At 58.5% G+C, this 461,373-nt stretch carries 414 protein-coding genes, 14 tRNA genes, 3 rRNA genes, 5 pseudogenes and 2 riboswitches (2 of these 438 cut by a window edge); of the genes and pseudogenes, 208 read left to right on the forward strand and 228 right to left on the reverse strand.

Annotated elements, in window-relative coordinates; translation table 11 throughout:
• A protein-coding gene (locus ACLI1T_RS04665; RefSeq protein ID WP_411703164.1) for an SGNH/GDSL hydrolase family protein crosses the window boundary here: on the reverse strand, window positions 1-314 show its beginning. It extends 493 nt beyond the left edge of the window; the window shows 314 of its 807 coding nt (coding positions 1-314); it begins with the start codon at window positions 312-314; its stop codon lies beyond the left edge, outside the window.
• Window positions 315-495: 181 nt separating this feature from the next.
• Here ACLI1T_RS04665 and ACLI1T_RS04670 point away from each other — a divergent pair, with 181 nt between their 5' ends.
• The 4 genes from ACLI1T_RS04670 to ACLI1T_RS04685 all read left to right on the forward strand — a co-directional run bounded on the left by ACLI1T_RS04670 (window position 496) and on the right by ACLI1T_RS04685 (window position 6,645).
• Window positions 496-2,172 (forward strand): urocanate hydratase, encoded by a 1,677-nt coding sequence (locus ACLI1T_RS04670; RefSeq protein WP_023026308.1) that lies wholly within the window; start codon window positions 496-498, stop codon window positions 2,170-2,172.
• Window positions 2,173-3,342 carry an imidazolonepropionase gene (gene hutI / locus ACLI1T_RS04675; RefSeq protein ID WP_411703166.1) on the forward strand — a complete coding sequence of 390 codons (1,170 nt, stop codon included), beginning with the start codon at window positions 2,173-2,175 and terminating at the stop codon, window positions 3,340-3,342. It abuts the gene before it with no gap.
• Between the two features lie 46 nt (window positions 3,343-3,388).
• Window positions 3,389-5,260, forward strand: coding sequence for a DEAD/DEAH box helicase (locus ACLI1T_RS04680; RefSeq protein ID WP_411703167.1), 1,872 nt, complete (start codon window positions 3,389-3,391; stop codon window positions 5,258-5,260).
• A 146-nt stretch (window positions 5,261-5,406) separates the two neighbouring features.
• Complete coding sequence (locus ACLI1T_RS04685) at window positions 5,407-6,645, forward strand: HNH endonuclease signature motif containing protein (RefSeq protein WP_411703168.1); 1,239 nt, start codon at window positions 5,407-5,409, stop codon at window positions 6,643-6,645.
• 8 nt (window positions 6,646-6,653) lie between these two features.
• Here the strand turns inward: ACLI1T_RS04685 and ACLI1T_RS04690 are convergent, their stop codons facing one another.
• From ACLI1T_RS04690 to putP, 3 genes are read right to left on the reverse strand one after another with little or no spacing between them, the layout of a single operon-like run.
• Complete coding sequence (locus tag ACLI1T_RS04690; RefSeq protein ID WP_349888005.1) at window positions 6,654-7,097, reverse strand: DUF2269 domain-containing protein; 444 nt, start codon at window positions 7,095-7,097, stop codon at window positions 6,654-6,656.
• A 56-nt stretch (window positions 7,098-7,153) separates the two neighbouring features.
• Entirely contained in the window at window positions 7,154-7,720 is a 567-nt protein-coding gene (locus tag ACLI1T_RS04695) for an HNH endonuclease family protein (protein WP_298695448.1), read from the reverse strand.
• A gap of 34 nt (window positions 7,721-7,754) precedes the next feature.
• On the reverse strand, window positions 7,755-9,326 hold the full coding sequence (putP, locus tag ACLI1T_RS04700; RefSeq protein ID WP_349837802.1) for a sodium/proline symporter PutP: 1,572 nt from the start codon (window positions 9,324-9,326) through the stop codon (window positions 7,755-7,757).
• Window positions 9,327-9,494: 168 nt separating this feature from the next.
• On the opposite strand from putP, the gene ACLI1T_RS04705 reads away from it, so the two are divergent.
• The 7 genes from ACLI1T_RS04705 (at window position 9,495) to ACLI1T_RS04735 (ending at window position 18,157) form a co-directional block, all read left to right on the forward strand.
• The gene (locus ACLI1T_RS04705; protein WP_411703169.1) at window positions 9,495-12,524 is read left to right on the forward strand and encodes a DEAD/DEAH box helicase; all 3,030 of its coding nucleotides are present in this window, start codon (window positions 9,495-9,497) and stop codon (window positions 12,522-12,524) included.
• A gap of 4 nt (window positions 12,525-12,528) precedes the next feature.
• Window positions 12,529-13,350: an SWIM zinc finger family protein gene (locus ACLI1T_RS04710; protein ID WP_284642036.1), complete on the forward strand. Its 822-nt coding sequence runs from the start codon at window positions 12,529-12,531 to the stop codon at window positions 13,348-13,350.
• Window positions 13,351-13,352: 2 nt separating this feature from the next.
• Window positions 13,353-14,468, forward strand: a complete 1,116-nt coding sequence (locus tag ACLI1T_RS04715; protein WP_411703170.1) for a metallophosphoesterase family protein — start codon at window positions 13,353-13,355, stop codon at window positions 14,466-14,468.
• Window positions 14,469-14,473: 5 nt separating this feature from the next.
• Complete coding sequence (locus tag ACLI1T_RS04720) at window positions 14,474-17,062, forward strand: AAA family ATPase (protein WP_411703171.1); 2,589 nt, start codon at window positions 14,474-14,476, stop codon at window positions 17,060-17,062.
• A gap of 5 nt (window positions 17,063-17,067) precedes the next feature.
• Complete coding sequence (locus ACLI1T_RS04725; protein ID WP_023026318.1) at window positions 17,068-17,574, forward strand: MarR family winged helix-turn-helix transcriptional regulator; 507 nt, start codon at window positions 17,068-17,070, stop codon at window positions 17,572-17,574.
• Window positions 17,561-17,881, forward strand: a complete 321-nt coding sequence (locus ACLI1T_RS04730; protein WP_349887890.1) for a molecular chaperone GrpE — start codon at window positions 17,561-17,563, stop codon at window positions 17,879-17,881. Before ACLI1T_RS04725 ends, ACLI1T_RS04730 begins: the two co-directional genes overlap by 14 nt.
• 72 nt (window positions 17,882-17,953) lie before the next feature.
• Window positions 17,954-18,157, forward strand: a complete 204-nt coding sequence (locus ACLI1T_RS04735; protein ID WP_023026320.1) for a hypothetical protein — start codon at window positions 17,954-17,956, stop codon at window positions 18,155-18,157.
• Between the two features lie 56 nt (window positions 18,158-18,213).
• Here ACLI1T_RS04735 and ACLI1T_RS04740 read toward each other — a convergent pair whose 3' ends face one another.
• Window positions 18,214-19,383: an ABC transporter permease gene (locus tag ACLI1T_RS04740; protein WP_411703172.1), complete on the reverse strand. Its 1,170-nt coding sequence runs from the start codon at window positions 19,381-19,383 to the stop codon at window positions 18,214-18,216.
• Between the two features lie 3 nt (window positions 19,384-19,386).
• Window positions 19,387-20,289 (reverse strand): ABC transporter ATP-binding protein, encoded by a 903-nt coding sequence (locus ACLI1T_RS04745; protein ID WP_411703173.1) that lies wholly within the window; start codon window positions 20,287-20,289, stop codon window positions 19,387-19,389.
• Between the two features lie 197 nt (window positions 20,290-20,486).
• On the opposite strand from ACLI1T_RS04745, the gene ACLI1T_RS04750 reads away from it, so the two are divergent.
• Window positions 20,487-20,954 (forward strand): Panacea domain-containing protein, encoded by a 468-nt coding sequence (locus ACLI1T_RS04750; protein ID WP_411703174.1) that lies wholly within the window; start codon window positions 20,487-20,489, stop codon window positions 20,952-20,954.
• A 376-nt stretch (window positions 20,955-21,330) separates the two neighbouring features.
• On the opposite strand, the gene ACLI1T_RS04755 is transcribed toward ACLI1T_RS04750, so the two are convergent.
• From ACLI1T_RS04755 to ACLI1T_RS04780, 6 genes are all read right to left on the reverse strand, one after another.
• On the reverse strand, window positions 21,331-21,489 hold the full coding sequence (locus ACLI1T_RS04755; RefSeq protein ID WP_411703175.1) for a hypothetical protein: 159 nt from the start codon (window positions 21,487-21,489) through the stop codon (window positions 21,331-21,333).
• Window positions 21,490-21,636: 147 nt separating this feature from the next.
• Window positions 21,637-21,710, reverse strand: a tRNA-Arg gene (locus tag ACLI1T_RS04760).
• A 53-nt stretch (window positions 21,711-21,763) separates the two neighbouring features.
• On the reverse strand, window positions 21,764-23,320 hold the full coding sequence (locus ACLI1T_RS04765) for an alpha/beta fold hydrolase (protein WP_411703176.1): 1,557 nt from the start codon (window positions 23,318-23,320) through the stop codon (window positions 21,764-21,766).
• 111 nt (window positions 23,321-23,431) lie between these two features.
• Entirely contained in the window at window positions 23,432-24,052 is a 621-nt protein-coding gene (locus ACLI1T_RS04770) for a LutC/YkgG family protein (RefSeq protein WP_411703177.1), read from the reverse strand.
• A complete protein-coding gene (locus ACLI1T_RS04775; protein ID WP_411703178.1) occupies window positions 24,049-25,554 on the reverse strand; it encodes a lactate utilization protein B in 1,506 nt (501 codons plus the stop codon). The genes ACLI1T_RS04770 and ACLI1T_RS04775 overlap by 4 nt, the downstream gene beginning before the upstream one ends.
• Entirely contained in the window at window positions 25,554-26,339 is a 786-nt protein-coding gene (locus ACLI1T_RS04780) for a (Fe-S)-binding protein (RefSeq protein WP_023026328.1), read from the reverse strand. The genes ACLI1T_RS04775 and ACLI1T_RS04780 overlap by 1 nt, the downstream gene beginning before the upstream one ends.
• 224 nt (window positions 26,340-26,563) lie before the next feature.
• Here ACLI1T_RS04780 and argS point away from each other — a divergent pair, with 224 nt between their 5' ends.
• The 4 genes from argS (at window position 26,564) to thrB (ending at window position 32,029) form a co-directional block, all read left to right on the forward strand.
• Window positions 26,564-28,216, forward strand: a complete 1,653-nt coding sequence (gene argS, locus ACLI1T_RS04785; protein WP_349867864.1) for an arginine--tRNA ligase — start codon at window positions 26,564-26,566, stop codon at window positions 28,214-28,216.
• Entirely contained in the window at window positions 28,217-29,554 is a 1,338-nt protein-coding gene (lysA, locus tag ACLI1T_RS04790; protein ID WP_411703179.1) for a diaminopimelate decarboxylase, read from the forward strand.
• Window positions 29,555-29,732: 178 nt separating this feature from the next.
• Complete coding sequence (locus ACLI1T_RS04795) at window positions 29,733-31,076, forward strand: homoserine dehydrogenase (protein WP_349862691.1); 1,344 nt, start codon at window positions 29,733-29,735, stop codon at window positions 31,074-31,076.
• 23 nt (window positions 31,077-31,099) lie between these two features.
• Entirely contained in the window at window positions 31,100-32,029 is a 930-nt protein-coding gene (gene thrB, locus ACLI1T_RS04800; RefSeq protein ID WP_411703180.1) for a homoserine kinase, read from the forward strand.
• Here the strand turns inward: thrB and ACLI1T_RS04805 are convergent.
• From ACLI1T_RS04805 to ACLI1T_RS04820, 4 genes are all read right to left on the reverse strand, one after another.
• Window positions 32,016-32,675: a helix-turn-helix transcriptional regulator gene (locus ACLI1T_RS04805; RefSeq protein WP_411703181.1), complete on the reverse strand. Its 660-nt coding sequence runs from the start codon at window positions 32,673-32,675 to the stop codon at window positions 32,016-32,018. The two genes, thrB and ACLI1T_RS04805, sit on opposite strands and share 14 nt — an antisense overlap.
• Before the next feature lie 4 nt (window positions 32,676-32,679).
• Window positions 32,680-34,536 carry an ATP-binding cassette domain-containing protein gene (locus ACLI1T_RS04810; RefSeq protein ID WP_411703182.1) on the reverse strand — a complete coding sequence of 619 codons (1,857 nt, stop codon included), beginning with the start codon at window positions 34,534-34,536 and terminating at the stop codon, window positions 32,680-32,682.
• Between the two features lie 3 nt (window positions 34,537-34,539).
• Window positions 34,540-35,301 carry a molybdate ABC transporter substrate-binding protein gene (gene modA, locus ACLI1T_RS04815; RefSeq protein ID WP_411703183.1) on the reverse strand — a complete coding sequence of 254 codons (762 nt, stop codon included), beginning with the start codon at window positions 35,299-35,301 and terminating at the stop codon, window positions 34,540-34,542.
• A gap of 84 nt (window positions 35,302-35,385) precedes the next feature.
• Entirely contained in the window at window positions 35,386-35,646 is a 261-nt protein-coding gene (locus ACLI1T_RS04820; RefSeq protein ID WP_411703184.1) for a DUF2249 domain-containing protein, read from the reverse strand.
• Between the two features lie 69 nt (window positions 35,647-35,715).
• Between ACLI1T_RS04820 and ACLI1T_RS04825 the strand changes: the two genes are divergently transcribed.
• The 3 genes from ACLI1T_RS04825 to ACLI1T_RS04835 are packed head-to-tail and all read left to right on the forward strand — an operon-like array spanning window position 35,716 to window position 39,364.
• On the forward strand, window positions 35,716-36,792 hold the full coding sequence (locus ACLI1T_RS04825; protein WP_411703185.1) for a hypothetical protein: 1,077 nt from the start codon (window positions 35,716-35,718) through the stop codon (window positions 36,790-36,792).
• Entirely contained in the window at window positions 36,782-37,981 is a 1,200-nt protein-coding gene (locus tag ACLI1T_RS04830; protein ID WP_349852642.1) for a beta-carotene 15,15'-monooxygenase, read from the forward strand. The genes ACLI1T_RS04825 and ACLI1T_RS04830 overlap by 11 nt, the downstream gene beginning before the upstream one ends.
• Entirely contained in the window at window positions 37,982-39,364 is a 1,383-nt protein-coding gene (locus ACLI1T_RS04835; protein WP_411703186.1) for a multicopper oxidase domain-containing protein, read from the forward strand.
• Window positions 39,365-39,656: 292 nt separating this feature from the next.
• On the opposite strand, the gene narI is transcribed toward ACLI1T_RS04835, so the two are convergent.
• From narI to ACLI1T_RS04860, 5 genes are read right to left on the reverse strand one after another with little or no spacing between them, the layout of a single operon-like run.
• Window positions 39,657-40,436: a respiratory nitrate reductase subunit gamma gene (gene narI, locus ACLI1T_RS04840; RefSeq protein ID WP_005280178.1), complete on the reverse strand. Its 780-nt coding sequence runs from the start codon at window positions 40,434-40,436 to the stop codon at window positions 39,657-39,659.
• A gap of 10 nt (window positions 40,437-40,446) precedes the next feature.
• On the reverse strand, window positions 40,447-41,274 hold the full coding sequence (gene narJ, locus ACLI1T_RS04845) for a nitrate reductase molybdenum cofactor assembly chaperone (RefSeq protein WP_411703187.1): 828 nt from the start codon (window positions 41,272-41,274) through the stop codon (window positions 40,447-40,449).
• An 8-nt stretch (window positions 41,275-41,282) separates the two neighbouring features.
• On the reverse strand, window positions 41,283-42,875 hold the full coding sequence (gene narH, locus ACLI1T_RS04850) for a nitrate reductase subunit beta (protein WP_411703188.1): 1,593 nt from the start codon (window positions 42,873-42,875) through the stop codon (window positions 41,283-41,285).
• Complete coding sequence (locus ACLI1T_RS04855; RefSeq protein WP_411703189.1) at window positions 42,875-46,612, reverse strand: nitrate reductase subunit alpha; 3,738 nt, start codon at window positions 46,610-46,612, stop codon at window positions 42,875-42,877. The genes narH and ACLI1T_RS04855 overlap by 1 nt, the downstream gene beginning before the upstream one ends.
• 19 nt (window positions 46,613-46,631) lie before the next feature.
• Entirely contained in the window at window positions 46,632-47,957 is a 1,326-nt protein-coding gene (locus ACLI1T_RS04860; protein ID WP_349853105.1) for a nitrate/nitrite transporter, read from the reverse strand.
• 228 nt (window positions 47,958-48,185) lie between these two features.
• Here ACLI1T_RS04860 and ACLI1T_RS04865 point away from each other — a divergent pair, with 228 nt between their 5' ends.
• Window positions 48,186-48,665, forward strand: a complete 480-nt coding sequence (locus ACLI1T_RS04865; RefSeq protein WP_411703190.1) for a molybdopterin-binding protein — start codon at window positions 48,186-48,188, stop codon at window positions 48,663-48,665.
• A 51-nt stretch (window positions 48,666-48,716) separates the two neighbouring features.
• On the opposite strand, the gene ACLI1T_RS04870 is transcribed toward ACLI1T_RS04865, so the two are convergent.
• From ACLI1T_RS04870 to ACLI1T_RS04890, 5 genes are all read right to left on the reverse strand, one after another.
• Window positions 48,717-49,292 carry a molybdenum cofactor guanylyltransferase gene (locus ACLI1T_RS04870; protein ID WP_349853107.1) on the reverse strand — a complete coding sequence of 192 codons (576 nt, stop codon included), beginning with the start codon at window positions 49,290-49,292 and terminating at the stop codon, window positions 48,717-48,719.
• Window positions 49,292-49,771: a cyclic pyranopterin monophosphate synthase MoaC gene (gene moaC / locus ACLI1T_RS04875; protein WP_023026346.1), complete on the reverse strand. Its 480-nt coding sequence runs from the start codon at window positions 49,769-49,771 to the stop codon at window positions 49,292-49,294. The genes ACLI1T_RS04870 and moaC overlap by 1 nt, the downstream gene beginning before the upstream one ends.
• Window positions 49,772-49,786: 15 nt before the next feature.
• Window positions 49,787-50,992 carry a molybdopterin molybdotransferase MoeA gene (locus ACLI1T_RS04880; protein ID WP_411703191.1) on the reverse strand — a complete coding sequence of 402 codons (1,206 nt, stop codon included), beginning with the start codon at window positions 50,990-50,992 and terminating at the stop codon, window positions 49,787-49,789.
• 11 nt (window positions 50,993-51,003) lie between these two features.
• Complete coding sequence (gene moaA, locus ACLI1T_RS04885) at window positions 51,004-52,119, reverse strand: GTP 3',8-cyclase MoaA (RefSeq protein WP_411703192.1); 1,116 nt, start codon at window positions 52,117-52,119, stop codon at window positions 51,004-51,006.
• A 61-nt stretch (window positions 52,120-52,180) separates the two neighbouring features.
• Entirely contained in the window at window positions 52,181-53,968 is a 1,788-nt protein-coding gene (locus ACLI1T_RS04890) for a long-chain fatty-acid--CoA ligase (RefSeq protein WP_411703193.1), read from the reverse strand.
• Window positions 53,969-54,342: 374 nt separating this feature from the next.
• Here ACLI1T_RS04890 and rho point away from each other — a divergent pair, with 374 nt between their 5' ends.
• From rho to ACLI1T_RS05015, 25 genes are all read left to right on the forward strand, one after another.
• Window positions 54,343-56,211 carry a transcription termination factor Rho gene (gene rho / locus ACLI1T_RS04895; protein ID WP_411703194.1) on the forward strand — a complete coding sequence of 623 codons (1,869 nt, stop codon included), beginning with the start codon at window positions 54,343-54,345 and terminating at the stop codon, window positions 56,209-56,211.
• On the forward strand, window positions 56,204-57,280 hold the full coding sequence (prfA, locus tag ACLI1T_RS04900; protein ID WP_023026351.1) for a peptide chain release factor 1: 1,077 nt from the start codon (window positions 56,204-56,206) through the stop codon (window positions 57,278-57,280). Before rho ends, prfA begins: the two co-directional genes overlap by 8 nt.
• A gap of 9 nt (window positions 57,281-57,289) precedes the next feature.
• A complete protein-coding gene (gene prmC, locus ACLI1T_RS04905) occupies window positions 57,290-58,123 on the forward strand; it encodes a peptide chain release factor N(5)-glutamine methyltransferase (protein ID WP_411703195.1) in 834 nt (277 codons plus the stop codon).
• 32 nt (window positions 58,124-58,155) lie between these two features.
• Entirely contained in the window at window positions 58,156-58,824 is a 669-nt protein-coding gene (locus ACLI1T_RS04910) for an L-threonylcarbamoyladenylate synthase (protein WP_349867153.1), read from the forward strand.
• Between the two features lie 14 nt (window positions 58,825-58,838).
• Window positions 58,839-60,014: an MraY family glycosyltransferase gene (locus tag ACLI1T_RS04915; RefSeq protein ID WP_023026354.1), complete on the forward strand. Its 1,176-nt coding sequence runs from the start codon at window positions 58,839-58,841 to the stop codon at window positions 60,012-60,014.
• Between the two features lie 10 nt (window positions 60,015-60,024).
• Window positions 60,025-60,456 (forward strand): hypothetical protein, encoded by a 432-nt coding sequence (locus ACLI1T_RS04920; protein WP_411703196.1) that lies wholly within the window; start codon window positions 60,025-60,027, stop codon window positions 60,454-60,456.
• Window positions 60,457-60,898: 442 nt separating this feature from the next.
• Window positions 60,899-61,699 (forward strand): F0F1 ATP synthase subunit A, encoded by an 801-nt coding sequence (gene atpB / locus ACLI1T_RS04925; protein ID WP_023026356.1) that lies wholly within the window; start codon window positions 60,899-60,901, stop codon window positions 61,697-61,699.
• A 104-nt stretch (window positions 61,700-61,803) separates the two neighbouring features.
• Window positions 61,804-62,043: an ATP synthase F0 subunit C gene (locus tag ACLI1T_RS04930; RefSeq protein ID WP_005280196.1), complete on the forward strand. Its 240-nt coding sequence runs from the start codon at window positions 61,804-61,806 to the stop codon at window positions 62,041-62,043.
• 43 nt (window positions 62,044-62,086) lie between these two features.
• Window positions 62,087-62,656: a F0F1 ATP synthase subunit B gene (locus ACLI1T_RS04935; RefSeq protein WP_411703197.1), complete on the forward strand. Its 570-nt coding sequence runs from the start codon at window positions 62,087-62,089 to the stop codon at window positions 62,654-62,656.
• Window positions 62,657-62,662: 6 nt separating this feature from the next.
• Entirely contained in the window at window positions 62,663-63,478 is an 816-nt protein-coding gene (locus ACLI1T_RS04940) for a F0F1 ATP synthase subunit delta (RefSeq protein ID WP_411703198.1), read from the forward strand.
• A gap of 60 nt (window positions 63,479-63,538) precedes the next feature.
• Window positions 63,539-65,179, forward strand: a complete 1,641-nt coding sequence (atpA, locus tag ACLI1T_RS04945; RefSeq protein WP_411703291.1) for a F0F1 ATP synthase subunit alpha — start codon at window positions 63,539-63,541, stop codon at window positions 65,177-65,179.
• 50 nt (window positions 65,180-65,229) lie between these two features.
• On the forward strand, window positions 65,230-66,219 hold the full coding sequence (locus tag ACLI1T_RS04950; protein WP_411703199.1) for a F0F1 ATP synthase subunit gamma: 990 nt from the start codon (window positions 65,230-65,232) through the stop codon (window positions 66,217-66,219).
• 3 nt (window positions 66,220-66,222) lie between these two features.
• Window positions 66,223-67,668 (forward strand): F0F1 ATP synthase subunit beta, encoded by a 1,446-nt coding sequence (atpD, locus tag ACLI1T_RS04955; RefSeq protein WP_005280201.1) that lies wholly within the window; start codon window positions 66,223-66,225, stop codon window positions 67,666-67,668.
• 10 nt (window positions 67,669-67,678) lie between these two features.
• Complete coding sequence (locus tag ACLI1T_RS04960) at window positions 67,679-68,053, forward strand: F0F1 ATP synthase subunit epsilon (RefSeq protein WP_023026361.1); 375 nt, start codon at window positions 67,679-67,681, stop codon at window positions 68,051-68,053.
• A gap of 182 nt (window positions 68,054-68,235) precedes the next feature.
• The gene (locus ACLI1T_RS04965; protein ID WP_034659266.1) at window positions 68,236-68,715 is read left to right on the forward strand and encodes a DUF2550 domain-containing protein; all 480 of its coding nucleotides are present in this window, start codon (window positions 68,236-68,238) and stop codon (window positions 68,713-68,715) included.
• Between the two features lie 21 nt (window positions 68,716-68,736).
• Window positions 68,737-69,429, forward strand: coding sequence for an endonuclease NucS (gene nucS / locus ACLI1T_RS04970; RefSeq protein WP_411703200.1), 693 nt, complete (start codon window positions 68,737-68,739; stop codon window positions 69,427-69,429).
• Window positions 69,429-69,713 carry a hypothetical protein gene (locus ACLI1T_RS04975; protein ID WP_411703201.1) on the forward strand — a complete coding sequence of 95 codons (285 nt, stop codon included), beginning with the start codon at window positions 69,429-69,431 and terminating at the stop codon, window positions 69,711-69,713. The genes nucS and ACLI1T_RS04975 overlap by 1 nt, the downstream gene beginning before the upstream one ends.
• 10 nt (window positions 69,714-69,723) lie before the next feature.
• Window positions 69,724-70,032 carry an MTH1187 family thiamine-binding protein gene (locus ACLI1T_RS04980; protein ID WP_034653892.1) on the forward strand — a complete coding sequence of 103 codons (309 nt, stop codon included), beginning with the start codon at window positions 69,724-69,726 and terminating at the stop codon, window positions 70,030-70,032.
• On the forward strand, window positions 70,032-70,949 hold the full coding sequence (locus ACLI1T_RS04985) for a tetratricopeptide repeat protein (protein WP_411703202.1): 918 nt from the start codon (window positions 70,032-70,034) through the stop codon (window positions 70,947-70,949). Before ACLI1T_RS04980 ends, ACLI1T_RS04985 begins: the two co-directional genes overlap by 1 nt.
• Before the next feature lie 50 nt (window positions 70,950-70,999).
• A complete protein-coding gene (locus tag ACLI1T_RS04990; protein WP_411703203.1) occupies window positions 71,000-71,818 on the forward strand; it encodes an ABC transporter ATP-binding protein in 819 nt (272 codons plus the stop codon).
• Entirely contained in the window at window positions 71,818-72,645 is an 828-nt protein-coding gene (locus ACLI1T_RS04995) for an NUDIX hydrolase (RefSeq protein WP_411703204.1), read from the forward strand. Before ACLI1T_RS04990 ends, ACLI1T_RS04995 begins: the two co-directional genes overlap by 1 nt.
• On the forward strand, window positions 72,642-73,775 hold the full coding sequence (locus ACLI1T_RS05000; RefSeq protein ID WP_411703205.1) for a THUMP-like domain-containing protein: 1,134 nt from the start codon (window positions 72,642-72,644) through the stop codon (window positions 73,773-73,775). The genes ACLI1T_RS04995 and ACLI1T_RS05000 overlap by 4 nt, the downstream gene beginning before the upstream one ends.
• Before the next feature lie 26 nt (window positions 73,776-73,801).
• Window positions 73,802-74,584 carry an electron transfer flavoprotein subunit beta/FixA family protein gene (locus ACLI1T_RS05005; protein ID WP_023026369.1) on the forward strand — a complete coding sequence of 261 codons (783 nt, stop codon included), beginning with the start codon at window positions 73,802-73,804 and terminating at the stop codon, window positions 74,582-74,584.
• 8 nt (window positions 74,585-74,592) lie between these two features.
• Window positions 74,593-75,534: an electron transfer flavoprotein subunit alpha/FixB family protein gene (locus tag ACLI1T_RS05010; RefSeq protein ID WP_349886766.1), complete on the forward strand. Its 942-nt coding sequence runs from the start codon at window positions 74,593-74,595 to the stop codon at window positions 75,532-75,534.
• On the forward strand, window positions 75,534-76,649 hold the full coding sequence (locus ACLI1T_RS05015) for a cysteine desulfurase family protein (RefSeq protein WP_349853125.1): 1,116 nt from the start codon (window positions 75,534-75,536) through the stop codon (window positions 76,647-76,649). Before ACLI1T_RS05010 ends, ACLI1T_RS05015 begins: the two co-directional genes overlap by 1 nt.
• Before the next feature lie 131 nt (window positions 76,650-76,780).
• On the opposite strand, the gene ACLI1T_RS05020 is transcribed toward ACLI1T_RS05015, so the two are convergent.
• Window positions 76,781-77,824, reverse strand: a complete 1,044-nt coding sequence (locus tag ACLI1T_RS05020; protein ID WP_411703206.1) for an HNH endonuclease signature motif containing protein — start codon at window positions 77,822-77,824, stop codon at window positions 76,781-76,783.
• Between the two features lie 206 nt (window positions 77,825-78,030).
• On the opposite strand from ACLI1T_RS05020, the gene ACLI1T_RS05025 reads away from it, so the two are divergent.
• The gene (locus ACLI1T_RS05025) at window positions 78,031-79,194 is read left to right on the forward strand and encodes a glycoside hydrolase family 25 protein (RefSeq protein ID WP_349853127.1); all 1,164 of its coding nucleotides are present in this window, start codon (window positions 78,031-78,033) and stop codon (window positions 79,192-79,194) included.
• Here the strand turns inward: ACLI1T_RS05025 and ACLI1T_RS05030 are convergent.
• Window positions 79,175-80,011 (reverse strand): spermidine synthase, encoded by an 837-nt coding sequence (locus ACLI1T_RS05030; RefSeq protein WP_411703208.1) that lies wholly within the window; start codon window positions 80,009-80,011, stop codon window positions 79,175-79,177. The genes ACLI1T_RS05025 and ACLI1T_RS05030 overlap by 20 nt on opposite strands.
• Window positions 80,012-80,107: 96 nt before the next feature.
• Between ACLI1T_RS05030 and mnmA the strand changes: the two genes are divergently transcribed.
• Both mnmA and ACLI1T_RS05040 read left to right on the forward strand, forming a co-directional pair.
• Window positions 80,108-81,193, forward strand: a complete 1,086-nt coding sequence (gene mnmA, locus ACLI1T_RS05035; protein ID WP_349853129.1) for a tRNA 2-thiouridine(34) synthase MnmA — start codon at window positions 80,108-80,110, stop codon at window positions 81,191-81,193.
• Entirely contained in the window at window positions 81,194-82,111 is a 918-nt protein-coding gene (locus tag ACLI1T_RS05040; protein WP_411703209.1) for a methionine synthase, read from the forward strand. It abuts the gene before it with no gap.
• A 21-nt stretch (window positions 82,112-82,132) separates the two neighbouring features.
• Here the strand turns inward: ACLI1T_RS05040 and ACLI1T_RS05045 are convergent, their stop codons facing one another.
• Complete coding sequence (locus ACLI1T_RS05045) at window positions 82,133-82,804, reverse strand: 3'-5' exonuclease (RefSeq protein WP_349853131.1); 672 nt, start codon at window positions 82,802-82,804, stop codon at window positions 82,133-82,135.
• A 45-nt stretch (window positions 82,805-82,849) separates the two neighbouring features.
• Between ACLI1T_RS05045 and ligA the strand changes: the two genes are divergently transcribed.
• Window positions 82,850-84,919, forward strand: coding sequence for an NAD-dependent DNA ligase LigA (gene ligA, locus ACLI1T_RS05050; RefSeq protein ID WP_411703210.1), 2,070 nt, complete (start codon window positions 82,850-82,852; stop codon window positions 84,917-84,919).
• 16 nt (window positions 84,920-84,935) lie between these two features.
• Here the strand turns inward: ligA and ACLI1T_RS05055 are convergent, their stop codons facing one another.
• On the reverse strand, window positions 84,936-85,598 hold the full coding sequence (locus ACLI1T_RS05055) for an amino acid-binding ACT domain protein (RefSeq protein ID WP_349853133.1): 663 nt from the start codon (window positions 85,596-85,598) through the stop codon (window positions 84,936-84,938).
• 199 nt (window positions 85,599-85,797) lie between these two features.
• Here ACLI1T_RS05055 and gatC point away from each other — a divergent pair, with 199 nt between their 5' ends.
• The 3 genes from gatC to ACLI1T_RS05070 all read left to right on the forward strand — a co-directional run bounded on the left by gatC (window position 85,798) and on the right by ACLI1T_RS05070 (window position 88,220).
• Window positions 85,798-86,094, forward strand: a complete 297-nt coding sequence (gene gatC, locus ACLI1T_RS05060) for an Asp-tRNA(Asn)/Glu-tRNA(Gln) amidotransferase subunit GatC (protein ID WP_349853134.1) — start codon at window positions 85,798-85,800, stop codon at window positions 86,092-86,094.
• Window positions 86,095-87,582, forward strand: a complete 1,488-nt coding sequence (gene gatA / locus ACLI1T_RS05065) for an Asp-tRNA(Asn)/Glu-tRNA(Gln) amidotransferase subunit GatA (RefSeq protein ID WP_411703211.1) — start codon at window positions 86,095-86,097, stop codon at window positions 87,580-87,582.
• 104 nt (window positions 87,583-87,686) lie between these two features.
• Window positions 87,687-88,220, forward strand: coding sequence for an META domain-containing protein (locus ACLI1T_RS05070; RefSeq protein ID WP_411703212.1), 534 nt, complete (start codon window positions 87,687-87,689; stop codon window positions 88,218-88,220).
• Window positions 88,221-88,297: 77 nt separating this feature from the next.
• Here ACLI1T_RS05070 and ACLI1T_RS05075 read toward each other — a convergent pair whose 3' ends face one another.
• Complete coding sequence (locus ACLI1T_RS05075; RefSeq protein ID WP_349853137.1) at window positions 88,298-88,621, reverse strand: hypothetical protein; 324 nt, start codon at window positions 88,619-88,621, stop codon at window positions 88,298-88,300.
• A gap of 47 nt (window positions 88,622-88,668) precedes the next feature.
• Here ACLI1T_RS05075 and ACLI1T_RS05080 point away from each other — a divergent pair, with 47 nt between their 5' ends.
• The 3 genes from ACLI1T_RS05080 to ACLI1T_RS05090 all read left to right on the forward strand — a co-directional run bounded on the left by ACLI1T_RS05080 (window position 88,669) and on the right by ACLI1T_RS05090 (window position 92,137).
• Complete coding sequence (locus ACLI1T_RS05080) at window positions 88,669-90,045, forward strand: DHA2 family efflux MFS transporter permease subunit (RefSeq protein WP_349853138.1); 1,377 nt, start codon at window positions 88,669-88,671, stop codon at window positions 90,043-90,045.
• 23 nt (window positions 90,046-90,068) lie between these two features.
• Window positions 90,069-91,100, forward strand: coding sequence for an ATP-dependent 6-phosphofructokinase (locus ACLI1T_RS05085; RefSeq protein WP_411703213.1), 1,032 nt, complete (start codon window positions 90,069-90,071; stop codon window positions 91,098-91,100).
• 71 nt (window positions 91,101-91,171) lie between these two features.
• Window positions 91,172-92,137 (forward strand): bile acid:sodium symporter family protein, encoded by a 966-nt coding sequence (locus ACLI1T_RS05090; RefSeq protein ID WP_411703214.1) that lies wholly within the window; start codon window positions 91,172-91,174, stop codon window positions 92,135-92,137.
• On the opposite strand, the gene ACLI1T_RS05095 is transcribed toward ACLI1T_RS05090, so the two are convergent.
• Entirely contained in the window at window positions 92,134-92,919 is a 786-nt protein-coding gene (locus ACLI1T_RS05095) for a DUF4261 domain-containing protein (RefSeq protein WP_411703215.1), read from the reverse strand. The two genes, ACLI1T_RS05090 and ACLI1T_RS05095, sit on opposite strands and share 4 nt — an antisense overlap.
• A gap of 57 nt (window positions 92,920-92,976) precedes the next feature.
• Here ACLI1T_RS05095 and gatB point away from each other — a divergent pair, with 57 nt between their 5' ends.
• The 4 genes from gatB to ACLI1T_RS05115 all read left to right on the forward strand — a co-directional run bounded on the left by gatB (window position 92,977) and on the right by ACLI1T_RS05115 (window position 98,704).
• Window positions 92,977-94,482, forward strand: coding sequence for an Asp-tRNA(Asn)/Glu-tRNA(Gln) amidotransferase subunit GatB (gatB, locus tag ACLI1T_RS05100; protein WP_411703216.1), 1,506 nt, complete (start codon window positions 92,977-92,979; stop codon window positions 94,480-94,482).
• Between the two features lie 126 nt (window positions 94,483-94,608).
• Window positions 94,609-95,661, forward strand: coding sequence for an NAD(P)-dependent alcohol dehydrogenase (locus ACLI1T_RS05105; RefSeq protein WP_411703217.1), 1,053 nt, complete (start codon window positions 94,609-94,611; stop codon window positions 95,659-95,661).
• Window positions 95,662-95,863: 202 nt separating this feature from the next.
• Entirely contained in the window at window positions 95,864-97,294 is a 1,431-nt protein-coding gene (locus tag ACLI1T_RS05110) for a hypothetical protein (RefSeq protein WP_411703218.1), read from the forward strand.
• A gap of 219 nt (window positions 97,295-97,513) precedes the next feature.
• Window positions 97,514-98,704, forward strand: a complete 1,191-nt coding sequence (locus ACLI1T_RS05115; RefSeq protein WP_411703219.1) for an IS1249 family transposase — start codon at window positions 97,514-97,516, stop codon at window positions 98,702-98,704.
• A 120-nt stretch (window positions 98,705-98,824) separates the two neighbouring features.
• On the opposite strand, the gene ACLI1T_RS05120 is transcribed toward ACLI1T_RS05115, so the two are convergent.
• Window positions 98,825-99,550: a LysE/ArgO family amino acid transporter gene (locus ACLI1T_RS05120; RefSeq protein WP_411703220.1), complete on the reverse strand. Its 726-nt coding sequence runs from the start codon at window positions 99,548-99,550 to the stop codon at window positions 98,825-98,827.
• A 69-nt stretch (window positions 99,551-99,619) separates the two neighbouring features.
• Between ACLI1T_RS05120 and ACLI1T_RS05125 the strand changes: the two genes are divergently transcribed.
• Window positions 99,620-100,492, forward strand: a complete 873-nt coding sequence (locus ACLI1T_RS05125) for an ArgP/LysG family DNA-binding transcriptional regulator (protein ID WP_005280244.1) — start codon at window positions 99,620-99,622, stop codon at window positions 100,490-100,492.
• On the opposite strand, the gene ACLI1T_RS05130 is transcribed toward ACLI1T_RS05125, so the two are convergent.
• Window positions 100,461-101,558 carry a glutathione S-transferase family protein gene (locus ACLI1T_RS05130; protein WP_411703221.1) on the reverse strand — a complete coding sequence of 366 codons (1,098 nt, stop codon included), beginning with the start codon at window positions 101,556-101,558 and terminating at the stop codon, window positions 100,461-100,463. The two genes, ACLI1T_RS05125 and ACLI1T_RS05130, sit on opposite strands and share 32 nt — an antisense overlap.
• A gap of 193 nt (window positions 101,559-101,751) precedes the next feature.
• Between ACLI1T_RS05130 and ACLI1T_RS05135 the strand changes: the two genes are divergently transcribed.
• The 3 genes from ACLI1T_RS05135 to ACLI1T_RS05145 all read left to right on the forward strand — a co-directional run bounded on the left by ACLI1T_RS05135 (window position 101,752) and on the right by ACLI1T_RS05145 (window position 103,543).
• On the forward strand, window positions 101,752-102,642 hold the full coding sequence (locus ACLI1T_RS05135; RefSeq protein WP_411703222.1) for a DoxX family membrane protein: 891 nt from the start codon (window positions 101,752-101,754) through the stop codon (window positions 102,640-102,642).
• Window positions 102,643-102,786: 144 nt separating this feature from the next.
• Window positions 102,787-103,242, forward strand: coding sequence for a cb-type cytochrome C oxidase subunit IV (locus ACLI1T_RS05140; RefSeq protein ID WP_411703223.1), 456 nt, complete (start codon window positions 102,787-102,789; stop codon window positions 103,240-103,242).
• Window positions 103,232-103,543 carry a transcriptional regulator gene (locus ACLI1T_RS05145; RefSeq protein ID WP_284609243.1) on the forward strand — a complete coding sequence of 104 codons (312 nt, stop codon included), beginning with the start codon at window positions 103,232-103,234 and terminating at the stop codon, window positions 103,541-103,543. Before ACLI1T_RS05140 ends, ACLI1T_RS05145 begins: the two co-directional genes overlap by 11 nt.
• Here ACLI1T_RS05145 and ilvD read toward each other — a convergent pair.
• Entirely contained in the window at window positions 103,540-105,393 is a 1,854-nt protein-coding gene (ilvD, locus tag ACLI1T_RS05150; RefSeq protein ID WP_411703224.1) for a dihydroxy-acid dehydratase, read from the reverse strand. The two genes, ACLI1T_RS05145 and ilvD, sit on opposite strands and share 4 nt — an antisense overlap.
• Window positions 105,394-105,444: 51 nt before the next feature.
• Entirely contained in the window at window positions 105,445-105,987 is a 543-nt protein-coding gene (locus tag ACLI1T_RS05155; protein WP_023026397.1) for a PH domain-containing protein, read from the reverse strand.
• Window positions 105,988-106,360: 373 nt separating this feature from the next.
• On the opposite strand from ACLI1T_RS05155, the gene ACLI1T_RS05160 reads away from it, so the two are divergent.
• The 9 genes from ACLI1T_RS05160 (at window position 106,361) to ACLI1T_RS05200 (ending at window position 116,946) form a co-directional block, all read left to right on the forward strand.
• Window positions 106,361-108,142: an acetolactate synthase large subunit gene (locus tag ACLI1T_RS05160; RefSeq protein ID WP_411703292.1), complete on the forward strand. Its 1,782-nt coding sequence runs from the start codon at window positions 106,361-106,363 to the stop codon at window positions 108,140-108,142.
• A 3-nt stretch (window positions 108,143-108,145) separates the two neighbouring features.
• Entirely contained in the window at window positions 108,146-108,661 is a 516-nt protein-coding gene (gene ilvN / locus ACLI1T_RS05165; protein WP_023026400.1) for an acetolactate synthase small subunit, read from the forward strand.
• A 102-nt stretch (window positions 108,662-108,763) separates the two neighbouring features.
• On the forward strand, window positions 108,764-109,777 hold the full coding sequence (gene ilvC / locus ACLI1T_RS05170) for a ketol-acid reductoisomerase (protein ID WP_005280254.1): 1,014 nt from the start codon (window positions 108,764-108,766) through the stop codon (window positions 109,775-109,777).
• A 127-nt stretch (window positions 109,778-109,904) separates the two neighbouring features.
• Entirely contained in the window at window positions 109,905-111,695 is a 1,791-nt protein-coding gene (locus tag ACLI1T_RS05175; RefSeq protein ID WP_411703225.1) for a DUF262 domain-containing protein, read from the forward strand.
• A 10-nt stretch (window positions 111,696-111,705) separates the two neighbouring features.
• The gene (locus tag ACLI1T_RS05180; protein WP_411703226.1) at window positions 111,706-112,590 is read left to right on the forward strand and encodes a hypothetical protein; all 885 of its coding nucleotides are present in this window, start codon (window positions 111,706-111,708) and stop codon (window positions 112,588-112,590) included.
• Between the two features lie 64 nt (window positions 112,591-112,654).
• Entirely contained in the window at window positions 112,655-114,241 is a 1,587-nt protein-coding gene (gene serA, locus ACLI1T_RS05185; RefSeq protein WP_411703227.1) for a phosphoglycerate dehydrogenase, read from the forward strand.
• Window positions 114,242-114,373: 132 nt separating this feature from the next.
• The gene (locus tag ACLI1T_RS05190; RefSeq protein WP_411703228.1) at window positions 114,374-115,393 is read left to right on the forward strand and encodes a 3-isopropylmalate dehydrogenase; all 1,020 of its coding nucleotides are present in this window, start codon (window positions 114,374-114,376) and stop codon (window positions 115,391-115,393) included.
• Window positions 115,394-115,508: 115 nt separating this feature from the next.
• Window positions 115,509-116,321, forward strand: coding sequence for a fumarylacetoacetate hydrolase family protein (locus tag ACLI1T_RS05195; RefSeq protein ID WP_284782948.1), 813 nt, complete (start codon window positions 115,509-115,511; stop codon window positions 116,319-116,321).
• 52 nt (window positions 116,322-116,373) lie between these two features.
• A complete protein-coding gene (locus ACLI1T_RS05200) occupies window positions 116,374-116,946 on the forward strand; it encodes a class I SAM-dependent methyltransferase (protein WP_411703230.1) in 573 nt (190 codons plus the stop codon).
• Between the two features lie 10 nt (window positions 116,947-116,956).
• Here ACLI1T_RS05200 and ACLI1T_RS05205 read toward each other — a convergent pair whose 3' ends face one another.
• Window positions 116,957-118,060 (reverse strand): isochorismate synthase, encoded by a 1,104-nt coding sequence (locus ACLI1T_RS05205; protein ID WP_349886733.1) that lies wholly within the window; start codon window positions 118,058-118,060, stop codon window positions 116,957-116,959.
• A 187-nt stretch (window positions 118,061-118,247) separates the two neighbouring features.
• Here ACLI1T_RS05205 and ACLI1T_RS05210 point away from each other — a divergent pair, with 187 nt between their 5' ends.
• Window positions 118,248-119,276, forward strand: a complete 1,029-nt coding sequence (locus ACLI1T_RS05210) for an alpha/beta hydrolase family esterase (protein ID WP_411703231.1) — start codon at window positions 118,248-118,250, stop codon at window positions 119,274-119,276.
• Window positions 119,277-119,300: 24 nt separating this feature from the next.
• Here the strand turns inward: ACLI1T_RS05210 and ACLI1T_RS05215 are convergent, their stop codons facing one another.
• From ACLI1T_RS05215 to ACLI1T_RS05245, 7 genes are read right to left on the reverse strand one after another with little or no spacing between them, the layout of a single operon-like run.
• Window positions 119,301-120,848, reverse strand: a complete 1,548-nt coding sequence (locus tag ACLI1T_RS05215) for a choice-of-anchor M domain-containing protein (protein ID WP_411703232.1) — start codon at window positions 120,846-120,848, stop codon at window positions 119,301-119,303.
• The gene (locus ACLI1T_RS05220; protein ID WP_411703233.1) at window positions 120,845-121,765 is read right to left on the reverse strand and encodes an anchored repeat-type ABC transporter permease subunit; all 921 of its coding nucleotides are present in this window, start codon (window positions 121,763-121,765) and stop codon (window positions 120,845-120,847) included. Before ACLI1T_RS05220 ends, ACLI1T_RS05215 begins: the two co-directional genes overlap by 4 nt.
• On the reverse strand, window positions 121,762-122,496 hold the full coding sequence (locus ACLI1T_RS05225) for an anchored repeat-type ABC transporter ATP-binding subunit (RefSeq protein ID WP_349863110.1): 735 nt from the start codon (window positions 122,494-122,496) through the stop codon (window positions 121,762-121,764). Before ACLI1T_RS05225 ends, ACLI1T_RS05220 begins: the two co-directional genes overlap by 4 nt.
• Window positions 122,483-123,373 carry a choice-of-anchor M domain-containing protein gene (locus tag ACLI1T_RS05230; protein WP_411703234.1) on the reverse strand — a complete coding sequence of 297 codons (891 nt, stop codon included), beginning with the start codon at window positions 123,371-123,373 and terminating at the stop codon, window positions 122,483-122,485. The genes ACLI1T_RS05225 and ACLI1T_RS05230 overlap by 14 nt, the downstream gene beginning before the upstream one ends.
• Window positions 123,366-124,871 carry an anchored repeat ABC transporter, substrate-binding protein gene (locus ACLI1T_RS05235; RefSeq protein ID WP_411703235.1) on the reverse strand — a complete coding sequence of 502 codons (1,506 nt, stop codon included), beginning with the start codon at window positions 124,869-124,871 and terminating at the stop codon, window positions 123,366-123,368. The genes ACLI1T_RS05230 and ACLI1T_RS05235 overlap by 8 nt, the downstream gene beginning before the upstream one ends.
• Window positions 124,871-126,463 (reverse strand): choice-of-anchor M domain-containing protein, encoded by a 1,593-nt coding sequence (locus ACLI1T_RS05240; protein ID WP_411703236.1) that lies wholly within the window; start codon window positions 126,461-126,463, stop codon window positions 124,871-124,873. The genes ACLI1T_RS05235 and ACLI1T_RS05240 overlap by 1 nt, the downstream gene beginning before the upstream one ends.
• Before the next feature lie 56 nt (window positions 126,464-126,519).
• The gene (locus ACLI1T_RS05245) at window positions 126,520-128,982 is read right to left on the reverse strand and encodes a choice-of-anchor M domain-containing protein (RefSeq protein WP_411703237.1); all 2,463 of its coding nucleotides are present in this window, start codon (window positions 128,980-128,982) and stop codon (window positions 126,520-126,522) included.
• 233 nt (window positions 128,983-129,215) lie between these two features.
• Between ACLI1T_RS05245 and gltX the strand changes: the two genes are divergently transcribed.
• The 4 genes from gltX to ACLI1T_RS05265 all read left to right on the forward strand — a co-directional run bounded on the left by gltX (window position 129,216) and on the right by ACLI1T_RS05265 (window position 131,417).
• Window positions 129,216-130,709, forward strand: coding sequence for a glutamate--tRNA ligase (gene gltX, locus ACLI1T_RS05250; protein ID WP_411703293.1), 1,494 nt, complete (start codon window positions 129,216-129,218; stop codon window positions 130,707-130,709).
• A gap of 227 nt (window positions 130,710-130,936) precedes the next feature.
• Window positions 130,937-131,008, forward strand: a tRNA-Gln gene (locus ACLI1T_RS05255).
• Between the two features lie 38 nt (window positions 131,009-131,046).
• Window positions 131,047-131,119 (forward strand) — tRNA-Glu (locus tag ACLI1T_RS05260).
• A 225-nt stretch (window positions 131,120-131,344) separates the two neighbouring features.
• Window positions 131,345-131,417, forward strand: a tRNA-Glu gene (locus tag ACLI1T_RS05265).
• A 336-nt stretch (window positions 131,418-131,753) separates the two neighbouring features.
• Here the strand turns inward: ACLI1T_RS05265 and ACLI1T_RS05270 are convergent.
• The 4 genes from ACLI1T_RS05270 to ACLI1T_RS05285 all read right to left on the reverse strand — a co-directional run bounded on the left by ACLI1T_RS05270 (window position 131,754) and on the right by ACLI1T_RS05285 (window position 138,039).
• On the reverse strand, window positions 131,754-133,943 hold the full coding sequence (locus ACLI1T_RS05270; RefSeq protein WP_411703238.1) for a YhgE/Pip family protein: 2,190 nt from the start codon (window positions 133,941-133,943) through the stop codon (window positions 131,754-131,756).
• A complete protein-coding gene (locus ACLI1T_RS05275) occupies window positions 133,940-136,612 on the reverse strand; it encodes a YhgE/Pip family protein (protein ID WP_411703239.1) in 2,673 nt (890 codons plus the stop codon). Before ACLI1T_RS05275 ends, ACLI1T_RS05270 begins: the two co-directional genes overlap by 4 nt.
• 233 nt (window positions 136,613-136,845) lie before the next feature.
• Window positions 136,846-137,139 carry a hypothetical protein gene (locus ACLI1T_RS05280; protein ID WP_411703240.1) on the reverse strand — a complete coding sequence of 98 codons (294 nt, stop codon included), beginning with the start codon at window positions 137,137-137,139 and terminating at the stop codon, window positions 136,846-136,848.
• Window positions 137,140-137,355: 216 nt separating this feature from the next.
• Window positions 137,356-138,039: an IclR family transcriptional regulator gene (locus ACLI1T_RS05285; RefSeq protein WP_284771557.1), complete on the reverse strand. Its 684-nt coding sequence runs from the start codon at window positions 138,037-138,039 to the stop codon at window positions 137,356-137,358.
• A gap of 52 nt (window positions 138,040-138,091) precedes the next feature.
• Here ACLI1T_RS05285 and leuC point away from each other — a divergent pair, with 52 nt between their 5' ends.
• The 3 genes from leuC to ACLI1T_RS05300 all read left to right on the forward strand — a co-directional run bounded on the left by leuC (window position 138,092) and on the right by ACLI1T_RS05300 (window position 141,052).
• A complete protein-coding gene (leuC, locus tag ACLI1T_RS05290) occupies window positions 138,092-139,513 on the forward strand; it encodes a 3-isopropylmalate dehydratase large subunit (RefSeq protein ID WP_411703241.1) in 1,422 nt (473 codons plus the stop codon).
• A gap of 22 nt (window positions 139,514-139,535) precedes the next feature.
• A complete protein-coding gene (leuD, locus tag ACLI1T_RS05295; RefSeq protein WP_023026471.1) occupies window positions 139,536-140,126 on the forward strand; it encodes a 3-isopropylmalate dehydratase small subunit in 591 nt (196 codons plus the stop codon).
• Window positions 140,127-140,263: 137 nt separating this feature from the next.
• The gene (locus ACLI1T_RS05300) at window positions 140,264-141,052 is read left to right on the forward strand and encodes a hypothetical protein (RefSeq protein ID WP_349886717.1); all 789 of its coding nucleotides are present in this window, start codon (window positions 140,264-140,266) and stop codon (window positions 141,050-141,052) included.
• Between the two features lie 28 nt (window positions 141,053-141,080).
• On the opposite strand, the gene ACLI1T_RS05305 is transcribed toward ACLI1T_RS05300, so the two are convergent.
• Window positions 141,081-142,079, reverse strand: coding sequence for an NUDIX hydrolase (locus ACLI1T_RS05305; RefSeq protein WP_023026475.1), 999 nt, complete (start codon window positions 142,077-142,079; stop codon window positions 141,081-141,083).
• Between the two features lie 149 nt (window positions 142,080-142,228).
• Between ACLI1T_RS05305 and ACLI1T_RS05310 the strand changes: the two genes are divergently transcribed.
• Window positions 142,229-143,227, forward strand: coding sequence for an NAD(P)H-dependent glycerol-3-phosphate dehydrogenase (locus tag ACLI1T_RS05310; RefSeq protein ID WP_411703242.1), 999 nt, complete (start codon window positions 142,229-142,231; stop codon window positions 143,225-143,227).
• Between the two features lie 22 nt (window positions 143,228-143,249).
• The gene (locus tag ACLI1T_RS05315; protein ID WP_411703243.1) at window positions 143,250-144,317 is read left to right on the forward strand and encodes a D-alanine--D-alanine ligase family protein; all 1,068 of its coding nucleotides are present in this window, start codon (window positions 143,250-143,252) and stop codon (window positions 144,315-144,317) included.
• 42 nt (window positions 144,318-144,359) lie between these two features.
• On the opposite strand, the gene ACLI1T_RS05320 is transcribed toward ACLI1T_RS05315, so the two are convergent.
• The gene (locus ACLI1T_RS05320) at window positions 144,360-145,259 is read right to left on the reverse strand and encodes a DUF3515 domain-containing protein (protein ID WP_023026481.1); all 900 of its coding nucleotides are present in this window, start codon (window positions 145,257-145,259) and stop codon (window positions 144,360-144,362) included.
• On the opposite strand from ACLI1T_RS05320, the gene ACLI1T_RS05325 reads away from it, so the two are divergent.
• Genes ACLI1T_RS05325 through ACLI1T_RS05360 form a run of 8 tightly spaced genes read left to right on the forward strand, consistent with a single transcriptional unit; the run spans window position 145,207 to window position 152,435 of the window.
• Window positions 145,207-146,244, forward strand: a complete 1,038-nt coding sequence (locus ACLI1T_RS05325; protein ID WP_034659362.1) for a thiamine-phosphate kinase — start codon at window positions 145,207-145,209, stop codon at window positions 146,242-146,244. The two genes, ACLI1T_RS05320 and ACLI1T_RS05325, sit on opposite strands and share 53 nt — an antisense overlap.
• A 2-nt stretch (window positions 146,245-146,246) precedes the next feature.
• Window positions 146,247-146,885 carry a uracil-DNA glycosylase gene (locus ACLI1T_RS05330; protein WP_023026485.1) on the forward strand — a complete coding sequence of 213 codons (639 nt, stop codon included), beginning with the start codon at window positions 146,247-146,249 and terminating at the stop codon, window positions 146,883-146,885.
• 10 nt (window positions 146,886-146,895) lie between these two features.
• Entirely contained in the window at window positions 146,896-148,248 is a 1,353-nt protein-coding gene (locus tag ACLI1T_RS05335) for a DAK2 domain-containing protein (RefSeq protein WP_034659361.1), read from the forward strand.
• A 2-nt stretch (window positions 148,249-148,250) separates the two neighbouring features.
• Window positions 148,251-150,377, forward strand: a complete 2,127-nt coding sequence (locus tag ACLI1T_RS05340; RefSeq protein WP_411703244.1) for an ATP-dependent DNA helicase RecG — start codon at window positions 148,251-148,253, stop codon at window positions 150,375-150,377.
• Window positions 150,378-150,396: 19 nt separating this feature from the next.
• Window positions 150,397-150,609, forward strand: coding sequence for a biotin/lipoyl-containing protein (locus ACLI1T_RS05345; protein WP_005282633.1), 213 nt, complete (start codon window positions 150,397-150,399; stop codon window positions 150,607-150,609).
• Window positions 150,610-151,203, forward strand: a complete 594-nt coding sequence (rsmD, locus tag ACLI1T_RS05350; protein WP_411703245.1) for a 16S rRNA (guanine(966)-N(2))-methyltransferase RsmD — start codon at window positions 150,610-150,612, stop codon at window positions 151,201-151,203.
• Window positions 151,204-151,218: 15 nt separating this feature from the next.
• Window positions 151,219-151,692 carry a pantetheine-phosphate adenylyltransferase gene (coaD, locus tag ACLI1T_RS05355; protein WP_005280301.1) on the forward strand — a complete coding sequence of 158 codons (474 nt, stop codon included), beginning with the start codon at window positions 151,219-151,221 and terminating at the stop codon, window positions 151,690-151,692.
• On the forward strand, window positions 151,689-152,435 hold the full coding sequence (locus ACLI1T_RS05360) for a sulfite exporter TauE/SafE family protein (protein ID WP_411703246.1): 747 nt from the start codon (window positions 151,689-151,691) through the stop codon (window positions 152,433-152,435). Before coaD ends, ACLI1T_RS05360 begins: the two co-directional genes overlap by 4 nt.
• Before the next feature lie 28 nt (window positions 152,436-152,463).
• Here the strand turns inward: ACLI1T_RS05360 and ACLI1T_RS05365 are convergent, their stop codons facing one another.
• From ACLI1T_RS05365 to ACLI1T_RS05385, 5 genes are all read right to left on the reverse strand, one after another.
• A complete protein-coding gene (locus ACLI1T_RS05365) occupies window positions 152,464-153,228 on the reverse strand; it encodes an amino acid ABC transporter ATP-binding protein (protein ID WP_411703247.1) in 765 nt (254 codons plus the stop codon).
• Entirely contained in the window at window positions 153,228-154,181 is a 954-nt protein-coding gene (locus tag ACLI1T_RS05370) for an amino acid ABC transporter permease (protein ID WP_284783040.1), read from the reverse strand. Before ACLI1T_RS05370 ends, ACLI1T_RS05365 begins: the two co-directional genes overlap by 1 nt.
• Entirely contained in the window at window positions 154,174-155,061 is an 888-nt protein-coding gene (locus tag ACLI1T_RS05375; protein ID WP_284782980.1) for an ABC transporter substrate-binding protein, read from the reverse strand. The genes ACLI1T_RS05370 and ACLI1T_RS05375 overlap by 8 nt, the downstream gene beginning before the upstream one ends.
• On the reverse strand, window positions 155,061-155,897 hold the full coding sequence (locus ACLI1T_RS05380) for a DUF368 domain-containing protein (protein ID WP_284770509.1): 837 nt from the start codon (window positions 155,895-155,897) through the stop codon (window positions 155,061-155,063). Before ACLI1T_RS05380 ends, ACLI1T_RS05375 begins: the two co-directional genes overlap by 1 nt.
• A gap of 353 nt (window positions 155,898-156,250) precedes the next feature.
• Window positions 156,251-156,324: transfer RNA gene (locus ACLI1T_RS05385), tRNA-Leu, on the reverse strand.
• Window positions 156,325-156,468: 144 nt separating this feature from the next.
• Between ACLI1T_RS05385 and polA the strand changes: the two genes are divergently transcribed.
• Genes polA through ACLI1T_RS05400 form a run of 3 tightly spaced genes read left to right on the forward strand, consistent with a single transcriptional unit; the run spans window position 156,469 to window position 160,470 of the window.
• Window positions 156,469-159,117 (forward strand): DNA polymerase I, encoded by a 2,649-nt coding sequence (gene polA, locus ACLI1T_RS05390; RefSeq protein ID WP_411703248.1) that lies wholly within the window; start codon window positions 156,469-156,471, stop codon window positions 159,115-159,117.
• On the forward strand, window positions 159,101-160,060 hold the full coding sequence (locus tag ACLI1T_RS05395) for a DNA glycosylase AlkZ-like family protein (protein WP_411703249.1): 960 nt from the start codon (window positions 159,101-159,103) through the stop codon (window positions 160,058-160,060). The genes polA and ACLI1T_RS05395 overlap by 17 nt, the downstream gene beginning before the upstream one ends.
• A gap of 38 nt (window positions 160,061-160,098) precedes the next feature.
• Complete coding sequence (locus ACLI1T_RS05400) at window positions 160,099-160,470, forward strand: hypothetical protein (protein WP_411703250.1); 372 nt, start codon at window positions 160,099-160,101, stop codon at window positions 160,468-160,470.
• Here ACLI1T_RS05400 and ACLI1T_RS05405 read toward each other — a convergent pair.
• Together ACLI1T_RS05405 and ACLI1T_RS05410 are read right to left on the reverse strand one after the other, a co-directional pair.
• A complete protein-coding gene (locus ACLI1T_RS05405; RefSeq protein ID WP_411703251.1) occupies window positions 160,434-160,901 on the reverse strand; it encodes an RDD family protein in 468 nt (155 codons plus the stop codon). The two genes, ACLI1T_RS05400 and ACLI1T_RS05405, sit on opposite strands and share 37 nt — an antisense overlap.
• A 10-nt stretch (window positions 160,902-160,911) precedes the next feature.
• On the reverse strand, window positions 160,912-161,631 hold the full coding sequence (locus tag ACLI1T_RS05410) for a class I SAM-dependent methyltransferase (RefSeq protein WP_411703252.1): 720 nt from the start codon (window positions 161,629-161,631) through the stop codon (window positions 160,912-160,914).
• A 250-nt stretch (window positions 161,632-161,881) separates the two neighbouring features.
• Between ACLI1T_RS05410 and rpsA the strand changes: the two genes are divergently transcribed.
• The 7 genes and pseudogenes from rpsA (at window position 161,882) to ACLI1T_RS05445 (ending at window position 170,082) form a co-directional block, all read left to right on the forward strand.
• A complete protein-coding gene (gene rpsA, locus ACLI1T_RS05415) occupies window positions 161,882-163,345 on the forward strand; it encodes a 30S ribosomal protein S1 (RefSeq protein ID WP_005280312.1) in 1,464 nt (487 codons plus the stop codon).
• A 315-nt stretch (window positions 163,346-163,660) separates the two neighbouring features.
• Window positions 163,661-165,708: pseudogene (locus ACLI1T_RS05420) on the forward strand (glucose PTS transporter subunit IIA).
• A gap of 74 nt (window positions 165,709-165,782) precedes the next feature.
• Entirely contained in the window at window positions 165,783-166,385 is a 603-nt protein-coding gene (gene coaE / locus ACLI1T_RS05425) for a dephospho-CoA kinase (RefSeq protein WP_411703253.1), read from the forward strand.
• A 75-nt stretch (window positions 166,386-166,460) separates the two neighbouring features.
• Entirely contained in the window at window positions 166,461-166,823 is a 363-nt protein-coding gene (locus ACLI1T_RS05430; RefSeq protein ID WP_411703254.1) for a DUF4259 domain-containing protein, read from the forward strand.
• Window positions 166,824-166,862: 39 nt separating this feature from the next.
• Window positions 166,863-168,956 carry an excinuclease ABC subunit UvrB gene (uvrB, locus tag ACLI1T_RS05435; protein ID WP_288746911.1) on the forward strand — a complete coding sequence of 698 codons (2,094 nt, stop codon included), beginning with the start codon at window positions 166,863-166,865 and terminating at the stop codon, window positions 168,954-168,956.
• A gap of 149 nt (window positions 168,957-169,105) precedes the next feature.
• Entirely contained in the window at window positions 169,106-169,558 is a 453-nt protein-coding gene (locus ACLI1T_RS05440; RefSeq protein ID WP_005280318.1) for a universal stress protein, read from the forward strand.
• 83 nt (window positions 169,559-169,641) lie between these two features.
• Window positions 169,642-170,082, forward strand: a complete 441-nt coding sequence (locus ACLI1T_RS05445) for a universal stress protein (protein WP_005282685.1) — start codon at window positions 169,642-169,644, stop codon at window positions 170,080-170,082.
• A gap of 89 nt (window positions 170,083-170,171) precedes the next feature.
• Here ACLI1T_RS05445 and ACLI1T_RS05450 read toward each other — a convergent pair whose 3' ends face one another.
• The 3 genes from ACLI1T_RS05450 to ACLI1T_RS05460 form a co-directional block, all read right to left on the reverse strand.
• A complete protein-coding gene (locus ACLI1T_RS05450; RefSeq protein ID WP_411703255.1) occupies window positions 170,172-172,430 on the reverse strand; it encodes a HelD family protein in 2,259 nt (752 codons plus the stop codon).
• Between the two features lie 141 nt (window positions 172,431-172,571).
• Entirely contained in the window at window positions 172,572-173,588 is a 1,017-nt protein-coding gene (locus ACLI1T_RS05455; RefSeq protein WP_349853196.1) for a DoxX family protein, read from the reverse strand.
• A gap of 77 nt (window positions 173,589-173,665) precedes the next feature.
• A complete protein-coding gene (locus ACLI1T_RS05460; RefSeq protein WP_349853197.1) occupies window positions 173,666-174,268 on the reverse strand; it encodes an MBL fold metallo-hydrolase in 603 nt (200 codons plus the stop codon).
• A 64-nt stretch (window positions 174,269-174,332) separates the two neighbouring features.
• On the opposite strand from ACLI1T_RS05460, the gene uvrA reads away from it, so the two are divergent.
• The 17 genes from uvrA (at window position 174,333) to argH (ending at window position 193,448) form a co-directional block, all read left to right on the forward strand.
• Window positions 174,333-177,173 (forward strand): excinuclease ABC subunit UvrA, encoded by a 2,841-nt coding sequence (gene uvrA / locus ACLI1T_RS05465; RefSeq protein ID WP_023026537.1) that lies wholly within the window; start codon window positions 174,333-174,335, stop codon window positions 177,171-177,173.
• A gap of 104 nt (window positions 177,174-177,277) precedes the next feature.
• Complete coding sequence (locus ACLI1T_RS05470) at window positions 177,278-178,093, forward strand: hypothetical protein (RefSeq protein ID WP_232208517.1); 816 nt, start codon at window positions 177,278-177,280, stop codon at window positions 178,091-178,093.
• Window positions 178,094-178,363: 270 nt separating this feature from the next.
• Window positions 178,364-178,885, forward strand: a complete 522-nt coding sequence (infC, locus tag ACLI1T_RS05475; RefSeq protein ID WP_081443661.1) for a translation initiation factor IF-3 — start codon at window positions 178,364-178,366, stop codon at window positions 178,883-178,885.
• 35 nt (window positions 178,886-178,920) lie between these two features.
• On the forward strand, window positions 178,921-179,115 hold the full coding sequence (rpmI, locus tag ACLI1T_RS05480; protein ID WP_005280326.1) for a 50S ribosomal protein L35: 195 nt from the start codon (window positions 178,921-178,923) through the stop codon (window positions 179,113-179,115).
• A gap of 56 nt (window positions 179,116-179,171) precedes the next feature.
• Window positions 179,172-179,555 carry a 50S ribosomal protein L20 gene (gene rplT, locus ACLI1T_RS05485; protein ID WP_411703256.1) on the forward strand — a complete coding sequence of 128 codons (384 nt, stop codon included), beginning with the start codon at window positions 179,172-179,174 and terminating at the stop codon, window positions 179,553-179,555.
• A 163-nt stretch (window positions 179,556-179,718) separates the two neighbouring features.
• Entirely contained in the window at window positions 179,719-180,129 is a 411-nt protein-coding gene (locus ACLI1T_RS05490) for a TM2 domain-containing protein (RefSeq protein ID WP_023026542.1), read from the forward strand.
• Between the two features lie 95 nt (window positions 180,130-180,224).
• Window positions 180,225-181,031, forward strand: a complete 807-nt coding sequence (locus tag ACLI1T_RS05495) for a TrmH family RNA methyltransferase (RefSeq protein ID WP_023027922.1) — start codon at window positions 180,225-180,227, stop codon at window positions 181,029-181,031.
• 120 nt (window positions 181,032-181,151) lie between these two features.
• Window positions 181,152-182,198, forward strand: coding sequence for a phenylalanine--tRNA ligase subunit alpha (gene pheS / locus ACLI1T_RS05500; protein ID WP_349853205.1), 1,047 nt, complete (start codon window positions 181,152-181,154; stop codon window positions 182,196-182,198).
• A 23-nt stretch (window positions 182,199-182,221) separates the two neighbouring features.
• Window positions 182,222-184,738, forward strand: coding sequence for a phenylalanine--tRNA ligase subunit beta (pheT, locus tag ACLI1T_RS05505; RefSeq protein WP_411703257.1), 2,517 nt, complete (start codon window positions 182,222-182,224; stop codon window positions 184,736-184,738).
• Window positions 184,739-184,940: 202 nt separating this feature from the next.
• Entirely contained in the window at window positions 184,941-185,984 is a 1,044-nt protein-coding gene (gene argC / locus ACLI1T_RS05510) for an N-acetyl-gamma-glutamyl-phosphate reductase (RefSeq protein WP_349853208.1), read from the forward strand.
• Window positions 185,985-186,012: 28 nt separating this feature from the next.
• Window positions 186,013-187,182 carry a bifunctional glutamate N-acetyltransferase/amino-acid acetyltransferase ArgJ gene (argJ, locus tag ACLI1T_RS05515; protein WP_349853229.1) on the forward strand — a complete coding sequence of 390 codons (1,170 nt, stop codon included), beginning with the start codon at window positions 186,013-186,015 and terminating at the stop codon, window positions 187,180-187,182.
• 8 nt (window positions 187,183-187,190) lie between these two features.
• Window positions 187,191-188,126: an acetylglutamate kinase gene (gene argB / locus ACLI1T_RS05520; protein WP_023026555.1), complete on the forward strand. Its 936-nt coding sequence runs from the start codon at window positions 187,191-187,193 to the stop codon at window positions 188,124-188,126.
• A complete protein-coding gene (locus ACLI1T_RS05525; protein WP_411703258.1) occupies window positions 188,123-189,301 on the forward strand; it encodes an acetylornithine transaminase in 1,179 nt (392 codons plus the stop codon). The genes argB and ACLI1T_RS05525 overlap by 4 nt, the downstream gene beginning before the upstream one ends.
• On the forward strand, window positions 189,298-190,218 hold the full coding sequence (gene argF, locus ACLI1T_RS05530; RefSeq protein ID WP_411703259.1) for an ornithine carbamoyltransferase: 921 nt from the start codon (window positions 189,298-189,300) through the stop codon (window positions 190,216-190,218). Before ACLI1T_RS05525 ends, argF begins: the two co-directional genes overlap by 4 nt.
• A gap of 2 nt (window positions 190,219-190,220) precedes the next feature.
• Window positions 190,221-190,703, forward strand: coding sequence for an arginine repressor (locus ACLI1T_RS05535; protein ID WP_023026561.1), 483 nt, complete (start codon window positions 190,221-190,223; stop codon window positions 190,701-190,703).
• A 78-nt stretch (window positions 190,704-190,781) separates the two neighbouring features.
• A complete protein-coding gene (locus ACLI1T_RS05540) occupies window positions 190,782-192,002 on the forward strand; it encodes an argininosuccinate synthase (protein WP_023017895.1) in 1,221 nt (406 codons plus the stop codon).
• Between the two features lie 6 nt (window positions 192,003-192,008).
• Entirely contained in the window at window positions 192,009-193,448 is a 1,440-nt protein-coding gene (gene argH, locus ACLI1T_RS05545) for an argininosuccinate lyase (RefSeq protein WP_349853216.1), read from the forward strand.
• A gap of 51 nt (window positions 193,449-193,499) precedes the next feature.
• Here the strand turns inward: argH and ACLI1T_RS05550 are convergent, their stop codons facing one another.
• From ACLI1T_RS05550 to thiC, 6 genes are read right to left on the reverse strand one after another with little or no spacing between them, the layout of a single operon-like run.
• Entirely contained in the window at window positions 193,500-194,663 is a 1,164-nt protein-coding gene (locus ACLI1T_RS05550) for a ThiF family adenylyltransferase (RefSeq protein WP_023026566.1), read from the reverse strand.
• Window positions 194,663-195,445, reverse strand: a complete 783-nt coding sequence (locus ACLI1T_RS05555) for a thiazole synthase (protein ID WP_411703260.1) — start codon at window positions 195,443-195,445, stop codon at window positions 194,663-194,665. The genes ACLI1T_RS05550 and ACLI1T_RS05555 overlap by 1 nt, the downstream gene beginning before the upstream one ends.
• Window positions 195,446-195,456: 11 nt before the next feature.
• Complete coding sequence (gene thiS, locus ACLI1T_RS05560; RefSeq protein WP_411703261.1) at window positions 195,457-195,660, reverse strand: sulfur carrier protein ThiS; 204 nt, start codon at window positions 195,658-195,660, stop codon at window positions 195,457-195,459.
• A 28-nt stretch (window positions 195,661-195,688) separates the two neighbouring features.
• Complete coding sequence (gene thiO / locus ACLI1T_RS05565) at window positions 195,689-196,825, reverse strand: glycine oxidase ThiO (RefSeq protein ID WP_411703294.1); 1,137 nt, start codon at window positions 196,823-196,825, stop codon at window positions 195,689-195,691.
• A complete protein-coding gene (locus ACLI1T_RS05570; protein WP_411703295.1) occupies window positions 196,818-197,483 on the reverse strand; it encodes a thiamine phosphate synthase in 666 nt (221 codons plus the stop codon). Before ACLI1T_RS05570 ends, thiO begins: the two co-directional genes overlap by 8 nt.
• Window positions 197,484-197,487: 4 nt before the next feature.
• Complete coding sequence (gene thiC, locus ACLI1T_RS05575; protein WP_023026576.1) at window positions 197,488-199,419, reverse strand: phosphomethylpyrimidine synthase ThiC; 1,932 nt, start codon at window positions 199,417-199,419, stop codon at window positions 197,488-197,490.
• A 1-nt stretch (window position 199,420) separates the two neighbouring features.
• Window positions 199,421-199,534: riboswitch (TPP riboswitch) on the reverse strand.
• 129 nt (window positions 199,535-199,663) lie between these two features.
• Between thiC and ACLI1T_RS05580 the strand changes: the two genes are divergently transcribed.
• From ACLI1T_RS05580 to rrf, 5 genes are all read left to right on the forward strand, one after another.
• Window positions 199,664-199,855, forward strand: a complete 192-nt coding sequence (locus tag ACLI1T_RS05580; protein WP_284850219.1) for a Trm112 family protein — start codon at window positions 199,664-199,666, stop codon at window positions 199,853-199,855.
• A gap of 69 nt (window positions 199,856-199,924) precedes the next feature.
• Window positions 199,925-201,211, forward strand: coding sequence for a tyrosine--tRNA ligase (gene tyrS / locus ACLI1T_RS05585; protein WP_411703262.1), 1,287 nt, complete (start codon window positions 199,925-199,927; stop codon window positions 201,209-201,211).
• A gap of 637 nt (window positions 201,212-201,848) precedes the next feature.
• Window positions 201,849-203,366: ribosomal RNA gene (locus tag ACLI1T_RS05590) — 16S ribosomal RNA — on the forward strand.
• A 514-nt stretch (window positions 203,367-203,880) separates the two neighbouring features.
• Window positions 203,881-206,959: ribosomal RNA gene (locus ACLI1T_RS05595) — 23S ribosomal RNA — on the forward strand.
• Between the two features lie 157 nt (window positions 206,960-207,116).
• Window positions 207,117-207,234, forward strand: a 5S ribosomal RNA gene (gene rrf / locus ACLI1T_RS05600).
• Together the 16S, 23S and 5S rRNA genes form the textbook arrangement of a ribosomal RNA operon.
• 633 nt (window positions 207,235-207,867) lie before the next feature.
• Here rrf and ACLI1T_RS05605 read toward each other — a convergent pair.
• A protein-coding gene (locus ACLI1T_RS05605; protein WP_411702277.1) for an IS3 family transposase occupies window positions 207,868-209,060 on the reverse strand; the annotation gives its coding sequence in 2 pieces (ribosomal slippage) (window positions 207,868-208,781 and window positions 208,781-209,060; 1,194 coding nt in all).
• A gap of 159 nt (window positions 209,061-209,219) precedes the next feature.
• Between ACLI1T_RS05605 and ACLI1T_RS05610 the strand changes: the two genes are divergently transcribed.
• The 20 genes and pseudogenes from ACLI1T_RS05610 (at window position 209,220) to ACLI1T_RS05705 (ending at window position 228,346) form a co-directional block, all read left to right on the forward strand.
• Complete coding sequence (locus tag ACLI1T_RS05610; RefSeq protein WP_411703263.1) at window positions 209,220-209,879, forward strand: hypothetical protein; 660 nt, start codon at window positions 209,220-209,222, stop codon at window positions 209,877-209,879.
• Between the two features lie 41 nt (window positions 209,880-209,920).
• A pseudogene (locus ACLI1T_RS05615) lies at window positions 209,921-211,135 on the forward strand (IS3 family transposase).
• Between the two features lie 359 nt (window positions 211,136-211,494).
• Window positions 211,495-212,157, forward strand: a complete 663-nt coding sequence (locus ACLI1T_RS05620) for a hypothetical protein (RefSeq protein ID WP_411703264.1) — start codon at window positions 211,495-211,497, stop codon at window positions 212,155-212,157.
• The gene (locus tag ACLI1T_RS05625; protein WP_411703265.1) at window positions 212,157-213,140 is read left to right on the forward strand and encodes an HAD-IIA family hydrolase; all 984 of its coding nucleotides are present in this window, start codon (window positions 212,157-212,159) and stop codon (window positions 213,138-213,140) included. Before ACLI1T_RS05620 ends, ACLI1T_RS05625 begins: the two co-directional genes overlap by 1 nt.
• Window positions 213,131-213,292 (forward strand): hypothetical protein, encoded by a 162-nt coding sequence (locus ACLI1T_RS05630; protein WP_005282788.1) that lies wholly within the window; start codon window positions 213,131-213,133, stop codon window positions 213,290-213,292. Before ACLI1T_RS05625 ends, ACLI1T_RS05630 begins: the two co-directional genes overlap by 10 nt.
• Window positions 213,292-214,098, forward strand: a complete 807-nt coding sequence (locus ACLI1T_RS05635) for a TlyA family RNA methyltransferase (protein ID WP_411703266.1) — start codon at window positions 213,292-213,294, stop codon at window positions 214,096-214,098. The genes ACLI1T_RS05630 and ACLI1T_RS05635 overlap by 1 nt, the downstream gene beginning before the upstream one ends.
• Window positions 214,098-214,979, forward strand: a complete 882-nt coding sequence (locus tag ACLI1T_RS05640; protein ID WP_411703267.1) for an NAD kinase — start codon at window positions 214,098-214,100, stop codon at window positions 214,977-214,979. Before ACLI1T_RS05635 ends, ACLI1T_RS05640 begins: the two co-directional genes overlap by 1 nt.
• Window positions 214,979-216,649 carry a DNA repair protein RecN gene (gene recN / locus ACLI1T_RS05645; RefSeq protein WP_411703268.1) on the forward strand — a complete coding sequence of 557 codons (1,671 nt, stop codon included), beginning with the start codon at window positions 214,979-214,981 and terminating at the stop codon, window positions 216,647-216,649. The genes ACLI1T_RS05640 and recN overlap by 1 nt, the downstream gene beginning before the upstream one ends.
• Before the next feature lie 10 nt (window positions 216,650-216,659).
• Window positions 216,660-217,820 carry a putative cytokinetic ring protein SteA gene (gene steA, locus ACLI1T_RS05650; RefSeq protein ID WP_349853017.1) on the forward strand — a complete coding sequence of 387 codons (1,161 nt, stop codon included), beginning with the start codon at window positions 216,660-216,662 and terminating at the stop codon, window positions 217,818-217,820.
• 15 nt (window positions 217,821-217,835) lie between these two features.
• Window positions 217,836-218,744 carry a copper transporter gene (locus ACLI1T_RS05655; protein WP_411703269.1) on the forward strand — a complete coding sequence of 303 codons (909 nt, stop codon included), beginning with the start codon at window positions 217,836-217,838 and terminating at the stop codon, window positions 218,742-218,744.
• 2 nt (window positions 218,745-218,746) lie between these two features.
• The gene (locus tag ACLI1T_RS05660) at window positions 218,747-219,385 is read left to right on the forward strand and encodes an NUDIX domain-containing protein (RefSeq protein WP_023022232.1); all 639 of its coding nucleotides are present in this window, start codon (window positions 218,747-218,749) and stop codon (window positions 219,383-219,385) included.
• On the forward strand, window positions 219,382-220,272 hold the full coding sequence (gene xerD / locus ACLI1T_RS05665) for a site-specific tyrosine recombinase XerD (protein WP_411703270.1): 891 nt from the start codon (window positions 219,382-219,384) through the stop codon (window positions 220,270-220,272). Before ACLI1T_RS05660 ends, xerD begins: the two co-directional genes overlap by 4 nt.
• Before the next feature lie 152 nt (window positions 220,273-220,424).
• A complete protein-coding gene (locus tag ACLI1T_RS05670; RefSeq protein WP_411703271.1) occupies window positions 220,425-221,297 on the forward strand; it encodes a ParA family protein in 873 nt (290 codons plus the stop codon).
• A gap of 6 nt (window positions 221,298-221,303) precedes the next feature.
• Window positions 221,304-222,101, forward strand: coding sequence for a segregation and condensation protein A (locus tag ACLI1T_RS05675; protein ID WP_023017549.1), 798 nt, complete (start codon window positions 221,304-221,306; stop codon window positions 222,099-222,101).
• Window positions 222,102-222,138: 37 nt separating this feature from the next.
• Window positions 222,139-222,693: an SMC-Scp complex subunit ScpB gene (gene scpB / locus ACLI1T_RS05680; protein WP_023017548.1), complete on the forward strand. Its 555-nt coding sequence runs from the start codon at window positions 222,139-222,141 to the stop codon at window positions 222,691-222,693.
• 55 nt (window positions 222,694-222,748) lie between these two features.
• Entirely contained in the window at window positions 222,749-223,660 is a 912-nt protein-coding gene (locus tag ACLI1T_RS05685) for a pseudouridine synthase (RefSeq protein ID WP_005279286.1), read from the forward strand.
• Window positions 223,660-224,352 (forward strand): (d)CMP kinase, encoded by a 693-nt coding sequence (gene cmk, locus ACLI1T_RS05690; RefSeq protein ID WP_284628883.1) that lies wholly within the window; start codon window positions 223,660-223,662, stop codon window positions 224,350-224,352. Before ACLI1T_RS05685 ends, cmk begins: the two co-directional genes overlap by 1 nt.
• Window positions 224,349-225,932 (forward strand): ribosome biogenesis GTPase Der, encoded by a 1,584-nt coding sequence (gene der / locus ACLI1T_RS05695; RefSeq protein WP_411703272.1) that lies wholly within the window; start codon window positions 224,349-224,351, stop codon window positions 225,930-225,932. The genes cmk and der overlap by 4 nt, the downstream gene beginning before the upstream one ends.
• Before the next feature lie 148 nt (window positions 225,933-226,080).
• Window positions 226,081-226,683, forward strand: coding sequence for a GNAT family N-acetyltransferase (locus ACLI1T_RS05700; protein WP_411703273.1), 603 nt, complete (start codon window positions 226,081-226,083; stop codon window positions 226,681-226,683).
• A gap of 277 nt (window positions 226,684-226,960) precedes the next feature.
• Window positions 226,961-228,346, forward strand: coding sequence for an anaerobic C4-dicarboxylate transporter (locus tag ACLI1T_RS05705; protein ID WP_411702147.1), 1,386 nt, complete (start codon window positions 226,961-226,963; stop codon window positions 228,344-228,346).
• On the opposite strand, the gene ACLI1T_RS05710 is transcribed toward ACLI1T_RS05705, so the two are convergent.
• On the reverse strand, window positions 228,300-229,163 hold the full coding sequence (locus tag ACLI1T_RS05710) for a class I SAM-dependent methyltransferase (protein ID WP_411702148.1): 864 nt from the start codon (window positions 229,161-229,163) through the stop codon (window positions 228,300-228,302). The genes ACLI1T_RS05705 and ACLI1T_RS05710 overlap by 47 nt on opposite strands.
• Window positions 229,164-229,200: 37 nt before the next feature.
• Between ACLI1T_RS05710 and ACLI1T_RS05715 the strand changes: the two genes are divergently transcribed.
• The 3 genes from ACLI1T_RS05715 to ACLI1T_RS05725 all read left to right on the forward strand — a co-directional run bounded on the left by ACLI1T_RS05715 (window position 229,201) and on the right by ACLI1T_RS05725 (window position 233,353).
• Window positions 229,201-230,634: an ABC transporter transmembrane domain-containing protein gene (locus ACLI1T_RS05715; RefSeq protein WP_411702149.1), complete on the forward strand. Its 1,434-nt coding sequence runs from the start codon at window positions 229,201-229,203 to the stop codon at window positions 230,632-230,634.
• Window positions 230,634-232,376: an ABC transporter ATP-binding protein gene (locus ACLI1T_RS05720; RefSeq protein ID WP_411702150.1), complete on the forward strand. Its 1,743-nt coding sequence runs from the start codon at window positions 230,634-230,636 to the stop codon at window positions 232,374-232,376. The genes ACLI1T_RS05715 and ACLI1T_RS05720 overlap by 1 nt, the downstream gene beginning before the upstream one ends.
• 230 nt (window positions 232,377-232,606) lie before the next feature.
• Window positions 232,607-233,353, forward strand: coding sequence for an alpha/beta hydrolase family esterase (locus ACLI1T_RS05725; protein ID WP_349853099.1), 747 nt, complete (start codon window positions 232,607-232,609; stop codon window positions 233,351-233,353).
• On the opposite strand, the gene ACLI1T_RS05730 is transcribed toward ACLI1T_RS05725, so the two are convergent.
• On the reverse strand, window positions 233,350-234,600 hold the full coding sequence (locus tag ACLI1T_RS05730) for a site-specific DNA-methyltransferase (protein WP_411702151.1): 1,251 nt from the start codon (window positions 234,598-234,600) through the stop codon (window positions 233,350-233,352). The genes ACLI1T_RS05725 and ACLI1T_RS05730 overlap by 4 nt on opposite strands.
• Before the next feature lie 161 nt (window positions 234,601-234,761).
• Between ACLI1T_RS05730 and ACLI1T_RS05735 the strand changes: the two genes are divergently transcribed.
• Window positions 234,762-234,959, forward strand: a complete 198-nt coding sequence (locus tag ACLI1T_RS05735; RefSeq protein WP_239268049.1) for an antitoxin — start codon at window positions 234,762-234,764, stop codon at window positions 234,957-234,959.
• 88 nt (window positions 234,960-235,047) lie between these two features.
• Here the strand turns inward: ACLI1T_RS05735 and ACLI1T_RS05740 are convergent, their stop codons facing one another.
• The 4 genes from ACLI1T_RS05740 to ACLI1T_RS05755 all read right to left on the reverse strand — a co-directional run bounded on the left by ACLI1T_RS05740 (window position 235,048) and on the right by ACLI1T_RS05755 (window position 238,557).
• Window positions 235,048-235,665 carry a response regulator gene (locus tag ACLI1T_RS05740; RefSeq protein ID WP_411702152.1) on the reverse strand — a complete coding sequence of 206 codons (618 nt, stop codon included), beginning with the start codon at window positions 235,663-235,665 and terminating at the stop codon, window positions 235,048-235,050.
• Window positions 235,658-236,794 (reverse strand): sensor histidine kinase, encoded by a 1,137-nt coding sequence (locus tag ACLI1T_RS05745; protein WP_411703296.1) that lies wholly within the window; start codon window positions 236,792-236,794, stop codon window positions 235,658-235,660. Before ACLI1T_RS05745 ends, ACLI1T_RS05740 begins: the two co-directional genes overlap by 8 nt.
• Window positions 236,794-237,549: an ABC transporter permease gene (locus ACLI1T_RS05750; protein ID WP_411703297.1), complete on the reverse strand. Its 756-nt coding sequence runs from the start codon at window positions 237,547-237,549 to the stop codon at window positions 236,794-236,796. Before ACLI1T_RS05750 ends, ACLI1T_RS05745 begins: the two co-directional genes overlap by 1 nt.
• Window positions 237,550-237,630: 81 nt before the next feature.
• Window positions 237,631-238,557 carry an ABC transporter ATP-binding protein gene (locus ACLI1T_RS05755; protein WP_411702153.1) on the reverse strand — a complete coding sequence of 309 codons (927 nt, stop codon included), beginning with the start codon at window positions 238,555-238,557 and terminating at the stop codon, window positions 237,631-237,633.
• Between the two features lie 96 nt (window positions 238,558-238,653).
• On the opposite strand from ACLI1T_RS05755, the gene ACLI1T_RS05760 reads away from it, so the two are divergent.
• Window positions 238,654-239,223 (forward strand): cadmium resistance transporter, encoded by a 570-nt coding sequence (locus tag ACLI1T_RS05760; RefSeq protein ID WP_005279264.1) that lies wholly within the window; start codon window positions 238,654-238,656, stop codon window positions 239,221-239,223.
• A gap of 59 nt (window positions 239,224-239,282) precedes the next feature.
• Here the strand turns inward: ACLI1T_RS05760 and ACLI1T_RS05765 are convergent.
• The 3 genes from ACLI1T_RS05765 to ACLI1T_RS05775 all read right to left on the reverse strand — a co-directional run bounded on the left by ACLI1T_RS05765 (window position 239,283) and on the right by ACLI1T_RS05775 (window position 240,991).
• A tRNA-Pro gene (locus tag ACLI1T_RS05765) sits at window positions 239,283-239,356 on the reverse strand.
• A gap of 76 nt (window positions 239,357-239,432) precedes the next feature.
• Window positions 239,433-239,831 carry a YchJ family protein gene (locus ACLI1T_RS05770; protein ID WP_239268056.1) on the reverse strand — a complete coding sequence of 133 codons (399 nt, stop codon included), beginning with the start codon at window positions 239,829-239,831 and terminating at the stop codon, window positions 239,433-239,435.
• On the reverse strand, window positions 239,831-240,991 hold the full coding sequence (locus ACLI1T_RS05775) for an alpha/beta fold hydrolase (protein WP_349853030.1): 1,161 nt from the start codon (window positions 240,989-240,991) through the stop codon (window positions 239,831-239,833). Before ACLI1T_RS05775 ends, ACLI1T_RS05770 begins: the two co-directional genes overlap by 1 nt.
• An 87-nt stretch (window positions 240,992-241,078) precedes the next feature.
• Between ACLI1T_RS05775 and secA2 the strand changes: the two genes are divergently transcribed.
• From secA2 to ACLI1T_RS05800, 5 genes are all read left to right on the forward strand, one after another.
• Window positions 241,079-243,370: an accessory Sec system translocase SecA2 gene (gene secA2 / locus ACLI1T_RS05780; RefSeq protein WP_411702154.1), complete on the forward strand. Its 2,292-nt coding sequence runs from the start codon at window positions 241,079-241,081 to the stop codon at window positions 243,368-243,370.
• Between the two features lie 85 nt (window positions 243,371-243,455).
• Window positions 243,456-243,890: an oxoglutarate dehydrogenase inhibitor Odhl gene (gene odhI / locus ACLI1T_RS05785; protein ID WP_284609487.1), complete on the forward strand. Its 435-nt coding sequence runs from the start codon at window positions 243,456-243,458 to the stop codon at window positions 243,888-243,890.
• Between the two features lie 98 nt (window positions 243,891-243,988).
• Window positions 243,989-244,735 carry a MerR family transcriptional regulator gene (locus ACLI1T_RS05790; protein WP_411702155.1) on the forward strand — a complete coding sequence of 249 codons (747 nt, stop codon included), beginning with the start codon at window positions 243,989-243,991 and terminating at the stop codon, window positions 244,733-244,735.
• 38 nt (window positions 244,736-244,773) lie between these two features.
• The gene (locus ACLI1T_RS05795) at window positions 244,774-245,367 is read left to right on the forward strand and encodes a bifunctional nuclease family protein (RefSeq protein WP_239268062.1); all 594 of its coding nucleotides are present in this window, start codon (window positions 244,774-244,776) and stop codon (window positions 245,365-245,367) included.
• Between the two features lie 146 nt (window positions 245,368-245,513).
• Entirely contained in the window at window positions 245,514-246,077 is a 564-nt protein-coding gene (locus tag ACLI1T_RS05800) for a MerR family transcriptional regulator (protein WP_411702156.1), read from the forward strand.
• 61 nt (window positions 246,078-246,138) lie between these two features.
• Here the strand turns inward: ACLI1T_RS05800 and ACLI1T_RS05805 are convergent, their stop codons facing one another.
• From ACLI1T_RS05805 to ACLI1T_RS05815, 3 genes are all read right to left on the reverse strand, one after another.
• Window positions 246,139-246,936 (reverse strand): vWA domain-containing protein, encoded by a 798-nt coding sequence (locus ACLI1T_RS05805; RefSeq protein ID WP_411702157.1) that lies wholly within the window; start codon window positions 246,934-246,936, stop codon window positions 246,139-246,141.
• Window positions 246,937-246,984: 48 nt separating this feature from the next.
• The gene (locus ACLI1T_RS05810) at window positions 246,985-247,797 is read right to left on the reverse strand and encodes a 3-methyladenine DNA glycosylase (RefSeq protein WP_255716742.1); all 813 of its coding nucleotides are present in this window, start codon (window positions 247,795-247,797) and stop codon (window positions 246,985-246,987) included.
• Window positions 247,798-247,864: 67 nt separating this feature from the next.
• Window positions 247,865-249,172 carry a DEAD/DEAH box helicase gene (locus ACLI1T_RS05815; protein ID WP_239268067.1) on the reverse strand — a complete coding sequence of 436 codons (1,308 nt, stop codon included), beginning with the start codon at window positions 249,170-249,172 and terminating at the stop codon, window positions 247,865-247,867.
• Window positions 249,173-249,398: 226 nt separating this feature from the next.
• On the opposite strand from ACLI1T_RS05815, the gene ACLI1T_RS05820 reads away from it, so the two are divergent.
• On the forward strand, window positions 249,399-250,928 hold the full coding sequence (locus ACLI1T_RS05820) for an SLC13 family permease (protein WP_239275247.1): 1,530 nt from the start codon (window positions 249,399-249,401) through the stop codon (window positions 250,926-250,928).
• 62 nt (window positions 250,929-250,990) lie between these two features.
• Here the strand turns inward: ACLI1T_RS05820 and gndA are convergent, their stop codons facing one another.
• A complete protein-coding gene (gene gndA / locus ACLI1T_RS05825) occupies window positions 250,991-252,442 on the reverse strand; it encodes an NADP-dependent phosphogluconate dehydrogenase (protein ID WP_411702158.1) in 1,452 nt (483 codons plus the stop codon).
• Window positions 252,443-252,501: 59 nt separating this feature from the next.
• Between gndA and ACLI1T_RS05830 the strand changes: the two genes are divergently transcribed.
• Window positions 252,502-252,957, forward strand: a complete 456-nt coding sequence (locus tag ACLI1T_RS05830) for a PaaI family thioesterase (RefSeq protein ID WP_411702159.1) — start codon at window positions 252,502-252,504, stop codon at window positions 252,955-252,957.
• 2 nt (window positions 252,958-252,959) lie between these two features.
• Here ACLI1T_RS05830 and corA read toward each other — a convergent pair whose 3' ends face one another.
• Window positions 252,960-254,033 (reverse strand): magnesium/cobalt transporter CorA, encoded by a 1,074-nt coding sequence (gene corA, locus ACLI1T_RS05835; protein WP_239268075.1) that lies wholly within the window; start codon window positions 254,031-254,033, stop codon window positions 252,960-252,962.
• A 116-nt stretch (window positions 254,034-254,149) separates the two neighbouring features.
• Here corA and ACLI1T_RS05840 point away from each other — a divergent pair, with 116 nt between their 5' ends.
• Window positions 254,150-254,752 carry a class I SAM-dependent methyltransferase gene (locus ACLI1T_RS05840; RefSeq protein WP_239268077.1) on the forward strand — a complete coding sequence of 201 codons (603 nt, stop codon included), beginning with the start codon at window positions 254,150-254,152 and terminating at the stop codon, window positions 254,750-254,752.
• Between the two features lie 4 nt (window positions 254,753-254,756).
• Here the strand turns inward: ACLI1T_RS05840 and ACLI1T_RS05845 are convergent, their stop codons facing one another.
• The 4 genes from ACLI1T_RS05845 to ACLI1T_RS05860 all read right to left on the reverse strand — a co-directional run bounded on the left by ACLI1T_RS05845 (window position 254,757) and on the right by ACLI1T_RS05860 (window position 259,272).
• Window positions 254,757-256,292: a bifunctional hydroxymethylpyrimidine kinase/phosphomethylpyrimidine kinase gene (locus ACLI1T_RS05845; RefSeq protein WP_411702160.1), complete on the reverse strand. Its 1,536-nt coding sequence runs from the start codon at window positions 256,290-256,292 to the stop codon at window positions 254,757-254,759.
• Complete coding sequence (thiE, locus tag ACLI1T_RS05850; RefSeq protein ID WP_411702161.1) at window positions 256,285-256,914, reverse strand: thiamine phosphate synthase; 630 nt, start codon at window positions 256,912-256,914, stop codon at window positions 256,285-256,287. The genes ACLI1T_RS05845 and thiE overlap by 8 nt, the downstream gene beginning before the upstream one ends.
• The gene (gene thiM / locus ACLI1T_RS05855) at window positions 256,911-257,735 is read right to left on the reverse strand and encodes a hydroxyethylthiazole kinase (protein WP_411702162.1); all 825 of its coding nucleotides are present in this window, start codon (window positions 257,733-257,735) and stop codon (window positions 256,911-256,913) included. The genes thiE and thiM overlap by 4 nt, the downstream gene beginning before the upstream one ends.
• Window positions 257,723-257,816, reverse strand: a riboswitch (TPP riboswitch). Its footprint overlaps the gene before it by 13 nt.
• A 103-nt stretch (window positions 257,817-257,919) precedes the next feature.
• Window positions 257,920-259,272, reverse strand: coding sequence for an NAD(P)/FAD-dependent oxidoreductase (locus tag ACLI1T_RS05860; protein WP_023022305.1), 1,353 nt, complete (start codon window positions 259,270-259,272; stop codon window positions 257,920-257,922).
• Between the two features lie 201 nt (window positions 259,273-259,473).
• Between ACLI1T_RS05860 and ACLI1T_RS05865 the strand changes: the two genes are divergently transcribed.
• Window positions 259,474-260,787, forward strand: coding sequence for a class I SAM-dependent methyltransferase (locus tag ACLI1T_RS05865; RefSeq protein ID WP_411702163.1), 1,314 nt, complete (start codon window positions 259,474-259,476; stop codon window positions 260,785-260,787).
• Between the two features lie 5 nt (window positions 260,788-260,792).
• Here ACLI1T_RS05865 and ACLI1T_RS05870 read toward each other — a convergent pair whose 3' ends face one another.
• The 4 genes from ACLI1T_RS05870 to ACLI1T_RS05885 form a co-directional block, all read right to left on the reverse strand.
• Window positions 260,793-261,698 (reverse strand): Dyp-type peroxidase, encoded by a 906-nt coding sequence (locus ACLI1T_RS05870; RefSeq protein WP_411702164.1) that lies wholly within the window; start codon window positions 261,696-261,698, stop codon window positions 260,793-260,795.
• Window positions 261,699-262,331: 633 nt separating this feature from the next.
• Window positions 262,332-262,496: a hypothetical protein gene (locus tag ACLI1T_RS05875; RefSeq protein ID WP_284770679.1), complete on the reverse strand. Its 165-nt coding sequence runs from the start codon at window positions 262,494-262,496 to the stop codon at window positions 262,332-262,334.
• Between the two features lie 3 nt (window positions 262,497-262,499).
• Window positions 262,500-263,201 (reverse strand): YceI family protein, encoded by a 702-nt coding sequence (locus ACLI1T_RS05880; protein ID WP_411702165.1) that lies wholly within the window; start codon window positions 263,199-263,201, stop codon window positions 262,500-262,502.
• A 3-nt stretch (window positions 263,202-263,204) separates the two neighbouring features.
• Entirely contained in the window at window positions 263,205-263,549 is a 345-nt protein-coding gene (locus ACLI1T_RS05885) for a hypothetical protein (protein WP_411703298.1), read from the reverse strand.
• A 124-nt stretch (window positions 263,550-263,673) separates the two neighbouring features.
• On the opposite strand from ACLI1T_RS05885, the gene ACLI1T_RS05890 reads away from it, so the two are divergent.
• Window positions 263,674-264,051 (forward strand): RNA polymerase-binding protein RbpA, encoded by a 378-nt coding sequence (locus tag ACLI1T_RS05890; protein WP_005279221.1) that lies wholly within the window; start codon window positions 263,674-263,676, stop codon window positions 264,049-264,051.
• A 78-nt stretch (window positions 264,052-264,129) separates the two neighbouring features.
• Here the strand turns inward: ACLI1T_RS05890 and ACLI1T_RS05895 are convergent, their stop codons facing one another.
• Genes ACLI1T_RS05895 through ACLI1T_RS05905 form a run of 3 tightly spaced genes read right to left on the reverse strand, consistent with a single transcriptional unit; the run spans window position 264,130 to window position 267,161 of the window.
• A complete protein-coding gene (locus ACLI1T_RS05895) occupies window positions 264,130-265,029 on the reverse strand; it encodes a polyprenol monophosphomannose synthase (RefSeq protein ID WP_023022315.1) in 900 nt (299 codons plus the stop codon).
• A 14-nt stretch (window positions 265,030-265,043) separates the two neighbouring features.
• On the reverse strand, window positions 265,044-266,561 hold the full coding sequence (gene lnt / locus ACLI1T_RS05900) for an apolipoprotein N-acyltransferase (protein WP_411702166.1): 1,518 nt from the start codon (window positions 266,559-266,561) through the stop codon (window positions 265,044-265,046).
• Window positions 266,562-267,161, reverse strand: coding sequence for an FxsA family protein (locus ACLI1T_RS05905; RefSeq protein WP_411702167.1), 600 nt, complete (start codon window positions 267,159-267,161; stop codon window positions 266,562-266,564).
• Between the two features lie 87 nt (window positions 267,162-267,248).
• On the opposite strand from ACLI1T_RS05905, the gene ACLI1T_RS05910 reads away from it, so the two are divergent.
• Window positions 267,249-268,091: a precorrin-3B synthase gene (locus ACLI1T_RS05910; protein ID WP_411702168.1), complete on the forward strand. Its 843-nt coding sequence runs from the start codon at window positions 267,249-267,251 to the stop codon at window positions 268,089-268,091.
• Here the strand turns inward: ACLI1T_RS05910 and ACLI1T_RS05915 are convergent.
• From ACLI1T_RS05915 to ACLI1T_RS05975, 13 genes are all read right to left on the reverse strand, one after another.
• A complete protein-coding gene (locus ACLI1T_RS05915) occupies window positions 268,088-268,834 on the reverse strand; it encodes an SDR family oxidoreductase (RefSeq protein ID WP_349886554.1) in 747 nt (248 codons plus the stop codon). The genes ACLI1T_RS05910 and ACLI1T_RS05915 overlap by 4 nt on opposite strands.
• Entirely contained in the window at window positions 268,835-269,956 is a 1,122-nt protein-coding gene (locus tag ACLI1T_RS05920; RefSeq protein ID WP_411702169.1) for a M24 family metallopeptidase, read from the reverse strand.
• A 35-nt stretch (window positions 269,957-269,991) separates the two neighbouring features.
• Window positions 269,992-272,808 carry a DEAD/DEAH box helicase gene (locus ACLI1T_RS05925; protein ID WP_411702170.1) on the reverse strand — a complete coding sequence of 939 codons (2,817 nt, stop codon included), beginning with the start codon at window positions 272,806-272,808 and terminating at the stop codon, window positions 269,992-269,994.
• Between the two features lie 21 nt (window positions 272,809-272,829).
• Window positions 272,830-273,954: a twin-arginine translocase subunit TatC gene (tatC, locus tag ACLI1T_RS05930; protein ID WP_349886550.1), complete on the reverse strand. Its 1,125-nt coding sequence runs from the start codon at window positions 273,952-273,954 to the stop codon at window positions 272,830-272,832.
• 127 nt (window positions 273,955-274,081) lie between these two features.
• Window positions 274,082-274,351, reverse strand: coding sequence for a Sec-independent protein translocase subunit TatA (tatA, locus tag ACLI1T_RS05935; protein WP_284770669.1), 270 nt, complete (start codon window positions 274,349-274,351; stop codon window positions 274,082-274,084).
• Between the two features lie 112 nt (window positions 274,352-274,463).
• Entirely contained in the window at window positions 274,464-275,417 is a 954-nt protein-coding gene (locus tag ACLI1T_RS05940) for a helix-turn-helix transcriptional regulator (protein ID WP_411702171.1), read from the reverse strand.
• 4 nt (window positions 275,418-275,421) lie between these two features.
• Complete coding sequence (locus ACLI1T_RS05945; RefSeq protein WP_411702172.1) at window positions 275,422-276,408, reverse strand: helix-turn-helix transcriptional regulator; 987 nt, start codon at window positions 276,406-276,408, stop codon at window positions 275,422-275,424.
• Between the two features lie 35 nt (window positions 276,409-276,443).
• Complete coding sequence (gene pafA / locus ACLI1T_RS05950) at window positions 276,444-277,823, reverse strand: Pup--protein ligase (RefSeq protein ID WP_411703299.1); 1,380 nt, start codon at window positions 277,821-277,823, stop codon at window positions 276,444-276,446.
• 38 nt (window positions 277,824-277,861) lie between these two features.
• Window positions 277,862-278,053 carry a ubiquitin-like protein Pup gene (locus ACLI1T_RS05955; RefSeq protein ID WP_349835990.1) on the reverse strand — a complete coding sequence of 64 codons (192 nt, stop codon included), beginning with the start codon at window positions 278,051-278,053 and terminating at the stop codon, window positions 277,862-277,864.
• Window positions 278,054-278,084: 31 nt separating this feature from the next.
• Window positions 278,085-279,629: a depupylase/deamidase Dop gene (gene dop / locus ACLI1T_RS05960; RefSeq protein ID WP_411702173.1), complete on the reverse strand. Its 1,545-nt coding sequence runs from the start codon at window positions 279,627-279,629 to the stop codon at window positions 278,085-278,087.
• Complete coding sequence (arc, locus tag ACLI1T_RS05965) at window positions 279,614-281,194, reverse strand: proteasome ATPase (RefSeq protein ID WP_411702174.1); 1,581 nt, start codon at window positions 281,192-281,194, stop codon at window positions 279,614-279,616. Before arc ends, dop begins: the two co-directional genes overlap by 16 nt.
• 82 nt (window positions 281,195-281,276) lie before the next feature.
• Window positions 281,277-282,113 carry a tRNA (adenine-N1)-methyltransferase gene (locus tag ACLI1T_RS05970; protein WP_411702175.1) on the reverse strand — a complete coding sequence of 279 codons (837 nt, stop codon included), beginning with the start codon at window positions 282,111-282,113 and terminating at the stop codon, window positions 281,277-281,279.
• Window positions 282,114-282,141: 28 nt separating this feature from the next.
• The gene (locus tag ACLI1T_RS05975) at window positions 282,142-283,395 is read right to left on the reverse strand and encodes a M18 family aminopeptidase (protein WP_411702176.1); all 1,254 of its coding nucleotides are present in this window, start codon (window positions 283,393-283,395) and stop codon (window positions 282,142-282,144) included.
• A 46-nt stretch (window positions 283,396-283,441) separates the two neighbouring features.
• Here ACLI1T_RS05975 and ACLI1T_RS05980 point away from each other — a divergent pair, with 46 nt between their 5' ends.
• On the forward strand, window positions 283,442-284,269 hold the full coding sequence (locus ACLI1T_RS05980) for a RecB family exonuclease (protein ID WP_411702177.1): 828 nt from the start codon (window positions 283,442-283,444) through the stop codon (window positions 284,267-284,269).
• 6 nt (window positions 284,270-284,275) lie between these two features.
• On the opposite strand, the gene ACLI1T_RS05985 is transcribed toward ACLI1T_RS05980, so the two are convergent.
• The 9 genes from ACLI1T_RS05985 to ACLI1T_RS06025 all read right to left on the reverse strand — a co-directional run bounded on the left by ACLI1T_RS05985 (window position 284,276) and on the right by ACLI1T_RS06025 (window position 294,009).
• Window positions 284,276-285,943: a formate--tetrahydrofolate ligase gene (locus ACLI1T_RS05985; RefSeq protein WP_411702178.1), complete on the reverse strand. Its 1,668-nt coding sequence runs from the start codon at window positions 285,941-285,943 to the stop codon at window positions 284,276-284,278.
• Window positions 285,944-286,092: 149 nt separating this feature from the next.
• Window positions 286,093-287,400, reverse strand: a complete 1,308-nt coding sequence (locus ACLI1T_RS05990) for an anaerobic C4-dicarboxylate transporter (RefSeq protein ID WP_411702179.1) — start codon at window positions 287,398-287,400, stop codon at window positions 286,093-286,095.
• A gap of 360 nt (window positions 287,401-287,760) precedes the next feature.
• Complete coding sequence (gene aspA / locus ACLI1T_RS05995; RefSeq protein ID WP_023022356.1) at window positions 287,761-289,320, reverse strand: aspartate ammonia-lyase; 1,560 nt, start codon at window positions 289,318-289,320, stop codon at window positions 287,761-287,763.
• Window positions 289,321-289,431: 111 nt separating this feature from the next.
• Window positions 289,432-290,277, reverse strand: a complete 846-nt coding sequence (gene hisG / locus ACLI1T_RS06000) for an ATP phosphoribosyltransferase (protein WP_023022358.1) — start codon at window positions 290,275-290,277, stop codon at window positions 289,432-289,434.
• A gap of 43 nt (window positions 290,278-290,320) precedes the next feature.
• Window positions 290,321-290,584 (reverse strand): phosphoribosyl-ATP diphosphatase, encoded by a 264-nt coding sequence (locus ACLI1T_RS06005; protein WP_023022360.1) that lies wholly within the window; start codon window positions 290,582-290,584, stop codon window positions 290,321-290,323.
• A gap of 43 nt (window positions 290,585-290,627) precedes the next feature.
• Window positions 290,628-291,350, reverse strand: coding sequence for an HAD family hydrolase (locus ACLI1T_RS06010; protein WP_023022362.1), 723 nt, complete (start codon window positions 291,348-291,350; stop codon window positions 290,628-290,630).
• A 124-nt stretch (window positions 291,351-291,474) separates the two neighbouring features.
• Window positions 291,475-291,858: a hypothetical protein gene (locus ACLI1T_RS06015; protein ID WP_023022364.1), complete on the reverse strand. Its 384-nt coding sequence runs from the start codon at window positions 291,856-291,858 to the stop codon at window positions 291,475-291,477.
• A gap of 24 nt (window positions 291,859-291,882) precedes the next feature.
• Window positions 291,883-293,121, reverse strand: coding sequence for a cysteine--1-D-myo-inosityl 2-amino-2-deoxy-alpha-D-glucopyranoside ligase (mshC, locus tag ACLI1T_RS06020; protein WP_411702180.1), 1,239 nt, complete (start codon window positions 293,119-293,121; stop codon window positions 291,883-291,885).
• 33 nt (window positions 293,122-293,154) lie between these two features.
• Window positions 293,155-294,009: an undecaprenyl-diphosphate phosphatase gene (locus ACLI1T_RS06025; protein WP_411702181.1), complete on the reverse strand. Its 855-nt coding sequence runs from the start codon at window positions 294,007-294,009 to the stop codon at window positions 293,155-293,157.
• 66 nt (window positions 294,010-294,075) lie between these two features.
• Here ACLI1T_RS06025 and ACLI1T_RS06030 point away from each other — a divergent pair, with 66 nt between their 5' ends.
• Entirely contained in the window at window positions 294,076-295,128 is a 1,053-nt protein-coding gene (locus ACLI1T_RS06030; RefSeq protein ID WP_411702182.1) for a hypothetical protein, read from the forward strand.
• Between the two features lie 3 nt (window positions 295,129-295,131).
• The gene (locus ACLI1T_RS06035) at window positions 295,132-296,247 is read left to right on the forward strand and encodes a quinone-dependent dihydroorotate dehydrogenase (RefSeq protein ID WP_411702183.1); all 1,116 of its coding nucleotides are present in this window, start codon (window positions 295,132-295,134) and stop codon (window positions 296,245-296,247) included.
• 65 nt (window positions 296,248-296,312) lie between these two features.
• Here the strand turns inward: ACLI1T_RS06035 and ACLI1T_RS06040 are convergent, their stop codons facing one another.
• Complete coding sequence (locus ACLI1T_RS06040; protein ID WP_023022374.1) at window positions 296,313-296,705, reverse strand: hypothetical protein; 393 nt, start codon at window positions 296,703-296,705, stop codon at window positions 296,313-296,315.
• Window positions 296,705-297,244 carry a YbhB/YbcL family Raf kinase inhibitor-like protein gene (locus ACLI1T_RS06045; protein ID WP_023022376.1) on the reverse strand — a complete coding sequence of 180 codons (540 nt, stop codon included), beginning with the start codon at window positions 297,242-297,244 and terminating at the stop codon, window positions 296,705-296,707. Before ACLI1T_RS06045 ends, ACLI1T_RS06040 begins: the two co-directional genes overlap by 1 nt.
• A gap of 237 nt (window positions 297,245-297,481) precedes the next feature.
• On the opposite strand from ACLI1T_RS06045, the gene ACLI1T_RS06050 reads away from it, so the two are divergent.
• The 3 genes from ACLI1T_RS06050 (at window position 297,482) to ACLI1T_RS06060 (ending at window position 299,012) form a co-directional block, all read left to right on the forward strand.
• Window positions 297,482-297,567 (forward strand) — tRNA-Leu (locus ACLI1T_RS06050).
• A 102-nt stretch (window positions 297,568-297,669) separates the two neighbouring features.
• Window positions 297,670-298,410 (forward strand): TVP38/TMEM64 family protein, encoded by a 741-nt coding sequence (locus tag ACLI1T_RS06055; RefSeq protein ID WP_411702184.1) that lies wholly within the window; start codon window positions 297,670-297,672, stop codon window positions 298,408-298,410.
• Between the two features lie 29 nt (window positions 298,411-298,439).
• Window positions 298,440-299,012, forward strand: coding sequence for a hypothetical protein (locus tag ACLI1T_RS06060; protein ID WP_005282991.1), 573 nt, complete (start codon window positions 298,440-298,442; stop codon window positions 299,010-299,012).
• 26 nt (window positions 299,013-299,038) lie between these two features.
• On the opposite strand, the gene ACLI1T_RS06065 is transcribed toward ACLI1T_RS06060, so the two are convergent.
• The gene (locus ACLI1T_RS06065) at window positions 299,039-299,878 is read right to left on the reverse strand and encodes a DUF3097 domain-containing protein (RefSeq protein WP_411702185.1); all 840 of its coding nucleotides are present in this window, start codon (window positions 299,876-299,878) and stop codon (window positions 299,039-299,041) included.
• A 33-nt stretch (window positions 299,879-299,911) separates the two neighbouring features.
• On the opposite strand from ACLI1T_RS06065, the gene ACLI1T_RS06070 reads away from it, so the two are divergent.
• Window positions 299,912-300,685, forward strand: a complete 774-nt coding sequence (locus tag ACLI1T_RS06070) for a hypothetical protein (RefSeq protein WP_411702186.1) — start codon at window positions 299,912-299,914, stop codon at window positions 300,683-300,685.
• 19 nt (window positions 300,686-300,704) lie between these two features.
• Here the strand turns inward: ACLI1T_RS06070 and ACLI1T_RS06075 are convergent, their stop codons facing one another.
• The 3 genes from ACLI1T_RS06075 to ACLI1T_RS06085 form a co-directional block, all read right to left on the reverse strand.
• Entirely contained in the window at window positions 300,705-301,778 is a 1,074-nt protein-coding gene (locus ACLI1T_RS06075; protein WP_411702187.1) for a ferrochelatase, read from the reverse strand.
• A 32-nt stretch (window positions 301,779-301,810) separates the two neighbouring features.
• Window positions 301,811-303,193: an NlpC/P60 family protein gene (locus ACLI1T_RS06080; protein ID WP_411702188.1), complete on the reverse strand. Its 1,383-nt coding sequence runs from the start codon at window positions 303,191-303,193 to the stop codon at window positions 301,811-301,813.
• Between the two features lie 1,687 nt (window positions 303,194-304,880).
• Complete coding sequence (locus tag ACLI1T_RS06085; RefSeq protein WP_023022390.1) at window positions 304,881-305,354, reverse strand: DUF6676 family protein; 474 nt, start codon at window positions 305,352-305,354, stop codon at window positions 304,881-304,883.
• Between the two features lie 374 nt (window positions 305,355-305,728).
• Here ACLI1T_RS06085 and can point away from each other — a divergent pair, with 374 nt between their 5' ends.
• Together can and ACLI1T_RS06095 are read left to right on the forward strand one after the other, a co-directional pair.
• Window positions 305,729-308,545 (forward strand): aconitate hydratase, encoded by a 2,817-nt coding sequence (gene can, locus ACLI1T_RS06090; protein WP_411702189.1) that lies wholly within the window; start codon window positions 305,729-305,731, stop codon window positions 308,543-308,545.
• Window positions 308,546-308,737: 192 nt separating this feature from the next.
• Window positions 308,738-309,307 carry a TetR/AcrR family transcriptional regulator gene (locus tag ACLI1T_RS06095; RefSeq protein WP_411702190.1) on the forward strand — a complete coding sequence of 190 codons (570 nt, stop codon included), beginning with the start codon at window positions 308,738-308,740 and terminating at the stop codon, window positions 309,305-309,307.
• A gap of 73 nt (window positions 309,308-309,380) precedes the next feature.
• Here the strand turns inward: ACLI1T_RS06095 and ACLI1T_RS06100 are convergent, their stop codons facing one another.
• The 5 genes from ACLI1T_RS06100 to ACLI1T_RS06120 all read right to left on the reverse strand — a co-directional run bounded on the left by ACLI1T_RS06100 (window position 309,381) and on the right by ACLI1T_RS06120 (window position 313,752).
• Entirely contained in the window at window positions 309,381-310,535 is a 1,155-nt protein-coding gene (locus tag ACLI1T_RS06100) for an ATP-binding cassette domain-containing protein (protein ID WP_411702191.1), read from the reverse strand.
• Complete coding sequence (locus ACLI1T_RS06105; RefSeq protein ID WP_411702192.1) at window positions 310,526-311,125, reverse strand: ABC transporter permease; 600 nt, start codon at window positions 311,123-311,125, stop codon at window positions 310,526-310,528. The genes ACLI1T_RS06100 and ACLI1T_RS06105 overlap by 10 nt, the downstream gene beginning before the upstream one ends.
• A 92-nt stretch (window positions 311,126-311,217) precedes the next feature.
• Window positions 311,218-311,964 (reverse strand): ECF transporter S component, encoded by a 747-nt coding sequence (locus ACLI1T_RS06110; protein WP_005283022.1) that lies wholly within the window; start codon window positions 311,962-311,964, stop codon window positions 311,218-311,220.
• A gap of 122 nt (window positions 311,965-312,086) precedes the next feature.
• Complete coding sequence (locus tag ACLI1T_RS06115) at window positions 312,087-313,064, reverse strand: nucleoside hydrolase (RefSeq protein WP_411702193.1); 978 nt, start codon at window positions 313,062-313,064, stop codon at window positions 312,087-312,089.
• 19 nt (window positions 313,065-313,083) lie between these two features.
• Window positions 313,084-313,752 carry an NAD(P)H-binding protein gene (locus tag ACLI1T_RS06120; RefSeq protein WP_411702194.1) on the reverse strand — a complete coding sequence of 223 codons (669 nt, stop codon included), beginning with the start codon at window positions 313,750-313,752 and terminating at the stop codon, window positions 313,084-313,086.
• Between the two features lie 116 nt (window positions 313,753-313,868).
• Here ACLI1T_RS06120 and ACLI1T_RS06125 point away from each other — a divergent pair, with 116 nt between their 5' ends.
• Together ACLI1T_RS06125 and ACLI1T_RS06130 are read left to right on the forward strand one after the other, a co-directional pair.
• Window positions 313,869-314,138 carry an ACT domain-containing protein gene (locus ACLI1T_RS06125; RefSeq protein ID WP_034654051.1) on the forward strand — a complete coding sequence of 90 codons (270 nt, stop codon included), beginning with the start codon at window positions 313,869-313,871 and terminating at the stop codon, window positions 314,136-314,138.
• A 1-nt stretch (window position 314,139) separates the two neighbouring features.
• Window positions 314,140-315,504 (forward strand): PFL family protein, encoded by a 1,365-nt coding sequence (locus tag ACLI1T_RS06130; RefSeq protein WP_411702195.1) that lies wholly within the window; start codon window positions 314,140-314,142, stop codon window positions 315,502-315,504.
• 60 nt (window positions 315,505-315,564) lie between these two features.
• On the opposite strand, the gene ACLI1T_RS06135 is transcribed toward ACLI1T_RS06130, so the two are convergent.
• From ACLI1T_RS06135 to ACLI1T_RS06175, 9 genes are all read right to left on the reverse strand, one after another.
• Complete coding sequence (locus ACLI1T_RS06135) at window positions 315,565-316,893, reverse strand: DUF2254 domain-containing protein (protein WP_411702196.1); 1,329 nt, start codon at window positions 316,891-316,893, stop codon at window positions 315,565-315,567.
• 5 nt (window positions 316,894-316,898) lie between these two features.
• Entirely contained in the window at window positions 316,899-318,530 is a 1,632-nt protein-coding gene (locus ACLI1T_RS06140) for an ABC-F family ATP-binding cassette domain-containing protein (RefSeq protein ID WP_411702197.1), read from the reverse strand.
• Between the two features lie 93 nt (window positions 318,531-318,623).
• Entirely contained in the window at window positions 318,624-319,031 is a 408-nt protein-coding gene (locus ACLI1T_RS06145) for a metal-sulfur cluster assembly factor (RefSeq protein ID WP_411702198.1), read from the reverse strand.
• Entirely contained in the window at window positions 319,032-319,484 is a 453-nt protein-coding gene (gene sufU / locus ACLI1T_RS06150) for a Fe-S cluster assembly sulfur transfer protein SufU (RefSeq protein ID WP_005279143.1), read from the reverse strand.
• Window positions 319,484-320,728, reverse strand: coding sequence for a cysteine desulfurase (locus tag ACLI1T_RS06155; protein ID WP_126319072.1), 1,245 nt, complete (start codon window positions 320,726-320,728; stop codon window positions 319,484-319,486). Before ACLI1T_RS06155 ends, sufU begins: the two co-directional genes overlap by 1 nt.
• A gap of 46 nt (window positions 320,729-320,774) precedes the next feature.
• A complete protein-coding gene (gene sufC / locus ACLI1T_RS06160) occupies window positions 320,775-321,533 on the reverse strand; it encodes a Fe-S cluster assembly ATPase SufC (RefSeq protein WP_005279139.1) in 759 nt (252 codons plus the stop codon).
• Between the two features lie 28 nt (window positions 321,534-321,561).
• The gene (gene sufD / locus ACLI1T_RS06165; protein ID WP_411702199.1) at window positions 321,562-322,716 is read right to left on the reverse strand and encodes a Fe-S cluster assembly protein SufD; all 1,155 of its coding nucleotides are present in this window, start codon (window positions 322,714-322,716) and stop codon (window positions 321,562-321,564) included.
• A 4-nt stretch (window positions 322,717-322,720) separates the two neighbouring features.
• Complete coding sequence (sufB, locus tag ACLI1T_RS06170; protein ID WP_005283048.1) at window positions 322,721-324,160, reverse strand: Fe-S cluster assembly protein SufB; 1,440 nt, start codon at window positions 324,158-324,160, stop codon at window positions 322,721-322,723.
• Complete coding sequence (locus ACLI1T_RS06175; protein WP_349853079.1) at window positions 324,157-324,894, reverse strand: metalloregulator ArsR/SmtB family transcription factor; 738 nt, start codon at window positions 324,892-324,894, stop codon at window positions 324,157-324,159. Before ACLI1T_RS06175 ends, sufB begins: the two co-directional genes overlap by 4 nt.
• A gap of 215 nt (window positions 324,895-325,109) precedes the next feature.
• On the opposite strand from ACLI1T_RS06175, the gene mptB reads away from it, so the two are divergent.
• The 5 genes from mptB to ACLI1T_RS06200 all read left to right on the forward strand — a co-directional run bounded on the left by mptB (window position 325,110) and on the right by ACLI1T_RS06200 (window position 330,744).
• Window positions 325,110-326,834 carry a polyprenol phosphomannose-dependent alpha 1,6 mannosyltransferase MptB gene (gene mptB, locus ACLI1T_RS06180; protein ID WP_349853080.1) on the forward strand — a complete coding sequence of 575 codons (1,725 nt, stop codon included), beginning with the start codon at window positions 325,110-325,112 and terminating at the stop codon, window positions 326,832-326,834.
• A gap of 6 nt (window positions 326,835-326,840) precedes the next feature.
• On the forward strand, window positions 326,841-327,770 hold the full coding sequence (locus tag ACLI1T_RS06185) for an ABC transporter ATP-binding protein (RefSeq protein ID WP_284869667.1): 930 nt from the start codon (window positions 326,841-326,843) through the stop codon (window positions 327,768-327,770).
• Between the two features lie 84 nt (window positions 327,771-327,854).
• Entirely contained in the window at window positions 327,855-328,619 is a 765-nt protein-coding gene (locus tag ACLI1T_RS06190; protein ID WP_411702200.1) for an ABC transporter permease, read from the forward strand.
• Between the two features lie 70 nt (window positions 328,620-328,689).
• Entirely contained in the window at window positions 328,690-329,718 is a 1,029-nt protein-coding gene (locus ACLI1T_RS06195) for a COX15/CtaA family protein (protein WP_284869665.1), read from the forward strand.
• 57 nt (window positions 329,719-329,775) lie between these two features.
• Window positions 329,776-330,744 (forward strand): quinone oxidoreductase, encoded by a 969-nt coding sequence (locus ACLI1T_RS06200; protein WP_349853082.1) that lies wholly within the window; start codon window positions 329,776-329,778, stop codon window positions 330,742-330,744.
• 53 nt (window positions 330,745-330,797) lie between these two features.
• On the opposite strand, the gene ACLI1T_RS06205 is transcribed toward ACLI1T_RS06200, so the two are convergent.
• On the reverse strand, window positions 330,798-331,742 hold the full coding sequence (locus tag ACLI1T_RS06205; RefSeq protein WP_239268188.1) for a heme o synthase: 945 nt from the start codon (window positions 331,740-331,742) through the stop codon (window positions 330,798-330,800).
• Window positions 331,743-332,107: 365 nt separating this feature from the next.
• Here ACLI1T_RS06205 and tkt point away from each other — a divergent pair, with 365 nt between their 5' ends.
• The 5 genes from tkt to pgl all read left to right on the forward strand — a co-directional run bounded on the left by tkt (window position 332,108) and on the right by pgl (window position 338,690).
• Window positions 332,108-334,180, forward strand: a complete 2,073-nt coding sequence (gene tkt / locus ACLI1T_RS06210; RefSeq protein ID WP_411703300.1) for a transketolase — start codon at window positions 332,108-332,110, stop codon at window positions 334,178-334,180.
• A gap of 32 nt (window positions 334,181-334,212) precedes the next feature.
• Window positions 334,213-335,298 (forward strand): transaldolase, encoded by a 1,086-nt coding sequence (gene tal, locus ACLI1T_RS06215; protein WP_411702201.1) that lies wholly within the window; start codon window positions 334,213-334,215, stop codon window positions 335,296-335,298.
• A gap of 99 nt (window positions 335,299-335,397) precedes the next feature.
• Complete coding sequence (zwf, locus tag ACLI1T_RS06220; protein ID WP_349867004.1) at window positions 335,398-336,930, forward strand: glucose-6-phosphate dehydrogenase; 1,533 nt, start codon at window positions 335,398-335,400, stop codon at window positions 336,928-336,930.
• A gap of 14 nt (window positions 336,931-336,944) precedes the next feature.
• Entirely contained in the window at window positions 336,945-337,880 is a 936-nt protein-coding gene (locus ACLI1T_RS06225) for a glucose-6-phosphate dehydrogenase assembly protein OpcA (protein WP_411702202.1), read from the forward strand.
• 48 nt (window positions 337,881-337,928) lie between these two features.
• Complete coding sequence (gene pgl / locus ACLI1T_RS06230; RefSeq protein ID WP_411702203.1) at window positions 337,929-338,690, forward strand: 6-phosphogluconolactonase; 762 nt, start codon at window positions 337,929-337,931, stop codon at window positions 338,688-338,690.
• Window positions 338,691-338,842: 152 nt separating this feature from the next.
• Here pgl and secG read toward each other — a convergent pair whose 3' ends face one another.
• The 4 genes from secG to gap all read right to left on the reverse strand — a co-directional run bounded on the left by secG (window position 338,843) and on the right by gap (window position 342,460).
• On the reverse strand, window positions 338,843-339,079 hold the full coding sequence (gene secG, locus ACLI1T_RS06235) for a preprotein translocase subunit SecG (RefSeq protein ID WP_005279116.1): 237 nt from the start codon (window positions 339,077-339,079) through the stop codon (window positions 338,843-338,845).
• A gap of 198 nt (window positions 339,080-339,277) precedes the next feature.
• The gene (gene tpiA, locus ACLI1T_RS06240; RefSeq protein ID WP_023022446.1) at window positions 339,278-340,060 is read right to left on the reverse strand and encodes a triose-phosphate isomerase; all 783 of its coding nucleotides are present in this window, start codon (window positions 340,058-340,060) and stop codon (window positions 339,278-339,280) included.
• Window positions 340,061-340,106: 46 nt separating this feature from the next.
• Entirely contained in the window at window positions 340,107-341,324 is a 1,218-nt protein-coding gene (locus tag ACLI1T_RS06245) for a phosphoglycerate kinase (RefSeq protein ID WP_023022448.1), read from the reverse strand.
• 128 nt (window positions 341,325-341,452) lie between these two features.
• Complete coding sequence (gap, locus tag ACLI1T_RS06250) at window positions 341,453-342,460, reverse strand: type I glyceraldehyde-3-phosphate dehydrogenase (protein WP_023022450.1); 1,008 nt, start codon at window positions 342,458-342,460, stop codon at window positions 341,453-341,455.
• A 546-nt stretch (window positions 342,461-343,006) separates the two neighbouring features.
• On the opposite strand from gap, the gene ACLI1T_RS06255 reads away from it, so the two are divergent.
• A complete protein-coding gene (locus ACLI1T_RS06255; protein WP_411702204.1) occupies window positions 343,007-344,653 on the forward strand; it encodes an L-lactate permease in 1,647 nt (548 codons plus the stop codon).
• Window positions 344,654-344,780: 127 nt separating this feature from the next.
• On the opposite strand, the gene whiA is transcribed toward ACLI1T_RS06255, so the two are convergent.
• From whiA to pyrR, 25 genes are all read right to left on the reverse strand, one after another.
• Window positions 344,781-345,770, reverse strand: coding sequence for a DNA-binding protein WhiA (gene whiA / locus ACLI1T_RS06260; protein WP_411702205.1), 990 nt, complete (start codon window positions 345,768-345,770; stop codon window positions 344,781-344,783).
• 143 nt (window positions 345,771-345,913) lie between these two features.
• Window positions 345,914-346,891 (reverse strand): uridine diphosphate-N-acetylglucosamine-binding protein YvcK, encoded by a 978-nt coding sequence (locus ACLI1T_RS06265; protein ID WP_023022456.1) that lies wholly within the window; start codon window positions 346,889-346,891, stop codon window positions 345,914-345,916.
• A gap of 23 nt (window positions 346,892-346,914) precedes the next feature.
• Entirely contained in the window at window positions 346,915-347,796 is an 882-nt protein-coding gene (rapZ, locus tag ACLI1T_RS06270) for an RNase adapter RapZ (protein ID WP_198010490.1), read from the reverse strand.
• Window positions 347,797-347,840: 44 nt separating this feature from the next.
• Window positions 347,841-349,910, reverse strand: coding sequence for an excinuclease ABC subunit UvrC (gene uvrC, locus ACLI1T_RS06275; RefSeq protein ID WP_411702206.1), 2,070 nt, complete (start codon window positions 349,908-349,910; stop codon window positions 347,841-347,843).
• A gap of 3 nt (window positions 349,911-349,913) precedes the next feature.
• Window positions 349,914-350,462 carry a PH domain-containing protein gene (locus ACLI1T_RS06280; RefSeq protein WP_284869660.1) on the reverse strand — a complete coding sequence of 183 codons (549 nt, stop codon included), beginning with the start codon at window positions 350,460-350,462 and terminating at the stop codon, window positions 349,914-349,916.
• 63 nt (window positions 350,463-350,525) lie between these two features.
• Window positions 350,526-351,002 (reverse strand): 6,7-dimethyl-8-ribityllumazine synthase, encoded by a 477-nt coding sequence (ribH, locus tag ACLI1T_RS06285; RefSeq protein ID WP_284869659.1) that lies wholly within the window; start codon window positions 351,000-351,002, stop codon window positions 350,526-350,528.
• Entirely contained in the window at window positions 350,999-352,276 is a 1,278-nt protein-coding gene (locus ACLI1T_RS06290) for a bifunctional 3,4-dihydroxy-2-butanone-4-phosphate synthase/GTP cyclohydrolase II (protein WP_411702207.1), read from the reverse strand. The genes ribH and ACLI1T_RS06290 overlap by 4 nt, the downstream gene beginning before the upstream one ends.
• 11 nt (window positions 352,277-352,287) lie before the next feature.
• On the reverse strand, window positions 352,288-352,902 hold the full coding sequence (locus ACLI1T_RS06295) for a riboflavin synthase (protein WP_411702208.1): 615 nt from the start codon (window positions 352,900-352,902) through the stop codon (window positions 352,288-352,290).
• 38 nt (window positions 352,903-352,940) lie between these two features.
• Window positions 352,941-353,963, reverse strand: coding sequence for a bifunctional diaminohydroxyphosphoribosylaminopyrimidine deaminase/5-amino-6-(5-phosphoribosylamino)uracil reductase RibD (gene ribD / locus ACLI1T_RS06300; RefSeq protein ID WP_411702209.1), 1,023 nt, complete (start codon window positions 353,961-353,963; stop codon window positions 352,941-352,943).
• 11 nt (window positions 353,964-353,974) lie between these two features.
• Window positions 353,975-354,643, reverse strand: a complete 669-nt coding sequence (gene rpe / locus ACLI1T_RS06305) for a ribulose-phosphate 3-epimerase (RefSeq protein WP_411702210.1) — start codon at window positions 354,641-354,643, stop codon at window positions 353,975-353,977.
• 10 nt (window positions 354,644-354,653) lie between these two features.
• Window positions 354,654-356,264 carry a transcription antitermination factor NusB gene (locus ACLI1T_RS06310; RefSeq protein ID WP_411702211.1) on the reverse strand — a complete coding sequence of 537 codons (1,611 nt, stop codon included), beginning with the start codon at window positions 356,262-356,264 and terminating at the stop codon, window positions 354,654-354,656.
• Window positions 356,261-357,202 carry a methionyl-tRNA formyltransferase gene (gene fmt / locus ACLI1T_RS06315; RefSeq protein ID WP_411702212.1) on the reverse strand — a complete coding sequence of 314 codons (942 nt, stop codon included), beginning with the start codon at window positions 357,200-357,202 and terminating at the stop codon, window positions 356,261-356,263. Before fmt ends, ACLI1T_RS06310 begins: the two co-directional genes overlap by 4 nt.
• 75 nt (window positions 357,203-357,277) lie before the next feature.
• A complete protein-coding gene (def, locus tag ACLI1T_RS06320) occupies window positions 357,278-357,793 on the reverse strand; it encodes a peptide deformylase (protein ID WP_349853090.1) in 516 nt (171 codons plus the stop codon).
• A 52-nt stretch (window positions 357,794-357,845) separates the two neighbouring features.
• Window positions 357,846-359,876: a primosomal protein N' gene (locus tag ACLI1T_RS06325; RefSeq protein WP_411702213.1), complete on the reverse strand. Its 2,031-nt coding sequence runs from the start codon at window positions 359,874-359,876 to the stop codon at window positions 357,846-357,848.
• Between the two features lie 11 nt (window positions 359,877-359,887).
• Window positions 359,888-361,120 carry a methionine adenosyltransferase gene (gene metK / locus ACLI1T_RS06330; protein WP_023022480.1) on the reverse strand — a complete coding sequence of 411 codons (1,233 nt, stop codon included), beginning with the start codon at window positions 361,118-361,120 and terminating at the stop codon, window positions 359,888-359,890.
• 97 nt (window positions 361,121-361,217) lie between these two features.
• Complete coding sequence (gene coaBC / locus ACLI1T_RS06335) at window positions 361,218-362,471, reverse strand: bifunctional phosphopantothenoylcysteine decarboxylase/phosphopantothenate--cysteine ligase CoaBC (protein ID WP_411702214.1); 1,254 nt, start codon at window positions 362,469-362,471, stop codon at window positions 361,218-361,220.
• Between the two features lie 138 nt (window positions 362,472-362,609).
• Window positions 362,610-362,912, reverse strand: coding sequence for a DNA-directed RNA polymerase subunit omega (rpoZ, locus tag ACLI1T_RS06340; protein WP_005279075.1), 303 nt, complete (start codon window positions 362,910-362,912; stop codon window positions 362,610-362,612).
• 40 nt (window positions 362,913-362,952) lie between these two features.
• Window positions 362,953-363,522, reverse strand: a complete 570-nt coding sequence (gene gmk, locus ACLI1T_RS06345; protein ID WP_411702215.1) for a guanylate kinase — start codon at window positions 363,520-363,522, stop codon at window positions 362,953-362,955.
• Between the two features lie 8 nt (window positions 363,523-363,530).
• Window positions 363,531-363,854 (reverse strand): integration host factor, actinobacterial type, encoded by a 324-nt coding sequence (mihF, locus tag ACLI1T_RS06350; protein WP_023017443.1) that lies wholly within the window; start codon window positions 363,852-363,854, stop codon window positions 363,531-363,533.
• 259 nt (window positions 363,855-364,113) lie between these two features.
• Window positions 364,114-364,953: an orotidine-5'-phosphate decarboxylase gene (gene pyrF, locus ACLI1T_RS06355; RefSeq protein ID WP_349862191.1), complete on the reverse strand. Its 840-nt coding sequence runs from the start codon at window positions 364,951-364,953 to the stop codon at window positions 364,114-364,116.
• Window positions 364,937-368,278, reverse strand: coding sequence for a carbamoyl-phosphate synthase large subunit (gene carB, locus ACLI1T_RS06360; RefSeq protein WP_411702216.1), 3,342 nt, complete (start codon window positions 368,276-368,278; stop codon window positions 364,937-364,939). The genes pyrF and carB overlap by 17 nt, the downstream gene beginning before the upstream one ends.
• A gap of 25 nt (window positions 368,279-368,303) precedes the next feature.
• Window positions 368,304-369,464 (reverse strand): glutamine-hydrolyzing carbamoyl-phosphate synthase small subunit, encoded by a 1,161-nt coding sequence (carA, locus tag ACLI1T_RS06365; protein WP_411702217.1) that lies wholly within the window; start codon window positions 369,462-369,464, stop codon window positions 368,304-368,306.
• A gap of 42 nt (window positions 369,465-369,506) precedes the next feature.
• The gene (locus tag ACLI1T_RS06370) at window positions 369,507-370,844 is read right to left on the reverse strand and encodes a dihydroorotase (protein ID WP_411702218.1); all 1,338 of its coding nucleotides are present in this window, start codon (window positions 370,842-370,844) and stop codon (window positions 369,507-369,509) included.
• A gap of 37 nt (window positions 370,845-370,881) precedes the next feature.
• The gene (locus ACLI1T_RS06375) at window positions 370,882-371,838 is read right to left on the reverse strand and encodes an aspartate carbamoyltransferase catalytic subunit (protein ID WP_005279061.1); all 957 of its coding nucleotides are present in this window, start codon (window positions 371,836-371,838) and stop codon (window positions 370,882-370,884) included.
• Window positions 371,835-372,443 carry a bifunctional pyr operon transcriptional regulator/uracil phosphoribosyltransferase PyrR gene (gene pyrR / locus ACLI1T_RS06380; RefSeq protein ID WP_284771923.1) on the reverse strand — a complete coding sequence of 203 codons (609 nt, stop codon included), beginning with the start codon at window positions 372,441-372,443 and terminating at the stop codon, window positions 371,835-371,837. Before pyrR ends, ACLI1T_RS06375 begins: the two co-directional genes overlap by 4 nt.
• Before the next feature lie 145 nt (window positions 372,444-372,588).
• On the opposite strand from pyrR, the gene ACLI1T_RS06385 reads away from it, so the two are divergent.
• Window positions 372,589-373,932, forward strand: a complete 1,344-nt coding sequence (locus ACLI1T_RS06385) for a TIGR01777 family oxidoreductase (RefSeq protein ID WP_349853095.1) — start codon at window positions 372,589-372,591, stop codon at window positions 373,930-373,932.
• A gap of 39 nt (window positions 373,933-373,971) precedes the next feature.
• Here the strand turns inward: ACLI1T_RS06385 and ACLI1T_RS06390 are convergent, their stop codons facing one another.
• Window positions 373,972-374,469 (reverse strand): 3'-5' exonuclease, encoded by a 498-nt coding sequence (locus tag ACLI1T_RS06390; RefSeq protein ID WP_023022500.1) that lies wholly within the window; start codon window positions 374,467-374,469, stop codon window positions 373,972-373,974.
• A gap of 752 nt (window positions 374,470-375,221) precedes the next feature.
• Between ACLI1T_RS06390 and ACLI1T_RS06395 the strand changes: the two genes are divergently transcribed.
• On the forward strand, window positions 375,222-375,422 hold the full coding sequence (locus ACLI1T_RS06395; RefSeq protein WP_023022506.1) for a transposase: 201 nt from the start codon (window positions 375,222-375,224) through the stop codon (window positions 375,420-375,422).
• A gap of 163 nt (window positions 375,423-375,585) precedes the next feature.
• A complete protein-coding gene (locus tag ACLI1T_RS06400) occupies window positions 375,586-375,972 on the forward strand; it encodes an IS3 family transposase (protein WP_411702219.1) in 387 nt (128 codons plus the stop codon).
• A 3-nt stretch (window positions 375,973-375,975) separates the two neighbouring features.
• Here ACLI1T_RS06400 and ACLI1T_RS06405 read toward each other — a convergent pair.
• Window positions 375,976-376,302: pseudogene (locus tag ACLI1T_RS06405) on the reverse strand (transposase); the annotation flags it as partial.
• Between the two features lie 765 nt (window positions 376,303-377,067).
• On the opposite strand from ACLI1T_RS06405, the gene ACLI1T_RS06410 reads away from it, so the two are divergent.
• From ACLI1T_RS06410 to ACLI1T_RS06425, 4 genes are all read left to right on the forward strand, one after another.
• Complete coding sequence (locus ACLI1T_RS06410) at window positions 377,068-377,364, forward strand: hypothetical protein (RefSeq protein ID WP_411702220.1); 297 nt, start codon at window positions 377,068-377,070, stop codon at window positions 377,362-377,364.
• The gene (locus ACLI1T_RS06415; RefSeq protein ID WP_023022516.1) at window positions 377,361-377,762 is read left to right on the forward strand and encodes a hypothetical protein; all 402 of its coding nucleotides are present in this window, start codon (window positions 377,361-377,363) and stop codon (window positions 377,760-377,762) included. The genes ACLI1T_RS06410 and ACLI1T_RS06415 overlap by 4 nt, the downstream gene beginning before the upstream one ends.
• A 693-nt stretch (window positions 377,763-378,455) precedes the next feature.
• Complete coding sequence (locus ACLI1T_RS06420; protein ID WP_005283185.1) at window positions 378,456-378,947, forward strand: YbjN domain-containing protein; 492 nt, start codon at window positions 378,456-378,458, stop codon at window positions 378,945-378,947.
• Window positions 378,940-379,461 (forward strand): YbjN domain-containing protein, encoded by a 522-nt coding sequence (locus tag ACLI1T_RS06425; protein ID WP_302521201.1) that lies wholly within the window; start codon window positions 378,940-378,942, stop codon window positions 379,459-379,461. The genes ACLI1T_RS06420 and ACLI1T_RS06425 overlap by 8 nt, the downstream gene beginning before the upstream one ends.
• A gap of 134 nt (window positions 379,462-379,595) precedes the next feature.
• On the opposite strand, the gene ACLI1T_RS06430 is transcribed toward ACLI1T_RS06425, so the two are convergent.
• The 16 genes from ACLI1T_RS06430 to aspS all read right to left on the reverse strand — a co-directional run bounded on the left by ACLI1T_RS06430 (window position 379,596) and on the right by aspS (window position 397,030).
• On the reverse strand, window positions 379,596-380,450 hold the full coding sequence (locus ACLI1T_RS06430) for a PPK2 family polyphosphate kinase (RefSeq protein ID WP_411702221.1): 855 nt from the start codon (window positions 380,448-380,450) through the stop codon (window positions 379,596-379,598).
• Between the two features lie 90 nt (window positions 380,451-380,540).
• On the reverse strand, window positions 380,541-381,179 hold the full coding sequence (nusB, locus tag ACLI1T_RS06435) for a transcription antitermination factor NusB (protein WP_411702222.1): 639 nt from the start codon (window positions 381,177-381,179) through the stop codon (window positions 380,541-380,543).
• A 9-nt stretch (window positions 381,180-381,188) separates the two neighbouring features.
• Window positions 381,189-381,752 carry an elongation factor P gene (gene efp, locus ACLI1T_RS06440; protein ID WP_023017433.1) on the reverse strand — a complete coding sequence of 188 codons (564 nt, stop codon included), beginning with the start codon at window positions 381,750-381,752 and terminating at the stop codon, window positions 381,189-381,191.
• A 139-nt stretch (window positions 381,753-381,891) separates the two neighbouring features.
• A complete protein-coding gene (locus tag ACLI1T_RS06445) occupies window positions 381,892-382,998 on the reverse strand; it encodes a M24 family metallopeptidase (RefSeq protein ID WP_411702223.1) in 1,107 nt (368 codons plus the stop codon).
• 135 nt (window positions 382,999-383,133) lie between these two features.
• On the reverse strand, window positions 383,134-383,562 hold the full coding sequence (gene aroQ, locus ACLI1T_RS06450; protein ID WP_023022530.1) for a type II 3-dehydroquinate dehydratase: 429 nt from the start codon (window positions 383,560-383,562) through the stop codon (window positions 383,134-383,136).
• 2 nt (window positions 383,563-383,564) lie between these two features.
• The gene (gene aroB / locus ACLI1T_RS06455; protein WP_411702224.1) at window positions 383,565-384,635 is read right to left on the reverse strand and encodes a 3-dehydroquinate synthase; all 1,071 of its coding nucleotides are present in this window, start codon (window positions 384,633-384,635) and stop codon (window positions 383,565-383,567) included.
• Between the two features lie 62 nt (window positions 384,636-384,697).
• Window positions 384,698-385,237, reverse strand: coding sequence for a shikimate kinase (locus ACLI1T_RS06460; protein WP_411702225.1), 540 nt, complete (start codon window positions 385,235-385,237; stop codon window positions 384,698-384,700).
• A complete protein-coding gene (aroC, locus tag ACLI1T_RS06465; protein WP_411702226.1) occupies window positions 385,238-386,449 on the reverse strand; it encodes a chorismate synthase in 1,212 nt (403 codons plus the stop codon). It abuts the gene before it with no gap.
• 21 nt (window positions 386,450-386,470) lie between these two features.
• Window positions 386,471-386,911: a prepilin peptidase gene (locus ACLI1T_RS06470; RefSeq protein WP_411702227.1), complete on the reverse strand. Its 441-nt coding sequence runs from the start codon at window positions 386,909-386,911 to the stop codon at window positions 386,471-386,473.
• Between the two features lie 72 nt (window positions 386,912-386,983).
• Complete coding sequence (locus tag ACLI1T_RS06475) at window positions 386,984-387,802, reverse strand: shikimate dehydrogenase (protein WP_411702228.1); 819 nt, start codon at window positions 387,800-387,802, stop codon at window positions 386,984-386,986.
• Window positions 387,803-387,837: 35 nt separating this feature from the next.
• A complete protein-coding gene (mltG, locus tag ACLI1T_RS06480) occupies window positions 387,838-389,031 on the reverse strand; it encodes an endolytic transglycosylase MltG (protein WP_411703301.1) in 1,194 nt (397 codons plus the stop codon).
• 37 nt (window positions 389,032-389,068) lie between these two features.
• Entirely contained in the window at window positions 389,069-389,620 is a 552-nt protein-coding gene (gene ruvX / locus ACLI1T_RS06485) for a Holliday junction resolvase RuvX (protein ID WP_284771486.1), read from the reverse strand.
• A 9-nt stretch (window positions 389,621-389,629) separates the two neighbouring features.
• On the reverse strand, window positions 389,630-392,314 hold the full coding sequence (alaS, locus tag ACLI1T_RS06490; RefSeq protein ID WP_411702229.1) for an alanine--tRNA ligase: 2,685 nt from the start codon (window positions 392,312-392,314) through the stop codon (window positions 389,630-389,632).
• 127 nt (window positions 392,315-392,441) lie between these two features.
• The gene (locus ACLI1T_RS06495) at window positions 392,442-393,827 is read right to left on the reverse strand and encodes a replication-associated recombination protein A (protein WP_349866933.1); all 1,386 of its coding nucleotides are present in this window, start codon (window positions 393,825-393,827) and stop codon (window positions 392,442-392,444) included.
• Window positions 393,828-393,858: 31 nt separating this feature from the next.
• Window positions 393,859-395,073, reverse strand: a complete 1,215-nt coding sequence (locus ACLI1T_RS06500; RefSeq protein WP_411702230.1) for a phosphotransferase family protein — start codon at window positions 395,071-395,073, stop codon at window positions 393,859-393,861.
• A gap of 130 nt (window positions 395,074-395,203) precedes the next feature.
• Window positions 395,204-397,030 carry an aspartate--tRNA ligase gene (gene aspS / locus ACLI1T_RS06505; protein ID WP_411702231.1) on the reverse strand — a complete coding sequence of 609 codons (1,827 nt, stop codon included), beginning with the start codon at window positions 397,028-397,030 and terminating at the stop codon, window positions 395,204-395,206.
• A gap of 241 nt (window positions 397,031-397,271) precedes the next feature.
• On the opposite strand from aspS, the gene ACLI1T_RS06510 reads away from it, so the two are divergent.
• The 4 genes from ACLI1T_RS06510 to ACLI1T_RS06525 all read left to right on the forward strand — a co-directional run bounded on the left by ACLI1T_RS06510 (window position 397,272) and on the right by ACLI1T_RS06525 (window position 401,621).
• On the forward strand, window positions 397,272-398,153 hold the full coding sequence (locus ACLI1T_RS06510) for a neutral zinc metallopeptidase (protein WP_411702232.1): 882 nt from the start codon (window positions 397,272-397,274) through the stop codon (window positions 398,151-398,153).
• Between the two features lie 105 nt (window positions 398,154-398,258).
• A complete protein-coding gene (locus tag ACLI1T_RS06515; protein WP_411702233.1) occupies window positions 398,259-399,371 on the forward strand; it encodes an LLM class flavin-dependent oxidoreductase in 1,113 nt (370 codons plus the stop codon).
• 3 nt (window positions 399,372-399,374) lie between these two features.
• The gene (locus ACLI1T_RS06520) at window positions 399,375-400,043 is read left to right on the forward strand and encodes an FMN reductase (RefSeq protein ID WP_411702234.1); all 669 of its coding nucleotides are present in this window, start codon (window positions 399,375-399,377) and stop codon (window positions 400,041-400,043) included.
• Window positions 400,044-400,211: 168 nt separating this feature from the next.
• Complete coding sequence (locus ACLI1T_RS06525; RefSeq protein ID WP_411702235.1) at window positions 400,212-401,621, forward strand: L-serine ammonia-lyase; 1,410 nt, start codon at window positions 400,212-400,214, stop codon at window positions 401,619-401,621.
• A gap of 66 nt (window positions 401,622-401,687) precedes the next feature.
• Here ACLI1T_RS06525 and hisS read toward each other — a convergent pair whose 3' ends face one another.
• The 3 genes from hisS to tpx all read right to left on the reverse strand — a co-directional run bounded on the left by hisS (window position 401,688) and on the right by tpx (window position 404,280).
• Entirely contained in the window at window positions 401,688-402,971 is a 1,284-nt protein-coding gene (gene hisS / locus ACLI1T_RS06530; RefSeq protein WP_349887490.1) for a histidine--tRNA ligase, read from the reverse strand.
• 5 nt (window positions 402,972-402,976) lie between these two features.
• A complete protein-coding gene (locus ACLI1T_RS06535) occupies window positions 402,977-403,612 on the reverse strand; it encodes an MBL fold metallo-hydrolase (RefSeq protein WP_411702236.1) in 636 nt (211 codons plus the stop codon).
• 170 nt (window positions 403,613-403,782) lie between these two features.
• Entirely contained in the window at window positions 403,783-404,280 is a 498-nt protein-coding gene (tpx, locus tag ACLI1T_RS06540; RefSeq protein WP_023022567.1) for a thiol peroxidase, read from the reverse strand.
• Between the two features lie 156 nt (window positions 404,281-404,436).
• On the opposite strand from tpx, the gene ACLI1T_RS06545 reads away from it, so the two are divergent.
• Both ACLI1T_RS06545 and ACLI1T_RS06550 read left to right on the forward strand, forming a co-directional pair.
• On the forward strand, window positions 404,437-405,321 hold the full coding sequence (locus ACLI1T_RS06545; protein ID WP_023022569.1) for a peptidylprolyl isomerase: 885 nt from the start codon (window positions 404,437-404,439) through the stop codon (window positions 405,319-405,321).
• A gap of 320 nt (window positions 405,322-405,641) precedes the next feature.
• Window positions 405,642-405,989, forward strand: a complete 348-nt coding sequence (locus ACLI1T_RS06550; protein WP_023022571.1) for a hypothetical protein — start codon at window positions 405,642-405,644, stop codon at window positions 405,987-405,989.
• A gap of 102 nt (window positions 405,990-406,091) precedes the next feature.
• Here the strand turns inward: ACLI1T_RS06550 and ACLI1T_RS06555 are convergent, their stop codons facing one another.
• The 13 genes and pseudogenes from ACLI1T_RS06555 to ACLI1T_RS06615 form a co-directional block, all read right to left on the reverse strand.
• Window positions 406,092-406,664, reverse strand: a complete 573-nt coding sequence (locus tag ACLI1T_RS06555; RefSeq protein WP_411702237.1) for a DUF421 domain-containing protein — start codon at window positions 406,662-406,664, stop codon at window positions 406,092-406,094.
• 109 nt (window positions 406,665-406,773) lie between these two features.
• Complete coding sequence (locus ACLI1T_RS06560; RefSeq protein WP_411702238.1) at window positions 406,774-408,816, reverse strand: bifunctional metallophosphatase/5'-nucleotidase; 2,043 nt, start codon at window positions 408,814-408,816, stop codon at window positions 406,774-406,776.
• Window positions 408,817-408,994: 178 nt separating this feature from the next.
• Window positions 408,995-411,289: a RelA/SpoT family protein gene (locus ACLI1T_RS06565; RefSeq protein WP_411702239.1), complete on the reverse strand. Its 2,295-nt coding sequence runs from the start codon at window positions 411,287-411,289 to the stop codon at window positions 408,995-408,997.
• A gap of 85 nt (window positions 411,290-411,374) precedes the next feature.
• On the reverse strand, window positions 411,375-411,920 hold the full coding sequence (locus ACLI1T_RS06570; protein WP_023022579.1) for an adenine phosphoribosyltransferase: 546 nt from the start codon (window positions 411,918-411,920) through the stop codon (window positions 411,375-411,377).
• A 50-nt stretch (window positions 411,921-411,970) separates the two neighbouring features.
• Window positions 411,971-413,746: an ABC transporter substrate-binding protein gene (locus ACLI1T_RS06575; RefSeq protein ID WP_411702240.1), complete on the reverse strand. Its 1,776-nt coding sequence runs from the start codon at window positions 413,744-413,746 to the stop codon at window positions 411,971-411,973.
• A gap of 72 nt (window positions 413,747-413,818) precedes the next feature.
• Window positions 413,819-414,991, reverse strand: a complete 1,173-nt coding sequence (gene secF / locus ACLI1T_RS06580) for a protein translocase subunit SecF (protein ID WP_349868382.1) — start codon at window positions 414,989-414,991, stop codon at window positions 413,819-413,821.
• Window positions 414,992-414,993: 2 nt separating this feature from the next.
• The gene (secD, locus tag ACLI1T_RS06585) at window positions 414,994-416,877 is read right to left on the reverse strand and encodes a protein translocase subunit SecD (protein WP_349868384.1); all 1,884 of its coding nucleotides are present in this window, start codon (window positions 416,875-416,877) and stop codon (window positions 414,994-414,996) included.
• Window positions 416,878-417,155: 278 nt separating this feature from the next.
• A complete protein-coding gene (gene yajC / locus ACLI1T_RS06590) occupies window positions 417,156-417,530 on the reverse strand; it encodes a preprotein translocase subunit YajC (RefSeq protein ID WP_349868386.1) in 375 nt (124 codons plus the stop codon).
• Between the two features lie 89 nt (window positions 417,531-417,619).
• Window positions 417,620-418,699, reverse strand: a complete 1,080-nt coding sequence (gene ruvB / locus ACLI1T_RS06595; RefSeq protein ID WP_411702241.1) for a Holliday junction branch migration DNA helicase RuvB — start codon at window positions 418,697-418,699, stop codon at window positions 417,620-417,622.
• 36 nt (window positions 418,700-418,735) lie between these two features.
• Window positions 418,736-419,344: a Holliday junction branch migration protein RuvA gene (ruvA, locus tag ACLI1T_RS06600; protein WP_411702242.1), complete on the reverse strand. Its 609-nt coding sequence runs from the start codon at window positions 419,342-419,344 to the stop codon at window positions 418,736-418,738.
• A 78-nt stretch (window positions 419,345-419,422) separates the two neighbouring features.
• Entirely contained in the window at window positions 419,423-419,995 is a 573-nt protein-coding gene (ruvC, locus tag ACLI1T_RS06605) for a crossover junction endodeoxyribonuclease RuvC (protein ID WP_411702243.1), read from the reverse strand.
• 193 nt (window positions 419,996-420,188) lie between these two features.
• Window positions 420,189-420,944, reverse strand: coding sequence for a YebC/PmpR family DNA-binding transcriptional regulator (locus ACLI1T_RS06610; RefSeq protein WP_023022595.1), 756 nt, complete (start codon window positions 420,942-420,944; stop codon window positions 420,189-420,191).
• Between the two features lie 92 nt (window positions 420,945-421,036).
• Window positions 421,037-421,914: pseudogene (locus tag ACLI1T_RS06615) on the reverse strand (acyl-CoA thioesterase).
• Between the two features lie 143 nt (window positions 421,915-422,057).
• On the opposite strand from ACLI1T_RS06615, the gene ACLI1T_RS06620 reads away from it, so the two are divergent.
• Window positions 422,058-423,440, forward strand: coding sequence for a DUF2029 domain-containing protein (locus ACLI1T_RS06620; protein WP_411702244.1), 1,383 nt, complete (start codon window positions 422,058-422,060; stop codon window positions 423,438-423,440).
• 4 nt (window positions 423,441-423,444) lie between these two features.
• On the opposite strand, the gene ACLI1T_RS06625 is transcribed toward ACLI1T_RS06620, so the two are convergent.
• From ACLI1T_RS06625 to ACLI1T_RS06695, 15 genes are all read right to left on the reverse strand, one after another.
• Window positions 423,445-423,906, reverse strand: coding sequence for a hypothetical protein (locus ACLI1T_RS06625; RefSeq protein WP_034659215.1), 462 nt, complete (start codon window positions 423,904-423,906; stop codon window positions 423,445-423,447).
• Entirely contained in the window at window positions 423,906-425,009 is a 1,104-nt protein-coding gene (locus tag ACLI1T_RS06630; RefSeq protein WP_023022603.1) for a glycosyltransferase family 4 protein, read from the reverse strand. Before ACLI1T_RS06630 ends, ACLI1T_RS06625 begins: the two co-directional genes overlap by 1 nt.
• On the reverse strand, window positions 425,009-425,911 hold the full coding sequence (locus ACLI1T_RS06635; RefSeq protein WP_411702245.1) for a phosphatidylinositol mannoside acyltransferase: 903 nt from the start codon (window positions 425,909-425,911) through the stop codon (window positions 425,009-425,011). The genes ACLI1T_RS06630 and ACLI1T_RS06635 overlap by 1 nt, the downstream gene beginning before the upstream one ends.
• An 84-nt stretch (window positions 425,912-425,995) precedes the next feature.
• On the reverse strand, window positions 425,996-426,604 hold the full coding sequence (pgsA, locus tag ACLI1T_RS06640; protein WP_023022606.1) for a phosphatidylinositol phosphate synthase: 609 nt from the start codon (window positions 426,602-426,604) through the stop codon (window positions 425,996-425,998).
• A complete protein-coding gene (locus tag ACLI1T_RS06645) occupies window positions 426,597-427,166 on the reverse strand; it encodes an HIT domain-containing protein (RefSeq protein WP_349868393.1) in 570 nt (189 codons plus the stop codon). The genes pgsA and ACLI1T_RS06645 overlap by 8 nt, the downstream gene beginning before the upstream one ends.
• Window positions 427,153-429,216: a threonine--tRNA ligase gene (thrS, locus tag ACLI1T_RS06650; protein WP_411702246.1), complete on the reverse strand. Its 2,064-nt coding sequence runs from the start codon at window positions 429,214-429,216 to the stop codon at window positions 427,153-427,155. Before thrS ends, ACLI1T_RS06645 begins: the two co-directional genes overlap by 14 nt.
• Before the next feature lie 77 nt (window positions 429,217-429,293).
• On the reverse strand, window positions 429,294-430,520 hold the full coding sequence (locus ACLI1T_RS06655) for a Dyp-type peroxidase (protein WP_411702247.1): 1,227 nt from the start codon (window positions 430,518-430,520) through the stop codon (window positions 429,294-429,296).
• Between the two features lie 2 nt (window positions 430,521-430,522).
• The gene (locus ACLI1T_RS06660; RefSeq protein ID WP_411702248.1) at window positions 430,523-431,140 is read right to left on the reverse strand and encodes a copper chaperone PCu(A)C; all 618 of its coding nucleotides are present in this window, start codon (window positions 431,138-431,140) and stop codon (window positions 430,523-430,525) included.
• Complete coding sequence (locus ACLI1T_RS06665; RefSeq protein ID WP_411702249.1) at window positions 431,140-431,712, reverse strand: copper resistance protein CopC; 573 nt, start codon at window positions 431,710-431,712, stop codon at window positions 431,140-431,142. The genes ACLI1T_RS06660 and ACLI1T_RS06665 overlap by 1 nt, the downstream gene beginning before the upstream one ends.
• Window positions 431,713-431,935: 223 nt before the next feature.
• Window positions 431,936-432,011 (reverse strand) — tRNA-Gly (locus tag ACLI1T_RS06670).
• Window positions 432,012-432,054: 43 nt separating this feature from the next.
• A tRNA-Val gene (locus ACLI1T_RS06675) sits at window positions 432,055-432,126 on the reverse strand.
• A gap of 27 nt (window positions 432,127-432,153) precedes the next feature.
• Window positions 432,154-432,224, reverse strand: a tRNA-Cys gene (locus tag ACLI1T_RS06680).
• Window positions 432,225-432,254: 30 nt separating this feature from the next.
• Window positions 432,255-432,330 (reverse strand) — tRNA-Gly (locus ACLI1T_RS06685).
• Between the two features lie 38 nt (window positions 432,331-432,368).
• Window positions 432,369-432,440 (reverse strand) — tRNA-Val (locus ACLI1T_RS06690).
• Window positions 432,441-432,493: 53 nt separating this feature from the next.
• Window positions 432,494-432,569 (reverse strand) — tRNA-Gly (locus ACLI1T_RS06695).
• 257 nt (window positions 432,570-432,826) lie between these two features.
• On the opposite strand from ACLI1T_RS06695, the gene ACLI1T_RS06700 reads away from it, so the two are divergent.
• Together ACLI1T_RS06700 and ACLI1T_RS06705 are read left to right on the forward strand one after the other, a co-directional pair.
• A tRNA-Val gene (locus ACLI1T_RS06700) sits at window positions 432,827-432,901 on the forward strand.
• Between the two features lie 86 nt (window positions 432,902-432,987).
• Window positions 432,988-433,889, forward strand: a pseudogene (locus ACLI1T_RS06705) (DMT family transporter).
• 1,166 nt (window positions 433,890-435,055) lie between these two features.
• On the opposite strand, the gene ACLI1T_RS06710 reads toward ACLI1T_RS06705, so the two are convergent.
• Window positions 435,056-436,036 carry an asparagine synthase-related protein gene (locus ACLI1T_RS06710; protein ID WP_411702250.1) on the reverse strand — a complete coding sequence of 327 codons (981 nt, stop codon included), beginning with the start codon at window positions 436,034-436,036 and terminating at the stop codon, window positions 435,056-435,058.
• A 66-nt stretch (window positions 436,037-436,102) separates the two neighbouring features.
• The gene (locus ACLI1T_RS06715; protein WP_411702251.1) at window positions 436,103-437,290 is read right to left on the reverse strand and encodes a tetratricopeptide repeat protein; all 1,188 of its coding nucleotides are present in this window, start codon (window positions 437,288-437,290) and stop codon (window positions 436,103-436,105) included.
• Between the two features lie 146 nt (window positions 437,291-437,436).
• On the opposite strand from ACLI1T_RS06715, the gene ACLI1T_RS06720 reads away from it, so the two are divergent.
• The 3 genes from ACLI1T_RS06720 to msrB are packed head-to-tail and all read left to right on the forward strand — an operon-like array spanning window position 437,437 to window position 439,660.
• A complete protein-coding gene (locus ACLI1T_RS06720; protein ID WP_255342556.1) occupies window positions 437,437-438,075 on the forward strand; it encodes a dihydrofolate reductase family protein in 639 nt (212 codons plus the stop codon).
• A gap of 6 nt (window positions 438,076-438,081) precedes the next feature.
• Window positions 438,082-439,233: a glycosyltransferase family 87 protein gene (locus ACLI1T_RS06725; protein ID WP_411702252.1), complete on the forward strand. Its 1,152-nt coding sequence runs from the start codon at window positions 438,082-438,084 to the stop codon at window positions 439,231-439,233.
• A 10-nt stretch (window positions 439,234-439,243) separates the two neighbouring features.
• Window positions 439,244-439,660, forward strand: a complete 417-nt coding sequence (gene msrB / locus ACLI1T_RS06730; RefSeq protein WP_023022629.1) for a peptide-methionine (R)-S-oxide reductase MsrB — start codon at window positions 439,244-439,246, stop codon at window positions 439,658-439,660.
• Between the two features lie 91 nt (window positions 439,661-439,751).
• On the opposite strand, the gene hemQ is transcribed toward msrB, so the two are convergent.
• Window positions 439,752-440,453 carry a hydrogen peroxide-dependent heme synthase gene (hemQ, locus tag ACLI1T_RS06735; protein ID WP_023022631.1) on the reverse strand — a complete coding sequence of 234 codons (702 nt, stop codon included), beginning with the start codon at window positions 440,451-440,453 and terminating at the stop codon, window positions 439,752-439,754.
• 150 nt (window positions 440,454-440,603) lie between these two features.
• Between hemQ and ACLI1T_RS06740 the strand changes: the two genes are divergently transcribed.
• Window positions 440,604-441,278 (forward strand): DUF3000 domain-containing protein, encoded by a 675-nt coding sequence (locus tag ACLI1T_RS06740; RefSeq protein ID WP_349863680.1) that lies wholly within the window; start codon window positions 440,604-440,606, stop codon window positions 441,276-441,278.
• 1 nt (window position 441,279) lies between these two features.
• Window positions 441,280-442,500, forward strand: coding sequence for an HRDC domain-containing protein (locus ACLI1T_RS06745; protein ID WP_411702253.1), 1,221 nt, complete (start codon window positions 441,280-441,282; stop codon window positions 442,498-442,500).
• On the opposite strand, the gene dxs is transcribed toward ACLI1T_RS06745, so the two are convergent.
• The 5 genes from dxs to dut all read right to left on the reverse strand — a co-directional run bounded on the left by dxs (window position 442,497) and on the right by dut (window position 447,946).
• Entirely contained in the window at window positions 442,497-444,395 is a 1,899-nt protein-coding gene (dxs, locus tag ACLI1T_RS06750; protein ID WP_411702254.1) for a 1-deoxy-D-xylulose-5-phosphate synthase, read from the reverse strand. The genes ACLI1T_RS06745 and dxs overlap by 4 nt on opposite strands.
• Window positions 444,396-444,501: 106 nt before the next feature.
• Window positions 444,502-445,758: a class I SAM-dependent RNA methyltransferase gene (locus tag ACLI1T_RS06755; protein WP_411702255.1), complete on the reverse strand. Its 1,257-nt coding sequence runs from the start codon at window positions 445,756-445,758 to the stop codon at window positions 444,502-444,504.
• Window positions 445,751-446,458, reverse strand: a complete 708-nt coding sequence (locus tag ACLI1T_RS06760; protein ID WP_349863689.1) for a DUF3159 domain-containing protein — start codon at window positions 446,456-446,458, stop codon at window positions 445,751-445,753. Before ACLI1T_RS06760 ends, ACLI1T_RS06755 begins: the two co-directional genes overlap by 8 nt.
• A gap of 29 nt (window positions 446,459-446,487) precedes the next feature.
• On the reverse strand, window positions 446,488-447,459 hold the full coding sequence (locus tag ACLI1T_RS06765) for a DUF3710 domain-containing protein (protein WP_411702256.1): 972 nt from the start codon (window positions 447,457-447,459) through the stop codon (window positions 446,488-446,490).
• 13 nt (window positions 447,460-447,472) lie between these two features.
• Window positions 447,473-447,946 (reverse strand): dUTP diphosphatase, encoded by a 474-nt coding sequence (gene dut, locus ACLI1T_RS06770; protein ID WP_349853692.1) that lies wholly within the window; start codon window positions 447,944-447,946, stop codon window positions 447,473-447,475.
• Window positions 447,947-448,049: 103 nt separating this feature from the next.
• Here dut and ACLI1T_RS06775 point away from each other — a divergent pair, with 103 nt between their 5' ends.
• Window positions 448,050-448,520: a DUF3093 domain-containing protein gene (locus tag ACLI1T_RS06775; RefSeq protein ID WP_023022647.1), complete on the forward strand. Its 471-nt coding sequence runs from the start codon at window positions 448,050-448,052 to the stop codon at window positions 448,518-448,520.
• 702 nt (window positions 448,521-449,222) lie between these two features.
• On the opposite strand, the gene ACLI1T_RS06780 is transcribed toward ACLI1T_RS06775, so the two are convergent.
• Complete coding sequence (locus tag ACLI1T_RS06780; RefSeq protein ID WP_023022651.1) at window positions 449,223-449,513, reverse strand: DUF4193 domain-containing protein; 291 nt, start codon at window positions 449,511-449,513, stop codon at window positions 449,223-449,225.
• Between the two features lie 111 nt (window positions 449,514-449,624).
• Window positions 449,625-450,512, reverse strand: a complete 888-nt coding sequence (locus ACLI1T_RS06785; RefSeq protein WP_411702257.1) for an inositol monophosphatase family protein — start codon at window positions 450,510-450,512, stop codon at window positions 449,625-449,627.
• Here ACLI1T_RS06785 and ppgK point away from each other — a divergent pair.
• Both ppgK and ACLI1T_RS06795 read left to right on the forward strand, forming a co-directional pair.
• A complete protein-coding gene (gene ppgK, locus ACLI1T_RS06790; protein ID WP_411702258.1) occupies window positions 450,511-451,269 on the forward strand; it encodes a polyphosphate--glucose phosphotransferase in 759 nt (252 codons plus the stop codon). The two genes, ACLI1T_RS06785 and ppgK, sit on opposite strands and share 2 nt — an antisense overlap.
• Window positions 451,270-451,466: 197 nt before the next feature.
• Complete coding sequence (locus ACLI1T_RS06795; protein ID WP_411702259.1) at window positions 451,467-452,945, forward strand: RNA polymerase sigma factor; 1,479 nt, start codon at window positions 451,467-451,469, stop codon at window positions 452,943-452,945.
• Window positions 452,946-453,401: 456 nt separating this feature from the next.
• Here the strand turns inward: ACLI1T_RS06795 and dhaM are convergent, their stop codons facing one another.
• The 5 genes from dhaM to ACLI1T_RS06820 form a co-directional block, all read right to left on the reverse strand.
• Window positions 453,402-454,121 carry a dihydroxyacetone kinase phosphoryl donor subunit DhaM gene (gene dhaM, locus ACLI1T_RS06800; RefSeq protein ID WP_411702260.1) on the reverse strand — a complete coding sequence of 240 codons (720 nt, stop codon included), beginning with the start codon at window positions 454,119-454,121 and terminating at the stop codon, window positions 453,402-453,404.
• A gap of 3 nt (window positions 454,122-454,124) precedes the next feature.
• The gene (gene dhaL, locus ACLI1T_RS06805) at window positions 454,125-454,808 is read right to left on the reverse strand and encodes a dihydroxyacetone kinase subunit DhaL (protein ID WP_411702261.1); all 684 of its coding nucleotides are present in this window, start codon (window positions 454,806-454,808) and stop codon (window positions 454,125-454,127) included.
• Window positions 454,809-454,810: 2 nt separating this feature from the next.
• A complete protein-coding gene (gene dhaK / locus ACLI1T_RS06810; protein WP_023022664.1) occupies window positions 454,811-455,812 on the reverse strand; it encodes a dihydroxyacetone kinase subunit DhaK in 1,002 nt (333 codons plus the stop codon).
• A 149-nt stretch (window positions 455,813-455,961) separates the two neighbouring features.
• Entirely contained in the window at window positions 455,962-457,746 is a 1,785-nt protein-coding gene (locus ACLI1T_RS06815) for a DEAD/DEAH box helicase (RefSeq protein ID WP_349887738.1), read from the reverse strand.
• Window positions 457,743-457,994 (reverse strand): DUF3039 domain-containing protein, encoded by a 252-nt coding sequence (locus ACLI1T_RS06820; protein ID WP_349853686.1) that lies wholly within the window; start codon window positions 457,992-457,994, stop codon window positions 457,743-457,745. Before ACLI1T_RS06820 ends, ACLI1T_RS06815 begins: the two co-directional genes overlap by 4 nt.
• 138 nt (window positions 457,995-458,132) lie before the next feature.
• On the opposite strand from ACLI1T_RS06820, the gene ACLI1T_RS06825 reads away from it, so the two are divergent.
• The 4 genes from ACLI1T_RS06825 to ACLI1T_RS06840 form a co-directional block, all read left to right on the forward strand.
• Window positions 458,133-458,516, forward strand: a complete 384-nt coding sequence (locus ACLI1T_RS06825) for a DUF3099 domain-containing protein (RefSeq protein ID WP_237799478.1) — start codon at window positions 458,133-458,135, stop codon at window positions 458,514-458,516.
• Window positions 458,517-458,555: 39 nt separating this feature from the next.
• The gene (locus ACLI1T_RS06830; RefSeq protein WP_411702262.1) at window positions 458,556-460,133 is read left to right on the forward strand and encodes a methyltransferase; all 1,578 of its coding nucleotides are present in this window, start codon (window positions 458,556-458,558) and stop codon (window positions 460,131-460,133) included.
• A gap of 51 nt (window positions 460,134-460,184) precedes the next feature.
• The gene (gene dtd, locus ACLI1T_RS06835; protein ID WP_411702263.1) at window positions 460,185-460,628 is read left to right on the forward strand and encodes a D-aminoacyl-tRNA deacylase; all 444 of its coding nucleotides are present in this window, start codon (window positions 460,185-460,187) and stop codon (window positions 460,626-460,628) included.
• Between the two features lie 360 nt (window positions 460,629-460,988).
• Window positions 460,989-461,373, forward strand: partial view of an HAAAP family serine/threonine permease gene (locus ACLI1T_RS06840; protein ID WP_349887740.1) — the 5' end (the start) only. 1,010 nt of this gene lie beyond the right edge of the window; the window shows 385 of its 1,395 coding nt (coding positions 1-385); its start codon is at window positions 460,989-460,991; the stop codon falls past the right edge of the window.

Below are 461,373 nucleotides of genomic sequence, written 5' to 3' on the forward strand. Positions count from 1 at the left end.
GCCAGTGCGTCCACCTGGGCGGGGTGCTCGCCCGCGGAGGATAAAACATCGAGTGTGCTCGCGCCCTGGCAGGCGACGTTGCGGAAAGAGCTCGTGGCGATGTCCTGCGCAGCGATCTCCGGATAGGAGTCTTGTGCTCTGGCGCAGGAATCGGGCGGATCGAGCGGGAGCGTCGTCGAGCCCATCGCCGCGTAGGAATCCCCGAGGGCCACATAGTTTTCTGGGTCTTCTGTAGCATCTGGAGCTTCTTGCGGCTGGTTGGAGCATCCTGCCAGCAGGCAGGCGGCGGCGAGGGCGGGCAATACGTGGCGCATGGATGCCATCGTAGCCGCAGAGTCTGAAATGCCAGACAGTTGGTGACTGTGCAAGCTCTAAATACGTTGTGCATCACACTAAATTGATATCTGTGACGCTCGCCAAGCCCCCGGGAGACAGCCCCGGGAAACCGGCCTTGGGGTAGGGCACGGCGTCGATAAGCACAAGCGAAAGGAAGCCATGTCTGAACCACGCGAAGTCCGCGCACCCCGCGGCACCGAACTCAACGCAAAATCCTGGCAAACCGAAGCGCCACTGCGCATGCTGATGAATAACCTCGACCCAGAGGTGGCAGAGCGCCCCGAGGACCTCGTGGTCTACGGCGGCACCGGCCGCGCAGCCCGCAGCTGGGAGGCCTTCGATGCCATTGTGGAATCGCTGAAGGACCTAGAAAGCGATGAAACCCTCCTCGTCCAATCCGGCAAGCCGGTGGGCATCTGGAAGACCAATGAATGGGCGCCGCGCGTGCTCATCGCCAACTCCAACCTGGTGGGCGACTGGGCCAACTGGGAGCACTTCCGCAAGCTCGAGGACGAGGGTCTGATGATGTACGGCCAGATGACGGCCGGTTCCTGGATCTACATCGCCACCCAGGGCATCCTCCAAGGCACCTATGAGACCTTCGCGGCCGTGGCCAAGAAGCGCTTCGAGGGCAGCCTGGCCGGCACCCTGACCCTGACCGGTGGGTGCGGCGGCATGGGCGGTGCCCAACCGCTCGCCGTGACGCTTAACGGGGGAGCAGTGCTCATCGTGGACGTGGACGAGCACCGCCTGCGCCGCCGCCAGCACAAGCGCTACCTCGATGAAGTAGTCACCGATTTGGACGAGGCTCTGCGCTTGGTGCTCGATGCCAAGGAAAACAAGAAGGCCCTTTCCGTCGGCCTCGTGGGCAACGCCGCCGAGGTATTCCCAGAGGTGCTGCGCCGCCAGCGCGCCGGGGAGTTCAAGGTAGACATCGTCACCGACCAGACCTCCGCGCACGACCCACTGTCCTACCTGCCCACCGAAATTACCGTGGATGACTGGCAGTCCGAGGCCAAGGCCGATCCCACGACCTTTACCAAAAAGGCCCGCGAATCCATGGCCGCACAGGTCCAGGCGATGGTGGAATTCCAGGACGAGGGCGCTGAGGTCTTTGACTACGGCAACTCCATCCGCGATGAGGCCCGCCACGCCGGCTACCAGCGCGCATTCGAGTTCCCAGGCTTCGTTCCCGCCTATATCCGCCCGCTCTTCTGCGAAGGAATGGGCCCGTTCCGCTGGGCAGCGCTGTCCGGCGATCCAGAAGACATTAAGGTCACCGACCAAGCCCTGAAGGAACTATTCCCGGAGAACGAGCACCTGCACAACTGGCTGGACGCCGCCGAGGAATACGTCGAGTTCGAAGGCCTGCCCGCCCGCATCTGCTGGCTCGGCTACAACGAGCGCCACAAGGCCGGCCTGCTCTTCAATGACCTCGTGCGCGAGGGCAAGATCAAGGCCCCCATCGTCATCGGCCGCGACCACCTCGACTCCGGCTCGGTTGCATCCCCGTACCGCGAGACCGAAGCCATGCTCGATGGCACCGACGCCGTCGCTGACTGGCCGCTGCTTAATGCCATGACCGCCGTATCTTCCGGCGCGACTTGGGTTTCCCTCCACCACGGCGGCGGAGTGGGCATGGGCCGCTCCATCCACGCCGGCCAGGTCACGGTTGCCGATGGCACCGATCTCGCCGCCGCCAAGCTGCGCGCCGTGCTGACCAATGACCCAGGCATGGGCGTTATCCGCCACGTCGATGCCGGGTACTCTCGCGCAGAGGAAGTAGCCAAAGAACGCGGCGTTCGCGTACCCATGGAATTTAAGGCAAGGGATTAAATGAGCACACTTTTTACCGGAATTTCAGAGCTCCGCACGGTCAGCGAGCACGGCACGCTTAACGATGCCGCCCTCATCGCCGACCACGGCACCATCGCCTGGATTGGCCCCGCCTCCCAGGCGCCTGCCGCCGATGACCAGGTGGACCTGGGCGGGCGCGCCGTCCTGCCCGGTTGGGTGGATTCGCACACCCACATGGTCTTTGACGGTGATCGCTCCGCCGAGTTTGAAGCCCGCATGTCCGGCGGCTCCTACGAGGCAGGCGGCATCGCTGTGACCATGGACGCCACCCGGGAGGCGGGGGCGGAGCGCTTGGATAAGCTCGTCGCCGAGCGCGTGGCCGCTGGCCGCCGCGGTGGCACCACCACCTTCGAGACCAAGACCGGCTATGGCCTCAACACGGAATCTGAAGTGGAAGCCGCCCGCGTAGCATCCCAGCACGTCGACGACGTGACCTTCCTCGGCGCCCACCTCGTGCCGCCGGGAGCGGATGCGGAAGACTACCTCGATGAGGTCGTCGGCCCAATGCTGGACGGCGTTGCCGAATATGTCCAGTGGATCGACGTCTTCTGCGAGCGCGGCGCGTTCAATGAAGAGCAGTCGCGCCGGGTTTTAGAAGCCGGTAAAAAGTTGGGCCTTGGCCTGCGCGTGCACGGCAACCAGCTTGGCGAGGGCCCGGGTGTTAGCCTCGCGGTCGATCTCGGCGCCGCCTCGGTGGACCACGTGAATTACCTGAGCGATAGTGACATCGAAAAGCTCGCCGCATCCGAGACCGTAGCGACCATGCTCCCGGCCTGCGATCTTTCCACGCGCGAGCCCTTAGCGCCTGGCCGTGCGCTTCTCGATGCCGGCGCCACCCTCTCCATCGCCTCCAACCTCAACCCAGGTACCTCCTATACTTCGTCGATGAACTACTGCGTGACCACGGCCGTCCTGCAGCAGCACCTATCCGTCGACGAGGCCATCCACGCCGCCACTACCGGCGGTGCCACGGCGCTGCGCCGCCATAATGTGGGCAACGGACTCGACCCGCAGGGCCGCCCCGCGAAGGGCACCCTGGTGGAAGGAGCTGCCGCTGACCTGCACGTGCTCGATGCTCCCAGCGCGGTGCACTTGGCCTACCGGCCGGGCATGCCGCTGAGCTACCGCACGTTCGTGGCGGGGGTATAGCGAGGAATGGAGTTTGCCGCCGGTATCGCGTAGGGTTGGACGAGCAATGAGCATTACCGATAACGCCACCGGCGGCGTAAACGAGCCGGAAGATTTTAATAAGTCGGAATCTCAGGACAACTCGCAAGGTGTCAACCAGGACACCAGGGCTGCGAATACTTCTGAGGGCACCGGCGCTGAGTCCAAGGACTCGGCCAACGACAACTCCCAGGGGTTCGAGCACGTCGGCCTGCCAGATAAAATTCTGCAAGCCGTTGCGAAAGTAGGCTTTACCACGCCGTCCCCCATCCAAGCAGAAACCATCCCGATCCTGATGGAAGGCCGCGACGTCGTGGGCCTTGCACAGACCGGTACCGGCAAAACCGCAGCCTTCGCGCTGCCGGTCTTGTCCCAGCTTGACCCGCAAGCGCGCCACCCGCAGGCACTCGTCCTCGCACCAACCCGCGAGCTCGCCCTGCAGGTTGCAGACGCCTTCCAATCTTTCGCGGAAACCCTCAAGGGCATCGAGGTTCTTCCCATCTACGGTGGCCAGGCCTACGGCATCCAGCTGTCTGGTCTGCGCCGCGGAGCCCAGGTCATCGTGGGTACCCCGGGTCGCGTCATCGACCACCTGGAAAAGGGCTCGCTTGACCTGTCCCAGCTGCAGTTCCTCGTCCTCGATGAGGCCGATGAGATGCTGAACATGGGCTTCCAGGAAGACGTCGAGCGCATCCTGGAAAGCACGCCGGACCGCAAGCAGGTGGCGCTTTTCTCCGCCACCATGCCTAATGCCATCCGCCGCCTGTCCAAGCAGTACCTGCACAACCCGGCGGAAGTAACCGTTAAGTCCGAGCGCCGCACCAATGACAACATTAAGCAGCGCTTCCTGCTGATTCCGCACCGCGCAAAGATGGATGCCTTCACCCGCATCCTCGAAGTCATTACCTATGACGCCATCATCGTCTTCTGCCGCACCAAGCACGAGACCGAAGAGGTGGCCGAGGCCTTGCGCGATCGCGGCTACAGCGCCGCTGCCATTAACGGCGACATCGCCCAGGCGCAGCGCGAGCGCACCGTCGACCAGCTCAAGGATGGCCGCCTAGACATCCTCGTCGCTACCGACGTCGCCGCGCGTGGCCTCGACGTGGAGCGCATCACCCACGTGGTGAACTTCGATATCCCGAACGACACCGAGTCTTACGTGCACCGCATTGGCCGCACCGGCCGTGCCGGTCGCTCCGGTGAGGCAATCCTGTTCGTCACCCCGCGCGAGCGCCGTATGCTGCGTTCCATCGAGCGCGTGACCAACGCCCGCCTCGAAGAGATGGACCTGCCCTCCGTCGATGAGGTTAATGAGAAGCGCAAGGAAAAGTTTGCGCAGGCCATTACCCAGTCCATGGACAACAAGCAGGCCTATTTCTTCCGTAACTTGGTACGCAAGTACTCGGAAGACAACGATGTTGCCATGGATGACATCGCCGCTGCGTTGGCCGTCATGCACCAGGGTGGCAAGAACTTCCTCTTGGAAGACAAGCCTTTGCCCAAGCCAAAGAAGGACCGCCGCGATCGCGATGACCGCAAGCGCGACCGCGACTTCAAGGGCGGCGGCAAGAACCGCGGTGGCTCCAAGCGGCCAGATGGTGACTTTGAGACGTACCGGTTGGACGTCGGCAAGCGCCAGAATGTCCGCCCAGGTGCCATCGTCGGCGCAATCGCCAACGAAGGTGGCCTGTCCGCCAAGGACTTTGGCCGCATCACCATTGCGGTGGGGCACACCCTCGTGGACCTGCCGAAGAACATGGACCCAGCTGTGCTGGACCGTCTGAAGGATACCCGGATTTCTGGGCAGCTCATCAAGATTCAGAAGGATACTGGTCGCCCGCCTCGCCGTGATGGCGGCGGCGGTGGACGCAAACATGGTGGTCGCTTCCGCGACTAATTAAACCTCCAAAGGGCCTCTTTTAGAGGCCCTTTTTTCATGCCCTGTGACCTGCGCTTTTACTATAAATGGGGGTAGTGTGTCAAGGCGGTTTTGTATGGTGTATGGCGAAAGCATGTGCTAGTAAATCTCTCGAAAGAAAGTCCATGAATGCGCCATATTATGCCAATACCAATCCGGAAAATTCTACCTCCCGTGCAGCTACAGAGATTAGGAAAGCGGAATACCAGTTCTGGGAGAGGCTTCACCCTGACCCGGATGATGATATCGAAATTATTAGCCAATCCCTTTCTGACTTAACTGGGGCGCGTCAGTCCCGAATTAGAAATATTATCTTCGCCTTCGAGCGATTAAAGGAGCTGCCGCGGCTGCGCGCCCGGCAAGAACAGCATTTCCATTTAGATTTAGACCGCCTGATTACGATTGATCAAACCCTAGCCAAGCTCGGCGCCATTGATGCGGAGAAGAAGTTCACTATCGATGACGCCCTGACCAACTACTTAACCCCAACCCGCCCCAATCAAAAGCTGCCCTCGCACCGCAATCTCCGCCGCAAGTTGCGCGAGCTCATTGTGCGCCTGGATCCCTCTATTGCCGCGCGGGATCCGCGCCGCAAGCAAGCCTATAGCGTTGAACCTACAGGCGGGGAGTGGGCCGCGGTCTGTCTGGACGTCGGGTTAGAGACCGCGGAGATCATCGACCGCAATATTCGGGATATCGCTACGGACAAGGACCTCACGATGGCTGAGGCCGCAGTGGAGTTGCTGACCGGAAAGGCGCAGGCAAAGGCCAAGGTCGTGTTGAATATGTATCGCTGCGACCTGCCGGATGCACCCGCGTTTGTACAGAACTTAGGCTGGGTATCGTCGGAGACCGCGGATGACCTACAGGCTCGGGCGACTACGACAAGGGATATGGAGAAGGCCGGTCAGGCGGAGAGCCCTAACTATGTGACGCCGCCAGATATCCGGGCGTTTGTAGAGGGGTTGGATGGCACGTGCCGGTGGCCAGGCTGCACGCGGCCGGCGGTGGCTTCTCAGATGGACCATCGGCACGACTTTGCAGATGGTGGGCCGACCTCGGCGGCAAACCTCACTTGCCTGTGCCAGCACCATCACAACATAAAGACCGATGGGAGGGCGTTTTATATCAAGGACCCGATAAGCGGGGACATCATCTGGCTTTTCGATGACTCTACGTGGGTCTACGACTCCGCGAGCGGACCGCTGGCACCGAAGAACCGCAGGTGGGCGCAGACGGTGGCGCAGGCCACGCAGAAGCGGCGGGAGAATGCGCACGCAGATGCGCAGCAACTAAAAGAAGAGCTTAGGGAGGAATCCACGCATGAAAAAGGGGACAGCGATGACACTGTCCCCGAAAAATAAATGGCTTCCTAGAGGTACATCAGGATAAGGCAGATGATCCACAGGAGGTTGAAGACGCCGCCGAAAGCGGACAGCGACTTCTTAATGGAGCCCAGATTGGCGGTATCGCCGGACTCTAGGGCTGCCTGCGCCGTACGCTGCTTAGGAAGGATGAGGAAGAAGAGCAGGCACCACGCGATGATGGCCACAAGGATGGCGATGTGGAAGTTGACCTGGCTCTTGAAGGTTTCGATATCAGACAGGAACACAGCAAGACCAAGGACCGGCACGAGGGCGGAAATATAGCCGTAAGTGTTGGTGATGTTGTGCAAGTTGCGGGCGGCTCCGAGGGCCGTCTTATCGCCCTGCGCTGCGCCCTGCAGCTGGGTCTGGTAAATGGAGGTGGAAATGCACACGGGGCCAAGCAGGACGATGGCCGCTGCCACGTGCAGGAAAATGAAAAAAGTAGTCATGGAGGATGCCCTTCAGTTAAGAAAAGTTGCCTTGTTCACCCTAATCAATTTCCCTGCTAGAAATCGAACCGACATTGCCTTCTCATTGCACGGACGTCCGCACGGGGCAACGGTAACTCGTACTTTCGCGCGATTTCTGCGAGGCGCCGCGAATAGTCGCATCGGTTGGCGGGCGGCAGCCACTCAGAGGGGAGGGAATCGGACTTTTCCTGATTGAGCTTACGGCTGGTCGCCACTAAATTGAGGGGGTCGTTGGCAAAACGCCTCTTGGTGTCTTGGTCCCATTCTGCGGCACCCATGTCAAAGGCGGCAGAAAGAGGGAAGATGTGGTCGACCTCAATGGGGGAGGTGGCTGAAATCGTCTCGCCCGCGTAGGGGTCATAGATCGTGCCGGATTGCGGCCGGCAGTCAGCGAAGGCCTCGCTGGCCTGGTTCTCCATGATGGCCTCCCGCGTGGTGCAGGCGCCGTTGGGCTGCCAGCCGCCAAACTCGTCGCGGTCGTAGCCCTGCAATTCCGCGCGGGATGGCACGGTGGAGACATCAAAACGCGGAAAAGGCCACGCATACCATGCGATAACGAGAGCGGTTATGCATGATAGCGCGGCCAGATAATAGGACTTCATGTCCTATTGGACTCCGCGAGATGCGGAAAGGTTCCTACTTGTTATCGGAAACCTTTTCTGCTGCTTCCTCGAAGTCCAGGGAGTCGTCCTTCTCAACGAGCTTGGCAAGCTTCTCGGCTTCCTCGAACTCGTCCAAGACTTCCTGGTCTGGCTGCTTGGTAGCCAAGGTGACCAGAACGGTGACGATGAGTGCGGAGAAGAAGCCCGGAACCATCTCGTAGAGGGAATCGCCGAGCGGGGACATGCCCCAACCGATGGCGACGACTGCACCGGTGACCATACCGGCGATTGCACCGGTTGCGTTGAGGCGCTTCCAGTACAGAGCCAGGATGACCAGCGGACCGAATGCGGAACCGAAACCAGCCCATGCGAAGCCGACCAGGCCAAGAATGGAGTCGGACGGGTTGATGGCCAGGATTGCGGCGATAACCGCAATGGCCACAACGGCGGTACGGGACAGGTTAATCAGGATTCGCTCGGCAGGCTTGCGCTTTGCGATGATGAGGTAGAGGTCCTCGATCAGGGAAGAGGAAACCACGAGCATCTGGGAGGACATGGTGGACATGATCGCTGCCAAGACTGCGGTCAAGACGAAACCAGCAGGCAATGGGTGCATCATGGCCTGAGCCATATCCAAGAAGATGGTCTCGAAGTTCTCTTGGTCAGTGATGGTCTCACCGAACTGGGTGAAGTACACGGTACCGGTAAGCGCAACGAAGATGGCGCCGATGACGGAAAGGCCCATCCAGGTGATGCCGTAGAAACGGCCCTGCTTAGCGTCGGAAGGCTTACGCAGCGCCATGAACCGCACGATGATGTGCGGCTGACCAAAGTAGCCAAGGCCCCAAGCGGCGTTACCAACGATAACACCAGCGGAAACGCCAGCGAAGAGAGAGAAGTAGTTATCGTTTGGCTCTAGTGCGCCGTCGGTAGCGTAGTTGTTTTCGGTAGCGAAGGAGAAGATCGCGCCGGCATCGTCAAGAGCGAAAAGCGCCATGATTGGCACGATCAGCAGGGCGACGAACATGAGCATGCCCTGCATAGCATCGGTGTAGGACACTGCCAAGAAGCCACCGATGAAGGTGTAGAAAATGGTCACTGCGGCGATGACCAACATACCGGTGATGTAGTCGCCACCGAAGGTGGACTCGAAGTAACGACCACCGGAGACCATGCCGGAAGAGACGTAGAAGGTAAAGAAGAAGATAATGATAACTGCGGAGATAATACGCAGCAGGCGTGACTTATCGCGCAAACGGTTCTCGAAGAAGGAGGGAACCGTAATGGAATCGCCCGCAACCTCCGAGTAAGCGCGAAGACGCGGCGCAATCCACTTCCAGTTAGCCCATGCACCGATAAGGAGGCCGATAGGCATCCACAGCTCGGAAAAACCGGAAAGGAAGAGCGCGCCAGGCAGACCCATAAGCAGCCAGCCGGACATATCTGATGCGCCGGCGGAGAGAGCAGCTACGAATGGGTGCAGGCCACGGCCGCCCAAAACATAATCGTCATATTCGTCGGTTTGTTTGTAGCTCCAGTAGCCAATGGCTGCCATTACGAGGAAGTACACAATCATCGCAATGACGTACCAAGTTGATTCTTGCACGTTTCACTCCTTGTAGTGATTTATCGGACATATACACGTTAACGGTGACTTAAGGTTCACCCAAGCTAAAATACAGCTGTGGCGTAGATCTCTGGTGATGTTTTTCACCATTTAACTGCGCAAAGACGTGAATATAACGAGCTTGTAACAAAACTAAACCGGGCTGCTATGCTGGCCGTTATGGCTTCTTACCTTGTGCATGGCCTTTGGCTGCCGGTCTCGGGGCTTGGTCTATGGATTGAGCAGGTAGAAGGGCACAAGATTGTTATGCCTTCGGCCGTCCCAGAGGGGACGTTCCCACAGGCAGTCGATGCCATCTTGGCTAAGAAATCTTTCCGGAACCGGGCGCGGGTATCGCTGCGGACCCCGAAGGGCAAAGACGTCTCGCTCATGGTGCCCATGGCCATGTTTGCCCCGGAAGAAGCGGTAGAAACCCTTGCCCAGCTGGAATACCTGGATCATCATCCACCGGCATCGATTGCGCCGGATCTGCACTGGCTCATCCACGCATATAGCGGGCTGAGCAAGTTTGTCCGCGCGGGCAGGGTGACGTTCCGGCTGGCGTACCAGGCCAACGAGTGGTTTCCCATGTGGCAGCTTGCCTCGGGTTTGGGCGAGCGCGGTTGGCTCGCAGAGATGATGGCTGCGGCACCGGGGATTCTCCACATAAATAATAGAGCCCTTTCGGATGACCTAGCGGATGAACTGACGCATTGGATTGCCAACCGGGAATTGCAGCCGCTACTTAATGAACCACGGCCCATGCCTTGGCATGACTTCGCCCGCGCATTGCTGACGACGGCCCCCATCCGCTGCGGTCGTGCGCAACTGCTGCGTGGCCTCAATGAATGGAAAAATTCCATTTACCAGGTGGAACTCCAGCTCGTCTACATCGTGGAGGAACCGGCAGAACAGGATCCAGGAGATGCAGCGTGGCCGATTCGGGTGCGCGTGCGCTCTGGAACGGATTCGCCGCGGCCGGTATTGGCGGATGAGTTGGATAGGGCGAGCATCGAGAAGCTGCGCGAAAACCACCGTAAGGCCGTGCATGCGGCGCCGAGCCTGGGCCAGAGTACGCAAATGCCCCAGCCTGGCGACGGCGATTGGGATGTCTACCTGGACACGGAGCAGCTCACGCAGTTTATTGCACACGAGGTGCCCGAGCTGAAAAAGCGGGGCATTACCGTCATGCTGCCCAAATCGTGGGCGCAGATGGATACGAAGGCCAAGCTGGAAACCCGCGAGGCCAGGGATCCGGCAGAGGCCGCCACGAAGAAGCACATCGGCATGAATCAGCTGGTGGACTATAACTGGCGCATGTCCGTGGGCGATGTGGAGCTTACCGAAGCCGAGATGGACGAGCTGGTCAATTCCAAGTCCGGGCTCATTCAGCTGCGCGGCAAGTGGGTCATGGCCGATACCCAGGTCGTGTCCAAGGTTTCTTCTTATATGGAGGAGCTTGCGGATAAGTCCCGCGAGCGCGCCAAGAAGGAGCTCGAGCAGCTGGCTGCATCGGCGGAGATGGCCAAGAAACTAGGTGAGCCGGGCTGGCAGCAGCTCATGGCGGAGGTCGAGCGTCGCCGCGCGGAGTTCAATGAGAAGAGCGAGCACCAGGTCACGGTGGCGGAGCTGCGGGAGCTGGCGCTCGAGTCTATGGCCCAAGAGCCGATCGAATTTACCGGCAGCACGTGGCATACCGCGTTGCTTGGCGGTATGGATACGGTCGCACCTAAGCGGGTGGACATCCCGGAGACCGTCCACGCGGAGCTGCGCGAGTATCAGCGCACGGGCGTGGACTGGCTGTATTGGATGTCGCGCAATAATATTGGCGCCGTGCTTGCCGATGACATGGGGCTCGGCAAAACACTCCAACTACTGTCCCTTTTGGCGGTGGAGAAGGAGCGCGGTGAACAGACCGGGCCCACCTTGGTCGTTGCACCCACCTCCGTGGTGGGCAATTGGGCCCGCGAGGCCCGTCGCTTCGTGCCGGATTTTAAGGTCATGGTGCAACACGGCGCGGGGCGTCCGGGCGGGGAGAAGTTCCTCGAGGCCGCCGCGAAAGCAGATCTGGTCATTACGACGTACGGCACCGTGAGCCGGGATTTCAACCTCTTGGGCGAGGTGTCCTGGCAGCGTGTGGTCCTCGATGAAGCGCAGGCTATTAAGAACTCGGCCACGCGTTCCTCCAAGGCGGTGCGTTCGCTGCCGTCTGAGCACCGCGTGGCGCTGACCGGTACTCCGGTGGAAAACCGGCTATCGGAGATGCGCTCCATCTTGGACTTTTGCAACCCAGGGATCCTGGGCACGGCGTCGTTCTTCCGCAATCACTTTGCCAAGGCCATCGAGCGCAATAACGATGAGGAGATGTCTGAGCGCCTGCGCGCGCTGACCGCACCTCTCATCCTGCGCCGCGTCAAGACCGATCCCAATATCATCGATGACCTGCCGGAAAAATCCGAGCAGATTTTTACCGTATCCATGACCACCGAGCAGGCGGCTTTGTATAAGGCACTGGTCAATGAGGTGAAGAAGAGCTTGGAGGATGCTACGGGCATCAGCAAGCGCGGCATCGTCTTGGCCTCTTTGACCCGCATTAAACAGATCTGCAATCACCCAGCGCACTACCTGGGGGATGATTCGCCGGTGGTTATCAAGGGCAAGCACCGCTCGGGCAAGGTGAAGGAGCTGATGCGGATTGTCGATGCCGCCACCGAATCCGGCGAACGCCTGCTGATCTTTACTCAGTACAAGGCCTTCGGTGATATCTTGCAACCCTACCTGAGCGGGCAACTGGGCCATGAGATTCCCTTCCTACACGGCGGGGTGACCAAGAATAAACGCGACCAGATGGTGGAGGACTTCCAGGCCGATGATGGCCCACAGGCGATGATCCTTTCGCTCAAAGCAGGCGGCACGGGCCTGAACCTAACCGCGGCATCGATCGTGGTGCACATGGACCGCTGGTGGAATCCCGCGGTGGAAAACCAGGCCACGGACCGCGCCTTCCGCATTGGTCAGCGCCGCAACGTGCAGGTGTATAAGATGATTACCGCTGGCACGTTGGAAGAATCCATTCAAGACATTTTGGATGGAAAGACGCAGCTGGCTGGTGCCGTCGTCGGCGAAGGCGAAGGTTGGCTCACGGAACTGGAGCCGGACCAGCTGGCAGAGCTCATGAGTTACCGGGGAAAGGAGTAAGCGGATGGCCGTCAAGGGTGATGACAATGTCATCTACGCAAACTTTGGTACCCGCAAGCGCGTGAGCACCCCGGATGAGGTCAACCATGTTGACCGCAGCGGGCGTCTGTTGTCCAAGACCGCTGCTCGGATTTCTTCCTTTACCAGCCATGACGCGGACCGGGGGCGGATTACCCGCGGGCGCCAGTACGCAGAAGGCGGTCACGTCGTGGGATTGGAGATCCGTAACGGTGCCATCCATGGGCGCGTGGCCGGTTCCCAGAATGAGCCGTTTTCCGTACTCATCCAGCTGCCGTACCGCGATAATGACGATATCGCGGCACTCGCCGGGCAATTCGCGCGCACGCCCAATTCCGTAGCGAATGCGCGCAAGGGCCTGCTGTCTGAGGACGCGCTGGATACCTTGTTCGCCAGCGACGCCGAAGATCTGCGTCTTTCCTGCACGTGCCCGGATTCGGCCTATACGTGCAAGCACATCGTGGCGGTGGGAGATAGGCTCGCCACCCGCGCGGATGCGGATCCCGCCGTGATTTTCAATATGCGCGGGTTGGATTTTGCGCGCCTGGAAAAGGCCGTCATGGAGCAATCGCAGCAGGTCTCCCGCGAAAGCTTCGGGGCCAGCGATCTATCCGCGGAAGAAAAGAACGACGTGTTCTGGAATGGCCGCGAGATGCCTAAGCTGCCGCACCCCAAGGTGGCCCCAGCATTGGAAGATTCCGATCCTGACCTCTTGCGCAAGGCCCTTCGAGCCGTATCGCATACCAATATTGATCTCTTGCGCGCCGTGTCCGATATTGAAGACCTCTACTACCACTTAACGCACTGATTATGACTGCAACGACCTTTATCCACACGTCCGACTTCCAGCTGGGAATGACCCGCTGGTTCTTGAAGGGGGAAGCGCAAGGTCGTTTCAACGATGACCGCGAGTCCGCCATCATGCACCTAGGCCAGCTCGCGGAGGAGGTTGGCGCGCAGTTCATCGTCGTTGCGGGCGATGTATTTGAACACAATGCGCTCTCCCGGGAAATCTTGGCGCGTGCCACCGAGATGTTTAAGCGCTTGCCCGTGCCGGTATATGTGCTGCCGGGAAACCACGATCCGCTGGTCGCGGACTCGGTATTTTATCGTACCAGCGCAGATAATGTGCACGTCATCGCGGATTCAGAGCCCATCGAGGTGGGCAAGGGCGTGGAATTGGTGGGCGCGCCGTACCTGTCTAAGCGCGCCAACCACGATTTGGTGCGCCAGGCCTTGGAGCCGCTTGAACCCACGGAAGGAATCCGAATTGCCGTGGGCCATGGCCAGGTGGATTCGCGCTCTAGCGGGGGAGATGCCGATACCATCGACCTGGAATTCGTAGAGCAGTGCTTGGAGCGCGGGGTGATCGATTATTTGGCGCTGGGCGATACCCACTCGACGGCCAGCCTGGGAAAGACCGGCCGCGTCTGGTTCTCTGGCAGCCCGGAGACTACGGACTTTAAGGAATGTTCCACCGGTGGCGGCGAGGCCGATTCCGGGAATGCGCTGGTGGTAAGGATTGAGGGGGAGGTCATAGACATCGATAAGCGCAGCATCGGGCGCTGGACGTTTGAAGCCCTCGATGCCTCCGTCAATTCCACCGAGGACGTCGAGCGCTTCCTGCGCAGCCTGGAGGAGTACCCGGATAAGGTGCGCACGGCGATTAAATACAGCCTGCAGGGGACCCTCGGTATTGCGGCGCACGCCCGGCTGCAGCGCGGGCTGGATGAGTTGGAGGCGGTCTTCGCCTCGCTGCGCCCGCGCGAGCGGACCATGGACCTGTTCTTGGAACCGAGCGAAGACGAACTAGCCAACCTGGATATTTCCGGCTATGCCGCCGATGCCCTGCAGGAGCTGCTGGATAACCACGAGGATCCGGTGGCCCGCGACGCCGCCAACCTGCTATTTCGCCTGGAAGGATAAACCACATGCGCATCCACAGCTTAGAGATTAAAAACGTTCGCGGCATCGAGCACCTGGTTCTAGATGACCTGCCAGAAACCGGGGTGGTGGTCATCCACGGCGAGAACGAGGCCGGTAAATCCACCATCGTGGAGGCCCTTGATGTGGTGTTGACGGAAAAGCACACGGCGCGCCCCAGCGGCATCCGGGACCTGCAGCCTGTGGGCAAGGACGTATCGCCGGAGGTCATTGCGGATATTTCCGTGGGGGAGTACCGCTTTCGCATTGCCAAGCGCTGGTTGCAGAAGAAGTATTGTGAACTGGCCATATCGTCCCCGCGCCACGCGCAGTATACCGGCCGCCAGGCCGATGATGAGCTGGAACAGATCTTGAGTGAGAACATGGATCGCCAGCTTCTCGATGTCCTCTTTATGCGCCAGGATGACTCCAATGACGCTATCTCCGCGGTGGGCATTCCCTCGTTAACGCAGGCCCTCGAGCAGGAGTCCGGCCTGGCTGAGGACGAGGTATCCGGCGATGATTCCCAGCTCTTGGGCAAGGTAGATAAGGAATATAAGCGCTACTACACGGAAAAGACGGGCAAGCCGGCCGGCGAGTATAAAAAGGCCCAAGAGACTTTGGAGCGTGCCGAGCAGGAGCTGGAGGAAGCAACCGCTGCGGTGCGCGGGCTCGATTCCGTGGTGGAGCGCTACGAGCACCTGGAACACCAGCAAGAAGAAGCCGAAGCGCAGCTTCCCGCAGCCCGCAAGGATCTCGCAGAGAAGCAGTCCGCCGCGGACGAGGCCGTGCAGGCTCAGCACCAGGTGGATGTGCACAAGGCGGAGCTCACCCGCGCCAAGGAGGATTTCCAACGCGCGAAGGACGCGCAGTCTAAGCGCCAGGAGATGGCCGAGGCACTCGAGACCGCCGGTACCGCAAAGTCGAGCGCTGCGGATAAGCTCACATCCGCCCGCGAGAAGGCCGCAGAGGAAAACGAGAAGAAAGAGGCGGTGGAAAAGAAGCTTGCCACCGCGAAGGAGGACTACGCCACCGCGCGCGTAACGCTCAAACAGGCGCGGGCTTATCAGGACAAGGAGACCTTTCAGCGCCTGGATAAGCGCCTGCTTAAGGTGGAGGAATTGGCGCAGGGTGTGGAGAAGGCCCAAGCGGAGATAGCCCAGCGCGGGCGAGAGATGACGGCCGCGGATGTCGAGGAACTCCGCAAGGCGGATGCCGATTTGTCGTTGGCCAAACGCCTGCACGATGCCACCGCCGCTAAGGTGGAATTTTCCGGTCCGGAGGGCGCGGAGATTGGGGTGGATGGGACGCAGGTGGACATCGGCAAGCAGCCCGCAATTGAGCTTGTCGATGGCCGCGAGATCACCATCGGCGATATCACCGCCCGCTTCGTGGCCGGCGCGTACTCTTCCGATAAGACCCAGCGCGAGGTGGATCAGGCCGAGGCGCGCCTGCAGGAGCTTTTCGATGCCACCGGCGTGGCATCCATCGCCGCCGCAGAGAACCTGCACAAGGTGCACGGCGAGCAGAATGCCGCCTTGGATGTGGCAACGCGCAAGCTCGAGAGCGAGTTGGGGCCGGATGATTTAGGTGAATTGCGCGCCCAACACGCGGCGCTCAAGGAGAAGGTTGCCGGGCTCGATGATGCCCCAGCCAAGGATTTATCCGCTGCGGAGGAGGCGGAGGAAGAGGCGCGCGAGCTTGTCGATGCCCTCGACCGCGAGCTTATTCCCTTCCGCGATAGCCGCATCGCCCACGACGTGGTGCGCCTGGAAGCCGAGCTCGAGGCCGCCACCGAGAAGGCGGAGCGCGCCGAGCGCGAGCTGGCTGAAGCGCGGGAGAAAACTTCCGATGCCGGCTTGGCAGAAGAAGCGGAGCGGTTGGGTGCGCTGGTGACCCGGCTGCAGGAACAGCTATCTGAGATGGAGGCCGTGGACCTGGCCACCGCTCAGAGCTTGGTGGAGGGTGCGCAATCGCACCTAGAGTACCTGCAGAACCAGGTGCAAGATACCAAGGTGGAGCTGGGCAAGCTGTCGAGTGAAATTAATTATCACTCCGGCGCGGCAGAGCGCGAGCAGCAGGCGCAAGCGGAAGCAGAAATGGCGCAGGCGGTGCTAGAAAGCGTGGAAAAGCGCGCGCTGGCGGCGCGTTACCTGCGCGAGCTGCTACTCAAACACCGCGATGCCGCGCGCCAGCGCTATGCCGAGCCATTCGTGGCGGCACTCGCCCAGCTGGCCCGCACCATCTATGGCGGGGACATCAGCTTTGAATTGGCAGACGACCTTTCCGTCACCGCCCGCACCCGCGATAATGAAACGGTGGCCATGACCAGTCTGTCCGGCGGCGCGCGCGAGCAGTTGGCCATCCTTACCCGCTTTGCCATAGCGCGCTTGGTGGCGGGGGAGGAAACCGTGCCGGTCATTGTCGATGACGCACTGGGCTCCACCGACGCCCACCGTCTGCAATTGATGTCCACACTGTTCTCACAGGTAGGCCGCGACAACCAGGTTTTGGTCTTTACCTGCATGCCGCAGCGCTATTCGCGGGTGCCTGGGCGTAGCGAGCGCGACATCGCCATGCTGAAGGGGGTAATCTAGTCTTTATGTCTGAACAAACCCGCTGGTTAAACGATGATGAACAGGAGCTATGGCGCCTATTATTGGCTGCGACCCGCAAGATAGATAGGGGCATGGACGAGACCCTTAAGGCGGGCGGGGAGATCTCCGTGTCCGAATTCGCAGTCTTGGTATCCCTTTCGGAAGCCCCAGATCAGCACCTGCGACTGCGCGATCTGTGCACGGAACTGGCTTGGGATCGCTCGCGCGCCTCCCACCAGGTCACCCGCATGGAAAAGCGTGGGCTCTTGGTCAAGGAAAAGACCACCGATGATGGCCGCGGGGTCAACGTGCACATCACGGAGGCTGGGCTCCACCACCTCGAGCGCGCGGCCCCCGAACACGTGGAATCCGTCCGCCGCTTGGTATTCGATCATCTCCACGAGGATGACGTTCCCGCGCTCAAGCGCTTTTTCCACGGGGTATTGCAGGTCAATAACATCCCCGGCTATTCGGGATTCGTCCCGGATTCTTTATTAAATGGAGGAAAATAATACCGCCATGATGGGACAAGAACTTTTCGAGCACCCTAAAAAGCAGCATAAAACGTATGGCTTAACGGCCTTGGGTGAGCTGGGCCAGCGCATTGGTGACCCAGAGGCTTTTGCCGAGGACCGTGCCGATGCCGATCAGCTTGCCGCGATGGAGGAAGCCCTGGAAACCTATCCCGATTCCGCGGTGACCTTTGATGAGGATGCCGATGCCTGGATCGTGGGCGCGGAAGAGGATATCGAGAAAATGTTCGCGGACCGCGAGGCATTCCTTGAGGCTTTATTAAATGACGAAGATCCGGGGATCTAATGCCACCGCGGAGACCATAAACTGTTAAAATACTTTTAGTTAATCTTCGGTGAAGCGAGAGGTTTTATCATTATGAACGAGCGCGAGGCTCAAGAACAACGCGAGGCGGCAGCCCGCCAACAATCCGAGGGCTGGGTTTCCGTTTTCGTCCAGTGGATTCCCTGCATGCTGCTGGCCCTAGTGCTGCTCGGTGCCATGTTCTTTGGCATGTACTACATCGAACACGGCACCCTGGATATCACCCAGCCGATCACCAACGAATTCATCGTTGAGTAATTCTGCGCAATAGAAAAATCCGGCCTCCCTTAGAAAGTGGGAGGCCGGATTTATTTTTATTTCTTGAGCACCTGGCGCCAGGTCATCTTCTTGCCATTATTCAAGATGGCGCGGCGGTAGATGCGCGCGACAACGATGAGGATCAGCGCGGTAACTACAGCGAGGACCGCGTAGCTTCCCGCCAAGCCCAGCCAGCTCATATTGCCGCTCGCGACTTGGAGGGGAGCGACCAACATGGAGACCGGCGGCACCCAACCCATGACCTGCATCCAGGTGGCATCCAAGTTGGTCCATCCAAACATGGTGATATACATGGTGGCAAAGACGAGGAGCAGGATGGGCGTCTGCGTCGATTGCAGATCCTCGGTGCGCTGCACCATGGAACCGGCTGCGGCATAGAGGCTGCCGAAGAAGAAGAGACCGAGGATTTCTCCGACGAGCAGGGCTGCAATTAGGCCATAGTCGAGCTGGATTTCGCTCGCTGCGCCAGTAAATGCCAGGGAAGCCACGCCGCCGGCCAGGATGAGGAAGGTGCCGAGCAGCCCGATGATGGTATTGCCAATCACCTTGCCGGCCAAGAAATCCACCGGGCGCACCGTGGAAAGGATGATTTCGACCACGCGCGAAGACTTCTCTTCTGTAACGCGCCCACCGATGAGCCCTGCGAAGGTCATGATGGAAAAGACCACAACCATTGAGGCGATAAGGACGATGGCAACATGCCCCATCGCTTCTTCGGAGGCCTCATCTGTTTCCAGATCAACCGCGGTCACTTCGGCTGATGGGGTGGCGGCGGCAAGCTCTTGGGGATCAATATTCAGCGTATTCAAGGCTTCTGCCTGTGCCTGCGCCGTAACCACTTGATTGACCGTAGAGGAGATCGTGGCGGAGACGGTGCCGTTGGCCAAAAGCTCCCACCCCTCGTCGTCGGCGGGCACGAGGGCGGCGTCGACGTCGCCGTCATCGATAAGCTGCACCGCGCTATCCCGGTCATCTGCGGCCTGCGTCTCCAGTCCGGAATCAGCGAATGCGTCTGCCTCCAGGCCCACCACGGCGACGGAATCTGGTTCATCGTCACCACCGGACAGCAAGTCAATGATGATGGGGGTGGCGATGGCACCAATGATAAGCAGCAGCATCATGATGACAACGGATTTGGTCTTAAGGGCAACCGCCATCTCGCGCTTGGCGACGGTCCCTATGGTCTTCATTGCCGAATACTGCATGGGCTAGGCCTCCTCGGTGCTGGTGGTGCTGGTGACGACGTCTTGGAAAAGCTCGGTAAGGTCTGGGACCTTGAGGCCGAAGGAGTGGACGGGGCCAGCGGCCATGGCAGCGCGCAAGATGGCTTGGTCATCGGTGCCATCATCGGCCTCGAGCACTACGCCGTGGTCAGTTTCCTCTACTAGGTGAGTGCCCTCCGGGTACCAACCGCGAGCAGGGGTTTCCACCGCATAGCGCGAGGCTCCCTGGGTGCGCAGCTCATCTACAGTGCCTTCTGCCACCATGCGGCCTTGCGTGACGATGCCCACGTGGTCGCACAAGCGCTGCACCAAGTCCAGTTGGTGGGAAGAAAAGATGACCGGCACCCCGCGCGCGGCGCGCTCTCGCAGCATGTCTGACATGACATTGACCGCGACGGGGTCCAAGCCGGAAAAGGGCTCATCCAGAATCAACATATCGGGGTCATGGATGAGGGAGGCGGCCAGCTGCACGCGCTGCTGGTTGCCCAAGGACAAATCATCCAGCTTGTCGTCCTGGCGCTCACCCAGCCCCAGCTGCTCCAGGAGTTCCGAACCGGATTTCTGGGCGGCCTGCTTGCTCATGCCGTGCAGGGTGCCCAGAAACGTCAGCTGGCTAAGCAGCGGTTCCTTGCCGTAGAGGCCGCGCTCTTCTGGCATATAACCAATGCGGCGGCGGTTGTCGTCATTAATGGGGGAGCCATCGAAATATACCTCCCCGGAGTCTTTCGCGAGCACACCCAGCGCGATGCGCATGGTGGTGGACTTGCCCGCGCCATTGGAACCGACGAAGCCGAAGATCTCGCCCTCCTGCACGCTAAAGGTCATATCCCGCAGCGCTCGGACACTGCTAAAAGATTTATTGAGATGGTCGATTTCTAAGGTGGGCAAGGGGTGTCCTCCATGGCTCGCCTATACTGCATAACTTTCGTGGTTCTAGATACCTTAGTATTTCATAAACCTAACAGTTTGGCTATGGAATCCATTGAAAGCCAGGTTGCATGGGTCAAACCCCTACCGAGTTGGTCGGAATAGAAAGTGCTATCTAGGTGCTCTACCGTTAAGAACAAGCAGGAAGGAGGTGCACAATGAAGCAATTCACTGCCCGCCAAATCGCAGAATGGCTAGTAGCTTGGGCTGAAGAAACCGAAGAAGCCGAGCTGACACCACTGAAACTTCAAAAGCTCCTCTACTATGCAAAGGGTCTTTACATGCGAGCCTCCGCAGGGGTGCCACTCTTCAATGAACGGATGGAAGCATGGGCCCACGGACCTGTCGTTGTAGACATCTACCGCGAACTTAAAAAGTACGGTAAGAGCCTCATCGACCCCGATACGTTTATTTCTGATGACTTCAACTGGGACGATTACCGGCCTGTGGAAGATACCTTGATTGAAGTATGGAATAAGTACGGGCCCTATTCCGCATGGGTTTTACGTAATAAAACCCACACGGAGTCGCCTTGGAAGAAAAACTTCGTTGAAGAAGAACGGGGCTCGAGATTTCTGATGCAGACCTCAAAGAGTACTTCGACTAGATATGGGAAAGAAAAGTAAGAGACGTAGCACTCGGCCTGCCTCAAAGAGTCAAAGTGGTGCCGATACAAGCGTCTTGAGTGCCATAAGAGCAGCATTAAACGAATACCCGCTCCTGTCCACTAGGTTTTTGCAGAGCGGATGGGGATTCGGGCAAATGACCGATAGAATGCGCAGGGAATTCCTCGACAATTGGCACAAACGGTCACTAATTTCTTGGACAGAGCTTGTTAATCACCATAGGCACGGCCTCGGCTCAGAATTTATCCCGAAAAGGAAATCAAAGCTCAAATCCCTAGGCAGTTCCAAGAGCTAACCAAATTCCGCGAGATCCTTGGCGTGTTACGCTCTAGCGAGCTAGGCTGCGACCTCTGCCATGCCCTGGCCCTAGTCCGGCTTATTTCTTCCACACTTTCTTGTAGGTGGCACAGCCAAGTGCAGCCACCGCTACGACGGTGAGGATGGTGCTCGCGGTAGTGAACCCGTTGATGAAGCTGATAATTAGAGACATGGCCAGTAGGGCCAGGGCGATGAAGTAGAGAGTTCGTGTGGTCATGATTCTATCCTTTCGTTTAGTATTGGAGGGGTAGCCTCGGGGTTCAGGATGGTTTGGGCTTCCTGAACCCTCGGTGGCTACTCAATCCGAAAACTGGGCGCATAGTGAACCCCCTCGCTTGCAAAAGCGAGGGGGTTAAAAATTTTGTGTCCCCGACAGGGATCGAACCTGCGACCTTCGGTACCGGAAACCGATGCTCTAATCCGCTGAGCTACGGAGACATCGCTGGGAAAATTCCCAACGATGTGATTCTAGCGCATTGGCTGCCGCGGAACTAAATCAGGCCCGGTGCGTCAGAGGTGGTTACCTCACCGGTGCGTAGATAGTGCACGCCAATTTCATCGACGGCCTTATTGCCCAGCGCAAAGTGCCCGTGGCCGGGACCGTGGACGGTGACGACGCGCGATTGCATGGGCTGAGAGAGCGCAGTGTGGTACTGGTACGGGGTCTGCGGATCGCCCGTGCCTTGGAGTTGCAGGGGCTTGGTGGCAAGGTGCGAGCCATCGAGTGGTGCCCCGCCGGTAACGGGTTCGCGGCCGCCGCAGCCGGCGCCAGATCCATACATGGAATTAACCAGGGAGAAAATATCGCCGGTGACAAAGTTGGACCACAGGTAGGTGGGGAAGAGCCACGGGTTACCGGCGACGGTGTTCTCGTTGCAGACGATGAGATTCTGCATATTCATCATCTGGATAACTTGCTGTTGCACCGCGCGGGCAAGCTCCGGATCGTCGACGACATTGAATGGCTTACTGCCGTTTAAGTGCTTGGCAAAGTCATCCCAGTGCGCAGGCATGGGAACGACCTCGCGGGTCTTGCCCAAAGTCACCGATGCTCGCTGGTCTGCCTGTGGGTTAAGTGCCTTGTCGGCGAGGAATTCTGCCTGCACGCGCAGCTCACCCGTGGCGGTCATGATATCCGCGCCCGGTTGGCCGGCGAACTCGAGCCCTGGGGGAAGGTCACCGATTTTCGCGTCCGGTGGCAAGACCGTGGGGCGGGCGCCGGCTTCCATGGCGACTTTCTGCGACCACTTTTCATAGACCTGGAGCGGAGTAGTGCCCAAGTGGTAGGTGGCGTCATTATCCGCAATGAACTGGAAAAGATCGTGCAGCGCATTTTCATACCCTTGTTGCTGCGAGGTGAAGATGCCGTTCCATGCCAGTTGCGGGCTCATGCCGGAATCGAGCAGCACCTTGCCCGTGTGCTGCGGATACTTGGTGGCGTAGGCGGAACCAAGATAGGTGCCGTAGGAAATGCCGGCGATATCGATGACGTCCTCTCCCAGCGCTTTGCGCACCATCTCCCAGTCTTGGGCAGTATTGGCGGTGGTCAAAGAGTTGGTATAGCCAGGGGTGTTCTGCTCACAGGCATCTCGGGTGGCTTTGCCAATCTGTGTGGTGGCCTCGATGGGATTGAAATTTGGGGTGGCAGCACAGTCCACCGGAGTGGAACCGGGTAGGCCGCGCGGCTGGACGCCAATCAGATCCCATTCGTTGCGAATTTCTTCGGGCCATTCGACGGCATCGTTGCCGGCCCAAGAATAGGCGTCACCGCCTGGGCCGCCTGGGTTGGTAAAGAGCGCGCCGCGGCGCGCGTCTGGTTGTGTCGCAGGTACGCGAACAAAACCAACGCTAATGGTGCCGGCCTCAGGGTTATCGTAGTAGGTAGGTACCTCTATCCGGCCGCACTCGGCGCCATCCAGGTTGACCTGTGCGGGGCAATCCTCCCAGGTGATTTCTGGATCCGCCGCGGCGGCGGTGGGGGCTGCTACTCCCAGTGCGAGGACGCTAGCGCACACTACGGTAGAAATTTTTCGAGAAAAAGAAAGCATAAGCTAAAGCTCCGACTCATATAACGTTTGTCAGAGTTAGCTTATGCTTCTTTCAGGTTCGTGGCAGGAATTTCCACGTGGCGGGTGCCCTAACTCGGCACCCCAGCCTCGCTACTTCACAATAATCACGATGAGATCGCGCGGGCCGTGCACGCCCTCGACACGCGAGAGCTCGATATCGGAGGTCGCAGAAGGGCCAGAAATCCACGTGGCGGGCTTGTCTGGGTTCATCCGGGAAATGACCTCAGGGATGCCGTAGACAACCTCGTCGCGGCGGACGATGCAGATGTGGCGGTCCGGAACCAGCGTCAAGGCGCGGCGGCCGCAGCGGGAATCGGACTGCAACACGATGGTGCCGGTCTGTGCGGAAGACACAAGGGACTCGGTGACAACGGCATCGGCATCGTCAAGCTCGCGCGGATCCGCGTCCTCGTCGTCCGGGCGGGCCGAAAGGCCATCAAAAAGATCGGTACTCATGCCCGGGGCGTAGCGGATGTCCTTACAGTTGCGATCGCTGACGATGGAATCCAGCGTCTTTTTGAGATCGCTTTCCTCCGTGACGTGGACTTCCGCCTTGTAATCCTCGAGGCGATCGACCAGCATCTCGCGCAGCTCATCATCATTCAGCGTGCCTTCGCGCTGGTATTCGCGGGGCACATCGACGTGATCTGGGAGCCCAGCCTGCTTCTGTGCCGAACGAATGCGGTTTAGGATGTCTTGCTTTGCGCTCACTTGGAGGCCTCCTTACGGGCATTGGACAGCAACTCTTTGCCTTCTTCGGAGTCGAACCATTGGCGGAAGGATTTCTTCGGCGGAATCGCGGTATCGCGGCCATCGGACCAACCGGACATGAACAACGGCAGCGACTCGATGGTGCCGTTGAATCCGCCCATTACGCGGCCAAGCGCCACGAGGTGGGTGACCTTATCCCACATCTTCGGGTTGTCCCAGAGCAGCTGCACCGTCTTGAAGAGCTTCGGCTCGATCGGGGAGGCAGCGTGGGTGACCTTCTGATGGCGGTTTTCCAAGATGACATCAGAAAGCGGAATCTTGACTGGGCACACGTCGTCGCAGCGCCCGCACAGTGAGCAGGCATACGGCAGGCTAGCCGATGGATCGTTGTGGTCCTTCATGCCAGTTAGCTGCGGGGTCAGCGAGATACCGATGGGGCCCGGGTACACGGAACCGTAGGCGTGTCCGCCGGCGCGCTCATAGACCGGGCAGACATTGAGGCAGGCCGAGCAACGGATGCACTTCAGTGCCTGGTGCCCAACGGGCGAAGACAGCGCTGCGGTGCGTCCGTTATCCAGCAAGACGATGTGGAAGTTCTGCGGGCCATCGCCCTCTGTCACACCAGACCACATGGAGGTATAAGGGTTCATGCGCTCCGCCGTGGAGGAACGAGGCAGCAGCTGCAGGAAGACTTCCAGGTCCTGGAAGGTAGGCACGAGCTTTTCGATGCCCATGACGGTAATCAGCGTTTCCGGCAACGTCACGCACATGCGCCCATTGCCCTCAGATTCCACTACGTTAACCGTGCCGGTCTCAGCCACACCGAAGTTGGCGCCGGAAATGGCGACCTTGGCCTTCATGAACTGCTGGCGAAGGAACTGACGGGATGCCTCGGCCAACTCGGCGGGCTCAGCCTTCAGCGAGTCATCGGTATTGGGCATCTTATCGACGAAGATATCGCGAATTTCCGCGCGGTTGCGGTGAATTGCGGGCACCAAAATGTGCGATGGCATATCGTCGCCAAGCTGTACGATGAGCTCTGCCAAGTCGGTTTCCTGAGCGTGGATTCCGGCCTCTTCGAGGTGCTCGTTCAAGCCGATTTCCTGGGTAGCCATGGACTTAACCTTGACTACGTCAGTCTCACCCGTTTCGCGGATGAGACCTTCAATGATCTCGTTGGCCTCCTTGGCGTCGCGGGCCCAGTGGACGATGCCGCCGCGGTCCGACACGGCCTTTTCAAATTGCTCGAGCAGTTCCGGCATGCGGGCGGTGACGTCCTCTTTGAGGGCAGAACCGGCGTTGCGGAGCAGCTCCCAGTCATCCACTTCCTGCACGGTGTTGGCGCGTTTTTCGCGGATGGTGGTGGTCGCGTGCTGCAGGTTGTGGCGCTGGGTAGCGTTATTCAGCCCGACGTGCGCGAGCGGGACGAAGGCCTTGCTGCCGCGCAGGTTGCCGGAGCATTCAGGGGCGCGTGGTGGGGTGGTGTCGAGGAAAGAGGTCATTAGAGCATCGTCTCCTTGGAGTATGCGGCGGAGTCTGGCTGCCATGGGTGTTCCTTGGTGGAAGCCAAAATCTCAGCCATGTGTAGGGCGCGAATGCCGGAGCGCTGGCGGTGGAGCGCGCCGCCGATATTCATCAGGCACGACGAGTCACCAGCGGTAACGTACTCGGCCTTGGTGTCCTTAATGTGGCGGGTTTTATCGGAGACCATTGCCTGGGACACCTCCGCATTCTTCAGGGCAAACGTGCCGCCGAAGCCGCAGCACTCTTCGCTATTGGCTAGCGGTGCCAAGTCGATGCCCTCGACTTCTTGCAAAAGCTTGTAGGGGCGGTCTTCCAACTTGAGGAAGCGTAGGCCGTGGCAGGCAGAGTGGTAGGTCACCCGGTGTGGGAAGAAAGCGCCGACATTGGTCACGCCTTCAATATCGACCAAAAATTCCGTGAGATCGTAGGTCTTCTGTGCGGTCTTTTGCGCGCCATCGACATCGGCGGAAGTGCCGAAGCGGTCGGCAATGCTTTCGTGGCGGTCGCGAACTGCTGCAACGCAGGAACCGGAGGCGGCCACGACGTAGTCAATGGAAGGATCTGCGAAGGCATCCGCATAAGAGCGGATCATCCCCAGAGTTTCCTTTTGGTAGCCGGTGTTGATGTGCATCTGGCCGCAGCAGGTTTGCTCCTCCGGAAGGACAACTTCGTGACCTAACCGGGAGAGAACCAATGCCGTCGCCTTTTGGACGTCCGGGAAAAGGGTGTCACCAATGCAAGTAGAAAAAAGCGCAATGCGCATACGGTGCTCCTTATTAGTTTTTAAGTCATGGAGGTGTCATTAACACTACACATTCACTGCGTGGAATGTAGTGTGAATCACGTTCTACCAGCATATATTTTGTAATATATATCGCAATATAGGTTTGCCTAAGAGGTCTATTAAATGAGCGATCTCCGCCCGCGGAAATGTTAGCCAGTGCTTCTTTTCGCACGTGTCGGGGCAGTGAACTAGACTCTTGCCACATGACTCCAGCTGATTTGGCCACCTTAGTTAAAGAATCCGCCACCGAGGTCATGGCAGAACATGACCTAGACGCGTCCGTATTGCCGGAATCTGTCACGGTAGAGCGCCCCCGCAACCCAGAACACGGTGACTACGCCACCAACCTTGCACTGCAGGTGGCCAAGAAAGCCGGCGCGAATCCGCGCGAATTTGGTGGCTGGTTAGCGCAAAAATTAGCCCAGCACGATGCCATTGCGGAAGCCGATATTGCCGGGCCTGGATTTATTAATATCCGCTTAGCCGCCGCTGCCCAGGGTGAGATTGTCGCCCAGATTCTGCAGGCAGGCGCGGACTACGGTTCGAATGACTCCTTTGCAGGCAAGAAGATTAACCTGGAATTTGTGTCTGCCAACCCCACGGGCCCGATTCACCTGGGCGGGACGCGGTGGGCCGCCGTCGGCGATTCGCTAGGCAGGGTACTCACGGCTTCCGGTGCAGAAGTCACCCGCGAGTACTACTTCAATGATCACGGCGGCCAGATCGATCGCTTCTCGCGCTCCCTTGTTGCCGCAGCTAAAGGCGAGCCCACGCCGGAGGACGGCTACGGCGGAGATTATATTCGCGACATCGCAAACGCGGTTGTGGAAAAGAACCCCAACGCGCTCGAGGGCGATGCTGCGCAGGTGCAGGAGGCTTTCCGCGCCGATGGCGTAGAGATGATGTTTGCCCAGATCAAGCAGTCCCTGCATGAATTTGGCGTGGATTTTGATGTCTACTTCCACGAAAATTCGCTGTTTGAGTCTGGGGCGGTAGATAAGGCCCTTGAGACCCTGAAGTCTGAAGGCCACCTTTATGAGGCGGATAACGCGTGGTGGCTGAAATCTACCGACTATGGCGATTCTAAGGATCGCGTCGTGGTGAAATCGGACGGCAATGCGGCGTACATCGCCGGCGATATCGCCTACGTGGCCGATAAATTCGACCGCGGTCACGATCTTAATATCTACATGTTGGGCGCTGACCACCACGGTTACGTCCCGCGCTTGAAGGCGGCGGCAGCTGCCTTGGGCTATGACGCCGATGGCGTCGAGGTGCTCATTGGCCAGATGGTCAACCTGTTGCGCGACGGCAAGCCGGTGCGCATGTCTAAGCGCGCGGGCACCGTAATCACCATCGAGGATTTGGTCGCCGCCATTGGTGTCGATGCATCGCGTTATTCGCTGGTGCGCTCTTCCGTGGACCAGTCCATCGATATCGACCTGGGCCTGTGGGAGTCGCAGTCCTCGGATAATCCGGTCTACTACGTGCAATACGGTCACGCCCGGTTGTGCTCGATTGGACGCAAGGCAGCGGAGCTGGGGGTTAGCTCCGAAGCCGCGGACCTGTCGCTGCTGGAGCATGAGCGCGAGGGCGACCTTATCCGCACTTTGGGTGAGTTCCCTGCCGTAGTGGCAGATGCCGCGGAACTGCGCGAGCCGCACCGCGTGGCGCGCTATGCCGAAGAGTTGGCTGGCGTATTCCACCGTTTCTATGACACCTGCCAGGTTTTGCCCAAGGCAGGGGAGGAACAGCAGCCCATTCACAGCGCACGCCTCGCATTGGCGGAAGCATCCCGCGTCGTCCTGTCCAATGCCTTGACTATGGTTGGCGTGAGCGCACCGGAGAAGATGTAAATGGCTGATTTCAATGAGCTTCCCGCCCACGTGTGGCCGCGGAATGCGAGCCGCCAGGAAGACGGCGTCGTTACCGTAGCGGAAGTGCCCTTGCCGGATTTGGCAGAGGAATTCCAGACCCCGCTCTACGTCTTTGATGAGGACGACTTCCGCTCGCGCTGCCAGGACATGGCGCGTGCCTTCGGCGGGCCGGATCACGTGCACTATGCCTCCAAGGCGTTCATTTCCAAAAAGGTGGTGCAGTGGGTCAACGAAGAAGGCCTGTGTCTCGATGCTGCCGCGCTCAATGAGCTAAAGATCGCGCTCGCCGCAGAGTTCCCGGCCGCGCGCATTACGGCGCACGGCAATAATAAGGACGAGGAATACTTGCGCCTGTGCGTGGACGCGGGCGTGGGCCACGTGGTCATCGATAATGAACAGGAGCTCGAAGAGCTCAACCGCATCGCCGGCGAGGCAGGCGTGGTGCAGCCGGTAATGATTCGCGTCAAGCCGGGTGTGGACGCGCATACCCACGAGTTCGTGGCCACCTCGCACGAGGACCAGAAATTCGGTATTTCCCTGGCCACGGGCGCGGCATTCTCCGCCGCGAAGCGTTGCCTTGAGGTGAATAACCTCCACTTGAGCGGCCTGCACTGCCACGTGGGTTCCCAGGTTTTCAATGCCGAGGGTTTCAAACTCGCCGCCGAGCGCGTGCTGGAGCTCTACCGTCAGATCCACACCGAGCTGGGCGTTGACCTGGCCGAGCTGGACTTGGGCGGTGGCTTTGGTATTCCGTATATGCCTTATGAGGAAGCCCTGAATATTGACCGCGTGGCCCAGGACATGCTGCGCGCCGTGGACCAGACCGCGGAAGAGCTCGATATTAAGGCGCCGTTCCTCCTCGTGGAGCCGGGGCGTTCCTTGGTGGCAGGGTCTGCCGTGACCGTCTACCGCGTGGGTACGGTCAAGGACGTGGAAACCGGCAAGGCCGATTTGCCGGTGCGTCGGTATATCTCCATCGATGGGGGAATGTCCGATAATATCCGCCCAGCCCTCTACGGTTCCGAATACGATGTGCGCCTGGTGAACCGCTTTAGCGATGGCGAGATGGTGCCCTCGCGCATCGTGGGTTTCCACTGCGAATCCGGCGATATCCTGCTGGAGGAAGGCGAATTGCCCAATGACATCCAGCCGGGGGACTTGCTCGCTTTCGCGGCCACCGGCGGGTATCAGTACATGATGTCCTCTCGGTACAACGGCGCGGTGCGCCCAGCCGTGGTTGCAACGCGCATGGGAAATACCAAGCCCATGTTGCGGCGCGAAACCATCGAGGATCTTTTGTCCTTGGAAGTGGATTAAGCCAGTACTACCCCCGCAACGCAGGGGCCACATTCGGCCCGTGCGGCGGGGGTTTTCTGTAGCTAAACGAATATTATCCCCCGCATGTCGCAATATAGACAGCTCGTTCTGTATAGTGACCTGTAGCCGCGTAAAGCGGGAGATATTTTCCACCACTAAATCGAGATGGAGACGGACTATGGATGCTTCAAACAGTGAGCTACAGCTACATTCGCGTACCGGCAAGGGTGAAGGCGAAACCGTTGGCATCGCGCTGCTTGGATTCGGCACCGTGGGCGCGGAAGTTTTCCGCCTCTTAGATGAGAATGCGGATGCCTTTGCTCATCGCATCGGTGGGCCAGCAGAGATCCGTGGCATCGCCATCCAGAATAAGAATAAGCTGCGCCCGGGCGTGCCCAGTGAATTGTTGACCGATGATGCCAAGGCCCTGATCTCCCGCGATGATATTGACTTGGTGGTGGAGGTCATCGGCGGGATCGATTTCCCGCGCGAGTTGGTGTTGACCGCGCTTAATTCCGGCAAGTCCGTGGTGACGGCGAATAAGGCGCTCGTTGCTGCGCATGCTGATGAATTGGCCGAGGCAGCGGAACGCTCCGGCGTTGACCTCTACTTTGAGGCCGCCGTGGCCGCCGCCATCCCCGTCGTGGGTATGCTGCGTCGCTCCCTGGCAGGTGACCAGATTGAGCGCATCTCTGGCATCGTCAATGGCACGACCAACTACATCTTGGACGCGATGGAATCCACCGGCGCCACCTATGACGAGGCCCTAGCGGAAGCTACCCGCCTGGGCTATGCCGAGGCGGATCCCACCGCGGACGTGGAGGGGCATGACGCCGCATCGAAGGCCGCCATCATGGCCTCCATCGGCTTCCACACCCGCGTGAAGTTCGAGGACGTGCACTGCGAGGGCATTACCGATATCACCGCAGACGATATTGCCGCGGCAAACGATGCCGGCTATTCCATCAAGCTGCTCGCCATTTGTGAGCGCCTGCGCCGCGAGGATGGATCCGAAGTGGTCAACGCGCGCGTGCACCCGACCCTGGTGGCTAAGGATCACCCGCTGGCTTCTGTCAGCGAGTCCTATAACGCAATTTTCGTTGAGGCTGAGGCCGCCGGGTCGCTCATGTTCTACGGCAATGGTGCCGGCGGCAACCCTACCGCCTCGGCAGTGCTTGGCGATGTCGTCGGTGCCGCCCGCAATATCGTGCACGGCGGTCGCGCGCCTGGCGAGAATACCTACGCCAACCTGCCCATTGCAGACTTTGGCGAGGTCGATACCCGCTTCCACATCGATATGGAAGTCCAGGACCGCGCCGGCGTCTTGGAAGTCATTTCGGCGCTCTTCGCACAGCATGGGGTATCCCTGCGCACCGTGCGCCAAGAAGACGGCGAGGACACCGCGCGCCTTATCGTGGTCACCCACGCCGCCAAAGAAGCAACCCTGGAAAACATCGTCTCCGCCTTGGGCGAGCTCGATGAGGTCAAGGCCGTTCATTCGGTCATCCGCTTGGGCAGCTAAACCGGTTCGATATATTAGTCACCATGAGCATCGAAGTTGAAGTCGGCACCAAGGCGATAGTCACCGTTCCTGCCTCCACGGCGAACCTGGGGCCGGGATATGACACCCTGGGCATGTCTCTGAGCATGTATGATACCGCCGAGGTGGAGGTTATTCCCTCCAGCCTCGAGGTGGAGATTTTTGGTGAGGGGGCAGAAGACCTCCCGCGCGATGGATCGCACCTTATGGTCAAGGCCATCCGCTCCGCGCTATCTGCTGCCGGCGCTACGGTGCCGGGGTTGCGCGTGGTTTCGCATAATACGATTCCCCAATCGCGCGGCCTGGGTTCTTCGGCGTCTACGGCGGTCGCCGGCGTGGCAGCCGGCAATGCCTTGGCGGGCAACCCACTCACCCAAGATCAGCTCGTGCAATTGTCTTCGGCGTTTGAGGGCCACCCGGATAATGCCGCGGCCTCGGTACTGGGCAGTGCTGTGGTCTCGTGGACGACGGTTCCTGTCGATGGCCGCTCCCTGCCGGAATACAAGGCCGCCACCATCAACGTACACCCCGATATTCGGGCGACCGCGCTGGTGCCGGATTCCCACGCCTCCACCCAGGCGGTGCGTCGCGTGCTGCCTTCGCATGTGACGCATTCCGATGCCGCCTTTAACGTCTCCCGCACCGCCGTCCAAGTAGCCGCGTTGCAGAACTACCCAGAACTTTTGTGGGAAGGCACCCGCGACCGTTTGCATCAGCCGTATCGCGCCGGCGTGCTGCCGGTGACCGCGGAGTGGGTGAACCGCCTGCGCAACCGCGGATACGCCGCCTATCTTTCTGGGGCGGGGCCGACGGTGATGGTGCTGCACACGGAGGACATCGACGAGAGCGTACTTGATGATGCCCGCGAGCAGGGCCTGCGCGTCTTCGATCTCAAGGTCGCGGGCCCGGTCCGCGTGGAAGTTACACAGGCTTAATCTCGATTTGGCAGACTTCGGGGCGCTGCATCGGTGTTAAGGCGATGTCCGCGTCCGTACCGCTGGCTTCTTGTAAAAATCCAGCGTGTATGGCGCAGACAAAGGGGCTCGGGGTGGTTCCGGAGGAGACGAATGGGCAGGCGTTCAACTCGATCTCGGATGAATCCGCGCCTTGCGAAGGATCAAAACCCATATCGCGCAGGGTGGCAAAGAGGGTATCGAGCGCCCCGCTCTGGATATCCGCGCCCGTAGCGCGCGCCCACTGGCGCCCCAATTCTCGGGCCTGCGGGGAAGAGAAATCTTCCAGCTCTTCCTTGCCGGCGAGCATGGTGGTTAGCACGCTAATGAGGCTGACATATTCGTCTGCGATGGCGCGGTTATCCGGCACGCGCGCCTGGAAAATCAGGGACGGGCGCCCGCGCCCGGTGCTGTGCTCTGGAACGGCGGTCACGGCACCGACATGAATGAGCTCATCAATATGCCCGCGCGCGGTATTGACGTGCATGCCTAAATCTTTTGCTACCTCCGTTGCGCGAGCTCCGCGCGGGTAGTGCTGGAGCTGCGTGAGCACCTCGCGCTGCTTAGGGGATAGCTTGAGCGCTTCTGGGAAAAGTTCGGTGCTGGGGCGGGGGAGCGAATTAGGCATGCGATTAACTTCGTATCTCTGAGTGCTGATAAGGGGCTTGATTAACAGAAATCTTATCTTTAGCCACGCTATATGATACGGTATCGCCCGTATCAATACCTAAAGCTACCTGCCTACTCACCGGCACAGTAATGGTGTGCCCGCCCATATTCAGGCTCAACCGAGCATCCGCCATGCTGGCAGCTTCCACCGCGATGACCTTGGTGGTCCAGTGATTGACTTCGGTCGCCTCGTCAGACATCAGGTGCACGTCACTAGGCTTAAAGGTGACCGCTACCTTATTGCCGGCGCGGAGATCGGCGGGCCCGCCGGTGATGGTGGTATTCCCGCAGGCAACGATGGTCTCGGTAGCAGTCGCCTCTGTGACGGTGCCTTCCACACGGTTGAGCCCTGCGATATTAGCCACGAAGCCGGTAGGTGGCACATCGAGGAGGTCTGCCGCTGGGCCGTGGGCGGTGACGCGGCCGGAATTCATGACCACCATGTCATCGGCAAGCCCGGCAATATCCAACGCATTATGGGTCACCAGCAAGGTAGTCCGATCGCGGCGGGTGGCGCGCAGGAAGCGGCGCCACTTGCTGGCGGATTCCACGTCGATGGCTGCCAAAGGCTCATCCAAAATCAGAATGGTAGGCCGCGCAGCGAGCGCGCGGACGAGGGCCACTTGGGCGGCCTGGCCGCCGGAGAGGGCGGGCACGGGGACATCGTTAAGCTCCCGCAAGCCTGCTGCCTCCAGCAATTCCGTGGCGCGCTGCTTATCGCGGGTGACCATAGCGATGGCCTGGTTTGCGGTAGCCCGCGGCGGCAAACCGGGGCGCTGGGTAAGCAGGACGATCTCATTCTGGTCGGCGGTGATTTCCGCGCCGGTCAGCCGCCCAGCGATGCGCCCCATCAGGGTACTCTTGCCGGAGCCATTGGAACCGACGATGGCCGTAATCGCGCGCGGGGTAAATTCCGTGGTCTCCCCGTCCGCCGTGACGGATAGGGTGGGGGCCTTACCCGGGGCCGTCAGGGAGCTGAGTTTCTCGTAGTCCATGCTGTGCAGCTCGCGGGCCTGCGCTCGGTAGGAACGCTGGAGGAGCGAGGGAAGCCCGGCGAGGGCGAGGCAGAGGATAGCCATCGCAATGAGGATGGCGGAAAGCACATAGGCACCATCGGTATCGACCTCGCGCTCCAGGTAAATGCCAAGCGGCATCGTGCGGGTCACACCCGGCTGGGAGCCAGCAAAGGTCAGCGTGGTGCCGAATTCGCCGAGCGAACGCGCGAAAGCAAGGCCGGCGCCTGTAGCCAGGGCGGGAGCGATGGAGGGGATGGTGATTTTGCGCAGTACCTCCCAGCGGGATAGTCCCACGCTGGCGGCAGAGGCCAAAATCTCTTGATCCAGTTGGCGCAGGGCGGAATCGACCGCCACCACGACGAAGGGCAGGGCGACGAAGCACTGCGCGGCGATGACGCCGGGAAAAGCAAAAGCAAAGTGGAAATCTATGGCGTCAAGAAACGGGGCCAAATAGCCCCTGCGGCCGATTGCGGCAGTGAGCGCCAGGCCGCCCACCACGGGTGGCATGGCCAAGGGCAAATAAACCAGGAGGCGTACCACGCCGCTGCCCCGTCCGAGCTGTTGGACCCACAGGGCAAGGCCGGTCCCCAGCACCATCGCCAGCAGCATTGATTGGAATGCCGCGGTAAGGGACAGCTTGAGCATGTCCCAAATCTCCGGTTTGGCGAGGTATTCGCCGATGCGGTCCCACGGTACGCGCAGACCCAGCGAGGCTACGGGAACGAGGATAACAACGACCGCGATGAGGCCGATAAGGCCGATAACGAGGGGAGACTGAAGACGAATGGGCTGGGGAGGGGTCATTGATTAATCTGCTGGGTTAAAGCCGTACTCTTCCCAGGTCTTATCAAAGTCATCGGCCAACAGGTCGAGGACCTTTTGTGCCTCTTCTGGGTGCTCAGCCTCGGCGGAGACTGCGCCCAGGATCTGGTTGGCAAACTTATCAGCATCCGGGATCTCGATGACCTCTACATCATCGCCAGCGGCCGCAGCGTCGGTGGAGTAGACCCAGCCGGCATTGGCCTCACCGGAGACAACCTTGCCCAGCACGTCAGCGACCTGCTGCTCCTGGGAGGCGGGCTTTACGTCCAGGTTGTTTTCTTCGATGATCTGGGAAGAGATATCGCCGCATGGAACCTGCGGGTCACAAAGGACGAAGCGGTCTTCGTTCTGCAGATCCTCGATGGAGTGGATATTGCCCGGGTTTCCCTTCGGCACAACCATCACCATGACGTTGGTGGCAAGCACCTTCGGGTCCTTTACGGTGCCCTCGCTGATGGCCTTGTCCATGGTCTTTTTGGACGCGGTGACCAGCAGGTCAGCGGGGGCGCCCTCGCTCAACTTATTGACTAGGTCGGAAGAACCGCCATTCTGGAATTCGAGGTCAACCGGGGTGTCGAGCTCGGAGGCGCGCTTTTCCAGCTCATCGTTGATGACGCGGGTGGACGATGCAGCCAAGAGGTTCAAGCTGGTCTCCTCTGCATCGGAGTTGGTGGAGGTATCGGGAGAGCAGGCAGAAAGCGCCAAGCCGGTCGCGGCCACGGCGGCTGCGGCAAATTTCTTATTCATAGTGAATGCTCCGTGTTATGTAGGCAACAATGTACGAGAGATGGAGTTATCAGCGCATAGCCTATCGATTGTTACGGAAATATACTACGAAATTCGCGTGAATTTGATGTGATAGTCGTTTTCCTCTTCCTTGAGGTAGGACAGCTCAAATTCCTCCGCGCGCTCTTCTACTTCCTTGAGTAGGGGGATGGGGTTGTGTGGGGCGATGAGGATCATGGCTTGGCCCACGTTCAACGTACCCAAAGCCCCGTGAATGGCGCCGTGGCGCACGGCGTGGGGGATTTCGGAGGCGTTGAGGGTGGGAATGGAGTTCTGCTGGGAGGTATCAGTGATGGGAAGTTCCATGGGAAGCGTCATCCTTTCGGAGGTGGGGTGAGGTTTTACCTTGCCACCAATATTAGTACGATTAAAACCGTGATAAATAATAGGCTCGCGCACCGATTCTTCTTCCTTGCCTGCGCGGGGCTGTCCTTGCTTGTTGGGCTCGCCGCGGGGGCATCCCTGCTCGGCGTGGGGTTCTCGCCGGCAGCGTCTCTAGCTGCCGATCATGGCCCCTTGATGGTCTTTGGTTTTGTTGGCGGCGCCATCGGGCTGGAGCGCGCCGTCGCCGTGCGCACGCGGTGGGCCTGGGTAGGACCCATCTTCCACGTCGCCGGGTTCGTGGGCATCATGGCGGGCTTACCGCGGCAGGTCCCGGCTTTGTGCTTCGCAGCAGGCTTCATAGTGCTCGGATTTATCTATGCCACCATCCACCGGCGCCAGCCCGCCCTGTCCATCATCGTGCAGGCCACCGGCGTCATCGGCGGGGTAGCGGCGGCCCTGCTGTGGGCCATGGAACCGGCGTTTTCTACCGCGATGCCGCTGTGCGTGCTCTACGTGGTAGCGACGATCATCGGCGAGCGCATGGAGCTTGCCCGCATCACCATGGCCGGCACTCAGGCGGATAAGCGGATTACGCTGTGGGTTTTGGGGTTGGCGGCGCTGAGCGTGGTTTATATCCTTTCCCCGGCAGTGGGCTATCGCGCGATGGGCGTGGCGCTTATCGGCGTTGCGGTTTCTACCGTGCGCGTGGATGTGGCGAAGAACCTGGTGCACTCGCGCGGGCTGCCGCGCTATTCCGCCGCGTGCATGCTTGCCGGGTATTTTTGGTTGGCCCTCGGCGGCTATTTCTGGCTGCTCTATGGCGAGAGCTCCGGCTTTGCCTACGACGCCTCTGTACACGCCATCTTTTTGGGCTTTGTCATGTCCATGATTTTTGCCCATGCCCCCATCATCATTACCTCCGTCATCCGCCGCCGCTTGGCCTACCACCCGGTGCTTTTCCTTCCCGTGGCGGTCCTGCATGGCGGGCTGGCGCTGCGCATGCTTGCCGATGTCGCCCGCCACACCGTCGCCTACCAGGTAGGTGGGCTGACGACCCTCGCCGCCGTCTTGGTTTTCCTCGGCTGCGGCATTACTTTGACGGTGAAGGAGGCCCGCCGTGCACATTAATGACATCTCCCTGGCCGCCCGCAGCCGCTGGCACATCCTGACCGCTGCGCTTATCGGCGCGTGGGTACTCATCGGCATCGGCATCAACGTGGCGGGCCACCTGGGCGCGCCCGTGGTGTGGTGGGATCTCATCCACCCGCTGACCATCGGCGCGCTGACCACCGCCATCATCGTATTTTCCACCCACTTCACCGAGGCTCTTACCCGCACCGCCAATAACGGATACCGGGGAGTAGGCGCGCGCGTGGCGCTCATCCAGGTGGGCCTTATCCTGCTCATTATCGATCGCACGGGGTATGACTGGGGCCTGCTTGCCGATGCCGCCTCCCTCCTCATCATCGCCGCCTTAGCCTGGCAGCTCGTTTTTATCTACACGCGTTTGCGCGGATCGCTTTCTGGATCGTTTGCGGTGACGGTGCCGTTTTATGCAGCCGCCTCCATCTTCATGATCGCCTCTGTAATCCTCGTGATTTTAAGCGGCAATGGCGTGGGCAACTATTCCTTCCTCGTGGCCGCCCACTCGCGCGGCATGGTCTGGGGGTTTGCATGGCTGACCATAGTGGGCACCATCGTGACGCTGCTTCCCACCTTGTCTAATACCGCGATTTCGCCTACCGCGCGGATGCGGTGCACACGCGGGCTCATCGTCCACTGCACCGGGCTAATACTGACCATGGTCTGTGGCGCGGTGGGGTGGACGCGCGCGGCGGGCATCGCCCAGCTGCTTGTCGTGCTAGCTGCAATTATGATCATCCAACCGGTACTGGCCACTGTGCTGGGGTGCAACCCCCGGCTCACCACAGCATCGGTATCCGTTATCGCAGGACTGCTGTGGATGGTGGCCCTGTGCGCCGGCGATGCCGTCGCCGCAGCGCTCGGCGCTTACCCGCGCGTCATCACGCTGTTTGTGGTTCCGGCCTTCATCGGCGGCGGCATTTTGCAGCTGGTCACCGGCGTCTTGCACCATCTCTTGCCCACGCTGGTGGGAGGCGGTCCTGCCAAGGTGCACCACGGCCGGGATACCGCGGACCGCGCCGGTTTTGCCCGACTCGTCCTCATCAACCTCGGCGCCCTGCTGAGCCTTGTCAACGCCCTTTCTGCTGGGCTTATCCTCATGGGGATAGGCTTAGCATTAAACGTGCTTGCCGTGGGACGCGCCGTCTACCAACAACAGAATCTGGAGAATTAAATGCTTAGTGTTTCTTCCCCACAGCCACAGGATAAGCCGCCGGAGTCCGGTAACTCCCAATGGGCCTCGTGGTTACTTATCGGTATCGCGCTGGCCGCGGTGATCGCGCTCGCCCTAGTCAATACCACCTCTAAGGACTCTCAACCGGCGGGCTCTGTTGCCGAAGGTGAAACCCACACCATTGACGTAGAAGTCGATGGTATGGCCTTCGTCCCCAACCACGTTGATATCGATCCCGGCACCCACTTGGTGGTTAACTTCACCAATACCGGGGACCAAGTCCACGATCTAAAGATTGGTGATGCCGAAACCGGCCGCGTCGATCCCGGCGATACCGTGCAGCTCGATGCCGGTGTCATCGAATCCAGCATCGAAGGCTACTGCACCATTGCCGGTCACCGCCTGCAAGGTATGACCTTTGACGTCAACGTGGACGATTCCGCGCCAAGCACCGGCGGGCACGATCACCACCACGCCGTGGCAGGGGCATCCAACCCGCACGTTGATGTTCCGAGCGCCGCCGAACTCGGTGCCTCCCGCGAAGGTTTTAGCGCCTATGACGCCTCCCTGGCGCCGGCGGCTAATACCACCACGCACGAAGAAACCTGGTCGATGACCGAGGAAATCGTTGAGGTAGCCCCAGGAGTTAAGCAGATGCAATGGCTTTTTAATGGCCAGGCGCCAGGGCCGACGCTGCGCGGCAAGGTGGGCGATAAGTTCAAGATCACCATCAAGAACGAGGGCAGCATGGCCCATTCCATCGACTTCCACGCCGGTGAGGTCAACCCGGATGAAAACATGAAGTCCATCCAGCCCGGGGAAGAACTAACCTACGAATTCACCGCGAATCGCTCCGGCATTTGGATGTATCACTGCTCAACCGCCCCGATGTCCCTGCACATCGCCAACGGCATGGCCGGTAACGTCATCATCGATCCACCAGATCTCAAGGACGTAGATGCCGAGTACAACTTCATCGCCAACGATGTATTCCTCGGTGAGGAAAAGACCGGCGCCGACGCCCAGCGCGTGGCCGATGGCGACTTCGACCTCATGGCCTTTAATTACTACCCCAGCCAGTACGACGTCGACCCCATCAAGGCCAAGGTGGGCGATACCGTCCGCCTGTGGATCATGAACGTAGGCCCCGACCAGCCGCTTAGCTTCCACGTGGTGGGCGAGCAATTCGATACCGCCTATAAGGAAGGCGCCTACCTCATCAAGGACGAGGATAAGACCGGCTCGCAGGCCTTCGACCTGCTTCCCGCGCAAGGCGGGTTCGTCGAGATGACCTTTAACGAGCCCGGAACGTATTCCTTTGTCAATCACATTATGACCAACGCCGAGAAGGGACAGCACGGCAAGTTCGTCGTCACCGAATAGCGCGTTTCCAACCCCGCACCTCGCCCTTCGCGCTCACCAGGGCACTGCCGAGAGGTAGTTCCATCTCTTACTGTGAGCGCGAAGGGCGGGGGTTCTTTATTGGCCACCTCCCTTGGCGCTCACAGGGGGCTAGTGATTGCGGGCGTGCCGCTCTGCCGGTGAGCGCGAAGGGCGCGTGAGGCGCATGGTGGGCGCATGGGCAGCGCAGGAGCAGTTGTAGACAAAAGGGAACCGCCGCGGGCCATTCACATAGTGGACAGCGCGCGGCGGTAAAGAGGAGCGGGGAAACTACTTAGGCACCGTGGCCCGGGGTTTCTCCTTCCAATTGCTTCCGGTTGGAGCGGATAGGCTCCCACGCGGTATTGGAGCGCATCGGGGTGGTGCGCTCGTCTCGGGAGCGGTAGACCACGTACGGGCGGGTAACGTAGCCGACCGGCGCCGAGAATGCGTGGACGAGGCGGGTAAAGGGCCACACGGCGATGATGGTGAAACCGCAGAGGACGTGGACCTTAAATTGCCATGGGGCACTGGCCATGAGGTCGGGCTGGATGTTGAAGATCAACAGCTGGCGCAGCCACGGGGAGATGGTTTCGCGGTAGTCGTACCCACCGGTGCCGGCGAGGTCAAAAAGCTGCAGGGTAAAGGTGGCAAAGGAACCCGATACCAGCGCGAGGCCGAGCAGCGCGTACATGACCTTGTCCGAGGTGGATGTGGACAAGAACACGGAGCGGTTCTTTAGCCTGCGGTACAGCAAACCGGCAAAGCCCAGCAGAACCGCCAGCGCGGCAATGGAGCCTGGAATGGTGGCCAGGAGGTGGTAGGCGTGATCGCTGATGCCAACGGCCTGGGTCCAAGACTTGGGGAATGCCAAGCCCATCAGGTGGCCGATGACGACGAAGACCATGCCCCAGTGGAAGAGCGGCGAGGATAAACGCAGCAGCTTGGATTCATAGATTTGGGAGGAGTGGGTGGTCCAACCGAATTGGTCGGAACGCCACCGCCAGAAGATGCCCACGAAGAACGCCGCGATGGCTAACCACGGGAAGGCACCCCAGAGGAAGTTATCAAACATAATGTGGCTCCTAGACGAGGTCTGGTTGGGTAGTGGGGAAGGGAAGGTCTGCAATGCCGACCATCTCGGCGGGTGGGCCGGTGCGGATGAGATCGACGTACTTTTGCGCGGTATCAGAATCGACTTCTGGAAGGGCCTTGCACAGCGCGACGATCAAGCTGACATACGGCGAACGCTCGCGAGCGAGGGCCGCGCGCAGCACCTCGATTCCTTCGCGGTAGCTGGCCACCAATTCAACGGCGCGCTCGTGGGTTTCCCCCTCGCTCATGGCGAGGGCTTCGAGGACCACGCAGAGGTGATCGGGTAGTTCTTCATCCGAAATCTCGAAGCCGAGCGACTCCAATTGCTGGCGGAAGGACAAAATGGCCATTCCGCGCTGGCGGGTATCGCCGACGGCGAAGTAGGACAGGTACAGCGCGCAGCGTCGGCGCTGGTCAAAGGTCTCGACGTAGTGCTCTTCCAAGCCGCGCGGGCCGATGCTGCGGGCCCATTCGGCGAAGTTGATGAAGTCGGTGGCAATGGCCAGCGGCAGGTCATCTACTTGGTCTTCGACCACGGAGAGGCGGTCAAAGATGTCTTCGCCTGGGTAATTAAGCAGCACGGACACGGCCATGGCGACTATCCGCCGCTGGTCTTCGGTGACCTCGACAGGCGTGACGAATTCGCGCGGGACTTTTCCGGTGTGGGTGCGCAGCGTCTTTTCGACGTCCTTGGCACCGCCCATGGAACCGATGCCGGCGGGAGTTCCGAACCCGGCCACGGGGGCATCGGCACCCTGCGGGGCAGATTGCCGCTGCAGAGATTCCTGGCGCTTGCGGAGTTTATCGAAGATATTCACGGCTTCACCTACTTCCGCGGCGGGAACATGGCATCGGGGCGGTCGCCGCTCCAGGAGAGCAGCGAGACCTTACCTTGCGGTTCGGCGCCGTGGGTGCAAGCTTCGGGCGCGCCCATGCCAAGGTCGTGGAAGACGTCCTCGGAGGCCTTGGCCGGGTCCACATCGCCGAACGGATCCAAATCGGTAATGCCGCGCGGGGATTCCGGCGAGGCGGTGGGGATGACGTAGCGGTCATCGTATTTAGCGATGGACAACAGGCGGTACATGCCTTCCATATCCCTGCCCGTCATGCCGACTGCCTGGGCGATTTCCTCCTGCGGCTCGTTGCCCAGGTTGATATCGCGCATATACGAACGCATGGCGACGAGCCGGCGCAGCGACTTTTCCACCGGGACGGTATCGCCGGCGGTAAATAGGCCCGCCAAGTATTCCAGCGGAATGCGCATATTCGATAGCGCCGAGAAAAGGATCTTGTGGTCCTCACCGTCGTTGCCGGTTGCGGTCACCTTGTCAACGATGGGCGACAGCGGCGGGATGTACCAGACCATCGGTAGCGTGCGGTACTCCGGGTGCAGCGGCAGAGCGACGCCGTACTTGAAAATGAGGTCATAGATCGGTGACTGCTGCGCGGCATCGATCCAGGAGTGCGGGATGCCCTCCGCCTGGGCCGCGCGGACTACCTCTGGGTCGTGGGAGTCGAGCATGATCGACTTTTGGGCCTCGAAAAGGTCCTGCTCATTCTCGGTGGAGGCGGCCTCGGCGACGCGGTCGGCATCGTAGAGGATGACGCCCAAGTAGCGCAGGCGTCCCACGCAGGTCTCGGAACAGACGGTGGGCTGGCCCACCTCGAGGCGCGGGTAGCACAGCGTGCACTTTTCGGCCTTGCCGGTCTTGTGGTTGAAGTAGACCTTCTTATACGGGCAGCCGGATACGCACATGCGCCAGCCGCGGCAGCGGTCCTGGTCCACCAAGACGATGCCGTCTTCGGTGCGCTTGTACATCGCACCGGAGGGGCAGGAGGATACGCAGGTCGGGTTCATGCAGTGCTCGCAAATGCGCGGCAGGTAGAACATGAACGAGTCCTCGATTTCCTTCTTGACCTCGAGGTTCATGTTGTGGAGAACGGGGTCATCGTCAAGCGTGGCAGTAGAGCCGCCCAGGTTATCGTCCCAGTTGGAAGACCATTCAATCTTGCCGATGTCCCGTCCGTCGATCTGGGAGACCGGCTTGGCGGTCGGCTGGGTCTTCTGGCCCGCCTCGGCGCCCATCAGGTCCTCGTACTGGTAGGTCCAGGGCTCGTAGTAATCCTGGATGGTGGGCAGGTTGGGGTTGTGAAAGAGGGTGGCTAGCTTCTTGAGGCGGCCGCCGGCCTTGGGCTTGATCTTGCCGGACGCCGTGCGCTCCCAGCCGCCCTTCCACTTTTCCTGGTCCTCCCAGGTGCGCGGGTAGCCGAGGCCGGGGCGGGTTTCGACGTTATTGAACCAGATGTACTCGGTGCCTTCGCGGTTGGTCCATGCCTGTTTACAGGTAACTGAACAGGTGTGGCAGCCAATGCACTTGTCCAAGTTCATGATCATGGAGATTTGGGCCATGACTTTCATTAGTAGGATACCTCCTGGGAACGGCGGCGTACGCGGGTGACTTCATCGCGGTTATTGCCGGTAGGGCCGATGTAGTTGAAGTGGTAGGTCAGCTGGCCATAGCCGCCAGCGATGTGCACCGGTTTGATGGAAATGCGGGTCAGCGAGTTGTGCGTGCCGCCGCGGCGGCCGGTGTGCTCGTTGATCGGCGTGCCCACGGTGCGCTCCTGTGCGTGGTTGCACAGCATGGTTCCCTCCGGAATGCGGTGGGAGACGATGGCGCGGGCGGAGACGACGCCGTTGCGGTTATATACCTCAACCCAGTCGTTGTCCGTGACGCCGATTTTCTCGGCGTCCTTATTGGACATCCAGACCACCTGGCCACCGCGCGAGATGGACAGCACGTGCAGGTTGTCGAAGTACTGCGAGTGGATGGACCACTTATTGTGCGTGGTCAAGTAACGCAGCGTGACTTCAGCCTCGCCGCGGTCATTGGTCAATTCCGTGCCCGGCGCGAATTCGCCGTGCATGTGGACGTGATCGAGCGGCGGGCGGAAAATCGGCAGCGATTCGCCGTAATCCATGAACCAGTCGTGGTCGATGTAGTACTGCATGCGGCCGGTCAGCGTGTGCCAGGGCTTATCAAACTCGACGTTGATGGAAAAGGCGGTGTAGCGGCGCTTATTACGCTTATCGGCGGTCCACTCCGGGGAGGTGATGACCTCCTTCGGGCGTTCCTTGATATCGTCCCACGTGATGCGTACGTCTTCATCGGGAGCGCCCAGCGGGGTGAGATCCTTGCCGGTGCGCGAGGACAGGAACTCAAATCCCTGCTTGGCTAGCTCGCCGTTGGAGACACCGGAAAGGTGCAGGATGGCGTCGATGACCTTGGTGTCCTTGGACAGATCCACCAGCTCGCCCATCGAGGTCTCCGTGGTGCCACAGATGAGCTCGAGTTCTTTGACCTGCTTTTCCACGTTGAACTTGGTGCCGTGCACGCCGGTGCCGGCCTTGGCGGGAAGCGGGCCCAGGTGCGCCCACTTTTCGTAGACCTTGGTGTAATCGCGCTCGACAACGTGCAGCTTTGGCATCGTGACCCCAGGGATAAGGCCCTGTTCTTCGGGGTCGGGGACGATGCCGTTGGGCATGCCAAGCTCGTCCGGGCTGTCGTGGTGGCTCGGCTGGGTAATGACATCGCGTTGCACGCCCAGCCACTTGGTGGCTTTATCAGAGAGGGCTGCGGCCAAGTCCCGGAAGACCTCGTAGTCCGAGCGGGCCTCCCACGGCGGGTTAATCGCCGCGTTAAATGAGTGCAGGTACGGGTGCATGTCAGTAGAGGACATGTCGTGCTTTTCGTACCAGGTTGCGGCCGGGAAGATGAGGTCCGAAACCAGCGTGGTGGAGGTATTGCGGAAGTCCGTGGTCATCATCAGATCCAGCTTGCCCTCCGGTGCCTTATCCACCCACTTGATGCTGCGCGGGCGGTCTTCAGGGGCGAGTTCTTCCGCGGTAGCGTCCGAGTCGATGCCCAAGAGGTGGCGCAGGAAGAACTCGGTGCCCTTGGCGGACGAGCCGAGCAGGTTGGTGCGCCAGTTGAGCAGGATGCGCGGCCAGTTCTCCTCAGCAGACGGGTTGTCATAGGAGAACTCTAGGCGGCCGCTTTCTAGCTCTTGGACCACGTAGTCATTGATGTCCATGCCGGCCCCATCGGCTTCATCGGCAAGGAAGAGGGAGTTGCGGTTGAACTGTGGGTAGGCCGGCATCCAGCCGCGGCGCATGGATTCTGCCATGGTATCGGAGACCATCTTGTCCCCGATGGAACCGTGGCTAGCCAGCGGCGAGCCCAAGTGGGACGCGCGCGAATTATCGTAGCGGTACTGCTCTGTGGCGAAGTAGTAGAAGCCGGTGGAAATCATGTGGCGCGGCGGGCGTTGCCAGTCGGCGGCCATGGCCCACTGGGTCCAGCCGTTGATGGGGCGCAGCTTTTCCTGGCCCACGTAGTGTGCCCAACCGCCGCCATTGACGCCCTGGGTGCCGCACATGGAGGTTAGCGCCAAGAAGGTGCGGTAGATATTATCGGCGTGGAAGTAGTGATTGACGCCCGCGCCCATGATGATCTGCGAGCGGCCCTTGGAATCCGCGGCGTTTTGTGCAAATTCGCGGCCGATGCGGATAGCGGTATCGGCAGCCACGCCCGTGAGCTCTTCCTGCCAGGCGGGGGTGCCGACCTCGCTGGCATCGTGGAAGTCCTTCGGCCAGCTACCCGGCAGGTGGAGATCCTCGCGGTCGACGCCGTAGTGGGCGAGCATGATGTCAAAGACGGTGGTAACCAGCTTGCCGTCGACCTCGCGGACGGGGACGCCGCGGTGGACGATGCCCGCGCCAATGGGCTTGTCGGTCCCCACGTCCTCTGGGTTGGTATCCAGGTCAAAGCGGGGGAAGAGCACCTCGGCGGTGTCAAAGCTATCGGTTTCTGCGATGGACATGACCGGATCGGCGTTGTCCAATGCTAGGTTCCACTTGGCGCTTTCGTTATCCCAGCGGTCTGCCACGGTGCCGCCTGGGTCAACGATGCGCCCGTCTTCTTCCATCACCAGGCCACGGTGGGTGGCGTTGGGGGAGGAATTCAAGGTGGCATCGGCAAGCTGCGAGGCGGTGAGGAACTTACCTGGGGTATATGCGCCGTCGCCGTGGTCTTCCAGGGATACCAGGAAGGGCGAGTCGGTGTATTTGCGCATGTAGTTCAGGAAGTACGGTTCCTGGCGGTCCACGTGGAAGGTCTTCAAGATGACATGCCCCATGGCAAAGGCGAGCGCGGCGTCCGTGCCCGGCTCGATGCGGGCCCACTCATCGGCGAACTTGGTGTTATCCGCAAAGTCGGGCGAGACCACGACGACTTTGGTGCCCTTGTAGCGCGACTCCACCATGAAGTGGGCGTCCGGGGTGCGGGTGACCGGGATATTCGAGCCCCACATCATGAGGTAAGAAGAGTTGTACCAGTCGCCGGATTCCGGGACGTCGGTCTGGTCGCCGAAGGTCTGCGGCGATGCCGGCGGTAGGTCGGCGTACCAGTCGTAGAAGGAGAGCGCGACGCCGCCGATGGTCTGCAGGAAGCGCATGCCCGCGCCATAGGAGATCTGGGACATGGCCGGGATCACGGTAAAGCCGTTGATGCGGTCCGGCCCGTACTTGCGGATGGTGTAGACGTGCGCGGCCGAGGCGATATCGATGGCCTCTTCATAGGAGATGCGGATAAGCCCGCCCTTGCCGCGCTGGGAGATATACGCCTTGCGCTTTTCTGGGTCCTCCTGGATGGCGCGCCATGCCAGGACGGAATCGCCGTGCTTTGCCTTTTCCTCGCGGAACATATCAACCAGCACGCCGCGTGCATACGGGTAGCGCACGCGGGTAGGAGAGTAGGTGTACCAGGAAAAGGAGGCACCACGGGGGCAGCCGCGGGGCTCGTACTCCGGCATGTCATTGCCGGTGGTGGGGTAATCCACCGCCTGGGATTCCCATGTGATGACGCCGTCTTTGACGTAGACCTTCCACGAACACGAACCGGTGCAGTTCACGCCGTGGGTGGAGCGCACCATCTTGTCGAAGGCCCAGCGGTTGCGGTAGAAGACGTCTGCCTGGCGGCCGCCCTTTAAGAAAAGCTGCTGGCCGGAATCGGTAGCTTCGCCTTTGCGTAGGTAGGCGCCGAGCTTAAAGAGTGGATTTGAGTTGCCTTGTTCGGGCGCGAAGTATGCAGTCATGGGGAATGAAAGCTCCTAATTATCCGGGGAATGGGGCGTTGGGGCGGGCGTAGTAGATCCACACCAACACCGTGGTGATGGCAAAGTACACGGCGCAGCCCCAGAAGAACGTCGGTGCAGACATCATGGAGAGCAAGACACCTGCGACAAACGGGCCGAAGGCGCCGATGGCACCGGTCCAACCGATAACGCCGCCTGCTTGGCGCTTGGGCAAAATCATGGGCATCTGCTTAAACGTGCCGGCATTGCCCAGGCCAGTGAAGAAGAAGAAAATGAGCATGGTGCCCAGGAACCACCAGACCTCATCCGGCTCGTCCGGGGTGAGGAAGAAGGTGGCCACGACGGTAAAGATGGTCATGCCCAGGCAGCCAATGAAGGTCCAGATGGCGCCGCCGAACTTGTCGCACAGCGGGCCCCACAGCGCGCGGACGAGCGCGCCGATGAGTGGTCCCAGGAAGGCGTAGCTCGCGCCGGCAGGTAGGTTGTCGTAGGTGCCGGCAAATTCGGAACCTTCGCCGAAGATCTGGTTAATAAGCAGCGCGGTTTGCGCCGCGAAGCCGGAAAATGCGCCAAAGGTCATGAAGTAGACGACGGTAAGAATCCAGGTGTTCTTATTGCCAAAGATGTCCATCTGCTGGCGGAAATTCGCCTTCACGGGAACGTCCTTGAGCAGGGTCCACGCGAGGAATGCGCCGACGATGGCCCACGGCACCAGGAAGATGGCGGGGTTGTGGACAAAGATTTCGCCGTCATCGGTGCGCTGCGGGGCGACAAAGCCCACGCCCAGCAGGGTAAAGCCCATGAGCCATGGGGCGACCAGCTGGATAAAGGAGATGCCGAAGTTACCGATGCCAGCCTGGATGCCCAGCGCGGTACCGGACAGGCGCTTGGGGAAGAAGTAGCCGGTCGAGGGCATGAATCCGGAGAACACGCCGCCACCGATGCCGGAGAGGAAGGCGAGGGTCAGCAGCCACCAGTATGGGGTGGAGGAGTCTTGCACCGCGAAGAACCAGCCCAGCATGGGGATGATAAAAAGCAGCGAGGAGCTGAAGACGAGCTTGCGTGTGCCAAGGATGGGCGGCAAGAACATGAAAATGAGGCGGAAGATGCCGCAGGCCAAACCGGGGATGGCGGTCAGCCAGTAGAGCTGGCTGCGGGTTAAGTCGAAGCCAATCTGGTTCAATTGCGGGGCAATTGCCGATACGAGGTACCAGGTGGCAAAGCCAATGATTAGAACAAACGTGGAGATCCACAGCGTGCGCCAGGCAATTTTGGAATCCCAGTGGTCGGAATCTTCTGGATCCCAACCTTGGATGACTTTGCCTGAGGTATCAAGAGCAGTCATGATGTCCTCACAGGTAGTAGGTCGTTCAACTCCTTAATCTACCGGCGACTATGCTCGAACAGGTAAATAAAAACGGTAAACTCCGTATCTAATTACGGCATGCAAATGTTGCGTAATTCTTGATCGATTCCGATGCCGCAGGTTAACCCCGTGTCCCAAGTATGTTGGTATCGAAAACGGAATGATGTGATATTGAACACACTGCACAGTGGGGAAGGAATGAGACTTATGTCCCAAAGAATGGCGCAGATAATCGTCAGCTCGGACCGCATTTTGGCCGGGGAAAAGCCGAACCGCGCTGGGGAGAAAGCGGTAGAAATCCTGCGTTCGCACGATATCGATGTGGCACCACCCAGTATCGTGCCAGAGGGCTATGCGCCAATCGATGACGCGCTGCGCACCGCCGTGGAGGCCTGCACCGATATCGTCGTGGTCATCGGCGGCACCGGTATCGGGGCGACGAACCTGACCCCCGAGGTCACCGAGCGCTACATCAAGGCCCGCCTCTACGGTCTGGAGACCCAGGTGCTCCTGCGCGGGCTCGAATCCTCGCCCAAGGCGTGTCTGTCCCGCGGGATCATCGGCATGACCGAGCACGGCGGCGGCAGCCTCATTATCAATTGCGCCTCATCCACCGGGGCCGTGGCAGATGCCCTTGGGGTTATTGCGCCGCTGCTTGCCGATGTCTTCCGCTCCCGCGGCGAATAATTCTCCCTCACCCTCCCTTCGCGCTCACGGAGTGGGCGGACTGTGGCTGCTTTAGCCGCGCCGGTGAGCGCGAAGGGCGGGGTGGGGCGGAATATCCTGCAATTCGGCAGGGGTATCGTAATCGTGCTCGGCACCGGTGCCGGCCACCTCGACGAAATCGGCGCCGCAGATAAGCCTGCGCACGGAGACATTGCGTGTTGACTGCAGCGCGCCCAAGCGTTCAAAGAGCGCAGCGGTATGCCATAGCGAACACAGGGGTTGTAAATACCCATCCGCGGCGCGGGTAATCGCGGCGCCGGCGGTGGGCGCGGCATGCAACGCGCCATTAAGGCGCGGCAGCAGTTGCGGCGAATCGGGCGCATCGACCGCGAAGAGCGCTAGGCGGTCGCAATGCGACAAAGCGCGCGCACCGGCCTCGATACCGGCTACGGGGCCGCCGAAAAGCGGCGACTCGCACACCTGCGGCAGGCCGAGGTAGTGCGGGGAAATAACGATAGACGGCATGCCATAGGGAAGCTGGCGCAGCAGGCGGTCCACCAGGCGCAGGCCAAAGGCACGCACCTGCGCCTTATCGGCCCCGCCCATGCGGCGCGATTGTCCACCGGCCAAAATGATCGCGCCGTCCATTAAGCCTCCGGGAGGGTCCTGGACCAATCGCCGGAGCGCCCACCCGATTTCGCCACGATGCCACAGCGGCGGATAAAAGCAGAACGATCGACGCCCTTGACCATGTCAATGAGCGCCAAGGCGGCAACGTTAACCGCGGTCAGCGCCTCCATTTCCACGCCGGTGCGGTCGGCGGTGCGCACGGTGGCGGTGATCTTCACGTGGGCATCGGCAAGCTCGAGATCCACCGCGCACCCATGCACGCCGATGGTGTGGGCGAGCGGCAAAAGCTCTGGGACCTTCTTCGCCGCGGAAATGCCGGCGATGCGTGCGACCGCCAGCACGTCACCCTTGGGCACGGTGCCCTCGCGCAGCGCGGTCATGACCTCCGGGGAGCAGGCGACCTCGCCCTCGGCGGTGGCGGTGCGCACGGTCGGCTGCTTCTCGGTCACATCGACCATGTAGGCGGTGCCGGCGGAATTGAGGTGGGTAAACTCCATGAAAAATTCTCCTCGTTAGTACAGATAGACGGTGGTTTCTTCGCCCGCGGCGGGGGCGGGGCCTTCGATGATGCAATACCCATTGGTACCGGCCAGCGAGACCACGCGGTGGCTGCCGCGGCTTAGCGCGCCAGTAATCCTGGGCTTTCCCGCAAAGCTTACGGTCACAGGAACGATGACGGGGCGCTTGCTTGCCGATGGCAGCGGCACCTCCACCTTCGCACGCAGCTGCACGGTCTCCCGCGGGTGCGGCTGACCCGATAATGCGGCGATAAGTGGGCGGGCATAAAGCTGGAAACCAACGAATGCCGCCACCGGATTGCCCGGCAGTGCGAGCACCGGAGCGCCCTGCCAGGTGCCGATGCCCTGCGGCGCGCCGGGCCGCTGATGAACGTGTCCGAACCACGAATTATCGCCCGCACCCAGCACCCCGTGCACCACATCGAAAGCGCCGGCCGATACCCCGCCGGAGGTAATGATGAGGTCGTGGGATGCGCTGAGCTCATCAAGCAACCTGGATAACTCCGCAGGATCGTCGCCGACGTGCGAGTAGGACTCCGTGTGGGCGAGGGAGGCGAGCATCGGCCCATTGGAATCCGGCAGGAGCCCTGGGACAAGTTCATCCGGATAGGCGGATAGCTCATTGCCGGAAGAAATCACCGCGATGCGCGGGCGCTGGTAAGCCTTTACGGAATAGATACCGGTGGAAATAAGCGCTGCGATAACGGCGGCATTGGCGGTGGTGCCGGCAGTAGCAACGACGGTGCCGCGTTGTATATCTTCTCCAGCGGGGCGGATGTGCGTTTTTGCAGGCGCGGCGGTGATGGTGACCTCGCGCGGCAACTCCGTGGGACCAGGCGGGACGGTGGTGTTTTCTACTGGGACGACGATGAGGCCAGTGGCATCGCCCACCGGCGCTCCGGTCATGATGCGCACCGCATGGCCTGCGGGAACTTCCTGGGCGGTAGCTCCGGCGGGGACATCGCCTGCAACCGGCAGCGTCCACGGACCTGGGCCCGCGCCCGAAATATCTGCGGCGCGGACGAGGAAGCCATCCATGGCGGAATTGGCAAACGGCGGGACGGGAAAGCGCGCTGTGGCATCTTCCGCTAATACCCGGCTTTGCAGCGCGGGGCCAACGGGAACGGCCTCCGCGCGCGGTGCCGGAGCTAGTGCCAGAACCGCGGAAAGGTGCTCAGAAATGGAACGCGATGCGGACATAAATAATTAGATTAGCCGCCAATGGCAGACATGGGACGATCCGGCTGCAAAAAGCCCTCATCATCAATGCCGTGGCCTGGTTTCTTCGTCCACATTTCCCCGGCCCATGCCTCCATCAACTCCTTGTCGCTGGCGCCAGAGCGCATGAGATCTCGCAACTGGGTTTCGGAATTGCCAAACAGGCAGTTGCGCACGGCACCATCGGTGGTAAGCCGCGTGCGGTCGCAGTCGCCGCAGAAGGGGTGGGTTACCGAGGCGATGATGCCGAGCTTGCCGGCGGTGCCGTCGGGGGCGATGGCATCCCACAAAGCGGCCGGGGCCGATCCGCGCGGCTCGCGCGCCGGGCGCATGGAAAAGTGGCGTTGTAGCCGGTGCAAGATGTCATCTGCGGTGACCATGTCTTCGCGGCGCCACTTTTCCCGCGGGCCGAGCGGCATCTGCTCAATAAAGCGCAGCTGGGCGCCCTGGTGCAGCGCATAGTCCGCCAGCGGGACGATATCTTCTTCATTGACGCCGGGCATGACCACGGCATTGATCTTGACGGGATTCAATCCGGCCTCGGCCGCAGCGGCGGTGGCCTCGAGCACGTGGGAGAGACGGTCGCGGCGGGTGAGTGCGGCATAGCGCTGTGGATCGATGGTATCCAGCGAGATATTGATGCGGTCGAGGCCTGCTGCGGCAAGCTTTGCGGCGCGCTTTTCCAAGCCCAAGCCGTTGGTGGTCAGCGCCGTCGACGGCGCGATGCCTTCATCCGTGGTGAGTTCCTTGGTAGCGGCGATGATTTTTTCCAAGGATTTGCGCAGCAGCGGCTCGCCGCCGGTAAAGCGCACCTGGCGGATGCCGAGCTTTTCCACGCCGAGGCGGATGAGTCGGATGGTCTCATCATCGGACAGCGTTTGCTGCGTGGGCATCCACTCTAAGCCTTCGGCTGGCATGCAGTACGTGCAGCGCAGGTTGCAGCGATCCGTCAACGATACGCGCAGGTCGCGTGCCCTGCGGCCGTAGCGGTCAACCAAGGCGCGGGTGCCGTCGCTTGCTGCGGCGGGTAAATCCTCCGGCGGCTGCGTCCGGCCCACGGTGGGCAGGGGCAGGGACACCGCTGAAGAAGAAGGCGTTGGTGAAGTCATTGCTGCCAGTCTAAGAGTGGGGAACTAAGTACACCAAGCTACAACCCTGCCTGGCCGTTGATTATTCCTCGTTTTCCCGGTTAAATTCGCTTTCGTTGATTTCGTCAAGGCGCTGGGCTTCACCTGGACCCTTGAGGCGGATGATGTTGTATTCACCTTCTGCCAAGTGGGTGCGCAGATCCTTCTTATCGAACTTGCCCACTGAGGTTTTATCGATCGACTTCACGAAGGTCCAGTACTCCGGCAGCATCCAGCTGGGCAATTCCTTGCGCAGGCTCTGGCGCAATTTTTCGGCTGTTTCGATGGTGGGAGAGGCCTGATCATCCAAGACAGTTACGGCGAGGGGGCGTTCCACCCACTGTTTATCCGGGTAGCCAATCACCGCGGCCTCTACCACATCGGAATTGGCCATGATGAGGTTTTCCAACTGCACCGAATAAATCCACTCGCCGCCCGAGCGGATGACATCGCGGGCGCGGTCCTCAACGGTGAGGAAGCCGTCCTTCGTTACGGAGCCGACATCGCCTGTGCGCAACCAGCCATCCGCGGTGAACTTGGATTCTGCGGCCTCGACCGGCTTGCCGCGGAACTCGGAGGCCACTTCGCCAGGCTCGGCGGTGGGGGAATGATAATAAGAACCGGTCACGAGATTGCCACGCACCTGGAGCTCACCGGCATTGCGGTCGGTCTTCGATACCACTTGGCCGTCATTGACCACGCGGTACTGCAGCGAGGCGGCGATCTTTCCCTGGGAGATGCGATAAGCCCACCGGGTATCACCGGAAGCTCCCTGTGGCGGGCGGGCAACGCTGCCGACCGTCGAGGTTTCCACCATGCCCCAGACGTGCACGACGTCGACGCCGTAATGCTCCTCCCACATCTTGATAAGCTGCGGCGGCACAGGGGAGCCACCGGCGAAAATCTCCGTCAGTGTCATGCGCTCAGGAGGATTTTGCATGTAGTGCACGAAGAGCTGGATCCAGATGGTGGGCACGCCGTGAGCCACGCGCGGCGACGTGGCCGCGATGACCTTGGCGAGGGTGGGGGCGGAGACATCCGCATCGGGAAGCACGAGCGGGGTGCCCGTCATGAAACACGTAAAGGGAACGCCCCAGCTCAGCACGTGGTAAATGGGGATGCAGCACAGGAAGGTCTCGCCGTGGGTAATGCACAGCGAATCCGAGGAACGCAGCTGCATGGCCTCGAGGTAGAGCGAGCGGTGGGAGTATAAAACGCCCTTCGGCGCGCCAGTGGTGCCGGTGGAATAACACAATGCGGCGGCGGTGCGCTCATCGAGCTCGGGCCAATCGTAGATGGTAGAGCGGCCATCCAGCAGAGCTTCGTAGGAATAAAACTCGATGCCGCGCGGGAAATGGTGGGCAAAACGCTGCGGCGATTGGGAACCGGTGAAAATGACCGAATGCACAGAAGGCGCGCCATTTAAAACCGCACCCAACTGCGGGGCGAGCCGGGGATCGCACACGATGACGGAAACCTCGGCGTGGCTGATGATGTGCCGGATCTGGTCATTCATCAGCTGCTTATTGAGTGGGGTAAAAACCGCGCCCTTGCAGGCGGTGCCAAACATGACCTCGAGGTGCTCGGCGCAATTCCACATGAAGCTGCCCACGCGCTGATCGCCGGTAATGCCAAGGTCATCGTGTAAAACATGGGCAAAGGCCGCCGCGCGGGCAGCGATATCGCGGAAGGTGACCTTCTCTGCGGGGCCAAACTCGGATCCGGTGCCCTCACCGTGCCAGGTGGTAACAGTGGTATTGCCATGCACCGACGCGCCGTATTCCAAAATACGGGTTAAAGACAGGGGAATATCCATCATCGTGGAAAGCATGCTTCCACTGTAGCGGTGTCCAAGTACTCACCGCGAAGCGAATGCGCTATAATTGCGTTCGACTGATAGGAACGCGGGAAAATCTTCCCAATCCTATGCAATCGGGCCCAGTGACAGGTCCCATCGTTATACATTGCCCACAGTCGTTTCTTGAATTCTTCCGCCCCCGCGTACTAGCTACAAGGGGGAATTCCCATAAGGTAACCGGAAGAGGCCCCATGCTTATTGCCCGGCCGGGTGCGCTAGCGCCTTGGCACGAGGGCGAAAAGATAAGAAAAATACACATCGGCTTCCAGAGCACCCGCCCAAGCTTCCCTGAAGTGGGGGAGGGCGGATCCCAATTATGGACCTGGTCAAGCAACGAAAGGATATCCGTGAGCGATACGGACAACACCGCGGCACAGGATCTCGCATCCCTGAAGCTGCCGGAATTGCGCAAAATGGCCGCTGAGCGCGGCCTTCGCGGCGTTTCTGCCCTGCGCAAAGGGGATCTCATTACCGCCATTAAGACCGGTCAGGTTCCCGCCAAGGCGAAGGCAAAAATAGAGCAGGCAGAAAAGGCTGAGAAAGCTGAGAAACCAGCAAAAGATGCGGCGTCTGCCCAGCAGAAAGATAAGCCGTCCAAGAAGGATGACCGCGGCGAGAGCGATAACGGCAAGTCCGGCGAACAGCAGGACAACCGCGGCAATGACCGCAAGGACAACGGCGACGACCAGCGCTATGAGTCGCGGTCGCAGGCCCGCCGCGCGCGCCGCAATCGCGCCCGCCGCCAGGAGCGCCAAGAGCAGGACGACAATAACCGCGGCGACAACAATAGGGGCGACGCGCAGAACCAGAACCAAAATCGCCACCAGGACCGCCGCGATGACTCCCAGGACGGCTCCGATAACCAGGGAGACAAGCAGGGCGAAAAGAACGGCGATAATAATCACCGCAATAATCGCAATGACGATAATAATTTTGACCGCGGTAACCGCCGGGGCCGTCGCAACCGCCGGAACCGCCGAGGTGGCCGGGGCAATAATGATAACCACGGCGGCGGCAATGACCTGCAGGTACGCGAAGGTGATGAGCTGCAGGCCGTCGGCGGCATCTTGGATGTCGTAGACAATAACGTCTCCTTCCTGCGCACCACCGGGTACCGCGCGGGCGATGCGGACGTCTTTGTTAATAAAAACATCGTGCGCCGGCTGGGCCTGCGCTCTGGCGATGCCATTACCGGTCAGGTGAAGGTGGCTGGTCCTACCCACACCCACGGCAATGGCCGCAACCGCCGCAAGTACAACCAGTTGGTGCAGGTCGATACCGTCAATGGAATCGATCCGGAAGAGGCCAAGCAGCGCCCGCACTTTAATAAGCTCACGCCGCTGTATCCCAACCAGCGCCTGCGCTTGGAAACGGATCCAAAGATCCTGACCACCCGCGTTATCGACCTGATCATGCCGATTGGTAAGGGCCAGCGCGCGCTCATCGTCTCGCCGCCGAAGGCCGGTAAGACCACCATCTTGCAAAATATCGCGAATGCGATTGCTACCAATAACCCCGAGTGCTACCTCATGGTGGTGCTGGTGGACGAGCGCCCTGAAGAGGTCACGGACATGCAGCGCTCCGTGAAGGGTGAGGTCATTTCTTCGACCTTTGACCGCCCGCCATCAGAGCACACCTCCGTCTCCGAGCTGGCCATCGAGCGCGCAAAGCGCCTGGTGGAGCAGGGCAAGGATGTCGTGGTGTTGCTGGATTCCATCACCCGCTTGGGCCGCGCCTACAACAACTCCTCCCCGGCATCGGGCCGCATCCTGTCCGGTGGTGTGGATTCCAATGCGCTCTACCCACCAAAGCGCTTCTTGGGCGCTGCCCGCAATATTGAAGAGGGCGGTTCGCTGACCATCATCGCCACCGCGATGGTGGAGACCGGTTCTACCGGCGATACCGTCATCTTCGAGGAATTCAAGGGCACGGGCAACGCAGAGCTGAAGCTGGACCGCGGGATCTCGGAACGCCGCGTATTCCCAGCTGTGGATGTCAACCCCTCCGGTACCCGCAAGGACGAGCTCCTGCTGGTGCCTGAAGAGGCGCGCATCATGACGAAACTGCGCCGCATCCTGTCGGCTCTGGACTCCCACCAGGCAATTGACCTGTTGATCAAGCAGCTTAAGAAGACCCGCTCGAATGGCGAGTTCCTCATGCAGGTGGCTTCTTCGGCACCGATGGCTGCGGATAAGGACGAGGAAGACTATGTCTAATCAAGTTTCCATGGTTGATGACATTGTGTCGGAATACCAGGGCATTGAAATGCAGATGGGCGATCCAGAAATCGCCGGCGATCAGCAGGCTTTTCGCAAGCTGTCCAAGCGGTACGCGGAGTTGCGCCCCATCATCATGGTTAACGATGAACTGACCCAGGCGCGCGAGGATCTCGCGGACGCCAAGGAGATGGCTTACGAAGACCACGACTTCCAGGAAGAAGCAGACCGCCTAGCAGAGTCTGTGGAAGAGCTGGAAGAAAAGCTGGCTGACCTGCTCGCGCCGCGCGATGAGCAGGACTCGGAAGACATCATCATGGAGATCAAGGCCGGTGCCGGCGGCGAAGAGGCCGCGCTCTTTGCCGGCGACTTGGCCCGCATGTACGAGCGTTTTGCCGATAAGATTGACTTTAAGTGGGAGGTCTTGGGCCTTAACGAATCCGACTTGGGCGGCGTAAAGGATATGACTATCTCCTTCCGCGCTAAATCCCCGACGCGCGATGGCGCATGGTCCGTCTTCAAATTCGAAGGCGGCGTGCACCGCGTGCAGCGCGTGCCGGTTACGGAATCGCAGGGACGCATCCAGACTTCTGCTGCTGGCGTTCTGGTGTACCCAGAGCCCGAAGAAGTGGAATCGGTCAATATCGATGACAAGGATATTCGCGTCGATGTCTACCGTTCCTCCGGTAAGGGCGGCCAGGGCGTGAACACCACCGACTCCGCAGTGCGCATTACCCACCTGCCCACGGGGTTGATTGTTACCTGCCAGAAGGAACGTTCGCAGATCCAGAACAAGGCCCGCGCCCTGCAGGTGCTGCAGGCTCGCCTGGACCAGATGGAGCGCGAGGCCCGCGAGGCCGAGGCTGGCGAGCAGCGCGCTTCCCAGGTCCGCACCATGGACCGCTCCGAGCGCGTGCGCACCTATAACTGGCCGGAAAACCGCATTACGGATCACCGCATTGGCTACAAGGCCAATAACCTGGATTCCGTGTTGAACGGCGATATGCAGGATCTCATCAAGGCCCTGCAGGACCAGGAGCGCGCCGAGCGCCTTGAGGCTGAGGGATAAGAGCGGTCGATGGATTCGTACGGTGAGGCGCTGCGCCATGGGGTGCAGCGCCTTCGCGTTGCTGGAGTAGGAAGCCCCGAATGGGATACGCGCATCCTCATCTCGCACCTCATTCACTGCGGGCATTTGGATATTCCGCTGCATGAGCCACCCATGCCCGGCTTCCAGGTTGCCTTCGAGGCGCTTTTGCGCAGGCGGGAACAGCGCGAGCCGCTGCAATACGTGCTGGGCACGGCGTGGTTTGGGCCCCTAGATCTAAAGGTGGGCCCAGGCGTGTTCATTCCGCGCCCGGAAACGGAGGTGATGGCGGACTGGGCGGTCCACCACGCACCAGGCCGGCGCATGGTGGATTTGTGCTCAGGTTCGGGCGCGCTGGCGCTCTACCTGCAGCATTACGTACCGCAGGCGGAAGTGAGGGCGGTCGAGCTTTCCGATGCCGCCCTCGAATTCACCCGCGCCAATGCCCACGGCACTCGGGTAGAGGTGGTGCAAGCGGACGCGACCGACAGTCAGACTCTGGCGGACTGGAATGGCATGGTCGATCTCATAGTGAGCAACCCGCCTTATGTACCGGAAGATCCGAACTTGCAACCGGAGGTGTATCACGATCCGCACGTGGCCGTCTTCGGTGGCGATGACGGCATGGGAGTAATCCGCGGGTTGATTCCCACCATCGCCAGGCTTTTGCGGCCTGGTGGGGTCATGGCGATTGAACACGACGATACGACTGGCGATGCAGTGCGCGATGCGGTGCGTGACCACGGTGGCTTTTCCCATATCGCGCCGCTTAGGGACCTAACAGGCACGCCGCGCTTTATTACCGCGCGGCGCGCGGTAGACTAAGGCATCACCGTCGGGCAAGAAGGGGACTATTGATGCAAGGAAAAATTTATAATTGCGCCGATGACGCCGAGCGTGAGGAAGGCGTGAGCATCGCCACCAAGGCCGCCAAGTCTGGGCGGCTTGTGGTCATGCCCACCGATACGCTGTACGGTTTGGGCTGCGATGCCTTCGACAATGACGCGGTAGCTAATCTGCTTGCCACCAAGCAGCGTGGGCCGGATATGCCGGTTCCCGTGCTCGTCGGCTCCTGGAACACCGTTCGCGGCCTCGTCGCCTCGTACCCCGATTCCACCCGTGACCTCGTCGAAGCCTTTTGGCCAGGCGGACTATCCATCGTGGTGCCGCAGGCGCCGTCCCTGCCGTGGAACTTGGGAGATACCCGCGGTACCGTCATGCTGCGGATGCCCCTTCACCCGATTGCCATCGAGCTGCTGCGCGAGGTGGGGCCGATGGCGGTTTCTTCTGCGAATATCTCTGGACACCAACCACCAACCACGGCGCAAATGGCCAAGGGCCAATTGGGCAAGGCCGTCACCGTGTATTTGGACGGGGGAGAGACGGCCATCGGCAAGCCCTCCACCATCATCGACCTTTCCGGTGACCATCCATTCCTGCTGCGCGAAGGTGCATTATCCGCGGAGGAGATTGGCGAGGTCCTCGGCGTCTCTGCTGACTCGTTGCGCACCCGGCCCCAAGGATAGAAGGAGCATTTCGCGTGAGCGGCACTGGCGTACCGCTGCGCGAGTTGGCCTTGGTCATCCTCGTTGCAGCGACATTTACCTACCTGACCACCGGAGTGGTGCGATCCTTTTTGGTCCGCACGGGCCGGGTGGCAGAAATTCGCCTGCGCGATTCCCACTCCCAGCCGACGCCCCGCATGGGTGGGCTCGCCATGTTTACCGGTTTTGGCGCGGCGATATTCCTCGCCGCCCAGCTTCCAGCCTTGACTCGCGGGTTTATGCCGGTGACCCCAGAGATGAGTGCGGTGTTGTGGGCGGCGCTGGCCATCGTGCTTTTGGGTATTGCCGATGACTACTTGGAACTCGGGGCCCTCATCAAGCTTTTTGGGCAGCTCTTTGCCGCCGCCCTTATGAGTGGTCTGGGTCTGACGTGGACGCTGCTCTTTATCCCCTTCGGTGGCGGCACCACGGTAGTGCTCGACCAGATTCAAAGCACCCTCCTTACCGCTTTCTTCACGGTCCTACTCATCAACGCCATCAACTTCGTTGACGGCCTCGATGGCCTAGCCGCAGGCCTTGGGCTCATCGCGGGCGGCGCCATTCTAATATTCTCGCTGACCGTCCTGCATGACCAAGGCGGAGCGGTATCGGCGTATCCACCTGCTATTATCAGCGCCGCTTTGGTGGGAATGTGTGCAGGCTTTTTGCCCCATAACTTTGAACCCTCCCGAATTTTCATGGGCGATTCCGGCTCTATGCTTATTGGACTCTTGCTCGCTGCGGCCTCCACCTCCGCGTCCGGCAAGATCAACATGTCCCTCTACGGCACCGTGGACATGGTGGCGCTTATGTCACCTATCCTCGTGGTGATCGCTGCGGTGTTTATTCCAGTCTTAGACCTTGTCTGGGCGGTAATTCGCCGTCTATCCCAGGGGCGCTCGCCGTTTTCAGCGGATAAGGCGCATATTCACCACCGCCTTTTGTCTCTGGGGCATACGCACCGGCGCACCGTGCTGGTGTTGTACCTCTGGGTTTCCGCGGTGGCCTTTGGAGCGGTGTCGTTTTCCATCGTGCCAGCCCCGGTGGCGATCGGCCTGTCCATCATGGCGTTATTAGTTGCCTTTGGCGCGACGCTGATTCCACTGCGGCAGGGCAAGATTGGTCTCAGGTCGTCGGATGATTGCGTAGTGCGTGACTCACCGAGCGCGTGAGGTAGGGTGAATGTCCGTGAGTGACACAACGGAAAATGCTAATTTCGATGACCCACGCCTGCCGCTGCAGCGTGCCGTAAAGAAAGGGTCTACCGCCCTTGGCATCTTTACCATCATTTCTCTCGCCGTCTGGGGTGGGGCACAGGGTGTCGCCGGGCTCTGGGGCGTTATCGTCGGCGCTGCCCTCGGCGGTGGCTTTGTCTTGTTTACCGCGCTCTCAGTGCTTTTTACCGCCCACTCGACGCCCTCAACCACCATCGCGGTGGTATTGGGCGGTTGGCTTATTAAGTTGATCGTGCTTATCGGAGTTCTGGCCATTATCCGGGACATGGATTTCTATGACACGTGGGCGCTATTTCTTACCGTCGTCGTAGCACTCATCGTTACCTTAGGTACCGAGGTCTGGGCCGTGGTCACTTCTAGGGTTACCTACGTGTCTTAACTGGGAAAGAGATGGCTAAGCCGTCGCGTGCTGGGCTGGTGCGCGGCGGTCTTTTTGTGCCCGCATGCTGGCATTAATGGAAGTTGTCCACCCCCGAGGGGGTGTGTTGGTCCGAGGGTGTGATCAACTGCACGTTTGTGAATTGGGCAGGAATAGCGCGGTTTTGTATGGTAAAAGGTGGAAATGGCGCTATCGGGTGTGGCCTATGGGGCCCCCACGTGCAAAAACTGTTGATCCAGCTGATACGATTTGCAACGGGTTACCGCGGGGTTAAGTGTTGCGCTTGAATCCTGCACGGTAAATCCCTGTCTTGTTCACGCTGATGTGCGACGGAGTCCGTGTTCAAGGCAGAGAGTTTGAGACGTCCATCGCACCACAGAGGCCAGCTATTGGCTGTGTGGCCCGAACACGGGAGAGAACGCTGAGCGTTACAACATTGGCTATGAAAGGGCACTTCCATACGCCCGATCTAGGTGAAGAATTCTTCCCGGGGCAAATTGATGCCGACCATCTGTTTTTCGGTGACTTCGCCGACGGATGGTTCGCGCTTGATCGCCTGATGCTGATTCGCATTTTGATGACGCTAATTGTGGTGATCCTTTTCTGGGCTGCCTTTAAGAACCCTAAGTTGGTTCCTTCTGGCATTCAGAATGTAGGCGAGAACGCGGTCGACTTCGTCCGCGTCCACATCGCCGAGGACATTTTGGGTAAGAAGGAGGGAAAGCGATTCCTGCCAATTATCGCTAGCATCTTCTTCGCGGTTCTGTTTATGAACGTCGCGACCGTTATCCCGGGACTTAACGTCTCGCCCAACGGTCGTATTGGTATGCCAATTGTGTTGGCAGCCGTTTCGTACATCGTCATGATTTACGCCGGCGCCAAGCGCTACGGCTTGGGCAAGTTCATTCGCTCCTCCGTAGTGATTCCGAACTTGCCACCGGCATTGCACCTTTTGGTGGTACCGATTGAGTTCTTCTCTACGTTCATTCTGCGACCGGTTACCCTTGCAATTCGTCTCATGGCGAACTTCCTTGCTGGACACATCATCCTGGTTCTTCTCTTCTCTGCTACGAACTTCTTCTTCTGGCAGCTAAATGGTTGGACCGTCCTGTCTGGACTGACCGTGGTCTTGGGCTTGGCTATGAGCCTGTTCGAGATTCTGGTTATCTTCTTGCAGGCGTACATCTTCGCCCTGTTGACGGCGGTGTACATTGAGTTGTCCTTGCACGCTGATTCGCACTAAGGACGAGGTCGACGAGCGCGACCGAGTAATCCACCTAATTACACAACACTGACATTCGGTCCGGTTCGGACTGAAGATTTTTACGAAAGGGAACGACTTTCACCATGAACGAAATCATTCTGGCACAGGATGCTGCTACGACGTTCGAAGGCTTCGGCACCATCGGTTACGGCTTGGCTGCTATCGGCCCTGGTATCGGTATCGGCATCGTCGCCGGCAAGACCGTTGAGGCTATGGCACGCCAGCCGGAGATGGCCGGCCAGCTGCGTACCACCATGTTCCTGGGTATCGCCTTCACCGAGGCCCTGGCCCTTATCGGCCTCGTTGCCGGCTTCCTGTTCTAAAAGTACGAGTTTTCCAAACCGAAACTTTTAAGACGGGAGACCTATGAATAACGTCGTTTATTTGCTTGCAGCAGAGGGCGAGGAGAACCCAGGTTCGGGTAGCTTCTCCGTTCTTCTGCCCAAGAACTATGACATTTTCTGGTCTTTGCTGTGCTTCATCGTAATTCTCTGGTTGTTCTGGAAGTTCGTACTTCCTCGTTACACCAAGTTGCTCGAAGAGCGTGAAGACCGGATTGAGGGCGGCATGAAGCGCGCTGAGGCCCAGCAGGCCGAGGCCAAGGCTGCTCTAGAAAAGTACAATGCTCAGCTGGCTGATGCCCGCGCAGAGGCAGCCGAGATCCGCGAGCAGGCGCGCGAGCGCGGCAAGCAGATCGAGGCTGACGCGAAGAGCCAAGCGGAAGAGGAATCCCGCCGCATCGTCGCCAATGGCGAAAAGCAGTTGGAAGCTTCTCGTGCGCAGGTTGTTTCTGAGCTGCGTTCCGAAATGGGACAGAACTCCATCAACTTGGCAGAAAAGATTCTGGGCGGCGAGCTTTCTGACGCCTCCAAGAAGTCCTCTACCATCGATGGCTTTTTGTCCGAGCTCGACTCTGTGGCACCGGCCGGAAAGTAGGCAACTATGAAGGCAGCTAGCCGCGAAGCACTCGCGAACTCACAGTCCCGTGTGGATGAAATCCTCGCTGGCGATAAGAACGTCGCTAGTGCAGTCCAAGCGGGCCTAGACATTTTCGAGGTCGTCGACGTCTTGGATGGGGACCGCGAATTGCGCGTGTCCTTCATTGACGTCGCAGCCCCGGCCGAAGCGCGCAAGTCCTTGGCCGAGAATCTCTTTGGCTCCAAGGTTTCTGCCGGTGCGCTAAGCATCTTGCAGGAAGCTGCGGCGAACCAATGGTCTTCGCCGAAGGACTTTGTCAACGGGCTTGTTTCCTTGGGTCGCCGCGCATTGCTGCGTGCCGCCGAGGCACAGGGCCAGTTGGGCCAGGTCGAAGACGAGCTTTTCCGCTTGGCGCAGATTCTGGACCGCGAGGGCGAGCTTACCCAGCTGCTTTCCGATCGAACTGCTGAATCCGCACGCAAGCGCGGATTGCTGGCAAACGTGCTCTACGGCAAGGTGACGATGTTTACTGAAGCGCTCGCGCTGCAGGGCATCAGCCGCCCAGAGCAGAACCCCATCGATGACATAGCCGGATTGGCCGATACTGCAGCAGCCCTGCAGGATCGCACCATCGCGCGCGTAGTCGCTGCGGGTGAATTGAATGAAGGCCAGCAGGCAGTACTCGCTGAGAAGCTGGGCAAAATTTATGGTCGTGCGATGTCCATTCACTCTGAGGTTGACACCAGCCTCCTCGGTGGCATGCGCATCCGCGTCGGCGATGAAATCATTGACGGCTCGACGGCAGGCAAGATTGCCCGCTTCCGTGCCCAGATGGTGTAGCCGAAACGACAGAAACGATTTAAGTAAGTGCTGGAAGATACTACCGAGAGCAGGAAGAACATGGCGGAGCTGACGATCTCCTCCGACGAGATCCGTAGTGCGATTGCGAACTACACCTCGAGCTACTCCGCGGAGGCCTCCCGTGAGGAGGTCGGCGTGGTCATTTCGGCAGCTGACGGTATTGCGCAGGTTTCTGGCCTGCCATCCGTTATGGCGAATGAGCTGCTCGAGTTCCCCGGCGGCGTAATTGGCGTCGCACAGAACCTTGACACCAACTCCATCGGTGTCGTGGTCCTGGGTAACTACGAGTCCCTCAAGGAGGGCGACGAGGTTAAGAGGACCGGAGAGGTCCTTTCCATCCCCGTGGGCGAGGACTTCCTCGGCCGCGTTATTAACCCACTGGGCCAGCCCATCGACGGCTTGGGCCCAATCGAAAGCGAAGAGGAGCGCGTCCTCGAGTTGCAGGCACCTTCGGTGCTGCAGCGCCAGCCGGTTGAAGAGCCAATGCAGACCGGCATTAAGGCTATCGATGCGATGACCCCGATCGGCCGTGGTCAGCGTCAGCTGATCATTGGCGATCGTAAAACCGGTAAGACCGCGGTGACCATCGATACCATTTTGAACCAGAAGGCCAACTGGGAGTCCGGCGACAAGGACAAGCAGGTCCGTTGTATTTACGTCGCCATCGGCCAGAAGGGCTCGACCATCGCCAGCGTGCGCCGCACCCTTGAGGAGCACGGCGCGCTGGATTACACCACCATCGTGGCGGCCCCAGCTTCTGATTCCGCCGGCTACAAGTGGCTGGCACCGTTCTCCGGTGCCGCATTGGGTCAGCAGTGGATGTACCAGGGCAACCACGTCCTGGTCATCTACGATGACTTGACTAAGCAGGCTGAGGCCTACCGTGCAATTTCGCTGTTGCTGCGCCGGCCACCGGGACGCGAGGCCTACCCAGGTGACGTCTTCTACCTGCACTCCCGCTTGCTGGAGCGCGCTGCAAAGCTTTCCGATGACATGGGTGCCGGTTCTATGACCGCACTGCCCATCATCGAAACGAAGGCTAACGACGTCAGTGCCTTCATTCCGACCAACGTCATTTCCATTACTGACGGTCAGGTATTCTTGGAGTCCGACCTCTTCAACCAGGGCGTGCGCCCGGCTATTAACGTCGGTGTGTCCGTCTCCCGTGTTGGTGGTGCGGCACAGACCAAGGGCATGAAGAAGGTTGCCGGTAACCTCCGTCTTGACCTGGCTGCATACCGTGACCTGCAGGCATTCGCTGCCTTCGCATCCGACCTTGACTCTGCGTCCAAGGCGCAGCTGGAGCGCGGTTCCCGCCTGGTCGAGCTGCTGAAGCAATCCGAATCCTCGCCGCAGCCGGTGGAATACCAGATGGTATCTATCTACCTCGCTGAGGCAGGCATCTTCGACGTCGTTCCCGTCGAAGACGTTCGCCGCTTCGAGGTCGAGGTGCACGAGTACCTCAACGCCAATACTCCAGAGGTCTTTGAGCAGATCGCCGGCGGCAAGGCGCTTAGCGATGAGTCCAAGGAAGCACTCGAGGCCGCAGCCAAGGAGTTCGCTCCTACCTTCCGCACCTCCGAGGGCCACAATTTGGGCACCGAAGAGCCTGTAGATCCTTTGGACGAAAACGACGTGAAAAGCACCGAGCTCAACGTCTCCCGGAAGACGGCTAAGTAGAGTTCAGCTCTCGTAATTAACCGTCTATATGAAAGAAGGGAGGAGAAACGATGGCTAATCTTCGCGAATTACGCGACCGCATCCGGTCCGTGAACTCGACTAAGAAGATCACTAAAGCCCAGGAGCTCATTGCTACCTCGCGCATTACCAAAGCGCAGACTCGGGTGGAAGCCTCTCAGCCGTATGCGATTGAGCTGACCAATGTCATGAACAGGTTGGCTGCAGCGTCGACGCTAGAGCACCCTATGCTGCGCGAGCGTGAAGACGGCAACGTCGCCGCGATTCTCGTAATCACCTCTGACCGAGGCATGTGCGGTGGCTACAACAACAACGTCTTCAAGAAGGCAGCCCAGCTCAAGGCCCTCCTCGAAAGTAAGGGCTACGAGGTAGTTCGCTACGTCACCGGCAGCAAGGGCATCGGCCACTACAACTTCCGCGAGGAAGAGGTAGCGGGCAGCTGGGATGGTTTCTCTCAGGATCCAACCTGGGAGGGCACCCACGATGTGCGTCGCCACATGATCGATGGCTTCGTTGCCGGTTCTAAGGGCACTACCAAGGGCCGCGAGGGCTTGCATGCGGAAGGTGAAGGCGCAGGTGTTACCGGCTTTGACCAGGTGCATGTGGTCTACACCGAGTTTGAGTCCATGCTGACCCAAACTGCGCGTGCGCAGCAGCTTTTGCCTGTTGAGCCGGTAGTGCAGGGCGAGGAGTACGAGATGGGTGACTCCGCACTGGAGGATCCGGAGCCGACGGAAAACATTTCCGCGGACTTCGAGTTCGAGCCGGACGCGGATACCCTGATGGAAGCGCTGCTTCCGCAGTACGTCTCGCGTATCCTGTTTGCTATGTTCTTGGAGGCTTCGGCTTCCGAGTCCGCTGCACGCCGTACAGCTATGAAATCTGCTACTGACAACGCAACCGAGATTGCCAATGACCTATCTCGTGTGGCCAACCAGGCCCGTCAGGCACAGATTACCCAGGAAATTTCAGAGATCGTCGGTGGCGCTGGCGCGCTATCTGACAGCGCAGAAAGTGACTAGATTATGACTACAGCTCTGCAAGAGCAGAATGCACAGTCTTCGGCAGTCGCCGGTCGTGTCGTGCGCGTCATCGGTCCGGTGGTGGACGTGGAATTCCCACGCGAGGCACTTCCGGCCCTGTACAACGCACTCCACGTCGAGATTAAGCTCGAAGCTGTGGCAAAGACCGTCACCCTTGAGGTCGCTCAGCACCTCGGTGACAACCTCGTTCGTACCGTGTCCATGGCACCTACCGATGGCCTTGTCCGTGGCGCCGAGGTAGTCGACTCCGGAGAGCCTATCTCCGTTCCCGTCGGCGACGTCGTCAAGGGCCACGTCTTTAACGCCCTCGGTGACTGCCTCGACGAGCCGGGCCTCGGCCGCGATGGTGAGCAGTGGGGCATCCACCGCGAGCCACCAGCGTTCGACCAGCTCGAGGGCAAGACCGAGATCCTCGAAACCGGTATTAAGGTCATTGACCTGCTGACCCCTTACGTTAAGGGCGGCAAGATTGGCCTCTTCGGTGGTGCAGGTGTGGGTAAGACCGTCCTGATTCAGGAAATGATTACCCGTATTGCCCGCGAGTTCTCCGGTACGTCGGTTTTCGCCGGCGTCGGCGAGCGCACCCGTGAGGGCACCGACCTCTTCCTGGAAATGGAAGAGATGGGCGTTCTGCAAGATACCGCACTTGTCTTCGGCCAGATGGACGAGCCACCAGGAGTTCGTATGCGCGTGGCGCTGTCCGGCCTGACCATGGCGGAGTACTTCCGCGATGTGCAGAACCAGGACGTGCTGCTGTTCATTGACAACATCTTCCGTTTCACCCAGGCCGGCTCCGAGGTTTCCACCCTGCTGGGTCGTATGCCTTCCGCCGTGGGTTACCAGCCAACCCTGGCTGATGAGATGGGTGTGTTGCAGGAGCGCATTACCTCCACCAAGGGTCGTTCCATTACCTCTCTGCAGGCCGTTTACGTGCCTGCCGATGACTACACCGACCCGGCCCCAGCCACGACCTTCGCCCACTTGGATGCGACGACCGAGCTGGACCGTGCCATTGCTTCCAAGGGTATTTACCCAGCAGTGAACCCGCTGACCTCTACCTCTCGTATCCTCGAGCCAGGCATCGTGGGCGAGAAACACTACGAGGTAGCGCAGCGCGTCATCGGTATTCTGCAGAAGAACAAGGAACTGCAGGACATCATCGCCATCCTTGGTATGGACGAGCTGTCTGAAGAAGACAAGGTGACCGTGCAGCGTGCCCGCCGTATCGAGCGCTTCTTGGGTCAGAACTTCTTCGTCGCGCAGAAGTTCACCGGTCTGGAGGGCTCCTACGTGCCGCTGCAGGACACCATCGATGCCTTCGAGCGCATCTGCAACGGTGAGTTTGACCACTACCCAGAGCAGGCCTTCAACGGCTTGGGTGGCTTGGACGACGTCGAAGCTGCATACAAGAAGTTGAACGAGAAGTAGGGAGAGGCACATGGCTGACATCACCGCCGAATTGGTTTCCGTCGAGCGCTCATTGTGGTCTGGTCAGGCCTCCATAGTGACGGCTGAGACCACCGAGGGTGAGATCGGCGTGCTTCCCGGTCACGAGCCTGTGATCGGTCAATTGATCGACAATGGCGTAGTGACCATCCACCCAGTCGATGGCGCGCGGCGCGTTGCCGCCGTCCAGGGTGGCTTCCTCTCCGTTACCCAGGACAAGATTACCGTCCTCGCTGATTGGGCCATCTGGTCCGATGAGGTGGATGAGGCCAAGGCGGAAGAGGATTCCTCTTCGGCTCATGAGCTCACCAAGTCCCGCGGTGAGGCTGCATTGCGTGCACTTCGCCGCGCAGCAAAGGCTGAATAAACCTTGGATTGGTAGGAGAGGGCAGCAATAGCCGCCCTTCCTGCTCTCAGAAAAGCGCACTGGATTTATCCGGTGCGCTTTTTCACGTTTTCTTTGCCTTTTCTTATTGGCGCAGAGGAGGAATCAGGCGCTACAATCCAAATAATTGTTCTTTCACTAACCAAGGATGGCGTGTGGAGCCCATGAATTCGACGGTTATCTCGGTGGTCCTGTGGGCCTTAGCGTTGGTAGTATTGCTAGTTGTTCTGCTGGCGGCCCTGCGATTTTTTACTCTGCGCTCGCGCGGAACCGCAGTGTTGTTGCGCTCAATGCCGGCGAAGGATAGCTTTTCCTGGCGCCATGGCGTGCTGCGTTATACCGGCGAAGTCGTGGAATACTTCAAACTGCGCTCTGTATTTCCGCGCTATAACCTGTGGTTTAATCGCCTCGACATCACCATTTTGAACTCCCGTTCTTTGGATGATGACGAGGCTTCTTTCATGTCTGATGCCACCGAGGTGGTGCACTTTAGCACCGGGGATGCGGAATACGAGCTGGCTTCCGATTCCCGCGGGATCATGGCTTTCGAAGCTTGGGTCGAGGCTGCGCCGTCCAAGCGGCAACAGCGCTTTGATTACAAGCAGTTGCGGGAGCGAGCCACCCGGCAGTCCAAGCGCCAATAGCAACAGGCTAGGGTAGTAGCCATGCGCTTAGTAATCGCCCGTTGTTCAGTTGATTACGTGGGACGGCTCGACGCCCACCTTCCCTTGGCGGACCGCCTGCTCATCGTCAAGGCAGACGGCTCGGTATCGGTGCATGCCGATGACCGCGCGTATAAGCCCCTGAATTGGATGACCCCGCCGTGCACGGTGCAGGAATCCGTCATCGAGGACGTCGATGGCAATGACACCGGTGAAGTTTTATGGCTTGTGGAAAACCCGAAGGGCGAGCAATTGCGCATCACCATTGCGGAAATCCACGAGGACATCTCCTATGACATGGGCGAAGATCCAGGCCTAGTAAAAGACGGTGTGGAGGCGCACCTACAGGAACTTTTGGCCGAAAAGATCGACACATTGGGCTCCGATTTCACCCTCGTGCGACGCGAGTATCCCACGGCCATTGGCCCGGTAGACATCATGGCAAAAGATGCCGATAACCGGAATGTTGCTGTGGAGGTCAAGCGCCGCGGTGGTATCGACGGGGTCGAGCAGCTAACCCGCTACCTCGAGCTGCTGAACCGCGATGAATTAATCGCGCCTGTATTCGGCATCTTTGCGGCGCAAGAGATCAAACCACAGGCCCGAACGCTTGCCGAAGACCGCGGCATCCGCTGCGTGGTCCTGGACTACCAGGAGCTGCGCGGGCTCGAGTCGAAAGAATTGCGGTTGTTTTAATGCCACGGCGAAATAGGCGGAAACCACAAGAATTCCGGCCACTGCCCAAGGACGGCTCCACCTTTTTTGGTTCGCAGACGGTCGAGGGCCCCAGCTGGACGCACGGGGAGCCCTATATCATGCGGCACATCGGTTCCGCGCGGGCGCAAAAGTTCTATATTTGCCCGGGTTGTAACCAAAATATTCCGCCTGGGGTTGCCCACATTGTTGCCTGGCCGCGCGATACCGGAAGGCAGGGCGATGACCGCCGCCATTGGCACCGGCACTGTTGGAAGCGAAGGTAGACTTGCGGGCATGATTGTTGCATTTTCAGTAGCACCTGCAGTGGTGGATAATGACTCCGGCGAGATGGCTGATGCCGTGGCGGAGGCGGTCCGCGTGGTGCGGGAATCCGGCCTGCCCAATGAAACCAACGCCATGTTTACCCTTGTAGAAGGCGAGTGGGACGAGGTTTTCGGCACGATTAAGAAAGCCACCGAAGCGGTGCGTGCGGTATCGCCGCGCACCTCGTTAGTGATCAAGGCCGATATCCGCGAAGGCGTGACGAATCAATTGACAGATAAAGTAGACGCCGTGAATCGTCGTTTAGCTAAGGAGGATTAATGACTTCTGCGAATAATGCTTATGTAGGCGGTGCCCTCGATCTCAGCCAGGTCAAGGCGCGTGCGGAAGCCCGCCAGCAGGCGCAAGAGCAGCCGCAGGCTAGTGGAGTCCAGCCATTTTTTACCGTCACCGAGGCGAATTTCGAGACCGAGGTGGTGCGCCGCTCCACTGAGGTGCCGGTCGTCGTCCTTATCGGCACCCCGCGCTCTACCCAATCCGACCAGCTGAAGCAGGACCTGCAGGAATTAGCCGCGGCGGGAAACCTAAGCTTCCTCGTAGGCTACGTGGATGCGGACGCCACTCCACAGGTCGCGCAGGCCTTCGGCGTGAAAAACCTGCCTACCGTGGTGGCCATTGGCGCCGGCCAACCGCTGACCAATTTCGAGGGAGCCCAGCCGAAGGAGGCCCTTAAGCAGTGGCTGGATAGCTTGGTAGAAAACGTTGGACCGCAGCTTAAGGGGCTCGAGTCTGCACCGGCCGCAGCGGAGGAGGAAGAAGAGGACGACCCTCGCCTGCAAGAGGCAGAATCCTTCCTGAACTCGGGCGATTTCGATGGCGCTATTAAGGTCTACGAATCCATCTTGGAAGCGGAACCGGATAATACCCAGATTAAGCAGGCGCGGGACACAACGAAGCTTCTCAAGCGGCTGGACCCAGCCAATCAATCCGAGGACCCGATTGCTGCCGCGGATGGGGATAAGGGGGACATCGACAAGCAGATGCGTGCCGCTGACGCCGAAGTCGTGGCAGGTGCCCCAGAAAAGGCCTTTGACCGCCTCATCGAGACCATGAAGGTTTCGGCCGGCGATGAGAAGGCCCAGCTCAGGGAACGCCTGCTCGAGCTCTTCGGCCTGTTTGCTGGCAATGATCCGCGTGTCCTTGAGGCGCGCACGAAGCTGGCGAGCGCGCTGTATTAAAGTCGGCGGAGCTGTGTCAATTACTGCGGGCGGTGAATAGATCAGTCACAATGGAAGGCGTGAACGACGTAACCCCAACTGATCAAGACTGGCTCATCGACTTCCGTGGCGTGGAGCTTCGCCGCGACGGCAAGAACTTGGTAGGCCCCGTGGACTGGCAGGTCGAGCTCGATGAACGCTGGGTCATCATCGGGCCGAACGGTGCCGGAAAGACCTCCTTGGTGCGCATGGCGGCAGCGGAGGAATTTCCCTCCAAGGGCACGGCCTTTTTGATGGGCGAGCAAATTGGCAAGACCGATATGCGTGACCTGCGAGCATTGATAGGTCTGTCCTCTTCCGCCGTGCAATCGCGCATCCCCGCGGATGAGCGGGTTTATGACCTTGTTATTTCCGCCGGTTATGCGGTTTTGGGTCGGTGGCGCGAAGAGTACCAGGACATGGACTTTTCCCGTGCCGATGACATCTTGGCCCAGGTCGGTGCCACCCACTTAAAGGATCGGACGTGGACCACGCTTTCAGAAGGCGAGAAGAAGCGCGTCATCCTCGCCCGCGCCTTGATGTCCAACCCGGAGCTGCTCATCCTCGATGAGCCTTCTGCCGGCATGGACCTCGGCGGGCGCGAGGACCTCGTGGGGTACTTGGGCGATCTCGCGATGGATCCGGATGCCCCTGCCATCGTGATGATAACCCACCACGTGGAAGAAATCCCATACGGCTTTACCCACGCAATGCTCTTGGATGAAGGGAAAGTGGTAGCGAAGGGGCTCATAAACTCCGTGCTGACCTCGGAGAACCTGTCCCAGTCCTTCCACCAGCCCATCCAAGTAGATCGCATTGGGCAGCGGTACTTTGCCCGTCGGATATCTTAATGACCAATCAGATTCATGACCGGCTCGATGCGATCGACGCCAGCGATACCACCGGGTTTAACGGCGGGCGCATGGCGGCGACTGTGCTCCTGCTTCGCGATGGCCCCGAAGGGCTCGAGGCCTGGGTGCAAGAACGCGTAAGCACGATGCGAAACTACCCGGGCCATGCCGTATTCCCCGGCGGTGGGGTAGACCCGCGCGATTTCCCACCGCGTTCGTGGGATTCCGGTGATTTGTGGGCCGGAAAGTCCGTTGTGGCTATGGCTCGGCGGATGGGAGTCACCAAATACAAGGCCCACGCCCTCGTCTTCGCCGCGGCCCGCGAGCTCTTCGAGGAATCCGGTACCTTATTCGCGATTCGGGATGACGGCACGATTTCTAATGCGCGCCGGTATCACCGCGAGCGACGGCTCTTGGAAGACCACACCATCTCCTTTACCGAGTTCCTTAGCAATAACGGTATGCGCGTCGATGCCGATATGCTCCTTCCATGGGCCCGGTGGGTGGGGCAAAGCAAAAACCATTGGTTTGATACTTTTTTCTTCGTCGGCCTGCTACCTAGCGGGCAAGAACCGGACGGGGACACGCATGAGGCCGATGACGCTGGGTGGTTTTCGCCGCAGCTCATCCTGGAAGGCTGGCGTGCCGGACTCGTTCGCCTCGTAGTTCCCACCTGGGCGCAGATGCAACGGTTATGCAAGTACTCCACCGTCCAGGAGGTGCTTGATGATGCCTCCTCGTCCGACCTTCGCCCCGTCATCGGCGACCTCCGCGACGACCCGCAATACGCGGAATATTTCGCCACCACACCTACAGAGCGCATATGAGTTTTAACCTCGATGAAGTCCGTTTCTTAAGCGAACATAACGCCGAACTTGCCAGCTGGGACTTGGAGCTGAGCAAGGCTTCGCAGCTGAAGGATTTAGAAAAGCTGAAAGCAGCCTACGGCGACTATGCGCGCTGCGCCATGGAGCTACTTACAGCCCGGCGGGGCGGAAAGCTGCCTGAGACCTGTCTTATGGATGCTGATTCTGCTCAGCAAGCTACCCCGCTTCCTGTCGCGCGCTATCGCTCAGAATTCCTGCAGCAGCGAGGGATGCGCACCGTCCACGATGTCACGTGTTCTATCGGCACCGAAGGCTATGCATCGCCACTCGACTACTTCGGCTCCGATATTGATGCCTCGCGCCTCGCCATGGCCCGGCATAATTTGGCATCTGACTCGTTCTTTCAAGCAGATGCACTCACTACGACCACCACGGCGGACGTCATTATCGCCGATCCTGCTCGCAGAAAGGCGGGGCGGCGGATTTCCCGCCCGGAGGATTTGCTGCCGCCGCTGCCGGATTTAATCTCCGCGCACAGGAACGCACACCTAGCCATCAAGTGTGCACCCGGTCTTGATTTCAGTGACTGGGACGGATTGGTCACCGTAAGCAGCGTCAATGGAGCGGTTAAGGAGGCGTGCCTTTACACACCTGGTCTCGGAACGGGCAGGCACGCGGTGATGATTCAGGGGGAATCAGTCGACGTTCTCACGGATGAAGAGCACAACCTGCCAGAGGCTGGCGAGATCGGCACGTATCTCATTGACCCCGACGGGGCAGTAGTGTGCGCGGGCCTCGTGCAGCATTATGCGGCGCGCGAGGGATTGTGGCAGATCGATCCGCGGATTGCGTACCTGACGGGGGAGCGCATTCCACAGGGAATGTCGGGATTTCCATTCATAGAAAAGGTCCCCTTAAAGCGCCTAAAATCGGTACTAAAATCTTATGATGCAGGCAGCTTAGAAATCCTTGTGCGCGGCGTAGATGTGGACCCTGACCAGCTAAGAAAGCAGATGAAATTGAAGGGAACGCGGCCTTTCGCGGTCATCATTACGCGAATTGGCTCACAGGGTATCGCGTTGCTTTGCCAACCCCGAGTATTATCGTCCGAAGAGAATTACGCAACATAAATCTATCGGAAAGGTGAGTGCCCCCAATGCCAACGATTGTGGCTCTGGTCAAGCATGTACCGGATACGTGGTCCACCAAATCTCTGGAGGATGACCACACCCTGGATCGCACCTCCGTGGACAACATCATTGATGAGATTAATGAATACTCCGTGGAACAGGCGCTACGCCTGCGCGATGATAATCCGGATGAAAATTACCGTGTTGTCGCTTTAACGATGGGCCCCGCTCAAGCAGATGAAGCCCTCCGCAAGGCCCTTGCGATGGGTGCAGATGATGCGGTCCTCGTATCCGACGACGCACTGGCCGGCGCCGATGCACTGTCTACCGCGTGGACCCTGAACGCAGCGATTAACACGCTAGAGGATGTCCAACTGATCACATTGGGCAATGAGGCTTCCGATGCCTCGACCGGAACGATTGCCGGACTGCTCGCTGAATACCGCCAATTGCCCGCATTGACTGAGCTGCACAAGGTGGAGCTTCAGGGCAGCGCGGTAAAAGGCAGCCGCGAAGACGCCCGCGGAACCTGGGAGCTCGAGGCGGCCCTTCCTGCGATTATTTCCGTCACCGATAAGGCTGATAAACCGCGCTTCCCTAACTTTAAGGGGCTTATGGCCGCAAAGAAGGCAGAGATTACCACTCTGAGCGTGGCGGACTTGGGTATTGATGCCATTGCGCCGACCACGACGGTCACTTCTTCTTCCAAGCGCCCGCCGCGCACGGCAGGCGAGGTTATCTCGGAGCCGCAGCCACAGGATGCTGCGAAGAAGATTGCTGACTTCCTAGCTGCAAAGAACTTGATTTAGGAGTAGAAATGTCTCACGTTTACGTACTTGTTGAACACGATGCAGACAGCATTCTCCCCGTTACCGGTGAGCTCATTACCGCCGCACGCGAATTGGGTACGGTGTCTGCGGTGGTCGTCGGCAAGCAGGCAGATGCCTTCGATGCCGAGCTAGCCGCCCTCGGTGCCGCCCAGGTGGTGCAGGCAACGGCGGAGGATTATGACCAGCGCCTGGTGATTCCTGAGGTTGATGCTTTGCATGCCCTGGGCGCAGCCAATCCAGCGCCCATTGTCCTGGCCGCCAGCCCGACGAATAACGAGATTGCGGGCCGCTTGTCCGCTCGTCTAGCTTCCGGGGCGCTCGTCAATGTGGATTCCATTGAGGCGGATGGCTCTGCAACCATGACCATTTTTGGTGGCACCTACGAGACCACATCGCAGGCCTCTGGTAGCTGCCCGATATATACCCTGCAGCCCGGTTCCGTTGTGGCGGAGCCCCAGCAGGTGGAAACTCAAGCGGCCCCAATGCCACTGCCTGCGGCAACCGAAAAGGATGTCAAGGTTAATTCCTTTACTCCCGCCGAAAAGTCCGCCCGTCCCGAGCTCACCGCAGCCAAGGTTGTGGTTTCCGGCGGCCGCGGCGTCGGCGATAAGTTCGGCGAGGTCGTAGAGCCGCTTGCCGATGCCCTCGGTGGCGCCGTCGGTGCCACCCGCGACGCCGTCGATGAAGGCTTCTACGATGCCACCCACCAGGTGGGCCAGACAGGCGTGACCGTGTCGCCAGATCTCTACATTGGCTTGGGCATCTCCGGTGCCATTCAGCACACCTCGGGCATGCAGACCTCCGGCACCATCGTGGTGATTAACCAGGACCAGGATGAGCCGTTCTTCCAGATCGCGGATCTCGGCGTCGTCGGTGACCTGCACGAGATCGCCCCAGCTTTGACCGAGGAATTGAAGGCGCGCCAGTAATGCCGCACTATTTCGACTACGCAGCAACCCAGCCGATGCGCCAATCCGCCATCGACGCATGGGTTGCCGCCTCCGGATCGCTCAACTCTAGTGCGCAGTACGCCTCTGGCCGCAGGGCCCGCTCTGTGCTTGACGATGCCCGCGAGAAAGTCGCCTCCCTCCTTGGCTGCGAACCTATCGAGGTCATCTTTACTTCCTCCGGCACCGAGGCAGACAATATCGCTATCCAGGGCCTTTATGCGGCGGGAAACACCAACCGCATCATCTCGACGGATATTGAGCACCCAGCCGTGCGCGATACCGTTGGCAAGCTTGCCCAAGCCGGCGCCACCGTGGACCTGCTCCCCGTAGACCGCACCGGGCACATCAGCGACGGGGGCGCCTTCGCGGAGCCTGCCGATCTTGCTACTTGCATGTGGGCCAATAACGAAACCGGTGCGATTCAGCCCATCGAGGAGCTGGCCTCCCTCGCGCAACAATCCGGTATTCCCATGCATGTGGATGCGGTGCAGGTAGCGGGCAAGCTGCCCATCAATTTTGCGGAATTGGGCATCACAACGCTCGCCGCCAGCGCCCACAAGTTTGGCGGCCCGCGCGGTATCGGCGTGCTATTGGCCAAGCGCACCCCAGCGCCGCACCCGATATCCTATGGCGGCGGCCAAGAGCGCGGACTTCGCCCAGGCACGGTGGACGTCGCCAGCGCCTCCGCGCTTGCCGCTGCGTTGGAGGAGTCCATCGCCGAAAGCGCTGCCGAGGGCAAGCGCATCACTGGACTCCGGAACAAGCTGCGGGATGGGATCCTTTCTTCCGTTGACAACGTCGTGGTGAATTCCACCGAACCATGCTTGCCGTCGCACCTACACGTTTCTTTCCCTGGCACTGATGGCGACAGCCTCATCATGCTGCTGGACTCGTTGCAGATTGAGGCATCGACAGGCAGTGCCTGCAGCGCAGGCGTCAACCGCATGTCCCATGTGCTTTCTGCAATGGGCGTCAGCGAGGAAGAAGGAATCGGATCCCTCCGGTTTACCTTGGGGCGCCTTACCTCCGAAGACGATGTGGATTACGTGCTCGCGCACTTGCCGGACGTCGTTGCTCGGGCCCGCACGGTTTAGGTATCAGCCCTTTCTTTGGCAGCATTGCGCCGCGCGGCGATTGCCTGGGCAACGGTGAGCGCCCAGTTCTTATTCTTCGCCGCTAGCGGCCCTTGCGGTTCGTCGTATTCCCACCGCCCGTCTTGGAAGAGTCAGATAATGTCTCCGCTGTGCGGATCCATGATGTAAAAGGCGCTTTTATCCGTTTTTACATTGTGATGGTGCTGGCACAACGAGGCCAAATTTCCCGCCGTTGTTTTTCCTCCCTCTGAGAAATCAATCCTGTGGTCCTTCTGGCACTGGTATGCTGGGCGGTTGCACCCTGGCCAACGACACACACCATCGCGACCTTCCACATAGGCACCGATGAGCGGCGGCGTGGAGTAGGCCGGGCTTACCCTTGTTGCCGCCTGGTCCATATCCCTTGTCGTAGTCGGGGTTAGCCGGTCTGCGGTATCAGGGTGTACCCATCCATAGCCCTGGATAAAACCGGGAGCCGCTTTTATATCGCTGGCGCGGTACATATATAGATGCACCTGAGATTTATCTTCGACGGTTCCGAGGATCAGCTGGGCTAGGGCATCGGCCTTGCTGATTCCGTGTTCTTCCGCCGTGCGCTGAACAACCTCGTCAATGAGGATGAGCGCGTCTTCGTCGAACTCTACGTTTAACCCTGCTCGTCCGCCCGCGGTGGGGTAGATGAAATAGGATTCATTTCGCGCGTCCTCTTCCTCGGGCTCCTTGTCTCCCGTAGAGTCCGGGGATTCCATTGTGATGAGCCCGTTGAGCTTGCGGCGCAAGGCAGCATTTGATGGAAAACTTTGGCCCGGTTTTGTAGGGGTGAGATACTCTTCTAATTCGGCGTCTATGCGTTGAAGGGTGCCGCTGTCTACTTCGCCGAGCTTACTTAAGACGGCGTCGATGGTGATAAGCCGAGAGAAGTCGAGGAAGTAGTAGGTTTCCTGCAGTAGTTGGGTGCGCGGCAACTCTTCTAAGCGGTACAGGGCCATGGTGATATCCCTCGTGCGCCGTTCGCTCAAGCCGGTGCGCCCGGCCAAGGTATGGCACGAAATATCGAAATCGTCTTCTAGGTTGGGTCGAATTTCCTTCCAGAGTAGGTAGTCGGACTTTCTATTGCAGGTGGCACTAACCGCGATGTCATCGTGTGGGTCAGTGATGAGGTAGTAGGGTTCCACGGCGATTATCCCCCGAATTTCGCACTAAGTTTCTAATTTCCATAGATTTACCATAAGGCAACCACTAGACCCGCGCAAGCTGAAAAGCGAATATATGTTCTAGATGGTACATTTCCAGCGATACTGTCTACGCGAGTGAAAAATTTGTCTCCATGATGCGTGTGTTGCACATGTGGTTAGTGTGAATGGTTGTTAGACTCTCGCGCATGACAACTATGAGGGCATTCCGCAAGAGCATCATCGCGATTATCGCTGCAGTTGCAGTCACGGTGAGCGGGACCGCTGCCGCGCAGGCAGCACTGGGAACCAACGCACCGAAAGGCATTGATATTGCTGCCCACCAGCACCCCGGTGGCATGCCTATTGACTGGAATAAGGTGAAATCTGACGGCCAGTCCTTCGCCTTTGTTAAGGCAACCGAGGGTGGAGACTGGATTAACCCGCACTACGTTAAGGATATTCAGGCGGCCAATGTGCACGGCCTGAAGACTGGCGCATACCATTATGCGCGCCCGGCTGGCGATGCGAAGACGCAGGCTGCTAACTTTGCGGCGCAGATTGCGTTGGCGCCGAACCAGACGTTGCCGCCGGTGCTTGATATCGAGGTCTCCGAAGGCAAGTCGGCCTCCCAGCTGGAGAGCTGGATCGAGGAATTTACCTCCGAGCTCAAACATCTGACCAACCGCACCCCAATGATTTATACCTACAAGTACTTCTGGATGGGCGAGATGAATAACTCCCAGAAGTTCTCCAATATGCCACTGTGGTTGGCGGCATACCAGGATGAAGCCCCGGATCCAGTGGGTGGGTGGCAGAACCTGTCCTTCTGGCAGCGATCCGGATCAGGCAAGGTCGCTGGTATTCCCACCGACGTGGACATGAACCTCTTTAATGGCTCGAAGCAGCAGCTAGAGTCTTTTAGCGGCGGCAATTACGTTGATATTGGCGGCGCGCTCGATAGCCTCGTCCTCGACGATGGTGTGGACCTGAGCTCCGATAGCACGCCGCTGATTGGTGCAATCTTCGCCCTTGCGGCTGGTCTCATCGCAATGCCCCAGTTTGCCGATGCCGCCAAAGACGCCGGGCTCGATGCCCAGGCTGCTGAGGGCCTGGCAGATTTTGTGAAGGCTTTGGAAGACGAGGACGCTCTACCTCTCAAGCAACTTGGCAAGATGGCGGTTGGTGACTTCACCGTGGGCGACTTGGCGATGCTGCTAGAAAACGCTGGCCATGTCAATGGCGTCGACAAGGGCGAGGTCTCCGGCGCCCAAGTCGAAGAAGCCAAGGATGCCGCGAAGAAGGCCGGTGCCGATGTCCCCGACTTCGACGCTAATCAGGTGGCCGAGCTGCTCAATCGTGTGCTGAAGTAGCTCCCGCAAAGAATTTTCGGGTCCAGCTTTCATCCTTAAAGTGAGCTGGGACGGCCCCACCTAAGAGTGCCTTTGCCAGCTGAGCGGCTTGTATCGAGCCCTCAGCTGGCAGTTCTGTATCTGAGGCCAGCAAGATGATGTTTCCATACCGGCGTCCCTTGAGCATGGGCGGGTCAGCGATGACGGCGAGGTGGTCGAAGACCTCAGAGAGCCCGGCTAATTCTTGCTTCGCCAGCTGGAGATCCGAGTAGTCGCCGCAGTTGGCCACGTAGAGGCCGCCGGCTGAAAGAGATGACTTCACCGCGCGGAAAAACTCCACCGTAGTCAGGCTTTTCGGGGTTTTATCCCCAGCGAATACATCGCGGATAATGATATCGCGGCTAGCGGGCAGAAAACCTTCGGTCTCTTTTCGGGCATCGCCGGGGCGGATCTTGACGGTGGGGGAACGGGGGACATCGAAAAGCTCGCGGACTAATTCGCCCAGCTTGGCATCGAGCTCGACCACCGTATGGCGGCTGTCCGGCCACAGGTCGGCGAAGTAGCGTGGAAGTGAGCAGCCGGCCCCGCCGAGGTGGGTAACGCGGAGTTTATTGGGCGAGACCGTATTAAGCTGCTCTACCGCAGCTGCGATCCAGCGCATGTATTCAAAGTCGAGTTCCTGCGGCTCGCCCAAGACGATATGGCTGCTAGGAACGCCATTGACGTTAAGGATATAGGCCCCGTCGCGGAATTCATCCGGTATGACCTCGGCGGTGCCGGTGGAGATCTCGTAGGTGCCGGTAATGCTTGACCTGTTCGCGGCTCGCTTTCTACCCATGGGATTCAAGCTTAGGGAATGGAATCGATTTAAGCTGCGTTGGGGCAAGGGAGTACACTTTCGGGCCTGTAGTCGAGGTATTTAAAGGGGAATGCAATGCGAGTATTGGTAGCAATGTCTGGCGGCGTGGACTCATCTGTCGCCGCCGCCCGCGCGGTGGAGGCTGGTCACGATGTCGTCGGCGTGCACCTGGCGCTGCATAAGGACGCGCAGCAAACGCGCGAAAAAGCCCGCGGCTGCTGTTCGCTGGAGGATTCCGCCGATGCCCGCCGCATCTGCGATAAGCTGGGCATTCCGTTTTATGTCTGGGACTTTTCGGAGGAATTCAAGGAAGAGGTCATCACGGACTTCGTGGATTCTTATGCCCGCGGTGAAACCCCGAATCCTTGCCTGCGCTGCAATGAGAAGATTAAATTCCGCGCGCTGCTGCAAAAGGGCATGGCCCTAGGCTTTGATGCCGTTGCGACCGGCCACTACGCCACGCTTGATGATGATGGTTATATGCGCCGCTCAAAGGATGAGAACAAGGACCAGTCTTATGTGCTCGGCGTCATTTCTGCCGAGGAGCTGGAGCACTGCTTTTTCCCCATCGGTGATACCCCCAAGCCGCAGATCCGCGAAGAGGCTGCGGCGCACGGTTTCTCCACGGCGAAGAAGCCGGATTCTTACGACATCTGCTTCATTCCAGACGGCAATACCCAGCAGTTCTTGGGATCGCGTATCGGGCTTCGCCCCGGCATGATTGTGGACCAAGAGGGCACGGAGCTTAAGGAACATGATGGCGCGTGGAACTACACCATCGGCCAGCGCAAGGGCCTGGACATCAAGGCCCCGGCTGCTGATGGCCGCCCGCGCTATGTCACCGATATCGATGCTGCATCGGGCACGGTGACCGTCGGCGCGCGCGAGGACCTAGCGGTCACCGCCATCCGTGCCGATCGCCTGAAGTACCTGCACCCTGGCATGGACGGCGACTTCGAGTGCGAGGTGCAGGTTCGCGCGCACGGTTCAGTAGTGCCGTGCACCGCCCACGTGGACCGCGCCGCCGATTCGATGCGCCTGGAGCTCAAGGAGCCACTGTCTGGCGTTGCCCGTGGACAGGCTGCGGTGCTGTACCTGCCATCCCCGGATGACCTCGGCGATATCGTCATCGGTTCCGGCACCATCTGCGAGACCCTGTAGATGACTGGATTCGCACTCGGGCCCATGCCCGGCACGTCCATGGCGGAGGCAGCGGACATCATCATGGGTGAGACCGAGCTTCCCGCCCTCCCACAGCTGCCGGAACGCGGGTTGGGCTCCGATTCGGTGGGACGCACCGCAAGCATGCTTGAGGCCATCACCATCGATCGCGGCCCCCGGTCGTGGCGCATGACGGCCCGGCCCCAGCTGCTTACCCGCCGCGCGTGGGATCGCCTCGAGCGCGACCTCGATGAGGTACAGCAGGTGTGGGGAGAGACCGTGCCTCGCATCAAGGTGCAGGCTCTCGGCCCATGGTCACTGGCGGCCAGCATTGAGCTTGCCGATGGCCACCGCGTCCTCACCGATTCCGGTGCCTTTGCGGAGCTTTCCGATGCCCTGCTGCACGGCATCCGCACCCACGCCACCGACGTCGCACGCCGCTTCCACGGCGAGGTCGTGGTGCAACTGGATGAGCCGCTGCTTGCCGATGTCATCGCTGGCCGCATTCCAGGAACCACCGACTTTGATTCGATCCCCGCCGTCCCTGACGAGGTGGCACTCGAGACCCTCCTGCGCTTTGAGGCGGATTATCTCTATTCCCCGCCGCTGTGGTCGGTGGCTGGGGCCGCGAAGACATTCCTCGTTGACGCGCGCTACCGCGACCGCCTTTCTACCCCGGAGCATTTCGATGGGATGGGCGAGCACCTGTCCGAAGGCCGCCGCGTCGGTGTCGCACTTTCCGGCAAAGACGCGCGGGCAGAGGCGATTTCACTTGCCCGCCACCTAGACCGCATAGGCATGCCGCGTGAGCTGCTCGTGGATCACTTTGATGTGTTTCCGGTTCGGGCATCGGCAAGCTCATTGCGCTCTGTAACCGAGACCGCCGGAATCCTCACCCGCGATGCGGGCGACCTTTAAGCGGCTGCGGTGAGGAGCGCGCTAGGAAATTAGCGGCCACGCCGTCGAGACATCGGAGGCATCGCGGCCCTTGCCCTCTAGGTACTTCTTGAAGGCGACGCGGTCCTCGTACCACTTGACCGCCTGGAACTCCATGAGCTCGTTTTCGTCCATCTGTGCGAGGTTGGGGTAGTGCTGGCGTACCTGCTTCCAGGCCACGCGGGCGGCAGCGAGGGCATCGGCAGTGGCCTCGTGCGCATTGCCCAATTCCACGCCGTAGTGCTCGCACACCGCGCCAAGGGTGCGCTTGCCCTTGCGCCACTTATCGCTCACGCGATCGATCACGTACGGATCAAAGACAGGGCCGGTGACCGTGAAATCGCCGGTAAGGCTGCGCAGAACGGTAAGGTCGAAGGCCGCGTTATACACAATGAGCGTCAGGCCGTCGTCCCACGCGGACTTGATGGCATCAACCGTGTCTTTGAGGACTTCCTCGTGCGGTCGGCCTTCAGCCTGAGCCTTTTCCGTTGTGATTCCATGCACGTCGGTGGCGGCTTGGGGGATCTCGATGCCGGGATCCGCAAGGTACTCCACCTTCTGGACATCGCGGCCGTCAATGCGGACCAAGGCAGAGGTAACGATACGAGCGTCTTTGGGGTTGGCGGAGGTGGTCTCAAGGTCGAAGGCGAGCATGCGGGAGGCGTCGAAGTTCATGGTCCATACCTTAGTAGCTAGCCCGGACATGGGGGATCGCTAGACTTGGATACCGTGACTAATCCAGCTGATGTGCAACGTGAATGGAACGACCTGGCGCAGGAAGTGCGCCGCCACCGCAACCTGTATTACAACGGTGAACCCGCGATTCCCGATGCCGACTTTGATGCGCTTTTCCAGCGCCTGATGGACCTAGAAAAGCAGCATCCGGAGCTGGCGGTTCCGGATTCGCCCACCCAGCAGGTAGGTGCTGCGCCGAACGCCGGTGAGGACATTGAACACCTCGAGCGCATGATGAGCCTAGACAATGTCTTTAGCGCCGGTGAGATGCAGGACTGGTTGGATAGGACGCCCGCCAAGACCTACCTGACGGAGCTGAAGATCGATGGCCTCTCCATTGACTTGGTCTACCGCAATGGACGTTTGGATACCGCTGCTACCCGTGGCGATGGCACCGTGGGTGAGGAAATTACCGCCAATGCGCGGGTCATTTCTGATATCCCGCACGAACTTACGGGCACCGAAGAGTACCCAGTCCCGGACCTTATTGAAATCCGCGGTGAGGTCTATATGCGTCCCGAAGATTTCGAAGAAATCAATGAGGAGCGCGCGGCAGACGGCAAAGCGCGGTTTGCCAATCCCCGCAACGCTGCGGCCGGCGGGCTGCGCATGAAGGATCCCGCCGAGGTGAAAAAGCGCCGCCTGCGCATGGTGTGTCACGGCCTAGGCGCGCGGGAGGGATTTTCCCCCTCCTCCCAGCACGATGCCTATAAGGCCATCGCCGCATGGGGGCTGCCCGTATCGCCCTATACCAAGCAGGTGCACTCCGCCGCAGAAGTACAAGAGGAAGTATCTTACTGGGCCGAACACCGCCACGATGCGATTTTTGAAATGGATGGGCTCGTGGTCAAGGTGGACGATTTGGGCTCACAGCGCCAGCTCGGGGCCACCTCCCGCGCACCCCGCTGGGCCATTGCCTATAAGTACCCGCCTGAAGAGGTCACGACGAAGCTGAAAAACATCGAGGTCGGTGTGGGGCGTACGGGGCGGGTTACCCCCTTTGCCATCATGGAACCGGTCTTTGTCTCCGGCTCCACGGTGTCCATGGCCACCCTGCACAATCAGTCTGAGGTCAAGCGCAAGGGGGTGCTCATTGGAGATACCATTATTATCCGCAAGGCCGGCGAAATCATTCCTGAGGTATTAGGTCCCGTGCGCGAACAGCGCGATGGCAGCGAATACGAATGGAGCTTCCCCACGCAGTGCCCAGCCTGCGGCACGACGCTCGCCCCACAAAAAGATGGCGATGCTGACTGGCGATGCCCCAATACCCAATCCTGCCCAGCCCAGCTCTCCGCGCGCCTGGAATACCTCGCCTCCCGCAAGGGCCTCGACATTGAGGCGCTGGGGGAGAAGGGGGCCATGGACCTCATTGAGAACGGCATCCTCACCGATGAATCCGAGCTCTTTGAGCTAACGGAAGAAAAACTGCTTGCTTCCGATGTCTATACGGCCAAGCGCGATACGAAGGATAAGCGCAGCAAAAAAGAGGGCAACGCCAAGGTCAATACCGCGGGCAAGAACCTGCTGCAGAACTTAGAAGAGGTCAAAGACCGCGACTTCTGGCGCGTGCTGGTCTCGCTGTCCATTCGCCACGTCGGCCCCATTGCCGCCCGCGCCTTGGCAGCGCGCTACGGCTCCATGGAAAAGCTGCGTGCCGCTAAGACCGAGGATCTTGCAGAGGTAGACGGTGTGGGTGCAGTCATCGCTGAATCCTTCCACGCCTGGTTCGAGGTGGACTGGCACCGCACCATCGTCGAGAAATGGGCAGAAGCCGGCCTAGCCATGGAGGTAGCCGCCGAGGACAGGAAAGAACAGACCCTAGAGGGCCTGACCATCGTTGTCACCGGCAGCCTCGACGACTTCACGCGCGATTCCGCCAAGGAAGCCATCATCAGCCGCGGCGGAAAGGCAACCGGTTCCGTATCGAAGAAAACCTCCTACCTCGTCGCCGGGGCCAATGCCGGCTCCAAGGAGGACAAGGCCCGCGACCTCGGGGTGCGTATCTTGAACGAAGAGCAATTCCACACGCTCTTAAACACCGGGGAGGTGTAGCCGCGCCGCGCCGGGCTTATTTGAGGAAGGCACCCAAAATCGTGCCGATGTGGCCGAGGTGCTCTACCTCGGAGGCCAAGTATTCTGGCCCGCCGGTACGCCCCATGGCGATGACCATCCCGGTATCTCCCAGAGGAGCGGCGGCCAGGGCGGAATCGAGCAGCGCCCAACTTTCTGGCACCCACTCGTCTTTATCGGGGTGCAGGGTGCGCGCGCTGTCGATGTTGAGGTCGACCGGAATCGTATCGTCATCGGCAGGAGCCGCGTTGGAGGAGGCGACGCGGTGAATGGGCTCATTATTGTCAATGACGATGGCCCACGTGGAGGTCGCCGCCTTCGGGATGGCCGCGACGACTTCCTCCATTGCTGCCGTGACGTTTGAGGCATTGGCGGCAACGCGCGCTAATAGTTCGATCTGCCCGCGCCGGTCCACGCGGCCGCTGAAGGGCCGGATGGAATCTACTTCCACGCCTTGGACGGAGGCGGCGGCGGTAATGAGGGCATCGGCCATCGCGTCTGCGGGAAGCTCAATGACAATGTCATCCATGACGGTGCCATCCGGGAAGGTTTCTACGATGTCAACGGATTGGATATTGCCGTCAACCAGCCCGAAGGCCTCCGAAAGCTGGCCCAAACTACCAGGGGTATCGGGAAGCAGGACACGGATTAGGTAAGACATTAAGTCGCACGCTTTCAGTAGCTTGTAGTCCCATTTACGATACCTGGGTCACAGTACGGCGTTCAAGGGGCAATAATTCGGGGTGACTCGGCAACTGCGCGGGTAGGTGCAGTATTATGGAGCCTTAGCAATTTACATAGTACGCGCGGGAAAATAATTTTCACCTGCGCGTCGATTATGGAAAAAGGATGGAGTTCGCGTGTCTGAGATTTCGCGTGATGAGGTAGCCCACCTTGCCAAGCTTTCCCGCCTGGCATTAAGCGATGAAGAGCTAGCCCAATTCGCAAGCCAGATTGATGAAATTGTTGATTCCGTTTCCGCAGTAAGGAACGTGAACACTGAAGGCGTGGAACCGATGAGCCACCCGCACTCCGTGGATGCACCGATGCGCGAAGACGTTATCGTGCGCACCCTTACCGCAGAGCAGGCCTTGGACCAGGCGCCGGCCGTGGAAGATGAGCGATTCGTCGTGCCGCAGATTTTGGGAGGAGAGTAAATGACCAACGTTGTCGTACCTGCGGAGGGACTGACCTCTTTGACCGCCGCCGAGCTCGCGGAGAAGATTCACGCGCGCGAGGTGACCTCCCGCGAGGTTACCCAGGCCTTTTTGGATCGCATTGCAGAAACCAATCCGGAACTTAACTCCTTCCTGCACGTGGGGCAGGAGGAAGCATTGGCGGCTGCCGATGCCGTGGATAAGGCCCTCGACGCCGGCGAAAAGCCCGCATCGGCCTTGGCCGGTGTGCCGTTGGCCTTGAAAGACCTGCTGGTTACTACCGATGCCCCCACTACCGCCGCATCCAAGATGCTTGAAGGCTACATGTCTCCGTACGACGCGACGGTGACCAAGCGCCTGCGCGAGGCCGGCATCCCGATCTTGGGCAAGACGAACCTGGATGAGTTTGCGATGGGTTCGTCCAATGAGAACTCCGCCTTTGGCCCAGTTCACAACCCGTATGACACCGAGCGCACCCCGGGTGGCTCCGGTGGCGGCACGGCGGCAGCACTTGCTTCGGGGCAGGCGCCGCTGGGCATTGGTACCGATACCGGCGGTTCCATCCGCCAGCCGGCGGCGCTAACTAATACCGTGGGCGTAAAACCCACCTACGGCACGGTGTCTCGCTATGGCCTGATTGCGGCCGCGTCCTCGCTGGACCAAGCGGGTCCGTGTGGTCGTACGGTGCTCGATACCGCACTCCTGCATGAGGTTATTGCTGGTCACGATGCGTTCGACGCCACCTCGGTGGATAAGCCGGTTGCCCCCGTGGTGGAGGCAGCCCGCGAAGGCGCGAATGGCGATCTGAGCGGCGTCAAGGTTGGCCTTATTAAGCAATTCGAGCGCGAGGGCTGGCAAGACGGCGTGATGGAGAACTACCACGCCGCAGTGGAACAGCTGCGCGAGCAGGGCGCGGAAATCGTCGAGGTGGACTGCCCGCACTTCGATGAGGCATTGGCCGCCTACTACCTGATTATGCCGTGTGAGGTCTCGTCCAACCTGGCCCGCTTTGATGGCATGCGCTACGGCCTGCGCGCTGGCGATGACGGCTCCCACTCCGCGGAGCAGGTCATGTCCCAGTCCCGCGCAGAGGGATTTGGGCCCGAGGTCAAGCGCCGCATCATGCTGGGCACGTACGCCCTGTCCGTGGGCTACTACGATGCTTACTACCTGCAGGCGCAGCGCGTGCGCACCCTGGTGGCCCAGGACTTTGCCCGCGCCTTTGAGCAGGCTGACGTATTGGTTTCTCCGACCACCCCAACCACCGCGTTTAAGCTGGGGGAGAAGGTCGAAGACCCCATGGCGATGTACAACTTCGACCTGTGCACCTTGCCATTGAACCTCGCCGGTCTGTGCGGCATGTCCGTGCCTTCCGGCATGGCTGCAGATAGCGACCTGCCTACCGGTTTGCAGATCATGGCACCGGCTTTCCAGGATGATCGCCTGTACAAGGTGGGCGCAGCCTATGAAGCGAAGCGCCAAAAATAGCCACGCTATCTAAAATCGTTGTCACTGTGAAATAGCTGCGGATTAGATAACGATTCGTTTACACCCCTGTCGGATGCCCATCCGGCAGGGGTAAATTATTGGGTATGACTTTGAAAAAGATTGCAACCGCGACGATGTCCGCTTCCGCCGCTGCGCTCATGGCCATGGGCGTAGCACACGCTGAGGAACCCGCAGCAACCCCCGAGCCCGCAGAAAACCCCGCACCGGTTGAGCCCGGTACCGAGGTAGTAGACTCCACCGCCAAGAGCGACTTGGTGGAATCCCTGCCGGCAGACGCTGACAAGCTGGTGCCGAACATCGAGGGGCAGACCATCACCGGTGAGCTGCAGTCCGTCAAGGAAGACGGCCAGTTCACCGTGGAGTTCGCCAAGGATCAGTCCTTGGTCCTCGATGATGGATGCAATACCTACACCACCTCCTACGATGTGGATAAGGATGGCACCATTCACGTAGGCGACTTCGCCTCCACCAAGGTGACGTGCGATGACCACACCCAGGCACTTTCTGATTCCCTGCGTGACGTCCTCGAGTCCGAGCCTTCCTTCTATGCCCTGCCTGACGGCCAGGCCGCACTGGGCACTGAAGACAATGCCGTTGTCTTCAACGTCGTCGAGTAAATACTCACAAAACCACTCAGCACCATGATCCTCCTTAGCGGGGGACCATGGTGCTGTTGTTTATGTGGCGGGGTGGACTACTTGGCATCGGAAAGCGCGTAGGCGGCGCCTGCAGAGGCGGCCGTCACGGTGAGGACTGCTGGCCAGGAGCCAATCTTCTTTGCCAATGGGTGGGAGGCGCCGAATGCGCCGACATACAGGGCGGATAGGCCCGCTGTCGTGGCTGGGTTGGTCTTCTTGGCCCAAGAGCGGCCGGCCCACAGGCCCGCTGCGCCGAGGATGACGCCGCCGAGCGGGCGAATGCCGGTCTCGCGGGCGGTGACCCAACCACCGATTAGGCCGAGGGTAACGGTGGTGGCGGTGGATACGTCTTGTGGCTTTTTGATATCAATCATGGACATGGTGGCCAGTCTAGGCCTGATTTGTGTGCCCCGCTAGAATTCCTGCCATGACTGTGGAGACTAACCTGCCATCGGAGCGCCAGGCATGGCTCGCCATGTTCGCCCTATCCCTCGGTTTCTTTGTATCCCTGTTGGACCAATCGATGGTGGCCATCGCCCTGCCGGATATTCAAGCGGATTTGGGCGCCACGGTCAATGAAATCATGTGGGTTTCCGCCGCCTTTTTGCTTGCCGTGGTGGTGCCGCTGCTTTTTACGGGGCGGCTTGGTGATGTCCTCGGCCAGCGCGCCCTGTTTTGCATCGGCGTGGCGCTATTTGGGATCGGCGCAGTAGCGTGTGCGCTGGCGCCATCGATAGAAGTGCTCATCGTCGCACGCATCGTGCAGGGCCTAGGGGCCTCGCTGGAGATGCCACAGACGATGTCCGTTATTAACCGGGTATTCGCCCGCGAGCGGCGTGGGCGCGCGCTCGGGGTGTGGGGGATCATCGGCTCCGTGGCGTCATTGGCTGGGCCGCTGATCGGCGGGTTCCTCGTGGCTTCTTTTGGCTGGCAGGCGGCCTTCTGGGTGCATATTCCATTCGTTATCGCCGCCATCGTGCTGGCCCTGCTGTGGATACCGAAGCTGCCGACGACAGCCCAGGACATCGATAAGCCTTCTGCCGTGGTCTCGCTCATTGCGCTTGGTTCCATCGTCTTTGGTATCCAACAAGGCCCAGAGCTGGATTGGGATTGGCGGGTGCTGGTGGTGCTTGCCATTGGCATAGTTGCAAGCATCGCGTTCGTGCGCCTGCAGGCTAGCGCGCAGGATCGTGGCTCTACGCCGCTCTTTCCGGTGGAGCTCTTCCACAACCGCAATTATGCGGCCGGTTCCGTGGGCATTTTGACCATGGGCTTTATGGCGGCTTCGGTCATGTTGCCGGTGATGTTGTGGTTGCAATCGGTTAAGGGGCTATCCGCCGGGGAGGCCGGCATCATCGTGGCTCCCATGGCGCTGGTCTCTATGCTGATGTCACCTATCGCGGGCATTCTTACGGACGCGGTGAATCCGCGTCTGATGGGGCTGGTGGGATTTAGCCTCATGATCGCCTCGCTGTGTTTGGCTTGGTGGGTCATGCATGCCGATGCCAATCCGTGGTGGCTGGCATTGCCCATCGCAGCCCTAGGAATTGGCCAGTCCTTTATCTGGGGATCCAACGCGGCAACGACGCTGCGCGATATTTCACCTCATCACATGGGTGCCGCGTCCGGAGCGTATAACACCTCCCGCCAGGTGGGATCCGTGGTAGGCGTGGCTTTAGTCTCCGCCGTGATGCAAACGGGTAATCCCACCACGGCGATTATCAATTCGATCCTGGTAATTGTTATCGCGCTGGTGGTGGGGCTTATCTCTTCGCTGCGCTACGTGGACACGCTGCATGGATAAAAATCCTGCGCTAAATTGGGGTTATGCGTCTAGCTGTACTGACTTCCGGTGGCGATTGCCCCGGCCTGAATGCTGTAATCCGTGCGGTTGTGCGAACCGCATCCAACGAATTTGGCGATACCGTCGTGGGCTATGAAGACGGGTGGGTTGGCCTTTTAGAAGACCGTCGGCGCGATCTCTACGACGATGCCAGCATCGACCGGATTCTTCTGCGCGGCGGCACCATCTTGGGCACCGGCCGTCTGCACCCCGATAAGTTCAAGGCCGGCTTGGAGCAGATCAAGACGAATATGCGCGAGGCCGAGGTCGACGCCCTCGTCGCCATCGGCGGCGAAGGCACGCTCAAGGGCGCGAAGTGGCTTAACGATAATGGCATCCCCGTCGTGGGCGTGCCGAAGACCATTGACAATGACGTCAACGCCACCGACTACACCTTCGGTTTCGATACTGCGGTATCGGTGGCAACTGATGCGATCGACCGCCTGCACACGACGGCGGAGTCGCACAACCGCATCCTCATCGTGGAGGTCATGGGCCGCCACGTAGGCTGGATTGCTCTGCATGCCGGCATGGCCGGCGGCGCACACTACACGGTGATCCCAGAAGAGCCCTTCGATATCGCGGAAATCACCAAGGCGATGGAACGCCGCTTCCAGATGGGCGAGAAGTACGGCATCATTTGCGTGGCCGAAGGCGCCCTGCCGAAGGAGGGCACCATGGAGTTCGAAGCCGGCGGCGTCGACCAATTTGGCCACCAAACCTTCAACGGGATTGGCCAGGTCATTGGGGATGAAATCAATAAGCGCACCGGCTATGACGTGCGCACCACCGTCTTGGGGCACATTCAGCGCGGCGGAACGCCCACAGCGTATGACCGCGTTTTGGCCACCCGTTACGGCGTCCACGCAGCCCGCGCGGCGCACCACGGGGATTCGGGAATGTGTGTTGCCCTGCACGGTGAAGATATTGACCTCGTGCCGTTGGAAGAGGCTGTGGGCACGCTAAAGACGGTGCCAGATGCCCGCTACCGCAACGCGCAGGCGCTTTTTGGCTAAGGACTACTAAGCACTACCGTCTCGAATATTAAGATCGCCCTCTCACGTCGTGGGAGGGTATCCTTTTCTCTATGAGTACCGATAGAGCTACAGAAAAACAGGAGGAACGGCAGGCGCTTATCGCGGCGCTCGGCTTTCCCGTGCTCGTTATCATCGGCGGAATTATTGGCTATATCGCTCCCGATACCGCGGCATCCTTTGCACCGCAGGTAACGCCGTTGTTGGGCATCGTCATGTTCGGAATGGGGCTGACCCTCAAGCCGGTAGATTTTGCGCTCGTGGCGCGCAGGCCGCTGCCAGTGGTGCTCGGCGTGGTGGCGCAGTTTGTCATCATGCCGCTTATCGCGCTCGCCGTGGTGGCAGTCATGGACCTGCCAGAAGCGGTTGCGGCTGGAGTGATTTTGGTCGGCTGCGCCCCAGGTGGCACGAGCTCTAACGTGGTGTCCTACTTAGCGCGCGGCGATGTCGCGCTTTCGGTGACCATGACCTCCATATCTACGCTCTTGGCTCCCATCCTCACCCCGCTGTTGACCTTGTGGCTGGCGGGTGAATACATGCCGGTTTCCGCGGCATCGATGGCGTGGTCCATCGTGAAGGTGGTGCTCGTCCCGGTCATCGCGGGCATCGTCATCGGCATGCTGCTTCCCCGGCTCGTGGCAAAGGTTCAAGCGGCTTTGCCGTGGATCTCCGTAACCGCGATTGCCTTGATCGTGTGCATCGTGGTCGGCGGCGCGCATGACAATATCGCCACCGCCGGTGTGCTGGTCTTTGCCGCCGTGGTCATTCACAACGCGTGCGGCTACGGCTTGGGCTACCTCGCGGGCCTATTTACCCGCCAGCCGGTTCCGGTCCGCCGCACCATGGCCGTGGAGGTAGGAATGCAAAATTCCGGGCTGGCCACCAGCCTTGCCTCTTCCTACATGAGCCCACTGGCTGCCTTGCCCGGCGCCGTCTTTTCCGTGTGGCACAACTTGTCCGGCGCGATCCTGGCTGCGCTGTGCCGTTTTAGCGATGCCCGCAAGGCCAAAGTCAGCTAAAAATTAATGGTGACAGCGGGGAAGTTCTGGTCTACGAACCAGGGCTCCTCCGTGATGGTGAGTGGGGCCTGGCCTTCCTCGAAGGCCAAGGTATCGCCGCCTTTGACGGTGGCGCCTTGCAGGATGTGGTTGGCGATATTTGCCAGCTTGTAATAGAGATCCGTGGGATCCATCGAGCTGGTGCGCGCTTGAATTTCCGGGTGGCCTGCCTGGACGAGGCCCATGGAATAGCCGCGGAACTCGCCGCCAGATTGGATAATCCATACCGGCGCAATGTGCATGGGCGCGAGGTTATTGCGTACCGCATCGATAAACTTCGCAGGAGAAATAGAGACGTTTCCGCGCGGGTTGTGGATGATGAGGCAATTGGGGTGCTGGGCTACGGCGGACGTCGCTTGGGATAGCAGCTCTAGGTGCTCGCGGCGCGGCTCGCGGAATTGGTGAGAGAGGTCGTGTTCCTGATTATCCGGAAGGACCGAGACCAGCACTTGGGCTCCCGCGGTGTTGAGGTCGCCGGCATCGGCGCTCAAGATGGGGTGGAGGCCGTAACTATCTGGGGTGGGTGCAGAATCGATGGTCTGGTAGTGCAGGACAAACGCGCCATCGATAGGCACCACTAGGCTGCCCGGGTTCTTGCCGGGAGTAATCTCTCCGGCACGCCCCGAAAAGGTCCCGGTAACGGCCTCTGTGATCTCTTCGGTCGAGGGGGCGGTAGAAAAGACTGCGATGTTAATCAGTGGGGCATCGACAAGCGAGTTGTCTACTGTATGCGGAGTCGTCATGACAGTCACCCTAGGGGCTAGCGCGCGAGAGTGCACGGACGTATTAAGATGGCACGCATGACTGCTGCGATGTATGACCTGATGGACTTCGACGAGGTCCTCGACAAGTATGAACCGGTAATGGGCATGGAAGTCCACGTGGAGCTGGATACGGAAACCAAGATGTTTTCCACCTCCGCCACGAACTTCAGCGCAGCCCCTAATTCCAATACCGATCCGGTATCGCTAGGCCTTCCCGGTGCGCTCCCCGTGGTTAATTCCAAGGGCGTGGAGGGCGCAATCAAGATTGGACTGGCGCTCAATTGCTCCATCGCGGAGTCCTCGCGCTTTGCCCGCAAGAATTATTTCTACCCAGACCAGCCAAAGAACTACCAGATTTCCCAGTACGATGAGCCGATTGCCTATGACGGCTACCTCGACGTCGTGCTGGAAGACGGCACGGAATGGTGCGTGGAGATCGAGCGCGCCCACATGGAAGAAGACACCGGTAAGCTGACCCACCTGGGTGGCGCCGATGGCCGCATCCACGGCGCCACCGCATCCCTGGTGGACTGCAACCGCGCGGGCATTCCGCTCATTGAGATCGTCACCAAGCCCATCATCGGCGCCGGCGAGCGCGCCCCCGAGGTGGCAAAGGCCTATGTCTCGGCGCTGCGCGAGCTCGTCGCCGCATTGGGCGTTTCCGATGCCCGCATGGATCAAGGCTCCATGCGCGTGGACTCCAACCTATCCTTGCGCCCTATCGGCCAAGAAGAATTCGGTACCCGTACCGAGACGAAGAACATCAACTCCATGCGCTCGGTCGAACAGGCTGTGCGCTTTGAGATGCAGCGCCAGGCACAGGTATTGGAAGATGGCGGCAGCATCGAGCAGGAGACCCGCCACTACCAAGAAACCGATGGCTCTACCTCTAAGGGTCGCCCGAAGGAAACCGCTGAAGACTACCGCTACTTCAATGACCCGGATTTGCCGCCGGTCATCGCCCCGCGCGAGTGGGTAGAAGAGCTGCGCGCAACCCTTCCGGAGCTGCCGTGGGTCCGCCGCGCGCGCATCCAAGAGGAGTGGGGCATTAAGGACGAGGAGATGCGCGACCTGGTCAACGCGGGCGCGCTGGATCTCGTCGTGGAGACGGTTGAAGCCGGCGCGAAGCCGGACGAGGCTCGTTCCTGGTGGGTGTCTTATCTTGCAGGTAAGGCCAATGAGCAGGATAAGACCCTGGCCGAGCTGGATATCACCCCAGCCCGCATCGCACGCGTTATCACCCTAGTCAAGGAAGGCAAGTTGACTACCAAGCTGGCGCGCCAAGCTGTCGATGGCGTGCTGGCGGGCGAGGGCGATGTTGATGAGGTCGTCGCCAAGCGCGGTCTCGAGGTCGTGCGCGATGATGGGGCCATCGAAAAGGCTGTGGATGATGCCTTGGCCGCCAACCCGGACATCGTGGAGAAGTACCGCGCCGGTAATAAGAAGGTCACCGGTGCGATCGTCGGTGCCGTGATGAAGGCGACGCAGGGCAAGGCGGATCCGGGTCAGGTTAATAAGCTGATCGCGGAAAAGCTGAGCTAAAGCGCACTTAAGTAAGCCAGTCTTCGTCCCTGCTTCCACAGAGGTCGGAGGCTGGCTTTCGTAGTTTTAAATTGAGCATAATTTTCATTTGGGCAGGTCAGGCCGGTAAAGCGTAGACTATGTGACATGCCAATTAAATCTAAAGTTCTGCAAAAAACGAGTCCGGATGCACCATTTCGCACCGTAGAAATCGAACGGCGCGATCCCCGCGAAGATGACGTCGTCATCGATATCAAGGCGGCAGGCATTTGCCACTCGGATATCCACACTATTCGCAATGAGTGGGGCGAGGCCCACTTCCCGCTGACGGTGGGCCACGAGATCGCTGGCGTGGTCGAAGCAGTAGGGGACAAGGTCACCAAGTTTAAGGTGGGCGACCGCGTGGGGGTCGGCTGTTTGGTCAACTCCTGTGGGGTGTGCGAGCAGTGCCGCAATGGCCAGGAGCAAAACTGCCTGAACGGCTCGGTGGGAACCTATAACTCTGAAGACGTTGATGGAACCATTACCCAGGGCGGCTATGCGCAAAAGGTCGTGGTCAATGAGAATTTTGTGTTGACGATTCCGGAAGGCCTCGACTTTGATGTTGCCGCCCCGCTCTTGTGCGCCGGAATTACCACCTACTCGCCCTTGGCCCGGTGGCAGGTCAAGGAAGGCGATAAGGTAGCCGTCGTTGGCCTTGGCGGTCTGGGCCACATGGGTGTGCAGATCGCCGCCGCCAAGGGCGCTGAGGTCACCGTCATTTCCCGCTCCTTGCGCAAGGAACAAGAAGCCTACAAGCTCGGCGCGCAGCGGGTGTTGGCAACGGGTGAGGCCCCCGACTTCTTTGCCAACCACAAGGGCGAGTTCGACTTGATTTTGTCTACCATTTCCGCCTCCTATTCCCTCAATGACTACCTGCAGCTGTTGAAGCCGCGGGGGATCATGTCTGTGGTCGGCCTGCCGCCGGAGGAACTGGGAATCACGATGGGCAACCTCGTTGGTGGCGGTAAAGTATTGACCGGAAACAATATTGGCGGCATTGCCGAAACCCAAGAGATGCTGGACTTTTGTGCAGAACACGGCATCGGCGCGGTCATCGAAAAGGTGGGCGTTGATGACGTTGACGCAGCCTATGAGCGGGTTGTTGCCGGTGATGTGAAGTTCCGTTTTGTCATCGATACGGAAACTTTCGCGGACTAAGTATGTAAGCTACTTCATCGACAAAAGATGATGTATTGTATTTCACGCACGTGCAAGTAGGATTTCGCTATTGGCTTACGTACCATGTGCACAGGAGCACACTCCTGCGCCGCGCCTCTCCGCACGCGTCGGGGGATAAGGAGGGGGCCTAGGACGCGCGCACTGGTGTGTGAAAATTATCCGCTACAAAAGTTAGGCAACTGTGTCTTATAAAAATATTCTCGCCATGGCTATGTCCTTCGTGGGCCTGCTGGTAGGCGCGGGCTTTGCTACGGGCCAAGAGGTCGTGCAATATTTCACCGCCTTCGGCACCTGGGGTATTGCCGGCATTGTGGTCGCAGCGGCCATTATGACGCTGGCGGGCACCGTGTTCTTGCAATTGGGTAGCTATTTCCACGCCACTGAGCACAACACGGTGTTCCGTAAAGTCACCCACCCAATCGTGTCCAAGCTGTTGGACGTCGCCGTTATCATCACGCTCTTCGCCATCGGCTTTGTGATGCTTGCTGGCGCTGGTTCCAATATGGAGCAGCAATTTGGCTGGCCGGCGTGGATTGGCTCGACGGTGATGCTGGGGCTCGTGATTGCCGTCGGCATGATGGACGTCGATAAGGTGTCCAAGGTCATCGGTATGCTCACCCCGTCCATCATCATTGCCGTCGTTGGTGTGGCCATCTACACCATGTTCAATATGCCTGATGATGTCAGCGCGGCCATGGACGCCTCCAGCCAAATCGATACCCCGATTGGCAACTGGTTGGTCTCCGCGCTGAACTACAACGGTCTGGCTTTGATGCTGGCGGTTTCGATGTCGCTGGTTATCGGTGGCGATAACATTAGCCCGCGTGAAGCTGGCTGGGGCGGCGTCGTAGGCGGCGTTGTCTACTCCATCATGATGGGCCTGGCAGGCTTCTCGCTGTTGATGAATGCCGAGACTATCGGGGACTCTGACATCCCGATGCTGTCCTTGGTCGATGACGTTCACCCAGTGTTGGGCGCGATCATGGCAATCATTATTTACCTGATGATTTTCAATACCGCCATTGGTATGTTCTACGCATTGGGTAAGCGCCTCTCTGCAGGCAACGAGGCTAAGTTCCGCGTTATCTTTATCGCAGGCTGTTTCGCAGGTTTCGGCGTCTCCTTCTTCGGTTTCAAGACCTTGATGCAGTACGTCTACCCGGTCATTGGCTACATGGGCATTGCGATGGTGGCCGTCTTGGTATTCGCGTGGTTCCGCAGCCAGTCCAAGATTCAGGACGAGGCACTGCGCCGCGAGCGTGTGCGTTCGCTGATGCACCTCAAGCTGAATCCGAATAAGGATTATGACGCAGAGCGTTACGACGATGAGATTGGCCAGCACCTCGAGGATTCCAATATGGATAGCGAGGCGCTCTATGAAGAGCTCGTGACCGAGGTGACGGAGAAGCTCGACAGTGATGACAACGTGGACTTTGATAAGGAAGAATTTGAGAAGGAAAACCAGGACGATCACACCTACTACGTCGAGCGCGAAGGCGTAGAGCACGACCGCTCGCCGGAAGAGATTGAACAGTGGATCGAAGAAACCGGTGCTATCGGTGACCCAGAGGAAGACGATGAGTCTTCCGATGCGGAAAGTTCCAAGAAGTAATCTCGCCTTCAGGCAATAATTTTCCCTCCCCAGGATTTCCTGAGGAGGGATTTTTTAGGGTTAAGTAGCAGGAAGTGTGTCTCGGTTTCAGCGTAAGCGCTGGTTAGCTTGTTTAAATAGGAGCTGAATAAGCTTCTGGGGCTTATTCGGCCCTGCTTTTGTTCAATCCACCGGAATGGCACCTGCATGTGGTATGTGGTGAGCTGGTTGAATTTTCCGGTGACTACTAACCGACCACGATGCCCTATTTGTGCAGGGCAGATGAAGAAAAATGGCACAACATCCAAAGGGAAAACCAGATGGCGATGCAAAGACCCCAACTGCGGAAGCTCCCTAACGCGCCAACGAACTGACCATACCCAGTCCCGGGACTTCCGCGCCTTCTACCGCTACGCGGTATCTACAACGTCATTGCCCCAGCTTGCCCAGCAACAAGGAATAAGCCGGTGGACTCTCAACCGCCGGTTTGAACCCTTTTGGCTTATCGATATCCCTAATACCCCGGACCCTCACCGAATCTACGACCAAATCTTCATCGACGGCACCTACACCGCGGCAGGCTGCCTGCTTGTCGCAGCAAGCCATGACCACGTCATTGCCTGGCACTGGGCTAAAAAGGAATCCACCGACGCCTATATTCAATTACTTAAAAACATAGCGCCACCGTTATGCGTCGTACTTGATGGCGGACTCGGCGCCCAATCAGCCATCGCAACATGCTGGCCACACACACCAATCCAGCGCTGCCTAGTCCATGCCCAACGCGTAATCCGCCGATACACCACCAGCCGCCCACGCACCGATGCCGGCAAAGCCATCTATGGCCTAGCACTGCAATTAACCAAAATCAGCACCCTAGACCAAGCACGGGAATGGACGAAGAACCTGCATGACTTCGGCCAGGTCTATAAACACTTCCTTTCCGAGAAAACCCTGACCCCTACACACCGCCGCAGGTCCAACCGCACGTGGGAATGGACCCATTTACGCGTTCGCCAAGCCTATAAATCACTGCGAAACCTTTCGCAGAAACAACATCTATTTACCTACCTTAAGCCACCACCACATGCTCTTATGCCACAGCGTTGGGTAGCAACGACAAACAGCCTCGAAGGCGGAGTTAACGCCCCGCTCAAACGCATCGCTGATGCTCACCGTGGAAGAACAGGAGAACGACAACGCAAAATGCTGGAATGGTACCTGTATTCACAAACACAACTGCCTGACGACCCATTAGAGATCGCCAGGCAGTGCAATTTCGGGCAAGACCAACTCGCCAAAGTCCAAGGCCTTACCCCAGAAGACCACAACACAGCCGACCCGGAAACAGGCCGACCAGCCTTCTACGACAACGCTATCCCAACCGAATACTCACACTCCATAGGAATCAGAAAAGGACCCATGAAATGACAAAAGGCGCCCAGCCGACGACACGCCCACCAGACACACATTTTGCTACTTAACCCTTTTTTATGCTGTGTGCTTGCCGATGCCCCTTCAAACGCTTGGCGCTGGAGCTGGGCTAGGGGATTACAGCAGGAGGAGCTTGAGGGTCAGGCCAATCATGATGACGCCGATGCCCACGTTAATCCAGCGCCAGACTTCGGGGCGGGAGAGGACGTGGGAGAAGCGGGCTGCGCCGAAGCCAATGACGGGAAACCACGTAAAGCTGGCGGCAATGGCACCGCCGGCGAAAAGCCACCGGCCGGGATCGCCATACTGGTTGGCGATGCCGCCGAGCATGACCAATACATCGACATAGGCGCCTGGATTGAGCCAGGTTAGCGCCAGCGTGGTAAGTAGTGGCTTAACCCAGGAGGGAGAGCGCTTAATTTCCTGGCGCTGGGTGGCGGTAGCTGTGGCGACAGAACCGTGCCCGGTGCCGGCCCCACCCGTGGAGTCGCTGTCACCGTCGAAGGTCGCGACTTCCTCGGTGGAATTGGGGGAAGTGGATTCCACGTCGATGGCCTCGCCCTTGGTTTTGAAGGCATCGCGGAAGCAGGTGAAGGTGAAAAAGGCTAGGTACGCCGCGCCGATGTACTTGAGCGCTTCAAGCGCCGTCGGAAAGCGCTCCACCAGGTAGCCGACGCCGGCGGTGCCGGAGGTAATCAGGATGACATCGGAAAGCGCGCATACAACGATGATGAGCCCGATATGATCGCGGCGGATGCCGTATTTCAACAGCATCGCATTTTGGGGGCCGACGGCCACGATGAGGGATAAACCAAGCACAAAACCAGCAAGCACGATGGACATGCCTCTAGTGTGAATCCAAGCGGTAAATAAGTCCAGTTAATCTATCTTCATATGGTTTAGAATAGCTTCATGAACCCGGTACATTTGGAAACCTTGCTGGCCATCGTGGAAGAAGGAAGCTTTGAGGTCGCCGCCTCGGTCCTGGGGATTTCCCCGTCTGCGGTAAGCCAGCGCATTAAGGCGTTGGAGGCGAGCACCGGCCGCGTGCTGGTGCGGCGGGCGAATCCGGTGGGGGCGACGGAAGCCGGCGAGATCTTGGTGCAGGCGGCCCGGCGCATGGCGTTGGTGCAGGCAGAAACCGATGCCCGGTTGGGCCAGCGCCTAGCGCGCGTGCCCCTGTCGGTGGCCATCAACTCCGACTCGCTCGCCACCTGGTTTACGCAGGTATTAAGCGATACCGCGCAGCGGGGAGACGTTGCCCTGCGCATCCGCATTGAGGATGAGGCCCGCACGCTCGCGATGCTGCGGCGCGGCGATGTCTTGGGTGCGGTAACAAGGGAGCATTCGCCGGTATCCGGGTGCGATTCCACGTTCTTGGGGACCATGCGCTATTTCGCCGTTGCCGCCCCACACATCGCGGAAGGCTTTCATTCAGGGCGGTTTACCTGGGAGACGATGCCGCTGGTGGGCTATGGCCCCAATGACCAAGTGCTCGATGATGCCATGCGCGAGCGCTTTATTGACTCCCACGTCGTGCGCGCACGGGTCTCGCAAATTCCCTCTTCGGAAGGCTACCTGGAGGCCGTGCGCGTGGGCCTGGGGTGGGGGCTTTTGCCGCAGGCCCAGGCCCAGCCACTGGTGGAATCGAAAGAGCTGCTGCTTCTCGATGACCACCAGCTCGACATCGACCTCTACTGGCAGCGCTGGCGCCTAGAATCCGAGGTCTTAAGCGATCTGACGAGGTCCGTAATTAACGCGGCTGCGGGGCTGGGAAGAGCTTAAGCTGAAAGTCTTCCGGATTCTTTACTTCCTCGCCGGAGGGAATGGGGCCTGGGAGTCGCACGCCAGGGGCAAAGGGCTGCCCGCCAAAGCGATCGCGGTCGTGCGGCTCTGCTAGCCAGGACATATCCGGTCCCACCGGAACGATGCGGGTGGGGTTGATTTCGGTGTGCGTGGCAAAGTAGTGCTGTTTGATTTCGGTGAAATCGGTGGTATCGCCAAAACCTGGTAGCTGGAATAGTTCTTGCAGGTAGCCGCGCAGGTTGGGCAGTTCCTGGATCTTGTGGCGCGAGCACTTGAAGTGCGAGTAATACACAGGGTCGAAGCGCACGAGGGTGGCAAATAGGTGGATATCGGTCTCGGTAATGTGTTCGCCGACCATATAACGCTGGGTGCCCAGGCGCTCCTCGGCCCAATCGAGCGCCTCCCACAGTTGGTCATAAGCCTCTTCATAGGCTTCTTGTGAACCGGCAAAACCGCAGCGGTAGACGCCATTATTGATGCCGTGGAAGATGTACGCGTTGAGCTTTTCCATCTCCTCGCGGTGCTCTTCTGGGAAGAGATCGGGGGCGCCTTCTGCCTGGAAGTCCGTCCACTGCTCAATAAAATCGCGCACCATAGAGGGATAATCATTGGTGACCACCCGTCCGGTGGATTCTTCTACCAGGGCAGGTACGGTAATCCCGCGGGGATAGTCCGGAAAGCGCTCAAAGTAGGCTTCCTGCAAGCGCTTGTAGCCCAAAACCGGGTCCACTTCGCCCTCATCTAAATCGAATGTCCAGGACCGCGCATCGTGTACGGGGCCGGCGAGGGCTAGGGAAATGGAATCTTCTAATCCTAATAAGCGGCGGGCGATAACCGCGCGGTGCGCCCACGGGCAGGCGCGGGCCGCAACCAGGCGGTAACGGCCAGCCTCCATCGGCCAATAAAAGGTGCCATCGTCCTGCGCGGTTACCTCGGATACCTCTGGTGAAATGCGGTCTTCGATATAGGTGGTATCGCGAATAAACTCGCCATCTGGTGACGCATTGCGGGCATCTCCTGCCCAGTCGGAGTCGTGTGAAGTCATCGATTCACTCCCAATTCTCATGGATTATTGCGGCGGGGAAGTTTCCCGCCAGTAATTAATGTTTATATGTCAACTACATGACATTGTTGATGTTACAACAACGTGCGGGCCAGGGGAAGGGAGGTGTGGGAACAATCGCGGCGCGCCGTTAACGGTACCGCAAAACTGCAGGCAAGTGTCTTAAATTGGTCATATGAGCGATAAGCAGCAACCGGATAAAGCTAATCCTTTAGATGAGGATCTCAACGTCCCAGCCTACGATTCTGTGCAGCGGGATAACCCCGATGTCTTCGCGCGCGCAGGGCGCGCCGAGCCGCAAGAAATTCGGCCACGCAAACAAGAGGCAGCGGAGACGGAAGTTATGCCTAATACCGCCGCTAATGAGGCTGGACAGCAAGGGGGCACGCAATCTACCGGTGGAGACACCGAGGTATCGGATCCCTCGGCGGCGGCGCAGACCGAAGGCTTCGCTGCTGAAGATGCCGGCCTGACCCCAGAAGAGCAGGCGGAACAAGAGCGCAAACTGCAGCAGGAGCAGGAGGATAAGGAAGGCTACAAGCGCTATGGGCGCCGCGGCACCATTGACTTTGGCCTCTTCTTCGTCCGCTTGGCTATGGGCGCCTATCTCATCATTGCCGGCGTAGCCACGTTCTTCTCGCTGGGCGATGGTAGCGGAGTCTCCGGGTTGGAAAGCGATTACTCCCAGTACGCTTGGGGTGATTCGTTTGCCCTTGCAGTTCCTACTGTGCAGCTGATCGCCGGAGCATTCCTCCTATTGGGCCTGATTAGCCCGCTTGCGGCCATGCTTGGCTTGGTCGTTACCGGTTTCACCGCCTTGCACGAACTGGCGGAATCGGGTGCCGGTCTGCAGGTCTTTGACTGGCCGGACTCGGTATGGCTGTCCTTAGTGCTTTTTGTGATCGCGATTGGCCTGCAATTTACCGGCCCCGGTTTCATTTCCTTAGACTTTGGCCGCTCTTGGGCGCGACGCCCACTGGGTACGTCGTGGGTCTTTGTGGTGGTCGGTATCGCCATCTTGGTTGCCGTGTGGTTCTTTGGCGCGGCACTAAACCCTATTGCTTAGGCCGGTACTCGTTACCGAGTGAGTGGATCCCCGTTGCATTGCATGCGGCGGGGATTTTCTTTCCGCCTTGCTTTCCGGTGTGGAAAGTGTCAGAATTGCTATAAAGGAAAGTAAGGAATTCTGGATTTCAGATGGTGATAGAAGATGGATGATGAGCTAAAGAAATCACTTGAGTTTAATGACAGCCTGCAGGATCAAGGTGCGGAGCGCAGGCGTCTCATGCAAAATATCTTTTTCGTTCTCGCAATGGCAGCGTTTTATGTGGGGATGAACCTTTTTGCTGAAAAAATTCACCCCGCAGTGGCGATCATTTTCTACTTCGCCCTTATAGGCATCGTGGTGTGGGCGCTGCTTCATCATCAGAGCAAGGTTCGGCCCAGCTATCGCCAGGATCCATATACACAGCCAAAGGCCGATAAGAAATACTATGCTGGGATGGCAGTAATACTTGCGCCGATCTTTGGCGGTACCATGCTGCGCGAGCACACTTGGATCCATTTAATCGTCATCGCGGTGTGGGGCGTGGCAGCGGTGTGGGTGCTGCAATCCCGAGCCTTGGATCTTCAAGCGCGGCAAGGAGAAAACGACGATGTTAAGTGAGATCGACCCTGTCATCTATCCGCTCAATCGCTTCAAAGTCTGCGCGGTATTAAATGCACGGGGCGCGGTTGAAGGGCAGGTGCGCCGCGAAATGCGCTTCGCTGCGCTGCGGGAAGAGGTGGGGCAATCGGCCGCCACCTTATCCAAACAACTAACCGCCCTGGAAAAGGAAGGCTATATCAGCCGGTTTCGCGAATATGGTTCTTCCCGCGATAAGGACACCGTTTGGGTCATGCTCACTGCTCGTGGCAAGTCCGCATTCGATGCCCACCTCGCGGCTATTGAAGAAATGGCGCGTTAGTTTACATAACCGTCTACCACGCGGACCGCGCCGCGGTCTGCGGAGGTCGCCATCGCGGCATAGGCGCGCAGCGCCTTGGTAATCGGACGGTTGCGGTCCACCGGCGTCCACGGCTTGTCGCGTTGTTCTTGCGCGGCGCGGCGGCGCTCCAGAACATCATCGTCCACGTCGAGCGTGAGCTCGCGCTCGTGGATATTGATGGAAATGGTATCGCCGTTCTCGATGAGCCCGATAAGCCCCTGGTGGGCGGCCTCAGGAGAAATGTGGCCGATGGAGAGCCCGGAGGTGCCGCCGGAAAAGCGGCCGTCGGTAATCAAGGCGCAGGCCTTGCCTAAACCTGCGCCCTTGAGGAAGGACGTCGGGTGGAGCATCTCCTGCATGCCGGGGCCACCGGAGGGGCCCTCGTAGCGAATGACGACGACATCGCCTGGCTGGACTTCTTTATTCAAGATGATGGACACGGCCTGCTCTTGGGACTCCACCACGCGGGCTGGGCCAGAGAAGGTCCACAGCTCTTCTTCCACGCCGGCCGCCTTGACGATGGCCCCGTCTGGCGCCAGGTTGCCGCGCAGGACCACCAGGCCGCCGTCGGAAGAAAAGGCGTGGTCGGCATCGTGAATGCAGCCATTGACCGCGTCAGTATCTAGTTCATCCCACCGGTTGGACTGGGAGAATGGCTCCGTCGTGCGCACGCCACCGGGGGCGGCGTAGTACAGCTCGCGGGCCTGATCAGTTACGCGGGGATTGCGGATATCCCAGTCATCCAGCCACTGTTCGGCGTTATCGTACAGCGCCGTGTGCACTTTGAGGTTGAGATGGCCCGCGCGGCGCAGCTCGCCCAAAATGGCCGGAATGCCGCCGGCGCGGTGCACGTCCTCGATGTGGTACGTGCCGTTGGGTGCGACCTTGGACAAGCAAGGCACGCGGTAGGAGATGTCATTAATATCATCCAACGTGAAGTCCACTTCGCCCTCTTGCGCTGCGGCGAGGGTGTGCAGGATGGTGTTGGTGGATCCGCCCATGGCCATATCGAGGGCCATAGCATTGCTAAAGGCTTCCTTGGTGGCGATATTGCGCGGCAGGACGGACTCGTCTTCCTCGCCGTAGTAGCGGCGGCACATATCCACGATGGTGGAACCGGCCTTTTCAAAGAGATCGCGGCGCGCGCTGTGGGTGGCCAGGGTGGTGCCATTGCCAGGAAGCGCCAAACCGAGAGCCTCGGTCAAGCAGTTCATGGAGTTGGCCGTAAACATGCCGGAGCAGGAACCGCAGGTGGGGCAGGCGGATTCTTCTACCTGGGCCAAGCCAGAGTCGGAAACGCTATCATTCGCGGATGCGGTGATAGCGGTAATCAGGTCGGTCGGCGCATGGGCGACGCCATCGACCACGACGGCCTTACCGGCCTCCATCGGCCCGCCCGAGACAAAGATCGTGGGGATATTCAACCGCATTGCGGCATTGAGCATGCCCGGGGTGATCTTATCGCAGTTGGAGATGCAGACGAGGGCATCGGCAGTATGCGCATTGGCCATGTACTCGATGGAATCGGAGATGATTTCGCGCGAGGGCAAAGAGTACAGCATGCCGCTATGCCCCATGGCAATGCCGTCATCCACGGCAATGGTGTTGAACTCCTTAGGTACGCCACCGGCTTCGCGGACGGCGTCGGCGACGATATCCCCGACGTTTTTCAGGTGCACGTGGCCGGGGACGAACTGCGTATAAGAGTTGGCGATGGCGACAATCGGCTTGCCAAAGTCATTTTCCTTGGTGCCAGTCGCGCGCCACAAGGCACGCGCACCGGAGGCTTGGCGTCCGACGGTAGTTACTTTAGAGCGCAGTGGGAACATGGATTAAGTCACTATTCCTTATGGATTGGTCAAATGGGGGAGAAAGTAGATTTAGTTTTCTGCCGAATCTTTAAGCTCGGGGTGCTTTTCTAGGTATGCAGCATATTCCTCTTTGCTTAAGAGGATCTGCTGCCCGTCGCGGTGCACGATAACGACCTTGTCATCGGCTGCCTCGCGGCCTTGAGTGAGGGCATCGGGAATGCGCCCGCGGGATGCCTGCGCCAGGCGGGGCAGTGAGTTGAAGGTTACGCCAGGCAGGTTGTGTTTCGCACCATTTTTAGTCTGCGCGAAGGCCCGGGCGCGCTGGAAGCCAATCCCGGCGAAATCATCCCATGCGATGGAAACGTTCTTCCGGAACGCATACGAAATGGAAATGCCTTTCTCAGAGACCCGTGTGCGGGCCTTGAGGACCCACCAGAGGCCGATAACGGGGATAATCAGCAGCCACCCCAGGTATTTGGGCGCCCAGCCAATGCTTAATAAGGCGATCGTGGACAGAATTAAAATGCCCAAGATGTGGTCGCGGGAAGGGGTGAAGACCTCTGCCTGGGTGGTGGACTGACGAGGTTGTTTGTCCTGTGCTGGTGGGGTCATAGTCAGCCAGCCTAATTGACCATGTGGTGGGGAAGCGAACCATTTTTTCGCGGAGTTTCATCATGTGAGAAACTTTTCCCAAAAGGGGGTAAAGGCTTCCAGATATAATTCTATCGGTATATAGTTGGAAATATGATCATTATTCGACTTCAGGTGGTACGAGCGCGGCGGTGACCGCGGCGTTTCCTGAACGTCGACGCTTTCGCCCCCGCAGACCACCGGCCGCGGGGGCTTTAGTTGTAACTAGGGCGTTTCCCTCGATGATCAATTTCCCCGACAGACCAACCCAAGGAGCACATACACCGTGGTAACGACACCCTCGCCCACGCCCGCTTCCGCGGCCGCTGCGACTTCTGCTGCGCCCGCGGAGCGAATGAGTGGCGCTCACGCTATTGTCCGCACGCTGGAAGATCTGGGCACCGATCTCGTATTCGGTATTCCCGGCGGTGCCGTGCTTCCGCTCTACGATGCACTACATGGTTCGACCAAGCTTCGCCATGTGCTAACCCGCCATGAACAGGGGGCGGGCCACGCCGCCGAGGGTTATGCGCAGGCATCCGGAAGGGTGGGCGTGTGCATCGCTACCTCCGGCCCTGGTGCGACCAACCTGGTTACCGCGCTTGCCGATGCCAACCTGGACTCCGTTCCCATCGTCGCCATCACCGGCCAGGTGGGCAGCAACCTTTTGGGCACCGATGCCTTCCAAGAGGCCGATATCCGCGGTGTCACCATGCCCATTACCAAGCACAACTACATCGTGACGGATCCCGCCGAGATCCCTTCTGCAATTTCGGCTGCCTTCCACTTGGCTTCCACCGGCCGCCCCGGTCCGGTGCTCGTGGATATCCCGAAGGACGTGCAAAACGGCTTTGTAGATTATCGCTTCCCGGAAACGCTTGACCTGCAGGGATACAAGCCAGTCACCAAGCCACACCACCGGCAGGTGGCCCAGGCCGTGGAATTGATGTCGCAAGCGGAAAAGCCCGTGCTCTACGTCGGCGGCGGAGTCGTTAAAGCTAATGCCTCCCAAGAGTTGCTGGAGTTTGCGGAACTCACGAATATCCCTGTGGTTACCACCTTGATGGCGCTGGGGACCTTTCCGGACTCCCACCCGCTGCACCTGGGAATGCCGGGCATGCACGGCACGGTCCCAGCCGTCGCGGCGATGCAGCGCGCCGATCTCATCATTGCCATCGGTGCCCGCTTCGATGATCGCGTGACCGGCGATACCTCAACATTCGCACCCAATGCGAAGGTCGTCCACGCCGATATTGACCCAGCTGAGATTGGCAAGATCCGGGAAGTTACGGTCCCCATCGTCGGCGATGCCAAAAAGTGCTTGACCGCGTTGAGTAAGGAGTACCGCAAGAAGGATGTACAGCCGGCCGCCGAGGTGAAACAGTGGCATGATTACCTGCGCGGCATGCAGCAGCGTTTCCCGCGCGGTTATGAGCCCACCGATGATGGCCTGCTGAACCCGCAATTCGTCTTGGAAAAGCTCAGTGAGACCGTGGGGCCGGAAGCTATCTACTGTGCGGGCGTGGGCCAGCACCAGATGTGGTCCGCGCAGTTCTTGGACTTTGAACACCCGCGTTCGTGGATCAACTCCGGTGGTGCTGGAACCATGGGCTATGCCGTTCCCGCTGCCTTGGGTGCAAAGGCAGCGCGTCCAGAAAAGGAAGTCTGGGCCATCGATGGTGATGGCTGCTTCCAAATGACCAACCAGGAACTTACCACCGCCGCCGTGGAAGGCTTCCCGTTTAAGGTTGCCGTCATTAATAACGGAAACCTTGGAATGGTCCGGCAATGGCAGACGCTGTTTTATGACCAGCACTATTCGCACACCAAGCTGCGCGAAGAAAACGCCTTCACCCCGGACTTCGTCCGTTTGGCCGAGGCACTCGGTTGTGAAGCCATCCGGGTCACGAGCGAAGAAGAAGTCGTTCCGGCCATTAAGCGCGCGCAGGCAATTAACGATAAGCCAGTTGTCATTGACTTCATCGTCGGCCAAGATGCGCAGGTGTGGCCAATGATCGGTGGAGGTGCCTCCAATGAGGAAATCCAATACGCCCGCGGCCTGCGCCCGCTTTTTGATGAAGCTGAATCCGCCGCGGAAACCCCGGCTGAGATTGACGAAACCATCCAGGAGGCATAAACCATGACGCAAAACGAGGTAACTCGGCATACCTTATCGGTATTAGTTGAGGATGTAGAAAGCATCATCGCCCGCGTGGTGGGAATGTTTAGCCGCCGTGGCTACAGCCTGGTGTCCTTGGTCTCCGCGCACACGGAAACCCCCGGAATTAACCGGCTGACCATCGTTGTGGATGCCTCTGAGGTGATCATTGAGCAGGTAACGAAGCAGCTCAATAAGCTCATTCCGGTTATCAAGGTCGTGGAACTTAAAGAAGATTCCACCGTTGCTCGCGCCATCATGCTGGTGAAGGTATCGGCCGATAATTCCAACCGCGCGCAGGTGGTGGATGCGGTAAATATCTTCCGCGCCCGCGTGGTGGACGTGGCAAAGGAATCGGTTGTCGTGGAGGCTACCGGTACGCCGGGCAAGCTCGCGGCGCTGCTTGAAGTTCTCGAGCCCTTCGGGATTCGTGAACTCGTGCAATCGGGCCACGTAGCCTTGGGGCGCGGCCCGAAGGCGACAGCTCCCAAAAAGTAAATAAAATCTCACGATGTGAACACATTGTCCCGCGCAGTGGTATATACTCTGCGTTAGGACGCTTCATTACAGCTTCTCCTACCAAAGAATTGAGGATTTGAAATGGCTATTGATACCTACTACGACGACGATGCTGACCTGTCGATCATCCAGGGCCGCAAGGTAGCTGTTATCGGCTACGGCTCCCAGGGTCACGCCCACTCCCAGAACCTGCGCGATTCCGGCGTTGAGGTTGTTATCGGTCTGCGCGAGGGCTCTAAGTCCGCAGCCAAGGCGGAAGAGGCTGGCTTCGAAGTCAAGTCCGTCGCGGAGGCATCCAAGTGGGCCGACGTCGTTATGCTCTTGGCGCCGGATACCTCCCAGAAGGAGATCTTCGAAGAGCACATTGCCCCGAACCTGGAAGACGGCAATGCACTGCTATTCGGTCACGGCCTGAATATCCACTTCAAGCTGATTGAGCCGGCTGCGTCCGTCACCGTCGGTATGGTCGCGCCAAAGGGTCCGGGCCACTTGGTCCGCCGCCAGTTCGTTGACGGCAAGGGCGTTCCTTGCTTGATTGCCACCGAGCAGGACCCGAAGAACGAGGGCCATGACCTGACCTTGTCCTATGCCGCTGCGATCGGTGGCGCCCGCGCCGGCGTTATCCCCACCACCTTCGAGGCAGAGACGGTCACCGACCTCTTTGGTGAGCAGGCCGTCCTGTGTGGTGGCGTCGAGTTCCTCATCCGCAATGGCTTTGAGGTCCTCACCGAGGCCGGCTACGAGCCAGAGATGGCTTATTTCGAGGTCCTGCACGAGATGAAGCTCATCGTGGACCTGATGTTCGAGGGCGGCATTGCCAACATGAACTACTCGGTTTCTGATACCGCCGAGTTCGGTGGCTACATCTCCGGCCCGCGCATCATCAACGCTGATACCAAGCAGCGCATGAAGGATGTCCTGTCCGATATTCAGGACGGCACCTTCACCAAGCGGCTGCTCGCCAACGTTGAAGGCGGCAACAAGGAACTGGAAGACCTGCGCGAGGAATTTGCACAGCACGAGATCGAAAAGACCGGCACCAAGCTGCGCGATCTCATGAGCTGGGTAAAGAATCCTTTGGACGCTACTGCCTAGGCAATAGCTGAAGCCAGTGCGGCCCGCGGGAAGTTCCCGGCGGGCCGCTTTTGCGGTTTGGCTACGTGCTATCCCAGCACTTAAGTCCGTGAGGTACCGCAGAGGTGTTGCGGGTAGTATTGGCCCTATGGGTTTTACGACGCCAAGCTATGATCTCAAGGATCTTTTTTCGCGGATTGACCGGGGCGATATCCAGCTTCCAGATTTCCAGCGCAGCTATGCCTGGGATGAAGACCGCATCCGCTCACTTATCGTTACGGTCCTGCGTGGTTATCCCATCGGCGCACTGATGGCCCTGGATACCCGCAATGAAAAGATGCGTTTCCGCCCCCGAGTGTTGGCGGGTGCGCCCGAGGCTGGCGTCGAGCCTGGGCTGCTCCTTTTGGACGGCCAACAGCGCCTTACCTCCCTTTATCACTGCTTTAACGGCGAGGGTTTTGTCAAGACCACCGACTTCCGGAAAAAGAAGGTTCACCGCCGCTTTTTCATTGACGTCCGGGCCGCGGTAAGCGGGGACTTGCTTGCCGATGACGCCATTTTCGCCGTCGACCAGAACGGCGAGATCTGCTCGCACTTCGGCCCCGATATTGACGGGGCTATCACCTGCCGCCAGGATGGCCTGGATAATATGTGCATCCCTGTGGCCTCGCTACTCAGCGAGGAAGGCACCAGCATGCTTTTCGAGCTCGCCGCCACACACGAGCAGTACAGCGCCGAGCTCGCTGCGTTCAATAACCGCATCGTGCGTCCCTTGGCGGGCTATGACATCCCGATGATCCGGCTATCCCGCGAAACGGAGCGGGCCGGAATCGGTTCCATCTTTGCCCAGGCAAATTCCGCAGGCTTACAGATGGATGTCTTCGATCTCTTAACCGCCGTCTTTGCCTCCGAAGATCCGAGCTTCCCCCTTGCTAACGATTGGCAGCAGGTGGAAAAGGATCTGCGGGATTCTCCCGCGCTCGATGGCATCGGGCGCAATGAATTTCTTTCCGCAGTGTCTCTCTTGGTCACAGGGGAGAAGGGCAATGCCGGCGGTCAACGCGAAGACATTTTGAAGCTGTCCCTATCCGAGTACAAGGCGGCCGCGCACGACCTGCGCATCACCTTCCACGAGGTTGCCGAATTCTTGGCGCAGCGCCGAATTCTAAGCCTGGATCAAGTTCCTTATACCGAACAGATCGTGCCGCTGGCGGTCATCATTGCGCGCTTGGCAAAGCGGCCTGGAGCCCTGTCTAGCCAGCAGGCATGGGATCGCATCGACCAGTGGTTCTGGTGCGGCGTTTTCGGTGAGCTCTACGGTTCTTCCGCGGTGCCACTGCGCGCCGCCCGCGATGTGGACGAGGTAACGGAGTGGGTTGCTGGGGCCACCAATGACGTTCCCAAGACGGTCTCGGATGCAGGATTCCGGGAATCCCGCTTGCTGTCGGTCGATGAAAACGATGGCGTATGGCACGGTATTTATGCCCTGCTCATGGCCCGAGGCGCGAAAGATTGGCGGACGGGCAGCGAATTTACTCGCCACACCTTTGAAGAGCTGCAACCAGGGTTTTTCCCGGTATTCCCACTGAATTGGTGCCAGCGCCACGGGGTGGATTCGGTCTTGGCCCATTCGGTCATGAACTACACCCCGATGGGCAAGCGCACAGAGGTCGTCCTCGATGGGTTCGCGCCGAACCGCTACCTGCCACGCGTGCAGTCCAAGTCCATCATGGAAGACGAGGAATTTGATGCCGTCCTGGCATCGCACGACCTCGATGTCGCTAACCTAAGGGAGTCAATGGTTCAGGAATTCTTGGCTGATCGTCGTCATCGCTTCGTGGATCTAGTGGAAGAAACCTTAGGCATTCCCGTCATTCGAGATGTCGATGAAGCAAACCTGGCCGGCGGTGAAGAGGGGCCACATGCGTTTGGCCGCTAAGAGGTATCGGGTGGCTGCAGCGGTTATCGCAGCCTCCCTCGTTCTTGTCGGCTGCGGCGATGCCTTGCAGGAGCCCAAACTGGTGAAACGTGGACTGTCGGATCTCTCCGAGTCCGATGTCGAGCTTGAGCGCGCCAAGTCAGAGAATCAAAACCGCCTTATCGATCCCAAATTCGCTGGCAAGCTAGAAATCATCGATGATCCTAGCGGCATTGACGCTGCCCGGACTTTTTTCGAGGATTCTGACTCGATGGTGCTCTTTGCCTCTGACGATAAATCCATCTTGCGTGCGGCAACGTTGGCGATTAACCAGCACTTGCCGGCCGTGGAATACGATCCTTCGCGGCGCGGTGAAGTCCTCAACCTGATAGGTGACTTGGAAGTTAAACGGCTCGTCATCGTGGGCGATATTCCGTGGACGCAATCCAGTGGTGATTTCACAGTCATCAAGGACCCAGGTACGCATGAAGCGTTGGGAGATTTCACGGCCTTCCAATATGAGTCCAAGGTTGTCGCCTCGCCGAAACAGATGGTCAAAGACATCGCCCGGCTGGATAAAACTCCCTATGTTGAATTGCGCCCCGCCTGGATTCCTTATGAGGGCGAGCCCGAGGACGATGGCAAAAAGTTACAGCCCGTTCCAGCACAGTCGCGGCGCGATGGTCAGATGGCGCCCAATATTGTGGCCACGGCTGATAGTCCAGTAGCCAATGTCATTACGGCTGCAGCCTATGGCGGTTCGGTATTGGTGATGCCGACGGCAGATCCGCTGGAAGATAAGCGGAGTATGGCCATGGTTGCGGGACTGGATGAGGGCGCATTGATCGCCTTGGGCCCAGAATTCGGTCAAGTGAAAGAATTTAAGGAAAAAATAAGGCAGGGCACCCCAAACTGAACTACACTTCCTTCACACGCGGTGATTTTCGCGTAATGCACAACGAAGTGAAACGAAGGATGATATGTCGAAGCCGGTAGTTCTTATCGCCGATAAATTGGCCCAATCCACAGTGACGGCTTTGGGGGATTCCGTCGAGGTGCGCTGGGTAGACGGCCCGAACCGCGAGGAATTGCTCGCCGCAGTTCCTGAGGCAGATGCACTGCTCGTGCGCTCTGCCACCACGGTCGACGCTGAAGTTCTAGAAGCAGCGCCCAAGCTAAAGATTGTGGGCCGTGCGGGTGTGGGCCTAGATAACGTTGATATTGACACCGCCACCAACAAGGGCGTCATGGTGGTTAACGCTCCCACCTCCAATATCCACTCTGCGTGCGAACAGGCGATTGCCTTACTCCTGGCCACTGCCCGCCAGATTCCTGCGGCGGATCAGTCCTTGCGTGAGGGCGAGTGGAAGCGCTCTTCTTTTAAGGGCGTAGAGGTCTACGGCAAGACAATTGGCATCGTTGGTTTCGGCCACATCGGTCAGCTCTTTGCCCAGCGGTTGAGTGCCTTTGAAACCAAGATTATTGCCTACGATCCTTATGCCAATCCGGCGCGTGCAGCAGCGCTCGGCGTGGAATTGGTCGAGCTGGAAGATCTGATGGCGCAGGCAGATTTTGTCACCATTCACCTGCCCAAGACGCCGGAGACCGCCGGTATGTTCAATGCGGAGCTTTTGGCCAAGGCAAAGGAAGGCCAGATACTTATCAACGCCGCCCGCGGCGGCCTCGTAGACGAGCAGGCCTTGGCAGATTCCATTACCTCGGGTCACCACCGCGGTGCGGGTTTTGATGTGTACTCCACGGAGCCGTGCACGGATTCCCCACTCTTTAAGCTCCCGCAGGTCACGGTGTCGCCGCACCTGGGTGCGTCCACTGTGGAGGCACAGGATCGCGCTGGTACCGATGTCGCTGCCTCGGTACTCAAGGCCCTTGCCGGCGAGTTCGTCCCTGATGCGGTCAACGTCTCTGGCGGCACGGTGGGCGAAGAGGTCGCCGGCTGGCTCGACCTTGCCCGCAAGCTGGGCCTTACTGCCGGCCGCCTGCTAGACCAAGCTCCCGTCGCTGTGGAAATTGAGGCCTGCGGCGAGCTATCCACTGAGGACGTGGACGTGCTGGGTCTTTCCGCCGTACGCGGCCTGTTTAGCGGTGTGACCTCGGAGCCGGTTACCTTTGTCAACGCGATGCAGATTGCTGAGAGCCGCGGGGTTGACGTTTCGGTCTCCACCAACCCAGAATCCAAGGGGCACCGTTCTTCCTTGCAGGTCAAGGTCATTAGCGCAGAGGGCGTGACGTCCTCGCTCACCGGTGCGCTCATCGGTATCGATGGCACCGAAAAGTTTGTGCGCATCAATGGCCGTGGCATGGATATGCGGGCCGAGGGCCGCAACCTGTTCTTCCGTTATGCCGATGCCCCAGGCGCGCTGGGTACCGTGGGTACCAAGCTGGGTGCGGCGGGTATCAACATCATCGCTGCAGCCCTGACGCAGGGAAAGCAGGAATCCGATGCCGTGCTCATTTTGCGCGTGGAGTCCGAGGTGCCAGATTCTCTCATCGAGGAGATCAACTCCGCCCTTGGCGCTACGTGCCAGCAATTCGATATGGATGAATAACCTCACCGCAGGCTAGGACGATTAGCCTAACCGCGTACTCATGCCCGCCCATCGCGCAGACTTACTGCGATGGGCGGGTTTTCTTTGGTAGGCTAATGCCTAATCCACTATGTGAGAAAGGAATCCTATCCAATGAAATTAGCGGTTATTGGCGGCGACGGTATTGGGCCGGAAGTAACGGCGGAAGCCCTGAAGGTGTTGCGCGCGGTGCGCAGCGATATTGAAACTACCGACTATGACTTGGGCGCGCGGCGATACCTGCGCAATGGCGAGCTTTTAACGGACGCAGACTTAGCCAGCTTGCGCGAGCACGATGCCATTTTGCTGGGTGCCATCGGCGCGCCAGGCGAGGTTCCTCCAGGCGTTTTGGAGCGCGGCCTGCTATTGAAGATGCGTTTTGCGCTCGATCACCACGTGAACCTGCGCCCTTCCATTTTGTATCCCACGGCCCACTCGCCGTTGGCTAACCCTGGCGAGATTGACTTCGTCGTGGTGCGTGAAGGCACCGAGGGCCTGTACTGCGGCAATGGTGGCACGCTGCGGGAAGGAACGCCGCACGAGGTAGCCAGCGAGGTTTCGCAAAATACCCGCTTCGGGGTAGAGCGCGTGGTGCGCGATGCTTTCGAGCGGGCATCGCAGCGCCGCAAGCACCTGACCCTAGTGCACAAGACCAATGTGCTCGTCAACGCCGGCGATTTGTGGCACCGCACGGTAGAAGAAGTTGCGAGAAAACATCCGGAGGTGGAGGTGGACTACAACCACATCGATGCCGCGACCATCTACATGGTGACGGATCCTGCCCGTTACGATGTCATCGTGACCGATAACCTCTTTGGGGACATCTTAACGGACTTAGCAGGCGCTATTACCGGCGGAATTGGGTTGGCTGCTTCGGGCAATATTGATGCCTCGGGCGAGAACCCCTCCATGTTTGAGCCAGTGCACGGTTCGGCACCCGATATTGCTGGACAAGGCATCGCGGATCCGACTGCGGCTATCTTGTCGGCGGCGATGCTTTTGCGGCAGTTGGGTGATGAAGCCAATGCACAGAAGGTGGAAAAGGCGGTGGCGGAGGACATCGCCAAGCGCGGCGATGCCCCAATCAAGACCGTCGAGGTAGGAGACCGCATCGCGGCGAGCCTGCAAGCTTAAGCGCGAGGAGTCCTTTGTGTGAATGCGGTGTTGGCAGCGAACTGAATAATCTTTGCAAATTAACACTGCAAACTTTGCACACATGTAAAGGCTACCTTTTAGTAGGATGGCCGTTATGCGTTTAGGACGAATTGCACACCCAGAAGGAATTTGCTTTGCCATCATTGACGGGCCACAAGACGCCCCGATGGAGGAGCTTGTAGCTAAAGAGATCTCCGGCACCCCGTTTACCCCGCCGGAGCCCACCGGCCGGGAATGGAAGCTGGGCGAGGTGCGGCTCTTGGCGCCGACCCTGCCCACCAAGGTAGTGGCGCTCGGCCGCAACTATGCCGACCACGTGGCGGAGGTATTTAAGAAGTCCTCCGATAAACTGCCGCCAACCATCTTCTTGAAGCCCTCGACTGCGGTCATCGGCCCTAATGAGGCCATCAAGATTCCGGATTATGCCACCAACGTGGAATTTGAGGGCGAGCTGGCCGTGGTTATTTCCAAGCCATCGAAGAATATCAAGGCTGAGAACTGGAAAGACCACGTGCTCGGCTATACCATCTGCAACGACGTCTCCTCCCGTGACCTGCAGTTCAAGGATGGTCAGTGGGCGCGCGCCAAGGGCATTGATACCTTCTGCCCCTTGGGTCCGTGGATTGAAACGGACCTGGATAGCTTGGATCTTGATGATCAGAAGATCAATGCGTACCTGACCCACGATGGTTCCCGTGAGCAGAAGCAGGATTCCAATACGGATCAGATGATCGTCAAGATGGGCGGCATCTTGGAAGAGATTTCTGCCGCATATACTTTGCTGCCTGGCGATGTCATCACTACCGGATCGCCCGCCGGAACCGCCCCGATGGTGCCAGGCGATACCATTGAAATTGAGATTCCAGGGGTTGGCACTTTGCGCAATACCATCTCTAGGGCGCAGTAGGTTCACCCAAAAGCAGCTGCCGCTGGCGAGGTACTGGTAGAAGGAGAACGGCGTGCCGGAGCATTCGCATCAAGGCCACCACGGGTCTGCGCCCAGCGCACAGGAAATGGAGGAGCGCTATCGGTCTGCTGCGCAGGTGTGGTCGGGGAGTCCGAATGCCACGCTGGTGGACTATGCCAGCGACCTTCCAGTCGGTACCGCGCTCGATATCGGCTGCGGGGAAGGCGCCGATGCCCAGTGGCTGCACGAGCGTGGCTGGCAGGTGCTCGGCATCGACTTTGCCCCGACGGCCGTGGCTCGGACCAAGGCGCGGGGAGTGCCCGCCGAGGTTGCCACCTTTGATGAATTCAGCCACGCCCCATTTGATTTAGTCACCGTGCATTTCGGCAGTGTCCGTGCCACCGCACGGGAAGTAGCACTGCTGGAAAAGCTCGTCGCCAAGGGCGGAACCTTACTCTATGTTCACCATGACATGCAGTCAGAAGAGATTGCCATGCCGGAATGGCTGGCGGAAAACCTGACCGAATTGACGGTGCAGACCTTTCGGCGATCGCCGCGCCGTGTTTCTGGCGGCGCGGGAGCCCACCACACCAGCGATGTAATCCTCGTGGCGAAGCGGCTCTAAGTCGCACCGCTTAAAGGCTCAGCGCCCGTAAGATCGTCTGGAGCTTGGCGGTGGTTTCTTCCAGCTCCGCTTGGGCATTGGAGGCACCCACTACGCCGCCGCCGGCCCAGGCGCGGGCGGAGAGGCCATCGCCGGCAACTTCCGCGCAACGGATAGCTACCATGTATTCACCGTCGCCGGAGCTATCGCACCAGCCGACGGTGCCGGCATAGAAGCCGCGGTCGGTCTCTGCGGTCTCAATAAGCGCCTGCGCAGCTTCCGTCGGCGTGCCACAGATTGCGGGGGTGGGGTGGACAACTTCTGCCAATTCCAGGGCGGTGAGGTCTTTATCCCGCAAGGTACCGGTAACCGGCGTGCCCAAGTGCCACATCTCATTGGTGTGTATGAGCTGCGGGGTATCGGGGATATCGAGGCTGCTGCACAGTGGTTCTAGCACCTTGCGCAGGTGATCTACCACAAAGGAATGCTCGAGCAGATCCTTGGCTGAGTGCAAGAGGTCTTGGCTGGCAATGTGGTCCGCCGCTTTATTGGCCCGGCGCGGGGTAGAGCCGGCGAGCGGGAATGCAGACACGGTCGAGCCTTGGCGCTTGATCAGCACCTCTGGCGAAGAACCGACCAGCATGGCCCCTGGGCGGCCCGCAGGGGAGAGATCCGCAATGAAGCCATCGCGGTTGACGGAGAGATCGATAAGGCGCGCGGCCACCAGCCGCGGATCGATGGGGGAGGTAAATTCGATATCGACCGCGCGGGCTAAAACCACCTTTTCTAGCTTCGAGGTTTCGATGGTGCCGATGGCCGCCTCCACGCGGCGTAGGTGCTCTTCGGGTTCTGGATCAAAGCCCACGACGCGGGACTTGAGCGTTTGATTGCGGTAGAACGCATGTGGCTCTAGCGGGCCGTCTTCCCGGATGATTGATTCTGGCACGGTCAGGGCGGCGGGGGTATCGGAATCAAAGGGGATGGCGCCAACGACCATCTCGGCCTCGCCTCGGTGCAGGGCGTCAACCGCAGCCTCGGCATTGGTAAAGGTGTCCCGCGCACCTTGGGTACGGACAGACCCCGTTGCCCGGGAGAGCAAAAAATCGGGGGCGGTGCTTGGTCTGTCTTCGTGCATGGGGATCTAGCTTAGTGCCTCATTAAAAGTTGGTAGAAATTACCCTCCGCCAAGCGTGTGGATACCCTCTGGCACAACTGATGTAACTATTGTTACTTAAGTGGCTATTGTGACTAAAGTTTTTCTCCGATTTACCTATCTCTTGACCTCACTGCTAGTAATAGGCGCAGCTTTAAGCGTGCCGGCAATGGCGCAGGAACAAGAAGATGTCGGATCACCGGTAGAACCGACGCACCCAGTGCCTGTGCCAGAACAAGACCACCACTCCGGCGAGTCCGTGATTCCAGAACCAGATGGCTCGCATTTGCTTCCAGAAGGCGTCACTGAATCGACGCCCCGCGATGTTGAGGCGCACACGCCTGATGACGGTGAGCCACCAGTTCCGGGTAATTCGGAGCCGGCTCCTCCTGCACCTTCTGCTGATCCCAGCATTAATCCTGATCCGCCCATTGCACCGGGAACTATGGAATCGCTCGAGATGGAGCACGAAGGAAAACAGCGCCGCTACCTCGTGCGTATCCCCGATAATTACTCGCCCGAGAAACCATCCCCGGTGCTTTTTGGATTTGGCGGTTGGGGAGATTCCCCGGAAAACTTCTCCAGTTACGCCCGAATGGGAAATACGTCAGCCACCGATGAGGCCATCATCATTTACCCGGAGGGCTACGAACGCGCTTGGGAAGCAGCGCCATATGCCAAAACTCATGACGGTGAAGATATCCGCTTTATCAAGCGCATCTTGGATGCGGTGGATGCGGACTATCATGTGGATCGCAATCGCGTCTACGCCATGGGAATGTCCAATGGAGGGGGTTTTACCTCGGTCTTGGGCTGTCACGCGCAAGATACTTTTGCTGCGGTTGCCATGGTCTCCGGAGCTTTTTATAACCCCGTTGAAACCAATTGCGGCGATGCGCCAATGCATACACTCATCATGCATGGCACCCACGATCAGATGATGACCTATGAAGGCGGCGACCGGCACGAAGCTGGCTATCTTCCCGTGCGCACAGTCTTGGGAGGCTATCTTAACCGCAATCGCTGCGATATGACCTTCCAAACCCAGGCGGAGGTTGGAGGAGCCGAGCGCCTGAACTTCAACGGTTGCCACAAGGACGTGGAATTGATCAAGGTGCCTGGTGAACACACGTGGTTTTGGCAACCGGATACCCCGAATGTTGTGTGGGACTTCCTTTCCACCAAGACACGTGTGTAGCCCTAGTCATTACTTTTAGAGCTTTTAGTCGACGCGTGGGATCTGCGTCGTGGCATCATCTGCTTGCGGCGCCCTAGGCTGTTCTGGCTGCTCAGGCTGTTCTCCAGCGAGCTTTTTCTTGCGGAAAAACTGCACATATACCAACAGGCCAATTCCTAGCACGAGGGCGAATGCGCCGAGCCCCGCCAAGATGCCCGCCCAAAAGCTGCTCTTGGTCAGCGAGGCGGTGTAGGCGGCACCGGCAAGCGCTTCATTGTTCTGGTTCTTGCCACCTGCAGACGCGTTGGGCGCAGGAGCTGAACTGTGCTTTCCAGACTTTGTTCCTTTTGATTTGCTGTCCTTAGACTTGCTGCTCTTGGACTGCGGGGAGGACTTGCCCGCGGACTTCTGGCCAGAACTTCCGCCGGACTTGGAGTGCGCAGCCTTAGAACCGGAGCGAGAGCCGCTGCTTGCCGATGATCCCTTCGATGAGCCGCCGCCCGAATTGCGCGACGCAGCACCAGAGCCTGCCCCAGAACCGTGGGCTTGGTTAGTCTTGCTCTGGCCAGAACCGCGAGCAGAGCCCTTGGTGGATCCGGACTTCGACCCAGACTTGGAGCCTTGGTTAGATCCCTGCTTCGAACCAGATTTCTTGGCTTCTTTCGAGCCTCCGGATTGGCCCTGCTTCGCTGGTTTATTGCCGGATTGATCCTTGGCGTCTTTGTCTTTCTTTTTATCGCCTTCGAGGAATTTTTGGCCTTCCTTCAGGGTATTTTCCAGCTCCTTGTCCAATCCCGCGATGGCCTTATCTACGCCTTTAATATCCTTGGCCAGCTGTTCTGGGCGGGAGGTCCCGCCTGAAGGGGCACTGGCCTCGGGATCGTCGGATTCTTCGTAGTCGACACCGCACAGCTCTGCTGCATCCGCGTCATCGCCGACGAGGAATCCCGCGTGCAGGTGGTGGCGGGAGCCATCGGGAAGCTCAAAGGTAAAGCTGACGGCGTAGGTGCCCGGCTTGGTAAAAGCGAAGGCAGGGTGAGCGTGGGATCTGCCGGGATAATCCCAGGCGGTGCCGTCCTCGGTATCCATCCGCACCTTAAGCTCGCCGATGCCCTCATTTTGGAAGGCCACAATGCGCCCATCTTCGGGCCCGGACGCGATGGCCATGCTGAGCGTCGCGGTCTGCTTGGATCCGAGGTAGTCCTCGGAGAGTTCCTGGGTATTAAAACCGAGCCACGGAACATCCTCAATCTGGGTTTGCGGCAGCACCCACCCCTCATCAGGCAGGGAAGGGATCTTGAGATCGGAAATACGCTGCTTGTTCTTATCCGCTACCTCGACCGCGAATTCTTCCGACTGGTATTCCTTGCGTGCGTGGTCATCTTTGACCACAAAGTTGATATCCCCACCATCATCTTTCAACGCCATGTCTTGGTGGCCTTCGGTAATACGGATAAAGTCCTCAGCGCTGCAGGTCTCTGCGGCATGCGCGGTGGTTAAAACGGAAGAGGGCAGGCCCACACCGGTGAGGGTTCCCACGCTGAGGAATCCGGCGGTGCCTAGGGCAAGAGCGGTACGGCACAAGGGTTTCATGATTCGATGGTTTCCTTTCGTGGGGAGTTCTCGGAAGCGTTGGCTGGCACGCGAGGAGAAGAGTGGCCAGGTTTGCGGCGGGAGCGCAAGAAGGGATGCAGGGCCCAGACAATGAGGAAGAGGACCGTGAGGGTGAGCACGATGGTCGCGCCCGCGGGGAGATCTATGGCCCATGCCAAATAGATGCCGAAGAAGCTGCACACTGCGCCGATGATGGCGGAGAGGAACATCATCGTGGTCAGGTTGGCCGTGAGCAGGCGCGCCGTAGCAGCCGGGGTAATCAGCAGGGCGAGGACCAAAATATTGCCGATGGTGCTTACGGAAATGACCACCGCGGCGGTCACGCACAGGTAGAGGATGATATCCAGGGCGAAGACCGGCAGGCCCATGGCCCGGGCGGTCTCCCGGTCCAAGCAGGTGGCGTTCAGCTGCGGACCAAAGGCCACGACCACTGCCAGGACCACCAGGCAGACGCTTGCGGCGACGGTGATATCTGAACGCGAAACGCCGGTGAGCGATCCGAAGAGGAAGCTGGTCAGCGATGCGCTATAGCCATCCGTGCGCGAAATAATCACCATGCCCAAAGCAAAGGCGGCGGCAAAAAATATGCCGATGATGGAATCCGCGCGCACGTGGTTGCGTTGCGAAAACGCAGCGATGAGCACCGCGACGACCGCGCCGGCAACCGCCCCGCCCAGCAACACCGAAGTCTGCAGCGCAAAGGCGATGGCCAGGCCAGGGAACACGGCGTGCGAGACGGCATCGCCAATAAAGGCCATGCCACGCAGCACCACATAACAGCCGATGACCCCGCACACGATGGCGGCGATGAGCGAAATGCCCACCGCCCGAGCGAGGAAATCGAGGTGGGGATTGGTCAAATCCCGCAAGAAATCGATAAATGAGATATCAATCATGCAGCTACTCCAATCGCAGCGAGCAACGGGGAAGAGGCACTGACGCCAAACGCGCGGGTCCACGGATCCTTCTTGGCCAAAAGCTCATCGGCGGGACCATCTGCAATAACCGTCCGATTAAAAAGCACCAGGCGCTTGCACGTGTGCGCCGCCTCCGACAGGTTATGGGTAGACATCACGATGGATTTTCCTTGCGCCGCAAGCTCGGCGAAAAGCTCTAATAAGGCCTCGGTATTTGGGGCGTCGAGGCCGGTAAAAGGTTCATCGAGTAACAAGACCTCTGGCTGAATGGCCAGGGCGCGTGCAATCAATACGCGCTGGCGCTGGCCGCCGGAAAGCTCCTCGATGGGACGGGAGGCAAATTCCTCCATATGTACCAAGCGCAGCGCCTCCGCGGCGGCTGCGTGATCCTTTTTCCCAGGGCGCTTAAACCATCCGATGAGCCCGGTGCGCCCGCTGAGTACGGTGCGGTACACGTTGATGGGAAAGCCCCATTCCACCTCGTGGCGTTGCGGAACATAGCCCACAGATCCGGTGACGGTACACGTGCCAGAGGAGGGTATAAGACCCAAAATGGCGCGCATCAGCGTGGTTTTGCCGGCACCATTGGGGCCTAAGAGCCCTATGAATTCACCGGTGCCTACCTCGAGGTTGGCGTCCTCAATAACGGTGCGGCCAGATAGTGCTACCTGCAGTCCGCGCACCTGAATGCACGGCTTAGGCATGGCCATCGCCCCGCTTGCGGGATTTCACGAGCACGGCAACACCGGCGATCAGCACGATGATTCCGCCGCCGACCAAAACATAAACCCAGACCGGAAGGGAAGAATCCTCGGTCGTGGCCTCTGCTGGGTTCCACTCCGCATCCTGGGCGGCCTGGGTATCTGCGCCGTCGCCCACAGCGAAGGTCAGCACGCCGTCGGTACTAAACTCCTCGCCGTTTGTGGTTTCACCCTTAATCCGGATGCCCACCTGGTGGGTGCCCGGCTCAGTAAAAGTCCAGTTGGCGTGGGTGTGCGTATTGAGATCTACCCAGAACTCAGACTCGCTTTTTTCTGCCGTAGACCACAGCAGCTGGGGTGCCTCAAAGCCACCGTTTTGCAAAAAGAGGGAAAAGTCCCCTGGGCCGGAGTGGCCGAGGAATTCCATGGTGACGCCGCGATCGGCGTTATCGACAAGCGAAGGCGCCTGGGTATTCCATCCCAGCCACGGGACGCCGGCCTGCTCAGTCTGCGGGACAACCCAGACATCCTCGCCAGATTGTGCACCGACGAAGCTGAACTCATCGGTATCCGGCAGCGTTTGCTGGGCCGCATCGCCTACTGAGAACACCAGGTCATCAAGGTGGCGCCACACCGGGGAATCGCCTGCATCATCGCGGGCCAATAGCTCGGCATCGGAGCCGTCTAGCAGCGTGCCGATATCAACGTGGCCCGCATCGATGACCTTTTCTTCGCCCTCGGGCGCCACGGTTTCATCCGCGCCGACCACCTGTGCGAGGTCGCCGGCCCAAGCCGGCGTTGCGGATACGGCTAAGCCGGCGGTGACGATGCAGGCCGCCGTGCGAGTGGCCGCGCGGGTAACGGTTCGAGAAGCAAGGTTAAGCATGGTTATCTCCATTCGAAGGATGTAGGCAACGCTGCAGCGAGTCAGCATTAAATTTCATGAGATCGATATAAGTAGGCACGGCATCATCAAGCGTGTCGCCGTAAATGGGGCACAGCTCCACGTTTTGCTGCGCGGCAGCCTCCTTCAGCGTGCTGGCGCTGGCCTGTTCCACTGGCTCCACAAAGACCGCGGGAAGGTGCAGGTTCTCCAGCGTCCGGCGCAGGGCAATGACTTCCCGTGGCGAAGGTTCAATGGCGGGGTTGGGCGTCACGAACCCGGCCACCGACAGGCCATAGCCCTGCTCTAAGTAGGCATAGCCGTGGTGGGTGGTGACCAAGTGCCGGTTGCTCTGCGGGATGGAAGAGATCGCGCGGTCTACGTACCCGTCAAGCTCGCGCAGTTCTGCGATATAGGACTCGGCACGAGCGCGGTAATCGGCGCCGTGGGACGGATCCGCATTCGCCATTTCTTCAGCGATCACATCAACATAGGCAATGGCATTGTCCACGTTGTGCCATAGGTGCGGGTCCACCTCGCCGTGGATGTGTTTACCCAAGACCGCCTGGGGGAGCAGGTACGTATCCGCACCGGGCGTTCCCAAGAAGCGGTAGGCGGGATCCGGCGGAATGGGCTGCAAAACCGAGGAGGGGACCGCCACCGCGGCATCAGCGGGATCAAAATGCTGGTCTTGATCGCGCAGATCAATAGATCCCTCTGCCACGTCAGCGGCAATATCCACGTGGCCGGAATCAATGACATCCATATCCTCCGGCGGGTTCACGCCTACCGCGACGGTGAGATGCTCTACCTCAGTGCCATCTGCCTGAAAGCCCAGCTTATAGATGCCCGGTTCCGAAAAGCCCCATGAGACGTGCGTGTGCGCATTGGCTGGGAGGGTGACCGCATCATCGCTGGCGTCGATGCCATCGGCGCTATTAAACAGCACTTCCGGCGTACCGAAGGTGGAGACCACGTAGGCTGCGACATCGCCTGGCCCCTCGGCAGAGACCATGCGGAAATCCACGCCGGAGTTGCGCTGCTCGGCACCACTAATGCGCAGGCCCAACCAGATGGCATCCAGGGAGACATCTTCTACTAGCGGCACGAGGGTAGCGCCGCGGGTGGAGGCGGAGTCAGCGACTTCCACCACGGGTGCGTCCGTGGATTCGTGCAGCGTATCTATCAGCGATTGCGGTTCCAAGAGGTATCCATTGCTCAAGGCGAGGTCTGCATTGGCCACGTTGCGCACCGTGCGCAGCGTGGGCTCAAAGGTGTGCGGGTCCTTTCCACTCGGGATAAGCCCGGTGACCGAAGCATCCTCGCCTGCGACGTGGCGGGCCATATCCGCCAGAATGGGCGTCGTGGCGACCACGCTGAAGCGATCAGAGGTATCCACCGCTGCCGAGGTCGTGCAGCCTGCCGCGAGGAGGGAGACGCTACAGAGCGCCCCTACGGCCTGCAGCCCGCGCGGTACGAAACGGTAGTGGGACACTGGCATTAATTCTTTGCCCTCGCGACAGCGAGTCGTGCAATGCCCAGGCCAAGGAACAGCATGCCCAAGCCGAGCACACCGATTCCGAGTGGCATGGTGGGGGTCCCAGTATTGGCAAGAGCCGCGTTACCGCCCTTACCGGATGCGTTCGCACCGGAACCGCCAGCGGCATCCTGGCCAGCACCGGAGCCATTAGAGCCCGCGCCGGCTGCGGCGCCAACACCACAGTCGCCGCCATCCGGGTTCACTTCCGCGCCCAGGTCGAAGTGGCCATTATCGAAGGAGCCATCTGGCCTGCCACCGCCGACGACAAAGTGCAGCGTTGCTTGGCCTGCTACTTGCTTGCCGGCAGAGGTCTGGGCCACCTTGCGGATCGTCACGTCATAGGTGCCCTGCTTTTCGAAGACCCAGTTAGGGTGCACGTGGGTATTGGGGGCGATATTGTAGCTGCCTTCCACAGCGCCGTTCGCGCCGCGGAACCATTCATCGCCGACGATCTTGCCCAGGCCACCCTGGCTGTAGACCATCATGGCACCAGGGCCCTTCATATCGACGAGCTCCCAAGTAACATCACCCGGAATGTGCTCGCGCATGGAAGGGCTCTGGGTATTTGCACCGAGCCATGGCACGCCATCGACCTGCGTAGAACCGATCATCCACGCTTGGCCGGCCGATACGGGACCAACATCTTCTGGCAGTTCGACGCTGGAATTATCGGAGAGGTAAAAAGTCGCGCCATCGGCATCGCGCCACTGCGGCGGCGAAACCGTATCGTCTTTAATCTGCGGGATAATACCCGGCCGGCACTCTGGATCCGAGGACTGACCATCGCTTGCGGCGCTGCCGCCCTGTCCACTCTCGGAATTGCCATGTCCGGCTTCATTACCGGAGTTGTCTGCAGCGCCGTTGCCGCCCGCGGAGCGGTGAGTGGAGGTGGCATCGCCGCCTTCGCCCACCTGCCAGGTATAGGTCACCGCGTTACTGGTTTGGCCGTTGGAGGAGGCTTGGACGGTCATCTCATACGTACCGGCCTCGCTGAAAGCCCAGTTGACGTGGCGGTGTGCAGGCTGTGGCTGGTTAATCACCTCGCCGCTGGTGAGCTCCATCGAACCGGAATTGGTCACGGCGCCGACGTTGCCGAAACCAGAGGTTTCAAAGACATAGACCGAGCCCGGCCCAGAAATATTGGTGAATTCGAAGTCAACGTTGGTAAAGCCACCATCGCGCGCCGGCTGAGTATCCCAGCCTGGCCAGATGATATTCGGGTCCTGGGTTTGGGGCAGGAAGTAGGTCGATTCGCCAATCTCGGGAACGCCCTCGGTGGCATCGGACCATGCCGATTCCACGACTTGGAGCAGTACGTCATCGCCAGGGCGCTCGACGTGTGAACCTGTGACATCTTCCTGCATGGATAGGTGCAGCTGGCCGTCCGGCGCAGTGACGTAGAACGCATCGATATGGCCGGAATCAAAGACATCCTCGAAGGCAAAGGCCGGTGAGGCCGGAACGAAAAACGCGATAAGGGCGGTAATCACCGCCGCGATGATGCGGCTGCCAGGCCGGTGGGCTCTGGTGCGCGAAATGGTGTTGGTATCCATGGTTGAGGCTCCTTTAAAGCGCCTGGGGTGGGTTCCCATTTGCTGCGGATTAGTAGTTAGATGCGCCAGCCAAAGCGCTCACGAATGAGGTCTTGGTTGTCGCGGAAGAAGTTGTAGAAGGCCTTGAAAGTGATGCCAAGGACCGCGGGCAAGACCAGGGCCCAAGGATTAAACGAGGACCCTGCTGGAGCCGACGGCTTAGATGGCTCGGATGGCTTGGAAGGCTTAGACGGTTTCGATGGCTTGGACGGCTTTGCCGAGTCCGAAGGTTTCTCGGATGGCTTCTCGGAAGGCTTTTCCGATGGGGCATCGGATGGCGCTGGCGTAGAACAGGACTTCACCGCCTCATCACCAATGGCAAAGGTCAACGTCTGTGGTTTGGATGCAAGTTCTTTGCCATCGGTGGTAGTTGCCGTATAGGTTGCCTCAAACGTGTAGATGCCCGGCTTGGTAAAAGCCCAATGGGTATGCTTGTGCGATGCGAAAGTGGTCTCGATCGTGTGATCGTTTTCGGCGGAATTGGCAAGGACGTCATAGCCGACACCCCTGGCCTTATCGATGTATGCGCCCCACTCAGCGCCCTCTGGCGTGTGCGTGGGCTTGAGGTTCAAATTGACCGTGCCATCTTTCATCTTGGAATAATCCAATTTTTCGGTGTTATACCCCGGCCAGATGATGGCTTGGTTCTGCGTCTGCGGCAGGTGGTAGAAGCGGTCTCCGATATTGCCAAGGAAATCGAACTTTTTATCACCCAGCTGCTGGCCGCGGGGAGTAAGCGCGTTTTTGTGCACGCCGAGCACCACGTCATCCAGCGAGCGGTCTACCGACTCCTTATCTACTTGGCCTGTGTCATCGCGCAGGACAGTGCGGAAACCGTCGTCAGTAGGCAGCGCCTTGATATCGACGTGCCCGCGGTCAAGTACCTGCTTTTCGCTGCAGCGCTGAGCTTCCTCGTCCTTTGGTGGTTGAGATGGTGCCGGCGTATCGCTGGGCGCGGGTGAATCGCCGGACCCAGGCTTTTCACCTGGGGTAGCGGCATTGCCATCGGTGCTGGTAGAAAGCTCGTCTTTCGCTTCGTAGTTTTCACCGAATTCGAAGGGCTCGGCAAGCACCGTGCTGCCGTGGCCGGCCTTGACAGTGGAATGCGGGAAGACGTTTACTTTGGCAATCGTGTCCTTAAAGAGCTCGCCATTGGTAAAAGTAGCCTCTCCGTGCCCGTTGGTAATTGGGGCTTCCACTGGTGCCGTGGGGTCCGCGTCGTTTTTGTCGGCATAGAGACCACCAGTCATCACGCCGCTGAAGTTTTTATCATCCATATCGATGATAATTTTGGTTCCGCCTTTGCCCTGCTGGCGTATCCGCACCTTATAGCCGGTTTCTTGCAGCGTTACCTCTTCGGTAGGGGCCAGCTGGCGCGGATTCTCGGCTTCTTCCCACTTCTCTTCGGAAGAGGAGGAGTCGGTGTGGGCGGAAGAGCCGGGGGTAAATTTCACCTGTTGCGAAATCCAGCGCGGCGCATCGCCTTCTGGGGTAAAGACGGCCTGGATATTGGACGATTCTGGACCCATGTACTCATCCCACTCGGCGTGGCCGTCGGTGACAGGCAGATCGGTGAGGAAGTAGCCATCGATAAGCAGCGTAAGCGTGCCAGATGCCTTGTTCTTTGCATCGAAGGAAATGGTGGTGAGCTTATCGTCACCGTCCTTTTCCGGATTCTGCTTCTTATCCATGCTCAGGCTGTAGCCAGCAGCGGCCACATCACCGGAGGAGGAGTTCTCGAAACGTTCCTTGAGACTGGGGGTCTTTTCATCCTTTGGCTTTTGCCCGCCCACTTGATAGCTGGTGGTCTGCGGCTTACTGGCCACGAGCTGCCCATCCGCCGTGCGCGCGGTGGTGCGATAGGTCAAGCGATAACGGCCGGGCTTGGTAAAGAGAGTGGCGTTATGAGTGTGGGTACCGGCATTGAGGTATGTGGAGTGCGGTGAGTCTTGGAAGGAGCCCAGCATGCGATGGAGCTCGGCGCCGTCTTCATCGTCCTTGTTGGTAAAAAGCTCCACGTCGCCCGGGCCATCCACGCTTAAAAGGTCGAGGAAGGCGATGTTATCGCGGAAATCTTTCACGGGAAGCCCAGTGTCTGCGCCGAAACCGATCCAGATGGGTTCTTGGTTGGCGGAGGCCTGGTAGGGAGCCGTGTAGTAGGTGGTGCCTGGGTCACCGATGTAGTCCTGCGTGCCGTTTTCAGGCAGGGAATACATAAAGTTCTGGTGGCGCTTACCGTCCTCGTCTTCGCGGGTATAGCCTTTGCCTATCCAAGCAACGGTGTCATCGATAAGCGGAGTTTGGCCGGAAAATTCGGATTTCAGCAGGAAGTTGTCTTCTTCCCAAAAGCTCTTGGGGGAGTCGACGTGGGTTTGGGTTGCGATGTGTTTGCCATCGTCTGGGCCGGCGTAGGCGGTAGCCGGGGTGATCAGCGCGATCGTGCTGAGCGTGGCTATGAAGCGGATACGAGGAGATGCCACCAGCGCGTTACCTTTCTGCAGTTGTCAGTAGTTCACCTCGAAACTATAGAAAATGATTCCCAATACTGAATAATCGATTGAAAACCGTTCCCGTTTACCTGTGGGTTTATAATGAAACTCGTTATCATCTACCCCTTTTTGTGTGTAAGAAAGTAAATGGAGACGCACTTTTGGGTAGTAGAGTGAGGCGCTGGTTTGGCCTGGTGCGGACTGTGTCCCGCGACTCCACTACGATGGTGGCCATGACTGAAGTTCGCGTTAGATTTTGCCCTTCTCCCACTGGTACCCCGCACGTTGGCATGGTGCGCACCGCCCTATTTAACTGGGCCTACGCCCGTCACACCGGCGGAAAGTTGATTTTCCGAATCGAAGATACTGATGCTGCCCGCGACTCGGAAGAGTCCTACCAGGCCATCATTGATTCCTTGACCTGGCTCGGATTGGGCTGGGATGAGGGCGTCAATGTGGGCGGCCCGCATGAACCGTACCGGCAGTCCCAGCGCATGGACATTTATAAAGACGTGCTCAATAAGCTTATCGATGCCGGGCACGTCTACCCCGCCTACTCCACCGCGGAGGAAGTAGAAGAGCGGCACAAGGCAGCCGGGCGCGATCCTAAATTGGGCTATGACAACTACGACCGTGACCTGACGCAGGAACAGATCGAGGCCTTTGAGGCTGAAGGCCGCAAACCTGTCTGGCGCCTGCGCATGCCGGACAAGGATTGGGCCTGGACCGACCTCGTGCGCGGCGAGATGTCCTTCAAGTCTGAAACTCAGCCTGATTACGTGGTGGCGCGCTCCAACGGAGCTCCGCTCTACACCCTGGTAAACCCGGTAGATGACGCGCTGATGCGCATTACCCACGTACTGCGCGGCGAGGATCTTCTCTCATCCACCCCGCGCCAGCTGGCAATGTATGACGTGCTGAAGGAAATCGGCATCGCGGAATTTACTCCGGAGTTTGGTCACCTTCCCTTCGTGATGGGCGAGGGGAAGAAGAAGTTGTCCAAGCGCGACCCGCAGTCCAACCTCTTCAATCACCGCGATAACGGCATCATCCCCGAGGGCATGCTCAACTACCTGTCGCTGTTGGGTTGGTCCCTGTCCGCGGATCAGGACATCTTCAGCATGGATGAGCTGATTGAAAGCTTCGATGTAAACGACGTTCTGGGTAACCCGGCCCGCTTTGACCAGAAGAAGCTCGAGGCCATCAACGCCGACCACATTCGACTTCTCGATCCTGAGGAATTTGCCTTCCGCCTGCGCAATTACCTGACGGAGTACACCGACTTCCCGGCCGATTGTGATGGCGAGAAATTCGCCTTCGCTGCGGACCTGGTGCAAACGCGCATTAAGACGCTTGCCGATGCCTATGGGCTACTCAGCTTCCTTATCACGCCCGATGCAGAGCTCACCTTGGACGAAAAGGCGGCCAAGAAGAACCTGAAGGAAGATGCCGTCCAACCCCTCGAGGTGGGCATTGACACCCTTGAAGCGGTAGAGGAGTGGAAGACCGATGCTATTGAAGCCGCGCTATCCAAGGCGCTCATTGAGGACCTAGAGCTAAAGCCGCGCAAGGCCTACGGTGCGCTGCGCGTAGCCATTTCTGGTGCCCAGGTTTCGCCACCGCTGTTTGAGTCCATGGAGCTTTTGGGCAAGGAGTCCACCTTGGCGCGCCTGCGTGCTGCCCGCGAGGTAACTCCGTACGTTCCTGCGGCCGAGTAAGGCTGGCACCACCAGAAGCATGGTGGGCGCAGCCCGCTAAAGCGGCGGATGAACATCGAACTACACAGATGTCATCTGCCGCTTTAGTTTAGCTCAAGAAAAACGCCTAAAAATGCCGGTTGCGCTGGCGATTTGGCGCATTGGATAACGATCATTATAGTTATAACACGTTGCAGCGAGCAAGGGAGCGTAGCCGATAAGGATGCGATTCCAAGCGAGTGAGCAAATGGCCTATGGTGTAATTGGCAACACAGCGGTTTCTGGTACCGCCATTCTAGGTTCGAGTCCTGGTAGGCCAGCAGTGAAAATGCTTTTAAAGCAGGCTCACTAGTTCTATGCCCCGTTCGTCTAGAGGCCTAGGACGCCGGCCTCTCACGCCGGTAACACGGGTTCGAATCCCGTACGGGGTACAAGTAAAATGATTCCTCCAGCCACCACGGTTGGAGGAATTTTTCATATGCGCCCGCGGCTCAATCGGGACCAAAGTGGGTCTGAACTGGGGGATTTACCGGCGCGAAGTCCCTTACTATCTGCTGATTTGTATTGTGTTTACCCATCGTTTACTGTTTAACGAGTCCGCAGCAAGCAAGTGAGAAAGCAGCACTGCTTTTGATTTGCATGCTACGTGCGAACGAGCCCCGTTCGTCTAGCGGCCTAGGACGCCGGCCTCTCACGCCGGTAACACGGGTTCAAATCCCGTACGGGGTACATATTTTGGCTGCGAGGTTCACCGCTCGCAGCCTTTTCTTTTGCCATTTTTTCTCGCGTCTCCAGGGGGCTAGAGAAGTAGATTAAGTGGCGTTTAAACGGCTCTCTCTGCACCACATGGAGCATCGCGTTGTCGGGGTGCGGTGAGCGAGGGAGGCATCGGAAAGCGCCTGCTATGGCCCCAGAGTCCGCCCTTCGCGCTCACTGGCTATGCGAGAGCTGGGGTGGGTTGTGGGCCTCCGTGAGCGCCAAGGGAGGGTGGTGGCTCGACCACTGCAAGAAAGAACGCCCAGCGAGCCTCTCAGGCTGCACTGGGCGTTGAATGTAGGTGGAAGGCTATGCCATGACCTTCGTCTTCTTAATCGCCTTCTGGAGGCGCTTGTGGTAGTTATCCATGGCGGGACGCAAGAACAGGCCGAGGATGAGTGCCGGGATGGCGAAGAGAAGGAGCATGCCGAGCTCACGGAGGATGTCGGCCTCGTAAATGCCGGCGATGGCGCTGCGGAACGCGTCGATGCCGTAGGTGGCCGGCAGCCACGGGCTGACATTTTGGAACCACTCTGGAAGAAGCGGCAGGGGATAGGCGCCGCCGGAACCGGAGACTTGGATGACCAAAAGCAGAACCGCGAGGGCCTTGCCCGCGCTATCGAATGTGATAACCAGTGAATATATTATCAACATAAACACCAGTGAGATTATCCACGAGGCAAAGAGCATCATGAATGGGTGCTCGGGCTCGATCTCCACGAAGAAAACCAGGCTGAGGACGACGAGGGTGGCTTGGGCGATGCCGATGAGCCCAAAGGTAAGGAAGCGGCCCAGAAAGACTTGGTTCCTGGTGAAGTGATCCTTCTTGTCGAGGCCTTCGTTCTTCTTCAAGTACTTGCGCTCGGCGTTGGTGTGCACCAGCACGCAGGCAAGCAGGGCACCTACCCACAGTGAAAGCGTGAGGTAGAACGGCGTCATACCAACACCGAATGCAGCAACATCGTAGATGGGCTGGCGGTCCACGTTGACCGGCGAAGCGATTCGGGAGGCCAGTAGCTCGGGATCATCGCCAATGAGACCGGCGAGCTGGCTGAGGTCACCGCCGTCGCGGATCTCATCGATCTTTTGGCTGAGCTCGCCAAAGCGGCCCGCCTGCTGCTGCAATGTACCGGATAGGCTTGCGGTTAGATCGCGCACCCGCACGAGGGCATCGTTGTCATTAGAGATGGTATTTCGGATGCCTGCGATATCGCGTTTGACCGCATCAACATCGTTGGCAACCGTACCCACACTATCTCCCAGAGCCGCTAGCTGTGGCTTCAGATTAGAGTTATAGGAGTTGCGGGCGTTTTCGACGGCCTGCTTGGCGCTGGCAATCGCAGCTTGCGTTTGCTGCTTGGACTCTTGGGAATTCCCGCCATTTTCGATGTTATCGGCCGTAGAGGTCAAGGAATCGTGCAGCGCATTGCTCTGGGCGATGCTGGCATCCAGCTGCCCCATCATGGCCGCATAGCCTGCCGCTACCGGGCCTGGGAGATCGACCTTATCGGCTTCTTTCTGGATGCTGTCCTTCACGCCTTGGAAGGCTGCGGTCTGCTGTCCCACGCGGTCCGCGGCAGTGCGGAAGGTTTGGGCGGTCTGCGCGGAGGTGGCGCTGGCATTGTTCAGCAATTCCTCGATTTGTGAGGATAGGACCTCGTAGCTCTGCGTCGTCGCGGCAAGGGACGCATCCAAGGAACCAGTGGACTCATCCAGCGTGGACTTTAAGATATCGATGGGTGATTCGCCGTTGTCATTGGTGGTACTGGAGGCCTGGTTTCCCGCTTCATTCAGGATGTTATTGGCCGCCTGGGTGAGCGGAATGGTGGAATCTACCAGGTTACTCAGCGCCATGACCGTGCCAGAGGCTGCATCGAGGCGCGACTGTACGGTATTGACTCGGTTGTGCACGTTGTTGAGCGCGGCCTGGGTATCGCCCTCATCAAGGTACTGGTCCAGCGAGGAAATGACGCCTAGGCCCACATTGGATACGACGCGGGTAAATGACTCATCGATCTTCTGGATCACACCGGTAGCACTGCGTTGGGTAATCGTGGTCGACAGCGCGTTCTTCTTCTCGTTGGTGTAGAGGTTGAGCTTGCTCGGCTCGGTTCCTTCCACATAGAAGGTGAGGAGGTTGGAGCTAAAATCCTTGGGCAAGACGATGCCGGCGTAGTACTCACCGGATTTGGTGCCTTCTACGGCATCATCGCTGTTGGTGAGGACCCAGTTGATTTCGTCGTTGCGACTGAGCTGGGATAAAACCTCATCGCCTAAGTTGAGCTTAAGCGAAGCGAGGTCGCTTTGGTGTCCCTCATCCTCACTGGCGACGGCGATTTTGAGCTGTTTGGTGTTGGCAAATGGATCCCAGCTGGCGAGCACGTTAAAAGTGGTAAAAAGCAGCGGGATAATGGCGAGGCCGAAAATGATGACGGCGGTCATTACGTTGCTACGGATGGCCTTAAGGTCATCGCGGAGAATGGTCAGGATATTGTTCATGACTTATCTCCCTTTCCGGATTCTTCGCCGTCGTCGGCGGGCTTATCTGTAGTATCGCCCTGCGATTGTGGGGCAGAAGATATTTCGGGGTGTTTATCTGACTGGACATCTTCTAGCCGATATTGATTGGGGTTTTGGCGTTGATGCTCTAGGTGCTGCTGAATTTCTTCATCGCTGAGATCCGCCAAGCGGTTATCGTGCGCGATGCTTTGTTTAACGTATTCCAGCGAACAAATGACCGCGACCGCAATCAGCGCCACGAGGCATGCAATGCCGAAAAGGATCGCTTTCTGGTCCGGCATGAACCGGGAGCAAATCACGAGCGCGAGCACCAAGGCCACCCCGATGGCAATGGTCAGCTTCATCAGCTGCGAATAATTCTTCCGCGCGGTCATCCACTTGGTATCCAAGCTCTTTTGGTATCCCTCGCGGTCTGCGGAGGCATACAGAAGATCGGTGAAGCGGTAGCGGCTGCCAATCAGGTGGACCTGCTCGTTGATAACGAGCCCGCCCTTGGCCAGCTCGTCATTGACCAGCATGGTGACGTTGGACAGGCTGCGCCTTAAGAGTGTGCCCATGAGGTAGGCAACAACCGCCATTCCGGTCAGCGCGGCGATATCGCGGATGTAATGGGTGCCGTAGAACCCGCCCACCGTCTCGCGCATCGCGTCGATGCCGTAGGTAAAGGGCAAGAAGGGGTGGACGGCGCGGAAGAAGTCCGGCGTCATCTCGATGGGGTACAAGCCCGATGCGCCGGGAATCTGAATGAAGGCAAAGACCACCGCTATGCCGCGGCCCACGTGACCGAATGTCGAGACTAGGCCATAGGTAATGCTGAGGTAGCACAGGCTGATGAATACGGAGGTAAGGACATAAGCGGTGGCGCTGACGTGCTCAACGCCGATGACCAAGTTACCGATGGAAACGATCAGCGCCTGGGCAATGGCGAAAAAGCCGAGCAGCAAGAAGCGCGAGAAGTACGCCTTAGTGATGGTCAGATCCCGGCGGCCCTGTGGGTCAACCTCGGCGCGGAAAATGATTAGGAGCATAAACGCGCCGATCCACAGCGTGAGGTTGATAAACAGCGAGGACATGCCGGAGCCGTAGTGCGTGACGGGGAAGACCGCATGGCTTTCCATCTCTGCAGGCGAGGAGAGGAAGGAAGACACGTGGTCCGTATCAAGACCGTTGACGGACTTCAGCACGGTGTTGTTATTGGCCGTGTTGCTTAAGGCAATAACATCGGTGCGCGCGGAGCGAAGGCCTTCTTCGACGCGATCCAGATCAACCGAGAAGCGCTTTACCACTTCTTGGGCGTGGGTTAGCTGCTCGTCGACGCCCCCGAGAAGCCCGTCCGTTTGCCCAACCAGAGCCTTTTGGCTGTTGAGCGAGGCAGATAGGCGTCCGGCGGTAGCTGAGACATCAGACAGCGCAGAATTGAGCTTAGGCAGGCCGTTGGCCACGTCATCGCGCAGTCCGTGGGAATCATCGCGGGCCTGGGACGCCATGGAATTGAGCAATTCCGAGGTTTTATTCAGCGAATCAAGGGTGGCATTGGTATCGCTGTTAAGGGAATCCAGCTCTCCTAACACCGCCCGGTTTTGATTGTTGCGGTCGCGCAGATCAGAGACCGACTGGTTGATCTGCTGGGAGACCTCTGGCGGAAGTGCTGGCAAGGAAGCGACACCGGCTAATTGGTCGATGGCTTTATCCGCCTGGCCGAGGATGCCTTGGGCGCCGTCGGTGGCGGCATCGACGCGGTTGAGAGCGCCGGTTAACCGACCGGTGACAGAACCGATATTGGCATTGGCGTTCGCGGTGCCATCGGCAACCGCAGTCGTGCCTTGGATATAAGCAGCTGTTGCATCGTCGGCGAAGGAAGTTACTTCCTTTTGCACCTCGTCGGTCAAGGAGGTGACCTGGTTTAAGGCCTGCTGCGCGTCATCAATCGTGGTCTGCACGGAGCCTAGCGACGTGCGCGCCTGTGCGATAGTGGGGCGCGCATCGTCGATAGTGGCGTTGACATCCGCCAGGGAATTGCGCGAATTGGCCACGGTATCGGCGGTCTCTGAGAACGAATTCGCGGTATTGCCCGCGGTGCTATTGATCCTATCGCTGAGGTCGCCGCCAGAGTTTCTCAGCTCGGTGGAAACCGATTTCGCGACGTTTTCATTAAAGGTCGCGCTAATCGTGGTTTCGAGGGTAGAAGAACCAGAGTCGGTGACCTTTGGCGCAATGGCATTGATTTTCTCATTTACCTGGTACTCCAAGGTGGGCTGAGAATAAGTGCCTTGGAACAGGCTGACAAAGTCAGAAGAAAAATCTTCCGGCACGATGATGGAGGCAAAAACGTCGCCAGATTTTACGGCGTGTTCAGCTTCGCCGCGGTCCATAAACTGCCAACCGAGCTTGTCATTGTTGTGCAGCTTTTCCATCATTTGCCCGCCGACGTCAATATCGCCGGTGAGATCTGATGAGGCACCCTTGTCCTCGTTCACCACGGCTACCTTGAGGTGTTCGGTATTGCCATAGGGATCCCAAAAACCGGAGACATTGATCCAAGAATATAAGGCAGGGGTAATCATCAAACCGATGAGAATCACCCAGACTTGCGGCGTCCGCCACAGGCGGACGAAGTCTTGGAGAAAAAGCTTCCAACTAGTAATCACTCGAAAGACCGTAGCACCGAAACGGTGTTAACTAATAGTCAAGCGGGCAGATTCCGCGAAATTGACAGTTTGGTTACCTCTTGGCCACCGTGCTCCGCGAACGACTGCGGCTAAGGTTAATAAAAGGTTAATTCACGCTGGGCTAATACGTAGAAAAGCGCCGCCATAATCCATGCATCAAAGCGGTGGATTATCGCGACGCTCAGGCCCTGCAGGGCGCTAGGCGGCGAGGCTTAGTGCTCGTCGTAGTGATCGCCGTGGGCGGCGTGGCGGTGCCCGTCGTGAATGTAGTCAACGTGGTCGCCGTGCGGGACAGCAACGTGGCCGCAGCCCTCACCGTGGGTGTGGTCGCTGTGGGCTTCAGCCTCAATGTGCTCGTTGGTCTCGCATTCGTCCCAGTGGCCTTCGTGCTCGCGGTGGATGTGGCCATCGTGGACGAAGTCGGTGTGGTCCTTGTGTGGGAAAGCAACGTGGCCGCAGCCTTCGCCGTGGGTGTGCTCGTGTTCAGTGTGGGTAGCGTGAGTCATAATCGTGAATCCTTTCTGCGTCTTGGACGGGGAGTGACCTTCTCGTTTTCACTCTGTTTTCATTAAATCATGTTTTCAGTTCGGTTTCAATAGCGTGCGGGAGATTTTTCGGTGTTTTTCACTAGGCCGCAATTGGGGTGGGCTATGCGGAGGTAAAACACGGCAACGCCCTGGGCCGATGGGCGGCGCAGGGCGATGGTTACGGAGATGGGGATGCTAGAGCGACTCTGAAAGCTCTCGGGCAGCGGAGGTAAGGAGGTGGGCGTACTTCTTAGCGGGCGAGGGGCGGAAGCGCTCAGCGGAGCCTGAGATAGACAGCGCTGCGCGAAAAACGCCAGAAGAATCAAAGACGGGGGCGGAAATGGAAGCTAGGCCAGCTTCGCGTTCCTCGATGGATTCTGCGTAGCCTTGGCGGCGGGCAGCTTCCACCTCGGCGGTGCTGAATTGCGCGGCGTCAAGGGGGAAATCCACGTAGCCGGCGATGATGCGTGCTGCAGAACCAGAGGTTAGTGGTAGCTGTCGCCCCACCGGAACCACGTTGTGTAGGCCGGATTTGGGTTCGCGAGTGGCAATGCAGGTGCGGGTGGTTCCCGTGAACTCATAGAGCTGAATGGACTCACCGGTGCGGTTGAGGAGCTGATCCATGATGGGGCCTGCGACTTCTAAGATGTGATCGCGGTTGCCGGGGAGTGCTGGACCTGCCTTCCACTTTCCTTCAGGGGTGCGCACGAGGATACGGTGTGCTTCTAACGCGGTGGCTAGTCGGTGCGTCGTTGCCCGAGGTAGTCCCGTGGTTTCACATAACTCATTAAGGGTCGATGGATGGTTTGCGGCGGCCATCATGATGGCCATTGCACGATCTAGTACCTTAATGCCGGAAACTGCGCTATACTCTCCCATATAATGAAATCTACGTCCCAAATTATGAGATTTCAAGTGTGGAGTGATGTTTATGAACCAGCAGCTGACCTTGGCAGAAAAAGTATGGCGTGACCACGTTGTCCAGCAGGGCGACGCGGGCGCACCAGACCTTATCTATATTGACTTTCAACTTTTGCACGAAGTTACCAGTCCGCAGGCCTTCGATGGGCTGCGCCTGCAAGGCCGCACAATGCGGCACCCGGAATTGCACCTGGCAACCGAGGATCACAACGTGCCAACGGAAGGCATTAAATCCGGCAACCTCTTAGAGATTAAAGATGAGATATCGCGCACCCAAGTTTCTACCTTGCGCAAGAACTGCGAAGAATTTGGCGTGCGGTTGCACTCGATGGGTGATGAGCAGCAAGGAATCGTGCACACCGTTGGCCCACAACTGGGCATTACTCAGCCCGGCATGACTATTGTGTGCGGCGATTCGCATACCTCGACCCACGGTGCGTTCGGCTCCATCGCCATGGGCATCGGCACCTCAGAGGTAGAGCACGTCATGGCTACCCAGACGCTATCTTTGAAGCCATTTAAGACGATGGCCGTCGAAGTCACCGGCGAATTGCAGGAAGGCGTCTCCGCAAAGGACCTCATCCTGGCGATCATCGCCAAGATCGGCACCGGTGGCGGCCAAGGCTACATCATCGAATACCGCGGTGAAGCCATCCGAAAGATGTCCATGGAAGCCCGCATGACCATCTGCAATATGTCCATTGAGGCCGGCGCTCGTGCCGGTATGGTTGCGCCCGATGAAACGACGTTTGAGTACGTCAAGGGTCGCGAGTTCGCTCCTAAGGGCGCCGACTGGGATGCCGCGGTGGAGTACTGGAAGACGCTGCCTACTGACGATGGCGCCGAATTCGATCGCGTCGTAGAAATCGACGGATCAGCGTTGACACCATTTGTGACGTGGGGAACGAACCCGGGCCAAGGCCTGCCGCTGGGCGAAACCGTGCCGGATCCAGAAGATTGCGGCGATGACAATTCCAAGGCCACCGTGAAAAAGGCCTTGGAGTATATGGACCTGCAACCAGGAACCCCACTGCGCGATATCAAGATCGATACCGTCTTCGTGGGATCGTGCACCAATGCTCGCATCGAGGATCTGCGCGCCGCCGCCGAGGTGGTCAAGGGCCGCACCATCGATGCCAATACGCGCATGATCGTGGTTCCTTCCTCCGCGGTGGTTAAAGCCGATGCGGAAAAGGAAGGCCTCGACCAAATCTTCCAGGAGTTCGGTGCAGAGTGGCGCACGGCGGGATGCTCCATGTGTCTGGGCATGAACCCTGATCAACTGAAACCAGGGGAGCGGTCTGCATCCACGTCCAATCGTAACTTTGAAGGCCGGCAGGGCCCTGGCGGGAGAACCCACCTCGTTTCCCCACAGGTTGCTGCCGCTACCGCCGTCACCGGATACCTGTCCAGACCGGCTGACCTGAAATAAGCACGCGAGAAAGGTTGAAATAATGGAGAAATTTATCACCCATACCGGCACCGGAGTCCCGCTTTGGGCATCCAACGTGGATACGGACCAAATCATTCCCGCGCGCTATCTCAAATCGGTCAAGCGTACGGGCTTTGCGGAGGGCCTGTTTTCCAACTGGCGCTCTGATTCCACCTTCGTACTTAACCAAGAGCAGTTCAAGGACGGCTCCGTTCTCTTTGCAGGGCGCGACTTTGGCACCGGTTCCTCTCGCGAGCACGCAGTATGGGCCCTGCGCGAATACGGCTTCAAAGCAGTGTTCTCCTCGCGTTTTGCGGATATCTTCCGTGGCAACTCGGGAAAGTCTGGTCTGCTAACAGGGCTGATGGAACAAGAGGACATCGAGCTTATTTGGAAGCAGTTGGAGGCAGGGGAAACCCAAGTCACGGTCGATCTGGAGGCGCGCACCGTTCAGGTTGGTGAAAACACCTACTCATTCGATATTGATGACTATACGCGCTGGCGCCTGATGGAAGGCCTCGATGACATCGGCATCACCCTGCGCAATGAAGAAGCGATCACGAGCTTCGAGCACTCCCGCGCCAGCTTCAAACCTGCGGTTCACGCGGACTAATCCAGCAGGTGCGCCTCACGCTTTGGCGGGGGCGCACACCACCGTCGCCATGATCCGGGGCAGTGGTGGGGTAACGGTCAAATAACAATACTAACTTTGCAAGCGTGCAGCTGGGTTTATCTATTATTCTCTGCGGTATGACTTCGCCTTATTCCGGATCACGCGACCATGATGGCTACAACCACCACTCCCAACAGCCCTACTCAGGTGGGCAACCGGGATATTTTCGTGAGTCGCCCGGCCCAGGCGATACTGATACCGTCAGCATTATTGGCGATAGTTTCCGCTATTTCGGCCGCAATTGGGTACCGTGGCTTTTTGCCCCGCTGGTGCAAATGGTCGTTCTTTTCGTCGCATACCTCATCATTGCCATCGTCTTTGCCGCCGGTGGCGGTTCCCTTTCCATCGAGGCGGCGACCGAGGGAGCAGCCTTGGACGGTTCCCTCGGCGTCCTGGGCGTGGTGTTACTCGCCCTCGCGGTAATAGCCCTGTTAATTGTCTATCTGTGGGCAAATGCAATCTGGTACCAAGCCGCTAATAAGCAGGTCAATGGCCAGGATTTAACATTCAGGGATTTCTTCACGTTCAAGGGCATGGGTGGCATCATGCTGGCCTACCTCGTTACCAGCGTGGTCATCGGCATCGGCTTAGTCCTGCTGGTAATTCCCGGACTTTTCGCCCTGTTCTTCTGGTGGTGGGTCCCCGCCGTCAAGGCAGTACGCCCTGACCTAGGCCTAGGGGACTGCTTTAAGTTTTCCGCGGAGATCGCAAAGAGGGACGTCGGTACCACCTTGCTGGTCGGAATCGCGCTCATCATCCTCTACATGGCGCTGGGCTCAACCGTGGTGGGCGTCGTCGTGTTGCCGGGACTCATGGCCTTGACCCCCACCCTCTTTGTGCGCCGCAACCTCGGCATGCACGGCTAGGGGCAGGGGCTCGTGCGTCCCGGTCTGACTAGCGCACCGGCAGGGGGCTGGGAAGATAATCGGCGCCAGTTAATTCACCGTTATTGAAGGACAAAACCCACACCGAGGCCTTTTTAAACTTCAATTCCTCCTGCGGCTTCTTGAGGAATTGCGGCGCTAAGTCCTCAATGATGCCGGGGATGGTTTGTCCCTGGCTGATAATGACAGGCACCCCGCCGTCGTTTACAACACGACGGAAAGCTTTCTTGGCGGCCGCCGGGTTCTTTTCCCACACCTCGTCGCCAAAGTCCTTATTAATGGCAATGTCTTTACCCAGCTCATCGGCAAGCGGCGCGGCGGTTTGCTGGCACCGGTGCGGGCGAGCGGAATAGATCGCGGTGGGGTGGTATGCGGCCAGCATAGGCACGAGCATTTCCGCTTGGCGGCGGCCCTTCTTATCCAAAGGTCGCAGGTTGTCATCGCCTTCCCACTTCTTACGGTCATGGGCGTGAGCGTGGCGAACGTACAATACGCGCGTCGTGGGGGCGAGCTGCAGCCGCTTTTGCGCCTTGGCGACGACGTCGGTGTCAACGTCATAAGACAAAAGCTGCTGTGCTTGGTCAATGGGCACCCAACGCAGCTCGTCGGTCTCATCGTTGGGCGTATATGTGCCGTTGAGGTAGAACGCCGCCCAGTAATAGACCACCTTGGTGCGCCCCTGTACAGGGTAGGTAACCTTGCCAATCAACTTGCCAAGGCGCACGTGAAAGCCGGTTTCTTCCTCGATTTCCCGCGCCGCGGTAGTAGGCAGCGATTCGCCTGGGTCCACCTTTCCCTTGGGCAGGGACCAATCGTCATAATGCGGGCGATGGATGAGTGCGATTTCTGGGTTCGCAGGGTCGCCGCGCCAGACGACGGCACCGGCGGCAAGGGTAGTGCGGGGAAACTCCTTGGCGGGATCCACCGGAATTTCTTGATGCCGGCCGGAAATGAATTTTTCGGACTTTTTATCTTTATCAGTCTCGTGCATCTTCTTCGCGCTCGGCATAGCTCTTTGTGCCTTCCTTCGGTAAGTGAAAATTTGGCGTTAACCTCATGGTCATTGTTCCACGGGGGAGATCCCTGCCGCATCCTTGCCACGCCCAGAATGATAAATGCCTTAAGGTGGAAATAATAGGAAAACGTTTGGAGGAAGCCATGGTAAATGTAGCGGTGATGGGTGCTGGTTCCTGGGGTACCACCCTGGCCAAAGTATTTGCGGATGCAGGAAATGATGTCACCCTGTGGGCGCGACGGACCGAATTGGCGGACGCGATTAATAGAACGCACATCAACCCGGATTATTTGCCGGATATTCACCTACCTGCGGCACTGCGCGCCACACACGACGAGGCAGAGGCGCTCTCCGGCGCGGATATCGTGGTCTTCGGCGTGCCATCGCAGTCCTTGCGTGCCAACGTGGAGTGGTGGGCGCCCGCACTGCCTGAAGATTCCACCCTGGTCTCCATTTCCAAGGGCGTAGAGACCAGCACGCTAAAGCGCATGAGCGAAGTCATCGTGGATGCGGCGGGCGTGGATCCCCAGCGCGTGGCGGTACTTTCTGGGCCCAACTTGGCTAAAGAAGTGGCGCAGGGGCAGGTTGCGGCCACGGTCATCGCCTGCACCGACGAAGAGCGTGCCAAGGCGGTGCAGGCGGCCATCGCAGCGCCCTACTTGCGGCCCTACACAAATACCGATGTCATCGGCGCCGAAATCGGTGGTGCTTGCAAAAACGTCATCGCCTTGGCCTGCGGCATGGCCTCAGGCAAGGGGCTGGGCAATAACACCATGGCTACGATGATTACCCGCGGCCTGGCGGAAATTACGCGCCTTGGCATGGCATTGGGCGCGGAGCCTTTCACCTTTTCCGGCTTGGCAGGTTTGGGCGATTTGGTGGCTACGTGTAACTCTACGCTCTCGCGCAACAGAACCTTCGGTTATCGCCTCGGTCAAGGCGGCAGCCTAGAAGAAGCGAAGGCGGCCACCAATGGCCAGGTGGCAGAAGGTGTGTTTTCTTCGGATTCCATCTTCCGCTTAGCCCAGCAGGCTGGTGTAGAGATGCCCATTACGGAAGCCGTCTACGGTGTGTGCCATCAAGGCATGGCGGTAGACGATATGATTATCGCCCTTATGGGTCGCTCCAAGAAGTCGGAGTAGCAGAAAGGTAAAATCATCGCCTATGACTGAAAAGACCCGCGTGGCCGTCCTTTATGGTGGCCGCAGTACCGAGCACTCCGTGTCCTGCGTATCTGCAGGCGCAATTATGAAGCACCTCGATCCGGAAAAATTCGAGGTGGTGCCCATTGGCATTACGCGCGAGGGTACGTGGACGCCCGGTGATACCGAGGGGCTAGAAATCGTCGATGGCGTCATGCCAGAGGTCAAGTACGGCACGGAAATGGCATTGTCTGTCGATCCTTCGCGCAAGGGCGAAATCCGCGCGATTAATGATGGATCGTTGTATGCCCAGGTCGACGTTATTTTCCCCATTCTCCACGGTCCCTATGGTGAAGACGGCACTATGCAGGGGCTTTTTGAGCTTTCCGGTATCCCTTATGTGGGCCCTGGCGTATTGGCGTCTTCGGTGGGGATGGATAAGGAATTTACCAAGAAGATTCTATCCGCAGCGGGCTTGCCGGTGGCACCAGAGGCTATCGTCCAAGGGCGTACGGAATTAACCGCGGAGGAAAAAGACAGCCTCGGTCTCCCGGTCTTCGTCAAACCCGCCCGCGGGGGCTCTTCGATTGGAGTATCCAAGGTGAGCGACTGGGCAGATTTCCCAGAAGCCATACGCATTGCCTTGGAAGACGATGACAAAATTTTGGTCGAGCCAGAAATCGTCGGCCGCGAGGTGGAAGTCGGTGTCCTGCAATACCCGGATGGCGAGCTGATTGCCTCGGTGCCGGCCCTGCTCAAGGGCATTGATGATTCCGATGAGGGTTTCTATGGCTTTGAGACCAAGTACCTAGATAACGTGGTTACGGCCCAGATTCCCGCGCCTTTCCCGGAAGAGCTCACGGAGCAATTGCGCGATATGGCGATTCAGGCCTTTAAGGCGCTCAACTGCGCCGGCCTTTCCCGCGTGGATTTCTTCGTCACCGAAGAAGGCCTGTACATCAATGAGGTCAATACCCTGCCGGGATTTACCCCGATTTCCATGTACCCGCAGGTGCTGGCGGCCTCTGGCGTGGATTATCCCACGCTACTTGAGGTGCTCATCGCCCGCGCCCAAGCACGCACCGCGTAAGCCCGTACCGCGTGACGTAGCGGTACGGCAGTCACGCTGGTTTTACCTTTCTGGAATGTGCTCCGCAGTGATATCGCTGAGGGCCACCAATGCTGCCTGCGCGGAATCCTGCGGGGCGTGCAGTGCCAGGTAATTCTCGCGGCCTAGCGCAAACCAGGTTCCAGCAGTAGTGCCTTGCGCCAAGGTCGTGTCCTCAAACCACGCAATGTCGTTGACCTGTTGGAGCTGCACGCCTGCCTCGTAATTTTCCGGCTGGGCGACGCCACAGCGCGCGACGATGTCCTCGTGCCCCTCAGAGCTCCACACGTAGGTGTCCTTATCGTCTACATCGCGGCGGTGGTAGCCATCCGCAATCTCATCCGGTAGCGCCTTTTCTACTGCGGCGCAGCGGTCATTTTTGGCCGGTTTCAGATCGCGCAACGGGGCAGGGTGGGTCTCCGCTGGCTTATTCTCCAGGGTAGAAACGGCCTCGTTGAGGTCCTTCGGCTCTTCGTCATTAAAAGTCGTTACCGCCACGACGGGAAAGCGCTGGGTCGAATACCAGGTAGAAAGGTTGGAGCCAGAGGTTGCGTCCTTTACCTTGAACCACTGCTCACCATCGATATCTTGCGTGGTGGAGTAATCGGTGTACTGGAAGGGCATGGAAACACCACAGCGCGCCGTTACCTTTTCCTGGGAATTGGCGGCCCAGGCGGCAACGCCGGCGGGTACGGGTTCCGCAACATCGGCGCGCGGTTGACCCATGGCTTCATCGGGAAGCGCGTGCACAAAGTCAGTGCACGCCTGCGAGTTGGCCTCTGGGGAATCCACCGGGGAAACCGCCACGGGGGACTTGGCCGTGTTTGTGAATACGTATTTCGCGCCGAAAAGGACCGCTAGAACCATCACTATGGACAACCCAAGTGAAATGAAGATCGCGGTGCGGTTAAATTGGGATGTCATAGGGGCTCATTTTATCGAAAGGATGCCGGTGAACTTAAGTCAGACTCTCGCGGACGTGGGGGAGCAGGCGGTGATTCGAGAAATTACCGCGGCCGCTCCCAGTAGCTTGAATGGCGATGATGCTGCTGTGCTTTTCGCGGCACCACCTAATTCACGCACGGTGGCCTCTACCGATCTGATGGTAGATGGCCGGCACTTCCTGCGGGAATGGTCCACGCCGCGCGAAATTGGCAAAAAGGCCATTCTGCGCAACTTCGCCGATATCGAAGCCATGGGTGCGCGCCCAGTGGCGGCCCTTTTAGCCATCGCTGCACCGAGCGACACGCCGGTGAGTTTCGTCAGGGGCGTGGCCAAGGGCATCGCCGAGCATTGCTCTTTCTACAATGCTGAGCTGGTGGGCGGGGATATTACGAAATCGGACCTGCTGGTTATCAATATCACCGCCATTGGCTTTTTGGGCGGCAGCCGGGCCGCGTTGACCCTTGATGCGGCGCGGGCGGGCCAGAAGGTCGTGGCCCACGGCGAGATTGGCCACGCCGCAGCAGGCTTGTCCCTGCTGCAGCGATTTGGCCGCGACCTGCCGGCAGAGCATGCGGATTTGTACCCGCTCATTGATGCCCAATGCGCCCCGTGGCTCAGCCCCGGCCGCGGCGTTATCGCCCGCGCCGCTGAGGTTACGGCCATGACCGATAATTCCGATGGCCTCATCCAAGACTGCGGAACCATGGCGCAGCGCTCTGGGGTACACATTGATTTGGATGCCGATGCCATCCAGCCCGATCCACTCCTGCACGCCGCGGCCGCCGTCCTTGACTGCGATCCGTGGCAATGGGTCCTAGCCGGCGGCGAGGACCATACCCTGATTGGAACCACCGCAAAGCAGGCGCCTTCGGGGTTCCGGGAAATCGGCACCGTCTCGCGCGGCAGCGGCATCACCGTAGATGGTCAACGACCCCGTTATGCAGAAGGGTGGGCAGGATTTTAGATATGCACCCGACTTACCATCCCTCGTGGGAACCGGTTCTCGCGCCGGTGCTGGAGCAGCAGTGGCCACGGATTTCTCAGGCGCTGGACAATCAGGATTACCTGCCGCCGGCAGAAGACGTATGCAGGGCATTGCAGATGCCGCTTGACGATGTCCGCGTGCTCATCGTCGGCCAAGATCCCTATCCCACCCCCGGCCACGCGATGGGGATGGCCTTTTCCACCAAGCCAGGGGTTAAACCCCCGCGGTCCTTGGTCAATATTTACCGCGAGCTGTATGACGATGTGGGCGTTCGCGGGCGCGAAGACGGCGATCTGAGCGCCTGGGCCGACCAGGGGGTACTGCTTCTGAACCGGGTGCTGACCGTGGCGCCGGGGCAGGCGGGATCGCACCGGCGCATCGGCTGGGAAGAGGTGACCGAGGCCGCCATTCGCGCCCTTAACCGCACGCCTATGGTGGCCATTTTATGGGGCCGCGATGCCCAAACCTGCGAGCGCTTCCTCCCCGATGTGCCCTGCATTACCTCCCCGCACCCGTCGCCGCTTTCGGCCAGCCGCGGGTTCTTTGGGTCCCGCCCATTTTCCCGGGCAAACGCCCTTTTGCGGGACCAAGGCGCGCGAGAGATCGCGTGGGACTTGTAAACTATTGCGCATGTCATACCCCAGCACGCTGGACGCTCACGGATTGCGCAATTGGGCGCACCGCGCTGTAGGCGAGCTTTCCCATCGGCGCGCCGAAATCAATGCGCTCAACGTTTTTCCGGTGCCGGATTCTGATACCGGCTCGAATATGGCGCACACCATGGAAGCCGCCGTCGCCGAGGTGGAAAAGGGCGGCGGCGACGTTGCGGCCGCGCTAGCCATGGGGGCTGTGCGCGGGGCGCGGGGAAATTCCGGAATGGTCCTCTCGCAGGTCTTGCGCGGGGTCGCGGAGGCCACCGTGGATTCCACCATCGATGGCGCCATCTTTGCGGCTTCGCTTATGCATGCGGTAGAGCTCGTGGACCGAGCCATTGCGGAGCCGGTGGAAGGCACGGTCATTACCGTATTGCGGTGTGCGGCAGAAAAGGCGGAGCACACCGCGCGGCAACCCGAATCTAGTTTTCACGGCGTCGTAGCGGAGACGATTTCGGCAGCCCAGAAAGCCCTTGCGGAAACACCCTCGCAGCTGCCAGAACTGCGTGCAGCCGGGGTCGTGGATGCAGGCGGTGCCGGTTTAGTCATCCTTTTAGAAGCCCTCCTTGCAGAAATCGAGGGCACTACCAGCCACGCAGCCGAATCCATGGAAGAGACCGTCACTGAACTCGAGGTGGTCTTCTTTTTCGAAGGCGATAGCGCGGTACTGAAGGAGAAGATTGCCCCCTTGGGCACGAGCCTGGTCATCGCGCAGGCAGGAGAGGATAGCGCCTCCATCCATATCCATTCCACCCAGGCCGGTGAGGTCATCGAAACCGCCTTTGCCGCAGGATCGGTCAGTAACTTGCGGCTTGAGGCACTTCCGGAGACCTCGGCCCCGCGCGGAGACACTGGCGCCGGTCATACGCGCACCGTCTATGCCGCAGTGCCCGCCGGCCCCGTGGCTGAGCTTGTGCAGTCCGCTGGGGTTACGGTGGTCGAACCAGGAGAAACCATCCACGCGGCTGGCGAGGACATCGTCTTATCCAGCGGGCTAGAAGAACACGCAACTGCAGCGCATACCGTGGACATTTCTTCGCTTGCGGCGGGGCTTGCCGCCATCTCCGTCTATGAGCCGGATAATGCGGATACCGCCGCGGTAGTAGAATCCATGCGCGATGCGGCGCAGTCGATGCGGGTGGCGCACCCAGCGGAAGAATCTGAAGAAGCCATCGCTAAGATGTGCCGCCAGCTGCTCGCCGCAGGCGGGGAGCAGGTCACGGTCATTAGCCCGCTTACTATCTCGCAGGAAGAATTGGCGGCAGAGCTTGGCGTCGACGTTGTGGCCCTGCAGGTGCCGGATATTCCCACTGAGATTGGGGTGGAATAGCGATGCTTGGCTGGCAGGATGACCGACCTTTGACTGATGTACTGGATAAAAAAGACGCTACCAAGATCACCAAAGCGCTGGGATATAAGACCTGCGGGGAACTCTTAGCGCACTATCCGCGCGATTACATTCGCCACAATCAAGACGTGGGGCTTGGCGATGCCGCCGAGGGCGATATCGTCACCGTCACCGGAACCGTAACGGGAATAACGACCCGCGATACGGGCAAGACCACCATCATCAACGTCCAGCTCGATGGTCATATTATCGCCACGTTTTTTAATGCAATGTACGTCTTGCGCATGCTCCATCGCGGGCAGCGGGTTATGATGAGCGGAAAATTGAAATATTTCCGCCAGCAGCCCCAGCTACAACAACCGGATTTCGTAGAAATCGATGCCTTCGGACGCCCAGACGGGGAACTCGCCGCCTACCAGGCGCCTGCGGCGGGAAAGAAGAAGCCCCAAAAGGCAACTGGGTCCCTGCGCAACCTGTCCCAATTCGGCCGACTCGATAAATTATTGCTCGAGCGGGAATGGATCCCGGTATATCCCGCCACGGCAAAGATCACCTCGTGGTACCTCATGGGGGCCATCCACTACGTGCTCTCGCACACCCCAACCATCCGGGAACCATTAGACCAGCAGATGATTATCAGCCTGGACCAAGCGGTGCGCGAAATCCATGAGCCCGGCGCGGCTGGCCCGCAGCGCGCGATCCAGCGCCTCAAGTACAACGAGGCGCTCTCCATTGGCCTGGTCATGGCGCTGCGCCAGCGCGATGCGCACGCGCACACGGCGCCGACGATGCCCGCCATTTTGGGCGGCTTCCGCGAAGAGTTATTGACCCACCTGCCTTTTGAGCTCACACGAGGCCAGCGACGGGTCATCACTGAGATCGATGATGACCTGTCTGGTTCCTTACCCATGATGCGCTTGTTGCAGGGCGAGGTGGGCTCGGGAAAAACCATGGTCGCCACCTGCGCCATGCTGCAGGCCATCGATGCCGGAAGCCAGGCGGCGTTGCTTGCTCCCACCGAAGTCTTGGCCTCCCAGCATGCGGCCTCCATTGGCACGTCGGTGCCAGAAGGCGTCAAGGTTGTGCTCTTAACAGGTTCCATGCGGACCGTCGAGAAGCGCCAAGCCCTCCTGGATATCGTCTCGGGTGAGGCTAATATCGTCATCGGCACGCATGCCATCATTCAAGAATCGGTCGAGTTCTTCGATTTGGGCTTGGTGATCGTGGATGAGCAGCACCGCTTTGGCGTAGAGCAACGCGATAGCCTGCGCTCTAAGACGCGCGAGGGGATAAGCCCCCACGTCTTGGTCATGACGGCAACCCCCATCCCACGCACCATCGCCATGACGATTTTCGGCGATCTCGCCGTATCGACGCTCGCCGAGCTGCCCGGCGGGAGAAAGCCGATCCAGTCCGCAGTGGTGGCGGAGTGGCGGCCCATTTGGGTGGCGCGGGCGCTCGAGCGCATCCGCGAGGAAGTGGCGCATGGCCACCAGGCCTATATCGTCTGCCCGCGCATAGAAGGCGAGGGCGGCGTGCTTGAATTGGCAGAACAGCTTGCCGCCGGCCCGTTTAAGGGGCTGCGGGTAGATATCTTGCACGGCAAGATGCCGAATAAGGATGAGGTCATGACCTCTTTTGCCCGGGGCGAGATCGATATCTTGGTATCCACCACGGTCATCGAGGTGGGCGTCGATGTTCCCAACGCCACGGTCATGCTCATCCGTGAGGCAGAGAATTTCGGCGTGTCCCAGCTACACCAATTGCGCGGGCGCGTGGGCCGCGGTGGCAATGCGTCCATTTGCCTGATGCATACGAAAGCGGAGGATAACTCGGCCTCGTATCGGCGCATTACCCAGATTGCCCAGACCTCGTCCGGGTTTGACCTTGCGGAATTAGACCTTCGGCAACGCCACGAGGGCGATATTCTGGGTGCGGTGCAATCTGGTTCGCACCGGACGCTGCGGTTGCTCAACCTTGCCGATGACCAAGATATTGTTGAGCGCACTCACGCGGATGCGTATGCCATGGTTCAGCGCAATCCACAGTTGGCCGAAGAGCTGACGCGGAATTTGAGCCAAAGCGAGCAGGAATACTTGGAGAAAAACTAAGAGGGGATAGGCTATAGGTATGAAAATCTACGCCCCCTTCGCGGGCATCGTTCGCTGCCATGTCGATGTAGGTGAGAAAATTAGTACTGGTCAGGAGCTCGCTACCGTTGAGGCGACGAAGCTGGAATCGCCCGTCGTGTCTCCTGGTCCGGGGACGATTTCTCGCATAGCGGTGGCAGACTTTAGCGATGTTATTGGCGGGGACTTAATTATGGAGATTGGAGAAGCGTAAATGACGCGGATTATTGCAGGCGAAGCGCGGGGGCGGACTATCAAAGTTCCAGCGGAGGGAACGCGCCCGACCGCCGATCGCGCAAGGGAAGGCCTGTTTTCTTCGTTGAATGCCCGTTGGGGATTCCCAGGCTCCAAGGTGCTTGACCTATTCGCTGGATCCGGCGCCTTGGGGTTGGAAGCATTAAGCCGTGGGGCAGACGAGGCAGTGCTGGTGGAGTCCAACCCTGCGGCGGTGTCCATCATCAAGCACAACATAGGCGTGGTGAAACATCCCGGTGCTCGCGTGGAGGAAAGGAAAGTATCTACGTACCTGGCCAGCGCCCCGCGCGGCTACTTCGACATGGTTTTAGCGGATCCGCCTTATGCGTTTGATGATGTCGCGGGGCTCATCGCCGCAATAGAGCCAGTGCTGACAGATAGCGCGATGGTGGTCATCGAACGCCACGTCGAATCGCCCGAGACCGACTGGCCAGAAGGTTTTGAGCCGACGGGGCAGAAATTAAAGAAGCGTACCTTCGGCATCGCGCGTATGGATATGGCAGTCTATACCCGTCCCGGTACCGACGATGCCGATGACACCTTAGATAACTAGAGAAAGCGATATTTTATGACCACAGCCGTGTGCCCCGGGTCTTTTGATCCCATCACTCTTGGCCACGTCAATATTTTTGAGCGCGCCAGCCAGATGTTTGATGAGGTTACGGTGCTTGTTACTGGCAACCCAGAAAAGCCTTCCGGGTTATTTAGCGTGCACGAGCGCATGGACCTCATCCGCCAGAGCGTGGATTCGCGCATTAACGTGGATTATTGGTCCGGCCTGCTCGTGGACTATACTTCGCAGCACGGCGTTGACGTTTTGGTCAAGGGACTGCGTTCTTCCTTGGACTATGAATACGAACTGCCGATGGCGCAGATGAACCGGCGCTTGTCCGGCATCGATACGGTCTTTTTGCTTACCGATGAAAAGTACGGCTACATCAGCTCCTCGCTGTGCAAGCAGGTCGCGCAATTCGGCGGTGAGGTCACCGGCATGCTTCCTGATCCGGTAGTACAAGCGGTGAAGGAAAAATACCGCCGATGATATTGGCGCTAATTATTTTTGCCGTCGTTGTCGCGGGATCCACCCTGCAACGCGTCTCTGGCATGGGGCTTGGCCTTATTGGCGGGCCGATTCTCATGTTGGTGATGGGCCCGGTAGAAGGCATCCTGGTGATTAACGTCTTGGCGGCGGTCAATGCTCTGCTTACCACGGTGACTGTTCGCCGCAATGTCAGCTGGAGAATGTTTGGGCTCATCGCGCCCGTCATGATTATCGGTTCTCTGGCGGCCGCAGCGTTGATTAGCAAGATCGATACCGCAGGGCTATTGATAGTGGTGGGTGCAGCGCTTCTTATCGCCTTGGCGGTGGTGACTTACGGCGGTAAGATCGTCCCGCCGATGGCAGGCAAAGGACCGGCCATTTCTGCGGGCATCCTTGGCGGTTTTACCAATACCCTGGCGGGAGTGGCAGGCCCGGTTATTACCGTCTACGCCCAGGCGGCCAAATGGCCGCAAGCCATGTATACGGCGACCTTGCAGCCGATTTTTGTGGTGGGTGGAATCTTTTCCGTTATCACCAAGACCGCGCTCGGCGCCGCGACATTCGATGGCCTGCCCTGGATCATTTGGCCCGCAGGCATTGCCGGAATGTTCATCGGCATCTCGCTGGGCTCGCGCATCGCGCATGTAGTCTCCAGGGATATTGCGCGAGCATTGTCGCTATCGGTAGCTAGCCTCGGCGCTCTCAGTGCGCTGATTCGTGGCGTCGTCACCTACGGTGCCTAGGGCGCGGCTGGCACCGCGCGAGGTTTACCTAAAGCAGTGAGGACAAGAACTCCTTGGTGCGCGGCTGCTGTGGATTCTCAAGCACTTCAGCCGGGGTACCGGATTCTAAGACTACGCCGCCATCCATGAAGAAGATTTTATCGGCAACCTCGCGCGCAAAACCCATCTCGTGGGTAACCACGAGCATGGTCATGCCCTGGGCCGCGAGATCCTTCATGACGCGAAGGACCTCGCCAACGAGCTCGGGATCGAGGGCGGAAGTGGGTTCATCGAAAAGCATGAGCTTGGGATCCATCGCCACGGCGCGGGCGATGGCAACGCGCTGCTGCTGGCCGCCGGATAACTGAACCGGGAAGTTATCGGCCTTGGAAGCAAGTCCCACCTCCTCTAAAAGCTCCATGGCACGCTTCCGGGTCTTATCCTCCGGCACCTTCTTGACCTGCATTGGTGCTTCAATGATGTTTTCAATCACCGTGCGGTGGGGAAAGAGATTGAAAGATTGGAATACCATGCCGATATCGGAGCGCTGCTGTGCAGCTTGCTTCTCGCTGATTTCGTACAGGATTCCGTTCTTTTCGCGGTAGCCAATGAGCTCACCATCGACATAAAGGCGGCCCGCCGTGGCCTTATCCAGGTGGTTGACGCAGCGCAGGAAGGTTGATTTACCGGATCCGGAAGGGCCCAATAGGCAGGCAACCTCGCCGGGTTGGACCTCTAAGTCGATGCCCTTGAGCACCTCGAATTGGCCGAAGGATTTGTGCACATTCTGTGCGGAGATCATGGGAGTGTTCATTAGTTTTTACCCTCCTGGATTACGGAGACGTTGCGGGGGATAGTACCTTCGGCATCGGCAAGCGCGGCCAGCTGGCGCCCGGTGAGCTCGCGGGTGGCGCCGCGCTCAAAGTGGCGCTCGAGGAAGTACTGGCCCACCATGAGCAGGGAAGTAATGACCAAGTACCACGAGGCGGCGACCATCAAGAGCGGAATGGGCTGGAAGAGGGCTGCGGAAATGTCCGTGGCGCGGCCGAAGATCTCGTGGGTATAGGGGATGGCGACCACCAGTGACGAGGTCTTGAGCAGGGAAATGAACTCATTGCCTGTTGGCGGGATGATAATGCGCATCGCCTGCGGCAATACGGTGCGCCGCATGGTCATCCACCAAGACATGCCGAGGGCCTTGGAGGCTTCCTTTTGACCTTCCGGAACCGAGGAAATGCCCGAGCGCACGATTTCGGCCATATAGGCGGCCTCATTGAGCCCCAAGCCCATGACCGCCAAGAAGAAGGCATTGGTCAACACACTTTGCAAGGAGACCTCTGCAAAGCCCAAGTTGATGGATTGATAAATCGCGGAGAGCAAGCCCCAGAAGACAAGCTGGACATAAATCGGGGTGCCGCGAAAAATCCACAGGAAGATCCAGGAAATGGCGCGCAGGATGGGATTGGGCGACATGCGCATCACGGCGAGGATGGCGCCGCCTACCACGCCAATGATCATGGACAAGATGGTGATTGCAATCGTGTGCAGGGAGGCGATAGCGATGCGCTGATCAAAGAGATACTGGAAGTACGTATCCCACCCGAAGGCCTCATTGCGCGCGGAGGCAATGACAAACCACAGACCAAGAATGAGCAACACGACCGCGCAGAGCCACCGCCAGGGGTGGCGCAGTGGCCGGGCTTCGATCTTAGCGGGTGCCTCCTGCTGTGCCGTGGGGCCGGCTGCCTCTTTGTGCTCGTTAACCATTGATGGGCCTTTCATTAATCATCGCCTGGTCTACTAATCCATCTTCAATTCCCCAGCGGGCCAAGATCTCCGCGTACTCACCGGTATCGATGAGGTGCTGGAGGGCAGCGGCTGAGGCCTTGGCCAAGTCCGAGTCCTTCGGGACCGCGAAGCCGTAAGGAGAGGCCTGGAACATATCGCCCACAGCGCGCATCTTTCCCTCGGAGCGATTGACCGCCCAAGCCGTTACCGGCGAGTCCGCGGATAAAGCATCGGCGCGGCCCATAAGGACGGCGAGCGCGGCGTTATCCCCGGTGTCATAGGACAAGACGGTGAGATCGCCATCGCAGGCTTCTTGCTTGGGGCGCACATCATCGGTCTCTGACACGGTGGTGCGCTGCACGGCGACGGTCAGACCGCAAGGGTTTTGGGGATCGACCCTATTGGGGCCATCGACAAGCTCTGCCCACTGGATGCCCGCATAGAGGTGGTCCACGAAGTCGAATTCATCGCGGCGATCGGCCGTATCCGTAAACCCAGAGGCACCCATGTCTATCTGTCCCGATTGCACAGCCGGCAAAATCATGGAGAAGTCTTGCTCTAGGGCCTGGAATTTCAGGCCCAGCACGCCTGCGACGGCGCGGGCAAGGTCAAGCTCTACGCCCTGCAGATCGCCGTGGGAGTCCTTGAGCTGAAATGGGGCATAGGGCGGGTTTGTACCTGCCGTGAGCACACCGTCATCGTCGTGGTACATCGCGGCAATTTCGGGAACTTCGCTGGTCTGGGGTTCCTGCCAGCCCTCTGGAGTCGAATCCTCCTCGTTGACCACGCACGCGCTCAAGGGGAGTACGCACGCCATCACGGCGGCCGTTAGTGGTCGATGATTAATCGCCCAGGGCATTAATATTCCGCCGTCCTTTCCTCGATGGCTTGCGCGTTCCTGCGGTCTACATAGATGAAGATGGACACGATAATGGCACCGAGGATGAAGTATCCGATGATGGCGCCCGAAGAAGCGTCCTGGTCAGCACCCCACGGCCACAGGGCGCGCAGGGATCCCAGCATGAAGCCCGCCATGGCGGCCAGGGTGGGCGCGCGGTGGGTGCTCAGCAAATAGTTGAGCAATTTGATGAAGGCGGCGAGGCCACACAGGGCACCCAGCGCAAAGACGCCCATGGTGCTTAATTCACGGTCCGATACTGCGCCAATGATCGGCTGGTAGAGCCCCATAGTCAGCAAGATGAGCGAGCCGGAAATACCCGGCAGGATCAGCGCGCATACGGCGATTGCTGCGGCAAAGAAGACCACGATGAGGCTCGGGTCATCCTGCGGCTCAGAGGTAAAGCCCGTGACGATGAAAATCAGGACGGCAGCAGCGATAAACGCGATGATGGACGAGGGGGCGGTGCGCTCCGCCTTAGACAACATGGAAAGCGGAACGATGATGGAGATGACCACCATGCCTAAAAAGAGGGCGCTGGAGGCAGAGACGTTGTTGTCGACGAAGTTAGACAGGAGCGTGGAAAAGCCGAATACGGCGATTAGCATGCCGACGGCAACTGAGGCTAGAAAGGACCACTCGACCTTTTTAAAGTTGCCGGAGATGAGGTCATTGGCATTGCGGACGGCGCGCTCATAAATCCCCACGATGAGGGCGACGGTTCCGCCGGAGATGCCGGGAACCAGCTCGGCCATACCGATGAGGGCGCCACGAATGGCGTTCAAAATATAGTGCATAAATTAAAAATCTACCTGGGTATAAGACATGACTGCGGTTGACGGGCCACTCGGGGTGCCAAAAACTCGTTGCTCAAGACCGAACGGCGTGGTGCACCATCGCCCGCGGTGGTTTAAGCTTGCATATCTTTCATTACTTTAACGGTTATCTAACTTATATGAGATGGGCTGCTACTTAAAGTCTCGAGGTAAGAAGGTATTATTTTGCAGCGATCTCGCTCCTCGGGCGTTGTGTAAATATGCAATTCGCGGAAGGATATACGCAGATTCGAAGCGGGAAGATAAGCAAGGCGGCATGACGAAACCCCGCTTCCTCCGTCGATTTTTATCCGGAAGGAAGCGGGGTTGCAATGTGCCCCTGGTGAGACTCGAACTCACACTGGACGGGTTTTGAATCCGTTGCCTCTGCCAATTGGGCTACAGGGGCAATCAAAAGCGTGCGCCTTTGACTGTTGGAAATACTAGCGCAGGGGTTGGCGCAATTCCTAATTGGGGTCCCCTACCCGTAAAAAGCCCTGCTCAATGCGGTGAAGTTGGGTGGGGTATCGCCGTGTCCACGGTGTTGCCTAGTATGGGGCAGGTGACTTCCAATAAGACCCGCCTTTTGCTCATTGACGGCCATTCGATGGCATTTCGTGCCTTTTATGCCCTGCCGGTAGAAAACTTTTCTACCTCCGGCGGCCAGCACACCAACGCGGTGTATGGCTTTTTATCCATGCTGTCCAACATTGTCTCTGAGGAAAAGCCGGATGCTATCGCGGTTGCCTTTGACGTTGGCCGGAAGACTTTCCGCACGGAGATGTTCCCGGATTATAAGGCGCAGCGCGAGGCCGCGCCGGAAGAATTTAAGGGCCAAGTAGATATCATCCGCGATACCTTGGAGACCTTGGGGATAACGACGCTCTCGCGTGAAAATTACGAGGCCGACGATATTTTGGCCACCCTAGCAACACAGGCGCAGGACTACGAGACGCTGATTGTCACCGGTGACCGCGATTACCTGCAGCTGGTTACGGGTTCGACCACGGTGCTCTATCCCATGAAGGGAGTATCCACGCTGCACCGGTTTACCCCGGACGCCGTCGAGGATAAATACGGGCTTACCCCCGCGCAGTATCCCGACTTTGCTGCCCTGCGCGGCGATCCTTCCGATAACCTCCCCGGCATTCCCAAGGTGGGAGAAAAGACCGCCACCAAGTGGATAGTCAAGTATGGAGACTTGGCTTCCTTGGTAGAGCACGCCGAAGAAATCAATGGCGTGGTGGGAAATAACTTCCGCGAACGCATCGAGCAGGTGCAGATGAACCGGAAGCTCACCCAGATGATTACAGATATGGACTTAGATGTTGGCCCAGATGATCTGGCCTTTAAGGAAGCCAAGGTTGCCGATGTTGCCGCGAAGTTCGATGAGCTGGAGTTTGGCACCAACCTGCGCGACCGTGTCCTTTCCGCCATCCCAAATGATGGCGCAGAGGCTGCTGAGCAAGCCGCAGACGCCCCAGACGTCGAGCTCACCATCGATGACGCCTCGCTGAGCGAATGGCTACCTAACCGCGAGCACGTAGCCGTATATGTGCAAGGCGAAGGTACCCCGGGCCAAGGCGATGCCTCTGCCATCGCTTTCGCGGACCGCAACCACCACGGCCTGCAGGTTGAGCTAGGGGAACTTACCGCCGATGAGGAAAAGGCCTTGGTCCAATGGCTAGAATCGCCGGCCCCTAAGTATTTCCACGCCGCGAAGGCTGTGTTCCACATGCTGGCAGGGCGCGGGATTGAGCTCAACGGGCTTGCGCACGATACGGCCTTGGCGGCGTATATCCTGCGCCCAGGCCAGCGCACCTACGAGCTTTCCGATGTCTACCAGCGCCATCTTCAAAAGTCACTCGGCGCCGCCTCGGAGCAGATGTCGCTGCTCGATAGTTCCTCCTTGGTAGATCAGGCGGCGGCAATCATGGAGCTGGCGGAAAAACTCACCGCGGAGCTGCAGGACATCGACTCGTTCGAGTTGTATACCGACCTGGAACTGCCGCTGGTGACCATCCTGGCGCGCATGGAGGCTACGGGTATCGCGGTCGATGTAGACATTTTGGAAACCCAAAAGGATGCCTTTGTGGAGCAGGTGGCGGAGCAAGAACGCTCCGCGCGGGAACTTGCTAGCGATGACAAGCTCAACCTAAATTCTCCTAAGCAGCTACAAAAGGTGCTTTTTGATACCTTCGATATGCCCAAGACGAAAAAGACGAAAACGGGCTATTCCACGGCCGCGAAGGAAATCGAGCAGCTGGCCATCAAGCACCCTCACCCGTTCTTGGACCACCTTTTGGCCCACCGCGAGTACCAAAAGATGAAGACCACGTTGGAGGGCCTCATCAAGACCGTCCAACCGGATGGCCGCATCCACACCACCTTTAATCAGACGGTGACCTCGACGGGGCGATTGTCCTCGACGGAGCCCAATCTGCAAAACATCCCGGTGCGCACGGAGGCCGGCCGCCAGATTCGCTCGGCGTTTATCGTGGGAGAGGGATTTGAGCAGCTAATGACCGCGGACTACTCGCAGATTGAAATGCGCGTTATGGCGCACCTATCTGCTGATCCCGGTCTGATTGAGGCCTATAAGGCCGGCGAGGACCTGCACGATTTCGTCGGTTCTAGGGTCTTCGATGTACCCGTGGACCAGGTGACCCCTGAGCTGCGCCGCCGGGTAAAGGCCATGTCCTATGGCCTTGTCTATGGCCTGTCCGCGTTTGGACTATCGCAGCAGCTGGGAATCCCGGCGGGCGAAGCCAAGTCCATTATGGAAAGTTACTTCGAGCGGTTTGGCGGTGTGAAGAAGTACCTGGATGATGTCGTGGAGCAGGCCCGCAAGGATGGTTATACGGCCACGCTCTTTGGCCGCCGCCGCTACCTGCCAGAGCTTAACTCCGATAACCGGCTGGCCCGCGAAAACGCGGAGCGCGCTGCGTTGAATGCCCCGATCCAGGGAACGGCTGCGGATATCATCAAGGTCGCGATGATTCGCGTGGACCGTGCTTTGCGAGACATGAAATCTCGTGTTTTGCTCCAGGTCCACGATGAACTGGTGGTGGAGGTCGCCCCCGGCGAGGCCGATCAAGTCCGCGAGATTCTTGAGCGCGAGATGGATTCTGCCATCGAGCTGAACGTGCCCCTCGAAGTCTCTGCCGGCGCCGGCACGGATTGGGATGCCGCGGCCCATTAGTTCGATGATGATGCTCAACCGGCGCGAGCGCGCCCGCATGCGCTTGGCCGCCCAGGGGCTGACAACCCAGCGTTGGCACACCGCTGCAGAGGCGGTGCGCGCCTTTGGCGTCATGCAGGGCCAGGACCTGCATTCGGTGCGCCGCTCCTTGGCATTGCGTTCAACAGGTGAATCGGATAAGTCCGCGATCGTGCGCGGCTATGCCATGCGCAACACGCTGTTCGCCGCCTCCGTCAAGGATATGGGCTGGATAACCGAGCTATGCGCGAAGCCTCGCAAGGGCGATGCAGCGGTACGGGAAGCCGTGCTGCAGCTTATCGATGCCCCAATAACGCGCGCAGAATTGAAAGCACGCGCCGCCCGGGCCTTGCCCGAGCTGCCTTTCTGGCACGTGGTACGCATCGCCATGGAAAGCGGGCATGCGTGTTATGTAGGCGAAGAGCAGCTCATTACTCCGGTGGAGCTAGACGGCATCGAGGTACTTTTTAACGGTGACTCGGTGGCCGCCACGACGGAACTGATGACGCGCTATTTCCGCACCCATGGGCCGGCGACTGTGCAGGACTTTGCCTGGTGGTCCAAGCTGCCCCAAAAGCTCATTCGTCCCGCAGCCGAGAAGTTGCCTGATGACCTCATCCGGATAGGTAGGGAAGGCGAGGAGCTGGTCTCTGCAGAGGTGCTGGAGTTGCCAGAGGTAAGAAGAAAGAAATCGGTGCTGCTTTTAGGAGCCTTTGATGAATATATCCTGGGCTACCAGGATCGGCTTTTTGCCATGTCAGCGGATATGCACCACGCGCTCGTTCCCGGAAACCAAGGAATTTTCCGCCGCGCCATCGTTATCGACGGCCAAGTGCGCGGCATGTGGAATAAGCAGGGGATTGAGGACTGGGGCATTCCCGCCTATGCGGCACGCCGCGTGGATCGCCAGTGGAAAGAGTGCTGAGAAGTGCGTGAAGGAGAATAGTATTTTAAAGTAATTTCATGGAGTTTCTCGGAAAACGTATTAGGTGGAAGTCTCGCCCCTTCGTCTTGCGCTTTTTTGAGTCTATGTGGGCAGCCATGGTCGCATACCCGGCGGGACAGATTGCTGAGAGCGGCTTTAAAGAAGCGGTAAGCAGCGATACATTTTACTTCATTTTCTATGCGGTTATGGCTTTTGGGTTATTCCTTTCTGCTGGTAACGCCGCCAGGGAAGGCGAGAACCCGTGGCGCTACCGGGGGCAGGCGGCCGGTGTAATGATCGCGGTAACTGTCATTGCCGTGGCTTTCCCGAATTCGTGGGTATTTCTGCTTATTACTATTGCTGCAGTGGTGTACTACCTCTGGCCGCGCATCGCGGTGGAATCCTCCTGAGGTCGCTTTTCCACCAGGCAGCCGGCCAAGAGGTCAAAGGGCGTTTGGCCGATGGCTAAAACAGAAATGCCTAGAATCGCAAGGGTAATGCCGTCGATGTCCCAGCCGGTGAGCGTCAGGGGCGTGAGCAGTAGCCACGAATTGCGCAGGCACGCGGTGACAAACGGCGAGCGGGCCGGAATGATTTCTAGCTGCATCGACCATTTGCCCAGGGACGTAGACTTCTTCGTTTCCACCCACACGCGGTAGGTATAAAAGACCACGGCGAGAGCGACCGCCTCGTAGATCTCTTCGGGGCGGCCGGATAAGGGGGTACCGGCAAGAGCATTAATCAGCCACCGCACCACGGTGACGATGGCGGCCACGAGAAAGGCGTCGATCCACCAAGCCACGGCGCGGCGCAGGAAAATTCCCAGTCTTTCGGCAATCATGTTCTCTACGTTAGTTGTATGCGCGGCAGATGAAAATCATGCTGCCAGGGAAAATTTCCCCGCGCTGCCTAGACCACTGACCCCAGGTGGTATCTAAGCCTTCGGGCCATTCCGGTTCGATGAGGAATGGTCCGCGACCTTGGAGCGCGCGGAACCAATCGCTGATGGTGCGGTGAAATTCGGCGTAGGTGAGCGTCCCGGCGGAATCGTGTTCCAGATAGGCGCGGTCGAAATAACTTATCTCAGCGGTGAGGCTGGTGGGATCATCGGGGAAGATCCAGCGCATTGGGTGGGTCACGGAGAATACGAAGCGCCCACCTGGGCGCACCACGCGGGCAACCTCCGCGAGCGCGGCATCGAGATCGGCGAGGAAGGGTAATGCGCCGAATGCAGAGAATGCCACGTCAAAGGAATCAGTGGCGTAGGGAAGTGCTAGCGCGTCGGCTTGGATGAGCGCCAACCCGGGATCTGCGTGGGAGAGCATGCCGCGGGAAATATCGCAGCCGGTGACAAAGCGGGCGCGGGTGCTGAGCCACTGGGTGCAGGCAGCAGACCCGCAGCCGATTTCGAGGACAGCGGCAGAGGAGACATCGCCAAGCAACTGCGCATCGGCCTCGTGGAGCATCTCTGGGCACCAATAAAAAGAGGAGAGGTACTCGGGGTGCTCGGAATGGTAGTTGGCCGCATCACCGTCCCAGTGGGATTGATTGGCGCGAGAGGGTGAAGTCACTGGGGTGGGTTACCTTTTCTAGTGGGTGTGCAATATTTGCCGTATAAGCTGGACAGATGTAGGCTCTTACAAGCATGTCTATGCCACGGGTTGTTGCAGGCTATTGTAGGAAAGCTTGGGGCAATCACGCGGCGGGATCGAATGCGGCCTCTATCTCCTGTATTTGTGCAGCGCAGATGGGCTTTTAATTCGAGAGACACGCAGTTGTCCACGAACGATTTCCTACATTTATTCGGAGCATTTTTACAATATGCCATCTTCTACTACCCCTCAGGTTGCGATCAACGATATCGGAACCGCAGAGGACTTCCTCGCAGCTGTAGACGCCACCATCAAGTACTTCAACGATGGTGACATTGTCGGGGGTACCGTCGTCAAGGTTGACCACGACGAGGTACTGCTGGACATCGGATACAAGACCGAAGGCGTTATCCCTTCCCGCGAGCTGTCCATCAAGCACGACGTCAACCCCGACGAAGTTGTCGAGGTTGGCGATGAGGTTGACGCACTTGTCCTGACCAAGGAGGACAAGGAAGGCCGCCTGATCCTGTCCAAGAAGCGCGCACAGTACGAGCGTGCTTGGGGCGCCATCGAAGAGCTGCAGGCCAAGGAAGAGCCGGTTACCGGTACCGTCATCGAGGTTGTCAAGGGCGGCCTCATCCTGGACATCGGCCTGCGCGGCTTCCTGCCTGCTTCCCTCGTTGAGATGCGTCGCGTCCGCGACCTGGAGCCCTACATTGGCCAGGAGCTGGAAGCTAAGATCATCGAGCTGGACAAGCAGCGCAACAACGTTGTTCTGTCCCGCCGTGCATACCTGGAGCAGACCCAGTCTGAGGTCCGTTCCGAGTTCCTGCACCAGCTGCAGAAGGGTCAGGTCCGCAAGGGTGTTGTCTCTTCCATCGTCAACTTCGGCGCCTTCGTCGATCTTGGCGGCGTCGACGGCCTGGTCCACGTGTCCGAGCTGTCCTGGAAGCACATCGACCACCCATCTGAGGTTGTCACCGTTGGTGACGAGGTAACCGTTGAGGTTCTGGACGTTGATCTGGACCGCGAGCGCGTTTCCCTGTCCCTGAAGGCAACCCAGGAAGACCCATGGCGCGTCTTCGCCCGCACCCACGCTGTGGGCCAGATCGTCCCGGGCAAGGTTACCAAGCTCGTTCCGTTCGGTGCGTTCGTTCGCGTCGAGGAAGGCATCGAGGGCCTGGTTCACATCTCCGAGCTGGCTCAGCGCCACGTCGAGGTTCCGGACCAGGTTGTCACCGTTGGCCAGGAAGTTATGGTCAAGGTCATCGACATCGACCTCGAGCGTCGTCGCATCTCCTTGTCTGTCAAGCAGGCTGATGAGGACTACTCCGAAGAGTTCGATCCGTCTAAGTACGGCATGGCTGACTCTTACGACGAGCAGGGCAACTACGTGTTCCCAGAAGGCTTCGACCCGGACACCAACGAGTGGAAGGAAGGCTTCGACGAGCAGCGTCAGGCTTGGGAGGCACGCTACGCAGAGTCCGAGCGCCGCTTCAACCTGCACACCGCTCAGATCGAGCGCAACCGCGCTGCGGCCGCAGAGGCTGCAGAGTCCGCTGAAGCATCCTCCAACTACTCTTCTGACTCCACCGATGCAGCTCCGGCATCGGAGACTCAGGCAGAGTCTGGCGGATCCTTGGCTTCTGACGAGCAGCTCGCCGCACTGCGCGATAAGCTTGCCGGCAACTAAGGCGCCTTTGGAAACTAAGGTGAGATAGTCCCTAGCTTCACACAGCTGCACTGGCCGCGTCCTTCTCCTTTAGGGGAGGAAGGACGCGGCTTTGTGAGTTTTATGACAGTGGATGCAAACGATTGCGTGTTAGTTTTCCATTGTCAGTTCCTTGACCTGTGGCGAATTGATGACGCCTGTAGAAAAGGCAACCATCCCCACTAAAGGCCACTAAATTGGACTTTTGTTTGTGTTGCCTCTCACTTATAATCCGAGTGTGACGTAATAGCCAGTTGAGTACTGACTATTGGTTTGTCTTTATGCAAGGAGTATGAAGTGGCATCTGTCAAGGACACTTCCACACACATCATTGAAAGCTTGGGCGGCGCCGATAACATCACGTCGCTGACGCACTGCGCGACGCGCCTGCGCTTTCAACTCGCTGATGTGGGAAAAGTAGATCAGGAAAAGCTGGAAAGCGATACGGCCGTTCTCGGTTCCGTCACGCAAGGTACGCATGGCTACCAAGTGGTCATGGGTGGCGGCGTGGCGAACTACTACGGCGAAATCATCAAAACCCCGGGGTGCAACCCGCTGACGAGGAGTCCTCCTCATCCAAGAAGAACTACGACGGCGTACGTGGAAAGTACGATTGGATCGACTACTGCTTCGAGTTCCTCTCTGATACCTTCCGCCCGGTTCTGTGGGCACTACTTGGTGCCTCCCTGATTATCACGCTGCTGGTGCTGGCGGATACCGTTGGCATTCAAGACTTCCGCGCACCGATGGAAGAACAGCCCGAGGGCTTCCGCTTGGCCCACGCTATGTTCCAATCGGTCTTCTACTTCCTGCCGGTAATGGTGGGTGCTACCGCTGCGCAGAAGCTCGGCGCGAATATGTGGGTCTCGGCCGCCATTCCGGCCGCTCTGCTGACGCCGGAGTTTATGTCTCTGGGTGAACAGGGCGATACCGTGAACGTATTCGGCCTACCGCTGGTGATTAACTCTTATGGCTCCCAGGTATTCCCACCGATCTTGGCCGCCATTGGCCTGTACTGGGTGGAAAAGGGCTTGAAAAAGATCATCCCAAGCGCGGTACATATGGTCTTCGTGCCATTCTTCTCGCTGTTGATCATGATTCCGGCCACGGCCTTCCTGCTTGGCCCATTCGGCATCGGTGTGGGCAACGGCATCTCCTGGGTACTGTTCCAGATCAATGACTTCTCGCCGTTCATCCTGGCCATTGTCATTCCGCTGCTGTACCCATTCCTGGTGCCCATGGGCCTGCACTGGCCGCTCAACGTGATCATGATTCAAAACATCACGACTTATGGCTACGACTTCATCCAGGGTCCTATGGGTGCGTGGAACTTTGCCTGCTTCGGCGTGACCGGCGCCGTGATGGTCATCGCTATGAAGGAGAAGAACAACTCCATGCGCCAGGTCTCCGTTGGTGCATTCGCAGCCGGTATGCTCGGTGGTATTTCGGAGCCGTCCCTCTACGGCATTTTGCTCCGCTTCCGCCGCACCTACTACCGCTTGCTACCGGGGTGTGCCGTGGGCGGTGCAGTGATGGGGCTTTTCGATGTCCGCGCTAACGCCTTCGTCTTTACCTCCATCTTGACCACCCCCGCCATGTCCCCGAAGCTGGGCTATATCATCGGCATCGCCGTGGCATTTTTCACTTCCTTCTCCCTCACGTTGCTGTTTGGCTACCGCACTGCCGAGGAAAAGCAGGCCGATCTTGAACGCATTGCCCGCGAGAATAACGAGAGCGTCGAAGAGGTTGCTAACCGCTCTGAATCCCGCGTTCTCGGTTCCTCCGATGACGAATCGGCCGACTCCGAAAACGGACAGACTGCAGGTGTTGCGTCTGCCACCGGGATTGCTACCAAGGAAGCAGAAAAGACACGCATCGCATTGGACTCTCCTCTGGAGGGCGAGGCCGTGGACCTGTCAGAGGTACCGGATCCCATCTTCGCTGGGGCAAAGCTTGGGCCAGGCGCTGCAGTGAAACCAACCGGCAGCACCGTCTTTGCGCCTGCTGATGGCACTGTGCTCACCGTCCAAAAGTCCGGCCACGCGATCGGGCTGAACCTGGATAACGGGGTACAGCTGCTCATCCACGTTGGCTTGGATACCGTGGAACTAGCCGGCGAGGGATTCGATGTCCACGTGGAAAAGAAGCAACGAGTATCTGCTGGCGATAAGCTCATCAGCTTCGATGCAGACTTCATCAAATCCAAGGGCTACAACCTGATCACCCCGGTTGTGGTCACCAATGCGAAGAAATTTGGTTCCGTTCGTGGCGCTACCGGTGCGGTTACCCCAAGCGATGAACTCTTGCAGATTCATCCGAAGCCGGAAGAAGAACTCGAGTCCTAGCAAGTACTCTTAAATTCCGCAACAAGGAGCTCAGGCATTCGTGCCGGGCTCCTTTTCGCGTACCCTGGGGTCTTATGAAGCTAATCGGATTAACCGGGGGAATCGGCAGCGGAAAATCTACGGTAGCGGGGATGTGCGCCCAGCGCGGCTGGCGGGTCGTGGATGCAGATCGCATTGCTAAGGACATCGTCGAGCCTGGCCAACCGGCTTTGTCCGAGCTAGCAGAGAAATTTGGCCAGGACATCCTGCAGGAAGATGGCAGTCTCGACCGTAAGGAACTAGCCCGCCGTGCGTTCGTGGATAAGGAACACACCCAGCTCCTGAATTCGATTACACACCCGCGTATCCAAGAAGAGACCCAGCGACAATTTGCTGCTGCGCGCGAAGAGGGCGTTGGTTTTACGGTTTATGATATGCCGCTGCTGGTGGATAATAGGCTCGACGCGGATATGGATTTTGTCATCGTTGTTGACGTGGAACCAGAAGAGCGGGTGCGTCGCCTCGTGGATTTTCGCGGACTTGATGAAGCAGACGCGCGTAAAAGGATTAACGCCCAGATTTCTGATGAGTTGCGTCTAGCGGCAGCAAGCCATGTCATAGACAATAATGGCACACAGGAACAATTGGCCGAACGCGCCGCGGTGGTATGCGATGAGATCGAAGCGGCGTCTTTTTAACTTTAACCCTTTTGGCAAGTAGCGTTAACGTATTTTCCTATAAAAGTTTACTTTTGGCCCCTACGGTACTTGAGCGTGGGAACTTGGGGCACTGGACCATTCGATAATCACGCGGCGCGAGACATACTCGATAGCCTGCGGGATGGTTCTTTTGATCTCCGGCACTTTCAGCGCTCGTGCAGCACCGGAATCCTTGACTCCGATGAAGCTGAAGCAGTCATTGCATTAGGCGCGCTGACGAAGTTGCCTGCCGATGGCCTGCCGGATGGCCTAGCCTCACGTGATTTAGCGTCCCTGAATACCCCGCAATCCAAGGCGTGGCTGCGCCGGCGCATTAACCAAGCCATGTGCTCTGAGTCCTCGTCGGTCTACGCGCTTTGGGAACCGACAGGGGAGCTTGAGCAGTGGTTGCACACCGCCCAGGCCGCGCTGCCGTGAAATGGCTAGCAGGAGCGTACAAGCAGTAGAATAGCGGGCATGGCTTTTGCTGCTGAACATCCCCTTATTCCAAACTCTGAACACCGCGTGGTCGGCGAGGTAGAACGCACCCCCGGCAAATTTCAGGTGGTTTCTGATTATGAACCCGCCGGTGACCAGCCTGCCGCCATCAAGGAACTTGATGAGCGCCTAAACCGCGACGAGCGCGATGTTGTGCTCATGGGTGCAACCGGTACGGGTAAATCCGCGACGGCCGCGTGGCTGATTGAAAAGCAGCAGCGACCCACGCTTGTCATGGCGCCCAATAAGACCTTGGCCGCACAGCTGGCCAATGAGCTGCGCCAATTATTGCCCAATAACGCGGTGGAATACTTCGTCTCCTATTACGACTACTACCAGCCGGAAGCCTATATCGCGCAGACCGATACCTATATTGAAAAAGACTCCTCCATTAATGAGGACGTCGAGCGCCTGCGCCACTCGGCCACCTCTGGATTGCTCTCGCGGCGCGATGTCGTGGTGGTCTCCTCGGTCTCGTGTATCTACGGCCTGGGCACTCCGCAATCCTATTTGGATCGCTCGGTGATTATCGCCGTCGACGAGGAGCTCGACAGGGACCGTTTCCTCCGGCTCTTGGTGGATATCCAATATGAGCGCAACGATGTGGGCTTTACCCGCGGTACCTTCCGCGTCAAGGGTGATACGGTCGATATCATTCCGGCATATGAGGAACGCGCGGTGCGCATCGAGTTCTTCGGCGATGATATTGATTCGCTGTACTATATCCACCCGGTAACCGGTGACGTTATCGAGCAAGTCGATGAAGTGCGCATTTTCCCCGCCACGCACTACGTGGCCGGCCCAGAGCGCATGGAAAAGGCCGTGGCCGATATCAAGGAAGAGTTGGCTGAGCGCCTCGAGGATCTAGAAAACCGCGGCAAGCTCCTAGAAGCGCAACGGCTGCGCATGCGCACGGAATATGACCTAGAGATGATCGAGCAGGTGGGGTTCTGTTCCGGCATTGAGAACTACTCCCGCCACGTGGATGGCCGCCCGGCGGGGTCCGCGCCAGCCACGCTCTTGGACTATTTCCCAGAGGATTTTCTTACCATCATCGACGAGTCCCACGTGACCGTGCCACAGATCGGCGGCATGTACGAAGGCGACATGTCGCGCAAGCGAAACCTGGTGGAGTTTGGCTTCCGCCTTCCCTCCGCGGTGGATAACCGGCCACTGACCTTTGACGAATTCGAAGAGCGCGTTGGCCAGACGGTCTATATGTCCGCCACCCCGGGCGATTTCGAAATGACCTCCTCCGGCGGCGAGTTTGTCGAGCAGGTCATTCGCCCGACTGGTCTGGTCGATCCCAAGGTGACCGTGAAGCCCACCAAGGGCCAGATTGATGACCTCATTGATGAGGTCCGCGGCCGCATTGCCTCTCAGGAGCGCGTATTGGTTACCACCTTGACCAAGCGCATGGCAGAAGACCTGACGGATTATCTCTTGGAGCAGGGGATTAAGGTCCGCTATCTGCACTCGGATATCGATACGCTGCAGCGCGTGGAACTCCTGCGTCAATTGCGCCAGGGTGAATTCGACGTGCTCGTGGGCATTAATCTCTTGCGCGAGGGCTTGGACTTGCCCGAGGTCTCGCTCGTGGCCATCCTTGATGCGGATAAGGAAGGCTTCTTGCGCTCGACAACATCGCTCATCCAGACCATTGGCCGCGCCGCGCGTAACGTATCGGGCGAGGTCATCATGTATGCGGATAAAATCACCGACTCGATGCAAGAAGCCATCGATGAAACGGAGCGCCGCCGCGAGAAGCAGATTGCCTATAACAAGGAACACGGCGTGGATCCGCAGCCCCTGCGCAAGAAGATCGCCGATATCTTGGATCAGGTCTATGAAAACAATGGGGAAGAGGCGGCCGAGTCGGATCCCTCGGCTGTGGTGGAAAAGCGCGACGTGTCCAGCATGGCCACCGATGAGGTTGAGGCGCTCATCAATGACCTGCAGGCACAGATGGGCGCTGCCGCGCGCGAGTTGAAATTCGAGCTAGCCGGCCGGCTGCGCGATGAGATTGCTGATTTGAAGAAGGAGCTGCGCGGCCTAAAGGAAGCCGGAATTTAACGCCGCTCGCAGTGTCTCAGTAACAGGCTCCCCCTAAAAGTGCGCACTACTGCAACGATCGGCTTATTGGTCCGGCGTCCTGACTATACTAGGGGCGACTAAAAGCCGGTTCAATGTGCCGACCTAGTAATTCACCAGCAAGGAGAATCATGCTTACGTATCACACCATCGCCGTCGGTACCGATGGCTCCGAAACTTCCCTGCGCGCCGTGCGCTCGGCTGCATCCATGGCGCGGGCATACGATGCCAAGCTCATCATCGTCTCCGCAGCCTATAACCATTCTGGCTCCATGCTCGGCGCCCCCAGCGGTGAGGGCTCCAGGCTACCGGTGGTCAGCGAAGAAATGGCCGATACCTACCTCACGAATGCGCAGCGGATTGCCGAGTCCGAAGGTGCGGAAAACATTGAAGTGGTCACCACCCCCGGTGACCCTGTCAACGCCTTAATTGAGGTTACGGAGAAATACGATGTGGAGCTCTTGGTCGTGGGCAATCGCGGCGTTAATTCCGTGCGCGGGCGCGTTTTTGGCTCGGTGCCGACGGAACTTACCCATAAATCCAAGGTGGATGTCGTGGTGGTTAATACGAGTGAAAAACGTTAATCACTTTTCATTGTTAGACTTGCAGTAACGCCAAGTTGGCACACTAGAATAGTTAGGGTACACACCCACAAAGAAAGGTCATCATGAGCGACTACAGCACGATTGTTGTCGGTACTGACGGTTCCAAGTCCTCCCTCCTCGCCGTGGAGCGAGCAGCCAAGATTGCCGCTGCATTCGATGCCACGCTGATCATCGGTTGTGCTTACTACGAGAATCAAGAGCAGGCTTCGAAGACCTTGCGTCAGGATTCCGTCACTATTCTTGGTGATGAGAAAGCCGAAGCCAACCTGCAGGCAGGCAAGGAAGAAGCGGAAAAGCACGGGGTTTCCAAGGTAGAAACCGCCGTCCGCCCTGGCACGCCGGTGCAAGCCCTGATGTCCATTGTCAATGACAATGATGCAGACCTGCTCATCGTTGGTAACCGCGGCATTAATTCCCTGACCGGTCGTCTACTCGGCTCTGTGCCAGCGGATGTGGCGCGTCAGTCCGATTGTGACGTCATGATTGTTCACACCGTTAATTAATCTAGGCCTTCGCCTGACCGGCTTTCGCCTTACCCACCGCAGCGAGTCCTTCACTGGAGCCGCGCGGTGGGTTTTGTGATCCCAGTGGGCTAGAGCACGCCGGACGTATCTCCCACTAGGGTCAGCGTTTGCGTGGCCCGGGTGATGCAGACGTACAGATTCTGCAGCCCCTGCGGGGAGGAAGCGACAATCTCTTGGGGGTTAAGCACGATCACGTGGTCGAATTCGAGGCCCTTGACGGCTTCGGCATTCGTGGCGTCAATGACCGCGGTCAGGCGGCCATCGTCTTCGGTGACAACGCCGGGGGTGAAGTCGGCATCGTCAAGCCGGCGCACCGGCTCGCCATCGCGAATGGCAATGGCTGGGGTGGCATCCGGATCAATGGAGGCCAAGAGGCTATTGGCAAGCTCGGTAATGGGCTGAGGCGTGCGGTAATTGACGGTAAGGAGGTGGTGGCGGAAGCGCTGGGCGACGAACGGCTCCAAGGCCTCGCCCCAGTCATCCACGCCGGCTGGGGACCCCGTCTGCGAGGTATCACCCACCAGCGTCATCCACCGCGACGGGCAGCGGCGGAAGAGCATGCGCCATTCCATTGGGGTAAGTTCCTGTGCCTCGTCCACGATGATATGACCAAAGGCCCACGTGTGATCCTCCCGGGCGCGCTGTGCCGTGGTACGCGTATCTCGCACCTCCTGGCGCTGCGCCAGGGTTTCGGCGTCGATCACGTCGTGCGCCGAGAGAATCTCCGCCTCAAACATGTCATCATCGTTATCGGTGGATTCGGAGGAGGATAGGATATCCAGCGCATCTTCTGCATCCGCGATCTGTTCGCGCCACTCGGCATCCTTGGCTGCCTTCTTCTCCTCAGGATTGGGCAAGCCGATGAGGACGGCCAACTCATCCAAAAGCGCGGCATCGGAATCGGTCCAGGCGTAGCCGTCTGCGCGGTACAAGGCGGCTTGGGTCTCCTCATCGTAGCCACGGGCAGCCGAGGCAATGTGTTCGCGGGAAGACAATAAAGCGGCGAGTACCTCAGAGGGATCGAGCTCGGGCCAAAAATCATCGATGCATCCCACCACGGACTCATCAACGGCAAGATCATCGTGGAATTGGTCCACATCCGCGCGGCTTAGGAGGTTTTCCCCGCCCAGGGGATCCGTGCCCACCTTGGTGGCCATCTCTTGGGCGAGATCCTCCACGAAGTGCTCGATGAATGCCTCGCGCGCCTGATTATGCGGCTTGCGTGAGCGGCGAGCGCGGGTGCGCGCCCTCTTCACCATGGACGGCGTGATGGTCAGGGTCAGGCCATCTACGGTGATGTCCTGGGGCTCACTTGGCACCTGCTGATAATCCTTGACGGCGGCGCTCAGGATTTCCGCCATGGCCGCGCTGCCCTTAATTTCGCGGCCCACAAGCCCCTCGGTATGGGTGGGAGTGATGCCGGGGAATAGCCCACCGATGGTGGAGAGCACGACGCCGGTCTCGCCGAGCTCGGGCAGCACGCGGGAAATATAGTCCAAAAAGTTGGTATTGGGTCCAACGATGAGTACACCGGTGGAAGATAGCTGCTCGCGGTGGGTGTAGAGCAGGTAGGCAACGCGGTGTAGCGCGACGGCAGTTTTACCGGTGCCGGGACCGCCTTCTACGACCATGACGCCGCGGGTATTATCCCGGATGATTTCGTCCTGCTCGCGCTGGATGGTTTCCACGATGGACGTCATGTGTCCCGTGCGGGCGCGTTGCATGGCAAAATACAGGGCGGATTCGCTTGCCACGCCTGCTTCTTCCTCGCGCACACCTGGGCCATCTAAGGCCTCGTCATTGACATCAGTGACCGTGCGCCCGGTCATGCGGATCTGGCGGCGAGTGTGTACGCCTTCAGGTTGTGCGGTAGTGGCGAGGTAAAAGGGGCGAGCCATGGGCGCGCGCCAATCCAGCAGCAGGGTGCGGTAGTTTTCTTCGCGCGCATCCAAACCCATGCGGCCGATATAGCGGCGATCGAGTCCTTCTTCCGTCGGGTTATCGCCGGGGGCATCGATATCGATGCGGCCAAAGACGAGCCCCATCTGTGCGACGTTGAGGCGGTCCAATTTGGCCTGCAAGCCGTGGTATTCCGTTTCGCGGCGCACTAAGGCATCAGCATCGGGAGTCGCCGGGTCGACCTCGGCCTGGACCTGATTTAGGCGCGCGTTTGCCGCGGTTACCTCGTCATCGAGGCGGTCAAAGAGGCCATCGACATAGTTCTGCTCGGCTTCGATGGCAGAAATTCCAGCGTTTTCCGCGCGGCTAGATGAAGTTGCATCAGCGGGAGAATGATTGGCTGGAGAATTCTTCGGTGCAGAGTTCACAAGACTCCTCAGAATGAAACACGAAAATATGGGTGGGCGCGCATCCGCGTGCCGCGTAGGGGAGGTTCGAGTTTAGACCTTGCCGTGACAAAGAACAACGGCCCAGCGTAGGGCTGGGCCGTGTGCGAGGGTTAAGGCGAATTACTTAGCGCGCTTTTCAATCTTCTTGATAGCGGCTTCGATCTTCTTATTAGCCTTCTTCTGCAGCTTATCTGCCTGCTTGGAAGCCTTCTTAGCAGCGCGCTTGGAGTCTGCTTTGTCGAGCTTCGAGGCTGCGTCATCGGCACGCTTTTGTGCCTTGTTCGCAGCCTTGACGGCACCCTTGCGGGCGGTCTTAGTGTTGGACTCAGCGGACTTCAGCCATTCCTGCTTGTTGTCGCCAACGTAAGACTTGGCGCTATCTACGGAGTCCTCGATGAATGACTTCGCATTGTCCAAGAAGCCGCGGCCGGAATCCTGCCAGTCTTCCTTGTTGTCATCGACGTAGTCCTTGGCGTCATCAACATAGGACTTTGCGGTATCCAGCAGGCCGCGACCGGTGGACTGCCAGTCATCCTTGTTGTCATCCACGTAGGCCTGCGCCTTCTGAGAGGTTTCGTTGAACCAGTCGCCGGCCTTGTTGGACAGCTCGTTGGCGCGAGCGGAAAGCTCCTCGCGCTTTTCCTGGGACTCAGACTTGGTGGGCAGCGCCTGCTGAATCTTCTTATTGGTGCGCTCACCGGCCTTCTGTGCGCGCCAGCGCAGGGACGGCTTGCCCTCTGTGTCCTGGGTGGTGATAAAGAGCGCGCCGAGCAGGGCGGTATTGGTAATGAAGCCGTTGCGACGGTCTTCCTTGTCCTTCTTATTATCTGCGGCCCAGAAGTTATTCTTGCCCACCAAGTTGGGCAGGGTAGCGGCAGCCAGCACGGCTGCGGAGGTGCGTGGTGCCTTGCCCAGAGCCAAGGTGGTACCTGCACCGATCTTTGCGCCGCCGAGGGCGCGGGTAGCTAGTTCCGGATCGTTGGGAATCAGGTTCTTGTAACCGGAGGGGACGAACTTGCGCAGGGTCTTGAGGAAGCCTTCGGTTTCCTTGGTGTGCTCCGAGGCATTGCGCAGGTCGTCTACACCTTCCCATACAAATACCGATGCCAGCATGGGGCGGGCAAACTTGCGAATCATAGTCCTTTAAGCTCCTTAGCTCGTTGTTCTAGACCAATCGTGTGATTGACCATTATACGCTGAAATAGCCGCCTAGATCACCAACGGCGCTCCCACCAATCACCCAACTTGGGGCGTTCTTCCCCCAAGGTGGTGGGCTTGCCATGACCCGGGCGGATGATGGCGTTATCTGGGAACTCTTCGAAGACACGCTTGGTGACGTCCTTATATAGCCGCACAAAGTCGCCTTCAGAGGTCGTTCGGCCCAATCCACCGGGGAATACGGAATCTCCCACAAAGAGGTTGGTGACACCGTCAACGGTGGCCACAAGCGCGACGCCGCCGGGGGTATGGCCACGCAGGATGATGATCGGCAATTTCATGCCGGCAAAGTCGATGGAATCGCCCTCGCGCAGCTCAACGTCCACGTCTTCTGGAATGGCGGGCGAATCTATAAAGGAGGCGTAGTGTTTTGCGTTGGTTGCCTCCAAAACCTCGCCGAGAGCCCGCACGTGATCCCAGTGGCGATGCGTGGTGAGAACGGCGGTGATATCAACGCCGGCCTCGCGCGCCATGTCGAGGATGGCGGGGGCGTCATCGGCGGCATCGACAAGCAAGCCTTGATCGCCGGCGGTGAGCAGGTAACAGTTATTGTCCATCTCCGAAACGGAGATTTGGTGAAGATGTAGCTCGTTAGTCATACATTCCAGCTTACGGGTACATTCAAGGGGAGATTAAAATCTATGATGTGGAGGCTGGAGCGCAGTGGCAGAACGATTGATTGTGCGAGGCGCACGGGAACACAATCTCAAGGGCGTGGATATCGATATTCCGCGCGATAAAATGGTGGTTTTTACTGGGCTTTCGGGTTCCGGTAAGTCCTCGCTGGCCTTCGATACCATCTTTGCGGAGGGCCAACGCCGCTACGTGGAATCGTTGAGCTCTTATGCCCGGATGTTTTTGGGCCAGATGGATAAACCCAACGTGGAATACATCGGTGGCTTATCGCCGGCGGTGTCCATCGATCAGAAATCCACGAACCATAACCCGCGCTCTACCGTGGGCACGATTACGGAGATCTACGACTACCTCCGCTTGCTCTTCTCGCGCGCCGGCACGCCGCACTGCCCCAAGTGCGATGCCGTCATCGAGCGTCAGACGCCGCAGCAGATCGTCGATTCCGTGCTGGAGCAGGAAGAAAAGCTGAAGTTTCAGGTGCTTGCCCCGGTAGCGCGCAAGCGCAAGGGCGAGTTTGTTGACCTCTTCCAAGACCTTTCGGCACAGGGCTACTCCCGCGTGCGCGTGGATGGAGAGACCCACCAGTTAAGTGATCCGCCAAAGCTGAAGAAGCAGGTTAAGCACACCATCGAGGTGGTGGTGGACCGGTTGCAGGTCAAAGCCTCCCAGAAGCAACGCCTGACCGATTCCGTGGAAACGGCTTTGCGGCTTGCCGATGGCCTCGTCACCATCGAGTTCGTTGATAAAGAGGAACTCACGCATACTTATTCTGAAAAGGCGGCCTGCCCCAATGGCCATGCACTTACCATCGAGGAGTACGAGCCGCGCGCGTTTTCCTTTAACGCCCCCTTTGGCGCCTGCCCGGTCTGCGATGGCTTGGGCACTAAGCTCGAAGTGGACGTGGATCTGCTGATTCCGGATCCGGATGCCCCAGCCGTCGATGCCGTGCAGCCGTGGCATTCGAGCCCGAACTCCCGGTACTTTGTCAAACTCGTGGAAGGTTTGGGCAAGGCCATGGGCTTTGATCCGCAGACCCCCGTCAGCGAGCTGACGAAGGAGCAGCGCGATGCGTTGATTTACGGCACCGAAACCGAGGTGCGGGTGCGCTATAAGAACCGCTATGGCCGCCAGCGCAATTGGACCGCGCCTTTTGAGGGCGCAGTAGGCTTCCTGCACCGCAAATTGGATACCACGGATTCGCAGTCCCAAAAGGATCGCCTGCTGCAATACACCCGCCGGGTGCCGTGTAGCACGTGTAAGGGAACGCGCCTGAAGCCGGAAATCCTCGCCGTGCGCTTGGCGTCGACCTCGCATGGTGAACAGTCCATCGCGGGGCTAAGCGCCCTGTCCATCGAGGATGCCTCAGAGTTTTTGGATTCGCTCGTCTTGGGGCACCGTGAGGAAATTATCGCGGGAGCGGTGCTGAAGGAAACCCAGGCCCGCCTGCGCTTCTTATTGGACGTTGGGCTTAACTACCTCACCTTGGACCGCGGTGCTTCGACCCTGTCCGGCGGCGAGGCCCAGCGTATTCGCCTGGCCACGCAGATTGGATCCGGGCTGGCTGGAGTGCTCTACGTCTTGGACGAGCCGTCTATCGGTTTGCACCAGCGCGATAATCACCGCCTGATCTCAACCCTGCAGCGCCTGCGCGATATTGGCAATACGCTCATCGTGGTCGAACACGATGAAGACACCATCCGCTCGTCCGATTGGCTGGTGGATGTGGGCCCGCGCGCCGGTGAATACGGCGGCGAAGTGGTTTACCAAGGCGAGCCCGCCGGCGTGGAGAAGGTAGAGAAGTCCTTAACGGGGCAGTACCTGTCCGGTTCCAAGGTCCTGGCCGTTCCGGATCATCGCCGCGAGATCGATAAAGATCGCACCCTCAAGATAGTCGGCGCACGGGAAAATAACCTCAAGGGGATTAATGTCGAGATTCCGCTCGGCGTGCTGGTGTGTATTACCGGTGTGTCCGGATCCGGCAAATCCACCGTGGTCAATGAGATCCTGGCCAAGACCTTGGCTAATAACCTCAACCGCGCCCGTCAGGTTCCTGGGCGCGCCAAGCGCGTGGAGGGCATCGAGCACCTAGATAAGTTGGTGCAGGTGGATCAAAGCCCGATTGGCCGCACACCGCGTTCTAACCCGGCTACCTATACCGGCGTCTTTGATAAGATTCGCAATCTTTTTGCGGAGACCCAAGAGGCGAAGGTGCGCGGCTACAAGGCCGGACGTTTTTCCTTCAACGTCAAAGGTGGACGCTGCGAGGCTTGCCAGGGCGATGGCACCATCAAGATCGAGATGAACTTCTTGCCGGATGTCTATGTTCCGTGTGAGGTCTGCGAGGGCGCGCGCTATAACCGCGAGACCTTGGAGGTCCACTACAAGGGCAAGAACATTGCGGAAGTGCTGGACATGCCCATCTCAGAGGCGGCGGACTTCTTCGAGCCCATTACCTCCATCCACCGCTACTTGGCCACGCTTGTCGATGTCGGCTTGGGTTACGTGCGCCTCGGCCAAGCCGCCACCACATTGTCCGGCGGTGAGGCCCAGCGCGTGAAGCTTGCCTCGGAGCTGCAAAAGCGCACCAATGGCCGCACCATCTATATCCTGGATGAGCCGACGACCGGTCTGCACTTTGAGGATATTCGCCGGTTAATGTTGGTGATTCAAGGCTTGGTAGATAAGGGCAATTCCGTGCTCATCATTGAGCACAACCTTGACGTTATCAAGGCTGCGGACTGGATTGTGGACATGGGTCCAGAAGGCGGTGCTGGTGGCGGCACCGTGGTCGCGCAGGGAACTCCGGAAAAGGTTGCACAAGTGGAAGGGTCCTATACCGGCGGCTACCTCAAGGAAATGCTGACCTAATCACTAGAGGAATAGTTTCTGCGAAAAATTGCCCTCTTTTTAAAATATGGGCTAGTCTGTGAGGAATGAATCTACGGCGGAAAGTGGGGGCGATACTGGCCACGGTGTCGCTTGCTGCCGTGGCGGCGTGTTCGTCTCCCGAGCAGGCGCCGGATACGGCGGGGGAAGGGGCATCGGCAAGCGCGAGCGATAAAGCCGATGCAACACTCACCAAAGATCTAGACCGCGCTGTTGATACGGTATCCAGGCACTATGACGCCAAGGTCGGCGTGGCCATTTCCGCCGGCGAAGAAAAAATCTCTGCGGGAGACAAAGGCGAAGGGCCAGCTTGGTCCACGATCAAAGTGCCCATCGCCATTACCGCGCTGCAAGACGGCGCCGATCCGTCCTTGGTAGATCTAGCGATCAAGGAATCCGATAATGATGCCGCGTACGCATTGTGGTCCCAGGTGCAGTGGGAAGAAGGCGAGGCTTCGGAGGCGGTGGAAAAGCTCTTGCGCGAGCACGGTTCGAAGGCCTCCATTGAGGCTGACGCTTTTGGTTACTCCACCTGGCCATTGCAGGAGCAAGCAAATTTTGGCGCGCAATTGCCCTGTATCAAAGAAGCCGAATACGTTCATGAGGTATTAAATGACATCGTAGAATGGCAAAGCGTCGGCCTATCGAAACATGCAAGCACCCGGGCCAAAAGCGGCTGGGGGCTTGATGAAAATAGCGATGATTACACTTTCCGCCAATTCGGTGTCCATGAAAAGGACGGCAAAAGGGTAGGAGTAGCACTAAGCGTCGTCGTCGAAGGCGAGGATTATGAAAGTGGCTCCGCCGCGATTGATGATCTTGCCGATGACGTCCTCAAGGTCATCGACAAATCCATTGAAGATAAAAATCTAGAGCCCGATTCCACCTGCGAGGATGCTTAGTTCACCGCGGTTTGCCTTGAGTGGCAGCGGCTGCTAGTCTCATACCTACTACCGCCCAAGGTACCTTTTGCAGGAACCTGGGTCACAAGCGGAGATTCTCCCACCCGATGCCGCGAACTTAAAGCTCGTTGGATAACGGTAAAGGTAACCAGACATTAGTGTCTGGCTCTGTGAGATCTCCCGGCTGCCATTGGCAGACCGGGTTAGATTCGTTTGTGGTCCACGGTAGGTGAACTCATTACCCAAAACCCCTAATCGAGGAGAACCACAATCAGCGCTGAAGCTCGCATTAATGAGCGTATCCGAGTACCCGAGGTCCGTCTTGTCGGACCCGGTGGTGAACAGGTGGGTATCGTCCGCACTGATGATGCCCGCAAGCTTGCCTATGAAGCTGACCTGGATTTGGTCGAGGTTGCTCCAAAGGCTAAGCCCCCAGTTGCCAAAATCATGGACTACGGCAAGTTCAAGTATGAGCAGGCCCAAAAGGCTCGCGAATCTCGTAAGAACCAGCAGCAGACCGTGGTGAAGGAACAGAAGTTCCGTCCGAAGATCGACGATCACGATTATGAGACCAAGAAGAGTAACGTAGTTCGCTTCCTGGAAAAGGGATCCAAGGTCAAGGTGACCATCATGTTCCGCGGCCGCGAGCAATCGCGTCCGGAGCTGGGTTTCCGGCTTTTGGAGCGGTTGGCCGATGACGTCGCTGAGGTTGGCGTAGTTGAGTCCCGCCCCAAGCAGGATGGTCGCAATATGACCATGGTTTTGGGTCCGGTTCGTAAGGGCAAAAAGTAAACCATATTCCACGTAGGATTTAAGGACTTATACTCATGAAGCAGAAGACCCACAAGGGCACCGCAAAGCGCATCAAGGTGACCGGTTCCGGCAAGCTGCGCCGCGAGCAGGCAAACCGCCGCCACTTGCTGGAGGGCAAGCCCTCCAAGCGCACCCGTCGCCTCAAGGGCACCGAGTCCGTCTCCCAGGCAGACACCAAGCGCGTCAAGCGTCTGCTCGGTCGCGCTTAATAGCGCCCAATCAACCCACATCCACCATCTCAACCAGAATTTAAGGAAGTATTATTGTGGCACGAGTAAAGCGCTCAGTTAACGCAAAGAAGAAGCGTCGCGCGATCCTGAAGTCCGCCAAGGGCTACCGTGGTCAGCGTTCCCGCCTGTACCGTAAGGCTAAGGAGCAGTGGCTGCACTCTATGACTTACGCTTACCGCGACCGTCGCGCGCGTAAGTCCGAGTTCCGCAAGCTGTGGATCCAGCGCATCAACGCTGCTGCCCGCATGAACGACATCACTTACAACCGCCTCATCCACGGCCTGCGCTTGGCCGAGATCGAGGTAGACCGCAAGATCCTCGCCTCGCTTGCCGTCAACGACTTCGAGGCTTTCTCCGCACTGTGCGAGACCGCCAAGGCTGCCCTGCCTGAGGACGTCAACGCACCGAAGGCTGCGTAAGCTTTTCAGCTACATAGCTGCTTGCCCACTCCATCACCGGTTAATCCCCGGCGTGGGGTGGGTTTCGTGCTATCTCAACGCCTAATGCTCGTCAAAATCGTGCACGCTGTGTGCTAGATTGATGAGTCTATAAAGCTAGTATTTGCAAGGAGACTGCCAAGCTATGATGAGCCCGTATAACCGTGAGCAACCAGAAGGAAACTCTGGTTCCAACCAATTTCCTGGCCAGAATCAGCCTTATTACTCCCAGGATTTCCAATCCGGTGGTTATGCGCCGCAGGGCTATCCACAGCAACAATATGTAGCTGCAGGCAACCAGAAGTCTTGGGTTGCTACCTTGCTCCTGTGCTTCTTCTTGGGCAGCGTCGGTGCGCATAACTTCTACACCGGCCGCACCACCTATGCCATTGTGCAGTTATCGCTCAATATCATCGGCTGGTTTACCTTCTGGTTCCTGTTGGGCATCCTCTTCTGGGCCGTGCTGGGAATCTGGGTACTCGTTGAGTTCTTCATGATTCTTCTTGGCATGGGTGATTATGACAAGGATGCGCGCGGAGTTCCCCTTCAGAAATAAGCGATTGCGCCAAGGCCCTGCCGGATTTCCGGCAGGGTTTTGTCATGCCTAAGGTGCGAAACGAGAAGTATTGGGGCCAAGGTAGGGTAGAGCCTATGAATTTAGACTTTGAGTCCGCCTTTACCGAACGCACTCCGCGCATTGTTAACGCGGTGAAATTGCACCGCGCTGCTAACCGCAAGAAAGCCAAACAGTTCATTATCGAGGGCGAAAATGCCGTGGACGCAGCGGTGTCTACGGGTGCGGCCACGGATGTATTTGTGACGGAAAAGGCCGCGGAGCGCTTTGCGGACATCGTCACGGCCTGCGGCTATATGGATGTCTACGTCCACCCCATTACAGATAAGGCCGCAAAGCATCTGGCCGATACTGCGACTACGACGGGAATTTTTGCCCTGTGTAGTTCTTCGGTCTTGTGGTCCGCAGGAAAGATTCTTAATGGAAAGCCGAATTTGATTTCGGTGCCGGTGCTTACCTCGGAGCCCGGGAACGCGGGGACGTTGATTAGGACTTCGGACGCGATGGGCGCCGACGGCGTGATCTTCGCCGGCGAGACCGTGGATCCCTTAGGCAGCAAGGTTGCCCGGGCTTCGGCAGGCTCCTTATTCCACGTCCCAGTTGCACGCGATCCAAATATCAAGGACGTACTCGGCCAATTGCGCAAGTCTGGCATGCAAATCGTCGCTACGGCCGCGGATGGGGAAGTAGAGCTTGCCGATGCCGACCTCACCCAACCCACCGCCTGGCTCTTCGGCAATGAAGCCCACGGGCTGGGCGAGCTGCTTGAAGAGGCCGATATGCGGGTACGCATCCCGCTGCGGGGGCGCGCGGAGTCACTCAACCTTGCCACCGCGGCCAGTATTTGTTTGTACGAATCCGCCAAGGCACAGGAACAGAGTTAGGCCGCAATCGCGTTTATCCGCTGTAGCGAATGAAAAAGGGGTCCCTGAGACCGTCCGTGTCCTAGTGACAGAGTATGATTGCACGCGTTAGTTTTCGCGCGAGAAGAAGGTACGAAGTACGTGTCCGATACACCGCAGATCGAATTGACCGAACAGGCCCTCGGGGCCGCGGCCGATAAGGCTATCGCAGCCTTCGAAGCAGCAGAGACGCTAGAGGATCTCACCGCTGCCCGCCGCGAGCACTTAGGCGAAAACGGGTATATCCCGCAAGCCCGCCAATCCCTCGGGCAAATCCCCAAGGATCAACGCAAATCCGCCGGCAAGGCCGTCAATATGGCCCGCGGCAAGATGGAAAAACGTTTTGCGCAGGTCAAGGACGAATTGGAGCAGCAGGCTCGCGAGGCCCAGCTGAAGGCCGAAACCGTTGACGTGACCATTCCTACGACTCGGGCGCAAACGGGTGCGCTGCACCCCATTACCTCCTTATCGGAGCGCATTGCCGATATTTTCGTTGGCATGGGGTGGGAAATCGCCGACGGCCCAGAGATCGAGGCAGAGTACTTTAACTTCGATGCCCTGAACTTCAAGCCGGATCACCCAGCGCGCACCCTGCAGGATACGTTCCACGTGGGCAAGGAAGGCTCCAAGCAAGTTCTCCGCACGCACACCTCGCCGGTGCAGGTGCGCACGATGCTCGAGCGCGATGTGCCCCTGTACATCGCCTGTCCGGGGCGCGTTTTCCGTACGGACGAGCTGGACGCTACTCACACCCCGGTCTTCCACCAGGTGGAGGGGCTCGCCGTGGATAGGGGTTTGACCATGGCTCATCTGCGCGGAACGCTTGAGCACCTGGCCAAAGTGCTCTTCGGCCCCGAAACCACGACGCGCATGCGCGTTAATTACTTCCCGTTCACGGAACCTTCTACCGAGGTAGATGTCTGGTTCCCCAATAAAAAGGGCGGGGCCGGCTGGATTGAATGGGGCGGTTGCGGAATGGTAAACCCCAATGTGCTGCGCGCGGTAGGTGTTGATCCGGAAGAATATACGGGTTTCGCGTTCGGCATGGGCCTTGAGCGCACCCTGCAATTCCGCAATGGACTGACCGATATGCGCGACATGGTCGAAGGCGATGTCCGCTTCACCTTGCCCTTTGGCGTACAGGCTTAAAACCCAGAAAGGATAGATACATCATGCTTATTTCCCAAGACTGGGTTACCCGTATCCTTGGCGCTTCCAATCCGAATTGGAGCGTGTCCGCTGCCGATATGGATTCTGGTTTTGTCCGTGTAGGTTTTGAAACCGAGGGATATGAGCCTATCCCTGAGACTACTGGACCACTGGTCATTGGCCAGGTCGTAGAAATCGAAGAGCTTACGAAATTCAAAAAGCCCATTCGGTATTGCCAGGTCAACGTCGGTCAGGCCAATGGTACCGGTGAATTGCAGGGCATTATCTGCGGCGCGCGTAACTTCCGTTTGCATGACTACGTTGTAGTCTCCCTGCCCGGCGCAGAGCTGCCCGGCGGCTTCAAAATCGCAGCGCGCGAAACCTATGATCACATCTCCAATGGCATGATGTGCTCCGCTGCTGAGCTGGGCCTTGGCGCGCAGGCAAACGGCATCATCGTGCTGGGAGAGGAAGTTGCGGACATGGTGGGCGAAGATGCCCGTCCAGTCATCGGCCTGTCCGATACTGATTTTGACGTCAATATCACCCCAGACCGCGGCTACGCACTATCCGCGCGTGGGTTAAGCCGCGAGATCGCCTCGGCCTTTGATCTGGAGTTTAAGGACGTCGCCGATGATCCAGCGGTAGCTGGAATCGATACCTCTGTTGTGCCAGAGGCCGAAGGATCGCTTCTCAACATCGATCTGCGCGAGGAAACTAAGGCGCAGCGATTTGGCGTGCGCAAGGTGACCGGCATCGATCCGCAGGCACGCACCCCATTTTGGATGGAACGCGAACTCATGCTGTGCGGCCAGCGCAGCGTCAATGTGGCAACGGATGTGACCAACTACGTCATGTTGCTCTTGGGCGCCCCGATGCACGCCTTCGATGCCAATGAAATCGCAGGCGACCTTACGGTGCGCAATGCACACGAAGGCGAGAAGTTTGAGACCCTCGATCACGTCACTCGCGAACTTTCTGGTGAAGACGTGGTCATCTGTGATGACAACGGCATTCAATCTCTAGCCGGCGTTATGGGCGGTACGAGCTCAGAGATTTCTGACCAGACCACCGATGTCTACTTTGAGTCCGCAATCTGGGATCCCATCACCGTGGCCCGCACTTCTCGCCGGCACAAGCTTTCTTCTGAGGCATCGCGCCGGTTTGAGCGCGGCGTCGATCCGGCCATCGTCGAGGTGGCCCTCGATATTGCGTGTGCGTTGTTGCACTCCATCGCGGGCGGAACGATTGACAAGGGTCGCACCCTCGTCGGTGAGGTTGCTCAGCCACAGGCTATTCGTTTGCGTGCGGAAAAGCCGAGCGAATACGCCGGTGTGGAGTACTCCCGCGAGACCGTTATCTCCCGCCTCGAAGAAGTCGGTTGCTCCGTCGAAGCAGAATCGGATTCGGTACTTAAGGTCACACCCGCGACCTGGCGTACCGATATTTCCATGGACGTTGACCTCATCGAGGAGGTCTTGCGCCTAGAAGGCCTAGAAGATATCCCCACCGTTCTGCCTACGCCAGCAGGCGGTCGTGGTTTGCCCCTAGCGCAAAAGCGCCGCCGCGCCATCGGCCACGGTTTGGCCTATGCCGGCTACGCAGAGGTTTTGCCCACGCCGTTTATCGCAAACGACACCTTTGATGTGTGGGGCCTTGCCGCTGACGATGCCCGCCGCACTACCGTGGCAGTGCAGAACCCGTTGGAGTCTGACAAAGCCATCTTGGCCACGACCTTGCTTCCCGCAACGCTTGAGGCTTTGGGCCGCAACGTAGCTCGCGGCCGCAAGGATCTGGCGCTGTATGGCCTGCAGCAGGTGGCATTCAAGCGCGCAGAATCGTCACCGATGCCTTCCGTTGCCCAGCGTCCTGGCGATGAAGTTGTGGAAGAACTCCTGCGCACCCTCCCGGATCAGCCCTTGCACGTGGCAACCGTCGCTACGGGCAAGATGGAACACGAGGGCCCGTGGGGCGAAGGCCGCGATTACACTTATGCGGATGCCATCGAATCCGCACGTCTGGTTGCCCGCGCCGCGGGCCTTGATATCGAGGTCGAAGCCGCGCAACACCTGCCGTGGCACCCAGGCCGGTGCGCCGCCATCAAGGTGCCAGGATCAGATGACATCGTGGGCTACGCCGGCGAATTGCACCCCCAGATTCTTGAGGCGCTCAACTTGCCGCCGCGCACGTGTGCGATGGAGCTTAATATCACGGCGCTGCCGTTGACGGAGCGCTTCCCAGCGCCGGTGCTGTCTGCATTCCCAGCTTTGCACCAAGACATCGCGCTGGTGGTGGATGAGGATATCCCAGCAGAAAAGGTGCGCGCCACGGTAGAAGAGGGAGCTGGCGATCTCATCGAGTCGGTCGACCTCTTCGATATTTTCCGCGGTGAGCAATTGGGCGAGGGCAAAAAATCCTTAGCTTTCCAGCTGCAATTCCGCGCTGCAGACCGTACCTTGACCGATGAGGAGGTCAACGAGCACCGCACTACAGCCGCCGAATTGGCCAAGCAGCGCTTCGGCGCAGAAATGCGAGCATAGGGCAGACCCAGTAGTCCAGCCCTTTGCATTAAACGGCGAAGAACCAGACTTTGGTGGCACATAAGCCACTCGGGTCTTGGGTCTTCGCCGTTATGCTATTTCATGCAGATGTTTATTATTTTCACTCCTTATGAGCTGCGAAAAGTAATCCAATTCACTGAATAACATACAGTGGAGCGTATTTCTTGCTATAGTTCCGGGTATGACGATTTCAGTAGCAGTGGCAGGGGCCACAGGATACGCCGGCGGAGAGATACTGCGCTTGCTGCTATCCCACCCTGCCTATCACTCCGGTGACCTGCGCATTGGTTCCTTGACGGGAAATTCCCAAGTGGGCCAGCGCGTCGAAGAAATTATGCCGCACCTGCCGCAACTGGCAGAGCGCGTTATCGCCGAAACGACACCCGAGGAACTTGCGGGACATGACGTCGTATTCTTGGGCTTGCCGCATGGACACTCGGCGCGGATCGCGGAGCAATTGGGCGATGAGGTAACCATCATCGATTGCGCCGCCGACTTTCGGCTCCGTAAGGAAAGCGATTGGAAAGCCTATTACGGCGGGAACTATGCGGGGCAGTGGCCGTACGGTATCCCGGAAATCCCGGAAAACAGGTCAAACCTTAAAGGCACAAACCGGGTAGCCGTGCCCGGATGTTTCCCCACGGCCATTACCTTGGGGGCACTGCCCGCTATTGCGCGAGGGCTAGTGGAATCCACCCTTTCCGTGATTGCCATCACCGGCGTCTCCGGAGCGGGAAAGAAGGCTTCCGTCGCGCAATTGGGCGCAGAGACCATGGGAAACGTCAAGGCTTATAAACCAGGCGGCACCCACCGGCATACCCCGGAAATCGTGCAGAACTTGCAACCATTTTCCCACGATGAGGTGTCCGTGAGTTTCACCCCGGTGCTTGCGCCCATGCCCCGCGGGATTCTGGCGACGATTACGGCGGAGCTGAAAGGGGGCATCGGCAAGCAGCAGGTGCGCACCGCATTTGAGGAATTCTATGCCGATGAGCCCTTCTGCCTAGTGCTGCCAGAAGGCCAACAACCGGAAACCCAGAACGTGGTGGGCACGAACATGGTGCATATCCAAGCCCACGTCGATGAAAATTCCCACCGCCTCATCATTACCGCGGCGCTAGACAATTTATGCAAGGGTACCGCCGGTGCCGCCGTGCAATGTATGAACCTTGCGCTGGGATGGACAGAAACTTTGGGATTGCCCCAAGCCGCAGTCGCCCCTTAGGGCTGCGCACAATACAGAGGAGGAAATGATGACTACACCAGGAATCACAGGACCCGCCGGATTCAGTGCCGGCGCGGTAAAGGCCGGAATCAAGCCTTCCGGAAAATCGGATTTAGCTTTGATCGTCAATGAGGGCCCGCGCTCGGATGCGGCGGCGGTGTTTACGCGCAACCGCGTGGTGGCTTCCCCAGTAAAGGTCTCCCGCGAGGCGGTAGCGGATGGCCAGTTGCGCGCCGTAGTCATCAACTCCGGCAATGCCAATGCGTGCAATGGCGCGCAAGGCGATGCCGATGCGCGCGCAATGGTGGACGCCGTATCTCATCGCACGGATATCGCTGTGAAGGATATTGCCATCTGTTCTACCGGGCTTATCGGCGAGCCGTTGCCCATGGAGAATGCGCTTGCGGGCATCGCTGACGTCGTGCACCACGTGGGTACGACTCCACAGCACGGCAATGATGCCGCCACAGCCATTATGACCACGGATACCGTCCCCAAGGAATCCGCTTTTGCAGGCGATGGATGGTCCGTGGGCGCTATGGGCAAGGGCGTTGGCATGATGGCGCCGTCGCTAGCCACGATGTTGGTCTGCATTACTACCGATGCCGTCGCTGACGCGGCGGTCCTCCAAAGCTCGCTGGAAAAGGCCTGCGCACAGACTTTTAATACCTTGGACGTGGACGGTTCAACCTCTACCAATGACACCGTGATTGTCATGTCCTCCGGGGCCTCCGGCGTACAGCCCAGCGAAGAAGAGTTGTACCAAGCAATCCTAGAGGTCTGCGCGGATATTGCGGATCAGCTCCAAGCCGATGCTGAGGGAGTGACAAAGCGCGTAAAGATCACCGTTGAAGGCACGGGCTCCGATGAGCAGGCGCTCAATGCCGCTCGCACCCTTGGCCGGGATAATTTATTCAAATGCGCCATGTTTGGCTCCGATCCTAACTGGGGCAGGGTACTGGCCGCCGTCGGCATGGCGGATGCAGACATGGACCCAGACAATATCTCCGTCTATTTCAATGACCAGCCGGTATGCGAGCACTCGACGGGCGCGCCCGGGGCCCGCGATGTGGACTTGAGCGGGGCAGATATCGATGTCCGCGTGGATCTCGGCACCGGCGGTGAAGGTACGGCCTTTGTCCGCACGACGGACCTGTCCTACTCCTACGTTGAGATCAACTCGGCGTATAGCTCCTAGGAGGAGAAATGTTTCCCGGACTGAATAATCAAGAACGCGCTACGGTGCTGGCTGAAGCCCTGCCGTGGTTGCAACACTTCCGCGATAAAATCGTCGTCGTCAAGTATGGCGGCAACGCCATGGTGGATGAGGAACTCAAGGAAGCCTTTGCGGCGGATATGGTGTTTCTGCGCACCATCGGCGCAAAGCCCGTTGTCGTCCACGGCGGCGGCCCGCAGATCAATTCCATGCTGGATAAGCTCGGCATCGAAGGCGAGTTTAAGGGCGGTTTCCGCGTCACCTCGCCCGAAATCATGGATGTGGTGCGCATGGTCCTTTTTGGCCAAGTCGGCCGTGGACTAGTAAACCTCATCAACTCGCACGGGCCCTACGCCGTGGGCACAAGCGGCGAAGACGCTGGACTTTTCCGCGCCACCAAGCGGTTTGTGGAAGTAGAAGGAGAGGCGACCGATATCGGGATGGTGGGCGATATCGTGGAGGTCAACCCGGCAGCCGTCAATGACATCATCGAAGCCGGCCGCATCCCGGTGGTCTCAACCATCGCGCCAGGAGCCGATGGTGAGGTATATAACATCAACGCCGACAGCGCCGCGGGTGCGCTAGCGAGCGCACTGGGAGCAGAACGCCTTGTCATCTTGACCAACGTGGAAGGCCTTTATACCGACTGGCCGAATAAAGACTCCCTAGTCTCCAAAATCGAAAGCGATGAGCTTACTGGGCTGCTTCCCGGCCTGAGCTCCGGCATGATTCCCAAAATGGAGTCCTGCCTCAATGCCGTGCAGAGCGGGGTATCCGCCGCGCACGTCATCGACGGCCGAATAGGCCATTCCGTACTCCTTGAGCTTTTAACCCCAGGCGGCATTGGAACGATGGTCCTGCCCGATGATTACGAAAAGCACGATTATCCCGAAGGCACAGTGTTCAGGAAGGACGATATCGCATGAGCGCACAAGAAACATTAACCGGCCGATGGTCAGAAACGCTGGCCAATACCTACGGTGAGCCGCCACTCGGCTTGGTGTCCGGGGAGGGGGCTACCGTTACCGATGAGAACGGGAAAACCTACATTGACCTGCTGGCCGGCATCGCCGTGAATTCCTTGGGCTATGGCAATGCGGAGGTAGCAGATGCCGTTGCCAAGCAAAGCCGCACCCTTGTGCATACCTCCAATCTTTTTGCCACCCAACCTGTGCTCGACGCTGGGGCAAAGCTCATTGAGCGGGTAGGCGATAGCGACGCGCGCGTGTTTTTCTGCAACTCCGGCTCAGAGGCAAACGAAGCGGCATTCAAGCTCGCGCGGCTCACCGGTAGGCGGCGCATCCTCGCCGCGCACCATGGTTTTCACGGGCGCACAATGGGCTCTTTGGCCATGACTGGGCAGCCCGATAAGCAAAAGGCATTCCGCCCACTGCCAAGTGGCGTGGAATTTTATCCTTACGGCGATATCGACTACCTGCGCCAATTAGTGGAGCAAGACGCCGCGGATACCGCCGCCATCATTTTCGAGCCGATTCAGGGTGAGACCGGAATTATCCCCGCTCCCGCCGGTTTTATGCGGGCCGTTGCTGATTTATGCGATGAACACGGTATTTTGCTCATCGTCGATGAGGTCCAGGCCGGGGCAGGGCGCACGGGGCAATTCTTTGCGCACGAGTTTGAGGGAATTTCCCCCGATGTCGTCACCATGGCCAAGGGCCTCGGCGCCGGATTGCCTATCGGCGCCACTATCACCCGCGGTCGCGCCAAGGATTTATTTCAGCCGGGTTCCCACGGGACCACCTTTGGCGGAAACCCCGTGGCGTGCGCTGCGGCCAATGTAGTACTCGATGCACTCGATGAGAAGTTCTTGAATGAGGTCTCCGCCAAGGGCGAGCACGTAGCGCAGCAAGTAGAAAAGATTTCCGGGGTCAGCGAGGTGCGCGGCCGCGGTCTTATGCTAGGTGTTGTATTAAATGCGCCGGTGGCTCGCGAGGCCGTCAAGCGTGGATTTGAGCAAGGGATAATCCTCAATGCCCCGAGCGAGAACGTTTTGCGCCTTACTCCGCCATTGGTCATTTCCCAGCAGGAAATTGATACTGCCCTAGAAAAGCTACGCACCGTTGTGGAGGAATTAGTATGAGCTTGCGCCATTTCTTAGCCGATGATGACCTTAGCCCGGAGGAACAAAAAGAAGTCCTCGATCTCGCGGTTAAGCTCAAGGCCGATCCATTCGCGCGGCGCCCGTTGGAGGGACCAAAGACGATAGCCGTCCTCTTTGATAAGACGTCCACGCGCACCCGCTTTTCCTTTGAAACCGGAATTGCGCATATGGGCGGCAGCGCCATTACCGTTGATTCTTCGGGCACGCAGATGGGCAAGGGCGAGTCCTACCAGGATACGGGCGCGGTCTTGTCCCGCTACGTGGAGGCCATCGTCTGGCGCACATATGCCCACGACAACCTGGAACAGATGGCGGAGACTTCGACGGTTCCACTGGTCAATGCGCTGTCTGATGACCTGCATCCCTGCCAAATTTTGGCCGATCTTCTGACCTGCCGGGAAAACCTTGGCGATCTTGCTGGCCGCAAGGCGGTCTATCTTGGGGACGGCAATAATAATATGGCTAATTCTTATATGATTGGCTTTGCTACCGCTGGCATGGATATTTCCATCATTTCGCCGGAGGGGTTCCAGCCTCGTCCCGAATTTGTCGAGCGCGCACGGCAGCGCGGTAACGTTACGGTTACCGATGACGTTGCGGAAGTAGCCGGCGCCGATGTAGTCATAACGGATACTTGGGTGTCTATGGGCCAGGAAAACGATGGGCAGGACAGGCGCACGCCGTTTTTGCCTTATCAGGTCTCCGAAGACGTGATGGCAAAGGCGAAGGACGACGCTATTTTCTTGCACTGCCTGCCGGCCTATCGTGGCAACGAGGTGGCAGCAGAGGTCATCGACGGGCCGCAGTCCCGAGTATTCGATGAGGCGGAAAACCGCCTGCATGCCCAAAAGGCACTGCTGGTGTGGCTGCTCGATATTAATAAGGAGAACCGCTAGCGATGAGCACCCCGAGCACTCGAAATGCCCGGCAGGCAAAGATCTTGGAAATTTTGGATCGCAATCGCGTCACGAGCCAGGTGCAATTATCGGAGCTCTTGTTGGCAGAAGGCATCGATATCACGCAGGCCACGCTGTCGCGGGATCTTGATGAGCTGGGAGCGAAGAAGGTCAAGCGAGACGGTGGGCGCTCGTACTATATGGTCGCGGGCGAGCTGGAACAATTCGAAGATCAGGTGGGCGGACCGCGCGAGAAGTTGCGGCGCATGTTGGATGAATTGGTGGTCTCCCACGATTCTTCGATGAATATCGCGATGTTGCGCACGCCGGCGGGCGCAGCGCAGTACCTCGCCAGCTTTATCGATCGCGTGGGCCTGCACGATGTAGTGGGGTGCATCGCCGGTGATGACACCATCTTTGTGCTGGCACGCGAGGGGGTTACCGGTGCGGAATTGGCGGAAAGGCTGAAGGCGCAGAAGATTTAAAGAATAGTGGCATTCTCGCACCCGCTCGTATATTATTTAACTAACCGAATTTTTTTCAATTATTGAAGGAGTCTTAGCATGTCTGCACGCGTAGTCTTGGCCTATTCCGGTGGCCTCGATACCTCGGTAGCCATTCCATACCTGGCAAAGATGACCGGCGGCGACGTTGTTGCCGTCTCCCTTGACTTGGGTCAGGGCGGCGAGGATATGGAGTCCGTACGCCAGCGCGCGCTCGATTGCGGTGCGGTGGAGTCCATCGTTATCGATGCCAAAGATGAGTTTGCGGAGCAATACTGCGTGCCCACCATTAAGGCGAATGGCATGTACATGAAGCAGTACCCGCTGGTATCTGCCATTTCCCGCCCGCTGATTACCAAGCACCTGGTAAAAGCCGCCCAGGAGCACGGCGGAACGCACGTTTCCCACGGTTGTACCGGTAAGGGCAATGACCAGGTGCGCTTTGAGGTGTCCTTCCGCGCCCAGGATCCATCGCTAGAGATCGTCGCCCCAGCGCGCGATTATGCATGGACCCGCGATAAGGCCATCGATTTTGCAGAAGAGATTAACCTGCCCATTGAGCAATCGGCGGCCTCGCCATTTTCCATCGACCAGAACCTGTGGGGCCGTGCGGTAGAAACCGGCTTCCTGGAGGATTTGTGGAACCCGCCGACAAAGGATCTCTACGCATATACGGAAGACCCGGGCCTGGGCAATGCTCCAGATGAGATTATCATTTCCTTTGAGAAGGGTGTTCCAGTTGCGGTCGATGGCAAGAAGCTGACCCCGCTGCAGGTCATCGAAGAGGTCAATCGCCGCGCTGGTGCCCAGGGAATCGGCCGCCTGGACATGGTAGAGGACCGGTTGGTGGGCATTAAGTCCCGCGAGGTCTACGAGGCACCGGGTGCCATGGTGCTCATTCAGGCCCACGAGGCGCTGGAGGATGTCACCGTGGAGCGCGAGCTGGCACGCTACAAGCGCCTGACGGATGCACGGTGGTCCGAGGAGGTTTACGACGGCCTGTGGCACTCGCCGCTCAAGCGTTCTCTGGATGCCTTCATCGAGGAGTCCCAGGAGAACGTCACTGGCGATATCCGCCTGAGCCTGCACGCAGGTACCGCGACCGTCACCGGCCGCCGCTCCGGACAGTCGCTGTACTCCTTCGATTTGGCTACCTACGACACCGGCGATACCTTCGACCAGACCGCTGCAAAGGGCTTTGTCCAGTTGCACGGCTTGTCCACCCAGATTTCCAACCAGCGTGACCGCGAGGGTGGTTTCCCCACCAGCGCAGAAAAATAGGCACCGATGGAACCACACAAGACTAACGAAGGCGCGCTCTGGGGCGGCCGGTTCTCCGGCGGCCCTTCCGAAGCGATGTTCGCCCTCTCGGTTTCCACCCATTTTGACTGGGTGCTTGCCCCTTACGACGTACTCGCCTCGAAGGCGCATGCCAAGGTGCTGCACAAGGCAGGGCTGCTTTCCGATGCCGACCTCGACACCATGCTTTCCGGACTCACCGAGCTCGGGGAAAAGGTAGCTTCGGGCGAATTTGTGCCAGCACCCACCGACGAAGATGTGCACGGCGCCATGGAGCGCGGCCTCATCGACATCGTTGGGCCCGAGGTAGGCGGCCGCCTGCGCGCGGGACGTTCCCGCAATGACCAAGTTGCCACGCTCTTTCGCATGTGGGTGCGCGATGCCATCCGCGATACGACCCTGCAAGTCTCCGAGCTTGTCGATGCCCTAGCGGATCAAGCCGCCGCGCATCCCGAGGCCATCATGCCGGGCAAGACGCACTCCCAGGCCGCGCAGCCCATCTTGCTTGCCCACGAATTGTTGGGTCATGCCCAACCGCTGCTGCGCGATATTCAACGCTTGCAGGACTTGGATAAGCGGCTAGCCGTATCCCCGTATGGCTCGGGTGCGCTCGCAGGTTCCTCCCTGCAGCTTGACCCAGAAGCCATCGCCGTAGAGCTCGGATTTGATTCCGCTGCGGAAAACTCCCTGGATGGCACCGCATCTCGCGATTTTGCCTCGGAAACGGCCTTTGTGCTGGCGCAGATCGCAGTGGACATGTCCCGGCTGGCAGAAGAGATCATCTACTGGTGTACCCCAGAGTACGGCTACGTCACCTTGGATGACGCGTGGTCGACAGGCTCATCCATCATGCCGCAGAAAAAGAACCCGGATATCCCGGAACTTACCCGCGGCAAGACCGGGCGCCTGATTGGCAACCTCACGGGGCTGCTATCCACGCTCAAGGCACAGCCACTGGCTTATAACCGCGACCTGCAAGAGGACAAAGAACCCATCGTGGACTCGGTGGCGCAGCTCAATTTGTTGCTGCCATCGATGACCGGGCTCGTGTCCACCCTGTCCTTTAATGAGGACAGGATGCGCGAGTTGGCACCACGCGGATTCACCTTGGCCACCGACCTAGCAGAGTGGATGGTTCGCCAAGGCGTGCCCTTCCGCGAAGCACACGAAGCTTCCGGCGCGTGCGTACGCATCGCCGAAGAGCGGGGAGTGGACCTGGTGGATCTCACTGACGAGGAACTTAGGGGCGTCGACAAGCGGCTGACCCCAGAGGTGCGCGCGGTCCTGACCATTGATGGTGCGGTCGCTTCCCGCACAACCAAGGGCGGGACCGCCGGCGTTCGCGTTGCTGAACAGCGCGAAACCGTCCGCGAACATGCCGCCGCGGCGCGTGAGTGGGCTACCAAGCCAGTGCGCACGCAGAACTAGAAGGGCGACAGACAAGGTCCCTGGCTTATCTAGCAGATAAAAATGCCCTCATCAATGAGAGGATGGCATTCCATGAGACGTCGCGGGTTGGCCCTTTATGCCGCCTGCGACGTTGTGCAACGTGATGCCGCGCCGTTCGGCATCCTCGGCGAAAGCTGAGATGAAGCTGGCCGAGCGCTTGCCGGAGGCGCAGTACACCCACGCTTCGCTAAGCCCCTCGGCCTGCAGGGAATCGAGGAGGCAGCGCGCTGCCTCTGGATCTTCCAGCCACACGGAGGTTGGTAAGTGGTAATGCTTGGCAGTGGAGTCAAAGAAGAAATCATCGATGGCGGCTTCACTGATTTCGCGCACATCGATGGCCGCGGCGCCATCGCGTAGCTTGTCGAAGATCTCGGCATCGGTATCATCGTCCTCCGGCACGGCACAAGCTCCGCCACCGTAGTCATGCTGCAACTGGGTGGTTAGTTCGCGTGCTGGGTCGCGGGGCACGTGGAAGTGGTCGATGGAGGCGGTTAGGGCATTGTAGATGCTTAGCAGGCCCACCCGGTCGCGGTTCATGCCCGTTGCGAACTGGATCAGCTCGGTGGACATCAGGCCCGCGACCACGCTGGTGGTCACGCCCAGCACGCCGGCGGTGGCGCAATCAGGCACGGAATCGGGGTCGGGTTGCAGGGGATAGAGGTCGCGCATGCCCACGCCCGACTCGGCGCCGGGCCCGGACCACCACACTGCGCAGTCGCCCCGAAAACGCAGCACCGAGCCCCATACCAGCGGGGTGCCCGTGATCTCCGCGGCATCGGCTGCTAGGAACTTGGTGGTAAACGTGTCGGAACCATCCACTAGGATGTCCACCCCGCGGAGGTAGTCCACGGCATTGTCAGCAGTAAGTCGGCCGCGAATCGCATGCACCACGATGCCGGGCTGCAGTTGCTGGAGCTTTTCGGCTGCGACCTCCACCTTGGGCCTTCCCACATCGTGGGCACCGAATAGGATCTGGCGGTGGATATTGCTCAGATCCACCGTGTCGTCGTCGATCACAGAGATCTCACCCACGCCGGCGGCAGCCAGCTGCTGCATCAGGGGACAGCCCAAACCACCAGCGCCGATGACAAAGACGTGGGTGGAGTGCAGCGCCTCTTGCTGGGCGATGCCGAAGCCAGGCAACAGCGTTTGGCGGGCAACCCTGTGCAACTCTTCGCGGGGCAGTTGGCTCATTACAGGACCTTGTCTTCCCAGCTAGCCAAGCCTTCAAACGATGACGATGCTACGGCGTGCTGTCGCTTTGGAATGCGGCCGGCTTGGCGGGCCAACCGGCCGCCTTCCACGGCGTATTTCATTGCAGTGGCCATTGCCAGGGGATCCTGGCAGCGGTTGATGGCACTGGCGAGAAGCACGCCATCGCACCCCAGCTCCATGGCCAGTGCAGCATCGGAGGCCGTGCCCACACCGGCATCCAGCAGCACGGGCACGTGGGTACGCGAACAGATCAGCTCGATATTGTGCGGATTCAGGATGCCCAGGCCCGTGCCGATGGGCGAGCCCAAAGGCATCACCGCATCCACGCCCACGTCTTCTAGCCGCTTGGCGATGACCGGATCGTCGCTCGTGTATGCCAGCACTACGAATCCTTCGGCAACCAGCATCTCGCACGCATCTACGAGCTCCACCACGTCGGGCAAAAGCGTGCGATCATCCGCGATAACCTCCACCTTCACCCAATTGGTGCCCAGTGCCTCGCGGGCTAGCTTGGCTGTAGTTACGGCATCGCGGGCCGTGCGACAACCCGCAGTGTTGGGCAGCACGTCAATGTTCAACCGCTGTAGGAGCTCAAAGATGGATTCCCCACCTGCACTCGTGCCACTGTGCCGACGCATGGCCACGGTGGTCAGCTGCGTACCGCTGGCAACCAGGGATTGTTCCAACATAGCCTGACTGCTGGCACCGCCGGTTCCCATTACTAGGTGCGAATCGAAGTGTTTATCTGCGATCGTAAGCATGGCTAAAGCTCCTAACCGCCCTGCACGGCGGTGAGGATATCGAGTTCATCGCCGTTGGCGACTTCATAAGACCAGTTGCTGGCTGGAACGACATCGCCATTGACGGCAACGGCCACGCCTTTCGGTGCGGCATCGCCAGTTTCTGCTTCTACGATGGCTGCCACGGTGATGTGCTCATCGCTGCTGCGGGGTTCTCCATTAACCGTGTATTCCATGGTGCTTATTCCTTTCTTTTGTGGGTGGCTAGCGGGTGTGGCGTAGTGGATCGCAGGCCGAGATGTCCAACCCCGGGGACGTGCCCAACCCCAACTGGGCACCTACCTTAGCCCCGAAGGCGGACAGGAGGATTCCGTGGCGGAAGTATCCGGTAGAGACCACTAGCCCGTCGCGTACTTTGCCCAGGTAGGGAAGGTCATCGGGGGTGCCAGGCCGGGCTCCAACGATCGCTTCGATGAATTCGCATTCCTCCAGCCCGGGAACCACGCGGATGGCATCTCTAAGAAGCGTGTGCACACCGTCTACGGCGGGCCCCTTGCGGTTATCTTCGCGGCTGGTCGCCCCGACGGCGATGGTGCCATCGGTGCGGGGGATGACATACACCGGCCGGTCCTCCACGAATGCGCGCACCACTCGGGTGAGCGGCTCGCCGCTGGTGTGCACTAGTTCTTCCGGTACCCGCAGTCGCAGCATGTCGCCGTACACCGGCCGAAGTGCCAGGGGATTGGCGCCCTCGAACCAGCCGTCCACCTCCTTGGCCCCCAGTCCGTTGCAGAGGTAGATCATGTCGGCGGTGAGCACCCGGGCATCGGCAAGCTGCACATTTTGGCCGTCGATGCGCGTTGCTGCAATGGACATAAAGCGAACCCCGGCGTGCTGCAGATATTCCAAAAGGCACGCGCTGAACATGCGCGGGTTGATTTGATGATCGCCCGGGATTTCCACCGCGGCCGCCAGCTGGGGACTTAAGCCCGGCTCTAGCTTCCGGGCTTGCCGCAATGGCAGCGCGTGGGCATCCATGCCGTGTTTCTGCTGCAGCGCCAGCAGCTCGCGGATGTGCACGCCATCGGCGCGGTCGGCACCTACCACCAGGGTGGATTCGCTGCGGTGGCCGGTGGGCGCGGTGGTTTTGGCACCTAACCTGGCCAGCAGGTCAGGGAACATCTCGGCCGAAGCCAGCATCAGCGGGTACAGCGGTTCTTGCTGGTATTGCACCTCCGCAACCGGAGCCAGCATGCCACCGGCCACGAACGTGGCACCGCTGATGGGCTGGGGATCTACCACTAGGATTTGCCGCGGGTCCACGCCCGCATTCACCAGCTCGAATGCGGTGGTCAGCCCGATGATTCCCGCGCCGATTATGGCGTGCTCGGTATTATCCATGTGAACCGTTTGCTGCATTCTTGTTCGCCCGATCGAAGGCATCGACAACCGTGGTTGCCAGCGCAGCTGGATCATCGGAGTCCATAAAGGCACGTACGATTGCCACTCCAGCCACACCGGTTTGGGCCAGCGCTTCGGCGTCGGTGGCCTGCACGTCTCCAATCGCCACCACCGGAACTGCCGATGCACTCACGAGTGGGGGATAACCATCCAACCCCAGCGGGGTGCGGCCGGAGGACTTTGTCGGAGTGGGGCGGAACGGGCCGGCTCCGATGTAGTCGATCACATCGGCGTAGTCGTTAGCGCCCTGCACAAGTTCGAGGGTGCCGGTGGTCAGCCCGATAATCGCATCCTCACCAAGGATTTGTCGTGCCAGGCGCGGACCCAAGTCGTCTTGGCCAATGTGCACGCCGTGGATGTGGTGTTCGCCCATGAGCGCGGCGGCTACGTCGACTCGGTCATCGACAAGCACACGCGTCGCCGGATTGGCTTCCTCGACTGCTGCGGCAACGTCGATGGCCAAGGCGGTCAAATCGCGCACGCTGATCGGCTTGCTGCGAACTTGAATCACGCCCGCACCACCTGCCGCTGCTGCTGCGGCCACCTGTACGACCTTTTCCTGCGGTGCGCCCGTCACGTGGTAGCACCGTAGGTCCAGTAGGTTACCGTGCACTGTGTCCCGCAGCTTCCTTTTCCAAGTCTTCGGCTACTTCCTTGGCCTCGCTGCGGTTCAGGTACAGTTTGGAACCCGCGCGGCGGAACTCCTCGGCCATTTCTTCTTCGCCTTCGGCATTAGTGACACCCTCTTCTTCCACGCTCTGGCGGCCGAAGCCAGGCAAGCCGAGGTCCTTGACTAGCGACTGCTCCTGATCGGTGGCCAGAGCCTCATCGATCTTCTCACCGAATGCATCGCGGATGTCCTGGCTGATGCGCATGGAACAGAACTTGGGGCCACACATCGAGCAGAAGTGGGCGGTCTTCGCCGGCTCCGCGGGCAGGGTTTCGTCGTGGTAGGACTGGGCGGTATCCGGGTCCAGGGACAGGGCGAACTGGTCGTGCCAGCGGAACTCGAAGCGCGCCTTGCTCATCGCATCGTCCCACTCGTGGGCACCCGGGTGGCCCTTGGCGACGTCCGCGGCATGCGCCGAGACCTTGTAGGTGATCACGCCGGTCTTCACGTCGTCCTTATTCGGCAGGCCGAGGTGCTCCTTCGGGGTGACGTAGCACAGCATTGCGGTACCACCCATGGCGATATTGGCCGCACCGATGGCGGAGGTGATGTGATCGTAACCGGGAGCAATGTCGGTGACCAGCGGTCCCAGGGTGTAGAACGGTGCACCGCCGCACCATTCCTGCTCCTTTTCGTTGTTGACCTGCACCATGTTTAGCGGCACGTGGCCCGGGCCTTCGACCATCACCTGCACGTCGTATTCCCACGCGCGGTGGGTCAGCTCGCCGATGGTCTTTAGCTCGGCGAACTGGGCTGCGTCGTTGGCGTCGGCGATGGAGCCGGGGCGCAGGCCGTCGCCCAGAGAGAACGCGACGTCGTATTTGGCGAAGATCTCGCACAGCTCGTCGAAGTTCTCATAGAGGAAGGATTCCTTGTGGTGTGCCAGGCACCAGCCGGCCATGATGGAACCGCCGCGGGAGACGATGCCGGTCACGCGCTTGGTGGTCAGCGGCACGAAGGGCAGGCGCACGCCGGCGTGGATCGTCATGTAGTCCACACCCTGCTCACACTGCTCGATCACGGTATCGCGGAAGATTTCCCAGGTCAGATCCTCGGCGACGCCGTCGACCTTCTCGAGTGCTTGGTAGATCGGCACGGTACCAATCGGCACCGGAGAGTTGCGCATGATCCACTCGCGGGTGGTGTGAATGTCGTTACCGGTGGATAGATCCATCACGGTATCTGCGCCCCAGCGGGTAGCCCAGCGCAGCTTGTCTACCTCTTCGCGGATCGAGGAAGTCACGGCGGAGTTACCGATATTGGCGTTGATCTTCGTGTTGAAGGCATTGCCGATGATCATCGGCTCGGACTCTGGGTGGTTGATGTTGTTCGGGATGATCGCTTTACCGGAGGCAACCTGCTCGCGCACCTTTTCTACGTCACAGTGCTCGCGCAGTGCGACGTATTCCATCTCCGGGGTGATAACACCCTGGCGGGCGTAGTGCATCTGGGTTACGCGCTTTCCTTCCTTGGCCCGCAGCGTTTCGCGGCTGACGCCCTTCCACTCGTCGCTGGCCTCGCCACGCTTGAGGGCGCGGTTACCGTCGTCCAGCAAGTTGCGACGACGCCCCTCGTAGGCCTCCACATCTCCGCGGGCTTTGATCCACTCGCTGCGCAGGGCCTCTAGGCCTTCGGTTGGCTCGGCCCACGGACCGCGGGTGCGGTAGAGCTTCTGCGGTGCGTTCGGTCCCGTCGGGGAATCATCCAGCTGCACCTCGGTCTCCGGCACCTGCAGGGTGAAGGTCTTACCGAAGGATTCCACCTGCTTCTCGATGGGGGCGAAGCTGTGCTTCGGGTGGATTTCCGCACCATATTCGTCGTTCGGAATGGTGGTACGGGTGTGTTGGGTAGACGTATCCGTCATAGTTGACTCTCCTCATTCTTCCTTCGCTGGTTCTAACCAGGCAGGTTCTAGCGGTACTCGCGCGGGCATACAGCGCGATCTCAGCTCGATACCTCGAGCGCCCGTGTTCGGTTGCACCTTCCACTGTAACGCACACCACCCGATAGTGAAGTTATGGGCTAGGTGGTTGACCGAGGAGGCATCGGCAAGCAACACCAGGGAGTCACTCGGTGAGATGTCCGGGGCAGGGGCTAAACTAAGCAGCATGATTGATCAGAAGCTCCTAGAGATCCTCGTGTGCCCCATCGACAGGCAACCGCTGGAGGATCACGGTGACTATTTGGTGAACCCCAGGCTGAACAAGGCCTATCCGGTGCAGGATGGCATCCCGGTGCTGCTGGTCGACGAGGCCACGGACTGGCCCGGCGAGTACCACCCATTGGCTGCGGATAAGTAGAACCGCACGCCCTGCAAAGATATAACCCCAAAAAGAACAAATAATAGGGAGCAAAGGGAACACCTTCGTATGAGCAACACCACGAACATCATCGACGAATTGCAATGGCGCGGGCTGATCAACCAGTCCACGGATCTGGAGGCGCTGAGGGAGGCCGCAGAGAATCGGATCAGTTTGTACTGCGGTTTCGATCCGACGGGCAGCTCGCTGCACGCCGGCCACTTGGTGCCGCTGATCATGTTGAAGCGCTTCCAGCAATTCGGCCACCGTCCCATCGCCTTGGCCGGTGGCGCGACGGGAATGATTGGCGATCCACGCGATGTGGGGGAGCGCTCCATGCTCTCAGAAGCGCAGATCGCAGAGAACATGCAGGCCATCAAGACCCAACTTGCGGCTTTCGTGGACTTCACCGATGCAGGGGAAGTTGCCAGCCCGGCGGTAATGGTGAATAACGCGGACTGGACTAGCCAGATAAACGTCATCGAATACCTACGCGATATCGGCAAGAACTTCTCGCTGAACACCATGCTGGACCGCGATACCGTGAAGCGGCGTTTGGAATCCGACGGTATTTCCTACACCGAGTTTTCCTACATGCTGCTGCAAGCCAACGACTTTGTGCACCTGCACAACGAATACGACTGTGTGCTGCAGATTGGAGGTGGCGACCAGTGGGGTAACATCGTTTCCGGTGTGGATCTGAACCGGCGAGTAAACGGTGCGAAGGTGCACGGCCTGACGGTGCCGCTGGTGACAGATGCCGAGGGCAATAAGTTCGGCAAATCCACCGGTGGCGGCAAACTGTGGCTAGATCCGGAGCTGACCAGCCCGTACTCCTGGTACCAGTACTTCATTAACGCCGGTGATGCCGTGGTTATCGATTACCTGCGTTGGTTTACCTTCCTCACCCAGGACGAAATCGTGGAGCTGGAGCGCAAGGTGGAGGAGGAGCCCCACAAGCGTGAGGCGCAACGCGTGTTGGCGCGGGAGATGACCACCCTGGTGCACGGGGCGCAGGCCACCGAAGCAGTGGAGTTGGCTTCCCAGGCGCTGTTCGGCAGGGCAGAACTGCAGGATTTGGACGAGGCCACGTTGTCTTCTGCATTGCAGGAAACCGAGGTGGTTGAGGTCAGCACGCAGGCCACCATCCTAGACTTGTTGGTTGAGTCGGGATTGGAGAAATCCAAGGGTGCCGCGCGCCGCACTGTGGGCGAGGGCGGTGCGTACGTGAATAACCAGCGCATCGAGGACATCGAGTGGTCACCGTCTTCCCAAGACCTGCTGCATGGCTCTTGGCTGGTGTTGCGTAAGGGCAAGAAACGCTTCGCCGGGGCACGGGTTGTGAATCCCTCCTAGTGACGGCGCCCTGGCTGTTAACTGATCCCTTGGTAATTGCGGTTTTACGCTTTTGCCAGGGGATTTGTGTGTTTCTTGGAGTGGGGTGTAGGTTTATCCAAGTCGCCGGGAGGTAGCCGGTTGGTTACTTTTTAGTGACTTTTTGTACTGGCTTGGTTCAAGGATTTGACTTGGTTCAGGTTGTTGGGTAAGTTAGTACGAGCCGCCGATGAGAGGTTAACGTTTGGTTAATTTTCTTGTGGTGTGTGGATGTTGTTTGAGAACTCAATAGTGTGCCAATGTACTTATTTTTTATTTTTGTGTGCATGGTTGTGTGTTGATTGGTCTGTTGGCCAGCAAGTCTAGAGTTGGTTTGTTGGTTGGTGTGTGCCGGTAAGGTATGTGAAGCATGTACCTTTTTGAATACTGTTTAGTGTTTCGGCTGCATTGATGGATTGGTTGGCATGTGATTGTGTTCAACTTTTTGTCTCCCTTTTTGTGCCCCGTCGGGTTGGGGAGGCAGTGATTTTTTCTTTGTAGTAATTTTTTGGACGCCAGCATGGGCCTGCTTTTGTGGGTTTGTGGTGGTTTGTTCTTTTGGTTAGGTTTGGGCTTTTCACGGCCTATTTTGGAATTTTGTTGTTCTGAAATTTTTCTTTTTGTGGAGAGTTTGATCCTGGCTCAGGACGAACGCTGGCGGCGTGCTTAACACATGCAAGTCGAACGGAAAGGCCCTGCTTGCAGGGTACTCGAGTGGCGAACGGGTGAGTAACACGTGGGTGATCTGCCCTGCACTTCGGGATAAGCTTGGGAAACTGGGTCTAATACCGGATAGGAGCCATCTTTAGTGTGGTGGTTGGAAAGTTTTTTCGGTGTAGGATGAGCTCGCGGCCTATCAGCTTGTTGGTGGGGTAATGGCCTACCAAGGCGGCGACGGGTAGCCGGCCTGAGAGGGTGTACGGCCACATTGGGACTGAGATACGGCCCAGACTCCTACGGGAGGCAGCAGTGGGGAATATTGCACAATGGGCGCAAGCCTGATGCAGCGACGCCGCGTGGGGGATGAAGGCCTTCGGGTTGTAAACTCCTTTCGCTAGGGACGAAGCTTTGTGTGACGGTACCTAGATAAGAAGCACCGGCTAACTACGTGCCAGCAGCCGCGGTAATACGTAGGGTGCGAGCGTTGTCCGGAATTACTGGGCGTAAAGGGCTCGTAGGTGGTTTGTCGCGTCGTCTGTGAAATTCTGGGGCTTAACTCCGGGCGTGCAGGCGATACGGGCATAACTTGAGTGCTGTAGGGGTAACTGGAATTCCTGGTGTAGCGGTGAAATGCGCAGATATCAGGAGGAACACCGATGGCGAAGGCAGGTTACTGGGCAGTTACTGACGCTGAGGAGCGAAAGCATGGGTAGCGAACAGGATTAGATACCCTGGTAGTCCATGCCGTAAACGGTGGGCGCTAGGTGTGAGGGTCTTTCTACGACTTTCGTGCCGTAGCTAACGCATTAAGCGCCCCGCCTGGGGAGTACGGCCGCAAGGCTAAAACTCAAAGGAATTGACGGGGGCCCGCACAAGCGGCGGAGCATGTGGATTAATTCGATGCAACGCGAAGAACCTTACCTGGGCTTGACATACACCAGATTGGGCTAGAGATAGTTCGTCCCTTTGTGGTTGGTGTACAGGTGGTGCATGGTTGTCGTCAGCTCGTGTCGTGAGATGTTGGGTTAAGTCCCGCAACGAGCGCAACCCTTGTCTTATGTTGCCAGCATTTGGTTGGGGACTCATGAGAGACTGCCGGGGTTAACTCGGAGGAAGGTGGGGATGACGTCAAATCATCATGCCCCTTATGTCCAGGGCTTCACACATGCTACAATGGTCGGTACAACGCGCTGCGACACTGTGAGGTGGAGCGAATCGCTGAAAGCCGGCCTTAGTTCGGATTGGGGTCTGCAACTCGACCCCATGAAGTCGGAGTCGCTAGTAATCGCAGATCAGCAATGCTGCGGTGAATACGTTCCCGGGCCTTGTACACACCGCCCGTCACGTCATGAAAGTTGGTAACACCCGAAGCCGGTGGCCTAAACGTGTTAGGGAGCCGTCGAAGGTGGGATCGGCGATTGGGACGAAGTCGTAACAAGGTACCCGTACCGGAAGGTGCGGGTGGATCACCTCCTTTCTAAGGAGCTTTTTTATTGGGCTGCAGTTGCAGCCATGGCCCACAGTTGTGGGTTGCCCACCGTGTTTGATGGTGGGTTGGTGGTTGAGTGGGCGAGTGTTCTGCTGCCACCGAATTTGGAAATTCCGGGTAGGAGACACACCTTAATCAGCAGTATCAAGTGTTGAGACAGTGCTTTGTGACATGCGTAAAAGTGTCCATGCATACAAAATTAATGTTGAGTGGTAAGTCGTTGGTGCATTGTTGGGTGTCTGGGGCATTATCCCCTTATTGTGTGCCTGACTGGTTGATGGATGCCATTCATTGTGGTGGTGTTTGTTGTCAGTTGGGGTGTTGTGTGAGAACTGTATAGTGGACGCGAGCATCTGCATGATGCCATCTGCTTGTGTGTGGGTGGTGTTGTGTGTGTGATGTGATTTTTCTTTTTGTTTATTTTGTCAAGTTCACTTGTTGCTGCTGCATGTGGGCTGCGTGACCTTTTTGTTGGTTGTGTGGTTTGTGTGTGGTGGTTGGTGTGTTCGTTATTTAGGGCGCATGGTGGATGCCTTGGCATGCTGAGCCGATGAAGGACGTGTAAGGCTGCGTTAAGCCTCGGGGAGTTGTCAATAAAGCGTTGATCCGAGGATGTCCGAATGGGGAAACCTGGCCCTGGTTATGTGGGGTTACCCTTCAGTGAATTCATAGCTGTTGTGGGGGTTACGCGGGGAAGTGAAACATCTCAGTACCCGTAGGAGGAGAAAATAATAATGATTCTGCTAGTAGTGGCGAACGAACGTGGATGAGGCTAAACCGTGTGCATGTGATACCTGGTAGGGGTTGTGTGTGCGGTGTTGTGGGGCCTAGCTGTGTGTCATCTACCAGTGGCACGCCCTGTGCATTGTTGTTAGGTGAAGTGGTTTGGAATGATCTACCGGAGTAGGTGAGAGTCCTGTAGCTGAAGATGATGATGTGGGGGTTGTTGGGTTCCCGAGTAGCAACGGGCTCGTGGAATCTGTTGTGAATCTGCCGGGACCACCCGGTAAGCCTAAATACTCAGTGTGACCGATAGTGGATAGTACCGTGAGGGAATGGTGAAAAGTACCCCGGGAGGGGAGTGAAATAGTTCCTGAAACCATGTGCTTACAATCCGTCAGAGCACTTTTTATTGTGTGATGGCGTGCCTTTTGAAGAATGAGCCTGCGAGTCAGCGGCATGTCGCGAGGTTAACCCGTGTGGGGTAGCCGTAGGGAAACCGAATCCTAATGGGGTGATAAGTGGCATGTCCTGGACCCGAAGCGGGGTGATTTACCCATGGCCAGTGTGAAGCAGCTGTAAGAGGTTGTGGAGGCGCGAACCCACGTAGGTTGAAAACTGCGGGGATGAGCTGTGGGTAGGGGTGAAAGGCCAATCAAACTCCGTGATAGCTGGTTCTCCCCGAAATGCATTTAGGTGCAGCGTCGCATTGAGCTTGGTGGAGGTAGAGCGACTGGTTGGTTGAGCGGGACTACAATCTTAGCAATGTCAGCCAAACTCCGAATGCCATCAATTGTGTTGTGCGGCAGTGAGACTGTGGGGGATAAGCTTCATAGTCGAGAGGGAAACAGCCCAGATCGCCGGTTAAGGCCCCTAAGGGTGTACTAAGTGGAAAAGGATGTGGGATCGCGAAGACAGCCAGGAGGTTGGCTTAGAAGCAGCCATCCTTGAAAGAGTGCGTAATAGCTCACTGGTCGAGTGGTTCTGCGCCGACAATGTAGTGGGGCTCAAGTACACCGCCGAAGCCGCGGCAAGCAATAATTTTTTGTTGTTTGGGTAGGGGAGCGTCGTGCATGGGTGGAAGCGTTACCGTGAGGAGGCGTGGACTGTGTGCGAGTGAGAATGCAGGCATGAGTAACGAATTGTAAGGTGAGAATCCTTACCGCCGGATGACTAAGGGTTCCTGGGTCAAGTTCGTCTTCCCAGGGTGAGTCGGGACCTAAGGCGAGGCCGACAGGCGTAGTCGATGGATAACCAGTTGATATTCTGGTACCCGTACATGTGCGCCCATGATGAAGCACTGATACTAACCACTGCGGATACGCTACCTGTTCACTTTTTTGAGTGTTGGTGGTGTTGATGTCGTGGGGCCTGATGTGTGGTTCAAGTGATGGGGTGACGCAGTGAGGTAGCCGCGCCACTTAGTGGATTGGTGGTGTAAGCGTGCAGATCGTGTGGTAGGTAAATCCGCCGCACAGTGTGGTTGAGGCGTGATGCGTAGACCCAAAAGGGTTGATGGTGGTGATCCTGTACTGTCGAGAAAAGCCTCTAGCGAGTGTGTGTATGGCCCGTACCCTAAACCGACACAGGTGGTCAGGTTGAAGATACTAAGGCGTTCGGGTGAACTGTGGTTAAGGAATTCGGCAAAATGCCCCCGTAACTTCGGGAGAAGGGGGGCCCTGTGATGTGAAGACCCTGTGCGGTTGGAGTGTTGTGGGGTCGCAGAGAATAGAGGGAAGCGACTGTTTATCAAAAACACAGGTCCATGCGAAGACGTTAAGTTGATGTATATGGACTGACGCCTGCCCGGTGCTGGAAGGTTAAGAGGACCGGTTAGTAGTCTTTTGGCTGCGAAGCTGAGAATTTAAGCCCCAGTAAACGGCGGTGGTAACTATAACCATCCTAAGGTAGCGAAATTCCTTGTCGGGTAAGTTCCGACCTGCACGAATGGCGTAACGACTTCTCTGCTGTCTCGACCACAGGCCCGGTGAAATTGCATTACGAGTAAAGATGCTCGTTACGCGCGGCAGGACGAAAAGACCCCGGGACCTTCACTATAGCTTGGTATTGGTGTTTGGTTCGGTTTGTGTAGGATAGGTGGGAGACTGTGAAGCTGTCACGCTAGTGGTGGTGGAGTCGTTGTTGAAATACCACTCTGATCGGATTGAGCATCTAACCTTGGCCCATGATCTGGGTTGGGGACAGTGCCTGGTGGGTAGTTTAACTGGGGCGGTTGCCTCCCAAAATGTAACGGAGGCGCCCAAAGGTTCCCTCAGCCTGGTTGGCAATCAGGTGGTGAGTGTAAGTGCACAAGGGAGCTTGACTGTGAGACAGACATGTCGAGCAGGGACGAAAGTCGGGACTAGTGATCCGGCACCTACTTGTGGATGTGGTGTCGCTCAACGGATAAAAGGTACCCCGGGGATAACAGGCTGATCTTCCCCAAGAGTCCATATCGACGGGATGGTTTGGCACCTCGATGTCGGCTCGTCGCATCCTGGGGCTGGAGTAGGTCCCAAGGGTTGGGCTGTTCGCCCATTAAAGCGGCACGCGAGCTGGGTTCAGAACGTCGTGAGACAGTTCGGTCTCTATCCGCCGCGCGCGTTGAAACTTGAAGAAGGCTGTCCCTAGTACGAGAGGACCGGGACGGACGTACCTCTAGTGTGCCAGTTATCCCGCCAGGGGTAGTGCTGGTTGGCTACGTACGGAAGGGATAACCGCTGAAAGCATCTAAGCGGGAAGCCTGTTTTAAGATGAGGTTTCTTTTGAGGTCCCCTAAAGACTATGGGGTAGATAGGCCAGACTTGGAAGCATTGTAAGGTGTGAAGGCTACTGGTACTAATTGACCAAAACAAACACACCACAACAAACCCCCAAAACACTATGTGGTTTAAGGGAAGTTGAAGAGTGTTCTTGTTCTAGGCGAGTAAACAAAATGTACACAGTCACGTGTGTCGCGTCCACTATGCAGTATCTGACACAACACCACACACTGGTGGGTAGTGTTCTGATAGGTTTGTCGGTGGTTCATAGCTACAGGGAAACGCCCGGTCCCATTCCGAACCCGGAAGCTAAGCCTGTACACGCTGATGGTACTGCAACCGGGAGGTTGTGGGAGAGTAAGTCACCGCCGACACCAAACACAAAGAATAACTAAATAATGTTTCTGGTAGTCCCCGAAAGACCACCACCCTTAATAATTGTGGGTGGTTGGTTTTCGGGGACTTTCCGTCGTTTTACCCCCGCTAGTGTAGGCGACTTGTACTCTGTCGAGCAGGGGTTATGCGTGGTGGGGTGTGTGGGTTTTACCCCTGGTGTCTTTTCGGGTGGGTAGTCTGATGCCTTGGTAGACGAAAACATATTCGACACATTGAAGGGTGTAGTACACCCCCGGGGGGGATTCGACCACAATGAGTACACCACCACCCACCACAGACCACGCGCACGTAGACGGGCCGGTGCATGACACCACGACGGGCGATACCCGTCTACCCAGCGCTACTTGCGCGGCAGGCGAATCCGAGCGCGCCGATGGTATAGCTGATGCACGCATGATCACTGCCGCTGACGGCGACGAGGCACCTGATACCGACACTGATGCTGAGGCAGGAGAACCGGTAGTCTTTTATGCCACCAATACCCCAAACAATCCTATTGCTGCTGCTGGAGCACAAGCCCGGAAGAACTCCTGGTTTTTCTACCAGTCACTCCTTCCAGACCTGGGCGACGACGGGCCCGACCCCCGGAAAGTGGACACATCGAGGGCTAGCTATGCTGCTTTGGTCAGTATAGCCGAAGTCTCGGCTTCAAAGACATCAGGAGCTACGAGATTGCACCAGGAGTGCCGCCGGCGCGTGTTATAGCGCATGCACCACCGGAAGACTTCCTGGCGGCAGCTGATTGGACTTTCAAAGAGTTTCCTATCACGCAGCACTTCCCGCTTTAAGGTGGCGTTAAAGGATTCTGCCAGGGCATTATCGGCACTCGTTCCAACCGCGCCCATGGACTGGCGCACACCTAACGACGAGCAGTAGTTCCTAAAGGCTTGTGAGGTGTACACGCTGCCGTGATCGGAATGGAAAATAGTCCCGTCAAGACTGCCACGCACACCATGTGCGTGGGCTAGAGCATCGATAACTAGTGAGACCCGCATGTGGTCTGCGAGTGCATAACCTGCAAGTTTGCGTGAATACGTGTCAATGACTGTGGCAAGGTACATGTTTTTGCCTCCCCTACACGGCAGGTAAGTAATGTCACCGACATACACACGATTTGGCTCGTCAGCTGTGAACTTGCGGCCTACTAGATCTGGCATGACACGGTGACCAGGCTTACGCCTGGTAGTAATGCATCGACGCCGTTTAGTAAAGCCTTTTAGCCCCATGGATTTCATGATGCGTGCAACTTTCTTGTGATTGATCGGGGTATACGTCGTGTCCTCCTTAAGGCTTGCAGCGATGCGTTTAGCCCCATAAAGACCATGCTCATCATCAAAGATGGCTGTGATCCTTGCACCAATAACGGCATCAGAATACATCTTTAACCTGCGTTTTTCGCGGGTTTTGACCCATTTGTAGAACGAGGAGCGATTGAGCTTTAACACGTGGCACATCCGCTTGACCGAGTACTCGGTTCGGTGGTCATCGACAAACTGGAAGCGGATCACCAGTGAGTCTCTTCGGCAAAATATTTCGCGGCCTTACGCAGAATATCGCGTTCTTCGCGCAGCTTAGAGACTTCTTTTTCCAGCTGACGGATTCGCGCAGAATCATTCGCCGCTTGGGCTTGATCGTGCACGGCCTTCGTGCGGGCACGTTTGCCAGTGCCGTACTTTTTGACCCAAGAATGTAGCGAGGCACGGTTGATACCGAGCTCAGCTGATGCTGAGTTCAGCGAGAGATCCTCGTTGTTCTCATAGAGGGCTACGGCATCGCGTTTGAACTGTTCGGAGTACCTGGACATGGTGGTAGATTACCTTTCTTCCCAGCTCGACTGGGCTGGATATCAGGTGTCCACCGAATGGGGGTCAGGTCCGACGTCGATCTGACACTGACCAGCCTGGCTAAAGACTTAGGCCTTAGCTATAGCATCTTGTCTGGCATTATTAGGGCGCATTTCCGCATGCAGGAACTCCCCCTGGTAGCAGCGACTAACGTGGAGCAGTGGATCCTGGATACACCACGCTTGCGGGTTATCGATAGGGAAGTAGAACGTATAGGCGACAACCACGAACGCCTGGGCCTGGTCGATGCCGCCCTGGCAGACTATCTGACACCGACAGCACCGAGCCAACATGTACCTAGCGTGGCAGAAATCCGCCGCTTTATCCGCGACTTCATCGACACCCACCACCTGGCAGACGACGACACTGACGAGGTCGAACCCACCCTCAATGTATCTGTACACAATAACCGGGCCACTATCAGTGTGACGTGTGATAAAGTCACTGCCGCCATCATCGCCCGCCACATTGATGCCCAAGCAGACAACAACAAGTGCGGTGCCGGTGAAGCCTTAATCCAACTCATCCTGGATGACACGGAAACTAAAGTCGCGATCAATACCTTCACCACCGACACCAATGCCGCCGACGGTGCCGGTGGTGGTGATACGAAAGTGTATTTCCCCGGCTACGGCTGGTCCACGATGACCAACCTGGAAAACATCGACACTTTCACCCGACACCTTAAACCAAAAGAAACCGAAAGTTACCAACCCACCAGCCACATCCGCGCCTACACACAAGGCAGAGGCCTCACCTGTGAGGTTACCCTCGTTTAGTGGACACCCGATTAGTGTGGATCTTGTGTCCGTAGGAGAGGATGTTCATTGTGAGTTCGTCAAGGAAGAAGTACACCCCGGAGTACCGGCAGGAGGCCGCCAGACTGGTCATTGAGTCTGGGCGCCCAATCGCTCATGTGGCTAAGGAAATTAGCGTATCAGCCACAATTTTAGGCAGGTGGGTCAAACTTGAGCGGGAACGCCAAGGCTCGGTAGATGGCCGCAGTGATGCCGATATACGAGCCGAAAACGCTCGCCTGCGTCGTGAGTTAGCTGAGGCCAAGATGGATAATGAGTTCTTGTCAAAAGCCACCGCCTTCTTCGCTGCGAAGCAACGCGATCGGAAAAATTTGAGCTAATGCAGCCAGAGCAAGGCGAACTACAGCATAAAAAGAATGAGCAGGTTATTAGAGGTTTCTCGTTCTGGCTACTATAAATGGCAAAAGGCTCAAGCAGTACGGCTTCGTGGTGAAAATCAGCGTCAGAGATTCCTCGACCAGTTAGACAGGAAAATTCATGACATCTGGGAAGATTCTGACGAAGTCTACGGTGCCCCACGGATTACTGCAGAACTCGCCGAGGGTGGGGTCTATGTGAATCGCAAAACCGTGGCCAAACGCATGCGGATGATGGGGATTGAAGGCATCTCACCCAGGGCGTTTGTTCCCGTAACGACGATTCAATCCAAGCGGAAGTCCACGCTTGAAGACCTGGTGAAACGCCTATTTGATCAAGGGCAGCTTAATCGAGTGTGGATGTCGGATATTACCTATCTACGCACGAATGAGGGCTGGCTGTACCTATGCGTTATCCGCGATGGACACTCCCGCCGAGTCCTAGGCTGGTCCATGGATAGTGTGCAGGATTCTTACCTGGTTGAACGTGCACTGCGCATGGCTTACACCCTGCGTGGTGAAGTACCCGACGGCGTGGTCTTCCATGCCGATCGTGGTACCCAGTTCACCAGCGAACAGCTGTGGCAGGTCTGTCAAGAACTAGGGATTGCACAATCGGTCGGCCGTACTGGTGTCTGCTTTGACAATGCGATGGCCGAGTCGTTCTGGTCGACATTGAAGACCGAATTTTACGATCGGAAGGAATGGCGAACCCGCAACGAAGCCCGGAAGGCGGTGGCTCGCTGGATTGAGATTGTCTACAACCGGCGCCGTCGCCACTCGTCCATCGGGATGGTAAGCCCCGTCGATTTCGAAGCCCAGCTCGCTGATCAAAATGGTAATAAGAAGGCCGCTGCTTAACCCCTAAGCAGCTTAACTACGTGTCCACGATTTGCGGGCAACCCCAACACCACCACACCAGTGCGCCCAAAAGCAGTGACCGGGTTGATGACACTGCGAGCAATGGACGAGGATATTCTAGATTCTTTGAATGTCGTTTAGCACTGTAGAATGGGTGCGGTATTTCTGTGCGAGTTCCAACCAAGAAAGGGTAGGACTGAATGTCGGAGCGCAACCAGCACGGCCGTATTGGCCGAGGACAAGACCGTCGGGGTCGAAATCCACGCAACTCGGGGGACCGTGATTCTCGCGGAGGGGGAAAGAAGAAATCTTTCTCTCCACAGCGCTCTGGTTATAGGGAAGAGCGAATCAACCGTCGTATGACCGATCCGGACATTCCTGAAGAAATTGATATCAATGATTTGGACCCATTGGTGCTCCAAGACCTGAAATCACTCTCCAAAGAAAACTCGGAGGCCGTCGCCAAGCATATGATCATGGCGGCGACTTGGATGGATGATGATCCTAAGCTGGCGCTGCGGCATGCGCGCGCGGCTAAGGATCGTGCAGGCCGCGTGGCTATCGCCCGAGAAGTTAACGGTATCGCTGCTTACCGCGCCAGCGAGTGGAAAGAGGCGCTATCTGAGCTGCGCGCTGCCCGCCGTATTTCTGGCGGTCCAGGAATGCTTGCGGTTATGGCTGATTGTGAACGCGGATTGGGTCGGCCGGAAAAGGCATTGGAGTTAGGACGCAGCGAGGAGGCCAAGGAGCTAGACAAAGAATCCGCTACCGAATTAGCAATTGTATTGGCAGGCGCTCGCCTTGACCTCGATCAGCCTGAATCAGCGGTGGTTACCATTCAGAGGGCACAACCTGACCGCAACGATCAGGGAGTAAGTGCTTGTAGGCTGTCGTATGCCTATGCAAACGCGCTTCTTGCTGCGGGTCGCAACGATGAAGCACACGAGTGGTTCGAGCACACCATCGCCATTGATGAGGGCGACTGGACCGATGCCGCTGACCGATTGGCGGAATGTAAGTAATGAGTGTTTTGAGCAAACATGACGCCTTATTGTTGGACTTGGATGGAACCGTCTGGGAGGGTGGACGTCCGCTAAGCAACGTCGTAGACGTTATTAATACGTGTGGAGTTCCCGCCGTATATGTAACAAATAATGCGTCGCGGAGCCCAGAAGCCGTTGCCACAATGCTGACGGATATCGGTTTGACTGCGGATTCTGGTGATATCGTCACCTCCGCCCAGGCAGTGTTGCAGTTAGCTGCCGAGGAAATCCCGTCGGGTGCGAAGGTGCTAATTATCGGCGCGGATTCTTTCAGGGACTTGGCCAAGGACATGGGTTTTTCCGTGGTCTCGAGTGCTAATGATAAACCAGCAGCTGTCCTGCAAGGATTTGATAAGTCCGTCGGGTGGGAACAGCTGACGGAGGGCGCGCTGGCTATCCGGGCAGGCGCGAAATTTTTCGCCTCAAATTTGGATACGTCCCTTCCAATTGAGCGGGGGCTAGGCGTTGGCAATGGCTCCCTAGTCGCTGCCGTCGAAAAGGCGACGGGAGTAGAGCCCGTATCTGCCGGCAAACCTGAACCAGCGATGCTCTTCCTCGCAGCCAAAAAGGTCGGGTCGAAAAAGCCATTGGCGGTGGGAGACCGGCTAGATACGGATATTGTTGGAGGTAACGCCGCAGCGATGAATACCTTTCATGTCTTGACCGGCGTATCGGGCGAGCTGGAGCTTATCGAGGCCCCCGTGGAGGCACGGCCTAACTTCATTGGTGCAGGCATGCACGAGCTTTCATTGCCTATTTCGCAGGTGCGACCTGGACCGCAAGGAGATTTTACCGCGCGGTGTGATGGGTATGACGTTCTCTTGCAGGGGGGAAACGAATCCTCTACCTCAGTGCAAGCGCTGCGGACGGTCTTGGAAGTGGCGTGGTCGATGCCAGCACCACCTCGGTATATTCAGCCGCGTAGCGAGTTTGCGGAGAAGGTTGTGTCGAAATGGCGGTAAAGCCACACGATTTTCGGGCCGTGAAAGAGCCCGAAGAAGTAGATTCGGAGATTTCGACAATTCTCGGCGAGGATGCACCGACACTCGCAGAAGAAGTCGACCAACTGGACAGGGCGCATTCCGTGTTGCGGAATGCTTTGCAGGAGAACTAATGCCACCACAACGCCGCAGGCTGGATGCAGAGCTTGTGCGCCGAAAAATTGCGCGATCTCGTGAGCAAGCCCGCGAGATGATCAAGTCTGGCCGTGTGACGGTCGGCGGGTTTAAGGCAGAAAAGCCTGCAACTGTCGTGGATCCTGAAGTCTCCATCAAGGTCGAGGAGTCTGAGGAAGACAAGTGGGCATCTCGTGGCGCGCACAAGCTCCTAGGCGCATTTGCCGCATTCGACGTCGACATGAATGGCCGCATCTTAGATGCAGGGGCATCGACAGGAGGCTTTACGGATGTGTGCTTGGCGTACGGTGCGCGTGAGGTACTCTCCGTTGACGTCGGTTATGGGCAGTTACTGTGGCGGCTGCAAAATGACGAGCGCGTGACCGTCTTGGATAGGACCAATATCCGCACTATTACTCCGGAGATGACCAATGGCCAGTGCGATGGCATGGTCGGGGATTTATCTTTCATTTCCTTAAAACTGGTGCTGCCAGCAATTGTGGAGTGTATGAAGGACGGAGCGTGGCTCCTGCCCATGGTCAAGCCGCAGTTTGAGGTGGGCAAGGAGCGCATCGGCAGCGGCGGGGTGGTTCGTTCTCCGGAGATGCGTACAGAGGTCACGCAGGACGTTGCTGAATTTGCCGTGTCTTTAGGCCTTAGTCTGCACGGTGTTGTGGCTTCACCGTTGCCGGGTCCGAGTGGAAATGTGGAATATTTCCTGTGGCTGAAAAAGGACGGTATGTCCACGAACGTGGCTACAATGAAACAGATGATTGATACTGCCGTTGAAAAAGGTCCGCAGTAATGCGAGAGATATTGTTGGTTCCACATGCCAATCGCGCAGAGAACCTGCAGGCTACCTCCCGTGCAGCCGAGTTATTGCAGGAGGCAGGGATAACGGTTCGCGTTTGTGCAGACGAAACCGTACTGCCGGGGCTACAGCACGTCCCGCATACTGATGACGCGGCGGCGGGATGCGAACTGGTCCTTGTTCTCGGCGGTGATGGAACCTTCCTGCGTGCAGCTGATATGGCACGCGCGGTTGATATTCCTGTCCTCGGAGTGAATCTGGGTCATGTTGGCTTCCTCGCAGAATGGGAAGTGGAGTCATTAGACCGTGCCGTGGCTCGCGTAATAGAGAAGAGCTACCGGGTGGAGGACAGACTGACGGTGGATGTCTCTATTTCGGATGCCAACGGTCACCAACTGGCTAGCAGTTGGGCTTTGAATGAGGCCTCGGTAGAAAACCAGAACAGGTCGGGCGTGTTGGATGCGATTTTGGAGATCGACCGGCGCCCGGTCTCGTCGTTCGGTTGTGACGGCGTGCTGATTTCGACTCCTACGGGATCTACGGCGTATGCATTTTCTGCCGGCGGCCCAGTGCTGTGGCCATCCCTAGATGCAATCTTGGTCGTGCCGAATAATGCCCATGCACTCTTTACTAAACCTTTAGTGGTATCTCCCAACTCTTTGGTAGCGGTGGAATCAACCATGCAAACCACACCGGCCGTGGTTATCTTAGATGGGTGCAGGGAACTTATTATGCCGCCGGGCGCCCGCGTGGAGGTGGTGCGCGGTAAGCGCCCCGTACGCTGGGTGCGGTTGGATGACCAGCCCTTTACGGATCGATTGGTCTCTAAGCTGCGGTTGCCCGTGGAAGGCTGGCGCGGGCCGAAGGAGAAATAGTGCTTGTCGATATTTCTATCAATGATTTAGGAGTCATTCGCCATAGCTCTGCGGAATTATCGGAGGGCCTGACCGTATTAACCGGTGAGACCGGTGCGGGCAAAACCATGGTGGTCACGGGGCTTCGATTGTTGGCCGGCGGGCGTGCCGATGCCTCTAGGGTGCGCGATGGCGCTAAAAAAGCGGCCGTGGAGGGCCATTTTAGTTCCGCGAAGGAGAGCATCAGCCAGCTGGTGGACTCGGTGGGCGGTGAGCCAGATGAAAATGGTGAATTTATTGTCTCGCGCACGGTTTCGGCTGCGGGGCGATCGCGGGCGTATTTGGGAGGGCGAGCCGTACCGGCCGCCACGTTGGGAGATTTTGCGCGCGAGATAATTACCGTGCATGGTCAGAATGACCAATTACGCCTCTTAGCGCCAGAGGAGCAGCTCGCGGCGGTGGACCGTGCGGATCCGAAACTGGCTGGCATTCGGGAAGACTATGCTGAGACCTTCAAAAAGTGGCGTGGTTTAGCCAAGGATTATCGCCGGCGCACGGAATCTCGTAGGGAACTTGCCCAGGAAGTTGACCGCCTGCAATATGCCCTAGAAGAAATCAACGGTGTGGCGCCCGAGCCAGGGGAAGACGCGGAGCTGGTGCAGTTGGTGCAGCGCTTGCAAGACGTCGACGGTCTGCGCGAATCGGCGCATACTGCCTTGGCAGCGATTGATGGAACGGAAGAGATTGATGAGGCTGCTTCTTCGCTGCTCGGGCGCGCGGGATCGGCGTTAGTGGGATCCTCGGATAAGCAGCTGGCGGATTTGGGCGAGCGCATTTCTGAAATCACCTCGCAGCTAGGCGATATTTCAGCTGAGCTCGGTGGATACCTCGCGGGGCTGCCGGCAGATCCGAATCTGCTGGAAAAGTCTCTGCAACGCCAACAGGATCTCCGAGCCTTGACCCGTAAATACGCCAGCGATATCGATGGTGTTTTGGCGTGGCGCGATGAGGCGGAGTCCAAATTGCAGTCGATGGATACCTCCACTGAAGTCCTCGAGGAACTTAAGGCGCAGGTCAAAGAGACCGAGCAGGAGATGAAGCGGAAGGCGGCGAAGCTTACGAAGAGCCGCCGGAAAGCGGCGGAGGCGCTGGGCAAGTTGGTGACTGAAGAGCTGCATGGATTGGCCATGCCCAATTCCACTATGTCGGTTGAGCTTTCCGCGGCAAAGTATTCCAAGACAGGCGCCGATGCTGCGGAGCTGCAGCTCAACGGGAAGCCTTTGGCCACTGCGGCCTCCGGTGGCGAGTTGTCTCGAGTCATGCTTGCCCTTGAGGTTGTGCTCGCCAGCGAGGACGGTGCGACATTGGTCTTCGACGAGGTCGATGCTGGCGTGGGCGGGCGTGCGGCGGTAGAAATTGGGCGTCGGCTAGCACGGCTGGCTGCGCACAATCAGGTTATCGTCGTGACCCACCTGCCGCAGGTAGCGGCGTATGCGGATGCGCATTTGCATGTCTCGAAAGATAAATTTACCTCTGGGGTAGCCGAGCTAACGGAACAGGAGCGCGTGGAAGAATTGGCGCGCATGCTGGCCGGTTTGGATGACACCGAGACGGGGCGCGCGCATGCCCAAGAGCTTTTTGATCGCGCACAAAAAGAAGCTTCCGCGCGCCTTACCCAGCTGGCGGACTAAGCAAGGAACAATGGAGCCCATGGCTCTGTTTTCCCGTACCCCTGATCATCCTGGTGAGCATGCTGCATTGCGCGATTGCACCCCGGGCGCGAAAGGTCTTAAGAAGTTTTCTGAAGGTGATATCGCCGTTATTGATGCGGCGAATATTTCTCGGCCCGAGGCACAAACCCTCGTGGAATTGCAGCCCTCAGCGGTGGTCAACGTCGCCAGGTTTTCTACTGGCTCCATTCCTAATTGCGGTCCGCACATGCTTCTCGATGCCGACATTGACCTCCTCGAAGGCCTCGGCGAGGAATTTATCTCGGAGTTTAAGGATGGCAAGAAGGCACATATTGGGGACGATGGAAAGGTCTACGTCGCGGATAAAGTAGTCGGGACGGGGCAGAAGGTTTCCCGGGAGCGCGCAGACAAGAACTTCAAGGCGGCACAAAGCGCACTCATTGACCACATGGAGTCCTATTTCGCGAGCTCCATCGACTTCATTAATTCTGAAGGCCCGCTGCTTATCGATGGCCTCGGGGTCCCCGCATCCGGTTCCGAGATAGCTGGCCGGAAGGTCATCGTTTTATCTCCCACTGAAGACCACCGCTCCCAGCTGAAAGAATTGCGCAATTTCATCCGGGAGTATGAACCGCTGCTCATTGCGGTTGATGAAGCCGCGGATTCTCTGCTGGAGCAGGGATATAAGCCTGACTTCATCATTGGCGATCCTGCCAAGGTAAGCGATGAGGCGCTGCGTTGCGGCGCGCGCATTGTGGTGCCTGCGGATCCAGAAGGCAGCGTGGAGAGCATTGACCGCATCCAAGAATTGGGCATCGGGGCCATGACGTTTCCGGCGGCTTCGGAATCGGCCACGGATTTAGCGCTGCTCTTTGCGGATTACCACGGTGCGGGCCTTATCGTGCAGTCAGGTGGCGGCTTTGACCTCGATGATGTTTTTGCCAACCGCGTGGCTCCGTCTGCTGTAATGTCTCGGCTGAAGGCCGGAACCAAGGTGGTCGATGCTGAGGCAGTAATCAACCTGTATTCCGCTCCGTCCTCACACCTTGGCTGGCTATGGGCCCTTCTAAGCATCTTGGTGGCGATTGCAGCGATCATCTTGATCGTGGGCTTCGGCGGGAGCCAGGATTTCTTGAGTAATTTAAGCCAGACCTGGTCGAGCCTATTCTAAGCGGGGGGTAAAAATATGGCGAAAGCGCAACTAATTACGGGCCTCGGACTAGGGGCGGCGGTTGGTGTGACCCTCGGTGCCTTGGTGATCGCGCCCAACCTGACCACCAGCGTGGCTGACGATGACCCGATCCGTGCGGAACACCGCAAGGTGGTGCAAGAAAATAAGATCTTGCAAAACCAAAATGAGGCGAGCGATGACATCGTCAGTGATGTAGCTCCAGATCTGGTCTCCGGTACATTATCGCAGCGGCCGGTGCTGGTCATTTCCACCGATGACGCAAATAGCAGCGATCTTTCTGATATCACGAAGCTCTTAGAAGCCTCCGGGGCCACCGCTGCCGGGGAAATCAAGCTAAGTAAAGACTTCCTGCGCGGGGAAAGCAAAGACGATATCGTAAAAATCCTTAAAGATAAGGCCCCGAAAAAGGCAGATCTTAAGGGACTCGATAAAACCGTGGGAAGCTATGGCGGCGAGGTTTTGGGCGCGGCCTTATCCATGGACCCAGAAAGCACAGAGCCGCTCGCTAGCGTAAAGGAGCGATCTGAGCTACTGCGTGCCCTGCGCGATAAGGATTTTATTGATTATAAGGACGGTACTATCCTTCCTGCCCAGTCCATCCTCATTGTTTCTGGCAGCGGGGTGCGCGGATATTATTCCGACACCTTGGCTGAGTTTGCCACCGCCTTGGATGAGGTCAATGGCAGCGTGGTGATGAGCGCGCGGAGCAAGCAGACCCAGGACAATAAGACAGTAGAGCAATTGCGCACCAATGACGTGGATCTTTCTACCGTAGACGGCATTGAGCGCGCGGTAGAGCGCATTGCTGTGATTTCCGGCGCCGAAGAACAGCTTAATGGGGGCAGGGGAGACTACGGATCGGCAGAAAGCGCAGATTCCGCCCTACCGGAAGAGGAGAAATAACAGTGGCCCACGATTTTCAGGTCTTGGATTCAGAGTTAATTTTTGATGCGCCTATCGTCGCCGTACGCCGCGATACCTTGTCCATGCCAGGAGGCAACACGGCGGATAGGGAGATCATCGAGCACCTAGGAGCCGTCGCGGTGGTCGCCTTAGATGAGGATCGGCGGATCGCGATGGTGCATCAGTACCGGCATAGCGTCGGCAAGCGGCTGTGGGAGCTGCCCGCAGGACTGCTCGATGTGAAGGGCGAGGACGAGCTTTCAGGCGCGCAGCGCGAGCTGCAAGAAGAAGCGGGCCTTGCCGCTAAGGACTGGGAAGTTCTCACGGATATGGTGACCTCGCCGGGGTTTTGTGAGGAAGCCGTGCGGATTTTCCTTGCTCGTGACCTTAGTGAGGTTCCCGCGCTGCAGGACACCGGCGATGAAGAAGCCGATATGGATTTTGCCTGGGTGGACCTAGACCAGGCGGTTGACAGGGTGCTGAGGGGTGAGATAGTTAATTCCGTTGCGTGCGCGGGTATTTTATCTGCATATGCCACGGTCATTGGGGGAAAGCCGACGCGTTCGGTGGATGCGCCGTTCGATTTGCGCCCGACCCACATGGCTGCTCGACGCAGCGGACCGGATCTGAAAAAGCAGTGACTGCTGCAGAGGACATCACTCAGACTTGGTTGAATCACCTCGCCGTCGAACGCGGCGTTTCAGCAAATACCCTGAGCAATTACCGGCGGGATATTCGCCGATACGTGGACTGGCTGGCAGCAAATGGGGTCCAGGACCTACGGCAGGTAACTCGACCGATGGTGGAGGCCTATTTAAAGGATCTGCGCGAAAATATGGCGGTATCTTCTGCCAACCGTGCCCTCATCGTGGCGCGCGGGTTGCATAAATTCGCCGTTGCGGAGGGTGAAGTTGATAGCGATGTTGCCGCCGAGGTGAGCCCGCCATCCACGGGGCAACACTTGCCGGAAACCTTGAGCGTGGATGAGGTGGCACGGCTCATCGAATCGACGCCTACGGAAACGCCGGTTGACCTCCGCGATAGGGCGCTTCTAGAAGTGCTTTATGGCACTGGGGCGCGCATCTCTGAGGTAATTTCGCTCAACGTCGATGACGTAGCTACTGCCGATGACGTCCTAGTCCTGCATGGCAAAGGCGATAAGGAGCGGCTTGTACCCCTGGGCTCGCATGCCAGGCAGGCTATCGACGCCTACCTAGTGCGCGCCCGTCCCGTGCTGGGAAAGGGCAAGACTGCCGCGCTGTTTTTGAATACCCGCGGCGGGGCGCTCTCGCGGCAAAGCGCGTGGTCCATCATTAAGACCGCTGCGCAGCGCAGCCAGTTGGATAAATCTATTTCCCCGCACACGCTGCGCCATTCCTTTGCCACGCACCTTCTCGAAGGCGGTGCCGATGTGCGCACCGTGCAGGAGCTCTTAGGACATTCCTCAGTGACTACCACGCAAATCTATACGCACGTTACCGCTGATTCCTTGCGGGAGGTATGGCGCGCGGCGCATCCGAGGGCGTAGCTTCCATTGCTTAAGTCAAAGATAGAGGCTTGATATTTGCAAAGTCTCGGTAGTCATACAGGGGAGCGGGTACGCTATAGTTACAACGTTGTAAGCAACCCTATGCCAAATGTCATGGTCCATGACTTGGCGTCAAGGAAGAAGGTTTGACTGTGAGCGAAGAGGGTCTCTTTTCAGCCTCTGATGTAGAGACGGGGCTAACTGGCCGCCCTGTCCGCGAGCTGCCGGAACCCGCCCCCTTGGAAAAACATGGGCCCGCCACCATCATCTCGATGTGTAACCAAAAGGGTGGCGTGGGAAAGACCACGTCAACCATCAACATGGGGGCCTGCCTCGCAGAGTATGGACGCAAGGTCCTACTGGTTGATTTGGACCCGCAAGGCGCCCTTTCCGCTGGGCTGGGATTAAACCATGATGACATCGAGGACTCGATTTATGACGTGATGCTGGATAGCCATACTTCTATACACTCCGCCATTCATCACACCAGCGTGTCCGGCATGGACCTCGTTCCGGCCAATATTGATCTTTCCGCGGCAGAGATCCAGATAGTCAATGAAGTAGGCCGCGAGCACACCTTGGCGCGCGCCCTGCGTCCGGTGCGCCGTGACTATGACTTCATCATTATTGACTGCCAGCCTTCCTTGGGTCTGCTTACGGTCAACGCCCTAGCTTGTTCCCAGGGCGTCATCATCCCCATGGAATGCGAGTTCTTCTCGCTGCGCGGGCTTGCCTTGCTCACGGACACGGTGGAAAAGGTCTCTGACCGCATCAACTTCGATCTGGAAGTCGTGGGTATTTTGGTCACCATGTTCGATCGGCGCACCAAGCATGCCCGCGAGGTAATGTCCCGCGTGGTGGAATACTTTGGGGACCAAGTATTCGATACCGTCATTACCCGTACCGTGCGCTTCCCAGAAACCTCCGTGGCCGGCGAGCCCATCACCTCGTGGGCTCCAAATTCGCAGGCCGCGCAGCAATACCGCGATCTGGCGAAGGAAGTCATCGAGCGCTCGACCGTTTAAGCTACCGTGACGCAACCAGAGATTACGGGGTTTCGCATTGCCCTGCGGAATTTCGAGGGCCCATTTGATCTGCTTTTGCAGCTCATCCAGGCCAAGAAGATGGATATCACGGATGTGGCCTTGTCTGAGGTGACCGATGAATTTGTGGGCTACACGCGGCAGTTGGGCGAGAACGCGGATTTGGATGAGACGACTGATTTCTTGGTCGTGGCGGCAACGCTGTTGGACTTAAAGGCCGCACGGCTATTGCCGCGGGGCGAGGTCGATGACCTAGAGGACCTGGAGCTGCTGGAATCGCGTGACCTGCTTTTTGCCCGCCTGTTGCAGTACAAGGCCTATAAGCAGGCGGCGGATCAATTTGCCCGCTGGCAGCGGGAGGCGCAGCGCAGTTATCCGCGCGCGGTGAGCATCGAGGAGCAATTTGCGGAGCTTTTACCTCCCGTAACCCTGGGGCATACTCCAGCGAGCTTTGCGGAAATGGCGGCGGGTGTCTTTCGCCCCAAGCCGCCGGAAGAAGTGGCAACGGGCCATATTCATGGCGTTGCCGTCTCCGTACCCGAACAGGCTGGAAAGATCCTCGAAACGCTCAAACTCATGGGCGCTGGGCAGTGGACAAGTTTTTCCTCGCTTACCCGGGATTGCACCACAACCATGCATATCGTCGGCAGGTTCTTGGCGCTCTTGGAACTGTTTAAGGCCAAGGCGGTCGATGCCCAGCAGGAGGAAGCGCTGGGCCAGCTGGACCTTTCCTGGACCGGCTTGGACGTAGATCCCGCGGTCGTTGCAGCAGCAAATTGGGACTAGTGCTAGCACCGCCGTCCGTGGTTGTACTCTAAGGGGCATGGATCTTCCGCTCATTTCGCAATTGCGATCTCGGCTCGAATCGATTTTGCTGGTGCTCGATTCGCCGGCATCCGTAGAGTCCTTGGCGCGGGCGCTTAGCGTGGAACCGGCGGTCATTAGTGACTGCTTGCGGGCCATCCAACGCGAATTCGATAGCCGCGGATCTGGAATTGAGCTGCGCGAAACGCCAGAGGGTTGGCGGTTTTATACGCGCCAGGAAAACGCCAGCGCGGTGGAGGAGTTCTTATTGGATGGGGCACAAACAAAGCTCTCGCGCGCGGCCTTGGAAACCCTCGCCGTCGTGGCCTATCGCCAACCGGTCACGCGCCAGCAGGTCTCTGCGGTCCGCGGTGTCAACGTGGACGGCGTGATGCGCACCCTTAACCTGCGTGGGCTCATCCGGGAGCTCCCGCAGGACGAGTTCGAAGGGGCGTCGCACCGGTATGAAACCACCGAACTTTTCCTTGAACTCCTAGGCATAGACTCGTTGGAACGCCTTCCGGATCTGGCGCCGCTTCTCCCAGATGTCGATGCAATCGACGAAGAGTACTGAGGTGGGGTAGACTCACGCAGGTAATTTCATATCTTCGAGAGAAAAGGACACTTCAGTGACTCCTCCCGCTCGCCGTGACGGCACACCGGATAAGAAGCAGCGAGACAGCGATATCGTTGTCTCCAATGCCAAGCCGGCTCGTAATCAACACGTTTCCAAGAAAAAGCAGAAGGCCACCGCTGAATCGGTGGCGCGCGATTTGGGCGCTGACTGGCTAGTCGATGACGACAAGCCCAAAGGTGAGCGCCTGCAGAAGGTCTTGGCCAAGGCGGGCGTCGCATCGCGCCGCCACGCGGAGATCCTCATTGATGCCGGCCGTGTCGAAGTAAATGGCAATGTCATTCTCAAGCAGGGCGTGAAGGTCAATCCCGCCGTGGACGTCATCCGCGTCGACGGTGTTCGCGTTAACGTCAACGAAGACCAAGAATATTTCATCCTCAATAAACCCCGCGGAATGCAGTCAACGATGTCAGATGACCTCGGCCGCCCCTGCGTGGGTGACGTGGTGTCTGAAAAGGTTGCCTCGGGCCAGCGCCTATTCCATGTGGGCCGCTTGGATGCGGATACGGAAGGCCTGCTCATCCTCACCAACGATGGGGAATTGGCCAACCGCCTGATGCACCCCAAGTATGAGGTGAAGAAAACCTACCTAGCCACGGTATTGGGCGAGGCCGATAATAAGTTGGTGCGCCAGCTTAAAGAGGGCATCGAGCTAGAAGATGGCCTAGCCAAGGCCGATTTCGTGCAGGTAGTGGACAAGAATCAGGGGTTCTCTCTGGTCCGAGTCGAGTTGCACGAAGGCCGCAAGCACATCGTGCGCCGCCTGCTGAAGGAAGCCGGCTATCCCGTACAGCGCCTGGTGCGCACCAAGCTGCACACGGTCCAATTGGGCGATATGAAGCCCGGCGGGCTGCGCGCACTGAATTCCAACGAGTTGACGAGCTTGTACAAGGCGGTGGGGATGTAATGATTTCGAATATGCCTGATGAAGGCCTGATCCTCGCGGTCGATGGCCCTTCCGGAACGGGAAAGTCCACGACATGCCGGGCCCTAGCTAAGCAATTGGATGCAAAATACATCGATACCGGCGCCATGTACCGCGTGGCAACCTTGGCGGTATTGCGCCAAGGCGTGGATCCCGCGGACAAGGAAGCGGTCATTTCCGCGACGGCTAACCTGCCCTTGGAGGTTTCCGATGATCCGGATTCCACGCAGGTGCTTTTCGATGGCGCCGATGTCTCCCGCGTCATCCGGGAAGATGAGGTCACCCAGAACGTCTCCGCAGTATCTGCCATCCCAGAGGTGCGGGAGAACTTGGTGGCATTGCAGCGCACGCTGGCACAGCGCGCCCACCGCGCCATTGTAGAGGGCCGCGATATCGGCACCGTGGTGCTGGCCGATGCCCCTGCGAAGGCCTTTATGACGGCTTCTGCGGAAGTCCGTGCGCAGCGCCGGCACGATCAAAACGAAAAGGCCGGCATTGCCTCCGATTTTGAATCGGTACTGGCGGATGTGCAGCGCCGCGATGCCGCGGATTCTTCCCGCGCCACCTCGCCGCTTCGCCCAGCCGACGATGCCACTATCGTCGATACCTCTGACATGAGCCCGGAGGACGTCGTGCAGGCTCTTATCAACGTGGTTAAGGAGTCCCGCTCATGAGCAATAAAGATTTTGAGTCCCCAGAGGAAGAAGTCACGCAGTTCCATTACCCTGCGGGTAGGTTCGACGAGGAAACGGTCGAGACCTCGTCGGGGTGGGCTACGGACGATTTCGATGCTGAAGAATTTGACTACGACTTTGATGAGTCGGAGTTCGGCGAGGCCGATTACGGGGATGAGGAAGGCCTAGAGCAGCCTTTAAGCGAGGACGAGTGGGAGCAGCTCTCGCAATCGCTAGACTTTGCTGACGCCACCGAAGAAGCCCTGTGCACCGTCGCTATTGTGGGCCGGCCGAATGTGGGCAAGTCTTCGCTGGTTAATCGCTTCCTCGGCCGCCGCGAGGCCGTCGTAGAAGACCACCCTGGCGTTACCCGTGACCGCGTGTCCTACGTGGCGGACTGGAATGGGCAGCGCTTTATCGTGCAGGATACCGGCGGTTGGGATCCCAACGTCAAAGGCATGCACGCCGATATCGCCCGCCAGGCAGAAATGGCGATGGATACCGCCGATGTCATCGTAATGGTGGTAGACACCAAAGTAGGCATTACCGAAACCGATGAGGTTATGGCGCGCCGCCTGCAAAAGTCTCCGGTTCCGGTGATCGTGGTATCGAATAAGTTCGATTCCGATAACCAGTATGCGGATATGGCGCAGTTCTACGCCTTGGGCCTCGGGGACCCGTGGCCGGTGTCCGCACAACACGGACGCGGTGGCGCGGACGTGCTGGATGAGATCCTGCGCAGCTTCCCCGAAGAACCGCGCGAGACCTCGATTACGTCGGGCCCTCGCCGCGTCGCGCTCGTCGGCAGGCCTAATGTGGGCAAGTCCTCGTTGCTCAATAAGCTCACCAGCGAGGAGCGCTCGGTGGTGGATAATGTCGCCGGCACCACGGTAGACCCCGTGGACTCGCTGGTGCAGCTAGATGAGCAGTTGTGGAAGTTCATTGATACCGCGGGCCTGCGCAAAAAGGTCAAGAACGCGCAGGGCCACGAGTATTATGCTTCCTTGCGCACCCGCGGTGTGATCGATGCGGCCGAGGTATGCATCATGCTTATCGATGCCTCCGAGGAGATCTCCGAGCAGGACCAGCGCGTGCTCAATATGGTGCTCGAATCCGGTAAAGCCTTGGTCATTGCGTTCAATAAGTGGGACCTGATGGACGAGGATCGCCGCTATTACCTCGACCGTGAGATTGACGAGCAGCTGCGGCACTTGCCGTGGGCAACGCGCGTTAATATTTCGGCTGAGACCGGTCGCGCCCTGCAGAAACTGGAGCCTGCCATGATTGATGCCCTAGAAAGCTGGGATCAGCGCGTGTCTACCGGTCAGCTCAATAACTGGATGCGTGAGGCGATTGCGGCCAACCCGCCGCCGATGAAGAATAATCGTTTGCCGCGCGTGCTCTTTGCTACGCAGGCATCAACCCAGCCACCGACGATTGTTTTATTTACCACTGGGTTCCTCGACGCATCCTACCGGCGCTACCTTGAGCGCAAATTCCGCGAGCGTTTTGGTTTCCACGGCACTCCCATCCGCATCGCCGTGCGCGTGCGCGAACGCCGAGGCAAGAAGCGGAAATAAGAGTTCACTGCGAAAGCGAGCGAAGCACTCACACTTGTGGGGCTTCGCTTGTTTTTTATCTACCTCATTACGCTCGGTGTCATTGGCAGCTAAGCTTGAAAGACATTAGATCATTGGCTTAGGCCCAGAAAGCAAGAAGGTAAATACGGTGTCACAGAAAATCGAGATCTTGCGCGGGCAAAATATCACTCTCAAGGCGTTGAGCGTGGACCATACCCCTGGACTAGCTGAGGCGGTACAGGACGGGGAGTTATGGAAGCGGTGGTACACCAAGGTTCCATCACCGAGTGAGATGGAAAAAGCCGTGGAAGAACGCATTTCTTGGTATGGCTCGCACGGGTCGCAGCTTTTTACGGTATTTGATTCAGCCGGCGCTACCGTGGGAATGACTGGCTATCAGGCCTTAGATCTGGGTAATAGGCGCGCACAAATCGGTTACACCTGGTACCGGGCTTCGGCGCAGAATACTGCGGTTAATGCAGACTGCAAACTGACACTCATGGGCCATGCATTTGAGCAGCTTGATTGCTTATCCGTGTTTTTCACCACCAACTCCTTTAACCGCGAAAGCCGCCGCGCGTTGGAATCCCTAGGGGCGCATCTGGACGGGATCCTTCGCGGCCACCAGATACTGGATAACGGGTTAGTCAGAGATACCTGCGTGTACAGCGTGCTGCGGCATGAGTGGCCCGCAGTGAAAAATCACTTACAGTACAAGGTCGAATTAAAGTCCGGGAAGGACAAGGCCTGAGGAGTCGACAACTAAGTGCGCAACAGCTTTCGGGGTTGGCACGTGAGGTGTAGTTGAGCTTGTCTCGCCGGCACAGCCGGAGCTCACTGTAGAGGCATCAGGGCGCCTCAAAACTACATAATTTCGCCGGTTAACCCGGTATTTTACCACTTAGGAGAGCAAAAGTGTCACCGACAATGGTGTGACACTTCGCTCTCCTTTTCGCTTCGGTGAAAGCACTATGGCGCCGATAGGATAAAACTTGTCAACCATTTACTTTCTGTTTGAAAGGCATGACATGTTAGCGAATGTGATTGCCCCGGATTCAGTCCTGGCTATCGTGCTTCAAGTCATAATCATTTTAAGTGCTTTGCTTTTGGGCACCCGCTATGGCGGGATCGGCCTAGGATTAATTTCTGGCATCGGCTTGATGCTGATGGTCTTCGTATTTGGCTTGGCACCGGGCGAGCCCCCCGTGTCGGTCATGCTTACGATCATTGCCGTTATCGGCTGCGCAGCCACGCTGCAACAAGCACAAGGTTTGGAAGTGATGATGCAGCATGCGGAGAAGTTCTTGCGTGCTCATCCAGAGCGCATCACCATTTTGGCACCACTGACTACTTGGTTCCTTACCGTACTTTGCGGCACTGGCCACGTGGTCTACACCATGTTTCCGATTATTGAAGACATCGCGCTCAAAAAGGGCATCCGTCCTGAGCGTCCAATGGCAGTGGCCTCGACCTCGGCCCAGATGGGTATTACCGCTTCGCCCGTGTCCGTGGCTACCGTTTCTCTTGCGTCGATCCTTGCGGAAAATGCTGGAGCTATCGACAAGGCTTACTCGATTCCGCAGATTCTTACGGTGGCGCTTCCCGCATCCTTATGCGGTGTTGTTCTCGCTGCGTTATGGTCGCTGCGTCGCGGAAAGGACCTGGACAAGGATCCGGCTTTCCAAGAGCGGATGAAAGACCCAGAGTTTGCCGCCAGCATCAATAAGAGCGCCGATTCGCTCATCGGTAAGGAATTTTCCCGCGAGGCTAAGCGCTCGGTAGTCGTCTTCCTCATCGCTATTGCCTGCGTGGTCCTCCTCGGCGCCTTCGAGTTCCTGCGCCCACTGGTTCCTGGTGATGACGGCGAGCTGAGCCCTGTATCCATGAACCTAGTGATCCAGATGGTCATGCTCGTCGCCGGTGCCATTATCCTTCTTAGCTGCAAGGTGGATACTAAGAAGATTGCATCTACGCCAGTATTCAAAGCCGGCATGACAGCTGTATTTTCCGTCTTTGGTGTTGCGTGGATGGCAGATACGTTCTTCGAATCCCACATCGATGCGCTGGAGACGAACTTGGGCTCCGTCGTTGAGGCGGCCCCTTGGACCTACGCCGTCGTGTTGGTAATTGTATCCAAGTTGGTAAATTCGCAGGCTGCTGCACTGGTAGCGATTGCTCCCATTGGCTTGCAATTGGGCATTGACCCAGCTGTCATCGTTGGTTTCTACGGTGCGGCTTATGGTTACTTCATCTTGCCCACGTATCCTTCCGACTTGGCCTGCATCGGCTTCGATCGCACGGGTACGACGCGAATTGGCAAATACGTCATCAACCACTCGTTCCTTATCCCCGGAGCAATCTCCGTATTTACCTCCTGTGTGGTCGGCTCCCTCTTGGCCCAGGTTCTCCTGTAAGCAATCGCGTAGACTCCGCCTCCCGTACCAGCACGAAAGCATCCGTGCGGTACGGGATGTGCAGTTTTTGGCCGGCAGAAAAGCCCATGTGTTCGTAGAGGTACCAGTTCAGGTTGTGGGTCATGCGCTCGTGGATGTCCTCGTTATTTCTTAGCCAGTATGAACGGGTGTGCATGAGTTGGTGGAGCTGTTCTGGGGTGAGTTCGTGGGTCCAGCTCAGACGGAGCTCGCGGTCTAATGTCCAAGGCGCTCTGTACTCCGGATAGAAGCCGGGCTTATGCACGTCGCCAGAATGCATGATGCGGCTTAACCGGAGGATCCACGGATCCGCGTGTACATCGAGGGTATTCCACACTAAAAGCACGCGCCCGCCCGGCGCGAGGATGCGGTCCAGCTCGGCGGAGGCGGCGGCAACGTCGACCCAGTGCCAGGTTTGGGCGAGGCAGGCGGCGTTGAGGGAGGCATCGGCAAGCGCGGTGTGCTCGGCCGTGGCGCGGATGATGGGAACGTCTAGGCGGCGGTGGAGCACGCGGGCCATATCTGGAGATGGCTCAACCGCGAGCACGCAGGGATTGGTGAGGGACTCGGTAAGTTTGCCGGTGCCGGCGCCGATATCGGCAACGCGGTGGGCTCCGGCGATGAGCTCAGCAACCTCGGGCGGGTAATGGGGGCGAACATCCTGATAGGTGTGGGCTCCGCGGTGGAAGGCGCGCGCTGCCTGGGTGCGCTGGGGATCGGTGCCAAAGGTAGGTTTCTGCTTCGCAGAGGGATTGCGGTAGCTGGGGAAGTGTTGGGGGTTAGGGCGGCGAGTCGACATAGGTTATCTAACCTACCGGGAATTAGAATGGTTTGTTATGTCAACACTTCCAGAACCATCAGATCCGCGGTGGTTGCTGAAGACTGTCTTTTCTAAGCCTGGGATGACCATTCCCGCCGCTGTGTGCATGGCTATCTCCTTCGTTCTCAATGGCACCACACCGGTCATCGTGGGTTATGCCATCGATGAAGCGGTGGTAGAAGGATCTATCGAGCGACTGTGGTGGTGGCTTGCACTCCTGGTCCTGGCCTTCGCGGTTAATGCTATTACCGGGTGGTTTGGCCGCGGGCTTAATGCGCGCAGCATGCTCGTTATCGGCCACGACGTGCGCATGGCAATTACGGATCGGATTATGGATCCCAAGGGGATGGGCGGTCCGAAACGCACGCCAGGAGAGTTATTGGCCATTGCCTCTACCGATGCGACCCGCGTACAAAATGCCGTGATGATGACGGTGTTTCCGGTGGCAGAGATTACGTCCATCATTTATGTTGCGGTGATGACCAGCCGGGCGAATCTGCCGCTAGGAGTGGCCATCTTATGCGGCGGTCCCATCGTGGTGTGGGGATCGCTGCGCTCGGCTGGTCCATTGCGCAAGCGTTCTGGTATCCGGCAAGCGGCATTGGGCCGCGCCAGTGCGACGGCGACGGATATTGTCCATGGCCTGCGCATTATTAAGGGGATCGGTGCGATAGGTACGGTGCGCAAGCGCTATGCGGGTGATTCCGATGCCGCCTACGAGCGAACCGTTGAGGCCAATGCGGCGCAGGCAGGATTGAATGCTTCTACCGAGGCACTGGGCTCGATCTATGTCATCGCCGTCGCCGTTGCTGCTGGCTACCTAGCGCTGAATGGGCAGATGAGCATTGGCGAGCTCATTATGATTATTGGCCTAACCCAATTCATCATTACCCCGATGACCATGCTGGGTCGAAATATCGCTTCCCGGTGGGCCGCGGCGCAGGCGAGTGCGCAGCGAATAGTAGGCCTACTGCGAGCGCCTGGCCTGCCCGAGGACGCTGCGCCACAGGTTCCTGCGCTGCGGCCAGGGGTGACTGCGATCGATGGGCATGCTCCGGAAGAACTACGGGAGCTGCCCCGGGAAAAATTCATCGTCGTGCCACACGAGGTCATGCTGTTTGACGGGACTGTACAAGACAATATCCATCCGGATGCGGATACGGCCGCACGGGCCCTAGAGGTGGCTGCTGGCGCGGATATTCCCGGTGGGCTTGACCGCGCCGTGGGTGAGCGCGGAAACAATCTGTCCGGCGGCCAGCAGCAACGAGTCGCCCTTGCCCGTGCCATTGCAGCGGATCCAGAGGTGCTGATTCTTTCTGATCCCACGACGGCGGTCGATTCCGTTACCGAACAAGAGGTAGCCCACCGCGTTGCGGACTATCGGAAGGATAAGCCCACCATCGTCTATACATCGGCGCCCGCGTGGCATGCAGTGGGGGTGGAGTCCTAATGCGTTTTCCCACCGCCACCTGGCCACAGGTAAGAAAGGTTGTGGCACAGCAGCTTTCGGCCATTCCGCACGCGCGCCGGCGCGCCGTTATTGCCGTGGTGTTCCTGATAGCCGGGGCAGCGGCCAATGTCAGCATTGCGATCCTGCTCGGCAAGATTGTCGATGCCGTGACGACGGGCACCAGCATCGCCCTCCTCGGAGCCCTGCTTATCGGGGTCGCCGCAGTATCTGCTGCACTCTCGGCAGCGGGATTCTATGTACTCTCTCAGCTGACCGAGCGCGTTATTGCGTCCCTGCGCGAGGATATGGTCTCTACGGCACTCGGCCTTCCCACGCACCGCGTCGAGGATGCCGGAACTGGGGACTTGGTATCGCGTTCAACGGATGATGTGGCGGAGCTATCCGCCGCGGTTACAGAAACGGTCCCCGTGCTGGCGAAATCCATTTTTGTCATTGCCTCAACGGCAGTGGCACTACTTACGGTGGACCGGCAATACCTCGTGGTCATTGTTGCCGTGACCCCGCTGTATTTCTTAGCCGGCCGGTATTACTTGCGGCGTGCCCCAGGCAGGTATGCCGCTGAGCGCGCCGCTATGGCGGACCGCGCCCGCCGGCTTTTGGAGGCAATCCACGGCAGGGACACGGTGCGCGCATTCCGCATGGAACATACGATGCGCGATCGGATCGGCGCGGCTTCAACGCGCGTGGTTGAAGAGGGATATAACGCGCGCCGGACGATGATGGTGCTCCAGGCTCACCTCACCGGCATTGAGCTGGTCTTATTGGCCAGCGGTTTGGCAGTGAGCTTCTGGGTGGTGCAGGCCAATGCGCTTACGGTTGGAGCGGTCACCGCAGCGATGTTATTACTCATTCGCTTGCGCGGGCCGCTAATGGGGCTGATGCGCGTGCTAGATACAGTGCAATCTGGGTATGCTTCGCTGGCGCGCATCGTTGGCGTGGTTATCGATCCGCCCGCACCGGTACCGGATAGCGGTGCACCGAGGGGCGATGGCAGCGTGGATATGCGGGATATTTCCTTCCGTTATGGCGATAACTCTTGGGCCATCGAGGGAGTCAACCTAAAGATTAAGCCGGGCGAAACGGTTGCCCTCGTCGGGGCGTCTGGGGCAGGAAAATCCACCGTGGCAGCGTTGCTTGCGGGCTTGCGCGTTCCGGATAAAGGCACCGTGCTTGTCGATGGCGTCGAGGTTGCCCTGCTTTCCGATGCCGAGCGTATCCAACGCCTCGCCCTCGTCTCCCAGGAGGTGCACGTCTTTTCCGGGAGTCTGCGCGAGGATCTTGCGCTCGCGGCGCCGCAGGCTACCGATGCGGAAATGGTGCAGGCGCTGCGCCAAGTCCGGGCCGACTGGTATTTCGATCTGGAGGCAGGCCTCGATACCATCGTGGGCGCGCAAGGAATGCCGCTAGACCCCGTGGCAGCGCAGCAATTGGCGCTTGCCCGAATCGTACTGTTGGATCCGCGTATCATCATATTGGACGAAGCCACGGCGGAAGCAGGCTCGGTGGGTGCTGAATCCTTAGAAGACGCCGCAGAGTCAGTAATGGAGGGCCGAACCGCCTTGGTGGTAGCGCACCGCCTGGACCAGGCCTCGCGTGCCGATGCCATCGTGGTCATGGATAATGGCCGGGTGGTAGAACAGGGTAGTCATGCAGAGCTGCTAAATTATGGGGGCCGCTATAAACAGTTATGGGCCGCTTGGCAGAAGGGACGAAAATCATGAGACGGAGGCCGGTGCGCGCGACGTTGAGCACCGCAGTCTTGTGCTGCGTGGCGGCGCTGGGCGTGTCATGCGCAAATAATGAGGAAGAATCGGACTCGGCGGTACGCAGCGAAAGCACGCAATCGCACGGGTCGGCTGCCTCGCAGCTCGGGATTCCTACCTCTGCGCCGCTCAGTGGTCCAGAACCGGGATCGTATTCGACGATTAACCTGCCGTCCGGGCGCTCATTTATTCTCAGCGTGCCTAAAAGTTATACGGCACAAAAAGAGTGGCCTGTTGTAATGGCTTTTCACGGGTGGGGGCAGTCAGCGGAAAACTTGCGCGACTATTCCCGCCTTGATGCGGCACAAGCCATTACTGTATTTCCCGCGGGAAAAGAGAAAGCGTGGAGCCCCGCGCCATACGCGAAAACCAGCGGGAGCGAAGACAAAAAATTCGTTCTTGACATCCTCGATTCCCTGCGTGCGACCTATAACGTTGATGATTCGCAGCTTTTTGCCACCGGCATGTCCAATGGCGGTGGCTTCGTAGCCTATTTGGCCTGTCAAATGCCCGGCATCTTCCATTCGGTTGCCACTATCTCCGCTGCATATTACGAAGATATTCTGAAAGATTGCGCCCATGAACCGGTAGGGCGCCTCGATATGCACGGCACCGATGATCCCGTCGTGGGCTATTACGGCGGAACTCGGCACAAGACCAAGTATTTCTCCGTTGAATCTGTCCTAGAGCAGGACCGCAAGCGCAATAAATGCTCGGAGAAGGTAGAAACCAACCGCTTGGTCAATAATGCCCTCGACATGCATTGGCGGGGCTGCTCCGCACCGCTGGAGCATATCCGCATCGGCGGCGGGTCCCACGTGTGGCCGGGTGGTCTTGGAGACAAAAATAATGAAGTAGGACAATTCTTCGCCACTGACCGCGTCTTGGACTTCTTCGGCATTCCCGGCAGGCCCGAGGGCACGCGCGAAACCTAGGTCGCGCGGTAGGCCCGGAAAGAGGACCCAGGCACGGATCGCACGCGCTCTACGCAAATATCCGCGACGCTGAGAAAGCCTGCCCGGTGCGCCGCACTGTCGGGGGCAGTGGACTCTGGAATTTGCACCAGGTGAAAGCTGCGCTCGCCCTTATCTTCTCGGTTGAGTTCGATGACCGCCTGCGCCGTGGTGCCCGAGCCTGCGAAAAAGTCGAGCACCCGGGCATTGGCCCCGCCGCCAATGGCGATGAGGTGCTTGATAAGGCGCACCGGCTTGGGGAAATCAAAGATTCCTTCTACACCCATGACGTCCTCTGCGTCGCGGCGTCCGGTGCGCGTTACGCCAAACCTCTGCCCATCGAGGATGGATCGCGGCCGAGCCCCTGCTTTTTGATAGTTCTTGGTGTAGACGAATCCGCGCCGAAAGACCAGCTCATCGTAGCGCTTTTCCACCATATCCTTGCCCCAGCGCCAGCGCGCTACTTGGCTCTGGCCAGCCGGTTGGTCCGGCCAGTGTTGCATGCCATCGGGCGAGGAAATGGGAAAATCAAGCGATGGCAGATACCCCAGAGTCTTAGAATCTAAGCGCACCAAGGAGTATTTGCCGCGTTCATCCTCGTGGTTATATTTGGTGCTCTTATAGCCTTCAGAATCTACATTGAATCCGGGGTTGTCCGGGTTCTTGGCATAGCAGAGGATGTATTCGTGTTCTACCACCGCATACTTGGAATCGTTTTTCCCAGTGCCGGCCTTTTTCCAAATGAATTGCCCGGCATAGCAGCCCTCGCCAAAAACCTCGTCTAAAACCTTGCGGGTATTAGCAGCCTCGTCCTCTCCGATGGAGACGAATATAAAGCCGTTCTCCGCCAGAATTCGCCGGGCCAGGATGAGCCGCGGCAACATCATGGACAGCCACTCGGCGTGCCACTGGGCATAGCTGCCGGAATTTACCTCTCGCCGCGCGCGGTAATTATCGCGATAGACAAAGTCCCGGCCGGTGTTATACGGCGGGTCGATGTAGATGATATCGAAGGTCTCGCCCGTGGAAACCCAGTGCTGTAGAACCGGCAGGTTATCGGCCACGTGGATGCTATTGGGCGAGGTGGTAGAGCTGCTTAACGCAGCATCGAGCTCGAACTCGGCGGCTAGGGGAGTCTCCGCCGCAGCGCGCGCGGCTTGCTTGCCAGGCCATACCAACCCAAAGAATTCCGCGGCGTTGCAGTCTGCACCAGGGCTAGTGTGCGTCATTTTCTGTCTTTTCCGTGCGAGCTGGTCATTGATCTCATTAACGCTATCACTTTAGAACTTTTGGCTATCTTTGGTGGCGAAGTCTCGGCAGTGTCATTATCGTGGGCAGTGTTGCCAAGCACGGCAATGGTTAGATGAAGTAAACAACGAAAGGATTAGCAATGGGTATCTTTGACAAGGCAAAGGAAGCACTGAACTCCGAAAAGGGCGAGGAAGTTACCAAGGAAGGCTTGGACAAGGCCGAGGACTTTGCCAAGGACAAGCTGGGCGAGGACAAGGCAGACCAGGTAGACAAGGCCCGCGACGTCATTGATGACAAGCTCGGCACCAATAACGACGGTGACGACGAGAACAAGTAGTTCTCGCCCTAATTTCTAATTAGGAAAACGAATATCACTGAGCCCCGTTCGTATGCCGAACGGGGCTCAGTCTTTGCCTACACCTGATTTAAATCCAGCCTTGAGTTTGGGCTTTCGTAGCAGCCTCGTAGCGGGTGTTCGCAGCGGTTTTTGTCATGATACTTGACACGACGTTGCGCACACTGCCTGGGCTAAGATGCACTTTGCGCGCCAGTTCTGAGGAAGTCACCCCAGATAATAAAAGCCGCGCGATTTCTCGTTCCCGGGGTGTGAGCGGGTTGTCCGGGGTAAAAAGACTCTCTCGTGCCAGGGCAGGATCGATCACCCGCAGCCCAGCCTTTACTCGGCGAATTGCCTCCGCGAGTTGTTCTGGTGGAGTGTCTTTGACTATGAACCCAGCGATGTTGGCATCAATAGCACGTTTTACATAGCCGCCGCGGCCAAAAGTAGTAACGATGAGACATTTGCATGGGCTGCTGGAGAGTTCTTCAGCTACGTCTAGACCGCTCTTTCCAGGCATTTCAATATCGAGAAGAGCTACCTCCACGTTGTGCTTGGCGACGAGCCCCGCAACCTCGTTGCCCGTTGCGCATTGAGCAACTACCTCGATATCTGGTTCGGCAGCTAGGAGAGCAGCAAGGGCTCCGCGAACCAATGATTGATCCTCTGCGATAAGGATACGGATGGGTGGAGATGTATCAGCCATCGGACTCCACTTCACTGTCTAAGGGTAGTAACTCAGTATCACCATTCATAGTAATCAGCGCTACGGTGCGATCGTCCTTCCTCATAATAATCAACTTTCCGCCGCTGTCCTCTATTCGCTTGTGAAGCCCGTGTAGCCCGCCACTTTGGTACTGCTTTTTCGGATCGAAGCCGCAACCATCATCTACGACTTGGAGCTTATTCTGGGATATGCTTACCCAACAGTGCTCTGCTCCTGAGTGGCGAATAACGTTAGTGGTGAGCTCACGTAATGCCCAGGAAAAGGCGGCGTCATAAAGACCTACGGCTCGGACGTTGGCAGGAAGATGCGCTTGAATCCCTGTAGTATCGAACGCTCGCCGTGCTGCCTGAACTTCTCCCTCGAAGGTCGGCATGCGCATCCGGGTAACTGTGGAGCGGACTTCTGCCAAACTCTTACGGGAAAGGTCACTTATTTCTTGAAGCTCGTTTCGAGCTCGAGTCGGATCTACGTCAACGAGCCGCTGTGCCAACTCAGATTTTAAATTGATGACGGTAAGCGAGTGGCCGAGCAAATCATGGACGTCGGTGGCAATGTCTTCGCGTTGGCGAGCGAGATCGAGTTGATGCTCTAAATCCGTGCGCGAATCTTCTCTTTGAGACATTGTGCCTAGCAACACCAGCAAGATTGGCCAGCCGAATATCACAATGAATGTCCCTAAGAGGTCCTGCGAATCGACGCTCCATAAGGCACCTGTGACTACGAGTCCGGTAAGAAGTACCCATAATAATGCCCGGCGCAGTGGTAATTGAAACCCGAGGACTGCAGCTAGATAGGGCACAAATGTGGTGGCATACACTCCAAAGAAGGGTATGGAGATAAGTGCTATGAGCGCTAAGGCAGACCACCGAGCGGCCAAGCGATAACGTAAGTTCCAGCCCCGCGGGTAGTAAGTCACCGAACCAAAGCTGAAGAAATATAGGGCGCTGAAAGCGATAACACAGGCAGTGGAACCTAGGCGCTGCGTAGCGTCCACACCAGGCTGAGCGAAATTGAGAATTAAGCCGAAGAACAGAAATATAAGCCAAACGCTGGCAAACACCGCATTATTTGTAGCGAATCCCGTAAAGGGCGAGTGGAATGAATTCATTATATTCGTGATTTGTCGCGGTGGAGCAGCGCTGCGCAGGCTCCGACGAAAATTGCGGTCCATACGGCGAAGTTTAGTCCCGCGCTCCACAGGGAATGGTTAACCGTGCCATCGGCATCATTGAGCAGTTGCATCCCTTCTGCCAATGGCCATTGAGCCAACACGACTGGGCCAAAAAGGGGTGTAAAGCGGCCAAACGCCATAAGTGAGGAAGATAGAGGGATAAAGACATTGGCGGCGAACAGCAGGAGGACAATAGAGGAAGAAGCAATGGCCACGGAGTTATCCGTCGGTAAAGCAAGTGCCCATATCATCCCATATAAGCCAAAGGGAATAGAGACAATAGCGCAAGCAAGAAAGGACAAAGCCCACTGGTGGGGCTCCATGTCGGCTTTAGTTAATGCACCGGAGAGAAACACTGCCGTAATGGGTAGTAGAGCTTGCAATGCTATGGATGTGATATTCGCCCAGAGGATTTGGTGAGGGCGCAGCGGAGTAAGCGCTAGTTGGCGTCTCCAACCGGACCGGGCATCAGTGACTGAAGAAGCGGCAGCTCCCACTGCACCGGCGACGCCACCGTACAGTGCCATACTGATCATTTCGAGTGCTGCAAAGTTACCGTTGTGGATGGGAAGGCTGCCAAAGTCCATTAACGTGCCGAAAAGTAGATAGAAAAATACCGGCAAAATGGTGGTGAAAAATAGAGGGGCGAGGTTGCGGCGTAGCCGGAAGAAATTGTACCCAACAAAGCGCATTGTGTTTCTAAACGCGGGTGCAGTGGAACTTTGAGGCATGGTTGAGATCTTTCTTTTGGTGCTGGCGGGAAGAAAAATGGGTTAGCTGTACTCATCGGTGAGTGCGAGGAAAGTATTTTCTAGGCTATGAGCGCTAATCGTGAGGTCATAGGCACATGTATGGTTAAGAAGATGCCGTGCCAGTGCATCCGAATCTGTGGTCGTCATGTAGACGTGATCTCCAGTGCGGGTGACTTCAGTAACGTCCGGTAGCGAACTCACTGGAGGAATACTGCCGTCAAACTGGGCCGTAATTCTTCGAACCTCGCCGCGGCTGCGGATGTCAATTACCTTGTCATCAGCCACAACTTCCCCTTTGTGCAAAAGCACTATCCTCTCGGCAAAATTGTCTGCTTCTTCGAGATAGTGTGTCGCGAAGATGATGGTGCGCCCGAGCTCAGCCTGGTGCTGCATGGACGCCCAAAAATCCCGGCGAGCGCCTGGATCCATACCGGCAGTCGGCTCGTCAAGGATGAGGATCTGCGGGTCACCGAGGAGCGCCAGCGCGAAACGAAGACGTTGTTGCTCGCCACCAGAGCATTTGCCTACCCGTCGAGACAATATCGGATCTAAGTTGGTGTGATGTGCAACCTCGCCAATGTCTAGGGGCTGGGCAAAGGTAGCGGAAATCATCTTTAGCGTATCGCTTACGGTGAGATCGGGGAGAAGACCTCCGGACTGGAGCACCGCTGCTAGCTGTGTGTTGTTGATCGCTTCCTGGGGGCTTTTGCCTTGGACTGTAATAGCGCCGGAAGAAGGTTCGGTAAGGCCCAAGATAAGGTCAATGAGTGTGGACTTTCCAGCGCCGTTGGAACCTAACAACGCTACGATTTCTCCGGTGGCGATGGAGACTGATACGTCATTCAGTGCTCGCACTGAATGCGAGGAGTTCGCTGCGAAGACTTTTTCTACGTCGCGTACCTCAATCGCTGTTGAGGAACCTGAGTTAGGGATACGTGTAGTTTTCATGTCTTGCACTTAACTACGTTTGCGCTTTTAATAGCAGGGGTCGTGTCACGAAGTTTCCATGATAATTGTCATCGGTGGATACGTTAAGCTGATTATGTGATTACTACTCTCGCATCCGCAATCGTCTTATTTATCGTCACCAATATCGACGATATCGTTGTTCTCTCGCTGTTCTTTGCCCGTGGCGCGGGCAGGAAGGGCACGACCAAAGCCATTCTTTTGGGGCAATATCTGGGATTTTTAGGGATCCTCGCGGTCTCTGTAGCACTTGGCCTGGGACTTAGCGCTATTCTTCCGGAAGACTGGATACGCTTTTTCGGGCTTATTCCCTTGGCCATTGGCCTCTGGGCAGCCTGGGAGGCCTTTCGCGGGGAAGAGGACGATGACGTTTCCGGAAAGAAGCTCAGCGTCGCTGCGGTAGCCGGGGTCACCTTTGCCAATGGCGGCGATAATATCGGAGTGTACCTGCCGGTATTTACCACGTCTTCGCCCTCAGACATCGCGGTGTACTGCATCGTATTCCTCGTTTTGGTCGCCGGCCTTGTAGCGGTAGCGAAGTTCGTGGCCACACGGCCAGCCGTAGCAGAAGCGCTAGAGAAGTGGGAGAGCGTGTTATTTCCCACGGTGCTTATCCTATTAGGCCTTGCCATCCTTTTTGCGGTGTAGACGAGGCATACAGAAAATCCCACGGCCGAGGAGTTACTCCATAGCCGTGGGATAATTTGTCGGGCTAACAGGATTTGAACCTGCGACCCCTACACCCCCAGTGTAGTGCGCTACCAAACTGCGCCATAGCCCGGCGTCGCATTATTTGTTGCGACTGCCCTAGATTACATCAGGATAATTCCACAGTGAAATCTAGGCCGTGACCTGCATTAAAGCTCGCCGGTGGAATAGACCCATGCGCCATTAAGGCGCCGGAAAGACGATCGCTCCCGCTGGGAGCCCACTGCCTCGCCCTTGTAGAAGGCCTCAAATTCCACGATGCCTTCATCGTCTACTAGGCCACCGCGCTCGGTATCGAGGATATCGAGGCGGTAGAACCGGATGGGGGAGTCGGCCAAGTCCAATGAGCTCGGCCGAGTCACCGGATCCCAGGTGCGCAGGAGGTAGTCCTCATCGCCGCTGACGAAGGCGCTAAAGCGTGACCGCATGAGGGCCTCCGCCGTGGGAGCTTTGGCACCAGCGTGGTACTTGCCGCAGCATTCGCCAAAGCTCAGCCCGCTCGTGCAGGGGCAGCGGCGGGAATCGGCGATGGGGTTGAGGGCCACCATTAGTTGGCGTCCACGATATCGGTGATGGTGGCGCCGGCGGCCATGCGCTCGATGTCGGTATCGCGCGCGGCTACGCGCAGTGCATCGACCTCGGAATCGTCCAAGGAGCCTTTTAGTTCGATGCGGCGCTCGAAAGAGGTGGAACCGGTCTGGGTGATGGTCACGTGGACATCGTCAAGCGCAAGCTTCTTGCCGGCTTCCTTGATGGCCTGGGTGGAGGCAGCTGCCAAGGCCGACATGAGCAGGCCGGTTGCGGTAAAGCCCTTGCCCTTGCCGCCTTCCTTTTTGGTCCGGTCCGCGGTAACGGAATGATCATTGTGGCGCACCACGACACCGAATTTGGTGCCGATAGCAGGGCTGGCAACGGCGGCATCCGTACCCACTTCCTCGGGTTCATAGTCGGGGACGATAAACTGCCGCGACCATGCACCGATGAGATCAGCGGCGCGGGCCGCCGTACTCTGTTTCGTCAGCAGGTGATCGGCCTTATCCAACGAGACGAGGGACTTGGGATAGCGGGTCATGCGGAAAATATTTTGCGCATTGTCGATGCCCACCGTTTGGTCGATGGGAGAATGCAGGGACAAGAGTGGCTTGCGCAACCGCGGCAGGTATTCCTCTGGGTTGGTTTCTGCCAAATCCTCTAGGAATTTACGCGAAATGGTCAGCGCCCTGCCGCCTAGGACGACCTCGACCTCGCCATTAGCGTCTACCTCGCCGATCTTATCCGCGTAGTGCAGCACGGAGTGCGCCGGATCGAAGGGGGCGCCGATGGTGGCAACGGCCCGAATCTTTTTCATTGCCGTGGCGGCCTTGAGCACCGCTGCGCCGCCCAAGGAGTGACCAATGAGCATCTGTGGTGCGGAATAGTGTTCTTCTAGCCAGTCCGCGGCGGCGCGGATATCGTCGACATTCTGGTTAAACGTGGTGTCCGCGAACTCGCCTTCTGATTGCCCCAAACCGGGAAAATCAAAGCGCAAGGTGGCGATACCGAATTCCGTTAATTGCTTCGAGGTGCGGGCCGCGCCAGGGGTATGGCGCGAGCCGGCAAAGCAATGCGCGAAGACGGCGAAGGCGAGAGGGGGAGCATCAGGAAAGTCGATGGTTCCTGCCATCTCGGTTCCTCGGCTGGACGGCAGCTTAACATTGACGGATTGCATGGCACCTACAATAACGGCCCCATAAGTTCCAAGCCAGATGAGGTTGACTAGAGTCGTAGGAAGCCAGTCCCTAAAGGAGGAATTGTCGTGGGAGCATTCGATTGGTTCTGGAAAGCGATGGGCTCGCAAAGCGAGCGAAACGATAAGAAATCCAAGGCCATCGTGGATGAAGCTCGCTCCGCCGCGGAGAAATTCGCGGAGAGCGACGATGCTGCCGTGGCTCAAGCCGCCCGCGATGCGGTGCGCGGCGGTGAGGTCGCAGACAAGGCGCAATTCCTGGGCGCTTTGGCCGTAGCGTGCGAACGCACCCTGGGCCTGCACCCATTTACCGTCCAATCGCAGGCGGTACTGCGACTGCTTACCGGCGATGTCATTCAAATGGCTACCGGTGAGGGCAAGACGCTCGTCGGCGCGATGGCCGCAACGGGTTTCGCGCTGACTGGGAAGCGCGTCCACGTCGTGACGGTCAATGACTATCTGGCCAGCCGCGATGCCGAATGGATGCGGCCTGTCGTGGAATTTTTTGGGCTGCAGGTAGCCTCCGTGACGGAGGGCATGAGTGCGGATGAGCGCCGCGCGGCCTATGCACAGAATATTATTTACGCCCCCGTTAATGAATTGGGCTTTGACCTTTTGCGCGATAATCAGATCACCGAACGCGCACAGGCGGTGCAGGCTCCTGGCGATGTCGCCTTGGTGGACGAAGCCGATTCCGTCTTAGTTGACGAGGCCCTTGTACCGCTGGTGCTGGCCGGAAACCGCCCGGGTGAGGCTCCCACGGGGCAAATTACCAATGTGGTCTCTCGGCTGCGGGAGAACCACGAGTACGTCATCTCAGATGATGGGCGCACGGTGCAGCTTACCGATGTCGGCGCAGCCCGCGTAGAGCGAGAGCTCGGCATCGATTCCCTTTATTCCGAAGACAATATCGGCACCGTCCTGGTCAAGGTCAATTTAGCGCTGCACGCAAAGGCGCTGTTGATCCGCGATATTCACTACATCGTGGTGGACGGCAAGCTGCAGCTTATCGATGCCTCCCGTGGCCGCGTCGCCGATCTGCAACGCTGGCCCGACGGGCTGCAGGCAGCGGTAGAGGCCAAAGAGGGCTTGGAAGTCTCAGAGGGCGGGCGCATCCTCGATACGATTACCCTGCAAGAACTCATGCGCCGGTACCCGCTGGTCTGCGGAATGACGGGTACTGCGGTAGAGGCCACCGACCAGCTGCGGCAGTTTTATGACCTGCACGTCTCCGTCATCGATCGGAACAAGCCCTTGCGGCGCTTCGATGAGCAGGATCGGATTTTTGCCACCATAGGAGAAAAGTCGGTGGCAATCGTAGAAGAAATTGCCCGCCTGCACGAGGCCGGTCAACCAGTGCTTGTGGGAACCCAGGACGTTGCGGAATCAGAAAACTTGGCGGAAGCCTTGCGCGATCGCGATATCGAAGTCAACGTGCTTAACGCCAAAAATGACCGCGAAGAGGCACAGATAGTTGCCGAAGCAGGCGATATTGGGCGGGTAACTGTCTCCACACAAATGGCCGGCCGCGGCACCGACATCAAGCTTGGTGGCGCCGATGAGGCCGACCACGATGAGGTGGCCGAGCGCGGCGGCCTTGCCGTGATTGGCACCTCCCGGCACCGCACCGCGCGGCTCGATAATCAGCTGCGCGGGCGTGCAGGGCGCCAAGGAGATCCTGGCCTGGCCCTATTTTTCGTCTCCCTGGAAGATGATGTGGTGCAACAAGGCGGCGCTGGGGAAAAGGTCAGCGCGCAACCTGGCCCTGGCGGGCTCATCGAATCCAAACGGGTGCAGGACTTTGTCGCCCATTGCCAGCGGGTGACAGAGGGCCAGTTGCTAGAGATTCACGCCCAGACCTGGAAGTATAACCAGCTCTTGGCGGATCAGCGCATCATCATCGATAAGCGCCGTGCAACGCTATTGGATACGGACCAAGCCTGGCAGGAACTAGCCGAGCGCGCCCCAGAGCGGGCGAGCGAGCTTGCGGATATCCCGGAGGCGGCGCGCATCCAGGCAGCGCGCGAAATCATGCTGTATCACCTGGACATGGGCTGGGCAGACCACCTCGAGCTGCTCGATGATGTGCGCGAATCCATTCACCTGCGCGCCATCGCGCGCGAGACCCCGATCGATGAATATCACCGCATTGCGGTGCGCGAGTTTAAGGACTTGGCGCAGCGGGCGGTGGATCAGTCAGTAGAGACCTTCAGACAGGTGCCTATTGACTCTGAGGGGGCACACCTTGCAGACTCAGGATTGAACCGTCCAAGCGCAACGTGGACCTATATGGTCTCTGATAACCCCCTTGCGGGGCAGGGAAATTCCGTGTTGAGCGGCATCGGAAACATTTTCCGGTGAAATAATTGCCCACTGAGAGATCACAGACTCGGAAGAGTCGCTATTATTGGTATAAGTAACTCAAAACTAATCCCCGGAGGTAACAATGAGCGAGAACACCGGAACCCCGGAACCACAGGTGGAGACCACCTCTGTATTCCGCGCTGACCTGCTCAAGGAAATGGAAAATGGCACCAAGGGAACCGAGACCTCTGCGGTAGGTACGGAAAACTTGGAGGATGGCCAGGCGTTGCTCGTCGTCAAGCGCGGCTCCAATGCTGGAGCCCGCTTCTTGCTGGATCAAGACACCACTACGGCTGGTCGGCACCCAGAGGCAGATATCTTCCTGGATGATGTCACCGTCTCCCGCCGCCACGCTGAATTCCGCAAGAATGATGAGGGTCAATTCGAGGTAGTAGACGTGGGATCCCTGAACGGTACCTACGTCAACCGCGAGCCGCGCAATTCGCAGGCCCTCGAGGTGGGAGATGAGATTCAGATCGGTAAATTCCGCCTCGTCTTCATCACCAAGCAGGATTAATACTGCAGCAGACAAACCGTTTTGCCGGCCTTGGTTAAAACGGTTTAGTCTCCTTTTATATCCAACGACTACTGAGACACTTTAAAGAGATAGACACAGTGAGCGCAGCAGAATCCGCGGCGGCAACAGCTCGCCGCAAGAGCCCGAACACGAAGAAGGCTAAGACCATGTCCATTGGTGTGGTCTTAGAAACGCTGAATCAGCAATTTCCTGATGTCACTGTGTCTAAAATCCGCTTCCTCGAATCAGAGGGGCTGATTTCTCCCCAGCGCACCGCCTCCGGCTACCGCCGGTTCACGCAGGAAGACGTGGATAGGCTGCGCTACATCTTGACCACCCAGCGGGATAACTATACCCCGCTCAAGGTCATCCGCGAGCAGCTGGAAGCAATGGATTCCGGCCAGGTTACCGCCATTGTTTCTGCTGGCAATGCAGAGACCTTGCTTTCCCCGCAACAGTTCAAGGCTCCCGCGGTAACGCGCCTGACCGATGCCGAGGTAGCAGAGCAAGCCGGCGCATCCGAGGCGGATATTGCCACCTTTATCAAAGATAAACTGATTAAGCCGGATGCCGCGGGCTTTTTCAATACCGACGACGTGGCCATTGCCTCCGCCGCAGTGGCGTTGCAGGCTTTCGGGTTTAGCGCTAGCCAGCTGAAGTCCCTGCGCAATAGCGCCCGCCGCCAGGCGGATTTAATCTCCCAGGTCGCAGCCCCCGTGGCGCACTCGAATTCCGATACCGCGCACCAGCAGGCAGAAGAACTATCCCAGCAGATGACGGCGCTAGTGGTTTCTTTGCATGCCACCTTGGTTAAGACGGATTTGCGCCACGAATTTAACGCCTAACTCACCATGGCCGCCTCCCGTGTGGGAGAGTAATAGCTATGAGTGATGTAACCCTTGAATTTCACGGCATTCACCAGCTTGGGCCAGAAGATGATGTCTGCGCACTGCTGCGTTGGCCCGAAGAAAATCGCCTCATTCCCATCTGGCTCTCAGCCGTAGACGGAATCCAATTGGCAGCAGTTTTTGCTGACCAGCGCCCGAACCGCCCCACGACTCACGATCTTCTCTGTGAGGTCTTGGAGGCTGCAGGTGGCGTCGAGGCCATCGAGATTGTTAACCACCATCAAGGCACATTCATGGTGGATATTCAGACCGCGCAAGGCGAGGTTTTTGATGCTCGTGTAAGTGATGCCTTGGCGGTAGCTGACCACTTTAAGGTACCCATTCTTGCAGAGTCTGCGCTTTTGGCGCAGGTATCCGTTTTCGCCAGCGAGGAGGACATCAAGGAATACTTCGACCTTGAACTTCCTACCCCCACCCAGGACGGGCGAGATAGCGATGCTTCCTCTGCTGAGGAAAGCACCTCTGCATCTGGAAACGCGCAGGCCGATGCCGATTTTGAAGAGATGATGCGCAGCCTTGGCATGGATGAATCCGATTTCCACACGGGGGAAGAAGACGGAAAAAATTAATGACACGCGTGTGACTAATGGTGACAATGTGGTTTTTAAAGTCTAAAGTTGTACTCGAAGGTTAAGCAGCCACCGCTTGACGGGGGTGTGCGCTTGGCATTTAATTGATCTTTAGAGCTTCCAACAAACCCCATTGGAGTAATTACGTGAGCATCACCGAGGACACTCAGTCCGAGTCCCAGTACGTCCAAGAATCCCTCTTTGATGTGGGGCCGGACAAAGAAGTGGGGTACCGCGTGCCCATCGCCTGCCAAGTTGCTGGCATCACCTACCGCCAGTTGGACTACTGGGCACGCACCAACTTGGTCAATCCCTCCATTCGCACCGCCCGCGGCTCGGGCTCGCAGCGCCTATATTCTTTCAAGGACGTTTTGGTCCTCAAGATTGTCAAGCGCCTGCTCGACACCGGTATTTCCCTGCAAAATATCCGCTTGGCCGTGGAATCGTTGCATGACCGCGGCGTCAATGATTTGGCGGAGCTCACCCTCGTCTCTGATGGCACCACCGTGTACGAGTGCCGCTCCAATGATGAGGTCATTGACCTTCTCGCCGGCGGTCAGGGTGTCTTCGGCATCGCAGTGCCGGGAATCTTGAAGGAACTGTCCGGCACAATTACGTCGTTCCCTGCAGAGCGCATCGAGGAATTGCCCGATGACAATGTGGTTGGCCTCGATGAGCTTGCCGCTCGCCGCAACCGCAAGAGCTCCTAAGTCTTCCTAAAAGTTCTCCCTCCAGACCCCAGCTCACGGGGGTGGAGGGAGAACTTTTTGGTTAAACCCCAGCGGCCTTATCCATCGCAGCGTTGAGGTCCTTTTGCGTACCCGCATCGACACTAGTGAAGTTGTCAGCAGCGTCCTTTAGCTGTTCATCGACTTCCCCTGGGCCCACGTGGACAACGGATAGCTCTACGTTGTCTGACTTGGCACCGTCAAGGGAGGCTGCAAACTGGGCATCGTCTATGTCGAGCTTAGTACCGGTCGTAACGAGGACGACCCGTGTCTTTCGGTTGGTGTCAGCGGCTTGATCCGCTGCGGTATTCAGTGCGGCGATTGTAGCGCTGCGCGATTGCGGCACACCACCGGTGCCGAGTGCCGCGAGCGTATCCGGAACCGCAGAGCCATCGCCGAATCCGAGGTTATCGCGGTAGCCTACCGCCGCGGCCTCCGAAATGGGAGAAGAATAGTTCCACAAGGCTACCTGACTATTGTTGTCACTCAATTTTTCCGCAGTGCCAGATAGCGCCTGTTGCGTTGCATCAAACATCGCGGTCATATTCGCAGAAGTATCAACGAGGAGGAGAGTATTGGGTGCCATGTCCACGGTGGAGGAGGAAGCCTCTTTGCCCTCTTCGCCGTCGTCCGACTCCCCAGGAGCGGACGAGGAGTTTCCTGGGCTGCTTTCCACGGGGGATTGGGACGCGGTTTCTGCGGCTGTAGGCTCTCCAGAGTCATCCCCAGCGCGCAACAGAAAAATCAATGGTGTGATGACGGCAATGATTGCGATGATAGTGACCGCAATAACCCAGCCGGCTAGTGCGAATCTGTTTTCCCCGTTTGAGTGCCGTGCCATATAGTGCCTTTCTCCAAAACTCCCGAGCCAGCGCAAGATGCGTTTAATCTAGTGTAACTGGCAATAAGCCCTTTCCATTACTGCGACAAGCCGCTCACGCAGCGGTTGCGCCCGCTGCGCTAGGCCTCGTTGACGATTGACATACGTCGCCTTACCCTCTGGTGTTTCAATAGGAACTACCCCAAGGCCCCAATTACGGCAATCGTACGGAGAGGCCTCCATGTCAAGGATGCGGGCATCGATAGCCAGGTCCAGGCAATCGAGGAAGAGATCTCCTGGGACCAAGGGACCGAGCTTCCACGCCCATTTATAAAGATCCATGGTCACGTGCACGCAGGCTGCCTGGTCGTTGGCCGGTTGATCCTCACGATTGAGCACCGTCAAGTTGAGCGGACGCGCTGGCGGGGTAAAGAAACGGAACGCATCATAATGCGAGCACTTAAGGGAGTGAGTATCAACGACGCGGTTGGTTCCTTCTGCGCCCAAGCGCAGCGGGAGATCGTGGCGCGGGGAATCGGTGTGGTAAACCATCGCCCATTCATGCAGGCCAAAGCAATCAAAGTGCACCGGGTTGGTGGAAGAGCGCCGCAGCAGATCCAAAATATAGTCAACGGAACTGCCGCGGCGTTGCATGTAGGACTCCACGTCCACGGTGATGCCGTCCGCAGTCTCGTGGTAATCGCGCCAGCTAGCCTGCGGCGCGTCACCCTCGAGCGCCGTGTCGATGCCCGGATGCCAGCGCTTTAGATGCGACGGGCGGACAGGGTAGTACTCAAAGAGAAAATCAAACACGGGGTGATAGCTGCCCGGATGGCGAAACCTTTCCAAGCGGTCAGCCGCCCGCCGCTCGTGCTCATTCATGCGGGCTGTCCAATCAGCGGTAGATAAAACCTGCACGCGCGAATCCTCCTTTCTGTTGCGCTAGCGCTTAGCGACGCCGCCCCTTACCCCTCCTGGCTCCACCAACCTGCCGCTTCTGTTGGCGTGGGGGTTGTTTCTTTTGTTGCTGGTCCGAGCCATGAGAACCGTCTTGACCCGGTGGTGGAAGGGCCGGTCCGTGCGGCTTGCGGGCGCCGGTGACCGTGCGCAGCTCGGGCGCGCCGGCGGGGTTATCGCGGTGGGAAATATCGTGTTCGGTAGCGCTCACACCGGCCTTTTTGATGAGTGCAGCTACTTCTGAGCGCTGTTCGTCGGTGACCAGGGTAACCACCGTGCCTGTTGCGCCGCCGCGCGCCGTTCGTCCGGCGCGGTGCAGGTAGGCCTTGTGTTCTGCCGGAGGATCCACGTGGACGACGAGAGAAACGTCTGCAATATCGATGCCGCGGGCCGCAATATCGGTGGCAACGAGGACTGGAATGGAGCCATCGGCAAAGCCAGAAATGGCGCGGGTGCGCGCGCCCTGACCCTTATCTCCGTGCAGTGGATAGGCGTTGATGCCGACGCGCCTTAGCTTTTTCACCTGCCTATCCACGCCGTGCTTGGTACGCATAAACATGATGGTCTTGCCCGCGCGCGCGGCGATGCGCATCACCACCTCGTTGCGCGCAGGGCGATCGCCCACGAAAAACAGGTGGTGCGACATCGATTCCACCGCTGCTGCGACTGGAGCGGTGGAGTGGACCACTGGATCGTGCAGGAATTGCTCGACGAGCTTATTAACGTCCCCATCAAGGGTCGCAGAGAAAAGCAGCCGCTGACCGGTGGGCGGGGTGTAGTTTAAAAGCTTGCGCACCTGGGGAAGAAACCCCATATCGGCCATCTGGTCCGCCTCGTCCAAAGTGGTGATCTGTACCTTGTCGAATGACAGCTTGCCTTGGGCGATGAGATCCTGGGCGCGACCAGGTGTGGCGACCAAGAGATCCACTGGACGCGCAAGAGAGCGGATGTGGTGGTTGATATTGACACCGCCGACCACCGCGAGGACTCGCAGCCCTAATGCCGCGGCGGGTTCATCGAGGCGTTGCTGGATCTGCGTCGCTAACTCGCGGGTGGGGGCGAGAACTACTGCTCGGGGCTGTCCCGGGGTCGAGGCACCCGAGCCAGCCAATCGGGCCAACGTGGGAAGCCCGAAGGTAAAGGTCTTTCCGGAACCGGTAGGACCGCGGCCAAGTACGTCTTTGCCCGCGAGTACATCCGGGATCGCTGCGGCTTGGATGGGAAATGCTTCCGTGATCCCTTGGTCATGTAAAACGTGAACCACGCGCTGAGGTAAGCCGAGTTCGGCAAAAGTAGTCATCGTTGGGCAATTCTAACTGGTGGGTGCGCAAAACCCCGCATCGGACAGCGCACGATTGGCGGGCGACGGAACAAGTGAGAAATGCCATAGCAAAAATAGGGCTCTGCTTTAGGTATTTCACTGGTTATTACCTAACGTGGAAGGTGGTGCTGGGAAGCACGCAAGATTTATTCCTCCACTCACCGGCCCCTTCCAGGGGCACACCGAACTGTTAAGGAGTCCTCCCATGGCTCAAGCACAAGCATCCACGGCCAGTTCTTCTGCCGACCCCTCGCCGCAGGATTCATCAGAGCCCACGAAGAAGGAGAGGTTTCACCTTGACGCCTTGTGGTTCGCGCTGGCCTTCGTGGCCTTAGCGGCCGTCTTACTTATCCCGATTCCGGGGCTCGACTGGCCCGCCAAAGTGGCCCTAGGCATGCTGGCATTCGCGGTGATCATGTGGGTGACCGAGGCCGTGAGCTATCCTGTGAGCGCCTTGCTGATCGTCGGCCTTATCTCCCTGTTGTTGGGCCTCGGGCCGGATCCAGAATCCGATGGCATCTACGGCACCTCCAACGCCCTCAAGGTCGCGATGGCTGGCTTTTCCTCGTCTGCGGTAGCGCTTGTGGCTGCGGCGCTGATCTTGGCCGGAGCGATGCAGGCAACGGGGCTGCACAAACGGATTGCCCTGTACGTGCTGAAGATCGCGGGGGAGAAGACCTCCCACATCGTTATCGGCGCCATCGCGATCGCCATCATCTTGGCCTTCTTCGTTCCCTCTGCCACCGCGCGTGCGGGCGCCGTGGTACCCATCTTGCTCGGTATGGTGGCCGCTTTCGGCCTATCTTATGAGTCGAAGCTGGGCGCCCTACTCGTCATTACCGCAGCGCAGGCCGTCTCAATCTGGAACGTAGGCATTAAAACCGCCGCCGCCCAAAACCTCGTGGCGGTGGGATTTATTGAGGATCAAATGGGGCAGTCGGTCTCCTGGGGGCAGTGGTTTATTTGGGCCGCGCCCTGGTCCATCCTGATGTCCATCGCGCTGTACTTCATCATGCGCGCCGTCATCAAACCGGAAACGGAACGCATTGAGGGAGGAAAGGAGCTCATCGCCAAGCAGCTAGAGGACCTCGGGCCCACCTCGCCCGAAGAGAAAAGGCTAATCGGGTTTTCCCTCCTCCTGCTCTTTTTCTGGGCCACGGAGGGACTACTGCACCCGATTAGCTCGGCCGTCATTACCGCGGTGGCCGTCGCCTTGATGCTGCTGCCCAAGATCGGCGTATTTACCTGGCCAGAGGCGCAAAAGTCCGTGAGCTGGGGTACCCTCATCGTCTTTGCCATCGGCATTTCCCTCGGCTCGTTCCTGCTGGATACGGGCGCCGCAACGTGGCTTTCAGAAAAGACCTTTGGACTGATGGGCTTGGACTCGCTGCCGATTCTGGCAACGATTGCACTAGTATCGCTATTTAATATCCTCATCCACTTGGGCTTTGCCTCGGCTACGTCGCTGGCCTCCGCGCTCATCCCGGTCTTTATTGCCTTGGCCTCCACGCTGGATGTGCCCAACGGCGGCATCGGCTTCGTAGTCATCCAGCAGTTCGTCATCTGCTTCGGATTCTTGCTGCCCGTCTCGGCGCCGCAGAATATGCTGGCCTATGGCACCGGTGCCTTTAGCACCAAGCAATTCCTACGCTCCGGTATCCCGCTGACCATCGTCGGGTACCTGCTCATCCTGCTGCTGTCTGCCACCTATTGGTCGTGGCTGGGCTTGGTCTAAATCCAGGTATCAAAAAGGGGAGGACCTGCACCGTGCAGGTCCTCGCCCTTTATTTGCAGTACTTAGTCCGTCTGCGTCAGGCTGCGGTCGCCGGACCACTCGACGTGGAAGGTGCCGGGCTTATCGGTGCGCTTGAAGGTGTGTGCACCAAAGAAATCGCGCTGACCCTGGATTAGGGCGGCGGGCAGGCGCGTGGCGCGCAGGCTGTCATAGTAGGACAGCGAAGAGGCAAAGACCGGAGCGGGCAGGCCCATCTGGGTTGCCGCGACGACGACGCGGCGCCACGGTTCGATGAGGTCTTCCAGCTCGCCCTTGAAGTAGGGATCCAGGATGAGGGCGGGCAGCTCTGGGTTGTTATCAAATGCCTCGCGGATGCGGTCTAAGAACTTGGCGCGGATGATGCAGCCGCCGCGCCAGATGGTGGCCAGATCGCGCGGATCGACATCCCAGCCGAATTCGGCTGAACCGGCCTTGATCTCATCGAAGCCCTGGGAGTAGGCGATGAGCTTGGCGGCATAGAGGGCGCGGCGAACGTCTTCGATGAAGGCATCCTTGTCGATGTCGAAGTCCGCGTTCGTGCCTGCCGGAAGCTGGCCCTCCTGCGCGGCGGCGCGCTGCTGGCTAGAAGAAGACAGTGCGCGGGCAAAGACGGACTCGGCAATGCCGGTAATCGGCACGCCCAATTCGAGGCCGTTGATGGCGGTCCAGCGGCCGGTGCCTTTCTGGCCGGCGGCGTCCAAGATGACATCGACAAGCGGGGCACCCGTATCCGGATCCTTCTGGGCGAGTACCTCGGCGGTGATCTCAATGAGATAAGAATCCAAGTCGCCGGAGTTCCACTCCTTGAAGATCTCCGCGATTTCGGCCGGCTCCATGCCCGCGCCGTAGCGCAGCAGCTGGTAGGCCTCGCCGATGACCTGCATATCGGCGTACTCGATGCCATTGTGGACCATTTTGACAAAGTGGCCGGCGCCATCCGGGCCGATGTGGGTCACGCACGGGGTGCCATCTACCTCGGCGGCGATGGACTCCAGGATGGGGCCTAAGGTCTCCCAGGACTCAGCAGGCCCACCGGGCATGATGGACGGGCCGTTCAAGGCGCCTTCCTCGCCGCCGGAAATGCCCGCGCCTACGAAGTGCTTGCCGCGCTCGGCCACTTCCTTTTCGCGGCGAATGGTATCCGTAAACAGCGCGTTGCCGCCATCGATGATGATATCGCCGTCATCCATGGCATCGGCAAGCTGATCAATGACCGCATCGGTGGCCTTGCCCGCCTGCACCATGATGATGGCCTTGCGGGGGCGCTCCAGGGAAGCGACGAAATCCGCGATGGATTCGGAAGGGATAAAGTTTCCTTCGTCGCCGTGGGCCTCAATGAGGGCGTGGGTCTTTTCCGGGCTGCGATTATAGACGGCGACGGTATTGCCATTGCGGGCAAAGTTGCGGGCGAGGTTAGAGCCCATTACCGCCAGGCCGACAACACCAATGTGCGCGAGTTCGTTCTTTTCAGTCATGGTGCCTATCCTACGTCACCGCCGCGCTTTCGCCGCGCTGGCGGCTAAGCTTAAAGACTATGTCAGATACCCAGATACTCAATGACTTGCTTCATACCGCACATACGCGCCTGCTCAACGAGGAAGAGCTGGAGGAACTAAATTCGGTCAACGGCGGGCTTGCTGAGTTCATCGGCCTTACCTTCGACCGCGTGGGCCCATCCGAGGCCCGCGCGCGCCTTACCGTGACTCCACAGCATCACCAGCCGTGGGGCGTGGCGAATGGCGGGCTATATTGCACCATCGCGGAAACGGTGGCCTCCCTTGCCAGCGTCGCGGCTGCCGATGCCCCGGCGATGGGGGTCAATAACTCCACGGACTTCATCAGGGCGACGGGGGAGGGCGAGTTAGAAGCTGTGGCCACCCCCATTCAATTGGGCACGCGCACCCACGTGTGGAGCGTAGAAATGCGCCAAGGAGACACACTCATCGCCCGCACCACGCTGCGCACCATGATTCTGAGTGAACGCAGCTAGGGCTAGAGCCAGTGGTTTTTCCGGAACCACGCCCACAGGCCGCCGACGACAGCCACCATGATGATTATTGCCATGGGATAGCCAAAGGCCCAGTGCAGCTCCGGCATGATATCGAAGTTCATGCCGTAAATTCCGGCGACTAGCGTCGGCGCTGCCCACATACCGACGACGGCGGAGATCGTGCGCATATCGGAGTTTTGCTGCATAGTGACCTTGGCCACAGAGGCATCAATAAGCGAGGTCAAGCGTTCATCGAAGCTGGCCACCAAGTCATTGACCACGAGCTCGTGGTCGTAGACATCGCGCAGGTATGACCGGATCTGCTTAGAGATGAGATCCTTGTGATCCGAGACCATCGCCTTTAATGCCGCAGAGAGCGGGTAAATGGCGTGCTTCATCTCCAAGACTTCGCGCTTGAACATATAAATGCGGTCGACGTCGAATTTGAGGTTTGGAGTAAAGATTTCCTCTTCGAGTTCATCGACTTCATCGCTAATCAGGCGGGCGACCTCGGAGTAGCGGTCCACCATCATGTCCAGGATCTTCCAGGCCATGGCGACGGGGCCGAGCTCCACCAAGTCCTGCTCGTCTTCGACCGTGTAGGCCAGATTGGGCAGCTTCGCACCGTGGCGAACGGTGATGATGAAGTTAGAGCCCATAATCATCTGGATTTCGCCTGTAGAAATGATCTGGCGCTTATCTTGCACCTCATCGTGGTCGCGGTAATTCACCGAGCGGGCCACCACAAAGAGCTGGTCATCGTAGCGCTCTAGCTTAGGGCGCTGGTGGGCCATAACGGCGTCTTCCACGATGAGCTCGTGGATGCCAAATTGCGAGGCGATCTTCGTCATCTGAGATTCATAAGGCTCATGCAGGCCCACCCAGACAAACCCGCGGCCATATTCCGCCACGGTTTCCAGGGCGGAATGTGCGGAATACTCGCCGGGTAGGGCCTCACCATCGACGAAGACGCGGCAGTGCTCAATGGCGCGCTCCGCGGGAACCGGCGGGAAGGAGGGCTGACTAGGAGGCGTGGATTTCTTTCGGCCCCTAAAGGGCGTGGGTACGGACGGCATCGTTTCAGCCTCCTTTGCACGGTAGTGCGGATAGTAACGCAATCAAGTAGTAAAACGAGCCACGTTTTACGCAGCGGGTAAAGCTTACACCGACGGTGGGTAATATAATCGAATCTATGCCAACGTGGAAAGAAGTTACCGAAGCCAATCCCGCCCACTCCCATAATTTCGCCCGCAAATGGAAGATGCTGGAGGCGCAGGGCAAAGACATTCATGGGGAGGCCCGGCTTGTCGATGCCATGGTGGAGCGCAATTCCACCATCCTCGACGCCGGCTGTGGAACCGGCCGCGTCGGCGGGGAATTGCTGCGCCGCGGTCACAGCGTGGTGGGCATTGACGTGGACCCCATTTTGATCGAACACGCCGAACATGACTTCCCCGACGGCGAGTGGTTCGTCGGGGACCTGTGCACGGAAGAGGTTCCTGAAGGCCCCTTTGACTTGGCTGTTTCCGCAGGAAACGTCATGGGCTTTTTGGCCGTGGACGGCCGCGAGCAAGCACTGCGAAATATTTTTAACTCGCTGACCCCCGGAGGGCGCTTCGTCACCGGCTTTGGGGAAGGCCGCGGATGGGACTTCCAGGACTTCCTCGATATGGCGCAGAAGGTGGGCTACCGCGTTGACTTCACGTTTTCTTCCTGGGACATGAAGCTATTTTCGGAGCATTCCACCTTCTTGGTCGCCGTGCTATCTAGGCCTGGCGCGGACCTCTTGGCCTAAGGCCTTAAAAGCGCCGGTCCGCTTGGTCGAAGAAATCGACCTCGTGGATGCTGGCGCTGATAAAGGCGCGCTCGGCGCGGGTCCGAGTGGCCTCATCCGCCTTCTCCAGGTTTTCCTCCACAATCTTGATGCTCTCGCGCACCCCGGCGAGGAAATCTTCGCCGCCGTAGACCTCCAACCAAGCATGGTAGGGGTGATCGGGCGAGTCGAATTCCGCCAAATGCAGGCCTACCTCCGCATACAGCCAGTAGCAGGGAAGTACCGCCGCGATGCCGACGGCATAATCTTCCGTGTGCGTGCTGCGAATCAGAAAATCCGTATAAGCGCAGGTGACCCGCGATGGTGCCGTGGTGGCCGAATCCTTCAACCACCCGCGGTGCAGCTCAGCCTCCTCTGCGAGGCATTCGTAGGCGCCCTGCGCCCAGTGCAATTGCTGTGCGGTATCGGGTGCCTGGCTGGCCAAGCGAGCCAAGGCCTTCGAGTAGGACGCCAGGTACTGCGAATCCTGATCAAGGTAGAAACTGAAAGCATCGTTGGCGAGTGCTCCGGACCCGAGCTTCTGCATGAAGGGTAGCGCCTTTACCTGATCCCAGTGCTCCGCTGCGATATTCCACAGGCGCTGCGTGTACGGGCCAGCGGCGGCAACCCGCGGCTGTTCGGGATTTTCTACCTCTTCCAAAGGTCCAGCCAAGTGAGGAAGCGGGACCGAGGATGCAGCCCGCATCAAGCGCTGCGAGCGGTGCAGGTGGTCTACCGGCCCGCTGCCCTTGCCGACGCCCAGCGCATCCGCATTAGCAATCGCCTCGTGCAACCAGTCCGTCGACCACTCAAGGGCGGTGGCGGCATCATCGCCTGCGCCAAGCCGCGTTGCTAGGGCAGAGGAGAGGGAGCAGCCCGTGCCGTGGGTATTCTTGGTCTGCACTCGGGCCGATTCCACGCGGTGAACCTTGCCATCGGGAGTGACCACGGCGTTATCGGCAATCGCCGAGTCAAGGTGCCCGCCCTTGACGATGACCGCCGTATCCGCCTCAGCGGCCCACGCCTTAGCCACCTCGATGGCACGGTCCAAATCCGTGGCTTCCTCCGTCTGCGTCAGCACGGCTAGCTCCTTGAGGTTGGGCGTGATGACATCAGCACGGGAGCACAGCTCGCGCACCGCCTTTTCCGCCTCGGGGGCCAAGAGGCGGTCGCCGCTGGTGGCCACCATGACCGGGTCCAAGACCACGGGGACGGACGGCTCGATCTGGTCGAGGAAGGTGGACACGAGGTCGGTGATGGGGGCATCGGCAAGCATGCCGATCTTAATGGCATCGATGTCTACGTCCTCGCGGACCGAATCCAGCTGCTCTTGGAGGAAATCCAGCGGCGGGACGTGGACACTGCGCACGCCCTGGGTATTTTGGGCCACCAGCGCGGTGACCACGCTCATTCCATACCCGCCCGCGGCGGCGATGGACTTCAGATCGGCCTGGATGCCGGCTCCGCCTGTGGGATCAGTTCCAGCAATCGAGAGAATACGAGGGTAGGTTCCTTTAGCCACGGTAGGCCTCCTTTAGGTTGTGTGCTGCCGCTGCCGGGTCACCAGCAGCCATAACGTCGCTGACCACGCAGATCCCTGCGAAGTCGCTTGCAGAAAGTTCGTGGGCATTGTGCGCCTTGATGCCGCCGATAGCGACGGACTCGATGCCGCGTTCGCGCGCCGCGGTGGCAAGGCGCCTGGCTGCCTCAGCGCCGATTCCCGCTGGCGCATTCTTCTTGGTCGCCGTCGAATAAACCGGGCCGATGCCAATGACATCGGGGGCCTCCTGCGGGTCAATGGCGTCCAACTCTTCCCGTGTGCCCACCGAAAGCCCGATGAGCTTATCGGGGCCGAGCAGCGCGCGTGCTTGGTGTAAATCCATATCGTTTTGGCCAATGTGCAGGTGGCAGCCCACCCTGGCCGCTACCTCGACGCGGTCATTGATAAAAAGCGGTACATCGCCTAAGACCTTCATGAGCTCGCGGGCGGTAGCCTCCACCTCCTCGTCGCTGGCCTCCTTATCGCGCAATTGCACGACGGTAGCCCCGCCTCGCACTGCCTCTTGTACGATGGGAACGACCTTGTCCCGCCCGCCGGCGAGCTCAGGATCTGTGATGAGGTACAGCGTCCAATCGATGCTCATGACAGCACCGCAATGTCTGCGACCTCGGAGGCAGGGATCCGCTTCTTGATTCCATCGGTCGACAGTTCATGCAGCGCATCGAGCCAGGCAACCGCAAAGGAGCCGGGCGCCGAGGATTTCTCCGCGGCAACGCTGCCCGCGGCCCCCACATGCGCATGCGCTGCGATGATCGCTGCGAATGGATCCTCCCACGCTGCCAGGTAAGCCGCGCAGATGGCGCCCAGCGAACAACCCGTGCCGATGACGTTTTGCAGCATCGGGTGCCCGGACTCGAGGCTTACCGCCCTCGGCGATTCGCCTGCCTGCACGATGAGATCCGTGGGGCCAGACACGGCAACAACGGCACCAGTCTCGCGGGACAATTTGAGTGCCGGTTCCAGTGCCGCCTCTACGCCATCGGTGGACTCCACGCCGCGCCCGCCGGCTCCGGTTCCTGCTAGAGCTATGATCTCGGAAGCATTGCCGCGAATCGCCGTCGGGCGCTGCGGCAAGACTTCGTGCATGAACTCGGTGCGCTTGTGCAGACCACCTGCGCCGACGGGATCGAGGACCCACGGGTTTCCAGCCGCGGTCGCACCGGCGATTGCCTCGCGCATGCCGTCGTATTGTTCGGAATTCGGGGTACCGCAATTGATAAGCACGCCACTGGCGATCTTCGCAAAATCTTGCGACTCATCTGGAGTATCTACCATTGCTGGGCTGGCGCCGATGGCCAACAGCGCGTTGGCAGAAATATTGCTGACGACCTTATTGGTCAAGCACTGAATAAGTGGAGCGGTATCGCGCACCGCATCGTGGGCACGGAGAAATGAACAATCCACAACAATCCCTTCGCTAGTTCTAACTGAGAGCAGGTTCAATGGGTATATCTCAGCCACTGCGTGGCACCCCATGTTGTACTGCCCAAGCCTAACAAAAATGGGAAAATAGGAACGAAAACCACAAAAGCCGCCGCCCACAGTCCCGTTGCGGGGTAGTAGGACGGCGGCTGGTGCCGAGGAGAATTTAGTTCTTCTCTTCTTCTGCCTCATCGATGAGGTTGCGGGCGATGCGCTGCTGGGTAGTAATCTCCAGGTTGCCGCGGTTGCGGGAGAGGATATTAGCCGCCCAGTTGACCAATACGGCCAAGCGGCTGCGCAGGCCAACGACGTAGGTCAGGTGCAGGGCCAACCATGCCAACCAGCCCGGGAAGCCTGAGAATTCGGTCTTGCCCAGCTTCACGACGGCATTGAAGCGGGTCACGATGGCCATCGAGCCCTTGTCGAAGTACTCGAATGGCTCCTTTTCATCGGCCGTGGACTCCTCGTCCACCTTGGTCTCGATGAGCTTGGCGACGTGCTCGCCACCCTGAATTGCCACCTGTGCCAAACCCGGCAGGCGGTTCAGGGACATCATGTCACCGATGATGTAGACGTTGTTGAAGTCACCAACGGTCATGTCATCGTTGACGGATACGCGGCCCGCGCGGTCAGCCTCGACGCCAGCTTGATCAGCGACCATCTTGCCCAATGGGGAAGCAGCGACACCGGCGGACCAGATCTTGGTCGCGCCCTCGAGGGTGACCTCTTCCTCGGTCTTCATGTTCTTGTAGGTCACGGAGTCTTCGTTGACATCGGTCACCATGGCGTTCAGGCGAACGTTAACGCCTTCCTTTTCCAGGGTGCGCTGGGCACGGCGGCCGAGGCGCTTGCCAAACGGTGGGAGTACCTGGGGCGCGCCGTCGAGCAGGTAAATCTTTGCGGCGGAGGTGCCGTAGGTGGAGTAGACATCGCTAAGCGTGCGGTTAGCCAACTCAGCGATCTGGCCGGTGAGCTCCACACCGGTTGGGCCGGCACCGACGATGATGAAGGTGAGGAGGCGCTCGCGCTCAGCGGGGTCATCGGTAAGCTCAGCTTTTTCGAAGGCGGAAATGATGCGGGAACGCAGCTCCAGGGCATCATCCAAGGTCTTCATGCCAGGGGCAAACTCGGCGAAGTGGTCATTGCCAAAGTACGACTGGCTGGAACCAGCGGCAACCACGAGGGAGTCGTAGGAGTAGGTGCGCGAAAAGTCATCGAGCTCGGCGGTAACCGTCTGGTCCTCCAGGTTAATGTCGGTCACGTTGCCGTTGACAAAGTCCACATTATCCTGGTTGCGCAGCAGCTGGCGGGTCGAGGGGGCAACCTCACCAGCGGAAATCATGCCGGTAGCCACCTGGTAGAGCATTGGCTGGAACAGGTGGTGGTTCTTCTTATCGATGAGGGTGATCTCAACATCGGCGTTCTTCAACTTCTTCACAGTGTTAAGACCGCCGAATCCACCGCCAACCACGACGACGTGGTGACGGCTTCCGTTTGGACGATAAGGGGTATCAGTCATGGAATTAATGCGACCTTCCTCGAGAAAGCTTATTTAAGTACCCGTATAGTGTAAACGCTCGTTACATAACGTGCATACTTGATACCCATTTACATGCGTTTCGGGTTTCCTTTCATGCGGAGCGCCTTAACCGAAACCGCTCAGAATCTGGCTAAAATAAGCTCAACCGTGACCCTTGCACCCAGGAGCGCTCCCCAAACCATGAGTTTTTCCACCCCCGAGCATCTACGCTCCATCGACGCGGAGGCATGGCCCAATATCGCGACCGTGCCATCGCAGCGCTGGGCGACGCTAAAATCCCGACGGGCCGAGGCAGAATTTGCCAAGGCCTGCGATAATGCCGGTTTGGAGCTGGAACTCGATGCAGCAGGCGGCCCCGATTTGAAGGTGGGCCACGATGCGTTATTCGAGCGAATCGCTGCCACGGGCTGGTTAGGTTTTGCCGAAAGCTATATGGCAGGCGAATGGACCGTCGCATCCTCCACTCAATTGGTGAAGGTTTTAGGCAAGCTCCTGCAGGTGGGGTATCTTCCCAAGCCACAGGGGGTTAGAGTAGGAGATTCAGAGCCAGGGGAGCTGCCTCTCGACCTAGTGCGCCTCTATGCTGGCGATGGGTTAAGCCACGTCGGTGGGATCTTCTCCAGCGGCGTGCCGACGACGATCCGGGAAACGGTCGAAAGCTTTACCCCGAAAGCCGGAAGCCGGGAACCGAAGAGCCACTTCGTTGATGTCACCACGGTGAGCGAACCCACCAATGTGGACCGGGACGACTTAGGTGAGGCGCAGCGTAGGGCAGCAGATTGGCTTCTCGATGCCACCCGCACCGGCGCCGGTACCCACATTCTGGTTTATCCCGCGGCCGGGATGCAGGCCGCGATACGCGCTACCAAGCGCCGCGCCACTGTCGATGTCCTGACCAGCGATGTTGAACAGATCACCCAGATGCGTGAGGCACTTGTCTTTGCTGGAACGGAAGACTCTATCCACATAGAGCGGATTCCGGATCCCGTTCCGAGCCCGAAGCAATGGCGCGGGCACTACGATGCGATCATCAGCGTGGAAAAGTTCGAGCAATTAAGCCCGCGGGAGCGCAAGGCATATATTCGGGTCCTTGACCGATTCCTTACCGCAAACGGTCGGGCGGCTTTTCAATCCATTGTTGCCACCGACGCCATGTCGGAGGCTGCCCGAGCATCCTTGCAGGCCATGCGGGCCTATATCTGGCCAGGACTCGACTATCCGCTGACCATGGACGTGCACCGGCTCGTGGATAAGAACTCGCACTTGCGCATCGTGTCCGAAACGCACGTGGGCAGCCACTATATCGAATCCCTGCGCCAGCAGCGATCCTTTTTTGATGGGCATCTTCGCGAGGCCGCCGCTGCCGGCTTTGATCCGGTTTTCCGCAGGTTATGGACCTTCCAATTCGCGCTTCGTGAGGCGCTCATGAGCCTCGGGATGATAGACTCCGTCCAATTCGGACTGACCCACCGCAATCGCGGCGGGCGCCGCTAGGATTTTTATTGCGGAAGCTCGTCGAATTCGTCTAGCAGGTCAACGCTCGGGACGAAAAAGTTCGTTCCAGTCAGGGCCGTGGAGAAGTCCAGGATCCGGTCATAATTGCCTTCGGGATCGCCGATGAACATATTGCGCAAACGCTCATTAATATCCTCTGGGTCCTTGGCATATCCGATAAAGTAAGTACCCATCTCACCTGCGGCAAAGGAACCGAAGACCATGTTCTCGCGGTAGATGTCCTCCTCGAGGTCATTGAGAGCCACGTGGGAATTTGATGGCTGCGCATCCTCATCGAGCTCCACGTCATCGGCCTTGGTACGCCCGATAACGCGTTCCTGCTCTTCGGTGCTGATACCGCTCCATTTATCGAGGTCATGGGTGTATTTTTGCACTGTGACGTAGGAGCCGCGGGGATAATCGGCGTCATCGGCAAGCAGCACTGTCTCTAGAGCTTCCTCGGGGAGGGGATTGGCGGTGCCATCCACAAAGCCTAAGAGGTCGCGCTGGTCCAAGTACTTGAAACCCTGGGTCTCATCGATGACGGTGGCTGCATCGCCCAGCTGGTGCAATACCTGGCGCGCCATTTCGTGGCAGAGGTCATAGGTATTCGCGCGGAAATGCAGCAGGATATCACCGGGCGTGGAAGGCGCCTTGTACGTTCCCTGGAGCGGCTCGAACTCCTTGAGCTTGTCCGGGCGGGGAGCGCTGGTGAGGCGTGGCCACATGTTGGCGCCGATGCCAACGACCGTGTACAGCTCGCCCTCGTTATGGCGGAAATTGACGGACTTGAAGGTATCGCCAAATGCGGAGAGCATGTCCCGAGTGGCTTGCTCGCCGCCTTCTGCAATGTTCAAAACCAAGAAAAGGGCGGCGCGGGAAGGCTTAGTGACAACGCGTTGAATAGTCATGAAGTCCAGCATATGTGTTGGCCTTGGGCGTTGCACGTTTGGTGTATGTGGTGTGTGGGGTTGGTGTGATGTGCCGGCATGGCTTGCATGCGGGATGCGCTGGCATGGCGTGATGCGTTTTTGCAAATAGCGAGCCGATTTGGGCCTTTTGAGGGGCTCTATTTGTAAATTTGGAACACTTTGCGCCCGGGTGGCTGGACCATTCTTGGATTAAGGGCCGCGGCACGATGGGAGGGACTTCTACGGATCTAAAATGACATAATGTACATTATCGGACAATTATGGGGATCTGCAGGTTAAGCTGAGGGCGGCTTGAGTATAACCCCTTAGGTCCGTGGATTCGGTCCGGGATGTTGGCTGGCCTACCTGTTGCTGCACGCTAGGGTCTTGAGAGCGTCAAAGCTTCTGCGACTTCGGCTCCTCAGTGGCCAGGGTTTAGATTCCTGAAGCGAGCCTGGCTTGAGAAATCGTTTCGGCGAGGCTTGTGTTGAGTGTCTGGCAGGCGGCACGCCACGGCTCCGGACGACTCGGACGTCCGATTGAGTCGAGATTCGCTTCAGGCGGTCCTTTCCTGCCGCTGGACCTTGGCACACTTATACCCCGGCATTTAGTCACAGTGACGTTAAAATAACGCTATTGGTTTTTGTAGGCGCTCCACAGCTGCCAGATGGTTAATACGGCTAGCAATGCTGCAAACGCCGTGACTAGCCACATCTGTTGGACCGCAACGAAAATCGAGAAAGCTATGACGACTACGAGGCGGAACCACAGCACGGAAATTAAGCGTCGAGAATTCACGGTCTAGTCCTTATTCAAGGAGATGCGCAGGTTGATCTCGCCGTCCTCGGCAACTTTGGCCGCCAGCATGTCTGGCGTCTCCACGTTGTAGTCCAAGCGGTTAATCGGAATATCGCCGCCAATGACGATATCGTCGCCGTCGCGCAGGACATCGAACTCATGGGTGATTTCCTGCGTCTTGTCCTTGATCGTGAGGTCACCGGTGAGCTTAACGGAACCGACGGTGCCGTCTTCGGGGACATCGGCAAGTGAGACGGACTTGGTAAGCGTGAAAGACGATTCTGGGAAGTCTGAGGTCTTAAAGAGCTTGGACTTCATATTTTGGTCGCGGACTTTCTTATCCGTGGTCAAGGAATCCATATTCACCGTGATGGTGGCGGATTCCAGCGTGGAATCGGAAATCTCCGCCTGGCCGGTGACCTCCGTGGTCGCCCCAGAGGTGGACGTCCTCTCCGCCGGCAGAACCTCGTCGAAGGTAAAGCCCACCGAGGTGTGGTTATCGGCGCGGCCCTTGGCCACAGACCAGGAACCGTCGACCGGCGTTGAGGCTGCCTTGGCGCCATCGGCAGTCACGGGCTCCGTCTTGACGCCGCCGCTTTTGAAAAGCGAGTACACAATCGGGCCGATCGCTACGGCGGTAAGCACGAGGATTAAAACCACGAAGATGGAAACGACGAGTTTCCGGTTATAAAAAAGCTTTTTCATCTACTATCGAAGTCCTTCTAAACGCCGAGCCAGCGAAATAAGCTCCTCACACAGACTGGAAAGCTCTTCCGCGCTCGCGCCTTCTTTTGCGGCAGTTTGAATGTCTTCTGCGGAACACCGCAATTCAAAAAGGCCGTCGCGCAAGCCTTGCACTTTATCTGGGCTCAAGATTACTGCATCGGCAGGAATATCCGTGCCACTAACATTGTTTCTTTGTTCATAAGCACGCTGTTTGCACGAGGCGCTGCAAAACTTACGTGGTCGTCCCCTACCGCCTTGGTCAATATCCTTTCCACACCATTGGCAGGAACCGACATTGCTTTCACGACTAGCTGTACGGATCACCAGATACACTTTAGTCCATTAATCGGCGGGCTGGGAACAATACCGCGTGGGTGTTCGTTATAATAAATAGCTCTTAGGCGAAACTATCGCCGTCAATCAGGGATCTCTTTGAAAAGGATGATGTTGCATGGCAGATCGCGTACTCCGTGGCAGCCGTATGGGTGCAGTCAGCTACGAAACTGACCGCGACCACGACCTCGCACCGCGCCAGATGGTGAAATACCGCACGGACGATGGTGAGATTTATGAGGTGCCCTTTGCACATGAGGCAGAAATCCCTGAAGAGTGGATGTGCAAGAATGGCAAGCTGGGCCACCTCGTAGAGGGCGAAGGCGTGGAAGCTAAGCCCATCAAGCCACCGCGCACCCACTGGGATATGCTGCGGGAGCGCCGTTCCATCGAGGAACTCGATGAGCTTTTGGAAGAGCGCATTAACCACCTGCGTTCCCGCCGTCGGACCGCTGCTCGCCTCCTCAAGGAGCAAGAACAGCAGAAGAAGTCTTAAAGGCGAAGACGGAATTAATTAAAGCCCGTACCCTGACTGCCATTTTGGCACGGGGTACGGGCTTTAATGCTGCCTAGATTACTTCTTCTTAGTCAGCTGGCCCACCTGGTGCTTGACCAAGTATCCCAGCTCATTGGCCAAATTGGTGGCCCAACCGACACCGTTGCGGGCCTTCTGACCAGCATTGTGAACGGAGCCGTATTTGACCTCGTGGTCCGCCAGCTTGGACATCTCGCCGGCAAAATCCTTCACCTGCTCCGCGCGGTGGGCCACGCCCCACTTGGTTACCTCGAAGAGGGAGTCCTTGACAAAGGAACCATCCAGCTTGGACTCACCGTACTCGCGCTCGGTGAAGGTGATGGGCACCTCGCGGATATCGTATCCAGCCTTGACCGCGCGGAAGGCCAAGTCCACCTGGAAGATATAGCCGGCCTTGGACAGCTCATCAAAGTCGATGTCTTCCAAAAGCTCGCGGCGGAAGGCACGGTAGCCGGCGGTCATATCGGACAGGTCGGTTCCGAGCGCGAAAGAGATATAGAGGTTGCCCAAGCGGGACAGGTACTCGCGGGATGCCGGCCAATTGACGGTCTCGCCGCCCGGCACGTAGCGGGAACCGATGACTAGGTCCGCGCCCTCGTCAATCTCCTCCAACAGCAAGTGCAGCTGTTCTGGGGCGTGGGAGCCATCGGCATCCATCTCACAAAGGACCTGGTAGTCGCGCTCCAGGCCCCATTCGAAGCCGGCGATATAAGCGCCCAAAAGGCCGCCCTTGCCCTCGCGGTGTAGCACGTGAATGTGGTCATCTTCTGCTGCGAAAGCATCGGCCTTCTCGCCGGTGCCGTCGGGGGAATTATCATCCACAACGAGGATGTGAACCTCTGGCAGCGCCTCGCGGACGCGGCCGGTAATCAGGGGAAGGTTTTCAATCTCGTTATACGTTGGGATGATAACCAGCGTCGCAGAATCAAGAGTGCTCACAGTAATTAATGCTCCTACTTTTCTTTAGCGCCGACACCGCGAGGTGTACGACCCAATCGGTTAGTACGCACGGCAATGAGTGCGCAGACGGTACCAATAATAACCATCAGCCACTGCATGAGCGAACCGTAGCGCACCGAAAATGTTTCGCCGGTTTTCAGTGGCAGGCGTTCTACCAGTGCCGCGGGCTCAAAAAGCTCCGTGGATTGGCTCACGCTGCCGTCTGGGTGCACGAGTGCGGACACTCCAGAGGTGGCTGCAACCACGACGGCGCGGTCTGTTTCTAGCGCGCGCAGCCTGCTCATAGCCAGCTGCTGGTACGTCATATCGGAAAAGCCGAATGTTGCGTTATTGGTCGGAGTCGTCAGAATCTGCGCGCCGTTTTTGACGGATTCATGGAAGGCATTATCGAAGGAGACCTCATAACAGGTCGCCACACCTACCGCGACGGAATTCATGGAGACCACACCGGGCCCGTCCCCTGCCTTGAAATCACCGGCGAGGTCAACGTAGTCAGAGAAATGCGCGAAGAAGTCCCGCATGGGCATGGTCTCACCGAACGGCTGCAGGTACTTCTTATGGTGGTGATCGCCCACACCATGGCCAGGGGTAAAGACTTGCATGGTATTGCGCGCGCCTACCTCATCGCGGGTGGCGGTACCGACCAGCACGGGAGCGTCAATGGCATCGACGGCCCCGCTAATGGCTTGGGCTGCTTCCCCATCGCGGAAAGGATCAATATCGGAAGAATTTTCCGGCCAGATCACCAGATCTATATCGTCTTCGCGGCGCGCGAGCTTCTCCGTTTCCTGAACGTGGTTATTTAGTACCGCGCGACGCTGCCCGGCGAAGTCCAGACCGCTGCGCGGCACGTTACCTTGAATGGCCGCCACCTTGGTATCGCCCACCTTGGTATCGGCAGGATCGATGCCGCGCCCGGCCGCGAGTCCCGCAATGAGCGGGAGAATAAGGGCGGCGCCAGCGGCGACCTTTACGCGCCCGCCGCGCAGCAATAAGCCGGCAAGGCCGCAGGCGCACAGCACCGTTGCCACTGTAATCAGGGAGGTCCCGCCCCACGGGGCGAGATTGGCTAAGGGCCCTTCGATTTGTCCCCACGCCAGTTTGACCCAAGGGAAACCACCAAAAGGCACCGAGGAACGCAGGACCTCCACGGCGAGGTACACGAAGGGAAAGACCAGAAATCCATATCGCCACCGCGCCACAGAGGCCCCGAATATCCCTAAAAGGATGGCATATACCGAAAGCCAGATGGCAAGCGCCGCATAGGGCACGGTCCCTACCAACTCGCCAATCCAGGGCAGGCTCAGCAAGTACAGAATCAGCCCGTGCGCCACCGCCAAAAGCGCGCCTGTGGCCCCGCGCACCTGTCGCCCACGCCAAGGCATGAGGCTCACATACAGCAGGGCGATGCCAATGATCGCACCCCACCACCAGCCGCGCGGCTCAAGGGCGGTAAAGGTCAGCGCACCAGATATGCCCGCTATGACGAGGCGGGCGAAAAATATCGCCACTTATTTTCCGTCCTGCGAATTGCCATCGCCGCGGGGACCGAAGTCATCAGGATCCAGGTTTTCGGACCAGTTGCGCAGCTCTTCTTCGTCGATAACTTCGTGGGAATCGCTCTGACCAGACGTTTGCCCAAAAGATTGGCCCGAGGCCTGCCCAAAGGATCCAAAATTGCCATAGCTATCGTGCTGCTGTGCCATGGGCGATGCCTCGTAAATGCGCACACCCATCTTCTCCACCTTGCGGTAGATGGATACGGCCATAAACTTTCGAAACAGCGACCGCGTTGGGGCGAAGATGAGCAAGATACCAATAAAACTGGTCAAAAACCCAGGCAGGGACAGCAACATGCCACCGGCCAAGGTTAGGCCCACATTCCCGGCGGTTTTACCCATGTCGTTATCGCGGACGTAGTAGGTCCCGTCACCAGCCTGTTCTACCTGTTTACCCATCAACCGGCGCACCTCAATACCGGCGATGGACATTCCAAAGAACATGGTGATGAACAGAGCAATGAACGCCCAAAAGAGGCCAATCCACTCGGCGACGGCCCAAAACGCTAGGGTTTCCGCCAGCATATAGAGGACGAGATATAAAAACGGCATAGTTTCCAGTTTAACGAGCAAAGCTGACGATATGCTGGCAACACTCGATCCCAGCGCAGTGCTTCTAACCGGCTACACTGGCAGGTTATGCATTACCCCGAATTTTTCCAGCATCCCGAGTCCGGCACTTCCCTGCGCCTGCACGTTGTGGGCGGTTTTACCAGCCCCAATGATTGGATCCATTTGGGTTATTGCGCGGCGCACTGGGCCGATGGCAGCGTCTACATTAGCCCTAATTCCGCCATCGAGTTGCGGGGAATTACAGACAAGGCCCAGCTTGCGGCGGAGCTGGATAAATTAGAGCTGCAGAGCTTCCACATTCCTGTGCTGGCCTCTCCCCTTTCTGCCGCGGCGAAGCAAGCCGCGCGCCAGCTGACCACGCACCTGAATACCGAACAGCCGGGCTTGGAGTCGCTCGCGATTACTACTCCCGCCGACGATCTGCCGGCCTCTGCCGCGCAGGTTAGTATGCAGCTGCTTGACGATGCCACCTTAAACATCACCCAGTCCCCCGCCACTAACAGCCCGACCGCGGGCCTCTCGCTTGCCGATGCCGCAACCCACCTCCAGCGCCTCGGTGCCTTGCGCACCGAGGCGAGGAGTACCGAAGCAAAAGGCACTGAGGCGAAGGCCACCGGGGCGGCTGGTGCGGAACTCGCCGCAGAACCTGGGCCCATTGGTTGGTTGGATGAGCACCAGGCAGAAGGCGTGGTCAACCTTGGCGCGGGCGTCTATCAAGGCGCCATACCGGCGCAGTTCGCGCAGCTCATCGGCCAGCTCGAGGTGGACATCACGGTCACCCCGTGGGGAGGTCTCGTCTTTCACGACATCGCAGAGGGCGATGCCGAGGTCGTCCTCCGCGTGCTCGCCCCGCGCGGTTTCATCTTCGACATCAACTCGCCCCTGCTGCGGGAGGGCGAGGCCGACTAACGCGGCATGTGCCGCCACACGGGCCGGGGCACGAGCCGCATGACCCAGGCCAAAGCCTGCAGGGCCTTCGGGATCCACAGGGTGTGGCTGCGTGCCTGACCGCGGCGGTCGTCGTTGTCTATGCAAGCAACGACGGCATCGGCGACATCGCCTGGCCGCACCGATAGCGGGGCCGGTTTCATTCCTTGGGTCATAGACCCGATGACGAACCCGGGGCGCGCGGTAATCAACCCAAGCCCACTGCCGTGCAACCTATCCGCAAGGCCCTGACAAAATGCATCCAGGCCAGCCTTGGTGGAACCGTAGACATAATTGGCGCGGCGGGCCCGCCAGCCAGCGATGGAGGAAAAGGCCACGATATGGCCGCGCAGCATCGACTGCGCCGCCACCGTCAGCACGGAGACCTGGGCGGTGTAGTCGATAGTGGCGATTTGTGCTGCCTGGGACGGATCGAGTTCCGCTTTATCTTGATCCCCTAGGATGCCGAAGGCGACCACAGTCAGCTCAATGGCGCCGACGCGTTCCTTGGCCTCGGCAAAGATCTGGCGGTGCTGGGAGAAATCCTCCGCATCGAAGGACAGCTGGTAGACGCTGCGTGCACCTGCGGCCTCTAGCTGAGAGGTTACCTCCTCAAGCCCGTGCGTCCCGCGCGCGGCGAGGACGATGTCGTTGCCGCAGGCCACGCGACGGGCGATTTCACCGCCGATATCGCTGCGCCCGCCTAGGATCAGTACGCCAGCCACTTAGCGCACTTCGCGTTCAACGACGTTGAGGGACTCGTAGCCATCCTTGGTAAGGACCACGATGTCTTCTAGGCGTATGCCCCACTGGCCTTCCAGGTAAATGCCTGGCTCGATGGAAAAGGCCATGCCCTCTTCCAGCGCTAGGTCATTTCCCTCCATGATGAAGGGCTCTTCGTGGGTCGAGAGACCAATTCCGTGGCCGGTGCGGTGGACGAATTTATTGCCCCAGCCGGCATCGGCAATAGCCTTCCTAGCAACCGCATCGATTTCCTCGGCAGTGCTGCCGGGTTTGGCGGCGGCGCGGGCGGCCGCTTGGGCATCGTAAAGCACTGCATAAGCGTCCTGGAAGTCCTGCGGTGCCTGGCTAAGATCGCCGCCTACGACGTAGGTGCGGGTGCAATCGGAATGGTAGCCGGAGGGCAAGGTGCCTCCGAGATCCACGACGACGGGCTCGCCCGCAGCCAGCTTCCGGTCAGAGAAGCTGTGGTGCGGATTGGCGCCATTCGGGCCAGAGCCCACGATGACAAAGTCAATGATGGAATGTTCTTCGAGGATGAGCTTTTCCAGTTCGTGCGCCACCTCGGCCTCGGTGCGGCCGGGCTGCAGGAGCCCAGGAACCTGGGCGTGCACGGCGTCGATGGCCTGGCCGGCCCTGCGCAGCTCTGCGATTTCCGCCTCATCCTTGCGGGTAAACAGCTCTGCGAGCGCGTAGGTGGCAAGGACATAATCCGTCTCGGGCACGAGCGCCTGGAACTGCAGGATGTGGTCCGCAGTCAGGGATTGGCCCAGAGCGACCTTCTTGATCGGCGCAGCGCCCTTGAGGGCGAGCTCGTAGGGATTATCGCCGTCATTCCACCCGCGCAGCTCCACATCGAGCTTGCCGACGGGCGCCGATTTAATATCCGTAATATCCGTATTCGGCGAGACAATCCACGGGGTACCGCTCTGCGGAACCGCCAGCACCGTCAGGCGTTCGTGGGACGATACCCACGAACCGGTCAGGTAGGCGAAATCGGGGCCGGTGCCAATCAGCAAAAGGTCAATGCCCTGCTGGGTGGCCGCTTCTTGCGCGGCCGCGAGCCGGCGCGAATACACTTCGGGAGAAAAAGCCTGAGTAGTCATACACCTCAGTCTACTAGCCAGCAGGCCGGGCTAGCTTAAGCCCCGATCGCGACGACCCCGCGCTGGATGGCATCGATTGCGCGGCGCGCGTTGCGCTGAATCTGGCCATCGTAGCCAGTCTTGGCGATTTGCTGCAGGAGGTCCACAACTTGGCGGCACCACCGCACGAAGTCACCGGGGGTAAGCTCCGCGCCCGCCTCATTAGCCGCCGCCATGCAATAGCCCAAGGGCGCACCCGCTGACCATTGGTGAATGGCCAGCGCAAAACCGGCTTCCGGCTCGCGCGTTGGGGGCAGGCGGTGGCGCCGCTCATCCGCGCTGAGTTCGGTATAGATACGCCACGTCGCATTCATGGCATCGGCCATGCGATCCGTTGCGGCCTCCGGCTGGCCCCCAGTGGCCTTCCTATTTTCAAAGCAGCACAGAGATGCAACGCCGGCCAACTCCGCCGGATCCAGCTCATCCCATATGCCTCGCTTCAGGCATTGGGCAACGAGCAGATCGGATTCGCTATGAATCTTGGCTAGGCGTTCGCCTTCCTCAGTGATGACCGGCGTGCGATCGCTGCCGGCACCAGAGAACTCGACATAGTCCATCTCCGCGAGCAGATCCACGATGCGTTCAAAAGTACGGCCCAAAGTATCGGTCGCCTTATTCACCTTGGCCTGCAGCTTTTCGAGGTCGCGCTCGCGGCGCGCCAACTTCTGCGCCACGCCGGCCAGTTGCTCCCTATCGGTGGCGGGCCAGTCGTGCGCAGGGTGCTCGCGAATGGCATCGCGCAACTCGCCTACCCTCTTATTTGGCCGCAGGCGCGGTTTCGACTTCATCCGCTTCGGGCGGTCAAACTTTTCGCGGTGGAAGACATCCTGGATGTACTTGGTATTGCGCCGCGGATTCTTCCGCACCGGCTTCGGGATCTTTATACGGCCCAGCTGAATCGGCGGATTGCTAATCCCGGTGGCATCGATGCGCCCTGACCACCCAGACTCCGTGGTCACCCACGGGCGTGGATCCTCAGTCTGGTTAGCCGGGGTGACCACCGCAGCAAGGGTGGGCCGCTTCTTTCCGGCGATCGCAATGACATCGCCCAATTGCAGGCGCGCTAGCACCGCGACTACTTCCTGGGTGCGTTGGTGTTCCTTATCAACCTTGGATTGCTTTTCTTCCACCGTCAGCTCGCGGCGCAGCCGGATATAATCCATGAGCACCTCGGCGGGATCCTCGCCGTCCTTGGCTGGTGGTGCGAGGGCATCTACGGCATCGTCAAGCTGCTCGCGCAATTCGCGCACGCGATGCTCTGCGCGCTCTAATTCGCGGGTTTCTTCGACCACGGAACCATCGGCTTGGAACTGCGCAAAGGACTTTTCTAGGAGCCGCAGCGAGTCCTCAAAGCCGAGCATGCCCAGCAGGTTGATGGCCATGTTATAGCCTGGCGCAAACGTAGAAATCAGCGGATACGTGCGCGTCGATGCCAAACCCGCGACAAATCGCGGATCCATAGCAGGAGCCCACTGCACGACCGCGTTGCCCAGGGTATCGATTCCGCGCCGGCCCGCGCGCCCAGTCAGCTGCGTGTATTGGCCCGGCGTGAGATCCACGTGCGCTTCGCCATTGAACTTAATCAACTTCTCGAGCACAACCGTGCGCGCTGGCATATTAATGCCCAAGGCAAGGGTTTCGGTAGCAAATACCGCGCGTACCAAACCGCGGACGAAGAGATCTTCTACGATGTGGCGAAAAGCCGGCAACATTCCTGCGTGGTGGGCGGCAAAACCGCGCGAGAGCGCTTCGCGCCACCGCCGGAAATCCAAGACCTGCAGGTCTTCTTCCGGAATGCCCTCAACGCCGGCATCGACGATGGCCTTGATCTCTTCTGCCTCTTCCTGCGTCGTCAGCACCATCCTGCTGCGCAGGCATTGATAGAGCGCGCCATCGCAACCGGCGCGGGAAAAGATGAAGGTAATCGCGGGCAGCATATCTTGCGATTGCAGCACCTTTAGCACCTCTGGGCGCCCTAAGGGGCGGTAGCGATCTTGCGGACGGGAGGAACCGGAACGCCCGCTCGCTTTACCATGAAATTCGCTGCGCCCGCCGCCCTTGTGGCGCGCCCTCGCACGGAAACCCTTGCCGGATTTATAGTCCGCGCGCCCATCGTCGCTATCGCCTGCCTCCAAGCGCTGAATGCGGCGCTCTAGTTCGGAATTGACCTGGCCGCCGGATTCCGGCTCAAAGAGCGGGTAAATCTTGCGGCCCAACATCATCCATTGATCAAGTGGAACCGGACGGTGTTCGGTCACGATCACCGAGGTATCGCCGCGGACTGTGGCGAGCCATTCACCGAATTCCTCAGAATTGGACACAGTGGCAGACAGCCCAATGATGGATACGTGGTCCGCCAAATTCAGGATGACTTCTTCCCAGACCGCGCCGCGGGAGGCATCTGCAAGGAAGTGGATTTCATCCATGACCACGTGTGTAAGCCTATCCAGCGCCGGAGAATCCGCGTAGATCATATTGCGCAGCACCTCAGTGGTCATCACCACGATTTCGGCATCGGCGTTGATAGAGACATCGCCAGTAAGCAGACCGACGGCATCCTCGCCGTGCTCAGCGACGAGGTCGTGGTATTTCTGGTTGCTCAGCGCCTTAATCGGGGTGGTATAAAAGCACTTCGTGCCGCGGCTTAAAGCCAAAGACACGGCGAACTCGCCAACGACGGTTTTACCTGCGCCAGTAGGGGCGCAGACGAGCACCCCTTGGCCATTTTCTACCGCCTCACACCCCTGCACCTGGAACTCATCCAAGGGGTATGGGAGGCCGGCGGCGAAGGTATCCAGGTGAGTTTCAGTCATATTTCACAAGGCTACCCGTGCTTAAAGCACATCGTCGAAAAAGCCGCCTTCATCGGTAGGTCGCTGCGGCCCCTTGCGATCCCCAGCCTGTTGCGAAGTGCTATCCGACGCCCGATTTTCCGTGCGGACGGTCTGCGATGACGCGCTAGGTGCCGTAGGCTTAGGCGAGGCGTATACGCCCGAGGAGCTAACGCTCGATGGGGCATCGACAGGCGCGGGCCCGCCCACGCCTGTGGGGCTTTCGTCTAGCGCAGACGCGGATTCATCATCAAGATCCATCCAGTCAGGACGCTGCCGATTCTGGCGCTTATCGTGAATGCGGCAGAACTGGAAGGCAATCTCAATAAGCAGCATCAGGCTGGCGGACAAGACCACCATCGTGAAGGGATCTTGGCCTGGAGTCACGAAGGCGGCAAAGATCATCACCACGACGATGACGATGCGACGCTTGTCCTTGACGTGGTTATATTCCAAGACGCCAATGAGGTTGAGAGAGACGATTAACAGCGGAATCTCGAAGCTGATACCGAAGATAAGCAAGAGCGCCAAGAGGAAATAGAAGTATCGCTCACCAGTTAATGCTGCGGTTTGGTACTCAGCGCCGATACCAATGAGGAATTCTAGGCCCACGGACAAGATGAAGTAGGCCAAGATGGCGCCAGCCAAGAAGAGGGAGACGGCCACAACGACGAAGCTTAAGGTGTAGCGGCGCTCATTCTTATGCAGGCCTGGGACGATGAATGCCCACACCTGATAGAGCCAGACTGGAGACGAAATCACCGTACCTGCCAATGCACCTACCTTCAGTCGCAAAATGAGCATCTCGAAGGGGCTGGTGGCAAGCAAGCGGCATTCGCCATCGTTGTTGAAGTTGGCTCGCTTATCTTCCGGCAATGAGCAATAAGGCTCGCGGAGAATTTCTCCCAGCGGCGGAATCCGGAAGGGTGCCTGCTGGTACCAAATGAAACCGATGATCGCGCCGATAACCAAGGCCAGCAAGGAGATAATGATCCTTCGCCGCAGCTCTTGCAGGTGCTGTACTAAGGTCATCTCGCCCGTTGGGTTTTTGGGCTTGCGTGAAAAACCTCGACGCTTGCGGCGCACGCGGGATCCTTGTTCACCGACAGGATGGGTCTGTGAGGACATCAATTTGGCTCTTTCAACGCACAAGAGCGAACACTGCCCTGCCCACCTGATTTCTCAGGGTCGCACTCCGGCACGGCCGACGAGTGCATAAGCAGCAGAGGGTGTTCGCGTTTTTAGCAGGCGGGCGTTAATTCTGAGAGGAAGAGTTTCCCTGCTGGTGGCCAGGCTGCATATCTGGGCGGTTCCAGAACTCCTCATCGGACTGCTGGCGCTTCTGGCTCAGTTGAGCTTGGGTCTCAGAGCGCTTGGTGTCCTCCGATTGCATTTCATTGACCTCAGATTTGAAAATGCGCATCGAGCGGCCCATGGAACGAGCAAGATCGGGCAATTTCTTCGCGCCAAATAGCAAGATGATGACGAGAACAATAAGGCCGATTTCCAATGGTCCTAAGGTCATAAGATCCTCTTTCGGTTCTTCTTTGCCTGCGTCAAATGACCGCCGCGCTCCCTGACTTCGCGGGGAATTCGCGAGGCAATTTTAAGACGCATGTGCGTGCAGTAACTGGATTTTAAGTATAGCCCTTCAACGCATCATTTCCGCGTTCCGCAATGAGATTTACAATAGATTCTGGGGCTATAACGCGTAACCTATCGGCCTGCCCGAGGGCAAAACGAACCAGCCAATCCACCGAGCCGACCTGCATTGTTGCAGCTATAGTGCCGTTTTCTAGGCGTTTGCCTAATTGCATATCGTAGTATTCTGCAAGCCAGGTGAATTTTTCATGAATGACTAATTCCACGGAATCCGCCGCACCTAAATTAAAGGGTGCTGCAGCGTCGCAGTCCAGCTGTTTGAGGCGGGGATGAGCAGTCTCCTCGGTCAACTCGGCATGCTTGATGCGGTCAATACGAAAGGTCCTGTGCCCTTGCTTTTCTTCTTCCCACGCCGCGAGATAGGGCTCGGCATCCACGATAAAAATCCGGGCCGGATCAACCACGCGCTCGGTTTCCTTATTAGATGAGGCGCTCCAATAGCGCATCCGGATGCGCCTTTTTTCGTTGAGCCCACGGTTCAAGGTCGCCTGGATGTCGGATTCTTGCGGGTCCACCGTCGATAAGGTGTCATAGATGCTCAGCGTGCGCTCATCCATAATGGAGCGCAATTTCGCCGCGGCAGACTTAATCGCCCGCGCATCCAACAGGCCGGGCATAGCCTCGAGGGATTCTAGGGTAAGCAAGAGCGCGCCGGCCTCGGTTGGGGTAAGCCGCAATGCTTGTCCCAGCCCCTGGTCATTGTAAATGGTGACCCCATCGCGGTAGCTAAAAGAGAGATCGATGAGCTCCTCAGTATTGCGGCCGGTCCCAGAGCAAAATAGCCGGTCCACGGCATCTTTCAGCTCCCCTGGGTCCATGCCCAGATCCGCAGCCGCCTCCATCGGAGTTTTATCCGGATGGTTTTGGAAGTACGGGATGAGGTTCAGCGACCGGACGAGCGCTTGCAGTTTATGAGATCCATCGGCCATTGGTTTACTCAGCTCCGTTGTGGTTGGCGGCTGCGCGCAGAAGGTTAATGATGTCAGTGCGCACCTCGGGGGGATCGAGCACTTTTACTTCTGGGGCATAGCCCGCTGCGGTGCGCACCAACCAATCCTTTTGGACCCCGGTCAGCACTACGGTGCCTTCGGCAGTGCGCTCCCCCGCACTTTCTAGCTCTTGGGCTTGACCTTCAGGAATATGCAGGGTCGCACCCACCTTTTCGCCGCGTTGTAGGGCCTCTTTGACGAGCTTGTCGATGTCCACCGTCGGCTCAGAATGCTCAGCCGGCTGGTGCGACCTTTTGATATCGGAAAGCCGCAGGGCGCGGAAGACGCGCGGGGCGGCGCGGCCAACATCGAAGCCAACGATATAGATGCGGCTCTGGTGGTTGACTACTCCCCAGGGATCCATGGTGCGGCGCACGGTCTCCGCCGCTGGGTGGGGGCGATAGGCAAAAGTAATCCGGATTTTATTCCGCACGGCGGCCAAGACGAAGGTGATCACCTCGGGGGCAAGGCGGGTGATGTCATTGACCGCGGTATAGACGGGTGCGCCCTCCAGGTTCCGGGAGGCACCCGAGGCGGCTATCTTGGTCCACCCGGACAAAGAGAAATCGCTCAATCCACCAGGGGTTCCCACTCCCCCTGCGATGCCAAGCACCATCGCTTCTTCCGGTGAAAATCCCACCGGCGGGAGCTGGTAATTGCTTTGGTCGAGGCGGTACGAGGCGCCGTCTTCCCCACCGGTGTGCACGATGGGGACTCCAGCGCGTTGCAAGGTGGCGATATCGCGCGCCAAGGCCTTGGTAAAAGCTTCGTCGGATTTATCGCTATAGCCTGCGACGTGGCTGCGGATCCAGGCTGCAGAGCGGTCCGGTGAACCACCCGAATTCGCCGCTCCTTGCAGCGCAAAGGACAGGTTGGTGAGCCTTTCTACCGCCGCATCCTGCCGGCTCGGCGTGGATCGTGATGCCACCACGTTGTCTACTCTCCCCTTTGCTCAATGTGCACGCCTTAGGCGTGATTATCGTGCATATAGTCTAGCAATGCCGCGACGCGCGGATCGGTGGACGCGAAAGGATCCAGCAGTTCCTCGGTGCGCGGTTCAGGGCGGTTGACCTTCAGCCGCGTCCAGTCCACGGTCACGTGCGCGCCGCAGTCTTCGGCCGCAGCCAAGAACTGGCCGCGCAAGGCCGCGCGCGTAGTTGGCGGCGCGGTCGATACCGCACGCTCGATGTCTTCATCTTCAATCCAGCGCTCGATCATCCCGCGGCGCAGCAACACGTCGTACAAACCTCGCCCTGGCCGGATATCGTGATAGGTCATATCGATCTGTGTGAGTTTCGGATGCGCCCAGTCACCGCCCAAGCGCGAGCGGTAGCGCTCGAGCAGCTCGAGCTTGATGACCCAATCAATCTCACGGTTCACGCTAGAGAAATCTCCGGTCTCGATGGCGCGCAGGATGCGCTCCCACAGGTCAACGACGCGCTCCAATTCCGCAGTGGGCGTGCCGGCTTCTTCGCGGTGGGCGAGCCAATCGCGCGCCCGTGCGCAGAGCTGCTGTTGGACCTCCAGGGCGGTGATGGTTCCCCCGCTGACGAGCGGCAGCGGTGTGGAGCCGGTCAGATCGCGCGCGATGGAGCGTATGTGGTGGATTGGATCTGCGATCTCGAGTTCGGGCAGCTCGAAGCCTGCCTCCAGCATCTCTAACATGAGCAGGGTGGAGCCGACCTTCAGTGCGATGGTGGGCTCCGCCATATTGGAATCGCCTACGATGATGTGCATGCGGCGAAAGCGCTTGGAATCCCCGTGCGGCTCGTCGCGGGTATTGATGATGGGCCGGGACCGGGTGGTCGCAGACGAGACACCCTCCCAGACCTGGTCGGCGCGCTGGGATAAGAGGAATTGCGCGGGGTGTTCGCCCTTGGCTGGCTGCACCATTCCCGCCCCGCAGATAAGTTGGCGGGTAATCAGGAAGGGCAAGAGCGCTACGCCCAGATCTTTGAGCACCATATGCCGGCTAATGAGGTAATTCTCGTGGCAGCCAAAGGAGTGCCCGGCGGAATCTACGTTGTTCTTAAAAAGGTAGACCGGCCGCTCGTTTCCTTCTGCGGCCAAAGCAGCTTCGGCCTGTAGCGCGAGGCGGCTCATCACGCGGTCACCGGCGCATTCGTAGGCAATGAGCTGGCTGAGGCTATCGCACTCGGCGGTAGCTACCTCAGGATGCGAGCCGACGTCAAGGTACAGGCGGCTCGCATTGGTGGCGAAGATATTGGACGAGGCGTATTTTTCGACGATCGGCCAGAAGAGCACGCGCGCAACTTCATCGGGGCTTAAAGCACGCTGGTCCTTCGGCGTCGCCGTGGACAGGCCATACTCGGTTTCGATGCCCATGATGCGCCGGGCAAAAACGGGACGTGTGGATTCCACGCCTACTGTCCGCCCTTTTGGACGTAGGAGCGGACGAATTCTTCCGCGTTATTTTCTAGCAGGCCATCGATCTCATCAAGCAGGTCATCGGTGCCAGAGGTGTTGATATTGAGCTGGGTTGCGGTAAATTCTTCCTCTGACTCGGGGCCGTTTCCCCCATTATTGCTAGTGACCTGGCGATTCGAATTGGACACGGTGTCATCCTTTCGTCGTGTTAGGCGATCATTACTTACGATACTCGGGCTGGATACCGATGGCAGCAAGGCCTTCCAGCAACTCGTCTACGCTGCTTGCGCCCTCGATGATGTCTTCGCAGTCCGCGCGGGTGAGCCCGCGGGCATCATCCATGGCCACGGTGGCCCAGACTCCGTTTCGGGCGTGTCCGTCCTTATCACCACGGCGCAGGGTGAGGCTTTGCCAGCTGGCAGCGATGATATCTTCGCCGAATTTCTGCGTTATGCGCCCGCGGAAATATGCCCGCGTATCGGCGGGCGGCTCGGCGGCGGCGCGGTGCAGTTTTTCGGCGCTGAAGAGCTGGCGCATCTGGCCCTTGCGCACCAGCGCATGGTGGAGCGACTTCTCGGGATCGATTTCCGCATATTGCAAGTCAATAAGGCGCAGCTTGGGATCATCTGGGGACATGCCGCGGTCCAAGTAGCTCTTGATCAACCGGTACTTGGCCACCCAATCTAGGAGGTGGGCGGCTTTGAGGGGGTCATCGGCAAGCAGCTCTACTGCCTCGTCCCAGGCCGCCAGCACCTTGTGGTCGGCGGAATTCTCTGGCTGCAGGCGGCGGCGGTATTCGGCGAGCAGCTCGAGGGCGGTGAGCTCGCGGCCATCGGCAAGCGTGAGCCGGTGGCGCAATTCGAGGTCGCGGCTTACCAGGGGGACCTCCGCGACGGCATCGGCAAGGCGCAGATCGCTAAAGTCCGTGCCGGCCTCAATGGCATCGAGCACCAGCGAGGTCATGCCCAATTTCAGTAGCGTCGAGGTCTGCGACATATTCGCATCGCCGATGATGACGTGCAGGCGGCCGAAGACATCGTGGATGGCATGGGGCTCGTCGCGGGTATTGATGATGCCGCGGTTGAGGGTGGTTTCCAGGGAAATTTCCTGCTCGATATAGTCCGCGCGCTGGGAAATCTGGAACCCCGGTTCCTCTCCAAACTCCCCGCGCCCCATGCGCCCAGCACCGATGACGACCTGCCGGGCCACGAAGAAGGGAATGAGCGCCTGGGCCATGACCGAAAAATCGGCGCTGCGGGCATACTGATAATTTTCATGCGAACCGTAGCTGGCGCCCTTGCCATCGACGTTATTCTTGTACAACCGCAGCGGCGGGCACGGCTGCCGGTCCGCCAAGACGGACTTTCCCTGTTCCGTCAGCTCAGCGACGGCATCCCTGGCCTGCAGCAGCGTGTGATCGCCGGCGGCGTCATAGAGCGTCGCGTCCCAAGCATTCGTGCATTCCGGCGCCGAGTACTCGGGGTGGGCATGGTCCACATAGAACCGCGCCCCGCTCGGGGTGACAACATTGGCCACACCAACCGCATTGGGGTCTACCACGGGAACCGTATCGTAGCGCTTGAGGTCAAAACCGCGGGAATCTCGCAAGGGATGTTCTTCCGCAAAATCCCAGCGCGAACGCGCGCCCGTGTACAGCGCTGCATAGGCCACCACCGCGTGGGTCGAGGTGATGATTGGGGATTCCTCCGGCGAATCCGGCGTAGAAATGCCGTATTCCGTTTCCGTTCCTAGCACGCGGGCCACGTACAGCTCCTTCCGCTTAAAAGTTCCACACTGGTCACACGCGATCCGCCGTGATCCGCGGAAACAATCTTGCTCCATTCCTCGGGGTTGGTTGAGGTGGGCATGTATTCCGATTCCGCCTGCTCGGCGGCGATGGCGGCACGCAGGTGCTGCTTGCCGATGCCCCCTTTAACGCCCCCATCGCCTTCCTCCGCGGCGCGCTGCGCACCGTGGTCCGATAAAGCCTCCTTGATGGCTAGCTTCTTAGCCCGGGCCAAGATATTGGCAATCATCGCGCCAGAGACGAAATCGCGGTAGTGCAGGACCTGGCGCTGCCCATTGCTAAAGTGCAGCTGGGCAAAAGGCCTATCGCTATAGAGCTCATCTACGGCATCGCCGATGAGCTCGTCAATATCGCCCACGTGTGGAATGGAGGGATCGAAGTGGCGGGCGAAGATCTCGCGCGCGCCGCGCTTGGTGGGGCGATTGATGCGCACCTTCATATCCAGCCTGCCCGGGCGCATGATGGCGGGGTCAATGAGCTCTTCCCTGTTGGTGGCGCCGATGATGACCACATTGCTGAGGCCCTCCACGCCATCGAGCTCCGTCAGCAGCTGGGGAACGACGGTGGTTTCCATATCAGACGAAACCCCGGATCCGCGGGTGCGGAAAATGGATTCCATCTCATCAAAGAAGATGACCACGGGGCGATCCGCGCTGGCCTGGGCGAGCTCGCGGGCGCGCTCAAAGATAAGCCGAATGCGGCGTTCGGTTTCGCCGACGTACTTATTCAGCAGCTCTGGGCCCTTGACATTGAGGAAGTAGCTGGAGCCATTTCCCCCCATCTGGGTAGATAAGGAGTTCGCCACGGCCTTAGCAATGAGCGTCTTTCCGCAGCCGGGTGGGCCATAAAGCAACACACCCTTGGGCGGTTGCAAGCCATACTGCCGGTAGAGCTCGGGGTGGATAAAGGGCAGCTCGACGGAATCGCGGATCTGCGAAATCTGCTCGTCCAGGCCGCCGATGTCCTCGTAGCGCACATCGGGTACCTCTTCCAGCGAAAGCTGGGAAACCTCTGCTTGATCGACCTTTTCCACGGCCACGGAAGCCTTGGTATCTAACAGCACCACCTCGCCCGCGCGCACGCTTTCTTGCAGCGCCTGTGCGAGCAGGACGACGCGGTTATCCCCCGCGGAATTAGCCACGACGGCCCGGCGCTGGTCCAAGCGCTCAACCACGGTGGCAAGTTCGCCAGTGCTCGTGGGAGCGCAGCCTTCGACGACCACGAAGCCATCGCCCAGCCGGACCTGTTGGCCCACCTGCAGGCTGCCCGGCTCCACGTTGGGAGAGACCTTGAGCTGCATGACGCGGCCGTTGGTATAGACCTCCGCGGTGGTGCCTACCTCGCTTTGGTGTGGCGAGTAGGCCAAAAAGACCCCATATGTAGAGGCGGGCTCTGCAAGCGCATTGACCTCAGCAAATAACTGCTCGAGCTCGGCGCGCGATTTCTGTAGTAGCTCCACCAGCTTTTGATTGCGCGCAGCAAGCTGGCTGAGTTGCCGCTTATTATCCGTGGCTTCATCCATGCACACCACTTTAACGCGCGAGAAGGTATGAGCGAGGCCACTTTAGTAATTAATTACACCCGTGTACTTAAAACTGTGCACCTTATTTGCGGGCGCGGCGCTGGGGGCGCGGCGGGGTGACGCCATCGGCAAGCCGCCTGGTCCAAATAAGGAATGCGGTATGCGCGTTCATGCGGTGCTCCGGACGGGTGGCTAGGCCTTCTACCTTCCACTCGCGCACCAAGGATTCCCACGCCTTCGGCTCGGTGAAGCATTGCAGCTCCCGGATGCCCTCCATGACCTTCATCAGCTGTGGAACGGTTGCCACATAGGTCATGAATACGCCGCCGGGGATTAACAGATCGCGTACGGTCTCCAGGTTTTCCCAGGGCTCCAGCATGTCCAAGATGATGCGATCGACGGGGCCGCCGAGGTCCTCAGCGGTGACATCGCCAAGATCGCCTAGGCGCGGCGACCACCACTCGGGGCGGTTGCCAAAGTATTCCTCGACGTTATCGACCGCGTACTCCAAGTGATCGTCGCGGATCTCGTAGGAATAGACGTGGCCTTCGGGTCCCACGGCGCGCAGGAGGGACATCGACAAGGCGCCGGAGCCGGCACCGGCCTCCAGCACGCGGGCGCCCATGAAAATATCGCCCTCGACCAAGATTTGTGCGGCATCCTTGGGATAAATGACGGCGGCACCGCGCGGCATCGAGAGGACGTGATCCACCATGAGGTGGCGGAAGAGCAGGAAGGACGAGCCCAAGGTGGACTCGATGACGGAACCTTCATCCATCCCCACGATGTCATCGTGGTTGATTATGCCTTTATGGGAATGGAACTGGCCTCCTTCTTTCAAAATGACCGTGTAGTGGCGCCGCTTGGCGTCCGTCAGCTGCACGCGGTCGCCATAGGAAAAGGGGCCAGAATAAGCCATGCCGCAAAACTCCTCGAGGTTGTGGGAACTAACCCTTCAAGTATGCCTCAAGAGCCCGCGAGAGCCATATTTGGTCCTGCTCGCCCACCATCTCGCGCGCGGAGTGCATCGACAGCATCGGCACGCCCACATCGACGGTGTCGATACCCAGCCGCGTTGCGGTAATCGGGCCGATGGTCGAGCCGCACGGCACATCGTTATTGCCCACGAAACGCTGCACCGGAACCCCACCCTTGGCACACGCGGTCTCCCACAGAGCAATCGTCTGTGCATCTGAGGCGTAGCGCTGGTTGCCGTTGATCTTGGTCACTGGGCCCTGCCCAATGATCGGCTGGTGGGTGGGGTCGTGCTTATCCGCGTAATTGGGGTGCACCGAGTGCGCGGCATCGGCAGACACGCAGCTGGAGCGAGCGAACATCTGGAATCGCTCTTCCTCATTAGCCCCCAGCGCGCGGGCGGTGCGGGTTAGCACGTCCTGCAGGATCGGTCCGGCGGCACCATAGCGGGAACTCGAGCCCACTTCCTCGTGGTCAAAGGCCATCATGACCAAAATATCGGAGCCGTCATAGTCCTGCGCAGCGGTCTGCATAGCCTCCAGCGAGGCGTGCACCGAAGATAGGTTATCCATGCGGCCAGCCGCGATGAACTTTTCGCCCGCGCCAAAGATGGCACCCCGGGCGGCATCGGCGGTAATCAGGTTGAAGGAAGCAATATTCTGCTTGGCGATGCCCGCCTGCTCCCCCACCACCTGCAGGATCGACGCCTCTTCATCGCCCACCGTCAGCACCGGCTGCATGTGCTTTTGGCGGTCCGGCTTGAACTCATCCTTGCGGTACAAGTGAATGGCCAGCGAAGGAAGGCGCAGGACTGGACCCGTATTCACGAGGTGCTGGCGCCCATCCGTGGTCACCACCTGGCCGGCGACGGTAAGTTCACGATCAAACCACGTGTGCAGCAAGGCACCGCCGTAGATTTCCACCGCGACCTGTTGCCAACCTACAGCCGAAAAATCGGGCGTGGGCTTGAGCGCCAGCCCCGGCGAATCGGTATGCGAGCCAACGATGCGGAAACCGGAGTTCTTATCGGTGCCTTCCGGCACGTACCACGCGGCAACCGCACCGCCGCGGACCATGACGTGCCCGCCTGGTGCGGCCGACCAGTCCTCGCGCTCATCCTGAACCTGGAAGCCAGATTCTTGCAGCTGGCGCGCTACCTCATGCGCGGCGTGGTACGACGACGGCGAGGCCGCCAAGAAATCAAGGAACTTATCGGTATAACTCATGCCTTCTAGCTTGCCACGAAACGATCAGCGATAGGCTAGATACACCATGGCTACTACATCAACTCCCCGCCCCCGTCCCCTTGCCCTGTCGCCCTCGCGCGCCTCCGACTACCAGCAGTGCCCGCTGCTCTACCGTTTCCGGGCCATCGACAAGATTTCCGAGCCCAAGACCATCGCCCAAGTTAAGGGAACCCTGGTCCACGCGGTCCTAGAAGAAACGCATAAGCTCCCGCGTGAAGAGCGCACCTACCCAGCAGCGGTAAAGATGATCAAACCGAGCTGGGCCGCGATGACAGAAGAGGACGCTGAACTGCTCGAGCTCGTGCCCGAAGAAGAGACGTATGACTTCTTCGTCGCCGCCCGCGAGCTGCTCAAGGGCTATTTTCAGATGGAAAACCCGCAGGGCTTCGACTGCCAAGAAACCGAGATGTATGTCAATACAGTCTTGCCCAATGGCGTGCCCGTGCGCGGGTTTATTGACCGCGTGGACCGCGCCCCCACCGGCGAGGTGCGCGTCGTGGATTATAAGACGGGAAAGAAACCAGCACCCCGGTTTTCCCAGAGCGCCCAATTCCAGATGCGCTTTTACGCCCTGGTGTACTGGCGCCTGCTGGGCATCATCCCCCACCAACTGCGGCTGATGTATCTCAAGGTGCTGGACTCGATGTTTTTAGCTCCTACCCAGGAAGAACTCGAATACTTCGAGCGCGATCTAGGCCAACTGTGGGCCAAGATTGAGGCCGATGGGCGCGCCGGGGACTTTCGCCCGAAACGCTCCAAGCTCTGTAATTGGTGCGCGCATCAGGCGATCTGCCCCGAATTTGGCGGCACGCCGCCGGAGTACCCGGGGTGGCCGGGCTCCGCGGCGGATTAGCTCCTTTTAGAACAGTCCGGATACCGTGCCATCGGCGGCGACGTCGATATTATTGGCCGCCGACTTCTTAGGCAGGCCCGGCATGGTCATCACGTTGCCGGTCAGCACCACAATGAACCCGGAACCGGTGCGCGGCAGCAGCTCGCGCACGTGCAGCGTGTGGCCTTCCGGTGCACCCAATGCCGTTGCTTCATCGGAGAAGGAATACTGCGTCTTGGAAATGACTACGGGTAGTTTATCCCAGCCATTGTCCTTGATGTACTGCAAGTCCTTCACGGCCTTGGAGCCGTATTCCACGCGGTCCGCGCGGTAGATCTCGCGGGCGATGGTCTCGATGGAGGCCTCGATGCTTTCTTCCGGATCGTAGAGGTGCTGCGCGCCGCCCTCGAGGTTCTCCAACAAGGTCTCGGCCAGCTTCGTCGCTCCCGCGCCGCCTTCGGCCCAGACGTTGGCCTCTTCTAGGGCCACGCCGAAGTCCTTAGCCCAATCGCGCATGAACTGGCGCTCCGCCTCGGTATCGGACCAGAAGAGGTTCAGCGCGACGACGGGCTTGATCCCAAACTTGCGCAGGTTTTCTACGTGGCGCTCAAGATTGACGATGCCCTTCTGCAGCGCCTCGAGGTTTTCCTCGGTGAGCTTGTCCTTGGCCACGCCCCCGTTGTACTTCTGCGAGCGAATCGTCGCCACGACCACCGCGCCGGCCACGTCCAGGTCACCAAACCGGGACTTGATATCCATAAACTTCTCGCCGCCAAGATCCGCGCCGAAGCCGGCTTCAGACAGCACGATATCGCCAAACTGCAGCGCGGTCTGCGTCGCCAGCAAGGAGTTGCAGCCGTGCGCGATATTGGCGAAAGGACCACCGTGCACGAGTGCGGGAACCCCGCCGAGGGTTTGCACGAGGTTTGGGTTCAAAGCATCGCGCATCAGCGCGGTCAGCGCGCCTTCCGCATCGAGCTCGCGCGCGGTCACTGGGCGTTGGTCATAGGTAAAGCCGACGGTGATATCGCCTAGGCGCTGCTTGAGGTCTTCGAGGCTCGTCGCCAAGCACAAAATGGCCATGATTTCGGAGGCGGCCGTAATGGTAAAGCCAGTTTCTGCCGGTACGCCGTGCGCAGAGCCGCCGAGCCCGGTGACCACATTGCGCAGTGCGCGGTCGTTCACGTCGACGCAGCGCTGCCAAGTGACGCGGCGCGGGTCGATGCCCAGCTGATTGCCCTGGTGGATGTGATTGTCGATGATGGCCGCCAGCGTATTCGTTGCCGCGGCAATGGCGTGGAAGTCACCGGTGAAGTGCAGGTTGATATCCTCCATCGGCACAATCTGGGCGTAACCGCCACCCGCGGCGCCGCCCTTGATGCCCATGACCGGGCCCTGGGATGGCTCGCGCAGGGCCACGATAGCCTTCTTCCCGATCTGATCCAGCGCATCGGTCAAGCCGATAAGCACCGTGGATTTACCTTCGCCAGCAGGTGTTGGGGAGACTCCTGTCACCAGCACGAGCTTGCCGCGCTTGTCTTTGGCGTAGTCCACCTTGGTGATATCCACCTTGGCTTTCGTGGAACCAAAGGGAATTACTGCATCTTCGGGGATGCCTGCTTTGGCTGCGATCTCCCCAATCGGCTGCAGGTTATGGGCTTGTGCGATTTCAACATCGGATGGCTGCGTAGTCATGGCACCTACCCTACCGATTTCTGGCATAAGCCAAGTCGCATGGGGGTATGAAGTGTGAGACGGAACATTTCTTATGGTGGAGCTTCCACATAAAAGTGGCGCCCTCTCCGCGGAGAAGACGCCACTGGGAGTGCAAGCTAGAGGACTCGCTAAATGATTACCGCGCCGAGTGCGTAGCCAAGGAGCACGGAACCGGCGATGCTGACCACGCCAGGGATGAGGAATGGGTGGTTGAATACGGCCTTGCCGATCTTGGTCGTGCCCGTATCATCCATTTCGACTGCTGCCAGCAACGTTGGGTACGTAGGCAAGATGAACAGAGCAGAAACTGCCGGGAATGCGGCCACAGCGGTAACCGGGCTTACTCCCAACGCCAACGCGGCGGGCATGAGCGCCTTGGTGGTAGCAGCCTGCGAGTACAGCAGGGCTGCGGCGAAGAAGAGCACCACTGCCAGCAACCATGGCGAAGCTTCAATGACGTCACCAGCCAAGGCTTGAATATCGTCCAAGTAGTGGTTGATAAGGGTGGTTCCCAACCACGCGACACCCAGCACACAGATGCAGGCGGACATGCCCGATTTAAATACCGGGGTATTGAGGACGTCAGCGGCCGGGATCTTGGTCTTGAGCACGATGATCGTCGCGGCCGAAAGCATGACCGTCATAATCGCCTCATTGCGCGGCAGCGTTGGATCCGTGATGAGCCCAACTTGTTCGGAAGAAATGGTAGCCCATGCCATGACGATAACGATGGCGATAAGGAAGATAACGACGGAAGACTTAGCGCCTTCCTTTGGCTCATATTTGCTAGCACCAATCGGCTCTTTGACCAGGCCCTGCGCCTTGCGCTCTTGGTACACAGGGTCATCTTCCAGCTCCTTACCAAACTTATTGGCCAGCCAAGCTGCGGGGAAGATGGACAAAAAAGTAGCTGGAATCAACACGGCGAGCACTTGGAGGTACCCCACCCCCATGGGCTCAAGCAGACCAGCCAGGATGACAACTGCAGCAGAAATCGGCGAGGCACAAATACCCATCTGCGCGGCGACGACCGCGATAGATAGCGGGCGCGACGGGCGAACCTTGCCTTCCTTGGCCACCTCAACGATGACCGGCAGCGTGGAAAAGGAGGTGTGCCCGGTACCAGCTAAGACCGTCATCAACCAGGTCACGATGGGTGCGTAAAACGTAATCTTCTTGGGGTTTTTGCGCAGGAACTTCTCGGCCACGTGAACCAAATAGTCCATGCCGCCGGCCTTTTGCATCGCGGCGATGGCCGCGATCACCGTCATAATGATGGCGATGACGTCGAACGGAATGTCTTCCCTAGTTACGGGAACTCCCGCAACGCCCAAAAGGAGAACGCCTAGGCCACCGGCCATGCCGATGCCTATGGACCCAATTCTCGCACCTAAGATAATGGCCGCGAGAACGATGACAATATGAATAATAACCATGGATACACTCCACACGTTCTCAACTACACGTGGTGGACACACATCAGCATGCCGGTCGTGGACCACCCTTACATTTCTATTTTGCCTTGAATATGTTGTTTTATTTACGCATTCTGCCCGTTTGTGTTGCTTCCCACATGTGTTCTACCTCGCGTTATCAACCGTTCGGTATATTTCCATGCCGCTGCACTATGGAAACGGGAGACGTTAGCTCAGGCATTCACGAAAGAGACCGCACACACCATGGAGTACTTTTCCGCTTTCCACGGAAAAAACAGCACGGTGTGTGCGGAATGGTGGGCACCACCATGAGGATGGGCATCGCCCACCTCATGCAGCACTCCGGCTCGCGAACTTTACTTAGTTGTCATCGAGGAAAAGCTGACCGCGAAACTCTGGGTGCATCAGGTTTTCTACCGACAGAACCTTGTTCAGCGTTGCCTCATCCAGAAGGCCCTTCTCCAGGACGAGTTCCTTGACACCCTTGCCGGTCTTGAGGGATTCCTTGGCAATCTCGTCACCGTTGTGGTGGCCAATGAATGGGTTCAAGTAGGTGACGATACCAATGGAGTTCTCCACGTACTGGCGGCACACATCGGCGTTAGCGGTAATGCCGGTAACACACTTCTCACGCAGCGCATCTACCGCGTTGCCCATAATGCGGATGGACTGGAACAGTGCCTCACCGATGACCGGCTCCATCACGTTGAGCTGCAACTGGCCTGCCTCTGCAGCCATGGTCACGACGTGGTCGTTGCCGAAGATCTTGAAGCAGGTCTGGTTGACAACCTCTGGGATGACTGGGTTGACCTTACCCGGCATGATGGAGGAACCTGCCTGGCGGGCTGGCAGGTTGATCTCGCCAAGGCCAGCGCGCGGACCAGAGGACAGCAGGCGCAGGTCGTTACAGATCTTGGACAGCTTCATGGCAGCGCGCTTGATGGCGGAGTGCAAGAATACGTAGGCACCGCAGTCAGAGGTAGCCTCGATAAGGTCGCTCGCAGTCTTCATCTCCAGGCCAGTGACCTCCGACAATGCGGCGGTTACCTGGTGGCGGTAGCCGGCTGGAGTGTTAACACCGGTACCGATGGCGGTTGCGCCGAGGTTGATCTGCAGCAAGCGGCTCTGTGCATCGCGCAGAACGGCCTGTTCCTCGTTCAGATTATTAGCAAAGCCCTTGAATTCGTCGCCCAAGGTCATGGGGACGGCATCCTGCAGCTGGGTACGGCCCATCTTCAGGATGTCTTGGAACTCATTACCCTTGTCCTGGAATGCGGAACGCAGGCTGTCGATGCGCACGATGAGGTCATCGATGGCAGCGTACAGGCCCAACCGGAAGCCGGTTGGGTAAGCATCGTTGGTGGACTGGGACATGTTGACATCGTCGTTGGGGTTGATGATGTCGTAGGAGCCCTTCTCCTCCCCCAAGTGCTCAAGGGCCAAGTTGGCAACGACCTCATTGGTGTTCATGTTCAACGAGGTGCCGGCACCACCCTGGAATACATCGAGCGGGAACTGGTCCATGCAGCGACCCTCATCCAGGATCTGGTCACAGGCCCACATGATGGCCTCTGCCTTCTTCTTTGGCAGCACGTGCAAGCGACGGTTGGCCATCGCGGCAGCCTTTTTGACCTTCACCATGCCGCGGATGAAGTGCGGAATGGTGTTAATGGTCACGTAGGAAATCTGGAAGTTATCCATCGCGCGGACGGTGTGGACACCAAAGTAAGCATCAGCGGGAATTTCCAAGTCACCGATCAGGTCGGTTTCCGTACGAGTGTTTTTGCTCGACGTCTTTGGCTGCTTCTGCTCAGCTACCTTTTTCTGTGCAGAATGAGTGGTCTTATCCTCCTGCTTATTCTCCGCTTGCTTTGCGGCAGACTTAGTGTCTTTTTCTTCTTTCTTAGACGACTTTGCCATGATGGCGCGGCTCCTTTGCCTGTCGAGAATGATGTCCGAGTGAATAATCTCAAGCGCCAATGGTAGCCACGTTTCGCTCCAGTTGGGACGACCAAGAATTTAATACTCCCCCTAAAAGCGGGCAATGCGGAGATCGGAAGCCAAAATTGCCTCCGCACCGAGTTGGGAAAGTCGATCCATAATCTGGTTGGCTTCTTTTTGCGGAACCATCGCACGCACCGCCACCCAGTCTTGACGCGCCAACGGTGAAACCGTTGGGCCAGTCAGGCCCGGAGTAACACCAGCTGCTTTATCTAGATTTTCTTCTGCAATGTTGTAATCGATCATGAGGTAGGTGCGGGCGTGCAGAATACCTTGGATGCGGCCCAATACAACCTGCTCTTCTGGCGTCACCTCTGCATCGTGGCGTTTAATGACAACAGCTTCCGAGCTCACAATGGGCTCACCAAAGGGCGCCAAACCCTGCTGCCGCAGCGTAGTACCAGTTGACACGACATCAGCAATAACATCGGCTACGCCTAAGTGGATGGATATTTCCACCGCGCCGTCGAGGCGGATCACATCGGCGGAAATCCCCTTCTCCGCCAAGTCTTGTCGGACCAAATTCGGGTACGACGTTGCCACACGCTTGCCCTCCAGGTGAGAGATATCCCACCCCTCTCCTTGGGGTGCGGCGTAGCGGAATGTTGAGTCACCGAAGCCAAGTGAGAGGACCTCTTTAAATTGGGCGTTGGAATCGAGCGCTAAATCGCGCCCCGTAATCCCCAGATCAAGCACACCGCGGGCGACATAGATTGCGATATCCTTCGGGCGGAGGAAGAAAAACTCCACCCCATTGTCCAAATCCACCACGTTCAGCGTTTTGGAGTGGCCGCGCCCCTTATAACCGGCCTCACCAAGGATTTCTAAAGCCGCTTCTGATAGGGAACCTTTATTTGGTACTGCAATTTTGATCATGCTGTTCTCCAGGAAGTCTGCTCCACCGCAGGTGGGCAACAAGTTATAGGTATTTATAAATATCTTCAGGCCGCAGGCCGCGCTTGATCATCATGACCTGCGTCCAATAGATAAGCTGCGACATTTCTTCCGCCAGTTCCTCATCGGACTGGTATTCGGCGGCAATCCATACTTCGCCCGCCTCTTCGATGATCTTTTTGCCAATATGATGGGCGCCTTCTTCCAGCGCCTGGACGGTCCCAGAGCCCTCTGGCTTCTGGTCTGCTTTGTGTAGTAGCTCAGCAAAAAGTGTCTCAAAATCCTTCACAACTACCTATTGTTCCACAGGTAAGCAGTCAATGCGAAGGGTTTTATTTCATTTCCTGGATAGCTCGGAACCACTCGTAGACATCTACATGGCGCGCGCCTGCGAGGTGGCGAGAATCGCGCAGCCGGGAAATCTCCACTACCCCCTCCGGCACTTCCACGCCTTCATCCTCGGGCAAACCGATAACGGTGCATCCCGCGGCCACGGCAGCGCGCATACCTGCCGGGGAATCCTCAAACACAAGGCACTGAGCTGGATCAAGCTGCAGGCGCCGGGCTGCTTCCAAGTACATGTCCGGGGCGGGCTTGCCAGTGGGAACTTCATCGCCGCAAATAGTGTCCACGAAATGCTCGCGGCCTATTACCGCGATGGCAGCGTCCGCGACGTCGCGATCCGTGTTCGTCGTGACCATCATCGGCATGCCGTCTTGGCGAAGCGAGGTTAAAAGCTCAGGGATCCCGGGAAAGATTTCTAGGCGGCCAGCAAAAAGAGTCTTCACATAATCAAACATCTTGTGCCGATAGGCTTCGACGTCGCCTTCGCCCAAGGAAACTCCCGCATTATCAGCGCAAATGCGCAGCGTCGTAGGAAAGGTAGCCCCCACCGTATCCATGCGTTGTCTGGCTGTCAGGCGCTTGCCCAGCACTTCCGAAAGATAGTACGTCGCCTCACCCCACAAGGGCTCCGAGTTGGTCAAGGTGCCATCCATATCCCAGAAAATCGCCGCGGGACGGGACAAAGACTGGGAATCACTCACTGTGGTCATACACACTCCACCGGCTTTTCCGGCATAGAACTAAGGCTCAGCGAGGGGGATATTCGCGCTGCGCGGTGATCGGTCAACTTCACCTTAGGAATCTACCCACGGCGGTCTGGCGCCGTAAAGGGGCCTAGAAGTCCAACTCTGGGATCTGTGACAGCGCCTCATCATCGGCGCCGGTAGCCGCGGAGGCGTTGTACATCAGCTCGGCGATTTCTTCCTTTTCCTCCGGCTCCACCACCGCATCGTGTTGCTTGCGATTGAAGGTGGCGAGTTTTTGCACGGTCTTATTCAGCACCGCGGCGAGCTGGCCGCCATCAGGATCGTCCGGCAGCCCGTCCAACCCATCCAACATCTGCTCGAGGTGGCCTTTGAGTTCTGGTAGGACCGCCGCGTTAAACGGTGCCTCCCAGAATTCTTTTTCCTCGTCCTTGAGGTAATCGCCGGTGGCGAAGGACTTAAGATCAGCAATGAACTCATCAACGGTGGGTTGGAAATCTGCGCGAATGCTCATGCTGTCGATATTGCCCTAAGTTGGCTAGGCCTGCACGCCGAGCAGCGAATTAAGTGCTGTACGCACTAACTCCGCAGCACCTTCCTCGTCTTCACCCCGGTTACTGCCTGCCCAATCGTCGATGACGCGCAGCGCGGTGGGGGTATCGAGGTCATCGGCAAGCGCTAGGCGAAGCCCCGCTACCGCACCTTCCGCAGCCGACAGGGACCCAGGGCTTTCCAGGGCAAAGCGCCACGTGGCCAGGCGGGTCTTGGCTTGGTCGAGCACCTCATCGGACCAGTCCCGCTCAGCGCGGTAGTGGCCGGAGAATACGCCAAGGCGGATGGCGGAGGGATCTTCGCCCTGCTCCACGAGCTTGTGTACGAAGACCAAGTTGCCCAGGGACTTGGACATTTTCACGCCGTCGAGGCCAATCATTCCGGTGTGGACATAGAACTGCGCCATGCGGTCTACGCCCAAGGCGGCCTCTGCATGCGCGGCGGAAAATTCGTGGTGCGGGAACTTTAGATCGCTGCCGCCGCCTTGGATATCAAAAGTGCTACCCAAGTAGTTGGTGGCGATGGCAGAGCACTCGATGTGCCAGCCAGGGCGGCCTGGACCGAAGGGAGACTCCCACGCCGGTTCGCCTTCGCGGTGGGCGCGCCAGATCAGGGCATCCATGGGGTGCTTCTTGCCTGGGCGATCGGGGTCGCCGCCGCGCTCGGCAAAAAATTCCTGCATCTGTTCCATCGAGTAGTTGGATTCGTAGCCAAATTCCTCGGTGGCATCGATGGAGGCATATACATCCGGGTACTCAGGGTCATCGACCACGTAAGCGGCGCCGTTATCCAGCAGCTTTTGCACCATGTCCACGATCTCATCGACCGCTTCCATGGCGCCGATAAAGTGCTGCGGTGGGATGACCGATAAAAGCTCCATATCGGAGCGGAAAAGGTCGATCTGGGAGGTGCCGAGTTCGCGCCAATCAACGCCGTCGCGCTCCGCGCGCTCAAAGAGTGGGTCATCGACGTCGGTGATATTTTGCGCGTAATTGACCTTCTTGCCAGCGTCCAGGAACTGCCGGTAAATCAGATCGAAGGTGAGATAGGTGGCTGCGTGGCCCAAGTGGGTCGAATCATACGGGGTAATGCCGCACACGTACATGGTGGCGGTATCCCCCTTTACCTGCACGGGGGCCTTGGTTTGATTCGCGGAATCGTAGAGATAGAGCTGCGCCGCATCGCCTGGGACGCGACTATAAGAAGGTGTTGGCCAAGAATGCATGGCACCTATCCTAACGCGAACTTATGGGGTGCTTTAAATGGGCTGTAGGGCTCCCAAGGCCAGCAGAATCATCACGAGGATGCCTACTGGGATGCGGTAGGCCGCAAACCATGCAAAGGAGTGGTTGCCCACGAAGTTCAGCAACCAGGCAATCGACGCGTAGCCCAAGGCAAAGGCAATGCCGGTGCCGACGAGCAGCTGCATACCGGAAGCGGCTTGACCGGCCTCTGGCGCGAAGGCATCGGGAAGCGAAAAAAGCCCCGAAGCCAGCACTGCCGGAATGGCCAAGAGGAAGCTAAAGCGCGTGGCCACCTCGCGATCAAGGCCCAAGAAAAGACCACCGGAAATGGTGCCGCCCGAACGCGAAACGCCAGGAACCAGCGCCAAGCACTGGCACAAGCCCATGATGATGGCATCCTTCATCGTGAGCTCGTCATAACCGCGCTTTTTGGAGCCCACGCGCTCTGCGGCGATGAAGACGAAGGAGAAAAGGATCAGCATCGCGGCGGTGATCCACAGGTTGCGCAGCGCCCCGCGGATGGCATCTTCAAAAACCAACCCGATAACGCCGATGGGAATGGATCCGGCGATGACCATCCAGCCCATGCGCCAGTCCTGTCCGCGCGAGGCGGGGTTGGTCCATCCGCGCAGCCATCCGGAGAGGATTTGCCAAATCATTGGAGCAAAATAGACCAGCACGGCAAGCTCGGTGCCGAGCTGGATGACGGCCGTAAAGGAAGCACCGGCATCCTTGCCCCAAAAGAGCTCGGAAACAATGCGCAGGTGCCCCGAGGAGCTTACCGGGAGAAACTCCGTAAGCCCCTGCACAATGGATAAAACGATAACTTGTGCCCAAGAAACTGCTTCGGTCGCGGTATCAGAAATCACCCGCCATACACTACCGCCGCGCACGGCTTCGGGAAATCGCAACGCGCGCTGTTAGGATAAGTATCCGTGAAATCACGATCCCGCTCCACACTCGTACTATCCAGCTTGCTAGCACTCTCCACTGCTGCGCTGGCCGCCTGCGATTCCACCGTGGGCGTAGGCGGTGATCCCGAAACCGCGGTAAAGGGCAACGCTACCCCGGCCGCATCTCCCAGTGACACCGACCCTGCCGGCACGGTCATCGATTTCGATGAAGACATTACGGATCTGGCTGCGGTGAAAGATACGATCGCCGTTCGCACCGAGGACCAGGTGCACATTGGCAGCCAGGACGACTTTGCCGCCAAGAAGGCTAAGAGCATCGATATCGATTCCACCTGCGGCGATTTAAGCTCTTCTGAATCCGGATTCGTCTTGGCTTGCCAGGACAAGGTCCTGCTCATCGATTTTTCAGCGCCGGAATCACCGGAAGAAATCAACATGGATGAGGACTTCCAGGTCACCGCCGCTACCCAGATTTCGACCGGCGAGGTCTTTGTCACCGCTGACGACTCCGCTGTGGTCGGCCGGTACAAGGATGGCACGCGGGACGGCGAAATCTCCGTCGAGGCCGGCTCGGACCAGATGCTCGCCGTTCCCAACGCGGACGGCGACGACGGGATTGTGCGTATTCAACGTTCGGATTCCACCATCCAAAACATCGATTGGCCCAACGATCGCGCCGGCGGGCGGTTGCGCGCTGGCCAGGGTGTCGGCCAAATCGCGGTAGGTGACAACGGCGTCGTGCTCGCCTCCGATACCGAGGGCGACCGGATCGCGGTCTATACCTCCGATGACGTCATCCGCCTGCACCAATACGGCGTGGTAGACGGCACCCCCTGGGCGGTGGCCTGGGATGATTCGCGCGGGCTCGCATGGGTTACCACCACCGATAACAACATCGCCCACGCCTATTCCATTGACAAAGGCGTTCCCGAATCCCGCGGTGACTTTGCCACGCTTGCCGATGCCCAAAATATAACCGCCCTATCCAATGGCACCATCGTGCTTGCCTCCGCATCCGGCCAGGGGCTGCAGTTCGTGGCGGATCCACACCTGACAAAGGCAAAGGAGTCTTAATCCATGGTTTCGACCTTCGATTCGCTGCGCAAAGGCGCCTATCAGCTGGCGCTGCGCGGGATGTTTCGCCTCAGCCCCGAGCGCATCCACGGCATTATCAATTCTGGGCTGCACGGCCTGCACACGGCAGGTCCCGCCAATCGCGCGCTCGGCCGCGTCCTGCCGGTCAACGATCCAGTCTTGAAACAAGACGTGTGCGGGATTACCTTCCCGCGCCCGCTCGGCCTTGCGGCCGGTTTTGATAAGAACGCCGCGGCCGCCGATGCCTGGTCTCCCCTTGGTTTCGGCTACGCCGAACTGGGCACCGTCACGGCACAGGCGCAGCCGGGAAACCCGACTCCCCGCCTCTTCCGCCTCAAAGAAGATGCCGCCATCTTAAACCGGATGGGTTTTAATAATGAGGGTGCGGCCGCCGTGGCAGAGAACCTGCGCAAGCGCCGGTACAACGACGTCATCGGGATTAATATCGGCAAAACCAAGGTCACCCCGGCCGAACGCGCCGTGGATGATTACCGCCGCTCCGCGTCCGTCTTAGGCGGTCTGGCGGACTACCTGGTGGTTAATGTCTCCTCCCCCAATACTCCGGGGTTGCGTGACCTGCAGGCGGTCGAATCGCTGCGCCCCATCCTGCGCGCCGTGCAAGAATCCACCGATGTCCCCGTCATGGTCAAAATCGCGCCGGACCTTTCGGATGCCGATGTCGATGCCGTCGCCGATCTCGCAGTCGAACTGGGCCTTGCCGGCATCGTCGCCACCAATACCACCATCTCCCGCGAGGGGCTTAACACTCCCCGCGCGGAGGTAGAAGCCCTTGGTGCCGGTGGCATTTCCGGCCCACCGGTGGCCGAGCGCTCCTTAGAGGTACTCCGCCGCCTTAACGCGCGCGTGGGCTCGCAGCTTGTCCTTATTTCCGTCGGTGGCATTACGACCCCAGAACAGGCGTGGGAGCGGATTGCCGCCGGTGCCAGCCTCCTCCAGGGCTATACCGGGCTCATCTACGGCGGGCCGGACTGGATTCGGGACATTCACAGGGGAATCGCCAAGCAGATTCGCGCCCACGGCCTAAGCAATATCTCTGAGGCAGTAGGCTCCAACCTGCCGTGGACGGCAATAAACTAGCAGCTCATTAGATAAAGAAAATGCCACGTGTTTCTACACGTGGCATTGCTTATTTATAGGCCCGCTTAGGAGGTCGCCATGACGCTGCGCCGCAAGATCAACGCGCAGATGGCGGACATGCCGGCATAAAAGAGCAGCCAATACTGCTGCTGAATCAAAAGATCGTGCTGCGGCAGAAAGCGGCTAGCAATAATCAAGGCCACCGCAACCGCTAGGGCGATGATCTGCGCGCGGCTTCCGGCATGTTCCTTGCTCATCGTACTGAAGGCACCCACCATCACCGCCGCGATAATGATCGCGAGGTTGCTGTAGGTCCACACAAACGGTGCGCCCCATCCATCGCTAAAGACGGAAATCAGGGCAAAGAGGACCAGCACGAAAGCGACGACCAAAAAAGCGCCGCCCACCCGCAGCGCTGCGGGTGGGGTCACTGGATTTTTAGGAGCGGAACTCGCCATTACTTGGCCTCGTACCAACCCCAGAGGATTGCCCGGCCCAGTGCGTGGAAGTGCAAGTTGAAGCCGAGGACGGTCGGGGAAGAATCCGGATCGATATCGAGGGTTTCTACGTCTACGGCGTGGACCGCGTAGAGGTAGCGGTGCGGCGCGTGGCCGGCCGGCGGGTTGGCACCAAAGTGGGTGCGGTTGCCGGAGTCATTGCGCAGGCTGATAACACCGTCGATGCCAAGGTCCTCTGCCGCACCGGCGTTGGTGGGCAGCTCGGAGACATCGGTGGGGATATTAAAAGCGGCCCAGTGCCAGAAACCGGAAGCGGTCGGTGCGTCCGGGTCAAAGCAGGTTACCGCCAAAGACTTGGTTCCCTCCGGCAGCCCGGACCATGCCAGCTGTGGGGACACGCTTTCCGGCGCGCGGTGCTTTTCTGGGATCTCATCGCCTTCTACCAAGTCGGTAGAAGACAGCCCGAAGCTGGGGAGATCGCGCAGCGGGGCGTAGGGGTCAGGTCCGGGGAATCGAGTGTCATCTGCATAAGAAGTCATGTACCCCTTTGTACCGCAGATCACACGCGCTTGTCGATGCCCTTCCACTCACCCCACCACCGTGTGGCTGGTGTCAGACCGTGCTCCTACCTAGGCGCTGCGGCCGCCCAAGTTACAAGGATGTATTTACCCGCCTTGTGATCGCCTGGTTTATGAGCTTTTACCTGGCGATTTGTATTCCAAAGGCCGAACACGATAAAGTTTCGGGGTGCCCAACCGAGAGGTTGCAAACACCCTGCCCGGGTGGCGGAATGGCAGACGCGCTAGCTTGAGGTGCTAGTGTCCTATTAACGGACGTGGGGGTTCAAGTCCCCCTCCGGGCACACTGTGAAGTCTCGAGACATCGTTCCTACGGTGCCTCGAGATTTTTCTATAAGTACTGCTCTTTTCTAAAAGCACGGCCGCGCCGACTACGATACGAACGCATGACCACTTTCCGGGATTGGATACGCAGCTTTGGCAGCTTCTGCGCTCAACTCGCCCACTCTGCGTGGGGCTCAATTCGCGCGTGGTCACCGCGACGCTGGGCGCTTATCATCGCGCTCGCGCTTGCTGGAGTTGCGCTCTTTATCTGGCTCGACATTCCCGATCTCTCCCAGATGCGGACGGCCGCTGCCCACCTTGGTGCGTGGTTTCCGGTCGCCTTCACGCTAGGTTATGTCATATTTACGCAATTTCCCCTGCCTCGGACCATCTGGACGGTTGCAGCTGGCATCCTTTTCGGCCCCTGGCAGGGTCTTGCCATCTCACTATTCGCGCTCACAATATCGGCCGTAATATCGCTGCTGATTGTGCGCAGACTGCTCGGAGACTGGATTAGGCCACACCTTGCCCACCCCGCGGTTTATACCATCAATGCCCACCTGGAGCGGCGCGGTTGGCTGGCCATCGCTTCCCTGCGCATGGTCGCGGGGGTGCCCTTCAGCCTCCTCAACTACGTCGCTGCGCTTACCCCCATCAGCGTTTCGCACTTTACGGTCGCTACGTTGGTGGGCTCGATTCCCACTACGATCATCGGCGTCTTTTTCGGCGATGCGCTTACGGGCACGGCCAGCCCTGGGATCATCGCTGCTTTTATCGTCTTTGCCCTCGCCGGCATCGGCGGGCTTGTACTCGATTCCCGCCTGCCGACTCCCGTCCAGTCAAGGTTAAGCGGTAGACTGTAACGAACTGCTCGCGATAAAGGAGGATCCTCGTGCTCGCTGTCCATGCCCGCTACCGTGGGCGTTCCGTGCGCCGCGCTGAGCTCGTACAGCGCTCGGCGGCCGCGCTATCCACCCTCGAGGGCGTCGGCGAGTTTCACGTCCTTGGCGTGGAGGATATTTGCGCCGTGGTCGATTCCGCCACCGCAGTGTGTGAGGTCGTCATGGCCTTGCTTGCCGATGGCGACTGGGCCATCGGCATCGGCATCAGCCCCGGCAACCAGGCAGACGAGGACAGCGCGCGCCACGTGGCCACCGCGGCGCTGAAAAATTCCGCCCGCATGGGGCAGGTCTACACCAAACTCAATAAGCGCGGGCGTTCCGCGGAGGCAAGCGATATCGCCGCCGCCTTCGCGCTTATTGGATACGTGCTGAATAAGCGCACCATCGAGGGCCGCGAGGCGACCTCGCTCGTACGGGCGGGGCTCAATCAAAATGAGGCCGCGGAAGAATTGGGAATTTCCAAGCAGGCGATGTCCCAAAGGCTACAGGCTGCGGGCTGGAGCGCCGAGATGGCCGGGTGGCAATTAGCGGTCAACCTCATTGAACGCGCCAATCTAGCCTAGGCCCAGAAAACTCGGCCCGCGGCGGCTTAGACAAGGTCTGATTTGTGCAGCTCCGGCGTGGTCACAAAATCCACCAGCCGCTCGACCGCCCCGATAAGGCTCGAGTCCAAATCCCGGAAAGAATGGACCGCGTTATAAACGTGGCGCCACCCATCGGAGGGATCGGACCACCCCACGCGGCGGCAGATTCCGGTCTTCCAGTCTTCACCGCGCGGTACCTTCGGCCATGCTTGCAGGCCTACACGTTGTGGTTTTACTGCCGCCCAAATATCCACAAAGGGATGGCCTGTGACTAGAACGTGCTCCCCCACTGACTCAGTCATTCGAGTTTCTTTCGACCCTTTGACCAAGTGGTCCGCGAGCACGCCGACCCGGCGGCCGGGGCCAGGCTGAAATTCGGCGAGCCTTTCTTCGAGGTTGTCCAAGCCTTCTAGGTATTCCACAACCACGCCTTCGACGCGCAGATCGTGCCCCCACACCTTTTCCACGATGGCGGCATCGTGGACGCCTTCGACCCAAATGCGCGATGGCGCTGCCACCTTGGCTTCCACGTTTTCTACCCGCCTAGAGCCCGAATTCGATTTGCGGGGTACTTGCTTGGGCACATACCGAGTGAGCGTCACCGGCTGGCCTTCTACTAAGAATCCGCCCTTGATGAGGTTAAATACTCGCTCGACACCGTGGCGGTCTTCTAGCCGCACGACCTCACCAAAGACGGTCTTATCCACGCCTAAAACGGCGCCCACGAAATCATCACCGCGCACTTCCACCACCATGCCCGGCTCTGCCGGCACTTCTGGATACTGGGTGGGCTTGCTGCGCCGGTGCCCAGCAAAAATATCTCCGCCATAAGGATCTAAACTCATGGCCCGATAGTCTATCTACTACACTTGCTCGCCATGGATATGCGCGCCGAAGTGTGGTCCCCTCTCCAAAACTCCGCCATCTGGCTCGCTGCGTGGTTGTGGGGACATGAGACAACAGATGAGCTGCTCGATGCCCTGACAGAGCTGGGCGGGCGCCCCGAATGCTTCGATGAATCCCCCTTCATCGACTTGCTCGCCCTTCTGCGCGCCGAAACGAAGGAGCTCACCTCTCAGCCAGGCGCGGGCGGGGAGCCTCTCCTCCGGCTTATTTTATCCGGCCCGGGTGAAGCGCCGGCGCTTCCCGCGGGCTCAGAGTCTGCCCGTGCGGCCGCGCAAAGTTCAGCGGGCGCCATTGTGGTGCGCACCAATGATCCGGAAGTCTCGCTCGTTCTCATCCCCCATCCCCGTCGAGCCCACACGGCATGGCAGGTGATCCGCGAGGACCAGCCGCTGCCCTCGCCGGCCTGGCTGAGCCCCGGCGAGGCGGACGCATTGTTGACTAAGGCAACGGATGAATCCGCCGATCTCATTACGGCCACCGGCTACCAGTCCACCGCTCTTAATAATCCCCGGCTCACGGTGGGTACCTTGAGCGATTTCTATGACACGCCCGGCCTGCCACCGGCCACCCCGCCACGGGCTGCAAAGCTCTTTGCGCGCGCGGACCGCGTTGCCGCGATCATCGAAACCGTCACGGATAGGATCAACGATCACAGCCTCGATCCGGAGCTTCTCCGCTTATGGCGCCATATCCGGCAGGCGCGAATGACGGGAGTGGCTTATTCTGCAGCGGAATTCGCCCGCTAGAGCGGGGCTCGCCGGCTCCTTAGTGAGCGCGGATATCGCAGCAGCCGGCAGCGCAGGGCGCGCCGTTGGTGGTACACCCCTGGACGGTGACATTCCCGCTGGCCTCCCACGGTTGCCCTTGTTCGAGTTCTTCCACCAGATCCACGATCATGCCGGCAAAACGCTGGGAGGGGCCAGCGGTACGGGCGCGTTCGACCTGTACGCCCATTTCATCGGCAGCGGCTTGCAGCTCAGAATCCAAGTCCCAGATGACCTCCATGTGATCGGAGATAAAACCGATGGGGCATACAACGACGGCGTCTACCCCGTCGCGGTCATGAATTGCGGTGGTGTGGTCCACGATGTCTGGTTCCAGCCACGGCGTCTTCGGGTTGCCGGAACGCGATTGCCAAACCAGGTCATAATCCGAGATTCCGGCGCGCTCGGCCACCAATCGGGAGGCTTCGGCTACTTGCCGGGAGTAGAGGTTCTTGTCCCCATCGGCGCCACCGACATTATCGTGTGCATTCGGCACGGAGTGCGCTGTAAACAGCATGCGCGCGCTGTCCATCTTCTCAGCGGGGATACGCTGCCAAGCCTCGGTGACAGCATCGGCCATCTCCACGATGAACTTGGGGTGATCATAAAATTGTCGAATCTTGGTGAACTCGATTTCTGCCAGACCCTTATCTGCAAGGTGTTGCCGCATCGCAGCAATGTCTTCATCGTATTGCCTGCACGCCGAGTAGCCGCCCCAAGCGGAGGTGGCGAAGACGGCCACCGAGCGGATCCCCTCTTCCGCCATTTTCTCTGCGGTAGCTGTGGCAAAGGGGTGCCAGTTTCGATTGCCAAAATAAACCGGTAGATTATGTCCGCGGTTTTTCAGCTCGCCTTCGACGTTATGGATAATTTCCCGGTTCAGGCCGTTGATCGGGCTTACTCCGTCAAAGTGGTAATAATGCTCGCCCACTACTTCTAAGCGCTCGCGCGGAATTCCGCGGCCCCGCGTAACGTTCTCTAAAAACGGAACGACCTCCTCGTTTCCTTCCGGGCCACCGAAAGAAAGAACGAGGAGGGCGTCGATTTTTTGGGCAGGATGCTGTGCGTCAATCATGCCCTAAATAGTAGCAACCACAAGGCTAAGAATTAGAGAAGGCGCACAACATCCGGGGTCGCACCAGCCCAGCGCACAGGGGAGACCTGTACGTTCTGCCCAGACTGCGGGGCCTCAATCATTTGGTCATTGCCCAAGTAGATCGCAACGTGCTGGCTACCGCCAGCGCCGTAGAAGATGAGATCGCCGCGCTGCAAATTGTCGCGCGAAACCTTATTGCCCATCTGGTACTGCGCGCCGGTGTAGTGCGGAAGGTCCAGGCCCGCTGCGGCGAACGCGTACTTAGTCAATCCAGAGCAATCAAAACCGCTCCGGCCGTAGTCGCCAAAGCTATCGGCGATGCCGCCGTCCCGGAGGCCGCCAGTTGGACCATTGTTGTCGCCACCGCCCCACACGTATGGGGTGCCGATGACAGATTCTGCGCGAGCGATCACAGCCTCAATCTGGCTGCTATTGCCCGGAGCAGGGGTGGATGGCGCTCCGGACCCTTGACCGGTGGCGGAAGGATCAGTGCTTGCCGATGGCGCCGTATTCGGGCTGCCAATCCCCAACAAGTCTGCAGATCCCTCCATCAGTGCTCGCACATCGTCTTGGTCGACGGATGCGGCGAGCTCCCCGGCGACGTCCATAACGTCCGATGCCGAGGATCCGGTGCCAAAGTCCACCGTGTTAAAGGACGGGGTTGCCCCCTGGTTAAGCGCAGTGCCGAACTCCGCCTTCGGGGGCGCCGGATCCGCCTGCTCGTCCGAACCGACGTCGTTATTAGTCGCCTCAGGTAGCGGAGTCTCGTCGGGAACGATTTCGTCGGTAAAGTTTTGAGCCTTGTCTTTATTCAAGTCTTTCGACTTGACGGGAGCATCGGCAAACGCATCGCCATTTACCTTAAAATCAAGGTTATTATCTTGATTTTGCACCTTTGGAAGGTCGCCTTGTTGGGATACCTCCACCGCCTGCTGCTGGTGAGCAAAAGACGCCTCGGCGAAGTTACGGGTGGCATTCATTTGAGCTTCCCGCTGGGCCAAGTTACGGCGGTGCTCTACCATTGCCGATTCGGCTGCGCGCTTATCGGCATAAGCTTGGTCAAGCTCTGCCGCATCGTCCGCAAGCTCAGGATCGGCCGAAAGCTGGGCGATGCGCTCTGTCGCGGCCGCCGCTTGCTCCTCCGCCTGGTCGAGCAGCTGCCGCAGCTGATCTACGTCCCGCTGCTGAGCATCAACGTTTGATACAGCGCGGGCAATGGAGTCATCTGCACCGGCGCTTGGAACTTCTTCAACCGCGCCGGCTTGGGCGGGATCGGGGTGCTCATCTGCTCCTGCGGGAGCGATGGACGTAAGGGGCGATAGCGCTGCGGCACCTGCGACTGCAGCTATAGTTGCGCGAACATGTCGGATGCGCGGTAGACGAATGGTGGCCACTGGAATTCTCCTTGTTTGGACCACCTTCCTGTTAAAGATTGGGACACCATGAACCGCACTTGGGCATAGGAATGCCCGAGACACTGAAGCTTGCGCATTTTCGCACAGCAGCAAGCCCGGAGTCTTCGTTGCGATATTCCGAATCCAATAGCTGCACACCCAAAGGCTTATGGGTATGCGTTATCGCCCTGGCAGCCCTTAGCTCCAGGAGGTAAGCGGCACATGAGCCCGAAAAGTAGAGACTTCACCTAGGGATTGCGCACGTCTATTAAAGCTCTATGCACTGATTCTTGAGCTCAGTAGCCTCACGACTCAATGCCCAACAATCGCTACTATTTCCCCATACCAGCGACATGTATGGTGCACTTTCTCCACGTGTCCTACGCGGTTTACTGTGAGCGTGAGCGCTCTAGCGCTGCAGGGAGCATCTACTACTCTCCCATTGCAGTTCCAATCTAGGATTGGCGCATCTTCATAGAGCTCCAGTTGTGGCGTGCGGTGAATTTGGGTTGCTAAAAGAGTCCAAGCCCCTTCGCACGCTGCGCTTGGCACAGTGAGAACTGCCCTATGATCCTTGGCGCAACTCGCCGCGGCGCAGTGGATGTACAGCTTTATTCGCGTACTCTTCCGTGCGAGGGCAAGCGGCCACAAACCATGAACAGGCCACACGATGCTGGCCCTAGTGTGATTCCGGTTCCCTCATTCTCCCATTCTGCACGTACCCGACTGCGCTCCTCGCGAACCTCGTGCCTGGATTCCGCTTCTCCGGGAATCCAATATCGAAGGGCTCGACAAAGAACAACACCCGCATACCCACACAACGGAGCTCTAGCGAACTCGTCTCACCACTTTTAAGGAAGGTGGGTTGATGTTTATTTTTCGAACATTGTCATCGCTCAAGTGAAAGATTTTCTACTCTCCCGTTCGAGAGTTCGCTCCGTGGTTCATTGACTTCCAAGAACCGCCAATTCCTCGATTCCCGCGAGGCCTGCTTCCCCACATACCCGTGCGAATCTTCAATTGACCGTCAAGGCTAAGCCCATGAACTCAAGAAGATATTCATGTCCCTTGAGTCGACACTCGAACCATACGTCACGACACGCCCTTTTCGCACACATTCCACTTAATTACGTGGAGTCAAGTTAAACCACATGACGCAACAGTCGTACCTAACCTGCAATAATTTTGTTACCATCCCGTTATTGTGATGTTCATCACTTTGGTTTTCGTATTTCGAGGGCCTTGCGCCCCGAGCTGTAGCCAATTCGGAACCATTTCACAGCTCTAGAACCACTCCCCCAACTCAAGTCAACCACTAAGCCTTTACTTTGACCCCTCCCCCGCTCCCCTGACCTTTTAGGCAACCACAGTTTTCTTCATCCGCAGCGACCCGGAGTCGCCCGAGGGGTGCCCGTAAGGAGGCTGATGAATCACGCCAATTCCTGAACATCATTTTCTATAAATCTCAGGGTGGGCACCGCGAGTCCCTTCGGTGTGGTACGCCACGACGCTCATGCGGCCGCAAAATTTAGCTCGATTCGGCGGATGGTTCTGGGGCGCGCCGAGCGCTGAAAAAATGGAATTTTTCTTCTACTTTTTCGAACAAACATAGCTAGAAGTTGGATACGTTTGGACGCCTTGATACGTCCACCCCCCCCGGACCCGCGCCCTCCTGAATGGCAGCTACTTATCCCCGAAGTTCGCGGTGAAGGGAGGCACGCCAATAACTTAAACCGCCGAAAAGTAGGGCGAGTATGGCGACGACGGCGACGACTGCGATCATCGGAAAGCTGCTTTGCTCAAGCCCTGCATAGTACTGCTGCACAAGATCGACTTGGTTAAGTCCCGGTTTTAATTGCGCCTGGGAAGATTCAATATCCGCACGGCTATAGTTCTCGCTAACCGAGGAGACATGGCGCGGGGTCTGCACGATGACAGTGTGCAGATCGGTAGCATCATGGAGCTCTTGTGCAATGTCGCGCGCGTCGGCGGCCTTGGAGACAAAGACATCGACCACGGCAACCCCGTCACCCTCACGCAGTTGCTCTGCGACGTGTGCGTTCAGCTGAGTATCCGATTCCAGGGAGGGTGCGGAATAAGCCACGCCATCCTGCTTGAGCTGCTGAGCCAGCCGCGGGACGTCCACATCACCCGGAACCATCCAATCCTCTTCCCTCTATTTCCCTGTTACGGAGGCTCGTGCACCCGAGATCGGGGGTTATGCACTGCGCATATTCCTCAGTCGTTCTTCATTAAAGATAATGGTTACCGCCGCCGCCCACACAGTAAACGCGCCGAGTGCGACTAAAAGCTTTAAACAGAACGCTTGTCCCGTTACAATTGAAGCAACGGAAGGTTTTTGCCTCTACAATAAATAGGTGAACCATCGCGTTCTTTGCCGTCTTTGGCACTGCGGGCCCCATGGCTTCGTCTCGACCACTATGTGGTCGCGCACCTTTTGCTTATCCCGCAACTCCAGTAGGCGGCGAGTACAAAACAGAACAGACTGTTTATCAACAAGGAATGGAGCTCCCTGTGACTGAAAGCTTGAACTCCTTCGACGCCAAGAAGACCCTTGATGTCAACGGTAAGTCTTACGACTACTTTGACATCAACACGGTTCCTGGCATGGAGAAGTTGCCGTACTCCCTCAAGGTGCTGGCAGAAAACCTGCTGCGCAATGAGGACGGCAAGAATGTAAACGAGGACCACATCAAGGCCCTCGCCAATTGGGACCCAAAGTCCGAACCGGATACTGAAATCCAGTTCACCCCAGCCCGCGTCCTCATGCAGGACTTCACCGGTGTTCCCTGTGTCGTCGACCTCGCAACCATGCGTGAGGCCGTTTCCGCTCTTGGCGGTACGCCAGACCAGGTTAACCCGCTAAACCCGGCCGAGATGGTTATTGACCACTCCGTCATCGTTGAGGCCTTTGGCTCCACCGACGCTCTTGAGAAGAACGTTGAAATCGAGTACCAGCGCAACGAAGAGCGCTACCAGTTCCTGCGTTGGGGTGCTGAGAACTTCTCCAACTTCCGCGTTGTTCCTCCGGGAACCGGTATTGTCCACCAGGTCAACATTGAGTACCTGTCCCGCGTTGTCTTTGACAACGAGGGCTTGGCATACCCGGATACCTGTATCGGTACCGACTCCCACACCACCATGGAAAACGGCCTGGGCATCCTGGGCTGGGGTGTTGGCGGCATCGAGGCAGAGGCTGCCATGCTTGGCCAGCCGGTATCGATGCTCATCCCGAAGGTCGTCGGCTTCAAGCTCACCGGCGAAATCCCGACCGGCGTTACCGCAACCGACGTCGTCTTGACCATTACGGAGATGCTGCGTGAGCACGGCGTTGTCCAGAAGTTCGTAGAGTTCTACGGCAACGGCGTCAAGTCCGTCCCGCTGGCTAACCGCGCCACCATCGGCAACATGTCGCCAGAGTTCGGTTCCACCGCGGCCATCTTCCCCATCGACGAAGAGACCACCAAGTACCTCGAGCTCACCGGTCGCCCGCAAGAGCAGATCGACCGCGTCGAGCAGTACGCCAAGGCCCAGGGCATGTGGCTGGCAGAGGACACTCCGGAACCGGAGTACTCCGAGTACATCGAACTCGACCTGTCCACCGTTGAGCCGTCCATTGCCGGCCCGAAGCGCCCGCAGGACCGCATCCTTCTTTCGGAGGCCAAGGAGCAGTTCCGTAAGGATCTGTCCAACTACACCACCGACGAAGTATGCGTGGATGACTCCTCCGTTGAGGCTAAGCGCATGTCCGGTGAAGGCGGCGCGCTTGGCGATGAGGACGTCACCGGTGGCTTGAACAAGTCGCGCGAGGGCCACGGCGAATCCGCCGCCATTGGCGCCAAGGGACGCCACTCCAACCCGATCACCGTCGAACCTGACAACGGCGGCGAGTACACCCTTGACCACGGCATGGTGGCAATCGCCTCCATCACCTCCTGCACCAACACCTCCAACCCATCCGTCATGGTGGGTGCTGGTCTGATTGCGCGTAAGGCCGCTGAAAAGGGCCTGCGCTCCAAGCCATGGGTCAAGACCATTTGTGCACCTGGTTCCCAGGTTGTCGATGGCTACTTCCAGCGTGCAGACCTCTGGAAGGACCTCGAGGCTATGGGCTTCTACCTGTCCGGCTTCGGCTGCACCACCTGCATTGGTAACTCCGGCCCGCTGCCAGAGGAAGTTTCTGCAGCCATCAACGAGAACGACTTGGCAGCTACCGCAGTTCTGTCCGGTAACCGCAACTTCGAGGGTCGTATCTCCCCGGACGTCAAGATGAACTACTTGGCATCCCCAATCATGGTTATTGCCTACGCTATTGCCGGCACCATGGACTTCGACTTCGACAACCAGCCGCTGGGCCAGGACGAAGACGGCAACGATGTCTTCTTGAAGGACATCTGGCCTACCCCGCAGGAGATCGAGGACACCATCCAGTCCGCTATCTCCCGCGAGATGTACGAGGCTGACTACGCCGACGTATTCAAGGGCGACGACGCATGGCGCAACCTGGACGTCCCAGAGGGCGAGACCTTCGAGTGGGATGAGGACTCCACCTACATCCGCAAGGCTCCGTACTTCGAGGGCATGCCAACCGAGCCGGACCCAGTTGTGGACATCAAGGGCGCTCGCGTTCTTGCGAAGCTGGGCGATTCCGTCACCACCGACCACATCTCCCCTGCTTCTGCCATCAAGCCGGGCACCCCGGCCGCGCAGTACTTGGACGAGAACGGCGTTTCCCGCTCTGACTACAACTCCTTGGGTTCCCGCCGCGGTAACCACGAGGTCATGATGCGCGGTACCTTCGCTAACATCCGCCTGGCCAACCAGCTGGTGGACGAGACCGGTGGATACACCCGCGACTTCACCCAAGAGGGCGCACCGCAGGCATACATCTACGATGCATGCGAGAACTACAAGGAAGCCGGCATCCCACTGGTCGTTATCGCTGGTAAGGAATACGGCACCGGTTCTTCCCGTGACTGGGCTGCAAAGGGCACCAACCTTCTGGGTGTAAAAGCAGTCATCACCGAGTCCTTCGAGCGCATCCACCGCTCGAACCTCATCGGTATGGGCGTTATCCCACTGCAGTTCCCTGATGGCGAGTCCCACGAGTCCTTGGGTCTGGACGGTACGGAGACCTTCGATATCGAAGGCATCACCGAGTTCAATGACGGTTCCATCCCGAAGACCGTTCACGTCACCGCTACCAAGCAGGGCTCCGACGACACTGTCGAGTTCGACGCTAACGTACGTATCGACACCCCGGGTGAAGCAGAGTACTTCCGCCACGGCGGTATCCTGCAGTACGTGCTGCGCCAGATGGTGAAGAACTAAGCACTTAGTGCGACGACAAAGTACTAAACCTCCTTGGGTTTAGTACTCGTCGCTGAGCTGAAGACGCGGGGTCGCACTGCTCTCTCCCGTAGAGGGCTCTGCGGCCCCGCGTTTTTCATGATCGTTGTATGTTCGTTTCAGAACATACTTAACTTGAAGCATTAAACATTCCTAAAAGGAGACGACCTCACCATGCCAATCGTGAGTGAATCTGAGTTAAATCGGCGGCGGCACGAAATTCTCGTTGGGGCGCGGCGTTGCTTTGCCGAACATGGCTATGAGGGTGCGACGGTTCGCCTCTTAGAACAAGCCACCGGGAAATCACGCGGCGCCATTTTTCACCACTTTGGGGACAAGGAATCTCTATTTCTTTCTTTAGCCCGCGAAGATGCCGCGCGCCAAGCAGAAGTAGTGGCTAATAATGGCCTCGTCGAGGTCATGCGTGAAATGTTGCGTCACCCAGAACGTCACGATTGGCTTGCTACACGTCTGGAGATTACTTCCCTACTGCGCACTGACCCCTCGTTTGCCGCGCGCTGGAAAGAACACCAGTCCATACGTGACGAGGCTATCCGCGCCCGACTCGCATCCAACGCGGAGCAAGGCCGCCTGCGAAGTGATGTGGATATAGATACCCTGGTGAGCTACTTGGAAACCTTCATGGATGGGTTTATTAATAGGCTAGCTTTGGGGGATACGGATGGACTAGATCGAGTTCTCGATCTGGTGGAGCAATCCATCCGGAGTTCTAATTCGCAGTAGCGCTAACCGCACCTGCCTTCGTCGCTCCTTTTACTAAGAGGGAGGCGAAGGCGGCGGCTAAGCGCAGCCGCGATTAGTTGGTGCCTTCTGACATACTGCCGGTACTAGAAAGTTCCACTTCTTGGACGCTGACATACTGCGCGATCTCTGCGACGAATCCTGGGTCATGGCACGTGAGGACGATTGCCGTTCCTGATTCGAGCGCTGCGTGGATCAGATTATGCATCAGCGCACGGTCCCTTAGCGAAAGCAAGCTATCAGGCTCATCCATGAGTAAGATGGCATGATCCATCCCCATCACATGTGCCGTTTGGGCCAGCCTGAGCCGAGAGGCGGAGAGATCTAATGGGTGCGCATCGGAATCAAGCCCTAGCAGCTCCCGTAACACACTATCTGGAACGAAGTCGACCAAGGTGGAATATATTACCTGATCATAAGGGGATTGTAGGACTAATCCCATGGGCTCTACTGGGCGCTGCGCCCCATCAAGGCCGGCGGCGGCGCGCAGGAGTGACGTTTTTCCCGTACCATTTGCCCCGCGTAACCAGGTCACGCCGCCGCCACGAATGGGGATGGTCACTGGCCCGACGCTAAAGGTATTTCCGGAAGGCTTCGCCGATTGCCACCAACGCTTCTTTTCTTCACCGCGGCGCGCCATAAGCGGGCCGAGGTATTCTTGCGATCCAATTGACGAAATCGCTTCCAAGTTTATAGGGGTTGGTTGCGGGATCTCTCCTACGACTTTCCCACCCAATTCGGGCCAATGCATCGATGACACAGCAAGAACGCACGTATTGCGCAGCGAATGCAAAAGTTGCACCATCATGGTCAGCGATGTGGGATCCAGCCCCGCGGTTGGCTCACAAATAATAAGCACCTCGGGCTGGCGGATTGCCACGCACGCAGCAGCGAGCCTCCGAGTCTGACCCCCAGAGAGCTGGGTGGGATTCTTCTCTGCGTAATCACTCAATCCCACCGCCGCGAGCATTTCTTCTCCCTGCACCTGCATGCGTGCTGGGGCTTCGCCTTGATTTTCTAAGCCCAGGACCACTTCTTCGATGCAGGTATCCCGCAAAAAGCTCATCTGGGCCGAGGAGTCAGTGCCAATGATGGCGGACGTACAAAATTTTTCGCCGAGGTCTTGCGCCACGTTTTCTGCGATGGCATCCGAAGGAACAAGTACTTGGACGATGTTTCCTTTACTCAATCGAATATCGTCTATATCCATACAAATACCATGACTCCTATGGTTCCAAGGGGAACGATGTAGCGCAGGATGCGAGACACTGCTGAATCCGGCACTGGCCGCAAAAGGGTTCTAGTCCCCTCTTCATCAAAGCCCACGGCGGCAAGGGCGTGGCCACGCTCGGTGCCTTGAATCAATAGGCGCGAAATCACGGGGATTACCACCCGCGAAATGGTATTGCGCCACGTTATTTTGATTCCTGCCAGCTGGTTGGCATCGCGGACGGTCCGCCATGCTTGCGCGCCTTGAGGTAAAGATTGCAGTGAAGCACCAACGATGTAGGCAATTTTGTGCCCCGCGCGCGAGACTTGAAGCCATTTCGCAATATCGGAAATTCGCAGCACGGACATTGCCACGATGAAGCACACCATTAACGCGAAGAAGCGCAGGGCTAATGTAGCGGCAATGAGCAGGCCATCGCTTGTGACAAGCGGAATCAGTTGGTTATCACCATAGGGGGCGTGGATCACCAACATCGATAAGGCCACCGGGACGCTTAACGCACCGGATGCCAAGACGATCGCAATGGACCTCGTGGCCCACACGCCATAGGCAAGCATTGTGCTTGCCACGAGTGCAGAGACTAGTGGGCTATTGAGCCCGAGGATAAGTAGCCAACCGCACGCAGCAATGGTGAGGACCGTCGACGGGTGAAGGCGATACATTAGCGAGGCTGCAGGGATTCCCGGGTGCGCTTAGGCAAGGATTTCACGGCAGCCCACACGATGAGGAAGACGACAGCCTTATCCAATGGATCGGAGATGAGGGACTGCATCGTGACGGACGCAATCAACGAGTTGCCCAGTTCGCGGAAAAGGGACGTGAGCGCGCCGGTACCGACACCAGCCGTACCGCCGTAGACGAATGCGGCGACGGGGGCGGCCAGCATGCCGCAGATAATGCCAATAATCGCACCGCTGACGATGACTTTCCAGATCTTGGTAAACGCGCCCTTTTGAATGGCCCAGCCGGAAAGGAAGCCGGTAGCAGCGGAAACGGCGGCGAATGGGAGGGCCATCGGGTTGAGCAAGCCCCAGACTACTGAGGACAGCGTACCGGTAGCGAGTCCGGCAATGGGACCGGCGAGCGCGGCCACCAAGATGGTTCCCACGGAGTCGATATACAGCGGAATTCCGCTCGAGCCGATGATTTGGCCCACCACGATATTAAGAACTAAGGCGATGGGGATAATGGCGATGGTACGAGCCGGCAGCGATGGTACCGTGCCGGCAAGCAGCAAGGCTGCACCAATGAGGTAGCCGGCCAAGGTAATCAAGGCTTCGGCGGAGCCCGCTACGGACTCCCAATCGGTCGGGCGGAAAAGCACCAAATAGATCCACGTGGCGACGACTAACGCGGCGCCCGCGATGACCATCCCCCGGCGGGCAGGGGTAAGAGAAAGCTGAGGCATAGAGGTATTCCTAATCCATCAATGTATAAAGGAGAATGAGCACACTGCTCTTTTAAGTCCCAGCCTATGTCACCTCAGCAAGGGAAAATGTGGCGTATGCGCTGCGGATTAGGGTAAAAGATTTATTCGTCTAGAGCAACACGCGCGCCCAAAATGCGAAGTGCCCTGTCGAACTCACGGTGGGCGGCTGGAATGTCCGCGTTGGTCACTAGCGAGGCATTAGCCGGCTTGCCCCAATGATTGCGGAGATCCGCGACGCTGGTACCGCGTAGCAAGGCAGAGTCTGCTTCCACATCGATAGTCGTTTCTACGGCCTCGAACGGTACCCTATTTAACGCAATAATGCAGGTCAAAAGGTCGTGGATCTGGGCTTGGTAGCCTTCTCCTTGCGCGTGATGAAACTCGAAGTAGAACCGCAGAATCTCCGGCAATTTTTTCGTCATCGGGTGTTGACCAAGTAGCGCCTCAATTTCTGCTAGCCGTTCTGGGGTAATCAGAAATTGCTCAGTAACCTCGAGCGAGCACAGCGTACTGGGTGGTGCCGCTGTAGCCCGGAAATGGCGAGCTGCTGCGTGCGGATCTACCCAAAAATTCCATTCCGCCGTCGGCGTCGTATTGCCGCGATAATTAACGGCACCACCCATGATGGTGATCGAGCCGCACCGCGCAACCGCATCGCCATTCTCCCGCTCAAAGTCTGCCAAATTAGTTACTGGCCCAGTAATAATAAGGTGCAGCCCTGGATAGCGGGTAAATACGGTCGACCACAAGTCCTGCCACTGGATATCACCGAAATCGTGCCCAGGCGAAGAAAGATAACCCAAGCCCGACTCACCGTGGGTCTCCGGGGTTGTGGTCAACTCAACTTCGAGCGCAGCCGGCCGCCCTGGGGCGACGGGAACCTCGGGCAATCCACAAAGATCCAGAATCCACCGTGCATTAGCGGCAGTCTGCTCAACCTCGACGTTGCCAGCAGTCGTGCTCACGCCCACCAATTCGATGTCGCCTGCGTGATGCAGCCCCGCCAAGTACATCAAGGCGAGGCAGTCATCTATCCCTGGATCGCAGTCAAGCAATACGGCTGGGCGCGAAACACTCATAGGTAGCCTGGCCAGCTTTTTACTTGATGGAGCTTACTGGCTGGTCACCGTCAACAAAGACGACTGGGGATGCTGGAAGCTCTTCGCGGTTCAATACTTCTACGATGACGTCTGCCACCAAATCACGAGACGATGTCTGGCCCTCCTGCAGCATCTTGTCCGCGACGAATTCCAACCCCTGCGCAGGCTCTTCCGTCAAGCCAGCGGGCTTTAGGATGATGTGTGGGATGGAGCTATCCTCCAAGCGGTTGTCCACTTCCTTCTTGGATTCCACGTAGGCATACCACTTTTCATCGGCTGGGTCCGTCGTCGCGACCTGGGAGCCGACATAAGAAATCATGACGAATTGCGGGACATCCTTGCCCAGCTTTTCTAGGGCCTCGATGGCGGCCAAGGCACCGTCGCGGTCAACCGCCCACGTCAGCTCGGCACCGCCACGGCCACCGTTTCCGGCACCCCACACAACCGCGTCATAATCTGCTAATAGGTCTGCCCACTGGTCAACGGATTGTTCGGTAATATCTGCAATAACCGGCGTAGCCTTGGCCTGCTCAATATCGGCCTTTTGGTCTGGATTACGGATAAGAGAGTGAACCTCATGGCCGGCCGCCGCTAATTTTGGAGCCGCCAGCAGTCCAACCTTGCCGTGTCCGCCAATGTACAAAATCTTTTTCTTAGTATCAGTCATAGCGCCCCATGGTAACAGCGCATTTTTTATGCTGCAGCGGCTGTTTCGCGGCGAAGTTTCTACATACTACGACCGTGGTGCGAGCGTTGCCCACCGAACCAGATAGAATACTGGTTATGTATGCCATTATGACCGTCACCGGTGCCGATAGCACCGGAATCATTGCCGCAGTGACCACGACCCTTGCTGATCTGGACATCAACGTCATTGATGTCTCGCAGACCATTATGGGTGACTATTTCACCATGATCCTCCGCGTCGAATTCGACGCGGATGCCGTATCCATCCAAACCATTAAGGAGAGGATGCGCCCAGTTGCGGAGGAAAAGCAGCAATCCATCCGCATTCAGTCCGAAGACCTCTTTACCGCCATGAACGAGATTTAACATGAGCACGCGTTTTAATACCACCAATATCTTGGACACCATCGAGATGATCGAAAACAATCGTCTCGATATCCGCACCGTGACGATGGGCATTTCCCTGCTGGGATGCACGCGCTCTACCATGGAGGCAACCTGCCAGGCCATCTATGACCGCGTAACGCAGCAAGCGGGCCGCTTGGTTGAGGTATGCGAGGGCATCGAAGGTGAGCTCGGCATCCCGATCGTCAACAAGCGCATCTCCGTCACCCCCATTTCCCTCGTTGTCGCAGGCTTGGACGGCAACCCCGTCGATGCCGCGCGGGCGCTGGATAAGGCCGCGAAGGAAGTGGGCGTTAACTTCGTCGGCGGCTACTCCGCGCTGGTAGAAAAGGGCGCGACGAGCGCAGAACAAAAACTCATTGCCTCGATCCCAGAAGCCTTGGCTGATACGGACGTGGTGTGTTCCTCGGTAAATATCGCCAGCTCTCGCGCCGGCATCAACATGGATGCGACGAAGCAGATGGGCGAGGTCATCAAGGAAGCCGCTGAGCTGACCAAGGATAATTCCGCAATCGCCTGCGCCAAGCTCGTCGTCTTTGCCAATTCCGTGGGCGATAATCCGTTTATGGCCGGTGCTTTCCACGGCATCGAGGAGCCTGACTGCGTTGTTTCCGTCGGTGTCTCGGGCCCCGGCGTGGTGGACCGCGCTCTCGGCTCTTTGGAAGGTGCAACCCTGGATCAGGTTGCAGAGGAAGTGAAAAAGGCCGCCTTCAAGATCACCCGTGCCGGCCAACTCGTGGGCAATATGGCTTCCGAGCGCCTCGGCGTTCCCTTCGGCATCATTGACCTCTCTTTGGCTCCCACGGCAGAACTTGGAGATTCCGTGGCGCACATCCTCGAGCACATGGGCCTCGATCAGGTGGGCACGCACGGCACGACGGCGGCATTGGCGCTGCTTAACGATGCCGTGAAGAAGGGCGGTATGATGGCATGCTCGCGCGTGGGCGGCTTGTCCGGTTCCTTCATCCCCGTCTCTGAGGACAGGGGCATGATCGATGCCGTAAAGTCCGGTTCCATTTCCATGGACAAGTTGGAGGCCATGACCGCGATCTGCTCGGTCGGCTTTGACATGATTGCACTGCCCGGCGATACCTCGGCGGCCACGATCTCCGGCATGATTGCAGATGAAGCCGCAATCGGCGTGATGAATCATAAGACCACGGCCGTGCGCGTCATTCCGGTGCCTGGCGCCAAGGTGGGCGACGAGGTCAGCTTCGGTGGTCTTTTGGGCTATGCCCCTATCATCCCGGTTAATACGGTGGGCAACTCGCAATTCATTAACCGCGGCGGCTTCATCCCTGCACCGGTGCATGGTTTCCGTAACTAGGTGTGGAGTACTCCACACCTAGGGGGGAAACGTGCCTAGGGCAAGCGCGCCAAGGCTCCGCTAGGACTCGGAGTCCTCATTCTCCTCGCCCGGTTTCTCGGATTCTTCCCACCGGGCGAGGTTCGCTTTGAAGTGCTGAAAAGAATCCTCTAGTTGGCGCAGTTCCACCTCGCCACCGACTTGGCGGCCCGCATCGGAGTAGATAGCCTCTGCCGCTTCATCTAGGACATTGCGGCGCTCCACGGTGCACAGCAGTGCCACCACCTTAGCTAGGTTATTGAGCAGGCTGAGATAGATTTCGGCATTATCGGCCGCATCGCGGCGGATTTGGGTGAACATCGCCTCAATGATCTCTTCGTAGCTAAAGGTTTGATAGTCCAAGCGGAACTCGCCATCGATATGCATAATGCCTTGTGGCAGGCGCTTGTCCCCTATGACCACTAAGATTTGCGTGAAGCGATCAATGATATCGATGACCGTATAAGGGTCATTGACGCCGGTGCTCAGGGCACGGGCGGCAATCTCTGCGAGGTGCCGGGCAGTAAACCGCGGGTCGTGCGCAGAGGCATCCTCGCGGTGCTGCGTGACCACGATGTGCTTTTCAATGTTTTCCGGCAGGTGCGGCACGCCGTGGGCAATGACCTCGCCTTCTAGCATGAGATCGCCGGGCGCTACGCCTAGGTGAACCGCACACTCTTTTTCGGCCGCTGCTTGCGCAATGGACTCGTAGTCCACGAATTTCAGGTAACCCGTTTGAGAGCTGCGGGCTGCATCGGCGGATTCATAGAAATCCGAACCCGGGGCCTTTGATACCTTCTCTTCCTCGCCACGCTCAATAAGGCGCCGCATGTGCTCTTCCACATCCTGGGCCACCACGTGCACCACATGCGACATGCTAATGGACTGCGCGATGTGGACGATGAAGTAGATCAAAAAGACCACGCATATAAGCGCCAAGGCAATGTCGACTGCCACATTGAGCGAGGGGACGTGTTCTTGCTTGCCTTCACCACCAGCACGCACGGCACGTAGAGATAGCAGCGAATAGGTAAAGGTCGCCAGGTAGATCCCCAGCGTGGACTGGATGGAACGGTCCTTTAAAAATTCGTGCAATAGACGCGGGCCCATTACCGTCACCACGCCGGAAAGCGCGGTCAGGGTGATAAAGAACAGGGTGCCGGCCAGAGACAGCGTGGCGGTGGCCACTGCGGTGAGCAGGCCTTGGGCACTTTCCGCGCTGCCGTCATAGAGTCGAGAGAGCGCCAGATCGAAGTTGCGGTCGAGCGCCAACATGCCTTCGGCAGCCACGACGGCTACCGCTACCGCTACGGCGGGAATGACCCAAAACTTATCCCGCCAGGCGGGCATCCTCTCGATCAGCGTCTTCATAAGGCTTAAGCCAGCTCGACGATTTCCATGTACTCATCGGACCACAGATCTTCATCGCCGTCCGGCATGATGATCACGCGCTCGGGGTCGAGCGCCTTGACCGCGCCCGGATCGTGGGTCACCAAAACCACCGCGCCCGTGTAGGTATTGAGCGCATCGAGCACCTGCTCGCGGGAGATGGGGTCGAGGTTGTTGGTCGGCTCATCGAGGAGCAGCACGTTTGCGCGGCTGGAGACCAGAGTAGCCAGGGACAGGCGAGTTTTCTCACCGCCGGACAGCGTTCCGGCAGGCTGCTGCAGTTTATCGCCGGAAAACATGAAGGCACCCAGCAGCCCGCGCAGCTCTTGCTGGTCCGCATCGGGGCAGGCCTCGATGGTGTTTTCCCAGACGCTCTTATCCGGATGGATATTGTCGTGCTCCTGGGCAAAGTAACCAATGCGCAAACCGTGGCCACTGACGATGCCCCCTTCGCCGTCGGTGCGCTCCTCCCCCGCCAAAAGCTTGAGCAGGGTGGTCTTACCGGCACCGTTATATCCCAAGACAACGACCCTGGAGCCCTTATCGATGGCCAGGTCCACTCCCGCGAACACCTCCAGCGAACCATACATCTTGGTCAAGCCCTTGGCATTCATGGGTGTCTTGCCGCACGGGGCGGGCTCGGGGAATTTAATATTGGCTACCTTATCCGCAACGCGCACCTCATCGAGGTCATTCATCATGCGCTCGGCTCGGTTCAGCATCTGCTTAGCCGCTGCGGCCTTGGTTGCCTTAGCACCCAATTTGGCGGCCTGCTTTTGCAACGCGGAGGCCTTCTTTTCCGCATTCGCGCGCTCGCGGCGCCGGCGCGCCTCATCGGTAGCACGGGCATCGAGATACTTCTTATAGCCCATGTTGTAGACATCCGCCTCGCCGCGCACCGCGTCAAGGAACCAGACCTTATTACAGACCGCCTCGAGCAACTCGACGTCGTGGGAAATCATGACCAGCCCGCCCTCATGCTTGGACAGGAACTGGCGGAGCCAGACAATGGAGTCCGCATCCAAGTGGTTAGTGGGCTCATCCAGGAGCAACGTGGTCTGGGATTTGCCGGATCCCTCGCTGGCTGCAAACAGGATCTGCGCCAGCTCTACGCGGCGCCGCTGGCCACCGGATAACGTCTTAAGCTTTTGGTCTAAAACGCGCTGCGGCAGGCCCAAGTTATCGCAGATTTGAGCGCACTCGGAGTCGGCCTCGTAACCGCCCAAGGAATCGAATTGTTCTTCCAAGCGGGAGTATTTACGGATGGCTTTGTCGCGGAATTTCTCATCCGTAGCCGTTTCCATCAGCTCTTGCTGCTTGGCCATGCGCCGCTTAATATCGTCCAGCCCGCGGGCAGAAAGCACGCGCTCGCGCGCGGTTTGTTCGATATTGCCTTCACGCGAATCCTGCGGAAGGTAGCCAATCGGACCCGAGCGAGAAACCGCGCCCCCATAAGGCTCGGTCTCACCGGCCAAGATGCGCATGGTCGTGGTCTTTCCCGCACCATTGCGGCCCACTAGTCCGATGCGGTCGCCGGGCTGGACGCGGAGATGCTGTCCGGGGGCATCGAGAAGCGTGCGGGCGCCTACGCGTACCTCAAAATCATTGGTCACAATCACGACAAGTCAGTCTAGCAACCAAAGGCCAAGGCACTAATTCACGCAAAAAAGCGGCGGTAAAACTACCGCCGCCTTTTAGACATTCCGTGGTGATTAAACCGCAAACCCCAGAGCCTGGAGCTGCTCACGGCCTTCTTCGGAAATCATGTGTGGGCCCCAGGGTGGCATCCAGACCCAGTTGATACGCACGCCATCGGCAAGCTTCTTGCCGGTAACAATGTCCTCAACCTGTTCCGCAATGACGTCGGTCAAAGGGCAGGCCGGCGAGGTCAACGTCATGTTGATCATGGCGAGCTCTCTGCCGTCCTCTTCTTCCAGCCACAGGTCATAGACCAAGCCCAAGTCAACGACGTTGATGCCGAGCTCCGGGTCGATGACATCGCGCATGAACTCGGTGATATCAAAGGCCTTCGACAGCTGTTCTTCCGTCTGCTCTGGCCGCTCACCGCCTGCGCTGAAGGACGAATTTTCGTTCTGGTAAGGATCTACGGGATCGGTCATTTACTTCTCCACTTCATTGAGCGCGTCTGCGGTGGCGGCCTGAAAAGCCTTCCACCCTAGCAGCGCGCATTTAACTCGTGCCGGGTATTGAGAAACACCTGCAAAGGCAACACCATCGCCGATGATGTCCTCATCGCCCTCGTCCTGGCCACGCGAGGTGACCATCTTTTCAAACTCGGCAAGCTTCTTATTGGCTTCCTCCAAGGGCAAGCCGACGATCTCTTCCGCCATGACGGACGTCGATGCCTGCGAGATGGAACAACCTTCGGCGTCGTAGGACACATCTTCAACGGTCTTGCCGTCCGCGGAAAGGTTGACGCGCAACGTGAGCTCATCGCCGCACGAGGGGTTCACGTGGTGAACCTCCGCTTGGAATGGCTCGCGCAACCCCGCGTGTTGCGGATTTTTATAGTGATCCAAGATCACGTCTTGATACATCGAATCAAGGTTCATTAGGCAACTCCAAAGAAATCGCGGGCGGCCTTAATGGCTTCTACCAACTTATCTACTTCGGCTTCCGTGTTGTACAGGTAAAAGCTAGCGCGCGCGGTCGACTGCGCACCGCAAGCGCGGTGCAGCGGCCATGCGCAGTGGTGGCCAACGCGAATGGATACTCCTTGGTCATCAAGAACCTGACCCAGATCATGCGGGTGAACGCCCTCCACGGTAAAGGAGATGGCCGCGCCGCGGTTCTCAGCCGTTTCTGGGCCGATGATGCGCAGCCCTGGAATCTCGCGGAGCTGTTCCAAGGCATAAGCGGTGAGCTTCTGCTCGTGGGCATGGATATTGTCCATCCCCACCTCCTCGAGGAACTTCACAGCGGCGCCGAGGCCGACGACCTGGCTGGTCATCTGGGTTCCCGCCTCAAATCGCGTCGGTGGTTCCGCGAAGGTGGTTCCTTCCATCTTCACTACCTCAATCATGGATCCACCCGTGAGGAACGGAGGAAGCTTGCGCAGCAATTCGTCCTTGCCGTAAAGCACTCCCACGCCATTGGGGCCACACATCTTGTGGCCCGAGAACGCAGCGAAATCCACATCCAAGGCATGGAAATCTACCGGCATATGCGGGACGGACTGGCAGGCATCGAGCACCACCATGGCGCCGACCTCGCGAGCACGGCGCACCATTTCCTCGACATCGGAAACCGCGCCAGTGACGTTGGACTGATGGGTAAACGCAACGACCTTGACGGATTCATCGAGCTCGAGCGAATCCAAGTCGATGCGGCCATCGTCAGTCAACGAGTACCACTTCAAGGTGGCACCGGTGCGCTCGCAGAGCTCTTGCCAAGGCACGAGGTTGGCGTGGTGCTCAAGCTCCGTGATGACGACGGTATCGCCCTCTCCTACGTACAGCTCGCCCGCGCGCTCATCGGAAAGCGTATAGGCAACCTCATTGAGCGCCTCGGTGGCGTTTTTCGCAAAGGCAATCTCATCGCGGTCCGCACCAACGAACGCGGCAATGGCCTGCCGGGCCGACTCATAAGCGTTATCCGCCTCTTCGGCCAACTGGTAAGAGCCGCGGTGGACGGGGGCGTTGGTATGGAGAACGAACTCCTCCTCTGCCTTCCACACCGGCAGCGGGCGCTGGGAGGTGGCCCCCGAATCCAAGTACACCAGCGGCTTATCGCCGCGCACGGTGCGCTGCAGGATTGGGAACTGCTCCCTAATTGCGTTTACATCAAATCCAGACATAAAACTTCTTCGATTCATCGAGGATGAACCAGCACTGGGCTGGTCTTTACTGCAGGAACTGGTCGTAGCCGTCAGACTCAAGCTGGTCTGCCAACTCGGCCCCGCCGGTCTTCACAACCTGGCCGTTAGCGAATACGTGCACGAAATCAGGCTGCACGTAGTTCAGGATGCGCTTGTAGTGGGTAATCATCAAGATGCCGCCATTGGTGTCATCCTGGTAGCGGTTGATGCCATCAGAGACGATGCGCAGCGCGTCAACGTCCAAGCCGGAGTCGGTCTCATCCATGACCGCGAACTTGGGCTTTAGGATGTCCAGCTGCATGACCTCGTGGCGCTTCTTCTCGCCACCGGAAAAGCCCTCGTTGACGGAGCGGGAGATGAAGGACTTATCAATCTTCAGGTTCTCGCGAGCCTCAGTAAGTTCCTTATTCCACTCGCGCAGCTTGGGGGCCTCGCCGCGGATGGAGGTCACGGCGGAGCGCATGAACTGCGATACCTTTACGCCCGGCACCTCGGTTGGGTACTGCATGGCCAAAAATAGGCCGGCGCGAGCGCGCTCGTCGACGGGCATGTCGAGGAGGTTTTCGCCATCGAGAAGCACCTCGCCCTCGGTGACCTCGTACTTCGGGTGACCAGCAATGGTGTAGGACAAGGTGGACTTGCCGGAGCCGTTCGGACCCATGATGGCGTGGATCTCGCCGGAGTTAATGGTGAGGTTGACGCCCTTGAGGATTTCCTTGGGCTCGCCGTTTTCTTCGTTCGGCAGAACCTGGGCGTGGAGATTCTTAATTTCCAGAGTAGACATAGTGTGTGGGTTTCCTTCTGTAAGTGCGTTAAGCGGAGATCTTTTCCAGTTCTTCGGAAATGCGGTTTTCCAGTTCCTCGGACAGGGATTGCACCGGGATGCGGTGGATGACCTCATTGAAGAAGCCACGAATGATGAGGCGACGAGCCTCTGCCTCCGGAATGCCGCGCGACATCAGGTAGAACAGCTCGATATCGTCAAAGCGTCCAACCGTTGCGGCGTGGCCGGCGCCGGTGATTTCACCGGTCTCAATCTCCAGGTTCGGGATAGCGTCAGCGCGCGCACCGTCCGTAAGGATGAGGTTATTATTCGTCTCATAAGTATCGGTGCCCTGTGCGTTGGAGCGGATAAGCACGTCTCCTACCCAGCAGGTACGAGCTTCGTTCTTCTTCTCACCCTGCAATGCGCCCTTGTACAGGACATTGGACCGGCAATTCGGAACCGAGTGATCCACGAGCATGCGGTTTTCGAAGTACTGACCAGAATCGGCGAAGTACACACCCAGCAACTCGGCGTCGCCGCCGGGAGCGGTGAAGTTCACGCGCGGGACAATGCGCACGACCTCGCCGCCGAAGATGGCGGAGTTATGGCGCAGCACGGCATCGCGTCCCACCTGTGCTACCTGGTTAGACAGGTGCACCGCGTCGTTTTCCCAGTCGACATCCACGATGACGGTCAGGTGCGCGCCATCGCCGAGGATGAACTCCACGTTATCCGCGTGGGTGCCGGAACCAACGTACTTCAGCACAACGGTGGCTTCTGCATGGTGGCCAACTTCGATGGAAGTGGCACCGAATGAGGTCACGTCCTCGCCCGTGCCCGTATAGGTAATGGTGATGGGATCTTCCACCTGCACCTCAGGGTCAACGGTTACCACTTGACCCTCGGGCATGGAGGTCCATGCCTGGGCAGCCACGCGGTCAGAAGGCTTGCCCACGCGGCCAAGACGCTCATCGTCACGGTCTACAGTCTCCGCAGAAACGCCTGGGTGCTCGCTTACCTTGACGTCCTGGGCAACCGCTTGAGCAAATTCCCCGTTGTGCAGGCCCCGCAGCTTGCGCAGGGAAACAAAGCGCCAGACCTCATCGCGGCCGTGCGGTACCGGGAAATCCTCCACGTTGGTAGAGGTAAAGACGTCACCCTTGGTGATCTTATCCGGATTGAATTCGTTCGAAGCGACCATTTCTTTAGCCGACCGATCCTTCCATTTGCAGTTCGATGAGGCGGTTGAGCTCGAGGGCGTACTCCATCGGCAGCTCCTTAGCAATCGGCTCAACGAAGCCACGCACGATCATTGCCATTGCTTCTTCTTCCGCAATGCCGCGGGACATGAGGTAGAACAGCTGCTCTTCAGAAACCTGTGAAACGGTTGCCTCGTGGCCCAACGTGACATACTCGTTGCGGATGTCGTTATACGGGTATGTGTCCGAACGCGAGATATTGTCCACGAGCAGGGCGTCGCATTCCACGTTGGACGTGGAGTGGTGCGCATTCTGGTTAACCTGCACCAAGCCGCGGTAAGCAGCGCGGCCGCCGGCGCGGGCAACGGACTTGGAGACGATATTGGAGGAGGTGTAGGGCGCCATGTGCGTCATCTTCGCACCGGTGTCCTGGAACTGTCCCTCGCCAGCGAAGGCGACGGAAAGTACCTCACCCTTAGCGTGCGGTCCGGTCATCCACACGGCCGGGTACTTCATGGTGACCTTGGAGCCGATGTTGCCATCGACCCATTCCATGGTGCCGCCTTCTTCCACCTTGGTGCGCTTGGTCACCAGGTTGTAGACGTTGCTGGACCAGTTCTGAATCGTCGTATAGCGGCAGCGGCCGCCCTTCTTCACGATGATCTCAACTACCGCGGAGTGCAGGGAGTCAGACTTGTAGATGGGCGCGGTGCAGCCTTCCACGTAGTGAACGTAGGCATCCTCATCCACGATGATGAGGGTGCGCTCGAACTGGCCCATGTTCTCGGTATTAATACGGAAGTAGGCCTGCAGCGGGATGTCAACGTGCACGCCCTTCGGCACGTAAATGAAGGAGCCGCCGGACCACACTGCGGAGTTGAGCGCGGAGAACTTATTGTCACCGGCAGGAATAACGGTGCCGAAGTGTTCCTTAAAAAGCTCCGGGTAATCGCGCAGCGCGGTATCAGTATCGACGAAGATAACGCCCTGGCTTTCCAGGTCCTCGCGAATCTGGTGGTAGACAACCTCAGACTCGTACTGTGCGGCCACGCCGGCAACCAAGCGCTGCTTTTCCGCCTCAGGGATGCCCAGCTTATCGTAGGTGGCCTTAATATCATCCGGGAGGTCGTCCCAGGTCTGCGCCTGCTCTTCGGTGGACTTGACGTAGTACTTGATCTGGTCAAAGTCGATGCCGGAGAGATCCGCTCCCCAAGAGGGAATAGGCTTCTTATCAAAGATATTCAGAGCCTTGAGACGCTGGTTCAGCATCCACTCGGGCTCGCCCTTCTTTGCGGAAATATCGCGGACAACGTCCTCGTTCAGGCCACGGGCGGCAGAAGCGCCGGCCGAGTCAGAGTCGTGCCAGCCGTACTCATACGCACCAATAGAATCGATGATCTCATCATCGGTCATCTTATTGTCAGGTGCCGATTGTGCCTGGGTCATGACTCGCTCCTTTCAGTATTAGTTTTGACAGGTGTCAAGGGGATATTCGTGGTACAAATTCCGTGGCCATCTGCGATAGACGCCAAAGGTTGTACGTGTTTGCCTAAGAGGGCGGAAAAGACTTCCTGCTCTGCCTCGCACAGTTCGGGATGCTCCGCCGCCACATGGGCAACCGGGCAGTGGTGTTGGCAGATTTGCACTCCCTGGCCAGCGCGGTCCACGGTTGCGGCGTACCCGTGCTGATCCAGGGTTTCAGCCAGTTTGCGCGCTACTTCCTCAACCGATTCTTCCGCGTCCACGAAGGGACGCACATCGGCGATGATGCGCTCAAACCGAGCCTTAGCGAAGTTCTTTACAGCCTCTGAACCGCCCGCAGAGCGCAGCGCGGTCAACGCTTCAGAAGCTAATTCATCATAGGCGTGGCCAAATTGCGCACGCCCACGATCCGTCAGGCGGAAGTGCTTTGCCGGTCGCCCACGACCCGCTCCGGAATGCATCCGCGAACGAGAAACTGGACGGCGCTCGACAACTTCCGTTAGTTCTTCTTCCACCAGAATGTCTAAATGCCGGCGGATCCCGGCGGTCGAAAGACCAAGGCGCTCACCCAGGTAAGAGGCGGTTACAGGGCCATCTTTAAGCAATAGCAGCAGTACCTGGCGGCGGGTATCACCATCCGTGGACCGCGATTCTTTAACCGCCACATGCGCCGCTGCCGCGCGCTGTGAGTTACCCATGCCCTAAAACCTCCCTTCCTTAGGTCAGTTGCCTGCAGCCACCGCGCTCCGTCGCGCCGAAATTGCCGTCGCTACGCAAGCGCCATAACTGCGCTTTCATCATTAGACAACACTAGTGTTCCTTAATTCATTCCGGAATGCCACCATTGCAGTTACCGGGCGTGGCGGCGGGGGTGAATTTCCCACCCCGCGGTCCTCGCGTAAGGTCTAAAGCCATGAAAGGGAAACTACGGGGAGTACTCGATAGCGTTAAGGCAGAATTGCCACGCTTGGGTACCGCAGGTTCTCGTTCCGCGCAGCTGCACGCTGAAGGAACAGGCGCGCAAGCCGGTGATACTCGCTACGATTTCATCACCCAAGCGCCAGAGGTTCTCCAGCACACCACGGTCTCCCAAAAGCGCACCTTTTTCATCTTGCGGTGGGCCGGAACCGTCGGATCCCTCCTCATTGCCTTTGGCGCTTTGGGAGCAGGCGCGCTGCCTGTAGTGGGCAACCCTTATGACAATGTGCCCTTTGGCTCGCTCATGTCACGCATGCTGCAGACCTCGTCTGCCCTTGTCATGGTGGGCGTGGGGCTTTTAGTTACTGCCTGGATTTTCCTAGCCCCATTCGTGGGCACCCCGCTGCGCCAGGCGCGACCCGGCGAGCCCGCCAGCGGTCGCTCCCGCCGGCTCGTGTCCCCGCGCCAGTTGTGGATCACGTGGGCTGGGTGGGTCATCCCCCTCATCTTCACCGCTCCCTTATTTACCCAAGACATCTATTCTTATTTGGCCAATGGCTCCATCGTGGCCCAAGGGATGGATCCCTATTCCGCCGGCCCGGTGCAGCTCTTGGGTGCTGGCAACGAACTCGCGCGTTCCGTTCCGTTTATCTGGGCAAATTCACCGTCGCCCTATGGGCCAGTTGCCCTGGGGCTGGCGGCCATAGTCAGCATCGCCACCGGAAATTCCATTGTCTTAGGCGTCATCGCCCACCGCCTACTTTCCATCGTAGGAATCATCGTGGCCGGCTGGGCCATCACGCAGCTTGCTCAGCGATGCCGCGTCTCCCCTGCCTCCGCACTATGGCTCGGCATCTTGAACCCGCTGACCATCCTTCACCTCGTCGGCGGTATTCATAATGAATCCATCATGCTTGGATTGTCGTTGTTGGGCATGGAGTTTGGATTAAGGGGCATCGATAAGCTGGGGCAGGATAAAAGAGGGGCCTACTTAGCGCTGATAGCCTCGGGAATTTTCCTATCCAGCGCCGGAATGGTCAAGGTCACCGGCTTTATTGGGCTCGGCTTTATCGGCATGGCTTATGCCCGCCACTTGCACGTGCAGGCGCGCGTGCCGCGCTGGAAGGCCTTATTCACGGCCATCGCCGTGCAGGCTGCGGTGCTCATAGCCACCATTGCGCTCATCAGCCTCATCACGGGCATTAACCTCGGATGGATTACCGGGCAAGGCGGCGCCGCCACGATTCGCTCCTGGCTTTCCCTATCCACGGCTGTGGGAGTGGGCGCCGGTTTCCTCGGGATGTTCTTAGGGCTTGGGGACCATACAGACGCCATATTGACCATCACCCGCAGTTTCGGCGTCTTGGTCGCCGTCGCCTTCATGGCCCGCATGCTGTATGCCACCCTGCGCGGATATATCCATCCCGTCGGCGGCTTGGGAATTTCTACCCTGGTGCTCGTCATTTTCTTCCCAGTGGTCCACCCCTGGTACATCCTGTGGGCCGTTTTGCCGTTGGCGGCGTGGGCGAACCGGCACATCTTCCGGTTTAGCGTCGTTGCCTATACCGGTGCGATGAGCTTTTTCGTACTCCCGCGCGGCTTGGGCCTACCTGCGGGAACGGTGCTTTCCATTTATATCGCCGCTGCCTGCGCATTCGCCGTAGTGGCCGGAGTGTGGTGGGTTGCTATGCGCCGAAATGGAATCCGTGTCTTAAACTAGGCACCCGTGAATGTAATTCCAGCCGATAGCCCCGCCCTGTCCTTGGAAGGTGTGGTAAAGAAATTTGGCCCCACGGCAGCCGTCAACGGGCTCAGCCTGAGCGTTGCACATGGCGAAATATTCTGCCTGCTTGGGCCCAATGGTGCTGGCAAATCCACCACCATCGAAATGTCTGAAGGCTTTATCCACCCCACCGCAGGTTCCATTAAGGTATTGGGCCTTGACCCCAGCACCGCACCAGATAAGGTGCGCGAAAAAGTGGGAATCATGCTGCAAGGCGGCGGATCCTACTCAGGTATCCGCGTGCTAGAGATGTTGGAATTGACGGCTCGCTATAACGCCAATCCACTGCCACCGGAATGGCTGCTAGAAACCTTGGGCCTGCAAGGCGTTGCACGCACGTCCTACCGGCGGCTTTCCGGCGGGCAACAACAGCGGCTATCGCTCGCACTCGCGGTCATCGGCAGGCCAGAGCTGGTTTTCCTCGATGAACCCACCGCGGGCATGGACGCCCAATCCCGTCTCGCCGTGTGGGATCTCATCCGCGCCCTCAAGCGCGACGGGGCCACCGTTATATTGACCACCCACCTGATGGATGAGGCTGAATCGCTGGCAGATCACATCGCCATCATGGATCACGGCGCGCTCGTGGCGCAGGGAACCCCGGCAGAACTTACCTCCCAGGGCGAGGGCGCCGGTTTTAGTTTTAGCGCCAACTCCGCAGTTGACTTGGACGCCTTGCAGCGAATTGGGATCCCCACGACCGCCTCGCGGCCGCTGCACTACAGGGTGAGCCAGCCCAGTTCGCCGGAACTGATTTCCGCCCTCGCCGCCGAGCTCGCCCGGCAAGGCGTGCTTTTGCGAAGCCTGGAATCCCACCACCGGAACCTCGAGGAAGTATTCCTCGATCTCACAGGCAGGCACTTGCGCAGTTGATGAAGCCCTGTGTCCTGTCTTCATCCTAGAATCACCAGTACCTACAACCACCACTTTGAATTTTCAAGGAGTAGGCCCCCGATTATGAGCGCAACGTTTTCCCCCGGCACCTTCCGCCCGGCACCCAAGCGGGCGAGTGCAGTCGCCATCATCCTTGCCCAAGGCGGCATGGAGGCCAAGCTCATGCTGCGCCACGGCGAGCAACAATTGCTCAGCATCATTATCCCGCTCGCCATCCTGATTGGGACCGCACACTTGGAATCCACCACCGGCCATGGTCTGCACGAGGTTTTTCCCATGGTGCTTGCGGTGGCGGCGACATCGGCTGGCTTTACCGGGCAAGCCATTTCCCTGGCCTTTGACCGCCGCTACGGGGCCTTAAAGCGCACCGGCGCCTCCGGCGTACCGGCATGGGCGATTATCGGCGGCAAAATCATCGGCGTGTTGACGATGGTGGTATTCCAGATTCTCGTGCTCGGTGCCACGGCCTTTGCCTTGGGCCTGCGCATCAGTGCGCCCGGCATCCTGCTCATGATCGTCTCGCTCATATTTGGCGTCGCTGCCTTTACCGCCATGGGTTTGGTGCTTGGCGGGACCCTCAGCTCTGAGGCCGTACTCGCACTGGCTAACCTCATTTGGTTCATCCTGCTGGCGATCGTCGGATGGGCCCTGTACTCCCAAGGCTTGGGCGATAATGGCCTGCTCAATATCGTTCCTACGGTGGCGCTAGCGGGCGCGCTTGCCGATGCCTCCAATTCCATCTTCCCCGGCATCGAGCTCATTTCCTTGACCGCGTGGCTGGCAGTGGCGTCGTATGCGGCCGTTCGTTGGTTCCGCTTCGACGGCTAAATGTGAGTTATACCCAGTTCCCCGCGAAATAGAGCCAAAGGTTTCGGCTCGCTACACACCCCCTAGTAAGATGCAGCTTGTGAATTACTGGACCAGAACTAAACGCTTTTTTAAAGAAGCCGTCCCTACCGTGGAGCAACAGCGCCTCATCGCGCTGATCCTGATCTTCTGCCAAGGCGGCATCACCGTATCTGGTTCCATCGTCCGCGTCACTGGCTCCGGCCTGGGCTGCCCCACCTGGCCCCAATGCCAGCCTGGTTCCTTGGTGCCGGTCGAAGGCGCAGCCCCGGCAATCCACCAGATCATTGAATTTGGTAACCGCCTACTCACCTTCGTCGATTCCGCCGCCGCCGGCGCGGCAGTCATCGCCATGTATATGGCGTGCCGCCGTCCTGAGCTCAGGGTCTATGCCTGGCTCAACGTGGCCGGCATCGTCCTGCAGGCCGTCATCGGCGGCATCTCCGTGCACTTGGATCTGCGCTGGTGGTCCGTGGCGCTTCACTTCCTGCCCTCCATGGTGCTGGTGTGGCTTGCCTGCATGTTGTACGCCCGCATCAAAGAACCCGATGATGGCACCGCACAGCCGCGCTTCCCACAAGCTATTCGCATCATCGCCGTCATTGCGACCATCGCCCTCTCGATCGTCCTGATTACTGGCACCATGGTGACCGGTTCTGGCGTCCACTCCGGCGACTCCGGAGTGGGAATGGACGGCCGCTTGGATGTAGATACCGAGTCCATGGCCATCGCCCACGCCATGTGCATGTACGTCTACCTCATCTTTACCGCCATTACCGTCTTCCTGCTGTACAAGCACCGCACCCCGCAGGAGACCAAGAGGGCCGGGTGGGTCCTTATCGTCTGCATCCTCATCCAATGGGCGGTGGGCGTCTTGCAGTTCTACCTGGGTGTGCCGCGGTGGACGGTCCCCTTCCACATCGGTATGTCCGCCGTGGTCACCGGCTTTACCGCCCTGCTCTGGGCACACGGGCGCCACCGCGTCGGCGGCACGCCAGACCTCATCTCAGGCTCTCCCGCCGGCGACGATAAATACGCCGTTCGCCAGCACGCATTAAAAGAGGAACGCGCCGCCGTCTAGGACCTAGGCAACACCATTTTTCTGCAGCTACTGGGCTTTGTGGGATAGCATGGCCCTATGCATGCTATCCAGATCACAGAAACGGGCGGGCCGGAAGTCCTGCGCTACGCCGAGGTTCCTGCGCCCACGCCCACTGAGGACGAAGTCTTAGTCGATGTCACCGTGGCGGGCGTGAACTATATCGATACCTACTACCGCGAGGGTATCTATAACGCCCAGACGCCTTTTATCCCTGGCTTTGAGGGAACGGGGCGCGTTGTCCATGATCCCAAGGGAGAAATTGCGGAGGGCACCCTGGTGGCATGGCACCACGCCTTTGGTTCCTATGCCGAGCAGGTCTGCGTCCCCCGGAATGGCCTTGTCGCCGTACCGGATGATTTTCCCACCGAGATCGCTGCCTCCATGCTGCTACAGGGCATGACCGCCCACTTCCTTTCCCACGGCGTGTATGAGCTTGGCAAAGGCGCCACGTGCCTCATCACTGCTGGTGCGGGCGGTGTGGGCCAGCTCTTGACCCAGATGGCGTCCTCTTTGGGCGCAACGGTCTACACGGTCGTCTCCACCGATGAAAAGGAAGAGATCTCGTACAAGTGCGGCGCCGACCACGTCTTCCGTTACAGCGATGGCCTGGGCGAGCAGGTTCGCCGGTTTAACGGCGGCCGCGGCGTCGATGTGGTCTATGACGGCGTGGGGCAATCCACCTTCTTCGAATCGCTCGAGGCCGTTCGTCCGCGCGGCACTGTCGCACTCTTTGGTGCTGCTTCCGGCCCGGTTGAGCCCATCGATCCCCAGCTGCTCAATAAGCATGGCTCTATCTTCTTGACCCGGCCTTCGCTCGGCGCGTGGACGGCGCAAGAGGGCGAATTCCAGATGCGCGCGCAAGCGGTCGTCCAGGCCGTCATGGACGGAGACCTCAAGTTCAACGTATCGGCCTCCTATCCCCTGGAGGAAGCAGAGCAGGCCCACCGCGATCTACAATCGCGCAGCACCACCGGTTCTATTGTCCTGCGGGTAAAGCAGGACTAAAGCAGAAAGAAGCGCGAGCTACAAAGGCTCACGCTTGACCGTGCTGCTGGAATCTAAAACAGGGTGGCGGACCAACCGAGCATCCGGCCGATTGGTTCCCAACCCAAGACGGCATCGATAGACAGGCCAATAAAGAGTACCGATAGGTAATTATTTGAATAGATAAACAGGCGCATGGGTTTTACCTTTGCGCCTTTCTTTACGCCTTGGTGCAGGCGGATGGCTAGCCATAAGAAGACCGCGCCAGAAGTTACGGCGGCGATGAGGTAAATCCACGATGCCGCAGGAACGATAAGCAGCGTGACGATGACCGTGCCGACGGAATACCACACAATCTGGCGGGTTACCTCTTGTTCCGTTGCCACTACCGGCAGCATCGGCACTCCAGCCTTGCGGTAATCTTCCTTATACTTCATGGCCAAGGCCCAAGTGTGTGGCGGGGTCCAGAAAAAGATAATAAGGAATAGGACTATTGCCTGCCACCAGCGGTCGGGCTCGCCTGCTGGCGCGTTATCGCGGATGACTGCCCAACCCACCATGGCCGGCATGCACCCCGCTAAACCGCCCCACACGATGTTTTGGGCATTGCGCATCTTCAAAAACTTGGTGTAGACGAAGACGTAGAAAAAGTTCGTGAGGATGACGAAGAACGCGGCCAACCAAGAATTTGCGAGGATGCCCAGCCAAAGCACCGACACCACGAGCATGATCCAGGCAAAGATCGCCGCATTCCGCTTCGAAATCGTGGCGCGCACTAGCGGCCGCGCGCGGGTGCGTTGCATCTTTTGGTCAATTTCATAATCGACCACATTATTAAAGGTATGGGCGGCCGCAGCGCCCATCCATCCGCCGAAAATGGTGGAAATGATGAGCCAGATATTTTCAGAGACCGCCTCAACGCCCCGTTGCGCTTGGAGCATCGCCGGAATTGCGGCCACGAGGAGGAGTTCAATAATCCTCGGCTTCGTTAGCGCAAAATAGGCCTTGATGGTCTCCAAGGAATTCCTCCACTATCTGAACAGACGTTGATCTACAGCACACACGCTACACAGTGCGGTATGCCCACGGTGTAGTGGTCGCACACCCCGGCACAAAAGTTCCGGAGAATTAATTCACACTATGGCTCACATTTAAAATGCGCTACACATGGATCGTATCAATGCAGCGGAAATGCAGAGAGTAACTAATGCTATGCCATACACCGCTTAGCCATGCCAGCTTACCGGTTCCCCGCAGCTTTCAATAATTCCGCACCACCGTCAAAAAAGTAACTAGACTGTGTGGGAGTTCAGTAATTAACGCCTAGAGTTAAGCGAGGCCTTATACCGTGTCGAAAGATAATTTGTCCCCAGACCTGCAAGCTATGGTCGAGCGCCGTTATCCGGACGACTGGACAGAGACCGATACTCGCGCGGTCGACACCGTGCGCGTGCTTGCTGCCGATGCCGTCCAGAATTGCGGCTCCGGGCACCCAGGCACGGCGATGTCGCTGGCTCCCCTCGCCTACACTCTCTACCAGCGCGTTATCAATCACGACCCCAATGACGTGAATTGGGCAGGCCGCGACCGCTTCGTATTGTCTGTCGGCCACTCTTCCCTGACCCTTTACATCCAGCTCTTCTTGGGTGGATTCGGTTTGGAGATGAAAGATCTCGAGCAGCTGCGCACCTGGGGTTCCCTTACCCCTGGCCACCCTGAGGTGCACCACACCGATGGCGTGGAAATTACCACCGGCCCGCTCGGCCAGGGTCTGGCATCATCGGTAGGCATGGCGATGGCCGCCCGCAAAGAGCGCGGCCTCTTCGATCCTGAGGCACCGGCCGGCCAATCCCCCTTTGATCACTATGTCTATGCCATTGCCTCCGACGGCGACCTGCAGGAAGGCGTTACCGCTGAGGCATCGTCTTTGGCTGGCACCCAGAAGCTGGGCAACCTGATTGTCTTCTGGGATGACAACCGCATTTCCATCGAGGATGACACCAATATCGCCTTCAACGAAGACGTCGCTGCGCGCTATGAGACATACGGCTGGCACGTCCAGACCGTTGAGTCCGGCGAGGACGTCGTTGCCATTGAGGAGGCAGTGCGCAATGCCCAGCAGGAAACGGAGCGCCCCTCCTTCATCCGCGTGAAGACGGTCATTGGCTACCCCGCCCCCACCAAGATGAACACCGGCGGCGTCCACGGTGCCGCGCTTGGCGATGACGAAGTTGCCGCCACCAAGGAAGTCCTCGGCTTCGACCCAGAAAAGACCTTCCACATTGATGATGAGGTCTTGGCCCACACCCGCAAGCTGCGCGAGCGCGGCGCCGAAAAGCACGCGCAGTGGCAAAAGAAGTTCGACGCGTGGGCGGCGGACAACGCCGAGAATAAGGCGCTCTTTGACCGCATGAGCGCCCGCGAATTGCCAGAGAACTTCGATGCCAAGCTCCCCGTATGGGAGCCAGGTGACGCGATTGCCACCCGTAAAGCCTCTGAGGCGACCATCCAGGCGCTGGCCGCCGCCTTGCCGGAAATGTGGGGCGGATCGGCCGACCTGGCGGGGTCCAATAACACCGTGATTAAGGACGCGGATTCCTTCGGCCCTGAAAACATCACCACCAATAAGTGGTCCGCGCAGCCTTATGGCCGCAACCTCCATTTTGGCATCCGCGAGCACGCAATGTCCGCCATCATGAACGGCATTGCCCTTCACGGAAATACCCGCGTATATGGCGGTACATTCCTGATCTTCTCCGAGTATCAGTACCCGGCAGTGCGCCTCGGCTCGCTGATGTCTACCGATACCTACTACGTGTGGACGCACGATTCCATTGGCTTGGGCGAAGACGGCCCTACCCACCAGCCGGTAGAGACCCTGTCGGCCTTGCGCGCCATTCCGAATTTGTCCGTCATCCGGCCTGCCGATGCCAATGAAACCGCGCAAGCTTGGGCTGCGGCGATGGAATACAAGGCAGCGCCAAAGGGCCTTGCGCTCAGCCGCCAGAACCTCCCCATCTTGGAAGGCACCAAGGAAAAGGCACGCGATGGCGTTCGCCGCGGCGCCTACACCTTGGTCGCAGGCTCCAAGGACGAGCCCGATGTCATCTTGCTGGCCACCGGCTCGGAGGTACAGCTAGCCGTCGAGGCCGCCCAGCAGCTCGAAAGCGAGGGTACCGCCGCTCGCGTGGTATCCGCGCCGTGCCTGGAGTGGTTCGACGAGCAGGACGCAGAGTACCGCGAATCGGTTCTGCCCAGCAGCGTGAGGGCCCGTGTTTCCGTCGAAGCCGGCCTCGCTCAGTCCTGGCACAAGTACACCGGTACTTTCGGCCGCAACGTCTCCCTAGAGCACTACGGGGCCTCCGCTCCCGGCGATGAGCTCTTCGAAAAGTTTGGCTTTACCTCTGCTGCGGTTGCCAATGCCGCACGCGAGAGCATCGCCGAAGCCCAAAGCTAAGCCCCACCTCACCGACGCTAAAAGGAATGACTATGAACAACATTTCTGAACTTGCCCAATTGGGCACCTCCACGTGGCTCGATGATCTCTCGCGCCAGCGCTTGGAATCCGGAAACTTGAAGGAGATTATTTCCTCCAAATCCATCGTGGGCGTAACCACCAACCCGGCCATCTTCGCCACCGCCATGACCAGCGGCACGGCCTATGACGAAGACCTGGCGGCCTTGAAGGAGAAGAACGCTTCGGCCGATGAAGCCGTCTACTCCCTGGCGATTACGGACGTGCAAAACGCCTGTGACCTTTTTGCCGATATCTATGCTGAGACCGATGGCCAGGATGGCCGCGTATCCATCGAGGTGGATCCGCGCATCTCCGACGATGCCGCAGCAACCCTCAAGCAGGCCCGCGAACTATGGGACCAGGTGGACCACCCCAATGCGATGATCAAGATCCCGGCTACCAAGGGCTCCCTCCCCGCTATCGAGGATGCCTTGGCAGAGGGAATCAGCGTCAACGTCACCTTGATCTTCTCGGTCTCCCGCTACCGCGAGGTCATCGCCGCATTCCGGGCCGGGCTCAAGCGCGCGGCTGATAACGGCAAGGACGTCACCAAGATTCACTCGGTCGCATCCTTCTTCGTTTCCCGCCTGGATACGGAAGTTGATAAGCGCTTGGAAGCTATCGGTTCCGATGAGGCCCTGTCCCTCCGCGGCAAGGCAGGTGTCGCTAATGCCCAGCGTGCCTACGCTCTCTTCCAGGAGGAGTTGATCGGTGACAATGGCCTCCCAGAAGGCGCGCCCGTGCAGCGTCCGCTGTGGGCTTCCACCGGCGTGAAAAACCCTGAGTACCCAGCAACGCTGTACGTGACCGAACTGGCTGGCCCGCACACGGTAAACACCATGCCGGAAAAGACTATTGATGCGGTCCTGCAGGAGGGTGGTTTCCACGGCGATACCCTCTCCACTGCCGGCGAAGAAGCCGAGAAGGTCTTCTCCCAGCTCGAATCGGTGGGCATCGACCTAGAAGATGTCTTTGCTGTCCTCGAGCGCGAGGGCGTCGATAAGTTCGTCGCCGCGTGGAATGACCTCCTTGATTCCCTCAAACAACGACTCGCGTAAACTACGACCGTGGTCCTAGCCCCGCCGGATAGCCGGCGGGGCATTATGCCGCCACTAGTTGAAAGACTACTTAGCTTTTCCCTCCAGGAAGGATAATCCGTGACGGACTCAGCCGCTTGGGTCAATCCCTTGCGTAATGCCGCCGATAAACGATTGCCACGCATCGCGGGCCCCGCGGGCATGGTCATCTTTGGTGTGACCGGCGATTTAGCTTTCAAAAAGCTCCTGCCGGCCATCTATGACCTTGCCAGCCGCGGTCTCTTGCCCGCTGGCTTCACGCTCGTCGGCTATGGCCGCAGGGACTGGGATAACGCGGACTTCTGCGATTATTTCCGCAGCGCGGTAGAAGCCGGTGCTCGCACTGACTTTAACCACGACGTGTGGGAGCACTTATCCCAAGGAATCGAGTTCGTGCAAGGTTCCTTCGATGATGAAGGCTTCGACCGTCTTTCTGCGCGATTGGCCGAGCTGGATAAGGCCCGCGGCACGGGAAGCAACTGGGCATACTACCTTTCGGTGCCGCCGGAATTCTTCTCCGATATCTGCCACCAATTGGAACGCGTGGGGATGGCCAATTCCATGGAGGATTCGTGGCGCCGCGTGATCATCGAAAAGCCCTTTGGCCACGACCAGGAATCCGCGCGCGAGCTCAATGAAATCGTCAACGCGGTCTTCCCAGAATCGGCCGTCTTCCGCATCGATCACTACCTGGGCAAAGAAACCGTGCAAAACATCATGGCGCTGCGGTTTGCCAACCAGATTTTTGAGCCGATGTGGAATGCACACTATATCGACCACGTGCAAATCACCATGGCCGAAGATATCGGCCTTGGCGGCCGAGCTGGCTATTATGACGGAATAGGTGCGGCGCGGGACGTCATTCAAAACCACCTCCTGCAGCTGCTCGCCCTCGTGGCAATGGAAGAGCCTTCTTCCTTCGAGCCGGAGGCGCTGCGCGCTGAAAAGGTCAAGGTCCTGCGCGCCACGCAGCCGGTCCATCCGCTCAATAAAACCACCGCCCGTGGCCAGTACACCGCCGGTTGGCAGGGCTCGGAATACGTGAAGGGCTTGCGCGAAGAGGAGGGTTTCGATCCCGCCTCCACAACCGAGACCTATGCGGCGTGCACGTTGGAGGTCAATTCGCGGCGTTGGGGAGGCGTGCCTTTCTACCTGCGCACGGGCAAGCGGCTGGGGCGTCGAGTCACCGAGATCGCCTTAGTCTTCAAGGCCGCGCCGAACCAGCCCTTTGTCGATGGCGAAACCGATGCCCTTGGCCAAAACGCCGTGGTCATCCGCGTTCAGCCCGATGAGGGCGTGACCATGCGCTTTGGTTCGAAGGTGCCGGGGTCCACCATGGAAGTCCGCGATGTGAACATGGACTTCGCCTACGCCGAGGCCTTTACCGAGGAGTCCCCCGAGGCATATGAGCGCCTTATCCTAGATGCCCTCCTCGATGAATCATCCCTGTTCCCCACCAATGAGGAAGTCGAACTTTCGTGGTCGATTTTGGATCCGATCCTCGATTATTGGTCCAAGCATGGTGAGCCCGAAGATTATAAGGCGGGCACATGGGGGCCCACCTCAGCCGATAAGATGCTGCGCCGCCGGGGCCATTCCTGGCGCCGCCCATAGAAGGGACGTAGTCAATGATTATTCCATTGCCTAATACCACCACCGGTGAAATTGCCAAAAAGCTTGTCGATGCCCAGGAGCACTACACCCGCACCACGGGCAGGGTGCTCACCCTGATCGTGGAGGCACAAGAAGGCGACGATCTCGAGCAGATCCTTGCCTCTGTGCGCGATGCCTCTCATGAGCACCCCTCCCGCGTGCTCGTCGTGGTTCCCGGCGATCCGAATTCTGATACCCAGCTCGATGCCCAACTCCGCGTCGGTGGCGAGGCCGGTGCGTCCGAGACTGTGGTCATGCAATTGCACGGTGCGCTGGCGGATCAAGCCGAGTCCGTGCTCACTCCGCTCTTGCTGCCGGATACCCCGCTGGTCGCGTGGTGGCCCAACGTGTGCCCACAGGTGCCCTCAAAAAGCCCCGTGGGCAAATTGGCCCAGCGTCGCATCACCAATGTGGCCCATAAAGGTACCGTGGGCGAGCAGGATCTGCGGGCGCTTTCTGATGGCTACTCCCCCGGCGATTCCGATATGTCCTGGGCCTCCATCACGCTGTGGCGCGGGGTCGTCGCATCGGCGCTCGATCACCATCCCCATGAGAAGGTGCTATCGGTAGAGGTCGCCGGCCCCGCCGGGCATCCGGCACCTAACTTCGCGGCGGGTTGGTTGCTTGACCGCCTCAGCGTCCCAGTACAGCGCACGGCTGAGGAAGCTAATAGTGACTATTTCCCGGTTACCCACTTGCGCTTTAACCGGGAGACGACCCACGTGGATGTGGATGTCGTCGATGAGCGCACTGTGCGAGTGCGCGTGCCTGGCACGCCAGACTCTCTGGTCAGCTTGAGCCCGCGCACGCAAACCGAAATCCTCTCTGAGGAATTGCGACACCTCGATGCCGATAAAACTTATGCCCAGGCGCTACGTGCTCTGGGAGAAGTAGACTACAGTAAGCTTTAACAGTGCACTTGGCTCATACCGATTCTTTGCAAAGGATTCTGATACCGAATGGTAACGCTTCACCGCGTCAGCGATGTAGATGACCTTATTTCCCAAGCCGCACTCAAATTTATTGAGACCATCGCCGGTATTCAAGCCGGCAACGGTGGCCTCCATGGTGACGGCGTAGCAAGAATCGTACTAACGGGTGGGGGCGCAGGAATTGGGCTGCTGCACGAGCTCGCACGCTTGGACTTCGCCGCCCAGCAGCAAGGCGAGAACTACCCTGCTCTGCGCATCGATTGGTCCCGCGTGCACATTTTCTTTGGCGATGAGCGCAATGTTCCGGTCAGCGACCCAGATTCCAACGAAGGCCAAGCGCGTTCCGCGCTGCTCGATCACGTCGATATCCCAGATCAGAATATCCACGGATTCGACCTCGGTGCGGTCTCCATGGAGGCGGCCGCCAATGCCTACGAGCCAGAGTTGAAAGACTTCGCACCCTTAGGCTTCGATCTACACCTTTTGGGCATGGGTGCAGAAGGCCACATTAACTCCATGTTCCCCCACTCTCCTGCCATCCGTGAGCAGGAAGAACTCGCGGTACCGGTACACGACTCGCCGAAGCCGCCCAGCGAGCGCATAACCCTCACGCTGTCGGCGGTCAATAGGTCTGAGCGTGTCTGGCTCTTGGTCGCCGGGGAGGAAAAGGCCACTGCCGCAAAAAGCATCGTGGACGGCGTCGACGCTGAAGAGTGCCCGGCCGCTGGTGCGCAAGGGACGAAGGAGACGATCCTCTTCCTTGCAGACGATGCCGCGCAGGAGCTGTAAAGCCAGCAGCGCCATCTCCGCCGCTTAACGCATACAGCGCCGGTACCTCGGTCCTTTCCTTTCTCTGCGAAAGGTTATGGGACTGACGTGCCGGCGCTGGTTTTGCGCGGTTGGCCGCCGCTAGTGGTTAGCGGGGAGCTGCCGCGTGCTTCCTAGGAAGCGTAGGCCTGGATGAGGTTAAGCCCAACGATGCAGGCCAACCAGATAATCACCATGACGACGGTATAGCGGTCTAGGTTCTTTTCCACTACGGTCGAACCGGACAGGTTCGATTGCACGCCACCGCCGAAAAGGCTAGACAGGCCGCCGCCTTTGCCCTTGTGTAAAAGCACAAAGATGGACATCAAAATAGCTGAAATTAGCAAAATGATTTCCAGTGCTAAGACCATGAGGTTCTTCCTTTTCTCAACGTGCGCTCAGTGGCACCTTCGGTGTACTATCGAAGGACACGCTAGCCACCAGCGCGAAGTACTTACCTGCTTTGCCTACGCAAAGCAATCACAAGGGCCTACTGTACACCATGCCGCGGGAAGGGCTCACCCCAACCCGCGGCATACCAGTCACCTTGTGATGGTTGTTAACGCCTGTTAACTAACGGCATTAGCGGCATTGGCAGCCAGCTTGGCAAAGTCCTCTCCTACCAAGGAAGCACCACCGATAAGGCCGCCGTCTACGTCCGGCTTGCTGACGATATCAGCAACGGAGTCAACCTTTACGGAACCGCCGTACAGGATGCGGATGCCGTCGGCAACTTCGTCCCCCGCGAGTTCCTTGACCAGGCCGCGGATAGCGGCGCAGACTTCCTGCGCGTCATCAGCGGAGGCAACCTTGCCGGTACCGATGGCCCACACGGGCTCGTAGGCGATAACGGTTTTGGTTAGTTGCTCGGCGCTGAGTCCCTGCAGGGAATCGCGGGTCTGGTTCACCACGTAGTCAACGTGGGTGCCGGCCTCGCGCACGTCGAGCGGCTCACCCACGCAGACGATGGGGCTGATGCCATTTTCCAAGGCCGCTGCGGCCTTCTCAGCGACCAGCTGGTCGGTTTCGCCGTGGTATTCGCGGCGCTCGGAGTGGCCGACGACTGCCCAGCTGCATCCCAGTTTGTTCAGCATCTGGCCAGATACCTCACCGGTGTAGGCGCCAGACTCGTGCTTGGAGATGTCCTGCGCACCGTAGGTGATCTTCAGCTTATCGCCCTCAACGAGCGTCTGAATCGTGCGGATATCGGTAAATGGAACTATGTAGGCTACATCTACCTTGTCGTAGTAATCCTCCGGCAGGGAGAACGCGAACTTTTGAACGGAGCCGATGGCCTCAATGTGATCGAGGTTCATCTTCCAGTTACCAGCAATAAGTGGTGTACGTGCCATAATTAGTCCTTTCTTTGTACGCCTTTAGTTAACTGTTTTAGGCGGTCTATGCTTCGAGCACGGAAACGCCCGGCAGCTCCTTGCCCTCGAGGTATTCGAGGGATGCGCCGCCTCCGGTGGAAATGTGGCTGAAGCCTTCCTCATCGAGGCCCAGGGTGCGTACGGAGGCTGCGGAGTCGCCGCCGCCGACGACGGAGAAGGAACCGTTAGAGGAGGTGGCATCGATAATCGCCTGCGCTACCCCAGCCGTGCCCTTTGAGAAGGCTTCCATTTCGAATACACCCATGGGGCCGTTCCAGAATACGGTCTTGGAGTCTGCCAGTACGGTGGCAAATTTCTCGACGGACTTCGGTCCGATGTCCAAGGACATCCAGCCTTCAGGAATGCCATCGAGCTCAACGACCTTGGTCTCAGCATCTGCGGCGAATTCGCTGGCGGCGGTGAGGTCAACGGGCAGGACAATCTTGTCACCGAAGCGCTCCAGCAGGCTCTTGCAGTTTTCAATCTGGTCCTCTTGCAGCAAGGACTCCCGAACGTTGTAGCCCTTGGCTGCCAGCAGGGTGTAGCACATTCCGCCGCCGATGATGATCTTATCGGCCTTTCCAGCAAGGGCTTCGATAACGCCAAGCTTGTCGGAAACCTTCGCGCCACCCAGCACAACGACATATGGGTGCGCCGGATCCTTTGCCACGGTGGATAATACGTCCAATTCCTTTTCCACCAGCTTACCGGCGTAGGCGGGCAGGCGCTTGGCGACGTCATATACCGAGGTCTGCGCGCGGTGCACAACGCCAAAGCCGTCGGAGACGAAAGCGCCGTTATCGGCAGCCAGGGCAACGAGCTCGTCGGCGAATTCGCCGCGCTCTGCCTCATCCTTAGAGGTTTCACGCGGATCAAAGCGGACATTTTCTACCAGCATGACATCGCCGCTGTTTAGCCCGTTCGCGCGCTCGTGGGCGTCTTCGCCGGTGACGTCGTTGGCCAAGGCAACGTACTGATCCAAAGCTTCAGACAACGCTTCTGCAACCGGGGCCAGGGAGTACTTGGAATTTACCTCACCCTTGGGTCGGCCGAGGTGGGCGGAAAGGATGACCTTCGCGCCACCATCGACCAGCGCCTTAATGGTGGGAAGAGAAGCGGTAATGCGGCCGGGGTCGGTGATATTTCCGTCATCATCCAGCGGCACGTTGAAGTCAGAGCGGACCAGAATGTGGCGGTCCTCTACGCCTTCTTCTAGCAGGTTATCTAGCGTCTTAAAAGCCATGTGTTACTCCTTTTAGAGTGGATTCTGCAGTTGAGGTTGCTACATAAAATGATACCGGCCACAACGTCGTGCCGTCAGGGCGTTCGTTGTGGCCGGTATCGCATTAAGGGCTGCTCTGTATCAGAACTTTAGAGCTTTTCTGCAACTAGGTTGGTCATGCGGACGAGCTGGGAGGTGTAGCCCCACTCGTTGTCGTACCAACCCAGAACCTTGACTAGGTTGCCATTGGAGACCTTGGTCATGCCGGCGTCGAAGATGCAGCCGTGCGGGGAGGTTACGATGTCGGTGGAAACCAGAGGATCCTCGGTGTATGCGAGGGTGTCCTTCAGCTCGCCCTCAGCTGCCTCCTTGAGTGCTGCGTTGATTTCCTCAACGGTGACGTCGCGGGAAGCGGTGAAGGTCAGGTCGGTTGCGGAACCGGTGATGACCGGAACGCGCATAGCGTAGCCGTCCAGCTTGCCTTCCAGCTCAGGCAGAACCAAGGACACGGCCTTAGCTGCACCGGTGGAGGTAGGTACCAGGTTGACGGCTGCGGCGCGGGCGCGGCGCAGGTCCTTGTGGGGAGCGTCCTGCAGGCGCTGGTCACCGGTATAAGCGTGAACGGTGGTCATCAGGCCCTTTTCCACACCGAACTTGTCATTCAAGACCTTGGCCATTGGAGCCAAGCAGTTGGTGGTGCAGGAAGCTGCGGAAATAACGTTGTGCTCAGCTGGGTCGTAGGTGTCGGAGTTAACACCGTAGACGAAGGTTGCGTCAACTTCCTTACCAGGGGCGGAAATGATGACCTTCTTGGCGCCGGCCTCAATGTGAGCCTTTGCGTCGTTACCGTTGGTGAACAGGCCGGTGGACTCGATAACGAGGTCTACGTCCAGTTCGCCCCACTTCAGGTTCTTCGGGTCCTTCTCGTTGAAGACCCGGATGCGGTTGCCATTGACGGTGATGGAGTCATCGTCGTAGGTAATCTCGCCGTCGAAGCGACCCAGTACGGAGTCGTACTTCAACAGGTTAGAGAGAGTCTGGTTGTCGGTCAGGTCGTTGACGGCAACGACCTCAAGGTCATTGTCGGTCCGGTTAACAGCGTGGAAGAAGTTACGACCAATGCGGCCAAAGCCGTTAATGCCTACGCGGGTAGTCACTGTAAATCTCCTCAAAGAGTCGAGTAATTATTTCTATGGGCCTACCGCGGGTCCTTCGAGTACTTTACTGCTCTGGGTGAGTAAGGTGCCCGAGGCTTTGCCCAACAACCGCAATACTACAGAGCCTTTAAACAGCGTGCAGAGGCCTTCACGGCTGGCAGTGCAGTATCTGAAACTTTCCCGATATAGGCGTACAATCTTCCCGAGTTCTTTTGTTTCTTCCGAATGAACCGGCTGTTCAAGCCCGTTTAGGTTGGTTCTTGTGGACTTTACACCGTTAATGTGCGATATATCACTACGCGAAGCATTTTCCCACTTCCTCGCACACCGATCGCCAAAGATGCGGTGCTATAAACTAATTTAACCCAAATCACACCACAGTTTTTATGACGCGATATGCTTACGCTAGCTCACTGTGTTCCAGGTAGCACTCGGGCATTCGCTGGGCGCTAATCTCTCTCCTGAAACGCGTGGGCAACAAATTTACATCCCCCCGCAGACCGAATGCGCCTGCGATAGTACCCCCGTTAGAATCGAGGATACTCAATGTTTGAGATAAACACCTCTGTTGTGGGAGACAGTCTTGGGCTCACCGCGCTCGTGGCGATTCTCCCCCTCGTCGCTTTCTTCATTATGTTGATGGGCTTTAAAGCCCGCGCACATACATCAGGAGCCGTCGCCCTTGCGACCTCCATCATCCTAGCCATAGTTGCCTTTGCGATGCCCGTCGATATGGCATTGTCCTCTGCAGTCCGCGGTGGGCTCTTCGGCCTACTGCCCATTGTCTGGGTCATTATTACGGCAATTTGGTTTTACGAGATCACGGTCGCCTCAGGCCGCTTCGAAGATCTACGTAAGACATTCGATCTCTTAGGCGATGGCGATATCCGCATCCAATCGATGCTCATCGCGTTCTGCTTCGGTGGCCTCCTTGAAGCCCTTGCGGGCTTCGGTGCCCCCGTGGCCATTACCGCCACGATGATTATGGCGCTCGGCGTCAAGCCTCTGCGCGCAGCCACGGTAGTTCTTATTGCGAATACCGCTCCAGTCGCATTCGGCGCAGTTGGTATTCCAGTCACCACCGCCGGTGAGGTCGGCGGACGTACCGCCGAGCAAACCCAAGATATTGCCGGCCTTATTGCCCTGCAGGTCTTGGTCATTGCCGCCATCGTCCCGTTCCTTATCGCATTCATCCTGGACGGCATGCGCGGCGTGAAGGAAACTGCGCCCGCCGCCGCGGTCATCGGTATTTCCTTTGCCGGAGCACAGTGGCTTACCGCAACCTTCTTTGCTTACCAGCTCACCAACGTTATTGCCTGCATTGTGTCCTTGGGGGCCGCCTTCATCTTCCTCCGCGTGTGGAAACCACGGGGCGTTACCCAGCTGCGCGAGCGCATGGAGCTGCCCGCCGCAGAAACCGCGACCGACTTGAACGGCCGCCGCATCTGGATGGCGCTGCTGCCCTACGCCGTCGTTACCGCAGTATTTGCCGTTGCTACCGCAGCACCAGCGATCTTCGGATTCTGGAAGCTGAAGTTCGCGTGGCCGCTGCTTGGTGGCACCGTCATCGGCACTAACGGTGAGGCCATGGACACCAGCTTTAGCTTCAATGTCTTTGGCAACCCGGGTACCTTGCTCTTGCTCTCCGGCGTTATTGTGGCCATCGTTTACCACTTCTGGAACGAAAACGGCCGCTACAAGCTCAGCTTCGCCCAACCCGTGCAGGCCTTTGGTGAAGTTGCCAACCGCATGAAGTTCTCCGGCCTGACCATTGTCTTGGTCCTCGCTTTGGCCTACACGATGAACTACTCGGGTCAGACCATCGCCATCGGTGAATTCGTTTCCTCCGCTGGTTCCATCTTCGCGCTCTTCGCTCCGGTGCTGGGCTGGATTGGTACCGCGGTCACTGGCTCCGATACCTCTGCAAATGCGCTCTTTGGCAACCTGCAGGTCGCCGCCGCTGACCGCATTGGTGTGAACCCTGACCTCATGCTGGCCGCCAATACCGCCGGTGGTGTTGTGGGTAAGATGATTTCGCCACAGTCCCTGGCCATTGCGGCAACCGCCGTATCCATGGAAGGCAAGGAATCCGTCATCCTGAAAAACGTCGTGGGCTACTCCATCGCGTTCTTGGCCGTTGTCTGTGTCATCGTCTTCTTGATGACCAACGTCTTGGGCTTCTTGGTCCCATAAAGCACAAGCCACCGCTAACTAAAAGCACCTCAGCCGCGGCACAACACAAGGCGGGAAGGAAAGCACCTCAATGCATTCCTTCCCGCCTTTCGTGGATCAATGAGCTGAAGTCAATCGTGCCCTGCGATTATGAGTCACCAAAAAGATCGTCCGAGATGGACTCGTTGGTATCGGGGATATCCAATTCTTCGGCCCGCTTATCCGCCATGGATAACAAGCGCCGAATGCGCCCGGCCACGGCATCCTTAGTCATGGGCGGATCCGCGAGCCTGCCAAGCTCCTCCAACGAGGCCTCGCGATGCTGCACGCGCAAGCGGCCGGCATCGGCTAGGTGCTCAGGAACGTCATCACCGAGGATTTCCATCGCCCGATCCACGCGCGCCGCGGCGGTCACGGCGGCCCGTGCCGAGCGGCGCAGGTTGGCATCATCAAAATTATCCAACCGGCGCGAAGTATCGTGCGCCTCACGCTTTACCCGCTTCTTTTCCCAAGACAAGCGGGTCACTTGCGCGCCCATGCGGGTAAGCAGTGCACCGATGGCATCGCCGTCGCGGACAACCACCCGATCTTCGCCGCGGGTCTCTTTAGTCTTCGCGGAAATCCCCAGGCGCCGTGCGCAGCCCACGAGTGCCAACGCGGCCTCTTGGCAGGGGCAGGTTACCTCCAATGCCGAAGAGCGCCCTGGTTCCGTCAGGCTGCCGTGCGCAAGGAAGGCACCGCGCCACGCCGCCTCGCTATCAGCCACGGTGCCGGAAATGACCTGCGGCGGAAGACCCACCACGGCATGACCGGAGCGAGTAATCAGGCCTAGGCGCCGGGTAAGCTCCTTCGCTCCTTTAGTGATGCGCACGATGACGCGCGATTTCTTCACCGTCCCCGCAGGGCCGACAACGTGGCTTTCCGCTTCGATCCCGTAAAGCTCGTCTAATGCCACGAGGATGCGCTGCGCAATTGCCTGGTTATCGAGCTCAAGCTCATAGGCCATGCTCTCGCCAGAGACATCTACTTCTCCCGCAAAGCGCAGGATAGATGCAAGCTCCGCCGCACGCGCGGACTGACGTGTCACGCCAACCGCCGCTAGTTCTTCTTTGACCTGTTCGGTCAACGGTGTGGTCACCTAGTTCGCCCCATTTCTCTGTCACAGTCACGAATGACGCATGTGCAATGCACGGTCCCACGCACACCAACTACTGCGTGGGAAACGGAATTCTCTTATTTTACCGAGTCCCGCGCCCTGAGGACTGGCTGGCCTGACCTTAGCTAGGCCCGCCGGTACTCGTTATAAAGATCCACGATGACAGAAGAAAGTTTGTCTGGATCGTGTTTCATCAATCGCTGTCCATTGTCATCCTGGATACTGACATCCGCAAATACCGCGCGTGCGCCCAAGGCTTGCGCGGCGCGCTGCACATATACCCGTTCGCTTTCATTTGGCAGCGCTGCCGCATCCACGACGATGCGGTCGATGCGCAAATCCGGGGCGTGACGGGCCAGCACATGCACGTGGCGCTCCGCGGAAAAGCCTTGGGTTTCTCCCGGCTCGGCCGACAGGTTGAGCATGACCACGCGCAAAGCATTGGACTCAGAAATGGCCTGGACGATTTCTGGCACCAACGTGTGCGGCAAGACCGAACTAAACCAGGATCCTGGACCGATGGTGATAAGGTCAGCCTGCCTAATGGCCTCCAGCGCGGCGGGATTGGCTTGTGGGGCTTCAGGCAGGATTCGCACGCGCCGCACATGCCCCGGCGTCGATGCCACCGCGACCTGGCCGCGGACCTGGCGCATGACTCGGGGGTCATCGTCAAGCCCTGAGACATCGGCCTCAATCTCTAAGGGGTGCGGAACCACGGGGATGACCCGCCCGTGCGAGTGGGTAAGCTCCGCTACCGCGTCCAAGGCGGCCTGATAATCGCCCAAGACCCCGGTCAAACCCGCGATCATGAGGTTGCCCACGGCGTGGCCAGCCATGGCGCCATTGCCGCCGAAGCGATGCTGAAGGGTTTTGCCCCACAGCTCGCCTACGCGATTGTCATCGGCTAGCGCGGCCAGCGCCATGCGCAGGTCACCGGGCGGAATGATATCCAGTTCCCGGCGCAGGCGCCCCGAGGAACCGCCATCATCGGCAACCGTCACGATGGCAGAAATATCCGCCGCATTACTGCGCCGTGCGGATAAAAGCGTTTGATAAAGGCCATGGCCGCCGCCAAGGCAGACCATATGAGAAGGGTGTTTCATACAGTTATTAATGCTCCTCAGCCCTAATTACGGGCGATGTCCCGGTGCAAAATGCTGACGTCAAGGGTGTCATTAGCGCGCAGGCGCTTGGCGATGTCCTCAGCTACCGCCACCGAGCGGTGATGCCCGCCCGTACAGCCGACGCCCACGGTGATGAAGTTCTTTCCCTCGTGCCGGTATCCCTCCAGCATGGTGGAAAACATGGCGACAAAATTATCCACGAATTTCTGCGCGGCAGGCTGCGACAGGACATAATCGGCCACGGGCGCATCTGTACCGCGGCAGCCGCGCAGCTCCGGAATCCAATAGGGGTTGGGCAAAAAGCGCACGTCAACGACGATATCCGCATCGCGCGGGGAACCATTCTTAAAACCGAACGATTCCACCGTGACGTGCTGATTGGTATTTTGAAATTCGCCAAACGCAGCTTCGATAGCCCGGCGCAAATCATGAATCGACAGGTTCGTGGAATCAATGATGATATCGGAGCGATCCCTAATTTCCGCCACCGCTTGGCGTTCGCGTTGGATACCCACCTTCAAGGTATCGTCGCCTTGCAGCGGGTGGGTGCGACGCACGGAGTCGAAGCGACGGATGAGCACGTCATCGCGAGCATCAAGGAAGAGCACGGTGGGTTTCATGCCCAATGCCGTTAGCTCATCGATGGTCTCCATGAGGGAGCCCGGAAACATGCGAGAGCGCACGTCCGTTACCGCCGCTACCTTTTCAACGGGCGTTTCTTCCTGGTTACACAATTTCCACAGGTCCACGATGGCGCGCGGCGGGATATTATGCGCCACATAGTAGCCCTTATCCTCAAAAACCTTGGCGGCGGAGCTCAACCCGCCGCCGGACATGCCGGTAATCAAGATGGGCGGAGTGTCGAAGTGCGTCATGCACACCAGTCTAGCGTTTTCGCGCTCGGCACTTCTGCCAGAAAGCTGCTTATTTACTGTGCGTCGTGCAACTTATCGTAGACGGTCTGCGCCAGTTTCGGCCCAAAGCCGTTGACCTCGCAAATCTCATCCACCGTGGCCGCCTTGAGCTTTTTGACGGAACCGAAATGCTTGACCAAATCCGTCCGGCGTTGCGGACCAAGCCCCGGAATTGCATCGAGCGCCGAGGAGCGCATGCGCTTAGAGCGTTGTTGCCGGTGATAGGTGATGGCAAATCGGTGTGCCTCATCGCGAATTTGCTGCAGCAAAAACAGAGCCTGGGAATTGCGCGGCAAAATCACCGGTTCATCATCCCCTGGCACCCAGATTTCCTCCAAGCGCTTGGCCAGCCCCACGAGGGTGACATCGACGATGCCCAGCTCATCAAATACCTCTTGCGCCGCAGCCACCTGGGGCGCGCCGCCGTCCACGATGAACAGCTGAGGAGGATAGGCAAAGCGGCGGCCTGCCTCAGCGGATTCTTCTGCCACTTTTTCTTCCGCGAAGGAGGATTCTTCCTTTTCCTCATCCGGGTTCGCCAATTTATCTTGGTTGTGGCGCTTAAACCGGCGCCGCGTGATCTCCGCAATGGAGCCGACGTCATTGGAATGCCCATCGCCGGCTGCCTCCTTGATGCGGTAGCGCCGGTAATCGGACTTCTTCGGGATACCGTCTTCAAAAACCACCAGGGAGGCGACGACATCGGTGCCCTGGATATGCGAAATATCGGTGCACTCGATGCGCAACGGTGCTTGGTCCATCCCCAAGGCATCCTGGATATCCTGCAGCGCCGCGGACCGCGCGGTAAGGTCACCGACGCGTTTGAGCTTATGCTGGCGCAGCTGCTCCTTAGCGTTCTTTTCCACGGTATCCATAAGCGAACGCTTGTCACCCCGTTGCGGTACGCGCAGATCAACCCGCGCGCTACGCAGCTCTTCCAAGAGGGAGACCACTTGTTCGGATTCTTCCGGCATGGCTTGGACCAAAATCTCACGCGGTATGACGTGGACATGGCGCTGTTCCATGTGCGATTCCTGGTCCACGCCGCGTCGTGGCACATCCGCAGCTAAAGCCGCATCCTCACGGGCTTCTTGTTCTTCTCGCTCCACGGCATCGGAGTAAAACTGGATGAGGAAGTTTTGCACCAAGGCGGGCAAGGCCGGATCGGGTTGGCCCTCCTCGATGGGTTCAGAGGTTGCCTGGTCGCCGGCGCGTTCAACAACCCAGCCGCGCTGGCCCCGGATCCTGCCGCCGCGCACGTGAAAAATTTGGACCGCGGCTTCCAATTCATCGGAATTAAACGCAATCAGATCGGCATCGGTGCCATCGGCAAAGACAACCGCCTGCTGCTCCATGATCTTATCGATGGCCCCAAGGTCATCGCGCAACCGCGCGGCACGCTCAAATTCCAGGTTTTCGGCGGCAGCCTCCATGTCTTTAACCAGCTTGCGCCTAACACCAGCCGTATTGCCATTCATGAATGAGACCAACTCATTGACGGTTTCGCGATGTTCTTCTTTGCTCACCCGCCCGATACAGGGCGCATCGCACTTGCCGATGTACCCCAAAAGGCACGGCCGCCCCAGCCGTTCATGCCGGTTATATACGCCTTTAGAACAGGTGCGCATGGGGAAGACGCGGGTGAGCAGGTCGAGGCTTTCCCGCACCGCCCACGCATGGGAATAGGGGCCAAAGTACCGCACTCCCTTGCGCCGAGGACCGCGATAGAAAAAGGCGCGCGGAACCACCTCTCCCACGGAGACGGCAAGCATGGGATACGTCTTGTCGTCGCGGTACATGACGTTAAAGTGCGGATCGAACCGCTTGATCCAGGTATATTCCAGCTGCAGCGCTTCAACTTCGCTGGCAACCACCGTCCACTCCACAGAGCTCGCGGTCAACACCATTTGCCGCGTGCGCGGGTGCAGTTGCGTAATGTCTTGGAAATAATTAGACAGGCGCGCCCGCAGGTTTTTGGCCTTGCCTACGTAAATGACGCGCCCGTTCTCATCGCGGAACTTATATACGCCCGGCTCCGTCGGAATGGTTCCCGGGGCGGGGCGATAGGTCGTTGGATCTGCCAATGCTTAATCCTGCGGCATGTATTTGGCTTCCAGATCGCGGAAGTCACGGACTCTTGTGATCACGGTGTCTTTATCGCCGGACTGTAATGCCCACACGGGGACGGCCTCAAATTCGGGCAGCTCAAGGCGGGCCATGCGCTGGCCGACGGGGAAAGACAGCCCATATATCACCTGCCACGGGTAAAAGCGCGTGCCGATGATATTGCGGACCTCTACCCCGTCTTCATTGGCTCGCAGTCGCGGCCGGTTGAGCGCAATCCACGACAAGATGGAAATGACTACGCCGACACCAGGAAAGGCGAATTTATCGATGGTGGTCACGTGCGCACCGGTAAAGGAAATATCGAGCGTGACACCCATAAAGATATGGATGGCCATGACAAGAATGACCCAACCGATGGCAATCTTTCGCAAGAACGGGGACTTGGCGGTGTATTCCCACGGCTTCGACGTGGTCCGTGCGAAGGGATCCGCGCTGGTATAGGCCAATACCTCCGCATCACTAAGGGTGCGGCGCGGTTGGGGTTCATTCGAGGCTGCGGCCTCATTCATGTGCTTTACTCCTCTGGAAGTCCTGCCTGCCTGTAAGTGGTCAGGATTTCGATTGGCCTTTTATTAATATTCTGTGTTTAGTCTACGCAATTGCAACGCGGTGTCTAAAGCCGCAATCATGGATTCTGCGCCCTTATTTTCCGCCGAGTCAGGGAATCCTGCGCGGTCGATGGCCTGCTGCTGATCATTGACCGTCAAGACCCCATTGCCAATCGGCGTCGATTCATCCAAGGAGATACGCGTTAGGGCTTGGGTGACGGAATCGCAGACATAATCGAAGTGCGGAGTGCCGCCGCGGATGACGCAACCCAAGGCAACGACGGCGTCGAATTTCCGCGCGGCCGCCTGAACAACCACGCCCAATTCCAGGGAACCGACGACGCGGAACTCCGCAACCTCTGCCCCATTAGCACGTGCGGTCTCCACCGCCTGCTGGTGTAACTGATCGCAGACCTCTTCGTTCCAAGTCGCGGTCACGACCGCGACGCGGAGGCCGCGCGCATCTACCTGCGCGATAGCGGGTAATCCTTCTTTACTCATTTGCCTAATTCTCCTTCGTGCTGCGCGTCCCACTGTGCCACCTGCGGAAGATCGTGGCCCATGCGGTCGCGTTTGGTCCGCAGATAACGAATATTATCGGCGTTGGCGGCGATGGTAAGTGGGGTATGTTGGCTGACTTCGATGCCGAATCCGGCGAGCCCTTCCCCCTTGTGCGGGTTATTGGTCAACAGTTGTGCCGATTCCACCCCAAGGTCCTTCAGGATCTGGCCCGCCACGGAATACTCCCGGGCATCTTCTGGCAGCCCCTGTTCCAGGTTGGCATCGACCGTATCCCAGCCCTCGTCCTGGAGCCGGTACGCCTGCAGCTTGTGCACCAACCCGATCCCGCGGCCCTCGTGACCGCGCAGATAAATCACTATCCCGCTGCCGGCTTCCTGCACCTTGCGCAGGGATTCCTGCAATTGGGGGCCGCAATCGCACCGGCGCGAGCCAAAGACGTCTCCGGTCAGGCACTCGGAATGCACGCGCACCACAACATCGCGGGCGCCGCGAAGCTGCGCGGGATCGCCGGCGATCAAGGCGATGTGCTCTTGGCCATCGAGGTCATGGCGGTAACCGAACGCGGTGAATTCGCCGTATTCGGTGGGCAGGCGGGTTTCTACCGCGCGCTGGGTTTGCACCTCATGGTGGCGGCGCCACTCAATAAGCTGCGCGATAGAAATCAGGGCGAGGCCATGCTTATCGGCAAAACGGCGCAGCTCCGGCCCGCGGGCCATATCCGTCGGGTCTTCTTCCGATACGACTTCACACAGCACGCCGGCGGGGCGCAGGCCTGCAAGGCGGGCCAAATCGACGGCGGCTTCCGTGTGCCCATCGCGCTCTAACACTCCGCCGGGTCGCGCGCGCAAGGGGACCACGTGGCCGGGCCGGGTGAAGTCACTGGAGCGAGTCGAAGAATCAGCCAAGCGGCGGATGGTTTCCGCGCGGGAGGCCGCAGAAATTCCGGTAGAACCCGTCGCAGCATCCACGGTGACCGTATACGCGGTCTGGCGCACGTCCTGATTCTGCACCATCATCGGCGGCAAATCGAGCCGCTGGCAATCTTCCGGCAATAATGAGGCACAGACATATCCGGAGGAATACCGCACCATAAACGCGACCAGTTCCGGGGTTGCCAGCTCCGCGGCAAAGATCAGATCCCCTTCGTTTTCCCGTCCTTCATCATCCATGACGATGACCGGCTTGCCGGCGGCAATCTCCGCAATGGCGTGATCGATGGCATCAAAATGGATGCTCTCTTCAGTCGCGAACATAACCTAGCAGTCTAGTCCTTTGCTTGAGCAATTCCGGATTCGGGGTGAAGCATCTTTTCTACATACTTCGCCAGCACATCCACCTCGAGGTTTACGATATCGCCGGGCTGAGATTCGCCGTGCGTCGTCTCCCGCAAGGTGGTGGGAATAAGGGAGGCCTCAAACCAGTCGTCACCTACGGCGCTGACCGTCAAAGACGTGCCATTGACCGCAATAGAGCCCTTTTCCACGACGTACTGGGCAAGCTCGCGGGGCAAGCTAAAACCCAGCACGTCCCAATTCTCCGAATGCTCGCGCGAGACCAACCGTGCCGTGCCATCGACATGGCCCTGCATAATATGCCCACCCAGCCGCGTGGTGGGCAGTAATGCCGCCTCGACATTCACCCGCGCGCCTTCTTCCAGCTGACCGAGTCCCGTCCGGTCCAAAGATTCTCGCATCACATCGGCGCAGAAAATATCCCCATCCAATTCCGCGATGGTAAGGCACACGCCATTGATGGCAATGGAATCCCCTAAGCGCGCGTCACCCACCGTCTGCGGCGCGCGGATGCTCAACCGCAGCGCATCCGCCTGTGGCTCAAGTGCGGCCACCGTGCCTAGCTCTTGTACTAGCCCTGTAAACAATGATTCCCCTTGTATTTATCTCTAAAGTATCTAATCTTTTAACGCTCGTTCCGCGCCTCGTATTCGATGAGGACATCGGGCCCGAGGTTGGTGGTGCGCACGGTGGTAAAACGTGGGGCATCGGCAAGCGTGTGCGCCACCGCATTTGCCAGAACCCCGCGCCCCTGGCCTAGCAAAATAGGGGCAATATACGCAGCAAGCGCGTCCACAACACCGGCCTCGATGAAGCTCTGGGCTAGGCCCGCCCCACCTTCAACCAAGACGTTCCGCGCGCCGCTGGCATACAGCTCCTTCAACGCGCCCTCGATGGTGTCATATTGTTCGAATCCCAGTTGCTGCAGGTGAGAGGCCTTCTCACCGGCGGCCTGGAGCTCGCGCTTGCCGATGACCACCCGGCGCGGCTGGTGCTCCCGCAGGCTCCCATCGCCATTACGTGCAGTAAGCGAGGGGTTATCGGCAAGCGCGGTGCCGGTGCCGATGATGATGGCGTCGCGCCGCGCCCTATCGGCGTGGACCCACTCGCGGGCCTTAGGCCCGGTGATCCACTGGCTCGTGCCATCGGCGGCAGCGGTAAATCCATCTAGGGTCTGCGCAAATTTCAGGGTGACATGCGGGCGTTGTAGCTTCACAGCGCGCAACCATGCAAGCACCGCGTCTTCGACGCCATCTGGTGCGGTGAGCTGGCCCACCTCAACCCCGGCTGCGGCTAAGGCCTGCGCTCCCCCGCCTGCTTGTGGTGTGGGGTCGGCATGCAGGTAGTACACGCGGGCAATTCCGGCATCGATAAGTGCGGTGGCGCAGGGACCCGTCCTGCCCGTATGTGCGCACGGCTCCAGGGTAACCACGGCCGTACCGCCGCGCGCCTTCTCGCCGGCCGCGCGCAGCGCCATGACTTCCGCGTGGGCACCGCCCACCGGCTGGGTCGCACCAATGCCCACAACGGCGCCGGTTGCGGATAAAATCACCGCACCTACCGGTGGATTGGGGCTCGTGGTACCGCGCACCACCGCACCGGCCCGCATGGCCTGAACCAAAGCTCCGGAAACGTTGGTTTCATCCATCGCGCCGGCCATTATGAACGCGCCGCAAGCGCGCGCAGTTCTTCCACCGCCTGCGCTGGATCATCGCTTTTGAATACGGCCGATCCCGCCACGAAGGAATCGCATCCGGCCTCCGCTGCCAAGGCAATAGTATCCGGATCGATGCCGCCATCGATTTCAATGATGGTATCCAGGCCCTGCTGATCAATGCTTTCGCGCAGGGCGCGGACCTTATCCAACATATCGGGCATAAACTTCTGGCCGCCAAAACCTGGTTCTACGGACATGACCAGCACCTCATCGAAGTGATGTAGCTTGTCTAGCCACGGCTCAATGGGCGTATCCGGTTTGATGGAAAAGGCCGCACGCGCACCCAGGTCCCGGATCTTGTGTGCCAAGTCCACCGCGGCTACTTCATCCTCTACCGCCTCCACGTGGAAAATGACGGTGGTGGCACCGGCCTTAATATAGGTCTCCACCCATTTCGCCGGCTCCTCAATCATCAGGTGCACGTCAAGCGGCTTATCCGTGGACCTTCTCACTGTCGCCGTAATATCCGGGCCAAAGGAAAGGTTGGGGACAAAGTGCCCGTCCATGATGTCTACATGGATCCAATCAGCGTTGGAAATGGCCTCTAGTTGTTCACCCAACCGCGCGAAGTCAGCAGCCAAAATTGACGGAGAAATAAGTGGTGCAGGCATACCGTTAATCCTAGCGCCCTTCCTCATCGCCGCGCCGCAATACCGCCATGAACATGGCATCGGTGCCGTGGCGGTGCGGCCACATTTGGACGGATTTTTCTTTGCCCACATTGCCCATATCAGGGATAAATTCCCGCGCATCCAGCTCCTGGGCGCCCAGCTTTTCTACCGCCTGGTCCACGATGGCGCGGGTTTCGCGCAGATCCGGCGAACACGTGGAATACACCACGACCCCGCCCGGCCGCACGAGCTTGAGAGCAGAGGACAATAGCTCGAATTGCAATGTCGAAAGCTCGGCAATATCGGCTTCAGATTTCCGCCAGCGTGCCTCTGGACGGCGCCGCAAAGCGCCCAGCCCCGAACACGGCGCGTCCACTAAGATGCGATCGAAGCCCGAGCCCACCTGCGGGTCGCGGCCATCGGCCACATGGACGGTCACCGGCAACCCCTGCACGGTCTTTTCAATCAGTTTCGCGCGGTGCGGTGATACCTCCACCGCATCAACGTGCGCGGATTCGATGCGCGCTAAGGCCCCCATCAGGGCCGCCTTGCCGCCCGGGCCCGCGCACAGGTCGAGCCAACGTCCCTGATCAGTACCGCTGACGGGCACCTCGCAGACCGCGCGGGCGATAAGCTGCGAGCCCTCATCTTGTACCGCGGCCATTCCCTGCTGAACCGGTTCCAATTGGCCTGGGTCCCCGGAATCCATATACACCGCGTAGGGCGAATAGGTACCTTCTTCATTTCCCGTAATCAGCGCCAATTCCTCGGCGGAAATTTCGCCTGGACGCGCCACTAGGTGCACGCTCGGGCGCTCGGAATCCGCCGCTAGGGCAGCGGGCAATTCCTCGGGGTCTACAACGCGGGCAAAAGACTCTGCAATCCACGTTGGGTGCGCATGCCTAAAGGCCAGGCCTGCGATTTCGCCTTCTGGGGCGAGCCGCTTGAGCCACTCATTCGGTGGCGTGCGGGTAATGGTGCGCAAGATGCCATTGGCGAATCCTTTAGCTTTTTCTTCCCCACCTGCTACAACGAGCCGGACGGAGGTATCTACCGCCGCGTGGGGTTCTACGCGTGTATACAGCACCTGGTAGGTGCCCAAGCGCAGCGCATCGATGACCACCGGCGAGATTGACTCAAGCTCGCGCGAAGAACACTGCGCGATCACCGCATCGAGCACGCCCAGGGTGCGCAGGGTGCCATAGGTAATCTCCGTGGCAAATGCGGCATCGCGGCCAGAAAGCTTCTGCTTGCGCAGTGCCTTGGGCAAGACGAGGTTGGCAAACGCCTCCTCTTCGCTTACCCGGCGCACCACCTCGAAGGCGACAGCGCGGGCCGGATCCACGCCCTGGTCGATGGCTGCCTGCACAAGTGACTTCCCCGCGCCTTTGTTCTTTGCGCCCGCATCCCGAGTACCTCGATTACCTCGGTTATCCCGGTAGTCGCGGTTGCGTTGGCCTTGTGTGCCGCGTCCGCGCTGGGCAGAACTACGCTGACCTTGGCCGCGCTGAGCCTTGCCTCGCTGCCCACCGCCGCGTTGGGGCGCGCCGTTCTTGCCGTGCTGTTTAGACTCCGGCGCCTTGTCGCCAGACTTACTGCGGGAGCGGAATCCACCAGTCACTGGAACCTCACCTCTGCGTTCTTTCCTAATCCACGCGCCCAATCGGCCGCATTCATCATCTTTTTGCCCGGTGGCTGAATCCTATCCAGCTGCACCGGCTGCGTCGCGGTCCCGATATACACCGCGTCCTTGCTAATCAGCGCCTCGCCAGGCTGCAGGAGCTTGTCGATGCCCTCGGTGAGGCGGACCGGGCCTACCTTGAGGCGGGCATCGTCAAGCAGCGTCCACGCGCCCGGGCCCGGGGTGTGGGCGCGGATATGCCGGTCAATGGCAAACGCTGGCTGCGTCCAGTCGATGCGGGCTGCGGCAGTAGAGATTTTCGGCGCATAGGTGGCCTCCCCATTTTGGGCCTGCGGCTCCAGCGTGCCGGCCTCGAGCCCATCCATGGTGGCTACCAGGAGATCCGCGCCGGAATACGCCAGGCGCGTGAGCAGGTCGTCCGCAGTATCTGTCCCGGTTATGGTTTCTGTGACCGTGCCGAAGACCGGGCCCGTATCCAGGCCTTCTTCGATCCGGAAGGTGGACGCGCCGGTAATATCATCGCCCGCCGCGATAGCCGCTTGCACCGGTGCCGCACCCCGCCAGGCGGGAAGAAGGGAAAAGTGCAGGTTGACCCAGCCATGGCGCGCGACATCCAAGAGATCCTTGCTAATGAGATTGCCATAGGCCACCACCGGGATGGCCTCTGGCTGCAGCTCGGCCAAGCGCTGGCGCAGGTTATCGCCATCTTCCGTACCAGGCCGCAGCGTGGCCGGGGTTAGCACCTCGATGCCGTGTTCTTGCGCCAGCGCCTTCACCGGGCTCGGGTGAAGGCTGCGGCCCCTGCCCTTCTTTGCATCGGGCCGGGTAATGACCGCTACCACTTCGTGGCTGGAGGCAAGCAATTTCTCCAATGCCACCACCGCCGGCTCTGGGGTGCCAGCAAAAATAATCCGCATACTGGATGAGTCTCCTCGAGGTCTCGGGTGAAAATTCTAGGGTACAACGACCCCGCCTGCGTTGCCGAAGCTCGCCTAGCCCGCGGTATTAAACCACTCGGCTTCGCGGATGGTGCGCATGGCGGCCTTGCGGTCGTCGTCACCAAGCCGGCGCAGGAATAACACCCCATCAAGGTGATCGGTTTCATGCTGAATGCACCGCGCCAAAAGGCTGGAGGCCACCATTCCCACCGGCCGGCCTTCTACATCGCGCCCAGAGACAAATACCCGATTGTGCCGCGGCGTATCGGCGCGAATCCCAGGAATGGATAGGCAGCCTTCCGGGCCAGTCTGCATGTCCTCTCCCAAAGGCGTCCACACAGGGTTAATCAGAGCCCCGCGCAACCCGGTCTGAGTATGCGAACAGTCATAGACAAAGAAGCGCTTGAGTATGCCCACTTGATTCGCCGCCAGCCCTACCCCACCAGCGGCATCCATGGTCTCCAGCATGTTTTGTGCCAAAGTGCGAAGACCAGAGTCAAAGGTAGTAACCTCTTCTGCCCGCGTACTCAGTACGGGATCCCCGTAGAGCCTGATGTCTAATTCTGCCACTGCTTCTTCCCTTCCTCATGTACTGCCTATTCGCCTAAGTTTATGCGCACTTCTAACCCACGTGAATGGGATCGACCATGATGCGTAGTGGCAATTCATCCTTCCGGGCGCTGCGCGCCGCATTAGCCTTGCGCAATGCGCGCCCAAGCTGCGACCGCGGCCCCAGCGGGGCTCGCACCACTAGACGTTGCGGTGGGCCAAAGCGGTCCGCATCGTATTCCCCGGGGAGGCTGTCCCCTGGCGGGAGCGGAACCGGGCCTAGAACCTCGGCGTGCTCTGGCAGATCCACCAACTGCTCGAAGGAATCCAAAGCGGCGTCCGCCCCGTCAATGGCGGCGAAGTGCACGGCCGGCGGAAAGCGCACCTCGCGCCGGGCACGCAATTCTTCTGCCGCGGCCGCGACCATGTCCCAACTTATGAAGTGGCGAACCACGGGAAGTTCCGGATCCGCAGCGATGATGACGCGCCCGCCCTTAAAATGCGGCCTGACCATGGTGGCCGCCTGCGCCCATTTGGCCAGGCAGTCCTCGGTGGCGCGCAAGTCTTGCCGGTTTAACAAAGTGCCCGCATCCAATAAGAGGGCCGCGCCATAGGCGCCGCCTTTCACCCGCGGCTCAGCGCCCGGGGTGGCAATCACTAATGCCGGGGCATTTTCAATTGAGCCCACAACCTTATTTCCGCCGGAGACCACAACGGATGTATTGGGAAAGGCGCGCCCCAATTCCTCCGCGGTGCGTTCGGAGCCTAAAACTATGGCGCGCAGCCGCGGCGAGCCGCACTCGGTACAGCGGTGATTGGTGGCAATGCGCCCACACCAGCGGCAGGTAGGCATGACCGCCTCCTCGCTTGAGCGCTCGGAGCTCGGAGGCAACCCCAATGGCCCGTTACAGTGGCGGCACCGCGCAGGAGAATGGCACTTTCGACAAGCCAAAATAGGCGCGTAGCCCTTGCGCGGGACCTGCACAAGCACCGGTTCACCGCGGTCGAGGGCCTGCTGTGCTGCCTGAAAGGCCGGCGCTTGCACAGAGGTCGTACCGCCCTCCAAATCCCGGGAAATGGACAGCCCGTAGGCACCAATGGCCAAAATATCGGGCCGGCGCGCTTCTATGGTTGAGGCGCTCGGTATAAGGTCGTGTGCCCACCCAGAGTCCACCAATAATTGGGTTTCTGCCGTGCGCGAATGATTGGCCGCAATGAAACTGCAATTTTCAAAGGCAGAGCGGGTGGTAAGCACCTCCCGGGCGTGGACGTAGGGCTTGATATTGTCCACCAAGTTATCGTTACCGTCATCAAAAATAACAGCTAGCTGGAGGTTGTCCACGGGAGTAAAAGCCGCCGAGCGCGTACCAATGACTATTCGCGCCTGGCCCACCAAGGCCGAAAGATAGCGGCGATAGCGCGCTTGCGGGCCCATACTATTGGTCAGCACCGTGATTTGTTTCGGCCCCACGACAGCGCGCAGGGCGTTTTCCAGGGCATCAACCACCTTTTGGTCTGGGACGACGATAAGTACGCCTCCCCCGCCCAAGGCGACCTTGGCAGCTAAGGCCGCCAGCGCGTCTTCCCATTCATCGCCGGGGGCGATTTGCCACGCGGCGCGGGCTAACTTCCCGCCCAAGATGGAATCAACAAACGTTTCACCATGCTGATAGGCAGACCACCCTGATAAATCGGGCTCGCTGGCTGCGCCGAGAGCTTCCCACGGGGTGTCCAAATCCGCTTCTTCTGCCTTTGCATGGCGCGGCGGAATGGCAGAGCGAATGATATCGGAGCAAATCCCGCCATAGCGATCCGCCAGGGCTTCTACCAGCCGGGACAGCTGCGGTGGGTAGACCTGGAATGGCGAGATGACTCGCTCAATAAAGCGCAGCTGGCCACCGAAGTCGGAATCATGCTTGCGCTCGACGATGATCGCATCCACCAGGCGCCCATTGAACCGGATGCGTACCTTCACCCCGGCTTGGGCACTGTCAGATTCGGCCTCATCTACCAGGTAATCAAATCCCCGATCAAGGTGAGCAACCCCTAAAAGAGGCAACACCCGCGCGACCGGTTTCCGGGCGGCGGGTGTTTTCTTAGGCATAAGCCCATATTCTACAGACCAGCGGCAGCGCGCAATTCCTCCACGCGGTCCAACTGCTCCCAAGGCAGGTCAACGTCGGTGCGACCGAAGTGACCGTAGGCGGCGGTCTGGGCGTAGATAGGACGCAGCAGATCCAATTCGCGGATGATGGCGGCTGGGCGAAGGTCAAAGACCTTATTGACGGCAGCTTGGATGTGCTCATCGGTCAAGTTCTGCTTCGCGGTGCCGAACGTCTCGACGTATAGGCCGACCGGCTTGGCGCGACCGATGGCGTAGGCCACCTGCACCTCTGCGCGGTCTGCCAGGCCTGCGGCGACGATATTCTTAGCCACCCAACGCATGGCGTAGGCCGCAGAGCGGTCCACCTTGCTGGGGTCCTTGCCGGAGAAAGCACCGCCGCCGTGGCGGGCCATGCCACCGTAGGTATCCACGATGATCTTGCGCCCGGTAAGGCCTGCATCGCCCATCGGGCCACCCAAAATGAAGGAGCCGGAAGGGTTGACCAAGAGGTTGGTGTCCTCGGTGTAGTACTTATCAAGGCCGGCGTCCTTGATAACCCATTCCAACACCTCGCTGCGCAGGTGGGTTTCTAGCCACTTGCTATCTACCTCAGGATCGTGCTGGGTAGAAATGACGACCGTATCCAGGTGAGACGGCTCATTGTCCTCGGTATACGCGAAGGTCACCTGGGTCTTGCCATCCGGGCGCAGGTGGTCCACAATGCCCTCTTTGCGCACCTGAGTCAGGCGGCGGGACAGGCGGTGTGCCAAGGCGATGGGCAATGGCATGTACTCCGCAGTTTCATTCGACGCGTAACCAAACATCAGGCCCTGGTCGCCGGCGCCGGCGGTGTCATTTTCTTCGTCATAATCAGCACCCTGATCGCGTGCCTCGGTGGAGGTATCCACGCCCGCACCGATTTCCTGCGACTGCTCGCCGATGGCGATATTAACGCCACAGGTATTGCCGTCGAAGCCCACATCGGAAGAGGTAAAGCCGATGGACTTCAGGGTCTCACGCACCAGAGCCGGGATTTCCACGTAGGCATTGGTGCGAACTTCGCCCACGACGTGTACTTGGCCGGTGGTAACCAGCGTTTCCACGGCGACGCGGGACTCCGGATCCTTATCTAAAAGCGCATCCAGGATGGCATCCGAAATGGCGTCACAGATCTTATCTGGGTGCCCCTCAGTAACGGACTCGCTTGTAAAAAGACGAGCTTCCACTGCAGCGTTATCAGTCACAAAAACTTCCTTTGATTATTACGTATTCGATACCGAGGCATTCTGCCCCTACCCATCATATGGCCACCCTAGACTAAGCGGTCTATAAACGCAATATTTAATTTCCCGGTTCAATCATTCCATTCACGACGCTGAGAATCTGCGCCGCGACGACCTGCTTAGATCCATGCTCTACGCGCTGCGGTTCCTCATTCCGCCGCAGGATCCACCCCTCGCTATTTTCCTGGCCAAAGGTCACACCGCGGCCAACCTCATTGGCCATCAGGACGTCGCACCCCTTGCGCGCAAACTTTTCTTGGGCATACTCCAGTGCCGAGGAATCAGCATCTCCCGTCTCGGCCGCGAAACCAACGATGACGCAATTCTCCGGCACCTCACCCTCCTCGCGGGCTGCCACGAGAGACTTCAAAATATCTGGGTTTTCCACCATCTCCAGTGCGGCAAGCGCATCATCCGCTTTGCCCTTTTTCATCTTGGACTCGGCCACGTTCGCAGGCCGGTAGTCCGCGACCGCCGCGGCCATGATGACGATATCGGCATCGCGGGATTCCTCGCGCATCGCGGTTTCTAGGTCTTGCGCGGACACGATATTCCGGATTGTAGCGCCGCTCGGTACCGGCAACTCCGCCGTATTGCCGGCCACAATCGTGACATCCGCACCCTTGTGCGCGGCCACCTCTGCCAGCGCAAACCCCTGCCGCCCGGAGGAACGGTTTCCTATATAGCGAACCGGATCCAATTCCTCTTGCGTGCCACCGGCGGAGATAACAACCTTTAGCCCCGACCAGCTGTGGTCGATATGAAAGCCAGCGAGTTCGGTGCGTACGATGGCTGCGATCTGTTCTGGGTCTGGCAGCCTTCCTGCGCCCGTGTCCTTACCGGTAAGACGCCCGTGTGCCGGTTCCATGACGGTAATTCCGCGCCGGCGCAGGGTCTTTACGTTGTATTGTGTCGCTGGGTTATTCCACATCTCGGTGTGCATGGCAGGCGCCACAATGATGGGACACGTTGCCACCAGCACTGTCGCGGTCAAGAGATCATCGGCGCGTCCCGCAGCCAAACGCGCAATGAGGTCAGCCGTGGCAGTGGCGATGACCACGGCATCGGCCTGCTGCCCCACAGCTACGTGTTGCACGTCCTCTACGGCCTCGAAAACACTGGTTGAGACGGGGTTTCCGGATAATGCCTCAAATGTTGCGGCGCCGACGAAATTCAAGGCGCTTTCTGTAGGAACGACGCGGACGTTATCGCCGTGTTCTTTAAAATTGCGCACTAGGTGGCAGGCTTTATACGCGGCGATGCCACCGGCAACGCCCAGCACGATATTGCGAGGAGAATTTGAAACAGTCACATCGCACAATCGTACCGTGCAGGCATGACAAGAGCCCCGCCCGGCCACCACGTTAGTTCCACAAAAGTGAAACCATTGGGGATTAGCCGGACGGGGCTGAAATGAGGCACAAGGTGCGCACGCGAAAGCGCGCGCTACTTACTTGCCTTCCTCGTGGTCCAACAGGCCTGCGTCGATTTCGCGCAGCGCGATGGACAGTGGCTTCTCGCCGGGTTCTGGGTTAACCAGCGGGCCCACGAACTCAAAGACGCCTTCATCTTGCTCTTGGTAGTAGCTATTGATCTGGCGCGCACGCTTGGCAGCGAAAATTACCAAGGCGTACTTGGAAGAAACCTTGTCCAACAGCTCATCGATTGGCGGGTCAGTAATACCAATCGGATCATCAAATACCGGTTCCGACTTTGCGGATTCAGTGTTAGAAGGGGTGGTCACGTTAGTCACATGCACCTTTACATTGGTTGAAGATGGTCAAAGGAAGAATCTATCCTCGCAGGATATCACTAATGGCGGCGACTGCCTCATCTAGGTTTTCATTGACCACAACGTGATCAAACTCATCCTGTGCAGCTAGTTCCTCATACGCAGTGTGCAACCTACGATCGATGACGTCTTGTGGTTCGGTACCGCGACCGGTCAGGCGCTCTACCAACACCTCCCAGGAAGGAGGGGCCAGGAATACCAAGTCCGCGTCCGGAAGGGCCTTCCGGACGCTACGCGCACCGGCCAGGTCAACCTCGACGAGAACCGGGCGCCCTGCTTCCAAAGCCTCTTCTACGGGACGGGCAGGTGTTCCAGAACGCTGCAATCCGCCGTGAATATCTGCCCATTCGAGCATCTCACCGGCATCAATGCGTTCTTGAAAAGCCTCAGGGGTGACGAAGAAATAATCCACGCCGTCTTTTTCCCCGGGGCGGGGCTGGCGCGTAGTCATAGACACGCTGAAATACAGCCCCTCGACGTCATGTCGTAGACGCGACACTACGGTGGATTTACCCACTGCGGAGGGACCCGCCAACACGACGAGGCGACCGCGAGCAGTTGCGTCAGCCATGGACGTGATTATTCGTCGTCGTAACCGAAGCGCTCAAGAAGAGCACGACGCTGGCGCTCACCCAGACCGCGCAGGCGGCGGGTCTGTGCAATCTCCAGATCTTCCATGATTTCCTTGGCCTTGACCTTGCCAACCTTAGGCAGAGCCTCGAGAAGTGCAGAAACCTTGGTCTTGCCGATGATCTCATCGGTCTCGGCCTTTTCCAGCACGTCCTTTAGGTCGGTCTCGCCGCGCTTAAGCGCAGCCTTGAGCTCAGCGCGAGCCTTGCGGGCCTCAGCGGCCTTTGCGAGAGCTTCCTTACGCTGCTCATCAGTCAACTTTGGAAGGGCCACGAGTTTCCTCCGATTCATTAGATTGGTTCTATTACTTCTGGCACTGGGTACCAGACTCCGGTTGCCAAACGCGATGTAAATACCGCGGAAAGTTACCCTGAACCTTCGAGCACACCGACTTCTGATTATCCTAGCACCGCTAGTGACACGATGACGATCAACAGCCCAAATGGGCCACTCGTTTTAGCACGTCAACGCACATGCTTAGACCAAAATACCAGGTAAACGGCGCGGCCGTTAATCGACCCCGCCGCGTGTTCTAATCCCGGAATTGGTCTGCGGTATCGATCACCGCTTTACGCAGGTCATCGACCTGAGGACCGCGCTGCAGGACGGCGCGCGAGACATTCGCAAAGCCCAGCTGCGGGCACTCAGACACAATGGCGTGCACCTGCTCGGGGCCCGCCCCCTGGGCACCGACGCCGGGAAGCAGCACCGGGCCATTAAGCGAGTCCAATCCGGGCGGATTATCCACGGTCGCGCCCACCACAACGCCGACGCTTCCAGCAACACCGGCCTCTTTCGCCGAGGCATTGAAGGCGGCGCACTCGTCCACGACCGCCTGGGCAATCGAGTCCGCAGTGCCCGCAGGCACTGCCTGAATGGCGCGTGCCTCCGGATTAGAGGTAGCCGCGAGGACGAATACACCGCGGTTGTTTTCTTGCGCCGTGGCAATGGCCACGCCCAATGCCCCAACACCGAGGTACGGCGAAAGTGTCACCGAGTCAGCGCGCAGGGGCGAGGTCTCCCCTAGCCAGGCATCGCCATAGCCTTCCATGGTGGAGCCGATATCGCCACGCTTGGCATCCGCCACTGTCAGGCATCCTGCCTCGCGCAAACCGGCCAGCGTTTCTTCCAAGACCGCAAAGCCTGCGGCACCGAAGCGCTCAAAGAAGGCCACTTGCGGTTTTACCAAGGCTGCGGAATCCGCGAAGGCCTCGACGCAACGCATGCTGAAGGTGCGCAGGCCTTCTGGTGAATTATCCAGCCCCCATTGCTCTAAGAGGTACGGGTGCGGATCGATGCCTACACACAGGCGACCTCGTTCGCGGCCGGCGTCCTCTAGGCGCTGGCCAAAGGTTTTAGTTGCGTGGTCCATGCTCAAGCTCCTGAAGTGCGCGGACCTGCAAATCACCCTGGCGCAGCGCCTCGATGCCCTGCACCGCCGCCGTCACGCCTTGAACCACCGTGACCAGCGGCAGTCCCATGTGCACCGCTGCAGCGCGGATATCGTAGCCGTCGTGGCGGGAACCGGCGGAACCTGCTGGCGTATTGAGGATCCAATCCACCTCGCCGTTAAGGATCTTGTCCACGATGGACTCTTCGCCATCCTTGGCTTCAGAGACCTTGACGGCGACCTCACACTCGATGCCGTTGCGGCGCAGCATCTGCGCTGTACCCGCAGTAGCGATGATGTTGTAGCCCATCGTGGCCAAGCGCTGGATGGGGAAAATCAGCGTTCGCTTATCCCGGTTGGCTACGGAGACGAAGACCGTGCCTTCAATCGGCGGACGAGCAAACGCGGAGATCTCCGCCTTGGCAAAGGCCGCACCGAAGTTGGTGGCCAAGCCCATGACCTCACCGGTGGACTTCATCTCGGGCGATAGCAAGGAATCGAGCAGGCTGCCATCTGGGCGGCGGAAACGGTTAAAGGGCAAGACCGCTTCCTTGACCGCAATCGGGTGATCAAGCGGCAAGGAACCGCCATCGTAGGAGGATGGAATAAGTCCTTCTTCTCGCAGTTCCGCGATGGTGGATCCCATCATGATGCGAGCGGCGGCCTTGGCTAGCGGCACGCCGGTCGCCTTAGAGACGAACGGAACGGTACGCGAAGCGCGCGGGTTAGCCTCGATGACATAAAGGATGTCGTCCTTCAAGGCGAACTGGACGTTCATCAGGCCCTTGACGCCGATGCCCTCGGCCAAACGGCGCGTGGACTCGCGCACATTCTCGATGTCCTCTGGGCCCAGCGTCATCGGCGGCAGGGCGCAGGAGGAGTCACCGGAGTGAACGCCGGCCTCCTCGATGTGCTCCATCACACCGCCGAGGTAGACCTCGTTGCCGTCGCACAGGGCATCGACGTCGATCTCGATGGCCGAGTCCAAGAAGCGGTCCACCAGGACCGGGTGGTCTGGGGAAAGCTCTGTGGCGCGCTCGATATAGTTCTCCAGCGACTGCTCATCGTAAACAATTTCCATGCCGCTGCCGCCCAACACGTAGGAAGGACGAACCAGAACTGGGTAACCGATGGACGCTGCTACCTTCCGGGCCTCCTCGAAGGAGGTGGCGGTGCCGAATTGCGGTGCGGCAAGCCCACCGGCTTCCAGCACCTTGCCGAATTCGCCGCGGTCCTCGGCGGAGTCAATGGCGGCGGGGCTGGTGCCCACCACCGGCACGCCGGCGGCATCGAGGCGCTCTGCCAAGCCCAACGGGGTCTGGCCGCCCAGCTGCACCAGCACGCCGGCGACCTCGCCGGAGGCTGCCTCTGCGTGGTAGACCTCCATGACATCTTCGAAGGTCAGCGGCTCGAAGTACAGGCGATCAGCGGTGTCATAGTCGGTCGATACCGTCTCAGGGTTGCAGTTGACCATCACGGTCTCATAGCCCTTGCGGGAAAGCTCAAGGGCGGCGTGCACGCAGGAGTAATCGAATTCGATGCCCTGACCAATGCGGTTCGGGCCAGAGCCCAAGATGATGACCTTGCCCTTCGAGCCTTCCGGCGCCGGGTGCACCTCGGTTTCGGCATCGGGGTCCAGCTCATAAGAGCTATAGTGATACGGCGTTTGCGCCTCGAACTCACCGGCGCACGTATCGACGGTCTTGAAGACGGGGCGAATGCCCATGCGCCAGCGCAGGCTGCGCACGCCGTCTTCGCCGTTGAACTCGGGGCGCAGGGCGGCAATTTGGGCATCGGAAAGCCCAAAGACCTTGGCCTCGCGCAGGAGTTGCTCGGTGAGCACGGGGGCATCGACAAGCTCCTGGCGGAATTCCACCAGACCCTCGAGCTCCGCGATGAACCATGGATCCACGCCGGAGGCCTCGTGGACTTCATCCACCGAGGCGCCGAGGCGCAGAGCCAGCTCGATATCGTACATGCGGCCCTCGGTGGGGCGCTCGAGGTCCTTGAGCACCGCCTGCACGTCGGTGGCGCGCTCGCCCGCGAAATACTCATCTGGCCTGGTCCAGAAACCGTTGGGCTTGTTTTCCAGCGAACGCATGACCTTATTCAGGCCGGAGATGTAGTTACGGCCAATGCCCATGGCCTCGCCCACTGATTTCATCGTGGTGGTCAAGGTGTCATCGGAGCCGGGGAACTTCTCAAAGGCAAAGCGGGGCGCCTTGACGATGACATAGTCCAAGGTCGGTTCGAAGGCCGCTTGGGTTTCGCCGGTGATGTCATTTTGTACCTCGTCCAAGGTGTAGCCGATGGCCAACTTCGCGGCCAGCTTGGCAATGGGGAAACCCGTGGCCTTGGATGCCAGCGCCGAAGAGCGAGATACGCGCGGGTTCATCTCGATGACGATGATGCGGCCATCATCGGGGTTCAAGGCGAACTGGATATTGCAGCCGCCGGTATCGACGCCCACCTCGCGGATGATGTCGATGCCCAAATCGCGCATCTTCTGGAACTCGCGGTCCGTCAGCGTCAGCGCCGGAGCCACGGTAACGGAGTCACCGGTGTGCACGCCCAAGGCATCGACGTTCTCAATAGAGGCCACGACGACCACGTTGTCGTCGCCATCGCGCATGAGCTCGAGCTCGTATTCTTTCCAGCCGAGGATGGATTCCTCGATGAGCACGTTAGCCTCAGGCGAGGTCGCAAGCCCGCCGCCGGCGATGCGCTCAAGATCTTCGTTATTGAAGGCTAGGCCGGAGCCCAGTCCACCCATGGTAAACGACGGGCGCACCACGACGGGCAGGCCGAGCTTGTCGACGGTCTCGTGGACCTCGTCCATGTTGTGGCACACCGCCGAGCGAGCGGATTCTCCGCCTACCGAGGCCACGATGTCCTTAAACTTCTGGCGGTCCTCGCCGCGCTCGATGGCATCGATATCGGCGCCGATGAGCTCGATATCGTACTTATCCAAAATACCCTGGCGGTCTAGCTGCACCGCGGCGTTGAGCGCGGTTTGTCCGCCCAAGGTAGCCAAGACGGCGTCGATGGGGTGGCCTTCCTCTGCCTCCTTGACCAGGATCTTTTCGATGTATTCCGGCTCGATGGGCTCGACGTAGGTGTGGTCAGCGAACTCGGGGTCGGTCATGATGGTGGCCGGGTTCGAGTTCACCAGGGTCACGCGCAGGCCCTCGTCCTTGAGGACGCGGCAGGCCTGGGTTCCGGAGTAGTCGAACTCGCAGGCCTGGCCGATGACGATGGGCCCAGAGCCGATGACCAGGACGTGATTAATGTCAGTGCGCTTTGGCATAATATTTCTTCCTTTTCCTGGGTGACTACTTATTCGGGGTGTGGTTGGCCATGAGCTCTAAGAATTGATCAAAGAGCGGGTTGGCATCGTGCGGGCCGGCGGCGGATTCCGGGTGGTACTGCACCGAAAAGGCCATGCCATTGCGCAGGGCGACGCCCTCGACCGTGTCATCGTTCAAGCAGATATGCGTGATGTGGGCCGAGCCGAAGTCCGAGGCGAATTCGGCGTCCTTATCGGCCAGGTCGTAATTATCTGGCGCCTGCAGCGCGAAGCCGTGGTTTTGGGAGGTGATGTCGATCTTGCCAGTCAGCAGGTTGCGTACCGGGACGTTGATGCCGCGGTGTCCGAATTTCATCTTGTAGGTATCTAGGCCCAGCGCGCGCCCGAGCAGCTGGTTGCCAAAGCAGATGCCAAAGAACGGGATGTCCGCCGCGAGCACCTTTTTGATGGTGGCAACGGTGTCGTCGGCAGTAGCCGGGTCACCCGGGCCGTTGGAGACAAAGACGCCATCCGGGTTATAGGACTGAACTTCTGCAAAGGTGGTCGTTGACGGCACTACGATGGTCTCGATGCCGCGCTGGGAGAGGTAGCGCGGCGTTGCGGATTTCACGCCCATGTCAAAGGCGACGATGGTGTATTTTTTCTCTCCCTTGGCCTCAACAACATAGGGCTTGTCGGTCGATACCTCGGCGGCAAGGTCCGCGCCCTCCATGGAGGATTGGCTCTTTACCTCCTCGAGGAGTTCCTCGACGGGCCGGGTGGCAGCCTCACCAGAGAAGAGGCCCGCGGAAATGGAACCGTAGTTGCGCAGGTGGCGCACCAAGGTGCGGGTATCGATGCCGCGGATGCCAATGACACCTTGCGCCTGCATTTCTTCGCTCAAGCTGCGCTCGGCGCGCCAGCTGGATACGCGGCGGGACAGATCGCGGATAACCAGGCCTGCGACCCAGATATTATTGCCGTGGGACTCGTTGTCCTCATCGTTCCAGCCGGTATTGCCAATGTGCGGGGCGGCGGAGACGACGATCTGGCGGTGGTAGGACGGATCCGTCATCGTTTCCTGGTAACCGGTCATCGCGGTGGTAAATACAGCCTCACCGAGGGTGGTGCCGGTCGCGCCGAAGCCGTAGCCACGGAAGGTACGCCCATCCGCAAGGACGAGGATTGCTGGGGTTTTATCAGTCACGTCGTGGCCTTTCTGTGCCTTGATTGGTTTCTGTGTGCAAGGTTAGTCATGGGTTGCGGCGTTCAAATCGAACGTTACCGAGCCGCGCAAGATGGTGTGGGTAACTCGCGCACCAAATTCCTCGCCCGCGTACGGGTTGTTCTGGGACTTGGATGCAAGCTGTGCGGAATCGGATACCCAGTGGTGTTGCGGGTCGACGATGGTTAAGTTAGCTGGCTCCCCTACTTCCAAGGGGCGGCCGTGGCCTGGCAGGCGCGTGATCTCGGCGGGGCGCTCGGACATGACGCGGGCAATAAAGCGCCAGTCCGCCAGGCCGGTTTCCACAAAGAGCTTGGCGATGACCGCCAGCGAGGACTCCAATCCCAGCATGCCGGGGCGCGCATTTTCGAATTCCACGCACTTGTCTTCGGAGCCGTGCGGCGCGTGGTCGGTGGCGACGCAGTCAATGGTCCCATCAAGAAGCGCCTGGCGCAGCGCCTCCGTATCGCGCTGTTCGCGCAGCGGCGGGTTCACGCGGAAAAGGCCGTCATAGGTGCGCAGCTTGTCATCGGTCATCAGCAGGTGGTGCGGGGTGACCTCTGCGGTAAGCGGAATATCGTGTTCCTTCGCCCACTGCACGAGCTCCACCGTGCCCTGCGCGGAGGCGTGGCAGATGTGCACGCGGTTGCCGTAATCGCGGGCCAGCAGGGCGTCGCGGGCAACGATGGATTCTTCCGCCACGCGCGGCCAGCCGCGCAGGCCCAACCGTGCGGCGTTTTCGCCCTCGTGGGCAGAAGACCCACCGGTCATGCGGTCATCCTCGGCGTGCTGGGCCAGTAGCACGTCCATGCCCTTGGCGTATTCCAGCGCGCGGCGCATGAGCTGTGGGTTTTGCACGCACTTGCCGTCATCAGAGAACATGCGCACCTTGGCGTCGCTGCGCGCCATCATGCCGAACTCCGTCAAGGACTTGCCTTCTAGGCCCTTGGTGATGGAGCCAACCGGGTGGACATCGCAAAGCCCCAGCGCCTGGGACTTCGCCCACACGGATTCGGCGATGATGGGCTGATCCGTGACCGGCGTGGTATTGGCCATGGTAAAGACCGCGGTAAACCCGCCCTTGGCCGCGGCCTTGGAACCGGACTCGATGGTCTCGGTATCCTCGCGGCCTGGTTCGCGCAGGTGCACGTGCATGTCAACCAGGCCTGGCAGCAGCACGTTGCCGCCGCCGTCGATGGTCTCGGCGTCCTCCGCTTGCACCTCGGGGCCGATGGCGTCAATAACGCCACCGCGGATGAGGACGTTGGTGGGCTCGCCTTCCCCGTACAGGCGAATATTTTTAATCAGTAGTGGGTTTTCGGCCGGTGCGGACAGCCGGCCGGTAGCTGGGTACGTAGTCATTTTCTCTCCCTTTTACGTGGCTTATGCTCTGCCCGAATTAAATCCCGGCGTTGTCCCCATTGGTCAGCAGCGTAAAAAGCACTGCCATGCGCATGTGGACACCGTTATTGACCTGCTGCAATACCGTGGTTTTATCCATATCGGCCACGGCGTAGTTAATCTCCATGCCGCGCAGCATGGGACCTGGGTGCATGACGATGGCGTCCTTGTGCAGCGCCGCGGCGCGCTGCTGCGAGAGCCCGAAGAGCTGCGCGTACTCGCGGTGGGAGGGGAAAAAGCCGCCGTCCATGCGCTCTTGCTGCACGCGCAGCATCATCACGACATCGGCATCCGCAAGCTCTGCATCAAAGTCATAGGACACGCGGACCGGCCACTTGTCCACGCCCCACGGCATCAAGGTCGCAGGCCCCACGAGGGTGACCTCCGCGCCCAAGGTGTGCAGGAGATCCACGTTGGAGCGCACCACACGCGAGTGCAGGCAATCGCCCACAATCTTTACCTTCAGGCCCTCAAAGCCATTATCGCCGCGCAGGCCCAGTCGCTGGCGCATCGTGACGGCATCGAGCAAGGCCTGCGTCGGGTGCTGGTGTGCGCCGTCGCCGGCGTTGATGACGGCGGGGCCGTTGCCATCTGGGTCCACCCACTGGGCCAGCTGTTGCGGCGCGCCGGAGGACGGGTGGCGCATGATGATGGCATCGGCACCGATGGCCGCCAGCGTCAGGCCCGTATCTTTGAGGGACTCGCCCTTTTTCACAGAGGAGGTCGACGCCGAGAGGTTGATAACATCAGCGGACATCCACTTGCCGGCCGTTTCAAAGGACGAGCGCGTGCGCGTGGAGTTTTCATAAAAGAGCGTATAAATCGTGCGCCCGCGCAGCGTCGGCAGTTTTTTGACCTCGCGGCCATCGAGCGCCTCGCGGAAACGATCGGCCTCATCCAGCAGGCCGATGATCTCTGCGCGGGATAGTTCCGCGCTATCGATGAGGTGTTTCATGAGTGCGTTCCCCTTATCTGCGCGGCATCACCCGCGGACGTAGAGCGGGTGAGGACTACGGCATCGCGGCCATCGATGTCCTGGATATATACGGAGACATCTTCTTCCCGCGCCGTGGGCAGGTTCTTGCCCACATAATCGGCGCGGATGGGGACTTCGCGGTGACCGCGGTCCACCAATACGGCCAACTGGATAATCGAAGGCCGGCCAACATCGCCCACTGCATCGAGGGCGGCGCGGATGGTGCGGCCGGAATAAAGGACATCATCGACCAAGATGACCGTGGCATTATCGATGCCTCCGTCTGGGATGGAGGTCGGTTGCAGGGCGCGGTGCGGGAAATTGCGCAAATCGTCCCTGTACAACGTGATGTCGAGCGAGCCCCATGGAACGGGGACCCCGGAAAACTCGTGTATCTTTTGCGCGAGGCGCTCCGCTAGGGGCACTCCGCCTGAGGGAATGCCCAGCAAAATGACCCGCGGGGCCTCCGCGGAATCGAGCGCCGTCTTTTCAATAATCTGGTGCGCGATGCGTGCAACGGTACGCGAGACATCATCGGCGCTTAAAAGCTCCAATTCGTTCGCGTTCACGTCAGTTCCACTCATCGTGACCTCCTTCCCCGCCTCACGGTGCGGTCCTTAAAGGATGCCTGTCAATGAACTTGTAGACGTCTATGCTGATAGACACGTATTACTCTAGCACCTTACCCACCCCGTGGGTGAGGCTTAGCCGAAAGAGGTGCATCACGCAGTGAGTTTCTCCGCGCAGCACGTAGTCCCAGCCTCCCGCGAACACGTCTGGCAATGGCATACCCGGCCAGGGGCGCTCACGCGCCTGAACGCCCCCTTCACCTTGTTGAAGCCGGTGCAGCAGGCCACCGATCTGGGCACTGGCACCTCCCTGCTCGCCCTGCCCGGTGGTTTGCAGTGGACGGCTCAGCACGACCTTGCGCGCTACCAGGCCGGCTATAGTTTCAGCGATGTGTGCGTCAACGCCCCCATCCGCAAATTTGCCAAGTGGCGCCATACGCACCGTTTTGCCGATCACCCAGACGGGACGCTGATCACGGACGAGGTAGATACCCGCATTCCCGCCGCGGCCCTCACCTCGGTATTCGCCTATCGGCAGCACCAGCTCATCCAGGATATTGCCTTTGAAAACCGCCTGCGCGAAGGCCAACTTGGCCACAAGCCCTTGACCATCGCGATGACCGGCTCGCGCGGCAGTGTGGGCAGCGCGCTGACCGCGCAGCTACAAACCCTGGGCCACACGGTGATCCCGCTGGTGCGCGGCACGGCGGAGGCAGGCCAGCGCGAGTGGCGCCCGCACCACCCGCGGCCCGATTTCCTCGAGGGCGTCGACGTGCTCGTACACCTGGCGGGCGAACCCATCTTTGGGCGCTTCAACGATAGCCACAAGTCCGATATCCGCGACTCCCGCGTGGGCCCCACCGAAAACCTCGCCCGCCTGGTCGCCGCGACCGATTCCGTGCAGGCGATGGTGTGCGCCTCTGCCATCGGCTTTTACGGTTCTGAGCGCGGCGCTGAGCTGCTTTCCGAGGACGCCGAGCGCGGCGAGGGCTTTCTTGCCGATGTCGTGGCGGACTGGGAACGAGCCTGCGACCCCGCCCGCGAGGCCGGAAAGCGCGTGGTCAATATCCGCACCGGCATCGTCATGTCCGGCAATTCCGGCCTGCTGCCGCTCTTGCGCGCACTGTTTTCCACAGGGCTTGGCGGCGCCTTTGGTGACGGCAACTTTTGGTACAGCTGGGTCGCCTTAGACGATCTCACCGATGTCTATATCCGCACCATCGTGGATGAGAAGCTTGTGGGGCCGGTCAATGGGGTATCACCAAACCCGGTGCTCAATAAGGACTTCGTCTCCGCCTTGGGAACCGAATTGCACCGCCCCACCATCCTGCCAATCCCCCAATTCGGCCCCGCCCTGCTTTTGGGCAAGCAAGGCGCGCAAGAACTCGCCTTGGCCGACCAGCGCGTGAAACCACAGGTGCTTGAGGATCTAGGCCATACCTTCCGCTACCCCACCATCGACGGCGCCTTGGCGCACGAACTCGGCGGCGAAAGCCTGCTCTAAGTCCAGGCCATTGCAATACTCTTGGCGGCCGAAACGCCCCTACGCAGGCAAGAGCTCCGATGCCTCCCCGACCACGCTGACTAGGAGCATGTCGCGGGCACGCGACGCCGCAACGTAGAGCAGTGCGCGCTCCCGCTGCAACGCTTCGTCGGCCTCGGCGGGTGCCAGCCCCTTGAACAGATAGCGCTGCGGGAGGGCCTCGGCGTTGACGTCAAGCAGGATGACGTGGGTAAATTCTAGCCCCTTAGCGTTGTGCATCGTCATCACGGCCACCGGGCGCTCCTGCGAGGTACGGCGGCCGGCGCTAACGGCAACGTCGTGCTCGCCCAACTGTCGGGCAATCTCTTCCCCGCGCTGGTTGGTGCGGGTGAGCACGCCGATGGAGACGTCCTCCTCCCCCTGCGTCCATTCCTTAATGTGGGCGGCAAGCACCGCGGCCTCCTCCGCCTTAGGGGAGGACTGCACCACTATGGGCGCAGGGCCCTGGCGCACCGAGTGATACCCGGTGAGTTCATCCACGTCCTCTTCGGAGTCCACCCACTCTGTGCCCTCCAGAATCGCGGTGGCATAGCCCAGACGGCAAAGAGCAGTCCAAACGAGTCTCAGCGACAGCCGGCAGACTCATGGAAGGAGCCCGAGTTTCCGGCTGGAAACAAACCATCACCCAAATGGCCGTGGCCTACCCCGACAGCTTCGACAAATACCTATAAACCTAACCCCACACTCAAGCTATATACATATTCGATCCATCCCCGATCGGGCCTGACCCCGGTGTGTTTACTTTCCGAGGTCAAGCCCTACCCTCCCCTCAATCCTGATAGCGCCTATCAACCAAATAAACGTACTAATCCCCCTTCCTCGCTAGCAAACCACCTTCACAAGTCGAGTAGCAAGACTGGCCCAAGGCTGACTCTAGATCGTTAGAATAGATAATTGAATGGGTTCAACACGGCACCGCATAGAAACAAAATCTATTGGAAGCGTTTCACCCATCGCGCCCCGCCCGCTAAAGTTGAATGACGCTGACACATGCAAGCAGTTTCACTACATCGGGAAAATTATGATTCAGAGCCCAGACCATTCTGTACCGGAGAGCACGCGCCATGAGAACCCCGGTATCTCCTTCGGACTGCACCTCTCCAACCATCAAGCGAAGTATTTCGCGCACGAGCTTGAGCGGAGTTATGCCAATGACCATGTCGGCAAGCTTGCAGGACGGACCTGACCCCTTTTTGGTGGACACCTGATATCCAGCCCAGTCGGGCTGGCAAGAAAGGTAATCTACCACCATGTCCAGGTACTCCGAACAGTTCAAACGCGACGGTGTGGCCCTCTATGAAAACAATGAGGACCTCTCGCTGAACGCAGCATCAGCAGAGCTCGGCATCAACCGAGCCTCGCTGCATTCATGGGTCAAGAAGTACGGCACCGGCAAACGTGCCCGCATAAAAGCCATGCAGGATAAAGCCCAAACGGCAAATGAATCGTGAGACGCATCCGCCAGTTGGAAAAGGAATTCTCTAAACTGCGCGAAGAACGCGACATCCTGCGCAAGGCCGCTAAGTATTTTGCTTAAAGCAGACTCACGGGAGTTCTGCTTCCAGTGTGTCTATGACCACCGAACCGAATACTCGGCTCACACGGATGTGCCAGGTGTTGAAGCTGAATCGTTCCTCGTTTTATAAATGGGTCCAAACCCGTGAAAAGCGCAGGTTAAAGATGTGTTCCGATGGTCTTATTGGTGCGAGGATCGCAACCATCTTTGATGATGAGCATGGTCTTTATGGTGCTAAACGCATCGCCGCAAGCCTGAACGAGGACACGGCGTTTACCCCGATCAACCACAAGAAGGTCGCACGCATCATGAAATCCATGGGATTTCAAAGGCTTTACCAAGCGCCGCCGATGTGTCACTACCAGGCGCAAGCCTGGCCACCGTTATTGGCACTTACTCGCGGAAACTTGCAGGTTATGCGCTCGCAGACCACATGCGCGTCTGGGGTTGCCCGCAAATCGTGGACACGTAGTGGAGCTACCTAGCGGTTAGGCAGCGATTTTTTCTTCGTTTCTGGTTTGGGTGATGTGATTTTCGAAATCGACGGGGCTGACCATCCCGAGTGCGGAGTGCCTGCGCCGACGGTTGTAGACGACTTCAATCCAGTAGGCAACGGCCTTGCGTGCGGCATCACGGGTTGCCCAGCGCTTACGGTCGTAGAACTCGGTTTTAAGCGTCGACCAGAATGACTCGGCCATCGCATTGTCGAAACACACTCCGGTACGTCCCACAGACTGGTCAATGCCTAGGTTGCGGCACACCTCCCAGAGCTTCTCACTGGTGAATTGGGTTCCACGGTCGGCGTGAAACACCAGCAGCTGGCGAATCGGATCAGTAAAGCTGTCGCGATAGTCCCATAGACTATGGCATAAGTTCTACTGTGTTTTCGGAGTAGCAGCCCGATTGAAGCAATGCATAAATTAATTTATGCATTCACAAAAAGGTCTTGCGGGAAACGGAGAGTTAGACCATCATAATTAATGAGACAGGGTTTCCTTTTTGATTCATGCCTCACTTGACACCAACATCAGCACCAAAGGTTTCATTCTCTCCCGTCGCAAATCTTCCAAATACATTTGAAAGACGTTGCCCGTGAAAGTAAAGAAATTTTTATCCGCCAATTTTGGCGGCATTTATCGGATTACTTGTTTCCCCCACTGCAGTGGCCGCTTAGCCAATTGACTGGACCATCAGCCAAACAATCATTGGTCCGAAAGGCGAGGATCTTCCACTCCGCGTAGGATAAGGAGATGAACCCGGCAGTGTTGGTTTTGGGCTTTCTCACATCAAAGACAGTCACGACGGTTTCGTTCCAGCCACTACAGAGATTGACACAGTTTTACATAACGCCCCCGACTGCAAAGGCGGCTTAAATGCAGGAAATGGCAAGAAAACATGCCCTTACCCAATCAATGGAAGGGTTATGACGGTTGTTGCCACAGAACGAGTAGATCCCGCAAGCGGAGACGGCCGACCTGTCGGAATAATCACTGCTTTCTACCGCTAGGAGAATAGTCATCAATCAATTTGTTTCTATCACAACTGATGAAATCAAGTTTTTGAAAAATATATCAACCCAAATGTTTCAAGACACCATACTTCCAGAGGAAACAATTTTAGCCGGAGTCGGCGTCCAAGCGGGAAGAAACAGCGGCTCCCCCGAAAATCAGCTCTGGTACCACTTCGACCTCTTTAACCCTAGACTTCACGAAGGAAACGTCGTTCGCCTTTGGGGAAGATTCCCTGATTTAAGTAGAAATGAAGAATCTATCGAGTGGGATGAAATACTTCAGGGCTCTGGTTTCGTAGAGATGTTCCTTACCTCAACTCCCGAAAAGAATAAATTAAATTCTATGGAATATATCCAGAAAGGATGATTGTCAATGACGTGGAAAAGGGTCTCATTTTAATGGGCTGCACTTTACTAACTGCAGTGTCCCCCGTCACCGCCCACGCATCTGAAAATAATCAGTATCAACCTGGGGACACCGTGCCACTCTCTGTCGACCCAGACGGTTTTCTCCCCGACACAACTAAGGGCGGAATTAGTTTCTTTTCCGCTTCGTCCCCGGTTGCTACCTGCGTTAACGTCCAGCCAAGTGCTGACAACGTAAAAGTAACAAATAACTGCCCAGGGAAACAGGGAATCAAAGTCTTAATCGCTTTCGGCAAAGATTCTGAATGCGTATATCTCGAACCTCACGCAACGCACGATCATCACTTCGGCAGCTGGTTCAACCACAGAGCAAGGTTTGATGGAGTTGTTTCCTGCTAATGCTCAAGAATATCTAGGATAGGTATAGTCAGTCTGATTGTCGCGTACACGGTCGGTCTGGGACAATAAAATAACCCCAACCAAGGTCCAAGTTGGTTGAGGTTATCGGACCTAATGGGTTGTGTCCTTTAGTGTGGTGTATCTGTAGCCCGCGGTAAGCCTTGTGCCGGTGCACAGCAAGGCGACCATCACGGGTACCTTTCGAATCAACTTCAACCTATCCTCGAAAGGAATATGACCGCGATGGCCGCTAACCCCCATCATATCGATCCCACTGCGTATCTGTGTGGATTTGGGGTAGTTGGTACCGTGAGTCCGCGTAGTTGGTACCAGGGTTACGGGTACCTGGTACTGCAAGGGTTTTTCTTTCATAGTTGATGTTGGCGACACCACGATTCGTTGGTGTCGCATCAACTTCTACTTGGAAAGAGGCCATTGTTGTGGCTAACTTCAAACAGATCCTTGCGATGTTCCTTGACGGTGCTAGCTATACGCGGATCGCACATACATTCGGGTGGGGCCTAACCCCCGACGTGTCCATTTTCCGGGGGTCAGGCCGCACTTCAGCCTGTGGCCCGGACGGTGAATAAGACCTGCCACAATACTCACTTGCCAGAAAGCGCCGGTGTAGTTAGGTAAACTAGGCAGGGTTGACCATTATCCCCGATTAGTACATGGATTGAGACTACTTACGTGTCTGAAGAACCAACCCTGTATCCCGATACGCCCATTGAGGATGTCACCCTCGAGCGCATCGGTGAGATTTTTGACTCCGAAAAGCTCGAGTACCGCGTAGAAGAACAGACCGTCGGCGAAGGCGAAACGGTAAAGATCCTGCGCACCGGCTTTTCCAATATCGCTATTGCCCTGCAGGTGCGTGACGATGTCCTCGTGGCGGACTCCGTCTGGCGCGGTAATGCCCCAGCCTCGGAGGGCCCACAACTGCTCATGGTTCTCAACAAGTGGAACCAACAGCACTTCGCGCCCACCCTGCGCTTTTTTGAGTCGTCCGAAAATAATCTGGCCGTCTCCGGCGTGCGCGAAATCAACATTTCCCATGGCCTGTCCCGCAACCAGATCGGTGCCTTCGTAATGTCCACCTTGGACTCCATGCTGCAGTCCATGGCTTTTGTTGAAGAGCACTACCCACAGCTTGTCACCTGGGAGGAGCATAACCATGACTAATGCATCCACCGCATCCACCGAAAACAACTTGCCCGAGGTCGATCTGGACCGCGTCGTTGCCGCCATGGGCACCTTCGATATTGAGCTGACCAAGGTGGAAGGCGAAATCGACGCCGCCACCGCCAACCTCAATGGCCTGCCCACCATGTTTGCGGTCTTGGATTCCGTTGTCATCGTGCGCTGCGATGTGCCAACCGATGCCTCATTTTCCAAGGCCGATGCCGGGCTCTTCCTCGCCGCCAACCAGATCAACTCTGTCGCATTTGGCGCGCGAGCCGTTATTTCTGAGCACGATGACATGCTCGTCGTCCGCACCGAGCGCGACATTCCCGCCGCGGCCGGAATGACCGATGAGCAGCTCACCACCGCTTTGAAGAAGGCCGTCGACGCCGTCATCAACGGCCAGGACGCCATGGTGTCTGCCGCCGAGGAAATGGCCAAGCTCGGATCTGAAACCGCTGCGAAGGCCGGAAACGGCAGCGAGGAAAACTCCACGCCGTCTGACAACGCTTAAGCCGCCTTACCTAAGGCCTTCTCCCCCACACTTGTTTCGCCCCGCCTCGCGCATTCGCGTGCTAGGGCGCGGCGACAGTGCGGGGATTTTTTGGGCGCCTTGCCCTCTTGGGCTCTAGGCGCCGCGGCTAGTGCCTAGTCCACGTCGAGGATGCGCTGCTTTTCTTCCTCCGGATCGAATTCGGGCGCAGGCCACGACAGGTTCAGGTGCCGCAGTGCATCAACAATGAGGTATTTCAAGGCCATGCGCGCGTATTTCTTATTATCCGTGGGGATAACAAACCACGGCGCCCAAAGCTCATCCGTCCGGCGGATGGCATCCTCATAGGCCGCCATGTATTTATTCCAATAGCCGCGCTCTTCAAGATCTGAAGGATCGTACTTCCAGTACTTATCCTCGCGCTCGGTCCGCTCAATGAGGTTTTCCTTTTGGAACTCCGGCGAGATGTGCAAAAAGACCTTCAAGATCTTTACCCGTTTTCCGGCGAGCTCTTGCTCATACTCACGAATCGCCTCAAAACGGCGGTCGATCTCTTCCTCATCTACCCACTCGTGCACGCGTTGAATCAAGACGTCTTCGTAGTGAGAACGGTCAAAGGCCACGACCTGGCCAGGAACCGGATCGTGTTTGCGGATGCGCCACAGGAAATCGTGTTTCATTTCCTCTTCCGTGGGCTTGCCAAAACCGACGGTCTTCGTGCCCTGCGGATCAAAGACGGAAAAGACATGGCGAATGGCCCCGCCTTTGCCGGAGGTATCCATTCCTTGCAGGACTACTAAAAGCGAGGGTGCATCATCGGCATGCGCCCTGCCATTAGCAAAAAGGCGCTCCTGCAAATCATAGAGCTCATCGTCATAGTGTTTGAAGCGGTCTTCTAAGTCAGACTTTGAGCCATCGAATCCTGGAGTCGCCGTGGGATCGATATCGGCAAGCTGAAAGGTCTTTCCGGCGCGGAGGTCGAGCGCATCTTTGATCTTAAATTTACCCATGGCAATTATTGTACAAACGCCACGGTTGGGGCCGTGCGAACCGGCTGTCTCCCGCGGCATAGCGCAGCGGGAGACGGGGAACGGTTTGATTTAGGAGTTTTCCTCTTCCGCGTCTGCTTCCGCTTCCGCAGCCGGGGCTGACTCCCCTAACTCCTCTGTCTCCCCTGGCGCCTCTGCGTGCGTCGAAGCCGCAGGGTCCGCTTGGGAGTCTTCGGATCCCGCGGCGTCGCTTTCTTCCTCATCGCCGCCGTTATTCATCGGGCTTAGCTCGGAACGAGATTGCGCGACGTCATCCAAGACCGCGTGGATATACGGTGCGGCTTGATCGTGGGAATACTGCGAGGCCAGCTCCACGCCCTCCACGACGGCCGTCGCGGTGGGAACATCCGGATTAAACAATAGCTCCCAGACCGAAAGGCGCAGGATAGCGCGGTCGACGGCGGGGATGCGGTGCAACTCCCAATTCTGGGAAAGGTACCGCGAGATCGTGTCATCGATAGCGTCTAGCTCTTCTGCGACACCTTGGACGATGACCTTGGTGTAGTCCGCGATGGGCGCTACAGCGTGGCGATCCTCGCGCGCCAAGGCAACGCGATCCTCAACGATGGCAACGGGATCGACGTCCCGGTTCTCCGCTTCATAGAGGATATCCGCTGCGCGCCGGCGCGCCCGGTAGCGCGCGGTATGCCGTTTATGATTGATATCCCGCTTAGCAGTGTTATCAGACAAGATAAGGCCCTAGTTGTTGACGCGGGACAGGTACTCGCCGGTGCGGGTATCGATCTTTAGTACATTGCCGATTTCAATGAACAGCGGGACCTGGATCTCGGCGCCGGTCTCGAGCGTGGCGGGCTTGGTGCCGCCGGAGGAACGGTCACCCTGCAGGCCTGGCTCGGTGTGCTCTACCTTGAGGTCGACGGAGATAGGAAGCTCCGCGAACAATGCCTCATCCTCGTAGAAGGAGACCTGCACGCGCATGTTTTCCAGCAGGAAACGTGCGGCATCGCCGAACTTATCCGGCGAAAGCTCAAACTGCTCGAAGGTCTTTTCATCCATGACGACATAGCTGGTGCCGTCGTTGTACAGGTAGGTCATGTCGCGGCGGTCCACCGTGGCGGTTTCTACCTTGACACCCGAGTTCCAGGTCTTGTCCACGGTCTTTCCGGAGACAACGTCCTTCAGCTTGGTGCGCACGAATGCTGGGCCCTTGCCCGGCTTAACATGCTGAAACTCGGTGATCTGCATCAGCTTGTTGTCAATCTTGAGAACGAGTCCGTTCTTGAAATCAGTAGTATCAGCCATTGCGGTTAAACTCCCGAATATTGTGGTTGAAAGGTTGAAAGCAAAGTATAAGCCTACCGGATAGCCCGCACCCGCTGGCCCACCGGTACCCCCTAAAATCTCCGCCCTTGGCAGGGCGGAGTTACGGGGTCAAGGCTACCTACGCGGGCAGCTCAGTAAAGTCCTTGGAAGCGGCGGTAATGATCTTTGGGGCACCATCAGTGATAATCAGCGTATCTTCGATGCGCACGCCGCCCTTGCCCGGCACATACACGCCCGGCTCGATGGTCAGGGTCATTCCTGGGGCCAGCTCTCCCTTACCGGTCGTGGCGGCAAAGGGTGCTTCGTGCACGTCCAAGCCCACGCCGTGCCCAGTGGAGTGGACGAAGTAGTCGCCGTATCCGGCGTCGGCGATAACGTTGCGGCAGGCGGCGTCGACATCGGAAAGCGACGTGCCAGCAACCGCAGCCTCGACGCCGGCTTGCTGGGCGCGCAGCACCACATCGTAGATCTCCTTGGCAAAGTCATTTGCCGTGCCCACAACGTAGGTGCGGGTGCAGTCAGAATTAAATCCGCGCAGGTGGGCACCAAAATCGATGGTGACCAAGTCCCCGTCCTCGATCACGCGGTCGTCCGCGCCGTGGTGCGGCATGGCGGAGTTCGGGCCAGAGGCCACGATGGTATCGAAGCTCACTCGCTCGGAACCCAGGATGCGCATGCGGAATTCCAAGTCTGCGGCAACTTCGCGCTCCGTGCGGCCCGCCCGCAACTCGCCGGCGGCAAGAAGATCTTCCAATGCCTGGTTAGCAAGCACCGCGATCTCCTCGAGCTTTTCTAGCTCGACAGGATCCTTGGTAAGGCGGATATCCTCGATGATTCCGGAAACCGGCACCAAGGTGACCCCTTCCGGTGCGGAATCCTTCAGATCTTCTAGTTCCGATACGGACATGTAGTCAGCTTCAAAACCGACGCGAACCGGCGACTGAGCATCATCGAACTGCTGCAATAGCACCTTACCTACAGCGCGGCCCTCTACAGCTTCTAGATCCGGAACTTCTTGGGCAATCTGGGTGGTATAGCGGCCATCGGTAGCCATGAGCGCGGAGAGATCCTTGCGCAGCAAAAGCCCACCGTTGGAGCCGGAGAATCCGGACAAGTAGCGGACGTGGATTAAGTGGGTTACCAATACCGCGTCAATGCGCTGACCAGCTAATTCGGCGGCTAGCTTCCGGCGGCGATCGCTGAAACGGGTATCTGCAAGTGCCATAAAATCATCCTTTGCGGGGATCGTATTGAAGTGTAAGAATTTATTCTTCCACTATATCCATTTCCGCGGCGACGATGGCCAGGTTCAGTACCTACTTACCGCTTGCGGCCGAAAGGGCGCGTTTCGGGCCGGCGATTATTGGCACAGATAGTCTACTGCGGCGCAGTATCCAAAGACCCCTAGGCCGGCGATGACGCCGCGGGCAATGGGGCTTAGATAAGAATGATGGCGGAATTCTTCGCGAGCATGCACGTTGGAGATATGCACTTCCACGAACCCGGCGCCATCGGCAATCTCTGCCAAGGCATCGCGCAAAGCAACGGAGGTATGCGTCAGACCACCTGGGTTAATGATGACCGCACTACCAGCATCGGCGGCCGCGTGGACCTTCTCGATGAGCTCGCCTTCAAAATTAGACTGGAAAAACTCGATGTCTGCCCCGTGCTTCACCGCACGATCAGACACGAGCTTTTCAACATCGCTCAGCGTCGTGGAACCATAGACGTCCGGTTGGCGTTTTCCCAACCTATTTAAGTTCGGACCATTGAGAACAACGATTTTCATATCTACTCCGTGATGGCGGCATACGCCGCTTCTAATTCTTCGCGCGAAGGACCCTCTATCCGCGTCGTCGCGCCGATTCCGGTTAGCCCCACGAAGCGGATCTTGCCGTCGCGGTTTTTCTTATCGTGGGTCATCGCCTCATATAGTTCTGCGAATTTCCCGAATTGATACGTCGTAGGCAGGCCGATATTGGTCAGGATGCTGCGGTGTAGTTCCACGAGTTCCGCATCTATCAGGCCCCGCTGGTGGGAAAGGTTCGCAATGAACATCATGCCTACGGCTACCGCATTGCCGTGGCGCCACGCATAGTTTTCCTGCCTTTCTATGGCGTGGCCAAAGGTATGCCCATAATTGAGGGTCTCGCGCAGCCCGGCTTCCTTGAGGTCTTCTCCCACCACCGCTGCCTTCACCGCGATGGAACGCTCAATCAGATCGGGCAGGACACCGTGCGGGTCAAGGCAAGCACCTGGATTTTCCACGTAGCGTTCCACGATGACCGGATCATGGATGAACCCAGTCTTAATGATCTCAGCGGAACCAGCCACGATCTCCGCCTGTGGGAGGGTCTCTAGGCGCTCCAGATCGACGAATACAGAGTCCGGCTCGTGGAAGGCGCCGACGAGATTCTTCCCGGCCTTCGTATTAATTCCAGTTTTCCCGCCCACTGCGGCATCAACCATGGCGAGAAGGGTCGTAGGGACCTGAATCACTTTGATTCCGCGCATCCACCCGGCAGCGACAAAACCCGCCATGTCCGTGGTTGCCCCGCCGCCGACGCCGATGACGACATCACTGCGGCTAAAGCCCGCCTCACCAAGGCGGTCCCACACGTTTCCCACCACGCTAAGTTGCTTCGCCGCCTCGGCATCCGGCACCTCGCACAAGACTGGGATGACGCCGTGTGCTTCAACGGATGCTGCGAGCTCTTCTGCTGCGGTGCGCAGGGCCGGCTGAAAGATGATTGCTGCCTTATCAGCGCCTGTGTCCGCGCAGCGCCGTGCGATATCTTCGCTGAGTCCAGCTCCTATGCGGACCTCATAAGGGCTCGGCCCGTTAACGGCGATGGTGGGCATGATGGTGTCCTTTCTACGGAGCGATAGCCTGCAGGATTGCGCGAGTCGGTGTAACTACCCGCCTAGAGGGTTTCTAAAAAGCCCAGGATATCGCCCACGACCTGCTGCGGGGAGCGAGTATCCGTGCGCACGCGAAAATCGGCTACTTCCAGGTAGAAGGGCCTGCGCGTTTCCACGATAGAACGATAATGTTCAACTGGATTATCCGCTGCTAGTACCGGACGATTGCGATCGCCGGCCGTGCGGCGCGCGCCTTCTTCTGCGGAAATATCGAGGAATACGACGGTGTGGCGCTCTAGAAGCTCACGCGTGGAGGCCGTCATCACCGCGCCTCCACCAAGGCTTACTACCCCACCCTTCTGCAGGGCTGCAGCGACATGTTCGGCCTCGAGCTCGCGAAACGCTGGTTCGCCTTTCTCACTAAAGACCTCACCGCAGGGTATTCCCTCGGCCATTTCAATCAGGTAATCCGAGTCCACCAGATCGCAATTCAGCGCATGCGAAAGCCGGCGGCCAATCGTGGATTTTCCCGCACCTGGCGGGCCAATCAAAACGACGCAAGGATGTGGCTGTCCCGTTACATCGGTTGGCGTTGTCATCATTTACTCCTGGTTAAAGGCGAGTCGCTGCGATACGTATTCTTCATATGCAGCAATGGCGCGGGAGGTTTCGCTCAAGCTATCCCCGCCAAATTTATCTAAAACTGCGCGCGCTAGCACGAGTGAGACCATGGCTTCAGCCACCACTCCTGCTGCCGGCACGGCGCAGACATCTGAACGCTGGTGAATTGCAGTGGCATCCGCACCTGTTTCCATGTCAATCGTGTGCAAGGCGCGCGGCACCGTGGAAATAGGTTTCATGGCGGCCCGGACACGCAATTGCTGTCCATTAGTCATGCCGCCTTCCAAGCCCCCGGCCCGGTTGCTGAGCCTTGTGACACCATCTTCGGTGCGGACCATCTCATCGTGAGCTTCGGAGCCGCGTCGACGTGCCTCTTCGAAGCCATCGCCGATTTCTACGCCCTTGATGGCCTGAATACCCATCAAGGCTCCGGCAAGCTGCGCATCCAAGCGGTCATCGCCGGAGATATGTGAGCCGAGCCCAATGGGGAGGCCATCGACTATGACCTCGACGATACCGCCTAAGGTATCGCCCTGCTTTTTTGCGGCTTCGATCTCTGAAATCATCGCGGACTCGGCATCCTTGTCAAAGGCGCGCACCGGAGAATTATCGATGTCCTCGATATCCGCAAAGCTCGGGGAAGCACCCGCATAGGGCTGCGATGCACCGATGGAAATCACGTGGGAGAAGACTTCAACGCCTAGCGTTTCCCGCAGGAAGTTCCGCGCTACCGTCGCGGCGGCGACACGTGCGGCGGTTTCCCGGGCAGAAGAGCGCTCTAAGATGGGGCGGGCCTCGCTGTGGTTATATTTCACCATGCCGGCGAAATCGGCGTGGCCTGGGCGCGGGCGCTGCAAGGGCGCACCACGGCCCGAATTCATCGCCTTGGCTACGTCCTCATCGTCCATATCGATGGGATCTGCGGACATGACGGTAGTCCACTTCGGCCACTCGGTATTGCCAATCATGATGGCAATGGGGCTACCAATGGTCAGTCCGTGGCGTACGCCGCCCAGCAGCGTGACCTCATCGGCTTCAAACTTCATGCGCGCACCGCGGCCATATCCAAGGCGGCGCCGCGCAAGCTGATGGGAAATATCAGCACGGGTAATGGGTACTCCGGCCGGCATGTGCTCCAGCATGGAGATCAGTGCCTGGCCGTGGGATTCACCAGCGGTAGTCCAACGAAGCATGCGGGTATTATCGCACGCCACCTATCCACTGGGAATAACTAGGCACCCCAATATATTCGCCTCCCCCTCAAAGAGGGTATGCACGGCGATGACCAGCCCGGCGGCCACGAGCATCGAGGGCCCGTGGGGCACGCCGCCCTTGGCACGTACGACACCGCTTGCAAGCAACGTGAACACAGCAGCGCTACCACAAGCGATGAGGACGGCCAAGGGCCCTGCCGCAGCACCAACGAGCATGCCCAGCGGCAGGGCCAATTTAATATCTCCCCCGCCGATGCCAGCGCCCCGCAGCGCCACCAAGAGATACAGCACCGGCCAAAATAACCCGCCCCAATTAACAACAGTGACCGATAGAACCCCTGCTGGGATGGTCAGCGCATCGGGCAAGCGCCGCTCGCGAATATCCCACCAGCTCAAGGCGGCTGCCCACAGGCCATAAACTATTCCCCCGAAAATACCCATGTCATAAGGCTAAGCGCCCGCCTTGCCGCTCTTCATGGCAAGACGGCGCACATGGGCGTATTCCCAGCGTGGTTATAGGTTGCGCAGGCGAAGCTCTTCCTGCAGGGCCGCAACCATCTCTTCGCGCGGAGCGGTAAGGCCAGTGAATTGCTCGAATTGGCTAAATGCTTGATGCGCCAGCATGACGTGCCCGCCCACGGTGAAGTAGCCATTCGCGGCGGCGCAGGCGGCGAGCGTCGTAGGCCACGGGTGATAGATCACATCGAGCACTGGGGCGTGGGCAAGCTGGAAGCGATAATCCTCTAACGCAGCCGAAGGCACGGTGGAAATAATCAAATCTGCGGAGCGGGAAAGGTCCTCGAGGTCATCGTCAAAAGTAGCGTACTGCAGATTGAGTCCCAGCCGGTCCGCCAAAGGCTGGAGCTCTGCTTGGCGGTTCGAGCGGTTCAAGATGGTTACCTGGTCGATTCCGCGTTCTGCTAAAGCCCACAGCGCCGGACGGGAGGTTCCACCCGCGCCAATGATAAGGGCCTGAGACACGGGCCGGAGCCCGATGAGTTCTTGCAGCGCGCCGCGCACGCCCTCAGTATCTGTGTTGTCCGCGCGCCAACCGTGCTGGGTGCGAACCAAGGTATTGGCCGAACCGATAAGCTGTGCCCGCTCGCTTTGGTCTTCCGCTACCTCGAGCGCGGCGAACTTACCGGGCATGGTCACAGAAAAGCCGCGGTACTCGGGGCCGCATTCTTCCAAGAAAGGGGCGAGGGTATCGGCCGTAACCTCAAAGCGGGTATAGGACCAGTCCTTGAGCCCTACTGCGGCATACCCTGCGTTGTGCAGAATGGGCGATAAGGAGTGAGCGATAGGGCTACCGAGTACTGCGGCGCGCGGCATGGAGAGCAACTACCTTTCTGACTACGGCCTAAGGCCTACTCTGCCGGTTGATCCGAGGCAGCATCGCCGTTGCCGGCGCCTGCCCCTTCGCCCTCGCGCTGCGAGTCGAGGACGCCGGAGCGGATGGCATCATCCACGCGGTCCAAGTGCTCATCGTAGGTCTCGGAGAACACGGTGGTGCCGTCCTTATCCACGGTGACGAAGAACTTCCAGTTACCATCGGCAGGTTCTTCCATGGCGCGGATTGCCTCATCAGAAGGCGAGGAAATCGGCGTATCCGGCAGGCCTTCCTTGGCGTAGGTATTCCACGGCGTCTTCTCCTCACGCGCCTCGTCGGTGGTGGCAAGCTCAACGTCTTCCAGCCCGTAGTTAACGGTGGAGTCGAACTCCAGGCGCATCGGCTCGTCCAAGCGGTTTAGGATGACGCGGGCGACCTTGTCGAATTCGCCGGCGGGCGCCTCACGTTCCACCAGGGAGGCAGAGGTCAAAAGCTCGTACGGCGACAGGCCGATGCCCTTAGCGCGATTTTCGATATCGGTTTCCTCATAGCGCTTGGCAGAACGGGTAATGAGGTCCTTCAAGATATCCTTGGCGCTCATATTCGGGTCCAGGACGTACTGACCAGGGGCAATCAGGCCCTCAATACGCTTCGGGTCATTGCCGCGCTTCTTGATAGCGTCCAGTGCCCAGTCGGGTGCGCCGAGCTCCTTAGGATCGGTTTCCGCTGCTGCCTTCTCCAGCTCTTCCTTCTCCAAGCAATTGCCGTCATCGCAGCTGACCTGGGAGATCAAGGAGTAAATGCCAAAGCGCACGTCACCACCGACGACCTTGACATCCTCCAGGGTCGCACCACCTTGGACCTCAAGCATGTCCACGCGGTTGTTTTCATCAAGCAATGCCTCTACCGCATTCGCCGCGCTCATTTCTTCTTGCAGGCGGTAGAAGCCAGGCTGAATCTGGCTGGCGCTGTGGTTCATCGATGCCGCGGAGTCGAATGCCTCTTGGGTCTTGACCACATTCTTTTCCACGAGCGTGGGTCCCAGCTCGGACATGGACGACCCTTCGGGGACCTCCACCAATTGCGTGGTGCCGTTACCGGCCCCTTCGTAGTCGGCCGAAGAAGTGCCGATGCGTACTCCGATGTAGATCAGAGCTCCTAAAATGACGATGACGGATGCAACCACCACGGCGATGCCGCGCTGACGCCGCTTGACGTACTTATCATCCATCGATCGCCCGAGGCGTTGTTGGTTACGGCTCACGTGTTTAGTCTCCTGAGTTTGAAGGCTGGGCTACTGCATCATCCGAGCGGAGCGCGTTAGCACGCCCATCCAGCCAGGACTGTAGTATTTCCACCGCTGCAGCTTGGTCAATGATTTTTCTGCCCTTCTTTTCGGACACGCCGGACGCGCGCAGCGCGGTGGTTGCCGCTACCGTCGTCAAACGTTCATCAGCCAAGCGTACTGGTGGTGGAACTTTATCTATATTTTCATCTTGATTCAAGCGGCGTCGAATCCGAAACGCAATTTCTTTCGCGTGTTTTACACTTTTTGACCCATTTCCGTGTAAATCACGCGGCAAACCGACAATGACTTCTACCGCGGAATATGCCTCAATAAGCTCGAGAATTCGATCAATGTCTTCTTGATCGCGGTCTTTGAAACCGGTCTTCCTGGGAACGGTTTCCACAGGGGTAGCGAGGGTGGCCTCGCGGTTGGATGCCGCGACGCCAATTCGCACTGTTCCTACGTCGAGTGCTAACCGGCGGCCCTCGCCTGGGTCATCCACTCCGGGGGAATCTGGTTCAACCTTTGCCACAATGAATCCTTATCGCGACTGCAACAGATCCTTGACGGCCTCAAAGCCCCGCTGCGCACCTTCCGGCGCGGTACCAGAGCCCTGCGCCATGTCTGGCTTGCCGCCGCCGCGACCGTTGACGTATTCGCCGAGGCGCTTGACGATGTCCCCAGTTTTCACGCCCTCGTCCACAGCCTTGGCTGTAGCTGCGGCAATGAACGGGAACTTACCCTTATCCACCGCGCCAAGCACGATGACCGCGGCCGTATCCTTCATCCGGTTGCGGATATCGGTGGCCACGGTGCGCAGGTCGCCGCCAGAAGTGCCATCGGGAAGCTGAAGCGTAATGGTCTTGATGCCATTGACCTCGGTAGCCGAGTCGATGATTTCAGAGGCGCGCGCGGTCAGTTGCGCCTTGCGCAGACCCTCAATTTCCTTTTCGGCGGCCTTGAGCCGCTCCGAAAGCTGCGAAATGCGCTCCGGGAGTTCCTCAGACTGCACCCTTAGCTCGCGGGAAACGCCCTCTACCAGCGCGGTTTCCTTGGAGTAGTACCGGAAGGCATCCATGCCGGAGTAGGCCTCGATACGGCGGGCGCCGGAGCCCACCGAGGACTCGCCAAGCACGGACACGGGTCCAATCTCTGCCGAGGAACCCACGTGGGTGCCGCCGCAGAGCTCGATGGAAAATGGTCCGCCGATTTCGACCACGCGCACCTGGTTACCGTAGTTTTCACCGAACAGGGCCATGGCGCCCATCGCCTTGGCCTCTTCCAGCGAGGTCTCGATGGTGTTGACGGCCATATTGGAATCGATCGCCTGGTTGGTGATAAGCGCGATTTCTTCCATTTGCTCCTGGCTCAACTGCTCGGTGTAGTTGAAGTCGAAGCGCAGGTAGCCCGGGCGGTTAAGGGAGCCCGCCTGCACGGCGGTGGGTCCCAGCACCTGGCGCAGGGCCGCGTGGATGAGGTGGGTGGCCGAGTGGGCCTGGGTCGCACCGTGGCGCCACTTCTCATCTACGGAAGCCTCAACGGACATGCCAAGGTCGAGCCCACCGGCGGTAACGGAAGCCTTGTGTACCCACAGCTTCTTACCAATCTTTTGGACGTCATTGACCTCCAAGAGGGATTCGCCCGCGGAAATGCGGCCGCGGTCAGCCATCTGTCCACCGGACTCGGCGTAGAGCGGCGAGTGGTCCAAAATGACCTCAACCTCATCGCCCTCGTGTACCTCGTTGACCTTCTGACCATCTTTGACCAGGCCGATGACGTTCGCGCCCGAGACCAGTTCCTCATAGCCGGTGAATACGGTGGGGTTATTATCCACCCAATCGCGGTACAAGGAGAGATCGGTGTGACCGTGCTTCTTGGCCTGGTTATCGGCCTTGGCGCGGCGGCGCTGCTCGCCCATGGCGGCATTAAAGCCGTCCATGTCCACGTCGAGGCCGGCCTCTTGCGCCATTTCCAGGGTGAGGTCGATAGGGAAACCGTAGGTATCGTGCAGCTCGAAGGCCTTGTCACCGGAGAGCACCTTTTGGGTCTTGGCGCGGTGGGTGGAGCGCAGGTCCTCCACGGCTTCATCGAAAAGCTTGGTGCCAGACTCCAGCGTCTTCAAAAACGCCTTTTCCTCGTTGATGGCCACGCGCAGGATTCGCTCGCGGTTATCCGCAATCTCGGGATAAGACGGGGTCATGGTGTCCATGACCGTATTCATGAAGCGCTCCATGGTGGCACCCTCGGCGCCGAGCAGCTTTGCGGAGCGAATGATGCGGCGCAACAAGCGGCGCAGGATATAGCCCCTGCCCTCGTTTCCTGGGGTAACACCATCCAAAATGAGCATCATGCCGGTGCGGGAGTGGTCAGCCACCACGCGGAAGCGGATATTATCCTGCTGCGTTGCCTTCTCGCCGTAGGTGGCGCCGGTAAGCTCCTCGGCGACGTCAATGACCGGACGCAACAGGTCGGTCTCGTACACGTTGTCTACGCCCTGCAAGAGGCAGGCGACGCGCTCGATGCCCAAGCCGGTATCGATGTTTTTCTTCGGCAGCTCGCCGACTATCTCAAAATCGCCCTTTCCGGTTCCCTCGCCGCGCTCATTTTGCATGAACACGAGGTTCCAGATCTCCATGTAGCGGTTATCGTCCGCAATCGGGCCGCCGTCCTTGCCGTATTCGGGGCCGCGATCGTAATAGATTTCCGAGCAGGGGCCACACGGACCCGGCACGCCCATGGACCAGTAATTATCTTCCATGCCAAGGCGCTGGATGCGCTCTTCCGGCACGCCGATCTTATCGCGCCAGATTTCCGCTGCCTCATCGTCATCGAGGTACACGGTGACCCACAGGCGCTCCGGATCCAGGCCAAACCCGCCGTCTTCTACTTCTTTGGTCAGCAGGTTCCATGCATTGGAAATGGCGCCTTCCTTGAAGTACTGACCAAAGGAGAAGTTGCCCGCCATTTGGAAGAAGGTGTTGTGGCGGGTGGTAATGCCCACCTCCTCGATATCCAAGGTGCGCACGCACTTTTGGATAGAGGTGGCAAGGCCTTGCGAAAATGGTGGAGTCTGCTGGCCCAAGAAATAGGGCTTGAAGGGCACCATGCCCGCGTTAACGAAAAGCAGGTTAGGGTCATCCAGGATCAAAGAGGCGCTGGGGACAACCTCGTGACCAGAATTGACGAAGTGCTGGGTAAACCGTTCCCGGATCTCATGAGTCTTCACGAGCAATAATCCTAACTGTCTAAGCTTTTATCTTCCATCAAGAAGCTTTCTAACCCACCCAACTTTACCTACAGGTAGGCAGGCTATGCCCATCGGTGGGGCCAAAAGCGGCCATGCCGCCTAGAACTTAGCGGCGCTTGCCGCGAAGTATCCTGCGCAAACGGCCAATATAGTCAAAGATTCGTTTTTCAGCGCCGTGCTCCGTGGGCTCATAATATACGGTGCCTTCGAGCTCATCGGGCAGGTATTGTTGCTCCACTACCCCGCGCGGGTCATCGTGGGGATAGGAATACCCCGTCGCATTTCCCAGCCGCTTGGCGCCCTCATAGTGCCCATCGCGCAGGTGCGGCGGCACGTGGCCGACCTTGCCAGCGGCGACGTCGGCCTGTGCCTTAGTAATGGCAGCGATGACGGACGGCGATTTCGGCGCCGTCGCCAAGTGAATCGTTGCCTGCGCCAGTGGGATGCGCGCTTCCGGCAAGCCGATCAGTTGCGCCGCCTCTGCGGCAGCGACGGCGACTTGCAAGGCGGTGGGATCAGCCATGCCAATATCTTCTGAGGCGTGAACCATCAGGCGGCGGGCAATAAACCGGGGATCCTCGCCGGCTTCCACCATGCGCGCTAGGTAGTGCAGCGCGGCATCAACATCGGAGCCGCGGATGGATTTGATGAACGCAGAAGTCACGTCGTAGTGCTGATCGCCGTCGCGGTCATAGCGCACCACCGCCCGATTCACGTTATCCGTAATCGTGGTTGCGGTGATTTCGCCGCCATCGTCTACTGCTTCCGCGGCCGCCTCGAGGTAGGTCAGGCTGCGCCGGGCATCGCCCCCAGAGAGCACGACGAGCTGATTGAGCGCCTCATCGGTAATGGTCAGCTCGCGCTCGCCTAGCCCCCGATCGCTGTCTAACGCGCGGCGGGCTACGCCCTTAAGATCCTCCTCGCTCAGCGAGTGCAGCTGCAAAAGCAGCGAGCGGGAAAGAAGCGGCGAGACGACCGAAAAGGATGGGTTTTCGGTCGTCGCCGCAACGAGCAGAACCGTCCGGTTTTCCACCGCTGCCAGCAAGGCGTCTTGCTGGGTTTTGGAGAAGCGGTGAACCTCATCAATAAAAAGCACCGTCCTGCGGCCGTGGATGAGTTCCTGCCGGGCGTGGGTAATGACTTCACGCACCTGCTTTACCCCTGAATCAAGGGCGGAGAGGCCAACGAAGTTTTGGCCCATCTGGCTGGCGATGAGCGAGGCAATCGTCGTCTTGCCGGTCCCGGGCGGACCATACAAAATGACCGAGGCCTCGCCAGACCCTTCAACCAAGCGGCGCAGCGGCTTGCCGGGGGCAAGGAGGTGATCCTGCCCCACGACTTCTTCTAGGGTCTGTGGGCGCATGCGGGCGGCCAAGGGCGAACCGGAGTGCGTGGCAAAGAGATTGGCCGTGGGAAAAGACGATGCCGAGCCATCGCCTCCCATGCTGCCACCAGCATTGGGAGAGGCGCCGAAGAGAGAATCCTGGCTCATGTGGTTTTAGCTCCCCAGAAAGGTGTAGTGATTATTCGTCGTGGACGCGGCGGGCAACAAGGTTGCCAAACTCCGCGATGGACGTGCACGGTGCGGTCCCGCATTGGGCGGCGTAGCGCGCGAGCGCGTCGAAGGTTTCATAGAGGTCTTGGCGCACCAATAGCTCGTCCTCGTTAAATGGCCCGCTATTTGGCGGGCGCAGAATCGAGCGCTGCGGGTCGTGGACAACTTCCGCGTCTCCGCTAGCAAGGGCAACCAGTCCCTCGATTCCCCCGGCGTGCATCGTGGTCACGCTCGACAAGGCCCAGCCAATGAGGGAGGCGACGATAAGGCCGTGCAGTTCGTCTTCATCGGCAAAGCGCGGCCATACCTCAGATACTTCGCGCGACCATGCGGCGAGGAATGTATCTGCTTCCTTATCCGTAATTGGCTTAGAAAACAGGAACTGCGGGAAGCCCGCGATAACGCACGCGACGTCAAAGCCTACGTTCCTAAAACCCGCCCATTCATAGTCCAAGAAGTGCAGGCGCTTGGAAACGATGATGTTATCCGGCGATAAATCGAAGGGAGTAAAGGCCCTATCCTTGCCGGAGGCGAGGGATTCAGCGGCTTGATCGGCCAAGCTGCGAAAACTCTCCGGGGCTTTGAGCCCCGCCTCATCAAGCAGGTTCAGCCCGATGCCGATGGAGCGATACAAGGATTGATCGCGCACGGATTGGTGGTCGGCGTATTCCGGGTTATGCCGCAAGGTGCGGTTCAGCAGGGTCTCGAAATCCTGCTCATGATCCGCGGTGCCTACGTGGATATGCCCCAATGCCGTGCCCAAGGAGCGCAGGATCCGAATGCGATCCTCATCGCCGGATTCTAAGAGCACATCCGCAAGGGTCTCGGCTTCACCCAAATCCGTCAGGACGATGATGCGCCGGTCTAAATCGTGTGCGAGCAGCACCGGCCCTGGGCGCACGTCTTCTGCTAAGGCGGTGGTGAATTGATAGGCCACGACCTCGCGCAGCATCGCTGCGTCATCAACGCCGTAGCCGGTTACTGGATTGTATTTGATAACCACAGAGCGATGCGGCAAAAAGGCGCTAGGGGCAACTTTCGCGCGCAGCACTAAGGCATTGCCGGATCCGCCTAGATCCTCAATGTCTGACATTTCCGGCGTGCCACCAAAGCGGCGCGACAACATTTCCGATGCGGCACTGATGACCCCATCGGCCGAAAGCACTGTCTGTGTATCAACCATAGTTCTATCCAGTATGCCCTCCACCACAAAGCGCGAGGGCTACACCCCTTGCCGCACAAGTTTCTGCTGCGGCGAGGGCGCGCGCCCCCGCTTGACCTAAAAATGGTGTCGTGATGGCGAGCCTGAGGGGCTAGTTCTCCTGCCCCTTGTTCGCGGCCTTTGCCTCTTCGCCGTTCTTTTTCTTCTCCGGCTTGAAGTCCACGCCTGTTTCCTTGCGCTGTGCGGCAGGGATGGGTGCGGGGGCATCGGTAAGCGGATCCACGCCGCCACCGGACTTCGGGAAGGCAATGACGTCGCGAATGGAATCGAAGCCTCCCAAGAGGGAAACGATGCGGTCCCAGCCAAAGGCGATGCCGCCGTGTGGCGGTGCGCCGTAGGAGAAGGCGTCGAGCAAGAAGCCGAACTTTTCTTGTGCTTCCTCATCGCCAATGCCCATGACCTCGAAGACGCGCTTTTGCACATCTTCTTGGTGGATACGGATGGAACCGCCGCCGATCTCATTGCCGTTGCAGACGATGTCGTAAGCGTAGGCGGTGGCCTCACCCGGGTTCTCGTCGAAGGAATCAATCCACTCCGGCTTCGGCGAGGTAAAGGCGTGGTGCACCGCGGTCCACTTGGAGTGGCCCAAGGCAACATCGCCGGAAGCGGTGGCATCGGCAGAAGGCTCGAAGAGCGGGGCGTCAACGACCCAGGTAAAAGCCCAGTCGCCCTCCTTGATGAGGTCGAGCTTCTTGGCAATTTCACCGCGGGCCGCACCCAGCAGCGCGCGGGAAGACTTGGTATCGCCGGCGGCGAAGAAGATGGCGTCACCGGGCTTTGCGCCAACGTGCTCGGCGATGCCCTCGCGCTCCGCCTCGGTAATGTTCTTGGCCACTGGCCCACCCAGCGTGCCGTCCTCTGCGACGGTGATGTAGGCGAGGCCCTTGGCGCCGCGCTGCTTGGCCCAGTCCTGCCATGCATCAAACTGACGGCGCGGCTGCGAAGCACCGCCGTCCATGACTACGGCACCGACGTATTCGTTCTGGAAAACGCGGAAGGTGGTGTCCTTGAAGAACTCCGTGCACTCGACGATCTTGATATCGAAGCGCAGATCCGGCTTATCGGAGCCGTAGTACTTCATGGCATCGGCATAGGTCATGCGCGGGATTGGGGTCTGAATGTCGTAGCCGATGAGCTTCCACAGCTCCTTGACAATCTCTTCACCAAGCGCAATGACATCGTCTTGATCCACAAAGGACATCTCCACGTCTAGCTGGGTAAATTCCGGCTGGCGGTCGGCGCGGAAGTCCTCATCGCGGTAGCACCGCGCGATCTGGTAGTAGCGCTCCATGCCAGCTACCATCAGCAGCTGCTTGAATAGCTGCGGCGACTGCGGCAGCGCGTACCAGGAGCCCGGCTTCAGGCGGGCAGGCACCAAAAAGTCGCGCGCACCCTCTGGGGTAGAGCGGGTCAAGGTAGGGGTTTCGATTTCGGCGAAATCGTGCTTATCCAGCACGTTACGGGCCGCGCGGTTGGCAGCAGAGCGCAGGCGCAGGGCCTTTGCCTGGCGCTCGCGGCGCAGATCCAAGTAGCGGTACTTCAGGCGGGTTTCCTCGCCTACCTCGCCAGAGGCGGAGGGATCATCTACCTGGAAGGGCAGCGCTGCGGATTTGTTGAGCACCTCCAGGTCGGTGACGTTGACCTCGATCTCTCCGGAAGGCAGGTTCGGGTTTTCGGAGCCCTCAGGGCGCGGCTCCACCACGCCGGTTACCTTGACGCAGTATTCCGAACGCAGGTCGTGGGCGCGCTCTGCCACATCGGATTCGCGGAAGACCACCTGGGCAATACCAGAACGATCGCGCAGGTCGATGAAGATGACGCCGCCGTGATCACGGCGACGAGACACCCAACCGGTTAGGGTTACGGTCTCTTCTGCCAGTTCTTTGCGGAGCTCACCGGCCAAATGGGTACGCAGCACTATAATTCAATCCCTTCTGAAATGGAGTTACTTGCGGGTCCAGCCACGCGTAAACAGCGCGCGCCCAACCAAGCGCAAGACTAGGAACTTGGCCAATTCTACATCCCACCGCCACTTCCGCTCCTATTAAGCCCATTTAAGCCTCAGAACACGGTCACGAACCCAGCACCGCCGCCTGTACCGGGCATAAATATGCCTGGTACGCACTGACGACGCTATAAAGGTGTGGCACTATTTAGTCATGACGTTTAAATCTGGTGCCGATTTTGATGGCCAGCGCGCAACCTCCGGCGGTGGCGGTGGCCTCGCGATAGGCGGCGGCGTCGGCTCCGTTGTGCTTGTAGGGCTCTACCTCTTATTGGGAGGAAACCCCTCCGATATTGGCGCCCTGTTGGGCAATGAACAGTCACAATCCGGCACCCAATCTGGCGCCGATGATTCTGCCTTCGATCACTGCCAAACGGCAGAGGACGGCAATAAATACGATGACTGCCGGGTTATGTTTACCGCTATGAGTGTAGACAATGTGTGGACCGCCGAGCTGCCAGAGCAAGCCGGCATCGAATACACCAACCCTGGCCGGGTTATTTTCAATGGCTCCACCAATTCCGGTTGCGGCACTGCATCTTCATCCACTGGCCCGTTTTATTGCCCCGCCGACCAATCGGCGTACTTTGACACCACGTTTTTCGATTCACTGAGCAACTACGGCGCGCACAATGCCCCGTTCGCGCAGATGTACATCGTTGCCCACGAGTTTGGCCACCACATTCAGCAACTCGAGGGCACGCTGCAGCTTTCTGATTATAACGACCCCGGCGCGGATTCAAACGCGGTAAAGATCGAGCTCCAGGCAGATTGCTATGCGGGAATTTGGGCCTCTCACGCGGATAAGGGCGAGGATGCGCTGCTGGAGCCGATTTCCCAGCAGCAAGTTGCGGATGCGGTCACCGCGGCGCAGGCTGTGGGTGACGATAATATTCAGCGCCGTTCCACCGGGCAGGTCCAACCCGATGCGTGGACGCACGGCTCCTCCGAGCAACGCCAACAGGCGTTCCTTGCTGGTTATAATTCCGGCCGCATGGCTGAGTGCGACACCTTGGGGCGCGGGGTCTACAGCTAATACCCTTCCTTCTCTTCACTCCACTGAGAACAATCCCCCCTCCCGCGTTGTTGACATGTCACGTACACTGCTTATAGGCACACATCAAGGGTAGAAAGGGCTGTCATGCAATTTGGCATTTTTACGGTCGGAGACGTAACCACCGATCCAACGACGGGCGAAACCCCATCTGAGGCGGAGCGAATCCGCAATATTACGGAAATCGCGCTCAAGGCGGAAGAAGTGGGCCTCGATGTCTTCGCCACCGGCGAGCACCACAACCCGCCTTTCGTCCCCTCCTCCCCGACGACCCATCTGGCCTATATTGCCGCGCAGACTAAGCGCCTGCAGCTTTCTACCTCCACCACGCTGATTACCACCAATGACCCGGTAAAGATCGCGGAAGATTACGCCTTTTTGCAGCACCTTTCCGGCGGCCGTGTGGATCTGATGATGGGGCGCGGCAATACCGGCCCCGTCTACCCGTGGTTTGGCAAAGATATCCGCCAAGGCATCCCCTTAGCCGTGGAGAATTACCACTTGCTGCGCCGCCTGTGGCGGGAAAATAGCGTCAACTGGGAGGGCAAATTCCGCACCCCGTTGCAGGCGTTTACCTCCACCCCAGCTCCCCTTGACGGCGTCCCGCCGTTTGTATGGCACGGCTCCATTCGCTCTACCCAGATTGCAGAACAAGCGGCCTATTACGGCGACGGATTTTTCCACAATAATATCTTCTGGAATCAAGAACACACGGCCAAGATGGTCAGCATGTATCGGCGCCGCTTTGCCTCCTATGGCCACGGCCAAGCAGACCAGGCCATCGTGGGGCTCGGCGGCCAGGTATTCATTGGCGATACTGAAGAGGAAGCAAAGAAGTTCTTCCGCCCCTATTTCGATAACGCACCCGTGTACGGGCACGGACCAAGCCTGGAGGAATTTACTGATTACACCCCGCTGACAGTGGGTACCGCAGAGCAGATTATTGAGCGCACCCTGAAATTTGCGGACTACGTGGGCGATTACCAACGCCAGCTTTTCCTCGTTGATCACGCGGGGCTGCCGCAAGAAGTGGTACTCAAACAGATAGAAATTCTTGGCACGCAAGTCGTCCCGGAGCTCCGCCGGCGCTTTGAGCAGCGACGACCAGACCATGTACCCTCAGATCCACCGACGCATGCCACGCTCAAGCAACACCCAGATTCCCCACACTTTCGCGTAAGCCCTGGAAAGGAGGACTAAGCAATGCGATCTTTGGTTGTCCTCACGGCCGGGCTCTCGGAGCCATCGTCTACCCGGCAATTGGCAGAGACTATTGCAGAAGCTACCGAAGCAAAGATTTCCGCGCGCGGAGAAGGCGTGACCACCCACATCATTGAGGTGCGCACCCTTGCTTCTGAGTTGGCCACGGCCATGACTAATTGGGCGGCCCCGACGCCCCAATTGGATGAAGCAAAAGAGCTGCTTTCTACGGCCGATGGCTTTATTGCCGTCACGCCTGCCTTCCAAGGCAGCTATTCCGGGCTGTTCAAAATGTTTTTTGATGTCCTAGATGCGCACGCCTTGGAGGAGCTGCCCACTATCGTGGCCGCTACGGGCGGTTCACCGCGCCACGCGCTCATCTTGGACTATGCGCTGCGCCCCCTGTTGAATTACCTGCACGCCCACGTCGTTCCGACCGGCATTTTTCAGGCAACTGAGGATCTGGGGACCGCCGAGGGCACGCGCATTCGCAGCCGTATCGAGCGTGCCGCCGCGCAGCTTGCGGATCAGATGATCCGCCCCACGGATCGGGTCGCCGGGCTTGCCGATGCCCCCAAACCCGGCCCCCATTCCCGCCCTACTGGAATCGGAACGGACGAGGAATTCCTGCCGTTGGAGCAGATTTTGTCCCAATACGACGGAAAGCACTAGCGCCACAATACCTGTCGCATATTCTAAAATTGATACATCTCACATATTTCTCTACGCTTGAATTTTAGAATGTTCGACCTGAATCCCCGCGCCTGAGAAAATCTCTTTTTCATGCTCTTGGACTGTTAACTCTCTTGCAACGAAGAAAGGTTTCTTAAGGCTTTCACCATGACTATTAGCGTTACTGACATTTTCGCCATCGGCATCGGTCCATCCTCTTCGCACACGGTGGGACCAATGCGCGCCGCGAAGCAATTTCTAGAATCCCTCGATACCCACCCCGCCCGCGTATCCGCGGAGCTGCGCGGTTCGCTTGCCGCCACGGGGCGTGGCCACGCATCCGACCGCGCCGTCATTCTGGGACTCGCCGGCTGGGAGCCGCTGACCGTTCCCATCGATGCCGAGCCACAAGCCGGCGGCATAATCCCCAGCGAAGGCACCATTTCTGGCCCTTCTGGCACCGTCGACTACGAAATTTCCTTTGAGAACGAGCCACTGCCCCAGCACCCCAATGGCATGATCTTCCAGGCCTGGGACGCAGATGGCAACACCCTTGCTGAAGATGAACAGTACTTCTCCGTCGGCGGGGGCTTCATCCTCTCCCGCAAAGAGCTAGATGCAGAGGTAGCCGATAGCCACGAAGTGCCCGCCGGCGTTGCCGCAGCAACCGTAGAAGACACCGTGCCTTACGAGTTCACCACCGGCGAAGAGTTGCTCAATCTCTGCGAGGCCAACGACAAAGATATTTGGGAAATTGTCCTCGCCAATGAGGAAGTACTCCACAAGGATGAGGGAGGCGCGGATTACGTTTTGCGCCACTTGGACCTCGTATGGGACATCATGCGCGAATGCGTGACCGATGGCATTTCCACCAAAGGGCTGCTGCCCGGTGGCCTCCGCGTGCCGCGGCGCGCTCCCAAGATGTATGCGCAGCTGCTCGAGCAGAAAAATGACCCACACTCCGGTTTTTCCGCCATGGAATGGGTCAACCTCTTCGCCTTAGCGGTCAACGAGCAAAACGCTGCGGGCGGCCGCGTTATTACCGCGCCCACCAACGGCGCCTGCGGCATTATTCCTGCCGTGCTGCATTATGCGCGTGATTTCCACGGTGACTTCTGCCGAGAATCCGCACGCCGATACCTGCTCACCGCCGGGGCAATCGGCATGATCATCAAACAGAATGCCTCCATTTCCGGCGCCGAGGTCGGCTGCCAGGGCGAAGTCGGCTCCGCCTCGTCCATGTCCGCTGCAGGAATGGCAGCACTCCTCGGCGGTACGCCTGCCCAGGTAGAAAATGCCGCAGAGATCGCCCTTGAGCACAATCTCGGCCTTACCTGTGACCCGGTAGGCGGCCTGGTGCAGATCCCTTGTATCGAGCGCAATGCCATCGGCGCAGTGAAATCCATTAACGCCGCTCGCATGGCAATGATGGGCGAAGGAACCCACCACGTCACCCTCGATAACGCAGTACAAACCATGGCAGATACGGGCCGCGATATGCTCTCCAAGTACAAGGAGACCTCCCTCGGCGGCTTGGCCAAGACGATGGGCTTTAGCGTCTCCCAGGTGGAGTGCTAAGAAGGGTCGAAAACACACAAAAAGGGCACCAAATTTCTTCGGTGCTCTTTTTCTTTAAGCCTACTCTTAGCCTTCTAGATCCTGCCCCAGAGTGGCAACCAGCTGCGATAACTCAACATCGCGCTGCTCGTGTGCGGCCAAGTCCTTCACGGCAACGGTACCGTTTTCTAGTTCTTGTTCTCCCAAGACCAGAGCAAATCGCGCACCTGCGCGGTCGGCGCCCTTCATCGCACCCTTGAGGCCGCGATCGCCAAAGGACATATCCGCGGCGATTCCTGCCTTGCGCAGGTCATTGATGATGCCAGTCATGCGGCGCTTGGCCGCTGTACCCAAGGCAATTCCATAGACGTCCACGCGGGAATCACTGCCTTCCAGAGTGATTCCCTCCGCTTCTAGGGCGAGGATGGCGCGGTCAACGCCGAGGCCATAGCCGATGCCCGAGAGATCTTGCCCGCCAAGCTGCGCCATCAGGCCGTCGTAGCGGCCGCCGCCGCCAATACCGGATTGCGCACCCAGGCCATCGTGGACGAATTCAAAGCAAGTCTTGGTGTAGTAGTCCAAGCCGCGCACCATACGGGGGTTGATTTCGTATGCAACGCCCATATCCTCCAGCATGCCGGTGACGGTCTCAAAGTGCTCGCGGCACTCGGCATCGAGGTAGTCGAGCATCAAGGGGGCATCGGCAAGCTGCTCCTGCATTTCCGGGCGCTTATCGTCCAAGACGCGCAAAGGGTTGATTTCCGCGCGGCGGCGGGTTTCTTCATCTAGGTCCAGCTTGAACAAGAATTCCTGCAGCTTTTCGCGGTAGGCGGGCCGGCAATTCCGGTCGCCCAAGCTGGTCAATTCCAAGCGGAAACCGCTAAGACCCAAGGCCCTGTAGGAGCGATCCGCCAAGGCGATGACCTCAGCATCCAATGCTGGATCGTCGACGCCAATGGCTTCCACGCCAACCTGCTGAAGCTGGCGGTAGCGCCCTGCCTGCGGGCGCTCATAGCGGAAGAACGGCCCGCTGTAGTTTAGCTTCACTGGCAGCTGACCGCGATCCAAATTGTGTTGAATGACCGAGCGCATAACGCCCGCCGTTCCCTCTGGGCGCAAGGTCACAGAGCGATCACCGCGATCTGCAAAGGTGTACATCTCCTTGGAGACCACGTCGGTAGATTCGCCCACGCCGCGGGCAAAGAGCGCGGTATCTTCAAAAATGGGCAATTCAATGTGCTGAAAGCCGGAAAGATGCGCCTGTTCCACCATGGTCTGGCGGACCTTATAAAAAGTCGCAGACTCTGGTGGGTAATAATCTGGCACACCCTTCGGTGCGGACAGTGCCTGGAACCGCTTCTCTTCACTCATGGTCACTAGAGTACCCCATGGGATTTTCGCAGGAATGGGTTGGTCGCCCTCTCCTGACGCATGGTTGAGGTTGGGCCGTGGCCGGGAAGAATGTCCAGCTCATCGTCTAAATCCCACACCGGCCCCGCCAATGAATCCAGCATGGCCTGTGGATTAGAATCCGGAAGATCAACGCGCCCCATTCCCCCGGCAAAAAGTACGTCACCGGTAAGGGCAAAAGTATCCGAAATGATCAATACACACCCCGGCGAATGGCCAGGGGCGTGCTGGAGGGTGAATGTATGCCCGATTAGCTCTAGTTCTTCCCCACCGTGGAGTTCGCGGAGATCGGCAATGAGTACCATGCTCGAGGCTTGGAATAGCTCCTGTGCCTGGGCGGAGACACCCTCCCCAGAATCCAACATGAACCTATCTGCGGGGTGAATATAAACGGGGATATCGAGCTTCTGCGCCAAATCCCCGGCCTCGCGGGTGTGGTCAATGTGGCCGTGCGTGAGCACGATAGCTTCATAGTCATAGTCGTGCGATATAACCTGCGACATGGAATCCATGCCCGGATCCACGATGAAGGCGCGCTTTCCCTCCGCCGCGATATAGGTATTCGTGCGAAATGGGCCCGCAGTAAATCCTTTAATGTCCATGGCTCAAGTCTAACGAGGCTCGCACCCATCGCGCCTCCCTGATCGCATCGGCACTCTGGATTCTAGTACGAAGCAAGCATGTAAAAAGCACCCAGCCTTCGCGCCCACAGCCACGGAGGGTTGTGGGAAAGGCTGGGTGCTGGATTTAATGAGCCTGCCGGCTTAAAGCTTTACTGCAAGGCGGCAAGAGCCTTGTCGTAGTCCGGCTCAGTGGTTACCTCTGGCACCAACTCGTTGTAGATGACCTTGTGGTCAGCGTCGGTGACTACAACGGAGCGTGCCAATAGGCCCTTGAGTGGGGAGCCTTGCAAGGTCACGCCGAACTTCTCGCCAAAATCGGAGCGGAAATCGGACGCGGTGTCCACGTTTTCAATGCCCTCTGCGGCGCAGAAACGATCCAGCGCGAAGGGTAGGTCGCGGGAGACGGACAAGACAACGGTATTGTCTAGGCCCGCAGCCTTTTCATTAAAGGTGCGCAGCTGCTGCTGGCACACGCCCGTATCGATGGAAGGGAAAATCGAGATAACGAGGCGCTTGCCCTCGAAATCCTTATTGGTGACCTCAGAAAGGTCGGTGCCAACGAGGGTGAACTCTGGGATGGGCTCCCCTACTGCGGGAAGTTCACCAGCGGTTTGGGTAGGTTCGTCAGAAAATTTAACTTCAGCCATGGCCCCGAGCGTACTGATACTTTTGCTTCCCCGCTATAGCTCACCGCTTATTGCTGATGCCAATCCCCGAGCCAAGTCAGCCCCACGTCCGCAAAGCCGCTAAAATCGTCCTAGTTGAGACACGTCACCGATAATCGCTAGAAAGGTTGTCCCACGGTGCCAGATAATAAAAAGCGCGGAGAAGACGCGCTGCACAAGCTCGACCGCGAGCTAAAGTCCCGTGACCGCAAACAAAAGACTCGTCCTTTTGGTGTCGCCTTAGCCTCGCTCGTCGTCATCCTCGGCATCGCGGGAGGAATTTACTTCCTCTCCACCCGCGATGGCTCTGAGGGCGACATCCAGGCGGAAGATACCTCGGAAGCTCAGACCACGCAGGAAACCCCCAAGGCGGAACCCTTGAGCGGCAAGCGCGCGGAAGCCCTGCCGGCAACCGTTCAGTGCGAGTATGAGGACAATGGGCAGGATGGCCACGGTGCCAAGAAGCCCGACGGCAAGGATATTTCCACCGAGGGCACTGTCACCGTATCCTTCGATACCACCCAGGGCCCGATCGAGATGGACCTAGACCGCGCCACCGCGCCTTGCACCACCCACGCCATTTCGGAACTGGCTGACTCCGGCTTCTACGATGACACCGTCTGCCACCGCATGACCTCTGGTGGCTTGAATGTGCTCCAATGCGGCGATCCCACCGGTTCCGGTTCCGGCGGCCCAGGCTTCAGCTTTGCTGATGAATACCCCACCGATGAAACTGATGACGAGGACGCACAAAACCCCGTTGTCTACCCCCGCGGCTCCGTTGCTATGGCCAATAGCGGTCCGGATACCAACGGCTCCCAGTTCTTCCTTAACTACGATGACTCGGAGTTACCTCCTAACTACACCTACTTCGGCACCATCACCGAAGATGGCTTAAAGACCCTAGACAAGATTGCCAAGGCCGGCGTAGACACCGGTAATCAAGGTGACAATCCAGGCGGCCAGAAGGATGGCAAGCCTGCAGAAGAGGTAAAGATCAAAAAGGCTACGGTAAAGGCCTAGTCTGCGGCATCGGCGCTTGCCGATGCCTCCCTCCATTCCCTCTACCTTTTCCTCACCCCAGCGCAACGCACGAACTAAATCGTGGCGTGGCGCTGGGGCATTTTCATATCCGATGCTTTGCCTTGACCACCCTCCTACCTGCACGTAACTCCAGAAAGAACATACTTTCTATACTCTCCATCTGGATTAATCACCCCCTTCAAACACCCCCATTCCTTATTGATAATGTTTTTATTAAACTCAGCTTGGGTAATTCAGACAGTCACGCAGCCGTCTAATATCTAAAAAATTTGAACACCACAAGCTTGATAGGAAACACAATGAAGCTTTTCTCCCGCAAGGCCTTCCTCGCCGGCGCAACCGCCCTGTCCGTTACTCTCGCTGGCACCACCGTGGCCACTGCCGCGGAGAATGCGGACACCGTTGCTCAGAGTGCTACTACCACCTCCACCGGCACTGCTAGCCAAAACATTGATTCTGACGCAAACAAGCAAAACGATGCCAAGAAAACGCAAGACTTGTCTTCCAAGGACGCGAATCCTGAGTCCGTCAAGGCCTGGATCGAAGTTATTACTGCCGCGGTCGGCGCACTGGGTACTCTCTTCGCTTTCGCCAATAAGTACATCAACATCGATGACCTTCTAAAGAACTTCAAACTTCCTTTCTAAACGCTAACGCGCCTTGAGGGCGATTAACCGCCGTGCTCTTATTGAACTGCACGGCGGCTATACGGAAGGTAGTTCTGAAGTTCTCCCCCCTCTATCAAATCCTTAAGACTCTTTGGTCTGTTTGATATACCCAGAGCCAACGAGGTCATTAAAGATATCGGGGTCTATGTCCTGACCATTCTTAATGACAGATATATGCCCGGTGGGCTCTAAAACCATGATCTGAACGTCTTCCATGCGGGCTAAACCAGCCTTTCGCACCGCGGAATACACGTCAGAGCGAGTGATGTGAGACACGGTGAGATTATCGTCAATCATCTCGCCCTGAAAGACGATGAGAACAGGACGGCGATCCAAAAATCGCGTCCACTTCACCACCTTGCGGATGGTACCGAATGCAGCTTCCAGGGCCATCAGCGTGGTCAGCCCAATAACACCCGCCGCTAATGTGGGCGGAACACCAATGATCACACGCCCGGCAACAGCCCCGAACATAATGATGATGATCGCGTCAGAGGCCGTCATGGAGGTCAATACGCGGGAACCAAAAAGCTTCACCAAGACCATAAAGGCGAGATAGATGCCTAATGTAGACAACATGACAACAGGAACTCGATGTAGCTCGATTCCTAGTTGAAAAGTAGCCTCGCGTAAAAACCGTTCAAAGATATCCACGGCTTTTGAGGTTACTAGGATGCAAGACACAGCACAGAAAAATAAGCGCTTTTCCCCCTGTAAGCGAGGAAAAGCGCTTTTAGTGTATCCGCAGGATTTGGATTCCTAATTAGATGTGAAAGGACTTGCGCAGGTCATCAAAGATGGCCCGCAGCGGTGCCGGCAGCACCTGGGGGTGCAAACCAATAATGGCGATTCCTGCCGCTAGTGCCGCCACGATGGCAAGGGCTGCGCCACCAAAGGAGGAACCTTGCGGTACCTTCGGGGCACCATCGGCATCACCCAATTCCACGGGTAGGATGGCTTGAGTGCCGGCGTCTGTGGTGATTTCTAGGTTCTGGGAGCCGGTGAGTCCTTCTGGCACGGTCAGCGTCACCTGCGCGCGTCCGCGCTCGCCAAATTGGTCATCGCTTTCCTGCTTGGAATTATCGATATCGGCGGTTACTTCCTCATCCCCCAACTTCACCGTAACCGTCTTAGCCATTGGCTCGCCCTCACTGGTGTAGTTCAAGCTGGACAAATCGACGGTGATTTCTTTACCTGGGGCAATTTCGCCATCGATGTGGGCGCCAATTTGGCCCTGTCCCTTGCGGACCTCGGACTCGCCGGACGCAATGTAGTCGATCATGGCCTGGGCATCCATGTATCCCACATCGTTCTTGTCCTTGATGGAGCTTGCCTCAAAGTAACCATCGCCGCCCTTTTCGCTGTCGCTGGAAGCAAGGAAGGAAGAAAGCGCGATGGAATAGTCTTTGTTCGGGTCAAGGGGCTCGCCATTGATGGTGACGGACTTGACGCGCTCGCCATGGGATTCCTGTGGGTCATAGACCACCTGGACGTTATTGGACAGCCCCATGGCCAGGCGCGGCCGGCTGCTGCCATCTTGCCACTGGTTTTCCAGTGCGGTAATGAAGTCCTTGCCGGAGACCTTCGCGGTAATCACGGAATTACCAAACGGCTGGACCTCAAAGATGTCCTTGTACGTTACGTCGCCGCCCTGCAGATCCGCACGCACTCCACCCGCATTCATCACGCTAAGATCAATATCCTCGCCTACCTGCTTACTCATGGCATAACGCTGCCCGTCCGCAATGAAGTTATTTAGGGTGGACTCGACACCACGATTAGAGCCTGGCTCTTGCCCTTCATCGGAGCCACGGAACAAGTCGGTTTCGACTGTGCCGGCGGTCTTTGAGCCTTTAACCTCGGCCTCATCCTGTGCCTTCTTGACGATGCCCGCAATCTCAGCATCCGGCTCTACCTGCGCCGCATCAGTCGCATCGTATTGCTTCAGCTCAATTTTCTTTACCTTGCCCGCGGCCTTGTCGTATGTAATATCGGCATCGTTAAGCAACTTGCCGTACTCGTAGCCTTGCGCCCACTGCAGTGGCAGCGCGCCGTCGCGCTCTTGCGTTCCCTGGGTGGTCTGGTGGGTATCGCCACCGAAGAGGATATCGACATCCTTATTGAAGCCTTCCGCATATTCCTCCGCATCTTCGTGGAAAAGGGAGACCACGACATCCGCCTCGCCGGATTCTTTCAAACGAGTAGCTTCCTTATTCGTCGCCTCAACAGGATCCGTGAAGGTAACTCCCGGAATCTTCGCCGCAGATACCTTGAACTTGGTGTTTTGGGTAACGGTTCCGACATAGCCGACCTTCACACCGTCGATTTCTTCCACATGAGAGGCTTCCAAGAGCGGCTTGCCGTCTTTTAACACATTGGCGCCAAGGATGGGATATTCAGAGCTCGGCTTGATACGCTCCATCAGGTCTTCAGTACCCTTGTCGAATTCGTGGTTGCCCACTGCGGTAACCTTCATCCCCATGGCATTGAGTGCCTCTAGGGTGTACTTATCATCCGAGATGGCCGAGACGAACGCAGAACCACCGACATTATCGCCCGAAGAGGTGAGGTTGAACTCTTGGCCTTCGTTGACCTGCTTGATAAGCGATTGCAAGCGAGTCACGCCAATTTCATCGCCAGTCTTAGCGGGATCGTTCAACCCATCTTCCAAGTGACCGTGCAGGTCAGTGATATTAGTAACCGAGATGGTGGTCGTATCCTCCTGCGCTAGGGCCTGCGTGCCGGAGAGCGCGACGGCGGTGACGGTGGTAGCGGCCACCAACTGGCCGATGCGGCGGAAGTGCATAATTACTCCTGTGTCGTAGAAAGCATTCAGATAATGTATACCGCTTTCTTAACCAAATCGCAGGAAGTACAACCGCCGTGAGCTGGTCTTTTACCTCTCCTCCGCCAAGAGTTCACGCACTCGTCACTTGCCCGTAGTCCACTCGTTGCTTCTGCCCCACAACCGTACGGATAGGTGGTCAGGCGGTCACGCGGTAGACGTCAAAGACGCCTTCGGTATTGCGCAGCGTCGTCATCAAGGACCCCAGCTGTTTAGTATCCGACACAGAGAAGGTGAATCGCATCGTGGCAATTTGATCCTCGCCGCGATTTGAATTCATCGTCAACACATTAATGTTCTGGTCACTTAAAACCCGCGTCAGCTCAGAGAGCAGGCCCTGACGGTCCAATGCCTCGAGCTGCAATGTGGCAGAAAAGGCTCCTGTAGAAGAGTTTCCAGAGGACCATTCCACCTTCAGCATGCGCTCCGGCTCAGATTTGAGCTTTTCCGCGTTAGCGCAGTCCGCACGGTGCACGGACACTCCCCCGCCGCGGGTGACGAAGCCAAAAATGGCATCCCCGGGCACCGGCTGGCAGCACTTCGCAAGCTTGGCCATGACATCGGGGCTTCCCTCCACCAAGATGCCGGTGCCGGAGGCGGAGTCCTTGGTATGCTGCACGCGAGAATGCTCGAGCTCCGACAGCGGGGTTCGAGAAGCCAGCGCATCCACGGCATCATCGCGGTCGCCGAACATAGCGACCAATTGGTTGGCCACGTGTTGTGCGGAGACGTGTCCTGCGCCGATGGCAGTGTACAGGGCATCGACATCAGAATAGTGCAACTGTTCTGCCACCTGCTTCATGGAGCTGGCGGTAAACAGGCGGTGCATCGGCAAGCCGCCGCGCTGCACCTCAGTAGCCAAGGCATCGCGCCCGGCTTCAAGATGCTCCTCACGCCTTTCCTTGGCAAACCACTGGCGGACCTTTGCCTTCGCCCGCGGGGAGACCAAGAATTCCTGCCAATCGCGCGATGGACCGGCATTGGGATCCTTGGAGGTAAAGATTTCTACCTTGTCGCCGGATTTCAGTGGCGATTCTAGCGCCACCAATTTACCGTTAACCTTGGCACCAATGCAGCGGTGGCCAACCTCCGTATGCACGGCGTAGGCGAAATCGACCGGAGTAGAGCCCGCCGGCAGATCCACCACATCGCCCTTCGGGGTAAAGGCGAAGATCTGGCGCGCCGTCAGGTCATAGCGCAGGGAATCAAGGAATTCATTGGGGTCTGCCGCTTCCTTCTGCCAGTCCAGCAGCTGACGCATCCAAGCCATCTGGTCCACCTCTTCTTGGTGCCCAGAATTCTTTCCCTTTGTTTCCTTATAGCGCCAGTGCGCAGCGACGCCGAATTCGGCGTTGTAGTGCATCTCGTGCGTGCGGACCTGCACCTCAAGGGTTGCTCCGCCATCCGCGAGCACTGTGGTGTGCAAAGACTGGTAGACGCCGAAGCGCGGGGAGGAAATATAGTCCTTAAAACGCCCAGGCAGGGCCTGGTAGATGGAGTGCACAACACCAATGGCGGCGTAACAGCTATTGATATCATCCACCAATACGCGGATGCCCACCAAGTCGAAGATCTCCGCAAACTCGCGGCCGCGCACGACCATCTTTTGATAGATAGACCAGTAATGCTTCGGCCGGCCCATTACTTCGGCCTCGATGCCATTTTCCTTTAAGGCGGCGCCCACTTGGTTGATGATTTCCTTCAGGGCGCGATCGCGCGAGGGCGCGCGCTCTGCCACCATGCGCACGATTTCGTCGTACTTTTTGGGATAGAGGATGGCAAAAGACAGATCCTCTAGTTCCCATTTCACGCTCGCCATGCCCAGCCGGTGAGCCAAGGGGGCAATAACCTCGAGCGTTTGGCGCGCCTTTTTGGCCTGCTTTTCCGGCGGCAAGAAGCGCATGGTGCGCATATTGTGCAGCCGGTCGCTGACCTTGATGACAAGGACGCGCGGATCGTTGGCCATGGCGACGATCATCTTGCGGATGGTCTCAGCCTCGGCCGCAGCACCCAAGGCCACCTTGTCCAGCTTGGTCACGCCATCAACGAGCCGGGCCACTTCGGTCCCGAAGTCTCGGGTCAGATCCTCCAGCGTGTAATCGGTATCCTCCACCGTATCGTGCAAGAGCGCTGCAACGATGGTGGTGGTATCCATACCAATTTCCGCGGCAATCGTGGCTACGGCAAGGGGGTGCGTAATATACGGCTCACCCGACTTGCGGAATACCCCCTCGTGCAACCTTTCTGCGGTGTTATAGGCAGCATTGAGTAGTTCCGCATCCGCCTTGGGGTGGAATTTCCGGTGAATGGACATGAGGGGATCGAGCACCGGGTTAATCTTGACCCGACCACCGGTCAGTGACCGGGCAAGCCGGGCAGACATGCTCCGCATCCCGTTATTAGCCTGGCGTTTTGCTGACTTATCCGTGGCCATCTCTACCGCCCTTCACAATGCCGCAGCCTATATTGCTGGCTGCAGCGCCTTTCCAGATCGTGTGATCTAGCTTAGACACACCATCTTAGTCAGCGTCATCCAGCACAATGAGCGGCGGGCCCGATAAGCGTTCACGGCCATTAAGACCCTTAACTTCTAGCACCACGACGTTACCCGCGACCTCGGCGCCGGCGGACTCGAGCAGCAGTTTGGCGCCGTGGAGGGTGCCGCCGGTGGCCAGGACGTCATCGACAAGCACCACGCGCTTGCCCTTTACATCAACGCCGCTGGCGGGGATCTCCAACGCCGCCGAACCATATTCCAGTTCGTATTCCTCGGTATATACCGGCGGCGGAAGCTTGCCCTTCTTGCGAATGGCCAAAATACCCAAGCCCAGCTTGTACGCCACGGCAGAGCCCAGCAGGAACCCGCGGGCATCCAAGCCACCAATGAGATCCGCGCCCAGCTCCTCGCACGCGGCGGCGAGGCCATCAACAACGGCCTGAAATGCCTCAGGATCGGCTAATACCGGTGTGAGGTCTTCAAAAAGAATTCCTTCTTCTGGAAAGTCCTGCACAAGGCGCACCTTGTCGCTCAAAGCTTGTGCTGCTGATTCGTAGTGAGAAGTCATCATCTTCCTTGCAACTAAATAGCGAGAATTAATTTAGGAGCGGAAAAGGCCTAGGCCTTTTCCACAGGTTCTTGTGCCGATACGCGCCACCGGTCCATATTCCAGCCGATGCCCGAGATGCCAGTGTACGGCAGGACACCCTCCACGTCGCGGTGAACGATAAACACGCGCGGCTGTGCAGCGACCGGAATGGAGGGAACACTCTCCCACAGCTGCTCTTCCTGCTCCTTGAGCTGAACGGAGTTTTTGATGCTGGAATCAGCGGCAGAGTACTCGGTCAGCGGATCGACTGGGCCCAAGAAGGCATCGATAGTTGGCTGCCCCGTTTCCGGATCAGGGTTGAGATAAAACTGCGATAGGTTCTCCTCCGCAGCATCCTCGATGGTAATGCCCGCCGGTTCGCAGGAGGTGCGCAGCGCATCGACCATCGCCTGATAGCGCTTATCCGGGTCAACGTAGCCCACCTTGATGGTGGACCCATTCAACTGGCCGGCCGAAGCCATGTCCGTTCCCTCATGGTCCTTCGCCACCGAGCCTAGCGTTTGGGCTACCGGATCTTGGACAGAGACGGTGCGCACATAAGCCGGTGGAACATCGACACCAGATATTTCGGAGCTCTTTTGTGCTAACGCCGCTTGGTCGACGCAGGCAGCAAATGCCTTCCTAGCAGAAGGTTCTGCAAAAATCCCGGCTTGCGACAGCGTCAACGTATCGGTTTGCAGGCCTACCTTGGTGGTTGTCTCAAACTCGGTATTATCTGCGCCCGCGGAGTCCTCCGCATTGGAGTCGCTTTCTTCATTCGAGTCAGATCCGTGTTTGGATTCCGGGGCGTCGTTACCTTCGTCGGATTCTGCGTCCTTGCCCCCGTTCCCTGAGAGCCAGTCGGGCGCCGCGGTGGCGGAATCTGCCACCTTGAGAACGCCCTTATCCGCGAGTTCCTGTGCGTCGGCAGTACTCGGCCAAATAACGAGGCGATCCAAGGCAGGTTTGTCGCCGCGATACTGCTCATTGGCTTTTAAGAAAACCTCGCCGGAATCGCCAACCTTATCCGCGGTAAATGGGCCGTAGGACACCTGCAGCTCTGGGTCAAAGTCATCCTTGGCTGTAGAAAAGCCATAACGCCAGAATTCCGCTACTGGCTGCAGCGTCGCCATGTCTTCTGCGTGCAATGCCGCGTTGAGTTCCTCTACGGTCAAATCCGCCTTCTGCGCAAGCGCGTGCGCAGGCATGACGGTGCCAGGGCCAAACATTTGGCGCCACCGATGTCCTTGGTCTTTCTGGAAAGTCAGTGTGAAGGCCTTGCTCTGCGGTGCGCACTCGAAATCCGCGATGTCATTCATCAGCGGCATATGCGAGGCAAATTCAACCGGGTGCGTGCCAGCCTTATAGGCAAGCAGGTAATCATCGCAGGTAACGGGGGTGCCATCGGAGAACGTGGCGTCATCGGCTAGCGTCAAACGCACGCTTTCCTGATCGCTATCTCCTGCCGGCGGAAGCTCCTCGGTCTCTACCAAATCCGCATTAGGAATGAGCTGCCCGGAGGGCCCCGGCACGAAAAGTCCGGGATAAAGCCGCGTCGAAAGCTGTGCCGCTGAAGTGGTGCTGCCGAAGGCGGTGCCGGCATTCGTCGTGGTCAGCTGAGAGTTGACCATATATCCGGCGTAGTTGTAGGACTCCGGATCGCTGGGCGTAGCCTGGTCACCGCTCTCGGATTCCTCACTGCTGCACGCGGCCGCTACCAGCGCAAGGGCGGAAAGCCCTACCGCAACTGTTGTGATTTTGGGACGGCGCCCCCACCACCGTGTGGTGCCTAATCTGCGTTCCACGGTACGCACAACCCCTTTTCTCCTAAAAAGACCAAGCCTTACTCTGCCTGATTATGCCTTGTTTAAGGGCACTTAGCGTCCCGGGCGCCACGTTGCACCGGTATGGCCGGAGGCACTGCTGCCGTGATCAGTTTGTTCTTCTGCCACTTCCTTGTGCGTCTTGGCCCCGACATCGGAAGGCGTGACCACCTTGCGCTTGCCAGAACCCGCCTCCGCTGGTTCACCGTCCTCAGACTTACCCGCGCGGTAATCCAGCACACGCTGCGTGTGCCGCTTGACGCGGTTAGTCCAATTAGCAAACGTCACCACCAACGGGGTGGCCAAGAAAATCGAGGAGAAAATACCCTCGATAACGCCGATCAACTGGATCAGCGCCAAATCGCGCAGCGTACCGATGCCCATAAGCCATACGGCGATGACGAACAACGCGATAATAGGCAGCGCGGAAATGATGGAGGTGGAAATGGAACGCATGACCGTCTGGTTAATCGCCAAGTTGGCGAGTTCCCCATAGGTCTTAGAACGTTGGCCTTCCAGCCCCGCCGTATTCTCATTGACCTTGTCAAAGACGATGACGGAGTCATAGATGGAGAAGGTCAGGACGGTGAGCAAACCGATGATGACGGCGGGAGAAACTTCAAATCCGAAGAGCGCGTAGATACCGGCGATGACGATGCCATCAATAATAAGCGCCAAAATGGCGGCAAACGCCATAATCTTTTGCAAGCGTACCGCCACATAGATAGTCGCTGCAACGAGGAATACGACCATAGCAAGGATCATGCGCTGCGTAATCGAGGAACCCCACGATTCGGACACGGTGGAAGAACCGATGGCGTCCGGGGTGGCCTCCCCGTTTTCATCCTTCGGTTGGAATTCCTCGTAGATAGCAGACCGGGCACTGTCTACTTCTTCTTGGCTCAAGCGCTCAGAGGTGATTTCCAGCGTCTCAGCATCACCGGCACCAACGATGCGCACTTGCTCCGGTTCAACGCCAGTGGAGTCCTCGAAGACGGTCGCTACTTCATCTTCTTTCAAGTCCCCAGCGGGCATGGACAAGGTGGTGCCTCCCTCAAAGTCGAGGGAGAGCGTAAATCCACGAATCAAGATGGCGACGATGGCACCGACGAGGAGCGCGGCGGTGATCCCGTACCACCGTTTGGTGTGGCCAATGAAGTCATAGCCACGCTCGTCTTCATAAAGGCGATCTAAACGCGAAATCTTATTTTTAGTCGATACGGCCATGATTATTTCTCCTCATCTTCCGCAGCTGCTGAGGGCGAAGAACTCTCAGACGAATCGGCGCCAACGGATCCCGAATTTTCAGTGGAGCGCTCCTGCGCCGCAGCAGCGCCAGAACGGGAATCTCCGTAGTAACCGCGCTCACGCCGCTCTTCAATCAGCGCATAGATTCCGCCCAGACCATTCATCGATGGCTTGGCTGCCGCTGGGCGGCGGCCAATGATCTGCATCACCGGCGCCATAACCAAGAAGGAGACGACCAAGTCGAAGATCGTGGTCAGACCCAAGGTAAACGCGAAGCCCTTCACCTCACCGATGGCGAGGAAGTAGACGATGACAGAACCAATCAACGTCACCGCGTTACCGGTCACGATGGTGCTGCGCGAGCGCTCCCAGGCCTTCCGCGTAGCGGACCTAAAGGTTCTACCTTCTAAGAGCTCGTCCTTAATGCGCTCGTAGTAGACCACGAACGAGTCCGCGGTCGCACCGACACCAATGACCAAACCTGCGATACCGGAAAGGTCGAGTGAGTAACCAATCCAACGCCCCAGCAACACAATGGCGCCGTAGGTTAGCAGGCCGGAGCCAAGCAAGAAGATGACGGACACACCGCTTAACGCGCGGAAGTAGTACAGCGAGTAAAGGATGACCAAAATCAAGCCTGCCAAGCCAGCCCACAGGCCAGCTTCTAGCGCAGCCTTACCCAGTGTCGGAGGAATGGACTCCACCGTGCCGCCAGGCTCGCCGTTTTCGCCGGCGAAGGACAGCGGCAATGCGCCGTAGCGCAGGTTATTGGCCAGGTTATTGGCTTCTTCTTGGCTAAAATCACCGTTAATGGAGGTAGCGGAACCGTACGGGGTAGCACCCTGGATGACCGGCGCCGAAATAACACCCGAGTCAAGAGTGATGGCAATCTGATCGTTCAGGTGGTCCCGCGTGAGGTCAGCCCAAGTCTGGGAACCGTTCGGGCCATCGCCAGTCTTAAAGGAGAAGCTGATCTCCATCTGACCAGACTGCGGGTTGAGGCCACCGTTGATCGGGGAATTGGTATCAATCTCATTACCCGTCAAACGGGTACCGTCTTCATCCTTAACGCCATTGAGCAACGGTGCTGGCTCCAACACGTAGGGAGTGCCGCTGTCATAGTCACAGGTAACAAAAGGCTTGGACGGATCATCCGCACCAGCCAGTGGGTCAGAGGAGCCCTGACAAGTAAGGAGCGAAGAGGCCGCTGCTTGCGTTGTCGGATCGTCCGATTGGCGGTCCTTTAACAACATCTCGGTGATTTCATCGCGGCGCTCGGTCTGCTCGATGGAATTAGAAGGCTCGTCCAGAGGCTTCGCGGAAACCTTCGGAGCCTTGACGTCCTTCGGTTCCTTACCCTCAGCCTGCGCTTGTTGTTGGGCGACGGCCTTGGTGACGTCTTCCATTTTCTTGTTGGCCTCGTCCTTCTCTAGGACGCCATATTTGACCCAGCGGTTAGCCATGTCCTCTAGCTCTTTGTCGAGCTTTTCCATATCCGGCGCGGAGGGTTGCGCCACTGGACGGAAGTAAAGCTGTGAGGTCTGCCCCACTGCCTGGGCCTGCGAGGCATCCTCGCCCGGCACGGTGATGACGAGGGTATTGCCGTTAATGACGACCTCGGAACCTGACACACCCATGCCATTGACGCGCTGTTCCAAAATATTGCGCGCCTGCCGTAGCTGGTCCTGGGTGGGGTCTTCACCTTGTGGGGCCAAGGTAACGCGGGTGCCGCCCTGCAGGTCGATGCCTAGCTTTGGGGTGGCTTGGCGGTTTCCGGTGAAAAAGACCAGCGCATAGATAACGACCACGATAAGCCCAAAAAGCGCAAGGGCGCGTTTGGGCCATTGGCGGTTGCTATTTTTCATAGCGCCTCGAGATGATGCGGACAACGATATTCTCCTGTGCACTGCAAACCAGGGTGATTAAACATTAAATACGGCCCGCCCGATTCGGCGCGGGCACGTTAACAACGCACAATCGTACGTCATGGAACAACATTTTCCTTAACGGGGTCCGCGATTCAGCGAAAATGTGTCAGGTTCTACGTTTCTCTTAAGCCAATTGCAGGCTCATGGAACACTAGCCGTGTGCACAAGGTACGCCCGCGCCTGCCTTCGTTGAGAGCACGGGCTATAACGAGGAATTAGCGGTCGGAGGACTGCTCGCCTTCCCCGCCGTTGAATCCACCATCTTTATTGTTCTCACCGTTATCGCGCTGCGGCTCTCCAGCATTGTCCGCACTACCGCGATTAAGTTTCTGGGCTTCGCTTTCGGTGCGAACAACCGCCATCTTGTCAAAGGTAAGGGTAACTCCCGGGGAAACCTCGAGGTCCACACTGGTATCGGTGGTTCCGCGCACCACACCGTGGACACCGCCGGCGGTCACGATGCGGTCCCCATTCTGCAGGGAGTTTTGCAGCGATTGCATATCGTTCTGGCGCTGGCGTTGCTTACGCATCGCCATAAAGGAAGGAATGATGAACAAAATGACAATAATTATGAGAAAGATGATTTCCATAACTTTCCAGTATGCCAGACTGTTTGGTTCACAAAAACCATGGGCTAGTTCCACCTCGCTGACCCCACCAGCGAGGTGTTGATGCTCCCTTAAAACAGCCCAATCGCCCCATCGGGAGGCGTCAGGCCCAAGTGCTGCCAGGCGGCTGCGGTGGCTACCCTGCCCCGCCCGGTGCGCGAAATCATGCCGGCGCGAACCAAGTACGGCTCGCACACCTCCTCCACGGTCGAGGGTTCCTCACCAACAGCGATGGCCAAGGTATTAACACCCACCGGTCCGCCGCCATGGCCATTGATCAAGGCACTGAGGACGGCACGGTCCAGCCGGTCCAGCCCCATTTCATCAACATCGAAGACCTCCAACGCCCCTTGCGCGGCGGAAAGATCGATGCGACCGGTGCCGTTGACCTCCGCATAGTCGCGAACGCGGCGCAGTAAGCGGTTAGCAATGCGCGGGGTGCCGCGCGAACGCGAGCCAATTTCTACGGCGGCATCATCATCGATAGCGACGTCCAAGATATGCGCCGCACGTTTGATCACACGGGTGAGATCCTCGGTGCTGTAGTACTCCATTTGGGCGGTAAAGCCGAAGCGATCCCGCAGCGGTCCCGTCAACATTCCTGCTCGCGTTGTAGCCCCGACCAAGGTAAACGGCGGGATCTCCAAGGGGATCGAGGTAGCACCCGGTCCCTTGCCCACAATCACGTCGATGCGGAAATCTTCCATTGCCATATAGAGCATTTCTTCGGCGGGCCGCGCGATGCGGTGAATCTCATCGATGAACAGCACGTCGCCTTCCATGAGGTTTGACAACATCGCCGCGAGATCTCCCGCCCGTTCCAGCGCCGGGCCTGAGGTCATGCGCAGCGATGTCCCGAGTTCCTGCGAAATGATCATGGCCATCGTGGTCTTACCCAGGCCGGGAGGCCCCGATAACAGGACATGATCCGGGGTGACCCCGCGGTTCTTAGCGCCCGTAAGCACGAGGGAAAGCTGCTCCCTGACCTTTGGCTGCCCAATAAACTCCGTCAGGGATTTTGGGCGCAGGGAGCGCTCGATATCGTGTTCTTCTGCGTGAGCGGTGGGTTCCACATCACTATTGTGCTGGGAATCGTGCGCCTTATCCATTCCCTCCGGGAGGTTGAATTCGGTGCGCTCAATATCGGACATGCTGTAGCCTTTGTGTCTTCTTGACGTCGTGTTCTTTTAGCCCTGCTTACCCAACTGGGCAAGGGCCGCGCGCAGCAAGGTTGACGTATCCGCCGCAGGGGCTTCGGCATATGCCGCCTCCACCACGGGACGGGCCGCCTTCTCAGTAAATCCTAGGCCCAGGAGGGCTTCGGTGACACTATCGACCACAGGGCCACCGCCGCTTGCTGCCTCCGGAGCCGCATCGGCCGCGGGAGTTCCAGTAAAACGCTTGACCTTATCTTTTAGCTCCAGGGTAAGTCGTTGGGCCATCCGCTTGCCGACGCCCGGAATAGACTGCAGCGCCTTAACGTCCTCCCCGCCAATCGCTGCGGCCAGCTCTTCTGCCCCCATGACGGATAATGCGGCTAAGGCGAGTTTGGGCCCCAAGCCAGACACGGATTGCAGCACTTGGAACATCTCTCGGTCATCATCGCTGGTGAAACCGTATAGAGTCAATGCATCTTCCTTGACCACCAAGGTAGTGAGCACAAAAGCGGTTTCTCCGCGGCGCAGGGTTCCCAACGTCTTTGCGGTAGCCAAGAACTTATAGCCCACCCCGCCGCATTCAATAACGCCGTGGTCTAAACCAATGTGGAGGACTTCTCCCCGCAATGCCGCAATCATTTTCTACCGTGCCTTCCTACCTGTGTGCGCGTTCTGCATGACCTTTTAATTAATAAAACTTAGTGTGTGGGCGGTATATCAGGGCTTGATGCTCTTCCCCCGCCCGCGGACACCACTGGTCTTTGCGCCAAGCCCTAAACCAGTACTATCCATCCTGACGATCGCTGGCGCCCGCCAGCAATGGCAGACAGCCAGCGCCAATGCGTCCGCTGCGTCCGCCGGCTTGGGCGGCTCCGTAAGCCCCAAGATACGAGTAATCATCGTCGTCATTTGTTTCTTATCTGCGCGCCCATTGCCAGAAATGGCCTTTTTTACTTCGGACGGTGTGTACATATACACCGGAATATCCCGCTCGGCAGCCGCGAGCACGAGGACTCCTACGACGTGCGCAGTCTGCATGACGGTCGAGACCTGGCCGCGTTCGAAGACGCGCTCTATAGCAACCACGTCGGGCGAATAATCGTCCATCCATTCCTTGGCCGCAACGGACAGCCGCAGGAGCCGCTCGGTCAAATCTTTATCACTCGGGGTCCGCACCACGCCAACGGAGACAGGAAGAATTGCGCGCCCGCGGCCAGCTTGAACTACGGACAGGCCACAGCGAGTTAGCCCAGGGTCGATGCCCATCACGCGCATGCCTTCGATATTCACACCCGCCCACTCCCTGTTCCGCGGCCTCGTCGTTCCTAGTCTTAATTCCCCATTATGTCTTACACACACATGTTCTACAACACGGCGCAACTTTTAGGCTGTCCCAATAAAAACACAACAAAGCTCGGCACCGGAATCTCCGCATGCGCGAAGAGCCGCCACCGAGCTAGTGCCTCCAATATGTGCAGTATTCTTACTCTGCGTTGAGTTCTGCTAGCACCTCATCGGAGAGGTCCATATTGGTATATACGTTCTGGACGTCGTCGGATTCTTCCAAAACATCGATGAGGCGGAAGATCTTCTTGGCGTCATTGGCCTCGAGAGGAACCTCGACGGAGGCACGGAAATCGTTATCGGAGTCATCAACCTCGATGTCTGCTTCCTTGAGGGCCTCCTTGACGGCCTGCACATCCGTGGGTGCGCAGATGATCTCAAATTTCTCGCCTTGGTCTTTGACCTCTTCAGCGCCAGCATCGAGGACTGCCATCAAGACATCGTCCTCACTCAGCTCGCCCTTTTCCACCAAGACATAACCGGTGCGGGAGAACATATAAGCAACCGAGCCGGATTCGCCCAGGTTACCGCCATTCTTGCTCATCGCGGTGCGGACATCGGTAGCCGCGCGGTTGCGGTTATCGGTCAAGCATTCAATCAGCATTGCGACACCGTTGGGGCCATAACCCTCGTACATGATGGTCTCCCAGTCGGCACCACCGGCTTCTTCACCAGAGCCGCGCTTGCGGGCGCGTTCGATGTTGTCATTGGGGACGGAGGCCTTTTTGGCCTTCTTAATCATGTCATCGAGCGTTGGGTTGGCCGCAGGATCACCACCGCCGGTTCGCGCCGCCACTTCAATGTTCTTAATGAGCTTGGCAAATTCCTTGCCGCGCTTGGCGTCATTGGCAGCCTTCTTGTGCTTGGTAGTTGCCCATTTTGAGTGGCCTGACATTAAGTCCCTTTCTAATTGGGTTCTAAATCTGTTGACAATTATACGTGCCCTGCACGAACTGGGAAAAGCGCCCCCATGATACGGGCGCGTCGCTAGACGTTGTGCCAATTGCCGTGCGCAGAACCGCTACCTAAGTTTTCATCAAGGAACCGAGTCAAGCCTTCTTGGTTGACCAATGCGACGAGTTCGCCCTGCTCATTGAATAATTTGCCGCGCGCGATGGCCGTTCCTTGCGCCGCTGTGGGCGATACCTGCTCATAGAGCAACCATTCATCCACGCGAAATGGGCGAAGAAACCACACCGCATGATCGAGGCTTGCCAATTGGACCTTCTCCCCCTGATGCGGAATGAGCGCCGCTCGGATAAGGGTCATATCGGACATATATGTCAGGGCGGCGTGGTGGAAAGCGGGGTCACTCCCAAGCTCGTCGGTATTACGGAACCAAATATGGCGATATCCGGCACCTGTCACCTCCGCGGCGGCATCATCGCGGCCTTCATCGGGCACCAAACGAATATCCCAATCGGTCCACTCCTTCAAGATAATCCGGGTGGAATAGGGCGCCCCGCCGCCACGGCGAGCAGCTTCATCGGGGCTTAATACCTGCGGTGCCACATCCTGATGTTCGGGCCCTGCATCACCATCGCGGTGGAAACTAGCCAGCATGATAAAGACGAGGCGACCATCTTGGACGACTCGAACCTGCCGGCTGGCAAAGGAACGGCCATCGCGCAGCCGTTCTACCTGCAACTCCAGCGGCTTTTCGTATCACCTGGGCCAACGAAATAACCGTGGAGGGAATGCACCTGCTTATCCTCCACTGTCCTTTGCGCCGCGGCAAGGGCCTGCGCGGCAACTTGCCCGCCGAAGGTGCGCTCAATCTGCGAAGGGATCGCCGGGCCAGAAAAGACATCCGCATCTTGGGTGCCTTCTAACGCCAAAACCTCAGAAATGGTGCCCACAGTCATCCTTTCTTGTGCGCCTACTATGCGCTAGATCACGTAACTCTCCGTCTGCCTTGCCACCCTACTCCTCGGGGCAGCCCAGCCCCGTTGGAGCGCAACCCGATTCGAACTACTCAACGACCAAATTTTTCCCTAGAATCTTTTGGGTGAAAAGATTCGCGACAGTTCCTGCGGTATGGGTGGGCTGGGTTCTCGCCCGCTTGGTTTTGGTCTATTTTTTGAAGCTCGACCACAGCGCACGCGGCGATGTTGCCTATTATTTCGCCGGCCTTTTTGGCACTGATCCCACGCAGATGACCGAATACCCCCACGCGGGCACGTGGCCCACCATCATCTTAAGTTGGTTCACCGGTGGAGACCGCGGCGTGTTCTACATTGGCTTTACCATCATGACGCTGCTTGTCGATGCCACCTTCCTCGCCCTCCTGCTGCGCCACCACGAACGCAATAAGCGCGTTTTTCTCGCCGGTTGGTTCTGGGTCTTTTTTGGCACGGCTGCAGGCCACGTCTTTGTGTGGCGCCTCGATATTTTTCCTGCCGTCGTCGTCGCTGGGGCCGCAGCGCTCCTTATTTCTCATCCCAAGACCGGCGCCGCCCTATTAGGCTTCGCCACCACCATGAAGCTCTGGCCAGGCGTCCTCGCAGCTGGACTGGTCGGGCGCTTTAATAGCACCAATTCCTGGCTGCGCTTGGCGTCCTTTTTCGGCTCGGTTGCCGCCCTTTCAGCATTGACAGTTGTCACCTCCGGCATGGACCGTCTGCTTTCCCCACTGAACTATCAGGGGGTACGCGGACTCCAACTTGAATCCATTCCGGCGACAAACCTGCTGTTACAGGCACACCTGAACCCAGGTAAGTGGCATTTGGGATATGCCCCGTCCAAGAGCGTTGAAATTTCAGGTCCGGGCGTCGATACCGCCATCATGTGGAGCTCCATCGCGACGGCCGGGATGCTGGTATTCGCCTTGAGCTGGGCGCTGTACCGTTTCTTCGCCGGAGGGTGGACCGCGCGAACCACCGTCGCCTTCTTCACCCTTATGGTGCTGCTCCTCATAGCAACCAATAAAGTATTTTCTCCCCAGTACATCATTTGGCTCGGACCGCTATTCGCTGTGGTAGTACGCCAAAAGCTCCCCGCCGGGTTTATACCCATCAAGATCTGTCAGGGCCTCCTCGCTGTATGTGCAGTTGCAGCCGCCGCGCTTGGCACCTACGTCTACCCGTTCCACTATGACTTCGTGTGGAAGTACGTGGGCGAAAACCTGACTCCGGTCTACGTACTCGTCGCCCGCAACGTGCTCATCCTCGTAGCGGTGCTCTTTGCACTTATATGGTTCATCCTTGAGGTAAGCCTGTCCCGCCGCATAGAAAAGGCCATCGTGGCAGCAGGCGGCTCGGAAACGAGCGCGGAAGCCGGCGCAGAGAACGCGTCCTCGCCGAATACGGGGCGAATTAACGTGCCTGGCTCCGACGCCCCTACCGAGTCTGAAGCGAGCACCGATGCCACTACGCAGACACCCCGCAGCTAAATTCTTAATCCGCCAGCATGTAGTCGAAGTACTCCGGTAATTTAGCGGTTCCGCCGAGGTGGAAGAAGCGCACTGCGGGCCGCAGGCGCAGCGCGCGCGTATCGCTAACTGCCTCGTTATAGAAGCGATGCGCCAATTGGATGCGGCCTTCCGCATCCGCCAAGGCGGCCGGGCGCTGGCCTACCGGAAAATCGCGCACAATGGCGGCCGAAAGCTCGCGCTCTACCATGGTGCGGGCTTGAAAATGCCCTTGCGAAAGCTCGGTGGATTCGGCCCTTTGCGCCAAGGCCGCAAGTTCCGGGGAAACTGCCGCCGTTACCGCCGCGCGCCGGTCCAACGCCGCCTGCAGTTGCGCCAGCGCAGCATCGGTGCGGATGTGCAGGAAATTTAGCCGCTGCGCTGTGAAAATGGCCCACGATCCCACAAGAATGAGAATAAGCAGCGCGATGGTTATTTCTATCGCCATCATCGCTTCACCCTCACCTTCGTGCCATCTTGCACCGTTTCATAAACCTGCATGACCGCCGCGGCAACATGGTCCCAGTCATACATCTGGGCGCGCTGCACGCCATTGCGCACCAATCGCCGCCGGTAGTCGCCATCATCCAAAACTTGGTTGAGCACACGTGCCAAATCGGTGGCATTGCCAGTGCGGAATAGCGCTCCCGCAGGCTCTTCCGATTCCGCGTTGCAGACCGCCCGAAAGGCCTCCAGATCCGAAGCCACGACGGCGGCACCGGCGGCCATGGCTTCTACCAACACGATGCCAAAGCTTTCCCCGCCCGTATTGGGCGCCACGTAGACATCGGCCCGGCCCAAGATTTGTGCCTTTTCTGCGTCGCTGACGCGCCCGACAAAATCCACGCCCTCGACCTCGCGGGCACGGCCGCCACCCATAATGGTGACGCGAATATTCGTGTTGACCTGACGCAAAGCGGCCAACAGAATATCCAGGCCCTTCCGCGGCTCGTCGAGGCGGCCGAGAAAAACGACCTCGAGTGGGGCATCGGCAAGCGCGGGCTGGCTTTTCTTGCGCGCTAAAGCGTAGACGGAGGTATCGACGCCATTGGGAATCAGGACAGGATCGCCGCCCAATTGCTCCACCTGCCAGCGCCGCGCCATATCCGATACCGCGATGCCGCCGCGAATCTTTTCCAAAAAGGGCACGAGGAGCGGCTTTGCCAGGGTCAGGATGAGGGAATTGGCCGCCGAGGCGTGGTACGTCGCCACCATGGGGCCGTGCGCCACGGCCAAGGCAGTCATGGAAAAACTCGGGGAATTGGGCTCGTGGATATGCAGGACATCAAAATCACCGTCCTGAATGAAGCGCTTGACCTTGCGGGTTACCTTTGGCCCCACCGACAAGCGCGCAACGGAGCCGTTATACGCAATCGGGAAGGCCGGGCCGCCCTTGACCACGAAATCCGGTAGCGGTGTGGTCTCTGCGGCAGGACCAAGAACCTGGACAAAGTGACCTTGTTCTATAAAAACGGTGGCCAGGTCGAGGATGTGGGCCTGCACGCCACCAGGTTCATCAAAAGAATACGGGCAAATAATACCGATGCGCATTAACTGGAACGTTCCTTTCGCGCTTGCCGGCGCCGCTCCACGTCCTCGTTCCATTGCGGCTGCAGCATGTGCCAGTCTTCGGGGTGGTGCTGGATATTAGCCGCAAACCCATCCGCCATCCGCTGGGTGGTCTCCTTAATATCGGTAACCTGAACTTCTGGAGACACCGACAACCCCCAGCCATCGCCTTCAAACCACGAGTGCACCACGTGGAGTGCCGCGCCGGTCTCAATGGCTAGCTGTGCGGGACCTGCCGCCATATTGGCTTCCTCGCCCATGAAATCTACCGTGATACCGCGGCGGGTAATATCGCGTTCCGCCAATAAGCAGACCACCCCGCCCTCCTGCAGGGCTTCCTTCAGGCGCGCAAAGGGCGTGGCCGCCCCACCGGTAAGCGGCAGGACCTCAAACCCCAGTTCCTCGCGGTAATCCACGAAGGCATCAAATAACACCTCCGGCTTTAACCGCTCCGCCACGGTGGTAAATTGCCCGTAATGTCCCACCAAGAAGACCCCAGCCATATCCCAGTTGCCGGAGTGCGGCAGCGCCAGGATGACGCCCCGTCCAGACTGCGCGGAGGCGTCGAAGTGCTCGAGCCCCTTCAGGCCGCTCATGAGGCGCTCGTGCAGCTGGGGATCCGCGTGAATCGCGGGCAGGCGAAACGCCTCCATCCAATAGCGCATATATGAACGCATGGAATCGCGTACCAATTCGCGCGTGACATTTTCTGCCCCCACAACGCGGGTAAGGTTTCCCCGCAGGCCGTCCATGCCCCGCCCGTGGTCGCTCGCGAAATCCGCTCCCCACCGGAAGATGGTGCGCGCTACCGGCTCGGGCAAGCGGCGAACTACCTTCCAGCCCGCCAAATAACCAGCCGCTGCTACATCTTGTTTATCCCACATGGTGCCGGGTCCTCCAGAAAAGTCAGTGCGCAAACCACGAACTAGCCGGAATGATAGCCCCCGCTGCGCCCACGGTCGCTAATTTTATATCCCAGCATCCTGGCGCGCTGCAATGGCAATGCGCTGATACACGGTAAAGATTGAGCCGACCGCCAAGATCCACAGCGATACCGCTGCGGCGTAATCTACACCCAAGCCCTCAAGGCCGATGCCGCCCAACGCGAGAATGAGGCGCTCAGGGCGCTCAATAAGGCCACCGACCATGGTGAAACCGGAGGCCTCTCCCCTAGCCTTGATATAGGAAATGACCTGGGAGCACACCAAGGTAATGAGGCAGGCCGCCACTGTCCATTTGGACGCGTCTGCGGTATAAACCAGCCACCACGCGATGGCGCAGAACAACGCGCCATCGGTAATGCGGTCACAGCTCGCGTCCAGTGTGGCACCAAAGGCGCTCGATTTGCCGGTCAGTCGGGCCATGGTGCCATCGAGCATGTCAAAGGCGGCAAAGAGGCCGGATAGTACGGCGGCGATAAAGAGGTGGCCGGTAGGAATGAGGATCACCGAAATAGCGATGGTCACAATCGTGCCTACAACCGTGACCACGTTGGGTGTTAGCCCCAACTTTAAAAAGGTCTTGGCTATAGGTTCCACCACCACGGCGGCGGGCTTTCGCCCATGCACGCTAAGCACGCGAGTCCTCCTCTTCCATGTCACGCCACCCCTCTGCCAAGACACGACGGGTGTCTTGCAGTAGTTGCGGTAATACCTTAGTCCCATCGAGGACAGTCATAAAGTTACTATCCCCGGGCCACCTTGGCACCACATGCAAATGCAGGTGGTCTCCCACCGAGCCGCCGGACGCGCGCCCCAAGTTAAAGCCCACATTAATGGCCTCTGGCTGTGATACACGCTTGAGTACCCGCACCGCATTTTGGGCAAAGGCCATAAGCTCGTGGGATTCTTCCTCGGTGAGGTTTTCCAGCTCGGATTCCTTGCGGTACGGCACCACCATGAGGTGGCCGGCGTTATAGGGAAACAAGTTGAGCAGCGCATATACCGTTTCACCCCGCGCGATGATGAGCCCGTCCTCATCGCTGCCCTTCGGGGCTTCCACGAAGGGATCCTCGGACCGCTGCGCGATATAGGCCATCCGGTACGGTGCCCACAGTCGCTCCAACCGGTCCGGCTCACCGGCACCGGTATCGACGAATGTTTCCTCGCTTTGCCCCTTCTGCGGATTAGCGCCGGGCACGAATGAGCTCTTCTGTCGGCTGCTCGTTGGTGCGCTCTGCTACCCACGTGGAGATGAGCTCAACGGCTTCATCGACCGGCACGCCGTTGACCTGCGTGCCATCCAGGAAACGGAAGGAGACCGCACCGGCTTCCACGTCGCGGGCGCCGGCGACCAGCATGAAGGGCACTTTGCCCGTCGTGTGATTGCGGATCTTCTTCTGCATGCGGTCATCGGAGGTATCTACATCCGCGCGAATGCCCTTGCGGCGCAGCTTTGCGGCGACGCCCTCCAGATGCGGCACGAAGTCATCCGCGACTGGGATGCCCATGACCTGGTGCGGTGCCAACCACGCTGGGAATGCGCCCGCGTAGTGCTCAAGAAGCACACCGAAGAAGCGCTCGATGGAGCCGAAGAGGGCACGGTGGATCATGATCGGGCGCTTCTTCGTGCCATCGGATGCGGTGTATTCCAGCTCAAAGCGCTCGGGCAGGTTGAAGTCCAGCTGCACCGTGGACATCTGCCAGGTACGTCCAATGGCATCGCGGGCCTGAACGGAGATCTTCGGCCCATAGAACGCCGCACCCTCAGGGTCAGGAACGAGCTCAAGACCGGACTTTTCTGCCACGGACTGCAAGATCGTGGTCGAGCGCTCCCAAATCTCATCGGAGCCGACAAATTTATTGGGGTCCTTGGTGGAAAGCTCCAAGTAGAAATCGGAGAGGCCGTAATCCTCAAGCAGCGAAATGATGAAGTCCAGAACCTGGGTGAGCTCTTCTTCCAGCTGCTCCTCGGTGCAGTAAATGTGAGCATCGTCCTGGGTAAAGCCGCGCGCACGGGTCAGGCCATGCACCACGCCGGACTTTTCGTAGCGGTAGACCGTACCGAATTCAAAAAGGCGCAGCGGAAGCTCACGGTAGGAACGGCCGCGGGATGCAAAGATCAGGTTGTGCATCGGGCAGTTCATCGGCTTGGCGTAGTAGTCCTGCGGCTCCTTGACCGTATTTCCCTCGGCGTCATACTCGCCATCGAGCTGCATCGGCGGGAACATGCCATCGGAGTAGAAATCAAGGTGGCCGGATTTACGGAAGAGGTCACCCTTGGTGATGTGCGGGGTATTGACAAAGGAGTAGCCCGCCTGCACGTGGCGGTTGCGGGAGTGGTTTTCCATCTCCATGCGTACGGTCGCGCCATTGGGGTGGAATACGGGGAAACCGGAACCAATCTCATCCGGGAAGGAGAAGAGATCTAATTCTTGGCCCAGGCGGCGGTGATCGCGCTTTTCTGCCTCTTCCACCATGGTCTGGTAGGCGGCCAATGCGTCCTTGGACTCGAAGGCGGTGCCGTAGATGCGCTGCAGGCCAGCGTTGGCTTGGTCGCCGCGCCAGTAGGCGGCGGACGAACGGGTCAGGGCAAAGGCTGGGATGTATTTCGTGGTGGGAACGTGCGGGCCGCGGCACAGGTCAAACCATTCCACCTCATTGGTGCGCGGGTTCACGTTGTCATAGTGCGTCAGATCGCCGGCACCCACCTCGGCGGCCTCATCGGAATCCGGGTCCACATTGCCCTTGTCCTGGATAAGTTCCAGCTTGAAGGGCTCATCCTGCAAGGCCTGCTCTGCCTCAGCCGTGGACGCGTAGGTGTGGCGCTCGAAGCGCTGGCCACCCTTGATGATCTTCTTCATCCGCTTTTCCAAGGCCTTGAGATCCTCCGGGGTGAAGGGCTCAGCGGTCTGGAAATCGAAGTAGAAGCCGTTTTCAATGGATGGGCCAATTCCCAGCTTGGTGCCGGGGAATTCAGCTTGCACGGCCTGGGCCATGACGTGGGCGCAGGAGTGGCGAATGACGGCGCGGCCATCTTCCTCACAGGCGGCTACCGGGACAAACGTCGATTCCTCATCCGGGGTGTGCGAGAGGTCAAAAAGTGTACCGTCCACGCCGCGGACTACCACGACTGCCTCTGGGCCCTTATTGGGCAGGTTCAGCTCGCGGAGGACCGCGCCAACCGCTTGTCCGGCCGGCACGGTGAAAGATTCGTAATTTACCAGTGCTGCGGGAATAAGTTCCGCCATAGTCGCGCTCCTTTTTGCGCTCACGCAGATACGGCATACCTGGCCGCATCCACTAGTTAAATTTACGGATCGTCATTCTACAGGCCAGCATGCGTGCAAAGCGATTCCGCCCACCACGTTTCTTTGCCATCGCTGCCTTTAGTTCCCGGCGGGCAGAAATACATCGCCGAACCGATGTGGGTGAGCCACTCATTCAGCAGGTCCGCCTCATCAAGCCGCGCCTGGATGGGTTCGAATTGCTTGGTGGGATCCTGCTGGTAGCAGATGAAGATTTGGCCAATATTGGATAGTTGGCCATCCTTGCCATCCGGCGGCAATTCGTAGTTATAGGGCCGGCGCAAGATCTTTTGCTCCGGGTGGTCCTTCGGCGCAGTCGCGCGCGCCATGTGGGAGTTCTTATCGATGACCGGCAGGCCATACTCATCCGTGGCCTTAAAGTCCGCCTCATCGAATTCCTTATCACCCGTAAGCGGTGCCCCGTTTTCCAGCTTGCGCCCCACCGCATTTTCGCGGGAGGAGCGGTCCAGCTTTTCCCAGGTATCGAGGTTCATGCGGATGCGGCGCACCACCATGGCCGCGCCACCCTGCTGCCACTTTGGACCATTTTCGATCCAGACCTGGTCCGCGAATTGTTCATCGCCGCGCGGGTTCACGGTGCCATCTTTTTGTCCAAACATATTGCGCGCGGTCTCGCCCTTTTCGTGGCTGCCGTAGGCATTGATAAAGCCCTGCTGCAGCCAGTTAACTTCGGCATAGTGCTCGCCTGAGCGCACCATGTGCCGGAACGCATAAGTATTCATCAGCGGGTCATCGCTGCAAATTTGCAGGACGATGTCGGTCTGGCCCCACTTGCCTTCTAATTGGTCGCGGGAATAGGCGCGGACATCGCCAAGCCACTCCGGCTTATCCACACCCAGCAGCGAGAAAATGCGCTCGCCCAGCCCACACGTAATAGTGAGGTTCGCAGGCTGGCGCACCATTTCCGGCTCCAAAGTCCCCAACGGGGGCTGGCCCGTGCACAGCGCACGCGCATCCTCGGTCCACAGCTTCATCAGGCGGGCAAAGCCCTGCTTGCCGATGTCCCCTTTGAGATCAAAGCCCACCAAGTTCAGGTGCGCTTGCTCCGGCGTGTCAATGCCGGCCTGGTGTGGGCCGTCAAAAGCCACGGTGGCATCGGCAAGCGGAGTGCTCTCCTCCGCTTCAGCGTGTGGTGTTGATCTATCCGCGTTGCACCCCACCAGCGCAAAGGCGCTGGTAGACACTGCAGCGCCGGTGAGAAATCCCCTTCTGCTGAATCCCGTCATGATTAGTGCTTGTGGTTTTCTTTCTCGTCGTCCTTGCCGGAGTGATCGTGGCCGGAGTGATCGTGGTCCATGCCGTCCATGTCGCCATAGTCCTCATCGCCGGCACCCATGGTCCGGGACTGGATGGGACCTAAGTCCATCTCGTCGCCGCCAGACAAGGTCACCTTGAGCTCAAGGGAATCGCCAGGCATGATGCCTTCCTTCATTCCCATCAGCATGAAGTGGTCGCCACCTGGCGCAAGTTCATGGCTCTCGCCGGCCTTGATGACCAAGGGGCTGGACTTTTCGCGCATCTGACCATCGACGGTCTCGTGAATCTGGTTCATCTCTGCGTCCAGGTTCGTGGAGAAACCAGTGATCTCGATGTCTTCATCCGAGTGATTGACCAAGGTGCCGAAGATGGCGGTCATATCCTTGTCTTCGTTCGCGCGTACGACGGCGTCCTCGAAGGTCAGGTCCTTATCCGCCGCCGCGGTGGATTCACTGGTTTCTGCAGTTGAAGAAGCAGCCGAAGTCGACTCTGAGTTATTGGAATCGTTTTCGTTATCCGGGGAGCAACCAGCGAGAACTAGGGCGCTGAGGGATACGCCAGCAATCAGGTGGGAAATTTTATTAGTCATTATTTGTGACCTTTCGAGTCATTTCGACGGGTTTTTGCAATCAACAAAGCGAGCACGGCCGCTATGCCCAGCACACCGCCCACTCCCAGGATGATTTTCACCGAGGTGGGCATATCGCTCGAAGAATCTGCAGCTCCATCTGCATCTGCAGCGTCGGTGGAAGAAGCCCCATCGCTGTCCTCACCTTTCACCGTAAATGAGACTCCACCGCGTGTGGCGTGGCCATCCGAGGAGGTGATGTTGTATCCCACCTGGTAGTTTCCTGGGCCGGGGTCGACATCATCTGGAGTCGTGATCGTGAGATCGCGTTCATCTAGCTCCGGCTCCTGGCTAAAGATCTGTTCGCCAGTGTCCTTATTGGTCACGGCAAAGGTGTTGAACTGGTCCTTTGGGATACCGGAAAACTCCAGGGTGATTTCCGCAGGAAACTCCTCGAGCTGGTCGCCCTCCTTTACGGTTCCGCCCACGACGGAATCGTGCGCCAGTGCTACAGGTGCGGATCCGCCCACGATAAGCGCGGTAGCTCCCACCGCCACTGCCGTGCGGCGCAACCAAGGTACGCGATGGCTCATTTTCAGCTCCTTCAGTTCTGAATTTTGCGTGTGCATGCAAAGACATCCTAATCCCAACGAATGTCTTGGTGACAATCGTGGTCATCAGTACGTCTCTTCAATAGTCGGTAACCGTATCTCCATAGTTCCGCACCGAAGCGAAAAAGTCTGGGATCTCCATCACGTCAGAAGTGTGGGGTGTGCCGGATACAAAAAAGCCGCCTTGGTGACAAGGCGGCTTGGATGGAGCGGATGACGAGACTCGAACTCGCGACCCTCACCTTGGCAAGGTGATGCGCTACCAACTGCGCTACATCCGCAGGTGAATCAAGAGATTCACCAAGGGGCATCAGATGACCCTCGTGCGCGATACTGGGATTGAACCAGTGACCTCTTCCGTGTCAGGGAAGCGCTCTCCCACTGAGCTAATCGCGCCCAATGCCCGAAGGCATTAAAACGTTGAGGTGGAAACGGGAATCGAACCCGTGTGCACGGTTTTGCAGACCGTTGCCTCACCACTCGGCCATTCCACCGTGGCGATACCGCCTCACACAATACAGTGCTGGAGCGGATGACGAGACTCGAACTCGCGACCCTCACCTTGGCAAGGTGATGCGCTACCAACTGCGCTACATCCGCATGCGAAACCAGGCCCGGTTTCTAGGACTAAGTCCTTGTGCGCGATACTGGGATTGAACCAGTGACCTCTTCCGTGTCAGGGAAGCGCTCTCCCACTGAGCTAATCGCGCGCTATTCATTTAGTTCCACTTTCCTGTGTGGTGTAACACCCTCAAGAAAAGCGTGGAGCGGATGACGAGACTCGAACTCGCGACCCTCACCTTGGCAAGGTGATGCGCTACCAACTGCGCTACATCCGCATCGCGCCGCAGTGCTTAATGCTTTGCGGTGCGTGAACAAACATTATCGTGCTCCCTGTCAGTTTCCAAATCCCCAGCCCAGCACCCCTATTGCGCGGCACACATCACCCATTTCTCCGCACTGTGAATTGCAGCGTTGTCATTTACCCTGCACGTACACCTTCCCGGGGATGCAGACGTTTAACCCCACCGGTCACGCCCGCCATCCAGCCAATTAGGAAAATGGAATGCACCGGGTGTAAATTTATCCCCCGCAAGGTCCTATAGCTCAGTGGGAGAGCGTTCCGTTCACACCGGAAAGGTCACTGGTTCAATCCCAGTTAGGACCACCACCGCCCACTTAAGCTTAATTTCCTTCGCTTAGGTGGGCTTTCCCATTCAAGTGGGCTTTTGTCTTATCTGAGTAAAGTGTCCACCCGTGTTGTGGATACTTTTGGGAATTCTTGCTGGACTCGTCTTACCGATACAAACGCTGGTCAATACCCGCCTTCGCGCCTCCACCGGCACCCCGTTTTCCTCCTCGATGATTTCCTTTGCCGTAGGAACGATCACCCTGCTCATCGTGGCTACCGCCGTTACCGGCGGGGACTACGGTATTACGCAGGCTTTTGATGAACCACTCTGGATTTGGTTCGGCGGATTGCTGGGTGTTGTCGCACTGACCGGAAATATTCTTCTCTTTCCGCACCTGGGTGCGGTGCAGACTGTGGTCTTGCCCATTGCCGGGCAAGTCATCATGGGGCTTATTGTTGACCACTTTGGTCTCTTCGAGTCGCCTCAGTCTTCTTTGACGGTTGTGCGCGCTATCGGTGCCATTATCGTGCTTACCGGCGTAGTCGCAGTGGTAGCCACCCCAGCGCAGCAACAAGTAATGAAGATTCCGCGACCGCCCTGTGGCTGTGGCGGCTCGCCGGATTTATTTTTGGCTGTTTTACCGCCAGCCAATCCGCCATCAACGGCCACCTAGGTCAGGTGACGGGATCTCCGGTGAGCGCTGCGCTGGTATCTTTTGCCGTCGGCGTTACCGCCTTGGTCATCGTCAATATTGTGTTGCGCTGGCGCCCGCGCATCGAGCGCCCGGAAGGAAAACCCAACCCGTGGTGGATGTGGATAGGCGGTGTATTGGGCGCGCTTTTCATCTTCGGCAACGCCGCCCTCGTTCCGCAGATTGGTACCGGCCTCACCGTAGTTGCCGGCCTGCTTGGTTCAATGCTGGGCTCGCTCATCATTGACCGCGTAAGCGGCGACCCCATTAAGTCCCGCCAGGTGCTGGGCATTGCCCTCCTTTTGACCGGTGTTGTGATTATTCGGCTGGTTTAGGTCCCCAAGCGCATCGTGAGCAGTACCGCCCGGAAGCCATCGGAAATTTGCAAATCTGACTTCTACAAAGCCGGGCTGCGAATGTATAAGTTCACTCATCCATCCCGTTAAAAGAGCATCGACGTGCGCTAAACCGCCTGTCGAAGCCCGCCCGCCCTCTTTCGTTGTTAACTGTATCGCTTAAAAGAGCTCAAAATTCGAGACTATGCCCCAATACTGACCCAGGTTGTGATTGTCTATGCTCCATCTCCTTCTCTATAAATGAGCCGTGACATACACGAAACTGCAAACAGGGCCCTCATCCACAACTTACATAGGAGGACTGAAAAACAATTGCGCTCCAGCGTGTTGTATGTCCGAGCACGGGCAATGAACGAAGACCCATGCTCCTCCAGTTCACAAGGAAAGAAGGCATTTGATGAGGCGCGTGGAGGTTGCCGCCCCATATAACGAGATGAGGAAGAGTTGCCAAACTAAATCGGTTAAACCCAGCTTACAGCTCAAATCTATTGGATTGAATATTTTTAATACGCCGCTCAGAAGGCAATTCTGATTAAACCTAACCTATACATTGCTCATGCCTGCGAGTTAGAGCGGAGAGACTTCGCCAAGGCGCGTTTCTCTGCAAATTTCAAACTTTTATTCCCTCACCCCCCCAGCCGATCCCCCTATTGTCTTCCAGTTTTGCATCGACTCAAAAACTTTATACAAATAAAAAGCTGCTTGCCTATAGGAAATTCGTACCCTCCGCACCAAGACCAGAACCAAACTCGTTCAACCAAACCCCATAACTAGCAGAGGCAACTCAAACATTAAAGCATCGAGGTTTTGCCACATTTATTTTAGGACCGTCAGATTCCATGAGGGATTAAAGTCCTTCCACCGATGAGCTCCGAATTCAATTACGAGTTGCTACTTGCGGTGGCCAAAGTCACTAGCCTAAATAAAATCGAGTGGACCAAAAGGCCACAAATGGACACGTTTAGATTTTGCAGACTAAAACAACACTTATTGAATTCGTAATAATACCGTGCCAAGCTATTTCGTCGAAGTAATTCGACTACTTCGTACCGATAGCATCGCCAATGGAAAACCGCTAGAAAGTATGAACTAACTCAATGGATTAGGGCACTATTTTGTTATATAAGAAACCGTTTGTAATACACTCAAAAGCGCTGGTGTTCATTAATCAAGCGGTCCAAATAAAGACGGCCCACTATCAGCGAGAGATCCTCAACTAAAGGATCTGAGTAGGTACGATCTTTAAATTCCTCGGCTAGTTCGCGCCTCGCCAAATCTTCGAGTGCTCGAAAAAAGCCCGAAGAAGCCTGCATCGGGCTCTTGGGATTATCAACCAGCCCACGAGGAACACCGGCATTGACTGCCGCTTCGCGCAGCAAGATTTTATCCTTATCCCAGCTAGGACCTTTAACAACTGATGGATGGAGACGGCTAGCCAACTCAACAGCAGTCTTGGTTTGCCAAACTTTAAAATGGGCTTGTCCCGGAGACAAAATGCGTTGGTAAAAATCCGGTATGAAACGCCCTTTCGTGAACTTCGACCGAATGGATTCCGAGACCATTTTCTGCCACTTATATAATGAGTGCTCTTCTTTTGTCAGATACTGCAAATCTCTGCCGCCTAGCAAAAGAGTGTCTGCACCGGCGGAACTCACTATTGGCGCCCCTAGCATACTCCGATCTACCTCTTCGGCGATAGCATGAAGGACTAAGCCGGCTCCAATCTCCCACGGTTCTGTAGTTTCAAGCTTCTCAATGACTTCTAAAAGTAACCCGTGGATTTGGTGTAATTCTGGTGAAATAGTTTGATGCTCGACTCCGAAGTGCTCGCAAACCGCCCTTGCTACACTCAGTTCAGCGGTAGATTGTTCAGATCCAGCCCAATGCCAAGTAAATGCTTTTAAATGAATTCCAGAAGACGCACCGATAGCGACACTAAGTATCGAATCGATACCTCCTGAGAGCATCATGGCAAGGGGCCGATCTGATACGGTCGATATTTCCTTCAATCTAGTTTCAACATAATTTGATACTTGATCAACCGCGGCATCCAACCGATCTATTTCGAAAGAAAATTTAGGAATTCCGCCATCCAGGTCGGAAACGTAGTCCTCCGTGCTAACCATTAACAATTCCTTTCTTTAAGAATAAAGTATTGACTTATAAATACTACATCCGCTTCAATTCCAATTTTACAGATTATAAATATGGCACTTTATGGAATCTAATTCTTGACGTATACCGTCCACTTTCAAAGAATTAGATTGCTCAATCTCATCGACCACCTCGCTGCGCCAGGCATCACGCTTTGCCTTCCACTTCCTAGCGCTAATATCTTGACGTCTCTCTATCCACCACCTATCACTTTCAGGTCTTAGAATGAAATGCAATAAGAGTACGAACATTATCAAAACTACTCCGCCAGCGAATATAATCGATAGCCGCTGACCTACTGAAAGGTCCCCTAAAGAGGCAAGTGAAACAGAGGTTGCAAACAGACCAACAATAGCGAAGAATAATGCCAAAATCTCAACTATCCTAAACAGCATTGAGTACTGTTCGTTGCGAATTTTTTCACTATACTCAAGTATCTGGTCGTCTAGGGACTCTTGATGTTTCTTAAGCAACACCCACATTTGCCCCTCTTGAGTAGTGACTATCCGTTGGCGTGTAAAATCTTCATGGATTTTTGTATCTCTCGAATCATTTAATTCGATTCCTCTGTCCAAAATTCGCACTGCCCGTTTGTATTCATGTTTTCGCCGTAAACCCTCCGCTAATCTCAAATGAGCAACTATATCACGCGGATTATCGTCCAGAACTTGATTACTTACTAGGACCATGGTTTCCGAATACTCTCCTTCTGGAGATAACCACATTCCATGCAGAAGTAGATGTTGAATTTTCGGGGCCCGCCGAACCTTTAAAAAATCGTGAATTTCTTTTTCCGGTATCCGATCGTGCGGACTTGCCATAGCTGAGAACATATTAAATGCAGTGAACTCACCGAAAAATTCATCTTGTTTATTCAGCATGGAGCAGACTCCACGAACACCCGTATAATTAAAATCGAAACGCTCAGCTTGAAGGAGCATTATGGCAATTGCCCACCTTTTCTTCGCGTTTCTGGTATTGGTAAGATCCATCGGTGAAATGAGATTTTGGACCGGTACGTGGTTCTGTCTAGCAGTCCATACTAAATCAGATATGTTTACAAAGTCATCATAGTTAACATGCTCATCGACTGCCATCTGGTCTGCGAGCGTCTCTGCCCAGTTATCCCCATAATCCTGGATGTATTGTTCGCGAAAATTTGATCGACTATCTCCTTCTCTTGGCATGTTTTTAACGTGCAGTTTAATCTTTTTCTCCTTGAACATTGTCTTCGATTCTATTATCTTGAGTAATTTTCGTCCTCTTGCCAACAAAATATGTGCCTAAGTGTAGCCTTATACCCATGCCTTTGCGAGAAATCTCATCACTACTGGGCCCTGAGCCGACTGGCGAGGTAGTCCTCCGAGCAATTATGGCGAGTACGCTAAGTGGCTCCGCGACTATAAATAATCGTTCTAAAGAGATGGGAAACAAGACTGACGGTCAGCTTTTAACTGCGTTAAGAGACTGGGCTGATGCTGTATTGGTCGGAGGTAATACCGTGCGTTCCGAAAATTACTTCGGAGTACGGAAGTCGCTTAAAGATGATCGTCCCGCTCCAATGGTAGTCCCTTCCCGAAGCTTGAAATACGACGTTACTACTCAGTTCTTCACAAATTTCTACACAGCACCCATCTTCCTCGTTCCGGATATCCATTATTTCCAGTTGCGAAATTCGGGCGTTGTGCAGCAGATCATAGCCACTGGCGCAGAAGTAATCGATGCGGGCGAAGGCACCATGCAGGACTATCTCCGCGTATTGCGGCAGCGTGGATTCCAGCGCATCCTCTGCGAAGGCGGTCCAGGAATGATCGGCCAGCTGGTGCATATCGATGCCATTGATCAGATGTATTTAACCCTGGATCCCCACCTTTCCACCGGCGTAGAAAAGCCCGTGGCTACCTTTCATGGCACGCACTCCCACCGCCGAATGCAGCTAGACAATGTTGCCGCCGATACAGATAGCACGGTGTTTCTGCGGTACTCGCGCACAGTTGAGTCCGTAGACTAAAAGGTCGTGACTGCTCGAATAAACGCCGCCGCATGGCCTATTGCCGTTCTCCTCGTCATTCAGCGCGTCTTCATCGTGGCGCGCAATGGGACGTTGACTGATGATTTCACTACGGTCTATAGCGCGCTAAGGCGCATGGTCGATGGCATTCCGGTGTATAAACAGGCTTATAACCATGTGGACCCGCTATATCTCTACACCCCAGGTGCAACGCTATTCTTATCGCCTTTAGCGTGGCTCGATTTCAACCTCGCGCGCGGCCTTTTCATCGTAGTCAACGCCCTTGGCATTATTGCGGCACTGGCGCTTTTGACCCACGTGGTGGGAAGAAAGCTCAGCTCGCCGGTGTTTCCAGTCTCAATCGCTTTAGCCTTCGCCACTGAATCTGTCACCAATACTTTGGCGTTTACCAATATCAACGGTGTGCTCTTATTCTGCATGGCGCTTTTCCTGTGGGCTTTCTTAGAGGCTGAGCGCACCCCGCAGCTCGCGTGGGTTTCCGGCATAGCCATCGGGCTAGCCATTTTGATTAAGCCCCAATTCGCACCCCTCCTTTTCTTGCCCTTGGTCAAGCTGCAGTGGCGCAACCTCCTCGCGGGGCTCGGGATTCCGGTGGTACTCAATGTCCTCGCGTGGCCACTCGTGCCGGGTGCTAGCGGTTACCTGGATAAGCTGGTGCCCTATCTTTCCACGACCCGCGATTATGCCAACTCCTCCTGGGCGGGATTGCGCGCCTATGTGGAATTCGGCCCCGTCCTCTACTGGGTGGTGTGGGTAGTCTTCGCCGCCTTGGTCGGGTGCGCGGTGCTTGGACTGTTGCGGTGGCGACAATCCGAACCGGTATTTTGGGCGCTGACAACGAGTGGCACGATTATGGTCGGGATTTTCTTCTTGTCCTCGCTAGGACAGCAATATTATTCAATGTGGTTATTCCCGCTAATATTCACCGTGCTCCTGCCGCGCTCGGTCTTTCACTCGGTGGGCGCATGGGTGGCTGCGTTCCTATTCTTGGCCCCGGTGACATGGACGTCGCACGCGCATCCCGATGCCGGGCGGTGGATGAACACCTTCTCAGGGACCGTGGGCTGGAGCCTGCTCATCGTCATCATCTTCGCCTGCGTTGCAGGGTGGTGGCGTGCCACGCAAATAAAGGATTAAACTTAAAGTCATGACTGATTTTAAGCTCATTGCTGATGCCGATTGGCAAAAGCGCCTTAGCCCCGAAGAATATTACGTATTGCGCGAAGCAGGCACGGAGCCGCCGCACGTGGGCGAATACACAGATACCACCACAGAGGGTGTCTACTCCTGCAAGGCCTGCGGCGAGGAGCTATTCCGTTCCACCGAGAAGTTTGCTTCCCACTGTGGTTGGCCTTCCTTCTTCTCCCCGCTAGCCGGTGACAAGATTATCGAGCGGGAAGATAATTCCCTGGGCATGCGCCGCGTCGAGGTACTATGCGCCAACTGCGAGTCCCACTTGGGTCACGTTTTCGAAGGCGAAGGCTACGATACCCCGACTGACCTGCGCTACTGCATTAACTCTATTTCCTTGAACCTGGAAGAAAAGCCCATCGAGGAAAACTAGGATTTCACTACCACGCGCAGTGAGATCAAACTACAGCGCTGGGAGCTCCCTCCAATAAAGGGCGCTCCCAGCGCTGTTTTTGTTTCAATCCTCAGGGCAGAACCTGGATGAGTTCTGCGATGTCCTTCACGCGGCGTCCGGTGTGGAATGGAATTTCCTCGCGAACGTGATGGCGGGCTTCGGTATAGCGCATTTTATACATCAGGTCCACAATGCGGTGTAGCTCGTCGGCCTCAAAGGCAAGAACCCACTCATAATCCCCAAGCGCGAATGCCGGCACCGTATTGGCGCGCACGTCGGGGTAGTCGCGTGCCTGCATGCCGTGCTCCATCAAAATGCGGCGACGCTTTTCTTCTTCCATCGTGTACCAGTCATACGAACGCACGAATGGGTAGACGGAAATCCACTCCTTGGGCTCTTCCCCCATGATGAAGGAAGGCAGGTGGGATTTATTGAACTCGGCCGGCCGATGCAGGGAATTTCCAATCCACGTTACTTCGCTAACCTGGCCCAAGGTTGTCTCCCGGCGGAAATCGCCGAAGGCTTTCTGGATATCGGAAAATTCCTCGGCGTGCCACCAGATCATGAAGTCCGCAGAATCACGCATCGCGGTCAGATCGTAGACGCCGCGGACAGTGACCTTATTGTCCTTTTCTAGCTCCGCAAAGAATTCTTGGGCTTGGGAGATGATCTCTTCGCGCTCGCTGCCCAGCCCGCCTGGAATCACCTTGAAAACGGCGTGTTGGGAGTATTGCTGTACCTCGTTGAGTTCCTTGAAATCGAGCTTCGCCATTGCCTTCTCCTTTGCAGAAGCTTATTCGAATATTCGGACATATCCATCATAAGTTGGAGTTACACCGATTGTCATCCCTCTCCCCTGTGTGCCTCCCACTATCGGCGCGCCTCCGCCAGCTCAAGGTAGCGAAACTATAGCTTTATCAAGGTGAGTAATTCCGAATCGACCACGCCCAGCGCCGGTAAAAATGCCGGAGCCAACTCAGGAGATGGCGCAGCCTTTACCTCCCTACGCCGCAACGACGAGGCACAGGAGCCAACGACACCGCCGGCGTTTACTCAGGCGGTAGAGTCCATGCACGCGGCCACTCTTCGCCCAGAGATTAGCCTCGGGTCCATTCGCCCGCCGCAGCGATTAGCGCCCTTTAGCCACGCCATTGGCCTTGAGGTGGGCACGGAAGAGGAGCCGGATATTATCGCCACCGATTCAGATGGCGATGCCTTCGGGCGCCTCATCCTCCTCCATGACCCAGGCGCGGAAGAGGCCTGGGAGGGCGCGATGCGCCTAGTGGCGTATATCCAGGCCGATATGGATGATTCGGTTGCAGGAGATCCGCTGCTGCCGGACGTCGCCTGGCAGTGGCTCAATGAAGGCTTAGAAAAAGAGGGTGCAGAGCTTACCAACCTCGGCGGCACCGTCACCTCCACCGCCTCGGTCCGCTTCGGAGAGATCGGCGGTCCCCCGCGCGCTTATCAGATTGAAATGCGCGCATCGTGGACAGCGGAGGGACTAGATTTAGCACCGCACGTGCAGGCCTTTGCACAAGTATTAGCCAACGTCGCGGGCCTGCCGCCTGAAGGCGTTACTGAACTCGGCCGCTAAGATGGTGGAATTTCGGGAGCGTCCGAAAGAGGGTATTCCGAAGGTCTTATCCACCCCGGCGGAATTTGCCGCTGCCGCCGCGCGGTTGCAGGCAGGCACCGAGGCCTTTGCCATCGATACCGAGCGCGCCTCAGGCTACCGGTATGATGACCGCGCCTTTCTCATCCAGATCCGCCGGCGCGGCGCTGGGACGATGCTTTTTGCCCCAGAAGGCCACCGTGCGGAACTGACCCAGGCGCTGGCTCCGGTGCTCAATGGGCAGCATTGGATCATTCACGCCGCCCCCTCGGATCTCCCCTCTCTTGGGTGGTTGGGGCTTTTTCCCGGCACCGTTTTCGATACGGAATTGGCCGCCCGGTTTGCCGGCTTTCACCGCACCAATTTGGGCGCCATTATCGCGGAGCTTTTCGATGTCCAGCTGGAAAAGGGCCACGGCGACGATGACTGGTCCATCCCGCGGTTGAGTGAAGAAATGCGCGCTTATGCCGCGCTCGATGTCGAGCTCCTGCTGGAACTAGCTACGACGCTGCGCGATATCTTGGCCGAACAAGAAAAGCTGGAGTGGATGGTGGAGGAATGCGCGGCGATCGTCGCCAAGCATGCACATGACACCGCCCCACAGCCGGGCTCGTGGCGCGATATCAAGGGAGTTTCGAGCTTAAAGAATGGGAAGCAGCGCGCCGCGGCGCGGTCTTTGTGGAACCTGCGCGATGATATTAGCCGGCGAACCGATACCGCGCCCGGGCGGGTGCTTCCCAATAAGGTGCTGGTAGAGATTGCCCGGGTTTTGCCCAGCACGCAGCCCCAGCTCACCCGCATCAAGGGGTTTCCGCGCCGGCGCAAGGGCGCCGCGCAGCGCTGGTTGCGGGCGGTGCAGCAGTCCCAGAAAATTCCACCGCGGGGGCGCCCGGGTCCGCTCCGTGAGGAAAGAACCGTCCCTTCCAAGTCGGTCTGGTCCAGGGAGTATCCAGAACTGTGGGAGGAATATCAGCAAATCCGCGCCGCCGTTGGGGATATCGCCGAAGAGCTCGGGCTACCATCGGAGCTGCTGTTGCGACCCGCTACCCTCCGCGCCGCCGTGTGGGCGGCCATTGGTGGGAGCGGAACCATCAGCCAACCGGACGACGTACCAGCTTTCCTAGAGCGCGAAGGCGCACGATCGTGGCAGGTGAACCTTGTTGCCCCGGTATTGATCGAGAGCCTATTTTCCCAGCCAGATTAAGCGGTGAGGTTTTCTACCCACTCTGTAATCGACGCAGAAATGAGCTCTGGGCTTAGGCCGAACTCTTCCAAAACCTCGCCGCGGGAGCCGTGCTTGGGGAAATACCCAGGAACGCCGAGGCGCCGCACGGGGGTATCCACCTCGGCCGCGCCGAGAGCCTCAGCAATCATGGACCCAATGCCGCCGCGAATGAGTCCATCTTCTACCGTCACCACCAGATCGTGATCTGCCGCCATTGCGATAACGGAACTAGCCACCGGCGCGACCCACCGCGGGTCAATAACCGTGACGTTAAGCCCCTGCTTCTCCAGCTTTTGCGCCGCCTTGATACTGCGCGCGGACATCGCACCGATAGAAACGATGAGGACCTCGGGGGTATCTTCGCCCGCGTCGGCCTCGCCGTAGTAGAGGATATCGACGCCATCGGCAAGCGTATCCACGGCTTCCATATCGGGCAGCAAGTTTCCCTTGGGGAACCGAACAACCGAGGGCCCAGAATCAATGTCCAGCGACTCGTGGAAGAGCTCGCGCAGACGCGCACCATCGCGCGGGGCGGCGATGTGCATACCTGGGACGATGCTCATTAAGGACATATCCCAAATGCCGTTGTGGGAGGCGCCATCAGAGCCCGTCACACCGGCGCGGTCGAGCACGATGGTCACCGGCAGCTTGAGCAAGGCGATATCCATGATCACCTGATCCACGGCCCGGTTGAGGAACGTGGAATACACAGCCACCACGGGGTGCATCCCGCCCAAAGCCAAACCGGAGGCAGAGGCCATCGCATGCTGCTCGGCGATGCCCACGTCAAAGAACCGATCCGGGAAGCGTTCCTGGAAGGGAGCCAGCCCCGTAGGACCCGCCATGGCTGCGGTGATTGCAACGATGTCATCGCGCTTTTCCGCCGCCGCGATCAATTCTTCAGAAAATGCGGCCGTCCACCCCGGCTGCTTGGTGCCCTTGGCAACGCCAGTTACCGGATCGATAGCGCCCGTAGAGTGCATCTGGTCCTTCGGCTCATTGACCGCCGGGGCAAACCCGTGGCCTTTTTCCGTGACCACGTGCACGATAATGGGGCCCTCATAATCGCGGGCATAGGAAAGCGCGTGCACCAAACCATCGATGTCATGGCCGTAAATGGGGCCAATATATTTAATCCCCAGCTCAGGGAAAATCTCCGTGGGCAAGACGGTGGACTTGACGCCTTCCTTCATCGCGTGGAGCGCATCAAAGGCGCGCTCGCCTACCCACCCCATGGATTTCAGGCGGCGCTTGCCCTGCTCCATGAGCTCGTCGTAGCCATGCTGGGAACGAATGCGCCCCAGGTTTTCAGAAATTCCGCCAATGGTGGGCGAATAGCTGCGCCCGTTGTCATTGACCACGATGACCGCGTTGCGTTTTTTATCTTCAGAGATATTATTGAGCGCTTCCCAGCACATGCCGCCGGTGAGGGCACCGTCGCCGACAATTCCGACGACATTGCGGTGGCCTTCCCCGCGAATCTTAAACGCCTTGGACAGTCCATCCACCGTCGATAGCGAGGCGGAAGCATGCGAGGATTCCGTCCAGTCATGCTCGGACTCGCTGCGGTCTGTATAACCGGAAAGGCCTCCCTTCTGGCGCAGGGTGTCGAATTGGGCCGTGCGCCCAGTGAGCATTTTGTGCACATAGGACTGGTGAGAGGTATCAAAGATAATGGGCTCGCGCGGGGAATCAAAGACTCGGTGCAGCGCAATGGTCAATTCCACCACGCCCAAATTGGGCCCCAAGTGCCCACCCGTCACCGATACCCTATCGATGAGGCGCTGGCGAATATCCGCCGCAAGTTCCTCCAACTTTTCTGCAGGCAGTGCCTTCAGGTCTTGCGGCGAGTTTATGGTATCCAAGATAGTCATGGAGCGGCCTTCAACTCCTTCTGTGCTTAGTTCTTCCTATCCACCGTACCCGTGGTCCGTATTTTCTTTTATATCGGCTCATTACTTCAGGCGAGATATTTTCGCGTTAAACGGCACTCTGCGCCGGCTTATCCGCCGCCTTATCTGGGGCAATAAGAGCGATAACCTCAAAGTGATGGATGCCAGGAAAGGCATTAATTAGCGCCATTTTCTCAGGCTTGTACCCAGCGGTGTGCCACAGGGATAGATCGCGGGCAAAGGTGGCAGGATCGCATCCCACATGAACCACGGCCTGCGGCTGTGCCTCCGCCACGGCGCGGATAACCTGCTCGCCCGCCCCAGTTCGCGGCGGATCGAGCACCACGGCACCTGGTTGGGGCAATTGCGCAGCAACCTGTTCTACCTTCGCGGATTTGACTGCAATATCGATATCGCGCAACCCCGGCTGCGTAGACGCCGTTGCCGCGGGCGAATAGTCCACGGAAATGACTTTTCCACCGGTGGCATCAGACAACGCGGGCGCGAATAGTCCGACGCCGCCGTACAAATCCCAGGCAATCTTCTGCTGGTAATTCCGGCCGGCCAGCCACTGCCCTGCCACAGCGCTATAAATCTCCGGCGCCGCCACATGCGCTTGCCAAAAGGCCGTGGCGGGGAAGGAAAACTCGCGGCCATTGACGTATTCGACCACCGTGCCAGAGCCCTCGATAACCTCACGAATGGTCTCCACGCGCCTACCCCGCGGGGCCTTGCGCGTTTCCATCACATGCCGGTTACCAGCGCCATCGAGAACCGCGACGATTTCGGCCCCCGGGGTAAAACGCCGCGCGCCGTCGCCTACCAAACCATCAATCAAGCCATCTGCTAATTGGGTACAACCGACGGAAGTCACCAGCTCATTCGAGCGGTACTTCCGCAATCCGGCGCGGCCTTGCTTGTCGACGCCCAACCGGACCCTCGTCCGCCAGCCCCGTACCGGCGGCAGGTCGTGTTGTTCAATAGCGAGGGACTCGAGCCCTTCTATGCTGCTGCGGCGCAGCTGTTCGCGGAGAACGTCCATCTTGATGGCGGGTTCCGCTGCGGGATCCAACTCGGCAAAATCGCAGCACCCGGCGCCTAGCTCTGCGGCGGGACAGCTACTGGGTACGCGCAGCTCACCCGCAGTAACTATGCTGTCGAGCTCGCCCTTGATAAAGGACTTTTTCACCTTACCCAGTGTTGCGCGAACCGTGTCCCCCGGAAAAGCCCGAGGAACAAAGACGACGCGCCCATCCGGGGCGTGGCCGATGCCAAGTCCACCATGGGCCATGCGGTCGATGGTGACTTCCAGGGTGTCTCCGCGAGATAGTGCGGACTCATTCATTTTCTGCCTCGAACTCTTGTGTACTGCGATCTGAACTTGTGACAAGCCCGGCATTTTCTGCCGCTTCTACTGCGGCATCTGCGCGGCGCACCATCCACACGGTTAATGCCGTCACCAACAGCGTCAAGGGCCAGCCCATGACGATCCTGGTAATGCCCAAGGCGGTCGTCTCCCCAGCATCATAAATCGCCCGCTGGATGATAAACCGCGCCAAGAAAATAACGGCCCACCCAGCGGTGGCGATGGAATACGCCCTGCGCGCAAGCTTTACCTTTTGCCAGGCCATATCATCGCCGTTCAAGCCCTTCCAGATAACGCCAACGGCCGGCCACCGGAAGAGAATAGACAGCGCCGCGGCGATAAACAGGGCCAGTGACATCCAAATGCCGTATAAGAAGTAACCTTTGGCATCGCCGGTAAACCAAGCGATGGCGGCGCAAATGGCCACCCCGATAAGGCCAGAGATGGCCGGCTGGATGGTCTGTTTGCGAACGATGCGCCAGATGGCGATCACTACCGCCACACCCAGCGCGGAGATGAGCGCCGGGGTTAGGCCGTAAAGGCTATTAACTGGAATAAGGACGACGATGGGCAAGGTGGCCGCAACCAGGCCGGGAAGGCCTCCCATTTGTTCCAACAGAGTTGGCTCATTATCGCTGTCCTGGTCGTCGCCTAGCTGAGGAGCCTGCGGCTCCGGCAAAGAGTTACTCACGTAGCGTTCTGCTTTACTTACTTATCGGAATCGGGGTTAAACCCCTTGTCTTTGTCATGTGTAGGAGATTCATTCTCCCCCTTGCGTGGCTGCGCGCCCAAATCGCGCAGCTGCTTTTCGGCTTCCGCCTCGGCTGCGGGATCGGGGCCGCCTACCCCGTTTTCCGGGTGCCCTTGGGCCGCCTGCCCCTGGGAATTTGCGCCTGCTTGTTCCTGCTGGCGCTTTTCCATTGCTTGTTTGACCTGCTCCACCAGCTGCTTGGGCATGATGACCGGCAGTGCGTTGCCCGCCAAAATGGGATCCTCACCGCGGTAGACAAAGGTGCGCGATGCTACATCGCGCGCGATCTGCGCCAAATCCTCTTCAAGGCCGGTAGGTGCCGCAAGAGTCAAGCGCAGCATCCACCGCGGGCCTTCGGCGCCAATGACGCGGAGCTGACCGTTGTCATTCTTACCGACGATTTCCAGCCCCCAAGGGCCTTGCTCCGTGGTGACGGATAGCCCATCGCGGCTCATGCCTTCCTTGATTTCTTCCACGGATTCAGCCCACTGGCCAGGCTTGCGCGGCGCTGCAAAGGCAACGGGAGTAATACGGCCCGCCTTGGTGACAATGTGCAGCATCTTTGGGCCTTGTTCGCCCATTTCTACCTGGACCTGGGAGTCCTTGGGCAGCGGGATGCGCATCGAGCCAAGGTCAAGGATGCCGATAGAAGAATCAGAAAAGTCAAAGTCTTCGATATTGACGGAATCGCCATCGAAGGGGCCGGTTTCGCCATTTACGGCGTCGTGGGCAAACTCCGTTGGCACCTGTCCCGAGGCTGCGGCGGCATCGGCAGCCGTATCTTTTACGGATGCAAAGGAACTCGATTCAGCCGAAGCCGATCCTGCGGAATCAGCGGCAGGCTCTTGTGGCTGCGATTGTTGAGGGTTTTCCGGCTCTTCTTTCCGGCCGTCATCGTTTTTCTTTTTGCCAAATGGCCAAATGCCCATTTTGTAATCCTTCCTATACGCCGGTTGATCCGTAGCCGCCGGTACCGCGGACGGTCTCATCCAAGTCTTCTACTTCGCTAAAATCCATTAGTTCTACGCGCTGTACCACGAGTTGAGCGATGCGCATGCCGCGCTCGATCTCGATCGGGGTGTGGGGATCGTGGTTAATCAGGCACACCTTGATCTCCCCGCGGTAGTCAGCATCCACGGTACCCGGCGTATTGACAATGGACAGCCCATGTTTAGCTGCCAGTCCGGATCGCGGGTGAATTAATCCCACGGTGCCCAGCGGCAAGGCCATGGCAATACCGGTGCCGACGAGGGCGCGTTCGCCAGGTTGGAGGGTAAGCGCCTCGGCAGCGTAAAGATCGGCGCCGGCGTCACCCCGATGCGCCCGAAATGGCATCGGCAGATCTTTATCGAGGCGCTTAATTTTGACGTCTCCTACTGGCGTTTGTTCCTGCGGTAGCGAATTCGAATCAGTCACTTAGCCAATCCTACCTGCCCCAGTCGGTTCATTCTGCGCCTGGAGTGGACTAGAATGCCTAGGCGTGTCTGATATTTCTGCTCCTCAACCCGCTGCCCCGAAAGTGTTGTATCGCGAACGCCAGTGGGTGCCGTGGTACTTCTGGATTTTTGCAGCAATCGTTGTGGCTTTAACCTCAGCCACGGCCGGACTTAACCGCTCTGTGTGGTGGACCATCATTCCCGCAGTCCTGCTCGGCGCCATCGCTATCTGGGTCCTCATCACGTGGTCTGGGACCGTTGTGCAGGTAGAACAAGATGAAGATGGAACGCGGTGGCTGCTCGTCAAGGATGCACAGTTGCCCAATGAGGTTGTCTCTCGTTCGATTACCGTTCCAAAGTCTGCGCGCCATAACGCACTGGGCCCGCAATTCGATCCGGCTGCATTCTTGGTCTCTCATGCGTGGATTGACGAGCACGCCATGATGGTCCTCAATGATCCGGAGGATGACACCCCATATTGGCTCATTGCCTCGAAAGATCCAGACCAACTGCTCCGCGCCTTCCTGCCGGAGCAGCACGCAAAAGGTTCGTAGATTCTAGGGAATCGCTGCTTTTTAGAAGGCGTCACCTGTGAGAGTGCCGTTGGTGTTTTCGTTGCTACTGCATCCCCCGAGCAAGCCCGAAAGATAGAATTAAAAAAGAATTTCGGTCGCACCTTACGCGGGTTCTTGTACTGTCTGTGAACAGTTGGACTAGGAGGAGATCTCAATGGGTTTCGGAGGAGCTCTACGCAGAACTCAGAAAGATGGGAAACCCTGGATACCTCCGTGGTGGTTTTCCTTTGTGCTACTGCCACTAATGGTCATCGCTGAATTCTATGTCAGTCAAGTAACTGGTTGGCGTGGAGTGTCCTCATCAAGCGTAGAGGGGGTGGCCTGGAGCGAAGTAAGCTCTGACGGCATCTTCCTTCACGTAGTGGGGTACATGGCTTTTTACTTCGTTCTAGTCTTGCCCATCTTCCTGGGTCGTAGATACCTATGGGAGAAACGGCAGAAGCAAGGCAGCGTACCGGATGGAAAGAGCAAAGGCGAGCAGCCCTAGATAGAACCGGATGACTGAGAGGATTTACCGCCCTCAGAAAGTAGAGGCCCCAGGGAGTTAGGTCCCACGCACATTGGGTGTCTGCTAGACAAGGAAACTTCAAACCCCGCCGCGTTTACCATTGCAAACTGCGGCGGGGTGAATCTTTATTTGGATTGTGCGCAATATCGACTAGCTAGGCCAATACCGGCTGCTTAGGCACAATCCTTACAGATGGGCATGCCATCTTCTTCGTGCGAATAACGCTTATTGGACTGGACCAAAAAGCAGGATCCGCAGGTAAATTCGTCTTCTTGACGGGGAACGACCTGTACGTTGAGTTCCTCGCCGGTCAGGTCAACTGATGGCGGTTGGAATGCTTCGACGATTTCGCCATCGTCATCCATGCCGTTGCTTTCGGGCTCAGCTGCTTTCAGTCCCTCTAAAGAGTCAGTTTCAAGTTCTTCTTCTGCGCCGCGGCGCGGTGCGTCATAATCGGTGGCCATAATACACGCCCCTATTAGTCGAGTTGCTTTAGGAATAGTTGTTTATCGATCGCGCATAGTAAAGGACAAACACCGATATGTCATCCTGCTGCTAAAAATTTCTTAGACCCTTCACCCCCGCATCGCCTCCTTAGCGCCATGTGCTGCCAAAAGTTCCTCAAATGCGGGTGCCAAATTCACCCCCGCGGCCCACGTTAATTCGCCATCAGCGGACCCCTTGTCCAGTCCTGGGTGATGAACTTTAGCTCCTGCCTCGCGAGCGATGAGAGCACCGGCAGCAAAATCCCAGGCGTTAATTCCGTGCTCGAAATAAGCGTCAACGCTCCCCTCTGCCACGCGGCACAAATCAAGGGCGGCTGCGCCGATGCGGCGAATATCGCGGACCTGCGGCAACAATTTAGTCAGCAATTCCGCCTGTTGCTTGCGCCGCTGTGCGTCGTAACCAAATCCCGTCGCTACCAAGGAAAGCGCCGGATCGTCTTGCTCACCGCACCGTAGCGAAGACCGCGTGCCATCCGTAGTGGCAACCGTGGCGCCCGCTCCTGCCGCGGCGGCATACACCTGCCGCCGCACCACATTGACCACTGCACCCGCTACCAAGCGGCCGTCGTATTCCGCGCCAATCGAGACCGCATAGTCCGGAATGCCGTAAAGGAAATTGACGGTTCCGTCGATGGGGTCCACGATCCACCGCACCCCAGTCGTCCCGTCGAAGCTTGCGCCTTCCTCACCCAACAGGCCATCTCCAGGGCGGATTTCCCTGATCGTACGCGTAATAAACTCCTCGGTGGCGGTATCGACCTCCGTAACCGGGTCGACGGCGCTCGATTTTGTCTGAGTATGTGCAGCAATACCGTCTCCAGCAACCAACTCTGCACGGCGCGCGCGAATAAGTTCAGCCGCACGCATTGCGGTAGTTTCCGCAAAATCTCGCAGCTGCAGAAAATCTATGTCATGTTCCATGCCAACCATTGTGCCTTCTTCTACACTTGCGAGCATGACTACTCATACTGGCCACTCTTTTGGCGTCGATATCGGCGGCTCCGGCATTAAGGGCGCCGAAGTCGACCTCAATAACGATGAATTCGTGGGCCCACGGCTGAAGATCCCCACCCCACAGCCGTCCACGCCACATGAGGTAGCCACGGTGGTAGCCCAAATTGTGCGCGAAAAAGAATGGGACAAGCCCGTCGGCATAACCTTGCCCTCGGTGGTGTCCAACCACACGGTGCACTCCGCTGCCAATATCTCACCTGAGTGGGTAGGAGTGGATACCACCGAGTTGTTTTCGCGCTATTTAGACGTAGATTTTGTCGTCTTGAATGATGCCGATGCCGCAGGCCTTGCGGAAGTCGCATATGGAAACGAGTTGGCTAAAACCGGACCAGTCATCTTTTTGACACTTGGAACCGGCATTGGCTCGGCCTTCTTCCTCAACGGGCAGCTCTTCCCCAATACTGAGCTCGGCCACCTCACGGTGGGAACTGACGAGGCCGAGGCGATCGCATCCTCCGCAGCCAAAGAACGCGAAGGGTTGAAGTACAAGGAGTGGGCGGTTCGGCTCAATCGTGTGCTGGAAGAATACGAGAAATTATTTAACCCGCAAGCTTTCCTCATCGGGGGTGGCATATCTCGCAAATTCCACAAATGGGGACCCCACTTAACCATTGATAGCCCCGTTATGCCTGCACAACTGGAAAATCGTGCGGGCATTGTAGGTGCAGCAATGGCTGTATTGGAAGGCCTAGAGCCATAAAATCACCGTTGCGATAACCCTATCTACCGGCATTGTGCAAAAATCGCCTATACTGGGCGGTCGATCCAAAATTGCATGGCTCTCGGGCGTGTCTGACCTGCATAAGGCCTACACACGCTAGCATTTCATAATGCTATTGCCACCCTGTGCGGGTGCGGTGAGCTATTTCCATCAAGTAGTAAGTCGAAAGGGCGTACGTGGCAGCCACTGATTCTTCAGACCAGGCACTCGGCGAGGACGACAAGTCAGTCGAGGCATCTACTCCTGCAAAGAAGACCGCCAAAAAGACGGCAAAGAAAACGGCGAAGAAAACCGCCAAGAAGACAGCTAAGAAGACGGCGAAAAAGACTGCCAAGAAAACGGCTAAGAAGACCGCCAAGAAGTCGGCAAAGAAATCAGCCAAGAAAGCTGTCAAGAAAACCGTGCGAGCCTCTGCGGCGGAACCGCAAGACTCCCCCGCAAACTCTGCGGACAAAGCACCATCGGAAGCTGAGGACGCAGAGGATCAGCTCGACGCCGTTGAGCAAGACGCCCCTGCGGATGACGCCGACTTCGACCCACCCCACGAGGACATCGAAGAAGATGAATTCGATGCTCCTACTGACCTGGATGAAGACGATATTCAGGAAGAGTTGGGCGAAGAAGAAGACGAGGAAGAAGCAGAAGATACGTCCTCAGTCTGGGACGAGGAAGAATCCGTCGCCCTGCGCCAGGCGCGCAAGGATGCACAGCTGACCGCCTCCGCCGACTCCGTGCGTGCGTACCTTAAGCAGATCGGTAAGGTTGCCCTGCTTAATGCGGAGCAGGAGGTCTCTTTGGCAAAGCGCATTGAGGCCGGTCTGTACGCGCAGCACCGCATGGACGAGATGGAAAAGGCTCGCGCGGAGGGCGATAAGGCTGCCAAGCTCTCCCCCATGGAAAAGCGCGACTTGCGCAGCATCGCAAGGGACGGGCGCAAGGCTAAAAACCACCTGTTGGAGGCCAACCTTCGCCTGGTGGTCTCCTTGGCCAAGCGCTACACCGGCCGCGGCATGGCTTTCTTGGACCTTATTCAGGAAGGCAACTTGGGCCTTATCCGTGCGGTGGAAAAGTTCGATTACACCAAGGGCTATAAGTTCTCTACCTACGCCACGTGGTGGATTCGCCAGGCTATTACCCGCGCCATGGCTGACCAGGCCCGCACCATCCGCATCCCGGTGCACATGGTGGAAGTCATCAACAAGCTGGGCCGCATCCAGCGCGAGCTGCTGCAGGACTTGGGCCGCGAGCCCACCCCGCAGGAGCTCGCGAAGGAAATGGACATCACCGAAGAAAAGGTGATGGAGATTCAGCAGTATGCGCGTGAGCCCATCTCGCTGGACCAGACCATCGGTGATGAGGGCGATTCCCAATTGGGTGACTTCATCGAGGACTCTGAGGCCGTCATCGCCGTCGATGCCGTGTCCTTCACCTTGCTGCAGGACCAGCTCCAGGACGTGCTGACGACGTTGTCCGAGCGCGAAGCCGGCGTCGTGCGCCTGCGCTTCGGGCTTACCGATGGCATGCCGCGCACTTTAGACGAGATTGGTCAGGTCTACGGCGTTACCCGCGAGCGTATCCGCCAAATCGAGTCCAAGACGATGTCGAAGCTGCGCCACCCGTCGCGCTCGCAGGTCCTGCGTGACTACTTGGACTAGTTGCATGTAGCCCTTGCGAAAAGGGAGAGCGGCGAGGAGATTACGTATCCCTCGCCGCTTTTGATCTAAGCTCCTACAGGATGGACTGTAGAAGAGCCGCCGAAAGCACGACAACTGTTACCGCGCTTATAGGAACCTGCGGGATTCCCTCTACGGCGAGCATCGAAGGCGAACACAACTTCTCTCGTGAGATCTTCCCCGTCTACGCCGACGCGGAATTCGTGAAGTAAGAGCCGGCCTTGGGCCGGCTCCATAAGCATCCGCATGAGGCGCGTAGTAGGAACTTGCCGGTGTTGCCATACCGATTCGCTGGATTTGGTTGGTTCAGGGTTTTGCGCTTTCACGGGAACTTAGCTGCGTTCCACCTCAACCGCTATCCAACCAGTCAGGGCACGAAACCACCACGGGCGGGCCATTTACCCCTCATATCATGGCACCCGTGGAAGTACTCTTGACTTACTCGTCGGGTCCCTGAGCGATACCGTCTGCAATCTGGTCGACAAGGGCAGAGTCACCAGCTTCTCCGCTGACGGTGACTGACGCGCCATGAGGCGCGCCGAGAGACATCAGCATCATTGCTGAATCTGCTTCAGCGTCCTCACCATCGTAAGTAATGACGATGTCACCGTCTGCCGTCGCCGCCATTTCAGCGACTTTTGAAGCGGGCCGGGCATGCAGGCCCGCTGCGTCCGCAACAGTGACGGTTCGCTTATATGACTCTCCCGTTTCTGATGTTGCACTCGCAGTGCTTTCGTCAGTTGTCGCCGAGCGGGAAGAATTCGATGCGACAAAGATATCAATGGCCTGTGCTGCTGCCGTGGCTACGGCGGCAAGGTCATCTCCTTGTTGCGCAGACGTAGCCGCGGCAATGGCGGCCTCCACCAACGGTGCATCAACGAAAGTCACCGGATCATCTTCTAGGAACTCCAGTACAGACTCCACTGTCATCGTGGCTGAGCCTAAGTCAGTGAGAACAACCACACCGAGCTCCTGACTTAGGAGGTCGTTGATGGCAGATTCGATGAGGTCATACGAGGTTCCAATTCCCCCGTCTTCGAGTCCACCAGCTGTGCGGATGGTGATGTCCGAGGCCATCTGGGCTGCGAGTTCCGCGAGACCTTCGACAAGTTTGGCCGAATGAGAAACGAGTACGAGGCCAACGTGTGGTTGTGGCATCGTCTAAGCCTCCTCTGCTTTGTTGTTGCCGCTGTCTTCAGTCACTGCGCTCGAGGCTGCGTCGGCAGCCGCTGCTAGAAAGAGCGCGGTGGACGCCGCACCTGGGTCCTTGTGCCCTACGGATCGCTCTCCCAGATAGGAGGCACGTCCCTTCGTCGCCACCATTGAGATGGTAGCCTCGGCGCCTTCGGCTGCGACTTCGGCAGCCGCGCGCAGAACCTCAGCTGGGCTGCGTCCGGCATTTGCTGCTTCACGGGCAGCACGGGCAGCAGGAGCCCAAGCATCAACCATCGTCTTCTCCCCCTCCGTGGCCTTGCCTCGCGAGGTGATTCCTTCAGCGGCGGCTTCGATAACTGCAGCCGCTGCAGAGGCATCGAGATCACCAGAGCCGGCTGCCTTAGCAGCACGTAAGAACGCGGTGCCCAACAGAGGCCCGGAGGCACCGCCAACAGTGGACATCAGAGTTTTGGCGGTGAGCTTGAGCACGTCCACAACGGTCGAGCCGTCTTCAGTGGTTTCGGCAGCAACCTTGTCCACCACGGCACGGAAACCGCGGTCGACGTTTTCACCATGGTCGCTGTCACCAATCACACGGTCTAGCTCGATGAGCTCATCACGATGGTCATGGGCGGCTGCAGCACAGTTCTTCATCCAGTCCTGTGCCCAAACAGTTGAAAGGTTAGTCATGATTACATTCCTTTGCGTAGAGCGGCGGTGTGGCAGGGGGCGTCGAACAGCGCAATATCTTGATCATCAGCGCGCATCACGGTGACAGAACAACCCGCCATATCCAAGCTAGTAACGAAGTCACCCACGAGTGATCTCTCGATGGTCACGCCCGCGTCCTTGAGACGTTGAGCCACACGGCGGTAGACCACATAGAGTTCCGAAGCAGGCGTAGCTCCCATGCCGTTCACCACAACGATGGTGCGCTCGCCTTCACTCAGTTTAAGGTCCGCCAGGATGGGATCCAGCAGGTGATCCGTTACGTCGTCAGCAGAAACAATCGGGATTTCTTTCCGGCCGGGTTCACCGTGAATACCGACGCCCAACTCGACCTCGTCCTCCCCCAAATCAAAGGAGGGCTTTCCCACATGGGGCACGGTGCACGCAGACAATGCTGCCCCCATAGTGGCAGTGTTCTCCACTACTTTCTTTGCGACAGCAGTAACGGCAGCAAGGTCATCGCCTCGCTCGGCGGCCGCGCCCGCCAGCTTCTCCACGAGAAGGGTTCCAGCCACGCCGCGGCGGCCAGCGGTATACGTTGAGTCCTCAACGGCGACATCGTCATCTACGATGACCTGGCTGACCTCAATGTCATCAAACTCGGCGAGTTCAGCCGCCGTATCGAAGTTGAGGACGTCCCCCGTGTAGTTCTTAACAATGTAAAGCACGCCCGCGCCGGTATTGACGGCGTTGGTTGCTGCTTGAATCGCATCCGGCGTCGGTGAGGTAAACATCGCACCGGGAACAGCAGCGTCGAGCATGCCATGGCCAACGAATCCCGCGTGGAGCGGCTCGTGTCCCGAACCGCCGCCAGAAACGACGGCGACCTTGCCGCTCTCCTTTTTCTCTTTGCGGCTTACGAATAGAGGGTCAGTTGCACGCGTGACGATGTCTTTGTGTGCCTGCGCGAATCCTTCAACAGATTCAGCAACAACGTTTTCCGGCGAGTTGATGAGCTTCTTCATCATCCATCTCCTTGGATCTTCTTAAGCCAAAGGCCTACGGGCAGGATGATATCGAGCTTACTCTTCCTAAAAACATTTACACCGTTCACATTTTCAGACGCACGTTCGGCGCACCTCCGCTGAGACTCAGCGGACGCTTCTCGAAGCGTTTACCACTTGCGCAGGTAGTCGATGCGCTCGCGAAGCTGCTCGGCGTCGCACAGCGCGGTGGGCGGCCCGCCGCAGGCCTTGCGTGCTTCGGTGTGAATGGCGCCGTGCGGGCGTCCGGTGCGCTGCGCGGTGATAGACACGACGGTGTTGAGTTCCTTGCGCAGCGCCGAGATTTCATCCACCGTTCCGGCATCGGAGCCGGCAAGGCTTGGTGCCGCCCCCGCAGCACCCGCCTGTCCCCCACGCTTCGGCGCGTGCGGGGTGCCGTAGAGCTTGCGACGCTGTTCCTCGGCTGCCTCGGCAGCCCGGCGCGCCTTTTCCTCAGCCTCACGGCGGTCCATTTCCTCGGATTGCTTCTTGCGCAGTAGGTCTTTTACCTGGTCGGCGTCGAGGAGCCCGGGGATGCCGAGGAAGTCGGCTTCCTCATCAGAGGTCATATCGCCGGTATTAAACTGCGAGCCGTTATAGAGCAGGCCAGAGAATTCGGCTTCGGCGCCTAAGGACTCATAAGACTTTTCCAACATATCTGGTTCGGTCTTTTTCTGGTTTGCTTGCTCGAGTAGCTCGTCGTCCCAGCCTTCTTTCTCCGTCTTTTCTTTGCCCAAAACGTGATCGCGGGATTTTTCCATGTGCTCTGCAAGGCCGAGGAGCACGGGGACGGAGGGAAGGAATACCGAGGCGGTTTCGCCAGGCATGCGGGAGCGCACGAAGCGGCCGATTGCCTGGGCGAAGAACAAGGGGGTCGACGCGGAGGTGGCGTAGACGCCCACCGCGAGGCGGGGCACGTCGACGCCCTCGGACACCATGCGGACGGCAACCATCCATTCATCGGTGGAGTCCGCAAATTCTTGAATGCGGTCCGAGGAGCCTGGGTCATCGGACAAAATGACCGAGACTGGGGTATTGGAGAGTTGCTTGAGGATTTTCGCGTAGGCACGGGCGGTGGTGGTATCGGAAGCGAGCACGAGCCCGCCGGCATCCGGCATATTGCGCCGCATCTGCATCAAGCGGGTATGCGCCGCCTGCAGCACGGCGGGGATCCATTCGCCCTTGGGGTCGAGCGCGGTTCGCCAGGCGCGCGCGGTTTGTTCCACGTTCATGATGTCACCCAGGCGCGCGGAGTGCTCCTCCCCGGCGGAGTCCCGCCAGCGCGCCTCGCCGGAGTAGGACAGGAAGACGACGGGGCGCACGACGCCATCGGCAAGCGCATCGCCGTAATCGTAGGTGTGGTCGGCGCGCGAGACCTTGTGTCCTTCCCCATCGTCCTCATAGCGCACAAAGGGGATGGGCGATTCATCGGAGCGAAACGGCGTACCGGTCAGCGCGAGGCGGTGGTTGACGTCGTCGTAGGCCTCCTTGACGCCATCGCCCCAGCTTTTGGCGTCGCCGGCGTGGTGAATCTCGTCCAAGATCACCAAGGTGCGCCGCGCGGAAGCAACGGCGCGGTGTTTGAAGGGGTGCATGCCCACTTGGGCATAGGTCACCACGATGCCATCCATGCTGGGGTTAACAGCAGAGGAATTCGTGAAGGCAGGATCCAAGGCCAAGCCCACCCGCGCGGCGGCGGCAGACCACTGCGTCTTCAGGTGCTCGGTAGGTACCACGACGATGACGCGCTCTACCGTGCGGTCTTCCATGAGCTCCGTTGCGATGCGCAGAGCAAAGGTGGTTTTACCCGCACCGGGGGTCGCCACGGCCATAAAATCTTGTGGCTTGGTGGCGAGGAATTTATCGAGGGCTGATTGCTGCCACGCGCGGAGGTTCGTCTTCTTAAACGTCCTCACTTGCGGCGAAGACCCTTAAAAACGCGTTCGCAATCGGGGCAGACCGGCGAGCCCGGCTTTGCCTGTTTGGTTACCGGGAAGGTCTCACCGCACAGGGCAACGACGTACTTGCCGTTGACCGCGGAATCAAGAATCTGATCCTTCTTGACGTAGTGGAAGAACTTCGGCGTGTCATCATCCGTCGTCGAAGTGTCTTCACGAATATCTGGCCGTTCAATTGTCTTCGTAGTCGTAGTCACGCACCCCATTTTGCCGCATCAGCATCGAACTTTGCGAGTCATGCGTCTACCCTTGGAGAACATGCACACTCTACGCACGCCAACGCCGGCTTTCCCGTCCCCTGTTGTAGGGTTACGCGGCGGGCTCCAGGGAGGTGCGTAGTTTAAGTGTTTGGCAAAAAGGAACGTTTTCTCATCACGGATGCCAAGCTCTCGCCCGCACAAGATCGCAGGCGCAGGGAGCTGTGGTACGGCTTTTTCCAATTCTTGCGCGTGCCATCGCTGCTCATTGCCGGGGTCTTTTTGTACCTGCATTGGTGGTTACTCGCGGCGATTATCGTGGGCGTGACTTTTCCCTTGCCGTGGATTGCCGTGGTCATTGGCAATAGCCGCGGTGAGAAGAAGGACAAGCGGGATAAAAATGTCTATAAACCCGCGATGAATCGTCAGCTATATTCGCAGTATCAAAACCAACAGATTTCCCGCGGCGGCTCCAAGGCAATCGAATCTCAGCATTCCGTTATTGACCATGACGATGCAGCCTCCGACTAGCCGCATCATCAGCACGACTGGAAAGGAACTTCTCCCAGCATGACGTCCTTTGGCCCTAATTTCGACGCCGCCGCGCTGCGCGATCTTGCCCCAGAGTTAGCGGAGGCTTTTTCGCAGGCCGGTTTTACTACCGATGGTTTAGCGGGGCATTTGGGCCCAGAGCTTACGGAGGCGCTCTACCGTGGTGAGCCTGCCGCGGTGGCGCGCGGAACCGCGGGTAATACCCAGCTGGATACGCTCATTCGTTTCTTCCTACTGCATGAACATTTGCCTGCCACGCTGCTTGCCGATGCCCTCGGGGCCCGCCTTGCCGCCAAGCTCCTGGATGCCGGCGTGGCGCTTTCCGATGATCGCGGCAGCATCTACATCGCCCTCGATATCCGGCCCCATATCATCGTTGGCTCCAACCGCCTCGTCTTTTCCGATGTCGATGCCTCGCTGGTGGACCACGTCCCCGGCGCGGATCACGTGTTGGGCGTCGGGGCGGCAAGCCTCTCGCTTTTGCAATCGACGCCGGTAAGCCCGGTATCAACGGTGCTCGATTTGGGTACCGGCTCCGGCGTGCAACTGCTGGGGCAGCTCGAGAGCGCGCACAGCATTACGGCAACAGACGTCCACCGGCGCGCGCTTGATTTGGCCGGTGCGACCGTCGCGGCCGCGGGGTCTAGCACCGAGGTAGAGCTTGTAGAGGGCTCGTGGTTCGAGCCCGTTGCGGGGTGCACCTTCGACCGCATCGTTGCCAATCCCCCGTTCGTCGTTGGCCTCCCTGAGGTGGGCCATGTCTACCGCGATTCTGGGCTGAACTTGGATGGGGCCAGCGAATTGGTGGTATCCCAGGCAGTGGATCACCTCACCCCGGGCGGAACCGCGCATTTGCTCGCCGCCTGGGTACATACCAGTGGGCAGACCTGGCAGCAGCGCGTGGCCTCGTGGTTGCCGGATAAGGGTATCGCCGCCTGGATCATTCAGCGCGATATCGCCGATCCCTCCCTTTACGTATCCACGTGGCTCAAGGATGAATCGTTGGATGTGCGCAGCGATGAGGGCAAGGCCCGCTCCACGGCCTGGCTGAATCATTTCCACGACCACGATGTCACGGGTATCGGGTTCGGATTCGTCGCCATCCAAAAAATCGCCGAAGACGCGCCCTCCGATATCTTGGCCGAAGAAATGCCGCAGCACTTTAGCGATCCTTTGGGCCCTGAGGTGGAAGAATACTTCGCCCGCGTGGCGTGGCTGCGCGATTTGGTTCCTGGTGAGCTGGAGGGCAAGCACTTTCAGGTACGCCCACAGATGGCGAAGGAAGAAGTCAGCGTGGCCGATACCGATAACAAACAAGGATTTAACCGGGCGGTGATCCGCCTCACCCGTACCGATGGGCCCCGGTGGAGCCACGAAGTTGATGAGCACTTGGCCGCAATCGTTGCTGGCCTATCTCCCCAAGGACTCAACCTCGGCGAGACCGTGGGCCTCTATGCTGCCGCACACGGCTTCGATGAAGCAGAACTGACCGCCGCCGCGCTTCCCGCCATTATCGATCTGGTCCGCCACGGCATGCTCATTCCCGCCGATCTGCTGCTCGAGGACGACGCTGCCCCAACAACCCACACCAATTAGCACCGGATAGCACCGCATACCTCTGAATAGCTAAGAAAGGAAGGGACTTTTATGCGCGCAGTACTAACCCGCGTGTCCAAAGCCGCGGTCGCGGTTGCGGGTGAAACCGTCAGCGCCATTGACTGCCCGGAAACCGGCGGGCTTTTAGCCCTCGTCGGTGTTTCCAGGGAGGATTTGGACGATTGGGCACCGCGCGCGGAAAAGATGGCCCGCAAGATCGCGGAGCTGCGCATCCTGGAAGGTGAAGTATCGGTTGCCGATGCCGGAGCGCCGGTATTGGTTGTCAGCCAGTTCACGCTGTATGGCCGCACCGCCAAGGGGCGGCGCCCATCGTGGGCCGATGCGGCCCCAGGAGAAGAGGCCGAGCCGGTCATCGAGTACATCATCGAGCGCCTCCGCGAGCGCAATATCGCGGTGGAGGCAGGCCAATTCGGGGCTATGATGCGCGTATCTTCCGTCAACGAAGGCCCGTTCACGGTTTTGGTCGAGACCTAATTTCCTCTCACACGTTTTCTCTTCATCCGGCGTTTACCTGCACGAGCGCCCACTCACACCAGCGATTTTCTATGATCTAGCTCACAAAGAGGCCGATATTGTTCAACAATGCATATGACTGGGCGCTGCGCAAGCTTTTTCAGAGTGATAATTTACCCAACCCAAATGTAATAAATTATTATCACGTGACATTACCACGGGCTTATACTTAACACGTAACGAAGCGAATGGGCTGGATACAAGCTGAGAATTTAATTTCAGACCCTTGCCCGCGCACGCTGGTGAGAGAAAATGTTTTCTCACTCCAGGGTGACAGGAGCCCTCTAGCTTCGGGCAACCCCATGCAGAGGAGGAAAGAAAATGTCCCACAAGCTCTTGCGCCACGGACCCGTCGAAAATCCAGAACACGGCGCGCAAAATCCGGAACAATTACCCGCAGAAGAAAAGCCACCCGCTGACGGCATAGAAACCCCATTTGCGGGCCAAGAAGGCGCCCCAGCGTGGAACAAAGAAGACACCGTTTGGATGCTCTCCCTATTCGGCACCGCCATTGGAGCCGGCGTGCTCTTCCTCCCTATCAACGCTGGCATCGGCGGCATCATCCCGCTTCTTATTATGACCGTCGTCGCCTTGCCGATGACCTACTGGGCCCACCGCGGCATGACCCGCCTGGTCCTATCAAGCTCAAAGCCAGATGGCGATCTCACCGACGTCGTGGAGGAACACTTCGGTGTTAAAGCCGGCG

The organism is Corynebacterium tuingiense (assembly GCF_046718165.1).
Lineage (GTDB): Bacteria > Actinomycetota > Actinomycetes > Mycobacteriales > Mycobacteriaceae > Corynebacterium.

Excerpts from the sequence above, each read along its gene's own strand:
- aroB (WP_411702224.1), bottom strand. The coding sequence starts at position 384,635 with ATGCCCACCATCGCCGTTAACGGGCCGAGCCCTTATGAGGTCCGCATA.
- polA (WP_411703248.1), top strand. The coding sequence starts at position 156,469 with ATGGGGCAGGTGACTTCCAATAAGACCCGCCTTTTGCTCATTGACGGC.
- ACLI1T_RS05705 (WP_411702147.1), top strand. The coding sequence starts at position 226,961 with ATGTTAGCGAATGTGATTGCCCCGGATTCAGTCCTGGCTATCGTGCTT.
- ACLI1T_RS05370 (WP_284783040.1), bottom strand. The coding sequence starts at position 154,181 with ATGGTTAACGAGCACAAAGAGGCAGCCGGCCCCACGGCACAGCAGGAG.
- ACLI1T_RS05305 (WP_023026475.1), bottom strand. The coding sequence starts at position 142,079 with ATGCCGAGCGCGAAGAAGATGCACGAGACTGATAAAGATAAAAAGTCC.
- ACLI1T_RS05125 (WP_005280244.1), top strand. The coding sequence starts at position 99,620 with ATGAACCCGGTACATTTGGAAACCTTGCTGGCCATCGTGGAAGAAGGA.
- ACLI1T_RS04960 (WP_023026361.1), top strand. The coding sequence starts at position 67,679 with ATGGCTGACATCACCGCCGAATTGGTTTCCGTCGAGCGCTCATTGTGG.
- ACLI1T_RS05270 (WP_411703238.1), bottom strand. The coding sequence starts at position 133,943 with ATGAACAATATCCTGACCATTCTCCGCGATGACCTTAAGGCCATCCGT.
- sufC (WP_005279139.1), bottom strand. The coding sequence starts at position 321,533 with ATGTCTACTCTGGAAATTAAGAATCTCCACGCCCAGGTTCTGCCGAAC.
- ACLI1T_RS05175 (WP_411703225.1), top strand. The coding sequence starts at position 109,905 with ATGGGTTTTACGACGCCAAGCTATGATCTCAAGGATCTTTTTTCGCGG.
- hemQ (WP_023022631.1), bottom strand. The coding sequence starts at position 440,453 with ATGGCGAAGCTCGATTTCAAGGAACTCAACGAGGTACAGCAATACTCC.
- ACLI1T_RS05980 (WP_411702177.1), top strand. The coding sequence starts at position 283,442 with ATGGCTACTACATCAACTCCCCGCCCCCGTCCCCTTGCCCTGTCGCCC.
- ACLI1T_RS04705 (WP_411703169.1), top strand. The coding sequence starts at position 9,495 with ATGCTGGCCGTTATGGCTTCTTACCTTGTGCATGGCCTTTGGCTGCCG.
- ACLI1T_RS05795 (WP_239268062.1), top strand. The coding sequence starts at position 244,774 with ATGAGTGATGTAACCCTTGAATTTCACGGCATTCACCAGCTTGGGCCA.
- ACLI1T_RS05495 (WP_023027922.1), top strand. The coding sequence starts at position 180,225 with ATGAATTTAGACTTTGAGTCCGCCTTTACCGAACGCACTCCGCGCATT.
- ACLI1T_RS04685 (WP_411703168.1), top strand. The coding sequence starts at position 5,407 with ATGAATGCGCCATATTATGCCAATACCAATCCGGAAAATTCTACCTCC.
- ACLI1T_RS04750 (WP_411703174.1), top strand. The coding sequence starts at position 20,487 with ATGAAGCAATTCACTGCCCGCCAAATCGCAGAATGGCTAGTAGCTTGG.
- ACLI1T_RS05220 (WP_411703233.1), bottom strand. The coding sequence starts at position 121,765 with ATGATTGATATCTCATTTATCGATTTCTTGCGGGATTTGACCAATCCC.
- ACLI1T_RS04890 (WP_411703193.1), bottom strand. The coding sequence starts at position 53,968 with ATGCTTTCCACGATGATGGATATTCCCCTGTCTTTAACCCGTATTTTG.
- mptB (WP_349853080.1), top strand. The coding sequence starts at position 325,110 with ATGAAAGGGAAACTACGGGGAGTACTCGATAGCGTTAAGGCAGAATTG.
- mltG (WP_411703301.1), bottom strand. The coding sequence starts at position 389,031 with ATGGATGATAAGTACGTCAAGCGGCGTCAGCGCGGCATCGCCGTGGTG.
- ACLI1T_RS05890 (WP_005279221.1), top strand. The coding sequence starts at position 263,674 with ATGGCAGATCGCGTACTCCGTGGCAGCCGTATGGGTGCAGTCAGCTAC.
- ACLI1T_RS06565 (WP_411702239.1), bottom strand. The coding sequence starts at position 411,289 with ATGGCCACGGATAAGTCAGCAAAACGCCAGGCTAATAACGGGATGCGG.
- ACLI1T_RS06655 (WP_411702247.1), bottom strand. The coding sequence starts at position 430,520 with ATGACGGGATTCAGCAGAAGGGGATTTCTCACCGGCGCTGCAGTGTCT.
- ACLI1T_RS06830 (WP_411702262.1), top strand. The coding sequence starts at position 458,556 with ATGACGTCCTTTGGCCCTAATTTCGACGCCGCCGCGCTGCGCGATCTT.
- msrB (WP_023022629.1), top strand. The coding sequence starts at position 439,244 with ATGACTGATTTTAAGCTCATTGCTGATGCCGATTGGCAAAAGCGCCTT.
- pheT (WP_411703257.1), top strand. The coding sequence starts at position 182,222 with ATGCTTATTTCCCAAGACTGGGTTACCCGTATCCTTGGCGCTTCCAAT.
- ACLI1T_RS06560 (WP_411702238.1), bottom strand. The coding sequence starts at position 408,816 with ATGCACTTCCGCCGCATCGGCCAGTTGGTGGCCGCTACCACCGTCACC.
- secG (WP_005279116.1), bottom strand. The coding sequence starts at position 339,079 with ATGGTCTTAGCACTGGAAATCATTTTGCTAATTTCAGCTATTTTGATG.
- ACLI1T_RS06290 (WP_411702207.1), bottom strand. The coding sequence starts at position 352,276 with ATGTTCGCGACTGAAGAGAGCATCCATTTTGATGCCATCGATCACGCC.
- hutI (WP_411703166.1), top strand. The coding sequence starts at position 2,173 with ATGAGCACACTTTTTACCGGAATTTCAGAGCTCCGCACGGTCAGCGAG.
- ACLI1T_RS05130 (WP_411703221.1), bottom strand. The coding sequence starts at position 101,558 with ATGACTTCACACGACTCCGACTGGGCAGGAGATGCCCGCAATGCGTCA.
- ACLI1T_RS06780 (WP_023022651.1), bottom strand. The coding sequence starts at position 449,513 with ATGGCCACCGATTATGACGCACCGCGCCGCGGCGCAGAAGAAGAACTT.
- ACLI1T_RS05095 (WP_411703215.1), bottom strand. The coding sequence starts at position 92,919 with ATGACGACTCCGCATACAGTAGACAACTCGCTTGTCGATGCCCCACTG.
- ACLI1T_RS05135 (WP_411703222.1), top strand. The coding sequence starts at position 101,752 with ATGAGCGATAAGCAGCAACCGGATAAAGCTAATCCTTTAGATGAGGAT.
- ACLI1T_RS04720 (WP_411703171.1), top strand. The coding sequence starts at position 14,474 with ATGCGCATCCACAGCTTAGAGATTAAAAACGTTCGCGGCATCGAGCAC.
- pyrR (WP_284771923.1), bottom strand. The coding sequence starts at position 372,443 with ATGAGTGGAACTGACGTGAACGCGAACGAATTGGAGCTTTTAAGCGCC.
- ACLI1T_RS06055 (WP_411702184.1), top strand. The coding sequence starts at position 297,670 with ATGACCACTTTCCGGGATTGGATACGCAGCTTTGGCAGCTTCTGCGCT.
- ACLI1T_RS05460 (WP_349853197.1), bottom strand. The coding sequence starts at position 174,268 with ATGACTAACGAGCTACATCTTCACCAAATCTCCGTTTCGGAGATGGAC.
- gltX (WP_411703293.1), top strand. The coding sequence starts at position 129,216 with ATGGTGGCCATGACTGAAGTTCGCGTTAGATTTTGCCCTTCTCCCACT.
- ACLI1T_RS06040 (WP_023022374.1), bottom strand. The coding sequence starts at position 296,705 with ATGGCGAGTTCCGCTCCTAAAAATCCAGTGACCCCACCCGCAGCGCTG.
- ACLI1T_RS06085 (WP_023022390.1), bottom strand. The coding sequence starts at position 305,354 with ATGGTTCCGGGTGATGTGGACGTCCCGCGGCTGGCTCAGCAGCTCAAG.
- ACLI1T_RS04820 (WP_411703184.1), bottom strand. The coding sequence starts at position 35,646 with ATGGAACTTCCCATCACTGATACCTCCCAGCAGAACTCCATTCCCACC.
- ACLI1T_RS06625 (WP_034659215.1), bottom strand. The coding sequence starts at position 423,906 with ATGGCGATAGAAATAACCATCGCGCTGCTTATTCTCATTCTTGTGGGA.
- ACLI1T_RS05120 (WP_411703220.1), bottom strand. The coding sequence starts at position 99,550 with ATGTCCATCGTGCTTGCTGGTTTTGTGCTTGGTTTATCCCTCATCGTG.
- carB (WP_411702216.1), bottom strand. The coding sequence starts at position 368,278 with ATGCCAAAGCGCACTGACATTAATCACGTCCTGGTCATCGGCTCTGGG.
- ACLI1T_RS05525 (WP_411703258.1), top strand. The coding sequence starts at position 188,123 with ATGAGCGCACAAGAAACATTAACCGGCCGATGGTCAGAAACGCTGGCC.
- ACLI1T_RS04740 (WP_411703172.1), bottom strand. The coding sequence starts at position 19,383 with ATGCAGTATTCGGCAATGAAGACCATAGGGACCGTCGCCAAGCGCGAG.
- ACLI1T_RS05085 (WP_411703213.1), top strand. The coding sequence starts at position 90,069 with ATGCGTCTAGCTGTACTGACTTCCGGTGGCGATTGCCCCGGCCTGAAT.
- ACLI1T_RS05550 (WP_023026566.1), bottom strand. The coding sequence starts at position 194,663 with ATGAGCCAACTGCCCCGCGAAGAGTTGCACAGGGTTGCCCGCCAAACG.
- sufU (WP_005279143.1), bottom strand. The coding sequence starts at position 319,484 with ATGAACCTTGATTCGATGTATCAAGACGTGATCTTGGATCACTATAAA.
- ACLI1T_RS05300 (WP_349886717.1), top strand. The coding sequence starts at position 140,264 with ATGACTTCGCCTTATTCCGGATCACGCGACCATGATGGCTACAACCAC.
- ACLI1T_RS06630 (WP_023022603.1), bottom strand. The coding sequence starts at position 425,009 with ATGCGCATCGGTATTATTTGCCCGTATTCTTTTGATGAACCTGGTGGC.
- ACLI1T_RS06500 (WP_411702230.1), bottom strand. The coding sequence starts at position 395,073 with ATGGTTGATACACAGACAGTGCTTTCGGCCGATGGGGTCATCAGTGCC.
- coaE (WP_411703253.1), top strand. The coding sequence starts at position 165,783 with ATGAAGCTAATCGGATTAACCGGGGGAATCGGCAGCGGAAAATCTACG.
- ppgK (WP_411702258.1), top strand. The coding sequence starts at position 450,511 with ATGACTACTCATACTGGCCACTCTTTTGGCGTCGATATCGGCGGCTCC.
- ACLI1T_RS05160 (WP_411703292.1), top strand. The coding sequence starts at position 106,361 with ATGAGTGGCGCTCACGCTATTGTCCGCACGCTGGAAGATCTGGGCACC.
- ACLI1T_RS05030 (WP_411703208.1), bottom strand. The coding sequence starts at position 80,011 with ATGGGTAGAAAGCGAGCCGCGAACAGGTCAAGCATTACCGGCACCTAC.
- argJ (WP_349853229.1), top strand. The coding sequence starts at position 186,013 with ATGACTACACCAGGAATCACAGGACCCGCCGGATTCAGTGCCGGCGCG.
- ACLI1T_RS05610 (WP_411703263.1), top strand. The coding sequence starts at position 209,220 with ATGCAGGAACTCCCCCTGGTAGCAGCGACTAACGTGGAGCAGTGGATC.
- pgl (WP_411702203.1), top strand. The coding sequence starts at position 337,929 with ATGGTAACGCTTCACCGCGTCAGCGATGTAGATGACCTTATTTCCCAA.
- ACLI1T_RS06495 (WP_349866933.1), bottom strand. The coding sequence starts at position 393,827 with ATGAGCCAGGATTCTCTCTTCGGCGCCTCTCCCAATGCTGGTGGCAGC.
- pyrF (WP_349862191.1), bottom strand. The coding sequence starts at position 364,953 with ATGGACCACGCAACTAAAACCTTTGGCCAGCGCCTAGAGGACGCCGGC.
- ACLI1T_RS05750 (WP_411703297.1), bottom strand. The coding sequence starts at position 237,549 with ATGCGCTTTGTTGGGTACAATTTCTTCCGGCTACGCCGCAACCTCGCC.
- ACLI1T_RS06570 (WP_023022579.1), bottom strand. The coding sequence starts at position 411,920 with ATGACTTCTCACTACGAATCAGCAGCACAAGCTTTGAGCGACAAGGTG.
- dxs (WP_411702254.1), bottom strand. The coding sequence starts at position 444,395 with ATGACTATCTTGGATACCATAAACTCGCCGCAAGACCTGAAGGCACTG.
- ACLI1T_RS05230 (WP_411703234.1), bottom strand. The coding sequence starts at position 123,373 with ATGCTTAACCTTGCTTCTCGAACCGTTACCCGCGCGGCCACTCGCACG.
- ACLI1T_RS06470 (WP_411702227.1), bottom strand. The coding sequence starts at position 386,911 with ATGGGTATTTTCGGGGGAATAGTTTATGGCCTGTGGGCAGCCGCCTTG.
- ACLI1T_RS05540 (WP_023017895.1), top strand. The coding sequence starts at position 190,782 with ATGTCTGCACGCGTAGTCTTGGCCTATTCCGGTGGCCTCGATACCTCG.
- ACLI1T_RS05320 (WP_023026481.1), bottom strand. The coding sequence starts at position 145,259 with ATGACATCCCAATTTAACCGCACCGCGATCTTCATTTCACTTGGGTTG.
- dhaK (WP_023022664.1), bottom strand. The coding sequence starts at position 455,812 with ATGAAGAAGCTCATCAACTCGCCGGAAAACGTTGTTGCTGAATCTGTT.
- ACLI1T_RS06515 (WP_411702233.1), top strand. The coding sequence starts at position 398,259 with ATGCAATTTGGCATTTTTACGGTCGGAGACGTAACCACCGATCCAACG.
- ACLI1T_RS05730 (WP_411702151.1), bottom strand. The coding sequence starts at position 234,600 with ATGACGCACACTAGCCCTGGTGCAGACTGCAACGCCGCGGAATTCTTT.
- ACLI1T_RS05075 (WP_349853137.1), bottom strand. The coding sequence starts at position 88,621 with ATGTCCATGATTGATATCAAAAAGCCACAAGACGTATCCACCGCCACC.
- moaC (WP_023026346.1), bottom strand. The coding sequence starts at position 49,771 with ATGGAGTTTACCCACCTCAATTCCGCCGGCACCGCCTACATGGTCGAT.
- ACLI1T_RS05910 (WP_411702168.1), top strand. The coding sequence starts at position 267,249 with ATGCATTACCCCGAATTTTTCCAGCATCCCGAGTCCGGCACTTCCCTG.
- aspA (WP_023022356.1), bottom strand. The coding sequence starts at position 289,320 with ATGGCAAAGTCGTCTAAGAAAGAAGAAAAAGACACTAAGTCTGCCGCA.
- ACLI1T_RS06375 (WP_005279061.1), bottom strand. The coding sequence starts at position 371,838 with ATGAAACACCTCATCGATAGCGCGGAACTATCCCGCGCAGAGATCATC.
- ACLI1T_RS05490 (WP_023026542.1), top strand. The coding sequence starts at position 179,719 with ATGATGAGCCCGTATAACCGTGAGCAACCAGAAGGAAACTCTGGTTCC.
- ACLI1T_RS05805 (WP_411702157.1), bottom strand. The coding sequence starts at position 246,936 with ATGGCACGGCACTCAAACGGGGAAAACAGATTCGCACTAGCCGGCTGG.
- gatA (WP_411703211.1), top strand. The coding sequence starts at position 86,095 with ATGACCAACGTTGTCGTACCTGCGGAGGGACTGACCTCTTTGACCGCC.
- thrS (WP_411702246.1), bottom strand. The coding sequence starts at position 429,216 with ATGGCGGAACTTATTCCCGCAGCACTGGTAAATTACGAATCTTTCACC.
- ACLI1T_RS05715 (WP_411702149.1), top strand. The coding sequence starts at position 229,201 with ATGTCAACACTTCCAGAACCATCAGATCCGCGGTGGTTGCTGAAGACT.
- ACLI1T_RS06325 (WP_411702213.1), bottom strand. The coding sequence starts at position 359,876 with ATGCCTAAGAAAACACCCGCCGCCCGGAAACCGGTCGCGCGGGTGTTG.
- ilvC (WP_005280254.1), top strand. The coding sequence starts at position 108,764 with ATGGCTATTGATACCTACTACGACGACGATGCTGACCTGTCGATCATC.
- ACLI1T_RS06460 (WP_411702225.1), bottom strand. The coding sequence starts at position 385,237 with ATGATGACAACGCCAACCGATGTAACGGGACAGCCACATCCTTGCGTC.
- ACLI1T_RS06395 (WP_023022506.1), top strand. The coding sequence starts at position 375,222 with ATGTCCAGGTACTCCGAACAGTTCAAACGCGACGGTGTGGCCCTCTAT.
- ACLI1T_RS05440 (WP_005280318.1), top strand. The coding sequence starts at position 169,106 with ATGCTTACGTATCACACCATCGCCGTCGGTACCGATGGCTCCGAAACT.
- ACLI1T_RS06135 (WP_411702196.1), bottom strand. The coding sequence starts at position 316,893 with ATGAAGACGCTGATCGAGAGGATGCCCGCCTGGCGGGATAAGTTTTGG.
- efp (WP_023017433.1), bottom strand. The coding sequence starts at position 381,752 with ATGGCTGATACTACTGATTTCAAGAACGGACTCGTTCTCAAGATTGAC.
- ACLI1T_RS04995 (WP_411703204.1), top strand. The coding sequence starts at position 71,818 with ATGACCAATCAGATTCATGACCGGCTCGATGCGATCGACGCCAGCGAT.
- ACLI1T_RS05735 (WP_239268049.1), top strand. The coding sequence starts at position 234,762 with ATGGGTATCTTTGACAAGGCAAAGGAAGCACTGAACTCCGAAAAGGGC.
- sufD (WP_411702199.1), bottom strand. The coding sequence starts at position 322,716 with ATGGTCGCTTCGAACGAATTCAATCCGGATAAGATCACCAAGGGTGAC.
- ACLI1T_RS04805 (WP_411703181.1), bottom strand. The coding sequence starts at position 32,675 with ATGCCTAATTCGCTCCCCCGCCCCAGCACCGAACTTTTCCCAGAAGCG.
- ACLI1T_RS05940 (WP_411702171.1), bottom strand. The coding sequence starts at position 275,417 with ATGGCCGATGGATCTCATAAACTGCAAGCGCTCGTCCGGTCGCTGAAC.
- ACLI1T_RS05445 (WP_005282685.1), top strand. The coding sequence starts at position 169,642 with ATGAGCGACTACAGCACGATTGTTGTCGGTACTGACGGTTCCAAGTCC.
- nucS (WP_411703200.1), top strand. The coding sequence starts at position 68,737 with ATGCGCTTAGTAATCGCCCGTTGTTCAGTTGATTACGTGGGACGGCTC.
- ACLI1T_RS06550 (WP_023022571.1), top strand. The coding sequence starts at position 405,642 with ATGAAGCTTTTCTCCCGCAAGGCCTTCCTCGCCGGCGCAACCGCCCTG.
- ACLI1T_RS06510 (WP_411702232.1), top strand. The coding sequence starts at position 397,272 with ATGACGTTTAAATCTGGTGCCGATTTTGATGGCCAGCGCGCAACCTCC.
- ACLI1T_RS05195 (WP_284782948.1), top strand. The coding sequence starts at position 115,509 with ATGCGTTTAGGACGAATTGCACACCCAGAAGGAATTTGCTTTGCCATC.
- ACLI1T_RS04765 (WP_411703176.1), bottom strand. The coding sequence starts at position 23,320 with ATGCTTTCTTTTTCTCGAAAAATTTCTACCGTAGTGTGCGCTAGCGTC.
- thiS (WP_411703261.1), bottom strand. The coding sequence starts at position 195,660 with ATGGAATACACGGTTAATGGAGAACCCCGCAGCAGCGATGAGCACATC.
- ACLI1T_RS05820 (WP_239275247.1), top strand. The coding sequence starts at position 249,399 with ATGGCTCAAGCACAAGCATCCACGGCCAGTTCTTCTGCCGACCCCTCG.
- tyrS (WP_411703262.1), top strand. The coding sequence starts at position 199,925 with ATGAGCAACACCACGAACATCATCGACGAATTGCAATGGCGCGGGCTG.
- leuC (WP_411703241.1), top strand. The coding sequence starts at position 138,092 with ATGAACCAGCAGCTGACCTTGGCAGAAAAAGTATGGCGTGACCACGTT.
- ribH (WP_284869659.1), bottom strand. The coding sequence starts at position 351,002 with ATGAGTAAAGAAGGATTACCCGCTATCGCGCAGGTAGATGCGCGCGGC.
- ACLI1T_RS06045 (WP_023022376.1), bottom strand. The coding sequence starts at position 297,244 with ATGACTTCTTATGCAGATGACACTCGATTCCCCGGACCTGACCCCTAC.
- ACLI1T_RS05770 (WP_239268056.1), bottom strand. The coding sequence starts at position 239,831 with ATGGTGGCCCTCAACCCCATCGCCGATTCCCGCCGCTGCCCCTGCACG.
- ACLI1T_RS04975 (WP_411703201.1), top strand. The coding sequence starts at position 69,429 with ATGCCACGGCGAAATAGGCGGAAACCACAAGAATTCCGGCCACTGCCC.
- uvrB (WP_288746911.1), top strand. The coding sequence starts at position 166,863 with ATGGCTTTTGCTGCTGAACATCCCCTTATTCCAAACTCTGAACACCGC.
- ribD (WP_411702209.1), bottom strand. The coding sequence starts at position 353,963 with ATGGATGAAACCAACGTTTCCGGAGCTTTGGTTCAGGCCATGCGGGCC.
- ACLI1T_RS06445 (WP_411702223.1), bottom strand. The coding sequence starts at position 382,998 with ATGGCACTTGCAGATACCCGTTTCAGCGATCGCCGCCGGAAGCTAGCC.
- ACLI1T_RS05080 (WP_349853138.1), top strand. The coding sequence starts at position 88,669 with ATGACTGTGGAGACTAACCTGCCATCGGAGCGCCAGGCATGGCTCGCC.
- ACLI1T_RS06660 (WP_411702248.1), bottom strand. The coding sequence starts at position 431,140 with ATGACTAATAAAATTTCCCACCTGATTGCTGGCGTATCCCTCAGCGCC.
- ACLI1T_RS06415 (WP_023022516.1), top strand. The coding sequence starts at position 377,361 with ATGATTGTCAATGACGTGGAAAAGGGTCTCATTTTAATGGGCTGCACT.
- ACLI1T_RS06065 (WP_411702185.1), bottom strand. The coding sequence starts at position 299,878 with ATGAGTTTAGATCCTTATGGCGGAGATATTTTTGCTGGGCACCGGCGC.
- argB (WP_023026555.1), top strand. The coding sequence starts at position 187,191 with ATGTTTCCCGGACTGAATAATCAAGAACGCGCTACGGTGCTGGCTGAA.
- ACLI1T_RS05380 (WP_284770509.1), bottom strand. The coding sequence starts at position 155,897 with ATGCACTATATTTTGAACGCCATTCGTGGCGCCCTCATCGGTATGGCC.
- argC (WP_349853208.1), top strand. The coding sequence starts at position 184,941 with ATGACGATTTCAGTAGCAGTGGCAGGGGCCACAGGATACGCCGGCGGA.
- ACLI1T_RS05325 (WP_034659362.1), top strand. The coding sequence starts at position 145,207 with ATGGACAACCCAAGTGAAATGAAGATCGCGGTGCGGTTAAATTGGGAT.
- arc (WP_411702174.1), bottom strand. The coding sequence starts at position 281,194 with ATGGATGAAGCCACGGATAATAAGCGGCAACTCAGCCAGCTTGCTGCG.
- thiE (WP_411702161.1), bottom strand. The coding sequence starts at position 256,914 with ATGAGCATCGATTGGACGCTGTACCTCATCACAGATCCTGAGCTCGCC.
- ACLI1T_RS06430 (WP_411702221.1), bottom strand. The coding sequence starts at position 380,450 with ATGGGTAAATTTAAGATCAAAGATGCGCTCGACCTCCGCGCCGGAAAG.
- ACLI1T_RS06410 (WP_411702220.1), top strand. The coding sequence starts at position 377,068 with ATGTTTCAAGACACCATACTTCCAGAGGAAACAATTTTAGCCGGAGTC.
- ACLI1T_RS05090 (WP_411703214.1), top strand. The coding sequence starts at position 91,172 with ATGAGTACCGATAGAGCTACAGAAAAACAGGAGGAACGGCAGGCGCTT.
- ACLI1T_RS05285 (WP_284771557.1), bottom strand. The coding sequence starts at position 138,039 with ATGGGAGAGTATAGCGCAGTTTCCGGCATTAAGGTACTAGATCGTGCA.
- ACLI1T_RS06110 (WP_005283022.1), bottom strand. The coding sequence starts at position 311,964 with ATGCCTCAGCTTTCTCTTACCCCTGCCCGCCGGGGGATGGTCATCGCG.
- ACLI1T_RS06195 (WP_284869665.1), top strand. The coding sequence starts at position 328,690 with ATGCAGCTTGTGAATTACTGGACCAGAACTAAACGCTTTTTTAAAGAA.
- ACLI1T_RS05395 (WP_411703249.1), top strand. The coding sequence starts at position 159,101 with ATGCCGCGGCCCATTAGTTCGATGATGATGCTCAACCGGCGCGAGCGC.
- ACLI1T_RS05740 (WP_411702152.1), bottom strand. The coding sequence starts at position 235,665 with ATGGCTGATACATCTCCACCCATCCGTATCCTTATCGCAGAGGATCAA.
- ACLI1T_RS06765 (WP_411702256.1), bottom strand. The coding sequence starts at position 447,459 with ATGGGCATTTGGCCATTTGGCAAAAAGAAAAACGATGACGGCCGGAAA.
- tpiA (WP_023022446.1), bottom strand. The coding sequence starts at position 340,060 with ATGGCACGTACACCACTTATTGCTGGTAACTGGAAGATGAACCTCGAT.
- ACLI1T_RS06665 (WP_411702249.1), bottom strand. The coding sequence starts at position 431,712 with ATGAGCCATCGCGTACCTTGGTTGCGCCGCACGGCAGTGGCGGTGGGA.
- gatB (WP_411703216.1), top strand. The coding sequence starts at position 92,977 with ATGACTGCTGCGATGTATGACCTGATGGACTTCGACGAGGTCCTCGAC.
- odhI (WP_284609487.1), top strand. The coding sequence starts at position 243,456 with ATGAGCGAGAACACCGGAACCCCGGAACCACAGGTGGAGACCACCTCT.
- ACLI1T_RS05580 (WP_284850219.1), top strand. The coding sequence starts at position 199,664 with ATGATTGATCAGAAGCTCCTAGAGATCCTCGTGTGCCCCATCGACAGG.
- ACLI1T_RS05840 (WP_239268077.1), top strand. The coding sequence starts at position 254,150 with ATGCCAACGTGGAAAGAAGTTACCGAAGCCAATCCCGCCCACTCCCAT.
- ACLI1T_RS05400 (WP_411703250.1), top strand. The coding sequence starts at position 160,099 with ATGGAGTTTCTCGGAAAACGTATTAGGTGGAAGTCTCGCCCCTTCGTC.
- ACLI1T_RS06710 (WP_411702250.1), bottom strand. The coding sequence starts at position 436,036 with ATGGTTAGCACGGAGGACTACGTTTCCGACCTGGATGGCGGAATTCCT.
- ACLI1T_RS06070 (WP_411702186.1), top strand. The coding sequence starts at position 299,912 with ATGGATATGCGCGCCGAAGTGTGGTCCCCTCTCCAAAACTCCGCCATC.
- ACLI1T_RS05810 (WP_255716742.1), bottom strand. The coding sequence starts at position 247,797 with ATGAATGAGCACGAGCGGCGGGCGGCTGACCGCTTGGAAAGGTTTCGC.
- ACLI1T_RS05015 (WP_349853125.1), top strand. The coding sequence starts at position 75,534 with ATGCCGCACTATTTCGACTACGCAGCAACCCAGCCGATGCGCCAATCC.
- ACLI1T_RS04755 (WP_411703175.1), bottom strand. The coding sequence starts at position 21,489 with ATGACCACACGAACTCTCTACTTCATCGCCCTGGCCCTACTGGCCATG.
- ACLI1T_RS06015 (WP_023022364.1), bottom strand. The coding sequence starts at position 291,858 with ATGAGCATTCGCGCAGATTTCCAACCCACCGTTGATGAGTTCATTGCT.
- ACLI1T_RS04965 (WP_034659266.1), top strand. The coding sequence starts at position 68,236 with ATGAATTCGACGGTTATCTCGGTGGTCCTGTGGGCCTTAGCGTTGGTA.
- ACLI1T_RS04855 (WP_411703189.1), bottom strand. The coding sequence starts at position 46,612 with ATGACTGCATACTTCGCGCCCGAACAAGGCAACTCAAATCCACTCTTT.
- dhaM (WP_411702260.1), bottom strand. The coding sequence starts at position 454,121 with ATGCCACAACCACACGTTGGCCTCGTACTCGTTTCTCATTCGGCCAAA.
- ACLI1T_RS05405 (WP_411703251.1), bottom strand. The coding sequence starts at position 160,901 with ATGATTGCCGAAAGACTGGGAATTTTCCTGCGCCGCGCCGTGGCTTGG.
- atpB (WP_023026356.1), top strand. The coding sequence starts at position 60,899 with ATGAAAGGGCACTTCCATACGCCCGATCTAGGTGAAGAATTCTTCCCG.
- thiC (WP_023026576.1), bottom strand. The coding sequence starts at position 199,419 with ATGACGGATACGTCTACCCAACACACCCGTACCACCATTCCGAACGAC.
- yajC (WP_349868386.1), bottom strand. The coding sequence starts at position 417,530 with ATGGAAATCATCTTTCTCATAATTATTGTCATTTTGTTCATCATTCCT.
- ACLI1T_RS04775 (WP_411703178.1), bottom strand. The coding sequence starts at position 25,554 with ATGACCTCTTTCCTCGACACCACCCCACCACGCGCCCCTGAATGCTCC.
- ACLI1T_RS05755 (WP_411702153.1), bottom strand. The coding sequence starts at position 238,557 with ATGAAAACTACACGTATCCCTAACTCAGGTTCCTCAACAGCGATTGAG.
- ACLI1T_RS04980 (WP_034653892.1), top strand. The coding sequence starts at position 69,724 with ATGATTGTTGCATTTTCAGTAGCACCTGCAGTGGTGGATAATGACTCC.
- prmC (WP_411703195.1), top strand. The coding sequence starts at position 57,290 with ATGGATTCGTACGGTGAGGCGCTGCGCCATGGGGTGCAGCGCCTTCGC.
- ACLI1T_RS05925 (WP_411702170.1), bottom strand. The coding sequence starts at position 272,808 with ATGACTGAAACTCACCTGGATACCTTCGCCGCCGGCCTCCCATACCCC.
- tkt (WP_411703300.1), top strand. The coding sequence starts at position 332,108 with ATGGTCGAGCGCCGTTATCCGGACGACTGGACAGAGACCGATACTCGC.
- ACLI1T_RS04910 (WP_349867153.1), top strand. The coding sequence starts at position 58,156 with ATGCAAGGAAAAATTTATAATTGCGCCGATGACGCCGAGCGTGAGGAA.
- ruvB (WP_411702241.1), bottom strand. The coding sequence starts at position 418,699 with ATGTCCGATATTGAGCGCACCGAATTCAACCTCCCGGAGGGAATGGAT.
- ilvN (WP_023026400.1), top strand. The coding sequence starts at position 108,146 with ATGACGCAAAACGAGGTAACTCGGCATACCTTATCGGTATTAGTTGAG.
- ACLI1T_RS04810 (WP_411703182.1), bottom strand. The coding sequence starts at position 34,536 with ATGACCCCTCCCCAGCCCATTCGTCTTCAGTCTCCCCTCGTTATCGGC.
- ACLI1T_RS05860 (WP_023022305.1), bottom strand. The coding sequence starts at position 259,272 with ATGACTGATACCCCTTATCGTCCAAACGGAAGCCGTCACCACGTCGTC.
- ACLI1T_RS05360 (WP_411703246.1), top strand. The coding sequence starts at position 151,689 with ATGATATTGGCGCTAATTATTTTTGCCGTCGTTGTCGCGGGATCCACC.
- ACLI1T_RS05155 (WP_023026397.1), bottom strand. The coding sequence starts at position 105,987 with ATGACCCCACCAGCACAGGACAAACAACCTCGTCAGTCCACCACCCAG.
- tpx (WP_023022567.1), bottom strand. The coding sequence starts at position 404,280 with ATGGCTGAAGTTAAATTTTCTGACGAACCTACCCAAACCGCTGGTGAA.
- secF (WP_349868382.1), bottom strand. The coding sequence starts at position 414,991 with ATGGCCGTATCGACTAAAAATAAGATTTCGCGTTTAGATCGCCTTTAT.
- ACLI1T_RS05720 (WP_411702150.1), top strand. The coding sequence starts at position 230,634 with ATGCGTTTTCCCACCGCCACCTGGCCACAGGTAAGAAAGGTTGTGGCA.
- ACLI1T_RS04780 (WP_023026328.1), bottom strand. The coding sequence starts at position 26,339 with ATGCGCATTGCGCTTTTTTCTACTTGCATTGGTGACACCCTTTTCCCG.
- ACLI1T_RS06245 (WP_023022448.1), bottom strand. The coding sequence starts at position 341,324 with ATGGCTTTTAAGACGCTAGATAACCTGCTAGAAGAAGGCGTAGAGGAC.
- steA (WP_349853017.1), top strand. The coding sequence starts at position 216,660 with ATGGAGCCCATGGCTCTGTTTTCCCGTACCCCTGATCATCCTGGTGAG.
- ACLI1T_RS06095 (WP_411702190.1), top strand. The coding sequence starts at position 308,738 with ATGCCAATCGTGAGTGAATCTGAGTTAAATCGGCGGCGGCACGAAATT.
- ACLI1T_RS05235 (WP_411703235.1), bottom strand. The coding sequence starts at position 124,871 with ATGCCAGTGTCCCACTACCGTTTCGTACCGCGCGGGCTGCAGGCCGTA.
- pafA (WP_411703299.1), bottom strand. The coding sequence starts at position 277,823 with ATGGGCATCGAAACCGAGTATGGCCTGTCCACGGCGACGCCGAAGGAC.
- ACLI1T_RS05225 (WP_349863110.1), bottom strand. The coding sequence starts at position 122,496 with ATGGCCATGCCTAAGCCGTGCATTCAGGTGCGCGGACTGCAGGTAGCA.
- argS (WP_349867864.1), top strand. The coding sequence starts at position 26,564 with ATGACTCCAGCTGATTTGGCCACCTTAGTTAAAGAATCCGCCACCGAG.
- ACLI1T_RS06145 (WP_411702198.1), bottom strand. The coding sequence starts at position 319,031 with ATGACCGATCCCGTAGATCCTTACCAGAACGAAAATTCGTCCTTCAGC.
- ACLI1T_RS04735 (WP_023026320.1), top strand. The coding sequence starts at position 17,954 with ATGAACGAGCGCGAGGCTCAAGAACAACGCGAGGCGGCAGCCCGCCAA.
- hisG (WP_023022358.1), bottom strand. The coding sequence starts at position 290,277 with ATGATCAAAATTGCAGTACCAAATAAAGGTTCCCTATCAGAAGCGGCT.
- ACLI1T_RS06010 (WP_023022362.1), bottom strand. The coding sequence starts at position 291,350 with ATGACCACAGTGAGTGATTCCCAGTCTTTGTCCCGTCCCGCGGCGATT.
- ACLI1T_RS05620 (WP_411703264.1), top strand. The coding sequence starts at position 211,495 with ATGACCGATCCGGACATTCCTGAAGAAATTGATATCAATGATTTGGAC.
- ACLI1T_RS04950 (WP_411703199.1), top strand. The coding sequence starts at position 65,230 with ATGGCTAATCTTCGCGAATTACGCGACCGCATCCGGTCCGTGAACTCG.
- rpsA (WP_005280312.1), top strand. The coding sequence starts at position 161,882 with ATGCCATCTTCTACTACCCCTCAGGTTGCGATCAACGATATCGGAACC.
- cmk (WP_284628883.1), top strand. The coding sequence starts at position 223,660 with ATGATTTCGAATATGCCTGATGAAGGCCTGATCCTCGCGGTCGATGGC.
- ACLI1T_RS05625 (WP_411703265.1), top strand. The coding sequence starts at position 212,157 with ATGAGTGTTTTGAGCAAACATGACGCCTTATTGTTGGACTTGGATGGA.
- ACLI1T_RS06720 (WP_255342556.1), top strand. The coding sequence starts at position 437,437 with ATGGCGAGTACGCTAAGTGGCTCCGCGACTATAAATAATCGTTCTAAA.
- ilvD (WP_411703224.1), bottom strand. The coding sequence starts at position 105,393 with ATGTTCCCACTGCGCTCTAAAGTAACTACCGTCGGACGCCAAGCCTCC.
- ACLI1T_RS05025 (WP_349853127.1), top strand. The coding sequence starts at position 78,031 with ATGACAACTATGAGGGCATTCCGCAAGAGCATCATCGCGATTATCGCT.
- ACLI1T_RS05535 (WP_023026561.1), top strand. The coding sequence starts at position 190,221 with ATGAGCACCCCGAGCACTCGAAATGCCCGGCAGGCAAAGATCTTGGAA.
- ACLI1T_RS04725 (WP_023026318.1), top strand. The coding sequence starts at position 17,068 with ATGTCTGAACAAACCCGCTGGTTAAACGATGATGAACAGGAGCTATGG.
- ACLI1T_RS05070 (WP_411703212.1), top strand. The coding sequence starts at position 87,687 with ATGACTTTGAAAAAGATTGCAACCGCGACGATGTCCGCTTCCGCCGCT.
- leuD (WP_023026471.1), top strand. The coding sequence starts at position 139,536 with ATGGAGAAATTTATCACCCATACCGGCACCGGAGTCCCGCTTTGGGCA.
- ACLI1T_RS06120 (WP_411702194.1), bottom strand. The coding sequence starts at position 313,752 with ATGACTGATACTAAGAAAAAGATTTTGTACATTGGCGGACACGGCAAG.
- ACLI1T_RS04935 (WP_411703197.1), top strand. The coding sequence starts at position 62,087 with ATGAATAACGTCGTTTATTTGCTTGCAGCAGAGGGCGAGGAGAACCCA.
- ACLI1T_RS05365 (WP_411703247.1), bottom strand. The coding sequence starts at position 153,228 with ATGAACACTCCCATGATCTCCGCACAGAATGTGCACAAATCCTTCGGC.
- ACLI1T_RS05830 (WP_411702159.1), top strand. The coding sequence starts at position 252,502 with ATGTCAGATACCCAGATACTCAATGACTTGCTTCATACCGCACATACG.
- ACLI1T_RS06125 (WP_034654051.1), top strand. The coding sequence starts at position 313,869 with ATGTATGCCATTATGACCGTCACCGGTGCCGATAGCACCGGAATCATT.
- ACLI1T_RS04930 (WP_005280196.1), top strand. The coding sequence starts at position 61,804 with ATGAACGAAATCATTCTGGCACAGGATGCTGCTACGACGTTCGAAGGC.
- ACLI1T_RS05330 (WP_023026485.1), top strand. The coding sequence starts at position 146,247 with ATGCACCCGACTTACCATCCCTCGTGGGAACCGGTTCTCGCGCCGGTG.
- ACLI1T_RS06155 (WP_126319072.1), bottom strand. The coding sequence starts at position 320,728 with ATGTCTGGATTTGATGTAAACGCAATTAGGGAGCAGTTCCCAATCCTG.
- ACLI1T_RS05335 (WP_034659361.1), top strand. The coding sequence starts at position 146,896 with ATGTCATACCCCAGCACGCTGGACGCTCACGGATTGCGCAATTGGGCG.
- ACLI1T_RS05005 (WP_023026369.1), top strand. The coding sequence starts at position 73,802 with ATGCCAACGATTGTGGCTCTGGTCAAGCATGTACCGGATACGTGGTCC.
- ACLI1T_RS04985 (WP_411703202.1), top strand. The coding sequence starts at position 70,032 with ATGACTTCTGCGAATAATGCTTATGTAGGCGGTGCCCTCGATCTCAGC.
- ACLI1T_RS05555 (WP_411703260.1), bottom strand. The coding sequence starts at position 195,445 with ATGCTTACGATCGCAGATAAACACTTCGATTCGCACCTAGTAATGGGA.
- rpe (WP_411702210.1), bottom strand. The coding sequence starts at position 354,643 with ATGCCTGCACCACTTATTTCTCCGTCAATTTTGGCTGCTGACTTCGCG.
- scpB (WP_023017548.1), top strand. The coding sequence starts at position 222,139 with ATGGATCTTCCGCTCATTTCGCAATTGCGATCTCGGCTCGAATCGATT.
- ACLI1T_RS04695 (WP_298695448.1), bottom strand. The coding sequence starts at position 7,720 with ATGAAGTCCTATTATCTGGCCGCGCTATCATGCATAACCGCTCTCGTT.
- ACLI1T_RS06255 (WP_411702204.1), top strand. The coding sequence starts at position 343,007 with ATGTTTGAGATAAACACCTCTGTTGTGGGAGACAGTCTTGGGCTCACC.
- ACLI1T_RS04940 (WP_411703198.1), top strand. The coding sequence starts at position 62,663 with ATGAAGGCAGCTAGCCGCGAAGCACTCGCGAACTCACAGTCCCGTGTG.
- thrB (WP_411703180.1), top strand. The coding sequence starts at position 31,100 with ATGAGCATCGAAGTTGAAGTCGGCACCAAGGCGATAGTCACCGTTCCT.
- ACLI1T_RS06520 (WP_411702234.1), top strand. The coding sequence starts at position 399,375 with ATGCGATCTTTGGTTGTCCTCACGGCCGGGCTCTCGGAGCCATCGTCT.
- ACLI1T_RS06200 (WP_349853082.1), top strand. The coding sequence starts at position 329,776 with ATGCATGCTATCCAGATCACAGAAACGGGCGGGCCGGAAGTCCTGCGC.
- der (WP_411703272.1), top strand. The coding sequence starts at position 224,349 with ATGAGCAATAAAGATTTTGAGTCCCCAGAGGAAGAAGTCACGCAGTTC.
- ACLI1T_RS05210 (WP_411703231.1), top strand. The coding sequence starts at position 118,248 with ATGGCGCAGGAACAAGAAGATGTCGGATCACCGGTAGAACCGACGCAC.
- coaD (WP_005280301.1), top strand. The coding sequence starts at position 151,219 with ATGACCACAGCCGTGTGCCCCGGGTCTTTTGATCCCATCACTCTTGGC.
- ACLI1T_RS06370 (WP_411702218.1), bottom strand. The coding sequence starts at position 370,844 with ATGACTACGTACCCAGCTACCGGCCGGCTGTCCGCACCGGCCGAAAAC.
- ACLI1T_RS05345 (WP_005282633.1), top strand. The coding sequence starts at position 150,397 with ATGAAAATCTACGCCCCCTTCGCGGGCATCGTTCGCTGCCATGTCGAT.
- ACLI1T_RS05315 (WP_411703243.1), top strand. The coding sequence starts at position 143,250 with ATGACTGAAAAGACCCGCGTGGCCGTCCTTTATGGTGGCCGCAGTACC.
- ACLI1T_RS06075 (WP_411702187.1), bottom strand. The coding sequence starts at position 301,778 with ATGATTGACGCACAGCATCCTGCCCAAAAAATCGACGCCCTCCTCGTT.
- ACLI1T_RS06475 (WP_411702228.1), bottom strand. The coding sequence starts at position 387,802 with ATGCCGCGCGCCGCAGTACTCGGTAGCCCTATCGCTCACTCCTTATCG.
- ACLI1T_RS04690 (WP_349888005.1), bottom strand. The coding sequence starts at position 7,097 with ATGACTACTTTTTTCATTTTCCTGCACGTGGCAGCGGCCATCGTCCTG.
- ACLI1T_RS04865 (WP_411703190.1), top strand. The coding sequence starts at position 48,186 with ATGTCCCAAAGAATGGCGCAGATAATCGTCAGCTCGGACCGCATTTTG.
- ACLI1T_RS05710 (WP_411702148.1), bottom strand. The coding sequence starts at position 229,163 with ATGTCGACTCGCCGCCCTAACCCCCAACACTTCCCCAGCTACCGCAAT.
- ACLI1T_RS05280 (WP_411703240.1), bottom strand. The coding sequence starts at position 137,139 with ATGACTCACGCTACCCACACTGAACACGAGCACACCCACGGCGAAGGC.
- ACLI1T_RS04715 (WP_411703170.1), top strand. The coding sequence starts at position 13,353 with ATGACTGCAACGACCTTTATCCACACGTCCGACTTCCAGCTGGGAATG.
- ACLI1T_RS05340 (WP_411703244.1), top strand. The coding sequence starts at position 148,251 with ATGCTTGGCTGGCAGGATGACCGACCTTTGACTGATGTACTGGATAAA.
- ACLI1T_RS05630 (WP_005282788.1), top strand. The coding sequence starts at position 213,131 with ATGGCGGTAAAGCCACACGATTTTCGGGCCGTGAAAGAGCCCGAAGAA.
- rpmI (WP_005280326.1), top strand. The coding sequence starts at position 178,921 with ATGAAGCAGAAGACCCACAAGGGCACCGCAAAGCGCATCAAGGTGACC.
- argH (WP_349853216.1), top strand. The coding sequence starts at position 192,009 with ATGGAACCACACAAGACTAACGAAGGCGCGCTCTGGGGCGGCCGGTTC.
- atpA (WP_411703291.1), top strand. The coding sequence starts at position 63,539 with ATGGCGGAGCTGACGATCTCCTCCGACGAGATCCGTAGTGCGATTGCG.
- ACLI1T_RS06225 (WP_411702202.1), top strand. The coding sequence starts at position 336,945 with ATGATTATTCCATTGCCTAATACCACCACCGGTGAAATTGCCAAAAAG.
- aroC (WP_411702226.1), bottom strand. The coding sequence starts at position 386,449 with ATGCTTCGTTGGACTACCGCTGGTGAATCCCACGGCCAGGCACTGATC.
- sufB (WP_005283048.1), bottom strand. The coding sequence starts at position 324,160 with ATGACCCAGGCACAATCGGCACCTGACAATAAGATGACCGATGATGAG.
- ACLI1T_RS06785 (WP_411702257.1), bottom strand. The coding sequence starts at position 450,512 with ATGCTCGCAAGTGTAGAAGAAGGCACAATGGTTGGCATGGAACATGAC.
- ACLI1T_RS06100 (WP_411702191.1), bottom strand. The coding sequence starts at position 310,535 with ATGGATATAGACGATATTCGATTGAGTAAAGGAAACATCGTCCAAGTA.
- ACLI1T_RS06715 (WP_411702251.1), bottom strand. The coding sequence starts at position 437,290 with ATGTTCAAGGAGAAAAAGATTAAACTGCACGTTAAAAACATGCCAAGA.
- ACLI1T_RS06820 (WP_349853686.1), bottom strand. The coding sequence starts at position 457,994 with ATGGGGTGCGTGACTACGACTACGAAGACAATTGAACGGCCAGATATT.
- ACLI1T_RS06265 (WP_023022456.1), bottom strand. The coding sequence starts at position 346,891 with ATGAAACACCCTTCTCATATGGTCTGCCTTGGCGGCGGCCATGGCCTT.
- mnmA (WP_349853129.1), top strand. The coding sequence starts at position 80,108 with ATGCGAGTATTGGTAGCAATGTCTGGCGGCGTGGACTCATCTGTCGCC.
- mshC (WP_411702180.1), bottom strand. The coding sequence starts at position 293,121 with ATGCATTCTTGGCCAACACCTTCTTATAGTCGCGTCCCAGGCGATGCG.
- ACLI1T_RS05655 (WP_411703269.1), top strand. The coding sequence starts at position 217,836 with ATGGCGAAAGCGCAACTAATTACGGGCCTCGGACTAGGGGCGGCGGTT.
- ACLI1T_RS04880 (WP_411703191.1), bottom strand. The coding sequence starts at position 50,992 with ATGTCCGCATCGCGTTCCATTTCTGAGCACCTTTCCGCGGTTCTGGCA.
- ACLI1T_RS05775 (WP_349853030.1), bottom strand. The coding sequence starts at position 240,991 with ATGCAATCCGTCAATGTTAAGCTGCCGTCCAGCCGAGGAACCGAGATG.
- argF (WP_411703259.1), top strand. The coding sequence starts at position 189,298 with ATGAGCTTGCGCCATTTCTTAGCCGATGATGACCTTAGCCCGGAGGAA.
- dtd (WP_411702263.1), top strand. The coding sequence starts at position 460,185 with ATGCGCGCAGTACTAACCCGCGTGTCCAAAGCCGCGGTCGCGGTTGCG.
- ACLI1T_RS05055 (WP_349853133.1), bottom strand. The coding sequence starts at position 85,598 with ATGTCTTACCTAATCCGTGTCCTGCTTCCCGATACCCCTGGTAGTTTG.
- ACLI1T_RS05000 (WP_411703205.1), top strand. The coding sequence starts at position 72,642 with ATGAGTTTTAACCTCGATGAAGTCCGTTTCTTAAGCGAACATAACGCC.
- ACLI1T_RS05905 (WP_411702167.1), bottom strand. The coding sequence starts at position 267,161 with ATGCCGTTTTTATATCTCGTCCTCTATATGCTGGCGGAAACCCTAGCG.
- ACLI1T_RS04870 (WP_349853107.1), bottom strand. The coding sequence starts at position 49,292 with ATGGACGGCGCGATCATTTTGGCCGGTGGACAATCGCGCCGCATGGGC.
- lysA (WP_411703179.1), top strand. The coding sequence starts at position 28,217 with ATGGCTGATTTCAATGAGCTTCCCGCCCACGTGTGGCCGCGGAATGCG.
- narH (WP_411703188.1), bottom strand. The coding sequence starts at position 42,875 with ATGAAAGTCATGGCCCAAATCTCCATGATCATGAACTTGGACAAGTGC.
- tal (WP_411702201.1), top strand. The coding sequence starts at position 334,213 with ATGAACAACATTTCTGAACTTGCCCAATTGGGCACCTCCACGTGGCTC.
- tatA (WP_284770669.1), bottom strand. The coding sequence starts at position 274,351 with ATGACCTTAGGACCATTGGAAATCGGCCTTATTGTTCTCGTCATCATC.
- hisS (WP_349887490.1), bottom strand. The coding sequence starts at position 402,971 with ATGAGTGAAGAGAAGCGGTTCCAGGCACTGTCCGCACCGAAGGGTGTG.
- gndA (WP_411702158.1), bottom strand. The coding sequence starts at position 252,442 with ATGACTGAAAAGAACGAACTCGCGCACATTGGTGTTGTCGGCCTGGCG.
- ACLI1T_RS04730 (WP_349887890.1), top strand. The coding sequence starts at position 17,561 with ATGGAGGAAAATAATACCGCCATGATGGGACAAGAACTTTTCGAGCAC.
- ACLI1T_RS06190 (WP_411702200.1), top strand. The coding sequence starts at position 327,855 with ATGAGCGCAACGTTTTCCCCCGGCACCTTCCGCCCGGCACCCAAGCGG.
- ACLI1T_RS06610 (WP_023022595.1), bottom strand. The coding sequence starts at position 420,944 with ATGTCAGGCCACTCAAAATGGGCAACTACCAAGCACAAGAAGGCTGCC.
- fmt (WP_411702212.1), bottom strand. The coding sequence starts at position 357,202 with ATGCGGATTATTTTTGCTGGCACCCCAGAGCCGGCGGTGGTGGCATTG.
- ACLI1T_RS06130 (WP_411702195.1), top strand. The coding sequence starts at position 314,140 with ATGAGCACGCGTTTTAATACCACCAATATCTTGGACACCATCGAGATG.
- atpD (WP_005280201.1), top strand. The coding sequence starts at position 66,223 with ATGACTACAGCTCTGCAAGAGCAGAATGCACAGTCTTCGGCAGTCGCC.
- ruvA (WP_411702242.1), bottom strand. The coding sequence starts at position 419,344 with ATGATTGCGGCATTGCGGGGAGAAGTCCTCCACATTGGTTTAGACCAC.
- ACLI1T_RS05455 (WP_349853196.1), bottom strand. The coding sequence starts at position 173,588 with ATGATTCGCAAGTTTGCCCGCCCCATGCTGGCATCGGTATTTGTATGG.
- ACLI1T_RS05145 (WP_284609243.1), top strand. The coding sequence starts at position 103,232 with ATGTTAAGTGAGATCGACCCTGTCATCTATCCGCTCAATCGCTTCAAA.
- tatC (WP_349886550.1), bottom strand. The coding sequence starts at position 273,954 with ATGTCCTCACAGACCCATCCTGTCGGTGAACAAGGATCCCGCGTGCGC.
- ACLI1T_RS04860 (WP_349853105.1), bottom strand. The coding sequence starts at position 47,957 with ATGACTGCTCTTGATACCTCAGGCAAAGTCATCCAAGGTTGGGATCCA.
- ACLI1T_RS05040 (WP_411703209.1), top strand. The coding sequence starts at position 81,194 with ATGACTGGATTCGCACTCGGGCCCATGCCCGGCACGTCCATGGCGGAG.
- ACLI1T_RS05970 (WP_411702175.1), bottom strand. The coding sequence starts at position 282,113 with ATGGCTTATTCTGGCCCCTTTTCCTATGGCGACCGCGTGCAGCTGACG.
- ACLI1T_RS05375 (WP_284782980.1), bottom strand. The coding sequence starts at position 155,061 with ATGCCCTGGGCGATTAATCATCGACCACTAACGGCCGCCGTGATGGCG.
- ACLI1T_RS05140 (WP_411703223.1), top strand. The coding sequence starts at position 102,787 with ATGGATGATGAGCTAAAGAAATCACTTGAGTTTAATGACAGCCTGCAG.
- ACLI1T_RS04795 (WP_349862691.1), top strand. The coding sequence starts at position 29,733 with ATGGATGCTTCAAACAGTGAGCTACAGCTACATTCGCGTACCGGCAAG.
- ACLI1T_RS06425 (WP_302521201.1), top strand. The coding sequence starts at position 378,940 with ATGACTAATGCATCCACCGCATCCACCGAAAACAACTTGCCCGAGGTC.
- ACLI1T_RS05045 (WP_349853131.1), bottom strand. The coding sequence starts at position 82,804 with ATGAACTTCGACGCCTCCCGCATGCTCGCCTTCGACCTTGAGACCACC.
- ACLI1T_RS04680 (WP_411703167.1), top strand. The coding sequence starts at position 3,389 with ATGAGCATTACCGATAACGCCACCGGCGGCGTAAACGAGCCGGAAGAT.
- ACLI1T_RS05975 (WP_411702176.1), bottom strand. The coding sequence starts at position 283,395 with ATGAGTTATACCGATAAGTTCCTTGATTTCTTGGCGGCCTCGCCGTCG.
- ACLI1T_RS05010 (WP_349886766.1), top strand. The coding sequence starts at position 74,593 with ATGTCTCACGTTTACGTACTTGTTGAACACGATGCAGACAGCATTCTC.
- gmk (WP_411702215.1), bottom strand. The coding sequence starts at position 363,522 with ATGGCTGACGCAACTGCTCGCGGTCGCCTCGTCGTGTTGGCGGGTCCC.
- ACLI1T_RS05105 (WP_411703217.1), top strand. The coding sequence starts at position 94,609 with ATGCCAATTAAATCTAAAGTTCTGCAAAAAACGAGTCCGGATGCACCA.
- ACLI1T_RS04990 (WP_411703203.1), top strand. The coding sequence starts at position 71,000 with ATGGAAGGCGTGAACGACGTAACCCCAACTGATCAAGACTGGCTCATC.
- ACLI1T_RS06175 (WP_349853079.1), bottom strand. The coding sequence starts at position 324,894 with ATGGGTAACTCACAGCGCGCGGCAGCGGCGCATGTGGCGGTTAAAGAA.
- ACLI1T_RS05815 (WP_239268067.1), bottom strand. The coding sequence starts at position 249,172 with ATGACTACTTTTGCCGAACTCGGCTTACCTCAGCGCGTGGTTCACGTT.
- ACLI1T_RS06525 (WP_411702235.1), top strand. The coding sequence starts at position 400,212 with ATGACTATTAGCGTTACTGACATTTTCGCCATCGGCATCGGTCCATCC.
- corA (WP_239268075.1), bottom strand. The coding sequence starts at position 254,033 with ATGCCGTCCGTACCCACGCCCTTTAGGGGCCGAAAGAAATCCACGCCT.
- ACLI1T_RS05240 (WP_411703236.1), bottom strand. The coding sequence starts at position 126,463 with ATGGATACCAACACCATTTCGCGCACCAGAGCCCACCGGCCTGGCAGC.
- ACLI1T_RS05870 (WP_411702164.1), bottom strand. The coding sequence starts at position 261,698 with ATGACTATTCAACGCGTTGTCACTAAGCCTTCCCGCGCCGCCCTTTTC.
- ACLI1T_RS05985 (WP_411702178.1), bottom strand. The coding sequence starts at position 285,943 with ATGACTACGCAGCCATCCGATGTTGAAATCGCACAAGCCCATAACCTG.
- ACLI1T_RS05920 (WP_411702169.1), bottom strand. The coding sequence starts at position 269,956 with ATGACTACTCAGGCTTTTTCTCCCGAAGTGTATTCGCGCCGGCTCGCG.
- ACLI1T_RS05190 (WP_411703228.1), top strand. The coding sequence starts at position 114,374 with ATGAAATTAGCGGTTATTGGCGGCGACGGTATTGGGCCGGAAGTAACG.
- ACLI1T_RS06280 (WP_284869660.1), bottom strand. The coding sequence starts at position 350,462 with ATGAATGAGGCCGCAGCCTCGAATGAACCCCAACCGCGCCGCACCCTT.
- ACLI1T_RS04670 (WP_023026308.1), top strand. The coding sequence starts at position 496 with ATGTCTGAACCACGCGAAGTCCGCGCACCCCGCGGCACCGAACTCAAC.
- ACLI1T_RS05865 (WP_411702163.1), top strand. The coding sequence starts at position 259,474 with ATGAGTTTTTCCACCCCCGAGCATCTACGCTCCATCGACGCGGAGGCA.
- ACLI1T_RS06535 (WP_411702236.1), bottom strand. The coding sequence starts at position 403,612 with ATGGACATTAAAGGATTTACTGCGGGCCCATTTCGCACGAATACCTAT.
- ACLI1T_RS04920 (WP_411703196.1), top strand. The coding sequence starts at position 60,025 with ATGTCCGTGAGTGACACAACGGAAAATGCTAATTTCGATGACCCACGC.
- ACLI1T_RS06115 (WP_411702193.1), bottom strand. The coding sequence starts at position 313,064 with ATGAGTGTTTCGCGCCCAGCCGTATTGCTTGACTGCGATCCAGGGATA.
- ACLI1T_RS04835 (WP_411703186.1), top strand. The coding sequence starts at position 37,982 with ATGCTTAGTGTTTCTTCCCCACAGCCACAGGATAAGCCGCCGGAGTCC.
- ACLI1T_RS05215 (WP_411703232.1), bottom strand. The coding sequence starts at position 120,848 with ATGAAACCCTTGTGCCGTACCGCTCTTGCCCTAGGCACCGCCGGATTC.
- ACLI1T_RS05635 (WP_411703266.1), top strand. The coding sequence starts at position 213,292 with ATGCCACCACAACGCCGCAGGCTGGATGCAGAGCTTGTGCGCCGAAAA.
- aroQ (WP_023022530.1), bottom strand. The coding sequence starts at position 383,562 with ATGAAAATCGTTGTTCTCAATGGTCCGAACTTAAATAGGTTGGGAAAA.
- ACLI1T_RS05205 (WP_349886733.1), bottom strand. The coding sequence starts at position 118,060 with ATGCACGAAGACAGACCAAGCACCGCCCCCGATTTTTTGCTCTCCCGG.
- prfA (WP_023026351.1), top strand. The coding sequence starts at position 56,204 with ATGTCTAATCAAGTTTCCATGGTTGATGACATTGTGTCGGAATACCAG.
- ACLI1T_RS06755 (WP_411702255.1), bottom strand. The coding sequence starts at position 445,758 with ATGAATGAGTCCGCACTATCTCGCGGAGACACCCTGGAAGTCACCATC.
- serA (WP_411703227.1), top strand. The coding sequence starts at position 112,655 with ATGTCGAAGCCGGTAGTTCTTATCGCCGATAAATTGGCCCAATCCACA.
- thiO (WP_411703294.1), bottom strand. The coding sequence starts at position 196,825 with ATGGATAATACCGAGCACGCCATAATCGGCGCGGGAATCATCGGGCTG.
- ACLI1T_RS05745 (WP_411703296.1), bottom strand. The coding sequence starts at position 236,794 with ATGAATTCATTCCACTCGCCCTTTACGGGATTCGCTACAAATAATGCG.
- moaA (WP_411703192.1), bottom strand. The coding sequence starts at position 52,119 with ATGACTTCACCAACGCCTTCTTCTTCAGCGGTGTCCCTGCCCCTGCCC.
- rsmD (WP_411703245.1), top strand. The coding sequence starts at position 150,610 with ATGACGCGGATTATTGCAGGCGAAGCGCGGGGGCGGACTATCAAAGTT.
- secD (WP_349868384.1), bottom strand. The coding sequence starts at position 416,877 with ATGAAAAATAGCAACCGCCAATGGCCCAAACGCGCCCTTGCGCTTTTT.
- ACLI1T_RS05990 (WP_411702179.1), bottom strand. The coding sequence starts at position 287,400 with ATGGTTATTATTCATATTGTCATCGTTCTCGCGGCCATTATCTTAGGT.
- ACLI1T_RS05880 (WP_411702165.1), bottom strand. The coding sequence starts at position 263,201 with ATGAAAAAGCTTTTTTATAACCGGAAACTCGTCGTTTCCATCTTCGTG.
- ACLI1T_RS06035 (WP_411702183.1), top strand. The coding sequence starts at position 295,132 with ATGGTTTCGACCTTCGATTCGCTGCGCAAAGGCGCCTATCAGCTGGCG.
- narI (WP_005280178.1), bottom strand. The coding sequence starts at position 40,436 with ATGTTTGATAACTTCCTCTGGGGTGCCTTCCCGTGGTTAGCCATCGCG.
- ACLI1T_RS05310 (WP_411703242.1), top strand. The coding sequence starts at position 142,229 with ATGGTAAATGTAGCGGTGATGGGTGCTGGTTCCTGGGGTACCACCCTG.
- ACLI1T_RS04710 (WP_284642036.1), top strand. The coding sequence starts at position 12,529 with ATGGCCGTCAAGGGTGATGACAATGTCATCTACGCAAACTTTGGTACC.
- dhaL (WP_411702261.1), bottom strand. The coding sequence starts at position 454,808 with ATGACTAACCTTTCAACTGTTTGGGCACAGGACTGGATGAAGAACTGT.
- modA (WP_411703183.1), bottom strand. The coding sequence starts at position 35,301 with ATGAATAAGAAATTTGCCGCAGCCGCCGTGGCCGCGACCGGCTTGGCG.
- ACLI1T_RS05640 (WP_411703267.1), top strand. The coding sequence starts at position 214,098 with ATGCGAGAGATATTGTTGGTTCCACATGCCAATCGCGCAGAGAACCTG.
- ACLI1T_RS06635 (WP_411702245.1), bottom strand. The coding sequence starts at position 425,911 with ATGTGGGATAAACAAGATGTAGCAGCGGCTGGTTATTTGGCGGGCTGG.
- ACLI1T_RS06745 (WP_411702253.1), top strand. The coding sequence starts at position 441,280 with ATGGTGGAATTTCGGGAGCGTCCGAAAGAGGGTATTCCGAAGGTCTTA.